386 protein-coding genes, 1 tRNA gene, 3 rRNA genes, 13 pseudogenes and 2 riboswitches (2 of these 405 cut by a window edge) are annotated in these 461,373 nt (G+C 71.1%); of the genes and pseudogenes, 151 read left to right on the top strand and 252 right to left on the bottom strand.

What is annotated here, in order from left to right; genetic code table 11:
- Positions 1-628 carry the 5' portion of a DUF4097 family beta strand repeat-containing protein gene (locus tag OG700_RS31885; RefSeq protein ID WP_405619628.1) on the bottom strand. It extends 92 nt beyond the left edge of the window, so 628 of the gene's 720 nt are visible here — the first part of the coding sequence; its start codon is at positions 626-628; the stop codon falls past the left edge of the window.
- Positions 629-640: 12 nt separating this feature from the next.
- Entirely contained in the window at positions 641-868 is a 228-nt protein-coding gene (locus tag OG700_RS31880; protein WP_405619626.1) for a hypothetical protein, read from the bottom strand.
- Positions 869-937: 69 nt separating this feature from the next.
- On the opposite strand from OG700_RS31880, the gene OG700_RS31875 reads away from it, so the two are divergent.
- Positions 938-1,378 (top strand): GNAT family N-acetyltransferase, encoded by a 441-nt coding sequence (locus tag OG700_RS31875; protein ID WP_385150830.1) that lies wholly within the window; start codon positions 938-940, stop codon positions 1,376-1,378.
- 1,038 nt (positions 1,379-2,416) lie between these two features.
- On the top strand, positions 2,417-3,496 hold the full coding sequence (locus tag OG700_RS31870; RefSeq protein WP_405619624.1) for a hypothetical protein: 1,080 nt from the start codon (positions 2,417-2,419) through the stop codon (positions 3,494-3,496).
- A 266-nt stretch (positions 3,497-3,762) separates the two neighbouring features.
- Here the strand turns inward: OG700_RS31870 and OG700_RS31865 are convergent, their stop codons facing one another.
- Both OG700_RS31865 and OG700_RS31860 read right to left on the bottom strand, forming a co-directional pair.
- Complete coding sequence (locus tag OG700_RS31865) at positions 3,763-4,644, bottom strand: lipase family alpha/beta hydrolase (RefSeq protein WP_405619622.1); 882 nt, start codon at positions 4,642-4,644, stop codon at positions 3,763-3,765.
- A 178-nt stretch (positions 4,645-4,822) separates the two neighbouring features.
- Positions 4,823-5,665, bottom strand: a pseudogene (locus OG700_RS31860) (class I SAM-dependent methyltransferase).
- Positions 5,666-5,844: 179 nt separating this feature from the next.
- On the opposite strand from OG700_RS31860, the gene OG700_RS31855 reads away from it, so the two are divergent.
- Positions 5,845-6,240 (top strand): hypothetical protein, encoded by a 396-nt coding sequence (locus tag OG700_RS31855; RefSeq protein ID WP_405619620.1) that lies wholly within the window; start codon positions 5,845-5,847, stop codon positions 6,238-6,240.
- A gap of 9 nt (positions 6,241-6,249) precedes the next feature.
- Here the strand turns inward: OG700_RS31855 and OG700_RS31850 are convergent, their stop codons facing one another.
- Complete coding sequence (locus OG700_RS31850; protein WP_405622135.1) at positions 6,250-7,284, bottom strand: DNA polymerase thumb domain-containing protein; 1,035 nt, start codon at positions 7,282-7,284, stop codon at positions 6,250-6,252.
- The gene (locus OG700_RS31845) at positions 7,281-10,775 is read right to left on the bottom strand and encodes a DNA polymerase III subunit alpha (protein WP_405619618.1); all 3,495 of its coding nucleotides are present in this window, start codon (positions 10,773-10,775) and stop codon (positions 7,281-7,283) included. The genes OG700_RS31850 and OG700_RS31845 overlap by 4 nt, the downstream gene beginning before the upstream one ends.
- A gap of 143 nt (positions 10,776-10,918) precedes the next feature.
- Here OG700_RS31845 and OG700_RS31840 point away from each other — a divergent pair, with 143 nt between their 5' ends.
- Positions 10,919-12,007: an ABC transporter permease gene (locus tag OG700_RS31840; protein ID WP_405619616.1), complete on the top strand. Its 1,089-nt coding sequence runs from the start codon at positions 10,919-10,921 to the stop codon at positions 12,005-12,007.
- An 87-nt stretch (positions 12,008-12,094) separates the two neighbouring features.
- Here OG700_RS31840 and OG700_RS31835 read toward each other — a convergent pair whose 3' ends face one another.
- The 3 genes from OG700_RS31835 to OG700_RS31825 form a co-directional block, all read right to left on the bottom strand.
- Entirely contained in the window at positions 12,095-13,180 is a 1,086-nt protein-coding gene (locus OG700_RS31835; RefSeq protein WP_405619614.1) for a S1 family peptidase, read from the bottom strand.
- Between the two features lie 534 nt (positions 13,181-13,714).
- A complete protein-coding gene (locus OG700_RS31830) occupies positions 13,715-14,515 on the bottom strand; it encodes a DUF1684 domain-containing protein (protein ID WP_405619612.1) in 801 nt (266 codons plus the stop codon).
- Between the two features lie 41 nt (positions 14,516-14,556).
- A complete protein-coding gene (locus tag OG700_RS31825) occupies positions 14,557-15,798 on the bottom strand; it encodes a DUF5685 family protein (protein WP_405619610.1) in 1,242 nt (413 codons plus the stop codon).
- Positions 15,799-16,074: 276 nt separating this feature from the next.
- On the opposite strand from OG700_RS31825, the gene OG700_RS31820 reads away from it, so the two are divergent.
- Entirely contained in the window at positions 16,075-16,509 is a 435-nt protein-coding gene (locus OG700_RS31820; RefSeq protein WP_405619608.1) for a cell division protein SepF, read from the top strand.
- A gap of 27 nt (positions 16,510-16,536) precedes the next feature.
- On the opposite strand, the gene OG700_RS31815 is transcribed toward OG700_RS31820, so the two are convergent.
- Together OG700_RS31815 and OG700_RS31810 are read right to left on the bottom strand one after the other, a co-directional pair.
- Complete coding sequence (locus OG700_RS31815) at positions 16,537-17,757, bottom strand: acyl-CoA dehydrogenase family protein (RefSeq protein WP_405619606.1); 1,221 nt, start codon at positions 17,755-17,757, stop codon at positions 16,537-16,539.
- A 46-nt stretch (positions 17,758-17,803) separates the two neighbouring features.
- A complete protein-coding gene (locus tag OG700_RS31810) occupies positions 17,804-19,525 on the bottom strand; it encodes an MFS transporter (protein ID WP_405619604.1) in 1,722 nt (573 codons plus the stop codon).
- 440 nt (positions 19,526-19,965) lie between these two features.
- Between OG700_RS31810 and OG700_RS31805 the strand changes: the two genes are divergently transcribed.
- Complete coding sequence (locus tag OG700_RS31805) at positions 19,966-20,964, top strand: phosphatase PAP2 family protein (RefSeq protein ID WP_405619602.1); 999 nt, start codon at positions 19,966-19,968, stop codon at positions 20,962-20,964.
- Between the two features lie 131 nt (positions 20,965-21,095).
- Here OG700_RS31805 and OG700_RS31800 read toward each other — a convergent pair whose 3' ends face one another.
- The 4 genes from OG700_RS31800 to OG700_RS31785 form a co-directional block, all read right to left on the bottom strand.
- Complete coding sequence (locus OG700_RS31800) at positions 21,096-21,311, bottom strand: I78 family peptidase inhibitor (RefSeq protein ID WP_405619600.1); 216 nt, start codon at positions 21,309-21,311, stop codon at positions 21,096-21,098.
- A gap of 378 nt (positions 21,312-21,689) precedes the next feature.
- The gene (locus tag OG700_RS31795) at positions 21,690-22,655 is read right to left on the bottom strand and encodes a helix-turn-helix transcriptional regulator (protein WP_405619598.1); all 966 of its coding nucleotides are present in this window, start codon (positions 22,653-22,655) and stop codon (positions 21,690-21,692) included.
- A 59-nt stretch (positions 22,656-22,714) separates the two neighbouring features.
- Positions 22,715-23,518 (bottom strand): hypothetical protein, encoded by an 804-nt coding sequence (locus OG700_RS31790; RefSeq protein ID WP_405619596.1) that lies wholly within the window; start codon positions 23,516-23,518, stop codon positions 22,715-22,717.
- Complete coding sequence (locus OG700_RS31785; protein WP_405619594.1) at positions 23,515-24,801, bottom strand: glycosyltransferase family 4 protein; 1,287 nt, start codon at positions 24,799-24,801, stop codon at positions 23,515-23,517. Before OG700_RS31785 ends, OG700_RS31790 begins: the two co-directional genes overlap by 4 nt.
- A 306-nt stretch (positions 24,802-25,107) precedes the next feature.
- Here OG700_RS31785 and OG700_RS31780 point away from each other — a divergent pair, with 306 nt between their 5' ends.
- Both OG700_RS31780 and OG700_RS31775 read left to right on the top strand, forming a co-directional pair.
- On the top strand, positions 25,108-25,884 hold the full coding sequence (locus OG700_RS31780) for a hypothetical protein (protein WP_405619593.1): 777 nt from the start codon (positions 25,108-25,110) through the stop codon (positions 25,882-25,884).
- Positions 25,881-26,468: a hypothetical protein gene (locus tag OG700_RS31775; RefSeq protein WP_405619591.1), complete on the top strand. Its 588-nt coding sequence runs from the start codon at positions 25,881-25,883 to the stop codon at positions 26,466-26,468. The genes OG700_RS31780 and OG700_RS31775 overlap by 4 nt, the downstream gene beginning before the upstream one ends.
- Positions 26,469-26,573: 105 nt before the next feature.
- Here the strand turns inward: OG700_RS31775 and der are convergent, their stop codons facing one another.
- From der to aroH, 5 genes are all read right to left on the bottom strand, one after another.
- Positions 26,574-28,052: a ribosome biogenesis GTPase Der gene (gene der / locus OG700_RS31770; RefSeq protein WP_405619589.1), complete on the bottom strand. Its 1,479-nt coding sequence runs from the start codon at positions 28,050-28,052 to the stop codon at positions 26,574-26,576.
- Between the two features lie 51 nt (positions 28,053-28,103).
- Positions 28,104-28,826 carry a lysophospholipid acyltransferase family protein gene (locus tag OG700_RS31765; protein WP_405619587.1) on the bottom strand — a complete coding sequence of 241 codons (723 nt, stop codon included), beginning with the start codon at positions 28,824-28,826 and terminating at the stop codon, positions 28,104-28,106.
- On the bottom strand, positions 28,784-29,509 hold the full coding sequence (cmk, locus tag OG700_RS31760) for a (d)CMP kinase (RefSeq protein ID WP_405619585.1): 726 nt from the start codon (positions 29,507-29,509) through the stop codon (positions 28,784-28,786). Before cmk ends, OG700_RS31765 begins: the two co-directional genes overlap by 43 nt.
- 194 nt (positions 29,510-29,703) lie before the next feature.
- Positions 29,704-30,789: a prephenate dehydrogenase gene (locus OG700_RS31755; protein WP_405619583.1), complete on the bottom strand. Its 1,086-nt coding sequence runs from the start codon at positions 30,787-30,789 to the stop codon at positions 29,704-29,706.
- A complete protein-coding gene (aroH, locus tag OG700_RS31750) occupies positions 30,786-31,154 on the bottom strand; it encodes a chorismate mutase (protein ID WP_405619582.1) in 369 nt (122 codons plus the stop codon). Before aroH ends, OG700_RS31755 begins: the two co-directional genes overlap by 4 nt.
- A 158-nt stretch (positions 31,155-31,312) precedes the next feature.
- Here aroH and OG700_RS31745 point away from each other — a divergent pair, with 158 nt between their 5' ends.
- The gene (locus OG700_RS31745; protein WP_405619580.1) at positions 31,313-32,080 is read left to right on the top strand and encodes a DNA polymerase beta superfamily protein; all 768 of its coding nucleotides are present in this window, start codon (positions 31,313-31,315) and stop codon (positions 32,078-32,080) included.
- Here the strand turns inward: OG700_RS31745 and OG700_RS31740 are convergent.
- The 14 genes from OG700_RS31740 to OG700_RS31675 all read right to left on the bottom strand — a co-directional run bounded on the left by OG700_RS31740 (position 32,012) and on the right by OG700_RS31675 (position 48,652).
- The gene (locus OG700_RS31740; protein ID WP_405619578.1) at positions 32,012-32,854 is read right to left on the bottom strand and encodes a DNA polymerase beta superfamily protein; all 843 of its coding nucleotides are present in this window, start codon (positions 32,852-32,854) and stop codon (positions 32,012-32,014) included. The genes OG700_RS31745 and OG700_RS31740 overlap by 69 nt on opposite strands.
- Before the next feature lie 3 nt (positions 32,855-32,857).
- Complete coding sequence (locus OG700_RS31735; protein ID WP_405619576.1) at positions 32,858-33,916, bottom strand: ADP-ribosylglycohydrolase family protein; 1,059 nt, start codon at positions 33,914-33,916, stop codon at positions 32,858-32,860.
- Complete coding sequence (locus tag OG700_RS31730; RefSeq protein WP_405619574.1) at positions 33,913-34,644, bottom strand: NUDIX hydrolase; 732 nt, start codon at positions 34,642-34,644, stop codon at positions 33,913-33,915. The genes OG700_RS31735 and OG700_RS31730 overlap by 4 nt, the downstream gene beginning before the upstream one ends.
- A gap of 101 nt (positions 34,645-34,745) precedes the next feature.
- Positions 34,746-35,900 carry an AAA family ATPase gene (locus tag OG700_RS31725; RefSeq protein WP_405619572.1) on the bottom strand — a complete coding sequence of 385 codons (1,155 nt, stop codon included), beginning with the start codon at positions 35,898-35,900 and terminating at the stop codon, positions 34,746-34,748.
- Positions 35,897-36,550, bottom strand: coding sequence for a nicotinamide riboside transporter PnuC (pnuC, locus tag OG700_RS31720; protein WP_405619570.1), 654 nt, complete (start codon positions 36,548-36,550; stop codon positions 35,897-35,899). The genes OG700_RS31725 and pnuC overlap by 4 nt, the downstream gene beginning before the upstream one ends.
- Before the next feature lie 120 nt (positions 36,551-36,670).
- Positions 36,671-37,894 carry a pseudouridine synthase gene (locus OG700_RS31715; RefSeq protein ID WP_405619568.1) on the bottom strand — a complete coding sequence of 408 codons (1,224 nt, stop codon included), beginning with the start codon at positions 37,892-37,894 and terminating at the stop codon, positions 36,671-36,673.
- Positions 37,894-38,469, bottom strand: a complete 576-nt coding sequence (scpB, locus tag OG700_RS31710) for an SMC-Scp complex subunit ScpB (protein ID WP_405622133.1) — start codon at positions 38,467-38,469, stop codon at positions 37,894-37,896. Before scpB ends, OG700_RS31715 begins: the two co-directional genes overlap by 1 nt.
- Before the next feature lie 56 nt (positions 38,470-38,525).
- The gene (locus OG700_RS31705; protein WP_405619566.1) at positions 38,526-39,620 is read right to left on the bottom strand and encodes a segregation and condensation protein A; all 1,095 of its coding nucleotides are present in this window, start codon (positions 39,618-39,620) and stop codon (positions 38,526-38,528) included.
- A 43-nt stretch (positions 39,621-39,663) separates the two neighbouring features.
- Entirely contained in the window at positions 39,664-40,242 is a 579-nt protein-coding gene (locus OG700_RS31700) for a hypothetical protein (RefSeq protein ID WP_405619564.1), read from the bottom strand.
- Positions 40,227-41,351 (bottom strand): ParA family protein, encoded by a 1,125-nt coding sequence (locus tag OG700_RS31695; RefSeq protein ID WP_385803969.1) that lies wholly within the window; start codon positions 41,349-41,351, stop codon positions 40,227-40,229. The genes OG700_RS31700 and OG700_RS31695 overlap by 16 nt, the downstream gene beginning before the upstream one ends.
- A gap of 368 nt (positions 41,352-41,719) precedes the next feature.
- Positions 41,720-42,835 (bottom strand): alanine dehydrogenase, encoded by a 1,116-nt coding sequence (ald, locus tag OG700_RS31690; RefSeq protein WP_405622131.1) that lies wholly within the window; start codon positions 42,833-42,835, stop codon positions 41,720-41,722.
- A gap of 141 nt (positions 42,836-42,976) precedes the next feature.
- The gene (locus tag OG700_RS31685) at positions 42,977-45,064 is read right to left on the bottom strand and encodes a tetratricopeptide repeat protein (protein WP_405622129.1); all 2,088 of its coding nucleotides are present in this window, start codon (positions 45,062-45,064) and stop codon (positions 42,977-42,979) included.
- A gap of 1,191 nt (positions 45,065-46,255) precedes the next feature.
- Positions 46,256-46,882: an NUDIX domain-containing protein gene (locus OG700_RS31680; protein ID WP_405622127.1), complete on the bottom strand. Its 627-nt coding sequence runs from the start codon at positions 46,880-46,882 to the stop codon at positions 46,256-46,258.
- Positions 46,883-46,993: 111 nt separating this feature from the next.
- Positions 46,994-48,652: a CTP synthase gene (locus OG700_RS31675; protein ID WP_405619561.1), complete on the bottom strand. Its 1,659-nt coding sequence runs from the start codon at positions 48,650-48,652 to the stop codon at positions 46,994-46,996.
- A gap of 735 nt (positions 48,653-49,387) precedes the next feature.
- On the opposite strand from OG700_RS31675, the gene OG700_RS31670 reads away from it, so the two are divergent.
- Both OG700_RS31670 and OG700_RS31665 read left to right on the top strand, forming a co-directional pair.
- Positions 49,388-51,196: a glycoside hydrolase family 15 protein gene (locus OG700_RS31670; RefSeq protein ID WP_405622125.1), complete on the top strand. Its 1,809-nt coding sequence runs from the start codon at positions 49,388-49,390 to the stop codon at positions 51,194-51,196.
- Between the two features lie 92 nt (positions 51,197-51,288).
- Complete coding sequence (locus OG700_RS31665) at positions 51,289-52,926, top strand: PucR family transcriptional regulator (protein WP_405619559.1); 1,638 nt, start codon at positions 51,289-51,291, stop codon at positions 52,924-52,926.
- Positions 52,927-53,095: 169 nt separating this feature from the next.
- On the opposite strand, the gene OG700_RS31660 is transcribed toward OG700_RS31665, so the two are convergent.
- From OG700_RS31660 to OG700_RS31650, 3 genes are all read right to left on the bottom strand, one after another.
- Positions 53,096-54,208, bottom strand: a complete 1,113-nt coding sequence (locus OG700_RS31660) for a glycosyltransferase family 4 protein (protein WP_405619557.1) — start codon at positions 54,206-54,208, stop codon at positions 53,096-53,098.
- A gap of 482 nt (positions 54,209-54,690) precedes the next feature.
- Complete coding sequence (gene recN / locus OG700_RS31655; RefSeq protein ID WP_405622123.1) at positions 54,691-56,412, bottom strand: DNA repair protein RecN; 1,722 nt, start codon at positions 56,410-56,412, stop codon at positions 54,691-54,693.
- 145 nt (positions 56,413-56,557) lie between these two features.
- Complete coding sequence (locus OG700_RS31650; RefSeq protein ID WP_405619555.1) at positions 56,558-57,034, bottom strand: SRPBCC family protein; 477 nt, start codon at positions 57,032-57,034, stop codon at positions 56,558-56,560.
- Positions 57,035-57,117: 83 nt separating this feature from the next.
- Here OG700_RS31650 and OG700_RS31645 point away from each other — a divergent pair, with 83 nt between their 5' ends.
- A complete protein-coding gene (locus tag OG700_RS31645) occupies positions 57,118-57,720 on the top strand; it encodes a TetR/AcrR family transcriptional regulator (RefSeq protein WP_405619553.1) in 603 nt (200 codons plus the stop codon).
- 231 nt (positions 57,721-57,951) lie between these two features.
- On the opposite strand, the gene OG700_RS31640 is transcribed toward OG700_RS31645, so the two are convergent.
- From OG700_RS31640 to OG700_RS31630, 3 genes are all read right to left on the bottom strand, one after another.
- Positions 57,952-58,827: an NAD kinase gene (locus OG700_RS31640; RefSeq protein WP_405622121.1), complete on the bottom strand. Its 876-nt coding sequence runs from the start codon at positions 58,825-58,827 to the stop codon at positions 57,952-57,954.
- 101 nt (positions 58,828-58,928) lie between these two features.
- The gene (locus OG700_RS31635) at positions 58,929-59,744 is read right to left on the bottom strand and encodes a TlyA family RNA methyltransferase (RefSeq protein WP_405619551.1); all 816 of its coding nucleotides are present in this window, start codon (positions 59,742-59,744) and stop codon (positions 58,929-58,931) included.
- A gap of 7 nt (positions 59,745-59,751) precedes the next feature.
- Positions 59,752-60,090, bottom strand: coding sequence for a hypothetical protein (locus OG700_RS31630; RefSeq protein WP_405619549.1), 339 nt, complete (start codon positions 60,088-60,090; stop codon positions 59,752-59,754).
- Between the two features lie 42 nt (positions 60,091-60,132).
- Here OG700_RS31630 and OG700_RS31625 point away from each other — a divergent pair, with 42 nt between their 5' ends.
- The gene (locus OG700_RS31625) at positions 60,133-60,480 is read left to right on the top strand and encodes an SCP2 sterol-binding domain-containing protein (protein ID WP_405619547.1); all 348 of its coding nucleotides are present in this window, start codon (positions 60,133-60,135) and stop codon (positions 60,478-60,480) included.
- A 49-nt stretch (positions 60,481-60,529) separates the two neighbouring features.
- Here the strand turns inward: OG700_RS31625 and OG700_RS31620 are convergent, their stop codons facing one another.
- The 3 genes from OG700_RS31620 to OG700_RS31610 all read right to left on the bottom strand — a co-directional run bounded on the left by OG700_RS31620 (position 60,530) and on the right by OG700_RS31610 (position 63,602).
- Positions 60,530-61,402 (bottom strand): ABC transporter ATP-binding protein, encoded by an 873-nt coding sequence (locus OG700_RS31620; protein ID WP_405619545.1) that lies wholly within the window; start codon positions 61,400-61,402, stop codon positions 60,530-60,532.
- The gene (locus OG700_RS31615; RefSeq protein WP_405622119.1) at positions 61,399-62,454 is read right to left on the bottom strand and encodes a FecCD family ABC transporter permease; all 1,056 of its coding nucleotides are present in this window, start codon (positions 62,452-62,454) and stop codon (positions 61,399-61,401) included. Before OG700_RS31615 ends, OG700_RS31620 begins: the two co-directional genes overlap by 4 nt.
- 89 nt (positions 62,455-62,543) lie before the next feature.
- Positions 62,544-63,602 carry a FecCD family ABC transporter permease gene (locus OG700_RS31610; protein WP_405619543.1) on the bottom strand — a complete coding sequence of 353 codons (1,059 nt, stop codon included), beginning with the start codon at positions 63,600-63,602 and terminating at the stop codon, positions 62,544-62,546.
- Positions 63,603-63,666: 64 nt separating this feature from the next.
- Between OG700_RS31610 and OG700_RS31605 the strand changes: the two genes are divergently transcribed.
- From OG700_RS31605 to OG700_RS31595, 3 genes are read left to right on the top strand one after another with little or no spacing between them, the layout of a single operon-like run.
- Positions 63,667-64,704 carry an ABC transporter substrate-binding protein gene (locus OG700_RS31605; protein ID WP_405619541.1) on the top strand — a complete coding sequence of 346 codons (1,038 nt, stop codon included), beginning with the start codon at positions 63,667-63,669 and terminating at the stop codon, positions 64,702-64,704.
- Complete coding sequence (locus tag OG700_RS31600; RefSeq protein WP_405619539.1) at positions 64,704-65,798, top strand: ABC transporter substrate-binding protein; 1,095 nt, start codon at positions 64,704-64,706, stop codon at positions 65,796-65,798. The genes OG700_RS31605 and OG700_RS31600 overlap by 1 nt, the downstream gene beginning before the upstream one ends.
- Entirely contained in the window at positions 65,798-66,634 is an 837-nt protein-coding gene (locus tag OG700_RS31595) for a siderophore-interacting protein (protein WP_405619537.1), read from the top strand. The genes OG700_RS31600 and OG700_RS31595 overlap by 1 nt, the downstream gene beginning before the upstream one ends.
- Before the next feature lie 71 nt (positions 66,635-66,705).
- On the opposite strand, the gene OG700_RS31590 is transcribed toward OG700_RS31595, so the two are convergent.
- Positions 66,706-67,734, bottom strand: a complete 1,029-nt coding sequence (locus tag OG700_RS31590) for an HAD hydrolase-like protein (protein ID WP_405619535.1) — start codon at positions 67,732-67,734, stop codon at positions 66,706-66,708.
- Between the two features lie 85 nt (positions 67,735-67,819).
- Here OG700_RS31590 and OG700_RS31585 point away from each other — a divergent pair, with 85 nt between their 5' ends.
- A complete protein-coding gene (locus OG700_RS31585; protein ID WP_405619533.1) occupies positions 67,820-69,124 on the top strand; it encodes a DUF1015 domain-containing protein in 1,305 nt (434 codons plus the stop codon).
- A 65-nt stretch (positions 69,125-69,189) separates the two neighbouring features.
- Here OG700_RS31585 and OG700_RS31580 read toward each other — a convergent pair whose 3' ends face one another.
- The 6 genes and pseudogenes from OG700_RS31580 to OG700_RS31555 all read right to left on the bottom strand — a co-directional run.
- A complete protein-coding gene (locus OG700_RS31580) occupies positions 69,190-69,966 on the bottom strand; it encodes a hypothetical protein (protein WP_405619531.1) in 777 nt (258 codons plus the stop codon).
- Positions 69,951-70,556 (bottom strand): hypothetical protein, encoded by a 606-nt coding sequence (locus OG700_RS31575; protein ID WP_405619529.1) that lies wholly within the window; start codon positions 70,554-70,556, stop codon positions 69,951-69,953. Before OG700_RS31575 ends, OG700_RS31580 begins: the two co-directional genes overlap by 16 nt.
- Before the next feature lie 553 nt (positions 70,557-71,109).
- Positions 71,110-71,226, bottom strand: a 5S ribosomal RNA gene (rrf, locus tag OG700_RS31570).
- A gap of 136 nt (positions 71,227-71,362) precedes the next feature.
- Positions 71,363-74,486, bottom strand: a 23S ribosomal RNA gene (locus OG700_RS31565).
- Between the two features lie 314 nt (positions 74,487-74,800).
- A 16S ribosomal RNA gene (locus OG700_RS31560) occupies positions 74,801-76,324 on the bottom strand.
- Together the 16S, 23S and 5S rRNA genes form the textbook arrangement of a ribosomal RNA operon.
- A 524-nt stretch (positions 76,325-76,848) precedes the next feature.
- Positions 76,849-77,244, bottom strand: a pseudogene (locus tag OG700_RS31555) (DNA-3-methyladenine glycosylase); the annotation flags it as partial.
- A gap of 68 nt (positions 77,245-77,312) precedes the next feature.
- Between OG700_RS31555 and OG700_RS31550 the strand changes: the two are divergent.
- From OG700_RS31550 to OG700_RS31525, 6 genes are all read left to right on the top strand, one after another.
- Positions 77,313-78,761, top strand: coding sequence for a recombinase family protein (locus tag OG700_RS31550; RefSeq protein ID WP_405619527.1), 1,449 nt, complete (start codon positions 77,313-77,315; stop codon positions 78,759-78,761).
- 256 nt (positions 78,762-79,017) lie between these two features.
- A complete protein-coding gene (locus tag OG700_RS31545; RefSeq protein WP_405619525.1) occupies positions 79,018-79,224 on the top strand; it encodes a hypothetical protein in 207 nt (68 codons plus the stop codon).
- Positions 79,208-79,723, top strand: a complete 516-nt coding sequence (locus tag OG700_RS31540) for a DUF6879 family protein (RefSeq protein ID WP_405619523.1) — start codon at positions 79,208-79,210, stop codon at positions 79,721-79,723. Before OG700_RS31545 ends, OG700_RS31540 begins: the two co-directional genes overlap by 17 nt.
- A complete protein-coding gene (locus OG700_RS31535) occupies positions 79,666-80,085 on the top strand; it encodes a helix-turn-helix domain-containing protein (protein WP_405619521.1) in 420 nt (139 codons plus the stop codon). The genes OG700_RS31540 and OG700_RS31535 overlap by 58 nt, the downstream gene beginning before the upstream one ends.
- Positions 80,086-80,121: 36 nt before the next feature.
- On the top strand, positions 80,122-81,375 hold the full coding sequence (locus OG700_RS31530) for an IS256 family transposase (RefSeq protein ID WP_405619519.1): 1,254 nt from the start codon (positions 80,122-80,124) through the stop codon (positions 81,373-81,375).
- 17 nt (positions 81,376-81,392) lie between these two features.
- Entirely contained in the window at positions 81,393-81,791 is a 399-nt protein-coding gene (locus OG700_RS31525) for a VOC family protein (RefSeq protein WP_405622117.1), read from the top strand.
- A 300-nt stretch (positions 81,792-82,091) separates the two neighbouring features.
- Here OG700_RS31525 and OG700_RS31520 read toward each other — a convergent pair whose 3' ends face one another.
- A complete protein-coding gene (locus tag OG700_RS31520; RefSeq protein WP_405619517.1) occupies positions 82,092-82,703 on the bottom strand; it encodes a DNA-3-methyladenine glycosylase in 612 nt (203 codons plus the stop codon).
- A 14-nt stretch (positions 82,704-82,717) separates the two neighbouring features.
- Positions 82,718-82,975, bottom strand: a pseudogene (locus OG700_RS31515) (DNA-3-methyladenine glycosylase); the annotation flags it as partial.
- A 75-nt stretch (positions 82,976-83,050) separates the two neighbouring features.
- Here OG700_RS31515 and OG700_RS31510 point away from each other — a divergent pair.
- The 3 genes from OG700_RS31510 to OG700_RS31500 all read left to right on the top strand — a co-directional run bounded on the left by OG700_RS31510 (position 83,051) and on the right by OG700_RS31500 (position 85,335).
- Complete coding sequence (locus OG700_RS31510; RefSeq protein WP_405619515.1) at positions 83,051-83,833, top strand: sporulation protein; 783 nt, start codon at positions 83,051-83,053, stop codon at positions 83,831-83,833.
- Between the two features lie 260 nt (positions 83,834-84,093).
- Entirely contained in the window at positions 84,094-84,633 is a 540-nt protein-coding gene (locus tag OG700_RS31505) for a YbhB/YbcL family Raf kinase inhibitor-like protein (protein WP_405619513.1), read from the top strand.
- A gap of 189 nt (positions 84,634-84,822) precedes the next feature.
- Complete coding sequence (locus OG700_RS31500; protein ID WP_405619511.1) at positions 84,823-85,335, top strand: HNH endonuclease; 513 nt, start codon at positions 84,823-84,825, stop codon at positions 85,333-85,335.
- An 82-nt stretch (positions 85,336-85,417) separates the two neighbouring features.
- Here OG700_RS31500 and OG700_RS31495 read toward each other — a convergent pair whose 3' ends face one another.
- The 4 genes from OG700_RS31495 to OG700_RS31480 form a co-directional block, all read right to left on the bottom strand.
- A complete protein-coding gene (locus OG700_RS31495) occupies positions 85,418-86,185 on the bottom strand; it encodes a sulfite exporter TauE/SafE family protein (RefSeq protein WP_405619509.1) in 768 nt (255 codons plus the stop codon).
- A gap of 121 nt (positions 86,186-86,306) precedes the next feature.
- Positions 86,307-87,236, bottom strand: a complete 930-nt coding sequence (locus OG700_RS31490) for an SPFH domain-containing protein (protein WP_405619507.1) — start codon at positions 87,234-87,236, stop codon at positions 86,307-86,309.
- Positions 87,237-87,365: 129 nt separating this feature from the next.
- Entirely contained in the window at positions 87,366-87,794 is a 429-nt protein-coding gene (locus OG700_RS31485) for an NfeD family protein (protein WP_405619505.1), read from the bottom strand.
- A 76-nt stretch (positions 87,795-87,870) separates the two neighbouring features.
- A complete protein-coding gene (locus OG700_RS31480; RefSeq protein WP_405619503.1) occupies positions 87,871-88,662 on the bottom strand; it encodes an ABC transporter ATP-binding protein in 792 nt (263 codons plus the stop codon).
- Positions 88,663-88,786: 124 nt separating this feature from the next.
- Here OG700_RS31480 and OG700_RS31475 point away from each other — a divergent pair, with 124 nt between their 5' ends.
- Complete coding sequence (locus OG700_RS31475; protein ID WP_405619501.1) at positions 88,787-89,572, top strand: hypothetical protein; 786 nt, start codon at positions 88,787-88,789, stop codon at positions 89,570-89,572.
- Positions 89,573-89,724: 152 nt separating this feature from the next.
- Here OG700_RS31475 and OG700_RS31470 read toward each other — a convergent pair whose 3' ends face one another.
- The 3 genes from OG700_RS31470 to OG700_RS31460 form a co-directional block, all read right to left on the bottom strand.
- Positions 89,725-89,970 (bottom strand): chaplin, encoded by a 246-nt coding sequence (locus OG700_RS31470; protein WP_405619499.1) that lies wholly within the window; start codon positions 89,968-89,970, stop codon positions 89,725-89,727.
- Between the two features lie 140 nt (positions 89,971-90,110).
- Positions 90,111-90,758 carry a response regulator gene (locus tag OG700_RS31465; protein WP_405619497.1) on the bottom strand — a complete coding sequence of 216 codons (648 nt, stop codon included), beginning with the start codon at positions 90,756-90,758 and terminating at the stop codon, positions 90,111-90,113.
- Positions 90,751-91,896, bottom strand: a complete 1,146-nt coding sequence (locus OG700_RS31460; protein WP_405619495.1) for a GAF domain-containing sensor histidine kinase — start codon at positions 91,894-91,896, stop codon at positions 90,751-90,753. Before OG700_RS31460 ends, OG700_RS31465 begins: the two co-directional genes overlap by 8 nt.
- Before the next feature lie 197 nt (positions 91,897-92,093).
- Between OG700_RS31460 and OG700_RS31455 the strand changes: the two genes are divergently transcribed.
- From OG700_RS31455 to OG700_RS31445, 3 genes are all read left to right on the top strand, one after another.
- Complete coding sequence (locus OG700_RS31455) at positions 92,094-92,792, top strand: SDR family NAD(P)-dependent oxidoreductase (protein ID WP_405619493.1); 699 nt, start codon at positions 92,094-92,096, stop codon at positions 92,790-92,792.
- Complete coding sequence (locus OG700_RS31450) at positions 92,789-93,919, top strand: S-adenosylmethionine:tRNA ribosyltransferase-isomerase (protein WP_405619491.1); 1,131 nt, start codon at positions 92,789-92,791, stop codon at positions 93,917-93,919. Before OG700_RS31455 ends, OG700_RS31450 begins: the two co-directional genes overlap by 4 nt.
- Positions 93,920-94,180: 261 nt before the next feature.
- Positions 94,181-94,903, top strand: a complete 723-nt coding sequence (locus OG700_RS31445) for a transglycosylase SLT domain-containing protein (RefSeq protein ID WP_405619489.1) — start codon at positions 94,181-94,183, stop codon at positions 94,901-94,903.
- A 195-nt stretch (positions 94,904-95,098) separates the two neighbouring features.
- On the opposite strand, the gene OG700_RS31440 is transcribed toward OG700_RS31445, so the two are convergent.
- Positions 95,099-97,696: an FHA domain-containing protein gene (locus OG700_RS31440; protein ID WP_405622115.1), complete on the bottom strand. Its 2,598-nt coding sequence runs from the start codon at positions 97,694-97,696 to the stop codon at positions 95,099-95,101.
- A gap of 351 nt (positions 97,697-98,047) precedes the next feature.
- On the opposite strand from OG700_RS31440, the gene serB reads away from it, so the two are divergent.
- Positions 98,048-99,277 (top strand): phosphoserine phosphatase SerB, encoded by a 1,230-nt coding sequence (gene serB, locus OG700_RS31435; protein ID WP_405619487.1) that lies wholly within the window; start codon positions 98,048-98,050, stop codon positions 99,275-99,277.
- Between the two features lie 169 nt (positions 99,278-99,446).
- Here the strand turns inward: serB and OG700_RS31430 are convergent, their stop codons facing one another.
- From OG700_RS31430 to OG700_RS31415, 4 genes are all read right to left on the bottom strand, one after another.
- Positions 99,447-99,965 carry a SixA phosphatase family protein gene (locus OG700_RS31430; protein ID WP_405619485.1) on the bottom strand — a complete coding sequence of 173 codons (519 nt, stop codon included), beginning with the start codon at positions 99,963-99,965 and terminating at the stop codon, positions 99,447-99,449.
- A 65-nt stretch (positions 99,966-100,030) separates the two neighbouring features.
- On the bottom strand, positions 100,031-100,237 hold the full coding sequence (locus tag OG700_RS31425; RefSeq protein WP_405619483.1) for a hypothetical protein: 207 nt from the start codon (positions 100,235-100,237) through the stop codon (positions 100,031-100,033).
- Positions 100,238-100,503: 266 nt separating this feature from the next.
- Complete coding sequence (locus OG700_RS31420) at positions 100,504-100,620, bottom strand: SGM_5486 family transporter-associated protein (protein ID WP_405619481.1); 117 nt, start codon at positions 100,618-100,620, stop codon at positions 100,504-100,506.
- Positions 100,621-100,637: 17 nt separating this feature from the next.
- Positions 100,638-101,930 carry a CynX/NimT family MFS transporter gene (locus OG700_RS31415; protein WP_405619479.1) on the bottom strand — a complete coding sequence of 431 codons (1,293 nt, stop codon included), beginning with the start codon at positions 101,928-101,930 and terminating at the stop codon, positions 100,638-100,640.
- Positions 101,931-102,016: 86 nt separating this feature from the next.
- Between OG700_RS31415 and OG700_RS31410 the strand changes: the two genes are divergently transcribed.
- Positions 102,017-102,727, top strand: coding sequence for a FadR/GntR family transcriptional regulator (locus OG700_RS31410; RefSeq protein WP_405619477.1), 711 nt, complete (start codon positions 102,017-102,019; stop codon positions 102,725-102,727).
- On the opposite strand, the gene OG700_RS31405 is transcribed toward OG700_RS31410, so the two are convergent.
- The 3 genes from OG700_RS31405 to fabG all read right to left on the bottom strand — a co-directional run bounded on the left by OG700_RS31405 (position 102,702) and on the right by fabG (position 104,818).
- The gene (locus OG700_RS31405; RefSeq protein WP_405622113.1) at positions 102,702-103,037 is read right to left on the bottom strand and encodes a hypothetical protein; all 336 of its coding nucleotides are present in this window, start codon (positions 103,035-103,037) and stop codon (positions 102,702-102,704) included. The genes OG700_RS31410 and OG700_RS31405 overlap by 26 nt on opposite strands.
- Positions 103,038-103,323: 286 nt before the next feature.
- Positions 103,324-104,094: an enoyl-ACP reductase FabI gene (fabI, locus tag OG700_RS31400; RefSeq protein ID WP_405619475.1), complete on the bottom strand. Its 771-nt coding sequence runs from the start codon at positions 104,092-104,094 to the stop codon at positions 103,324-103,326.
- Positions 104,095-104,098: 4 nt separating this feature from the next.
- Entirely contained in the window at positions 104,099-104,818 is a 720-nt protein-coding gene (gene fabG, locus OG700_RS31395) for a 3-oxoacyl-[acyl-carrier-protein] reductase (RefSeq protein WP_405619473.1), read from the bottom strand.
- A gap of 190 nt (positions 104,819-105,008) precedes the next feature.
- Between fabG and OG700_RS31390 the strand changes: the two genes are divergently transcribed.
- From OG700_RS31390 to tyrS, 3 genes are all read left to right on the top strand, one after another.
- A complete protein-coding gene (locus OG700_RS31390) occupies positions 105,009-106,532 on the top strand; it encodes a TldD/PmbA family protein (protein ID WP_405619471.1) in 1,524 nt (507 codons plus the stop codon).
- Positions 106,529-107,926 carry a metallopeptidase TldD-related protein gene (locus tag OG700_RS31385; RefSeq protein WP_405619469.1) on the top strand — a complete coding sequence of 466 codons (1,398 nt, stop codon included), beginning with the start codon at positions 106,529-106,531 and terminating at the stop codon, positions 107,924-107,926. Before OG700_RS31390 ends, OG700_RS31385 begins: the two co-directional genes overlap by 4 nt.
- 66 nt (positions 107,927-107,992) lie before the next feature.
- Positions 107,993-109,270, top strand: a complete 1,278-nt coding sequence (gene tyrS / locus OG700_RS31380; RefSeq protein ID WP_405619467.1) for a tyrosine--tRNA ligase — start codon at positions 107,993-107,995, stop codon at positions 109,268-109,270.
- A 93-nt stretch (positions 109,271-109,363) separates the two neighbouring features.
- Here the strand turns inward: tyrS and OG700_RS31375 are convergent, their stop codons facing one another.
- Positions 109,364-109,648 carry a GlsB/YeaQ/YmgE family stress response membrane protein gene (locus tag OG700_RS31375; protein ID WP_405619465.1) on the bottom strand — a complete coding sequence of 95 codons (285 nt, stop codon included), beginning with the start codon at positions 109,646-109,648 and terminating at the stop codon, positions 109,364-109,366.
- A 215-nt stretch (positions 109,649-109,863) separates the two neighbouring features.
- Between OG700_RS31375 and OG700_RS31370 the strand changes: the two genes are divergently transcribed.
- Both OG700_RS31370 and OG700_RS31365 read left to right on the top strand, forming a co-directional pair.
- Positions 109,864-110,238: a DUF3099 domain-containing protein gene (locus tag OG700_RS31370; protein ID WP_405619463.1), complete on the top strand. Its 375-nt coding sequence runs from the start codon at positions 109,864-109,866 to the stop codon at positions 110,236-110,238.
- A gap of 242 nt (positions 110,239-110,480) precedes the next feature.
- Positions 110,481-110,738 (top strand): hypothetical protein, encoded by a 258-nt coding sequence (locus OG700_RS31365; protein WP_405619461.1) that lies wholly within the window; start codon positions 110,481-110,483, stop codon positions 110,736-110,738.
- Here the strand turns inward: OG700_RS31365 and moaA are convergent.
- The 3 genes from moaA to OG700_RS31350 all read right to left on the bottom strand — a co-directional run bounded on the left by moaA (position 110,721) and on the right by OG700_RS31350 (position 113,924).
- Positions 110,721-111,710: a GTP 3',8-cyclase MoaA gene (gene moaA, locus OG700_RS31360; RefSeq protein ID WP_405619459.1), complete on the bottom strand. Its 990-nt coding sequence runs from the start codon at positions 111,708-111,710 to the stop codon at positions 110,721-110,723. The genes OG700_RS31365 and moaA overlap by 18 nt on opposite strands.
- Positions 111,711-111,909: 199 nt before the next feature.
- Entirely contained in the window at positions 111,910-113,556 is a 1,647-nt protein-coding gene (locus tag OG700_RS31355; RefSeq protein WP_405619457.1) for a cation acetate symporter, read from the bottom strand.
- Positions 113,553-113,924 (bottom strand): DUF485 domain-containing protein, encoded by a 372-nt coding sequence (locus OG700_RS31350; protein WP_405619455.1) that lies wholly within the window; start codon positions 113,922-113,924, stop codon positions 113,553-113,555. The genes OG700_RS31355 and OG700_RS31350 overlap by 4 nt, the downstream gene beginning before the upstream one ends.
- Positions 113,925-114,159: 235 nt before the next feature.
- Here OG700_RS31350 and OG700_RS31345 point away from each other — a divergent pair, with 235 nt between their 5' ends.
- A complete protein-coding gene (locus OG700_RS31345) occupies positions 114,160-115,692 on the top strand; it encodes a S8 family peptidase (RefSeq protein ID WP_405619453.1) in 1,533 nt (510 codons plus the stop codon).
- A 54-nt stretch (positions 115,693-115,746) separates the two neighbouring features.
- On the opposite strand, the gene OG700_RS31340 is transcribed toward OG700_RS31345, so the two are convergent.
- Both OG700_RS31340 and OG700_RS31335 read right to left on the bottom strand, forming a co-directional pair.
- Positions 115,747-116,424 (bottom strand): lysoplasmalogenase, encoded by a 678-nt coding sequence (locus tag OG700_RS31340; RefSeq protein ID WP_405622111.1) that lies wholly within the window; start codon positions 116,422-116,424, stop codon positions 115,747-115,749.
- 44 nt (positions 116,425-116,468) lie between these two features.
- Entirely contained in the window at positions 116,469-117,302 is an 834-nt protein-coding gene (locus OG700_RS31335) for a sterol desaturase family protein (RefSeq protein WP_405619451.1), read from the bottom strand.
- A 196-nt stretch (positions 117,303-117,498) separates the two neighbouring features.
- Between OG700_RS31335 and OG700_RS31330 the strand changes: the two genes are divergently transcribed.
- The 5 genes from OG700_RS31330 (at position 117,499) to OG700_RS31310 (ending at position 122,326) form a co-directional block, all read left to right on the top strand.
- Positions 117,499-118,557: a DEDDh family exonuclease gene (locus OG700_RS31330; protein WP_405619449.1), complete on the top strand. Its 1,059-nt coding sequence runs from the start codon at positions 117,499-117,501 to the stop codon at positions 118,555-118,557.
- 63 nt (positions 118,558-118,620) lie between these two features.
- Positions 118,621-118,854 carry a hypothetical protein gene (locus tag OG700_RS31325; RefSeq protein ID WP_329389300.1) on the top strand — a complete coding sequence of 78 codons (234 nt, stop codon included), beginning with the start codon at positions 118,621-118,623 and terminating at the stop codon, positions 118,852-118,854.
- Between the two features lie 63 nt (positions 118,855-118,917).
- Entirely contained in the window at positions 118,918-119,706 is a 789-nt protein-coding gene (locus OG700_RS31320; RefSeq protein WP_405619447.1) for an SURF1 family protein, read from the top strand.
- 29 nt (positions 119,707-119,735) lie between these two features.
- Positions 119,736-121,565 carry a glycoside hydrolase family 15 protein gene (locus tag OG700_RS31315; RefSeq protein ID WP_405619445.1) on the top strand — a complete coding sequence of 610 codons (1,830 nt, stop codon included), beginning with the start codon at positions 119,736-119,738 and terminating at the stop codon, positions 121,563-121,565.
- A 5-nt stretch (positions 121,566-121,570) separates the two neighbouring features.
- Positions 121,571-122,326: an SDR family oxidoreductase gene (locus tag OG700_RS31310; RefSeq protein WP_405619443.1), complete on the top strand. Its 756-nt coding sequence runs from the start codon at positions 121,571-121,573 to the stop codon at positions 122,324-122,326.
- Between the two features lie 144 nt (positions 122,327-122,470).
- On the opposite strand, the gene amaP is transcribed toward OG700_RS31310, so the two are convergent.
- From amaP to OG700_RS31285, 5 genes are read right to left on the bottom strand one after another with little or no spacing between them, the layout of a single operon-like run.
- Positions 122,471-123,049 (bottom strand): alkaline shock response membrane anchor protein AmaP, encoded by a 579-nt coding sequence (gene amaP, locus OG700_RS31305; protein WP_405619441.1) that lies wholly within the window; start codon positions 123,047-123,049, stop codon positions 122,471-122,473.
- A 4-nt stretch (positions 123,050-123,053) separates the two neighbouring features.
- Entirely contained in the window at positions 123,054-123,749 is a 696-nt protein-coding gene (locus OG700_RS31300; protein ID WP_405619439.1) for a DUF6286 domain-containing protein, read from the bottom strand.
- On the bottom strand, positions 123,746-124,090 hold the full coding sequence (locus OG700_RS31295) for a hypothetical protein (RefSeq protein ID WP_405619437.1): 345 nt from the start codon (positions 124,088-124,090) through the stop codon (positions 123,746-123,748). The genes OG700_RS31300 and OG700_RS31295 overlap by 4 nt, the downstream gene beginning before the upstream one ends.
- A 6-nt stretch (positions 124,091-124,096) precedes the next feature.
- The gene (locus tag OG700_RS31290; protein ID WP_405619435.1) at positions 124,097-124,288 is read right to left on the bottom strand and encodes a hypothetical protein; all 192 of its coding nucleotides are present in this window, start codon (positions 124,286-124,288) and stop codon (positions 124,097-124,099) included.
- A 36-nt stretch (positions 124,289-124,324) separates the two neighbouring features.
- Positions 124,325-124,810, bottom strand: a complete 486-nt coding sequence (locus tag OG700_RS31285) for an Asp23/Gls24 family envelope stress response protein (protein ID WP_405619433.1) — start codon at positions 124,808-124,810, stop codon at positions 124,325-124,327.
- Between the two features lie 93 nt (positions 124,811-124,903).
- Between OG700_RS31285 and OG700_RS31280 the strand changes: the two genes are divergently transcribed.
- Positions 124,904-125,632, top strand: coding sequence for a hypothetical protein (locus OG700_RS31280; protein ID WP_405619431.1), 729 nt, complete (start codon positions 124,904-124,906; stop codon positions 125,630-125,632).
- A 193-nt stretch (positions 125,633-125,825) separates the two neighbouring features.
- On the opposite strand, the gene OG700_RS31275 is transcribed toward OG700_RS31280, so the two are convergent.
- The 3 genes from OG700_RS31275 to OG700_RS31265 all read right to left on the bottom strand — a co-directional run bounded on the left by OG700_RS31275 (position 125,826) and on the right by OG700_RS31265 (position 128,912).
- Entirely contained in the window at positions 125,826-126,617 is a 792-nt protein-coding gene (locus OG700_RS31275; RefSeq protein WP_405619429.1) for an enoyl-CoA hydratase/isomerase family protein, read from the bottom strand.
- Between the two features lie 129 nt (positions 126,618-126,746).
- A complete protein-coding gene (locus OG700_RS31270; protein WP_023542602.1) occupies positions 126,747-126,965 on the bottom strand; it encodes a helix-turn-helix domain-containing protein in 219 nt (72 codons plus the stop codon).
- A 348-nt stretch (positions 126,966-127,313) separates the two neighbouring features.
- Complete coding sequence (locus OG700_RS31265) at positions 127,314-128,912, bottom strand: ABC-F family ATP-binding cassette domain-containing protein (RefSeq protein WP_405619427.1); 1,599 nt, start codon at positions 128,910-128,912, stop codon at positions 127,314-127,316.
- A 236-nt stretch (positions 128,913-129,148) separates the two neighbouring features.
- Between OG700_RS31265 and OG700_RS31260 the strand changes: the two genes are divergently transcribed.
- Positions 129,149-129,553, top strand: coding sequence for a VOC family protein (locus OG700_RS31260; RefSeq protein WP_405619425.1), 405 nt, complete (start codon positions 129,149-129,151; stop codon positions 129,551-129,553).
- Positions 129,554-129,612: 59 nt separating this feature from the next.
- On the opposite strand, the gene OG700_RS31255 is transcribed toward OG700_RS31260, so the two are convergent.
- The 3 genes from OG700_RS31255 to OG700_RS31245 all read right to left on the bottom strand — a co-directional run bounded on the left by OG700_RS31255 (position 129,613) and on the right by OG700_RS31245 (position 133,137).
- Positions 129,613-131,040 (bottom strand): hypothetical protein, encoded by a 1,428-nt coding sequence (locus tag OG700_RS31255; protein WP_405619423.1) that lies wholly within the window; start codon positions 131,038-131,040, stop codon positions 129,613-129,615.
- Positions 131,041-131,221: 181 nt separating this feature from the next.
- Positions 131,222-132,349 (bottom strand): alpha/beta hydrolase, encoded by a 1,128-nt coding sequence (locus tag OG700_RS31250; protein ID WP_405619421.1) that lies wholly within the window; start codon positions 132,347-132,349, stop codon positions 131,222-131,224.
- A 107-nt stretch (positions 132,350-132,456) separates the two neighbouring features.
- On the bottom strand, positions 132,457-133,137 hold the full coding sequence (locus tag OG700_RS31245) for a class II aldolase/adducin family protein (protein WP_405619419.1): 681 nt from the start codon (positions 133,135-133,137) through the stop codon (positions 132,457-132,459).
- A 315-nt stretch (positions 133,138-133,452) separates the two neighbouring features.
- On the opposite strand from OG700_RS31245, the gene OG700_RS31240 reads away from it, so the two are divergent.
- Positions 133,453-134,709 carry an anion permease gene (locus tag OG700_RS31240; RefSeq protein WP_405619417.1) on the top strand — a complete coding sequence of 419 codons (1,257 nt, stop codon included), beginning with the start codon at positions 133,453-133,455 and terminating at the stop codon, positions 134,707-134,709.
- Between the two features lie 38 nt (positions 134,710-134,747).
- On the top strand, positions 134,748-135,014 hold the full coding sequence (locus tag OG700_RS31235; RefSeq protein ID WP_405619415.1) for a hypothetical protein: 267 nt from the start codon (positions 134,748-134,750) through the stop codon (positions 135,012-135,014).
- An 83-nt stretch (positions 135,015-135,097) separates the two neighbouring features.
- On the opposite strand, the gene OG700_RS31230 is transcribed toward OG700_RS31235, so the two are convergent.
- Positions 135,098-137,083: an NAD(P)-binding protein gene (locus OG700_RS31230; protein WP_405619413.1), complete on the bottom strand. Its 1,986-nt coding sequence runs from the start codon at positions 137,081-137,083 to the stop codon at positions 135,098-135,100.
- A 282-nt stretch (positions 137,084-137,365) separates the two neighbouring features.
- Positions 137,366-137,442: riboswitch (cobalamin riboswitch) on the top strand.
- A gap of 151 nt (positions 137,443-137,593) precedes the next feature.
- Between OG700_RS31230 and OG700_RS31225 the strand changes: the two genes are divergently transcribed.
- Genes OG700_RS31225 through cobI form a run of 7 tightly spaced genes read left to right on the top strand, consistent with a single transcriptional unit; the run spans position 137,594 to position 148,872 of the window.
- Positions 137,594-138,580, top strand: coding sequence for a cobalamin biosynthesis protein (locus tag OG700_RS31225; RefSeq protein WP_405619411.1), 987 nt, complete (start codon positions 137,594-137,596; stop codon positions 138,578-138,580).
- Positions 138,577-140,154 (top strand): cobyric acid synthase, encoded by a 1,578-nt coding sequence (locus tag OG700_RS31220; protein ID WP_405619409.1) that lies wholly within the window; start codon positions 138,577-138,579, stop codon positions 140,152-140,154. The genes OG700_RS31225 and OG700_RS31220 overlap by 4 nt, the downstream gene beginning before the upstream one ends.
- Positions 140,151-143,840 (top strand): cobaltochelatase subunit CobN, encoded by a 3,690-nt coding sequence (cobN, locus tag OG700_RS31215; protein WP_405619407.1) that lies wholly within the window; start codon positions 140,151-140,153, stop codon positions 143,838-143,840. Before OG700_RS31220 ends, cobN begins: the two co-directional genes overlap by 4 nt.
- 52 nt (positions 143,841-143,892) lie before the next feature.
- Positions 143,893-145,959, top strand: coding sequence for a putative cobaltochelatase (locus OG700_RS31210; RefSeq protein WP_405619405.1), 2,067 nt, complete (start codon positions 143,893-143,895; stop codon positions 145,957-145,959).
- On the top strand, positions 145,959-146,558 hold the full coding sequence (gene cobO / locus OG700_RS31205; protein ID WP_405619403.1) for a cob(I)yrinic acid a,c-diamide adenosyltransferase: 600 nt from the start codon (positions 145,959-145,961) through the stop codon (positions 146,556-146,558). The genes OG700_RS31210 and cobO overlap by 1 nt, the downstream gene beginning before the upstream one ends.
- A 29-nt stretch (positions 146,559-146,587) precedes the next feature.
- The gene (locus tag OG700_RS31200; protein WP_405619401.1) at positions 146,588-148,102 is read left to right on the top strand and encodes a cobyrinate a,c-diamide synthase; all 1,515 of its coding nucleotides are present in this window, start codon (positions 146,588-146,590) and stop codon (positions 148,100-148,102) included.
- Entirely contained in the window at positions 148,099-148,872 is a 774-nt protein-coding gene (gene cobI, locus OG700_RS31195; RefSeq protein ID WP_405619399.1) for a precorrin-2 C(20)-methyltransferase, read from the top strand. The genes OG700_RS31200 and cobI overlap by 4 nt, the downstream gene beginning before the upstream one ends.
- 26 nt (positions 148,873-148,898) lie before the next feature.
- Here cobI and OG700_RS31190 read toward each other — a convergent pair whose 3' ends face one another.
- The gene (locus OG700_RS31190) at positions 148,899-149,663 is read right to left on the bottom strand and encodes a ZIP family metal transporter (RefSeq protein ID WP_405619397.1); all 765 of its coding nucleotides are present in this window, start codon (positions 149,661-149,663) and stop codon (positions 148,899-148,901) included.
- A gap of 108 nt (positions 149,664-149,771) precedes the next feature.
- Here OG700_RS31190 and cobM point away from each other — a divergent pair, with 108 nt between their 5' ends.
- Genes cobM through cobC form a run of 6 tightly spaced genes read left to right on the top strand, consistent with a single transcriptional unit; the run spans position 149,772 to position 156,761 of the window.
- Positions 149,772-150,608, top strand: a complete 837-nt coding sequence (gene cobM, locus OG700_RS31185; protein ID WP_405619395.1) for a precorrin-4 C(11)-methyltransferase — start codon at positions 149,772-149,774, stop codon at positions 150,606-150,608.
- The gene (gene cbiE / locus OG700_RS31180; RefSeq protein WP_405619393.1) at positions 150,605-151,882 is read left to right on the top strand and encodes a precorrin-6y C5,15-methyltransferase (decarboxylating) subunit CbiE; all 1,278 of its coding nucleotides are present in this window, start codon (positions 150,605-150,607) and stop codon (positions 151,880-151,882) included. Before cobM ends, cbiE begins: the two co-directional genes overlap by 4 nt.
- The gene (gene cobJ / locus OG700_RS31175) at positions 151,879-154,092 is read left to right on the top strand and encodes a precorrin-3B C(17)-methyltransferase (RefSeq protein ID WP_405619391.1); all 2,214 of its coding nucleotides are present in this window, start codon (positions 151,879-151,881) and stop codon (positions 154,090-154,092) included. Before cbiE ends, cobJ begins: the two co-directional genes overlap by 4 nt.
- The gene (locus OG700_RS31170) at positions 154,089-154,736 is read left to right on the top strand and encodes a precorrin-8X methylmutase (RefSeq protein WP_405619389.1); all 648 of its coding nucleotides are present in this window, start codon (positions 154,089-154,091) and stop codon (positions 154,734-154,736) included. Before cobJ ends, OG700_RS31170 begins: the two co-directional genes overlap by 4 nt.
- Positions 154,733-155,701 (top strand): sirohydrochlorin chelatase, encoded by a 969-nt coding sequence (locus tag OG700_RS31165; RefSeq protein ID WP_405619387.1) that lies wholly within the window; start codon positions 154,733-154,735, stop codon positions 155,699-155,701. The genes OG700_RS31170 and OG700_RS31165 overlap by 4 nt, the downstream gene beginning before the upstream one ends.
- Positions 155,685-156,761: an Rv2231c family pyridoxal phosphate-dependent protein CobC gene (gene cobC / locus OG700_RS31160; RefSeq protein ID WP_405619385.1), complete on the top strand. Its 1,077-nt coding sequence runs from the start codon at positions 155,685-155,687 to the stop codon at positions 156,759-156,761. Before OG700_RS31165 ends, cobC begins: the two co-directional genes overlap by 17 nt.
- Before the next feature lie 70 nt (positions 156,762-156,831).
- Here the strand turns inward: cobC and OG700_RS31155 are convergent, their stop codons facing one another.
- Both OG700_RS31155 and OG700_RS31150 read right to left on the bottom strand, forming a co-directional pair.
- The gene (locus OG700_RS31155) at positions 156,832-157,755 is read right to left on the bottom strand and encodes an SCO1860 family LAETG-anchored protein (protein ID WP_405619383.1); all 924 of its coding nucleotides are present in this window, start codon (positions 157,753-157,755) and stop codon (positions 156,832-156,834) included.
- 370 nt (positions 157,756-158,125) lie between these two features.
- Entirely contained in the window at positions 158,126-159,217 is a 1,092-nt protein-coding gene (locus OG700_RS31150) for an amidohydrolase family protein (RefSeq protein WP_405622109.1), read from the bottom strand.
- A gap of 146 nt (positions 159,218-159,363) precedes the next feature.
- Here OG700_RS31150 and OG700_RS31145 point away from each other — a divergent pair, with 146 nt between their 5' ends.
- The 5 genes from OG700_RS31145 to thpD all read left to right on the top strand — a co-directional run bounded on the left by OG700_RS31145 (position 159,364) and on the right by thpD (position 164,087).
- On the top strand, positions 159,364-160,476 hold the full coding sequence (locus OG700_RS31145) for a pyridoxal-phosphate-dependent aminotransferase family protein (RefSeq protein WP_405619381.1): 1,113 nt from the start codon (positions 159,364-159,366) through the stop codon (positions 160,474-160,476).
- 324 nt (positions 160,477-160,800) lie between these two features.
- A complete protein-coding gene (gene ectA / locus OG700_RS31140) occupies positions 160,801-161,367 on the top strand; it encodes a diaminobutyrate acetyltransferase (protein WP_405619379.1) in 567 nt (188 codons plus the stop codon).
- Between the two features lie 55 nt (positions 161,368-161,422).
- Entirely contained in the window at positions 161,423-162,691 is a 1,269-nt protein-coding gene (ectB, locus tag OG700_RS31135; RefSeq protein ID WP_405619377.1) for a diaminobutyrate--2-oxoglutarate transaminase, read from the top strand.
- Between the two features lie 94 nt (positions 162,692-162,785).
- The gene (locus tag OG700_RS31130; RefSeq protein ID WP_405619375.1) at positions 162,786-163,184 is read left to right on the top strand and encodes an ectoine synthase; all 399 of its coding nucleotides are present in this window, start codon (positions 162,786-162,788) and stop codon (positions 163,182-163,184) included.
- A gap of 6 nt (positions 163,185-163,190) precedes the next feature.
- Positions 163,191-164,087 (top strand): ectoine hydroxylase, encoded by an 897-nt coding sequence (gene thpD / locus OG700_RS31125; protein WP_405619373.1) that lies wholly within the window; start codon positions 163,191-163,193, stop codon positions 164,085-164,087.
- A gap of 152 nt (positions 164,088-164,239) precedes the next feature.
- Here the strand turns inward: thpD and OG700_RS31120 are convergent, their stop codons facing one another.
- The 3 genes from OG700_RS31120 to OG700_RS31110 form a co-directional block, all read right to left on the bottom strand.
- A complete protein-coding gene (locus OG700_RS31120; protein WP_405619371.1) occupies positions 164,240-165,298 on the bottom strand; it encodes an aminotransferase class V-fold PLP-dependent enzyme in 1,059 nt (352 codons plus the stop codon).
- Positions 165,299-165,367: 69 nt separating this feature from the next.
- On the bottom strand, positions 165,368-166,021 hold the full coding sequence (locus OG700_RS31115) for a DsbA family oxidoreductase (RefSeq protein WP_405619369.1): 654 nt from the start codon (positions 166,019-166,021) through the stop codon (positions 165,368-165,370).
- Between the two features lie 124 nt (positions 166,022-166,145).
- Positions 166,146-167,423, bottom strand: coding sequence for a helix-turn-helix domain-containing protein (locus OG700_RS31110; RefSeq protein ID WP_405619367.1), 1,278 nt, complete (start codon positions 167,421-167,423; stop codon positions 166,146-166,148).
- Positions 167,424-167,695: 272 nt separating this feature from the next.
- On the opposite strand from OG700_RS31110, the gene OG700_RS31105 reads away from it, so the two are divergent.
- Both OG700_RS31105 and OG700_RS31100 read left to right on the top strand, forming a co-directional pair.
- Positions 167,696-167,896, top strand: a complete 201-nt coding sequence (locus tag OG700_RS31105; RefSeq protein WP_405619365.1) for a hypothetical protein — start codon at positions 167,696-167,698, stop codon at positions 167,894-167,896.
- Positions 167,897-167,927: 31 nt separating this feature from the next.
- On the top strand, positions 167,928-168,827 hold the full coding sequence (locus tag OG700_RS31100; protein ID WP_405619363.1) for a radical SAM protein: 900 nt from the start codon (positions 167,928-167,930) through the stop codon (positions 168,825-168,827).
- A 713-nt stretch (positions 168,828-169,540) separates the two neighbouring features.
- Here the strand turns inward: OG700_RS31100 and OG700_RS31095 are convergent.
- Positions 169,541-171,559: a GTP-binding protein gene (locus tag OG700_RS31095; protein ID WP_405619361.1), complete on the bottom strand. Its 2,019-nt coding sequence runs from the start codon at positions 171,557-171,559 to the stop codon at positions 169,541-169,543.
- 227 nt (positions 171,560-171,786) lie between these two features.
- Positions 171,787-173,346, bottom strand: a complete 1,560-nt coding sequence (locus tag OG700_RS31090) for an aldehyde dehydrogenase (NADP(+)) (RefSeq protein WP_405619359.1) — start codon at positions 173,344-173,346, stop codon at positions 171,787-171,789.
- 150 nt (positions 173,347-173,496) lie between these two features.
- On the opposite strand from OG700_RS31090, the gene OG700_RS31085 reads away from it, so the two are divergent.
- From OG700_RS31085 to OG700_RS31060, 6 genes are all read left to right on the top strand, one after another.
- Positions 173,497-174,267: an IclR family transcriptional regulator gene (locus OG700_RS31085; protein ID WP_405619357.1), complete on the top strand. Its 771-nt coding sequence runs from the start codon at positions 173,497-173,499 to the stop codon at positions 174,265-174,267.
- 123 nt (positions 174,268-174,390) lie between these two features.
- On the top strand, positions 174,391-175,503 hold the full coding sequence (locus OG700_RS31080; protein ID WP_405619355.1) for a hypothetical protein: 1,113 nt from the start codon (positions 174,391-174,393) through the stop codon (positions 175,501-175,503).
- Positions 175,500-176,825, top strand: a complete 1,326-nt coding sequence (locus OG700_RS31075) for a sensor histidine kinase (RefSeq protein ID WP_405619353.1) — start codon at positions 175,500-175,502, stop codon at positions 176,823-176,825. The genes OG700_RS31080 and OG700_RS31075 overlap by 4 nt, the downstream gene beginning before the upstream one ends.
- A gap of 35 nt (positions 176,826-176,860) precedes the next feature.
- Complete coding sequence (locus tag OG700_RS31070; RefSeq protein ID WP_405622107.1) at positions 176,861-177,475, top strand: response regulator; 615 nt, start codon at positions 176,861-176,863, stop codon at positions 177,473-177,475.
- Positions 177,476-177,572: 97 nt separating this feature from the next.
- A complete protein-coding gene (locus OG700_RS31065) occupies positions 177,573-179,024 on the top strand; it encodes a peptidoglycan D,D-transpeptidase FtsI family protein (RefSeq protein WP_405619351.1) in 1,452 nt (483 codons plus the stop codon).
- A gap of 105 nt (positions 179,025-179,129) precedes the next feature.
- Positions 179,130-180,353 (top strand): MFS transporter, encoded by a 1,224-nt coding sequence (locus tag OG700_RS31060; RefSeq protein ID WP_405622105.1) that lies wholly within the window; start codon positions 179,130-179,132, stop codon positions 180,351-180,353.
- Here the strand turns inward: OG700_RS31060 and OG700_RS31055 are convergent.
- A pseudogene (locus OG700_RS31055) lies at positions 180,339-181,560 on the bottom strand (hypothetical protein). The gene OG700_RS31060 and the pseudogene OG700_RS31055 overlap by 15 nt on opposite strands.
- Positions 181,557-182,530, bottom strand: a pseudogene (locus OG700_RS31050) (5-dehydro-4-deoxyglucarate dehydratase). Before OG700_RS31050 ends, OG700_RS31055 begins: the two co-directional pseudogenes overlap by 4 nt.
- 272 nt (positions 182,531-182,802) lie before the next feature.
- On the opposite strand from OG700_RS31050, the gene OG700_RS31045 reads away from it, so the two are divergent.
- Both OG700_RS31045 and OG700_RS31040 read left to right on the top strand, forming a co-directional pair.
- Positions 182,803-183,627: an NAD-dependent epimerase/dehydratase family protein gene (locus OG700_RS31045; RefSeq protein ID WP_405619349.1), complete on the top strand. Its 825-nt coding sequence runs from the start codon at positions 182,803-182,805 to the stop codon at positions 183,625-183,627.
- Between the two features lie 116 nt (positions 183,628-183,743).
- Entirely contained in the window at positions 183,744-185,018 is a 1,275-nt protein-coding gene (locus OG700_RS31040) for a TerD family protein (RefSeq protein WP_405619347.1), read from the top strand.
- Positions 185,019-185,116: 98 nt separating this feature from the next.
- Here OG700_RS31040 and OG700_RS31035 read toward each other — a convergent pair whose 3' ends face one another.
- The 3 genes and pseudogenes from OG700_RS31035 to OG700_RS31025 all read right to left on the bottom strand — a co-directional run bounded on the left by OG700_RS31035 (position 185,117) and on the right by OG700_RS31025 (position 188,758).
- On the bottom strand, positions 185,117-185,344 hold the full coding sequence (locus tag OG700_RS31035) for a hypothetical protein (protein ID WP_037784015.1): 228 nt from the start codon (positions 185,342-185,344) through the stop codon (positions 185,117-185,119).
- Between the two features lie 115 nt (positions 185,345-185,459).
- Positions 185,460-186,858 (bottom strand): annotated as a pseudogene (locus tag OG700_RS31030) (TROVE domain-containing protein).
- A 346-nt stretch (positions 186,859-187,204) separates the two neighbouring features.
- Positions 187,205-188,758 (bottom strand): hypothetical protein, encoded by a 1,554-nt coding sequence (locus tag OG700_RS31025; protein ID WP_405619345.1) that lies wholly within the window; start codon positions 188,756-188,758, stop codon positions 187,205-187,207.
- Positions 188,759-188,968: 210 nt separating this feature from the next.
- Here OG700_RS31025 and OG700_RS31020 point away from each other — a divergent pair, with 210 nt between their 5' ends.
- A complete protein-coding gene (locus tag OG700_RS31020; protein ID WP_405619343.1) occupies positions 188,969-190,795 on the top strand; it encodes an endonuclease/exonuclease/phosphatase family protein in 1,827 nt (608 codons plus the stop codon).
- 79 nt (positions 190,796-190,874) lie between these two features.
- Here OG700_RS31020 and OG700_RS31015 read toward each other — a convergent pair whose 3' ends face one another.
- The 9 genes from OG700_RS31015 to OG700_RS30975 form a co-directional block, all read right to left on the bottom strand.
- A complete protein-coding gene (locus OG700_RS31015) occupies positions 190,875-191,579 on the bottom strand; it encodes an antibiotic biosynthesis monooxygenase (protein WP_405619341.1) in 705 nt (234 codons plus the stop codon).
- 75 nt (positions 191,580-191,654) lie between these two features.
- A complete protein-coding gene (locus tag OG700_RS31010; protein ID WP_405619339.1) occupies positions 191,655-192,176 on the bottom strand; it encodes an SMI1/KNR4 family protein in 522 nt (173 codons plus the stop codon).
- Between the two features lie 13 nt (positions 192,177-192,189).
- Complete coding sequence (locus tag OG700_RS31005) at positions 192,190-192,837, bottom strand: DUF4232 domain-containing protein (RefSeq protein WP_405619337.1); 648 nt, start codon at positions 192,835-192,837, stop codon at positions 192,190-192,192.
- 39 nt (positions 192,838-192,876) lie between these two features.
- Entirely contained in the window at positions 192,877-193,866 is a 990-nt protein-coding gene (gene dapD, locus OG700_RS31000) for a 2,3,4,5-tetrahydropyridine-2,6-dicarboxylate N-succinyltransferase (protein WP_405619335.1), read from the bottom strand.
- Positions 193,867-193,972: 106 nt separating this feature from the next.
- Positions 193,973-195,037, bottom strand: a complete 1,065-nt coding sequence (locus tag OG700_RS30995) for a CU044_5270 family protein (protein WP_405619333.1) — start codon at positions 195,035-195,037, stop codon at positions 193,973-193,975.
- Positions 195,030-195,638, bottom strand: coding sequence for an RNA polymerase sigma factor (locus OG700_RS30990; RefSeq protein WP_405619331.1), 609 nt, complete (start codon positions 195,636-195,638; stop codon positions 195,030-195,032). The genes OG700_RS30995 and OG700_RS30990 overlap by 8 nt, the downstream gene beginning before the upstream one ends.
- A gap of 101 nt (positions 195,639-195,739) precedes the next feature.
- On the bottom strand, positions 195,740-196,033 hold the full coding sequence (locus OG700_RS30985) for a hypothetical protein (protein WP_405619329.1): 294 nt from the start codon (positions 196,031-196,033) through the stop codon (positions 195,740-195,742).
- Positions 196,034-196,037: 4 nt separating this feature from the next.
- Complete coding sequence (locus OG700_RS30980; RefSeq protein ID WP_405619327.1) at positions 196,038-196,625, bottom strand: TetR/AcrR family transcriptional regulator; 588 nt, start codon at positions 196,623-196,625, stop codon at positions 196,038-196,040.
- Entirely contained in the window at positions 196,625-196,951 is a 327-nt protein-coding gene (locus OG700_RS30975) for a DMT family transporter (protein WP_405619325.1), read from the bottom strand. Before OG700_RS30975 ends, OG700_RS30980 begins: the two co-directional genes overlap by 1 nt.
- Positions 196,952-197,195: 244 nt before the next feature.
- On the opposite strand from OG700_RS30975, the gene OG700_RS30970 reads away from it, so the two are divergent.
- Positions 197,196-198,215: an oxidoreductase gene (locus OG700_RS30970; protein ID WP_405619323.1), complete on the top strand. Its 1,020-nt coding sequence runs from the start codon at positions 197,196-197,198 to the stop codon at positions 198,213-198,215.
- Here the strand turns inward: OG700_RS30970 and OG700_RS30965 are convergent.
- From OG700_RS30965 to OG700_RS30950, 4 genes are all read right to left on the bottom strand, one after another.
- Positions 198,103-198,378 (bottom strand): DUF397 domain-containing protein, encoded by a 276-nt coding sequence (locus OG700_RS30965; protein WP_405619321.1) that lies wholly within the window; start codon positions 198,376-198,378, stop codon positions 198,103-198,105. The two genes, OG700_RS30970 and OG700_RS30965, sit on opposite strands and share 113 nt — an antisense overlap.
- Positions 198,375-198,578 (bottom strand): DUF397 domain-containing protein, encoded by a 204-nt coding sequence (locus OG700_RS30960; RefSeq protein WP_405619319.1) that lies wholly within the window; start codon positions 198,576-198,578, stop codon positions 198,375-198,377. The genes OG700_RS30965 and OG700_RS30960 overlap by 4 nt, the downstream gene beginning before the upstream one ends.
- A complete protein-coding gene (locus tag OG700_RS30955; RefSeq protein WP_405619317.1) occupies positions 198,575-199,438 on the bottom strand; it encodes a helix-turn-helix transcriptional regulator in 864 nt (287 codons plus the stop codon). Before OG700_RS30955 ends, OG700_RS30960 begins: the two co-directional genes overlap by 4 nt.
- Positions 199,439-199,551: 113 nt before the next feature.
- Positions 199,552-200,577, bottom strand: coding sequence for an IS630 family transposase (locus OG700_RS30950; protein ID WP_405622103.1), 1,026 nt, complete (start codon positions 200,575-200,577; stop codon positions 199,552-199,554).
- Positions 200,578-200,850: 273 nt separating this feature from the next.
- On the opposite strand from OG700_RS30950, the gene OG700_RS30945 reads away from it, so the two are divergent.
- Positions 200,851-201,114: a hypothetical protein gene (locus tag OG700_RS30945; RefSeq protein ID WP_405619315.1), complete on the top strand. Its 264-nt coding sequence runs from the start codon at positions 200,851-200,853 to the stop codon at positions 201,112-201,114.
- Between the two features lie 89 nt (positions 201,115-201,203).
- Here the strand turns inward: OG700_RS30945 and OG700_RS30940 are convergent, their stop codons facing one another.
- Positions 201,204-202,580, bottom strand: a complete 1,377-nt coding sequence (locus OG700_RS30940) for an MFS transporter (RefSeq protein ID WP_405622101.1) — start codon at positions 202,578-202,580, stop codon at positions 201,204-201,206.
- A 166-nt stretch (positions 202,581-202,746) separates the two neighbouring features.
- On the opposite strand from OG700_RS30940, the gene OG700_RS30935 reads away from it, so the two are divergent.
- Positions 202,747-203,352 (top strand): TetR/AcrR family transcriptional regulator, encoded by a 606-nt coding sequence (locus OG700_RS30935; protein WP_405619313.1) that lies wholly within the window; start codon positions 202,747-202,749, stop codon positions 203,350-203,352.
- 87 nt (positions 203,353-203,439) lie between these two features.
- Here OG700_RS30935 and OG700_RS30930 read toward each other — a convergent pair whose 3' ends face one another.
- The 8 genes from OG700_RS30930 to OG700_RS30895 all read right to left on the bottom strand — a co-directional run bounded on the left by OG700_RS30930 (position 203,440) and on the right by OG700_RS30895 (position 210,093).
- Entirely contained in the window at positions 203,440-203,778 is a 339-nt protein-coding gene (locus OG700_RS30930; protein WP_405619311.1) for a metal-sulfur cluster assembly factor, read from the bottom strand.
- Complete coding sequence (sufU, locus tag OG700_RS30925; protein WP_405619309.1) at positions 203,775-204,239, bottom strand: Fe-S cluster assembly sulfur transfer protein SufU; 465 nt, start codon at positions 204,237-204,239, stop codon at positions 203,775-203,777. The genes OG700_RS30930 and sufU overlap by 4 nt, the downstream gene beginning before the upstream one ends.
- Before the next feature lie 11 nt (positions 204,240-204,250).
- Positions 204,251-205,525, bottom strand: a complete 1,275-nt coding sequence (locus tag OG700_RS30920) for a cysteine desulfurase (protein ID WP_405619307.1) — start codon at positions 205,523-205,525, stop codon at positions 204,251-204,253.
- Positions 205,522-206,286, bottom strand: coding sequence for a Fe-S cluster assembly ATPase SufC (sufC, locus tag OG700_RS30915; protein WP_405619305.1), 765 nt, complete (start codon positions 206,284-206,286; stop codon positions 205,522-205,524). Before sufC ends, OG700_RS30920 begins: the two co-directional genes overlap by 4 nt.
- Before the next feature lie 7 nt (positions 206,287-206,293).
- A complete protein-coding gene (locus tag OG700_RS30910; RefSeq protein ID WP_023542533.1) occupies positions 206,294-206,611 on the bottom strand; it encodes a bifunctional 3-phenylpropionate/cinnamic acid dioxygenase ferredoxin subunit in 318 nt (105 codons plus the stop codon).
- Positions 206,611-207,789, bottom strand: coding sequence for a Fe-S cluster assembly protein SufD (gene sufD, locus OG700_RS30905; protein WP_405619303.1), 1,179 nt, complete (start codon positions 207,787-207,789; stop codon positions 206,611-206,613). The genes OG700_RS30910 and sufD overlap by 1 nt, the downstream gene beginning before the upstream one ends.
- A gap of 73 nt (positions 207,790-207,862) precedes the next feature.
- Positions 207,863-209,284: a Fe-S cluster assembly protein SufB gene (gene sufB, locus OG700_RS30900; RefSeq protein WP_405619301.1), complete on the bottom strand. Its 1,422-nt coding sequence runs from the start codon at positions 209,282-209,284 to the stop codon at positions 207,863-207,865.
- Positions 209,281-210,093, bottom strand: a complete 813-nt coding sequence (locus OG700_RS30895; protein ID WP_405619299.1) for a helix-turn-helix transcriptional regulator — start codon at positions 210,091-210,093, stop codon at positions 209,281-209,283. Before OG700_RS30895 ends, sufB begins: the two co-directional genes overlap by 4 nt.
- A gap of 196 nt (positions 210,094-210,289) precedes the next feature.
- On the opposite strand from OG700_RS30895, the gene OG700_RS30890 reads away from it, so the two are divergent.
- The 3 genes from OG700_RS30890 to OG700_RS30880 all read left to right on the top strand — a co-directional run bounded on the left by OG700_RS30890 (position 210,290) and on the right by OG700_RS30880 (position 213,099).
- A complete protein-coding gene (locus OG700_RS30890) occupies positions 210,290-211,225 on the top strand; it encodes an ABC transporter ATP-binding protein (protein WP_405619297.1) in 936 nt (311 codons plus the stop codon).
- Positions 211,226-211,350: 125 nt separating this feature from the next.
- Positions 211,351-212,067, top strand: coding sequence for an ABC transporter permease (locus tag OG700_RS30885; RefSeq protein ID WP_405622099.1), 717 nt, complete (start codon positions 211,351-211,353; stop codon positions 212,065-212,067).
- Positions 212,068-212,121: 54 nt separating this feature from the next.
- Positions 212,122-213,099 (top strand): COX15/CtaA family protein, encoded by a 978-nt coding sequence (locus OG700_RS30880; protein ID WP_405619295.1) that lies wholly within the window; start codon positions 212,122-212,124, stop codon positions 213,097-213,099.
- Between the two features lie 24 nt (positions 213,100-213,123).
- On the opposite strand, the gene OG700_RS30875 is transcribed toward OG700_RS30880, so the two are convergent.
- The 3 genes from OG700_RS30875 to OG700_RS30865 all read right to left on the bottom strand — a co-directional run bounded on the left by OG700_RS30875 (position 213,124) and on the right by OG700_RS30865 (position 215,753).
- On the bottom strand, positions 213,124-214,233 hold the full coding sequence (locus OG700_RS30875; RefSeq protein ID WP_405619293.1) for an amidohydrolase: 1,110 nt from the start codon (positions 214,231-214,233) through the stop codon (positions 213,124-213,126).
- Positions 214,234-214,391: 158 nt separating this feature from the next.
- Positions 214,392-214,763, bottom strand: a complete 372-nt coding sequence (locus OG700_RS30870) for a hypothetical protein (protein WP_405619291.1) — start codon at positions 214,761-214,763, stop codon at positions 214,392-214,394.
- 42 nt (positions 214,764-214,805) lie between these two features.
- Positions 214,806-215,753, bottom strand: a complete 948-nt coding sequence (locus OG700_RS30865; protein ID WP_405619289.1) for a heme o synthase — start codon at positions 215,751-215,753, stop codon at positions 214,806-214,808.
- A gap of 408 nt (positions 215,754-216,161) precedes the next feature.
- Between OG700_RS30865 and tkt the strand changes: the two genes are divergently transcribed.
- From tkt to OG700_RS30815, 10 genes are all read left to right on the top strand, one after another.
- The gene (tkt, locus tag OG700_RS30860; RefSeq protein WP_405619287.1) at positions 216,162-218,240 is read left to right on the top strand and encodes a transketolase; all 2,079 of its coding nucleotides are present in this window, start codon (positions 216,162-216,164) and stop codon (positions 218,238-218,240) included.
- A 34-nt stretch (positions 218,241-218,274) separates the two neighbouring features.
- Positions 218,275-219,393: a transaldolase gene (tal, locus tag OG700_RS30855; protein ID WP_405619285.1), complete on the top strand. Its 1,119-nt coding sequence runs from the start codon at positions 218,275-218,277 to the stop codon at positions 219,391-219,393.
- 4 nt (positions 219,394-219,397) lie between these two features.
- Positions 219,398-220,930, top strand: a complete 1,533-nt coding sequence (gene zwf / locus OG700_RS30850; RefSeq protein ID WP_405619283.1) for a glucose-6-phosphate dehydrogenase — start codon at positions 219,398-219,400, stop codon at positions 220,928-220,930.
- On the top strand, positions 220,927-221,955 hold the full coding sequence (opcA, locus tag OG700_RS30845; protein ID WP_405619281.1) for a glucose-6-phosphate dehydrogenase assembly protein OpcA: 1,029 nt from the start codon (positions 220,927-220,929) through the stop codon (positions 221,953-221,955). Before zwf ends, opcA begins: the two co-directional genes overlap by 4 nt.
- Positions 221,952-222,734 (top strand): 6-phosphogluconolactonase, encoded by a 783-nt coding sequence (gene pgl, locus OG700_RS30840; RefSeq protein ID WP_405619279.1) that lies wholly within the window; start codon positions 221,952-221,954, stop codon positions 222,732-222,734. Before opcA ends, pgl begins: the two co-directional genes overlap by 4 nt.
- Positions 222,735-223,170: 436 nt before the next feature.
- A complete protein-coding gene (locus tag OG700_RS30835) occupies positions 223,171-224,037 on the top strand; it encodes a DUF4132 domain-containing protein (protein ID WP_405619277.1) in 867 nt (288 codons plus the stop codon).
- Positions 224,034-229,133, top strand: coding sequence for a DNA-binding protein (locus OG700_RS30830; RefSeq protein WP_405619275.1), 5,100 nt, complete (start codon positions 224,034-224,036; stop codon positions 229,131-229,133). The genes OG700_RS30835 and OG700_RS30830 overlap by 4 nt, the downstream gene beginning before the upstream one ends.
- A 151-nt stretch (positions 229,134-229,284) precedes the next feature.
- Positions 229,285-230,463, top strand: coding sequence for an AAA family ATPase (locus OG700_RS30825; protein ID WP_405619273.1), 1,179 nt, complete (start codon positions 229,285-229,287; stop codon positions 230,461-230,463).
- A gap of 89 nt (positions 230,464-230,552) precedes the next feature.
- Positions 230,553-234,317 carry a vWA domain-containing protein gene (locus OG700_RS30820; RefSeq protein WP_405622097.1) on the top strand — a complete coding sequence of 1,255 codons (3,765 nt, stop codon included), beginning with the start codon at positions 230,553-230,555 and terminating at the stop codon, positions 234,315-234,317.
- Complete coding sequence (locus OG700_RS30815) at positions 234,314-236,257, top strand: hypothetical protein (protein ID WP_405619271.1); 1,944 nt, start codon at positions 234,314-234,316, stop codon at positions 236,255-236,257. The genes OG700_RS30820 and OG700_RS30815 overlap by 4 nt, the downstream gene beginning before the upstream one ends.
- Positions 236,258-236,362: 105 nt before the next feature.
- On the opposite strand, the gene OG700_RS30810 is transcribed toward OG700_RS30815, so the two are convergent.
- The 15 genes from OG700_RS30810 to OG700_RS30740 form a co-directional block, all read right to left on the bottom strand.
- On the bottom strand, positions 236,363-237,880 hold the full coding sequence (locus OG700_RS30810; protein ID WP_405619269.1) for a PH domain-containing protein: 1,518 nt from the start codon (positions 237,878-237,880) through the stop codon (positions 236,363-236,365).
- Complete coding sequence (locus OG700_RS30805) at positions 237,877-238,374, bottom strand: PH domain-containing protein (RefSeq protein ID WP_405619267.1); 498 nt, start codon at positions 238,372-238,374, stop codon at positions 237,877-237,879. Before OG700_RS30805 ends, OG700_RS30810 begins: the two co-directional genes overlap by 4 nt.
- 4 nt (positions 238,375-238,378) lie before the next feature.
- A complete protein-coding gene (gene pgi, locus OG700_RS30800) occupies positions 238,379-240,058 on the bottom strand; it encodes a glucose-6-phosphate isomerase (RefSeq protein ID WP_405619265.1) in 1,680 nt (559 codons plus the stop codon).
- A gap of 69 nt (positions 240,059-240,127) precedes the next feature.
- A complete protein-coding gene (locus tag OG700_RS30795; protein ID WP_405622095.1) occupies positions 240,128-241,309 on the bottom strand; it encodes an MFS transporter in 1,182 nt (393 codons plus the stop codon).
- A 254-nt stretch (positions 241,310-241,563) separates the two neighbouring features.
- On the bottom strand, positions 241,564-241,899 hold the full coding sequence (locus OG700_RS30790; protein WP_405619263.1) for an RNA polymerase-binding protein RbpA: 336 nt from the start codon (positions 241,897-241,899) through the stop codon (positions 241,564-241,566).
- A gap of 180 nt (positions 241,900-242,079) precedes the next feature.
- On the bottom strand, positions 242,080-242,316 hold the full coding sequence (gene secG, locus OG700_RS30785) for a preprotein translocase subunit SecG (RefSeq protein WP_354607055.1): 237 nt from the start codon (positions 242,314-242,316) through the stop codon (positions 242,080-242,082).
- A gap of 156 nt (positions 242,317-242,472) precedes the next feature.
- Entirely contained in the window at positions 242,473-243,273 is an 801-nt protein-coding gene (tpiA, locus tag OG700_RS30780) for a triose-phosphate isomerase (RefSeq protein WP_405619261.1), read from the bottom strand.
- A gap of 7 nt (positions 243,274-243,280) precedes the next feature.
- Positions 243,281-244,504: a phosphoglycerate kinase gene (locus tag OG700_RS30775; RefSeq protein ID WP_405619259.1), complete on the bottom strand. Its 1,224-nt coding sequence runs from the start codon at positions 244,502-244,504 to the stop codon at positions 243,281-243,283.
- 155 nt (positions 244,505-244,659) lie between these two features.
- Entirely contained in the window at positions 244,660-245,664 is a 1,005-nt protein-coding gene (gap, locus tag OG700_RS30770; RefSeq protein ID WP_405619257.1) for a type I glyceraldehyde-3-phosphate dehydrogenase, read from the bottom strand.
- 201 nt (positions 245,665-245,865) lie between these two features.
- Positions 245,866-247,800: a M14 family metallopeptidase gene (locus OG700_RS30765; protein WP_405622093.1), complete on the bottom strand. Its 1,935-nt coding sequence runs from the start codon at positions 247,798-247,800 to the stop codon at positions 245,866-245,868.
- 637 nt (positions 247,801-248,437) lie between these two features.
- Positions 248,438-249,427 carry a DNA-binding protein WhiA gene (gene whiA, locus OG700_RS30760; RefSeq protein ID WP_023542507.1) on the bottom strand — a complete coding sequence of 330 codons (990 nt, stop codon included), beginning with the start codon at positions 249,425-249,427 and terminating at the stop codon, positions 248,438-248,440.
- Entirely contained in the window at positions 249,418-250,452 is a 1,035-nt protein-coding gene (yvcK, locus tag OG700_RS30755; protein WP_405619255.1) for a uridine diphosphate-N-acetylglucosamine-binding protein YvcK, read from the bottom strand. Before yvcK ends, whiA begins: the two co-directional genes overlap by 10 nt.
- Complete coding sequence (gene rapZ, locus OG700_RS30750; RefSeq protein ID WP_405619253.1) at positions 250,449-251,480, bottom strand: RNase adapter RapZ; 1,032 nt, start codon at positions 251,478-251,480, stop codon at positions 250,449-250,451. The genes yvcK and rapZ overlap by 4 nt, the downstream gene beginning before the upstream one ends.
- Positions 251,473-253,596 (bottom strand): excinuclease ABC subunit UvrC, encoded by a 2,124-nt coding sequence (gene uvrC / locus OG700_RS30745; protein WP_405619251.1) that lies wholly within the window; start codon positions 253,594-253,596, stop codon positions 251,473-251,475. The genes rapZ and uvrC overlap by 8 nt, the downstream gene beginning before the upstream one ends.
- Positions 253,597-253,749: 153 nt before the next feature.
- Entirely contained in the window at positions 253,750-254,178 is a 429-nt protein-coding gene (locus OG700_RS30740; RefSeq protein WP_405619249.1) for a Rieske (2Fe-2S) protein, read from the bottom strand.
- A gap of 135 nt (positions 254,179-254,313) precedes the next feature.
- Here OG700_RS30740 and OG700_RS30735 point away from each other — a divergent pair, with 135 nt between their 5' ends.
- Positions 254,314-255,231, top strand: a complete 918-nt coding sequence (locus tag OG700_RS30735) for a carbohydrate kinase (protein ID WP_405619247.1) — start codon at positions 254,314-254,316, stop codon at positions 255,229-255,231.
- Here the strand turns inward: OG700_RS30735 and OG700_RS30730 are convergent.
- The 4 genes from OG700_RS30730 to uvrA form a co-directional block, all read right to left on the bottom strand.
- Complete coding sequence (locus OG700_RS30730; RefSeq protein WP_405619245.1) at positions 255,210-259,775, bottom strand: non-ribosomal peptide synthetase; 4,566 nt, start codon at positions 259,773-259,775, stop codon at positions 255,210-255,212. The genes OG700_RS30735 and OG700_RS30730 overlap by 22 nt on opposite strands.
- Positions 259,776-259,872: 97 nt before the next feature.
- Complete coding sequence (locus OG700_RS30725) at positions 259,873-261,543, bottom strand: amino acid adenylation domain-containing protein (protein WP_405619243.1); 1,671 nt, start codon at positions 261,541-261,543, stop codon at positions 259,873-259,875.
- A 58-nt stretch (positions 261,544-261,601) separates the two neighbouring features.
- On the bottom strand, positions 261,602-261,853 hold the full coding sequence (locus tag OG700_RS30720) for an acyl carrier protein (protein WP_405619241.1): 252 nt from the start codon (positions 261,851-261,853) through the stop codon (positions 261,602-261,604).
- 99 nt (positions 261,854-261,952) lie between these two features.
- Positions 261,953-264,985: an excinuclease ABC subunit UvrA gene (gene uvrA / locus OG700_RS30715; RefSeq protein WP_405619239.1), complete on the bottom strand. Its 3,033-nt coding sequence runs from the start codon at positions 264,983-264,985 to the stop codon at positions 261,953-261,955.
- 228 nt (positions 264,986-265,213) lie between these two features.
- On the opposite strand from uvrA, the gene OG700_RS30710 reads away from it, so the two are divergent.
- The 3 genes from OG700_RS30710 (at position 265,214) to OG700_RS30700 (ending at position 267,697) form a co-directional block, all read left to right on the top strand.
- Entirely contained in the window at positions 265,214-265,900 is a 687-nt protein-coding gene (locus OG700_RS30710) for a maleylpyruvate isomerase family mycothiol-dependent enzyme (protein WP_405619237.1), read from the top strand.
- A gap of 10 nt (positions 265,901-265,910) precedes the next feature.
- Positions 265,911-266,567, top strand: a complete 657-nt coding sequence (locus OG700_RS30705; protein WP_405619235.1) for an MBL fold metallo-hydrolase — start codon at positions 265,911-265,913, stop codon at positions 266,565-266,567.
- Between the two features lie 83 nt (positions 266,568-266,650).
- Entirely contained in the window at positions 266,651-267,697 is a 1,047-nt protein-coding gene (locus tag OG700_RS30700) for a S66 peptidase family protein (RefSeq protein WP_405619233.1), read from the top strand.
- 104 nt (positions 267,698-267,801) lie between these two features.
- Here the strand turns inward: OG700_RS30700 and OG700_RS30695 are convergent, their stop codons facing one another.
- The 5 genes from OG700_RS30695 to OG700_RS30675 form a co-directional block, all read right to left on the bottom strand.
- Positions 267,802-268,827, bottom strand: coding sequence for a TerC family protein (locus tag OG700_RS30695; protein ID WP_405619231.1), 1,026 nt, complete (start codon positions 268,825-268,827; stop codon positions 267,802-267,804).
- A 307-nt stretch (positions 268,828-269,134) separates the two neighbouring features.
- Complete coding sequence (locus OG700_RS30690; protein ID WP_405622091.1) at positions 269,135-271,171, bottom strand: TerD family protein; 2,037 nt, start codon at positions 271,169-271,171, stop codon at positions 269,135-269,137.
- Positions 271,172-271,403: 232 nt separating this feature from the next.
- Positions 271,404-271,970: a TerD family protein gene (locus OG700_RS30685; RefSeq protein WP_405622089.1), complete on the bottom strand. Its 567-nt coding sequence runs from the start codon at positions 271,968-271,970 to the stop codon at positions 271,404-271,406.
- 183 nt (positions 271,971-272,153) lie between these two features.
- Entirely contained in the window at positions 272,154-274,274 is a 2,121-nt protein-coding gene (gene uvrB / locus OG700_RS30680; protein WP_405619229.1) for an excinuclease ABC subunit UvrB, read from the bottom strand.
- Positions 274,275-274,314: 40 nt separating this feature from the next.
- Positions 274,315-275,235 (bottom strand): MHYT domain-containing protein, encoded by a 921-nt coding sequence (locus OG700_RS30675; protein ID WP_405619227.1) that lies wholly within the window; start codon positions 275,233-275,235, stop codon positions 274,315-274,317.
- 235 nt (positions 275,236-275,470) lie between these two features.
- Between OG700_RS30675 and OG700_RS30670 the strand changes: the two genes are divergently transcribed.
- From OG700_RS30670 to OG700_RS30655, 4 genes are all read left to right on the top strand, one after another.
- Positions 275,471-276,379: a glycerophosphodiester phosphodiesterase gene (locus OG700_RS30670; RefSeq protein WP_405619225.1), complete on the top strand. Its 909-nt coding sequence runs from the start codon at positions 275,471-275,473 to the stop codon at positions 276,377-276,379.
- A 126-nt stretch (positions 276,380-276,505) separates the two neighbouring features.
- A complete protein-coding gene (locus OG700_RS30665) occupies positions 276,506-277,048 on the top strand; it encodes a methylated-DNA--[protein]-cysteine S-methyltransferase (RefSeq protein ID WP_405619223.1) in 543 nt (180 codons plus the stop codon).
- Positions 277,049-277,193: 145 nt separating this feature from the next.
- A complete protein-coding gene (locus OG700_RS30660; RefSeq protein ID WP_405619221.1) occupies positions 277,194-278,102 on the top strand; it encodes a pseudouridine-5'-phosphate glycosidase in 909 nt (302 codons plus the stop codon).
- Positions 278,103-278,110: 8 nt separating this feature from the next.
- Entirely contained in the window at positions 278,111-279,130 is a 1,020-nt protein-coding gene (locus tag OG700_RS30655; RefSeq protein WP_405619219.1) for a carbohydrate kinase family protein, read from the top strand.
- Positions 279,131-279,181: 51 nt separating this feature from the next.
- Here the strand turns inward: OG700_RS30655 and OG700_RS30650 are convergent, their stop codons facing one another.
- A complete protein-coding gene (locus OG700_RS30650) occupies positions 279,182-279,823 on the bottom strand; it encodes a uridine kinase (RefSeq protein WP_405619217.1) in 642 nt (213 codons plus the stop codon).
- Between the two features lie 171 nt (positions 279,824-279,994).
- On the opposite strand from OG700_RS30650, the gene OG700_RS30645 reads away from it, so the two are divergent.
- Positions 279,995-280,534 carry a hypothetical protein gene (locus OG700_RS30645; RefSeq protein WP_405619215.1) on the top strand — a complete coding sequence of 180 codons (540 nt, stop codon included), beginning with the start codon at positions 279,995-279,997 and terminating at the stop codon, positions 280,532-280,534.
- Between the two features lie 348 nt (positions 280,535-280,882).
- Complete coding sequence (locus OG700_RS30640) at positions 280,883-282,106, top strand: S1 family peptidase (RefSeq protein ID WP_405619213.1); 1,224 nt, start codon at positions 280,883-280,885, stop codon at positions 282,104-282,106.
- A gap of 129 nt (positions 282,107-282,235) precedes the next feature.
- Here the strand turns inward: OG700_RS30640 and OG700_RS30635 are convergent, their stop codons facing one another.
- Genes OG700_RS30635 through OG700_RS30625 form a run of 3 tightly spaced genes read right to left on the bottom strand, consistent with a single transcriptional unit; the run spans position 282,236 to position 286,935 of the window.
- The gene (locus tag OG700_RS30635; RefSeq protein WP_405619211.1) at positions 282,236-282,685 is read right to left on the bottom strand and encodes a hypothetical protein; all 450 of its coding nucleotides are present in this window, start codon (positions 282,683-282,685) and stop codon (positions 282,236-282,238) included.
- Positions 282,686-282,745: 60 nt separating this feature from the next.
- A complete protein-coding gene (locus OG700_RS30630) occupies positions 282,746-284,020 on the bottom strand; it encodes an SWIM zinc finger family protein (RefSeq protein WP_405619209.1) in 1,275 nt (424 codons plus the stop codon).
- Positions 284,017-286,935 carry an SNF2-related protein gene (locus OG700_RS30625; RefSeq protein WP_405619207.1) on the bottom strand — a complete coding sequence of 973 codons (2,919 nt, stop codon included), beginning with the start codon at positions 286,933-286,935 and terminating at the stop codon, positions 284,017-284,019. Before OG700_RS30625 ends, OG700_RS30630 begins: the two co-directional genes overlap by 4 nt.
- Before the next feature lie 351 nt (positions 286,936-287,286).
- Here OG700_RS30625 and OG700_RS30620 point away from each other — a divergent pair, with 351 nt between their 5' ends.
- A complete protein-coding gene (locus OG700_RS30620; RefSeq protein WP_405619205.1) occupies positions 287,287-287,697 on the top strand; it encodes a DUF6343 family protein in 411 nt (136 codons plus the stop codon).
- Here the strand turns inward: OG700_RS30620 and OG700_RS30615 are convergent.
- The 4 genes from OG700_RS30615 to rpsA all read right to left on the bottom strand — a co-directional run bounded on the left by OG700_RS30615 (position 287,627) and on the right by rpsA (position 291,469).
- Entirely contained in the window at positions 287,627-287,992 is a 366-nt protein-coding gene (locus tag OG700_RS30615) for a tetratricopeptide repeat protein (RefSeq protein ID WP_405619203.1), read from the bottom strand. The two genes, OG700_RS30620 and OG700_RS30615, sit on opposite strands and share 71 nt — an antisense overlap.
- A 77-nt stretch (positions 287,993-288,069) precedes the next feature.
- Entirely contained in the window at positions 288,070-288,675 is a 606-nt protein-coding gene (gene coaE, locus OG700_RS30610) for a dephospho-CoA kinase (protein ID WP_405619201.1), read from the bottom strand.
- Between the two features lie 90 nt (positions 288,676-288,765).
- Entirely contained in the window at positions 288,766-289,704 is a 939-nt protein-coding gene (locus OG700_RS30605) for a PAC2 family protein (protein ID WP_405619199.1), read from the bottom strand.
- Between the two features lie 241 nt (positions 289,705-289,945).
- Complete coding sequence (rpsA, locus tag OG700_RS30600) at positions 289,946-291,469, bottom strand: 30S ribosomal protein S1 (RefSeq protein WP_023542473.1); 1,524 nt, start codon at positions 291,467-291,469, stop codon at positions 289,946-289,948.
- A 387-nt stretch (positions 291,470-291,856) separates the two neighbouring features.
- Between rpsA and OG700_RS30595 the strand changes: the two genes are divergently transcribed.
- Positions 291,857-292,717: a class I SAM-dependent methyltransferase gene (locus OG700_RS30595; protein WP_405619197.1), complete on the top strand. Its 861-nt coding sequence runs from the start codon at positions 291,857-291,859 to the stop codon at positions 292,715-292,717.
- A gap of 4 nt (positions 292,718-292,721) precedes the next feature.
- Positions 292,722-295,667, top strand: coding sequence for an ATP-dependent RNA helicase (locus OG700_RS30590; RefSeq protein WP_405619195.1), 2,946 nt, complete (start codon positions 292,722-292,724; stop codon positions 295,665-295,667).
- A gap of 90 nt (positions 295,668-295,757) precedes the next feature.
- Here OG700_RS30590 and OG700_RS30585 read toward each other — a convergent pair whose 3' ends face one another.
- On the bottom strand, positions 295,758-297,446 hold the full coding sequence (locus OG700_RS30585; RefSeq protein ID WP_405619193.1) for a lytic transglycosylase domain-containing protein: 1,689 nt from the start codon (positions 297,444-297,446) through the stop codon (positions 295,758-295,760).
- A 340-nt stretch (positions 297,447-297,786) separates the two neighbouring features.
- Between OG700_RS30585 and OG700_RS30580 the strand changes: the two genes are divergently transcribed.
- Complete coding sequence (locus OG700_RS30580; protein ID WP_405619191.1) at positions 297,787-298,656, top strand: DUF4184 family protein; 870 nt, start codon at positions 297,787-297,789, stop codon at positions 298,654-298,656.
- A 31-nt stretch (positions 298,657-298,687) separates the two neighbouring features.
- Here OG700_RS30580 and polA read toward each other — a convergent pair whose 3' ends face one another.
- Positions 298,688-301,399: a DNA polymerase I gene (polA, locus tag OG700_RS30575; protein ID WP_405619189.1), complete on the bottom strand. Its 2,712-nt coding sequence runs from the start codon at positions 301,397-301,399 to the stop codon at positions 298,688-298,690.
- A 170-nt stretch (positions 301,400-301,569) separates the two neighbouring features.
- Between polA and OG700_RS30570 the strand changes: the two genes are divergently transcribed.
- The 8 genes from OG700_RS30570 to OG700_RS30535 all read left to right on the top strand — a co-directional run bounded on the left by OG700_RS30570 (position 301,570) and on the right by OG700_RS30535 (position 311,421).
- Positions 301,570-303,909 (top strand): FdhF/YdeP family oxidoreductase, encoded by a 2,340-nt coding sequence (locus OG700_RS30570; RefSeq protein ID WP_405619187.1) that lies wholly within the window; start codon positions 301,570-301,572, stop codon positions 303,907-303,909.
- 143 nt (positions 303,910-304,052) lie between these two features.
- On the top strand, positions 304,053-304,544 hold the full coding sequence (locus tag OG700_RS30565) for a hotdog fold thioesterase (protein ID WP_405619185.1): 492 nt from the start codon (positions 304,053-304,055) through the stop codon (positions 304,542-304,544).
- A 308-nt stretch (positions 304,545-304,852) separates the two neighbouring features.
- Entirely contained in the window at positions 304,853-305,449 is a 597-nt protein-coding gene (locus OG700_RS30560; RefSeq protein ID WP_405619183.1) for a Tat pathway signal sequence domain protein, read from the top strand.
- 269 nt (positions 305,450-305,718) lie between these two features.
- The gene (locus tag OG700_RS30555) at positions 305,719-306,963 is read left to right on the top strand and encodes a branched-chain amino acid ABC transporter substrate-binding protein (RefSeq protein WP_405619181.1); all 1,245 of its coding nucleotides are present in this window, start codon (positions 305,719-305,721) and stop codon (positions 306,961-306,963) included.
- A 105-nt stretch (positions 306,964-307,068) separates the two neighbouring features.
- Positions 307,069-307,998: a branched-chain amino acid ABC transporter permease gene (locus OG700_RS30550; RefSeq protein WP_405619179.1), complete on the top strand. Its 930-nt coding sequence runs from the start codon at positions 307,069-307,071 to the stop codon at positions 307,996-307,998.
- A gap of 5 nt (positions 307,999-308,003) precedes the next feature.
- Complete coding sequence (locus tag OG700_RS30545) at positions 308,004-309,800, top strand: branched-chain amino acid ABC transporter permease (protein ID WP_405619177.1); 1,797 nt, start codon at positions 308,004-308,006, stop codon at positions 309,798-309,800.
- A 5-nt stretch (positions 309,801-309,805) separates the two neighbouring features.
- Positions 309,806-310,708, top strand: a complete 903-nt coding sequence (locus tag OG700_RS30540; protein WP_405619175.1) for an ABC transporter ATP-binding protein — start codon at positions 309,806-309,808, stop codon at positions 310,706-310,708.
- The gene (locus OG700_RS30535) at positions 310,705-311,421 is read left to right on the top strand and encodes an ABC transporter ATP-binding protein (RefSeq protein WP_405619173.1); all 717 of its coding nucleotides are present in this window, start codon (positions 310,705-310,707) and stop codon (positions 311,419-311,421) included. Before OG700_RS30540 ends, OG700_RS30535 begins: the two co-directional genes overlap by 4 nt.
- 93 nt (positions 311,422-311,514) lie before the next feature.
- On the opposite strand, the gene OG700_RS30530 is transcribed toward OG700_RS30535, so the two are convergent.
- Positions 311,515-312,168, bottom strand: coding sequence for an ANTAR domain-containing response regulator (locus tag OG700_RS30530; protein WP_405619171.1), 654 nt, complete (start codon positions 312,166-312,168; stop codon positions 311,515-311,517).
- Positions 312,169-312,263: 95 nt separating this feature from the next.
- On the opposite strand from OG700_RS30530, the gene OG700_RS30525 reads away from it, so the two are divergent.
- Positions 312,264-312,346, top strand: a tRNA-Leu gene (locus OG700_RS30525).
- 125 nt (positions 312,347-312,471) lie between these two features.
- Positions 312,472-313,044: pseudogene (locus OG700_RS30520) on the top strand (helix-turn-helix domain-containing protein).
- A gap of 18 nt (positions 313,045-313,062) precedes the next feature.
- Here the strand turns inward: OG700_RS30520 and pyk are convergent.
- Both pyk and OG700_RS30510 read right to left on the bottom strand, forming a co-directional pair.
- Positions 313,063-314,496 carry a pyruvate kinase gene (gene pyk, locus OG700_RS30515; RefSeq protein ID WP_405619169.1) on the bottom strand — a complete coding sequence of 478 codons (1,434 nt, stop codon included), beginning with the start codon at positions 314,494-314,496 and terminating at the stop codon, positions 313,063-313,065.
- A 146-nt stretch (positions 314,497-314,642) separates the two neighbouring features.
- Positions 314,643-315,350, bottom strand: coding sequence for an SIMPL domain-containing protein (locus tag OG700_RS30510; protein WP_405619167.1), 708 nt, complete (start codon positions 315,348-315,350; stop codon positions 314,643-314,645).
- A gap of 219 nt (positions 315,351-315,569) precedes the next feature.
- Between OG700_RS30510 and OG700_RS30505 the strand changes: the two genes are divergently transcribed.
- Positions 315,570-317,387, top strand: coding sequence for a bifunctional metallophosphatase/5'-nucleotidase (locus OG700_RS30505; RefSeq protein ID WP_405619165.1), 1,818 nt, complete (start codon positions 315,570-315,572; stop codon positions 317,385-317,387).
- A gap of 77 nt (positions 317,388-317,464) precedes the next feature.
- On the opposite strand, the gene OG700_RS30500 is transcribed toward OG700_RS30505, so the two are convergent.
- The 6 genes from OG700_RS30500 to OG700_RS30475 form a co-directional block, all read right to left on the bottom strand.
- On the bottom strand, positions 317,465-318,877 hold the full coding sequence (locus OG700_RS30500; protein WP_405619163.1) for a lysine N(6)-hydroxylase/L-ornithine N(5)-oxygenase family protein: 1,413 nt from the start codon (positions 318,875-318,877) through the stop codon (positions 317,465-317,467).
- A 175-nt stretch (positions 318,878-319,052) separates the two neighbouring features.
- Positions 319,053-321,266 carry a hypothetical protein gene (locus OG700_RS30495; RefSeq protein WP_405619161.1) on the bottom strand — a complete coding sequence of 738 codons (2,214 nt, stop codon included), beginning with the start codon at positions 321,264-321,266 and terminating at the stop codon, positions 319,053-319,055.
- A gap of 188 nt (positions 321,267-321,454) precedes the next feature.
- Positions 321,455-322,189: a DUF3800 domain-containing protein gene (locus OG700_RS30490; protein WP_405619159.1), complete on the bottom strand. Its 735-nt coding sequence runs from the start codon at positions 322,187-322,189 to the stop codon at positions 321,455-321,457.
- Positions 322,190-322,485: 296 nt separating this feature from the next.
- A complete protein-coding gene (gene pepN / locus OG700_RS30485; protein WP_405619157.1) occupies positions 322,486-324,993 on the bottom strand; it encodes an aminopeptidase N in 2,508 nt (835 codons plus the stop codon).
- Positions 324,994-325,111: 118 nt separating this feature from the next.
- Positions 325,112-325,474, bottom strand: coding sequence for a chorismate mutase (locus tag OG700_RS30480; RefSeq protein ID WP_405619155.1), 363 nt, complete (start codon positions 325,472-325,474; stop codon positions 325,112-325,114).
- A gap of 88 nt (positions 325,475-325,562) precedes the next feature.
- Positions 325,563-326,450 (bottom strand): helix-turn-helix domain-containing protein, encoded by an 888-nt coding sequence (locus tag OG700_RS30475; protein ID WP_405619153.1) that lies wholly within the window; start codon positions 326,448-326,450, stop codon positions 325,563-325,565.
- Between the two features lie 125 nt (positions 326,451-326,575).
- Here OG700_RS30475 and OG700_RS30470 point away from each other — a divergent pair, with 125 nt between their 5' ends.
- Positions 326,576-328,354: a glycoside hydrolase family 35 protein gene (locus tag OG700_RS30470; RefSeq protein ID WP_405619151.1), complete on the top strand. Its 1,779-nt coding sequence runs from the start codon at positions 326,576-326,578 to the stop codon at positions 328,352-328,354.
- 40 nt (positions 328,355-328,394) lie between these two features.
- On the opposite strand, the gene OG700_RS30465 is transcribed toward OG700_RS30470, so the two are convergent.
- The 3 genes from OG700_RS30465 to OG700_RS30455 all read right to left on the bottom strand — a co-directional run bounded on the left by OG700_RS30465 (position 328,395) and on the right by OG700_RS30455 (position 333,736).
- Positions 328,395-331,502, bottom strand: coding sequence for an endo-alpha-N-acetylgalactosaminidase family protein (locus tag OG700_RS30465; protein ID WP_405619149.1), 3,108 nt, complete (start codon positions 331,500-331,502; stop codon positions 328,395-328,397).
- Between the two features lie 164 nt (positions 331,503-331,666).
- Entirely contained in the window at positions 331,667-332,431 is a 765-nt protein-coding gene (locus OG700_RS30460; protein WP_405622087.1) for a S1 family peptidase, read from the bottom strand.
- 522 nt (positions 332,432-332,953) lie between these two features.
- Positions 332,954-333,736, bottom strand: a complete 783-nt coding sequence (locus OG700_RS30455) for a serine protease (protein ID WP_405619147.1) — start codon at positions 333,734-333,736, stop codon at positions 332,954-332,956.
- Between the two features lie 309 nt (positions 333,737-334,045).
- Between OG700_RS30455 and OG700_RS30450 the strand changes: the two genes are divergently transcribed.
- On the top strand, positions 334,046-335,008 hold the full coding sequence (locus OG700_RS30450; protein ID WP_405619145.1) for a hypothetical protein: 963 nt from the start codon (positions 334,046-334,048) through the stop codon (positions 335,006-335,008).
- 95 nt (positions 335,009-335,103) lie between these two features.
- Positions 335,104-336,663: an ankyrin repeat domain-containing protein gene (locus tag OG700_RS30445; protein ID WP_405619143.1), complete on the top strand. Its 1,560-nt coding sequence runs from the start codon at positions 335,104-335,106 to the stop codon at positions 336,661-336,663.
- 18 nt (positions 336,664-336,681) lie between these two features.
- Here OG700_RS30445 and OG700_RS30440 read toward each other — a convergent pair whose 3' ends face one another.
- From OG700_RS30440 to OG700_RS30405, 8 genes are all read right to left on the bottom strand, one after another.
- A complete protein-coding gene (locus tag OG700_RS30440) occupies positions 336,682-337,068 on the bottom strand; it encodes a barstar family protein (RefSeq protein WP_405619141.1) in 387 nt (128 codons plus the stop codon).
- A 43-nt stretch (positions 337,069-337,111) separates the two neighbouring features.
- The gene (locus OG700_RS30435) at positions 337,112-337,501 is read right to left on the bottom strand and encodes a ribonuclease domain-containing protein (protein WP_405619139.1); all 390 of its coding nucleotides are present in this window, start codon (positions 337,499-337,501) and stop codon (positions 337,112-337,114) included.
- Between the two features lie 187 nt (positions 337,502-337,688).
- On the bottom strand, positions 337,689-339,245 hold the full coding sequence (locus OG700_RS30430) for a DEAD/DEAH box helicase (protein WP_405619137.1): 1,557 nt from the start codon (positions 339,243-339,245) through the stop codon (positions 337,689-337,691).
- 93 nt (positions 339,246-339,338) lie between these two features.
- A complete protein-coding gene (locus OG700_RS30425) occupies positions 339,339-339,542 on the bottom strand; it encodes a cold-shock protein (protein ID WP_015607926.1) in 204 nt (67 codons plus the stop codon).
- A 245-nt stretch (positions 339,543-339,787) separates the two neighbouring features.
- The gene (locus OG700_RS30420) at positions 339,788-340,534 is read right to left on the bottom strand and encodes a VWA domain-containing protein (RefSeq protein WP_405619135.1); all 747 of its coding nucleotides are present in this window, start codon (positions 340,532-340,534) and stop codon (positions 339,788-339,790) included.
- 186 nt (positions 340,535-340,720) lie between these two features.
- Positions 340,721-342,181: a glutamate synthase subunit beta gene (locus OG700_RS30415; RefSeq protein WP_405619133.1), complete on the bottom strand. Its 1,461-nt coding sequence runs from the start codon at positions 342,179-342,181 to the stop codon at positions 340,721-340,723.
- Positions 342,174-346,742: a glutamate synthase large subunit gene (gene gltB, locus OG700_RS30410; protein WP_405619131.1), complete on the bottom strand. Its 4,569-nt coding sequence runs from the start codon at positions 346,740-346,742 to the stop codon at positions 342,174-342,176. The genes OG700_RS30415 and gltB overlap by 8 nt, the downstream gene beginning before the upstream one ends.
- A gap of 530 nt (positions 346,743-347,272) precedes the next feature.
- On the bottom strand, positions 347,273-347,992 hold the full coding sequence (locus OG700_RS30405) for a VIT1/CCC1 transporter family protein (RefSeq protein ID WP_405622085.1): 720 nt from the start codon (positions 347,990-347,992) through the stop codon (positions 347,273-347,275).
- A 323-nt stretch (positions 347,993-348,315) separates the two neighbouring features.
- Here OG700_RS30405 and OG700_RS30400 point away from each other — a divergent pair.
- Together OG700_RS30400 and OG700_RS30395 are read left to right on the top strand one after the other, a co-directional pair.
- Positions 348,316-348,479: pseudogene (locus OG700_RS30400) on the top strand (ADP-ribosylglycohydrolase family protein); the annotation flags it as partial.
- A pseudogene (locus OG700_RS30395) lies at positions 348,468-348,563 on the top strand (CoA ester lyase); the annotation flags it as partial. The pseudogenes OG700_RS30400 and OG700_RS30395, both read left to right, overlap by 12 nt.
- Positions 348,564-348,700: 137 nt before the next feature.
- Here OG700_RS30395 and lgt read toward each other — a convergent pair.
- The 11 genes and pseudogenes from lgt to hisI form a co-directional block, all read right to left on the bottom strand.
- Entirely contained in the window at positions 348,701-349,717 is a 1,017-nt protein-coding gene (lgt, locus tag OG700_RS30390; protein ID WP_405619129.1) for a prolipoprotein diacylglyceryl transferase, read from the bottom strand.
- A gap of 102 nt (positions 349,718-349,819) precedes the next feature.
- The gene (locus OG700_RS30385; protein ID WP_405619127.1) at positions 349,820-350,665 is read right to left on the bottom strand and encodes a thioredoxin domain-containing protein; all 846 of its coding nucleotides are present in this window, start codon (positions 350,663-350,665) and stop codon (positions 349,820-349,822) included.
- Between the two features lie 95 nt (positions 350,666-350,760).
- Positions 350,761-351,573 (bottom strand): tryptophan synthase subunit alpha, encoded by an 813-nt coding sequence (gene trpA, locus OG700_RS30380; RefSeq protein WP_405619125.1) that lies wholly within the window; start codon positions 351,571-351,573, stop codon positions 350,761-350,763.
- Entirely contained in the window at positions 351,570-352,826 is a 1,257-nt protein-coding gene (gene trpB / locus OG700_RS30375) for a tryptophan synthase subunit beta (RefSeq protein ID WP_405619123.1), read from the bottom strand. The genes trpA and trpB overlap by 4 nt, the downstream gene beginning before the upstream one ends.
- A gap of 133 nt (positions 352,827-352,959) precedes the next feature.
- Positions 352,960-353,184: a tryptophan biosynthesis modulator TrpM gene (gene trpM / locus OG700_RS30370; protein ID WP_405619121.1), complete on the bottom strand. Its 225-nt coding sequence runs from the start codon at positions 353,182-353,184 to the stop codon at positions 352,960-352,962.
- Between the two features lie 6 nt (positions 353,185-353,190).
- Positions 353,191-354,000, bottom strand: a complete 810-nt coding sequence (trpC, locus tag OG700_RS30365; RefSeq protein ID WP_405619119.1) for an indole-3-glycerol phosphate synthase TrpC — start codon at positions 353,998-354,000, stop codon at positions 353,191-353,193.
- 125 nt (positions 354,001-354,125) lie between these two features.
- Complete coding sequence (locus OG700_RS30360) at positions 354,126-354,563, bottom strand: DUF2752 domain-containing protein (RefSeq protein WP_405622083.1); 438 nt, start codon at positions 354,561-354,563, stop codon at positions 354,126-354,128.
- Positions 354,564-354,873: 310 nt separating this feature from the next.
- Positions 354,874-355,110: pseudogene (locus tag OG700_RS30355) on the bottom strand (HGxxPAAW family protein); the annotation flags it as partial.
- Between the two features lie 140 nt (positions 355,111-355,250).
- Positions 355,251-355,934 carry a TIGR02234 family membrane protein gene (locus OG700_RS30350; protein ID WP_405619117.1) on the bottom strand — a complete coding sequence of 228 codons (684 nt, stop codon included), beginning with the start codon at positions 355,932-355,934 and terminating at the stop codon, positions 355,251-355,253.
- A 6-nt stretch (positions 355,935-355,940) separates the two neighbouring features.
- The gene (locus OG700_RS30345) at positions 355,941-357,473 is read right to left on the bottom strand and encodes an anthranilate synthase component I (RefSeq protein WP_405619115.1); all 1,533 of its coding nucleotides are present in this window, start codon (positions 357,471-357,473) and stop codon (positions 355,941-355,943) included.
- Positions 357,474-357,484: 11 nt separating this feature from the next.
- A complete protein-coding gene (gene hisI, locus OG700_RS30340; RefSeq protein WP_405619113.1) occupies positions 357,485-357,883 on the bottom strand; it encodes a phosphoribosyl-AMP cyclohydrolase in 399 nt (132 codons plus the stop codon).
- Between the two features lie 100 nt (positions 357,884-357,983).
- Here hisI and OG700_RS30335 point away from each other — a divergent pair, with 100 nt between their 5' ends.
- Positions 357,984-358,616: a TIGR03085 family metal-binding protein gene (locus OG700_RS30335; RefSeq protein WP_405619111.1), complete on the top strand. Its 633-nt coding sequence runs from the start codon at positions 357,984-357,986 to the stop codon at positions 358,614-358,616.
- Between the two features lie 44 nt (positions 358,617-358,660).
- On the opposite strand, the gene OG700_RS30330 is transcribed toward OG700_RS30335, so the two are convergent.
- The 11 genes from OG700_RS30330 to hisD form a co-directional block, all read right to left on the bottom strand.
- The gene (locus OG700_RS30330) at positions 358,661-359,947 is read right to left on the bottom strand and encodes an MFS transporter (RefSeq protein ID WP_405619109.1); all 1,287 of its coding nucleotides are present in this window, start codon (positions 359,945-359,947) and stop codon (positions 358,661-358,663) included.
- Positions 359,948-359,966: 19 nt separating this feature from the next.
- The gene (locus OG700_RS30325) at positions 359,967-360,161 is read right to left on the bottom strand and encodes a hypothetical protein (RefSeq protein ID WP_405619107.1); all 195 of its coding nucleotides are present in this window, start codon (positions 360,159-360,161) and stop codon (positions 359,967-359,969) included.
- A 47-nt stretch (positions 360,162-360,208) separates the two neighbouring features.
- Positions 360,209-360,799 (bottom strand): ArsR/SmtB family transcription factor, encoded by a 591-nt coding sequence (locus OG700_RS30320; RefSeq protein ID WP_405622081.1) that lies wholly within the window; start codon positions 360,797-360,799, stop codon positions 360,209-360,211.
- A gap of 445 nt (positions 360,800-361,244) precedes the next feature.
- Positions 361,245-362,000 (bottom strand): imidazole glycerol phosphate synthase subunit HisF, encoded by a 756-nt coding sequence (gene hisF / locus OG700_RS30315; RefSeq protein ID WP_405619105.1) that lies wholly within the window; start codon positions 361,998-362,000, stop codon positions 361,245-361,247.
- Positions 361,997-362,506: a RidA family protein gene (locus OG700_RS30310; protein WP_405619103.1), complete on the bottom strand. Its 510-nt coding sequence runs from the start codon at positions 362,504-362,506 to the stop codon at positions 361,997-361,999. The genes hisF and OG700_RS30310 overlap by 4 nt, the downstream gene beginning before the upstream one ends.
- Positions 362,503-363,255: a bifunctional 1-(5-phosphoribosyl)-5-((5-phosphoribosylamino)methylideneamino)imidazole-4-carboxamide isomerase/phosphoribosylanthranilate isomerase PriA gene (priA, locus tag OG700_RS30305; RefSeq protein ID WP_405619101.1), complete on the bottom strand. Its 753-nt coding sequence runs from the start codon at positions 363,253-363,255 to the stop codon at positions 362,503-362,505. The genes OG700_RS30310 and priA overlap by 4 nt, the downstream gene beginning before the upstream one ends.
- The gene (gene hisH, locus OG700_RS30300; RefSeq protein ID WP_405619099.1) at positions 363,255-363,890 is read right to left on the bottom strand and encodes an imidazole glycerol phosphate synthase subunit HisH; all 636 of its coding nucleotides are present in this window, start codon (positions 363,888-363,890) and stop codon (positions 363,255-363,257) included. Before hisH ends, priA begins: the two co-directional genes overlap by 1 nt.
- Complete coding sequence (locus OG700_RS30295; RefSeq protein ID WP_023542407.1) at positions 363,887-364,054, bottom strand: hypothetical protein; 168 nt, start codon at positions 364,052-364,054, stop codon at positions 363,887-363,889. The genes hisH and OG700_RS30295 overlap by 4 nt, the downstream gene beginning before the upstream one ends.
- A gap of 47 nt (positions 364,055-364,101) precedes the next feature.
- Positions 364,102-364,695 carry an imidazoleglycerol-phosphate dehydratase HisB gene (gene hisB, locus OG700_RS30290; RefSeq protein WP_405619097.1) on the bottom strand — a complete coding sequence of 198 codons (594 nt, stop codon included), beginning with the start codon at positions 364,693-364,695 and terminating at the stop codon, positions 364,102-364,104.
- Complete coding sequence (locus tag OG700_RS30285) at positions 364,692-365,801, bottom strand: histidinol-phosphate transaminase (RefSeq protein ID WP_405619095.1); 1,110 nt, start codon at positions 365,799-365,801, stop codon at positions 364,692-364,694. The genes hisB and OG700_RS30285 overlap by 4 nt, the downstream gene beginning before the upstream one ends.
- Positions 365,798-367,153 carry a histidinol dehydrogenase gene (gene hisD, locus OG700_RS30280; protein WP_405619093.1) on the bottom strand — a complete coding sequence of 452 codons (1,356 nt, stop codon included), beginning with the start codon at positions 367,151-367,153 and terminating at the stop codon, positions 365,798-365,800. The genes OG700_RS30285 and hisD overlap by 4 nt, the downstream gene beginning before the upstream one ends.
- 251 nt (positions 367,154-367,404) lie before the next feature.
- Here hisD and OG700_RS30275 point away from each other — a divergent pair, with 251 nt between their 5' ends.
- The 4 genes from OG700_RS30275 (at position 367,405) to ybaK (ending at position 371,445) form a co-directional block, all read left to right on the top strand.
- Positions 367,405-369,015, top strand: coding sequence for an oxidoreductase (locus OG700_RS30275; protein ID WP_405619091.1), 1,611 nt, complete (start codon positions 367,405-367,407; stop codon positions 369,013-369,015).
- Between the two features lie 114 nt (positions 369,016-369,129).
- A complete protein-coding gene (locus tag OG700_RS30270; protein ID WP_405619089.1) occupies positions 369,130-370,158 on the top strand; it encodes a hypothetical protein in 1,029 nt (342 codons plus the stop codon).
- A 5-nt stretch (positions 370,159-370,163) separates the two neighbouring features.
- Entirely contained in the window at positions 370,164-370,904 is a 741-nt protein-coding gene (locus OG700_RS30265; RefSeq protein WP_405619087.1) for an LON peptidase substrate-binding domain-containing protein, read from the top strand.
- Positions 370,905-370,944: 40 nt separating this feature from the next.
- Complete coding sequence (gene ybaK / locus OG700_RS30260) at positions 370,945-371,445, top strand: Cys-tRNA(Pro) deacylase (protein ID WP_405619085.1); 501 nt, start codon at positions 370,945-370,947, stop codon at positions 371,443-371,445.
- A 6-nt stretch (positions 371,446-371,451) separates the two neighbouring features.
- Here ybaK and OG700_RS30255 read toward each other — a convergent pair whose 3' ends face one another.
- The 4 genes from OG700_RS30255 to OG700_RS30240 form a co-directional block, all read right to left on the bottom strand.
- A complete protein-coding gene (locus tag OG700_RS30255) occupies positions 371,452-372,168 on the bottom strand; it encodes an ABC transporter permease (RefSeq protein ID WP_405619083.1) in 717 nt (238 codons plus the stop codon).
- 34 nt (positions 372,169-372,202) lie between these two features.
- Positions 372,203-373,045, bottom strand: coding sequence for an ABC transporter permease (locus tag OG700_RS30250; RefSeq protein ID WP_405619081.1), 843 nt, complete (start codon positions 373,043-373,045; stop codon positions 372,203-372,205).
- A gap of 448 nt (positions 373,046-373,493) precedes the next feature.
- On the bottom strand, positions 373,494-374,465 hold the full coding sequence (locus OG700_RS30245; RefSeq protein WP_405622079.1) for an ABC transporter ATP-binding protein: 972 nt from the start codon (positions 374,463-374,465) through the stop codon (positions 373,494-373,496).
- 93 nt (positions 374,466-374,558) lie between these two features.
- Positions 374,559-375,881, bottom strand: a complete 1,323-nt coding sequence (locus tag OG700_RS30240; protein WP_405619079.1) for an NYN domain-containing protein — start codon at positions 375,879-375,881, stop codon at positions 374,559-374,561.
- Positions 375,882-376,117: 236 nt separating this feature from the next.
- Between OG700_RS30240 and OG700_RS30235 the strand changes: the two genes are divergently transcribed.
- Positions 376,118-376,294 carry a hypothetical protein gene (locus OG700_RS30235; RefSeq protein WP_405619077.1) on the top strand — a complete coding sequence of 59 codons (177 nt, stop codon included), beginning with the start codon at positions 376,118-376,120 and terminating at the stop codon, positions 376,292-376,294.
- A gap of 102 nt (positions 376,295-376,396) precedes the next feature.
- Here OG700_RS30235 and dnaE read toward each other — a convergent pair whose 3' ends face one another.
- Entirely contained in the window at positions 376,397-379,942 is a 3,546-nt protein-coding gene (gene dnaE, locus OG700_RS30230; RefSeq protein ID WP_405619075.1) for a DNA polymerase III subunit alpha, read from the bottom strand.
- Positions 379,943-380,216: 274 nt separating this feature from the next.
- Between dnaE and OG700_RS30225 the strand changes: the two genes are divergently transcribed.
- The 3 genes from OG700_RS30225 (at position 380,217) to OG700_RS30215 (ending at position 383,260) form a co-directional block, all read left to right on the top strand.
- Positions 380,217-381,551, top strand: a complete 1,335-nt coding sequence (locus OG700_RS30225) for a DUF2252 domain-containing protein (RefSeq protein WP_405619073.1) — start codon at positions 380,217-380,219, stop codon at positions 381,549-381,551.
- Positions 381,552-381,645: 94 nt separating this feature from the next.
- Entirely contained in the window at positions 381,646-382,338 is a 693-nt protein-coding gene (locus tag OG700_RS30220) for a hypothetical protein (RefSeq protein WP_405619071.1), read from the top strand.
- Positions 382,339-382,444: 106 nt separating this feature from the next.
- Positions 382,445-383,260: a DsbA family protein gene (locus tag OG700_RS30215; RefSeq protein WP_405619069.1), complete on the top strand. Its 816-nt coding sequence runs from the start codon at positions 382,445-382,447 to the stop codon at positions 383,258-383,260.
- A 66-nt stretch (positions 383,261-383,326) separates the two neighbouring features.
- Here OG700_RS30215 and OG700_RS30210 read toward each other — a convergent pair whose 3' ends face one another.
- On the bottom strand, positions 383,327-383,908 hold the full coding sequence (locus OG700_RS30210; RefSeq protein ID WP_405619067.1) for a dienelactone hydrolase family protein: 582 nt from the start codon (positions 383,906-383,908) through the stop codon (positions 383,327-383,329).
- A 44-nt stretch (positions 383,909-383,952) separates the two neighbouring features.
- Here OG700_RS30210 and OG700_RS30205 point away from each other — a divergent pair, with 44 nt between their 5' ends.
- Positions 383,953-385,104, top strand: coding sequence for a mechanosensitive ion channel family protein (locus OG700_RS30205; protein WP_405619065.1), 1,152 nt, complete (start codon positions 383,953-383,955; stop codon positions 385,102-385,104).
- 34 nt (positions 385,105-385,138) lie between these two features.
- Here OG700_RS30205 and OG700_RS30200 read toward each other — a convergent pair whose 3' ends face one another.
- The 6 genes and pseudogenes from OG700_RS30200 to OG700_RS30175 form a co-directional block, all read right to left on the bottom strand.
- Positions 385,139-386,725 carry a Na+/H+ antiporter gene (locus tag OG700_RS30200; protein ID WP_405619063.1) on the bottom strand — a complete coding sequence of 529 codons (1,587 nt, stop codon included), beginning with the start codon at positions 386,723-386,725 and terminating at the stop codon, positions 385,139-385,141.
- A gap of 145 nt (positions 386,726-386,870) precedes the next feature.
- Positions 386,871-387,755, bottom strand: a pseudogene (locus tag OG700_RS30195) (glycoside hydrolase family 5 protein); the annotation flags it as partial.
- A gap of 180 nt (positions 387,756-387,935) precedes the next feature.
- Positions 387,936-388,322 (bottom strand): annotated as a pseudogene (locus OG700_RS30190) (GNAT family N-acetyltransferase); the annotation flags it as partial.
- Positions 388,323-388,339: 17 nt separating this feature from the next.
- Positions 388,340-389,284, bottom strand: a complete 945-nt coding sequence (locus OG700_RS30185; RefSeq protein ID WP_405619061.1) for an RluA family pseudouridine synthase — start codon at positions 389,282-389,284, stop codon at positions 388,340-388,342.
- Positions 389,285-389,365: 81 nt separating this feature from the next.
- Positions 389,366-389,926, bottom strand: coding sequence for a signal peptidase II (lspA, locus tag OG700_RS30180; protein WP_405619059.1), 561 nt, complete (start codon positions 389,924-389,926; stop codon positions 389,366-389,368).
- Positions 389,927-389,984: 58 nt separating this feature from the next.
- The gene (locus tag OG700_RS30175; RefSeq protein WP_405619057.1) at positions 389,985-390,785 is read right to left on the bottom strand and encodes a TraR/DksA family transcriptional regulator; all 801 of its coding nucleotides are present in this window, start codon (positions 390,783-390,785) and stop codon (positions 389,985-389,987) included.
- 630 nt (positions 390,786-391,415) lie between these two features.
- Here OG700_RS30175 and ileS point away from each other — a divergent pair.
- Positions 391,416-394,565 (top strand): isoleucine--tRNA ligase, encoded by a 3,150-nt coding sequence (gene ileS / locus OG700_RS30170; RefSeq protein ID WP_405619055.1) that lies wholly within the window; start codon positions 391,416-391,418, stop codon positions 394,563-394,565.
- Positions 394,566-395,372: 807 nt separating this feature from the next.
- On the opposite strand, the gene OG700_RS30165 is transcribed toward ileS, so the two are convergent.
- The 16 genes from OG700_RS30165 to rsmH form a co-directional block, all read right to left on the bottom strand.
- Positions 395,373-396,569, bottom strand: a complete 1,197-nt coding sequence (locus tag OG700_RS30165; RefSeq protein WP_405619053.1) for a DivIVA domain-containing protein — start codon at positions 396,567-396,569, stop codon at positions 395,373-395,375.
- 49 nt (positions 396,570-396,618) lie between these two features.
- Entirely contained in the window at positions 396,619-396,915 is a 297-nt protein-coding gene (locus OG700_RS30160) for a YggT family protein (protein ID WP_189107884.1), read from the bottom strand.
- A 68-nt stretch (positions 396,916-396,983) separates the two neighbouring features.
- Positions 396,984-397,601, bottom strand: coding sequence for a cell division protein SepF (locus OG700_RS30155; protein WP_405619051.1), 618 nt, complete (start codon positions 397,599-397,601; stop codon positions 396,984-396,986).
- 123 nt (positions 397,602-397,724) lie between these two features.
- Entirely contained in the window at positions 397,725-398,444 is a 720-nt protein-coding gene (locus tag OG700_RS30150) for a YggS family pyridoxal phosphate-dependent enzyme (RefSeq protein WP_405619049.1), read from the bottom strand.
- Entirely contained in the window at positions 398,441-399,193 is a 753-nt protein-coding gene (gene pgeF, locus OG700_RS30145; protein WP_405619047.1) for a peptidoglycan editing factor PgeF, read from the bottom strand. The genes OG700_RS30150 and pgeF overlap by 4 nt, the downstream gene beginning before the upstream one ends.
- A complete protein-coding gene (gene ftsZ, locus OG700_RS30140) occupies positions 399,190-400,404 on the bottom strand; it encodes a cell division protein FtsZ (protein WP_405619045.1) in 1,215 nt (404 codons plus the stop codon). The genes pgeF and ftsZ overlap by 4 nt, the downstream gene beginning before the upstream one ends.
- A gap of 277 nt (positions 400,405-400,681) precedes the next feature.
- The gene (locus OG700_RS30135) at positions 400,682-401,479 is read right to left on the bottom strand and encodes a cell division protein FtsQ/DivIB (RefSeq protein ID WP_405619043.1); all 798 of its coding nucleotides are present in this window, start codon (positions 401,477-401,479) and stop codon (positions 400,682-400,684) included.
- A gap of 13 nt (positions 401,480-401,492) precedes the next feature.
- A complete protein-coding gene (murG, locus tag OG700_RS30130) occupies positions 401,493-402,587 on the bottom strand; it encodes an undecaprenyldiphospho-muramoylpentapeptide beta-N-acetylglucosaminyltransferase (RefSeq protein WP_405619041.1) in 1,095 nt (364 codons plus the stop codon).
- Between the two features lie 6 nt (positions 402,588-402,593).
- Positions 402,594-404,090 (bottom strand): putative lipid II flippase FtsW, encoded by a 1,497-nt coding sequence (gene ftsW / locus OG700_RS30125; protein ID WP_405619038.1) that lies wholly within the window; start codon positions 404,088-404,090, stop codon positions 402,594-402,596.
- 85 nt (positions 404,091-404,175) lie between these two features.
- The gene (gene murD, locus OG700_RS30120; RefSeq protein WP_405619036.1) at positions 404,176-405,639 is read right to left on the bottom strand and encodes a UDP-N-acetylmuramoyl-L-alanine--D-glutamate ligase; all 1,464 of its coding nucleotides are present in this window, start codon (positions 405,637-405,639) and stop codon (positions 404,176-404,178) included.
- Positions 405,636-406,706 carry a phospho-N-acetylmuramoyl-pentapeptide-transferase gene (gene mraY / locus OG700_RS30115; protein WP_405619034.1) on the bottom strand — a complete coding sequence of 357 codons (1,071 nt, stop codon included), beginning with the start codon at positions 406,704-406,706 and terminating at the stop codon, positions 405,636-405,638. Before mraY ends, murD begins: the two co-directional genes overlap by 4 nt.
- A complete protein-coding gene (gene murF / locus OG700_RS30110) occupies positions 406,703-408,133 on the bottom strand; it encodes a UDP-N-acetylmuramoyl-tripeptide--D-alanyl-D-alanine ligase (protein ID WP_405619032.1) in 1,431 nt (476 codons plus the stop codon). The genes mraY and murF overlap by 4 nt, the downstream gene beginning before the upstream one ends.
- Before the next feature lie 247 nt (positions 408,134-408,380).
- Positions 408,381-410,096, bottom strand: coding sequence for a UDP-N-acetylmuramoyl-L-alanyl-D-glutamate--2,6-diaminopimelate ligase (locus tag OG700_RS30105; RefSeq protein WP_405619030.1), 1,716 nt, complete (start codon positions 410,094-410,096; stop codon positions 408,381-408,383).
- A gap of 16 nt (positions 410,097-410,112) precedes the next feature.
- Positions 410,113-412,146, bottom strand: coding sequence for a peptidoglycan D,D-transpeptidase FtsI family protein (locus OG700_RS30100; protein ID WP_405619028.1), 2,034 nt, complete (start codon positions 412,144-412,146; stop codon positions 410,113-410,115).
- A 4-nt stretch (positions 412,147-412,150) separates the two neighbouring features.
- Positions 412,151-412,780 carry a septum formation initiator family protein gene (locus tag OG700_RS30095; protein WP_405619026.1) on the bottom strand — a complete coding sequence of 210 codons (630 nt, stop codon included), beginning with the start codon at positions 412,778-412,780 and terminating at the stop codon, positions 412,151-412,153.
- Complete coding sequence (gene rsmH / locus OG700_RS30090) at positions 412,777-413,733, bottom strand: 16S rRNA (cytosine(1402)-N(4))-methyltransferase RsmH (RefSeq protein WP_405619024.1); 957 nt, start codon at positions 413,731-413,733, stop codon at positions 412,777-412,779. The genes OG700_RS30095 and rsmH overlap by 4 nt, the downstream gene beginning before the upstream one ends.
- Positions 413,734-414,211: 478 nt before the next feature.
- Here rsmH and OG700_RS30085 point away from each other — a divergent pair, with 478 nt between their 5' ends.
- The 4 genes from OG700_RS30085 (at position 414,212) to OG700_RS30070 (ending at position 419,794) form a co-directional block, all read left to right on the top strand.
- Positions 414,212-414,775 (top strand): beta-class carbonic anhydrase, encoded by a 564-nt coding sequence (locus OG700_RS30085; protein ID WP_405619022.1) that lies wholly within the window; start codon positions 414,212-414,214, stop codon positions 414,773-414,775.
- Positions 414,776-414,978: 203 nt separating this feature from the next.
- The gene (locus OG700_RS30080) at positions 414,979-416,016 is read left to right on the top strand and encodes an AAA family ATPase (RefSeq protein WP_405619020.1); all 1,038 of its coding nucleotides are present in this window, start codon (positions 414,979-414,981) and stop codon (positions 416,014-416,016) included.
- Positions 416,016-417,374 carry a DUF58 domain-containing protein gene (locus OG700_RS30075; protein WP_405619018.1) on the top strand — a complete coding sequence of 453 codons (1,359 nt, stop codon included), beginning with the start codon at positions 416,016-416,018 and terminating at the stop codon, positions 417,372-417,374. The genes OG700_RS30080 and OG700_RS30075 overlap by 1 nt, the downstream gene beginning before the upstream one ends.
- On the top strand, positions 417,371-419,794 hold the full coding sequence (locus OG700_RS30070; protein ID WP_405619016.1) for a DUF3488 and DUF4129 domain-containing transglutaminase family protein: 2,424 nt from the start codon (positions 417,371-417,373) through the stop codon (positions 419,792-419,794). Before OG700_RS30075 ends, OG700_RS30070 begins: the two co-directional genes overlap by 4 nt.
- A gap of 231 nt (positions 419,795-420,025) precedes the next feature.
- Here the strand turns inward: OG700_RS30070 and OG700_RS30065 are convergent, their stop codons facing one another.
- From OG700_RS30065 to OG700_RS30055, 3 genes are all read right to left on the bottom strand, one after another.
- Positions 420,026-420,421, bottom strand: coding sequence for a DUF3040 domain-containing protein (locus tag OG700_RS30065; protein WP_354607508.1), 396 nt, complete (start codon positions 420,419-420,421; stop codon positions 420,026-420,028).
- A gap of 296 nt (positions 420,422-420,717) precedes the next feature.
- On the bottom strand, positions 420,718-421,503 hold the full coding sequence (locus OG700_RS30060) for a methyltransferase (protein WP_405619014.1): 786 nt from the start codon (positions 421,501-421,503) through the stop codon (positions 420,718-420,720).
- Between the two features lie 93 nt (positions 421,504-421,596).
- On the bottom strand, positions 421,597-422,136 hold the full coding sequence (locus tag OG700_RS30055; protein WP_405619012.1) for an SAV_6107 family HEPN domain-containing protein: 540 nt from the start codon (positions 422,134-422,136) through the stop codon (positions 421,597-421,599).
- 145 nt (positions 422,137-422,281) lie between these two features.
- On the opposite strand from OG700_RS30055, the pseudogene OG700_RS30050 reads away from it, so the two are divergent.
- The 3 genes and pseudogenes from OG700_RS30050 to OG700_RS30040 form a co-directional block, all read left to right on the top strand.
- A pseudogene (locus OG700_RS30050) lies at positions 422,282-423,860 on the top strand (YhgE/Pip family protein); the annotation flags it as partial.
- A gap of 35 nt (positions 423,861-423,895) precedes the next feature.
- Entirely contained in the window at positions 423,896-424,504 is a 609-nt protein-coding gene (locus tag OG700_RS30045; RefSeq protein WP_405619010.1) for a TetR/AcrR family transcriptional regulator, read from the top strand.
- 432 nt (positions 424,505-424,936) lie between these two features.
- Positions 424,937-426,475: a phytoene desaturase family protein gene (locus OG700_RS30040; protein WP_405619008.1), complete on the top strand. Its 1,539-nt coding sequence runs from the start codon at positions 424,937-424,939 to the stop codon at positions 426,473-426,475.
- Between the two features lie 85 nt (positions 426,476-426,560).
- Here OG700_RS30040 and OG700_RS30035 read toward each other — a convergent pair whose 3' ends face one another.
- From OG700_RS30035 to OG700_RS30015, 5 genes are all read right to left on the bottom strand, one after another.
- Complete coding sequence (locus OG700_RS30035; protein WP_405619006.1) at positions 426,561-427,562, bottom strand: hypothetical protein; 1,002 nt, start codon at positions 427,560-427,562, stop codon at positions 426,561-426,563.
- Between the two features lie 51 nt (positions 427,563-427,613).
- Entirely contained in the window at positions 427,614-428,531 is a 918-nt protein-coding gene (metF, locus tag OG700_RS30030; RefSeq protein ID WP_405619004.1) for a methylenetetrahydrofolate reductase [NAD(P)H], read from the bottom strand.
- Positions 428,532-428,692: 161 nt separating this feature from the next.
- Positions 428,693-429,361 (bottom strand): thiamine phosphate synthase, encoded by a 669-nt coding sequence (gene thiE / locus OG700_RS30025; RefSeq protein ID WP_405619002.1) that lies wholly within the window; start codon positions 429,359-429,361, stop codon positions 428,693-428,695.
- A gap of 87 nt (positions 429,362-429,448) precedes the next feature.
- Entirely contained in the window at positions 429,449-429,814 is a 366-nt protein-coding gene (locus OG700_RS30020) for an Rv2175c family DNA-binding protein (RefSeq protein ID WP_031231907.1), read from the bottom strand.
- Positions 429,815-430,019: 205 nt separating this feature from the next.
- Positions 430,020-431,183, bottom strand: coding sequence for an NAD(P)/FAD-dependent oxidoreductase (locus tag OG700_RS30015; RefSeq protein WP_405622077.1), 1,164 nt, complete (start codon positions 431,181-431,183; stop codon positions 430,020-430,022).
- 164 nt (positions 431,184-431,347) lie between these two features.
- Positions 431,348-431,461: riboswitch (TPP riboswitch) on the top strand.
- On the opposite strand from OG700_RS30015, the gene thiO reads away from it, so the two are divergent.
- The 5 genes from thiO to OG700_RS29990 all read left to right on the top strand — a co-directional run bounded on the left by thiO (position 431,459) and on the right by OG700_RS29990 (position 436,850).
- Positions 431,459-432,664, top strand: coding sequence for a glycine oxidase ThiO (thiO, locus tag OG700_RS30010; RefSeq protein ID WP_405618999.1), 1,206 nt, complete (start codon positions 431,459-431,461; stop codon positions 432,662-432,664). Its footprint overlaps the riboswitch before it by 3 nt.
- Positions 432,661-432,876 (top strand): sulfur carrier protein ThiS, encoded by a 216-nt coding sequence (gene thiS, locus OG700_RS30005; RefSeq protein WP_405618997.1) that lies wholly within the window; start codon positions 432,661-432,663, stop codon positions 432,874-432,876. Before thiO ends, thiS begins: the two co-directional genes overlap by 4 nt.
- A 4-nt stretch (positions 432,877-432,880) precedes the next feature.
- The gene (locus OG700_RS30000) at positions 432,881-433,675 is read left to right on the top strand and encodes a thiazole synthase (protein ID WP_405618995.1); all 795 of its coding nucleotides are present in this window, start codon (positions 432,881-432,883) and stop codon (positions 433,673-433,675) included.
- A gap of 145 nt (positions 433,676-433,820) precedes the next feature.
- On the top strand, positions 433,821-435,974 hold the full coding sequence (locus OG700_RS29995) for a PASTA domain-containing protein (protein WP_405618993.1): 2,154 nt from the start codon (positions 433,821-433,823) through the stop codon (positions 435,972-435,974).
- A 3-nt stretch (positions 435,975-435,977) separates the two neighbouring features.
- Complete coding sequence (locus tag OG700_RS29990; protein WP_405618991.1) at positions 435,978-436,850, top strand: deoxyribonuclease IV; 873 nt, start codon at positions 435,978-435,980, stop codon at positions 436,848-436,850.
- Positions 436,851-437,054: 204 nt separating this feature from the next.
- Here the strand turns inward: OG700_RS29990 and OG700_RS29985 are convergent, their stop codons facing one another.
- Positions 437,055-437,687 carry a sulfite oxidase-like oxidoreductase gene (locus tag OG700_RS29985; protein ID WP_405618989.1) on the bottom strand — a complete coding sequence of 211 codons (633 nt, stop codon included), beginning with the start codon at positions 437,685-437,687 and terminating at the stop codon, positions 437,055-437,057.
- Positions 437,688-437,841: 154 nt separating this feature from the next.
- Between OG700_RS29985 and bfr the strand changes: the two genes are divergently transcribed.
- On the top strand, positions 437,842-438,321 hold the full coding sequence (gene bfr / locus OG700_RS29980; RefSeq protein ID WP_405618987.1) for a bacterioferritin: 480 nt from the start codon (positions 437,842-437,844) through the stop codon (positions 438,319-438,321).
- A gap of 58 nt (positions 438,322-438,379) precedes the next feature.
- On the opposite strand, the gene OG700_RS29975 is transcribed toward bfr, so the two are convergent.
- Both OG700_RS29975 and OG700_RS29970 read right to left on the bottom strand, forming a co-directional pair.
- A complete protein-coding gene (locus tag OG700_RS29975) occupies positions 438,380-438,673 on the bottom strand; it encodes a bacterioferritin-associated ferredoxin (protein WP_405618985.1) in 294 nt (97 codons plus the stop codon).
- A gap of 192 nt (positions 438,674-438,865) precedes the next feature.
- Complete coding sequence (locus OG700_RS29970) at positions 438,866-440,221, bottom strand: class II 3-deoxy-7-phosphoheptulonate synthase (protein WP_405618983.1); 1,356 nt, start codon at positions 440,219-440,221, stop codon at positions 438,866-438,868.
- A 290-nt stretch (positions 440,222-440,511) separates the two neighbouring features.
- Here OG700_RS29970 and OG700_RS29965 point away from each other — a divergent pair, with 290 nt between their 5' ends.
- The gene (locus OG700_RS29965; RefSeq protein WP_405618981.1) at positions 440,512-442,494 is read left to right on the top strand and encodes an anthranilate synthase family protein; all 1,983 of its coding nucleotides are present in this window, start codon (positions 440,512-440,514) and stop codon (positions 442,492-442,494) included.
- 49 nt (positions 442,495-442,543) lie between these two features.
- Here OG700_RS29965 and OG700_RS29960 read toward each other — a convergent pair whose 3' ends face one another.
- The 4 genes from OG700_RS29960 to OG700_RS29945 all read right to left on the bottom strand — a co-directional run bounded on the left by OG700_RS29960 (position 442,544) and on the right by OG700_RS29945 (position 446,461).
- The gene (locus OG700_RS29960; RefSeq protein ID WP_405618979.1) at positions 442,544-443,572 is read right to left on the bottom strand and encodes a 6-phosphofructokinase; all 1,029 of its coding nucleotides are present in this window, start codon (positions 443,570-443,572) and stop codon (positions 442,544-442,546) included.
- Between the two features lie 157 nt (positions 443,573-443,729).
- On the bottom strand, positions 443,730-444,374 hold the full coding sequence (locus tag OG700_RS29955; protein ID WP_405622075.1) for a response regulator: 645 nt from the start codon (positions 444,372-444,374) through the stop codon (positions 443,730-443,732).
- An 80-nt stretch (positions 444,375-444,454) separates the two neighbouring features.
- Complete coding sequence (gene macS, locus OG700_RS29950; RefSeq protein ID WP_405618977.1) at positions 444,455-445,702, bottom strand: MacS family sensor histidine kinase; 1,248 nt, start codon at positions 445,700-445,702, stop codon at positions 444,455-444,457.
- A 54-nt stretch (positions 445,703-445,756) separates the two neighbouring features.
- Positions 445,757-446,461: a lysophospholipid acyltransferase family protein gene (locus tag OG700_RS29945; protein ID WP_405618975.1), complete on the bottom strand. Its 705-nt coding sequence runs from the start codon at positions 446,459-446,461 to the stop codon at positions 445,757-445,759.
- Between the two features lie 165 nt (positions 446,462-446,626).
- Here OG700_RS29945 and OG700_RS29940 point away from each other — a divergent pair, with 165 nt between their 5' ends.
- Together OG700_RS29940 and OG700_RS29935 are read left to right on the top strand one after the other, a co-directional pair.
- Positions 446,627-447,406, top strand: a complete 780-nt coding sequence (locus OG700_RS29940; RefSeq protein WP_405618973.1) for an alpha/beta hydrolase — start codon at positions 446,627-446,629, stop codon at positions 447,404-447,406.
- Positions 447,399-448,103 (top strand): hypothetical protein, encoded by a 705-nt coding sequence (locus OG700_RS29935; RefSeq protein ID WP_405618971.1) that lies wholly within the window; start codon positions 447,399-447,401, stop codon positions 448,101-448,103. Before OG700_RS29940 ends, OG700_RS29935 begins: the two co-directional genes overlap by 8 nt.
- Before the next feature lie 44 nt (positions 448,104-448,147).
- Here OG700_RS29935 and OG700_RS29930 read toward each other — a convergent pair whose 3' ends face one another.
- From OG700_RS29930 to OG700_RS29905, 6 genes are all read right to left on the bottom strand, one after another.
- A complete protein-coding gene (locus tag OG700_RS29930; protein ID WP_405618969.1) occupies positions 448,148-448,921 on the bottom strand; it encodes an endonuclease/exonuclease/phosphatase family protein in 774 nt (257 codons plus the stop codon).
- A gap of 251 nt (positions 448,922-449,172) precedes the next feature.
- A complete protein-coding gene (locus tag OG700_RS29925) occupies positions 449,173-450,114 on the bottom strand; it encodes an ROK family glucokinase (RefSeq protein WP_405618967.1) in 942 nt (313 codons plus the stop codon).
- A gap of 65 nt (positions 450,115-450,179) precedes the next feature.
- Entirely contained in the window at positions 450,180-450,656 is a 477-nt protein-coding gene (locus tag OG700_RS29920; protein ID WP_405618965.1) for a DUF5304 domain-containing protein, read from the bottom strand.
- 89 nt (positions 450,657-450,745) lie between these two features.
- The gene (locus OG700_RS29915) at positions 450,746-452,005 is read right to left on the bottom strand and encodes an ArsA family ATPase (RefSeq protein WP_405618963.1); all 1,260 of its coding nucleotides are present in this window, start codon (positions 452,003-452,005) and stop codon (positions 450,746-450,748) included.
- The gene (locus OG700_RS29910) at positions 452,005-452,490 is read right to left on the bottom strand and encodes an SRPBCC family protein (protein ID WP_405618961.1); all 486 of its coding nucleotides are present in this window, start codon (positions 452,488-452,490) and stop codon (positions 452,005-452,007) included. The genes OG700_RS29915 and OG700_RS29910 overlap by 1 nt, the downstream gene beginning before the upstream one ends.
- Before the next feature lie 101 nt (positions 452,491-452,591).
- Entirely contained in the window at positions 452,592-453,449 is an 858-nt protein-coding gene (locus OG700_RS29905) for a metallophosphoesterase (protein WP_405618959.1), read from the bottom strand.
- A gap of 280 nt (positions 453,450-453,729) precedes the next feature.
- Between OG700_RS29905 and OG700_RS29900 the strand changes: the two genes are divergently transcribed.
- Positions 453,730-455,565 (top strand): AMP-dependent synthetase/ligase, encoded by a 1,836-nt coding sequence (locus tag OG700_RS29900; protein WP_405618957.1) that lies wholly within the window; start codon positions 453,730-453,732, stop codon positions 455,563-455,565.
- 246 nt (positions 455,566-455,811) lie between these two features.
- Here OG700_RS29900 and OG700_RS29895 read toward each other — a convergent pair whose 3' ends face one another.
- Positions 455,812-456,966: a glycosyltransferase family 4 protein gene (locus OG700_RS29895; RefSeq protein ID WP_405618955.1), complete on the bottom strand. Its 1,155-nt coding sequence runs from the start codon at positions 456,964-456,966 to the stop codon at positions 455,812-455,814.
- A gap of 110 nt (positions 456,967-457,076) precedes the next feature.
- Between OG700_RS29895 and OG700_RS29890 the strand changes: the two genes are divergently transcribed.
- Positions 457,077-458,405, top strand: coding sequence for a glycosyltransferase 87 family protein (locus OG700_RS29890; RefSeq protein ID WP_405618953.1), 1,329 nt, complete (start codon positions 457,077-457,079; stop codon positions 458,403-458,405).
- Between the two features lie 37 nt (positions 458,406-458,442).
- Here OG700_RS29890 and OG700_RS29885 read toward each other — a convergent pair whose 3' ends face one another.
- The 3 genes from OG700_RS29885 to OG700_RS29875 form a co-directional block, all read right to left on the bottom strand.
- On the bottom strand, positions 458,443-459,711 hold the full coding sequence (locus tag OG700_RS29885) for a hypothetical protein (RefSeq protein WP_405618951.1): 1,269 nt from the start codon (positions 459,709-459,711) through the stop codon (positions 458,443-458,445).
- A gap of 119 nt (positions 459,712-459,830) precedes the next feature.
- Positions 459,831-460,859 (bottom strand): NlpC/P60 family protein, encoded by a 1,029-nt coding sequence (locus OG700_RS29880; RefSeq protein ID WP_405622073.1) that lies wholly within the window; start codon positions 460,857-460,859, stop codon positions 459,831-459,833.
- 278 nt (positions 460,860-461,137) lie between these two features.
- Positions 461,138-461,373: the 3' portion of an NlpC/P60 family protein gene (locus OG700_RS29875; RefSeq protein WP_405618949.1), read on the bottom strand. 793 nt of this gene lie beyond the right edge of the window; the window shows 236 of its 1,029 coding nt (coding positions 794-1,029); its start codon lies off the right edge, out of view — the gene reads right to left on this strand; it ends in the stop codon at positions 461,138-461,140.

Genomic DNA, 461,373 nt, shown 5'->3' with positions numbered 1-461,373 from the left:
GGTTGCCGCCGTCCGTCTTGGCGTCCACGGAGTACGTGCCTTCGGGTAGCCGCACGGTGACGTCGCCGCCGCCCGATTCGGCCTTGACCTGGTCGGGAGCGCTGGTGAAGGAGGAGTCGACGTCGCCGCCGCCGGTGGAGGCGTCGACCGTCTTGGCGGCGGATTCCTTGATGCGGACGTTGCCGCCGCCCGTCTTCGCCGCGGTGTCGCCGGACAGGCCGCGTACGGTGATGTCGCCGCCGCCGGTCTCCAGGTTCACGGCGGTGCCTGCGGGCACCTCCACGGTGTAGTTGACGGCGCACTTGCTGGCGTCGTCGTTCTCGTATCCGGGAGCGTTGAGGAAGAGTTCGCCGGACTTCACGGAGTGATCGGCACGCGGCTTTCCGTCGGTGTACTCGAACTCCTCGGTGACGCTGATCCCCGAGCCGCCCCCGGTGACCACTTCGATATCGCCGCCGTAGTCCTTGATGCGAAGAGAGGTCACCTTCTCATCGACTTGATACTGCGACTTCTCTGTTTTGATTTCGCTGTCGCAGGCTGTGAGCGCGGTGCCGGCGAGGGCGACGGACGCGGCGACGAGCAGCAGGCTCTTGGTCTTCTTCATCGACTTCTTCGACGGCATCGTCATCGGGTTTCTTCCTCAGGTCAGCTGGAAGGGCGGGGGGAGCGGAAAGGCAGTGCGTGGGGCGCCGGTCAGCGCGCGGCGCGGGTGGGCGCGGCTGACGCGGTGCGGGAAGACCGTGACCGAGTCGTACGTGCCCGCGGTCTCCGCCACCCAGAAGTGGTCGGCGATGGTGACGGGCGATACGGGGCGCACCGAGCGCGGCAGCCGGAAGGCGAGCCGCAGGTCGTCAGTGCCGGGGGGCAACTGCCAATGTAGTTGCCTTTGCCTACCGAGCAGCTGTTGCGGCGTGTGTGGCTGTTCTAGGCTCAGTGCATGAAGATCACTGTGCGGTCAGCGGTCGAGATGGACCTGTCGGTGTTGCTGGCTCTCTACAGCGAGTTGAACCCCGACGATCCTCCATTGCCCGAGGCGTCCGCAGATGCCATCTGGGCAGCCATATCAAGGCAGCAAGGACGGACGATCCTGGTGGCTGAAGCTGGCGGCGCCGTGGCAGGGACGGCGGATTGCATCGTCATGCCGAACCTCACGCGCGGTGGTCGGGCCATCTTGTTCGTGGAGAACGTCGTGGTGGCTGGCTCCTTCCAGCGGCGTGGTGTCGGCCGTCAGCTGATGGAGGCTGCCGTTCGACTGGGTGAGTCGGCCGGCTGCTACAAGGTCCAGCTGCTGGCGGCGGATGACGCGTATGTTCACACCTTCTACGAGGCGTGCGGTTTCAAGGCCCTGGCGGAGGGCTTCCGCCGCTACATCCCATAGGCGTCTCGTCGCTGAACGATGCTTGCCGAGGTGAGGGCAGGACCGGTGCCTTGAGCGCGGGTCTACCGGCGCCTCGGCTGCTCTTCTGCTTCTTAGTTTGGTTGAGATCCAACGGCCGGGCTGGACTGTGTCCCGGCCGGCGCGGGTCCGGAGCACGGGCCACCGATTGGGCTTTCTGACGGCGCGGGGGTAGTTCCGGCTTCGCCGAGGTGAGAGCAGTCGGCTGCGTGCCTCTTCAGCGGCTTCGGCGAGGGAGCGGGCGAGTTTGGCGGTGGTGGCTCCGAGCTGAGAAGGAACGCTCCGGCGGATCACTCGGACGCACTTCAGATAGGAGATGCGGTCGGCGTCAACGGTGGGGCCGGCAAGAGCGGCTGCATGGGCGAACTGGCGGATCGCGTGGTGAACCGCCAGGTAGGCCCACAGTTCTTGCCGGACGCCCTCCGGTGTGCGCGATCTGATCGGTCCGGCAGGGCCAAGGAGGAAGTCACCGGAGCCTCAGCAGACTGGTTCACCCGACGAGTTCGCGCCGACCCACGCGCTGATCGAGCGCCAGGCCGCTGCCACCCTGACGCGATCGCGGTGGCCGGGGGCGCCACACAGTTCACGTACGACCGGCTCGACCGCGCGGCGAACCGTCTCGCCCACCACCTCATCGGCGTCTGTGTGCGCCGCGGCGTCGGGCTGCTGGTGGCGCTGCTCGGGGTGTGGAAGGCGGGGGGCGGCCTACGTGCCGCTCGACGCGGTGCATCCGCAGGGGCGCATCGAGTGGACCCTGCGGGACACCGGCGCGCGCACCGTCGTCACGGACAGCGCGTCTGCCGCAGCGGTGAGCGGTGCCTTCGGTGACGCCCCTGCGACCGGGGCCACCCCCGGCCCGCTACTCGTCGACCTCGACGCCGACCGGGACGCGCCTCACCGTCGGTACCGCCGATGTGCGGCGGCTGCGGGATCAACTGACCGAACTGTGGCTACTGGACGATCAGAACGGGGGTGGTCCCCGAATTGGAGCATCAAGCGGTGATTTTAAGCGCCCACGCCATGAACCTCCAGCAGAACGGGAGCGCCACCAGCCGCGTCCGCGGCCGCCTGTACGCTCTGGCGGCCACCTTCACCGCCACCGCCATGTGGGCCGCCACGGACTCCCGCAGACTCGACGACGCACAGCGGCACATGGAGAAGTCCGTCACCCTCGCCGCGCTCTCCGGCGACGGACAGGCACAGCACCAGATCTGGCGATACCCGTCCGCGCTGGCCGGCCAGCGCGGACGCTGGGCGGACGCGGTCGGCGCCTCCGAAGCCGCGATGGCCAACTCCGTACACGGTAGAGACCCCTTGTACGCCTCCCTCAGCCACGCCCGCCTTGCCGTATCCCTGCCGGGCCTGGGCGAGCGCACCCGCACCCGTCGCGCCCTGGACCGCGCGGACGAAGCGTTTGCCCGCGCCGACCCAGAGGCGTTCCGCCCGATGTCCATGGACTTCTACACCCGGGGTGAACTCGACGGTCTGACCGGTATCGCGCATCTACGGCTGGGAGATGCGGAGAGGGCCGAGTTCCACCTGCACCGCTGCCTCGCCGCCCTGCGCCCCGACCAGCGCCGCGACCACGCCTACTACACGCTGCACGTGGCCTTCGCCCAACTCGCCCAACTCGGCCAACTCGACATCGACAGGGCATGCTCGACAGCCGCCACGGTCGTCCCACCTCCCGGCTCCACTCCAACCGGCCGGATCCCGCACCCGCTGAAGACGTTCACTCAGCAGCTCAACAGACGGACCCCGGACGTGCGGCCCACGCTGGCAGAGCTGTATGCCGAGGTGTACGCCGACCGGTTGTCTGATCCGTTCTTCTCCATGGAGCGCTTTCAGGAACGCCTCGACGGGCACGTCTCCCGCCCTGGCTGGGAGGCCGTTGTCGGCTACGACAACGGCCAGGCTGCCGGGTACGCCTACGGCTCCCCGCTACCGGAGAGATCCCGTGGTGGGCGGGAATGCTCGCTCCGCTTCCCGAACAGGACACAGACGAGACAGGCGGCAGGCGTACGTTCGCACTGTTCGAACCGATGGTCCGCGTACCGTGGCGCAAGACCGGCAGCGCCCACCGCCTCCACGAGGAACTGATGACCGGCCGCCCGGAGGAACGCGTGACGCTTCTGGTGGAACCAACCCACCCCAAGGTCCAGGCGCTGTACGAGCGGTGGGGGTACGAGTACACCGGCGACCAGCAGCCGTTCCCCGACGCTCCAATCCACGCCACCTTGATCCGCCGACTGCGACAAATGGTTCACTGCACGGCGCCCGGTAAGACGGCCCGCTGTCACGGATGTTCTTGGCAGCGGGCCGAACCATGACCACCGTGGCGCCGGGAGCGGACGGCTGTCTGCCCGTCAGCCGATGACCGACGCGCAGGTCGTCGGTGTGGCACGGCCCGGATCGAGCGCGTTGGCCACCTCATGGAACGCGATCCGGTCGGTCAGCCCGATCGCCAGATGCTCGGATATGTTCACCGCGCACAAATCCTGGAGGGTGACGTTGCGGACGTCGGGCCCGGACAGGAACTGGCTGCGGTACGGCGTGACCACCTGGTCGTAACGGGTCGAGATGACCGTGTACTTGACGCCGGGCACGGTGTCACCGCCCGCGTTGAGCTTGGTCAGGAACGCCGATCCGGCGATCTGGTCGGCCAGTCCCGGAGTCTTCTCGGTCAGCAGATCCTCCGCGCCGGGGAAGTGCGGCAGCAGCTTCGTCAGGCCGAGCAGGGTCGTGCCGTGGTTGTCGGGCGCGAGTCCGACCAGGGCGTTCACCTTCTGTGCCCCGCCGAGGAACTTGAGGTAGTGGCGGGGCATCATGCCGCCCTGGGAGTGGCCGACGATGTCGGCCTTCGGGGCGCCCGTGGCGGCGAGCACCCGGTCGACGTACGCGCTCAGTTGCTCGGCCGACTTGTCGATGGGGCCGAGGCCGTTGAAGAACGGCACTCCGGGGAGCTGCCCGTAGTCGAGGGAGAAGACGCAGTATCCGCGGTTCACCAAGTACGGGGCGAGACCGAGCCAGTTGTCGACGGAGTTCCCGAAGGTGCCGTGGACGAGGACGACGGGGCGGGGGTGGGTGGCGGAGGGCTTGCAGGAGTAGTTGTTCCAGCCGCTGCTCGCGGCAGCGGCGGTGACGGCCGGCGCGGTGGGGGTGGCCGCGACGGCGGGGGCGGTGGTGGCGACCGAGACGGCCAGCAGCAGCGCCGCCAGCGGTCCGAACGCGCGTTTCCAGGGCAGCATCGAGCGATCTCCTTGCGGCTCAAGGGGAAGAGGCGATAGCTGTCAGCCCTGTGGCCCGGACCACATCTTGGCTGTGCTCATGCCAAGTTACGCACGAGTAAGAACGGGAAGGGAAGTTACGCGTCGGTAAAAATTGAACGAACGCCACCGCCGCGCCCGCGCCCCGCCGGCACCGTCGTCACCGCTCTCCAGGCGGCTTGCGCCAGGTCATGATCTCGGTCGGCGGAAGACGCTCCGCGAACCGCCCGCCGGACGACGCCTGCCGCAGCGTCGCGCGGGTCCCGCTCGAAGTCCGCCGGTCTGTCGCCGAACAGATGGGGCGCGGAGTCCGACCGGGAGAACACCCACGCCACGAGGTCGTCCTCCGCGCGGTCGACCACGTTCCCGGCCGGCACGACATGGCGCTCGAAGTTCTCGAACCCGGCCCTTGCCAGGACCAGGTCCTCCCGGTTCGGCGTGCCGTTGGCAAGCGTGCCCTGCCCCGCGCGCCGCACCGGACCCAGATAACGGCGCACCAGTTCACCGATCCGCTCGTACGGAGGAGCGGGCAGCGGCAGCGGCGTCGATACGGGAAGAGGGTCCTTCAGGTCGCTCATACGGACGAACGTCCCACCCGGCTCCAGCATCCCCAGCACGGCGGCGGCGGTCCGGTCGCGGTCCGTCCAGTGGAAGGGCTGGGCGAACACCACGGCCCGGAACTCCCCCAGACCGGCGGGAAGTTCCTCGGCGCGGGCGGCCCCCAGCGCGCGTTGCCCACCCCCCGCAGCCGGGCCTGCCGTGCCGCCTGCGCCAGCATGTCCTCGTCCGGGTCGACGCCGACCACCTCGGTGACGTACCGCGCCATGGCGAGCGCCACGATGCCGGGCCCACAGCCGACATCGAGCAGCCGCCCCCGCCCGTCCAGCCCAAGGACGGTGGCCAGCGCTTCGGCGAAACCCGGGGCGTACGGCAGCCGGCCACGCTCGTAGTGGGCGGCGCCTCCCCGGAACAGGGTGCGGTCCCATCGCCATCCGTCAGGCATGCCGATTCCACTCCGCTCGGTTGATGTGATCCGAGGACCTTAGAGCTCGCGCGGACAGGTGTGTGGTCAGGTGTGTGGGTCAGGTGTGGGTCATGGTCGTCGGGTGGGGCCGTCCGTCGTCCCGGCGATGGGTGCGATGGGTGGTCCGGCGTACGTGACGCCCTGTACTGTCGGCCGGCGTGATCGAAGAGGTCCTCGCACTCCTGCCCCCTCGCTTGCCGCGCCCTTCGTTCGGGAGCGTCGACTGGAACGCGATCGAGGCCGAACTGGTCGCGACAGTGCGCGAGATGGCCGACATCACCGTGTGGGAGCACGGGCACGAGCACCTGGACGATGCCGCGCTTCCCGGCCTGCTGTATCCCTGCCTGATCACCGACGACGGCGACACCGGCTACTGGCTTGCCGCCACCGACAACCCCGATGGCTGGACCATCATGCTCAACAAGGGCCGGGACCCCGAATTCACCGACCACGGCACCACCCTCTCAGAGTTCCTGTACGACTTCCTCACCGAGGGCCATCCGTTCGGTGTCACCCTGTCCGACAGCCGTCCCCTGTTCACCTCTGACTTTTGATATGCGCGGCTACCTGCCGGTTTCCCGGTGACTTCGGGTGACCGCCGAGGCCAGGCGGCGTACCGCGAGCGTCCCCGGGACGACCGCCTTCGCCCCGAACCTCGCGCGGGCCCGGTCCGCCACCGCCTCGACGCGGCGCGCCCGGTCGTCCACCGGGTCGAACGTGAGCTGGCGGGTGGCCCGTTCGGCCGGGGTCAGCCCCTCGGCCCGCAGCGACAGTGCCCGTACCCGCGCCCGCTGGAGCCCGAGCGAGTCGTGGATGCGGTAGGCGGCGCCGATGAGCGCGGCGGAGTGCGCGGTGGGTTCGCGCAGCGTACGGGCGCGGGTCGTCGTGGAGCGGTCGGCGTACCGCACCGTGAGTGTCAGGGAGCGGCACACCTGCCCCTCGCCCCGCATCCGGCCGCCCAGCTCCTCGGTGATCGAGAGCAGCGCCGACCGGTGCCGGACCTGGTCCAACTCGTCGTGGGGGAAGGCCCGTTCGGCGGCGAGCGAGCGGGCGGACGCGTTCGGGACGACCGTCGTACGGTCGATGCCGTGGGCCTTCTCGTACACCTCGCGCCCCATCCGCACCCCGGCGACCCGTTGCAGTGTCGACAGCGGTACGGCCGCCGCCCTCCCGACGGTGCCGAGTCCGTACGAGCGGAGCGTACGGGCGGTCGCCGCGCCGACCCCCGGCAGCGCCGCGACCGGCAGCGGCCCCAGGAACTCCGCGACCGCCCGCTCCTCGTCCGGGACCGTCAGCGTGGTGCCCGGCGCCGCCTGGTGTGCGGCCATCCTGGCGAGCATCGGGCCGGCGGCGGCGCCGATCGCGCAGCCCGCCCCGACATGCGCGAGCGCCCGTACCCGCAGGACGGCGGCGATCTGGGCCGCGTCCTGCCCGAAGTACCGCTCGGCGCCGCGCACATCGACCAGCGCGGAGTCCGGCGGCAGCGCCTGGACGACCGGGCTCAGGTCCTCGATCAGCCCGAGCAGGGCGGGCAGGGCGGCCTCGATGCCTCTCTCGCCCTCGTGGTGGTACCGGTGGAACCGTACGCAGAGGATCATCCCGCGCTCCCCGGGCTTGAGTGCCACAACTTCCTTCCGGTGGGCAGCCCTTCGCCGGGCGGCTGGAGATCGGCCCAGGGGTTCATCGCGTAACCCGTGGGCATCTCGATACGCCGCCCGTTGTCCACCGTGCTCTCGGGACCCGGCCCCGGCGCCGGCGCGTCCAGCGCGGCGGCGACCGCCTCCAGGCCGCCCTTCTCCCGCAGTTCGACCAGCTCCGCGAGGTTCCAGGCCGCCGCGCCGACCACGCTCAGACTCCGCGCGCCGCGCCGCTGCACCACTCCGCGCACCAGCAGCAGCCAGGAGTGGAAGACGGTGTGCGCGCACGCCTCGTGGCTGTCGTCGAAGAAGGCGAGGTCGACCAGGCCCGTACCGTCGTCCAGCGTCGTGAAGATGACCCGCTTGCCGGAGCGGATCGGCGGGGTCTGGGTGGCCACCTTGGCGCCGGCGACCAGGACGGTCGCGCCGTGCGGCGCCTCCCGCAGCCGTTTCGCCGACAGCACGCCCAACTCCGCCAGGAACGGGTAGTGGTCCGCCATCAGATGGCGGGACGCGTCCATGCCGAGGACGCCGAGTTCGGCGCTCAGCCGCTCCGCGTCGCCCAGGTCGGGCAGCCCGGCGGGAGCCGTCCGCCGCCCCCCGTCCAGGGGGAGTTGGTCCCCGTGCCCGCCCGCCCGCCGCGTCGCGCCGTGCAGTTCGGACAGATGCAGCAGCAGATCCCGTCTGTTGGCGCCGAACCCGTCCAACGCGCCCACCTGCGCCAGCCGTTCGGCGACCGGGCGGCCGGGCCTGGCGCGCTGCCAGAAGTCCAGCAGCGAGGAGTAGGGCTGTCCGGCCTCGATCCGCGCGGTCTCGGCCTCGCTGATGCCGTGGACGTCACAGAGCGCGAGCCGCACCCCCCAACCACCGCCACCGGACACCAGTTCGATTCGGTGGACCGCCGCCGACCGGTTCACGTCCAGCGGCAGCACCGGCACCCCGCGCCGCCGCGCGTCCGCCAGCAGCAGCCGCTTCGGATACATACCGGGGTCGTGCGTCAGCAGCCCGGCGAGGAACGCCGCCGGATGGTGCGCCTTGAGCCAGGCAGACTGGTACGTCGGCACGGCGAAGGCGACGGCGTGCGCCTTGCAGAAGCCGTACGACCCGAAGGCCTCGATGATCTCCCAGGCACGGCCGACGACTTCGGGGCCGTACCCCTTCTTCCCGGCCGCCGCCTCGAACCAGACCCGGATCCCGGCCTGCGACTCGGGATGGGAGAGCCCTCTGCGCACCCGGTCCGCCTCCTCCCGGCCGCAGCCGGTCATGATGTCGACCATCTTGATGATCTGCTCGTGGAAGACGACCACGCCGTAGGTCTCGCGCAGCGGCTCCGCCAGATCCTCGTGCGGATAGCGGACGGGCGCGCGGCCGTGCCGGGCCTCGATGAAGGGCCGCACCATGTCGGCGGCGACGGGGCCGGGCCGGAAGAGCGAGATGTCGACCACCAGGTCGTGGAAGGTGGCGGGCTGGAGCCTGCCGACCAGATCGCGCTGGCCGGGCGATTCGATCTGGAAGCAGCCGAGGGTCTCGGCGGAGCGGATGAGGCGGTACGTCTCCGGGTCGCCCTCCGGTACCTGCGCCGGATCGTCGATGTCCAGCCTCTCGCCCGTGGCGCGCCCGATCTCGGCGACCGCGTGCGCCATCGCCGACTGCATCCGCACGCCCAGCACATCGAGCTTGAGCAGCCCCAGCTTCTCGACGTCGTCCTTGTCGAACTGGGACATGGGGAAGCTCTCGCCACTGGTCGGCACGACCGGCGTACGGCGCAGCAGCGAGGCGTCGGAGAGCAGCACTCCGCAGGGGTGCATGGCCATCCCGCGCGGCAGCGCGTCCAGCGCCTCCACCAGGTCCCACAGCCGGCCGTGCGGCGTCCCCTCCTGCCGCGACTCCCTTGCCACCTCGCGCAGTTCGGGCAGTTCGTCCATCGCCGCGCGGGCGTCGCGCGCCCGGATGTGCGGGAAGGACTTGGCGATCCGGTCGATCTCGGCCGGGTCCATGGACAGGGCGGCGCCCACGTCCCGTACGGCGTGGCGGACCCGGTAGGTCTCCGGCATCGCGACGGCGGCGACCCGCTCGGGGCCGAAGCGGTCGAGGATCGCGCGGTAGACCTCCAGGCGCCGGGCGGACTCGACGTCGATGTCGATGTCCGGCAGTTCGAATCTGCCGCGGGCGTCGGCGCGCCGACGCTCGGAGAGGAAACGTTCCATCAGCAGTCCGTGCGCGACCGGATCGGCGTGGGCGATCCCCAGCAGATGGTTGACCAGCGAGCCGGCCCCGGAGCCGCGCGCCGCGACCCGGATGCCCATCCCCCTCACGTCGTCCACCACTTGGGCGACGGTAAGGAAGTACGAGGGATAGCCGAGCCGCTCGATCGTGCCCAGCTCGGCCTCCGCGCGGTCCCAGTACGCACGGTTCCGGTCGTAGCCGCGCAGCACCATGGCCGCGGCCACCCGCGACCGCAGCACCCGCGCGGCGGTCCGCCGGTCGGCGCCGACCAGCCTCGGCTCGGGGAAGTGGACACCGCCGATGCCGAGATCGCCCTTCGGGTCGACCCGGCAGCTCTCGGCCGTCTCCCGGGTCATGGCCAGCAGCCGGTGCGCGGTGCCCGGCCCGAGCCCGGCCGATTCGGCCACCAGCTCGGCGGTACGGGCCATCGCCGCCGGGTCCTTGAGCCAGCGCTCCCCGGTGTCCAGGCCCTTGCGCGGGTCGATGGGCACCAGCCTGCGGGCCGCGTCGAGGACATCGGCGACCGGGCCCTGGCCGGGGTCGGCGTAGCGTACGGCGTTACCGAGCACGGCCCGTACGCCCTGTTCGACGGCGAAGCCGAGGGTACGGGCGGCATGCCGCAGCGATCCCGGCCCGGTGCCCGCGCGCCCGTGGTGGACGACCTCCAGGCGCAGGGCGTCGCCGTAGATCTCGCGCCAGGCGGCGAGCAGCCGGGCGGCCCGGCCGATCCGGCCGGCGGCCAGCGCCCGGCCGACACCGGAGTCGGGGCCGAGGAGCACGGTGACGCCCGCGCCGTGATTGTCCTGCCAGGGCAGCAGCGGGCCACCGTCCCCGGCGGCGTGCGCGGTGGTGACGAGCCGGCACAGGTCGGCCCAGCCGGCGGCGCCGTCACGGGCGAGGAAGACGGTACGGGGCGCGGACTCGTCGACGAAGGCGCCGCCGCGCACCGGGGTGCGCCGTCGTACGGCGGGGGCGGCCCGGCCGCGTTCGCGTACCGGCTCGTCCGCCGGCTCGGCCACGGCCAGCTCCACTCCGAACAGCGGCCTGATCCCCCGTTCCTCGCACGCCTCGGAGAAGCGGACGGCGCCGCCGAGGGTGTCTCGGTCGGTCAGGGCGAGGGCGTCCATGCCGCGTGCGGCGGCGCTCTCGGCCAGCCGTTCGGGATGGGAGGCCCCGTACCGCAGGGAGAACCCCGAGACGGTATGGAGATGCGTGAACCCGGCCATCCGCACCTCCTGATCGATCCCGTTCTCACCTCCCCCGCTCCCACCATAGATGAGTATCGAACGTTTGTGCTACATCATGGCTCGTCAGCCATTCAGACCCCTCCCACCTGCGGGAACACCGGAGGGGCCGGAGCGTGGGGCCCATGACTCGCGAGGGCACGACCGAGGGCGCGGCTGAGGGAACGACCGAGGGAACGACTTTCGCCGACGAGGTGCGCGGCGCCGTCACCGTGCGGGCCGCACTGCTCGTGATCGGCGTACTGGCGCTCCAGATGCTGTTCATCACCTCCTACATCGGGGCACTGCACAGCCCCAAGGCCCGGGACGTGAAGGTCGCCGTGGTCGCCCCCGGGCAGACCGCGGACCAGCTGGCCGCCGAGCTGCGGAAGCTGCCGGGCGGACCGCTCGACCCGCGCACGCTCCCCGACGAGGCGACCGCGCGCCGGCAGATGCTGAACCGGGACATCGACGCCGCCCTCGTCGTGGACCCGCGATCGGCCCGGGACACGCTGCTGGTCGCCTCCGGCCAGGGGGCGACCGAGACCCAGCTCCTGCTGAGAATCTTCGGAGAGGTCGAGAGACAGCAGCAGCGGTCCCTCACGGTCGACGACGTCGCGCCCGCCTCCAAGGGCGACGCCGACGGTCTCTCCTCCTTCTACCTGGTCGTCGGCTGGTGCGTCGGCGGCTATCTGTGCGCGGCGATCCTCGCGATCAGCGCCGGCGCCCGGCCGTCCAACGGCCGCCGGGCGGTGATCCGGCTGGTGGTCACGGGCCTGTACGCCGTGGTCTCCGGACTGCTCGGCGCCGTCATCGCCGGCCCGGTCCTGGGCGCGCTGCCCGGCAGCGTCGTGGGGCTGTGGGGGCTCGGCGCGCTCACCGTCTTCGCGGTCGGCGCGGCCACCCTGGCCCTTCAGGCCGTCTTCGGGGTCGTCGGTATCGGCCTGGCGATCCTGCTGATCGTCGTCGCGGGCAATCCGAGCGCGGGCGGCGCCTTCCCGCTCCCGCTGCTGCCGGACTTCTGGCGGTCGATCGGCCCCGCCCTGCCACCGGGCGCGGGCACCTGGGTGGCCCGCTCGATCGCGTACTTCCACGGCAACGCGGTCACCGGGCCGCTGCTGGTGCTCTGCGCCTGGGCCGTGGCGGGGACGGCGATCACACCGGCGATGGCGGTGCTGCGAAAGAAGGCCCGTCCGGCGCTTGAGGACGAACCGGCCACCGGCCGGACCCGGTGAGACCAACCCGGCCACCGCGCCGGAAAGCCCGGCCCGCCGATGACTTCCGTTCAACGGCGGACCGGGCCTTCGCGTGCTGATGTACGGTCAGCCGATCGTGGCACCGAACGCCGCGAGCGCCTCCGGCACCGGCTGGAAGAACGTCTCGCCACCCGAGGAGCAGTCACCGCTGCCGCCCGAGGTCAGACCCAGCGCGGTGGTACCCGCGAAGAGCGAGCCGCCGCTGTCGCCGGGCTCGGCGCAGACCGTGGTCTGGATGAGGCCCTCGACCACGTCGCCGCCTCCGTAGTCCACGGTGGCGTCGAGCGCGGTGACCTCACCGTCGTGCACCTGGGTGGTGGAGCCGCTGCGCGAGACCGACTGGCCGACGGTGGGGTCGCCGGCCTCCGTGATCTCCTGCGTGGTGCCGTCGTACAGGTCGACGGCGCTCGGGGCGTCCGCCGAACCGGTGTACTCGACCAGGGCGAAGTCGTCGCCCGGGAACTGCGAGTCGACCATGGAGCCGATCTCGGCGCCGCCCGCGGAGTCGGACCACGAGCTGCCCGCCGTGCCGCAGTGGCCCGCGGTGATGAAGTGCGGCGCGCCGCCCACCGTCACGTTGAAGCCGAGGGAGCAGCGGCCACCACCGGAGTGGATGGCCTCGCCGCCGGCGATGAACTTCTTGAACTCCCCGGCGGTCTTCTTCAGTTCGGCCTTGGCGCCGAGCTTCTGCACGGCCTTGGTGAGCTTGTTGAGCGCGGCGCCCTTGACCGTGCTGTCCGCCGTGACGACGACCTTGTTCGTCACCGGGTCGACGGCCACGGCCGTGCCGGGGGTGCTCGCCTTGCCGGTGAGGGAGCCGCGGGCGTCCTTCAGTTCGGCGAGGGAGTGCGCCACGACCTTCGCCTTGGCGCCCGCCTCGCGCACGGTCTCGGCGGCCTTCTCGTCCACGACGTTGACGACCAGGGCCTTGGTCTTGCTGTCGTAGTACGAGCCGGCCGTGTCGCCGGCGAGATCATCGGCGAGGCTGGATGCGAGCTTTCCGGCCGCCGGCGCCGACAGCGTCTTGGCCGTTACGGCGGGTGTGTCCTCACTCGCGTTCGCAGTCTGGAAGGAAATCCCGGCCACGACCATGGCGGTGACGGCGCTGCCCGCGATCGCCACGCGCTTCCTGGAAATGCGTCGGTGCTTCAACTGGTACCTCCTGTGGGGGCCGCGTCATCGCATGTGGGGTGCGGTGACGCGGAGGACGAGGCGCCCACTATTCCTAAACTCGCCAGTAGCACACAAGGCCGACTTCAGGACGTGCACACGACGGGTTCATTTCCCTCCCGCCCTGTTCACGTGCGGAGGTCAGGGCTTGGCCGTTCCATTCGTGAACACTCGGCGCAATCACCGGTTCGGCAGCGGGTGAGGACTAGTCCTGTCTTGAAATCACCCATCGAACAACGGAGTTCAACCCCCACAAACGCGTCGAGTCCCCGCCCGGAGCTCACGGGCGGGGACTCTTCTCAACCTCGTTCCGGCTCAGCCTCGTTCCGGCTCAGCCGGCCGGGCCGGCGGGCCAACCAGCCGCACAAGGGCTCCTTTCGGCCATCTCACCGGCCGAAATATCACCGTTGCGTCTTGAAATCGCACCGTCGCCGCACGGCCCGCGCGCTGCCCACATGGCGCGACAGCCCCGGTCCGCGCGGCGCGGACCGGGGCTGTCCCCAGGGGCCGGGGCTCTCAGCGAAGGACGGCGTTCCGCTCCCCCGCCGGGACCTCGAACGGCAGCGTGTTCCCGGGCGGCGGGAAGGGGCAGATGAAGTGCTCGGCGAAGGCGCAGGGCGGCAGCAGCACCCGGTTGAGATCGACGGTCACCGTGCCGTCCGCGGCCGGCGGGGACGGCCGCAGAAAGCGGAAGCGATAGCTGGTCAGCCCGCTGGTGCCGTCGGCGAAGACCGCCCAGAGGGACCCGTCGGGCTCGACGGCGACCTGGAGCGTGTGTTCCGTACCGCCCACGGAGAAGGCCAGTTGGCCCGCGAGCCCGAGACCGCGCTCCCGCCCGTCGGCGTTCCCGACGCGCACGGTGCGGCTCTCGTCGTACGGGCGGAAGTGGCCCGGCAGCACCCAGCGGCCGTCGTACGGCGTGGCCTCGACGGTCACGAACGCCCTGCGGGCCGGGGAGTCCGGGTCGAAGTCACGGACCGCCCAGAGCCCTTCGCGGCGCATGACCACCAGCCTGCGTCCGCCGTGGGCGACGCGGGAGTCATCGATGGGGCCCCGGTCGGCGGTCAGCACGGCCTCACCGGTCAGCGGCCGGCCGTCAACCGTGAGCCCGTCGTCGGCCGTGGCGATCAGTGACACGTCGTCACCACGCTCTCGCCACACACCGGGCACGGCCGGAATTCGACCCTCCGGGTACTCGGAGAGCCAGTGGGTGCCGGTCAGCGAGAGCGGTCCGTGCGGCGCCGAGACCGAGGCGACGCGGCGTTCGTGCCAGTTCTTCCAGTTCCGCACGGGATCCGGGTCAGTGTCTGTGCTCATGCCGACGCAGCCTTCCACACGGGCGGGCCGACGGCCGGGACTCAGCAGTCGCAGCCGCAGCAGTCACAGCCGTCACAACCGCAGCTACAGCATTCACAGCCGCAGTCCGCGCAGTCCACACAGCCCTCGCGCTTCTCGCGCGACCACGGTCCCTCGTACTCCGAGGCGCAGCAGATCTGGCAGGTGCAGCAGAGGCCGATCGCCACCGCGCAGCCGGCCCAGAAGCCGCGCCGCTCCGGCCGGGGCGGCCGGGGAAGGAGGTCGGGCCCGGAACCACCGGGGCCACCCGGCCCACCGCCGCCGTAGGGGTTGCCGCCACCGGGCGGATTCCCGCCCCCGTACGGGTTGTTCGAGCCGTACGGACCATGCGCACCGTACGGATCTCCGCCCCCGCCCTGGGCGCTCGCCCGCCCCTGGTGCGAGCAGGACGACGTTCCGAAGGCGCGGTCGACGGACGTCCGCAACTCGTGCGCCAGCAGCACATGCGCCAGTTTGTCGTCCACGAACTCCGCGTCGCGCAGCGCCAGCCGGATACCGTGCAGCGCGTCGTCCGCGAGCCTGCGCGCCTCGGTGCGTGAGGTACCGGTCGCCGTGAGCGGGTTCCAGGCACCCGACGCGGCGTCGGCTCCCTGGTCCTCCACGGCGTCCAGCAGATGCGCGAGCCGCCCGAAGAGCCGGCCGGCCTCGGCGAGCGGCGCCATGTTGCCCGGCCGGCCAGCGAGTACGGCGGTGTGCGCGAACGCGGCGGCGGTCGCCGTCTCGGTCGGCTCGGTGACGGTGAGCAGCCCGGTACCCGGCCCGGCGAGCGCCTCGATGCCGCTCTGCCGGTCGACCGCGTCGACGAGCACCGCCGTGTCGAAGCCCAGCTCCGCGCCGGTGCGCGCGCCCGCGCGGTCCCAGCCGCCCGCTATTCGGCGCGCGGCGACGGCCACCGGCCGGCGCTTCAACACCCCGTCCCCGTCGGCGACGTGGTCCCGTACCTTCGCCGAGGCGAGCACCAGCGAGACGGCCGCAGCGAGGCGCGCTCCCTCGCCTTTCGCGACCGGAGCGGTTCGCATGCCGCGGAGTGGGCAAGGGCCAGCTGTGCGGCGCCGTCCGGTGTCGCGCTCGGTCTGAGCCTCCGTCAGGACGGAGACGATCAGGCCGTCGTAGTTGGTGACGATGCGGGAGAACTGTCCGTGGTCCGAGCGAAGTGCCAGGCACAGCCCGCACAGATGGGCCATCCACTCGGTCTTGAGCCCTTCCGTGAGCCGATGGCCGCAAGGCCTCACAATTCCGAACACGACGGTTCCCCCAGGTGTCGTTCGACGGTGCGCCAGGCATCGTATCGAGCCACCCGTTCACCCGTACGTCCCCACCATCACCCGTCTGGCTGGACTTTCATATTTTCATTACGTCAGGCCCCGCACGCAGGACGAACCCTGACGAATCGCCATATCTTCTGCACCAGTACCGTCACGAATCCCCTGCGCGGCGACAATCCACTTGGCGCGCAATCCGCATCATGGACAACCATAGGGATGCGGAACCACAAGCGACCGCGGTGAAAGGAGGCGTCCATGGGATCGGTGCGCAAGGCGAGTGCCTGGCTGGGCCTCGTTGAGGACAACGACGAGCGGTACTACGACGACGAGTACTCCGAGGGTGCCGGAAACAACGACACCTGGAAGACCGATCCGCGGGTGCGGGTCGCCGCCGAGGCCGCTCCCGAACAGGAGCGCAGGATCGCCACCGTCTCCCCGGAGAGCTTCCGGGACGCGCGTGGCATCGGCGAACTCTTCCGCGAGGGCGTCCCGGTCATCCTGAACCTCACCGCGATGGAGCCCGCCGACGCCAAGCGCGTCGTCGACTTCGCCGCCGGACTGATCTTCGGCCTCCGCGGCTCGATCGACCGTGTCGCCACCCGGGTGTTCCTGCTGACCCCCGCCGACACCGAGATCGTCAGCGGGGAGTCCCCGACCCACGGGCGGGACGGCTTCTTCAACCAGAGCTGAGCGGGGCGCTCACCGGGTCACGCCCGGTCACCGGAAGGCATCCAGACCGGTGAGTGCCTTGCCCAGCACCAACTGGTGCATCTCTACAGTGCCCTCATAGGTGAGCACCGACTCCAGATTCGTCGCGTGCCGCATCACGGGATATTCGAGCGAGATCCCGTTGGCCCCGAGGATCGTGCGCGAGGTACGGCAGATCTCGATCGCCTCCCGCACATTGTTGAGCTTTCCGAAGCTGACCTGCTCGGGAAGAAGCTTCCCCGCGTCCAGGCGCCGGCCGAGATGGTGGGCGAGCAGGATTCCCTTGTGCAGTTCGAGCGCCATGTCGGCGAGCTTGGCCTGGGTGAGCTGGAAGCCTCCGATCGGCCTGCCGAACTGTTCGCGGGTCTTCGCGTACTCCACCGCCGACTCGAAACTGGCGCGCGCCGCCCCCATCGAGCCCCAGACGATCCCGTAACGGGCGTGGCTCAGACAGCTCAGCGGCCCGCGCAGCCCGGTGACCTCGGGGAGTACGGCGTCGGCGGGGAGCCGTACCTCGTCCATGACCAGTTCGCTGGTGACCGAGGCACGCAGCGACCATTTGTGCTTGATCTCGGGCGCGGAGAAGCCAGGGCTGCCGGCCGGGACGAGAAACCCGCGAATCCCGTCGTCCGTCCGCGCCCAGACGACGGCGACGCCCGCGACCGAGCCGTTGGTGATCCACATCTTGCGGCCGGTGAGCACCCAGTCGGTGCCGTCGCGCTTGGCGTACGTGCGCATCCCGGCCGGGTCGGAGCCGTGGTCGGGCTCGGTGAGACCGAAGCAGCCGATGATCTCGCCGGCCGCCATGCCGGGCAGCCAGCGCCGCTTCTGCTCCTCGGAGCCGAAGCGGTGGATCGCGTACATGGCGAGGGAGCCCTGTACGGAGACCAGTGAGCGGATCCCGGAGTCGGCGGCCTCCAGCTCCAGACAGGCGAGCCCGTACTGGACGGAGCTGGCACCCGCGCAGCCGTAACCCTGGAGCGACATGCCGAGCGCGCCGAGGGAGCCGAGTTCCCGGCTCAGCTCGCGGATCTCGGGCAGCTCGCCGCGCTCGTACCAGTCGGCGATGTGCGGCATGACGCGGTCGGCGGCCCAGGAGCGCACGGTGTCGCGGACGGCCAGGTCTTCGGGCTCCAGCAGATCGTCGAGGCCGAGGGGGTCGCGCGGGTCGAAGGGCGGACGTTTCGAGGACGGCTTCGAGGACGGCGTCGACGCTGAGGGTGCGGACATGGGGCTGCCTCCGGCGGCTCGCGGGATGTCGGTAAAACTAGCAGCGCTAGTTAGACTCGGCGCCGACATTACGGCGCAGGGCCGTCGCCCGTCCAGACCCGCCACGCACGGGGCTCCGGCCCGCCGCGACCGCGGCCGCGACCTCCGTTCCGTCGCGTGACGCCGGTACGCCGCCACCGGCCACGCCGTCGTCCTTGCCGCAGGGCGGTGTCCCGCAGTCCATCAGCCGGGGCAGCCGCAGCGCCGCCACCGCGCCGAGCAGCAGCAGACCCGCGCTGACCAGGAGCGTGACATGCAGACCGTGTACGAAGGAGTGCCGGGCCGCGATCCGCAGGGCCTCCCCCGCCGGGCCGCCGAGCTGGGCGGCCACCTGGTACGCCTCCCCCAGCGAGTTGGCGGCGGCCGAACCCGCCGCCGCCGGGACCCCCTCGACCGCGCCGGATGTCAGGCCGGGCGCGTAGGCCGCGTTCATGACGCTGCCGAGGAGCGCGATACCCATCCCCGCGCCGAGCTGGTAGGACGTCTCGCCGATGGCGGCGGCGCCGCCCGCCTGTTCGGGCGGTGCCTCGCTGAGCATCGACTCGTACGCGCCGAAGAGGGTGGACTGGAGACCGAATCCGAGCAGCACGAAGGCCGTCGTCAGCAGCCACGGCCGGTCGTGCTGGTCCATCATCACGAGCAGCAGCACGGCGATCGCGGTGAGGACGAACCCGCAGGCGACCATCCGGCGCGGGCCGATCCGGCGCAGCGTGTGCGAGCCGGTGGCGCCGGCCGCCATGGCGGCGAAGGTGAGCGGCAGCAGCCGCAGTCCGGTCTCCAGCGGACCGAGCCCCAGCACCAGCTGGAGGTACTGGACGGCGATCAGCTCCAGGCCGACCAGCGCGAGCATGGCGAGCACGATGCAGCCCACGGAGGTCGAGAAGGCCGGCCTGGCGAACATCGTCACGTCTATGAGCGGATGCTTCCGGCGTCTCTGCCGCCGTACGAAGAGGGTGATCAGGACCGCGCCGAGCAGCAGCGGGCCGAAGGTCTTGACGTCGAGCATCGAGGCGCCGGCGCCCAGGCGCTTCACCCCGAGGACGACGCCGAGCACCCCGGCCGCCGCCATCAGCGCGCCGACCACGTCCCACGGTCCTTCGCAGTCGCCCTTCGACTCGGGAAGCAGGAAGCGGCCGACGGGGAGGATCAGCGCCATCAGCGGCACATTGATCAGGAAGACCGAGCCCCACCAGAAGTGCTCGACGAGGAACCCGCCGAGCACCGGTCCGGTCGCGGCGCCGACGGCGGCGACCGCCGTCCAGATGCCGATCGCCATGGCGCGCTCGCGCCGGTCGGGGAAGACGGTACGGAGGATGGAGAGCGTCGCGGGCATGATCATCGCGCCACCGATGCCCAGCAGGGCGCGGGCGGCGATCAGTATGCCGGGCGAGCCGGCGAGGGCGGCGGCCACCGATGCCAGCCCGAAGATCCCGTAACCGACGAGCAGGACCCGGCGCCGGCCGATCCGGTCGCCGAGGGTGCCGAAGAGGATCAGCAGCGCGGCGCAGACCAGCGGGTAGGCGTCCACGATCCACAGCAGCTCGACGCCGCTGGGCCGCAGGTCCTCGGTGACGGCGGGGACGGCGACGTGCAGCACGGTCGCGTCGAGCGCGACGAGCAGGAGACTGACGCACAGGACGACCAGGACGGCCCAGCGGTTGACGTCGCCGTGGGCACCGCCGCCGACGGCGGCACGCAGCCGCGTTCCGGCCGTGGTGATCCCGGACATCTCCGTACCTCCCCATGAGTCCTCGCGCTCGGCGGGCCTGGTGGGGCGGTGACGACTTGCCCCGGGCGGCCCGGCATCGACGGGCGAGTGCGCGGACAGCGTACGCGAGTTCGTCTGCCCCGGACGTGGCCCGTCTCACCTCGTCGAACGTCGAAGTGTCGCGTACGCCGGCGGACGGCGTGCGGCCGGGGGGTCACCCCGGCGCGGTCAAGCCTCGGTCAAGCGGTCGGAAAATTCCGTGCGGCGCCACGGTGAACTAATTCCGTTGTGCACAAAGACACTTACCGGGACCCCGCCACGAGCAATAGGGCACAAGGTCACTTGAAATTGCGGAACGGCCTCGGATAAACAGCGATCCGAGACACACTCCACATCACATCGTCATCACAAAGAGACTGGAACGACCGAGTCGGCCGTTCACTCGCTGTAACGTCGATTAGGTGCGTACCGACATCTTCGCCCGACTGGACCGGGAGCCGGAGCCGCCGAAGATAGAGATCCCGCGGATGAGCCGTACCCGCGCGACTCTCTTCGGCGGGACTTTGGCGTTCTATCTCGCCATCGTCGTCGCCGTTCTCGCCTCGTCCTGGCTGGTGACCCTCGACTGGAAGATCATGCTGTTCCGGCCGTACCAGCAGTGGCAGCAACTGCACGCGTTCCTGGACTACTTCGTGGTGCTCGGCCAGCGCGGCCCCACGGCCGTGATGATCGCCGCCTGGCTGGGCTGGCGGTCCTGGCGCCAGCACACACTGCGTCCGCTGCTGGTTCTCGGCGCCTCACTGCTGCTGCTCAACGTGACCGTGGGGGCGGTGAAGCTCGGCCTCGGCCGGCTCGGTCCGCACTACGCGACGCAGATCGGATCGGCCGAACTCTTCGCGGGCGGCGACATATTCCCCTCGGGCCACACCGCGAACGCCGTGGTGACCTGGGGAATCCTGGCCTATCTGGCCACCACGCCCCGGGCCAGGCGCTATCTGTCGATCGGGTCGTCCGTGGTTGCCCTCGGCGTCGGCGCGACGACCGTCTATCTGGGCACGCACTGGCTGAGCGACGTCCTGCTCGGCTGGGTCGCCGGTCTGCTGATCCTGCTCGCCCTGCCGTGGTTCGAGCCGACGATCGCCCGTACGGAAGCGGCACTCCTCGCCGTGCGCGAGCAGTGGCGGGAACGGCTGCGGGAACGGGGCGGAGCGGCCACCGAGCCCGTACCGGCGGGCGGGCCCTGGCCCGTGATAGTCCCTCAGCTCCCGGCGCAGGAGGACGAGGACGCCGGCCGCGCGACGGTCGGCACGGCCCACACGGGACGCAACGCGAGCGGCCGGAACACCACCGGCCAGCTCACCCAGCCCCGGCCGCACGCCACGGCACGCTCCGAACGGACCCCGATCACCCCGGCGGGCAGCCGCCGCCCGCCACGCTCGCGGCCGGTGACCGGCGGCTGAGCCCGGACGAAGCGACGGACCGAAGCGACGGACCGAAGCAACGGCACAGGACCCCGGCGGACGTACCGCCGGGGTCCTGTGCCGTCGTGCCAAGTGCGCCTGTACGCCGGGGTGTCGCCCGCCCGGCCGGGTCAACCCAGCCAGCAGCGGACGACGGTGTCGTTCTCGACCTCGAAGTTCAGCCGCCCCCGCAGGTACTCCAGGGTGATGATGGCGCCCGGCGGCAGCGCCCTGACGGTGGTCCAGCCACGCTCACGGGCGATCCGCCCGGCCTCGGGGGCGGCGAGCCCCACGTACGAGTCGGGGGTGTCGTCGGGCTGTGCCGGAGGTGTCGGTATCGATGCCATACGGCTCAGCGTAGGGCTTCCGGGCCGTCCCGGCTCGGCCGGCGGACGACGGCGGACGGTGACGGAGGGGCGGCGCCGGGCCGATGTCCGATCACCGTCCCTACGCACTTACGTACGACGGCGGTCACACTTGTGTCACAGGATCACAACACGTGTTCGGCCACTCCCCCATGCCTTCGGACCGCTGTTCACACGTCGGCCGTAAGTAAGCGATAAGCAATTCGGCAGACTCGAAGATCACCGTATTTTCCGCGTCCCGAATTCCCTCGTCCGACGGCCCGCCGGTATTTGACACGCCGTACGGAATTCACCTCTCCCTCGCACAATCATCGGCGGTACGACACCTTCCGGATGACGGCGGACACAGTGACTCCAGCGTTACGGAGCGTCCCCCAGCGCCCGGGAAAGGCGGTCCCGCGCCGTCCTCATGTGCTCCGTCAGCTCCGGTGGTTCGACCACGTCGAAGTCGATGCCGAGGAGCATCACATGGACCACCATCACGTCGAGACCGCCCGCCCCGGTACGCAGCAGACAGCTGTGCTCGTCGACCGGCTCCAGCACACCGGCGGACGGTGACACCACTTCCGCCGCCTCCGCCGCCGACGCGTGGAGCCTGATCACCGCCGACGAGGCGTAGACGCGGGTGGAGACGCCCTCGGAGACATAGCCGGCCAGATCCTCGGCGGGCGGTTCCCGGGGCGGGAAGCGCGGGCCGTGCGGGGGCCTGGGGGTGATGCGGTCGGCCCGGACCGTACGCCAGTCGGCGCGGTCCAGGTCCCAGGCGACCAGATACCAGCGGCGCTCGGTGCACACCAGCCGGTGCGGCTCCACGGTGCGGCGGCTCGCGGAGCCGGCGTGGTCGCGGTAGTCGAAGCGCAGCCGCTCGCCGTCCCGGCAGAGGTTCGCCAGCTCGGTGAGGACGCTCGCGTCGACGGTCGGTCCCGGGCCCCGGAGCATGGGGACGGTGAAGGCGTTGAGCGCGCCGACCCGGCGGCGCAGCCGGCTCGGCAGGACCTGCTCCAGTTTGGCGAGCGCGCGCACGGACGTCTCGCCGATGCCGTCGACGCCGTTGCCCGCCGCCGTACGCAGCCCCACGGCCACGGCGACGGCCTCCTCGTCGTCCAGCAGGAGCGGCGGCAGTTCGGCACCGGCGCCGAGCCGGTAGCCGCCGCCGGTGCCGGGGGCGGCGTTCACCGGATAGCCCAGCTCGCGCAGCCGGTCGACGTCGCGCCGTACGGTGCGCGGCGTCACCCCGAGGCGCTCGGCCAGATCGGGGCCGGACCATTCGCGGTGGGCCTGCAACAGGGAAAGCAGGCGGAGCAGGCGGGCCGAGGTCTCCAGCATGCGCCGATTCTGCCAGCCGTCGCGGACAGGGACTGTCCGCGACGGCACGGTCGACGGTGTCAGTCCGCCGGGGCCAGGCATACCCGGAGGTTGTTGTCGCCCGAGTAGCGGGGAGCGGCCAGCCAGCCGTCCGCCCGGTGCGCCGGGTAGACGTGGACGCGCTCGCGGTCCCAGATGTCGTCCAGGATCCGCGCGAGCCGGACGGCGGGCGCGCCGGGCTCGGGCAGCAGCCACAGGTCCCACAACCGCCGTTCCGAGACGGGCGGTTCGGCCAGCGCCGCGTACGGCAGGGTGAAGGCGAAGGCGCCGCCCGCGCCGGCGGTCACGGGGACCCGGTGCGTACGGGGCGCCGTACCGCCCGCGCGGGGGCTCCCGCACCACCGCGCCTCGGCCGTAGCGCCATGGCCCGGCTCGGCGCCGTACAGCACGCCCCGCACGGTCATGGAGCCGTCCGCGAGGTGGAGCGCCCCGGCCTCCGCGTGCGGTGCGCGGACCCAGCAGCGCAGCGCGAGGCGGCCGTCGGCGGTCGGGTACGGGACGCGGACGGCGACCGGACCGCTACCGGGGACGCGGTCGACCAGGGCGCGTACGTCCCTGGTGCCGGGGCGGACGGGCCGTCCGTCGCGGGCGCCCGGCCCCGTGACGTGGAGGACGTCCCAGCGGCCCTCGGCGAGAGGGGTGCCCCGGTCCAGTACGGCACGCCGCGCGGTCAGTGGCAGCCGTACCTCGTCCGCCGGGGTGCCGCCGCCGCGCCTCCTGAGCAGCAACTCGGCAGTGGATCCGGGGACTTGATGGGCTCCGGTCAGTTCGAAGGTGACGGTGCCCGCCGCGTCGGCGACGCAGTGCGCGGTGGGGGCGCTCACCCGGCTCGCCCCTTGCGGACAGCCGCCGCCGCCAGCTCGCGCACCGTGCGCGTCCCGCCGGCGAGGAGGCCACGGCCGCGCCGTACGGTTCCCAGCACCGCCGCACGCGCTCCCGTGTGCCTGCGGCCCCGCGCGACCAGCGCGGCGAACAGCTCCTCGTGGCGTTCGGCGATCCGCGCCGGGTCGAACCGGGCGGACGACTCGACGGCCGCCAGGCCCGTACGCCGCCGCAGTTCGTCGTCCTCGATCAGCGCGAGGAGCCCCCCGGCGATCGCGTCCACGTCCCCGACCGGCACCAGCCGGCCGTCGACCCCGTCCTCGATGATCTCGCCCGGACCGTGCGGACAGTCGGTGGAGACGACCGGCACACCGCAGCGCATCGCCTCCACGATGGTCATGCCGAAGGACTCGCGGCTCGATGTGACGGCGGCGATCGACCCCTTGACCCACTCGGGCTCCAGCGGGTTCGCCGTCCCCATCAGATGGACGTGGTTGTACAGGGCGTGCTCCTCGATCAGGGCACGCAGCGTGGCGCGTTCGTCGCCGGTCGCGTCGCCCGCGCCGTAGATCCGCAGCCGCCAGTCGGGCCGGGCGGCCACCACCTTGGCGAAGGCGCCGATCAGCAGGTCGTACCGCTTGACCGGGGTGAGCCGGCCCGCCGCCACGACGTATCTGCCGGTGGAGTCGGCGGGGGCGACGGTGGGCGCGGGCACGCTGCCCGGCACCGCGTCGATCCGTACGCCGGGCAGGCTCAGCCGGGCGCGGTAGGCCCGTGCGTCGGCCTCGGTGACGGTGGTGACGGCGTCGAGCAGCGGGTACCGGTGGGCGATCTCGCGGCGCAGCCGGTGGCTGTGACTGTCCAGCGTGAGGTGTTCCTGGCCGACGCGGACCGGGCCGCGCCGGGTCTGGCGGGCGATGTGGCAGTTGAGGCCCGGCCGGGTGCCGACGACGACGTCGGCCGTCAACGACCGCAGGTGCTCGGCGATACGGATGTCGGTGAGGCGGCTGTACTGCTTGTGCCGCCCGTCGCCGCGCGGGAAGACCGTGGCCGGCCGCTCGATGTCGGGGTGCCCGCCGTCGTAACCGCCGCTGTTCGCGCGCAGGTCGACGAGCTGGCGGAGCGGGACGCCCTCGGGTGCGCCCAGGGCCGGTTCGTCGCGGTGGCGGAAGACCGAGACGATCTCGACGTCGTGCCGCTCGGCGAGCGCCCTCGCGAGATTGAACGTGGTCCGGATCGTTCCGCCGACCCCGAACGCGTTGTGGAGCAGAAATGAGATGTGCATGGGCTCGCGGTGTCTCCCTGCTTCTCCTGGTTTCCTTGGCTTCCTTGGTTTCCTTGGCTTCCTTGGTTCTCCTGCTTCTCCTGCGTTCTCCCGCGTCCTCCCCGGTCGGCCTGGAGCGACAGTAGGGCGGGGACCGGCCCGTCCCGCCGCGGGCGTGAGCCGCGCCGGAAGCTTCACCCGTACGTGCGAGCGGGACGAGCGGTTCGATTCGTCCGGCTTCGCGCGTGACCCCGGCGACAGCTCACCCGTTGTCTCTTTACGAGCCGGGAACAGCCCGGCCCACGCACCGAGTTCGAGGAGCCACCCGTGCCGCGCATGCTCGACGTCAGCGAAGACGTACGCGCCGAGATCGGCGACGAAGAAGCCGATCGCCTGCTCGTCGGCGAGAACTCCCCGGGCAGCTACGACTGCACCTCCTGCCGTACCCCGGGCGACTCCGAAACCGAACGCACCAGCACGGTGCTGTTCATCGGCGAGGAGACCGCCGTCCTGGCCTTCGCCCACGCCAGCTGCATCCCCTCCCAGGTCGTCAAGGTGGCCGAGGACCAGCTCCAGGGCGCCGTCCGCAGCATCACCGGCGGTGACCCCCAGGCTCAGGGCGCCGGCGGCGAGCAGGCAGTCCTCGGTGTCACCAGCGGTCTGGTCCTGATCGACAACCAGCTGCACCCCGCGCTCGTCGTCGAACCGACCGGTCCCATCGCCCGGCCCGGTTCGGCCGGTGACGAGGACGAGTTCCTGCCGCTCCTCGCGGAGCAGGGCTTCCAGCCGGTGAGCGATCTGAGCCGGCCTCCGGGCACGCTGTCCGGCTGGTCGGTGCTGCTCGCCATGGGCCAGTTGCACGCGGTCCTCCAGCCCGGCACCGGCGGCGGCACACCCGTCGCCTGGTGGCAGGCGCACCAGCCGCTCCAGGTCACCGGCGACTGGCGGGCCGCCGCCAACAAGTCGCGGACCGTCCTGGTCTTCGCCGCCCCGGTCGGCTCCATCGGCCAGCAGCCGCGCGAGGACCTGCTGCGCGACGCGCTGGACAAGGCGGCGGCGGACGGGCGTCTGGTGGCGGCGGCGATGCCGCTGGCCGGCACGTGACGGACGAGGGACGAGCCCCCTCGGGGGAGCGCCGGGCCGGGGAGCGGTACGGGGAGCCGCACGGCGGCGGTGAGCACGGCGGCGGACACGGCGGCGGGGAACACCGGGGCGGGCAGCACCGCGCCGAGGAGCGTCGGGAGCGCGCCGGGGACCCGGCCCGGACGCCCGCCGATCCGGCCTCCCACCCGTCGCGACCAGCATTTTCGCGCGTCAGGCCGCATCCGACGGACGACGGGGTCGTTGGCTCCTACGTGCACTCATACGACCGTTCTCGCCAGCAGTACCAGCCCCAGGTCCCCGCCATGCGCCCGGCCCAGGACCCCCCGGCCGGGTACTCGTCCGGATACTCGGCCACGCCGATCTACGACGCGCTGTACTCCGAGTACCTGCGGTCGTTCAGGACGCTTCCGGGTGATCGCAGCGGTGAGGAGAGTCTGGGCTTCACCGCCTTCGGTACGGGGATGCACGGGTCCTCGGGCCGGCAGGGCGGCCCGTTCGCCGGCGCGTGGCAGAGCGGCGGCCGGCCGTATCAGGGAGGCCGCCCGCAGGCGGCCCTGCCACCGGCCCCCCGCCGGGGCCTGTGAGCCCGGTCGTCGGCCGCGTCGTCGGCCGTACGGCAGATGCCGGTGGGCCTGGAGCGGATGACATCCGCTCCAGGCCCACCGGCATCTGTGGTCACCGACCGCGTGTCACTTCTTGCGGCCGCGCTTCTCCCGCACCCGTACCGAGATGTGGATCGGCGTGCCGGCGAAGCCGAACTCCTCGCGGAGCCTGCGCTCCACGAACCGCCGGTAGCCCGCCTCGATGAAGCCGGACGCGAAGAGCACGAACCGGGGCGGCCGGGTGCCCGCCTGCGTACCGAACAGGATGCGCGGCTGCTTGCCGCCGCGGATCGGGTGCGGGTGCCCGGCGACGAGTTCGCCGAGGAAGGCGTTGAGCCTGCCGGTCGGCACGCGCGTCTCCCAGCCCGCGAGGGCCGTCTCGATCGCCGGGACCAGGCGCTCCATGTGCCGTCCGGTGCGCGCGGAGACGTTGACGCGGGGGGCCCACGCGATCTGCGCCAGCTCGGTCTCGATCTCGCGTTCCAGGTAGTAGCGGCGCTCCTCGTCCAGGGTGTCCCACTTGTTGAACGCGACGACGAGGGCGCGGCCCGCGTCGACGGCCATCGTGATGATGCGCTGGTCCTGGACGCTGATGGACTCGCCGGTGTCGATCAGGACGACGGCGACCTCGGCCTTCTCCACGGCGGCGGCCGTACGCAGCGAGGCGTAGTAGTCGGCGCCCTCCTGGAGGTGGACGCGGCGCCGGATGCCCGCCGTGTCCACGAACTTCCAGACCGTGCCGCCGAGTTCGATCAGTTCGTCCACCGGGTCACGGGTGGTGCCCGCGACCTCGTTGACGACGACGCGCTCCTCGCCCGCGACCTTGTTCAGCAACGAGGACTTGCCGACGTTCGGGCGGCCGATGAGCGCGATCCGGCGCGGGCCGCCGATGGTCGTGCCGAAGGTCTGCGCGGGCGCCTCGGGCAGCGCTTCCAGAACGGCGTCGAGCATGTCGCCCGTACCGCGGCCGTGCAGCGAGGACACCGGGTACGGCTCGCCGAGACCCAGCGACCACAGGGCCGTCGCGTCGGCCTCGCCGCTCTGCCCGTCGACCTTGTTGGCACACAGCACGACGGGCTTGCCCGCGCGGCGCAGCAGCTTGACGACGGCCTCGTCGGTGTCGGTGGCGCCGACCGTGGAGTCCACGACGAAGACCACCGCGTCGGCGGTCTCGATCGCGAACTCGGCCTGGGCGGCGACGGACGCGTCGAGACCGAGGACGTCCTGCTCCCAGCCGCCGGTGTCGACGACCTTGAAGCGGCGCCCGGCCCATTCGGCCTCGTAGCTGACGCGGTCGCGTGTGACGCCGGGCTTGTCCTGGACGACGGCCTCGCGGCGACCGATGATGCGGTTCACCAGGGTCGACTTGCCGACATTGGGGCGGCCGACGACGGCGAGGACGGGCAGCGGACCGTGGCCGGCCTCGCCGATCGCGCCCTCGATCTCCTCGGGGTCGAAGCCCTCCTGGGCGGCGAGCTCCATGAACTCCGAGTACTCGGCGTCGCCAAGCTCTCCGTGCTCGTCGCCGGAGTTCCCGGAGTCGCCGGAGTCAATATGGTCGTTCATGAAGTCCGTACCTCGTTCATCGTGATCGGTGCACCGCGCCAGCGCGCTGCACTACTCAAGTCCTGCCCGGCGCCCGGTGAGGCGTCTGGCGTTGTCCAGATGGGCGGTCAGCCGCTTCTGGATCCGCAGCGTGGCGTCGTCCATCGCCTGACGCGTGCGCCGGCCACTCCCGTCGCCCGCGTGGAACGCGTCCCCGAAGACGACGTCGATACGGCCGCGCAGCGGCGGCAGCGCGCCTATCAGCCGCCCGCGGCGCTCCGTGCTCCCCAGCACCGCCACCGGGACGATCGGCGCCCCGGTGCGTACGGCGAAGTACGCGAGCCCGGACCGCAGGGAGGCGAAGTCACCCTCGCCCCTGCTGCCCTCGGGGAAGATCCCCAGGACCCCGCCGCCCTTGAGCACCCCGAGCGCGTCGGTGACGGCGGCGCGGTCGGTGGTCGTACGGTCCACCTTCAGCTGTCCGATGGACAGCAGGAACGGGTCGAGCGGACCGATGAAGGCTTCTTTCTTGATCAGGAAGTGCACGGGCCGGGGCGCGGTGCCCATGAGCATCGGCCCGTCGATGTTGTGCGAGTGGTTGACGGCAAGGATCACCGGGCCGGCCGCCGGGACCCGCCAGGCGCCGAGCACCCGTGGCTTCCACAGGCCGTACATCAGTCCGATGCCGATGCCGCGGCCCACCGCCGCGCCCTTCGGGGAGGGTGCGGTCCTACGAGGCCGGGAGGGTCCGTTCACCGGGCCGCCCGCTTCTCCTCGACCAGGGTGACGACGCACTCGATGACCTGCTGGAGCGTGAGGTCGGTGGTGTCCACCTCGACCGCGTCGGCGGCCTTGGCCAGCGGGGACGTCTTACGGGTGGAGTCGATCGCGTCCCGCTTGATCAGCGCTTCCCGGGTGGCGGCGAGGTCCGTGGCCTCCTTGCCCTTCAGTTCGCCGCTGCGGCGCGCGGCGCGCGCCTCGGGCGAGGCGGTGAGGAAGACCTTCAGGTCGGCGTCGGGCAGCACGGTCGTGCCGATGTCGCGGCCCTCGACGACGATGCCGCCGTCGGCGCCGGCGGCGATGGAGCGCTGGAGTTCGGTGATGACGGCCCGTACCTCGGGGACGGCGCTGACCGCGCTGACCCTGGCCGTGACCTCCTGGGTGCGGATGGGACCGGAGGCGTCCGCGCCGTCGACGGTGATCGTCGGGTTCGAGGCGTCGGTGCCGGACACGATGACCGGCTTGTCGGCGGCCACGGCGACGGCCGAGGCGTCCTGGACGTCGATGCCGTTGCTGATCATCCACCAGGTGATCGCCCGGTACTGCGCGCCGGTGTCCAGGTAGCTCAGTCCGAGCTGGGTGGCCACGGACCGGGACGTGCTCGACTTGCCGGTGCCCGCGGGCCCGTCGATGGCGACGATCACGGCGGCCGGGGCGGTCCTGGCGTCGGTTGCAGCGGTTTCCACGGGGGCGGACACCTTCCTGGTTCACGGGGCGCGGAGTCGTACGCGAGGTCGTTCGCGCGACACTCTCGGGACGTTCGGGGGGTCGTTTCCGGACGCCCAGACGTCAGTACGCCCCCGCACAAGGTTACCGAGTGCTGGGCGTGTCCCTTACACCCCCGCGAAAGCCCGCCCCCGTACCGGTCAGAGGAGTGTCTTCGGCGCCGCTGTCAGCGGCGGATCGACCAGCCGCGCTCGCGCAGCGCCGCGCTCAGGACGGGAGCCGCCGAGGGCTCCACCATCAGCTGCACCAGACCCGCCTCCTGCCCGGTCGCGTGTTCGATGCGGACGTCCTCGATGTTGACCCCGGCGCTGCCGGCGTCCGCGAAGATCCGGGCCAGCTCGCCCGGCCGGTCGCCGATCAGGACGGCCACCGTCTCGTACGACGCCGGTGCGGCGCCGTGCTTGCCCGGCACCCGCACCCGGCCCGCGTTGCCGCGCCGCAGGACGTCCTCGATGCCCTCGGTGCCGCCGCGCCGCTTGGCCTCGTCGGCGGACTGGAGCGCCCGCAGCGCCTCGACCGTCTCGTCCAGGTCGGCGGCCACGCCCGCGAGCACGTCGGCGACCGGCCCCGGGTTCGCCGTCAGGATCTCGACCCACATCCGGGGGTCGGAGGCCGCGATGCGGGTGACGTCGCGGATGCCCTGGCCGCAGAGCCTTACGGCCGCCTCGTCGGCCTCCTCCAGCCGGGCGGCGACCATCGAGGAGATCAGCTGGGGCGTGTGAGAGACGAGGGCGACCGCCCGGTCGTGGGCGTCGGCGTCCATGACCACCGGCACCGCACGGCAGAGCGCGACCAGTTCGAGGGCGAGGTTCAGCACCTCGGTGTCGGTGCCGGCCGTGGGGGTCAGCACCCAGGGGCGGCCCTCGAAGAGGTCGGCGGTGGCGGCGAGCGGTCCCGAACTCTCCTTGCCGGCCATCGGATGCGTCCCGATGTACGCGGCGAGGTCCAGGCCCAGCGCCTCCAGCTCGCGCCGGGGGCCGCCCTTGACGCTGGCGACGTCCAGGTAGCCCCGCGCGCTGCCGGCGCGCATCGCGGCGGCGAGCGCGGTGGCGGTGTGCGCGGGCGGTACGGCGACGATCGCGAGGTCGACGGGGCCGGCCGGCGGCTCCTCCGTGCCGGCGCCGAGCGCCGCCGCGGTCCGGGCCCTGGCCGGGTCGTGGTCCACGAGGTGGACGGCGACGCCGCGCCCGGCGAGGGTGAGGGCGGCCGAGGTGCCGATCAGGCCGGTCCCGATGACGAGGGCGGTTCTCACTGGGCGATGTCCTTGCGGAGGGCTGCCGCGGCGCCGAGGTAGACGTGCGCGATCTCGGAGCGGGGGAGGTCGGACTCGATGTGGGCGAGGATGCGGACCACACGGGGCATGGCGCCCTCGATGTCCAGCTCCTGCGCGCAGATCAGCGAGCCATCGTCACTGACGATGCCGATTCCGCGTGCGGCGGCGGCCGGGAAGTCGCTGTGCAGGTCGGGGGTGGCGGTGAACCAGATACTGATCAGGTCGTCCGCCCCGAGGCTGTTGCGCTCCAGGATGGCGGAGAGCAGCAGGGCGACCTGCTCGTCCATGTGCCCGGGCTCGTCCCGCTCCAGCTGGACGGCCCCTCGGCCTGCTCGTACCGGCACGTCGTGCTCCTCGTCCCGCTCAGTGATCGTGTGCTTCGTCCCAGGTTAGACAGATGGGCGGCGGTACGGACGGGGCGACCGTTGCGCGAGACGGCGGGGGTCCGGGGCGGGGGTCCGGGGCGGGGCGGGTGTCGTGCCCTCACGTAATCTCTACGCGCATGACGCCCGAGGATCTGGTACGCGACCACACCGTCTACGCGTGCGTCATGGGATCGCGCGCCTTCGGTCTGGCCACCGAGGGCAGTGACACCGACCACCGGGGGGTGTTCCTGGCGCCGACGCCGCTGTACTGGGGCTTCGAGAAGCCCCCGACCCATGTCGACAGGCCGGCCGACGAGCGGTTCTCCTGGGAGCTGGAGCGTTTCTGTCTGCTCGCGCTGCGCAGCAATCCCAATGTGCTGGAGTGCCTGCACTCGCCGCTGGTCGAGCAGGTGGACGACACGGGCCGCGAACTCCTCGCCCTGCGCGACGCGTTCCTCTCCCGGCAGGCGCACGAGACCTTCGTGCGCTACGCGATCGGCCAGCGCAAGAAGCTGGAGGCGGACATCCGGCAGCACGGCGCGCCCCGCTGGAAGCACGCCATGCATCTGCTGCGGCTGCTGGGCTGCTGCCGTGACCTGCTGCGTACGGGCCGGCTGGTCATCGACGCGGGTGAGCAGCGGGAGCCGCTGCTCGCGGTCAAGCGCGGTGAGGTCCCGTGGCCCGAGGTGGAGCGGCGGATGAACCGCCTCGGGGAGGAGGCGGACGCCGCGCTCGACGGCTGCGCGCTGCCCGCCGAGCCGGACCACGCACGCGTCGAGGACTTCGTGATCCGCACGAGGCGGGCGTCGGCACTGCGGGCGTCGGCGCTCCAGGCGTCAGCGCTCCAGGCGGGTGCGGACGACCAAGTCGTGGAGCGCCTCGTAGCCGACCGGGGAGTCGGGTAGCCGGGTCCGTTCCCTGGCCTCCGCCAGGACCGCGTGGAGCGCGTCCACGTCGCTCTGGAGGCGGGTCGGGGCGAGGCCGGTCGCCGCGCCGTGTTCGGCCTCGGCCTTCGCCTCGATCAGCTCGGGCAGATAGTCGGGCGCGCTCACTTCGGCGAGCAGCGTGGGCAGATGGGCCTGCACCTCGCCGCTGCGCATGAGGTGGACGCCGGTGAGCAGCGCGCGGAACGTGTAGAGCAGCGGCTTGAGTTCGCCGGTCTTCTCGAAGAGCCGCCACTGGGTGGCGGCGAACCCCCGGTAGTGGTGGGCGTGGTGGCCGGTCAGTACACCGGGCGCGAGCGACAGCAGTTCCCGGTGGGCGTCCGTGGAGTGCACGATCAGGGGCGAGTGGAGCTGTTCCAGTACGTAGCCGTTGCGCCGCATCATCATCCGGACGAACTTGCGCAGGTCATGGCTGACCAGGTCCATCTCCACGCCGTCGCGGTCCCACATCCGCGACCGGGTCTCGTCCGGCTCGTGCAGTCCGATGAGTTCGGCGACCGGCAGCAGATGGGCGCCGCGCAGGTCGACGTCCGAGTCCGTGGAGGGGAATCCGTAGAGGTGGGCGCCGGAGACGGTGACGAACAGCAGCGGATCCGCCTCCTCGGCGAGGACCGGTCCGAGATCGGTCGTCGGCAGCCCGGCCAGGTGAAGGCGCCGGGCGCGCTCGGCCGGGGGTTCGTCGAGGGTGTGGTCGAAGGGGGCGCCGACCGCCACGTGCTCGTCATCCATACGCATGGATCAAGCGTCCCAGAGTGCTCCGAGTTCCAGCAATTCCTCGCGGTACTCGATCCGGTCCGCCCACTCCTTCGGCCAGGCGTCCGCCCCGAGGTGCGCGCCCGCGAACGCGCCCGTGAGACAGGCGATCGAGTCCGAGTCGCCCTTGGTGCAGGCGGCCCGGCGCAGCGCCGTGACCGGCTCCTCGGGAAAGAGCAGGAAGCAGAGCAGCCCGGTGGCGAACGCCTCCTCGGCGATCCAGCCGTCGCCGGTCGCCAGGCACGGGTCGGTCTCGGGCGAGGGTGCGGCCAAGGCCTGTTGGAGCCGTGCGAGTACGGCCAGGCAGTCGTCCCAGCCGCGCTCGACGAAGTGCTCAGGGGTCGGGTCCTGGCTGTGGGTCCACAGGTCGCCGAGCCAGGTGTGGTGGTAGCGGGAGCGGTTCTCGTACGCGTAGCTGCGCAGCAGGCCCACCAGGCCGAGCGGTTCGGTTCCCCGCGCCAGCAGGTGCACCGCGTGGGCCGTGAGGTCGGAGGCGGCCAGGGCGGTCGGGTGGCCGTGGGTGAGAGCGGACTGCAGCTGCGCGGCGCCGGAGCGCTGTTCGAGGGTGAGTCCGGGCGCGAGTCCGATCGGTGCGACGCGCATGTTGGCGCCGCAGCCCTTGGAGCCGATCCGGCTCGCCTGCTGCCAGGGGCGGTCGCTGTCGAGGAGCTGACAGGCCGTCATACAGGTGTTGCCGGGGGCGCGGTTGTTCTGCGGGTCGTGGAACCATTCGACGAACTCCTCGCGCACCGGCCGGGCGAGGCGCGTCGGTCCGAGCGGGCCCCGGTCCATGGCGGTGCGCAAGCCCCGGCCGAGCGCGAGTGTCATCTGGGTGTCGTCGCTGACGATCGCGGGCTTCAGCAGCGGCAGTTCACGCCACGGACCGAACTTGGCGAGGATCGACGGCACGTCGTTGAACTCGGTGGGGAAACCGAGGGCGTCGCCGAGCGCGAGCCCGGTCATGGCGCCGGTGGCGGCTCTCTTGGATGCGGTGCCCGAGGAGGTGCCCAAGGAAGTGCCCAAGGAGGTGTCCGAGGAGGTCATGAGGTGGTCCGTCCTTCCGGTCGAAGCAGCGGCGGGTGGAGTGCGGTGGCGGTGCCTGCGCGGTAGAGGGCGGCCGGTTTGCCCCGGCCCCCGGTGCGGCGCGGCGGGCCTTCCACCGGTTCCACGAAGCCGGGTGAAGTCAGCACCTTGCGGCGAAAGTTGGGCCGGTCCAGCTCGACGCCCCAGACCGTCTCGTACACCTGCTGAAGCTCACCGAGGGTGAACTCGGACGGGCAGAACTCCGTGGCGAGGCAGGTGTATTCGAGCTTGGCCCCGATACGGCGCCGGCCGTCGGCCAGGATCAGGCCGTGGTCGAAGGCGAGTCGGCCGAGTGCGCCGTCGCCGTAGCGGGTCCAGCGGGCGCGCGCCGCGTCGCCGCCGCCGCGCGGCTCGGGGAGGTCGGGCACGAGCGCCGTGTACGCGACGGAGACGACGCGCATCCGGGGGTCGCGGTCCGGGTCGCTGTAGGTGCGCAGTTGCTCGGGTCGCAGTCCGGCGACGGTCTCCGGCGACAGGCCGGTCTCCTCGGCGAGTTCACGCCGCGCCGCCTGCCCGGCGGACTCCCGGGGCCGTACGAAGCCGCCGGGCAGCGCCCAGTGGCCCAGGTACGGCTCCTGGCCGCGCTCGATGAGCAGGACGTGCAGTCGGCTCTGGCGGACCGTGAAGACGGCGAGGTCGACGGTGACGGCGAACGGTACGAAGTCGGCGGGGTCGTAGTTCTCGGGCACGCGGGGCCGCTGGGGTGACTCTTCGTCTGTCTGTCGGAGCGGCTTTCGGAACGGCTTTCGGGGCTGCCGTCGGGGCGGCTCTTGGGGCGGCTCTTGGGGTGTCATCTGTTCTCCGGCAGGGGATCGGCGAAGTACCAACCCTGGTCCAGCAGGGCGTCCACGGCGACGACCGCGTCGGCGAGCCGCTTCTCGTGCGGCCCTTCGAGCGCCACGAACGTCCGCCCCGTGCGGGTCAGTTCGTCCCTGAACCGGCCGGTCATCCAGGGCCGCAGCTCCTCGCCGTCCCGCAGTCCGTCGTCCTCGAAGGCGACGCCCTCGTGGCCGGTGAGCAGCCACAGATGGTGCGGCGCCCGGTCGGCGACCTCCTCGACCAGCGGGTTGCGCCCGCCCACGTACCGCTCGTGCCAGACGGTGGTGGCGAAGGAGTCGGTGTCGCAGAACAGAACGGGTGAACCGGCACGGGCCGCCTCCTCCTCCGCCTCGTTCTGCCGCCCGGCGATCAACGGGAAGTCGTCGGTGGTGAATTCGACGTCCTCCCACTGGGCACCGGGCCATCGGGCGCGCAGCGCGGCGAGCTTGTGCCCGCTGAACTCCCGCCCGTACTCCGGTACGTAGCGGGTACGGGCCCAGACGCCGCCGCGCGCCCGGTAGTGGTCGGCGAGCGCCAGCGCCAGGGTCGTGGTGCCGGTGGACTCGGCGCCGAGCACCACGACGCGGCGGGTGAGCGCGGCCCGGACGGGCGGGGCGAGGAAGTCCCAGCAGCCGGCCGGGTCCTTGCGGACGGCCGTCCCGGAGACCGGGTGGAGCGTGCGGTCCTGGTCGACGGTGACGGACGCGGCGCCGAAGCGGCGGGCGAGTTCGTCCCCGTACGGCTCGGAGGTGAAGACGGCGTCCACGGGTTCGGGGACGGCCGCGCGGAAGACCGCCATGTGCGCGTCCCAGATGGCGGGGTCGTGGAGGTCCATGCGGGTGTCGTCGATTGCGCCGACGACCCGGGCGTCCGGGTGGATCTCGCGCATCCAGGCGACGCGGTCGGCGAGCGGCACCGACTCGACGGAGGCGGCGCAGACGAGGACGGTGAGCCGTGCGCAGCGGCCCTGGGCGGTCCGTACGAGGTGGTGGTGGCCGGCGTGCGGAGGGTAGAACTTGCCGAGCACCAGGCCGTGTTCGTACGCCGGTCCGCGTTCGTACGCCGCGCCGTGTTCGTACGCCGCGCCGTGTTCGTACGCCGCGCCGTGTTCGTACGCCGCGCTCATGCCGTGACCGCCGGCACGTCGGCCGGGCGCCGGTCCAGGTCGCGCGACCAGTTGCGCAGTCCGATGACGCACAGGGTCATGAAGCCGACGTAGAGGATCGACGTCAGGTAGAGGTCCTTGTGCGCGTAGAGCGGGATGTAGACGACGTCGGCCGCGATCCACAGCCACCACGACTCCAGGCGCTTCCGGCACTGCCCGTACGTCGCCATCAGCGACAGCGCGGTGGTGACGGCGTCCCAGAACGGCACCGTCGAAGAGGTCTGGTGGTCCAGGAGGAGCGTCAGACCGAGAGTTCCCACCGCCCCCGCCGCGAGCAGCCAGCCCCACTCGGTGCGCGTCGTGCGCCGCACCGGGAGGTACGTGGAGTCTGGTCCACCCCCGTGGGTCCAGGTCCACCAGCCGTACGTGGCGAGGGCGATGAAGACGATCTGCAACCCGGCGTCGGCGTACAGGCCGGCCTGGGCGAACAGCAGGATGAAGAACAGGTTGTTGGCGATACCGATCGGCCAGTTGGCGAGGTGCTGGCGGGCGACGAGCCAGACGCACAGCGCGCCGCTGCCGAAGCCGAGCACCTCGGTCCAGCTCACCGGGGTGTCGAGCACGGTCACGAGCGGCTGCTGCAAGGGGTCGAGAAAATCCGCGAGACTCACGCCCGCCTCCTTAATGGTCAGATTGACTATAAAGGTGAACGGGCGCGCGCCACAAGCAGAAAAGCCCGCGGCCGGCGGCCACGGGCTTTCTTCACTCGGTACGGGGCGGAACTGGTCCCTCTACAGGCCGACTTCCTTCATCAGCATGCCGACCTCCGTGTTCGTCAGGCGGCGCAGCCAGCCGGACTTCTGGTCACCCAGCGGGATTGGGCCGAACGACGTGCGGACCAGGCGCTCGACGGGGAAACCCGCCTCGGAGAGCATGCGGCGCACGATGTGCTTACGGCCCTCGTGGAGGGTGACCTCGACCAGGTAGTTCTTCCCGGTGTTCTCCACGACGCGGAAGTGGTCGGCGCGGGCGTAGCCGTCCTCCAACTGGATGCCGTCCTTGAGCCGCTTGCCCAGATCACGCGGCAACGGCCCCTGGATGGCGGCGAGATACGTCTTCTTCACGCCGTACCTGGGGTGCGTGAGGCGGTGGGCCAGCTCACCGTGGTTGGTGAGCAGGATGATGCCCTCGGTCTCGGTGTCCAGCCGGCCCACGTGGAACAGCCGCGTCTCGCGGTTGGTGACGTAGTCGCCGAGGTTCTGCCTGCCGTCCGGGTCGCCCATCGTGGAGACGACACCGGCCGGCTTGTTCAGCGCGAAGAAGAGATGCGACTGCGTGGCGACGGTCAGCCCGTCGACCTTGATCTCGTCCCGGTGCGGGTCGACACGCATGCCCTGCTCGACGACGATCTCGCCGTTGACCTCGACGCGGGACTGCTCGATCAGCTCCTCGCAGGCCCGGCGCGAACCCATGCCCGCACGCGCCAGGATCTTCTGGAGCCGCTCGCCCTCCTGATCGGCGCCCGGATTGGTCCTGGGGGTCCTGATCTCCGGCTTGTCGGCGTACCGGTCACGGTTGCGCTGCTCGATCTTGGCGTCCAGCTCGCGCGGGCGGGCGGGCTTTCCCTGGGCCCGGCGCTTGGCCGCGATGCTCGGGGCCTTGGGGCCGCCCTTGGCGCCGCCGCGTGCGGAGGCGCCACGGCCGCCGCCGGACGGGCCGCCGGAGCCACCCTGACCGCCACCGGACCCACCGGGGCCGCTGGAGCGCCCGACGTCGTAACGGCGCTCCTCGGGACGCGGATTGCTCTCACGCTTCGGCTGCTTGTCGTCCCGCGCGCCGGCGCCGCCACGCGCGCCGCCGCCGCTCCCCCGGCCACCGGCGCTCGCCCCGCTGCCGCCACGACCCCCGCCGGACCTCGACTGGGGTTTGCCGCCCGCGGCTCCCCGGCCGCCGCCACCGCCGCTCCGGTTGCCGCTGCCGCTGCCGCTTCCGCTGTTCCTGCCGTTGCTTCGCATCAAATGTCCGTCTTGTCGTCTGCGTGAGTTTCCGGGGCGTACGGTGCGTCCGGATCGAACGACGGAACGCCTTCCAGGCTGTCGGCCTCGATCGCGTCCGCCTCCGGAAGGAAGGGCGCGAGTTCCGGAAGCTCGTCCAGACCACGCAGGCCCATCCGCTCCAGGAAATAGTTCGTCGTCCTGTACAGGATCGCACCTGTTTCGGGTTCCGCTCCCGCCTCCTCGACCAGACCGCGCTGGAGGAGGGTCCGCATGACCCCGTCACAGTTCACTCCGCGTACGGCCGAGACCCGCGACCGGCTGACCGGCTGGCGGTAGGCGACGACCGCCAGGGTCTCCAGCGCGGCCTGGGTGAGCCGGGCCTGCTGGCCGTCGAGTACGAAGCCCTCGACGGCCTCCGCGTACTCGGGCCGGGAGTAGAAACGCCAGCCGCCCGCGACGAGGCGCAGCTCGAAGCCGCGGCGCTGGACGGTGTACTCGTCGGCCAGCTCGCGCAGCGCGTCGGCGACGGCCCTGCGCGGCCGGTCCAGGACCTTGGCCAGGTGATCCTCGGTCGCGGGCTCGTCCACGACCATGAGGACCGCCTCCAGGGCGGGCTTGAGTCCGAGGTCGGCGACCGTACGGTGCTCGCTCACGCCTTCTCCTCGCTCGTGTTCGTCGGGTCCTCGGGACTGGCCGTCACGGAATCGGGCGGGCGGTCGAACTCGTCCGTCACCCGTGGCGACTCGTCGTCGTCCCCGCCCGTCCAGCGCACCGTGAGCGGCCCCAGGGCCTCGTCCTGGTCCAGGGCGACGGCCTTCTCCCGGTACAGCTCCAGCAGCGCGAGGAAGCGCGCCACGACGGTGAGCGTGTCCGGGGCGTCCTCGGCGAGTGTCGCGAAACTCACCTCGCCGGCCGCCCGCAGCAGCGCCACGACGATCCCCGCCTGCTCCTGGACGGAGACGAGCGGCGCGTGGATGTGGTCGGTGTACACCTGCGGCTTGGGCCTGGGCTGCATCGCCTTGACGGCGAGCCGGGCGAACCCCTCGGCGCCGATGCCGATGACGACCTCGGGGAGCAGCGCGGCGTGGTGCGGTTCCAGGCCGACGGTACGGGGACAGCGCCGCGACTCGGAGTCCAGCCGGGCGCCCAGGATCTCCGCGATCCGCTTGTACGCGCGGTACTGGAGCAGCCGGGCGAAGAGCAGGTCCCTGGCCTCCAGCAGCGCCAGGTCGCCCTCGTCCTCCACCTCGGCGGACGGCAGCAGGCGCGCGGCCTTGAGGTCCAGGAGCGTCGCGGCGACGACCAGGAACTCGGTGGTCTGGTCGAGGTCCCAGTCGGGGCCCATGGCGCGGATGTGCACCATGAACTCGTCGGTGACCTTGGAGAGTGCGACCTCGGTGACGTCCATCTTGTGCTTCGAGATCAGCTGGAGGAGCAGGTCGAACGGCCCCTCGAAGTTCACGAGCCGTACGGTGAACCGCCCGTCGTCGGGCTCGGGCTCGGCTGCTGGTTCGGGTCCGGCTTCTGCCGTGGCTTCGGGACCGGTGTCCGTGTCGCGTACGGGCTCGGGCTCCGGTACGGCCTCCGGCTCCGCCGGCTCGGGCACCACGGGCTCGGGCACCACGGCCGGCGGCTCCACCGGTACAGGCTCCGCCACCACAGGCGCCGCCGCGCCGACGGCCCCCGGCCCGCGCCCCAGCGCACGGCGGGACGAGCGGGCTGCGGAGTCGTCGGTGGGCGGCATGGCGGTCCTGGAGGCGGGAGGGACAAGTCCGCCGAGGCTACCTTCAGCGCCCGCGCAGGCGCCGGACGAGGATGCTCGCGTCGCCGCGCGACTCCAGGTCGGCGAGGACCACGGCGACCGCCTCGCGGACGATCCGCCCCCGGTCCACGGCGAGTCCGTGCTCGCCGCGCAGCACCAGACGCGCGTGCTCCAGGTCCATCAGTTCCTCGGCGGAGACGTAGACCGTGATCTTCTCGTCGTGCCGTTCGCGCCCGCTGGGGCGGCGGTTGGCCCCGCGGCCCCCTCTGCGGCGCTGGCCGCCCTGCTGGCCGACGGTGGGGGTGCCACCGCCGTCCTGCGGCCCCTGCGGCCGGCGCTGCTGTTCCTGCTCGGGGGCGCGACTGCGGGAGGTGGCCGACGAGTCCGCGTCGGTCGCCGAGTGCTCCTGGGCCGGTGCCGGTGCCGCCGACTGCGCGGCTCCCGGCTGTGCGGCGCCCTGATCGCTCTCCTGGGCCGGTGCCGGGACCCGCGGCTCGCCGTTCGCGGTACGCCGCCGGTCACCCGGCGAGGAAGCCTGGAGCGCCATGCCCCCGGTCGTACGGAACAGCTCGTCGGCCCCGGGCAGACTCACTCGGCGTGACACCGGGCGAGCACCTCCCTGGCGAGCTGGCGGTAGGCGGCGGCGCCGACGGAGTTGGAGGCGTAGGTGGTGATGGGCTCACCGGCGACCGTGGTCTCCGGGAAGCGCACGGTCCGGCCGATCACCGTGTGGTAGACGTGATCGTCGAAAGCCTCGACGACCCGCGCCAGGACCTCGCGGCTGTGCACCGTGCGGGAGTCGTACATCGTGGCGAGGATGCCGTCCAGCTCCAGCTCCGGGTTGAGCCGCTCCTGGACCTTCTCGATGGTCTCGGTGAGCAGGGCCACCCCGCGCAGCGCGAAGAACTCGCACTCCAGCGGGACGATCACCTTGTGCGCGGCGGTCAGCGCGTTCACGGTCAGCAGACCGAGCGACGGCTGGCAGTCGATCACGATGTAGTCGTAGTCCTGCATCAGCGGCTTGAGCGCGCGCTGGAGCGTGGACTCCCTGGCCACCTCGCTCACCAGCTGCACCTCGGCGGCCGAGAGGTCGATGTTGCTCGGGAGCAGGTCCATGTTGGGCACGGCGGTCTTCAGGAGCACCTCGTCGGCCGACATGCCCCGCTCCATGAGCAGGTTGTAGACCGTGAGGTCGAGCTCCATCGGATTGACGCCGAGCCCGACGGACAGGGCGCCCTGCGGGTCGAAGTCGACCAGCAGCACGCGCCGGCCGTACTCCGCGAGCGCGGCGCCCAGGTTGATGGTCGACGTGGTCTTGCCGACGCCGCCCTTCTGGTTGCACATCGCGATGATCTTCGCGGGGCCGTGGTCGGTGACCGGGCCCGGGATCGGGAAGTACGGCAGGGGACGCCCGGTCGGGCCGATTCGCTCGCGGCGCTGGCGTGCGGCGTCGGGCGCGAGGGTGGCCGCGTACTCGGGGTCGGGCTCGTACTCGGCGTCAGGGTCGTAGAAGTGCCCCTGGGGCACCTCGTCGAAGTCGGCGAAGTGGGTGGACTCTCGGCCACTCTCGTTGCCGGCCATGGCGTTCACGTGTTGGCCGTCCATCGTCTGGTGGGCTGTCGTCATGTGCTGATGGGTGGTGAAGGTGCGGACAGCGACGGAGCCGACGGCCTCTAGCCCGGACGACGGGCTCCGGTGGCCCAGCGCAGGCATTCCTGGTTGACCACCCCCGGGAGTAAATGTCGACTCATTCACAAGTCGTCTTACCTCCTTGGACGTGACCAGGAACTTATCGATAGGTCAGCGTGGCACCATGCCGACGGTTGGCGACTCTATGGCGTGTCACCACTCCGCAGCAACACAATCCGCCGGACCCGGCCCGATGTGTCGGCAACCGAACACCCTTGTGTCAAGGGCGCACAGCCCTCCGCCGACGCGTTTCACACGGGTGCGAAAGGGTTAAAGGGTTACGTTCGAGGCGAGTTGAACGAGGCCCGGGAAGTGGCGGGACACACAGTCGGCCGGACCTTGCCACGCAAGATCCGGCCGGGGGCGCGAGGTTGACGGACGCCGTTGACGGGTCAGGCGAGAACGGTGGCCAGTTCGGTGTACGCGAGGCCGTGGGCCTCGGCCACGGAAGCGTAAGTGACCTGCCCGTCATGGGTGTTGAGGCCCTTGGCGAGTGCCGGGTCACGGCGCAGCGCCTCGGTCCAGCCGAGGTTGGCGAGGGCCACGATGTAGGGAAGCGTGGCGTTGGTCAGCGCGTAGGTGGAGGTGTTCGGTACGGCACCCGGCATGTTGGCGACGCAGTAGAAGACCGAGTCGTGGATCCGGAAGATCGGCTCGGCGTGGGTGGTCGGGTGCGAATCCTCGAAGCAACCACCCTGATCGATTGCAATGTCGACAAGTACACTTCCGGGCTTCATCTTGGCCACGAGCGCGTTGGTGACCAACTTCGGCGCCTTCGCCCCGGGGATCAGAACGGCGCCGATGACGAGGTCCGCCTCGACGACGGCGCGCTCCAGTTCGTACGCGTTGGAGACGATGGTCTGCACCTTCGTGCCGAAGATTTTGTCGGCTTCGCGCAGCTTGTCGATGTCCCGGTCGAGCAGCGTCACATGGAAGCCCATGCCGACGGCGATCTGGGTGGCGTTCCAGCCCGAGACGCCGCCGCCGATGACGACGGCGCGGCCCGGAGCCGTACCGGGAACGCCGCCGGGCAGTACGCCACGGCCGCCGACGGAGCGCATCAGGTGGTACGCGCCGACCTGCGGGGCCAGCCGGCCCGCGACCTCGGACATCGGGGCCAGCAGCGGCAGCCGCCGGTTCGCGGTCTCGACGGTCTCGTACGCGATGGCGGTGGTGCGGGACTTCAGCAGCGCGTCCGTGCACTCGCGGGAGGCGGCGAGATGCAGGTAGGTGAAGAGGGTCTGGTCCTTGCGGAGGCGGTGGTACTCCTCGGCGATGGGCTCCTTGACCTTCAGCACGAGGTCGGCGGCGGCCCAGACCTCGTCGGCGGTGGGCAGGATCCGGGCGCCGGCGGCGGTGAACTCGGCGTCCGTGATCGAGGAGCCGGCGCCGGCGTCCCGCTCGATGACGACCTGGTGACCGTGGCGCACGAGCTCGTGCACTCCGGCGGGGGTGATGGCCACCCGGAACTCGTTGTTCTTTACCTCGCGGGGGATGCCGACGAGCACGATGATCACGGTCCTTGGCTCAGGGATACTCGGGCAATGCCCCCCAAACCCATACGCCCATGGCGCATCGGAAGGCATCGTTGCCGGTTACGACAGAGCCAGTTTAATGAAGGAGTTCCTGCTGTCTAGCCTTGCAAAGCATCAACCTTCTACCGAGGCGCTACGGATTTCGTAGGCGGAGGGGCCGGTTCCGAGCAAACGATCGGAGGCGTTGCGGTGCAGACGGGCCGCCGTCGGGTCGCCGAGGCGGTCCAGCGTGTCCGCGAGCCTCAGCTCCAGCGCGGCCTGGAGACGGCTGTCGCCGGCCAGCCGGGCCCACTCCACGGCCTCCTGGCAGGTGTGCAGCGACTCCTCGGGACGGCCCGCGTACTCCTGGACCCTGGCCGCCTCGCTGAGCGCGCGGGCCTGGCCGGTGAGATCCCGGAGCCTGCGGTGCCCCGCCGCGGCGGCCCGCCAGTGGCGCAGCGCCTCGCCGTAGCGGCCCGCGTAGGTATGGACGGTGCCGAGCCGTGCGTACAGCCGCGCCTCGTCGGCCCGCTCACCGCGGCTGAGCCGCTGCGCGAGCGCCCTGCCGTACCAGTCGGCGGCGCGGTGCCAGTCCTGGAGTTCCTGGTACGCGCCGCCTACGGATTCCATCGCGCGGCCGGTCGCGTAGTGGTCGTTCGCGGCCCTTCCGGCGTCCAGGGCGGACCGGTAACGGGCCAGCGCGTCGTGCGTACGGCCCGTCCGGGCGTCCAGATCGCCGATGTTGAGCAGCGCGGCGGCCTCCTCGCGGTGCAGTCCCTGGCGCTCGGCGACACCGAGGACGAGCTGGTGGAGCCCGTACAGGTCCGGCGCCGCCGCGTCCGTGCCCTGGTGCGCGGCGAGCGCCCTGACGAGCGCGGCGACCAGCCTGCGGGCGAGGGTGTCCAGCTCGCCGTCGGCCACCGCGAGCCGGGCGCAGGCCAGCAGCGCGGGCCTGCGGGAGCGCAGCCAGTCGGCGGCGGCCGGGGCGGTCGCGAAGCGCACGGCGCGGGGCAGCGCGGCGAGCTTCTTTCGGGCCGGGGAGCCGTCGGGCTCGGTGACGGCCCGGCAGGACTGGAGCAGCCGTACGGTCCGCTCCAGCATCCGGGCCCTGGCGAGCTGCACCTCGGCGGGGCGGTCCGTCGCGTCCATCAGCGCGCGCATCAGGGGGGCGAGGGCGCCGGGGACCTCGAACTGCTCCCCCGCCGGGCGCAGCAGGTGCAGCGCGGCGAGATCGTCCAGCGCCGCCCGCGCGGCGGAGACGGAACAGCCGGCCAGCGCGGACGCGGTGTGGGCGTCGGCGAATCCGGCGGGGGCGAGCGCGAGCAGTCGCAGCATCCCGGCGGTGGAGGGCGGCAGCCCCTCGTACACGAACCGGAAGGCACGCGCCAACGGGCGGGCGCCCTGCGGCTGTTGGGAATCCTCGGGGACGGCGCGCAGCCGCTTGGCGACATCGGCGACCGAGACCATGGGGTGGGTGGCGAGCCAGCCGCCGACGACGGCGAGCGCGGCGGGCTGGCCACCGCACTCCTCCGCCAGGGACTCGGCGGCCTGCGGGTCGACGGTGATCCGTACGGATCCGGTGAAGGTGGCGAGCAGTTCGATGGCCGCCTTGGCGTCCAGGCCACCGATGGTGCACGGGCGGATGTCCGGGATACCGGTGAGCGGGCCGCGGGCGACGGCGACGACGAGGCAGTCCGGGTTCTCGGGGAGCAGCAGGTCGACCTGCTCGGCGTCGTGGGCGTCGTCGAGGAGCAGCAGGACCCGGCGTACGGCCAGCGCCTCGCGCACCATGTCGGACAACTCGTCCTCACCGGCGCCGGGCGGCACGGGGAGGCCGAACTCGCCGAGGAGGTCACGTGCGGTGCGCTCGACGGGGACGGGCTCGCCGCCCGGCTCGGTGAGCCGGATGTGCAGCACCCCGTCCGGATACCGCCGCCCCACCTGCCGCGCCAACTCCCGCGCGAGCGCGGTCCGCCCGGCGCCCCGCTGCCCGGCGATGAGAAGAACCCGGGTATGGGCGGCCTTGCGCCCGCCGATGGTATTGAGCCCGGCCCGCTCGATGTCCCCGTGCAGAGCCTTCAACTCCCGCTGCCGCCCGAAGAACCCGGGCGCGGGGTCGGCCTGCCGGCCGACGGGGGCGGGAGGGCGGGCCGCCGCCCGTACGGTGGGTGCCGGGCCGACTGCCGTCCGCCCGGCACCCACCGCCGACGCACGGTCGCTGATCGACGGACCGGACTCCTTGCCGCCCGCCCCGCCGGGGGCGGCCGTCACCACGCCGGGAGGGCCGGCGGTGGGCGCCGACCGGGCTTCATCGACGGCGTCCGGCGCGGCAATACCCGGACCACCGACCGGCGACCCGCCGAGAGCATCCGTCCCGGCCGGAGAACTGACTTCCGTCACCACGCCCGGAACACCGGCGGTGGGCGCCGACTCGACCGCCACGCGCCCGGCGTCCGACGCGGCGGCGGCCCGACCGCGCGTCGTCCCCCCGGCGGAGGCCACCCCCCGCGCACGGGAGGTGGCAGGCGGACCGGCGGACACCTCAGCGGCCTCCGCCCCCGCAACCGGGCCACCCGTCACCGCGCCGCGGTCGGAGACCCCTCGCGCACCGGCCGTGGTCGGTGCGGCAGTCGGCGACCCCGCGCCGCCGCGCGGACCGGACTTCTTGCGCTTGGCCCTGGCCTGGTCGGGTCCCTCTTCAGCGGGCTCCGGCGCAGCCGGGGTGCCCGACTCCGTCGCCACGTGGCCGGCGTCCGGCGCCGCGGCGGCCCGACCGCCCGTCGTCGCCCCCCTGCCCGGGGCGGCCCCCCGCGCACGGGAGGTGACCGGCGGACCGGCGGACACCTCAGCGGCTTCCGCAGGAGCCACGGAATCGGCCTCCGCCACCGCGCCACGGTCGGAGGCCCGCCGCGCACGGGAGGTCGGCGACCCCGCGCCGGCCCGGGGGCCGGGCTTCTTGCGCCCGGCGGCGACCCGGGCGGGCGGGCTGTCGTCTGGATCCGGCAGCGCCGCATCGACCCGGCGAGCGGCTTCGGGCGGCGCCGGGGCCGGCCCGGCGGGGTCGGCCCCGGCGGCCTCATCGGCGGTGTCCGGCGGCGTGGCCGACCCGCTGTCAGAGGCCGCCCGCGCACGGGCGGTTCGGCGGCGACGCGCGGGGGGAGCCGACTGCCCGTCAGGTGGAGCCGTGTCGGCGGGAGTTGAGGCTCCCGTGCGCGACCCGGCAGGGCCGCCGTCCAAGTCAACCGCCTGGTCCGTCACGGCCACGCTCCTTCCCCTGCCCGTTCGGCGGGGTGCGGACGAATCGAGCCCGGCGGGTGTCCGCACGGGTGATTCGAGCCTAGTTCACGCTGTGCGACGAACCAGGCGGACGCGGCGACAAATCCCCCAATCGGATCAGCAGTTCGTCCTACCGACTCATGACTCGAACGGCCGCGCCGGCCACTCCGCGTCCGCCGGACGCAGCGCGTCCACCCCGTCCCCCGCCAGCGCCGCGGTCAGCGACAGCACCCCCACGACGAGCGCGTTGTTGTGCAGCTCGCCGGCCAGCACGCCCCGTACCAGCTCCGTCAGCGGCACCCGCGCCTGTTCCATGTCCGCCTCCTCCTCGGAGACGTCGAACCGCTCGCCCTCCGCCTCGGACAGCTCGCGGGCCAGGAAGACCCGTACGGACTCGTCGCAGCCGCCCGGCGTCGTGTAGACGTCCGTCAGCACCCGCCAGTCCGCCGCCTTGACGTGCGCCTCCTCGTACAGCTCCCGTTCCGCCGCGTGCAGCGGGTTCTCGCCGGGGATGTCGAGCAGGCCGGCCGGGATCTCCCAGAGCTTCTGGCGCACAGGGTGCCGGTACTGGCGTACGACCAGCACGCGGTCCGAGTCGTCCAGGGCGAGGATCGCGACCGAACCGGGGTGGACCTGGTAGTCACGGCGCGCGACCGAACCGTCGGGCATGACCACGTCGTCCGTACGGACGCTGGTCTTGTTGCCCCGGAACGGCGTCGCCGTGGCCGTGATCCGCCACTCCTCGGGGGTGTCCTTGATCGCCATCGCCATCGAAACGTCCTCCTACACACGCCCGTACAAGCGGAAACCGAGGTACGGATCCCGGTGCCCGGGAGAGCCGTACCTCGGTCAACGTTATCGCCTCGGACCCGCGCCCTACGCGCCCTGCTGACGCTCCACCGCGGCCTTGACCAGGCCCGCGAACAGCGGGTGCGGCCTGGTCGGACGGGACCGCAGCTCCGGGTGCGCCTGGGTGGCGACCAGGTAGGGGTGCACCGTGCGCGGGTACTCCACGTACTCGACGAGCTTGTTGTCGGGCGACGTGCCCGAGAAGACGATGCCCGCCTTCTTCTCCAGCTCCGCGCGGTACGCGTTGTTGACCTCGTAGCGGTGGCGGTGGCGCTCCTCCACGTACGGCTGGTCGTCGTAGACGCCCCGCACGATCGAGCCGTCCACGAGCTTCGCCGGGTACAGGCCCAGGCGCATCGTGCCGCCCAGGTCGCCGGCGCCTTCCACGTAGGCGAGCTGCTCCTCCATCGTGGAGATCACCGGGTGCGCCGTCGCGGCGTCGAACTCCGTGGAGTTGGCGTCCGGGTTCTCCAGGAGGTTGCGCGCGGCCTCGATGATGATGCACTGGAGGCCCAGACAGATGCCCAGCAATGGGATCTTCTGTTCGCGTGCGTACTGGATCGCCCCGACCTTGCCAGTCACGCCGCGCTCGCCGAATCCGCCGGGGATCAGGATGCCGTCGACATCCCCGAGGTGACGCGCCGCGCCCGCCGGAGTCTTGCAGTCGTCGGAGGTGACCCACTTGACCTTCACCCGCGCCCGGTTGGCGAAGCCGCCCGCGCGCAGCGCCTCGGTCACCGACAGATAGGCGTCGGGCAGGTCGATGTACTTGCCGACGAGCGCGACGGTGACCTCGTGGTCGGGGTTGTGGACCCGGTCCAGCAGGTCGTCCCAGACGGTCCAGTCGACGTCGCGGAACGGCAGGTCCAGCTTCCGTACGACGTAGGCGTCCAGGCCCTCGGTGTGCAGCACCTTGGGGATGTCGTAGATCGACTTGGCGTCCACGCAGGCCACCACCGCGTCCTCGTCCACGTCGCACATGAGCGAGATCTTGCGCTTGATCGACAGCGGCACCTCGCGGTCGGCGCGCAGCACGATCGCGTCCGGCTGGATACCGATGCTCCGCAGCGCGGCGACGGAGTGCTGGGTGGGCTTGGTCTTCAGCTCGCCCGAGGGGCCGATGTAGGGGAGCAGCGAGATGTGCACGACGAAGACGTTGTCGCGGCCCACCTCGTGGCGGACCTGGCGGACGGTCTCCAGGAAGGGCTGCGACTCGATGTCGCCGACCGTGCCGCCGACCTCCGTGATGACGACGTCGACGTCGTCGGTCGCCATGCGCCGGATGCGGTGCTTGATCTCGTTGGTGATGTGCGGGATGACCTGGACGGTGTCGCCGAGGTACTCGCCGCGCCGTTCCTTGGCGATGACCGTCGAGTAGACCTGGCCGGTGGTGACGTTGGCCGAGCCGTCGAGGTCGACGTCCAGGAAGCGCTCGTAGTGCCCGATGTCCAGGTCGGTCTCGGCGCCGTCGTTGGTGACGAACACCTCACCGTGCTGGAACGGGTTCATCGTGCCGGGGTCGACGTTCAGATACGGGTCGAGCTTCTGCATGGTGACCCGCAGGCCCCGCGCCTTGAGGAGGGCCCCCAGGCTGGAGGCGGTCAGGCCCTTGCCGAGGGAGGAAGCGACGCCCCCGGTGACGAAGATGTGCTTGGTCGTCGAGGAGGTCGAGGATCGGTTCGGCATGGCCAAGAGGGGGCTCCCGTGGTCGCGGTCTGAGGTGCGTACCGGCGCCCCTGTCCGGTGGATCACCGGTGGGACCGGAGGATCTTCAGGGGGTGCCGTCGCTGCGGTTCGGGGCCCCTGAGAAGCGCTGGGGGGCCATCCGCCCACGGGCCACCAGGGTATCAGCGACGGCAGGGGCACGCTCCCGTCGTCCACGCGCCGGACCCCCGGGACCGGCCGCCGGGCGCACCCCCGGACCCGCCCCGGACCCGCCCTCGCAATCACCCGGCGACAGTCGCGGCACCCGCACGTGCGCCGGGGGCGCGGCGGGAACCTGCCGGGGGCGATTTTCGGCCACCTCACCGTCGGCACCGGCGACCGCCCCGGACCGGTCCAAGATCACAGATTGATCACCGGTGAGACCTCAGGATCTGCGCACGGTCAACACATGATCACCTCAGGGTCCCCGGTCGGCCCGGCCCCCGGTCGGCGCTCAGTCGTCGCCCCGTCACCGCACGTCATCGCCAGGTGCGACGGCCGGGACTGTGTCACCCTGGGGCCACTCGTTCGGCTCATTCATATTGCCGGGACACCTGCGCGGATCCCCGACGTGCGTCGTATCCTGCTCGGACATTCGCTGCCGAGTCCGGCCGGCAAACGGCACCACCCCCGCCCGTGTTCCCGGAAAAAGAGCTCGTCAACGACCCTTGACCGCAGTAAGCGCCCCGAGGGGCGAACGTGGCCGTTCGACTGGAGATGCACGTGGCCGGGCGCATCGAGGATTACGCACTCATCGGAGACATGCAGACCGCTGCCCTGGTCTGCCGGGACGGCACAGTCGACTGGCTGTGCCTGCCCCGCTTCGATTCGCACGCCGTGTTCGCGGCGCTGCTGGGAACCGACGAACACGGTTTCTGGCGGCTCGGACCGGCCTCCCCGGCGGGAGCCGAACCACCGCGGGCCGACCGGCGCCGTTACGTGGGCGACTCCCTGATCCTGGAATCGGAGTGGGACACGCCGCGCGGCACGGTCAGAGTGACCGATTTCATGCCCCCGCGTGACGGCGCGCCGCAGCTGATCCGGATCGTGGAGGGCATCAGCGGCCGGGTGCCCATGCGCTCCGCGCTGCGGATGCGTTTCAGCTACGGCCGGGTGGTGCCCTGGGTGCACCAGGTCGACAACCGCACCGTCGCCGTCGCCGGGCCGGACTCGATCTGGCTCGACACCGAGGCGGACACGTACGGCAAGAACCTGACGACGTACTCGGACTTCACCGTGGCGCCGGGCGACCGCGTCGCCTTCACCATCAGCTGGCAGCCCTCGCACCGGCAGCCGCCCGCGCTGCCGGACCCCGAGGGGTCGCTGACCCTGACGTCGGACTTCTGGCGGGAGTGGGTCGAGCACTGTACGTACCACGGCCCCTACCGCGAGGCCGTCGTCCGCTCGCTGATCACGCTCAAGGCCCTGACGTACGCGCCGACCGGCGGCATCGTAGCCGCGCCCACGACGTCGCTGCCCGAGGAGATCGGGGGCGTACGGAACTGGGACTACCGCTACACCTGGCTGCGCGACGCCGCCATCACCCTCTCCTCGCTGCTGCGCACCGGCTACCGCGAGGAGGCCCGCGCCTGGCGCGAATGGCTGCTGCGGGCCGTCGCGGGCGACCCCGAGAATCTCCAGATCATGTACGGGATCGCGGGCGAGCGTGAGCTGGGCGAGGCGGAGCTGGACTGGCTGCCGGGTTACGAGGGGTCGGGCCCCGTCCGGGTCGGCAACGGCGCGGCGCACCAGCTCCAGCTCGACGTGTACGGCGAGGTCACCGAGGCGCTGCACCTGGCGCACATGACGGGTCTGGCGCGCAACGACTACGCCTCGCTGCTCCAGCTCAAGCTGATCGAGTATCTGGAACGCCACTGGGACCAGCCGGACGAGGGCATCTGGGAGGTGCGCGGACCGCGCCGCCACTTCGTGCACTCGAAGGTGATGGCCTGGGTCGCGGTCGACCGGACGATCAAGCTGATCGAGTCCGGCGACGCGGACGGTCCACTGGAGCGCTGGCGCGAGATGCGCGACGACATCCACCACGACGTGTGTGAGAAGGGTTACGACAAGGAGCGCAACACCTTCACGCAGTCGTACGGCTCCAAGGAGCTGGACGCCTCGCTCCTGCTGATCCCGCAGATGGGCTTCCTGCCGCCGGACGACAAGCGCGTCATCGGCACCATCGAGGCGATCCAGCGCGAGCTGTCCACGGAGGACGGCTTCGTCCTGCGCTACCCGACCTCGGGCGAGGACGCGGGCGTGGACGGCCTGGAGGGCGACGAAGGCGCGTTCCTGGCCTGCTCGTTCTGGCTGGCCGACGATCTCGCGATGATCGGCCGGGTCGACGAGGCCCGGAAGCTCTTCGAGAAGCTGCTGGCGCTCCGTAACGATCTGGGGCTGCTGGCCGAGGAGTGGGACCCGCGGCTGAAGCGGCAGGTCGGCAACTTCCCGCAGGCGTTCAGCCATGTGCCGCTGATCGACACGGCGCTGCGTCTGACGGCTTCGGGGGCGTACGGGGGCTGAGAGGCCCCGGGCGGGGCTTCCCGTACGCCGCACGGCGGCCCGCGCGGGTCCGGGGACGGACGCGGAGGCGCGGGCCGGGTAGCGTCCGGAGCATGGACGAACAGGCCGGAATCAGCGTGCGGCGGGCCCTTGAGCTGCCGGGACTCCGTGGCGGGCTCCCGGAGGTCGTCGTGGGGGCCGACCGGCTGCACCGCACCGTGCGCTGGGTGCACGCGGGCGAGGTGCCGAACATCGCGTCCCTCCTCAAGGGCGGCGAACTGCTGCTCACCACCGGCATAGGTCTGGGCGCCCGCCCCGCCGAGCAGCGCGCCTTCGTGCGCGGGCTCGCCGATCGCGGGATCGCGGCGCTGGTGGTGGAGCTGGGGCCGCGGTTCGGGCGGCTGCCCACCGCGGTCGTCGAGGCGGCGCGGGCTGCCGGGCTGCCGCTGGTGCAGCTGCACCGTGAGGTGCCGTTCGTCTCGGTGACCGAGGAGATCCACACCGAGATCGTCAACGGGCACTACGCGCTGCTGCGGCAGGCCGAGGAGGTCCACCGGCGGTGCACGGACGCGCTGCTCGACGGCGGTGGCGTCCCCCAGGTGCTGCGCATCCTCGCCGACTTCGCAGGCAACCCGGTCTTCCTGGAGACCGCCGACGGACAGCTCCTGTACGCGGCGGCCGGCGCGTCGGGGGCCGCCCCGCCGACGGCCGCTGAGCCGCTCCAGGTCTGGGCGGGGCTGCGCGCGCAGCGGGCCGACCGCGAGGCGGGTCCGCCGGCGGGCACGGTGCTGGTGGACGTACCCGGTGGCGGGCACGGGGCCGGTTCGGTACGCGCCCGGCTCGTCCTGCCTCCGGTGGCGACCCCGCTGCTCCCGGTGCACCGGATGGCGGCCGAGCGGGCGGCGGGCATCCTCGCGGTCGTCCTGATGCAGGCCCGCCAGGAGGACGAGCTGGCCGCACGCGGCCGGGGCGACTTCCTCACCGACCTCGCCGAGGGCCGGATCACGGCGGACGACGCGCCCGCGCAGGCCGCGGTGCTGGGCTTCAGGCCGGGCCACGGGCCGCTGCTGCCGGTGGTGATGCGGCTGGGCCCGGAGCCGGCCCCGCCGGGCAACTGGGCGCCGCTGGCGCGGGCCGTGCTGGAGGAGCTGTCGTCGGTGGGGGTGCCGGTACTGCTGGGCGTACGTCCCGTGGAGGGCCGGGTCCCGCTGCTGCTCGCGCTGCGCTCGGAGTCCGAACGCGCGTCGGTGGCCGACCGGGTGGCCGCGGCGCTGCGGGCGGGCGTGGAACGGGCCGGTCTCGAACGTCCGGGCGGCCCGCGGCCGGTGGTGGTCGTCGGGGTCCCGGGCGGCTGGGCGGCGGCGAGCGCGGGCCTGCGGCACGCGGCGGAGACCGCGGCGGCGGCGCGGGGCCTGCCGGAGCGGCCGTGGCACGACGCCCGGCGGCTGGACATCGACCTGCTGCTGTGGCGGCTGCGGGACCATCCGGACCTGTCGGCGTTCGTGGACCGCGCGATCGGCCCGCTGCTCGCCCACGACCGCGCGTCACGCGCCCCGCTGCTGCCGACGCTGGCGACGTTCCTGGACCACGCGGGCCGCAAGGCGGAGACGGCGCGCGAACTGCATCTGAACAGACAGACGCTCTACAACCGGCTGGCCCGCATCTCCGAACTGCTCGGCACGGACCTGGACGACCCGCAGACGGTCCTGGCCCTGAGCCTGGCGCTACGCGCCCGGCGCCACGTCGGCTGAGTGGGGTGAACGCCGGGCCGGGCGGCAGCGCCTGCCGCGCTCACGCCCCGCCGGGCCCGCGTTGCGCGGCTCTTTCGTCCGGCGATTGAGGACGAACCGGCCACCGGACGGACCCCACCCGGCCGGCACCAGGTGCCACAAGCCCGAAGAGTCACCGGACAGGCCGCGTTCAGCGCAGCGGTGACGGTTGCGTCAACTCGTCGTAGACGCTCAGGACGTGGGCGATCGTGTCGTCCTCCGTCGGCCACGTCGCCGCCCGCACCCGCCCCGCCGCCGCGAGTTCGGCCCGCCGGTCGGGGTCGGCCAGCAGGCGGGTGACCGTGTCCGCGAGGGCGGTGGCGTCGCCGTACGGGATCAACTCCGCCGCTTCGCCGACCAGTTCGGGTAGTGCGCCGACCGCCGTGGCGACCAGGGGGACACCGAGCCGCAGCGCCTCCTGGGCCAGCGGCGAGCGGGCCTCCCAGCGGCTGGGCAGCAGCGCGATGTCCGCGGCGGCGAGGAGTTCGGTGACGTCGTCGCGGCGGCCGACGAGGCTGACCGGCAGGCCCTCGTCGTCGATCCGCCCCTGGAGCACGGCCCGTTCGCGGCCCTCGCCAGCGATGACGAGGAGCGGTACGGGGTCGAGGCCGCGCCACGCCCTCGCGGCGTCCAGCAGTGTGCCGTGTCCCCGGTCCGGTACGAGGCTGCCGACGGCCATCAGCAACGGCCGCCCCACCGCGCCCAGTTCGGCGCGGGCCTTGCCGTCCTCGTCGTGCACGGCGTCGTCGCCGAACGCGGGGGCCGGCCGGCGCGGGGCCGGTACCGCGACCGTCGCGAGGCGCGCGTCGCGGGCGCCGCGCCTGCGGGCCCGGTCGACCAGTTCGGACGATGCGCCGAACACAACGGCCGCCGCCCTGACGGCCCTTCGTTCCAGCAGCCGCAGCAGATGGCCGCGTGGCCCGTCCGCGTACACACGGGTGTGCCAGGTGACGACGAGCGGCACCCGCTGCCCGCCGAGGGCGACCGCCGCGCGTACGGCGGCGTGCAGTCCGTGCGCGTGCACCACGTCGGCGCCGGCACAGGCGGCCCGCAGTGCCCCGAGGGAGACGGGGTCGCCGCGCCGGGCCACCGGCACGTGGTCGGCGCCGCAGCCCCGGAAGTCGTAGATCCGTTCCAGCGAGTCCGGCGCGCAGACGCTGACCCGTACGCCCCGGGCCACGAGCCCCGCCGCCAGCGACCGGACGTGCGCGCTGCTGGCCGCGCTGCCACCGCCGAGCACTTGGACCGTACGCAGCTGTGTCACGTGGCCGAGGCTCCTGTTCCGGTGGTGTGTGCTGCGCCAAGGATGCCAGCCGGTACGGACCTTCCGGCACCGAGGGGGCGTCGCGGGTGTGTCGATCGGCGCGGCTCCCCGACCGGCGTCACTCACACGAGTGACCTCACGGCGCGCACCGCGTACGGTACCGCCGCGAGAGTGGCCCTTGTGTGAGTGACCGGACCGGTCCGACCGGGTCGGCCCGGTGGCGGTTCGTCCTCAAACGGCCTGACAAGCTTACGCGTTCTGTCCTCAAACGGCCTGACAAGCTTACGTGTTCTGTCCTCAAACGGCCGGACAGGCTAACGTGTTCTGTCCTCAAACGGCCGGACAGGCTAACGTGTTCTGTCCTCAAACGGCCGGACAGGCTTGAAATGCCCGCCGGACGGGCCGCACACTCGGCCCGTCCGGCGATCGAGGGCAAGCGCGGCCCACGAGCCCGGCAACCCCGTCGACGCTCCCCGGAACGCCTACGCGTCCGCGCGGGCCGTCGCGAGCAGTTCCTCCGCGTGGGCGCGGGCCGTCTGCGAGTCCTCCTGGCCCGCCAGCATCCGGGACAACTCCCGTACGCGGTCCTCGCCTTCGAGGACCGTGACGCCGGAGCGGGTCACCGAGCCGTCGTTCGTCTTCTCCACCAGCAGTTGCCGGTCGGCGAAGGCGGCGACCTGCGGCAGGTGCGTCACGACCACCACCTGCGCCGACTTGGCGAGCTTCGCGAGCCGCCGGCCGACCTCGACCGCCGCCTTGCCGCCGACGCCCGCGTCGACCTCGTCGAAGAGATACGTCGGCACCGGATCCGACCCGGCGAAGACGACCTCGACCGCGAGCATCACGCGGGAGAGTTCGCCGCCGGACGCGCCCTTGGCGATCGGCCGCGGCTGGGCGCCGGGGTGCGGGGCCAGCAGCAGTTCGACCTCGTCCGCGCCGGACGGGCCGTACGCCACGGGACGGCCGTCCACCTCGACACCGGCCGGGTCGTCGGTCTGGCTCACGGCGAACGAGACGCGTGCGTGCGGCATCGCGAGGGACGCGAGTTCGGCGGTGACGGCTTCCGCGAAGCGTGCCGCCGCCTCCGTCCGGGCATCGGTCAACGCCTGCGCCAGAGACGACAGTTCACTCAACAGGGTGGCGTGCTCGGCCGTCAGCTCGCCGATCCGGTCGTCGTCGCCTTCGAGTTCGGTCAGGCGTGCCGCGTTCTCCTGGGACCAGGCCAGCACGCCGGCGATGTCCTCGCCGTACTTGCGTGTCAGACCGGTGAGCGCGGCCCGCCGCTCCTCGACCACCGCGAGCCGCCGCGGGTCGGATTCCAGATTGTCGGCGTAACCGGCGAGTTCACCGGCCACGTCCGCCAGCAGGATCGCGATCTCGCCCATCCGGTCGGCGAGCGCGGCCAGGGCGGGGTCGTGGGACCGTACGGCCTCCAGGGCCCGTCCCGCGCCGCCGACGAGCGTCGTCGCGTCGCCGCCCTCCGCGGGGTCCTCGGGCTCGCCGACGAGCGCCGCGTGCGCGACGGACGCGGCGGACGCCAACGCCTCGGCGTGGCCGAGCCGTTCGGCCTCGGCGGCCAGTTCGGTGTCCTCCCCCGGCAGGGGTTCGACGGCGGCGATCTCGTTCAGGCCGAACCGCAACAGGTCGGCCTCCTGAGCGCGTTCGCGGGCACGGGTGGTCAGCTCCGCCAGTTCGCCGGCGACCGCCCGCAACCGCCGGTAGGCGTCCGTGTACTTGGCGAGCGGCGCGGCGACCGCGTCCCCCGCGTACCGGTCGAGCGCCCCCCGCTGCCGCGCGGGCCGCAACAGGCCCTGCTGGTCGGTCTGGCCGTGCACGGCGACGAGGTCGTCCGCCAGCTCGGCCAGCACACCCACCGGCACGGAGCGCCCGCCGATGTGGGCGCGCGAGCGCCCCTCCGCCGAGACGGTCCGGCTGATCAGCAGCGCGCCGTCGTCGAGTTCGGCGCCGGCCTCCTCGGCGCGCCGGGCCGCCGGGGCGTCGGCGGCCATGGTGAGCCGCCCCTCCACCACCGCGGCCTTGGCACCGATCCGCACCAGGGCGGCGTCGGCGCGACCGCCGAGCAGCAGCCCCAGGCTGGTGACGACCATGGTCTTGCCCGCGCCTGTCTCGCCGGTCACCGCGGTGAACCCCGGCGACAGCTCGACCACCGCGTCGTCGATGACCCCGAGCGACCGTATCCGCATCTCCTCCAACACGGACACGACCTTACGAGGTTCGGAGCCCGGTGTGCGACGGCCCCCGCCTCCGGTTCGCCCGCAGGGCCACTCGCCGGGCACTCGCCGGGCACTCGCCGGGCACTCGCCGGGCACTCTCGGGGAGACGATCGGCTCATCTCGGGGACAGGGCGCGGCGCAGCATTCGTACGTACGGAATCCACTGTGACCTGCGCACCCCTTCCGCGCGGTCGAGGCTGTCCTCGATCAGGGCGTCGTGCAGCCGGCGCCAGACGAGCGGCCAGGTGAATCGCGCGGCGCCGCGCAGCCGCATGGTGAGGAGATGGTGCAGTACCACCCCGTTCGGGGTGCTTTCGACTGTGTACTCGTGAAAGCCGTGGAAACCTCGCGGCCCGCTGAAGCGGAAGCGCACCCAGCGGCCGGGAGTGTGTGCGACGACGGTGTAGCGGATCGGGCCGTGGCCGCCCGCGGCGCCGACACCGAGCGGCCGGTCCAGCCGCATCCGGGGCCAGCGGTCGTGCGGCCAGAGTGCGTCGTCCGGGGAGGCGAGGGAGTCGAGCAGGCGGCCCAGCTCCTCCGGTGTGCGGGCGGTGGCGGATATCGCCCGACGGTGCAGGTTGTACACGGCCATGACGGCCTCCCCGGTCTGTGTGACGGCATCGACCGTATTAGAGAGACATCTCCAATACGGCTCCGAGCGTATAGCCTCCGGGCATGGGAAGGCCACCGGCACACGATCCGCAGTCGCTGCTGGACGCCGCGGTCTCGCTCGCCGCCGAGTCCGGCCCGGCCGCGGTCACCATGGCCGCCGTCGCCCGCCGCGCGGGGGCGCCCAGCGGCTCGGTCTACCACCGGTTCGCGAAGCGGCCCGCCCTGCTGTCGGCGCTGTGGCTGCGGACGGTGAGCCGCTTCCAGGACGGTTTCCTCGCGGCGCTGGACACCTCGGCGGTCGCCGCAGCCCGCCACGTCGTCGAGTTCAGCCGCGCACACCCCGACGAGGCGCGCGTCCTGGTGCACGGCGCGCGGGACTTCGGCGAACCGGAGTGGGACACGGCGGCGCGCGACGAGCTGCGCCGGCTCAACCGGCGCGTCGAGACGGCGCTCGTGGCCACCGCCGCGCGCCTGGCGTGCGAGGTGGAACGCGTGGTGCTGGCGACGGTCGACCTGCCGCTGGCCGCCGTACGCCGCCCGCTCCTGGCGGGCGGGGACGTCCCGGCGGCCACGGTCACCCTGGTCGCGGAAGGCGCGGCGGCGCTGCTCCGCGTGGACGACGCGGGCGACGCGGGGGCGTCCCGCCAGGGCCTGTCTTCGAAGTAGCGCCGTCCGCCCGCGGGACCGCGCCCGCTGCGGAGCGGCCGATGTCCCGTTGGTGCGGTGCGGTGCGGTGCGTCGCAAGGCGGAGGATCATGCTCGTACCGGGCGTACTCGCATGACTGAAGACAACGCCGCGAGACGCCGTACCAGACGCCGCGGGCCAGGCGGGACTTCGAAGACAGGGTCCAGGACGGCCTGCCCCGCGGCTGCCCGCGCCCGCGCGGCGCCCGGAGTTCAGTGCGGCGCGCCCCGCCACCCCGCCACCGGCAGCGCGAACTTCGCCACCAGCCGGTCCGTGAAGGACGCCTGGTGCAGTCGCGCCAGCCGTACCGGCACCGCCCCGCGCCGTACCTCCACCCGCGCGCCCGCCGGCAGCTCGACCGTCCGGCGCCCGTCGCACCACAGCACCCCGTGCGGCGTGTGCGGCTGCACCTCGACCGCGAGCACCGACTTCGGCGACGTCACCAGCGGCTTCGCGAACAGCGCGTGCGCGCTGATCGGCACCATCAACAGCGCCTCCACCTCCGGCCACACCACCGGGCCGCCGGCCGAGAAGGCGTACGCCGTCGAACCGGTCGGCGTGGCACACACGATGCCGTCGCAGCCGAAGCCGGTCACCGGCCGCCCGTCGATCTCCAGGACGACCTCCAGCATCCGCTCGGGCGAGACCTTCTGCACGGCCGCCTCGTTGAGCGCCCAGTCCCGGTGCACGACGGCGCCGTTGCTGTGCACGAGGACGTCGATGGTCATCCGCTCCTCGACCTCGTACGCGCGGGTCACGACCCGGTCCACGACCTTGTCCAGGTCGTCGCGCTCCGCCTCCGCGAGGAAGCCGACCCGGCCCAGGTTGACGCCGAGCATCGGCACGCCGGACGCCCGCGCGAACGCGGCGCCGCGCAGCAGCGTGCCGTCGCCGCCGAGGACGATCAGCAGTTCACAGCCGTTCAGCGCGCCGGACGTGGCCTCCGGGACGGTCTCGACGGCCGACGGGAGTGGCAGGTCGGCCGCCTCGGAGGCCAGCACCCGTACCCCCAGGCCGTTGCGCAGCAGCCCCCGCACCACCAGTTCGGCGCTGCGGATCGCGGCGGCTCTGCCGGTGTGGGCCAGCAGGAAGACGGTGCGGCGTTCCGCGACCGGCTCCGCACTTGGCTCCGTATCCGGCTCGGCAACCGGCTCCGCACCGGCCTGAGTGGTCTGTTCCGGGTTCTTCGTCAACGGGGTCCCTCCGCCACAGCACGGTCGACATCGGCCGGATCGACTTCGGGCGCTCCGGCGGTGAGCCACAGGAAGTACTCGACGTTCCCGGCGGGTCCGGGCAGCGGGCTCGCGGTCACGCCACGTGTCCCCAGGCCGAGTTCCGCCGCCTTGCGCGCCACTGTCCGTACGGTTTCGGCCCGCAGCTCCGGGCTGCGCACCACGCCGCCGCTGCCGAGGCGTTCCTTGCCCACCTCGAACTGCGGCTTGACCATGAGCACCAGGTCCGCGTCGGGCGCGGCGCACCGCACCAGCGCGGGCAGCACCAGGCCCAGCGGGATGAACGAGAGATCCCCCACGACCAGGTCCACCGGCTCTCCCTCGATGATCTCCAGCGTCAACTCACGTACGTTCGTGCGGTCCTTGACGGTGACCCGTTCATCGCTCCTGAGGGACCAGGCGAGTTGTCCGTAACCGACGTCCACGGCGACGACCTGCCGGGCCCCGGCCCGTAGCAGTACGTCGGTGAAGCCGCCGGTCGACGCGCCCGCGTCCAGCGCCCTGCGGCCCTCCACCCGAAGTCCCCGGGGTACGAAGGCGGCGAGGGCGCCCGCGAGTTTGTGGCCGCCGCGCGAGACGTACCCGGGGTCGCCACCGTCCTCGGCGACGACCACGGCGGCGCTCTTCTCGACCTGGGTGGCCGGCTTGGTCGCGGTGGCGCCACCGACGGTCACCCGTCCCGCGGCGATCAGTTGGGTCGCGTGCTCGCGTGAGCGTGCGAGTTTGCGGCGTACCAGCTCGGCGTCGAGGCGTTGGCGTGCCACTCCTGCCACGTTCGGTTCAGCTCCTGTGGTCGTACGACGGTGAGGGGCCGGGCCGAGGGGCGGCCTGGCCAGGTCCGGGGCGTACGTCGAGCGCGGTGAGCGCGTCGCGCAGGCCCCGGTGCACATCCTCGTACACGTCGAGGTGGCCGTCCGCCGGGAGGTGGTCCACGGCGCCCAGTGCGGCCAGCCTCTCGTCCACTTCGGGACTGCCGGTGGGCACGCGCTCGATGCCGAGCGGCGCGGGGGCGGCGGGCTCGTGGACCGTGGGGGCGGGCTCGTGCACAGGGGCAGGGGGCTCGGGGGGAGGGGAGGCGTACTCCTGGTCGGCCGGGCCGCCCGCCGTCTCGTCGCTCATGCCCAGACGCTACCGCGAAGCCCTGCGGTACCGTCGATCACGATGGCGACGAAGGAGGAGTGCCGCAGCGCACTCGACAAGCTCTCGGACAACATGGCGCGGGCGGACGACGGGATCCGCGGGGCGGCCGGTTTCGACCGCTCGCTGAGCTGCCACATCACGGACCTCGACACGACCTTCACCGGTCGGTTCGACGACGGCCGGATCGAGGTGCTGGACACCCACGAAGGCCCGCCGCGCGAGAAGGCGCAGATCAGGCTGGCCATGGCGGGCGACGATCTGGTGGCGATGGTCGACGGCGAGCTGAACTTCGCCAAGGCGTGGGGCTCGGGGCGGGTCAGACTCGAAGCGGGGTTCCGGGACCTGCTGCGGTTGCGCTCGCTGCTCTGACCGCTGTGTTCGCAACCCACCGCCCGGACTCAGAAGGGGCGCGTACGGCTCACTCGGGCAGCCCCACCGGCACGGTGTGCCGCGCCCTGCGCCCGGCCGGGACGACCAGCGGGGTACCGGTCTCCGGGTCGTCGATGACCTGGCAGCGCAGCCCGAAGACGCGCTCGACGAGCCGCGCGGTCACGACCTCGGAGGGCGGTCCCTCGGCGTAGATCTCGCCCTCGCGCATCGCGATGAGGTGGGTGGCGTAGCGGGCGGCGTGGTTGAGGTCGTGCAGGACGGCGACGAGCGTACGGCCCTGCGTCTCGTGCAGATCGGCGCAGAGGTCGAGGACATCGATCTGGTACTGGATGTCCAGGAAGGTGGTGGGCTCGTCCAGGAGCAGCAGCGGTGTCTGCTGGGCGAGCGCCATGGCGATCCAGACCCGCTGCCGCTGCCCGCCGGACAATTCGTCGACATAGCGATCGGCCAGTTCGCCGACGCCGGTCGACGCCATCGACTCCTCGACAATCCGTTCGTCCTCCGGGGACCACTGGCGCAGCAGCGCCTGGTGCGGGTAGCGGCCCCGTGCGACGAGGTCGGCGACCGTGATGCCGTCCGGCGCGATGGACGACTGCGGCAGCAGCCCCAGCGTCCGGGCGACCTTCTTGGCGGGCATGGAGTGGATCGCGGCACCGTCGAGCAGGACGCGGCCCCTGGAGGGCTTGAGCATCCGTGACAGGGCGCGCAACAGGGTTGACTTCCCGCAGGCGTTGGGGCCGACTATCACAGTGAACGAGTGGTCGGGTATCTCGACCGAGAGATCGCGGGCGATGACCCGCTGGTCGTAGCCGAGGGTCACCGATTCCGCCGTGAGGCGCTGCATGGTCGTGCTCCTGGGGGTGCGGAGGGACGAGTGGGTGGCGGGGACTTCGGCGCTCATATCCGGCCCGCCTTGCGCTCGGTGACCAGCAGCCAGAGCAGATAGCAGCCGCCGAGCACACCGGTCACCACGCCGGCCGGCAGTTGACGGTCACCGAACGCCGATGTCGCGGTCCAGTCGGCGACCAGCAGCAGCAGTGCTCCCATCGCCGCGGCCGGGCCGAGGTTGGGGCCGGGCGAACGGGTCAGCCGGCGCGCCAGCTGGGGGGCGCTGAGGGCGACGAAGGTGATCGGCCCGGCCGCGGCGGTGGCCGCGGAGACGAGCAGCACGGCGGCGCCCATCAGGACGAGCCGGGTGCGTTCGACCCGTACGCCGAGCGCGTACGCCGCGTCGTCGCCCATCTCCAGCATGCGCAACGGCCGCCCGTACACCAGCGACAGGGGGATCAGTACGGCGCAGACGGCGAGCAGGGGCCAGACCTGCGCCCAGTCCCGGCCGTCGAGCGATCCCGTCATCCACAGCACGGCGCGGGTCGCGTCGATGAGGCTGGCCTTGGTGATCAGGTAGTGGTTGACCGCCGAGAGCATGGCGGCGACGCCGATACCGATGAGGACCAGCCGGTAGCCGTGCACGCCACGCTTCCAGGCCAGCAGATAGATGCCCGTACCCGTCAGCAGGCCGCCGACGACGGCGCCGCCCGCGACGGCCACCGAGCCGCCCTGGAGGACGACGATCACGGTCAGCGCGCCGACGGTGGCGCCCTGGCCGAAGCCGATGACGTCCGGACTGCCCAGCGGATTGCGGGAGATGGACTGGAAGACCGCGCCGCCGACCCCGAGCGCCGCGCCGACGAGCAGGCCCACCAGGATTCTCGGCAGCCGCAGCTCCTGGACGATGAACTCCTGTGCGGCGGTGCCGTTTCCGAGGAGGGTCGCGACGACGTCGCCGGGCGCCATCGCGAAGTCGCCCTGCCCGATGAGGATCACGGACATCGCGCACACGGCGACCAGGAGCAGCAGGACGACGAGGGCCGATCGGGCGTCGACGCGGAGGGAGAGGCCGCCGGGGGTGCGAACGGCGCGCGTGCTGGTGCGGGCCGGGCGTGTCGGCAGCTTCCGCGCGCCCTTTCCGACGGCGGTGGTGGCCGCGGTCTCAGTGGTGGCGGTGGTGGCCGCGGTCTCAGTGGTGGTCAGGTCTTCACTCACAGCTGGGCCATCCTCTTGCGACGTACGAGCTGGATGAAGACGGGCCCGCCGATGATCGCGGTGACGATGCCGACCTGCACCTCGGCCGGCCGCGCGACGACGCGCCCGATCACATCGGCGCCCAGCAGCAGCACGGGCGAGAGCACGGCGGCGTACGGCAGGATCCACCGCATGTCCGGCCCGGTGATGGCCCGTACGAGATGCGGCACCATCAGCCCGACGAAGACGATCGGCCCGCAGGCCGCGGTCGCCCCGCCGCACAGCAGCGTGACGCAGAGCATGGCGAGGACGCGGGTCCGGGTCAGATTGGCGCCCAGCGACCTGGCGGTGTCTTCGCCCATCTCCAGCGCGTTCAGCGGTCGGGCGATCAGCAGTGCGAGGACGATGCCGACGGCGATGAACGGCCACACCTTGCCGACGGTCGACATGTCGGCCGACGCCAGTGACCCCACGGTCCAGAAGCGCAGCCGGTCCAGGGCAGCCGAGTCCAGCAACTGCACCGCGTTGACATAGCCGAAGAGCGCCGCCGTGGCCGCGGTGCCGGCGAGGGCGAGCCGTACGGGTGTCGCGCTGCGGCTGCCGCCGAGCGTGTACACGAGGACGGAGACGATCGCCGCGCCGGCGAAGGCGAACCACACGTAACCGCTGATGGACGTGACGCCGAAGAAGCTGATGGCCGAGACCACCGCGGCGGCGGCGCCCGCGTTGACGCCCAACAGCCCTGGTTCGGCGAGGGGGTTGCGGGTGAGCGCCTGCATCACCGCGCCGGCGAGCCCGAGCGCGGCGCCGACGAGCAGCCCGAGCAGCGTCCGGGGCAGCCGGACGTCGACGACGATCACGTCGTTGCCGGTACCGGAGTTGTGGAACAGGCCGTGCCATACGTCGCCGAGCGGTATCGACTTGGCGCCGACGGCGATACCGGCGGCGCAGACAAGCAGCAGGACGCCGACGGACACCAGCAGCCCGGCGGCGCGCAGCGTACGGCGCTTCCGGGTCACGGCGGGCGGTATCGGCTCCGCGCTCTGTTCGGATTCGGGGGGACTGTCGACCAACACGAGAGTTAGGTTAGCCTACCCTCACGTTTGATCATCAAGAGGGAAGCCGCGAGGAAACATCATAGTGAACAGTCCCTTTCCGCACCCGGCCGCGCCTCTCCTCCCCCGGCGCCGACTACTGTCGGCCACCGGCGCCCTCGGGCTCGGCGCCCTGCTGACCGCCTGCGGCGACGACACGAAGACGGACGGCGACGCGGCGGCCCCCGGCAAGGGGTGGAGCTTCAAGGACGACCGCGGCAGGACCGCGAAGGCGGACCGTACCCCGCGAAGGATCGTCGCCTACATCGGATCCGCCGCCGCACTGCACGACTTCGGCATCGAGGTCACCGGAGTCTTCGGCCCGACGAAGCTCAAGAACGGCGAGCCCGACGTCCAGGCGGGCAGTGTCGATGTCGACAAGGCGACCGTCATCGGCAACGCGTGGGGCGAGTTCAATGTCGAGAAGTACGCATCTCTCCAACCCGACCTGCTCATCACGAACATGAACATCCCGCCGGCGCTGTGGTACGTCCCCGAGGAGAGCGCGAACAAGATCGAGGCGCTGGCGCCGACCATCGGCATCCTCTCCGCGAAGACCTCCCTGCTCACCGCGGTCGGCCGGTACGCCGAACTCGCCGCATCGCTCGGCGCGGATCTGAAGGCGAAGAACGTCACGGACGCCAAGGCCCGCTTCGAGGCCGCGTCGGAAGAGCTTCGCAGGGCCGCGAAGGCGAAGCCGGGCCTGAAGGTGATGGCCGTCGCCGCCCGCCAGGATCTCTGCGGCGTGGGCGCCCCGGACGACTTCGCCGATCTGCGCTACTACAAGCAGCTCGGCGTCGAGTTCGTCGAACCGGCCGAGCCCGCCGCCGGCGGTTTCTACGAGGACCTGAGCTGGGAGAACATCGGCCGCTACGGCGCCGATCTGATCCTAGTCGACAAGCGCACCAGCAACCTCCAGCCGGTCGACCTCATCAAGGACAAACCGACCTGGCGCTCCCTGCCCGCCGTCCGGACCGAGCAGGTCGCCTCATGGCACAACGAGGCGCACTTCAGCCACGCCGGATTCATCCCGCCGCTCGAAGCGCTCACCCAGGCCATCCAGAACGCGAAGAGAGTCCGCTGATGCCCGACTCACCGCTCAACTCACCGCTCAACTCGCCCAACTCCTCCGCCTTCCGCCGCCCCACGCGCGCCTCGGCCCTGACCCGCCGTTCGCTGCTCACCGGGGCCGGCGCCCTGGGGATCGGCGCGCTCCTGACCGCCTGCGGCTCCGACGGCAAGAAGGCGAAGGCGGATTCGGCGGGCTCCGCCGAGAGCGGCCCCTGGAGCTTCAAGGACGACCGCGGCAAGACGGCCAAAACCGACCAACTGCCGCAGAAGATAGTCGCGTTCATCAGTACGGCCGCCGCCCTGCACGACTACGGCGTCGAGTGCACGGGCGTCTTCGGCCCGAGCGAACCCATCGGCGGCAAGCCCAACCCGCAGGCGGGCGACCTCGATCTGACGAAGCTGACCGGCCTCGGCCAGGCGTGGGGCGAGTTCAACATCGAGAAGTACGCGGCCCTCCAGCCCGACCTGCTGATCAGCAACATGTTCCCGCCGCCGGACCTCTGGTTCGTGCCCGCCGAGAGCGCGAAGAAGATCGAGGCCCTCGCACCGAGCGTCGGCATCACCGGCGGCCGGGTGAGCCTGCGTCAACCCCTCAAGCGCTACACCGAGTTGGCTCAATCCCTCGGCGCGGACCTGACGGCCAAGAAGATCACAGACGCCAAGGCCCGCTTCGACAGGGCGGAGAAGACGCTGCGCGAGGCGGCTGCCGCGAAGAAGGCGGACGGCGGCCTCAAGGTTCTCGCCATGACCGGCGACGCGGAGCAGATGTACGTCGGCGTGCCCGACTCGTACTGCGATCTCAACTACTTCAAGGAACTCGGAGTCGACTTCGTCGAGGGCGAGAAGTCCGACGAGTTCGGCTTCTGGGAATTCCTCAGCTGGGAGAACGCCGACAAGTACCACGCCGACCTCATCATGATCGACAACCGCTCGACCGCCCTGCCCGCCGCCGAACTCGCCAAGCGGCCCACCTGGAACCGGCTCCCCGCCGTCAAGGCCGACCAGACCACGCCGTGGTCCATGGAGGAGCGCTACAGCTACGCCGGTTTCGCCCCCGTGCTCGAACAACTCGCGGCAGCCATCACCAAGTCGAAGAGGCTGGTCTGATGTCCGACGAACCGTTCCAGTTCTTCAGCCTGCGCGTGCTGCGTACGGCACGCCCCACCCCCGCGTTCGTCCGCGTCACCTTCGGCGGCGACGACATCGCGCGCCTGGCGTCGGGCGGCCGGGACCAGCGCGTGAAGCTGTTCCTGCCGCACCCCGGCCAGGACGCCCCCGTCCTGCCCGGCCCCGACGACGGGCACTGGTACGACGCGTGGCGCGCCCTGGACCCGGACGTACGCGGCGTCATGCGCACCTACACGGTGCGTGAACTGCGCCGCGAAACGCAGGAGTTGGACGTCGACTTCGCCGTCCACGAGCTCCCGCCGCAATCCACCGAGGGACCCGCCACCCGGTGGGCGCTGAAGGCCGAGCCCGGCCACCGGATCGGGATCCTCGCCCCGATCCACGACGAGAACGTGGGGTACGACTTCCGGCCGCCGGACGGCACCGACTGGATCCTGCTGACCGGCGACGAATCCGCGCTCCCGGCGGTCGCCGGCATCCTTCAGTCCCTGCCGCCCGGCACCCCCGCCCACGTCTGGATCGCACTCCACCACACCGCCGACCGGTGCGAACTCCCCACCAAGGCCGACGCGCACGTCACCTGGCTCGTACGGGAGGAGTCCGCGCCCGCCACCGAGGACGCGATCCGCGCGGCCGACAACCTGCCGGGCGGCACGCCGTACGCGTGGATCGCGGGCGAGTCGGCGACCGTCAAGGCCGTCCGCAGACACCTCGTCGGCGAGCGCGGCTTCGACCGCAGAGCGGTGAAGTTCACGGGCTACTGGCGGCGTGGCACCTCCGAGGACCAACTGCTGCACTCGGGCGAGGACGCGTAGGCCCCCTCGCCACAGCACCACCGTGTCACGTCACCACCCGGTCACGTCACCGCAGCGTCACCGCGCCGCCGCTACAGCCCCAGCTTCGCCAGCACCTTGCCCGCGTCCAGGCCGCACGTACCGTCCCCCGCGTGCGTCCAGGCCGCGGCGCACAGCGCCCGCAGCCCGTCGAGCGCCCCGCCGTCCCCGTCGAGCACCAGCGCCTCGCCCCGTACGGAGGCGGTCCACCCGCCGCACCCGAACACACCGCCCCTGACGTCCACTTCGGGCTGCCCGGTCAGCAACCCCCGCAGATCCGCGTCCACATACGTCGGCCGGTGCTTCGGCTCGGCGGCCAGCAGCATCGCCCCGTCCGTCACCCCGGTCAGCACCAGCAGCGAGTCCACACCGCCGTTGAACGCGCCCTCGATGTCGGTGTCCAGCCGGTCCCCCACGACGATCGGCCGCTTCGCCCCCGTACGCAGCACCGTCTCCCGGTGCATCGGCGGCAGCGGCTTGCCCGCGACCTGCGGATCCGCGCCCGTGGCGATCCGTACGACCTCGACGGCCGCCCCGTTGCCCGGCGCGATTCCCCGCCCACTCGGAATGGTCAGATCGGTGTTGGACGCGAACCACGGCACACCACGCGCGATCGCGTACCCGGCCTCGGCGAACCGTCCCCACGCCAACTCCGGCCCCCCGTACCCCTGCGCCACGGCCGCCGGGTCGTCGTCCGCCGACTCCACCGGCTCAAGTCCCCGCTCGCGCAACGCGACCCGCAGCCCCTCACCGCCGATCACCAGCACCCGCGCGCCGGCCGGCACCTGCTCGGCGATCAGCCGCGCCACCGCCTGCGCCGACGTGATCACCTCGGCCGGCTCGGCGGGCACCCCCAGCTCCGTCAGATGCGCGGCGACGGCGTCCGGCGTCCGCAGCGCGTTGTTGGTGACATACGCGAGACGCATCCCACCGCCCTGCGCCGTGACCAGCGAGTCGACGGCGTGGACGATGGCCGCGCCACCCGCGTACACCACGCCGTCGAGATCCAGCAGAGCCGTGTCGTACGCCTTGTAGAGGGCCGTCGTACTGCCGTCGGGCCTGGTCCTGCTCCGCTGACTCATCAGTCTTCCGCTCCCTCTTGTGCCCCGTGACCGGGCGGTCCTCCCCCGATCATCGCTCATGCCCCGGCCCGCATACGATGCGGAGATGAACACCACAGGGCCGGCGGAGAAGGGCCTCCGCCTGATCCCGTTCCGCGGACTGCGCTACGTCCCCGAACGGGTCGGCAGCCTCGCCGCCGTGACCTCACCGCCGTACGACGTCGTCGTACGGCCCGACGGACTGCACCACCTGGAGTCCGCCGACCCGCACAACATCGTCCGGCTGATCCTGCCCCAGGCCGCGACCGCCGCCGACCGGCACCGCCAGGCGGCGAACACGCTCCGGCGCTGGCGCGCGGAAGGCGTCCTCGCGCCGGACTCCGAACCGGCGTTGTACGTGTACGAGCAGCGCCACGGCGACCTGCTCCAGCGCGGCGTCATCGGGGCGCTGGCCCTGTCCACGCCCGCCGAGGGCGTCGTCCTGCCGCACGAGGACGTGATGCCGGACATCGTCGAGGACCGCGCGGCCCTGATGCGGGCGACCGCCGCCAATCTGGAGCCGCTGCTCCTGACGTACCGCAGCGAGGGCAGCGCGACCGGCACCACCGCCGTCATCGAACGCACCGCCCTGCGCGCCCCCCTGCTCTCCACCACCACGGAGGACGGCTTCAGCCACCGCCTCTGGTCGGTCACCGAACCCGCCGAACTGGCCGAGATCGAGAAGGACCTGGCCGACCGCCAGGCCCTCATCGCCGACGGTCACCACCGGTGGGCAACCTATCTGCGGCTGCGCGAGGAACACCCGCCGGCCGCCGCCGGACCGTGGGCCTACGGCCTGGTCCTGCTGGTCGACACCGCGCGCTACCCCCTCCAGGTCCGCGCGATCCACCGGCTGCTGCACCGGCTGCCGGTCGCGGACGCGCTGGCGGCGCTGGAGGCTGTGCCGGGCTCCTTCCGGGTCCGTACGCTCGAAGGCACACTGCCGGACGCCGTCAGGGCGCTGTCCGAGGCCGCCACAACCGGCCCCGGCACCAACAACGCCTTCCTACTGGCGGGCGACGGCCGCTTCCACCTGATCGACCGCCCCGACGCGGCGCTCCTGGCCCGTACGGTGCCGGCCGACCGCCCGGACGAGTGGCGCGCCCTGGACGCGACCGTGCTGCACTCCACGCTGCTCGACCACCTCTGGAAGATCCCGGACGCGCCCGAGCACATCTCGTACATACACGACACGGAAGCCGCCGTCGAACAGGCGGAACGCCACGGCAGTACGGCGGTCCTGCTGCACCCGGTACGCGAAGAGGTCGTACGGGAGCTGGCACGCCAGGCGGTCACGATGCCGCGCAAGTCGACGTCGTTCGGCCCGAAGCCGGCGACGGGCCTGGTGCTGCGGAGCCTCGCGGACGGCTGAGAAACGAAGAAAGGGCGGCACCCCCAATGGGGCTGCCGCCCTCTTTCGCGGTGCGGTCGCTCGGATCAGGACTTGTCGCTCTCCGGCTCCGGGTCTTCGTCGGTGACGTCGTCGTCCTCTGGAGCGGCAGCGGGGGCGGGAGCGGCTTCGGCGAGGAGACTGTCCTCGTCGCCGTGCTCGCTGTCGCCGTCCTCATCGCCGTCGTCGTCCTCGTCCACCTCGACGAACTGGACGCCGTCCAGAGCCGCGAGGCGGTCCGAGGCGTCCGTGGCGCCGTCCTTGTCGGCCTCAAGGGCCTTGGCGAACCACTCGCGCGCCTCGTCCTCACGCCCGGCCGACAACAGCGCGTCGGCGTACGCGTAACGCAGACGCGCGGTCCACGGCTGAACGGAGTTCGAACCCAACTCCGGCCCCTGCAAGGTCACGATGGCGGCGTCGATCTGCCCCATGTCCCGGCGCGCACCGGCGGCGACCAGCCGCATCTCGACCTGGCCCGCCTTGTCGAGCTTCAGCACCTCGGGCTCACCGGCCATGGTCATGGCCCGCTCGGGACGTCCCAGACCACGCTCACAGTCGGCCATCACGGGCCACAGGTCGACATTGCCCGTCATCCGCCGCGCCGCCCTGAACTCGGCGAGCGCCTCGCCGTACTTCTGCGTCGCGTACGCGGCGAAGCCGGCGGCCTCCCGCACGGCGGCGACCCTGGAGGCGAGCCGCAGCGCCACGCGCGAGTAGGCGTAAGCCTGGTCGGGGTCCTCGTCGATGAGGTTGGCGACCATGACGAGGTTCTTGGCGACATCGTCGGCGAGCGTCTTGGGCAGGCTCATCAACTCCTGCCGCACAGCCTTGTCGATCTCGTCACCGGTGACGTCCTCCGGGATCGGCAGCCGCTTGATGGGCTCCCGGTCACGGTCACGGTCGTCGCGGCGTCCGAACCCGCCACGATCGTCCCGGTCGTCGCGCCCGCGGTATCCGCCACGCTCCCGGTCGTCATGCCGGCCGCCACCGCCACCGCCGCCGGGGCGTCCACCGCTGGTCGGACGGCCGCTGGTGGGACGGCCACCACGGTCGTCGTCACGATCCCGACGCGGACCACTCGGCCGGTCATCACGACGGAAGGAGGGGCGCTCGTCACGCCCACGGAACCCGCCACCGCCGCTGGTGCTCGGACGCCCACCACTGGCAGGGCGTCCACCGCCGGTGGGTCGACCGCCGGTGGGACGGCCACCACGGTCGTCGTCACGATCCCGACGCGGACCACTGGGCCGGTCATCACGACGAGGTCCACCGGGACGCTCGTCACGCCGGTCGTCACGCCCACGGAACCCGCCACCGGCGCCGGTGCTCGGACGCCCACCACTCGCAGGCCGACCACCACCGGTCGGACGGCCACCACGGTCGTCGCTACGACGCGAAGTGCTGGGACGCTCATCACGCCCACGGAACCCACCGCCACCGCTGGTGCTCGGACGCCCACCACTGGCAGGGCGTCCACCGCCGGTGGGTCGACCGCCGGTGGGACGGCCACCACGGTCGTCGTCACGATCCCGACGCGGACCACTCGGCCGGTCATCACGACGGGAGGAGGGGCGCTCGTCACGCCCACGGGACCCACCGCCGCCACTACCGCCGTTACCCGCCGGACGACCACCACTCGCAGGTCGACCACCACCGATCGGACGCCCACCACTCGCGGGCCGGCCGCCGCCACGGTTGTCGTTGCGGGCTACGTAGTCGCCGACACCGCCACCCTTACCGGTGGGGCGACCACCACGGGAACCGCTCCGGTCACCACCGTCCCTACGACGTGATTCGCGCTCCGGACGGTCGTCGGGAGAGTTGGGGGACATCGGCACGGCTCCTGTCTTCGGGTACCACAGTCATTCTCACGCAGCCGGCGATCGGACGCGCTTCGTACAAAGCAGAGAAAACAAAAAAGACCCCTGGTCCAGCGTGAACGCTGGACCAGGGGTCCATGAAAGATTGTTCGGCGGCGTCCTACTCTCCCACAGGGTCCCCCCTGCAGTACCATCGGCGCTGAAAGGCTTAGCTTCCGGGTTCGGAATGTAACCGGGCGTTTCCCTAACGCAATGACCACCGAAACACTATCGGCCGCGTCCCGCACAAGGGGGACTTCGGCACTAAGCGAACAGGCACTCTATTCAATTGAGTACACAGAACCGGATGAAAACACGGTTGTTCGTTGTCTCAGAACTAACACAGTGGACGCGAGCAACTGAGGACAAGCCCTCGGCCTATTAGTACCGGTCAACTCCACACCTCACGGTGCTTCCATATCCGGCCTATCAACCCAGTCGTCTACTGGGAGCCTTACCCCATCAAGTGGGTGGGAGTCCTCATCTCGAAGCAGGCTTCCCGCTTAGATGCTTTCAGCGGTTATCCCTCCCGAACGTAGCCAACCAGCCATGCCCTTGGCAGGACAACTGGCACACCAGAGGTTCGTCCGTCCCGGTCCTCTCGTACTAGGGACAGCCCTTCTCAAGACTCCTGCGCGCGCAGCGGATAGGGACCGAACTGTCTCACGACGTTCTAAACCCAGCTCGCGTACCGCTTTAATGGGCGAACAGCCCAACCCTTGGGACCGACTCCAGCCCCAGGATGCGACGAGCCGACATCGAGGTGCCAAACCATCCCGTCGATATGGACTCTTGGGGAAGATCAGCCTGTTATCCCCGGGGTACCTTTTATCCGTTGAGCGACGGCGCTTCCACAAGCCACCGCCGGATCACTAGTCCCGACTTTCGTCCCTGCTCGACCCGTCGGTCTCACAGTCAAGCTCCCTTGTGCACTTACACTCAACACCTGATTACCAACCAGGCTGAGGGAACCTTTGGGCGCCTCCGTTACTCTTTAGGAGGCAACCGCCCCAGTTAAACTACCCATCAGACACTGTCCCTGATCCGGATCACGGACCCAGGTTAGACATCCAGCACGACCAGAGTGGTATTTCAACGTTGACTCCACCTGAACTGGCGTCCAAGCTTCACAGTCTCCCACCTATCCTACACAAGCCGAACCGAACACCAATATCAAACTGTAGTAAAGGTCCCGGGGTCTTTCCGTCCTGCTGCGCGAAACGAGCATCTTTACTCGTAGTGCAATTTCACCGGGCCTATGGTTGAGACAGTCGAGAAGTCGTTACGCCATTCGTGCAGGTCGGAACTTACCCGACAAGGAATTTCGCTACCTTAGGATGGTTATAGTTACCACCGCCGTTTACTGGCGCTTAAGTTCTCAGCCTCGCCACACCGAAATGTGACTAACCGGTCCCCTTAACGTTCCAGCACCGGGCAGGCGTCAGTCCGTATACATCGCCTTACGGCTTCGCACGGACCTGTGTTTTTAGTAAACAGTCGCTTCTCGCTGGTCTCTGCGGCCACCCCCAGCTCACACCGTAAAGATGATCACCAGAAATGGCCCCCCTTCTCCCGAAGTTACGGGGGCATTTTGCCGAGTTCCTTAACCATAGTTCACCCGAACGCCTCGGTATTCTCTACCTGACCACCTGAGTCGGTTTAGGGTACGGGCCGCCATGAAACTCGCTAGAGGCTTTTCTCGACAGCATAGGATCATCCACTTCACCACAATCGGCTCGGCATCAGGTCTCACCCTCAACAAGAGACGGATTTGCCTATCTCTCGGGCTACACCCTTACCCCGGGACTACCACCGCCCGGGCTGGACTACCTTCCTGCGTCACCCCATCGCTTACCTACTACAAGTCTGGTCCGACGGCTCCACCACTCCCCTTTGCCCGAAGGCTCCAGGACGGCTTCACGGTCTTAGCATCGCCTGATTCGATACTGGGCGTTTCAAAGCGGGTACCGGAATATCAACCGGTTGTCCATCGACTACGCCTGTCGGCCTCGCCTTAGGTCCCGACTTACCCTGGGCAGATCAGCTTGACCCAGGAACCCTTAGTCAATCGGCGCACACGTTTCCCACGTGTGTATCGCTACTCATGCCTGCATTCTCACTCGTGAACCGTCCACCCCTCGCTTCCGCGGAGGCTTCACCCGGCACACGACGCTCCCCTACCCATCCGCACGCCCGTTGAGGCTACATGTACGAATGACACGACTTCGGCGGTACGCTTGAGCCCCGCTACATTGTCGGCGCGGAATCACTTGACCAGTGAGCTATTACGCACTCTTTCAAGGGTGGCTGCTTCTAAGCCAACCTCCTGGTTGTCTCTGCGACTCCACATCCTTTCCCACTTAGCGTACGCTTAGGGGCCTTAGTCGATGCTCTGGGCTGTTTCCCTCTCGACCATGGAGCTTATCCCCCACAGTCTCACTGCCGTGCTCTCACTTACCGGCATTCGGAGTTTGGCTAAGGTCAGTAACCCGGTAGGGCCCATCGCCTATCCAGTGCTCTACCTCCGGCAAGAAACACACGACGCTGCACCTAAATGCATTTCGGGGAGAACCAGCTATCACGGAGTTTGATTGGCCTTTCACCCCTAACCACAGGTCATCCCCCAGGTTTTCAACCCTGGTGGGTTCGGTCCTCCACGACCTCTTACAGCCGCTTCAACCTGCCCATGGCTAGATCACTCCGCTTCGGGTCTTGAGCGCGCTACTATGTCGCCCTGTTCGGACTCGCTTTCGCTACGGCTTCCCCACACGGGTTAACCTCGCAACACACCGCAAACTCGCAGGCTCATTCTTCAAAAGGCACGCAGTCACGACTGTATGCGCAAGCACATACAGCGACGCTCCCACGGCTTGTAGGCACACGGTTTCAGGTACTATTTCACTCCGCTCCCGCGGTACTTTTCACCATTCCCTCACGGTACTATCCGCTATCGGTCACCAGGGAATATTTAGGCTTAGCGGGTGGTCCCGCCAGATTCACACGGGATTTCTCGGGCCCCGTGCTACTTGGGAAATACGCAAGAGAGCCGCACAGATTTCAGCTACGGGGGTCTTACCCTCTACGCCGGACCTTTCGCATGTCCTTCGCCTACCTGTACGGTTTCTGACTCTCCGACCAGCCGGCAGACTGATCAAGTGCACTCCCACAACCCCGCATGCGCAACCCCTGCCGGGTATCACACACATACGGTTTGGCCTCATCCGGTTTCGCTCGCCACTACTCCCGGAATCACGGTTGTTTTCTCTTCCTGAGGGTACTGAGATGTTTCACTTCCCCTCGTTCCCTCCACACTGCCTATGTGTTCAGCAGCGGGTGACAGCCCATGACGACTGCCGGGTTTCCCCATTCGGACACCCCCGGATCAAAGCTCGGTTGACAGCTCCCCGGGGCCTATCGCGGCCTCCCACGTCCTTCATCGGTTCCTGGTGCCAAGGCATCCACCGTGCGCCCTTAAAAACTTGGCCACAGATGCTCGCGTCCACTGTGCAGTTCTCAAACAACGACCAACCACCCGCCACCCCACCGCATACACAGTGAGTTCACCGGGGCCGGCAACCGAAGACACAAGCGATAAAGCCCGTACCCTCAGACACCCAACAGCGCGCCCGGCCCAGCCCTTCACGATCCCGTTCCACGCCGAAGCAGTACTGGGAAACCACGAAAAACTGTGCCGAATAGTCAACGTTCCACCCATGAGCGACCACCGTCGGACAGGTGCCGACGAAATGGTTCCTGGACCACCCGACCCAAGGGGTCCGATGGTCTAGATGCTCCTTAGAAAGGAGGTGATCCAGCCGCACCTTCCGGTACGGCTACCTTGTTACGACTTCGTCCCAATCGCCAGTCCCACCTTCGACAGCTCCCTCCCACAAGGGGTTGGGCCACCGGCTTCGGGTGTTACCGACTTTCGTGACGTGACGGGCGGTGTGTACAAGGCCCGGGAACGTATTCACCGCAGCAATGCTGATCTGCGATTACTAGCAACTCCGACTTCATGGGGTCGAGTTGCAGACCCCAATCCGAACTGAGACCGGCTTTTTGAGATTCGCTCCACCTTGCGGTATCGCAGCTCATTGTACCGGCCATTGTAGCACGTGTGCAGCCCAAGACATAAGGGGCATGATGACTTGACGTCGTCCCCACCTTCCTCCGAGTTGACCCCGGCGGTCTCCTGTGAGTCCCCATCACCCCGAAGGGCATGCTGGCAACACAGAACAAGGGTTGCGCTCGTTGCGGGACTTAACCCAACATCTCACGACACGAGCTGACGACAGCCATGCACCACCTGTACACCGACCACAAGGGGGGCACCATCTCTGATGCTTTCCGGTGTATGTCAAGCCTTGGTAAGGTTCTTCGCGTTGCGTCGAATTAAGCCACATGCTCCGCTGCTTGTGCGGGCCCCCGTCAATTCCTTTGAGTTTTAGCCTTGCGGCCGTACTCCCCAGGCGGGGAACTTAATGCGTTAGCTGCGGCACCGACGACGTGGAATGTCGCCAACACCTAGTTCCCAACGTTTACGGCGTGGACTACCAGGGTATCTAATCCTGTTCGCTCCCCACGCTTTCGCTCCTCAGCGTCAGTAATGGCCCAGAGATCCGCCTTCGCCACCGGTGTTCCTCCTGATATCTGCGCATTTCACCGCTACACCAGGAATTCCGATCTCCCCTACCACACTCTAGTCTGCCCGTATCGAATGCAGACCCGGGGTTAAGCCCCGGGCTTTCACACCCGACGTGACAGACCGCCTACGAGCTCTTTACGCCCAATAATTCCGGACAACGCTTGCGCCCTACGTATTACCGCGGCTGCTGGCACGTAGTTAGCCGGCGCTTCTTCTGCAGGTACCGTCACTTTCGCTTCTTCCCTGCTGAAAGAGGTTTACAACCCGAAGGCCGTCATCCCTCACGCGGCGTCGCTGCATCAGGCTTTCGCCCATTGTGCAATATTCCCCACTGCTGCCTCCCGTAGGAGTCTGGGCCGTGTCTCAGTCCCAGTGTGGCCGGTCGCCCTCTCAGGCCGGCTACCCGTCGTCGCCTTGGTAGGCCATTACCCCACCAACAAGCTGATAGGCCGCGGGCTCATCCTGCACCGCCGGAGCTTTCAACCGTCCCCCATGAGGGGCACAGTATTATCCGGTATTAGACCCCGTTTCCAGGGCTTGTCCCAGAGTGCAGGGCAGATTGCCCACGTGTTACTCACCCGTTCGCCACTAATCCACCCGAAGGCTTCATCGTTCGACTTGCATGTGTTAAGCACGCCGCCAGCGTTCGTCCTGAGCCAGGATCAAACTCTCCGTGAATGTTTACCCGTAATCGGGTGACACCACGAGAGCGGAACAGTCGACCGGAATAAGGCCAACCGTTCACAGCGTCCTCGCTGTGTTTCTATCAAAGGAACCTCAACCCAATCCACAACAGTGGACGAGGTCGGGGTATCAACATATCTGGCGTTGACTTTTGGCACGCTGTTGAGTTCTCAAGGAACGGACGCTTCCTTTGTACTCACCCTCTCGGGCTTTCCTCCAGGCTTCCCTTCGGTCTTGCTTTCCTTCGTCTCCGACTCTATCAGAACCTTTCGGCGCCTGATTCCCAGTCGACGGGAACGCTTTCAGATATCCGCTTTCGCGTTTCCCTTTCGGCGTGTTCACTACGTTAACCGATTCCCCGGGCGACTCATAATCGAGTCGAGAAGTTCGAATTTCGGCAGGCCGAAGCAGAACCCGTCAGGGGGAAATCGTAGGTAGTGGGTGGCCGCTCCAGGCTGCTGAAGAGCAAGACCCGTTGAAAGCGGCTCGGACTACATTAGGGGCCTCGCCTCAGCGCGTCAAGTTGCCCGGCGGCGGGGAGTGTGGGCCCGGTACGGGCTCACCGTGGGGTCCCCGTCGATCCAGAACCGCCAGGGGTGTGGGGCGCCTTCGCCGCCCACGCCGGTGCGTGGGCCGTTGCGTACCTGGTCACTCGGGGGTGGTGTGCCCGTGAGTACGGACAGGGGTGCGTCGTCGTCGGTGCAGACGTCCGTGCCGTTCAGGCCGCGGTCGACGGCCAGGCCGGTCGCCAAGCGGGCCGGGCCTTTGGCCAGTTCCTTGTCGTCTCGGGCCGAGATACGTCGTTCCCGTACCTGCTCCGCACCCTCCCGGATCTCGCCGGCCCGCAGCAGTACACCGCTCGCCCGGCCCTCGGGGCCGCACACCAGGTTGAGGCAGTGCCACATGCCGTAGGTAACTCATTAGGCATGTATGTCGTTGGTCCGGCAGCATCGGCAAAGCGACGACAAGCAGGAGACAGGCAGTGCGAGCAATCATCTACGCCAGGCTCAGCCCCACCCCGAGGGGCGAGGAATCCAAGGGTGGGAACCTGACACAACAGGTCGAGTTGAGTCAGGCGCTGTGCGACCGGAAGGGCTGGTCAGTCGTAGCCACGATCGTTGAGAAGGACACGTCGGCTTCGACAAAGCGGGGAACCAAGCGGAGCGCCGAGTGGGAGCGCGTCAAGGCTCTGGTGGAAAACGGCAAGGCGGACGCCATCGTGTCCCGCCACTACGACCGTATGTACCGCACCCCCTGGGACCTTGAAGACCTGGTGGACCTGGCTGAGGCCACCGGCGTCACGCTGGCCGCCGCACAGGCGCAGGGAGTGCTCGACCTGTCCACTCCGTCCGGCCGTCTCGCTGCCCGCATCGGCGCTGTGGTGGCTCGCAACGAGACCGAGATGCGAGTAGAGCGTCAGGTACTCGGACACCAGCGGCGCAGAGAGTCGGGGAGGCCCTTCTGGAGCACTCGCCCCTTCGGCTTCGAACGGGACGGCAGGCACCGGGAAGCAGAGGCGGAAGCCCTGCGGCAGGCGTACCGGGATGTCCTGGCCGGCGTCACCCTCTGGTCCATCGCGAAGGACTGGAACACGCGTGGACTGCTCTCGCCGCACGGCAAGGAATGGCGTAGCTCGAACCTTCGCAGCGTCCTCTTGAAGCCGAGGAACGCGGGAATCCAGACGTACTCGCAGTGGGTAGAGAAGCCGGACGGGAAGCGCGTGCGGCGGACCGAGGAGACCGGCGCGGGCAACTGGGAGGCGATCGTCTCCGAGGGCATATTCCGGGCCCTGGTCCGCCACCTGAGCGACCCCGAGCGCAACACGGGCGGAGGCGGCAAGCGCAAGGCCCTGCTGTCCGGCGTGGTCCGCTGCTCGAAGTGTCAGGCCGTCGTCACTCAAGGGTGGAGCAAGAAGAACGCGGCAGGCGAGCGGTACCGCATCTACACCTGTTCGGGTGGCCGCTGCATCACCTGCCCGGCGGACCCACTTGACTCGTTCGTAGTCAGGAAGGTCATCGACAGGGCCGAGGAGTGGAACGCGGCGCCGGCCACGGATGCCGCAGACGAGGAGCGAGAGGCTGAGCTGCTGGCCGAGGAGACGGCTGCCTCGGAGAGGCGCACCGCTCTGGCGGAGATGTTCGCCGTAGGGGACATCGACGCGTCGACCCTGCGGGCTGGCATCGGCAGGTGTGACGCCGACCTGACCAAGATCCGTGCCGAGCTGGCAGACCTGGCATCGCAGCGGGTGCGCGTCAACCTTGGCGACATCGAGTACCTGTGGGAGGAACTGGACTACGAAGACCCCGACCGCATCGACTACGTGAGGACCGTCGTCATGCAGGTCTGCGAGCGAGTCGAGCTGATGCCGCGCGGTCGAGGGGTCCGATCCTTCAAGGGCAAGCACTGCCGGATCGCGTACCGGAACCCCTGAGATCCCAGCACGGAGAGTCGAGCCGGCCGTCGGCGCTCAGTGAGCACGGGCCCTGTCTGGGCAAGAGTCGGGCAGTGCCCTTCGCCATGCCCGGTGAGGAAGGACCAAACATCCCTCAGAAGCCTCTGTGCGCCCCGTCGCTCCCCAGTTCATGCAACAACGTGCATGAGTCACGTCCGTGCATGGACGGCCGCAAGCGGCACCCGTACGGTCGCCTCAGACGGCCCAACCGGGCCGACAAGTCAAGGGGTTCCGCATGGCACGCGAAGAACTGACTCGGCTCACTGGCAACGGCAACGGCACATGTGGAGAGGACGACTGCCCGAACGTCTACCGCACTGCTTCCGGCTCCATCGTGGTTCAGGGTGACGTGCCCGACGCCTTCACTCCCCCGCAGGGGGAAAGGCTCGTGGAGATCCCCGAGAGCGTTCTTCGGGAGGCTGTTCGTGCTCTTGGATGGTGATGCGTGGCGGGCGACGCTCCGCGGTTTCCAGTCGGAAGCGTGGCGACTGGAGACCCTGCCCCAGTACCTGGTTCCGCAGGAGGCGGAAGAGCTTGAAGCCTTCCGGGCAGGCAACCGCGTCGACCCCCACGCCTACTCGTCCGCGTACACGGAAGACCTGAAGCGGCTGCGTGGCGAAGGGAAGAGCAAGGGGCGAGTGCACGTCCTGACTCGACCGCTCTCCGAGTACCTGCGCTTCGAGTTCTCCCGGTACTACGCCCCGCACGTGCTCGCCGGGGAGGACATCCGCATCCTTGACGTGACCGAGCGGGAGAACCCACTGCCGGATGTCGAGGACTTCTGGATGTTCGACCGCTCGACAGTCGTCCTGATGCACTACGAGGGCGACGGCACGCAGATCAGCCGAGAGCTGTACGAGGGTGACCCCGCGCCGTTCATCGAGTGGCAGCGCATCGCCGTCGCCGCGTCGGTTCCCTTCCTGGAGTATGTGAACGGGTGACGTTCGAAGCTGAGCAGCTTGGCGAATCTGGCACCGAACTCGCCTCTCTGCTCCGGGACTTGCGCAAGCGAGCCGGCCTCTCAGGGGACCGGCTCGCAGCGCGCTGCAACATGTCCCAGTCGAAGGTGTCTCGCATCGAGAACGGCCGGACACGGCCGTCCCTGGTCGACGTCGAGCAGATCTTGCGAGCTCTGGACGCTCCGCCGGGACTGGTCGCGGAGGTCTCCGCCCTCGCCAGGATGGCGAACACCGAGTGGCGGAACCTCCCCCCTCGGAGCAATGCTCAAGACCTGTGGATCGACCTCGGGTTGGCGCGCGGAGGGCGTACCTTCCCGAATGATCCTGTGATGGTCATCGAGTAGGCCGACGCTGCGAACGTCGGTCGGGAAGGCACGCCCGTGCTCACGGTAGTCAACGAAGACGGAACGACACCACACAGCTCCCTGATTGACGACATCGTCCGCGAGGGCGCGAGGCGGATGCTCGCAGCCGCTCTGGAAGCAGAAGTCAACGCCTACATATCCGAGTTGGCCGATCAGCGGGACGATTCCGGCCGCCGTCTGGTCGTGCGCAACGGCTTCCATCAGCCGCGGAAGGTGACGACCGCGGCCGGGGCGATCGAGGTGAAGGCCCCGCAGGTCAACGACAAGCGCGTCGACGAGGCCACCGGCGAGCGCAAGCGGTTCTCCTCGGCGATCCTGCCGCCCTGGGCCCGTAAGTCGCCGAAGATCAGCGAGGTACTGCCGCTGCTCTACCTTCACGGTCTGTCGTCCGGTGACTTCGTGCCCGCGCTGGAGCAGTTCCTCGGCTCCTCCGCCGGCCTCTCACCCTCGACGATCACCCGGCTGACCGCGCAGTGGCAGGCCGACCACAAGGCGTTCATGGACCGCGATCTGTCCGCCACGGACTACATCTACGTCTGGGCTGATGGCGTTCACCTGCGCATTCGCCTGGAGGAGGCGAAGGCCGCCGTCCTGGTCATGGTCGGCGTGCGGGCGGACGGCACCAAGGAACTGATCGCGATGACCGACGGCTACCGCGAATCTTCCGAGGCATGGTCAGCACTGATGCGGGACTGCGCCCGCCGGGGCATGCGCGCCCCCGTTCTGGCGGTCGGCGACGGGGCGCTCGGCTTCTGGAACGCGTTGAACGAGGTGTTCCCCGAAACCCGTTACCAGCGGTGCTGGGTGCACAAGACCGCGAACGTGCTCGACGCGCTGCCGAAGTCGGCCCAGCCCGCGGCCAAGCGCGCGATCCAGGAGATCTACAACGCCGAGGACAAGGAGCATGCGGCCAAGGCCGTCGCCGCGTTCGCCAAGCAGTACGGAGCGAAGTACCCCAAGGTCGTCAAGCGGCTCACGGACGACGAGGAGGAGCAGCTGGCGTTCTTCGACTTCCCCGCCGAGCACTGGATCCATCTGCGGACCACGAACCCGATCGAGTCGACCTTCGCCACCGTCCGGCTGCGCACCAAGGTCACCAAGGGTGCCGGCAGCCGGGCCGCCGCCCTCGCCATGGTCTTCAAGCTCATCGAGTCAGCCCAGGAACGCTGGCGGGCCGTGAACGCGCCCCACCTCGTCGCCCTGGTCCGGGCCGGAGCCCGCTTCGAACGCGGCCACCTCGTCGAGCGCCCCGAGGCGGTGGCGGCGTGAACCGGCCCACCAGCGGCATGTTGCACCACGTCGAGCTGTGGGTGCCCAACCTCGACCGCGCGGTCGCCTCTCTCGGCTGGCTGCTGGAGACGCTGGGCCACACCCTCTTCCAGAGCTGGAACAACGGACGCAGCTGGCGGCTCGGGCCGACCTACCTGGTCCTTGAGCAGTCCCCGGCCCTCACCGCCGACCGGCACGACCGCTGCCGGCCAGGGCTGAACCACCTGGCCTTCCACGTCGAAGACGACACCGCGGTCGACCAGCTGGCCACCGACGCGACCCGGCACGGCTGGCATCTGATGTTCCCCGACCAGCACCCGCACGCCGGCGGCGCACAGCACTATGCCGCCTACCTGGAGAACGACGACGGCTTCGAGGTCGAACTCGTCGCGATCAACCCACCACAACACAACTGAGATCAACTGATCCACAGGTCTTGACGATTACTCTGAAACCCTCGGGCCTGGACTCGGTCTCGTGCAGTCGGGAGCGACGGCGGCGACCTGGCCGAAGAATACTGCACGAGGGAGGGAGGACCCCGTTCAGGAAACCCTCTCGTGGGGTGCTGATCTGCATCCCGGCCCGAGTCGGCGCACGTAGACAGTCGCTCGACCGGCCAACAACGCGTCACACGCCACTCTCGCGAGCGATCTCCTACCCTCTGCCCCAACTCCGCGCCGACGTACCGGCGGGCCGTGAGCAAGGCGCACAGCGACTCAGCCTCCGGCGGACGGTTTGGCTCTCGGGCTCAGTCGGTACGCCGAGACCGTCGGATCACCGGCGAGGTAGAACCGGTGTTGCCAGTCGTGGGCCTTGCTCACACCTACCCGAGGACCAATCTGGATGAGCGCGGCAGGTACCGACTCACCCTCGGACAGCACGACCGAGGTACCTGTCAGGAGTTCTGCGCCGTTGTGCTCTCCCGTGATGCCGAGTGCCTGGCAGAAGTTCCCCGGACCTCGGGCGAGCCGTGCGCTCTCGACCATCTCCCCTCGTCGCTTGCGTGCCAGGTCTTCCCCCTCGATGACCCTGCCCGCCCGGATGAGGACGGCCGAGGCGATGCCGTCCGTCCCGGTGACGACGTTGGCGCACCAATGGAGACCGTGTGACCGGTAGACGTACAGGTGCCCTGCGGGTCCGAACATGACGGCGTTACGGGGTGTCTGGCCTCGGTAGGCATGGGAGGCTGGGTCAGCCGTACCGGAGTACGCCTCGGTTTCCGTGATGGCGATGCTCACGGTTCCCTCGGGGGTCTTGCAGGTGAGGACAGTCCCGAGCAACCTTGGGGCGACCTCTTCGGCAGGATGGGCGAGGAGATCGACATTCATGCTGACCGCCTTGACATGCCGTACGTGAAGTAGACGTACGCGTGGCCCGGCGGGCCGAACATCACGTCGTTGCGGGGCGTCCGGCCCCGGTAGGCGTGGGAGCCCGGGTCGATGTCGCCCGCGTACGCCTCCACCTCCGTGAGGCGGAGTTCTATGGTTCCTTCCGCAGTGCGGCGTACGAGAGTTCGGCCCAGGAGATCCGGGGCGACCTCCAGCACGGGCCGGTTGAAGAAGTCGCGGGGCAGCGGCGTACGGTCGGGGCGCTCGATCATGGCGTCCGAGCGTAGCGGGGGAACCGCCCGCGGTCGTGGCGCGTATGTAGAGGTCAGGATCTAAGAGGAGTGACTATGGGTTTCAAGAGGCTGCTCGCGAGCATGGGCGCCGGCGGTGCGTCCGTCGAGACCGAGCTGACCGAGCAGAACGTCGTGCCGGGCGGGGTCGTCCAGGGCGAGGTGCGTATCCAGGGCGGGTCGGTCGACCAGCAGATCGAGGGGCTCTCCGTCGGCCTCCAGGCGCGCGTCGAGGTCGAGGGCGGTGACCAGGAGGTCAAGCAGGACCTGGAGTTCGTCAAGCAGCGCCTCGGTGGTGCCTTCGAGGTGAAGGCCGGCGGGGTGCATGTCGTGCCGTTCGGGCTGGAGATCCCGTGGGAGACGCCGGTGACGAGCATCGGTGGGCAGCAGCTGCACGGCATGAACATCGGTGTGACGACGGAGCTGGAGATCGCCCGCGCGCTGGACTCCGGCGACCTGGACCCGATCAACGTGCATCCGCTGCCGGCGCAGCAGGCCATTCTGGATGCCTTCATCAGCCTGGACTTCCGCTTCAAGAGCGCGGACATGGAGCGTGGGCACATCCGCGGGACGCGTCAGCGGCTGCCGTTCTACCAGGAGATCGAGTTCGTTCCGCCGCAGCGCTACCGCGGGCTGAACCAGGTCGAGTTGACGTTCGTCGCGGACGACCGTGAGATGGACGTCATCCTGGAGATGGACAAGAAGCCGGGGCTCTTCAGCGAGGGCAGCGACTCCTTCCGCGCCTTCAAGGTCGGTCTGAACGACTTCCAGGGCACCGACTGGGCCGCTTACCTCAACCAGTGGATCGCCGATGTCGGTGGACGTCGTAACTGGGCCTGAGATCTCGCGGCGCCCGGTTCTGTCCGGCGGATCTTCGGGGACCAGACCGGGGCGTCCGGTGCGGTGCGTCGCAAGGCGGAGGATCGCGCTCGTACTGGACGTACTCGGATGCCTTCGAAAACGCCGACAACGAAGCGAGGCGCCGTGCCAGGCGACCCGGACCCCCGAAGACCCGCCGCACAGGACCTAGTGTCGGCTTCGGAAGGCCGCCGGGGCCCGTCAGGCCCCGGCGGCGCGCAGCCGAATCCGGAGGTTCAGTAGTGACCGAGGCGAAGAGGGCTCCACTCCCTCATGACTTCCACCCCCCGGTGCCGTCCTTCACCGTGGTGAGCGACGACATCGCGCCCGGTGCGGTCCTGAAGGACGCCCAGGTCTTCGCGGCGGGGAACACGTCACCGCATCTGCGGTGGGAGGGATTCCCCGCGGAGACCAAGAGTTTTGCCGTGACGTGTTTCGACCCTGACGCGCCGACCGGCAGCGGTTTCTGGCACTGGGTGCTGTTCGACATCCCGGCGTCGGTCACCGAGCTCCCGGCGGGCGCGGGTTCCGGCTCGTTCGAGGGGCTGCCCAAGGGCGCCGTGCACGTCCGTAACGACTACGGGTCGAAGGACTTCGGGGGCGCCGCTCCCCCGGCGGGTGATCCCGCGCACCGCTATGTGTTCACGGTGTACGCGGTGGACAGTGACGCGCTGGGTCCCGACTCGGACGCCTCGCCCGCCGTGGTCGGCTTCAATCTGCGGTTCCACACGCTCGCGCGTGCGCGGCTGATCGGTGAGTACGCCGCTCCGGCGGAGAGCTGACCGTTCAGCCGTTGTTTGCCCTGCCCTGGTCTTGGAGAGATCAGAGCAGGGCATTTTTTCGTCGCGGGGAGTCTTGGGGTCGTCCCCGGAACGCGGATCGGCGGATATTGCGTTGTCCATCTCGGCGCGCCCGGCCAGAGTTGATCCCAGCCCGCCGCCCGGCGGGGCGGCACACGGGAGGTGGGCGGAATGCGGGACACGCTGGTACTGAACGCGAGCTTCGAGCCGCTGTCGACGGTGACACTCAACCGTGCGGTGGTGCTGGTCCTCCAGGACAAGGCCGTCGTCGAGCAGTCCCACCCGGCGCTGCGGGTGCGTGCCGCCGCGGTGGATCTCCCGGTGCCCCGGGTGATCAGGCTCTGCCGGTATGTACGGGTGCCCTTCCGAAGACAGGCGCCGTGGTCGAGACGTGGGGTGCTGATACGCGACCAGCACCGGTGTGCGTACTGCGGCCGGCGCGCGACGACGGTGGACCACGTGGTGCCGCGGTCGCGTGGTGGTGCGGACAGCTGGCTCAATACGGTCGCTTCGTGTGCCGAGGACAATCACCGCAAGGCCGACCGGACGCCGGAGCAGGCGGGGATGCCGCTGTTGTACGAGCCGTTCGTGCCGTCGCCGGCCGAGGCGATGCTGTTGGCGCTGCGGGCCGGTGAGCGGTCGACGCTGCCGCAGTGGCTGGCGGGGGTCGGCACGGCCGCGTAGACCTCGAATCCTTGTCGTTGTCGTCGACGGGAGGGCGGGCCGCGGAAGCGGTCCGCCCTCCCGTCCGCCCGTCGAGGACGGGTCAGCGCGTGACCAGTTGGACGACGGCCGCCGTGCCGACGACCACGATCAGTCCGCGCAGCACCGCGGGTGACAGCCGTCTGCCGACCTTCGCGCCGAGCTGTCCGCCGATCGCCGAGCCCACGGCGATGAGCACGACCGCCGTCCAGTCGAACTCCGCCACGAAGAGGAAGAACACCGCCGCGATGGTGTTCACGATGGCGGCGAGGACGTTCTTGACGGCGTTGAGCCGCTGCATCTCCTCATCGATCAGCATGCCCATCAGCGACATGTAGATGATTCCCTGGGCCGCCGTGAAGTAGCCGCCGTAGACACTCGCGGCCAGTACGCCTCCGATGAGCAGCGGGCCGCCGTCGGTCTTGGTGGCGACGTTCTTGCGCTCGCGGCGGCGCTGGACGGTCTTGGCGATCCGGGGCTGGAGGATCACCAGGACGAGGGCGAGGCTGACCAGGATCGGCACGATCGTCTCGAACGCCGTCGAGGGCAGTGAGACGAGCAGGATCGCCCCGCAGAGCCCGCCGCAGACGGCGGCGGTGCCCAGGCGCAGGACGCGGCGGCGCTGTCCGGTGAGTTCCGCGCGGTAGCCGATGGCTCCGCTGACGGCGCCCGGTATCAGGCCGAGTGCGTTGGAGACGGTGGCGGTGACGGGGGGCAGGCCGGTCGCGAGGAGTACGGGAAAGGTGATCAACGTCCCCGAGCCGACCATGGCGTTGATGGTTCCGGCACAGGTGCCCGCGACGAAGACGGCGAGCATCTCCCAGATGGTCACGCAGAACGCCCCTCGGTGATCGGTGCTTGTTGCACCGATCATGCCCGACGGCGGGTCGGGTCCCGTACGACGGGGTGGTGCGCCGCGTACGGGACCCTGACGTACTTGTCGGTGCTGCGGATCAGTCGATCGGCGGCTGTTGGCGCCGGTCCTTGCCGGTGTTGAAACCCGGTACGCCGGCGCCGAGGTTGTCGAACGCGCCGCTGAGTCCCTTGAGCGCGTCGCCGATCTCGCTGGGCACGATCCAGAGCTTGTTGGCGTCGCCCTCGGCGATCTTGGGGAGCATCTGGAGGTACTGGTAGGCGAGGAGCTTCTGGTCGGGGTCTCCGGCGTGGATGGACTCGAAGACCGTACGGATGGCCTGGGCCTCACCCTCGGCACGCAGGGCGGCTGCCTTGGCCTCACCTTCGGCGCGCAGGATCGCCGACTGCTTCTCGCCCTCGGCGGTGAGGATCGCGGACTGCCGGATGCCTTCGGCGGTGAGGATCGCGGCGCGCTTGTCGCGGTCCGCGCGCATCTGCTTCTCCATCGAGTCCTGGATGGAGGTCGGCGGCTCGATGGCCTTCAGCTCGACGCGGTTGACGCGGATGCCCCACTTGCCGGTGGCCTCGTCCAGGACGCCGCGCAGGGCCGCGTTGATCTCCTCGCGGGAGGTGAGGGTCCGCTCCAGGTCCATGCCACCGATGATGTTGCGCAGGGTGGTGACGGTGAGCTGTTCGATCGCCTGGATGTAGCTGGCGACTTCGTACGTCGCGGCGCGGGCGTCGGTGACCTGGTAATAGATGACCGTGTCGATGTTGACGACCAGGTTGTCCTGGGTGATCACCGGCTGGGGCGGGAAGGGGACGACCTGTTCACGGAGGTCGATGCGGTTGCGGATCGAGTCGATGAACGGGACCACGATGTTCAGGCCCGCGTTGAGCGTGCGGGTGTAGCGCCCGAAGCGCTCCACGATGGCGGCGCTCGCCTGCGGGATGACCTGGATCGTCTTGATCAGGGCGATGAATACAAGCACCACCAGGATGACCAGGACGATGATGATTGATGGCATCGCGTTCCTACTGCCCTTCGCTGCCGGACTGTCAGATGATCTAGTTTCGCAGAACACACCTGTGTGTGCGGCGTGTTCGGCCTGGTTGGCTCAGTTCGCACGGCGTGCGCGGGCACGCGGGACGAGCGCTCACATCACCACGGCGGTCGCGCCGTCGATGTCGGCGACATCGACCTTCTCCCCCGGTTCAAAGGACTGTTCGGCGTCGAGGGAGCGTGCCGACCAGATCTCGCCGGCGAGTTTGATCCGGCCGCCGCTGCCGTCGACCCGTTCCAGCACCACGGCCTGACGTCCTTTCAGGGCGTCGATTCCCGTGGCCAGGCGGGGAGTTCGGGTGCCTTGTCTGGCGGCCAGGGGCCGTACGACGGCGATGAGGGCGACCGAGACCACCACGAAGACGAGAACCTGCGCCACGATTCCGCCACCGAGGGCCGCGACGACGGCGCCGGCCACGGCGCCCGCGGAGAACATCCCGAACTCGGGCATCGCCGTCAGGACGAGCGGGATTCCCAGTCCTACGGCCGCGATCAGCCACCACACCCACGCTTCGATTTCCACAACTCTCATGGTAGAGCGGCGAGTCCGGTCCGGACAGGGGCGCGATCAGGTCATCGCGGGCCGTCGGCTCGGGCCGTCAGCGCAGCGGCAGACCGCGGGCGGACCAGCGGTCGTTGGCCTGCTCGACGACGAGCGGGAGGCCGAAGCAGAGGGAGAGGTTACGGGAGGTCAGCTCGGTCTCCATGGGGCCCGCGGCGAGAACCTTGCCCTGGCGGATCATGAGGACGTGCGTGAAGCCGGGGGCGATCTCCTCGACATGGTGGGTGACCATGATCATGGAGGGTGCGTACGGGTCTCTGGCGAGCCGGCCGAGGCGGCGTACGAGATCCTCCCTGCCGCCGAGGTCGAGACCGGCGGCGGGCTCGTCCAGCAGCAGCAGTTCGGGGTCGGTCATCATCGCGCGGGCGATCAGGGTGCGCTTGCGCTCGCCCTCGGAGAGGGTGCCGAATCTGCGGTCCAGGTACTCGGTCATACCGAGCCGGTCGAGGAAGGCGCGGGCGCGCCGCTCGTCGACCTCGTCGTAGTTCTCGTGCCAGGTGGCGGTCATGCCGTACGCGGCGGTGAGAACGGTCTGGAGCACGGTCTGGCGCTTGGGCAGCTTCTCGGCCATGGCGACTCCGGCCATGCCGATGCGGGGGCGGAGTTCGAAGACGTCGACCCCGCCGAGCTTGTCGCCGAGGATCTTGACCTTGCCGCTGGAGGGAAAGAGGTAGCTGGAGGCGAGGTTGAGGAGGGTCGTCTTCCCGGCGCCGTTGGGGCCGAGAATCACCCAGCGTTCGCCTTCCTTGACGGACCAGGAGACATCGTCCACCAGAGCGCGTCCGTCGCGGACCACGGATACGTCCACCAGCTCCAGTACATCGCTCATGAGCGCGTTGTCTCCTCATGCAGTCTTGAGATCTGGCATGCGCCTGTGGGCGCAGCTCCACAGGGAAAACCTACGCCACCGGTCCGGCGGTCAACTCCTTAGGTCCGTTCCCTAGGCTGGGGCCATGCTTTGCGAACCACGCTCAGGACTGTTGGCGGCCTGGGGAAATGCCCTCCTTGCCGGTTTCGTATCGCCGGACGACGCGGCTGTCGCGATTGTCGGGCCGGACGCGGTGCACCGGGTGGCCGGGCTGCCAGGTGAGGCGGGGCCGGTCGGGCTGACGCTGGCGCTCGGCCGGCTGCGCGCGCTGGGGGTGACCGGCTACCGGGTGGCGCTTCCGGCGCCGGGTCATCCGCTGGGGCTGAGCGGGCCGCCGGACTTCAACGCCCGCGCGCTGGACGCCGAGGAGGCGGTGGTCGCCTCGGGGGCACCGTACGGGCTGGTGCCGGAGGTGTCGGCGGTGGGACCCGAGGGCGATCTCCATGTCGAGGTGGTCTGGCACTGTCTGCCGGTGCGCGAGGCGCCGCCGGCGGACGTTCCGTCGCTCGGGGAGGCGGAGCGGGAGCTGGCCGAGGCGCTGCGGGACGCGACGGAGGTGCTGTCGCGGCTGGACGTCGCGGGGTCGGGGCCGGTGGCGGACGCGGCGCTGGACGCGTACCGGGCGCGGGCGGAGCGGGGCCGTGACGTACTGGCGCCGGGCTATCCGCCGCGTGCGGTACGGGTGCTGGAACTGGCGCAGCGGGTGGGGCTGCTGGTCGCGCTGGCGCGGGAGCGCGGGCACGGCGGGGCGGTGAGCGCGTCGGAGATGGCGGCGCGCGGTGAGGCGCTGCGGCCGGTGGAGCGGGTGTCGAGGCGGGCGCAGGTGGCGGCGTACAACGCGTATGTGGAGGAGCGGGAGCGGGGGTTGTGACCGGGGTTGGCTGACCGGGTCCGGCCGGTGGCCGGTTTGTCCTCAAGCGCCGGACGGGCTTGAGATGCCCGGCGGCGTGTGGCATACGGCACGGCCCCGGTGCCCGTCGCCGAGGACGGACGCCGGGGCCGCGGTGCCTGGCGGGCTGTGGGTCAGCCGTTGAAGCCGCCGTTGCCGAACGCCGGGTTGAGGACGCCGATCACGTTGACCGTGTTGCCGACCGCGTTCACGGGGATGTGGATCGGGGCCTGCACGAGGTTGCCCGAGCCGACGCCCGGCGAGTGCACGGCCTGGCCGTCGGCGTGGGCGCCGCCGGTGGCGAAGGCGGCACCGGAGCCCGCGGCGACGAGGCCACCGGCGATCATGGTGAGGGCGGCGGCCTTCTTAAGGTTGTTCATTTTCAGGATCCTCCATCGCAAGGACCGCGGCGGTAATCCGCGGCACGCCATGGAGAACGCCTGGACGCCGCCAGGGATACGCCGTGTGGGGGACATACACCCGACGGTATGAATCTCAGATCGGAAGACGACGTTCCGGATCAGCCGGTGATCCCGTGCCGTACGGCCCACAGCGCCGCCTGCGTGCGGTCCGCCAGGTCGAGCTTCATCAGGATGTTCGAGACATGCGTCTTGACGGTCTTCTCCGAGAGGACGAGCGCGCGGGCGATCTCCCGGTTGGAGCGGCCGTCCGCGATCAGGGTGAGCACCTCGCGCTCCCGGTCGGTGAGCGAGGACCCCCTGCCGTGTCCCGTACCGGGGTCGTCCTGGGCCAGCAGGGCGCCCGCCACCTCCGGCTGGAGCAGGACATGACCGGCGTGTACGGAGCGGATGGCGCCGGCCAGCGCCTCCGGGTCGACGTCCTTGTACACGTAACCGGCGGCCCCGGCACGCAGCGCGGGCACCACCGTGCGCTGCTCGGTGAAGCTCGTGACGATCAGCACCTTGGCCGGGTTGGCGAGGTCGCGGAGTTTGCGCAGCGCCTCGATGCCGTCGGTGCCCGGCATCTTGATGTCCATCAGGACGACGTCCGGGCGCAGCTCCTCCGCTCCGGCCACGCCCTCGGCGCCGTCGGACGCCTCGCCCACCACCTCGATGTCGTCCTGGATCTCCAGGAAGGTACGCAGGCCGCGCCGGACCACCTGGTGGTCGTCCACCAGCAGTACGCGGATTCTCTTGTCGTCAGCCACCGGGGACTTCCATCTCGATCGTGGTGCCCTGTCCGGGCGCCGATTGCACGGTCAGCCTGCCGCCCACACCGCTCGACCTGTCCCGCATCGAGACGAGCCCGAGGTGACGGCCCGCCCTGCGGACGGTCCTCGGTTCGAAGCCCTTGCCGTTGTCGGTGATGCTGAGGACCGCGCCCGGACCCCGGCGGGCGATCGTCACGTCGACGCGGTCCGCGCCGGAGTGGCGGAGCGCGTTGTGGAGCGCTTCCTGGGCCACCCGCAGCATCGCTTCTTCCTGGGCGGCGGGCAGGGCCCGTACACGGCAGCTGTCGAAGGTGACCTGCGCGGCGTGCGCGCGGTCGAGGACCTGGATGTGGGTGCGCAGGGTGTGGACGAGACCGTCCTCGTCGAGGGCGGCGGGGCGCAGCTCGACGACGGCGGCGCGCAGCTCGTCGGCGGCCTCGGCGGCGAGGTCGGCGACCTGTTGCAGTTCGCCTTTGGCGCGGGCCGGGTCGCGGTCGATGAGGCTGGACACGGCCTGGGCGGTCAGCCGCAGCGAGAAGAGTTTCTGGCTGACGGCGTCGTGGAGTTCGTGGGCGAGCCGGGAGCGTTCCTCGGCGATGGTCAGTTCGCGGCTGCGCTCGTAGAGCCTGGCGTTGGTGAGGGCGATCGCCGCGTGCTGGGCGAGGATGCCGAGGAGTTCCTCGTCCTCCTCGGTGAATCCGCAGCGGCCGGCCGGCTTGGGGCAGCGTTTGTTGGCGAGGAAGAGTGTGCCGATCGTCTCGTCGCCGTCGCGGATGGGCAGGCCGATGAAGTCGGACATGTCGGGGTGGGCGCTGGGCCAGCCACCGAATCGGGGGTCCTTCTTCACGTCGGCGAGCCGCTCGGGGCGGGCGTCGTGCAGCATCGCCGCGAGGATGCCGTGCTGGCGCGGGAGCGGGCCGATGGCCTTCCACTGCTCGTCGCTGACGCCGTCGACCACGAACTGGGCGAAGCCGCCGTGGTCGTCGGGCACGCCGAGCGCGGCGTACTCGGCGTCGAGCAGTTCGCGGGCGGAGGCCACGATCGTCTTGAGGACGTCCCGTACTTCCAGATGCCGGCTCATCGCGAGGAGTGCGGTGCTCACGGCGGCGAGCCCGGAGCTCGGTCGGTGGCTCATGTCCTCACCGTACCGGCGGGTGGGTGGGGCCGGATCGGACCTCAGACGCAGTGGACGAGGGCCGATGGCCTAGGCCGAAGTGCCTCGGGGCGGCGGGACTCGCGGCCGATCCGGCCGGTCCCCTGTCCTTTCTATGTTGAGGACAACGGCCCTCGGCGACGTCCGGGGCGGACGTGAGGCGAGAAGGAGCGGACGCCATGTCGGTAGCGATCATCACGGGGGCTTCCAAGGGGCTGGGGCGCGCGCTGGGCGGGGCGCTGGCGCGGGACGGGTGGGACCTGGTGCTCGACGCCCGGACGGCGGGGCCGTTGGCGGACGCGGCGGCGGAGATCCGGGGGCACGGGACGCGGGTGACGGCGGTTCCGGGGGATGTGACCGATCCCGTCCACCGCGCGGAGCTGGTCGCGGCGGCGGCCGGGCTCGGCGGGCTGGATCTGCTGGTGAGCAACGCGAGCGCGCTGGGTGCCGAGCCGCTCGTACGGCTGGACTCGCTGGCGCTCGACGGGCTGCGGGCCGCGCTGGAGACGAATGTCGTGGCGGCGCTCGGGCTCGTGCAGGAGGCCCTGCCGCTGTTGCGTGCGGGTGGCGCGGGGACGGTGATCGCCGTGAGTTCGGACGCGGCGGCGGAGGCGTACGAGACCTGGGGCGGGTACGGGGCGTCCAAGGCCGCGCTCGACCACCTGGCCGCCGTGCTCGCCGTGGAGGAGCCGCAGCTGCGGGTGTGGACGGTCGATCCGGGTGACATGCAGACGGATCTGTACGCGGCGGCCGTGCCGGACGACGGCGACGCGCGGCCGGATCCCCGGTCCGTGGTGCCCGGCTTCCTGCGGCTGCTCCGGCAGCGGCCGACGAGCGGCCGGTACTCGGCCACCTCGTTGCTGGGGGCGGCGTCATGACCGGCGCGGCGGTGGAGCGGGAGGGGCTGGAGGGGCTGCGGGTGCCCGACGCGCTCTCCGCGCGGGTGCCCGCCGAGCAGCGCGGCTCGGGGCGGGACGACATACGGCTCCTGGTGTCACGGGGTACGGAGGTGTCGCACCACGTATTCGGGGAGCTGGCGGGGCAGCTGCGGGCCGGGGACGTGCTCGTGGTGAACACCTCGCGGACGCTGCCGGCGGCGGTCGACGGGCGGCTCGGGGGTGAGCGGCTGGTCGTCCACTTCTCCACGCGGGGGGACGACGGCCGGTGGGCGGTGGAGCTGCGGACGCCGGGAGCGGGTGGGGGCGGCGGGGGCGGGCGCAGGGGGGCGACGCTGGCGCGGGCCGGGGGGCCGGCCGGGGCGGTGGTGCGGCTGCCGGGCGGCGGGTACCTCGTACTGGAGGAGCCGCTGGACCCGGCGGCCACCCGGCTGTGGTGGGCGCGGGTCGCCGGCGGGGACGTACCGGGGCTGCTGGGCCGCCACGGCCGTCCCATCCGCTACGGGTACACGGAGCGGGACCAGCCGCTCTCGGCGTATCAGACGGTCTTCGCGCTCCCCTCCCCCGACGGCTCGGGCTCGGCGGAGATGCCGAGCGCGGGCCGGCCGTTCACCGCCGGGCTGGTGGCGGAGCTGGTGAGCCGGGGGGTGCAGTTCGCGCCGGTCAGGCTGGATACGGGGGTGGCGTCGGCGGAGGCGCACGAGCCGCCGTACCCGGAGCGCTTCGAGGTGCCGGCGACGACGGCCCGGCTGGTGAACGCGGCGAAGGCGGGTGGCGGGCGGATCGTCGCGGTCGGAACGACGGCCGTACGGGCGCTGGAGTCGGCGGCCGGCCCGGGCGGGGGCGTGCGGGCGGCGGCGGGCTGGACGGATCTGGTGGTCACGCCGGGGCGCGGGGTGCGCGTGGTGGACGGGCTGCTGACCGGGCTGCACGAGCCCGAGGCCTCGCATCTGCTGATGCTGGAGGCGATCGCCGGGCGCGCGGCGCTGGAGCGCGGTTATACCGAGGCCGTACGGCATCTCTACCTCTGGCACGAGTTCGGCGACGTCCACCTCGTCCTCCCGGAGGAGACCACTCACTCTCCGAGTTGCGCCAGCAACTTCCGGTGAGAACGGTACCCCGCCACTGTGACGCCGCACATAGGACGCAGGTCACTTACGAAGGTACGTAGTGGACATAACGACCGGCATAAGCGTGGCGTGAGTGGGTAACGGGGTGTCCATTTTGCGCCCCTTTCAACTATCACGGGTCGTACATCCCACCTTTGCCACATGTTTTTGCTGCCGCTAAGAATTGCACCCGTCGCCGCCGAAGAAAGGCATCTGGCCGACCGGCCTCCGCGACTCCCGCTATTCGAAGAGGTATGTCGTATGACCGCGTCCAGCACCCCTGGCAACCGTCTGAACAAGAGCCACAAGCTCTCGATCGCCGGCGTGACAGTCGTCGCCGCCGCGGCCGTCTCACTCTCCTTGATCCCGGGCAACGCATCCGCGGAGGCCGAGGGCAAGGGCAAGAATGTGACCGGGTCCGTGTCCACCGCCCCGGTGGCATGGAGCACGACCACGGACAGCGCGCAGGCCTCAGCCGTCCAGCAGAGCCTGACCAAGCAGCACACCATCGCCGACCGCGTCGCGGAGATTCAGGCGAAGCAGCTGTCGGCCGAGAAGGCGAAGGCCAAGACCGACGCCAAGGAAGCGGCAGCGGCGAAGGCCAAGAAGCGCGCGGCCGAGAAGGCCAAGGCCAGCCGCGCCGCCGAGCGCAAGCCCGCCTACGCCAACAACCTGAACGGATGGATCAAGGAAGCCCTGTCCATCATGAAGAAGGAGAAGATCCCCGGCTCGTACGAGGGTCTGCACCGCAACATCATCCGTGAGTCCAGCGGCGACCCGCGGGCGATCAACAACTGGGACATCAACGCGAAGAACGGCGTCCCGTCGATCGGCCTGCTCCAGGTGATCAAGCCGACCTTCGACGCGTACCACGTCAAGGGCACCCCGAAGAGCCAGTACCACCCGGTCGCCAACATCGTGGCCGCGGCCAACTACGCCGCCGACCGCTACGGCACGATCGACAACGTCGACAGCGCCTACTGAGCCACCGCACGACCCCGCGCACCACGCACGACCCCGCACACCGCACACCGCACACCGCACACCGCACACCCCGCACGTCACCGTCACGCACGTCACGCACGCACACACTCACGCACAGACGCCGGTGGGCGGCACCCCTTCGCGGGGTGCCGCCCACCGGCGGCGTGCGTGTCGCGCGCTACGTACGCTCCCGCGTCACTTCCGCATGACCTCCGGCTCGTGGCGGCGCAGCAGCCGCGCCACCGCGACCCCGCACACGGCACCGATGAGCAGCAGGACCGTGAGGTTGAGCCCCCACTGCGCCAGCGTGTGCTCCCAGAGCGGGTCCAGGTCGTTGGGGCTCTTCGGGTCCCACGGCGGCATCAGATGCGCCAGGTCGAGGGTCGAGCCGGTGCCGGCGATCGCCCAGCGCGACGGCATCAGCCAGGCGAACTGCTCCAGGCCGGGCGAACCGTGGATCTGGAAGAGCGTGCCGGTGAAGACGACCTGGACGATCGCGAACATGACCAGCAGCGGCATGGTCTTCTCGGAGGTCTTCACCAGCGAGGAGATCACCAGACCGAACATCATCGACGTGAAGCCCAGCGCGATGATCACGATGCACATCTCGACGGCCGGCGGCAGGAACAGACCCTCGTCGGGCATGGCGCGCGGCGCGAAGCCGATCCCGCAGAGGATCACGCCCTGGAAGGCCGTGATCACGCCGAGCACGATGACCTTGGACATCAGATACGCCGAGCGGGAGAGACCGGTGGCCCGTTCCCGTTCGTAGATCACCCGTTCCTTGATCAGTTCGCGTACGGAGTTGGCCGCGCCCGAGAAGCACATGCCGACCGCGAGGATCAGCAGGATCGTCCCGGCCTTGCCGTTGAACTGGGACGGCGGCTCGGGCGGTCCCAGACCGAAATCGGCCGGGATCACGACACTCACCACGCCGAGGACGGCGGGCAGTATCACCATCAGACCGAGGAAGCCCCGGTCGGAGGCGATCACCGAGGAGTAGCGGCGGATCAGCGTCCAGAGCTGGGAGCCCCAGCTCTGCGGCTTCGGCGCGCGCATCTGCTGCGGTGTCGGCATGTGGACGGACTGCGCGGCGACGGCGTCGATGTCGGCGGCGTACATCTGGTAGTGCTGCGAGCCGCGCCAGCGGCCCGCCCAGTCGTAGTCGCGGTAGTTCTCGAACGCCGAGAAGACATCGGCCCAGGAGGTGTAGCCGAAGAAGTTGAGCGCTTCCTCCGGCGGTCCGAAGTACGCGACCGAGCCACCGGGCGCCATGACGAGCAGCTTGTCGCAGATCGCCAGCTCGGCCACGGAGTGGGTGACGACCAGGACGGTACGGCCGTCGTCGGCGAGGCCGCGCAGGAGCTGCATGACATCGCGGTCCATGCCCGGGTCGAGACCGGAGGTCGGCTCGTCCAGGAATATCAGCGACGGCTTGGTCAGCAGTTCGAGGGCGACCGAGACGCGCTTGCGCTGGCCGCCGGAGAGCGAGGTGACCCGCTTCTCCTTGTGGATGTCGAGCTTCAGCTCGCGCAGTACCTCGTCTATCCGGGCCTCGCGCTCGGACTCGGCGGTGTCACCGGGGAAGCGGAGCTTGGCGGCGTACTTGAGCGCCTTCCGTACGGTCAGCTCCTTGTGCAGGATGTCGTCCTGCGGGACCAGACCGATGCGCTGGCGCAACTCGGCGAACTGCTTGTACAGATTCCTGTTGTCGTACAGGACGTCGCCCTCGTTGGCGGGCCGGTAGCCGGTGAGCGCCTTGAGGAGCGTGGACTTGCCGGAGCCCGAGGGGCCGATGACCGCGATGAGCGACTTCTCGGGGACGCCGAAGGAGACGTCCTTGAGGATCTGCTTGCCGCCGTCGACCGTCACCGTGAGGTGGCGGGCGGAGAAGGAGACCTCACCGGTGTCGACGAACTCTTCGAGCCGGTCGCCGACGAGGCGGAAGGTCGAGTGGCCGACGCCGACGATGTCGTTCGGGCCGATGAGCGCCGTGCCGGACTTCTGCATCGGCTGGCCGTTGACGTATGTGCCGTTGTGGGATCCGAGGTCGCGGATCTGGAAACGGCCGTCGGGCGTCGAGGTGAACTCGGCGTGCAGCCGCGACACCTGGAGGTCGGAGACGACCAGTTCGTTCTCCAGCGCGCGGCCGATGCGCATCACCCGGCCGAGAGCCACCTGGTGGAAGGTGGTCGGGCTGCGGTCCCCGTACACCGGTGGGGCCCCCGCCGCGCCACCGGAGCCTGGACCGCCATGACCACCGGGACCGCCGGGACCGGGGCCGGCCGGCCCTGCGTGCTGCGGCGGTACGTAGCCATGCTGAGGCTGTTGTTGTTGGTGCTGGGGTGGCTGCTGCTGAGGCCAGCCCTGCTGCTGAGGCGGCGGCCAACCGGGAGCGCCCTGCGGCTGCGGCTGGGCGGGCGCGTGCTGCTGAGGCGGTGGCGCGTGCTGTGCCTGCGGCGCCTGGGCCTGGGCCTGGGCCTGCTGGGGCGCCGCGCCCTGCGACTTGTGGACACCGGCCGCCGGGCCGTTGAGATTCAGCCGCGGTCCGTCGGTCGCATTGCCGAGGTGTACAGCGGTACCGGGGCCGATTTCCATCTGGTGGATCCGCTGGCCCTGCACATAAGTACCGTTGGTGCTCCCGTGGTCCTCGATTACCCAACTACGGCCCCCCCAGCTGATGGTGGCGTGACGCCACGAGACCCGTGCGTCTTCGATCACCAGGTCGCCCTGTGGATCACGTCCCAGGGTGTACGACCTGGACTGATCGAGCGCCCAGGTCCTTCCGTTCATTTCAAGTACGAGTTCCGGCACTCCATGCCCCACTGGTTGTCCCCCGAGTTACCCCCATCACAGGGAGTCTAGGGATGGCGAACATCGTGGGGAACTATTTCAGGCCCGCCCCCTTATCCGAAAGTCGGGCCTCAGGAAAGGGGCTAAAACGCCGTTCACGGCGCGCCGAAACGTTAGTGAACAGCCTCAAACCCCACAAGAAGGGCGCGATTCGGCGAAATGTCCGGCGCGGTGTCCGGGGTCCCCGGCAGACGTGTCCGGCGTACGTGTCCGGGGGTCCCCGGCAGGCATGTCCGCTACCCGGGGCGCCGGATCGCCCCACGCGCCCCGCCCGATACGGTGGGCATCACCATGAGCGCATCGCAGCCCCGTCAGACCGCTGACGCCGCCCCCACGCTTCTCGTCAAGATCTTCGGGAAGGACCGCCCCGGGATCACCGCCGGCCTCTTCGACACCCTCGCCGCCTACTCGCTCGACGTCATAGACATCGAGCAGGTCGTCACCCGTGGCCGTATCGTCCTGTGCGCGCTCGTCACCTCGCCCGCCGACGGCGGCACCGAGGGCGAACTGCGCGCGACCGTGCACAGCTGGGCCGAGTCCCTGAAACTCCAGGCCGAGATCATCTCCGGGACCGGCGACAATCGGCCGCGTGGCAGCGGCCGTTCCCATGTCACCGTGCTCGGACATCCGCTGTCCGCCGAGTCGACGGCGGCCATCGCCGCCCGTATCACCTCGACCGGCGGGAACATCGACCGTATCTTCCGGCTGGCGAAGTACCCGGTCACCGCCGTGGAGTTCGCGGTGTCGGGCACGGAGACCGGACCGCTGCGCACGGCGCTGGCGACCGAGGCCGCCGAGATCGGGGTGGACGTGGCCGTCGTCTCGGCCGGGCTGCACCACCGGGCGCAGCGGCTGGTCGTCATGGACGTGGACTCGACGCTCATCCAGGACGAGGTCATCGAACTGTTCGCCGCGCACGCGGGCTGCGAGGAGCAGGTCGCCGAGGTGACGGCCAGGGCGATGGCCGGCGAGCTGGACTTCGAGCAGTCGCTGCACGCGCGGGTGGCGCTGCTCGCCGGGCTCGACGCGTCGGTGGTGGAGAAGGTACGCGCGGAGGTACGGCTCACGCCCGGCGCCCGCACCCTGATCCGTACGCTGAAGCGGCTCGGGTACCAAGTGGGCGTCGTCTCCGGCGGGTTCACCCAGGTGACCGACGGGCTGAAGGACCAGCTCGGGCTGGACTTCGCCTCGGCGAACACGCTGGAGATCGTGGACGGGAAGCTCACCGGGCGCGTCGTGGGCGAGATCGTCGACCGGGCGGGCAAGGCCAGGCTGCTGCGCCGGTTCGCCGCCGAGGCCGGGGTGCCGCTGTCGCAGACCGTGGCGATCGGTGACGGCGCGAACGATCTCGACATGCTGAACGCGGCGGGGCTGGGGGTCGCGTTCAACGCGAAGCCGGTGGTCCGCAGGGCGGCGCACACGGCGGTGAACGTGCCGTTCCTGGACACGGTGCTCTATCTGCTGGGCATCACGCGCGAAGAGGTCGAAGAGGTGGAGGCGGCGGAAGTCCCGTCCACCTGACTCCGTTCACCTGAGTCCGTCCATCTGACTCCGTCCGTCCGAGTCCGTCCGCCTGGACGACCCGACGAGAAGCCCCGGCACGCAGACCGTGCCGGGGCTTCGTCCGTAAGGGAGTTGAAGGAATTCGAAGGGAGTCGAGGCGGCGGCTGGGGGACGGGGACGGACTCCGTCAGTCGTGCGGGGCCCAGTATTCGAGCAGCGTCCCCACGTCGGGCTCCACGATCTTCCACGAGCCGGTGAAGCCGATGACGGCGAACGCCGAGGTCGGGAACGCGCTCGCGGTCAGCCGGCCCAGGGCGTCACCCTCGGCGCGGGCCGAGAGGGAGTCGGCGAGTGCGTGCATACCGGGGTTGTGGCCGATCAGCAGGAGGTCCTTCACCTCGTCCGGCGTCTCGGTGAGCAGCGCCAGGAGATCGCCGAGCGTGGCGTCGTACAACCGGTCCTCATACACGGTCCTGGGCCGCTGCGGCAGTTCGTGCACCGCCAGTTTCCAGGTCTCGCGCGTGCGGGCCGCCGTCGAACAGAGAGCCAGGTCGAAGGCGATACCGGTCTCCGCGAGCCGGCGGCCGGCCACCGGGGCGTCCGCGCGGCCTCGCTCGGCGAGCGGCCTCTCGTGGTCGGCCACCTCGGGCCAGTCGGCCTTCGCGTGCCGGAGTAGGACAATCCTGCGGGGTGTTTCGACGCTCATGCATCCCAGCTTCGCACGAAATGCGCCGTCAGGCGCGGGGTGTTGGAGCCCTCGCCCGCCACGGATTACCTGGCGAGGGTCTGCTGGATCTGCTGCACCACCCGGCCGACGCCCGGGTCACCCGCGGCGGCGTTGGCCTGCCCGGAACCGGTCATCAGCAGCAGCAGCGCGGCGAACGCGATCGCGGGGAGCGCGATGGCCCACCAGGGAAGACGGATCTCGACACTGTCGGGGGACGAGCGGTGGGACCGGGTGTGCGTAGGGGCCGACATGGCCGCCTCCGTAGGTCTGCGGTTGAGGTACCTCAAAACTACGGATCAACCGCCCCGGCTCCCATCCGGTGAACTACCCACTTGACCCTGACCCTGGCCCCCTAGGGGGAGGTGATGCTGGCACCACCCCGGCCGCCCTTCGGCACTCTCGGGCGAGCGAACCGAAGGGGGCGCCGCTGTCGGCTGAGCACGGTCTCCCATCGACACCGACAGAGGCTCCACGCGCCCGGAGGCGAACGGAGCCCCAAAAAAAGAGGGATCAGGGATCAGGGCGAGGCGATCGAGGCGATGACGGCGATCACGACCATGAGGCCGATGATCGTGCCGAACATCAGCAGCAGTTTCTTCTGGCCGTTCTGGGGATTCGGGTCAAGGACTGGCATGCGCCCAGTTTCTCATCTCAGCATTCGTCCTCGATCGTCCGGTCCCGGCCCGCGACGACCCCCAGCACGATCTGCGGCACCATCAGCCCGCCCATCAGCATGATCGGCAGCTCCCAGCCGCCACTGTGCTGGTAGAGCACGCCCACCAGCAGCGGCCCCGGAATGGAGATCAGGTAGCCGGTGCTCTGCGCGAAGGCGGACAGCCGTACGACTCCGGGGCCGGTCCTCGCGCGCATGCCGATCATCGTGAGCGCCAGCGGGAAGGCGCAGTTGGAGACGCCCAGCAGCACCGCCCACACCCAGGCCCCGGCGGCGGGCGCGAGGAAGAGCCCCGCGTATCCGGTCAGGCCGCAGGCGCCGAGGGCGATGACGATCGGGCCCTGGTTCTTCATCCGGGTGGCCAGTCGCGGGATCACGAAGGCCAGCGGGACGCCCATCACCATCGTGACGGCGAGCAGCAGCCCCGCCGTACCGGCCGAGACCCCCGCGTCGCGGAAGATCTGCGGCATCCAGCCCATGGTGATGTACGCGCCCGTGGCCTGGAGGCCGAAGAAGCAGCCGAGTGCCCAGGCGGTGCGGCTGCGGGCGATCCTCGGCGCCGGTGCCGCCGCCCGTTCCCGCCGCTGCCGTGCGGCGCCGCCCGCCCTGGTCGCGGCGCTCCTGCGGTCGCGTACGAGGAGCACGGCCCACGGCAGTACGGCGACGGCCGCCACCACGGCCCATATCCCGAGCCCCAGGCGCCAACTGCCGCCCAGCGCAGTGGTCATGGGGACGGTCGCGGCGGCGGCGACGGCCGTGCCGGCGGACAGCGACATCGAGTAGAGGCCGGTCATGGTGCCGACCCGGTCGGGGAAGTACCGCTTCACGATCACCGGCATCAGCACATTGCTGACGGCTATGCCCATCAGCGCGAGCCCGCTCGCGGCGAGGAAGGCGACGGTGCCGTTGGTGAAGGGGCGGATCAGCAGGCCGGCCGTAATGGCCACCATGCCGGCGCAGACGACCGCGCCGGGCCCGAAGCGGCGGGCCAGGCGCGGGGCGGTGACGCCGAAGACGGCGAAACAGAGCGCCGGGACGGAGGTCAGGACCCCGGCGACGCTGCCGCTCATGTGGAGTCCGGCGCGGATGTCTTCGAGCAGCGCGCCGAGGCTGGTGATGGCGGGGCGGAGGTTGACGGCGGCGAGGACGAGTCCCACGACGAGGAGCCGGGTCAGCCACACGGTCGTCCGGGGCGAAGGCGCGGGAGGATCGGCCGGCGCGGGCGAAACGTCCTCGCGGGGCGAGAGCGGGGCCGTGGTCTCGTCAAGCATGGAGCCATCATAGAATCATGGGATGATTGGTTGTCCAATCCAGCACTGAGAACCCAGCACTGAGAACACTGAGAACTTGGAGCACCATGGCCCTGACCTCTCCCCGGCGATCCGCGCTCTCCGATCAGGTGATCACCGAGCTGCGGAACCAGATCACGTCGGGCGAATGGCCGGTGGGCACACGCATCCCCACCGAGCCCGAGCTGGTCGAGCAGCTGGGGGTGGCCCGTAACACCGTCCGCGAGGCCGTGCGCGCGCTGGCGCACAACGGGCTCCTGGACATCCGGCAGGGCTCGGGCACCTATGTCGTCGCCACCAGCGAACTGGCCGGTGTGATGCACCGCCGGTTCGCCGACGCCGACGCCCGGCACATCGCGGAGGTGCGCTCCACCCTCGAAGCATCGGCGGCGCGGCTGGCGGCCGAGCGGCGTACGGAGCGGGACATGCGACAGCTGGAGACGCTGCTGGCGCGTCGCGAGGAGGCGTGGGGCGGCGGGGACGCCGAGCTGTTCGTGGCCGCCGACGCGACCCTGCATCTCGCGGTGGTCTCGGCCTCGCACAACGACGTGCTCACCGCGCTCTACGCGGACCTGAGCGATCTGATGCGCGACGGGCTGCGCGCCGACGTGGGGCGTGAGCTGCGGCCGGCGTTCCATCTGGACCACGCGCGGCTGGTGGCGGCGATCAGGGCCGGGGACGCGGAGACGGCGGGGACGGAGGCGGCGAGCCACGCGTTCAGCTGCCTCCGCAAGACAGTCCGAGAGGGCGGGCTCAGGGCGCGACGCGTGCGTGGCTGACCCAGGCCGATTCGACTTCCTTCCAGCAGCGTCCGGTGAGCTGGACGTACCCGGCGGGCGCGGCCTCGGCGGGGGCGCCGTCGGAGTCGACGTCCCACCAGCGCGCGCACTCTATGTGCAGCTGGACGCGGTCGGTTCCGGGGTACGGGTTGTGGCAGAACGCGGTCACCAGCGAGCCCTCGGTCGTCGTACGGCAGGAGGCCCCGAACGGGTCCCGTTCACGCTCGTCGCGGTCGCGGTCGTCCCGTTCACGCTCGTCGCGGTCGTCGTCGCCATCCGTCGCCACCCGCTCGGCCCCGACCCCGGTCATGTCCGCCACCGAGGCCCTGGCCACCGGGGGCGGCGGCTCGTCCCGTACGACGGCGGTGACGGCGAGGCCCGCCACGATCAGCACCGCCACCGTCAGTGAGGCGGCCACCTTGCGTGCCCTGCGGTACACAGCGACACCTCCTCCCCGATCAGTGTGCGGGGAGTCGTCGCGCTTCTCGACTCGGACGACCACGGACGGTGAGCGGTCACGCTCCGCGACGCGACGAAGCCGTGTGCCGCCCGCAGGCGGTCACGCGGCTTCCCGGATCCCGATCTTGTGTCTGCGGTCAGGCACCCATCATGTGGACGCCGCCGTCGACGTGCACGATCTCGCCCGTCGTCTTCGGGAAGAAGTCCGACAGCAGTCCGACGACGCCGCGGCCCGTCGGCTCCGCGTCGGCCAGGTCCCAGCCGATCGGCGCGCGGTGGTTCCACACGTCGGCCAGCTCCTCGAAGCCCGGAATGGACTTGGCGGCCATCGACTTCAGGGGCCCGGCCGAGATCAGGTTGCAGCGGATGTTCTTGGCGCCCAGGTCACGGGCGAGGTAGCGGTTGGTGGATTCGAGCGCCGCCTTGGCCACGCCCATCCAGTCGTACTTGGGCCAGGCGAACTGCGCGTCGAAGGTGATCCCGACGACCGAGCCGCCGCGCTCCATCAGGGGCAGACAGGCCATGGTCAGCGACTTGAGCGAGTACGCCGAGACGTGCATCGCCGTGCCGACGTCCTCCCACTCCGCCTCCAGGAAGTTGAAGACTCCCTGCGGGCCGAAGGCGATCGAGTGCACGACGCCGTCGAGGCTCGCGCCCTCGCCCTGGTGCTCCCGGATCCGGTCGGCGAGAGAGTCCAGGTGCTCCTGGTTGGCGACGTCCACCTCGATGACGGGGGCGGGCTTGGGCAGCCTCTTCGCGATGCGCTCGACGAGCGACAGCCGCCCGAAGCCGGTGAGGATGACGTCCGCGCCCTCTTCCTGCGCGACCTTGGCGACTTGGAAGGCGATGGAGGAGTCGGTGAGGACACCTGTGACGAGAATGCGCTTGCCAGCGAGGATTCCACTCATGTGATCAGTGACCCATGCCCAATCCGCCGTCAACGGGAATGACGGCTCCAGTGATGTACGCGGCCTCGTCCGAGGCGAGGAAGCGGACCGCCGCCGCGATCTCCTCGGGCTGTGCGTAACGGCCGAGGGGGACTTGGGCGACGATCTTCGCGCGCTGCTCGTCGGTGAGCACCTTGGTCATGTCGGTGTCGACGAAACCGGGCGCGACGACGTTGAAGGTGATGTTGCGCGAGCCGAGTTCACGGGCGAGCGAGCGGGCGAAGCCGACAAGCCCGGCCTTGGAGGCCGCGTAGTTCGCCTGGCCGGCCGAGCCGAGCAGGCCGACCACGGACGAGATGAGTACGACGCGTCCGCGCTTGGCGCGCAGCATGCCGCGGTTGGCGCGCTTGACGACACGGAAGGTGCCGGTGAGGTTGGTGTCGAGGACGGACGTGAAGTCCTCCTCGGACATCCGCATCAGCAGCTGATCCTTTGTCACACCGGCGTTGGCGACCAACACCTCCACAGGACCGTGGGTCTCCTCGATCTCCTTGTAGGCCTGCTCCACCTGCTCGGCGTCGGTGATGTCGCACCGGACGGCCAGGACGCCCGACTCCGTCAGGTCCTTGGGCGGTTCGCCCGTGCGGTAGGTGATGGCGACCTTGTCGCCGTTGCCGACGAAGGCCAGGGCAATGGCGAGGCCGATGCCCCGGTTTCCTCCGGTGACGAGAACCGAGCGGCTCAACGGAGCACCTTTCGTAGCTGTCTGGTACCTGGAAAACCTATCGGTCGATCCGCCGGTCCGTGGACTCGGGCATTGACAGCGCCTCGGGACAGTCGCTGTGGGGTCTCTACATAAACGCGCCGAAACCCCCTCCCGTGCCGCATGATTCACTGCGGACACCTTTACCCAGGCGTGTGAAAGGGAGGCCGACGTGCCCCATGAGGTAGATCAGTCGTTTCTGGCACTGCCGCTCAGGGCGCTCGCCGACGCGGCGCTCGCCAGGGCGCGTGCCCTCGGCGCCGATCACGCCGACTTCCGGTTCGAGCGCGTACGCAGCGCGGCCTGGCGGCTGCGGGACGCCAAGCCCGCCGGATCGTCGGACTCCACCGATGTCGGGTACGCGGTCCGGGTCGTGCACGGCGGCGCCTGGGGGTTCGCCGCCGGGGTCGATCTGACGATGGACGCGGCGGCGCGGGTCGCCGGACAGGCCGTGGCGATGGCCAAGTTGTCGGCGAAGGTGATCGCGGCGGCGGGTTCACACGAGCGTGTGGAGCTGGCCGACGAGCCGGTGCACGCGGAGAAGACCTGGGTGTCGGCGTACGACATCGACCCGTTCGAGGTACCCGACGAGGAGAAGAGTGGACTCCTCGCGGAGTGGAGCGCGCGGCTGCTGCGCGCGGAGGGCGTCGCGCATGTGGACGCCTCGCTGCTGACCGTCCACGAGAACAAGTTCTACGCGGACACCGCGGGCACCGTCACCACACAGCAGCGCGTCAGGCTGCACCCGCAGCTCTCGGCGGTCGCAGTGGACGGCGAGAGCGGCGAGTTCGACTCGATGCGCACGATCGCGCCGCCGGCCGGCCGGGGCTGGGAGTATCTGACGGGTACCGGCTGGGACTGGGATTCCGAGCTGGAGCGGATCCCGGAGCTGCTCGCGGAGAAGATGCGCGCGCCGAGCGTCGAGGCGGGGGCGTACGACCTGGTGGTCGACCCGTCGAACCTCTGGCTGACGATCCACGAGTCGATCGGGCACGCCACCGAGCTGGACCGGGCGCTCGGCTACGAGGCGGCGTACGCGGGCACGTCGTTCGCGACCTTCGACCAGCTGGGAAAGCTGGCGTACGGCTCCTCGATCATGAACGTGACGGGCGACCGGACGGCGGAGCACGGGCTGGCGACGATCGGTTACGACGACGAGGGCGTCGAGGCCCAGTCGTGGGACCTGGTCAAGGGCGGCACGCTCGTCGGCTACCAGTTGGACCGGCGGATCGCGAAGCTCACCGGCTTCGACCGCTCCAACGGCTGCGCGTACGGCGACTCACCGGGCCATGTGCCGGTGCAGCGCATGGCGAACGTGTCGCTGAAGCCGGATCCGGGCGGGCTCGGCACGGAGGATCTGATCGGCGGTGTGGAGCGCGGGATCTATGTGGTCGGCGACCGTTCGTGGTCGATCGACATGCAGCGCCACAACTTCCAGTTCACCGGGCAGCGGTTCTTCCGGATCGAGAACGGCAAGCTGGCCGGGCAGTTGCGGGACGTCGCCTACCAGGCGACGACGACGGACTTCTGGGGCTCGATGGAGGCGGTCGGGGGACCGCAGACGTACGTACTGGGCGGCGCCTTCAACTGCGGCAAGGCCCAGCCGGGCCAGGTCGCGGCGGTCTCCCACGGCTGCCCGTCGGCGCTGTTCCGCGGTGTGAACATCCTCAACACGACTCAGGAGGCCGGACGATGAGCACGAGCAGCAGTGGCAAGCCGCACGAGATCGTCGAGCGGGCACTCGAACTGTCGACCGCCGACGGCTGCGTGGTCATCGCCGAGGAGCACTCGACCGCCAATCTGCGCTGGGCGGGCAACGCGCTGACGACGAACGGCCTGACCCGGGGCCGTACGCTCACCGTCATCGCGACCGTAGACGGCACGGAGGGTACGGCCTCCGGCGTGGTGTCGCGATCCGCCGTCACCGCCCACGAGCTGGAGCCGCTGGTGCGTGCCGCCGAGGCCGCCGCCCGTGGTGCGGGTCCCGCCGAGGACGCCCGGCCGCTCGTCGTGGCGGGTCCGGTGTCGAAGGACTTCACCGACGAGCCCGCCGAGACGACGTCCGCGGTCTTCGCGGACTTCGCGCCGGCGCTCGGCGAGTCCTTCGCGCGGGCCAGGGCCGGCGGCCGTGAGCTGTACGGCTTCGCGAACCACGAGCTGACGTCGACGTATCTGGGTACGTCCACGGGCGTACGGCTCCGGCACGACCAGCCCAACGGCACGCTGGAGCTGAACGCCAAGTCGCCCGACCGGTCGCGATCGGCCTGGGCGGGGCGGGCGACCCGCGACTTCGAGGATGTCGATCCGGCGGTGCTCGACGCGGACCTGGCCCGCCGCCTGGCCTGGGCGGAGCGCCGGATCGACCTGCCGGCGGGCCGCTACGAGACGCTGCTGCCGCCCACGGCGGTGGCCGATCTGCTGATCTACCAGCTGTGGTCGTCGTCCGCGCGGGACGCGGCCGAGGGCCGGACGGTCTTCTCCAGGCCGGGTGGTGGGACGCGGATCGGCGACACCCTCGCCGAGCTGCCGCTGACGCTGCGCGGCGACCCGAACGAACCGGGCCTGGAATCCGCGCCGTTCGTGATCGCGCACGCGTCGGGCGACGACGCGTCGGTGTTCGACAACGGCCTGCCGCTGACGGCGACCGACTGGATCCGGGACGGGAAGCTGGACCGGCTGTTCACCACCCGGCACAGCGCGGAGCTGACCGGGCTGCCGCTCGCGCCGCCGGTCGACAACCTGATCCTGGACGCCGGCGGTGAGCGCTCGCTTCAGGAGATGGTCGCCGACACCTCGCGGGGGCTGCTGCTGACCTGCCTGTGGTACATCCGCGAGGTCGACCCGGCGACGCTGCTGCTGACGGGGCTGACCCGGGACGGCGTCTACCTCGTGGAGAACGGCGAGGTGGTCGGCGAGGTGAACAACTTCCGCTTCAACGAGTCGCCGGTGGGCCTGCTGGGGCGGGCGTCGGAGGCGGGCCGGACGGAGAAGACGCTGCCGCGTGAGTGGGGCGACCACTTCACCCGGGCCGCGATGCCCGCGCTGCGGGTGCCGGATTTCAATATGAGCTCGGTCAGCCAGGGCGTATAACCTCGGGGGCGTTCCGTCGTCATGGACGCCGGACGACCCGCACTCATCGAAGGAGACGCGAGAAACGTGACGGATATCGTCGACGAGCTGAAGTGGCGTGGGCTGTTCGCCCAGTCCACTGACGAGGACGCTTTGCGCAAGGCGCTCGCGGACGGTCCCCTCACGTTCTATTGCGGATTCGACCCCACCGCGGCCAGCCTGCACGTGGGCCATCTCGTGCAGGTGCTGACCGTACGCAGGCTCCAGCAGGCCGGGCACCGGCCGCTGGCGCTGGTGGGCGGGGCCACCGGGCAGATCGGTGACCCGCGGCCGACCGCCGAGCGGACACTGAACGACCCGGAGACGGTGGCCGGCTGGGTGCTGCGGCTGCGGTCGCAGATCGAGCCGTTCCTCTCCTTCGACGGGCCGAACGCGGCCACCATGGTCAACAACCTGGACTGGACAGCGGGCCTGTCCGCGATCGAGTTCCTGCGGGACATCGGCAAGCACTTCCGCGTCAACAGGATGCTGACGAAGGACTCCATCGCCCGACGGCTGGAGTCCGAAGAGGGCATCAGCTACACCGAGTTCAGCTACCAGCTGCTCCAGAGCATGGACTTCCTGGAGCTGTACCGGCGGTACGGCTGTGTCCTCCAGCAGGGCGGCAGCGATCAGTGGGGAAATCTCACGGCCGGTCTCGACCTGATCCACCGCCTGGAGCCGGGCGCCGACGTGCACGCGCTGGCGACGCCGCTGATGACGAAGGCGGACGGCACCAAGTTCGGCAAGACGGAGGGCGGCGCGGTCTGGCTCGACCCGGAGATGACCACGCCGTACGCGTTCTACCAGTTCTGGCTGAACGTGGACGACCGCGACATCTCCGCGTACAGCCGCATCCTCAGCTTCCGCGGCCGCGAGGAGCTGACGGAGTTGGAGCGGGCCACGGCGGAGCGGCCGCAGGCCCGCGCGGCGCAGCGCGCGCTGGCCGAGGAGCTGACGACGCTGGTCCACGGCGCCGAGCAGTGCGCCGGTGTGGTCGCGGCGTCGAAGGCGCTGTTCGGCCAGGGCGAGCTGACCGGCCTTGACGCGGCGACGCTGGCGGCGGCCCTGTCCGAGGTGCCGCACGCGCGGGTGGCCGAGCTGGCGCCGATGGTGGATCTGCTGACGGAGGTCGGGCTGGCGCCGAGCAGGTCGGCGGCCCGGCGCACGGTGAAGGAGGGCGGGGCCTACGTGAACAACGTCAAGGTCACGGACGCCGAAGCCGTACCGGACGCCGGGGAGTTGCTGCACGGGCGCTGGCTGGTGCTGCGGCGCGGCAAGAAGAACCTCGCCGCGGTCGAGGTCACGACGGACGCGGCCTCCTGACCGTACGACGGAACAGCGGAACAGCGGAACAGCGGACAGCGCTACGGCCCGGTACGCGTGTGGCGTACCGGGCCGTACCGCTGCCGGGTCCGGTCATCTGGTCGTGGTGGTCCGTCTCCTGCCCCGGATCGACGACCAGAGCATGTCGCCCACTCCCACGACGAGGATGGCGCCGATCAGCTGGAGCACATGCCGTGTCCAGTCGATGCCCTTGGTGTCCGCGACTCCGAACCAGCCCGCGGCGGCGTTACCGAGGATGCTGCCCAGAATTCCGAACACGACCGTCAGCCACAGTGGGATCTGCTGCTTGCCGGGGATGATCGCTTTGGCGATCAGACCCAGCACCAGGCCCACGATGATTGCCCACAACCAACCCATGGTCGCCTCCTCGTGCGGCGCACTCTGCGCGTGTGCGCCCAGTCTGGGTGTGTCCGGTGTACGCCGCATGTCGAACAGGCCCGTACGTGGCACGGCGGGGGCGCGGTGCGCCGGTGTCGAGCGGTCCCCCCTCTCGTAGGCGGCGCACGGCGGGCGTACCGTTGGGCGGGTCCGGCACGGGGAGCGGCCGGCGAGGGAAACGGATGGTGGACGTGATGCGGAAGCAGCGCAGTGCCGAGGTCTTCCACATCACGGGAGCCAGGCGCGGGCTCGACGAGGACGTACGCGGCCGACAGCGGCGCTATGTGATCTCCATGCTGGTGCGCACCCTCGGGATCATCCTGGCCGTGGTGTTGTGGAATGTGGAGCGTTATGTGGCGATTGCCGGCCTCGTACTGGGCATTCTGCTGCCCTATGTGGCTGTCGTGATCGCCAACGGGGGCCGGGAGAACGCCCGTTCGCTGCCGACGGCCCAGCTCGCCCCGCAGGCCCGGCCGATGATCGCTCCCGCCCCGGTGGCCGGTGGAGCGGAATCCGGCGCGCGGTCGGCGAACTACGAACACCCCGCTCCCCCAGGCGGGCGGAGCTGAGCCGGGCGACTTCAAAGCTCAAGAAAAGCTCAGATCAATCATGAAGTTCCGGTGCACCTGACCCCGATACCCGTGACATACTTTGCAGGCGCTCCGCATCCCCCGTCGGAGCGACGGACCGACGCCGGGCAGCTCCCCCCGTGGCTGCTCGGCGTCGCCTTTTTCGGGGCGGCTTTCGGGGCGTTGTCTCCCAGGGCCGACGGGTGCCGGACCCGCTCCGGCCGCGTCCTAGGCTGGAGAACGTGGACCTCTTCGAATTTCCCGGCGCCGCTTCCGGTCCCGACGGACCCGTCTGTTCGGCCAAGGGCTGCCGCGTCGCCGCCGTGTGGGTGCTGGCCTGGAACAACCCCAAGCTGCACACCCCCGAGCGCCGTAAGACCTGGCTGGCCTGCGACGAGCACCGTGAGCACCTGTCGTCGTTCCTCGGTGTGCGCGGTTTCCTCAAGGATGTGGTCCCCCTTTCCGTGTGGGAGCGGGAGCACTCAGCCACCGATGGCTGACATGGGCCGGTCGGGCTGGAGGAACGCCGGGTCGTCCAGGCCGGAGCCCGCCTTCTTGCCCCACATCGCCAGCTTCCAGAGTGTCGCGACGTCCTCGTCGGTGGCGTCCGAGCGCAGGGCCGCGCGCAGGTCGGTCTCCTCGCGGGCGAACAGGCAGGTGCGCACCTGCCCGTCGGCGGTGAGCCTGGTGCGGTCGCAGGCCGAACAGAACGGGCGGGTGACGGAGGCGATGACGCCGACCCGGTGCGGTCCGCCGTCCACGATCCAGCGCTCGGCCGGGGCGGACCCGCGCTCCTCGCCGCCTTCCCCGGTGAGTGTGAAGCGGGTGCTCAGCGACTGGAGGATGTCACCGGCGGTGATCATTCCGTCGCGCTTCCAGCCGTGCTGGGCGTCGAGCGGCATCTGCTCGATGAAGCGCAGCTCGTAGCCGTTCTCCACGGCCCAGGCGAGCAGCTCGGGGGCCTCGTCGCCGTTGAGCCCCGGCATCAGCACGGTGTTGACCTTGACGGGGGTGAGTCCCGCCTCGCGGGCGGCGGCCAGGCCGTCGAGCACGTCCTGGTGGCGGTCGCGCCTGGTGAGGGTCTTGAAGACATCGCGGCGCAGGGTGTCGAGCGAGACGTTGACGCGGTTGAGGCCGGCGGTCTTGAGCGCCGCGGCGGTGCGCTTCAGCCCGATGCCGTTGGTCGTCAGTGACATCTTGGGGCGGGGGGCGAGGGCCGCGCACCGCTCGACTATCCCGACGAGACCGGGCCGCAACAGCGGCTCACCGCCGGTGAAGCGGACGTCGCGGACGCCGAGGCGGGTCACCGCGATGTCGACGAGTCTGACGATTTCGTCGTCCGTGAGGAGGTCGGGCTTCGCGAGCCACTGAAGGCCCTCTTCCGGCATGCAGTACGTACACCGGAGATTGCACTTGTCGGTGAGCGAGACCCGCAGGTCGGTGGCCACGCGGCCGTAAGTGTCGATGAGCACTCTGGAGCCCCCTTCCCTCGTGGTGCCTCTTGTCCCTCCGGGCGCCGGCTGGCCCAGCGTGCTTGGCGCGTCCGGTGTTCCGAGCCTACGGCAGACCTCTGACAACGGCGGGGGCCGTTTGCCACGAGGAGCGGCGTGGCCGCGTCGTAGGACTCTACGACGCGGCCACGTCAAAGGCGCTCGCCCCGGTGGAAACCGATCAGTGGGCTCCGGTGCCGGTGAGCGACTTGACCTCCAGTTCGGCGTACTTCTTGACGTCCGGCTCCTCCTTGGAGAGGACCGACCCGAGCCAGCCGAGCAGGAAGCCCAGCGGGATCGAGATCAGGCCCGGGTTCTCCAGCGGGAAGAAGGCGAAGTCCACGCCCGGGAACATCGAGCTGGGCTTGCTGGAGACGACCGGGGAGAACAGCACCAGCAGGACGGACGAGGCCAGACCGCCGTAGATCGACCAGAGCGCGCCGACCGTGGTGAACCTCTTCCAGAAGAGGCTGTACAGGAGGGTCGGCAGGTTGGCGGACGCGGCGACCGCGAAGGCGAGGGCCACCAGACCGGCGACGTTCAGATCGCGGGCGAGGGCGCCGAGCGCGATGGAGACGATGCCGATGGCGACGGTCGCGTAGCGCGCGGCGCGTACCTCCTCTTTCTCGGTGGCCTTGCCGCGGCGGATGACGTTGGCGTAGATGTCGTGCGCGAACGACGACGAGGACGCCAGCGTCAGACCGGCCACGACCGCGAGGATGGTGGCGAAGGCGACCGCGGAGATGACGGCGAGCAGGATGGCGCCGCCGGTGGAGTCCCCGCCACCGCCGATCTCCATCGCGAGCAGTGGCGCGGCCGTGTTGCCCGCCGGGTTGGAATCGGTGATCTCCTTCGGGGTGAGCAGCGCCGCTGCGCCGAAGCCCAGGGCGATGGTCATCAGGTAGAAGCCGCCGATGATGCCGATGGCCCAGTTGACGGACTTACGGGCGGCCTTGGCCGTGGGCACGGTGTAGAAGCGGATCAGGATGTGCGGCAGTCCGGCGGTGCCGAGGACGAGCGCGATGCCAAGGGAGATGAAGTCGAGCTTCGAGGTCTCCGTGAGGCCGTACTTGAGTCCGGGCTCCAGGAAGGCCGAGCCCTTGCCGCTGTTGGAGGCGGCGGTGCCGAGCAGGTCGGAGACGTTGAAGTTGAACTTGAGCAGTACCAGGAAGGTGATGAGAAGGGTGCCCGCGATGAGCAGGACGGCCTTGACCATCTGGACCCAGGTGGTGCCCTTCATGCCGCCGATGGTGACGTACACGATCATCAGGATGCCGACCAGGGCGACGATCAGGATCTTGCCCGCGTCGCTGGTGATGCCGAGCAGCAGGGAGACGAGCACCCCCGCTCCGGCCATCTGGGCGAGCAGGTAGAAGATCGAGACGACGATGGTGGAGGCGCCCGCCGCCGTACGGACGGGGCGCTGGCGCATCCGGTAGGCGAGTACGTCGCCCATGGTGTAGCGGCCGGAGTTGCGCAGCGGTTCGGCGACGAGCAGCAGCGCGACGAGCCAGGCGACGAGGAAGCCGATGGAGTACAGGAACCCGTCGTATCCGAACAGGGCGATGGCGCCGGCGATACCGAGGAACGAGGCGGCGGACATGTAGTCGCCGGAGACCGCGAGTCCGTTCTGGAAGGCGGTGAACTGCCGTCCGCCCGCGTAGAAGTCGGCGGCGCTCTTGGTCTGCCGGCCGGCCCACACGGTGATGACGAGGGTCGCGACGACGAACAGGGCGAAGAGCGTGATGATCAGCGGCCGGTGCTCGCTGGCGTCGGAGTTGGCGAGCTGGATTCCCGCGGCCTCGCTCAGCTGGATGGTCGGGCTCACAGGTCGGCCTCCATACGGGACTTGATCGCCGCGCCCTTGGGGTCGAGCTTCCGCGATGCGAACTTCGAGTAGAACCAGGCGATGAGGAACGTGGTGAGGAACTGACCGAGCCCGAAGACGAAGGCGACGTTGATGTTGCCGAAGAGCTTGGTGCCCATGAAGCCGCCGGCGTAGTTGGACAGCAGGACGTACAGCAGGTACCAGGCGATGAAGGCGATGGTCAGGGGGAAGGCGAAGGAGCGGTACGTACGGCGCAGTTCACCGAATTCGGCGCTCTCCTGGACCTCGACGAACTGGGCTGTCGTGGGCTGTGCGGGGGTACTGGTGTCCGATTCGCCCTTGGGCGGCGGCGGTCCATCGGTAGCCACGGAATCTCCTCGTGACGCGAGTGCGGTAGGGGTGGTCGGTGGGGGCGCTGACTGGGGGTGATGTAGATCCACCCCCTGACAACGGCACGGAGAGCGCGGCGAAGTGGTTCAACACCGGCGTTTTTCTGGCCGAAATCATTGATGAGCAGGGATGATCAGCGATAGCTTCGCTCGTCATGTACCCGTCCATGCGCAGTGGGCGCAGGGGCGGCCTCACGGATGATGTGGAGAACCCATGGCTCATCTGAGATCCAGACGGCGGCGCGCACTGGCTCTGCCTGTCGGTCTGGCGCTCATCGCCTCGCTCGGCTTCCTGCCGACCGGGGCGGCATCGGCGGCGCCGGTCGACGACGTCGCCGCCGCTGTCTCGACGGACGGCCCGAAGCTGTCGTACGTCGTGAACACCAACGGCGGGCACTCCACCGTCAAATCGGTGAAGCAGGCCATCGCCAAGGCCGGCGGGACAGTGGTGATCGCCTATGACCAGATAGGTGTCATCGTCGTCCACTCGCAGAACCCGGAGTTCGGGGAGACGATCCGCGAGGTGCGGGGCGTCGCTTCGGCGGGCGCCACCCGTACGAAGCCGATGGCGGCCCAGACCACCACGGACATCGAGGCCGAACAGCCGCTGCCCGCCAAGGAGGCGAAGGCCGCCGCGGCGAAGGCGTCCGACGACCAGGACGCGCTGGAGCCTCTTCAGTGGGACCTGCCGGCCATCAAGGCCGACAAGGCGCACAAGAAGTCACTCGGCAGCGGCAAGGTCACGGTCGGTGTGATCGACACGGGTGTCGACGACACCCACCCCGACCTCGCGCCGAACTTCGACCGCCGCGCGTCGGTCAGCTGTGTGGGCGGTACGCCCGACACGGCGGACGGCGCCTGGCGTCCCGGCCCCGGGGAGAGTGACCACGGCACGCACGTCGCGGGCACGATCGCCGCGGCCAAGAACGGCACCGGTGTCACGGGTGTCGCTCCGGGCGTGAAGGTCTCCGGCATCAAGGTGTCGCAGCCCGACGGCTTCTTCTACACGGAGGCCGTCGTCTGCGGCTTCGTGTGGGCCGCCGAGCACGGCGTCGATGTGACGAACAACAGCTATTACACGGACCCGTGGCTGTTCAACTGCGCGGACGACCCGGACCAGAAGGCCCTGGCCGACGCCGTCACGCGGGCGACCCGGTACGCCGAGGGCAAGGGCGTCGTGAATGTCGCCGCCGCCGGCAACTCCGACATGGATCTGGCCGCCGACGAGCTGACGGACGGCTCAAGTCCGAACGACACCACTCCCGGCGACCGTGTGATCGACCCCGCCGAGTGCCTGGACATCCCGTCCCAGCTGCCGGGTGTCGTCACGGTCTCCGCGACCGGCGCGAAGAACCTGAAGGCGTCGTACTCCAACTACGGCCTCGGGGTCGTCGACATCGCCGCTCCCGGCGGCGACCGGACGGCGTACCAGCCGCCGGAGGCGCCCGCCGTCAACGGTCTGATCCTGAGCACGCTGCCCGGTGGCGGCTTCGGCTACAAGGGCGGTACGTCGATGGCCTCCCCGCACGCGGCGGGTGTCGCGGCGCTGATCAAGTCGACCCACCCGTACGCCTCGCCGTGGCTGGTCAAGACGTTGCTGACCGTCCAGGCCGACGCGGCGTCGTGCACCAACCCGTACGACATCGACGGTGACGGCACCGTCGACGCGGTGTGCGAGGGCGGCAAGCACAAGAACGGCTTCTACGGAGCCGGCGTGATCGACGCGCTGGACGCCGTCCGCCGGTAACGGCGTTGTGAGCGAATGAGAGGGGTGAGCGGGCCGTCCGACCGGGCGGCCCGCTCACTCGTGTCCGGGGCCGGGCCGCCGGGCCGCCCTCAGGACCCCGGCCGTCAGCAGGGCCTGTGCCGCGAGGTAGGTCAGCATGATCCACAGATCGACGGCCGGTGGCCGCGGCCACTCGGCGACCCCGGTGGCGATGAGCGTGTCGGAGACCAGGAAGAACGCGCCGCCCGCGCCGGCGAGCACGCCCAGGCCGCTCGCCCGGTAGGCCATGGCGGCCAGCAGGAGGCTGTACACGGCGACGGGGACGCGAAGTTCGGCCGGGAGGTCCGGCCAGAGCGGAACGAGCGTCAGGGCGAGCAGGAGGCCGTATCCCGCCGCGAGGGCGAGGGCGCGGCGCGTGCGGCGGCGGGCGAACAGCGCCAGGTAGCAGAGGTGGCCGGCGGCGAAGCAGCCCATGCCGGCGAGGAACGCCCCGTCGGCCGACGAGAGCAGGAAGACATCGCCGCCCCAGCCGAAGAGCAGGGCGGCGACCAGCGTCCGCGGGCCGCCCCGGGCGGCGGCGTACGTGGCGAGCAGCGGCATCAGCAGGGGCTTGGCGAGGAGTTGGCCGGTCCGTGAGTCGGCGGCGACCGACACCAGCTCGCCGAGTGCGGCGAGCGCGAAGGCCACCAGGAGCGCCTTCGCGAGCCGCCCGCTCCCCCGGACACCCGCCGGGACACCCGCCCGGCCGCTCACCGAAGCGTCCACCTGTCCGTCCACCCGGCCGCTCACCCGGCCGCTCACTCGGGCTGCCAGCCGGGTCCCCGGAAGACCCGTCCGGCCCGTTCGCGCCAGTCGCGTGCCGCCCCTACGTCGCGGGCGATGGCGGCGTACTCGTGGGTGGCGACGCGCAGCGGGTTGTAGGTCTCTATGTTCTTCGTCAGCCCGAAGACGGGCCGCTCGGTCTCCGCCGCGAAGGAGCCGAAGAGGCGGTCCCAGACAATCAGGATCCCGCCGAAGTTGCGGTCCAGGTAGCCGCCTTGGGAGGCGTGGTGCACCCGGTGGTGGGAGGGCGTGTTCAGTACGTACTCGAAGGGCCGGGGCAGCTTGTCGATCCGCTCCGTATGCACCCAGAACTGGTAGACGAGGTTGGCCGACGAGCAGAAGGCGAGTGCCGCCGGGTGCGCCCCCAGCAGGATGAACGGGAGGTAGAACGGCCAGACGGTGAGCGAGGTCCAGGGCTGGCGCAGCGCGGTGCTGAGGTTGAACTTCCGGCTGGAGTGGTGCACCACGTGGCAGGCCCACAGGATCCGGACGATGTGATGGCCCCGGTGGGACCAGTAGTAGAAGAAGTCCTGCGCGAGCAGCATCAGGGGGATCGTCCACCACAGGACGGGGACGCGCAGCGGCGTCAACTCGTAGGCCGCCGTGTAGACGGCCACGACGGGGATCTTCCACAGGAGGTCGAAGCCGAGGCTGCCGAGCCCCATGGAGAGGCTGGTGGCGGTGTCCTTGCCCGAGTACCCGGCGGCGTCCTCGTCGGGACGCAGCCGGGTGCTCACCACTTCCACCAGGGTGAGCAGGACGAACGCGGGGATCGACCACAGCACGACATCGGGCAGGTTCGGCGGCATGCCAGCACCGTAGGGCCGGGTGCGCGGCCCCGGCTAGATGTTGTTACTGACAAGTATATGAGACATCGCGTCAGCGGAATTTGGTGACTTCCACCAAGGGGTGATCCGGACGGTCCGTCAACGCCCGTACCGGGCGGGCGAGTCGGGGACCTGGCGGAGGCGCGTCACGGACTGTCAGTCGCGGCCCGTATTCTCTGTGACCATGCTCGACGACCCTGCGACTTCAGCGATGTGGCCGGCCGCGTACCCCCAGGGATACGCGGTCGTCGACGTGGAGACCACCGGACTCGCCCGTGACGACCGGATAGTGTCCGCGGCGGTGTACCGGCTGGACGCGCGGGGCAACGTCGAGGACCACTGGTACACGCTGGTCAATCCCGAGCGGGACCCGGGGCCGGTCTGGATCCACGGGCTGACGACCGATGTGCTGGCGGGCGCGCCGCTGTTCGGCGACGTCGAGCGGGAGTTCTCGGAGCGGCTCGCGGACCGGGTGCTCGTCGCGCACAACGCGTTCTTCGACTGGTCGATGATCTCGCGGGAGTACGCCCGCGCGAAGGCGACCGCGCCCACGCGCCAGCGGCTGTGCACCATCGCGCTCGCCAAGGAGCTGCGACTGCCGCTGCCCAACCACAAGTTGGCCACGCTCGCCGAGCACTTCGGCGTCGCGCAGCGGCGCGCGCACCACGCGCTGGACGACGCGCGGGTGCTCGCGGAGGCGTTCCGGCCGAGCCTGCACGCGGCGGCGCGGGACGGGGTGCGGCTGCCGCTGCTCGAATGCCGGCCGCTCACGGAGTGGTCGGACAGCCCGGCTGCGCCGCTGATCGGCCATCAGCCGACGCACCGTCCGACGACCTGGCGCCCGTCGCGCCGGCTCCCGGCCTGCCCGTATCCGAATCCGGGGCGGTACGAGAGCGACAAACCGCTGGCGCAGGGGATGCGGGTGGCCTTCTCGGGCGACACGTCCGTCGACCGTGAGCTGCTGGAGGACCGGGCCGTCGAGGCGGGGCTGCATGTCGCCACCAGCGTCTCGCGCAAGACGAGTGTGCTCGTGACGAACGATCCCGGGTCGGCGACGTCCAAGACGGTGAAGGCGGCGGAGTACGGCACCCCGGTGATCGACGAGGCGGCGTTCACCCACCTGCTGCGCGACGTGGCGCCCGCGCCCGGCACCGTACCGGCGCCCCTTCCCCCGCCCGGCGCCGGGGCCGCCCCGGCCACCGCCGCGACGCCCGCCCCGGCCCCGGCAGACGGGTGATTGCGCCGCGACTCGCGTGCCGTCCGCTCGCACACCACGCCGCCGCGTCCCAACCTGTGGCGCATGGCACGTTGCGAAGTCTGCGGAAACGAATACGGCATGTCCTTCGAGGTGCACGCGCAGGGCGCCGTGCATGTCTTCGACTGCTTCTCCTGCGCCATCCACCGCATGGCGCCCGTCTGTGAACACTGCCGGGTCCAGATCATCGGCCAGGGCGTCGAGGTCGAGGGCCAGTGGTTCTGCGGCGCCCACTGCGCCCGCGCCGAGGGGAAGGCGGGCATCGTCGACCGGGTGTGAGGCACCCGGCCGGGGGTGGACCCGCCGCCGGGGGCGGCGGACCCGCCGGGTACCGTCGAAGGCGTGTACCGCTTCCTCCTGTCGCGGCAGTGGGTGATCCTCACCCTGCTCGCCCTCGTGCTCATCCCCGTGATGATCGAGCTGGGTTTCTGGCAGCTGCACCGGCATGAACACCGGGTGGCGCAGAACGCCCTGATCGCGAACAACCTCAAGGCGAAGCCGGTCCCGGTCACCGACCTCACCTCCCCCGGCCACACCGTGCCGCGCGCCGACTTCTGGCGGCGGGTCGAGGCCACCGGCAGGTACGACACGGAGCACGAGATCGTCGTACGCCGCCGGACCAACACCGACGAGACGGTCGGCTTCCACGTCCTGACGCCGCTCGTCCTCGACGACGGCCGCGCCGTCCTCGTCAACCGGGGCTGGGTCCCCTTCGGCGACGACCAGCGGACCTTCCCCGACATCCCGGCTGCGCCGAAGGGCGAGGTCACCGTCACCGGCCGCCTCAAGGCCGACGAGACGACGGGCACCAGCGGCATCAAGGAGCTGAGCGACCTCCCGGACCGCCAGGTGATGCTGATCAACAGCGAGCAACAGGCCCGGTCCCTCGGCCGTACCGTCCTCGGCGGCTACATCGAGCAGACCGCCCCCGCAGCACCGGGCGGCAGCCCGCAGCAGATCCCGGAACCCGACTCGGGCTCCATCGGGGCGCACATGGCGTACGCGGTGCAGTGGTGGCTGTTCGGGGCCGCCGTGCCCGTCGGGTGGGTCATCCTCGTACGGCGCGAGGTGCGCGACCGCGCTTCGGCCGCCGCCCGGAACACCCCCGAGCGCGAGACAGCCGCCGCATAACCCGCCTGTCCTGCGGGAACAGGGCTGAGGTGACCCAACGCATCGAGGACTACGCCCTCATCGGCGACTTGCAGACCGCGGCGCTCGTCGGAATGAACGGCTCCATCGACTGGTTGTGCCTGCCACGCTTCGACTCGGCCGCCTGCTTCGCGTCGCTGCTCGGCAACAAGGAGAACGGCCACTGGCTGCTCGCCCCCCGAGGCGTGAGCCGCTGCACCAGCCGCCGGTACGTGGGCGATTCGCTGGTGCTGCAGACCCTCTGGGAGACCAGGGGCGGCACGGTGAGGGTCACCGACTTCATGCCGCAGCGCGACATCGCGCCGGATGTGGTGCGGATCGTGGAGGGCGTCAGCGGCTCGGTGGAGATGAGCGCCACCCTGCGGCTGCGCTTCGACTACGGCTCGATCGTGCCGTGGGTCCGCAGGACCGACGGGCAGCGCGTCGCCGTCGCCGGACCCGACTCGGTCTGGTTGCGCAGCGTCGCGCGGGCGCGGCCGGCCGGCGGTGAACCGGCGCCGAACGAGAAGCCGTTGGTCAAGACCTGGGGTCAGGAGTTCAGCACCTGCTCGTCGTTCACCGTCGGCGCCGGGGAGCAGGTCGCCTTCGTACTGACGTGGCACCCCTCGCACCTGCCGCGCCCCGACCTGGTCGACCCGTTCGACGCCCTGGAGCACAGCCTGGCGGACTGGGAGGCGTGGGCGGCGCGCTGTACGTACCGGGGGCCGTACCGCGAAGCGGTCCTGCGCTCCCTGCTCACGCTCAAAGCGCTCACCCACGCCCCGACCGGCGGCATCGTGGCTGCCCCCACGACCTCGCTCCCCGAGGAGTTGGGCGGCGTACGGAACTGGGACTACCGCTACTGCTGGCTGCGCGACTCGGCGCTCGTCCTGAACGCCCTGCTGTCCGCGGGCTATGTGGACGAGGCCGAGGCGTGGCGCGACTGGCTGCTGCGCGCGGTCGCCGGTGACCCCGCCGACCTCCAGATCATGTACGGGGTCGGCGGTGAACGGCGACTGCCCGAGACGCGGTTGCCGTGGCTGAGCGGTTACGGGGGCGCGCGCCCGGTCCGGATCGGCAACGGGGCGGTCGAACAGCTCCAGCTCGACGTGTACGGCGAAGTCATCGACTCCCTGCACGTGGCGCGCGGCGTCGGTCTCACCGGCCGGCCGCACGCCTGGGACCTCCAGCTCGCCCTGCTCGGCTTCCTGGAGTCGAAGTGGCGCGAGCCGGACGAAGGGCTGTGGGAGGTGCGCGGCCCGCGGCAGCACTTCACGCACTCCAAGGTGATGGCGTGGGTCGCCGCCGACCGCGCGGTGAAGACACTGGAGGCCGACCCGTCGCTGCGCGGCGATGTCAACCGGTGGCGGACGATGCGCGACGAGGTGCACCGGGAGGTGTGCGAGAAGGGCTACGACCCGGTCCGTAACACCTTCACGCAGGCGTACGACTCCGAGGAGCTGGACGCGGCGACGCTCCTGATCCCGCGCTTCGGCTTTCTGCCGCCGGACGATCCGCGGGTCGTGGGCACGGTCGACGCGGTACGGGCGGAGCTGGGCCCGGAGGGGCTGGTCCGCCGCTACAGCACGCGGGGGGCGTCGGTCGACGGGCTGCCGGGCGGCGAAGGAACGTTTCTCGTCTGCTCGTTCTGGCTGGCGGACGCGCTGCTGATGACCGGCCGCAGGAAGGAGGCCACGGAACTCTTCGAGCGGCTTCTCGCGCTCCGTAACGACGTCGGTCTGCTCGCCGAGGAGTACGACCCGGCGATCGGGCGGCAACTGGGCAACTTCCCGCAGGCGTTCAGCCATATCGGTCTCGTGGGGACGGCCCTCGCCCTGGCCGTGGCGGAGGAGGCAGGATAGGGGCCATGGATCTTGGACTGAAGGACCGTGTCTACGTCGTCACCGGCGCGTCACGGGGACTCGGACGCGCGTCCGCCGAAGCGCTGGCGGCGGACGGCGCGAAGGTGGTCGTCACCGGGCGCGACGAGAAGTCCGTCACCGAGGCGGCGGACACGATCGGCCCGAACGCGTACGGCGTCGCGGCGGACAACGCCGATCCCGCCGTCGCGGAGCGCCTGATCGCCGTGGCACGCGAGCGGTTCGGCCGCTTCGACGGGATCCTGATCAGCGTCGGCGGCCCACCGCCGGGGCTCGCCCTGGACACCACGGACGACCAGTGGCGGTCGGCGTTCGACTCGGTCTTCCTCGGCGCGGTACGGCTGGCGCGCACGGCGGCGGCGGAGCTGGACGACGGCGGGGTCATCGGCCTCGTCCTGTCCGGTTCGGTCTACGAACCGATCCGCGGCCTCACGATCTCCAACGGCCTGCGGCCGGGCCTCGCGGGCTTCGCGAAGTCACTCGCCGACGAGCTGGGCCCGCGCGGCATCCGCGTGATCGGCCTGCTGCCGGCCCGGATCGACACGGACCGCGTCCGCGAGCTGGACGCCCTGTCGGACGACCCGGCCGCGGCGCGCGCCGGGCACGAGTCCCGCATCCCGCTGCGCCGCTACGGCACTCCGGAGGAGTTCGGCCGCACGGCGGCGTTCATGCTCTCCCCGGCGGCGTCCTACCTGACGGGCCTGATGCTCCCGATCGACGGCGGCACCCGCCACGGCTACTGACCCCGATTCCAGCCCGGCACCTCCAGCCCCCCGGCGGCACCCTCAGCCCCCGCCGGCACCCCGGCCCCTCCGGCACCTCCCAGCCCCTCCGGCGATTGTTTCGGGAAGCAGCGGCCCCGCACCCCGCCAGGAACCCGCCCCGGCTCACGTCACCCGCCGCGCCCGATGCTTGGCGGCCCGCAACCGCGCCTCCGTCGGCAGCGACTCCAGCCCCGCCGACTCCCGCGCATGCGCCACCGCCTCCCCCGTCAGCCCTTCCAGCGCCGCCCCCGGCGCCGCGTGCGGCTCCAGCAGCAGCCGCACCCGCGCCTGGGGCGTGCTCCGCCGCCCCGTCAGCCGCACCCGCGCCCGCGCCACACCGTCCAGCGACTGCGCCTCACTCTCCAGGGCGTTCTCCAGCGCCCGCCCCCGCAGCAGCGCGCCCTCGCCGTCGCCGCTGTCGACCAGTACCTCCGACAGCCGCGGGCGACGCAGTTGGGACAGCAGCCACCACAGCGTCAGCAGCACCAGGACCGCGAGCACCGCGATGACGACCGGCCACCACCAGCCCTCGTCGCGCCAGCGCCCACGGTCGGCGTCGCTCAGCAGGACATCCTTCCGGCCGGTGTACGGCCACCAGGACGGTACGGACGCGCCCAGCCCGGTCGCGAGCACCGCGCCGCCCACGCACAGCAGCACCAGCCCGACGAGGCCCAGCAGGACACGGTTGACGACCCTGACCATCCCGTCATCCCTTCTTCGTCGGCCGGCGGACGTGCACGGCGAGCGAGGGTGGCCTGGCCAGGCCGAGCTCGCCGATGCCGGCGGTCAGCGCCGTGTCCAGATCGGCGCGTACGTCATCGAGTTCGCGGAAGTGCGACACGGCCCGTACCCGGACCTTGGAGCGGCGGGCCCGTACCCGTACGGACTGCACGCCGGAGACTTCGAGCGCCCGGTCGCGCAGCATCAGCGCCGCCGCCTCCCGGTCGAGCCCGGCCCGTACCCGCGCCGGGCCGCGCCGCATCGGCAGCACCTCGCGCAGCCCCGGCGTCAGGGCGAGGAGGATCAGCCAGAGCCCGACGGCCGCCGCGACACCCGCGCCGACCAGGACCCCGGTGTTGTCCAGGGGCCGGGTGGCGAGCTGGTCGGCGAGCCAGCGGCGCCAGTACATGGCCGGATGATCGGCCCGTACGGCCGCGACGTCGTACAGCAGCAGCGCCGCCGCGCCGAGCAGGACGGCCGCGACGACCGCGGCCGGGATCCGGCGCCAGGACCAGAAGCGGCCGGCCTTGCCGTCGCCGTCGCCCTGCTCCAGCGTGGGCCGCGGTTCGTACCGCGCGGCGGAGGTGGACTGGTCCAGTTCGAGCACGTCCGCGCGGACGGCTCCGGAGGTTCCCGGTGCCGCCGGCCCGTGCTCGGTCCCGTCACCCACCGGTTCGCTCATCGGATCCTCCCCCGCGCCGCACGCGACTGGGCGGAGTGGAGCCGTTCGACCCGCACGACCACTTCGGGCACCTCCATCCCCGCCAAAGCACTTACCCGCTGGGTCACTTGGTGACGCACCGCGCCGCACCGGGCGCCGATGTCGCAGGGGTAGTCCAGCTCGACACCGATCCGTACGCGCGCCACGTCGTTGTGGACCAGGACGCCGGCGTGCGGCGCCACGCCCCCGTCCGGTACGCCGCCCAGCGCCTCGCGCGCCGCCTGCGCGGCGATCTTCGCGACGACGCGGTCGGCGATCGTGGTCGCCCCGCGCTCCGCGGCCGCCACCCGCTCACCGGCCACGGACGGTCACCGCCGTCGATCGTCGCGTTCGCGGCCACGGAAGAGGTCGCCCGCTTCCAGATCGCCGTCGAGGAACCGGCCGGCCACGAACCCGACCGCGCCCAACGCGGCCACCAGCAGAAAGGCTCCGAAACCGCCGAAGTATCCGGCGAACGCCAGGGCCATACCGGCCAACAGGCCGACCACCGCCATGCTCATCGTGTGACTCCTCTTCGGTCTTGACGGATCCGGCCGTTACTGGAGCCGTGAATCGGGCTCGTCGTCCTCTTCGTCGGGCAGCTTCACATCGCTGACGGCGATGTTGACCTCGACGACCTCAAGACCCGTCATCCGTTCGACGGCGGAGATCACGTTCTCCCGTACGTCACGGGCGACATCGGCGATCGACACGCCGTAGTCGACGACGATCTCCAGGTCGAGGGCGGTCTGCACCTCGCCCACCTCGGCCTTCACGCCGCGCGAGACGGATTTGGTGCCACCGGGGACCCGGTCGCGTACGGCGCCGAAGGTGCGGGACATGCCGCTGCCCATCGCGTGGACGCCGAGCACATCACGGGCCGCGAGGCCGGCGATCTTCTCGACGACTCCGTCGGCGATGGTGGTCCGCCCACGGACGGACGGGTCGCCGCCGCCCTTCTTGCCGGCGGCGGACTTCCGCTGTTCGTCGTGGGACGGCTTCACGGAGGGCTCGGACTGATTGCGCTGTGCGGTGTCGGACATTGCGATTCGCCCCTTTCCGGGCGCTGATGGACTCGTTGTCCACATTAAGGCGCCTTGCCCGGTCTCGCGCCGGGAATGCGGCAGTCTGGGGCCATGACGACTGGGCACGGCGGGAACGGTGCGGACGGATGGAGTGCGGCGGTACGCGAACGGCTCGGCCTCGGCCGGCTGCTCCCGCTGGGCGACACGGCGGACGGGACGTGGCTGGCCGAACGGGCGGCGACGACCGCGCTAAGGCGTGCGGCGGCGGACGTACCCGGCGCCACGCTGGGCCGGCTGAGGCTCTGCCTGGCCGACCCCGGCTCGGCGGACCCGCCCGCGGTGAAGCCGCCGCCCAGTGCGCTGCCGCCGGGGGTGCTGCGTATCGAGGGGGACTTCTCGGCGGTCGGGGGCGAACCGCTGCCCGACGTGGCCGAACGGCTGCGCACGGCGCTGCACGCGCACGCGGTGGACCGGCTGGGGCTGCGGGTGACAGAGGTCGACCTGCGGGTGACGGCGCTGCTGGAGGAGGGGCCGACGGCGGACCCCGGATCCGGCGGCGGGGAATCCTCGGGGGCGGCTGCGCCAGTCGGGGCGACTGCCGTCGCCCCGAAGGGCACGGCGGCGGTCATCGCGGCGAACGTCCCCGGCGTCGCCCATCTGTCCGGGTCGCTCGGCTCGGCGGTACTCATCACCACGGGGCATGTCCGCGTCGAACTGGCGACGGCGGCGGGCCACCATCCGCCGGAGGTGGCACGCGCGGTCGGCCGGGCGGTCTCGGCGGCCCTGCCGAGCCACCCGACGGTGGCCGTCCTGATCACGGCGGTCGACGTCCCGGGCTGATCCCCGAGGATCCGCCGGACAGGGCCTAGGGTGTTTCGTTTGGATCAGGCCGGATGAGGGAGCGGGGTCTGGTGCCGTGGATCGCGAGGCGGAGGAGGGAGCCATGGCGGGAGCCGTGCCTGCCCTTCCGCCGTCAACGCGGCGAGGCGCGGCACCGGGGACCGCGAGCCCGGCAAGATCCAAACGAGAGGCCCTAGTCGCCCAGGCCCGCCAGGTCCCGCAGGCGGCGCGCCTGCGCGGCGCGCTCGGCGGCGCGCTGTTCGTCGTACGTACGCGACGGCGCGCCCAGCAGCAGCGCCTTCGTCTCGACCGTCGCGTCACGCGGCGCGGCCAGCAGCGCGGCGGTCAGATCCCGCACCGCCGCGTCGAGTTCGGCCGGCGGCACCACGAGATTGGCGAGGCCGGTGCGCTCGGCCTCCTCGGCCTGCACGAAGCGGCCCGTCGCGCAGATCTCCAACGCGCGGGCGTAGCCGACGAGACCGACGAGGGGATGGGTACCGCCGAGGTCGGGGACCAGCCCGAGGCTGGTCTCGCGCATGGCGAACTGCACGTCCGACGCGACGACGCGCAGGTCGCAGCCCAGCGCGAGCTGGAACCCGGCGCCGATGGCGTGTCCCTGGACGGCCGCGATCGACACGATGTCGCTGCGGCGCCACCAGGTGAAGGCGGACTGGTACACGGCGATGGCCGCGTCGAGGTCCGCGTCGGAACGGCGTGCCAGCTCCGGGAAGGAGGGTTCACCGTCGAAGCCCTCGGGAGTGAACGCCTGCCGGTCGAGGCCCGCGGAGAAGGACTTGCCTTCGCCGCGCAGCACGACGACCCGCACGCTGCCTGGCAGTGACTGCCCGGCTTCCGTCAACGCCCGCCACAGAGCGGGAGACTGAGCGTTGCGCTTTGCCGGGTTGGTCAGGGTCACCGTGGCAACCGCGTCCTCGACGGTGAGCCGTACGCCGTCCTTGTCGAGTACGGGATCGAGCGAAGTCATGGGACGCCTCCGGTTCGGTGCAGTCGGCACAGCTGACTAAGTGACTGCACAGTAACCACCCGGTCGACCGCGACGACCGGCCGGGTGGTCACCGGTGGAACCGGTGGCCGGAGAAGCGGTGGGCGGTCGTCAGGCCGAGGCCTTCTTGCCGCGTGTCGCTCCGCCGCGTCCCCGCAGCGTGACTCCGGACTCGCTGAGCATCCGGTGGACGAATCCGTAGGACCGGCCGGTTTCCTCGGCCAGTGCACGGATACTCGCACCGGAGTCGTACTTCTTTTTCAGGTCTGCCGCGAGCTTGTCGCGCGCCGGGCCGGTTACCCGGCTGCCCTTCTTCAGAGTCTCGGCCACCCGTGCCTCCTCATGGAAGTGCGCTCTGGACTTCTCATGATCACCCCTCGGGGCGCTCCTGGCCACCCATTCAGCAAGGTTCGCGGCACAAGCTTGGCCGGAGCCCAGTATTCGGACACGATCAAAATGGCCGCTTCCCGGTGGGTATGTGCGCGCCGCTCGCCGGGCGCGCACGGGAAACAGCAGGTCAGAGGCCGTGTGCGGGGAAGCTGATCGAACTGGTCCCGGAATGGCTTGATCGTCAGCACGCCACGCCAAAGTACGAGACGCACTCACTCAGATGATGGATCACCGCTGAGCCGAATGATCCATACGGAGTGGATCACGCCCTGGATCACGCCCGCGCCGTCAGGCCAGCGCCACCAGATCCGCGTAGTCCGCGCCCCACAGGTCCTCGACACCGTCGGGCAGCAGGATGATCCGTTCCGGTTCGAGCGCGTGGACGGCGCCCTCGTCGTGGGTGACGAGGATGACCGCGCCCTTGTACGTGCGCAGCGCGCCGAGGATCTCCTCGCGGCTGGCCGGGTCGAGGTTGTTCGTGGGCTCGTCCAGGAGCAGCACGTTGGCCGAGGAGACCACCAGGGTCGCGAGGGCGAGGCGGGTCTTCTCGCCGCCGGACAAGACGCGGGCCGGCTTCTCGACGTCGTCCCCGGAGAACAGGAAGGAGCCGAGGGTCTTGCGGACCTCGACCAGGTCGAGGTCGGGGGCGGAGGACCGCATGTTCTCCAGGACGGAACGGTCGGGGTCGAGCGTCTCGTGCTCCTGCGCGTAGTAGCCGAGCTTGAGGCCGTGGCCCGGCGTCACTTCGCCGGTGTCGGGCTTCTCCACCCCGGCGAGCAGCCGCAGCAGCGTGGTCTTGCCCGCGCCGTTGAGGCCGAGGATGACGACGCGCGAACCCTTGTCGACGGCGAGGTCGACGTCGGTGAAGATCTCCAGGGAACCGTACGACTTCGACAGGCCCTCGGCGGTCAGCGGTGTCTTGCCGCACGGCGCCGGGTCGGGGAAGCGAAGCTTGGCGACCTTGTCGGACCGGCGTACCGCCTCCAGGCCCGACAGCAGGCGCTCGGCGCGGCGTGCCATGTTCTGCGCGGCGACGGTCTTGGTGGCCTTGGCGCGCATCTTGTCGGCCTGCGAGTTGAGCGTGGCGGCCTTCTTCTCCGCGTTGGCGCGCTCGCGCTTGCGCCGCTTCTCGTCGGACTCGCGCTGCTGCTGGTAGAGCTTCCAGCCCATGTTGTAGACGTCGATCTGGGAGCGGTTGGCGTCCAGGTAGAAGACCTTGTTGACGACCGTCTCGACGAGTTCGGCGTCGTGCGAGATGACGATGAAGCCGCCGCGGTAGGACTTGAGGTAGTCCCGCAGCCAGACGATCGAGTCGGCGTCGAGGTGGTTCGTCGGCTCGTCCAGGAGCAGGGTGTCGGCGTCCGAGAACAGGATGCGGGCGAGTTCGACGCGGCGGCGCTGACCGCCGGAGAGCGTATGGAGGGGCTGGCCGAGCACCCGGTCGGGCAGGCCGAGCGCGGCGGCGATGGTGGAGGCCTCGGACTCGGCGGCGTAACCGCCCTTGGTCAGGAACTCCGTCTCCAGGCGCTCGTACTTCTTCATCGCCTTCTCGCGGGTGGCGCCCTGGCCGTTCGCCATCCGGTCCTCGTTCTCGCGCATCTTCTTCAGGACGGAGTCGAGGTCGCGGGCCGAGAGGATGCGGTCGCGGGCGAGGGTGTCGAGGTCGCCGGTGCGCGGATCCTGCGGCAGATAGCCGATGTCGCCTGAGCGGGTGATGGTGCCGGCGGCGGGGAGGCCTTCACCCGCGAGGCACTTGGTGAGGGTGGTCTTGCCGGCTCCGTTGCGGCCGACGAGGCCGATGCGGTCGCCCTTGGCGATACGGAAGGAGGCTGACTCGATGAGGACGCGAGCGCCGACGCGCAACTCGACACCGGTGGCGGTGATCACGGAAAAACTCCAAGGCGGTATGGACGGCGGGAAGGGCGGGCGGAGTGGATTCTTCGACGCCGGCTAATGCACAAGGAGAAATGCCATACGGCCCAGTCTACCGGGGCCGCACAACTGGTTTTCGCCGCGCGGGGGTCCGTCCGGGGCGGTCGGCCGGGCCGCGTTGTCAGTGGCCGGTGCCAGACTGGGTGAACTGAGACGCAGGTCACAGCCGGGCTTGGAGAAGGGTGATCAGCATGGCAGGTGTGCCGGGTATCTGTCCGACGCTCGTCTACGAGGACGCGAAGGCGGCCATCAGAACACTGAAGGACGCCTTCGGCTTCACGGAGGTGAGTGTGTACGAAGGCGAGGACGGCAGCGTGCTCCATGCCGAACTGGCCCATGGGAACGGGATGGTGATGCTGGGGTCAGGGAAGGCCGAGGGGGTCTTCGCCGAGGCGATGGCGGGCGGCGGGCCCGCCGGGATCTATGTGGTGGTCGAGGACGTCGACGCGCACCACGCGCGGGCCGTGGAGCAGGGCGTGGAGATCCTGATGCCGCCCACGGACCAGGACTACGGCTCGCGGGACTACATGGCCCGCGACCCGGAGGGGAACGTGTGGAGCTTCGGGACGTACGCGCCGGGCGGCGCCGGCGGCTGACGTCCGGTTCTGGTCCGTGGGCGCGTGCGTGGGCGGTGCGGCCCGCCCGTGCGGGCCGGTCAGGCTTCTCCGGTGTGGACCTGGAACGCGGCCCGGCGTACGGCCTTCGCGAGGGCCGGGTCCGGGTGCGCCGCCGCCAGCGCGACCAGCACCTGCACGGTGCGGGGGTGGCCGACGGCCCTGATCTCGTCGAGCAGGGCCGGGACGGTGCCCTGGACGGCGGAGTCGAGGTGGCGGACCAGCAGCGCGGTCTCGCCGTGGTCGGCGACGGCCGCGGCGGTGTCGACCCAGAGCCAGGTCGACTCCTCGCGGGTGAGGACGTCGGGTGCGTCCTCGGGGTCCGTGCCGTCGTACTCGGCGAGCCAGAGCAGGGCGTAGGGGCGCAGGGAGGGTTCGGCGGAGGCGGCGCGCACCTCGGGCTCGGCGGGGGCGCCGACGACGCGCAGCGCTTCGAAGGCCAGCCCGCGCAGAAGGGCGTCCTCGCCCCGTGCCACGGCGAGGAGTTCGGTGACCGCGCTGCCGACGGTGCGGGCGGCGAGCCAGGCGCGGTATTCGGCGCGGGCCGGACCGGGGGTGAGCCGGGCGCAGCCGCGCAGCATGTTGTCGGCGGACTGCTCGATGTTGCCCGCCGGGCTCTGTGCGGCGACGCAGATCTGCTCCAGCTTGACCCAGACCGCCCAGTTGCCGAGCGGGGTGAGGGTCGCCTGGCCATCGCCGAGGGTCAGGGCGCCGACGGCGGCCAGGCCCTCCAGGGCCCAGTCGAGGAGCGGCGGCAGCGGGACGGCGGCCGTGGTCTGTGCGGGCTCGGGCTCCGGTGCGGTCGCGGTCGGGGTGGCCGGGGGGCCGGACGCGGTCCGGGGGTCGTACGGGACCTCGCAGCGCTCGTCGCGCAGTTCCGCGACGCGCTGCTGGAGCAGGTCGAGGAGGGCCGGTACGAGCACGGGACCGGCCGAGAGCTGGAGGAGGGAGAGCACCTGGGGGACGGCTTCGACGACCTCGGCGACCGTCGCCGGGGCGACGTCGTCGGGGGCGGCGTGGACGAGCGACCAGGCGTCGAAGAGGGCGACCCAGCCGCGCAGGACGGCGGAGTCGTCACGGTCCCAGGCGCGCAGGCGCCAGCCGGGGCGCGCGGTGCCGCCGTGCAGTTCGACCAGCCCGGCGAGCCTGGCGCGGTCCCAGCCCGCGCTGACCTGGTCCGGTGTCAGCTCCAGGGCGGCGGCGGCCCGTTCGCGGGCCTTGGGGGCGAGCGGGCCCGCGCCGGGGTCCCGGTCGGCCGCGGCCCAGCGGGCGATCCGTACGGCGTCGGCGAGGACGGCCCGCGCCTGACGGGCCAGCTCCGCGGGGGGTGGTGTGCCCTCCGGCGGACGGGGCGCCGGACGCGTGCGCCCGGTGGTCACGGCCCGTCGGGCCGTGGTCAGGGCTTGCGGGCGGACGAGTCGGAGTCTGGAGTTGCGCGCCAATTGCTCTTCAGGCTTTCGGGACGTCACGGGAGCAGTCTTCCCGCTGATGGCCCGAAAGCCCAAACGGAACCTCCGTCCCGGTGCTCCACCGGCCGGTCAGAGGCGGCACAAGACACCGGAGCGGAGGGTGGCCGGGGTGGCGCGGGGCCGCCCGTGGCGCCGTTCCGAGGCAGTAGGGCGGGGCCGGAGCCGTGGGTGGGGCGCGGGGCTACATGAGGGGCGTGAGGAAGCGGCGGAGCGTCTCCTCGTAGCCGAGGGGGTCGGCGTTCCACATCGCGCCGTGCGGGGCGTCCGAGACCGTGTGCAGGGTGACCAGTTCGGGGCGGCGGGCGGCGAGTTCACGGGAGGGGTACCAGGGGGCGATGACGTCGTCGGGGCCGTGCAGGATCAGCGTCGGGACGTGGAGCTTGCCCGGATCGGCGACCACGGGCAGCCTGCCGCCGCGCAGACCGGTCCGGCCCTGCGCCGCCCGGACGGCGAGCGGCAGCAGCGGGCCCGGGGTGCGGCGTGCGGTGGCCAGGGCGCGCAGGGTGGCCTCCCAGTCGAGCACCGGGCTGTCCAGGACGAGCCCGGTGATGCGGTCGCGCTGCCCGGATCTCCCGGCGGCGTGCAGGGCCATGGTGGCGCCGACGGACCAGCCGTACAGGACGACGTGTTCGGCGCCGCCCCGGAGCGCGAAGCGGATCGCGGCGTCGAGGTCGCGCCATTCGGAGTCGCCGAGGTGCCCGAGGCCGTCCGGGGAGCGGGGGGCGCCGTGGTCGCCCCGGTAGGCCAGGTTCAGCACCGGCAGTTGCTGGTCCACCAGGAACTCCATGATGTTCATGGGGTGCTCCGGGGTGGTGCCGAGGCCGTGCGCGGTGATCACCCAGGTGTCCCGGCTGCCGGGCACGAACCAGCCGGGCAGCGGGCCGAGTTCGCCGGGGATCTCCACCTGGTCGTACTCGATGCCGAGCGCGGTGACGGGGTCGCCGCGGTGGAGCAGGGGGGTGAGCCGGACGCGGCTGCCCGCGCCGAGGGTGCCCCGGCCGACGCGTTCGAGGCGGCGCACGACCGTGTCGGCGGGGTGCGGTACGTCGTCGATGACGGGGCCGACGACGGCCTGGACGTCCGCGGACTCCAGGCCGTAGGTGCCGGGGCGCAGCGAGGCGAGGCAGCGGGTGAGGGTGACGCGGCCGGCGGCCGTGGCGTGCACGGTGAGCCGTGGGTCGCCCGGCAGGGGCCGTCCGCGGGACGCCTTGAGCGCGGCGTCGCTGGCGTACCGGCCGGCCGCCACAGCGGCCGTGCCGATACCGATCACTGTGGTGACGGCTGCTGCCGTCGCTCTGGCCGGGCGCATTTTCCCAGTGTCGGTACGGACGGCCCGTACGGCCAGCGGAGCGGGCGCGCGGGGTGATGGTCCGGAGCGGTGCGGGGGGCGCGGTGCGGGGGGCGCGGCGAGGGGGGTCAGCCCCGCTGGCCGTAGCCCTTGAGCTGTTCCTCGACGTCCCGCACCTGCTGCCGGGAGAGCAGGCTCGGCGTGTGGCCGGGGACGGAGCCGGCCGTGAGCCACAGGCGGCACATCCACTCCAGCTGGGCCGTGCGGTCGTACGCCTTGTCCAGGGTGTCCGCGTAGGTGACGGTGCCGTGGTTCTGGAGCAGACAGCCGGTGCGGTCGCGCAGCGCGCGCACCATGTTCGCGGCCAGGGCGTCCGTGCCGTACATCGCGTACGGGGCGACCCGGACCGGCCCGCCGAAGTCCGCCGCCATGTAGTGGATCAGCGGAAGTTCGGGGACGAGGGTGGAGACGGCGGTGGCGTGGACGGCGTGGGTGTGCACCACGGCGCCGGCGGTGGAGTGCCGGTAGACCTCCAGATGCATCGGGAGCTCGCTGGTGGGCCTGAGACGGCCGACGACCTGCCGGCCGTCCATATCGACGGCGACGGTGTCCCCGGGCGTCAGACGGTCGTACGGGACCCCGCTCGGGGTGACGAGGACGAGTTCCCCGACGCGTACGGAGACGTTGCCCGACGTACCGACGACCAGTCCGTCGGCCGCGCTCCGGCGGGCGGTGGCGACGAGGTCGCGCCAGGCCTGGTCGATCGCCGTCCCGTGCGGGAGTCCGTGCTGGTGTCCGGTTTCCGTCATGGGTCGATCCTGCCAGCTGCCCCAGGGGAGTTGGCGGGGTCGGCGGGTCCCTCGGTGAGGTGAATCTCTCCTCACCGATGTCGTCGGCGGGCGGGATGCCGGAAAGGGCCGGAAACGGGTCCCGGGGCCGGGCGCCGCACGGGTCGAGCGGGCTCCGGGGGCACCTCCGGAGGCGGACGGCGGCGCGCCCGGACACAAGCGGAGGGGGCACACTCTGTTGGGAGTCACCGCAACGCCTGCCTCAGTTCATCTTCCGTTCACTCAACATCCCTACGTTCCTGAACGGCCACTGACGTCAAACGATTGCCTGGGTAAATGGAACACATCACGCTGCTGCTCGCGATCGTGATCGTGACGGCTCTCGTGTTCGATTTCACGAACGGTTTCCACGACACCGCCAACGCGATGGCGACGACCATCTCGACCGGCGCACTGAAACCCAAGACGGCGGTGGCGATGTCCGCCGTGCTCAACCTCGTCGGCGCGTTCCTGTCCGTCGAGGTCGCCAAGACCATCTCCGGCGGGCTCATCAACGAACAGGGCATCCGGACCGAAGTCATCTTCGCGGCGCTCGTCGGCGCCATCCTCTGGAATCTGTTCACCTGGCTGCTCGGCCTTCCGTCGAGCTCCTCCCACGCTCTGTTCGGCGGTCTCATCGGCGCCACGCTGATGTCCGTCGGCACCTCGGGTGTCAACGGCGGAGTCGTCGTCACCAAGATCCTGCTCCCGGCGCTCGCCGCGCCGCTGGTCGCCGGCCTGGCCGCGATGCTGGCCACCCGGCTGACGTACCGCATCGGCCGCAACACGGACGACAAGGCCACGGCGAAGGGCTACCGCGCGGGACAGATCGCGTCGGCCGGCCTCGTGTCCCTCGCCCACGGCACCAACGACGCGCAGAAGACCATGGGTGTCATCACCCTCGCGCTGGTCACCGGCGGCGTCCTCGCCCCCGGCTCCAACCCCCCGATGTGGGTCATCGTGTCCGCCGGTGTCGCGATCGCGCTCGGTACCTACCTCGGCGGCTGGCGCATCATCCGCACCATGGGCAAGGGCCTCACCGACCTCCGCCCGCAGCAGGGCTTCGCCGCCCAGACCAGCGCGGCGACCGTCATCCTCGCCTCGTCGCACCTGGGCTTCTCGCTCTCCACCACGCAGTCCTGCTCCGGTGCCGTGATGGGCGCCGGCCTCGGCCGCAAGGGCGGGGTGGTCCGCTGGTCGACCGCCACCCGGATGTTCATCGCCTGGGGGCTGACCCTGCCGGCCGCCGGTCTGATCGCGGCGGGCGCCGAGTTCCTGACCGCTCAGGGGCCGTGGGGCGTCGCTGCGACGGCCACGCTGCTCGTCGGGCTCTCGGCGGTCATCTGGTTCGCGTCGCGCCGTCAGCCGGTCGACCACACCAATGTCAACGAGTCCGACGAGGCCGAGCCCGAGGGTGTCGTGACCGCGGCCATCGCCGCCGTCACCCCGCCCCCCGTGGGCGGCGCGGCGTCGGAGATCGCCGCCACCATTCCGGCCCCGGGTCCCGGGCACGGGGAACCCAACGCCGAACCGGCCCGGACCGCGACGGTCTGACCGGTCGGACCGGTCCGAAGAAGTAAAGGACTTTCAGCATGAACATCGACTGGGCGGCGCTCGGCTCCGTCTTCGGCGTCAGTCTCGTGGCCACCGTCGCGCTGGTGGGCCTGTTCACCCTGGGCATCGTGTGGCTCTCGAAGGGCGCGGCTCCCACGGAGGGCGCGACGGCGACGGCCACCGGTTCCGCGGCCACCGGATCGGGTGCCACCGGCTCCGTGGCGCTGGCCCGCACGGGCGCGTATGTCTGCTTCGCCCTGTGCCTGGGAGCGGTGTCGTACGGGATCTACATGATCGTCGCCTGACGCGGCACGATCGGGAACGGTGGAGGGGGTGGCCCGTCGGATACGGGCCACCCCCTCCACCGCGTTCCGGAACGGCTTGCGGATCAGCCGAGTTCGCGCACCGCCCGGTACGCCTCGTCGATCGCCGCGTGCGTGTAGGCGAACGCCTGCGCGTCGGAGTTGGCGATCGCGATCCGGCCGTGCGACCGCCGCGCGAGCGCGTACGGCCGCTTCTCCTCCGGCTCGAAGAGCGACGGATCGTCGAGCGAGTTGTACTCGTACGCGTAACCGTGCGCCCATCGGTTGACGGTGATCGCGCTGATGTCGCGCCCCGGGTCGAACCCGTGGTCGCCCAGCGAGCGCGCCATGGTGTCCCTGATCTCCCGCTCGAACGTGGCGAATTCGGTCTTGACCAGCTCGACCCGGCCGGCCTTGTGCTGCTGTCTGGCCGACAGCCCCGCCCTCGGCTTGTTCGGTGTCTTGGACAGGCTGAGGACCGTCGGCAGCGACGGCTCGTGCGGCATCTCGAAGCGGCCGAGCCGGGTGGCCTGGGGCAGTCCGAAGCTGTTGAAGTACGACGTGGGGGTCGACACGCGCGAGACGCCCGCGTCGGCCAGGGCCCGCCAGTCGCGCAGCGCCACCCGCGCGTAGAGCAGCGGGATCTTCACGCCGTAGCGCATCGCCTCGGCCTGCTCGGGCGGCAGCCCGCGCACGACGTAGCTCGTGACGGAGTTCCAGCAGGCCATGACGGCGTTCGCGGCGTGCACCCGGTAGCTTTCGCCGCCGCGTGAGTAGCTGACCTTGACGCCCCGGCCGGGCCGCGACTCGCTGACGTGCCGGACGTCGTACGCCGTCGAGCCGAGCCGGACGCGCACGGGCGAGCGCTCCTCGTCGAGCCGGTCGTAGCGGGCCTTGGCGGTGACGATCCCGGTCATCGACTGCGCTCCGCCGAACACCCCGGGCACCAGATGGCTGACGAGCAGCCGGGCGACGGACGCGTTTCCGTCGGGGAAGTAGTAGTAGCCGTCCCCCTCGTCGGCGTCGAGATGCATCTGCGCGGTCCCGCTGATGCCGGGCCAGGTGGTGTGCTCCAGCGCGAGTCCGGCGAAGCCGGGCTGGCCGAGCGAGGCGGCGTCGGCGGCGGGCACGCCGTCCGCGTTCAGTCCGTAGAGCCCGTTGGTGGCACGGGCGATGTGCGCGATGGCCTCGTCGCCGATCCCGACCTTGTCCCGCAGATACCTCTCGTAGGAGATGCGCGCGAGGATCTCCTTCTTCCGCGCGTCGGAGAGACCGGGGTAGTAGTCGACGGTGGTGGTCTGGAGGGTGACCAGATCGGCGCGGCCCTGGTCCGTCATCGGCATGCGCGCCGCGTAGGACTGCCAGCTCTCGCCCTTGCCGCGGACGACGAGCCGGTCGGTGCCCCAGGTCTCGGCGTCGAAGAAGGTGCCGGACGTCAGCGCGTACGTGTCGTAGGCGGTGTCGTCGACGCTGTCTCCGAGGCGCTTGAGGTCGATACCGAGATCGCGGGTGACCAGGGTGTGGGCCTGCTTGGTCCAGGTGCTGGGGGTGTCGAGGTTGACCGTGCCCGCGTTGGAGAGCAGCGTGCGTCCGCGTACCTCGAACTCGTTGCGGCGGGCGTGGCCGCCGAAGTCGTCCATCGCCTCCAGGATCAGGATGCGGGCGCGGCGTCCGTGCTGTTGGCGGTAGTAGTAGGCGGCGGCGAGACCGCTGATCCCGCCGCCGACGACCACCAGGTCGTAGCGCTCGCCGCTGTCGCGGATCCGGCCCGGGTCGAAGTCGCCGTCCCGGACGGCGTGGCCGACGTCGTACGAGCCGGCGGGCTGGCCCTGGAGGCCGGTGCCGGTCGGCGGGTAGGCCGGCGGGCGGCCGTGGCCGCCGTGGCCGTGGCCGCCGTGCGTGGGGTGGGTGCCGTGTTTCGGGTGGGCGGTGGCGGCCGCCGCCGTGCCACCGAGGCCGGGGAGCGCGGTGGCGGCCGCGGCGCCCGCCACCGCGACCGCCGCGCCGTCCAGGAAGTCGCGTCGGGTGATCTTGCTGCGCATGCCGAGCTCTTCGTCGCTGTATCTGGCCACGGACAACCTCCACTGGCTGGGCGGCCCGACCGGCCGTCGGGTTCGATAGCTGCGGATTCTTGATTGATCTACACGTTTCAGCAAGGGATTCGACAGAGATTCAGCTATGAACGACGCAATCAGTTGTCTTTCGTAGATCCAACCGCGATATCCGCAACGCATCGAGACACCGTGGGCGCCCGCGCCGTGTGGGTCTCAGCACACTGCCCCGCCGCAGGTCAAAGCCTGGTTGACGGGGATTCGCACGCGTGGTGGACTGCCGAGGCCAATACGGCGACAGCGAGAGGAAGCCGGTGCGAATCCGGCGCGGTCCCGCCACTGTGACCGGAGACAGCCATGTCTCCGGGAGCCAGGAACTCTTGTCGCCGCATCACGTCGAGCCAGGGCGCGGACCCTGAGTGAGGACATGTCGCCATGCCCGGCTGCGGTTCAGCTGTCGCGTCCAGAGCTGTGAGTACGAGACCCCCGAGAGTCTCCCGGATTTCCCGAGGCGTATCGGCGGGCTGAGCGATGCGTGCCGAGTATTCGGCGGGCCGCGAAGTACCGGCCCGGACAAGCGTGTTCGCGTACGGTGCCGCCGCCGGTCTGCTCGCCGACCGGCTCTTCGGCGATCCCCGGCGCGGCCATCCGGTCGCCGCCTTCGGGCGGGCCGCCGCCGCCGTCGAGCGCCTGCTGTGGCGTGACCACCGGGGCTGGGGCGCGCTGCACGCGGCTCTGTGCGCCGGGGGTACGGCGTCGGTGGCCGTACTGGTGTCGCGCGGGCTGCGGGACCGTACCGCCGCGTCCGTGGCCCTGACCGCCGCCGTCACCTGGACCGTGCTGGGCGGTACGTCGCTGGGGCGCGAGGCGCGCGCCGTCGGCGGGGCGCTGGCGGCCGGGGACGTCGAGGTCGCGCGGGAACGGCTGCCGCACCTGTGCGGGCGGGACCCGCAGGGTCTGGACGAGCGGCAGATCGCCAGCGCCGTCGTGGAGTCCGTCGCCGAGAACACCTCGGACGCCGTCGTGGGAGCCCTGGTCTGGGGGGCGTTCGGCGGCGTCCCGGGGCTGGTCGCGTTCCGCGCCGTCAACACGCTGGACGCGATGGTCGGCCACCGGTCGCCGCGGCATCTGCGCTTCGGCTGGGCGTCGGCGCGGCTGGACGACGTGGCCGGCTGGCCGGGTGCCCGGCTGACGGCCGCGCTGGCGGCGGTGGCGGGCGGGGCGCCCACGCGGGCGCTGCGCGCGGTACGGCGCGACGCGGGCCGCCATCCGAGCCCCAACGCGGGCCCCGTGGAAGCGGCGTTCGCGGGCGCGCTGGGCGTACGGCTCGGCGGCACCCTCGCCTACGGCGGGCGGGTCGAGCACCGGCCGGTGCTGAACGGCGGCGGCCGGCCCGTCGAGGTGGCCGACATCGAGCGGGCCGTCGAACTGTCGCGGCGGGTGGGCGTGCTGGCGCTCGGGGTCTGCGTCGCCGGGCGGCTGCTGGCCGACAGCCTCCTTGGGAGGAGGGGCCGATGAGCGGGGGTCCGACGAGTGCCGGACAGCGGCTCGGGGGCGGGCTGCTGGTCGCGGGCACCACGTCCGACGCCGGGAAGAGCGTCGTCACGGCGGGGATCTGCCGCTGGCTCGTACGCCGGGGCGTGAAGGTGGCGCCCTTCAAGGGGCAGAACATGTCGCTGAATTCGTTCGTGACGCGCGAGGGCGCCGAGATCGGCCGGGCGCAGGCGATGCAGGCACAGGCGGCGCGCGTCGAGCCGACGGCGCTGATGAATCCCGTCCTGCTCAAACCGGGCGGCGACCGCAGCAGTCAAGTGGTGCTGATGGGGCGGCCGGTGGGTGAGCTGAGCGCCCGCGGCTACCACGGGGACGGATCTGGCCCCGGTCGCCAGGAGACCCTGCTGGGCACCGTCGTGGAGTGTCTGGAGGAGCTGCGGAGCACGTACGACGCGGTGATCTGCGAGGGCGCCGGCAGTCCGGCCGAGATCAATCTGCGGCGTACCGACATCGTCAACATGGGTGTCGCGCGGGCGGCCCGGCTGCCGGTCGTCGTGGTCGGCGACATCGACCGGGGCGGCGTCTTCGCGTCCTTCTTCGGTACGACGGCCCTGCTGAGCCCCGAGGACCAAGCGCTGGTCGCCGGGTATCTCGTGAACAAGTTCCGGGGCGACGTGTCGCTGCTGGAGCCCGGCCTGGAGATGCTGCGCGGGCTGACCGGCCGCGCCACGTACGGCGTGCTGCCCTTCCGGCACGGTCTGGGCATCGACGAGGAGGACGGTCTGCGGGTCTCGTCGCGCGGTGCCGTACGCGAGTCGGTGGTGGCGCCTCCGTACGGAGAAGAGGTGCTGCGGGTCGCCGTCTGCGCGGTGCCGCTGATGTCCAACTTCACCGACGTGGACGCGCTGGCGGCCGAACCGGGCGTCGCGGTGCGGTTCGTGGACCGTCCCGACGAGATCGCCGACGCGGACCTGGTGATCGTCCCCGGTACGCGCGGCACGGTGCGGGCGCTGGCCTGGCTGCGCGAGCGCCGTCTCGCCGACGCGCTGCTGCGCCGCGCCGCCGAGGGCCGCCCCGTCCTCGGTGTCTGCGGCGGCTACCAACTGCTCGGCGAGCACATCGAGGACGACGTCGAGTCCCGCGCGGGCTCCGTCGACGCGCTCGGACTGCTGCCCGTACGCGTCGAGTTCGCCCGTGACAAGACCCTGGCGCGGCCCGTCGGCGAGGCGCTGGGCGAGCGCGTCGAGGGATACGAGATCCACCACGGCGTCGCCTCCGTGGAAGGCGGCGATCCGTTCCTCGTCGACAGCGGCGGCCGGCGCCTCGACGGGTGCCGGTCGGGCCAGGTGTGGGGCACGCACTGGCACGGCTCGCTGGAGAGCGACGGCTTCCGGCGTGCCTTCCTGCGCGAGGTGGCCACGGCGGCGGGGCGCCGTTTCGTACCCGCCCCCGACACCTCGTTCGGCACGCTGCGCGAGGAGCAGCTCGATCTGCTCGGCGATCTGATCGAGGAACACGCGGCCACGGACGCGCTGCTGCGACTGATCGAGTCGGGCGCCCCGTCAGGACTTCCCTTCATCGCACCTGGAGCGCCATGACCACGGCAAGCACCGTCCTGTTGTTGTCCACCGCCGACACCGATCTGCTGGCGGCCCGCGCGTCGGGCGCGCCGTATGTGATCGGCAACCCGACCCGCGTCGACGCCGCCGACGACCTGCCCGCGCTGATCTCCGGCGCGCGGATCGCCGTCGTACGCCTGCTCGGCGGCAAGCGCGCCTGGGAGGACGGTCTCGCGGCGCTCGCCGCGTCCGGCATACCGACCGTGCTGCTGGGCGGGGAGTCCGTACCGGACGCGGAGCTGATGGCCGACTCGTCGGTGCCCGCGGGGGTGGTGGCCGAGGCGCTGCGCTATCTGGTCGAGGGCGGGCCGGGGAATCTGGCGGAGCTGGCGCGGTTCCTCTCCGACACCGTGCTGCTGACCGGCGAGGGGTTCGAGGCGCCACGGTCGATGCCCGAGTGGGGCGTGCACGGCGAGCGCGCCTTCGTGGAAGGGCGGCCGACGGTGGGGGTCCTCTTCTACCGCGCGCACCATCTCTCCGGGAACACGTCCTTCGTGGACGTGCTGTGCGACCGCATCGAGGAGCGGGGTGCCAACGCCCTTGCGGTGTACTGCGGTTCACTGCGCGGCGCCGATCCGGCGCTGTACGAACGGCTCGGCGCGGCGGACGCGCTGATCGCGACCGTCCTCGCCGCCGGCGGGACGGTCGCCTCGGACGCGTCTGCGGGCGGTGACGACGAGGCGTGGGACGTCGGGGCGCTGGCCGATCTCGACGTGCCCGTCCTGCAAGGGCTGTGTCTGACGTCGTCGCGGGCCGCCTGGGACGCGTCGGACGCCGCGCTGTCCCCCATGGACGCGGCGATGCAGGTCGCGATCCCGGAGTTCGACGGGCGGCTGGTCACGGTCCCGTTCTCCTTCAAGGAGCAGGGGCCGGACGAGGTCCCGGTGTACGTCGCCGACCCCGAGCGGGCCGGCCGGGTCGCCGGGATCGCGGTGCGGCACGCCCGGCTGGCGCACAAGCCGAACGCGGAGAAGAAGCTGGCCGTGGTCTTCACCGCGTACCCGACGAAGCACTCCCGCGTCGGCAACGCGGTCGGCCTCGACACCCCCGCGTCGGCGGTACGGGTGCTGGACGCCCTGCGCGACGCCGGTTACGCGGTGGGGGACGGCGCCCACGCGCACCCCGACAACGGCGACGAGCTGATCCACCGGCTCATCAACGCCGGTGGCCACGACGTGGAGTGGCTGACGGAGGAGCAGTTGGCCGTGGCGCCCGCGCGGGTGCCGCTGGCCGACTACCGGGCCTGGTTCGACCAGTTGGAGCCGGGGCTGCGGGCGGGCATGCTGGAGCACTGGGGGGAGCCGCCGGGCTCGCTCTACGTGGACGGCGACGACATCGTGCTGGCGTCGCTGCGGTTCGGGAACGTCGTGGTGATGATCCAGCCGCCGCGCGGTTTCGGCGAGAACCCGATCGCGATCTACCACGACCCGGACATGCCGCCGTCGCACCACTACATGGCGGCGTACCGCTGGCTGGAGACGGCGGCCGACCGGAACGGCTTCGGCGCGGACGCGATCATCCACATGGGCAAGCACGGCACGATGGAGTGGCTGCCCGGCAAGGGGCTCGGCCTGTCGGCGGGCTGCGGCCCGGACGCGGTGCTCGGAGAACTGCCCCTGATCTACCCGTTCATCGTCAACGACCCCGGCGAGGGCACCCAGGCCAAACGGCGCGGCCACGCCACCGTCGTGGACCATCTGGTGCCGCCGATGGCTCGCGCCGACACGTACGGGGACCTGGCCAAGCTGGAGCAACTGCTCGACGAGTACGCGCTGGTCAGCGATCTCGACCCGACGAAGGCGCCGACGGTGCGCGCCCAGATCTGGACGCTCGTCAAGGCCGCCGAGCTGCACCACGACCTGCATGTGGACGAGCAGCCGGGCGACGACGACTTCGACTCGTTCGTCATGCATGTCGACGGCTATCTCTGCGAGATCAAGGACGTCCAGATCAGGGACGGCCTGCACATTCTCGGCGGCGGCCCCGAGGGTGAGGCCCGGGTCAATCTGGTGCTCGCCGTGCTGCGCGCCTCGCAGGTGTGGGGCGGCAAGGCGAACGCGCTGCCGGGTCTGCGGGCGGCGCTCGCCGAGCACTTCGGGCTGGTCGAGAAGGAGTTGCTGGGCGAGCCGGGGGCGCCGGTGAAGGTGCCCGTCGAGCTGACGGACCTGGTGGCGGGTCCGGCGCGGTCGGCGGCGGACGCGATCGATCTGCTGGAGCAGCTGTGCCGGCGGCTCGCGGAGGGCATGGAGGAGCGGCGGTGGGAGCTGCCGGCTGCTGCGCCGCTGGTCAGCGAGGTGCTGGGGCACGAACTGCCTTCCGCGGTGGCCGTGTTGGGCTTCGCCTGTACGGAGGTCGTGCCAAGGCTGGCCCGTACGACGGACGAGATCGGCAATATCCTGCGCGCGCTGAACGGCGGTTTCGTCCCTGCGGGGCCGTCCGGCTCACCGACGCGCGGGCTCGTCAACGTGCTGCCGACAGGCCGCAACTTCTACTCCGTCGACCCCAAGGCCATTCCGTCGCGGCTTTCGTGGGAGGTCGGACAGGCGCTCGCGGACTCGCTGGTCGCCCGGTATCTGGCCGACACGGGCGCCTACCCGGCGTCGGTGGGGCTGACCGTGTGGGGCACGTCCGCGATGCGCACCCAGGGCGACGACATCGCGGAGATCCTGGCGCTGCTGGGCTGCCGGCCGGTGTGGGACGACGCGTCGCGGCGAGTCAGCGGCTTCGAGATCGTGCCCGCCGCGGAGCTGGGGCGGCCCCGGATCGATGTGACGGTGCGGATCTCGGGCTTCTTCCGGGACGCGTTCCCGCATGTGGTGGGGCTGATCGACGACGCGGTGCGGGCGGTGGCGGAGCTGGACGAGCCGGCCGAGTCCAACTACGTACGGGCGCACGCCGATCAGGACACGGCGCTCCACGGTGACCGGCGAAGGGCGACGGCGCGGATCTTCGGGTCGAAGCCGGGCGCGTACGGGGCGGGTCTGCTGCCGCTGATCGACGCGCGGAACTGGCAGTCGGACGCGGATCTGGCCGAGGTGTACGCCGTGTGGGGCGGTTACGCGTACGGGCCCGGGCTCGACGGGCGGGCGGCGCGCGGCGACATGGAGACGGCGTTCCGTCGGATCAAGGTGGCGGCGAAGAACGTCGACACCAGAGAACACGACATTCACGATGCCGACGACTATTTCCAGTACCACGGCGGCATGGTCGCGATGGTGCGGCATCTGACGGGCGAGTCGCCCGAGGCGTACGTGGGTGACAGCGCGACCCCGGACCAGGTGAGAACCAGGACGCTGGGCGAGGAGACGCACCGGGTGTTCCGGGCGCGGGTGGTCAACCCGCGCTGGATGGCGGCGATGCGGCGGCACGGCTACAAGGGTGCCTTCGAGATGGCGGCGACCGTCGACTACCTCTTCGGGTACGACGCGACGGCGGGCGTGGTGGACGACTGGATGTACGAGAAGTTGTCGGCGGAGTACGTCTTCGCGCCGGAGAACCAGGAGTTCATGCGGAAGTCCAACCCGTGGGCGCTGCGCGGCATCACGGAGCGACTGCTGGAGGCGGCGGAGCGGGGGCTGTGGGCGGAGCCGGACGAGGAGACGCTGGAGCGGCTGCGGGCGACGTATCTGGAGCTTGAGGGCGATCTCGAAGGGGGCGGCGAGTGAGGGCTCGAACGCCGGACGTGCCGAACACGCTGACCCATGCCCTGGAGGCACTGTGAGTACGCCTTACCCCTTCACCGCCATCGTCGGGCAGGCCGATCTGCGGCTCGCGCTGCTGCTCAACGCCGTCTCCCCCGCCATAGGCGGTGTGCTGGTACGCGGCGAGAAGGGCACCGCCAAGTCCACCGCCGTGCGTGCGCTGTCCGTGCTGATACCGGAGGTGTCCGTCGTCGTCGGGTGCCGGTTCTCGTGCGATCCGGCCGCTCCCGACCCGGCGTGTCCGGACGGGCCGCACGAGGCGGGCTCCGGCGTGTCGCGGCCCGCGCGGATGGTCGAACTGCCCGTCGGCGCCTCCGAGGACCGGCTGGTCGGCGCGCTCGACATCGAGCGGGCGCTGGCGGAAGGCGTGAAAGCGTTCGAGCCCGGCTTGTTGGCCGACGCGCACCGGGGTGTGCTGTACGTCGACGAGGTCAACTTGTTGCACGACCACCTGGTGGACCTTCTGCTGGACGCCGCCGCGATGGGCGCCTCCTACGTAGAGCGTGAGGGTGTCTCCGTACGGCACGCCTCCCGCTTCCTGCTCGTCGGGACGATGAACCCCGAGGAGGGTGAGCTGCGGCCCCAACTCCTCGACCGGTTCGGGCTCACCGTCGAGGTGGCCGCGTCGCGGGACCCTGACCTGCGGGTCGAGGTCGTACGGCGGCGGCTCGCGTACGACGACGACCCCGCCGCGTTCGCCGCGCGCTGGGCCGACGAGGAGGACGGGCTGCGGGCGCGCATCGTGGCCGCGCGGGCGCTGCTGCCCGAGGTACGTCTCGGGGACGCGGCGCTGCGGCAGATCGCGGCCACGTGCGCCGCGTTCGAGGTGGACGGCATGCGGGCCGACATCGTGATGGCGCGGACGGCGACGACGCTCGCCGCGTGGGCCGGGCGCACGGTCGTGCTGGCCGAGGACGTACGGCAGGCGGCACTGTTGGCGCTGCCCCACCGTCGGCGGCGCAATCCGTTCGACGCGCCGGGGCTGGACGAGGACAAGCTGGACGACACGCTGGAGGAGTTCGGCGGCGGGGACGGCGACCAGGGCGACAGGCCCGATGACGATCCGGACCCGGACGGGCCTGACGGTGGCGGACAGCCGCCGCAGGACGGCCCGCAGGACGGCTCCCCCGAGGCTCCGCGGGACTCGCCCGCCCAGCCGGAACCCGCCGAGCCCGCCGAGCCCGCCGAGGGCGACCAGGCCGGCCGGCCGCAGGCACCCGGCGGCGGTGAGCAGTCCGCCGTACGGGCCGCCGAGCCCTTCCGTACGAAGGTGCTGAGCGTGCCCGGAATCGGGGAGGGCGCCGCCGGGCGGCGCTCCCGGGCGCGGACCGAGCACGGGCGGACGACGGGATCGCGGCGGCCCCAAGGGGCGCTCACCAAGCTGCACTTGGCGGCCACTGTCCAGGCCGCCGCCCCGCACCAGCGGGCGCGCGGGCGTTCGGGGCGCGGGCTGGTGGTGCGGCGTGACGATCTGCGGCAGGCGACCCGTGAGGGCCGCGAGGGCAATCTGGTGCTGTTCGTGGTGGACGCCTCCGGGTCGATGGCGGCGCGGCAGCGCATGTCCGCCGTGAAGGGCGCGGTGCTGTCGCTGCTCCTGGACGCGTACCAACGGCGCGACAAGGTCGGTCTGATCACCTTCCGTGGGAAGGACGCCACGGTGGCTCTGCCGCCGACCTCGTCGGTCGACGCGGCGGCCGTACGGCTGGAGACGCTGCCCACGGGCGGGCGTACCCCGCTGTCGGCCGGGCTCATGAAGGCGCACGACGTCCTGCGGGTGGAGCGGATGCGTGATCCCGCGCGGCGCCCGCTGCTCGTCGTGGTCACGGACGGGCGGGCGACCGGGGGGCCGGATCCGGTGGCGCTCGGCACGCGTGCGGCGCGGCTGCACGCCGCCGATGGCACGGCGTCGGTGGTCGTGGACTGCGAGTCGGGGCCGGTCCGGCTCGGGCTGGCGGTGGCGCTCGCGGGCGAGCTGGGCGGCACGGCCGTCACGCTCGACGAGTTGCGTGCCGACAGCATCGCGGGGCTGGTCAGGGACGTACAGGGCGCCGCGCGGGGCGCACATGGCAGGAGGGCCGCCTGATGCCGCAGGGACAGCCGGCCGTCGTGCCGGACGACGGGCTCACCACCCGGCAGCGCCGCAACCGCCCCCTCGTCGTGGTCCACACGGGCATCGGCAAGGGCAAGTCGACGGCCGCGTTCGGGCTCGCGCTGCGCGGCTGGACGCAGGGCTGGCCGATCGGGGTGTTCCAGTTCGTCAAGTCGGCGAAGTGGAAGGTCGGCGAGGAGCACGCGCTGAAGGTGCTGGGGGCGAGCGGCGAGGGCGGTTCGGTGGCCTGGCACAAGATGGGCGAGGGCTGGTCCTGGGTGCAGCGCGACCGGCAGCTTTCCAACGAGGACGCGGCGCGGGAGGGCTGGGAGCAGGTCAAGCGCGATCTGGCGGCGGAGACGTACCGGCTGTACGTGCTGGACGAGTTCGCGTACCCGATGCACTGGGGCTGGGTGGACACCGACGAGGTCGTACGGGTGCTGCGGGAGCGGCCGGGGACCCAGCATGTCGTGATCACCGGGCGGAACGCGCCGGAGGCGCTGGTCGAACTCGCCGATCTGGTCACGGACATGACGAAGGTCAAGCATCCGATGGACGCGGGGCAGAAGGGGCAGAGGGGCATCGAGTGGTGAACGCCGCCCCGGTTTCCGCCGGTTCACGGGTGACGGTGCCACGTCTTGTCATCGCCGCGCCTGCCTCCGGCAGTGGCAAGACCACCGTCGCCACCGGGCTGATGGCGCTCCTGGCCGGGCGCGGTCTCGCCGTGTCCCCGCACAAGGTCGGGCCCGACTACATCGACGCGGGCTACCACGCGCTGGCGACGGGGCGGCCCGGCCGCAACCTCGACGCGTACCTGTGCGGTACGGAGCTGATCGGCCCGCTCTTCGCGCACGGCGCGGCGGGCTGCGACCTGGCCGTGATCGAGGGCGTGATGGGGCTCTACGACGGAGCCGCCGGGCAGGGCGAACTCGCCTCCACCGCCCAGGTCGCGAAGCTGCTGCGGGCGCCGGTGGTGCTCGTCGTGGACGCGTCGTCGCAGTCCCGGTCGGTGGCGGCGCTGGTGCACGGCTTCGCGTCGTGGGACCCGGAGGTGCGGATCGGCGGGGTGATCCTCAACAAGGTCGCGTCCGGCCGGCACGAGGAGCTGCTGCGCGAGGCGCTGGACGAGTCGGGGGTGCCGGTGCTGGGGGTGCTGCGGCGGGCGGGCGAGATCGAGACGCCGTCGCGGCATCTGGGGCTGGTGCCGGTGGCGGAGCGGCGGGGGGACGCGGTCGCGGTGGTGCGGGGGTTGGCGGAGCGGGTGCGGGTGGGGTGTGACGTGGAGGGGTTGCTGGCGTTGGCGCGCGGTGCGCCTTCTTTGGAAGTGGGGGTGTGGGATGCGGGGGTCGCCTGCGGCGGGCCTGTTCCCCTACCCGCCCCTTCCCACAACCGGGGCTCAGCCCCGGACCCCGTACGGCCTTCGGCCGTGCCCTCACACGCCGGGCGGGCTGCTTTTCGGGGCTCCGACCCGGACCCCGCGCCTCAAACGCCGGCGAGGCTGGATTTCGCGCCGGAGGCGCTGGGAGCGGGGCCGGACAGGCCCGTCGTCGCCGTTGCCGGTGGGGCCGCCTTCACGTTCTCGTACGCCGAGCACGCCGAGCTGCTGCGCGCCGCCGGGGCCGATGTCGTCGTCTTCGATCCCCTCCGGGACGAGCGACTGCCCGCCGGGACGAGGGGGTTGGTCATCGGCGGCGGGTTTCCCGAGGTGTACGCGCCCGAGTTGGGCGCCAATGAACCCCTCCGTAAGGAGGTCGCCGAACTCGCGCGTTCCGGCGCCCCCGTGGCCGCCGAATGCGCCGGGCTGCTCTATCTGGCGCGGTCGCTCGACGGGGCGCCGATGTGTGGCGTGCTCGACGCCGACGCGCGGATGTCGGAGCGGCTGACCCTCGGGTACCGGGAGGCCGTCGCCGTCGGGGACAGCGTCCTGGCGGTGGCCGGCACCCGGCTGCGGGGGCACGAGTTCCACCGGACGGTGCTCGAACCGGGGGCCGGCGCGGCGCCCGCGTGGGGGCTGGTGCGGCCCGAGCGCCGGGTGGAGGGATTCGTACAGCGGGGGGTGCACGCGAGCTATCTGCATACGCACTGGGCGGCGGCGCCCGGTGTGGCACGGAGATTCGTCGAAAGGTGCACGGCATGAGCGGCAACGATCGGGCGGGCGGCCGACTCGTCGGGGTCGGCGTGGGACCCGGTGACCCCGAACTGGTGACGGTGAAGGGCGTGCGGTGCCTGCGGGAGGCAGCTGTCGTCGTCGTCCCCGTGATGGCGGCGGCCGACGGCACGGACGGCGGGGAGCCCGGCCGGGCCGAGGCGACCGTGCTGCACTACGTCGGCGCCGAGCACGTCGTACGGATCGTCTTCGCGCTCAACGAGCGCGCCGACCGGACCCGCCGCGAGGCCGCCTGGGACGCGGCGGGCGGGCGCGTCGCCGAGCTGCTGCGCGCGCATCCGTACGGAAGCGTGGCGTTCGCGACGATCGGCGACCCGAACGTCTACTCGACCTTCACCTATCTCGCCCAGACCATCGAGGAGTTGGTGCCGGGAACGATCGTGGAGACCGTGCCCGGGATCACCGCCATGCAGGATCTCGCCGCCCGTGGCGGCGCCGTACTGGCCGAGGGGACGGAGCCGCTGACGCTGGTGCCGGTGACGGCGGGCGCCTCCGTACTGAAGGACGCCCTGGACGGCCCCGGCACGGTCGTTGCGTACAAGTTCGGGCGGCTGGCGGCCGAGGTCGCTGCGGCGCTGCGGGAGACCGGTCGTACGGAGGGCGCGGTGTGGGGGTCGGCGCTCGGGCTGCCGGAGGAGTCGATCCGGCCCGCGTCCGAGCTGGAGCGCGGGCCGCTGCCGTACCTCTCGACGCTCATCGCACCCGCGCGGCGCGACGGCGGGCGCGGGGGCAAGCTGTGAGCGCGTCGCTCGCGGACCGGTGCGCGTCAGCCGGCCAGCGCCACCACCAGCCAGATGAAGCCGACGCCGCCGACGGTGCACAGCAGCGTGGACAGCGCGGGGTGTTCGTGGTGGGCCTCGGGAAGGATCTCGGCGGCGGCCAGATACAGCAGCGCGCCACCGAAGAATCCGAGATAGCTGCCCAGAAGTTCCTCCGGAAGGGTGAACAGCAGCGTGGAGGCCGCGCCGACGACGGGCGCGACCGCGTCGGCGAGGAGCATCGCGACGGCTCTGCGGCGGTCGTTCCCGTAGAGGCTGGTGAGCGTGTACGTGTTGAAGCCGTCGGCGAAGTCGTGGGTGATGACGGCGAGCGCGACGGTCGCGCCCATGCCGCCGCCGACCTGGAACGCGGCGCCGAGCGCGATGCCGTCCATGAGGCTGTGCAGGACCATCGCCGACGCGGCCGTCAGTCCCACCTCGGGCGCGCGTTCGGCCCGTCCGGCGGCTCCGCCGTGGCCGTGCGGGGTCTCGGCGTCCGCCGCGCCGTGCGCGGCCCGGCGGACGGCCAGCAGCCGCTCCACGACGTGCGCGAAGAGGAATCCGCCCACGAACAGCAGGAGCGCCCTGTGTACGCCGAGGAAGTCCTCGCCGGCCGCCTCCATGGCCTCGGGCAGCAGTTCGAGGCCGACCACGCCGAGCATCAGCCCGCCGGCCAGGCCGAGTACCAGATGGCGGCGGTCGGTGACGCGCTGCGCCGTCCAGCCGCCGAAGAGCGTCATGAGGAACGCGCCGAGCGCGACGATCACCGCCATACGCCCTTGCTAGCCGATGGGACCCCGGGTCCGCACGTTGATGTTCACCCCTTCCGCTCCCCCGCCCCGTTGACCCGTTGACCCGTTGACCCGAGAGGATCGCCGCTCATGACCGATACCACCGCCACCACCGGCAAGGTGACCTTCGTCGGTGCGGGCCCCGGCGCCGCCGACCTGCTGACCTTCCGTGCCGCACGCGCCATCGCCGCCGCCGATGTCGTCATCTGGGCGGCCAGCCTGGTGCAGGCCGAGGTGCTCGACCACGCGCGCCAGGGCGCCGAGATCCTGGATTCGGCGGCGCTTTCTTTGGAGGACGTCGTCGCCGTGTACGAACGGGCGGTGCGCGACGGACTGAAGGTCGCCCGGATCCACTCCGGCGACCCGGCCCTCTGGGGCGGTACGCAGGAGCAGGTCGACCGCTGCGACGCGCTCGGTCTGGAGGTGGAGATCGTGCCGGGGGTCTCGTCGTTCTCCGCCGTCGCCGCCGTCGCGGGGCGGGAGTTGACGATTCCGGAGGTCGCGCAGTCGGTGATCCTGACCCGGCTGGGCGGCGGCAAGACGCCCATGCCGCCCGGTGAGGAGGTGCGGGAGTTCGCCAGGCACGGCACGACGATGGCGGTGTTCCTGTCGGCCGCGCGGTCGGGACAGCTCACCCAGGAACTGCTGGAGGGCGGCTATCCGACATCGACGCCGGTCGTCGTCGCCCACCAGGTGACCTGGCCCGAGGAGTTGGTGGTGAGCTGCACCCTCGGCACGCTGGAGGAGACCGTCAAGGAGCACAAGCTCTGGAAGCACACGCTGTTCCTGGTGGGGCCCGCGCTGTCCGCGTCGGGAACCCGCTCGCACCTCTACCATCCGGGCCATTTCCACGGCTTCCGGCGGGCCGACCCCGCCGCCCGCAGGGCGCTGCGCGAGGAGCGGGCGGCCCGGGGCGCCGCGCGGTGATCACGGTCATCGGTACGGGGACGGGGACACCGCTGTCCGTGGACAGCCTGCGCGCGGTGGCGGAGGCGACGCTGGTCGTCGGTGGGCGGCGGCATCTCAAGGAGGCCGCGTCGGAGGCAGGGCTGCCCGAGCGGATCTCACGGGTGGTGCTCGGGCCGCTGCCACCGGCGCTGGACGCGATCGGGCGCCACCACGCCCGTGGGAGCGCCGCCCGCGTCGTGGTGCTGGCGTCCGGCGACCCGGGGCTGTTCGGGATCGTACGGGCGCTGGCCGGGCGATTCGGGCCGGCGGCACTCGACGTACGGCCCGCCGCCCCGTCGGTCGCCGTGGCGTTCGCCCGGATCGGTCTGCCGTGGGACGACGCGGTCGTCGTCAGCGCGCACGGACGCGACCTCCGTACGGCGGTCAACGTCTGCCGCGCGCACCCCAAGGTGGCCGTGCTGACCGGTCCGGGAGCCGGGCCGGCCGAGCTGGGCGCCGCGCTCGCGGGCACCGGGCTGCCGCGCACGCTCGTCGTGGCGTCGGCGCTGGGCGACCCGGACGGCGAGCGGGTCGAGCACGTGTCCCCCGCCGACGCGGCGGCCCGCGCGTGGCCGGAGCCGCTCACGGTGGTGCTGTGCCTGGACGACGCGCGGGCGCACGCCCCGGTGCCGCGCACCCTGGCCGGTCGCGGGCCGGGGCCCGCGCGCTGGGCGCTGGGCGAGGAGGAGTTCGCGCACCGCGACTCGATGATCACCAAGTTCGAGGTACGCGCGCTGGCGCTGGCCAGGCTCGGGCCGAGGACGGGCGATCTGGTGTGGGACGTCGGCGCGGGCTCGGGGTCGGTGGCCGTGGAGTGCGCGCGCTTCGGTGCGGCGGCGATCGCGGTGGAGAAGTCGTCCGACGGTGTCGGGCGGATCCGCGCCAACGCGCTGGCGCACGGCGTGGACGTCCAGACCGTGCACGGGTCCGCGCCGACGGCGCTGGACCAACTGCCCGATCCGGACGCCGTGTTCGTCGGCGGCGGGGGCCGCGAACTGCCCGCCGTCGTCACCGCGTGCGCGCGCCGGGCGCGCCGGACGGTCGTGGTGTCGGTGGCCGCGCTGGACCGGGTGCCCGTGGTGCGGGACGCGCTGTCGGCCGCCGGGTTCGCGACCGGCGGCGTACTGCTGCACTCCTCGCGGCTGGCGCCGCTGCCCGGCGAGGTGACCCGGCTCGCGGGCACCAACCCCGTCTTCCTGCTGTGGGGCGACCGCCCCGCCGATTCCCACCCTCTACGAGGAGCGACCCAGTGATCGGCCTGATCTCCGCCACGGCGGCGGGCGCCGTGGCCCGCGACCGGCTGGCCACGGCCTGGCCCGGCCGCACCCGCGTCTACGACGGCCCGGTGCGCGAGGCGGTGGAGCGCGCGTTCGCCGAGTGCGAGCAGTTGGTGTGCTTCCTGGCCACCGGGGCGACGGTACGGCTGCTGGCCCCGCTCCTGACGGACAAGGCGTCGGACCCCGGCGTCGTGTGCGTGGACGAGGCGGGCCGGTACGCGGTGGCGCTGCTCGGCGGCCACGGCGGTGGCGCCAACTCCCTGGCGGCGGAGGTCGGTTCCGTCCTGGCCGCGACCCCGGTGATCACGACGGCGACGGACGCCGTCGGCGTCCCCGGCCTGGACACGCTGGGTCTGCCGGCCGAGGGCGCGGTGGCGTCGGTGACCCGCGCGATGCTCGACGGCACCCCGGTGACGCTGCACGCGGACGCGGTGTGGCCCCTGCCGCCGCTGCCACCGAACGTGCGGCCGGGGGCACCGCTCGGCGCGGGGGCCGTCGCGCCGTTGGGTGGGCGCGGCGGGCGTCTCGCGGCGGGGCGGGCGGCGCCGGAGGCCGTGGCACGCCCGGTCACGGGCTCGGCGTACACGGAAGGCGCCCCGCAGGGCGTCCCCGTGCCCCCGCACGACTCCACCCGCGCACCCACGCATCGATCGGCCGACGCGGCGACCGGGGAGCCGACCGCCGGGGCACCGGAGGCCGAAGCCCCGCAGGTCGCGACGACGATAGGGCGTCGCGCCGCGAAACGGCCGGTATCCGGCGGGCCAGGGGGCGCCACGGCGTCCGCGCAGCCGGTCTCGGCGTACGGGCGCCTCCCCGCGGAGCGGGCGGCGGCCGGCCCGGTCGCGACATCGGCGGACGGCGCCGCTCTCCCGCCCGCGCACCCGCCCGCGCACCCGCCCGCGCACCCGCCCGCGCTCCCGCCCGCGCTCCCGGAGCGACCGGCCGGCGCCGCCGCCCCGCAGGACCCCGCCCCCGAACAGCCGCGCGCCGCGCGGCTGTTCGTCACCGACCGGGTCGTGGCGCTCGGGCCGACGGACGCCGTCCTTCGGCCGCCGTCGCTCGTCGTCGGTGTCGGCGCCAGCAAGGGCGCGGGCGTCGACGAGGTGTACGGGCTCGTCCGGGACGCCCTGCGGGCCGCCGGGCTCTCGCCGCTCAGCGTCGCGGAGTTGGCCACCGTCGACGCCAAGGCGGACGAGCCCGGCATCGTCGGGGCGGCCGACCGGCTCGGGGTGCCCGTGCGGACGTACCCGGCCGGCGCGCTCGCCGCGATCGCCGTGCCCAACCCCTCGGACGCGCCGCTCGCGGCCGTCGGCACCCCGTCCGTCGCCGAGGCCGCCGCGCTCGCCGCCGGGCGGGGCGGTGAACTCCTCGTACCGAAGCGGAAGTCCAGCCCCGAGGGGCGGCCCGCGATGGCCACGTGCGCCGTCGTACGCCGCGCGCCGCGCGGGCGGCTCGCCGTCGTCGGTCTCGGCCCCGGGGCGCGGGACCTGCTGACGCCGCGTGCGACGGCCGAACTGCGGCGCGCGTCGGTGCTGGTCGGGCTCGACCAGTACGTCGACCAGATCAGGGACCTGCTGCGGCCCGGCACACGCGTGATCGAGTCGGGGCTCGGGCACGAGGAGGAGCGGGCCCGTACGGCGGTGTCCGAGGCCCGGGCGGGGCATGCCGTGGCGCTCATCGGCAGCGGCGACGCGGGCGTCTACGCGATGGCGTCGCCCGCGCTCGCCGAGGCGGCCGACGACATCGAGGTGGTCGGCGTACCGGGGGTGACGGCCGCCCTGGCCGCCGCGGCCCTCCTCGGCGCGCCCCTCGGGCACGACCACGTCTCGATCAGCCTGAGCGACCTGCACACTCCGTGGGAGGTCATCGAACGCCGTGTCCGCGCGGCGGCCGAGGCGGACATCGTGGTGACCTTCTACAACCCGCGCAGTCGCGGCCGGGACTGGCAACTGCCCAAGGCGCTCGCCCTGCTGGCGGAGCACCGTACGGCGACGACACCCGTCGGAGTCGTACGCAACGCGTCGCGCCCCGATGGCACCACCCACCTCACCACGCTCGCCCGGCTCGATCCGGCGACGGTGGACATGATGACGGTGGTGATGGTGGGCAACACGGCCACGCGTGAGATCGCGGGCCGCATGGTGACGCCACGGGGCTACCGGTGGCAGTCGGAGGGAGCCCGGTGAACCCCGAGCGTGTGGTCACTCCCCGCGTCGTCCATCCCATCGAGCAGGAGTCGTTCCGCAGGCTGCGCGCCCGCGTCGGCACCTCGCACTTCGCACCGCTGACCCGCGCGGTCGTGGAGCGCGTCATCCACTCGGCGGCCGATCCGGCGTATGTGACCGATCTCGTCTGCGACGAGCCCACGCTGACCGCCGCGCACGCCGCGCTGCACGCGGACGCGCCGGTCGTCGCCGACGTGGAGATGGTCGCCGCCGGGATCACCCGCCGCACCGCCGTGTGCCGTCTCAAGGAGGCCGTGTCGGGGCCGGGGCTCACCCGTTCCGCGCACGCGGTGCGCCTCGCGTACGAGCGGGTGGGGCCGGGCGCGATCTGGGTGATCGGCTGCGCGCCCACCGCACTTGAGGAACTGCTGCTCCTGGACGCCGCGCCCGCGCTCGTGATCGGGCTGCCGGTCGGCTTCGTCGGCGCCGTCGAGTCCAAGGCCGCGCTGCGCGAGAGCGGGCTGCCCGCGGTCAGCAACATCTCGGAGAAGGGCGGCTCCGCCGTGGCCGCTGCCGCGCTCAACGCCCTGCTCTACCACCCGTACGACCCACCCCATCCGCACACCCCGCCCCGCCCTCACCAGCCCGCCAAGGAGAACGCGTGACCACCCCCCGACCCGCACTGCTCATCGCCGGCCACGGCACCCGTGACACGGGGGGCGCCGAGGCCTTCCGGGAGTTCGTACGGGAGGTGGGCAGGCGCCATCCCGAACTGCCCGTCGCGGGCGGCTTCATCGAGCTGTCGGCGCCGCCCATCGGCGACGCCGTGGCCGGACTCGTCGAGCGGGGCGTCACGCGCTTCGCTGCGGTCCCGCTGATGCTGGTGTCCGCCGGACACGCCAAGGGCGACATACCGGCCGCGCTGAAGCGCGAGAAGGAGCGCCACCCGGGCATCTCGTACACCTACGGCCGTCCGCTGGGCCCGCACCCGGGTCTGCTCACGGTCCTCGAACGGCGCCTGGACGAGGCGCTGGCGGGCCTGGCGGGGTTCGACGGCGACAGGTCCGAGGTGACCGTACTGCTCGTGGGGCGCGGCTCGACCGACCCCGACGCCAACGCGGAGGTGCTGAAGGCGGCGCGGCTTCTTTGGGAGGGTCGCGGTTACGCGGGCGTGGAGACGGCCTTCGTGTCACTGGCCGCGCCGGACGTGCCGAGCGGGCTGGAGCGCTGCGTACGGCTCGGGGCGCGCCGGATCGTGGTCCTGCCGTACTTCCTGTTCACCGGGATCCTGCCGGAGCGCGTGGTGCGCCAGACGCGGGAGTGGGCGGCGGCGCATCCGGAGAGGGAGGTGGTGTCGGCCGATGTGGTGGGACCGGCCGAGGAGTTGCTGGATCTGGTCATGGAGCGCTACCGCGAGGCGGTGCGGGGTGATCTGCGGATGAACTGCGACTCGTGCGTCTACCGGATCGCGCTGCCCGGCTTCGAGGACAAGGTGGGGGCGCCGCAGCAGCCGCACTTCCACCCGGACGACGACGGTCACGACGGCCACGGCCACGGCCACGGGCACGGCCACGACGGCCACGGGCACGATCATCACCACGGCCACGGCAGTCATGCGCACGCCCACTGACACCCACAGCACGGACCGGCACGACCTCGGCCATCACGGCGACGCCGAAGTACGCGACGACGGCGCGGAGTTGACCAACCTCGCGGTCAACGTCCGCCCCGGCACTCCCCCCGACTGGCTGTGCGAGCGGATCGCCGCGTCGCTGACCGGCCTCGCGGCCTATCCGGACGGGCGTGCCGCGCGGGCCGCCGTCGCCGCGCGGCACGGGCTGCCGGTGGAGCGTGTGCTGCTGACGGCGGGCGTCGCGGAGGCGTTCGTCCTGCTCGCCCGCGCCCTGGCGGCGCGCCGCCCCGTCGTGGTGCATCCGCAGTTCACGGAGCCGGAGGCGGCGCTGCTCGGCGCCGGGCACACGGTGCGTCGGGTACTGCTCGACGCCGGTGCCGGCTTCCGGCTGGATCCGGCCGCCGTGCCCGACGACGCGGATCTGGTGGTGGTCGGCAATCCGACGAATCCGACGTCCGTGCTGCACCCGGCCGACGTCCTCCTGCGACTGGCGCGCCCGGGGCGGACGCTGGTCGTCGACGAGGCGTTCATGGACGCGGTGCCCGGGGAGCCGGAGGCGCTGGCGGGACGCCGCGACGTGCCGGGGCTCGTGGTGCTGCGCAGCCTGACCAAGACGTGGGGGCTCGCCGGTCTGCGGATCGGCTATGTGCTGGCGGAACCGGCGACGGTCGCGGCGCTCGCGGCGGCCCAGCCGCTGTGGCCGGTCTCGACGCCCGCGCTGGCCGCCGCCGAGGCGTGTATGACGCCCGCCGCGCTCGCGGAGGCCGGGTCGGCCGCCCGGCGCACGGCGGCGGAGCGGGCTCATCTGCTGGCCGGGCTGGCCGAGTTCGACGGGGTGCGCGCCGTGGAGCCGGCGGCGGGGCCGTTCGTCCTCCTACGGATGGAGTCGGCCGACGCCGTACGGGAGCGGCTGCGCGCGCTGGGCTTCGCGGTGCGGCGCGGCGACACGTTTCCGGGGCTCGGGCCGCGGTGGCTGCGGCTCGCGGTACGGGACCGGGCGACGACGGACCGCTTCCTCCGGGCGCTGGGCCAGGCCCGGGAGGCGGTCCGTCCCTGAGGCCGGTTCACCGCCAGGCACCGGACGGGCTCGACAGGCCCGTCCGGCGCCTGAGGGCGCGTCCGCCCCGTCAGCTCCTGCCGCGCGCCCGCACCAGCACCAGCGCGCCGCCGCCCGCGGCGAGCAGCAGCACGGCGCCACCGGCCAGATACGGCGTCGTGGAACTGCCGCCCGTCTCGGCCAGGTTCTCGGCCACCGGCTCGGTCGCGGTCTGCGGCACGACGCCCTCCTTCTCCGGTTCCGGCCGCTCCTGCTTCGCCGGTACGGCGGGCGCCTCGCAGGTCGCCTCGGCGAGGGTGAGGGTGCCCTGGACGTCGGCGACGTTCAGCTTGAGCGGATTGACCGCGACCCGCAGTTCCAGCGCGGTGGCGGCGGCCGTACGGGACGTGGTCCGCGTGTTCGACAGGTCGAGCGTGACCTCGCCGACGCCCGGCACCTCGACCCGGGTCGGCCCGCCGGCGGAGAGCGTGACCTTCTTACCGAGGACGGTCACGGTGCCGAGCAGGTTGGATTCGGCGACCGGCTTCTCGCCCGCCTCGCAGACCGCCCTGGAGGTGACTTCCCGCACCTCGATGAGCGAGAGCAACGGCAGCCCCGGCACATGGACCTTGGCGTCGGCGATGTTGGAGTACCCCTCGGCCTTGTGCTCGTCGACGGTGGCCCGCGCGGTGGCGACGTCGGCGCGCAGCACGGTGAACGGCCTGCCCTGGTCGACCCCGTCGAGTTCGACGGTCAGCGCGGTCTTGTCGGCGTCGGCCGGCGCCCGCACCTCGTTGAGCGCCGCCCGCAGCGGCACCTCGACCGACTTGTTGAGCAGGGACACGTCGAGGCCGGTCCGCAGAACGACCGCGCTCGCCTTGCCCTTTCCGGTGGCTCCGGTTCCTCCGGTGGCCTGCGCCGGGGCGGCGAGCACGACGGGCCCGGCGACCAGGGCCGCCGCAGCGGCCAGTGCGGCGGAACGGCGCGCGGGCATGCGGAAGACATTGCTGTTCAAGATGGTGGAACCCCCACAGAGATCGGACGTCGCCGACCGGCCGGCACGGGGACACGTGAGCGGCGGTGGCGACCGAGACACCGGAATCTTTACGCACCGAGAGTGAACTGGTGGATACCTGGGGTGAGTTCACTCCAAAGTGAGGTTTCCGTGTCCGCGTTCGAATCAGCGGGTACGGGCGTTCCTGCCGGCCACCCGCACGGGGGGTGTGTGGTCGCGCAGACGCCCGTTCCAGCAGGCGCACGATGGGCGTACGGCCCATGCCGCACCGTCAACGCGACGCCCCGCCACGCCCGACCCGCCACGCCCGACCCGCCGCGCCAGAACAGGCGCACCGAACCGGCGGGCCGAACCGGCGGGCCGCCGAACCTCAGCTCACCACCCGCCCGTTCAGCACGATCCGCCGCGGCGCCGCCAGCACCCGCACATCCACCCTCGGGTCCTCGTCGAACACCACCAGGTCGGCCGGAGCGCCCTCCTCAAGGCCCGGACGGCCCAGCCAGGCCCGCGCGGTCCACGCGGTCGCCGCCAGGGCCTCCAGCGGCGGAATACCGGCTTTCACCAACTCCGCGACCTCGTCGGCCACCAGACCGTGCGCCAGGGAGCCGCCCGCGTCGGTGCCGACGAAGACCGGGACACCCGCGTCGTACGCGTTGCGGACCGTGTCGTAGCGGCGCTCGTGCAGTCGCCGCATATGGGCCGACCAGCGCGGGTACTTGGTCTCGCCGCCGGCGGCGAGGGCCGGGAAGGTGGCGATGTTGACCAGCGTCGGGACGATCGCGACGCCGCGCTCGGCGAAGAGCGGGATCAACTCGTCGGTGAGGCCCGTCGCGTGCTCGACACAGTCGATCCCGGCCTCGACCAGATCGCGCAGCGCGACGTCCGCGAAGCAGTGCGCCGTCACCCGGGCGCCGAGCCGGTGCGCCTCGGCGATCGCCGCCTCGACCTCGCCGCGCGGCCAGCACGCGGTCAGATCCCCCGCCTCGCGGTCGATCCAGTCGCCGACGAGCTTGACCCAGCCGTCGCCGCGCCGGGCCTCCTGGGCGACGAAGGCGACGAGGTCGCCCGGCTCGATCTCGTGGGCGAAGTTACGGATGTAGCGGCGGGTGCGCGCGATGTGCCGGCCGGCCCTGATGATCTTCGGCAGATCGTCGCGGCCGTCGATCCAGCGGGTGTCGGACGGCGATCCCGCGTCGCGCAGGAGCAGCGTGCCGGCCTCCCGGTCCGCGAGCGCCTGCTTCTCGCTCGTCGCCTCGTCCACCGGGCCGTGGGTGTCCAGGCCGACATGGCAGTGGGCGTCGACCAGGCCGGGCACGGCCCAGCCGTGGACCGTACGGACGTCACGCGCGCCGGAGGGACGCGTGTAGCTCGTTCGCCCGTCCACGACCCACAGCTCGTCCCTGACATCGTCGGGACCGACGAGCACCCGCCCCTTCACATGCAGCACCGCGTGATCACTCATGGGACTCATGGGCGGAACTTTACGAGGCGCTGAGTACCCTCGACGAGGGGTGTCCGAACACCGTTCGAAACGGCCTGAACACCCCGCACCCACCCCGTGCACCCGACCCACCACCCGGCCGAACGACCCGAAGAGAGCACACCGCCGTGACCCACCCGCTGCTGGACCTCGCCCCCCTCACCCCCGCCCACTTCGCGGCCGTCGAGCGACAGGTCGCCGCCCTGCTCGACACCGAGCAGGACGTGGTGATCACCCAGGGTGAGGCGCTGCTTCCTCTGGAGGGCTGCGTCCGCGGCGGCGCCCGCGCCGGTTCGACCGCGCTGAACGTCGTCACCGGTCCGTACGGCCAGACCTTCGGCAACTGGCTTCGCGACTGCGGCGCCACGGTCGTCGACCTGGAGGTCCCCTTCCACGCCGCGGCGACCGCCGAGCAGGTCGAGCGGGCGCTGGCGGCGCACCCGGAGATCGACTTCGTGTCGCTGGTCCACGCGGAGGCGGCCACCGGCAACACCAACCCGGTGGCCGAGATCGGCGAGGCCGTCCGCGCCCACGGGGCCCTGTTCATGCTGGACGCCGTCGCGTCCGTGGCGGCCGAGCCGCTGCTCCCCGACGCCTGGGGTGTCGACCTGTGCGTGATCGGCGCGCAGAAGGCCATGGGCGGCCCCGCCGGGGTCTCCGCCGTGTCGGTGAGCGCCCGCGCGTGGGAGCGGATGGCGGCGAACCCGGGGGCGCCGCGCCGCTCGTACCTCTCGCTCCTCGACTGGAAGGAGCGCTGGATCGACACCGGCCGCACCGCCCTGCCGCACGCCCCCGCCCAGCTGGAGATGCTGGCCCTGCGGGCGTGCCTGGAGCGCATCGAGGCCGAGGGGCTCGTCACCCGGATGGCGGCGCACGCGGCGGCCGCGGCGGCCACCCGCGCGGGCGCGCTCGCGCTCGGCGGCGGTCTTGAGCCGTACGTGTACTCCTCACGGGACGCGGCGCCGGTGGCCACCACGCTGCGCACCCCCGCCGGGGTGGACGCCGCCGGGCTGGTCGCCGAGGCCCTGGCCGCCGATCCCTCGCTGCCACTGATCGCCGGGGGCGGGGCGCTGTCCAAGGAGATGATCCGGGTCAACCACTACGGCTCCGCCGCCACCCTCGGCGCGGTGCGGTCCTCACTCGCCGCGCTGGGTGCCGCGCTCGCCGGGGCCGGTGCGGACGTGGATCTCGCGGCGGCCGAGAGGGCAGTGTCCGACAGCCGGCCCTTCGACGCATCCTGAAATCAACGGAAGCATTAATTCGAGAATACGGGAATGTATTGCGCGGAGCGCAGCTTCCCGTATTCGTCTGCCCGCTTTTCCTGATCCTAAACACCAAGATTTCAACAACGGCAACGGTGCAATTCCGGGGCAGGTCGAGAGCGTTACGCATATGTGACCGAGTACACAAGCGTGCCCGTCTTGCCCTAGATTTTCCGGCCAAATCAGCCCAGATCGCCGCTGCGTCGCGGCGGCGCACACGCCCGCGTGATAACACAGATCAGGTCGGCGCCCAACCCCTGCTGACGATGCGATTTCAGAATTAGCTCGGTAAATTCAATAGACATGACTGCCGCCCAAGCAGACCTTGCAGGTGTCCGAAGCGAATTCACGCGATCCTTCAGGATCGACGCCCCACGAGTGGAGGACGGAGCCGCGATCTGGCGCATCGCCCGCGACTCCGAGGTACTGGACCTGAACTCCTCGTACAGCTATCTGCTGTGGTGTCGTGACTTCGCCGCGACCTCGGTCGTGGCCCGCGCCACCGGCGGCGACGCCGACGGCCCCGACGCCGACGGGGCTCCCGTCGCCTTCGTCACGGGCTACATCAGGCCCGAGTGCCCCGAGGCCCTGGTCGTCTGGCAGGTGGCCGTCGACCGCGCCCACCGCGGCAAGGGTCTCGCCGGCACCCTGCTCGACGCACTCACCCGGCGGGTCACCGAGGAGCAGGGGATCACCTCTGTCGAGACGACCGTCACGCCCGACAACACCGCGTCGGACCGTATGTTCCACGCCTACTCCGAGCGTCATGGCGCGACCCTGGAGCGCGAGGTGCTCTTCGACGGCGGACTCTTCCCCGACGGAGCGCACCAGCCCGAGGTGCTGTACCGGATCGGCCCGCTCACAACCTGAGCGCCCCGTTCCGCCTCTCCCTCTCCCTTCCACACCTCTTCGGCAGGAGACCCCTGTGACCATCACCCCGCCCGCCCTGAGTGTTTTCGAGACGCTTGAATCCGAAGTACGCAGCTACTGCCGCGGCTGGCCGGCCGTGTTCGACCGTGCGCAGGGCAGCCGTCTCACCGACGAGGACGGCCACAGTTACCTGGACTTCTTCGCCGGCGCCGGTTCGCTCAACTACGGGCACAACAACCCCGTACTCAAACGCGCCCTGATCGACTACATCGAGCGCGACGGCATCACCCACGGCCTGGACATGGCCACCACCGCGAAACGCGCCTTCCTGGAGTCGTTCCAGAATGTGGTGCTGCGCCCCCGTGACCTGCCGTACAAGGTGATGTTCCCCGGCCCGACGGGCACCAACGCCGTCGAGTCGGCCCTCAAGCTGGCCCGCAAGGTGAAGAACCGCGAGTCGATCGTGTCCTTCACGAACGCCTTCCACGGCATGTCGCTGGGCTCGCTCGCCGTCACCGGCAACGCCTTCAAGCGGGCCGGAGCCGGCATCCCGCTGGTCCACGGCACGCCGATGCCGTTCGACAACTACTTCGACGGCCAGGTCCCGGACTTCCTGTGGTTCGAGCGGCTGCTCGGCGACCAGGGCTCCGGGCTCAACAAGCCCGCGGCCGTCATTGTCGAGACGGTGCAGGGCGAGGGCGGTATCAACGTCGCCCGTGCCGAGTGGCTGCGGGCGCTCGCCGCGCTGTGCGAGCGCCAGGACATGCTGCTGATCGTCGACGACATCCAGATGGGCTGCGGGCGCACCGGCGGGTTCTTCTCCTTCGAGGAGGCCGGCATCACCCCCGACATCGTCACGCTGTCGAAGTCCATCAGCGGCTACGGCCTGCCGATGGCGCTGACGCTCTTCAAGCCGGAGCTGGACATCTGGGAGCCCGGCGAGCACAACGGCACGTTCCGCGGCAACAACCCGGCCTTCGTGACGGCCGCCGCCGCGCTGAACACCTACTGGGCCGACGGCCAGATGGAGAAGCAGACCCTGGCGCGCGGCGAGCAGGTCGAGCGCGCGCTGCTGGCCATCGTCGACGAGTGCGAGCCCGACAGTGTGAGCTTCCGTGGCCGCGGCCTGGTCTGGGGTATGGAGTTCCAGGACAAGCCGCGCGCCGGCGCCATCTGCCGCCGCGCCTTCGAACTGGGTCTGCTGCTGGAGACCTCGGGCCCGGAGAGCGAGGTCGTGAAGCTGCTGCCGGCGCTGACCGTCACGCCGGAGGAACTGGACGAGGGCCTGCGCACCCTGGCCCGCGCCGTACGCGAGACCGCCTGATCCTGTCGGTGCCCCCTGGGGCGCGGGTCTGACCCGCGCCCCAGGGGGCACCCTCGGAGAGACAACACCGCACCACAGAAGGGTCCTAATCACCGTGATCGTCCGATCGTTCAAGGACATCGAGAACACCGACCGCCATGTGAAGTCCGCGTCGGGCACCTGGGAGAGCAAGCGCATCGTGCTCGCCAAGGAGAAGGTCGGCTTCTCCCTTCACGAGACCGTGCTCTACGCGGGCACCGAGACGTCGATGTGGTACGCGAACCACATCGAGGCCGTGCTGTGCGTGGAGGGCGAGGCCGAACTCACCGACGACGACACCGGCGAGACCCACTGGATCGCGCCCGGCACGATGTATCTGCTCAACGGCCACGAGAAGCACACGCTCAGGCCGAAGACCGACTTCCGCTGTGTATGCGTCTTCAACCCGCCGGTGACCGGGCGGGAGGACCATGACGAGAACGGCGTTTACCCGCTGCTGACCGAGGAGGGCTGAACCACCATGACCACCGCCCCTGCACGCACCGACCTGTACCCGACCCGAGGCGTGGGTGAGGTGACCACCCCGCGTCAGGACCCCGTCGTCTGGTCACCGCCCGGCACCCCGGGCCCCGTCGCCCCGGCCGATCTCCAAGGCCTGGAGCGGGACGGGTTCCTCACCGTCGACCAGCTGATCGGTCCCGACGAGGTGTCGCTCTACCGCGCCGAACTCGACCGGCTGATCTCCGACCCGGCGGTACGGGCCGACGAGCGCTCGGTGATCGAGCCCAAGTCGCAGGACGTACGGTCGGTGTTCGAGGTCCACAAGATCAGCGAGATCTTCGCCGGTCTGGTGCGCGACGAGCGTGTGGTGGGGCGGGCGCGGCAGATCCTCGGCTCGGACGTGTACGTCCACCAGTCCCGTATCAACGTGAAGCCGGGCTTCGGTGCCTCGGGCTTCTACTGGCACTCGGACTTCGAGACGTGGCACGCCGAGGACGGTCTGCCGAACATGCGGACCGTCTCCGTGTCGATCGCGCTGACCGAGAACTACGACACCAACGGCGGCCTGATGATCATGCCCGGGTCGCACAAGACCTTCCTGGGCTGCGCGGGCGAGACGCCGAAGGACAACTACAAGCAGTCGCTGAAGATGCAGGACGCCGGGACGCCGTCGGACGAGGCGCTCACCGGCTTCGCCGAGCAGCACGGCATCAAGCTCTTCACGGGCAAGGCCGGCGCGGCGACCTGGTTCGACTGCAACTGCATGCACGGCTCGGGTGACAACATCACCCCGTTCCCGCGCAGCAACGTCTTCATCGTCTTCAACAGCGTGGAGAACGCGGCGGTCGAGCCGTTCGCGGCTCCCTCCCCGCGGCCCTCGTTCATCGGCTCCAGGGACTTCACTCCGGTCCGCTGAGGACGTCGTACGTAAGGAGGCGCAACCCGGTCGCGACGACCGGGTTGCGCCTGTCCTCAGTCGCCGGACGGCTGCGTGTGCAGCCCGTCCGGCGACTGAGGACGAACCGGCCCACCGGACGGACCACCCGGTGAACCCTTCCGGTCACGGCACTACCCCGCGAGGACGTCCAGCGCGCGGTCCACGTCCGCCGTGGAGTTGTACAGGTGGAAGGCGGCGCGCAGATTGCCCGCGCGGACCGCCACCACCACCCCCGCCTTCGCGAGCGCGTCCTGCCGGTCGCCGAGCCCCGCGACGGCGACGATCGCCGACCCGTCCGTGTGCCCGGTGCCGGCCGGCTCGTGGCCGATCTCGCGCAGCCCCGCCCGGAAGCGCGCGGCGAGCGCGGTGTTGTGGGCGTGGATCGTCTCGATACCGATCTCCTCCAGGAGCGGGAGGGACCGTTCGGCGCCGTGGTAGGAGAGGAAGGGCACCGGCTGGTCGAACCGCCGCGCGGAGGCGGCCAGTTCCTCGACCGGGCCGTACGTGCTCGCCCACATGTCCTCGCCCGCGACCCAGCCCGCGAGCATCGGCACCAGGCTCTCCTGCGCGTCCTCACCCACGGTGAGGAAGGAGGTCCCGCGCGGCGAGAGCAGGAACTTGTAGCCGCCGGTGACCGTGTAGTCGTACGCCCCCGCGTCGATCGGCAGCCAGCCCGCCGCCTGCGTGGCGTCGAGCAGCGTACGGGCGCCGTGGGCCGCCGCCGCCGCCCGTACGCCCGCGAGATCGGCCGTGCGGCCGTCGCTCGACTGCACGGCGGAGAACGCCACCAGCGCGGTCTCCGGCCGCACTTCGTCGGCCAGCGACCGGAGCGGCACGTACCGCGGCCTGAGATCACCGCGCACCGCGAAGGGGGTGACGACGGAGCTGAACTCCCCCTCGGGCAGCAGGACTTCACTGCCCGGCGGCAGGTTGGCCGCGATCAGTCCGACGTGTACCGCCACCGCCGTGCCCACGGCGACCCGCGCGGCGGGGACCTGGACGAGCCGGGCGAACGAGGCGCGGGCCGCCTCGATCACGTCGAAGTCGCCCGCCCCGTCCGGCCGCCCGGTCGCGCTGCTATCGGCCAGCGCCCGCACCGCCTCGACGGTCCGGCGCGGCAGCAGACCGCAGGTCGCGGTGTTCAGATATGTCGTCTCCGGCACGAACTCGGCGCCACCCAAAGTATCCATGCCCTCACCCTGGGACTCACACCTCTCATAGTCAAGCACGCTATTTTTACGGGTATACCCAAGCGATCCTTATGAATGGCCGCCGGCCTGCGGAACCTCGCAGGAACCGTCGGCGTCACAGGCCGCGCCCTCTCCGACGGGCGTGAGCACACGGCCCTGCCACGCCTGCTCCAGCGCCTGGGTGAAGACCTCGGCCGGCTGACCGCCCGAGACGCCGTAGCGCCGGTCGAGTACGAAGAAGGGCACACCGGTCGCGCCGAGCTCCGCCGCCTCCCGCTCGTCGGCCCGCACCTCGTCGGCGTACGCGCCGTCGTCCGCGAGGACCGCACGCGACTCGGCCTCGTCCAGACCGGCCTCCACCGCGAGATCGACCAGCGTCTCCAGGTCGAAGACCGAGCGCTCCTCGGCGAAGTTCGCCCGGCAGACGAGATCCAGCAACACGCCCTGCCGACCGCGCGCCCTGGCCAGCCGCAGCAGCCGGTGGATGTCGAAGGTGCTGCCGTGATCCCGGTCCCCGACCTGGTAGCCGAGCCCTTCGGAGCGCGCGTGCGAGGCGACCCGCTCCTCCATGGCGAGCGCTTCCTCCCGGGACCGGCCGAACTTGGCGGCGAGCATGTCGACCACGGGAGCGGCGTCACCCTTGGCATGCCCGGGATCAAGCTCGAAGGACCGGTGCACCCCCTCGACGTCGCCCCGGTGGGCGGCAGACCTGGTGCAAGGCATTCGGAACATGCTGTGTGCTGCGGCGCTGCGAGAGGGACCAATGGGGATTGACCATAGGGTCTCCAGGCTGCCGGATGCTCAGCGAGTAGGGCAGCAACTTCCGGCACGGAAAGCCCCGTACCGGCTACCAGGAAGGGCAGCAGGTATGGGGCCAGCGGGCGCGGGAATTCGCCGTGGGGTCATCCGTCTCGGAAACCTGTGAGCGAGTGGAATGCTTAGATTCCGCGTTTTCGTCGTACTCCTGCAACCGACCGAGAATGACCCGCACCCGCTCAGCCACTCTTTCTGACGGTGTGTCAGATGCCAAGGAGAAGACCCGCTCGGCTACGCCTGCCGCCTCTTCTGGCTCGTTTGCGTCAGCCAGCGCCACGGCCAGCCAAGAGAGGTACAGAGCCATTTCCCGGGTATGGGTGGCGTCATATCGGCCAAGGACTTCCCGGAGCAACGGCACAGCGCGTAAGGGTCGGTGAAGCTCCGTGTAGACCCGGGATTCCATAACCTGGAGTTCGCCAGCGTCGACCCAATAGAGGTAGGCGGGTGATTCCGTACCGTCACTGTCTTCGCTGAGAGCTTGCCCGGCTTCCCCCAGCGCGCGCATGGCCTGTTGCCCGTTCTCCGTCCCCCCGGCTTTCGTGTGAGCCCACGCCACACGGTCCAAGTACAGCGCGCGGGCTTTTGGGGGCGCTTCGGCTTGTGAGTCCCGGAACGCCGCCTGGGCCAAGATGAGCCCTTCGGCTTCCCGCCCGGTATTGCTCATCTGGTAGGCCAGCGAGCCGGCGAGATTCCCGGAAAGGGTGTGGTCTTCTGCCTGCCGTGCGGCGCTGATTCCCAGCCGGTAAATGCGCTCTGCCTCTTCATACTGCCCGGCATCACTCCCAACCCACCCGGCAATCTGCGCCAACTCCCCAATCTGTCTGAGGAGTTGGCGCCCCACTTCGCCCGTGTAGGTGTTCTCTCGGTACAGCTTCACCGTGCGCCGAAGGTCCCGGAGCGCCGGACGGATTAGGTCTCCACCTGCCAGCACGTCATCAGCCAGCCTGAGCCCGTGTACCCGCTGCTGCAGTTCGTCCACGGTGCCCATTCCGACCCGTCGCCCTGTACGGCCTTCCAGTGGGCTCAGCGGGTCCTCTTCGGGCAGGAAGTCAGCCAGGGTCGGCAAAGGGGGCTCGGCGGGCGTCTGGGGGGTGTTGAGGGCATCCACGGTCACGCCCAGTGCGGCAGCGAGGAACGGCAGCCATTCACGAGGCGTGCGCTTGCCTGTCTCCCAGCGGCTGACCTCTTGTCGTCCGACTGGTTCGCCGGTTACTCGCGCTGCCTGGCAGACCTCCCGCGCAAGGCGTGCCTGACTCCACCCTCGCTCTTCGCGGAGTTGGCGGATGTTGGCCCCGATGCTGCTCCCCATGCGTCCATTCTGGCTGACAGTTGGCCTACACGGGGCCGCTAGTCGGTGATCAATTCCGGGCAGACGCTGTTCTGTATGACCGAGCCGACGAGACACCACAGCGCGCCGGTTGACCTCCCGGACCGGTCGGGCCAGTTGGAACCGACCCCGGCAGAAGGCTGCGCGGGTTGCGAAGAACTTGCACGAGTGCGTGACAGGGCGCGAACGGGTGGCGACATGACCACCGTTTGTGACTGCAACGTCCTCATGGCCCGCCACCCGGAGGGGCACGAGTGATCACCGAAAAGGATGTAGGCCAGCGAGTCGAGGACGGGGCGGGCAGGGTCGGCATTCTGCGTGACGTGATCAAGGACTACGAAGACCCGGCCGAACTTCCCGGAGAGCGACAGAAGCGTCATGCAGCCTTCCTGTCACCCGAAGGTGGCGGGCTCGAATGGATTGTCTCGCCTGCCAGCGTCGCGCTTATCCCCTGAATCGAAACTCCACACCTGCAAGGAGTCCGTCATGAGCGCTGCCCAAAACTCTCTCAGGTTCGCGTGGTTGGAGGTCACGGGGTTATGCAATGAGTTCTGTGATCACTGCTATGCGGACTCCTCGCCCAAGGGAACGCACGGCACCATGACCGTAGAAGACTGGTTGCGCGTCATCGATCAACTCGCTGAAATCGGCACGCTGGACGTTCAGTTCATCGGTGGGGAACCGACCCTGTACCCGAACCTTCCGGCGCTGATCCGGTACGCGCACGGCTCCGGGCTGTCCGTCGAAGTCTTCTCGAACATGACCCGCATTCGGGATGAGCTGTGGGAGACGTTCAGGGACTGTGGGGTCAAACTCGCAACGTCGTACTACTCCGACACGGCGGAGGATCACGACCAGGTGACCAGGCTCCGGGGCTCTCACCGGAAGACCCGGGCGAACGTGGAGAAGGCGCTGAGCCTCAATATCCCGCTTCGCGGCGGGGTCGTGGCGGTCCGGGAAGGTCAGCGCGCCCAAGAGGCGGCACGGGACCTTGCGGCGCTCGGCGTGGTCACGGTGGGCGGAGACCGGACCCGGGCATTCGGAAGGGCCAGCAAGGGCGCGGCACCGACGATCAGCGACCTGTGCGGGCACTGCGCTCACGAGAAATGTGCAATCGGTCCTACCGGCGACGTGTGGCCGTGCGTACTCGGCAGGTTCCTCAACATCGGGAACGTGCAGGATTCGCCGCTTCCCGAAATCTGGGGCGGCTTGCGCATGGGTGAAGTGCTGGCCGATATCAGGGTCGTACACGGAGCAGGAGCGCAGTCCTGCACCCCGCCTCAGTTCCTGCCCATGTGCGGCCCGTGCGGTCCGTGCGTTCCCTCGGTCGGACACTGTGACCCCAGGGAGGCAGACAGCGCCACTACGATCGGTTCACCGGCTTAATTCGCTGCGATCATTGGGAGCGCGTGCATGGACGATCACGGGGACGACTTCGGGCCGTGGGGTTGGGAGCACACCAGCAGCGCCGTCCAGCGGACCGAAGATGAATGGGCCTCGATTGCTCGCTACGTCCGGCATGCCGCGAACAAGCTCGGTCCAGGACTTCCGCTGTGCCTTCCCGGTGAACCGCGGGAATGCGGGCGCAGCGCTCAGCAACACGTGATTGCCTGGTCTGCTCATCTCAAGGCCGTAGCTCATCACCTGATCGAACAGTCCACCCCGAGTGAGGCAAGGGGAGCGCACGCTATCGGTCCCCTGTATCAGCGGCGGCTGTCTGAGCTGAGGGAACAGAGCGCCCCTGTGCACGTCCCACACTGAGCATCAGGCCCCTGGCTGCCCCGTCCGTGCGTGCGTCCCCCGTGGCGCATGGTCGGGGCTTCGTGCTGCCTGGCCATAGCCCCTGGTCAGGGCTTCGCGGTAACCTATGGTTCCCGTGGTTCAAGGGCAGGCGATGTCGCTCCAGATCTCCACGCGCATGTGTCTGCTTCTCTCCAGGGCAGGTAGGTGCGGAGCCTGCCTCCGCCGCAACGCACGGGCGGAGCCTGTCATTCGCCCTGCCCCCTTGGTCTGCCGGCCGGCAGACAGGTACGGGGACAACGCCGGAGCCGCCGTGGAGCGGGGCGAGGCCGTGTCCGGCGAACCGTGGCCGGCCCGCGTCACCGCGCTCCCGCCGAGACCCGCCGCACCGCGCCGAGCAGGTACTCCTTGCGGTTGAGCGGGTCGTGGTCGGTGCGGGAGCGGGTGGGGGGCGGGCCGCCCTGGACCGGGCGGTGGTGGGCGAACGCGGTCTCCAGGACGCCCTCGCCGCTGGTGAGTGTCGGCAGGAGCTGTTCGAGGGCGTGCACCTCCGCCGCCGGGATCTCGCCCTCCACCACGTACGACGCCCCGTGCGCCGACGGCGTGCGCGGCACCGCGCGCAGCCGGGCCAGGGCGGGCAGGACGGCTCCGAAGGTGTCGGACGGTACGTCGAGCCGGAAGTGGTTCATCGGCTCGCACACGATCGTGCCCGCGCGCTTCAGCGCGTCCATCAGCACCAGCGGGGTCAGCAGGCGGAAGTCGGCGCCCGTGCTCGACATGCTCTTGTCGAACGTGGCGTGGGCATGGCTCTGCCGGGGCGCGTATCCGCTGTGTGTCAGGACGACGACGCAGTCGGGGATCGCCCATCCGTACAGCCCTTCCCGCAGGGTGGCGCGCACGGTGTCCTCGATGGCCTTCATGAACGCGTAGGGCATGGAGCCCAGTTCGACCTCCAGCCGGAATTCCACGCCGCCGCCGGGCGGGGCCGGTTCGACCCGTAGTCCGACCGTCGCGAGGAACGGATTCGGCTCCTTCCCCATGATCTCGGCGGCGCCGCCCATACCGGCGAGCCGTTCGACGCAGATCGTCGTGGTCTCGCGGAAGGTGACGTCGACGCCGTACTCGTCGGCGAGTGTCGCCTGGATGACCTCCTTCTGCACCTCTCCGTAGAGCGACACGGAGATCTCCCGCCGGATCTCGTCCTGCCGCAGATTGATCAGCGGGTCCTGCTCCGCGAGTTGGCTGAGCGCGGCGTGCAGCGCGCCCTTGTCGGCCGCGTCGCGGGGGACGACGACCGTGGCGAGTGTCGGTGGGGAGAAGTGGTGGCGGGCCGCGGCGCCGGCCGCGGCCGGGTCGCCGATCACGTCGCCGATCCGGATGTCACCGAGCCCCCAGAGCTTGCCGATCCGGCCCGCGCCGACGGACGCGCGGCGCACCGACGCGCCGTTGTCGAAGACGCTGATCGCGGTGACCTTGCCTTCGGCGTGGTCACCGATCGGCAGCCGGTCGCGCACCCGCAGCGCGCCGGAGAACATCCGGACGTACGCGATCTTCTCGCCGGCCGTGCCACGCTCGACCTTGAAGACGGTGCCCGCGACCGGGCCGCCCCGCTCGTCACCCGCCGTGGCGGGCAGCAACTCCCTGATGCCACCGATGAGTTCGGCGACGCCCGCGCCGGACACGGCCGAGCCGAAGAACACCGGGTGGGTGAGCGCGCGGCTGGTCTGCGCGGCCAGTTCCCGGCGGAGCCGGTCGTACGGGAGGTGGGCGGCGTCGTCGACGTACGCGGCCAGGAGGGCGTCGTCGTGTTCGGCCAGCCGCTCGGCCAGCGGGCCGGTCGCGGAGAAGGCCGGGTCGGTGGCGCCGTACGGGGTGAACTCGGCGCCGCGCGTGCCGATTCGGCGTACGGATCCCATCGGGACGGTCCCGGGGGTCAGCTTCTCGGCCAGGTCGCGCAGCAGATCACCGTGGCGGGCGCCGACCCGGTCGATCTTGTTGACGAAGACGAGCGTGGGGATGCGCAGCCGGCGCAGCGTCCGCATCAGGACGCGCGTCTGCGCCTGGACTCCCTCGACGGCGGAGACGACGAGTACGGCGCCGTCGAGGACGCTCAGCACTCGCTCCACCTCGGCGATGAAGTCCGGGTGTCCCGGGGTGTCGATGAGGTTGACGGTGACGTCGTCGATGGCGAACGACACGACCGCCGACTTGATGGTGATGCCGCGTTGGCGTTCGAGCGCCAGGGAGTCGGTCTGGGTGTTCCCGTCGTCGACGCGGCCGATCTCTTCGATGACTCCGGCCGCGTGCAGCAGCCGCTCGGTCAGGCTGGTCTTACCGGCGTCGACGTGGGCCAGGATGCCCAGGTTGAGCGTGGTCACTAAGCGTCAGGTCCCTTGAGTAGGAGGAGATTCCCTTCTTCTGGATGGACTCTGACGCTCGGCGCATGACGGCTCCTGGGGGTGTTCGGGGGGCCCGGGGGGGTCCTGGTGGCGGGAAGGGCCGGCCGGCGGATGGCCGGTCGACGTCGGGGAGTACAGCAAACCCCCGGCCCGCCCGGCAAGCGATTTATCCGGGCGGGGCGGGGGTCGCGTGGGTGCGGTGTGCGTTACGGGGCGGTCCCCGCCTCCGCGCGGCCGTCGACCCGGCGCGGCAGACCCGCCGGGTTGTCGTCGCGCAGCTCGGGCGGGAGCAGCGCGGGGGGCGTGGACTGGTAGGTGACGGGGCGCAGCCAGCGCTCGATAGCGGTGGCGCCGACCGACGTCGACGTGGAGGTGGACGCCGGGTACGGGCCGCCGTGCTGCTGTGCGGGGGCGACGGCGACGCCGGTGGGCCAGCCGTTGACGAGGACGCGGCCCGCGAGCGGCGTCAGTTCGGCGAGCAGCCGCGCGGCGCCGGAGTCGGCGTCCTCGGCCTCGCCTTCGGCGAGGTGCAGCGTGGCGGTGAGGTTGCCGGGGAGGCGGGCCAGGACGGCGCCGATCTCGGCGTCGGAGCCGTAGCGGGCGACGACCGTCACGGGGCCGAAGCACTCCTCCAGGAGCAGATCGTGCGGTCCTTCGGCGGCGAGCCGCCCTGCGGGGACGGTCAGATAGCCCGCGCTGACGGTGTGGTCACCGCCGGGGCCGGGGGTGATCGGGGCTGCCACGCCGGGCAGTTCGGCCCGTTCCCGTACGCCCGCCACGAAGGCGTCGCGCATCCGGTGGTCGAGCATCACGCCGGGCTCGGTCTCGCTGACGGCCGTCGTGAGCGCCGTGAGCAGGCTGTCACCCGCGTCGCCGTCCGGGACGAGGACGAAGCCGGGCTTCGTACAGAACTGGCCCTCGCCGAGGGTCATCGAGCCGGCCAGTCCGGCGCCGAGCCCCTCGGGGCGTTCCGCCGCCGCGGCCTCGGTGATCACGACGGGGTTGAGCGAGCCGAGTTCGCCGTGGAAGGGGATCGGCGTGGGACGCGCCGCCGCCGCGTCGAAGAGCGCGCGGCCGCCCCGTACGGAACCGGTGAACCCGGCCCCGGCGACGAGCGGGTGCTTCACCAGCTCCACCCCGGCCTCGAAGCCGTGCACCAGGACCACCACGTCCTCGGGCAGCCCGACCCGCTCCGCCGCCCTGCGCAGCGTGGCGGCGCAGATCTCGGAGGTGGCGGGGTGGTCGGGGTGCGCCTTGACGACCACGGGGCAGCCCGCGGCGAGCGCGCTCGCCGTGTCACCGCCGGGGACCGAGAAGGCGAAGGGGAAGTTGCTCGCCGAGTAGACGGCGACGACGCCGAGCGGCACCTTCCAGCGCCGCAGGTCGGGCCAGGGCGGCGTACGGTCGCCGTCGGCGTGGTCGATGCGTACGTCCAGGAACGCGCCCTCGTCCACGACGTCGGCGAAGGCCCTCAACTGGGCGGTCGTACGCGCGAGTTCGCCGGTGAGCCGGACCGGTCCCAGCGCGGTCTCGGCGTCCGCCGCCTCGATGACGTAGGCGCCGGACTCATCGAGGAGGTCCGCCGCCGTACGCAGAAGCGCCGCACGCGCGGTACGGTCGGCGAGCGCGGGCCGGGTGGCGTACGCGCGACGTACTTCGCGGTCGACCTCCTCGGCCGTGGCCTCGACCGCGACCTGTTCACGCGGCTTCCCGGTTCGGGGGTCGACACTCCAGACTGGTGCTGCTGAGACTGGTGCTGCTGCCACCGCTGCTTCCTTCCGATTCCTGTGCCGTCCGCTGTCATCACCGAGACGCTGTTCGGTATTCTGAACAAAGTTCCTGATGATGAATCCAAGGGGACTCTATTTCCGTGCGTTCTGTGTGGTCAAGAGTGGTCAAGATAGGGGCGAGGGACGATGTCTGCTGCGGAAACGGGTGGGGCACAGGTCAAGTCCGCTGTGCGGACGGTGGAACTGCTGGAGTACTTCGCCGGACGCCCGGGCATGCACTCGCTCGCCGCGGTGCAGGAGGCGGTGGGCTACCCCAAGTCCAGCCTCTACATGCTGCTGCGGACGCTGGTCGAGCTGGGCTGGGTGGAGACCGACGCGACAGGCACGCGGTACGGCATCGGAGTACGGGCACTGCTGGTCGGCACGTCGTACATCGACGGTGACGAGGTGGTGGCCGCCGCCCGCCCCACGCTGGACCGGCTCTCCGACGACACGACGGAGACCATCCACCTGGCGCGGCTGGACGGTACGAACGTCGTGTATCTCGCCACCCGCCAGTCGCAGCACTATCTGCGCCCCTTCACGCGCGTCGGCCGCCGGCTGCCCGCGCACTCCACCTCGCTCGGCAAGGCGCTGCTCGCGACGCACAGCGACGAGCAGGTGCGCAAGATGCTGCCGGAGACGATGGCGTCGCTGACCGAGCACACCATCACCGACCGTGAGCGGCTCATCGAGGAACTGAACGCGATCCGCGAGCAGGGGTACGCGGTGGACCGCGAGGAGAACACCCTCGGGCTGCGTTGCTTCGGCATCGCGATCCCGTACCGGACCCCGGCGCGCGACGCGATCAGCTGCTCGGTGCCGGTCGCGCGGCTCACGCCCGCGCACGAACAGATGATCAAGGACGCGCTGTTCGACGCACGTGACCGCCTGACGCTGGCCACGCGCAGGCTCTGACCCTTCACCCCTTCACCCCTTCACCCCTTCGACCCCGCGTCGGGCGCGTCTCCCCCGCGCGGCGGAGGGGGATCGTCACGGCGCACGAGGCGCGGCGGGCCGGGAGCCGGGAGCGTGGGTGGCATGACGCAGACACCCACCACTTCCGCTCCTCCCTCCGCGCCGCGACCCGCGCCACCCGCCGCGCCACGACCCACGCTGCCCGCCGCGCCACCTGGCGCGCCGTCACCCGGCCGTGGTGTACGGGCGCTGCGCGCCGTCGCGATCGTCTCGTGCCTCCCCTACATCACTCTCAAGCTCCTCTGGATCGCCGGCAGCCGGGTCGGCATCCCGGACGGCAGCGCCCTGCTGGACAACCGGATCGCGACGGCCGTCGGCAACGGCCTGTCCGTCGCCCTCGACGCCGCCGTGGTGGTCCTCGCGCTGCTGCTCACCCAGCCGTGGGGGCGACGGGTCCCCGCCTGGCTGCTCGTCCTGCCGATGTGGGTCGCCACGGGGCTGCTCGCGCCGATCATGACCGGCTACCCGCTCCAACTGGCGGTCACCGCCCTCACCGGCTCCGGCGCCCCACCGCCGGCGGCCGACGAACCGTTCCTCCACGAGTGGGTCTTCGGCGTCGTCTACGGCGGGTTCATTGTGCAGGGCCTCGCCCTGGGCACGCTCTTCGTGCGGTACGCGCACCGGCGGTGGGGACATCTGTGGCAAGGCCCGATCAGTGGGGAGGCCGGGACCGCCGGGACCGCCGGGACCGCCAGGACCGCCAGGACCGCCAGGACCGCCGGTTCGAGGCCCGTGTCCACCGGCCGCGTGGGGTCGGCTCGGGCGACGGCCGTGGCCGGTTCGTTGCTCGCCGTCCTCCCCGGTGCGACGCATCTTCTGTGGGCCTGCGGATCGACCGCCGGCCTCAGCGCGGACCGGCTCGCCGACCGCACGAGGTCGTTCCACGTCCTTGAGGGCGTGAGCACCGGTTTCGCGGTCCTCGCCGTGACGGCCACGCTGATGCTCGCGTTCCGCCGGGGCGGCCGTCTGCCCGTGAAGGCCGTCATGGCCGGTGCCTGGGTCGGGTCGGGTGCGCTCGGCTGCTGGGGCGGCTGGCTGCTGCTGGCGTCGCTCATGCCGGCCGACGGACCGGAGCCACACTCGTCCGCGATGGTGCTGACCTACGCTGTGTCGATGACCGCCGGGTTCCTGCTGTTCAGCAGCGTCGTCTGCGTCCTGCGGCGCCGCGCCGCATGAAAGCCGCGCCCCGGCGATCGGCCACCGCCGCTCCGCGCCCCGTCCCGCGCCCACTCGTCGGTGGACGGGCGTGGCTGCGCTGGACGCATCTGATCCTCGGCGGCGCGCTGTTGATGCCCTACTGGCTGCTCGGCACCGTGCTCGTGGGTCCGCTCGTCGGCAGCGCGAACATGTTCTCCGGCTCCCTCGTGCTCCAGTTCGGCGCGTACGCGGTCGCCCTGCCGATCGCCGCCGCGAGCGCGCTGTTCCCGCTCGTACGGCCGCTCTCGGTGGCCGTGGCACGGGCGCTGTGCGGGATTGCGGAGGGCTCGCTGGCCGACGGTCCCGCCCGCTCGCGTGCGGCCAGGGTGCGGACGGCCGCCTGGTTCACCCTGCATGTGGGCGTCGGGGGGCTGGTCAGCGGCATGTCGCTGGCGCTGCCGCCCTTCGCGGTGGTGCTGATGTTGCTGCCGTTCTGGTCGGCGCTGCGGGACTCCCGGCTCGATGTGCCGGAGCTCTCCGAGCACGGCTGGGCAGTGGCTCTCGCGCCGCTCGCCGGGATCCTTCTCCTCGTGGCGCTGGCCGCGTGCGCGGCGGCGGCGGGCGCGCTGCTGGCCCGTCTGGCGCCCGTCCTGCTCGGTCCCACGCCGTCGGACCGGCTGGTCGCCGCCGAACGCCGAGCGGCGGATCTCGCCGTACGCAACAGGCTCGCCCGCGAGCTGCACGACTCGGTCGGCCACGCGCTGAGCGCGGTGACCCTCCAGGCGGGCGCGGCGCGCCGGGTCCTGGACAGCGACGCGCCCGGGGACCGGGAGTTCGTACGGGAGGCGCTGGCCGCGATCGAGGAGACCACCCGGCGCACGGTGGGCGAACTGGACTCCGTGCTGGGCCTGTTGCGCCGGGACGACGAGCCGGACGCGGGGCGGGACGACCCTTCGGGGCCGACGCTCGACGCGCTGGACGGGCTGCTGGCCCACTGCGGCGTACACGTCGCGCTGACCGTCGAGGGGGACGTCGCGACCGTGCCGGAGCCGGTGTCGCGCGAGGCGTACCGCATCACCCAGGAGGGGCTGAGCAACGCGCTGCGGCACGGCACGGCGGCGCCCGTCACACTCCATGTCGCCCTGAGTACCGAGAAGTTGGAGATCACGATGGAGAATCCCCTGCCGGCTGCCGAGCCGGTCGTACGGCCCGGGGGCGGGCGCGGTCTGCGCGGTGTCGCCGAGCGGGCCACGCTGCTCGGCGGGCACGCCCACGCCGGACCGGACGGGCCGCTGTGGCGGCTGTCCGTCGCCCTCCCGCTGCCCTCCCAAGAAGGAGACGTCCGGTGGACCCGGCGGTGACCGGCATCTCGGTGGTGCTCGCCGACGACGAGCGGATGGTCCGTACGGCGCTGCGCGTCATCCTGGAGGCCGAGCCGGACATGACGGTCGTCGGCGAGGCGGCGACCGGCGCGGAAGCGGTGTCCGTGGTGCGCGAGCGACGCCCCGACGTCGTGCTGATGGACGTCCGGATGCCGGAGATCGACGGCATCCGCGCGACCGAGCGGATCCTCGGCTCCCCCGGTCCGGTGCCGCGCGTCATCGTGGTGACGACCTTCGAGAACGACAGCTACGTGTACGAGGCGCTGCGCGTCGGCGCCTCGGGGTTCCTGCTGAAGCGGGCGGCGTCGGAGGAACTGGTGGGGGCGGTGCGGCTGGTGGCGCGGAGCGATTCGCTGCTCTTCCCTGCCGCGCTGCGGGGCCTCGCGGCCGAGTACGCCCGAAACCGGCCCGCGCCGCCGCGCTGGGCGGGCCGGCTCACCGAGCGCGAGGCGGACGTACTGCGGCTGATGGCGACCGGTATGACGAACGCGGAGATCGCGGGACGGCTCGGCGTCGGTCCCGCGACGGTGAAGTCGCACGTGGCGGCGGTGCTCGCGAAGACCGGTGCCGGGAACCGTACGCGGGCGGTGATCGCGGCGTACGAATCGGGCTTCATCAGCACGAGGTGACGCCGTCTCCTCAGGAGGCGTGTCCCGGTATGAGGAGTTTCTGAGAAGTGGCGCGCGGCGGAACACACCCTCCGGTCCCGTTCGTCCCCTGTGTGGGATGAACAAGACAATCAGGCGCACCGCCGTCGTCTGTCTGCTCATGGTGCTCGCCCTGCTGGTGCGGGCCACCTGGGTGCAGGCGTACCAGGGCAAGGCCCTCGCGGACAACGAACGCAACCGACGCACGCTCATCGACCAGTACGCCAACCCGCTGGGCGACATCATCGTGGCCGGTTCCCCCGTCACGGGCTCCGCCGGTACCCCGGCCGGTGACGACCTGAAGTACAAGCGGACCTACACGGACGGTGAGCTGTACGCGGCCGTCACCGGCTACAGCTCGCAGGCCTACCGCTCCACGCAGCTCGAAGGGATCTACGCGCGGGTGCTCGACGGCACCGACCCCCGGCTGAAGAATCCGCTGGACGCGCTGACCGGCGAGCACGCCGCGCCGGGCAGTGTCCTGACGACGATCGACCCGGCGGTGCAGAAGGCCGGTTTCGAGGCGCTGGGCGACAAGAAGGGCGCGGCCGTCGCCATCGACCCGAAGACCGGCGGGATCCTCGGGATGGTCAGCACCCCGTCGTACGACCCGTCCACGATCAGCGGGACGACGGACGGCGACGCCTGGAACCGGCTGAACGCCGACGCGGACAAGCCGATGGTCAACCGGGCGCTGCGGCAGCCGCTGCCGCCCGGGTCGACGTTCAAGCTGGTGGTGGCCGCGGCGGCGCTGGAGGACGGGCTGTACGGATCGGTGGACACCCGCACCCGGAGCCCGGACCCGTACACACTGCCCGGCACGAGCACCGTCCTGAAGAACGAGAACCCGTCGGCGCCGTGCGAGAACGCGACGATCCGCACGGCGCTCCAGTACTCGTGCAACAACGTCTTCGCCAAGATCGCCGCCGACCTCGGCGAGGACAAGGTGAGCGCGATGGCCTCGAAGCTCGGCTTCAACGACACCGAGCAGGACGTGCCGGTGCGGGCGGCCGAGAGCGTCTATCCCTCCGGGATGGACGACGCGCAGACGGCGCTGACGGGCATCGGCCAGTTCGAGGTCACCGCCACCCCGCTCCAGATGGCCATGGTCTCGTCGGCGCTCGCCAACGACGGGATCCTCGCGTCGCCGCACATGGTGTCCGAGGTCGTGGACGCGGGCGGCGACACGCTCACCTCTTACGAGGACGCGTCCTCGCGCCGGATCGTCTCGTCGTCGACGGCCGAGCAGTTGCGCGGCGCGATGGTGACGGTGGTCGAGGAGGGCACGGGCTCGAACGCCCGTATCGACGGCGCCGAGGTCGGCGGCAAGACGGGCACGGCCCAGCACGGCGTGGACAACAGCCAGACGCCGTACGCCTGGTTCACCTCGTACGCGAAGGACTCGTCCACCGGCGCGGAGGTGGCGGTGGCCGTGCTGGTCGAGGACTCGGGCGCGGCACGCTCGGAGGTGAGCGGCAACGGCCTGGCGGCTCCGATCGCCAAGCGGATGATGGAGGCGGCGCTGCGCTGACCGCGTACGGCGGAGGAGGAACCCACCCGCCGGACGAGCCCGTCCCGCGACTGAGGAAGAGCCCTGTGGCGCCCGGGACACCCGTGCCAGGATGTGCCGATGGGGATGGGGACAGGAAGGAACTGGGCGATAGCCACGGTCCTCCGGGACCGTAACGCCGGGCTGTATCTGTCCGGCGTGGTGGTGTCCGGCTTCGGCACATCGGCGATGTGGCTGGCCGGCGGTATCTGGGTCAAGTCGCTCACCGGGTCGGACAGTCTGGCGGCCCTGACGGTATTCGCGATGTGGGCGCCGACGCTGGTGGGGCCGCTGCTGGGGGCGGTGGCCGACCGGTGGCGGCGCAGGCCGCTGCTGGTGTTCTGCAATCTCGCCATGGCCGCGCTGCTGCCCCTGCTGCTCGTGGTCGACTCGGCGGACCGGATCTGGATCCTGTTCGCCGTGCTGTTCGTGTACGGCGTCAGCGGTGTCGTGCAGGACGCCGCCGAGGCGGCCCTGGTCGCCACCGCGATCGACAAGCGGCTGCTGGGTGACTTCAACGGGCTGCGGATGACGGCCAACGAGGGCATGAAGCTCCTCGCGCCGCTCGCGGGCGCCGGGCTGTACGCGGCGTACGGCGGCGGGACGGTCGCCCTGCTGGACACCGCGACGTTCGCGCTGGCGGCCGGCCTGTTCGCGCTGATGCGGGTCCGGGAGGACAGGCCGGTGCCGGACCGCACCGGCGGTTGGCTGTCGCGTACGGCGCGGGGTGTCAGGGTGCTGTGGGACTCGCCGGTCCTGCGCCCGCTCGTCCTGGCGGGGTCGGTGACGATGCTGCTCGCGGGGCTCAACGGCGCCGCCGTCTACGCGGTGGTCGACAAGGGCCTGGGGCACGCGCCTACGTACGTAGGTCTGCTCTACGCGCTCCAGGGTGTCGGTTCGGTCGCCGTCGGGCTGCTGGCGGGCCCGTTGATGCGCGCGATGCCGGAGCGGGTGTTCGCCGCCGGTGGCATCGCGCTGTTCGCCGCCGCCGTGGGGCTGCGGGCGCTGCCGTACGACGCGGTGGTGCTGGCGAGTTCGGTGGCGGTCGGGATCGGGCTGCCGTGCGTGCTGATCGTCGCGCTGACGGCGGTGCAGCGGGAGACGCCGGACGCCGTGCTGGGGCGGACCGCGGCCACCGCCAACACCCTGATCTACGTGCCGAACGCGGTGTCGCTCGCGCTGGGCGCGGGGCTGATCGCGTTCGTCGACATCACGGTGCTGCTGCCGGTCACCGGGGTGCTCGGGCTGCTGACGGCGGGCGGTCTCGCCTTCTACGGAGGGCCGCCGCGACGGGCCTCAGCCGCGGCGTGAGAGCCCGGCGGCGACGGCGGCCAGGTCCGCGTCGGACGCCAGGCCCGCGTGGTACAGCCGCAGTTCGGTCGCGCCGAGCGAGCGCGCGTGCGCCGCGTCGTCGGCGAGGGTGTCCGGGCTGCCGCCCATGCCCGCGACGACGGTGAAGTTCGCGGCCAGCACGGTGGATTCAGGGCGGTGCGCGGCGAACGGTGTCAGCATCGCCTCCGCCGCGCCGCCGCCGCACGGCAGCACGACCCCGTCGGCGGCGTCCAGGACGTGCTCGGGGTCGACCCCGGCGTTGGCCCCGGTGCGGTGGAGGTGCGGGTCGGCGTGGAGCAGCACCTGGAAGCCGGGTCCGGCCTGTGCGCGTACGGCGGCGACGGCGGCCTCCTGGAGCGTACGGGCCGTCCCCAGGCGCCAGTCGAGGGTGGCGGCGGCGAGATCCGCGCCGAGCAGCTTCTCGACGGCCGGCCATCCCGTGGGACCGCCGGGGCTGTCGGGGGCGCGGGCGCCGCTCCAGACGGGCTCCAGGGCGCGCCTGACGGCCGCGGTCAGCTCGTCGGCGTCCAGGCCCAGCGACCGGTAGCCGGCGCGGCAGACGGAGCAGAAGCAGAGCGACATCAGGTACCGCGCGGCCTCACCGAGAGGGACGCCGCCGATCTTGTCGTGGGCGTGCGGGTGCGCGAGCCCGTACCAGCCGAGGGATTCCAGTTCGGTGCCGCCCGCACCGGGCCGTACGGCGCGGTGCCGCCCGCACCGGGCCGTACGGCGGCTTCCGCGGCGAGCGACACCACATACGTACGGACGGCGGGGCGGGCGACGCACGGGGCCCAGGGGGAGCGGTCGCCGTAGGCGTTCACCACGGAGGTGTCGGGATGCTCAGCGCCCAGGCGGGAGTTGTGCGCGAGGACGACCCAGGTGTGCACGTCGAGTCCGGCGTCGGCGAGCGCGGCGGCGGCCTCGCCGTAGGCGTCGCCGGGGCCCAGTCGCCGGCGGCGTACGGGCGCAGCTCGGCGTCCGCCCAGCGGTCGTCGTCCGCCGGGTAGAGCACGGCGGCGTGTTCGGCGGTGACGACGCGGTGGCGCGGGTGGCGGGGGGTGAGGGCGCGGGTGGAGTGGTAGGCGGCGGCGAGGGTCACCTGCCGGACGCCGAGGTCCACGACGCGGGCGGGCGCGTCGGGGTCGCCGACGACGTCCCAGGGGTAGAGGAAGGCGGCGGCCCTCACGCGTGCTCCCCCTGCTCGGCGTCGCCCGGGGTCTGTTGTTCGAGCAGGGCGTAGCCGCGTTCGATGATCTCGGTGAGTTCCTTGATGTGCGCGGGCCGCGGTTCGCTCAGGGGTGTGCGTACCTCGCCGACGTCGTAACCGCGCAGTCTGACGCCCGCCTTGACGAGCGAGACGGCGTATCCGCGTCCCTGGGAGCGCGGTTCGACCAGCGGCCGGTAGAAGCCGTCGATGAGCCTGTTCACGGTTGTGTCGTCGCCGGAGGTGAGGGCGCGGTGGAAGGCGAGGGCGATCTCGGGCGCGAAGGCGAAGGCGGCGGAGGAGTAGAGGGTGATGCCGATGCCGCGGTAGGCGAGGCCGGTGAGTTCGGCGGTGGGCAGGCCGTTGAAGTAGAGGAAGTCGCGGCCGGGCTCGTCGGTGCGTACGGCGCTGAGGACGCGCTGCATCAGGTCGAGGTCGCCGTGACCGTCCTTGAGGCCGATGACGCCGTCGGCCTTGGCGAGTTCGACGACGGTCCCGGGGGTGAAGAGGGCGTTGTCGCGCTGGTAGACGATGGCCGGAAGGCCGGTCGCGGCGGCCAGCGCCGTGTAGTGGCGCAGCAGGCCCTCCTGGTCGGCGACGACCAGGAGGGCGGCATCGCGAGCAGTCCGTCGACGTCGGCGGCCTCGGCGATCTCCGCGTACCGGACGGCGATCGCCGTACTGTAACCGGCGGCGGCCACGACGGGGACCGCTCCCGCGGTCTCCTCGACGGCGGCCCGCACGCAGTCCCCGAACTCCTCCGGAGTCAGGGCGTGGAACTCGCCCGTGCCGCAGCAGGCGAAGACCGCGGCGGCTCCCGCGTCGACGCCGCTTCTGATGTGCGCGCGGAACACGTCGAGATCGAGGGCGCCGTCCGGGCCGTACGCGGTGACGGGGAAGAACAACGGTCCGGTGGCCCGGTCGAGGCGGGCGGCGAGCGGGGCTGAGGTCACTGGCGCTCCCTGGGCCGTGCGGCGAGCACACACACTCGTGCACGATTCTGATCGGCGTCCATATTTCTGAACAACGCCACGCTAGGGCAGCCGTACGGCGCCGGTCAAGACGGAAAACCGCAACCCAGGGGCGGATCGACCGCCTCCGCGCGACACTTGACGGTGACCGCGACGCTTCTTAGCGTGTCCATGTATATGAATCCCATCCATGGATCTAAGGCTGTTTCAGCCCGCCCGAGTACATCCGAGTACGTCCGAGGAGATTGACGCCCATGCCCCCACCGCGAACCGTCCTGCTCACCGGCGCGGCAGGCGGCCTCGGCACCCTCATGCGGGGGCTGCTGCCCGCGTACGGGTACGAACTCCGGCTCTTCGACGCCACTCCCATAGAAGGCGAGCCGGACGCGATCACGGCCGACCTCGGCGACAAGCACGCCCTGCGCGAGGCCGTCCAGGGCGTCGACGCGATCATCCACCTCGCCGGCATCTCGCTGGAGGCGTCGTTCGACAAAATCCTGCGGGCCAACATCGAGGGGACGTACAACCTCTACGAGGCGGCACGCGAGGCGGGCACCGCGCGGATGGTCTTCGCGTCCAGCAACCACTCCGTGGGGTTCACGCCACGGCCGCGCGGCAGCTACCCGCTCGACTCGCAGGCGCTGATCCCGATCGACACCCCGCGCCGCCCCGACACGTTCTACGGCCTCTCCAAGTGCTTCGGCGAGGATCTGGCGCAGCTCTACTGGGACAGGCACCGCCTTCAGACCGTCTCCGTACGGATCGGGTCCTGCTTCATGGAGCCCACCTCCGTACGGATGCTGTCGGTCTGGATGAGCCCCGGCGACGGCGCGCGGCTCTTCCACGCCGCGCTCACGGCCGAGGACGTCGGACACTGTGTCGTCTACGGCTCGTCCGCCAACACCCGCCTGTGGTGGGACCTTTCGACGGCGCGGGCGCTCGGGTACGAGCCCCAGGACGACTCCGAGCAGTACGCGGACAAACTCGTCGCCGAACAGGGCGAACTGGACCCGGAGGATCCCGACCACGCCCATCTGGGCGGCCACTTCTGCACGCACCCGCCCCAGTGGCCTTACTGACCCGCCCGGTCGGCCCCCGAGCCGGCCCGCCGCGCGGCCACTCGAAGGCTGACCCGTCCGGGCGAGGCTCGCGAGGGTAAGGGAACGGCAAAGAGGGGTCGTTCGTTACGTCTGGCATGACAGCTATGACCCCCGGCTCGAACATCCCTCTCTCCGCCGCCCGCGTGGCGGTGGACGTCGCCGCCCCGGTGCGGCTCGACGTATCGGGCCTGCTGCTCACCGCCGACGGCAAGGTGCGCTCCGACGACGACTTCATCTTCTACAACCAGCCGACGGGCCCCGGTGTGACCTACCGGTCCGGCGGCGGTACGGCTCCGGACGCGATCGTGGTGGACACCTCCGCCGTCCCCGCCGGTATCGAGAAGATCGTCGTCACGGCCAGCCCGGACGCGGCGGGACAGAGCTTCCAGGGCATCGAGCCCACAGCGACCATCCGCAACGCCGACGACGGCAGCGCGCTCGCCACCTTCACCCCGCCGAATCTGGGTTCCGAGACCGCGCTGGTGGTCGTCGAGGTCTACCTGCGCAACGGCGCCTGGAAGGTCCGCGCGGTCGGCCAGGGTTACGCGAACGGGCTGTCGGGCATCGCCACCGACTTCGGCGTCTCGGTGGAGGAGCCCGCGACGCCCGCCGCCGCCACCCCGCAGGCACCCCAGGCCCCGGTGACCCCGATGGCGCCGGTACCGCCCGCCGCGCCCGTCCCGCCCCCGGCTCCCACCCCGTCGTCGGCCGACCCCCGGGTCCCGGCGGCCCCCGTCACTCCCGCAGCCCCCGTCCCGCCGCCCGCTCCCCCGGCCCCCCCGCACAGCACCGGGAAGATCAACCTGGACAAGGGCCGCGTCAACCTCCAGAAGAACCAGACGGTGTCGCTCGTCAAGGGCGGCGCCCCGCTGCTGTCCCAGGTCAAGATGGGCCTCGGCTGGGAGCCCGCCTTCCGCGGCAAGGACATCGACCTCGACGCCTCGGTGATCGCCTACGGACCGAACCGCAACCACCTCGACAGCTGCTACTTCGGCAAACTGACCATCCTCGGCGGCTCGGTCAAACACTCCGGTGACAACCTCACCGGTGAGGGCGCCGGGGACGACGAGACGATCGTGGTCGACCTCGGGCGGCTGCCGGCCGAGGCCACCGGCCTGGTCTTCACCGTCAACTCGTTCACCGGCCAGAAGTTCAACGAGGTCGCGAAGGCCTACTGCCGGCTGCTCGACGCGGCGACCGGCGAGGAGCTGGTCCGCTTCGACCTGACGGGCGCCGAGCCGCAGACCGGCGTGATCATGGCCAAGCTGATCAAGCAGTTCTCCGGTGAGTGGGAGATGACCGCCGTCGGCGAGTTCGTGAAGTCCCGCACGGTCCGCGGCATGGTCAAGCCCGCGGCCAAGTCCCTCTGAGTAGCGCTCCGGACCCGCCGCGAGTGCGTCTGGGTCCGGACATGCCTTTACGGGCCGCCGCGGTCACGGGGATCGCGGCGGCCCGGGGGCCTGGCTCTTCAGAGCTTGGTCAGTTTGGAGAAGGGGCTCAGGATCCGACCCTGGCGGCCCGAGAAATCGATGAGCACGGCGTTCTCGCCCTCGACTCCGATGACTCTTCCCAACCCGAACTGATCATGGGAGACACGGTCTCCCACGTCGAAGTGCTCGGGCGGAGGTGAGGCCGGGCCTTGGCGGTTGAAGGGACTGGACGGCAGGTGGCGCCGGGAACCGGCTGACTTTGTCATTACCTGGAGTATGCGCCCAACGGCACCCGCCGCGCCATGCCCGACCGCCGACGGGCCGCCGGATCACTCGTTCCCAGGCGACCCCACGGCCCTCGTCAGTGCCCCGTTCCGGCAGTCAGGCGGCCCACGGCCAGTGCGCGTCCCGCCCCGCCTCCAGCAGCGGAACCATCCGGAACGCCGCATCGGAGAGACCACCGAAAGTGTGCCGGTACGGCGTGCCCGACGGCCCGTGCCCGGCCCGGTGTCCCGCCGGATTCCAGGTGTGGACGGGAACGCGGTCCGGGACCTGCTCGGTCGGATCGCCGCCGTAGCTGTCGGTCGCCTGCTCGTCCGTGACGATCAGCACCCGGTCATGGCCCCGGTAGTGCTCCCGTACCGCCCGCGACGAGTCCGTACCGCCGGAGCGGTCGACCAGGATCAGCGTCCGGCCCGGCAGCGCGGGCACATTGGCCGGCGAGTGGCCGAGCGCCCGCTCCAGCGGGTAGGACCAGCGCAGCGACGGCGCGTGCTGGTTCGCCGCGAGACAGCGGAAGGGGAACTGCCGCGACCGGGCGACCACCGCCGGGTCGGACAGCTCGGCGGCGACCCGGGCCGCGGCCTCGTCGCTCACCCCGGCCTCGTCGAAGTTCCGCGGATTGCGCGGCAGCGCCATCGGCCCCATGGACGGGATGACGGCCTCCCACGCCGCCGCGTCCAGCGGACCCTGGAGCCGGCCCGCCGGCATCTCCCACGTCCTGCCCGCCTCGGCCAGCCGCTCGGCGGCGCCGGGGGCCGTGACCGTCGCACGCCGCTCGGCGGCGGGCAGCGCCATCAGCGCCCGGTGCGCGGTGCGCGGTGCGGGTGCGGTTCGACGCGGGCGGAACGGCGGTGTCCGGGTGGTGCCGGCGGTCCAGGGCGTAACGGAACAACTCGCCCTGCCACGCCTTCGCCGGGTCGGGCGAGGCGTGCACGAGATTGAGAATGTCCCCGAAGCGATAACCCTTCGACTCGGTGTCGTATTTCACCAGCGACTTTCCGCTGTAGAGCCGCTGTACGGCGTCGGCCGTGCCCCGCTTGACGGGCTTGGGAATCCGGCGTCCGTAACGGGACGTCCAGTAGCCGAGCATTTCACCGGGCTCGTCGGCGCGCAGCATGGCGGAATCGATGACCTGGCGGTTCGACGGGCCTGTGCCGACGCCCAGTTCGAGACGTGCCTTCACCTATTCGGCGGCGCCGACGACGGCGGCGGTCCGCATGTTCCCGTCGCGGCGCAGCCAGCTCGGCAGACCGGCCCTCCACTGCGGATCCTCGACGGCGAGCTTGCCCACGAGGGTGGCGTAGCGGTTGTCGCGGTCGGCCCCGGACTCGTGAGAAGTCTGCTGGGAAAGGAAATTGGCGACGGCGAGCAGAAACAGCTCGGATTTGGCGTCGCGCGGATATATGGTGCCGCCCCCGTGCGTCCGGGTGGTAACGCCGGTCGTGCGCACCGGGGACGTGCCGCGAGGCATGGAGAGACGCGTGTTGAAACGTGCCATGGGAATTCCACCGAATTCGATGAAAAGTCCAGAGATCAAGGCCGGCGGCACCGAACAAAGTTGCTCTACCAGCTGAGCCACATCGGCTCGAAAGCCGATGACAGGACTCGAACCTGCGACCTCCCCAACAGAATGGAAGTAGGTCCCGCCTTCGCACCTGGACGCGTACGACTCCAGGAGAGGGGCCGGCGGGGCTGCCGGGGGTCTTACCGGCGGTGCCGGGGCGGCCCCGGGACACGCTGCGGGCAGCGCGCACCGGCCACCGGGCGGGCCGCCGTCACCCCGACGCCCGCCCGACCCCTCAAGCCCCGGCCTCTCAGCCCCCGGCCGCTCAAGCCGCTCCCGCTCAACCCCCGCTGCGCGACCGCGCCTTGAACGCCGCCTTGCGGGCGGCCTTCGCCGTCTTGCGGTCCCGGTGCAGTCGCCCCATCGCCTCCAGCACGTCCGCCGTCGCCGGGTGGTCCACCCGCCAGGCCGCGTCGAAGAAGCCGTTGTGCTGACCGACCAGGCCCTCCACCAGCTCCTGGAGTTCCACGGGCTCGCCGTCCGCGTCGAGTTGGGCCGCGATCGTGTCGACGGCCAGCCAGAAGATCATCGACTCGGGCGGCGGCGGCACGTCGGCGGCACGCTGCTCGGCGAGCCATACGCGGGCGAGCCCGCCCAGCTCCGCGTCGTCCAGCACCTCGCGCACCGCGGGCTCGGCCTCGGCGCCGACGAGCGCCAGGGCCTGCTGACAGTGCAGCCGGCGCAGCGGGGCGCCGGGGTCGGTGCCCTTGGCGGCGACGAGGAGTTCGCGCGCCGCCGCGGCGGGTTCGCGGCGGGCCAGCCACTGTTCGGTCTCCGCCCGCGCGGCCGGCTCGGGGAAGTGCGCGACGCCGTCGAGCAGCGCGTCGGCGCCCTTGTCTGCCAGGTCGCCGACGGCGGGCGCCTCGACACCCGCGTCCCGCAGCCGGGACCTGATCCCGTGCAGACCGAGCGGGGTCAGCGTGACCACGCCGTAGCGGGACACGTCCTCGTCGTCGCCGGACGGTCCGGCGTCGGAGCCGCCCTCGGCGTCCTCGACCATCAGGGCCTCGTCCACGGGCACGTACGTGACGAGCCCGATCGGCTCCAGCAGGGCGAACTGGTCGTCCAGCCGCATCATCGCGTCCGACACCTGCTCCAGCACGTCGTCGGTGGGCTCGCCCATGTCGTCGGGCACGATCATCGACGCGGCGAGGACCGGCAGTGGTACGGGGACGGGAGCCGTCCCGCCTTCGCCGACGGTGAGCAGGTAGAGGTTCCCGAGGACGCCCTCCAGGAAATCGGCCTCCACCTCCGGGTCCCAGTCCAGGGCGTCGAGGTCGATCTCGCCGTCGTCGCCGATGGCACCGGCCAGATCCTCCAGGACGGGCGCCGTCGCGTCGGCGAAGACCACGTCCAGGGCGTCCAGCCAGAGGGAGAGAATGTCCTGCGGGCCGCCGGACGCGATCAGTTCGAGCGCGGCTCCGGCGCTCACGCTGCCGTCGCCGTCACCGTCCGCCCCGGCCGCCCCTCCAACATCGCTGCCGTCCGAGCCGTCCGAGCCGTCCGGGTCCTCGATCTCGACCAGCCCGGTGTCGACGGCCACCCGCCACGCCTCGCTCGCGTCGGCCTCCGCCTCCGCCCGCGCCTCGGCGGCCAAGGCCTCGTCGGTCTCGGTCGGTTCGGGGCTCCCGGCCGCGAGGAGCCCCAGCGCCTCGGCCGCCGCGGGCAGTTGCTCCTCGACGAGTTCACCACCCGCGCCGACGCGCGTCCCCGGCCCGGCCCAGCGGGCGAGACGTACGGCCCTGGCGAGCAGCGGTACGGCGAGCGCGTCCCGCGCCAGCTCCGCGTCCGAGGGCAGCCGCACCGGCGGCAGAGTGGGGCGGTCTCCGGACATCTGGTGATTCTCCTTGCGCCTTACGGGGTCCAGGGCGCCCAAGCGTAGACGTATTTCACCCCATCCCACCCGGTTCACTTGGCCGACAACGGGCGTACACCCGGACACCCTTGACAACACATGTGCCCACGCAAGAGATTGACGCGCGTAGAACTTCGCAGGGAACTACCTCTCCGCACCCTCTCTCCACCTCACTTCCGGAGTCCCGTCATGCCTTCATCCGTACCGAGAACGGCCGCTGTCGCGGCCCTCGTCGCCAGCGCGCTGGCAGCCGGTCCGCTCGCCGGATCCTCCTCGGCGTCCGCCGCCGAGGTCAGGATTCACGGCATCCAGGGCAGTGGCCGGATATCGCCGCTCGTGGGTACCTCCGTGGCGGACGTGCCCGGCATCGTCACCGGTGTGCGGGCCTACGGCTCCCGGGGCTTCTGGTTCCAGGACCCGAACCCCGACAAGGACTCCGCGACGAGCGAGGGCGTCTTCGTCTTCACCAACGCCGTGCCGGCGGTCGCCGTGGGCGACTCGGTCAAGGTGTCCGGCACGGTCACCGAGTACATCCCCGGCGGCACCTCGTCCGGCAACCAGTCCCTCACCCAGATCTCGTCGCCGAAGATCACGGTCGTCTCCTCCGGCAACAAGGTGCCCGCACCGGTCACCATCTCGGCCAGGTCCGTACCGGCGGCGTACGCGCCGAAGGGCACGGCGGCGACGGGCAACAGCATCAACGGCCTTCAGCTGAGGCCCCGTAGCTACGCGCTGGACTACTACGAGTCGCTGGAGGGCAGCAACGTCCGCGTCGGCACCTCACGCGTGGTCGGCGCCACCGACCCGTACGCGGAGTTGTGGGTGACGGTCAAGCCGAACGAGAACGCCAACCGCCGCGGCGGCACGGTCTACAGCTCGTACGACGACCAGAACACCGGCAGGATCCAGATCCAGCAGCTGGCGCCGGCCGCCGAGCGGCCGTTCCCGAAGGCCGATGTCGGCGACGTGCTGTCCGGCGGCGCCGAAGGCCCGCTGGACTTCAACCAGTTCGGCGGCTACACGCTGACCGCCCGCACGCTCGGCGAGGTCACCGGCGGCGGCGCGAAGCCCGAGACGACCCGTGCGCAGCGGAGCGACGAGCTGGCCGTGGCGACGTACAACGTGGAGAACCTCGACCCGTCCGACCCGCGGGAGAAGTTCGACGCGCTCGCCGGCGCGGTGGTCGGCGCTCTGTCGTCGCCGGACATCCTGGCGCTGGAGGAGATCCAGGACAACAACGGCGCGAAGAACGACGGCACCGTCTCCGCCGACGAGACGATCGCCAAGTTCACGGCGGCGATCGCGGCGGCCGGCGGCCCCGCGTACGAGGCGCGCACCGTCGACCCGCGGGACAGGACCGACGGCGGCGAGCCCGGCGGCAACATCCGCCAGGTCTTCCTCTTCAACCCCGAGCGGGTCTCCTTCACCGACCGCGCGGGCGGCGACGCGACGACCGCCACCGAGGCCGTACGGACCGACGGCAAGGCCGCCCTGAGCCTGTCCCCCGGCCGCGTCGACCCGGCGAACGCCGCCTGGACCGACAGCCGCAAGCCGCTCGCCGGTGAGTTCACCTTCCGCGGCAAGCCGGTCGTCGTGATCGCCAACCACTTCGGCTCCAAGGGCGGCGACGAGAGCATCGTCTCGCACCACCAGCCGCCGAACCGGATCTCCGAGGCGCAGCGGCACCTCCAGGCGAAGGCCGTCAACACCTTCGTGAAGGATCTCCTCAAGATCCAGCGGAGCGCCGACGTCCTGGTGGTCGGTGACATCAACGACTTCGAGTTCTCCGACACGACGAAGGCGCTCACCGCCGGCGGCGCGCTGTACCCGGCGGTCAAGTCCCTGCCGGCGCCGGAGCGTTACTCGTACGTCTACCAGGGCAACAGCCAGGTTCTCGACCAGATCCTGACCAGCCCGTCGATCGACGACTTCGACTACGACAGCGTCCACATCAACGCCGAGTTCGCCGACCAGAACAGCGACCACGACCCGCAGGTGCTGCGCTTCCGCCCCTGACCGGTCCGCGCCTGCCGCGGAGTCCCCCTGAACCGCGGTGGCCCGGCCGTACCCCACATACGGCCGGACCACCGCTCCCTCACCCCCCGGCGAGGCTGATCGCGGGCGTGTACCTCTTCACCGTGCTGCCCGCCAGGCCGGGGAAGTTCTGTACCTTCTCCCACTGCTCCGTGCTCGAACCGACCCCGTCCCCGGGGGAGTTGAGCGCCTCGATGTGGCCCTCCGCGTTCTCCCACTCGGCGTAGTTGAGCACCCGCGTCCCGTCCGTGCTCGCGTGGAAGTGCGCGGCGATGCCGCCCGACCGCTCGTACGGGTCGTGGTCGAGTGCCGCGAAGACGGTGTCCGTCCACGCCCGCTGCCGCGCCGGGTCGGGCCCCTCGAACTCGACGTCCACAATCACCACGCAGCCGGGCACACGGGTGTCGCCCTCGGCCGGCTCCCCGCTGCGGTACAGCTCGTACGAGGCGAGCCCGAGCCGCTCGATCCCCGGCACGGCCGCGTCGATCTCCGCGTTGCGCTCGTCCCGGCCCGTACGGACAAAGTCCTGGTAGGCCGTCTCGTCGCGCCACTGCGAGTAGTGCAGCAGGCTCTCGCCGTCCTCGCCGACCAGCACGCTGTACGACAGGAGGCCGCCGTCCGGCCAGTCCCGGCTCCGCCACGCCCCACTGATCGCGTCCACCGCCGCGCACTGGCGCTCGGGCGTACCGACCCGCCAGGTGCTGACCTTGACGACGCCCACGCCAGGACGGTTGATCTCGGGGACGGTGCTGACCCGCACAGACACGGTGATCCCTCCTCGTCGCCGCACCACCGTGGTGCGGCGTCACTCACCATGCTCAAATATGAAGTGCGGTTGAAGTCAACGCGATTTCGCCCGGCGCGCCACCCAGTCGGCGAAACCGGGCTCCTCCTCGGCGGGCGCGGCGCCCACGTCGCTGACGGCCCATATCCGGCCGCGCTGCGCGCCGGTGACGACCAGATGCCAGTACAGCCCGCAGCCGTCCGTGCCCAGCACGACACTGCCGTCGTTGCCGACCTCGTCGATCAGCGGCTCTATCTCCTCGTACGGCCGGGGGTCGTCCTCCCACACCCATGCCTCGGTGAGCGGGAACGCCTTCGCGGGCGCGCGCTGCCCGTCGTCACAACCCCAGTCCGCGGGCAGCGACCTCAGCGGTATCAGCCCATCGACATCGGCGGGGCCTTCACCGCTGCCGTCGCAGATCTCGGCGACCAGCGTGCGGTACGGCTCCGGCAGCACGACGCCCTGCTCCCGCTCGAAGGCGCGCACGGCGACCCAGCCCAGCGGGGGTCGGCGCAGCTCGGGCGGGAAGGCGGCGCGCAGCGCGTCGAGGTCGGCGGGGTCGGCGCGTTCGGTGTCCATACGCCCCATTGGATCACCGACCACTGACAGGGTCGGCGGCCCAGGAAGTGACGTCCAGGGTGCCGTCCGTGCCGAGGTCGATGGGGAGCGGCAGCGAGACGGGCTCCTCGCCGGGTGCGGGCGTGACGAGGATGTGGGCGCCCGGGGTGGGGGCTCCGTCGAAGGAGGTGACGCGGTTGTTCCAGTGCAGCACCGCGTTCGCGGTGGCGTTGGGAGCGAGCGTCAGCTGCCGGGGGCGGTCCTCGCGTCTGCCGGTGAAGCTGTAGTCGTTCTCGTGGCTGATCTTGACGTCGACCGGCTCGCGGGCCTCGTCGAGGAGTTCGAGGCCCGGGTACCCCTTGACGCGGTAGGGCTTGTCGCCGCAGTTCCAGAGTTTGACGGTGACCACGCGGTGGCCCATGGCGGCGTCCTCGCCGCCGATCACGACGTCCAGGCCCGAGGGCGGGCACCCGGAGGGCGTGGTCTCGGCGGGCGAGGACGGCGAGGGCAAGGGCGAGGGCGGCGGCGAGGGCGGGGCGACGGACGGTGGCCGGGCGGACGGGGCGGCGCCACCACCCCGCTCCGCCTCGATCTCACCCTTCAGGTCCGAACATCCCGCCACTGTCAGCAGCAGGACGAACGCCCCCGCGAGCAGCGCGGCATGGCGGTGTCGCCTCGTCATCGGATCCCCGTCCCCCTCGGTGTACGCGCTGACGTGGCGTCAGTTGTGGCTGTGCAGAACGTCGTTGAGACCGCCCCAGACCGCGTTGTTCGGGCGTGCCTCGACCTTGCCGGTGACCGAGTTGCGGCGGAAGAGGATGTTCGACGCGCCGGACAGGCCACGGGCCTTGACGATCTCCCCGTCGGGCAGTGTCACGCGCGTACCCGCCGTGATGTAGAGCCCCGCCTCGACCACGCACTCGTCGCCGAGCGGGATGCCGACGCCCGCCTCGGCGCCGATGAGGCAGCGCTCGCCGATGACGATGCGCTCCGTGCCGCCGCCGGAGAGGGTGCCCATGGTGGAGGCCCCGCCGCCGATGTCCGAGCCGTCGCCGACGACGACGCCGGCCGAGATCCGGCCCTCGACCATGGAGGTGCCGAGGGTGCCCGCGTTGAAGTTGACGAAGCCCTCGTGCATCACGGTGGTGCCCTCGGCGAGGTGCGCGCCCAGTCGGACGCGGTCGGCGTCACCGATCCGGACGCCCTTGGGGGCGACGTAGTCCGTCATACGCGGGAACTTGTCGACCGCGGTGACCTGGAGGTGCAGCCCCTGCGCGCGGGCGTTCAGGCGCACGGTCTCCAGCGCGTCGACGGCGACCGGGCCGAGCGAGGTCCAGGCGACATTGGCGAGCAGACCGAAGAGCCCGTCGAGGCTCTGGCCGTGCGGCTTCACCAGGCGGTGGCTGAGCAGGTGCAGACGCAGATACGCGTCGTGCGCGTCCAGCGGCTTGTCGTCGAGCGAGGCGATGACCGTACGGACGGCGACGATCTCGACCCCGCGGCGCGGGTCGGGTCCGACGGCCTTGCGCGCCGTGTCGCCGAGCAGTTCGGCCGCGCGGTCGGCGGTCAGCCGCTCGGTGCCGGCGGGGCCCGGCTCGTCGCTGAGCGCGGGAGCGGGGTACCAGGTGTCGAGGACGGTGCCGTCCTCGGTGAGGGTGGCGAGCCCGGCGGCGACGGCGCCGGTGGTGCGAATAGCAGTCGTGTCGGTCATGGACGAAACCTAACGGGCGCCCGTACGCGGAGGCCAACCGGTCTCGGCGTACGGGCACCCGGCCCCCGTGGTTCGGGAGGGGGCGTGGCTCGGGAGCGCTCGTGGCTCAGGGGCGCTGACGATCCTTGTCGACCAGGGCCGACTCCAGTACGAGGTCCTCCATGGTGACGTCCCCCTTCTTCCAGGTGGCCCCCGGTACGGCCGCACTGCTCGATCCGTCGTCGTTCAGGTGGCTCGTCATGGCCGAGGCGTCCTGGCGCGCCGTCGACCGATTTCCGAGCGGCAGACCTGTGGCCGGATCCATCAGATAATCACTTACCCCGGCGTCGGCGACATCGTCGTTCAGTCCGATGGCGAGGGCCTCCCGGCCGGCGCTGTCGGTGACCCAGCTCGCCCTGATGCCGGGGATCTCCGCCATCGCGCGGTAGACCTTCGCCAGCCCCTTGGGATGAGCGATCGGCTGCCCGGCAACCAGCCCGAGCACCCGGAACGCGTGCTGCTCGGGCGTCTCGGAGTCGGCCGGATAGAACGTCAGGAGCTTGTCGAGCACCTTGTCCTGGTCGTCGGGCAGGTCGCCGAGGAGTGCGAAGATCTCGCGGGCCGAGTAGTCGTCGTCGTCCTTCACCTTCTCCATGGCCGGATCAGCGAACGGAGTCCACTCCTCTATCTCGTGCGGCCCCGGGCCGGTCAGGGTCACGGCCCTCCCGACGCCCGGCACCTGCGTCGGCGACAGCCCCGCCGGCGGCTCCTCACCGGGAGGGAGTTCGACCACGATGCTGGAGTCCCCGTCCATGGACACGTTGTAGGAGCTCGTGCGCGTGTAGATCCACTGCTTGGCCCCGGGGCTCGGCACCGGATCGTCCTCGACCATCGCGGCGGCGTCCAGCAGCACGTCCTTCGGGTTGCCGACCACCTCGCCCTCGCCGCTCGGCGGCGGCGCCGACGCCGTGTCCTGCCCGCCGCCGCCCACCAGCAGGCTCGCCGTCACCGCCGCCACCGCGATCGCGGCCACGGCGCCGACCGTCGCCATCCGCCAGTCGGAGCGCAGCCGGCGGACCCGGCCGCCGGACGCGGCCGCGTCGAGCAGCCGCTGTCTGCCCGGCGCCAGCCTGGCGCGGTCGGGCCTCGGTGCGTCGGGGCGCAGTTCGCTGAGCATTGTCGTCTCATCCATGGATCGTCGCCTCCGCAACGTCGGTCACTCGGGTGGGGTCGGCGCCGCCCAGCGCCGTACGTACCTTGCGCCGGGCCCTGTTGAGCCGGGACCGGACCGTGCCGATCGGTATGGACAGCGCGTCGGCCACCTCCTGGTAGCTGAAGTCGGCCCAGGCGATCAGCAGCAGGACATGCCGGTCGCCGCCGGACAGACCGGCGACGGCCCCCGCGAGCGCGGCCTGCGTACCCTCGGCGGTGATCCGGCTGTCGGCGCGCTCGACCCAGGACTCGGCGACGGGGTCGCGGCCGGTACGCGCGAGGGCGCGCAGGCCCCGTACTTCCTTACGGCGCTGCTTGCCGATCAGGTTGGCCGCGATGCCGTACAGCCAGGGCCGCGCGCTCTCCCTGGTGGTGTCGAAGCGGGCACGGATGCGGAACGCCGTCAGGAAGGTGTCGGCGGTGATGTCGTCGGCCGCGCCGTCGCCGAGCCGGCGCGCGGCGTAGCGGTGGATGTCGGCGGCGTGCCGGTCGTACAGGAGCGCGAAGACTTCAGGGCGCTCCAGTGACTGTCGGACGACGGCTGCGTCGTCCTCGTGTTCGTCCGGTGGTCTGCCGGTCACGGGCCCTCCGTATGCGGCGTGGTCAGGTGTGCTTCCACCACCTGTTGCCCGATGTGCCGCGACGGGTTCGCGCGCTGCGCCGCGCAGGGGCCTTCGCCGGTTCAGCCGAGCCGGTTGTGGTTGTCGTGGGGGGCACCCGCGGCGCGGCCGGTGTCGTCCTCGGCGCGCGGCAGGATCCGGTGTCCCTCGGAGTGGTGGTTCACCCAGCCGCAGACTCCGCAGCTGTAGCGGCCGTCGAGCCCGGCGATGAGCGTGCCGCACTGCCGGCACTCCGCGTATGTGATCTCGGGGCCTACGACTGCCTCGTCCGGCGCGGGGTTCGGCGCGGGGTTCGGCGCGGGGTTCGGCGCGGAGTCCGGCGCGGGGGTGGCGGGCGGGGCGGGCGGAATGCTCATCCGGTCAATCTACCGGGACCGCTCCGTGCCCCGCCGCGACCTCCGGACAGGCACCCCGGGCGAGGATCCTGCCGAGCATGTCGCGGGTGTAGCCGGCGTCGTACTCACCGCCGGTGAGCAGGACTTGGAGGCAGATGCCGTCGATCAGCGCGACCAGCGCGCGGGCGGTGACGGGGTCGACACGGTCCGCGAGGATCCTCGCGACCCCCTCGCACCACGCCGCGGCCACCGGACGCAGCGCGGGGCGGCGCAGGGCGGCGAGGTACAGCTCGTACTCCAGCTCGACGCCGGTGCGGTCCGCCGCCAGCCACCGCCCGGTGACGCGGGCCAGCTCGTCCGCGATGTCGCACCGCGGGTCGGTGAGGGCGCCGCTCTCCCTGACGACGGAGGCGAAGCCCTCGTTGGCCTGGCGCAGCGCGGCGACCAACAACTCGTCCAGGGAGGCGAAGTGGTACGTCGTGGAGCCGAGCGGCACATCGGCCTCGGCGGCGACGGTGCGGTGGCTCAGCCCGGCGATCCCGGCGCGCCCGACGACCCGGATCGCCGCGTCGATGATGCGCTGGCGCCGCTCGGGGTCGTAACGCCGCGCCATCAGTGGGCCCCGCCGACGTTGAGGAGCACGACACCGGCGATGACGAGCGCGATGCCGGCGAGCTTCGCCGGGGTGGCCGCCTCGCTCAGGAACACCATGCCGATGGCGGCGACGGCGGCGGTGCCGACACCGGCCCAGATCGCGTACGCCGTACCGACGGAGAGGGTCTTGAGCGTCTGGGCGAGCAGCGAGAAGGCCACGACGTAACCCACCACGGCCCCGAGCGAGGGCCAGAGCCGGGTGAAGCCCTCGCTGTACTTCATGGCCGTCGTAGCGGCCACCTCCGCCACGATCGCGCCGGCGAGCAATCCATATCCCAGTCCCATGCGTACGAGTGTACACATGAGTTGCGTACGCCCGTACATAAAATGGTCGAACTCCTGGCCGAGCGGCTACGGTGTCCCGGCCGGAGTCGGCGACACACATCGGAGCAGCGCAGTGACGCAGGACGCAGGGTGGGGCGGCGGGCCGCCGGGTGGACACGGGCCGTACGACGGGGGTCCGCCTCCGTACGGAGGTGGCCCTCCCCACTGGGGTGCCTGGCCACGCCCCAAGGGACCGAAGCCCGGCGTGATACCGCTGAGCCCGCTCGATGTGGGCGAGATACTCACCGGCGCGTTCGCCACGCTGGGCCGCTACTGGCAGCCACTGCTCGGTGTCGCCGTGGCCGTGTACGGCGCCGCGTTGCTGGTGACCGGCGGGGCGCTGGCCGTCGCGTACGCCGCCGTCGGAGACCACCTGTCGGCCGTCGTCGACACACCGGGCCGCGCCACGCCCGCCTGGACCGACGTACAGCCGCTGATCGTCGCCTTCGCCGGCATCTGGATCGTGGTGATGGCGGCACTGCTGCTGTCCACCGCGATGATGCAGACGTGCTGCCCGGCGATCGTCCAGGAGGCGGTGCTCGGCAGGCCGGTCAAGGTCGGCACGATCCTGCTGCGGGCGCTGTCGCGGGTACCGGCCGTCATCGGAACGGTCTTCCTCAGCGGACTGATCGCCATGGTCCCGGCACTGCTGTTCGTCACCGGGGTGGTGTCCACGACGGTCGCCTACGTCGACCCGGGCCGGTGGGACATGACTGGCTGGCTGATCGCACTGGGCTTCGTGGGCGCTCTGGTCCTCGCGCCCGTGGCGATCTGGCTGTGGGTGCTGTTCAGCCTCGCCCCGGCGGTCGTCGTCATCGAGTCACGGGGCCCCATAGGCGCGCTGCGCCGCTCGGCCGAGCTGGTCCGCGGCTCCTGGTGGCGGATCTGCGGCATCTCGCTGCTGGCCTTCGTGATCGCCTCCATCGCCGGCATGGCATTCCAGCAGTTGTTCAACATGATGGGGACCTTCCCCGGCACGTTCGACACGGGCGAGTTCAGTTACGAGCCGACCCTCGGCGAGATCTTCGTCGCCGTGAGCGGCTATCTGGTCCTGGCGCTGATCGCCCAGCTGGTCAGCCAGATCTTCTCCACGACATTCCCCCAGCTGGTGCTCAATCTGCTCTACATCGACCAGCGCATCCGCAAGGAGGATCTGGCCCCGGCGCTGATCCAGGCGGCGGGCCCCCTGCCCCCTCCCGGCCCGCCGCCCGGACGACACCGCTGATGAAGACGCGTGCACCGGCACGAGCGATCAAGAGGGGAGGCCGGTCGGGGCACTTGGAGTCACGTATACCGACCCGGCCGTCGAGTACGGCGAGTTCGACGCAGTTGTTGGCCCCACCGTTGTACGAACTCTTCCGCCACCGCGCCCGGATGAGGCCGCTCACACCCCCCACCCCACCCGCACACCGTCGACGAACCTCTGAGCGTGGGCACGGGCGATCACAAGCGCGGGCTGCTCGGGGCACTTGGAGTCGCGAATAGCGATCCCGCCGTCAAGCTCGGCAAGTTCGACGCAGTTGTTGTCGCCGCCGCTGTACGAACTCTTGCGCCACTGGGCCTGGGTCAGGTCGAGTTCGCGGTTCACTGGGGCAACTCCTCGATGATCTGCTGGATTCGGGCGCGCGTATCCGGCGGGCTGAGCGCCAGGGCGCGCAGGTGGTCGAAAACGTCTGCGTACCCGTCCACGTCCCCCTGCCCTTCAAGGTAAACGGAGTTCTTGCGGAGCTCCAGCCATACCAGGTCCGGATTCGGCTCCGGAAAGCCCATCAGCACAAACGGCCCGTAGAAGCCGGGATGCGCTCCGCAGGCCAGCGGTAGCAACTGGACTGTCACATGGGGCAGTCCATCGAGATCGACCAGCTTCGTGAGCTGATCCCGCATTACTGCCGGGGATCCGATCTGACGGGTCAGAGCGGCTTCATCAATGATCGCCCAGAACCTCATAGGGCTTTCTCCACCGAGGCGTTCGGCCTGTCGCTTCATACGCACGTCAACCAGAGGCTTGACCTGTCGCAGGCTGAGGTCCAGCCGCATCCCCGCGATGACCGCCTCGGCGTACGCGTCCGTCTGGAGCAGCCCGGGCACCAACATCGGCTCGTAGCTGCGCATGGACACCGCGCCGGCCTCCAAGGCCAGGTAGCCGTCATATCGGGTCGGGCTGAGCACAGTTGAATACTTGCGCCACCAGGGCTTGCTCTGTGCCCGGTCGGCCCGTACGAGGTCGACGATGTCCTCACGCGTTGCCGGATCCTGGACGCCGTAGCAGTCGAGCATGGCGTTCACCATGACCGGCGTGGTCCCCCGCTCGCCGTTCTCCAGACGGCTGAGCGTCCCCTGATGAACGTCTATCCGCGCCGCCACGTGGGCAAGCGTGAGCCCCGCCTCATCCCTCAACTCACTCAGACGTTGGGCGAGTTGGCGCCGGTAGACCGACTGCGGGGTCATGCCCCTGTTCCATGCCACGCCGGACATTCTGCTGCGTCCAGCATTGGCCCACAACTCATTTGGGTTAATTTTCCGGGAAAGTTGTCTGGAATGACAGCTCATCCGGCATCCTGCTAGTGAGCTGGTTCGGAGATGCGTGAGCAGTAGCGGCAGATGCGGTCGAGGATCTGGTCGGCGGTCTTGGTCCACTTGAATGGCCGGGCTTCGTCGTTCCAGACCTTGATCCAGTTCTCCAGTGCGGCCTTGAGGTCGTCGAGGGAGCAGAACACACCGCGTTCGAGGCAGCGTCGTTCCAGCTCGGCGAACCACCGCTCGACCTGGTTGATCCATGACGAGTGGGTGGGGGTGAAGTGCAGGTGGAAGCGGGGGTGCGCGAGCAGCCACTTGTGCACCACCGGTGCTTTGTGGGCGGAGAGGTTGTCGCAGATCACGTGGACCGCCAGGCCAGGTTCCGTCTGGCGGTCGATCTCGTCGAGGAAGTCGCGGAAGTCGACGGCCCGGTGCTGCGCGGAGAGTTTCGTGATCACCTTGCCCGTCGCGGTGTTCAACGCGGCGAACAGATCGACGGTGCCGTGCCGGACGTAGTCGAAACTCCGGCGCTCGGGGACCCCGGGCACCATCGGCAGCACCGGCGCGGTCCGTTCAAGGGCTTGGATCTGCGGCTTCTCGTCCACCGCGAAGACAGCCGCGTTGGCCGGCGGGGCGAGATAGAGGCCGACGACGTCACGGACCTTGTCGATCAGGAACGGATCCGGGGAGATCTTGAAGGTCTCGGTCCGCCACGGCTGCAGACCGAAAGCGTGCCAGATCCGCAGCACACTCGCGGGGGAGATCCCCACCGCCTTGGCCAGTTCCCGCTTCGACCAGTGCGTCCCGCCTTCGGGTGTCTGCTCCAGGGTGCGGACCACCACCTCTTCGACCTGGGCATCGGTGATGCTCCGCGGTACCCCGGGCCGAGGCTCATCAGCGAGCCCGTCGAGCCGGTCGCGCAGGAACCGGGTCCGCCACTTGGCGACCGTGCCCCGGTTCACCCCCAGCCGGGCCGCGACCGCCAGGTTCGGCCCGCCCTCCGCGCACGCCAGCACGATCCGCGCCCGCAGGGCCAGACCCTGCGCGGTCGTCCGGCGCTTGACCCACATACTCAACACTTGCCGCTCGGCCTCGCTCAGGACCAACGGCTCCAGCCTGCTGTCACCCACAACCGACAGCAGACCGAAGCCAGTCGGCACCCGTCAGCCGAACCCGCGAATTGGTGCGCAAAGCGACTCACGTGGTGCCCAACGAACTCACAACCAGATCACTAGTGGGCCGCCGACGCCGCAGCCCACTACTCCAACGACACGGAGGCAGCAAGGGCAATCCCCACCCACCGCACCCCCGCCCACAGCCTGCTCGTCCCGGACCCCACTGGGATGCAACCCCTGTGCGGACGCGAGGAGTTCACCGCCGTCCTCGCCGACATCGTCACCGACACCGCGCCCCGGCTGTTCGCTGTCGTCCAGGAGTACGGCGACCGGGTCGACGGCCGCGTCGCCGCCTGGGGCATGGCGTTCGAGGACCACGCCGAGGTGATCAGCGTCGAAGGCCACCGCCGCACCCGCGCCCCCTCACCCGAACACGCGCTGCGCGCGTACCGGCTCGGGACCGGGGTGATACCGCTGCTGATGTGGCCGTAGGCAGCCCGAAGGGCCTGAAGAGGGGGTCCCCTTCAGGCCCGCGTCAATGGCCTTGGCCCGGTGGGCCGTTCCCGTCGTCGCGCGGAGACTTACGCGGGGTCGGACCTCTCCAGCCACAGGCCCGTGAACACGGCGGTGGCCAAGGTGACGGCGCCCGCCACGGCGAAGGCGCTGTTGAGGCCGGTCGCGACGGAGCCGCCGCCGGATTGCTGGGCGCTGACGACAACTCCGAGCAGCGCCACACCGAGCACCGCGCCGATCTGCCGGGTGGTGCTGCTGATCCCCGAGGCGAGGCCGCCCTCCTGCGGGCCGACCGCCGCGATGGCGGCGCCGGTCAGCGGGGACATCGTCAGCGCGAAGCCCACGCCGACCACCGCCAGCCGCCACCACACGTTCCCGTAGCCGGTGTCCGCGTGCACGGAGCCTAGGGCCAGCAGTCCCAGCCCGGCCAGCGCCAGGCCGACGGTGACCACGATCCGGAAGCCGTACCGGGCGGCGAGCCGGCCCGCGTACGGGCTGACGACGACCATGGCGAGTGAGGTGGGCAGGGTCTGGAGGCCGGCCCGCAGAATCGAGCTGCCCTGCACGTACACGAAGAACTGGGAGAAGAAGAACGACGAGCCCATCAGGCCGAACCCGACCACGACCATCGCCGTGTTGGACACCGTGAACAGCCGCTGCCGGAACAGCCGCGGCGGCAGCATCGGCGCCGCCCTGCGGCCTTCGACGGCGATGAAGACGGCGAGAAGCACCGCCGCTGCCGAGAAGCCGCCCAGGATCACCGGCGAGGTCCAGCCGCGGGAAGCGCCCTCGATCAGCCCGTAGGTCAGCGCCCCCACCCACAGGACGGACAGGACTGTTCCCGGGATGTCGATGGCGGGGGCGCCCGGATTGCGGGACTCGCCCAGCACGCGCAGTCCGGCCAGCAGCAGGACGACGCCGATCGGCAGGTTGATCAGGAAGATGGCGGGCCAGCCGAAGGCATCCGCCAGCACTCCGCCGGCCACGGGCCCGGCCGCCAGACCGATGCCGCTGATTCCGGCCCACAGCCCGATCATCCTGACGCGCTCCCGCGGCACCGGACAGGCGGCGACGACCAGGGCCAGGGAGGCCGGGCTGAGCGCGGCGGCACCGATGCCCTGAAGTACGCGTCCGGCGATCAGCCAGCCGATCGAGGGGGCGAGGGCGCACAGCACGGACGCGGCGGTGAACACCGCGACCCCGGCCAGGAACACCCGCTTGCGGCCGAAACGGTCGGCGAAGACGCCGCCGGACAGCAGCAGCATCGCGACCAGCAGCACGTAGGCGTTGACGATCCACTGCAGACCGGTCAAGTCGGTGTGCAATCGCTGCCGCATGTCGGGCAGCGCCGCGCCGACGATCGTGTTGTCGAGCAGCACCATGAACTGCCCCAGGCAGGCCACCACAAGCAGCGCTGCCCGATTCGGTCGGTCGCTCACGGCCATCGGCGATACGGCCGTGGCGGTGCCTTCGTACGCGGTCAAGACGGCCCCCTCATTCGTCTGGTGCATCCGACACCACAAAAGCAGTTACTTCCTGCGTTAGCGGAGAATAGGGCAGCCCGGCAGACAAACGCAAGTGAGGACTGCGTTAAAGAGTTAAGGTGGGGCCATGAACGATCCAGAGCGCGCCCGGCGGCCCGGCGGGCGCAGCGCCCGTATCCGCACGGCGGTGCACCAGGCCGTCACCGACCTGGTCAACGAACGCGGCTACGGCGGCTTCACCGTCGGCGACGTCGCCGCCCGCGCGGGCGTGGCCGACAGCAGCGTCTACCGCCGCTGGGGCAACCTGGAAACCCTGCTCGGCGACGTGACGCTGGCACGCCTCAACGTACGGTCGCCGATGCCCGACACCGGGAGCCTGGCCGGCGACCTGCGCGCCTTCGCGGCCAACGTGGCCCGCGAGATCACCGGCCCCGACGGCCTTGCGGTACTGCGCCTGACCGTCACTCTGACCAGCAACGGCCAACAGGGCCTGCAGGCACGTGACGACTTCCTCGCCGAACGCACCCAACAGATGCGGTCCATGCTCGACCGCGCCCGCGAACGCGGCGAGAACCCGCCCGGCGCACTCGACGTGCTCGACCACATCTCGGCCCCGATGTACATCCGCGTCCTGTTCGGCGCGGGCCCGCTCACCCCGGAGTACGTCGACGGGCTGGTCGACCGACTCATACAGGCGCAGCCTCCCGGCCCCGAGGCCGAGCACCCGCGGTAGTGGTACGACAAAGGCGTGGCGCGCCCCCGCCAAGGGGAGCGCGCCACGCCTTCGTAAAGCGGCCGAGCGGCCGGCCGGACTACCGGATCAGACGTTGAAGCCCAGCGCGCGCAGCTGCTCGCGGCCGTCGTCCGTGATCTTGTCCGGGCCCCACGGGGGCATCCAGACCCAGTTGATCTTCAGCTCGTTGACGATGCCCTCGGTCGCCGACTTCGCCTGGTCCTCGATCACGTCGGTCAGCGGACAGGCCGCCGACGTCAGGGTCATGTCGAGGGTGGCGACGTTGGACTCGTCGACGTGGACGCCGTAGATCAGGCCCAGATTGACGACGTCGATCCCCAGCTCGGGGTCGACGACGTCGTACAGCGCCTCGCGGACCTCCTCCTCGGAGGCCGGCTTCATCATCACGGTCTCGTTCTCGCTCATGCCGTCTCCTTCTGCGCGGTGTCGCCCAGTGCCTGGGCCGTCGCGTCCTTCCACGCCATCCAGCTCAGCAGCGCGCACTTCACACGGGCGGGGTACTTGGAGACGCCGGCGAACGCCACGGCGTCCTCCAGCACCTCCTCCATCGCCTCGTCGGGCTCGATCTTGCCCTTGGACTGCATCAGTTCCAGGAACGTGCTCTGGATCTTCTGCGCGTCCGCCAGTTCCTTGCCGACCAGCAGCTCGTTCAGCACGGACGCGCTGGCCTGGCTGATGGAGCAGCCCTGGCCCTCGTACGACACGTCGGCGACGCGCGAGCCGTCGTACTTCACGCGGAGCGTGATCTCGTCACCGCACGTCGAATTGACGTGGTGCACCTCCGCGTCGCCGTCCCGCAGACCGCGCCCGTGGGGGTGCTTGTAGTGATCCAGGATGACTTCCTGGTACATGGAATCCAGCTTCACCGGTCAATCCCTCATCCGAAGAAATTACGGACGTGCTCCAGCCCGTCGACCAGAGCGTCGACCTCGGACTGCGTGGAGTACAGATAGAACGACGCTCGCGTGGTCGCCGGAATTCCGTACCGCAGGCAGACCGGCCGTGCGCAGTGGTGACCGACCCGGACGGCGATGCCCTGCTCGTCCAGCACCTGACCCACGTCGTGCGGGTGGATGTCTCCGAGTGTGAAGGAGATCGTCGCACCGCGCTCCTCGGCCGTGGCGGGGCCGATGATCCTCAGATCGGGGACGTCGAGCAGCCGCTTCACCGCGTACTCGGTGATGGCGTGCTCGTGCGCGGCGATCTTGTCCATGCCGATCGCGCTCAGATAGTCCACGGCCGCGCCGAGGCCGACGGCCTGGGCGATCGGGGGCGTACCCGCCTCGAACTTGTGCGGGGCGGGGGCGTATGTCGAGGAGTGCATCGACACGGTCTCGATCATCTCGCCGCCGCCGAGGAACGGCGGAAGGTCCTCCAGCAGCTCCTGGCGGCCCCACAGGACGCCGATCCCGGTCGGGCCGCACATCTTGTGACCCGTGAAGGCCACGAAGTCGGCCTGGAGCGCCTGCACGTCGACCGCCACGTGCGGGGCCGCCTGCGAGGCGTCGATCAGCACCAGCGCGCCGACCTCCTGCGCGCGGCGGACGATCGCCTCGACGGGGTTGACCGTGCCCAGGATGTTCGAGATCAGCACGAAGGAGACGATCTTCGTCTTCTCGGTGATGACCTCGTTGATGTTCGACAGGTCGAGCCGGCCGTCGTCGGTGAGACCGAACCACTTCAGCTTCGCGCCGGTGCGCTGCGAGAGCAGCTGCCACGGCACGATGTTGGAGTGGTGCTCCATCTCCGTGATGACGATCTCGGTCTCGTGGTCCACGCGGTAGGGCTCGTCGGCCCAGCCCAGCATGTTCGCCACGAGGTTGAGCGACTCCGAGGCGTTCTTGGTGAAGATGACCTCGTCGCGGCTCGGCGCGTTGATGAACGCGGCGACCTTGTCGCGTGCGCCTTCGTAGAGCGCCGTCGCCTCCTCGGCGAGCACATGGACGCCGCGGTGCACGTTGGCGTTGTGCTGCTCGTAGTACTCGTTGAGGGCGTCGAGCACCTGGCGCGGTTTCTGCGACGTCGCCGCGTTGTCCAGGTAGACGATCTTCTTCCCGTCGTGGACCAGCCGGTCCAGCAGGGGAAAGTCCTTACGGACCGCCTCGTCGAGCAGTCGGTCGGACCCGGTGAGGAGGCCTGACGGCTGTGTCACGCGGATGCGCCACCCTTCGCGTATGCCTCGTAGCCCTCGTTCTCCAGCTTGTCCGCCAGCTCCGCGCCGCCGGACTCGGCGATACGGCCCTGCGCGAAGACATGCACGAAGTCGGGCTTGATGTAGCGGAGGATCCGCGTGTAGTGCGTGATCAGCAGGGTGCCGACCTCTCCGCTCTCCCGGACGCGGTTGACGCCCTCGGAGACGACCCGCAGCGCGTCGACGTCCAGACCGGAGTCCGTCTCGTCGAGGATCGCGATCTTGGGCTTGAGCAGTTCGAGCTGAAGGATCTCGTGGCGCTTCTTCTCGCCGCCGGAGAAGCCCTCGTTGACGTTGCGCTCCGCGAACGCCGGGTCCATCTGGAGCTGCTCCATCGCACCGCGGACCTCCTTCACCCACGTACGCAGCTTGGGTGCCTCGCCGCGCATGGCGGTGGCGGAGGTGCGCAGGAAGTTGGAGACCGAGACTCCGGGGACCTCGACGGGGTACTGCATCGCGAGGAAGAGCCCGGCGCGGGCGCGCTCGTCGACGGTCATCTCCAAGACGTCCTCGCCGTCCAGCGTGACGGTGCCACCGGTGATCGTGTACTTCGGGTGGCCCGCGACGGAGTACGCGAGAGTCGACTTGCCGGAGCCGTTGGGGCCCATGATGGCGTGCGTCTCGCCCTGCTTGACGGTCAGGTCGACGCCCTTGAGGATCTCGCGGGCACCGCCCTCCGCCTCGACAGTGACGTGCAGGTCGTTGATTTCAAGGGTTGCCATGGGTGACTCAGGACTCCTGGGTGACGGAGACGAGCACATCGTCCCCTTGGATCTGTACGGGGTATACGGGGACGGGGCGCGTCGCGGGAAGGCCGTTCGGCTTGCCGGTACGCAGGTCGAAGCTGGAGCCGTGCAGCCAGCACTCGATCGAGCAGTCCTCGACCTCGCCCTCCGAGAGGGAGACGTTCGCGTGCGAGCAGATGTCGTTGATCGCGAACACCTCGCCCTCGGTACGGACGACGGAGACCGGTATGCCGTCGAGTTCGACCCGCTTGGGGGTGCCGTCCTCCAGCTCGGTCAGTCCACAGACACGGACGAAGGCCATCAGACCGATGCCTCCAGCTCCGCCTCGATCTTGGCGAGCAGGCGTTCCTCGACGTCGGGCAGTCCGATCTGCTGGACCAGCTCGGCGAAGAAGCCGCGGATGACGAGGCGGCGGGCCTCGATCTGCGGGATACCGCGCGACATCAGGTAGAAGAGCTGCTCGTCGTCGAACCGGCCGGTGGCCGAGGCGTGACCGGCGCCGGCGATCTCGCCGGTCTCGATCTCCAGGTTCGGTACGGAGTCGACCCGGGCGCCGTCCGTGAGGACCAGGTTCCGGTTCATCTCGTAGGTGTCGGTGCCCTCGGCGACGACGCGGATGAGCACGTCACCGATCCAGACAGCGTGCGCGCCGTCGCCCTGGAGCGCGCCCTTGTAGACGGCGTTGGACTTGCAGTGCGGGGCGTTGTGGTCGATCAGGAGGCGGTGCTCCTGGTGCTGGCCCTTGTCGGTGAAGTAGAGGCCGAACAGCTCGGCCTCGCCGCCGGGACCCGCGTACTCCACCCGCGGGTGGAGCCGTACGACGTCGCCGCCGAAGGTCACCACGATCGACTTGAACGAGGCGTCCCTGCCGACCAGCGCGTTGTGCTGGGAGACATGGACGGCGTTGTCGTCCCAGTCCTGCACGGACACGACGGTCAGCTTGGCGCCGTCGCCGACGAGGAAGTCGACGTTCGAGGCGACCACCGCGTCACCGGTGTGGTCGATGACCACGACCGCCTCGGCGAAGGCGCCCAGTTCGATCACCTGGTGCGTGAACGCGGTACCACCCTGGCCGTGCACGGTGATCCGGATCGGCTCGGTGAGCACGGTCTCCTTGGGAACGGAGACGATCGACGCCTTCTCGAACGACGTGTACGCCTGGGCGGCCACCCGGTCGACCGGCGTACCGGCCTTGCCCACGCGCGGGTCGTCGCGGCCGACGGTCTCCTGGACGACGCCCGCCGGGGCGGACACCTCCGTACGGATGAGGCCGTCGGCGACGGCCGTCCCGTCCTGGAGACCGCGCAGCCGCTCCAGCGGCGTGAACCGCCACTCCTCCTCGCGGCCGTGCGGAACGGGGAAGTCCGCGACGTCGTAGGACGGCGGCGCGCTCATGCGCGTGGCGACGGTCGACTCGGCGGCCACCGCGATCGAACCGGCGGTGGTGGAACCCACCGGAATGTTCTGAGCCTCAGCCATGGCTGTCGTCGTGCTCTCTCTCTGCCTCTTGGGGAATCGGTCGCTGCTGCTGCCAACTGGCGCTCGGGGAGCGTCAGCCGACGGAGCCCTCCATCTGGAGCTCGATGAGCCGGTTGAGCTCCAGGGCGTACTCCATGGGCAGTTCCTTGGCGATCGGCTCCACGAAGCCGCGCACGATCATCGCCATCGCCTCGAACTCGGTCATACCGCGGCTCATCAGGTAGAAGAGCTGGTCCTCGGAGACCTTGGAGACCGTCGCCTCGTGCCCCATCGACACGTCGTCCTCGCGGACGTCCACGTACGGATAGGTGTCGGAGCGCGAGATGGTGTCGACCAGCAGCGCGTCGCAGAGCACGTTGGACTTCGAACCGGGCGCGCCCTCACCGATCTCGATGAGACCTCGGTAGGAGGTACGGCCGCCGCCGCGCGCCACCGACTTGGAGACGATGTTGGACGAGGTGTTCGGAGCCATGTGGACCATCTTGGCGCCGGCGTCCTGGTGCTGGCCCTCGCCCGCGAAGGCGATGGACAGGGTCTCGCCCTTGGCGTGCTCGCCCATCAGGTAGACGGCCGGGTACTTCATGGTGACCTTGGAGCCGATGTTGCCGTCGACCCATTCCATGGTCGCGCCCTCGTAGGCCACGGCACGCTTGGTGACGAGGTTGTAGACGTTGTTCGACCAGTTCTGGATGGTCGTGTAACGGCAGCGGCCACCCTTCTTGACGATGATCTCGACGACGGCGCTGTGCAGCGAGTCCGATGAATAGATCGGCGCCGTGCAGCCCTCGACGTAGTGGACGTAGGCGTCCTCGTCCACGATGATCAGCGTCCGCTCGAACTGGCCCATGTTCTCCGTGTTGATACGGAAGTAGGCCTGGAGCGGGATCTCGACGTGCACGCCCTTCGGCACGTAGATGAACGAACCGCCGGACCACACGGCCGAGTTCAGCGAGGCGAACTTGTTGTCGCCGACCGGGATGACCGTGCCGAAGTACTCCTGGAACAGCTCCGGGTTCTCCCTCAGAGCGGTGTCCGTGTCCTTGAAGATGACGCCCTGCTCCTCCAGATCCTCGCGGATCTGGTGGTAGACGACCTCGGACTCGTACTGGGCCGCGACACCGGCGACGAGGCGCTGCTTCTCCGCCTCGGGGATGCCGAGCCTGTCGTACGTGTTCTTGATGTCCTCGGGCAGGTCCTCCCAGGACTCCGCCTGCTTCTCCGTCGACCGGACGAAATACTTGATGTTGTCGAAGTCGATGCCCGACAGGTCGGAACCCCAGCTCGGCATCGGCTTCTTGCCGAACAGCTTCAGTCCCTTGAGACGGAGCTTGAGCATCCACTCCGGCTCGTTCTTCTTCGCCGAGATGTCGCGGACGACCTCTTCGGAGAGACCGCGCTTCGCGGTAGCGCCTGCCGTGTCGGAGTCGGCCCAGCCGTATTCGTACTTGCCCAGGCCGTCGAGCTCAGGATGGGCGGTCTCCGTGGGGAGCGTCATGCGGGGTTCCTCCCGGCCGTGCTTTCGGATGCGTGATGATCGGTCTGCTGGCTGATCTTCGGTGGATCGGTCTGTGGGGTGCCGCCGGTCCGTGCCGGATCCGGTGGCGCGCCGTGCCCGGCGCTGTGGGGGATGAACGTCGTGCACACCCCGTCGCCGTGGGCGATGGTCGCCAGCCGCTGCACATGGGTACCCAGCAGCTCGGAGAAGAACTCCGTCTCCGCCTCGCACAACTGCGGATACTTCTCGGCCACGTGGGCCACCGGGCAGTGGTGCTGGCAGAGCTGCTCGCCCTGCTGGTTCGGGGCGCTGCGAGCCGTAGCAGCGTACCCGTCCGCGCTCAGCGCCCTGGCGAGCGCCTCGGTGCGCTTCTCGGGTCCGGCGGCGTCGACGGCCTCCCGATACGCCCCCGCCTGGGTGGCGATCCGGTCGCGGGCGAAGGCGGTGACGGCCGCGTCGCCGCGCGCACCGCCGCCCGCGCCGCGGGCGATCCAGTCGATGGCGTCGGCGGCGAGCTTGTCGTACGACTGATCGAAGGCGTCCCTGCCGCAGTCGGTCAGGGCGAACACCTTGGCGGGCCTGCCACGGCCGCGTGAGCCGTAGACTCGCTGCTCGCGCGGCTCCACGACGGCGTCGGCGACGAGCGCGTCGAGATGGCGGCGGACGGCCGCCTGGGTGAGCTTCAGACGCCCGGCGAGGTCGGAGACGGTGGACGGGCCGTGGTCCAGGATGGAGCGCGCGACCCGGTTGCGCGTCGAGCGCTCACCGGTCGCGAGTTCCTCCTGCGGAGCCTCGCCAACGTATTTCACAACGCCATTGTTGCGTAATTCCTCCGGGAGTGACAACAGCCCTCCGGTACGACAAGTGGTGCGCTGCGTCACTTAGGGTCACCTAAGAAGAGTGTGGGCGGAGTCACCGACGGGAGTTCACCCGCCCCCGGACCCGGCCCCCGGACCGACCCGGGCCTCCCCCGGCCGCCGCCCGGACAGGGCCTAGACTCACGGCATGCGCAGCGTCGTCGGAGAGCCGGTGGTCCAGGTCCGGGGCCTGGTCAAGCGGTACGGGGCCAAGACCGCGGTGAACGGCCTGGATCTGGCGTTCCGGGCGGGCACGGTGTCCGCGGTCCTCGGCCCCAACGGAGCCGGCAAGACCACCACGATCGAGACCTGCGAGGGCTATCGCAGGCCGGACGAGGGAACGGTACGGGTCCTCGGACTCGATCCCGTGGCCGACGCGGCGCGGCTGCGCCCCCGGCTCGGCGTGATGCTCCAGTCCGGCGGCGTGTACTCCGGCGCCCGCGCGCAGGAGATGCTGCGCCACATGGCCACCCTGCACGCGAACCCGCTGGACGTGGCCGAACTGATCGAACGCCTCGGGCTCGGCGGCTGCGGCCGTACGGCCTACCGGCGGCTCTCCGGCGGCCAGCAGCAGCGGCTCTCGCTCGCCATGGCGGTCGTCGGCCGGCCCGAGCTGGTGTTCCTGGACGAGCCGACCGCCGGGCTCGACCCGCAGGCCCGCCGGTCCACCTGGGACCTGGTGCGCGAGCTGCGCGCCGACGGGGTGACCACCGTACTCACCACGCACTTCATGGACGAGGCCGAGGAGCTGGCCGACGACGTCGCGATCGTCGACGCCGGCCGGGTCGTGGCGCACGGCACCACCGAGGAGCTGTGCCGGGGCGGCGCCGAGAACACCCTGCGCTTCGCCGGCCGCCCGGGGCTCGACCTCGGCTCGCTGCTCAAGGCGCTGCCCGACGGGTCGGCCGCCGCCGAGCCGACGCCCGGCACCTACCGGATCGGCGGCACGATCGACCCGCAGCTGCTCGCGACGGTGACGTCGTGGTGCGCGCAGCACGGGGTGATGCCGGACCGGATCTCCGTCGAGCGGCACACGCTGGAGGACGTCTTCCTCGAACTGACCGGCAAGGAGCTGCGGCCATGAGCGCCGGTACGGACACGGATGCGGACACGGGTACGGGTACGGGTACGGGGATTGGTGCCGGCACGGGCGAGGGCACGGGCGTCGGCAGATACACGCCCGCCCCGGGCGCGGCGCCGCTGTCGCGGATGATCGCCGCGCAGACGGCCTTCGAGACGAAGATGCTGCTGCGCAACGGCGAGCAGTTGCTGCTGACCGTGATCATCCCGAGTCTGCTGCTGGTGCTGTTCTCGACGGTCGACATCATCGACACCGGCTCGGGCGCGTCGGTCGACTTCCTGACTCCCGGTGTCCTCGCGCTGGCCGTGATGTCGACGGCCTTCACCGGGCAGGCCATCGCGACGGGGTTCGAGCGGCGCTACGGGGTGCTCAAGCGGCTCGGCGCCTCGCCGCTGCCGCGCTGGGCGCTGATGACCGCCAAGACGCTCTCCGTCCTGGTCACCGAAGTGCTCCAGATCGCGCTGCTGACGGTCATCGCGTTCGCGCTCGGCTGGTCGCCGGACGGCAACCCCTTCGCCGTGCTCCTGCTGCTCGTCCTCGGTACGGCGGCGTTCTCCGGACTCGGGCTGCTGATGGCGGGCACCCTCAGGGCCGAGGCGACGCTGGCCGCGGCGAATCTGGTGTTCGTGCTGCTGCTGGTGGGCGGCGGCGTGATCGTACCGCTGGAGAAGTTCCCGGACGTGGCGCAGACGCTGCTGGGGCTGCTGCCGATCGCGGCCCTCTCCGAGGGGCTGCGGGACGTGCTCCAGCACGGTGCGGGCATGCCCTGGGACGACCTCGGGGTGCTGGCCGTCTGGGCGGTGCTCGGGCTCGGGGCAGCGGCCCGTTTCTTCCGCTGGGAGTAGGGCGGCCGGGGCGCGGGGACCCCTCGTGACCGCGTTCACAAACGCCCGCCTACCATGGTTGCCGTGTGGAACCCCCTCGACTACATCGCCCAGCGCTGGACGCCCTCCCCCCGTATCCTCCGGCGCGCCGCGCTCTCCGCCGTCGTGATGACCGTCGTCATCATCGTCACCGGCGGAGCCGTCCGGCTCACGGGCTCCGGGCTCGGCTGCGACACCTGGCCGAAGTGCACGGACGACAGCCTGTTCGCGACGCCCGAGCAGGGGCTGCACGGCGCGATCGAGTTCGGCAACCGCATGCTGACGTACGTCCTGTCGGCCGCCGTCGGCTGGGCGATCGTCGCGGCCCGGTCGGTCAAGCCCCGGCGGCGCGGCCTCACGCGGCTCTCGTGGAGCATGTTCTGGCTGGTGGTGGTGAACGCCGTCATGGGCGGCATCACGGTCCACATGCAGCTCAACCCCTGGACGGTGGCCGTCCACTTCCTGCTCGCCAATGTCCTGCTCACCCTGACCGTGATCGTCTGGCAGCGCACCCGCGAGGGCGACTCGACGCCCCGGCCGCGCGTCCCGCGCCCCGTACGGAAGCTGTCCTGGGCGCTGGTCGTCACGACGGCCCTCCTGGTCACCCTGGGGACAACCGTGACGGGCTCGGGCAAGCACGCGGGCGACAGCAGCGAGGTGCCGCGCATGCCGTGGGACTGGATCGACGCGGCGCACGTGCACGCGGCGGCGGCGTGGGTGGTCTGCGCGCTGGCGATCGCGATGTGGCTGGTGCTGCGCGTGGTGGACGCCCCGGACGACACCCGCGCACGGGCGCGTGACCTGCTGATCGTCCTGCTCGCGCAGGGCGGTATCGGTTACGTCCAGTTCTTCACGGACGTCCCCGAGTTGCTGGTCGGCGTCCATATGCTCGGCTCCGCGCTGACCTGGATCGCGGTGCTGCGGCTCGCGCTGAGCCTGCGTGGGCGGCCGGTGGCGGACCCGGCGATCCCCGCGCAGGCGGACCCGGCCGACCCGGCGCTGTCCACGGCCTGAGCCGCCCGGCGCCCTGACGGACCGTCAGGACTCGTCCAGGCCGTAGACCCGGCGGGCGTTGCCCGAGGCGATCAGCTCCGCGACGCGCCGCGCGTCGGCGAGCGCCCACGAACCGTCCGTCACCCAGCCGCCGAGCACCCGCGCCAGCGACTGCCCGAAGACCTTGGCTCCCACCACATGCAGTTCGGGCAGCCCGCGGGCGCCGCTGGAGTAGAGCAGCTTCCCGAACGGCGCCAGTTCCAGCACCTGGGCCAGGACGTCCGCCGCCCCGGTGTGCGCGAGGGCCGGGCCCAGATCCACGTAGACGTGCGGGAACGCCCCGGCGAGGCGGGCGGCGTGCCGGTGGTACGGCAGACCGTGCAGCAGCACGAGGTCGGTGCCGAGCCCGGCCGTGGCCGCCGCGAAGCCCGCGATCCCCGCGGCGCCGCCGCCTGAACAGCCGGCCCGGCACCCCTCGCCGCCGCCCGCGTGCAGTTGGAGCGGCAGCCCGGTCGCGACGGCGGTCCACAGCAGATGCCGCAGCAGTACGGGGTCGGTGAGCGTGCCGCCCGCCCGTCGGCGGGCGAGCCAGTGTCCGGCGGCGGCGCGTACCTCGCCGGGACCGGGCGGTTCGGACGCCGGGGCGGAGCCGTGGCGCAGGGCGGCGACGGACACGAAGGCGACGGCCGAGTCGGCCGCCGTGTGCACGGCGTGGGCGAGATTGGCGAGCAGCGCGCCGACGGTGCCCGAGGTGTCGGCCACCTGCTGGGCGAGCAGTTCGAGCCGTACGATCTCGTGGGCCTCGGCGGCGCCGGCCGCCGCGAGCTCCTCGGGGCCGGTCAGATCGCCGGGCAGCCCGGTGTCGACCAGATAGGTGGTGATGCCGGTGCCCCGCAGCAGCCGCCGCCCGGCCTCCAGGACGCCGAGCTCCCGGCGCCGGGCGAGATAGCCGGCGGGTGAGGTGTGCGGCTGAAGTCCGAGGAGCGGCGGGCACCAGCGCCGTACGGCGAATCCGGTCTGGGTGTCGAAGAAGGTGGTACCCGCGGCGGGCGGCCCCCCGGTCCCGCCGAGCTGGGCCTCGAAGGTGCCGAGGCCCAGCTCCGTACGGAGGACGCCGTGGCAGTTCTGGTCCACCAGAGTCGTTGTCTCGATCATGGGGCTTCCCGTCGTGGACCGTATCCCTACAGTCCTAACGGGCAAGGCGCGCGGGAGTGTTGGCCGCCCCGCACATCGAGCCCGTCCGGCGATCGGGGACACGACACGCGGCCCGTCCGGCGATCGCCCGCGAGGACGAACCGGCCACCGGACAGGATCTAACCGTCGGTGGGGCCGCCGAGCTGGATGCCGGCCATGCGCGTCCACTCGTACGGGCCGGTGCGGACCTTCGCCGCGAACTCGCCGTCGAAGGACTCGTGCACCGTGATCCCGGCCTTCTCGACGGCCTTCAGCGCCACGTCGTGCGAGGGCGCGACCAGATCGCCCCAGTCGCCGTCCCGCGCCACGAGCACGATGCGGGTGCCCGCCTGGCCCAGATAAGCGAGTTGGCCCTCGGCCGCGCCACCGTGCCGCCGTGCGAACTCACCGATCTGCTTGGCCAGTCGGGCCGCGCGCCGTTCGTCGCGTACGGCCTGCCGGCTCGTACGCGCGCCGTCGCCGGTCTGCTCGTCAACCTCGGTCTCTGCCATGGCCGACATGCTACCGACGGGTAGCCGCTCTGGCGAAGGGGTCTAGCGAAGGAAGGGGTCCACCGCGACGGCCACGAAGAGCAGCGACACATAGGTGATCGACCAGTGGAACAGCCGCATCTCCTTGAGCTTGCCGCCCGTCGCACCGGACTTGGCGCGCGACTGGAGGCCGTGCGCCTCCCAGAGCCACCAGCCGCCGGCCACCAGCGCCACCGACGTGTAGAACCAGCCGGTGTAGCCGAGCGGCGTCAGCAGCAGCGACACCGCCACCATCACCCAGCTGTAGAGCACGATCTGGCGGGCCACGGTCTGGTTCGACGCGACGACGGGGAGCATGGGCACGCCCACCCGCGCGTAGTCCTCGCGCACCTTCATCGACAGCGGCCAGTAGTGCGGCGGCGTCCAGAAGAACATGACGAGGAAGAGGATGACGGCGGCCCAGGACAGCGAGTTGGTGACGGCCGACCAGCCGATGAAGACCGGCATGCAGCCGGCGATGCCGCCCCAGACGATGTTCTGGGAGGTGCGCCGCTTGAGGATCATCGTGTAGACGACGACGTAGAACAGGAGCGCGCCCAGGGCGAGCGCCGCCGACAGCCAGTTGACCAGCAGGCCGAACCAGAGCGTCGAGATCACGGCCAGGGAGAGCCCGAAGACGAGCCCTTCGCGGGGCGACACCATTCCGGTGATCAGCGGGCGCTGCGACGTACGGTCCATCAATGCGTCGATGTCGCGGTCGATGTACATGTTCAGCGCGTTGGCGCCGCCGGCGGACAGATAACCGCCGAGACAGGTGACGAGCACCAGCCACAAGTCCGGTACGCCCTGCTCGGCGAGGAACATCACCGGGACGGTGGTGATGAGCAGCAGCTCGATGATCCGTGGTTTCGTCAGTGCCACGAACGCTTTGACGCGGGCTCCGAACGGCCGATGGCCCCCCGGGCTCGGAGTCAGGACGACCCCTGCGGGTCGGGACTCGACGGCCGTCACGCACACCCCAGACAGAGAAATCCCAGCAAGCTCCGGGCGTGAAGGCCCGGTAAAGGCTTGCGCGTACCACGCCACTCTAGACGTTGCCCAGATGCCGTTCTTCGCGGGGGTGGGCTCGTGTTGACACCTGGTCGGGGGCCTCCGGAGACGTACTCGACATCCGCCCGGCACCCCGACGACGTCTCTTCTTTACGGAGGACTTCACGAGGGACTTCACGAGGGACTTCACGAGGGACTTCACGGACGGCTTCACAGACGACTTGACGGGCAACCGCACGGGCGCCGGTGTCTCTTCTTCGCTATTTGGACGGGAATGGTCGCGCGGCGCCACGAGGGTAGGCTCGGCAGCGAACCGGTGCGCCCTCAGACACCGGGATTCGACATGCTGGAGAGGAGCCCTGACTCAGGGTGAGCACCAAGCCGACCACCACAGACCTCGAAGAGTGGACCGACCTGGACCGCAAGGCGGTCGACACCGTCCGCGTCCTGGCCATGGATGCCGTACAGAAGGTCGGCAACGGCCATCCCGGTACGGCGATGAGCCTGGCCCCCGCGGCCTACGTGCTCTTCCAGAAGCTGATGCGGCACGACCCGGCCGACGCGCAGTGGACCGGACGCGACCGGTTCGTACTCTCCGCGGGCCACTCGTCGCTGACGCTCTACATCCAGCTGTACCTCGCGGGTTACGGCCTGGAGCTGGACGACCTGAAGGCGTTCCGCACCTGGGGGTCGAAGACCCCGGGCCACCCGGAGTACGGCCACACGGTCGGCGTCGAGACCACCACCGGGCCGCTCGGCCAGGGTGTCGCCAACGGTGTGGGCATGGCGATGGCCTCCCGCTACGAGCGTGGTCTCTACGACCCGGACGCGGCCCCGGGCACCTCTCCCTTCGACCACACCATCTGGGTGATCGCGGGTGACGGCTGCCTCCAGGAGGGTGTCTCCGGCGAGGCGTCGTCACTGGCCGGCCACCAGAAGCTCGGCAATCTCGTCCTGCTCTGGGACGACAACCACATCTCCATCGAGGGCGACACCGAGACGGCCGTCTCCGAGGACACCCTCAAGCGCTACGAGGCGTACGGCTGGCACGTGCAACGCGTCGAGCAGCTGGCCAACGGCGACCTCGACCCGGCGGGTCTGGCGCGCGCCCTGAAGGCCGCGCAGGACGAGACCGAGCGCCCCTCGTTCATCGCCGCCCGCTCGATCATCGCCTGGCCCGCCCCGCACGCGCAGAACACCGAGGCCGCGCACGGCTCGGCGCTGGGTGACGAGGAGGTGGCCGCGACCAAGCGGGTGCTGGGCTTCGACCCCGAGCAGACCTTCGAGGTCGCCGACGAGGTGCTGGCGCACACGCGTGAGGCGCTCGACCGGGGCCGTGAGACGCGCGCCGAGTGGGAGAAGGTCTTCGCCGCGTGGCGTACGGCCAACCCGGAGCGCGCCGCGACGTTCGACCGTGTCCGCGCGGGCGAGCTGCCCCAGGGCTGGGAGCAGAAGCTGCCGGTCTTCGAGACCGGCAAGGGTGTCGCGACCCGTGCCGCGTCCGGCAAGGTGCTCCAGGCGCTCGGCGCGGTCATTCCCGAGCTGTGGGGCGGCTCCGCCGACCTCGCGGGATCCAACAACACCACGATCGACAAGACGTCGTCGTTCCTCCCGGCGGACAATCCGCTGCCGGAGGCCGACCCGTACGGCCGCACGGTGCACTACGGCATCCGTGAGCACGCCATGGGTTCGACGATGAACGGCATCGCGCTGCACGGCAACACCCGTATCTACGGCGGCACTTTCCTGGTGTTCTCCGACTACATGCGCCCGGCCGTGCGGCTCGCGGCGCTGATGCGGGTGCCCGTCACATACGTCTGGACGCACGACTCGGTCGGTCTCGGCGAGGACGGTCCGACGCACCAGCCCGTCGAGCACCTGGCCGTACTGCGGGCCATCCCGGGTCTCAACATCGTGCGTCCCGCCGACGCCAACGAGACGGCGATCGCCTGGCGCGAGATCCTCAAGCGGCACGCCAAGGGCGCCCCGCACGGCCTGGCGCTCACCCGTCAGGGTGTGCCGACGTACGAGGCCAACGAGGGTGCGGCCAAGGGTGGTTACGTCCTGTTCGAGGCCGAGGGCGGCGAGCCCCAGGTGGTGCTGATCGGTACGGGCTCCGAGGTGCAGCTGGCCGTCGAGGCGCGCGAGCGGCTGCAGGCCGAGGGCATCGCGACGCGTGTGGTGTCGATGCCGTCGGTCGAGTGGTTCGAGGAGCAGGACCAGGCGTACCGGGACAGTGTCCTGCCGCCCTCCGTGAAGGCGCGGGTGGCGGTCGAGGCCGGTATCGGGCTCACCTGGCACCGTTTCGTGGGCGAGGCCGGCCGCATCGTCTCGCTGGAGCACTTCGGCGCTTCGGCCGACGGCAAGGTCCTCTTCGAGGAGTTCGGTTTCACCGCGGACGCGGTCGCGTCCGCGGCTCGGGAATCTCTCGCCGCCGTGGCGCGCTGACGCAGGTATACGACAAGTAGGAGATGCAACTCTCATGACAGACGCACTCAAGCGCCTCTCCGACGAAGGCGTCGCGATCTGGCTCGACGACCTGTCGCGCAAGCGCATCACATCCGGCAACCTCGCCGAACTGATGGACCAGCAGCACGTCGTGGGCGTGACGACCAATCCCTCGATCTTCCAGAAGGCGATCTCCGGAGGTGACGGTTACGAGGCACAGCTCACCGATCTCGCGACGCGTGGGGTGACCGTCGAGGAAGCCGTCCGCATGATCACGACGGCGGACGTCCGTGACGCCGCGGACGTCCTGCGGCCGGTCTTCGACGAGACGCAGGGCCAGGACGGCCGAGTCTCCATCGAGGTGGACCCCCGGCTGGCGCACAAGACGGCGGCGACCGTCGCCGAGGCCAAGCAGCTGGCCTGGCTGGTGGACCGCCCGAACACGTTCATCAAGATCCCGGCCACCAGGGCGGGGCTCCCCGCGATCACCGAGACGATCGCCCGGGGCATCAGTGTCAATGTGACGCTGATCTTCTCGCTGGCGCGCTACCGCGAGGTCATGGACGCCTATCAGTCGGGTCTGGAGAAGGCGAAGGCCGCGGGCCTCGACCTTTCGAAGATCTACTCGGTGGCGTCCTTCTTCGTGTCCCGCGTGGACACCGAGATCGACGCGCGGCTCGACGCGCTGGGCACGGACGAGGCGAAGGCCGCACGCGGCAAGGCCGCCGTCGCGAACGCCCGGCTGGCCTACGAGGCGTACGAAGAAGTCTTCGGCGCCGACCGCTGGGCGGCCCTGGACCGTGTCCAGGCCAACAAGCAGCGTCCGCTGTGGGCCTCGACGGGCGTCAAGGACCCCGCGTACCGGGACACGATGTATGTGGACGACCTGGTCGCCCCGCACACGGTGAACACGATGCCCGAGGCCACGCTGGAGGCGGTCGCCGAGCACGGAGCGGTCACCGGTGACACCGTGAAGGGTACGTACGACCAGGCGCGCGCCGCTCTCGAAGCCATCGAGAAGCTGGGCATCTCCTACGACGACGTCGTCCAGGTGCTGGAGGACGAGGGCGTCGAGAAGTTCGAGAAGGCCTGGACCGACCTGCTCAAGTCGACCGAGGCGGAACTGAAGCGCCTCGCCCCTTCGGAGGACTGAACCCTTGACCGCAACCCACGGAGCGAATCCGCTTCGTGACGCCGCGGACCGACGGCTCCCGCGTATCGCGGGGCCGTCGGGCCTGGTCATCTTTGGCGTCACGGGCGATTTGTCCCGTAAGAAGTTGATGCCGGCCGTGTATGACCTCGCCAACCGCGGCCTGCTGCCGCCGGGCTTCTCGCTCGTCGGGTACGCCCGGCGCGAGTGGCAGGACGAGGATTTCGCGCAGGAGGTCCACGACGCCGTCAAGGCGCACGCCCGTACGCCGTTCCGGGAGGAGGTCTGGCAGCAGCTCATCCAGGGGATGCGCTTCGTCCAGGGCGACTTCGACGACGACCAGGCCTTCGAGAACCTGAAGGCCACGATCGAGGATCTCGACAAGGAGCAGGGCACGGGCGGCAACTTCGCCTTCTACCTGTCCGTACCGCCGAAGTTCTTCCCCAAGGTCGTCAAGCAGCTGAAGAAGCACGGGCTGGCCGACCAGAAGGAGGGCTCCTGGCGGCGCGCCGTCATCGAGAAGCCGTTCGGCCACGACCTGACCTCCGCCCAGGAGCTCAACAAGGTCGTGCACGAGGTCTTCCCGTCCAACGAGGTCTTCCGGATCGACCACTACCTGGGCAAGGAGACCGTCCAGAACATTCTGGCGCTGCGCTTCGCGAACACCCTCTTCGAGCCGATCTGGAACCGGTCGTACGTCGACCATGTCCAGATCACCATGGCCGAGGACATCGGCATCGGCGGCCGGGCCGGCTACTACGACGGCATCGGCGCCGCGCGTGACGTCATCCAGAACCACCTGCTCCAGCTCCTCGCGCTGACCGCCATGGAGGAGCCCGCCTCCTTCGACGCGGACGCGCTGGCCGCCGAGAAGACCAAGGTGCTCGGTGCCGTACGGCTGCCGCGCGAGCTGGGCAAGGACACCGTGCGCGGGCAGTACGCGGCGGGCTGGCAGGGCGGCGAGAAGGCCGTCGGGTATCTCCAGGAAGACGGTATCGACCCCAAGTCGAAGACCGACACCTACGCCGCGGTGAAGGTGGAGATCGACAACCGCCGCTGGGCGGGCGTCCCGTTCTATCTGCGTACCGGCAAGCGGCTCGGCCGCCGGGTCACCGAGATCGCGGTCGTCTTCCAGCGCGCCCCGCACTCACCCTTCGACCACACGGCCACCGAGGAGCTGGGGCAGAACGCCCTGGTCATCCGGGTCCAGCCGGACGAGGGCGTGACCATGCGGTTCGGTTCGAAGGTGCCGGGCACGGCGATGGAGGTGCGGGACGTCTCGATGGACTTCGCCTACGGCGAGTCCTTCACGGAGTCCAGCCCCGAGGCGTACGAGCGGCTGCTGCTCGACGTGCTGCTCGGCGACTCCAACCTCTTCCCCCGTACGGAGGAGGTCGAGCTGTCCTGGAAGATCCTCGACCCGATCGAGCAGTACTGGGACAAGCACGGCAAGCCCGCGCAGTACGAGTCCGGGACCTGGGGTCCGGTCGAGGCGGACGAAATGCTCGCACGACACGGACGGAGCTGGCGTCGGCCATGAAGATCGACCTTACGGACACCACGTCCAGCAAGATCAACAAGGCGCTCGTCGAGGGGCGCCGGGCGATCGGCACCCCGGCCGTCGGCATGGTCCTCACCCTGGTCCTGGTGACCGACGAGGAGAACGCGTACGACGCGCTCAAGGCCGCCAACGAGGCGTCCCGCGAGCACCCGTCGCGCAAGCTGGTCGTCGTCAAGCGGGTCTCCCGCTCGGCACGCGACCGGGCCAAGGCGCGGCTCGACGCCGAGGTGCGGGTGGGTGTGGAGGCCGGCACCGGCGAGACGGTCGTCCTGCGGCTGTACGGCGAGGTCATCGACCACGCCCAGTCGGTCGTCCTGCCGCTGCTGCTGCCCGACGCGCCCGTCGTGGTCTGGTGGGCGGCCAACGCGCCGGACAACCCCGCGAAGGACCCGCTGGGCACGCTGGCCCAGCGCCGGGTGACGGACACCTACGCCGCCGAGAACCCGATCGAGGAGCTGAAGGCCCGCGCCGCCGTCTACACGCCCGGCGACACGGACCTCGCGTGGAGCCGGATCACCCCGTGGCGCTCGATGCTGGCCGCCGCGCTGGACCAGGTCGACTGCAAGGTCACCTCGGTCCGGGTGGAGGGCGAGGAGCTGAACGCGAGCTGCGAGCTGCTCGGCATGTGGCTCGCCGAGCGCCTGCACGTCCCGGTCACCCGCTCGGTCTCGGCGGGACCCGGCCTCACGTCCGTCCGGATGGAGACCGACTGCGGGCCGATCGAACTGCGCCGTACGGACGGCTCGCTGGCGACGCTGGCCATCGACGGCCAGCCGGACCGGGCGGTGGCGCTCAACCGGCGGGAGACCTCGGAGCTGATCGCCGAGGAGCTGCGCAGGCTGGACCCGGACGACACGTACGCGGCGACACTGCGGTTCGGCGTGGACCGGCTGGAGCCGGTACCGCCCGAGACGTCCGGCGACAGCGCTCCGGCCCCGGCGGCGAAGAAGGCGGCTCCCGCGCGCACCTCGGCCGCCGCAGCCAAGAAGGCGGCGTCGAAGTGAGTGTTCCGCAACTCGTCGTGCACCGTGACAAGGAGCTGATGGCACAGGCCGCGGCGGCCCGGCTGATCACGAAGATCGTGGACGCCCAGGCCGCGCGTGGCTCCGCGTCGATCGTCCTGACCGGCGGGCGCAACGGCAACGGCCTGCTGGCCGCGCTGTCCGAGGCGCCCGCCCGGGACGCGGTGGACTGGACCCGGCTCGACCTCTGGTGGGGCGACGAGCGGTTCCTGCCCGGTGGCGACCCGGAGCGCAACGACACACAGGCCAGGGCCGCGCTGCTCGACTCGGTGCCGGTGGACCCCGCGCGGGTGCACCCGATGCCGGCGCCGGACGGCGCGTACGGCTCCGACATCGAGGCGGCGGCAGCCGCGTACGCGACCGAACTGGCCGCGGCGGCACGGCCGGAGGACCACGCGCGGGTCCCGTCCTTCGACGTGCTGATGCTCGGCGTGGGGCCGGACACGCACGTCGCCTCGCTCTTCCCCGAGCTGCCGGGCGTCCGGGAGACCGAGCGCACGGTGGTCGCTGTGCACGGCGCGCCGAAGCCGCCGCCGCTGCGGATCTCGCTGACGCTGCCGGCGATCCGGGCGGCGCACGAGGTGTGGCTGCTGGCGGCGGGCGAGGACAAGGCGGAGGCCGCGGAGATCGCACTCAGCGGTGCCGGCGAGATCCAGGCACCGGCGGCGGGCGCGTACGGGCGGGCGCGGACACTGTGGCTGCTGGACGAGCCGGCGGCGTCGAAGCTGCCGCGGGCGCTGTACGCGAGGGCTTCGGCCTGAACGTGAAGTCCTCGCCGTGCCGGGCGTCTTCAGCATCGCCGGCGTTCCAGGCGCGGGGTCCGGGCAACTTCAGCCTCGCCGGCGTTTGAGGCGCGGGGTCCGGGGCGGAGCCCCGAAAAGCAGCCCGCCCGGCGTGTGAGGGCACGGCCGCAGGCCGTACGGGGTCCGGGGCTGAGCCCCACGCGGCGGAGCCGCATATCGATACTGCCGGGAAGGGGCGGGGAGGGGAACAGGCCCGCCGCAGGCGCCCCACGTCACTGCCGCAACGGCCCGGTTCGTCCACACGAACCGGGCCGCCGTGCGTCCCACCCCCACCCCACACACCCTGACCCGACGGACTGTCAGTGCCCCCCGGTAGCGTTCCTCCCCTACCGCAGTGCGGGGTCGATTCCCCTGCGGGATTCATGCTGCGTGAACGGGGAGAGGTGCGTGCTCAATGGGCTGGCTGTCGGCGGGCGACGGTTACGAAGTCGCTTTGGTGGAAGGCCGGGTGGCCGCGAGGTCCACATCGGGGCGAGCGGCGGGGCGGCAGTTGAAGACGCTGCCCAAAGGAGTGAAGACACACCCCGAGGTGGACCGGCTGCGCAAGCTCGCCGAATGGCTGGACCGGCACGCGACGGAGTGCGTGGAGCGGGTGGACAACTGGATGGTGTCGTCCCTGCCCGTTCCCACCGGGCTGCTCGCCCGGGTGTGGCCCGACGAGGCGTGGCAGGCGGGGCTGCGCGACATGGTCGTCATGGGCGAGAGCCCGGACGAGGTGGGTTTCCTGAGGGGCGCCACCGACTCGGGTGAGCTGCGGCTGGTCGATCCGGACGGCGAGACCGTACGGCTGTCACCGACGACGGTGACGCTGCCGCACCCGGTTCTGCTGCCCGATCTGGACGATCTGCGGGAGTTCGCCGCCGAGTTGGGCCTGCGTCAGGGGGTGGAGCAGATCCACCGGGCCACCTGGCACAAGCCGGCGGACCTCGCCGAAAAGGCGTCCTCGGTGTCGGACTTCGCGGGCGGCACGTACGACTCGCGGTTCGGTCTGGCGGCGCGGGCGACCTCACTCGGCTACCGGGTGACGGGCGGCTACGCCACCTGCCGGATACGGGAGACCGCGACGCTCACCGAGGCGTCGGTTTGGATCGGGGAGCCGTACTGGGACGGGGAGTCCGAGACCGGCGACCTGTCCTGGAGCGTGCTCGACGGACGCTCGCTGCGACTGCGGGAGGTCGGACCGGTCGCCTGGTCCGAGGGGATGCGCATGGCCGCGGCGCTGTACGCCGGCCGCACGGTCAGTGAGGGGGAGAACGCGTGAGTGACACGGGGGCAGCGGTGCGGGCGCAGACAGCGGCACAGGCGGGGACGGCGGAGGCCGGGGCGCGGGCGGGGACAGGAGTGCGGGCCACGGCCGAGCAGTTGCTGCGGGCCGGAGCGGTGCTGCCGCCCGGTACGGGCGACGCCGGCGAGCGGGCGGTCGCGCTGACCACCCGCGCCTACCGGCATCCGGGGCTCGACGACCGGGTGGTGGTGCGGCTGGTGGCCGGGGAGCTGGGAGCGGCGGAGGATCTGGCCGCCGGCTTTCTCGGTCTGGAGCCGGACGGCGAGCCGGCCGAGGTCGGGCTGGCGCTGCGGCAGTCGCTGGGCTTCCCGGAGTGGGTGCTGGTGCACCACCCGGAGGACGGCCGTCAGGCACTCGGCCTCATGCCGGAGCTGGAGAAGGTCGCCCGGCAGGCGAAGACCAAACCGAAGGTGGCGCTGGCCTCGTACCAGCAGATCGCGGCCCGGCTGGCCGACTCCGTACCGCACTTCCTGCCGACCTTCTTCGAGCGGGCCGGTCGGGTCTTCCTGGAGGTGGAGAATCCGGGGTTCGCGGCGCAGATGTTCCTGCGGGCCCGCGACGCCGAGGGGCTGCACGGGCTGGCGGTCGACGAGGAGCGGCTGCACGCGGTGTTCCTGGAGTTCGCGCTGGCCGGGGCGCTGCCGGTGAAGGCGCTGTCCGGGCACGCGAAGGGGCTCGCGGCCCGGGTGCCCGCCGACGAGGCGTACCGCCGGTTCCGTGAGGTGTGTGTCCGCCGTACGGCCGCCGGGTTCGAGCCGTCGATCCAGATGTCCACCGATCTGCGCAGGCTGGCGAAGGCCACCGGGGCGGACGTGTCGGTGGCGGAGGGCGTGTATCTGACCGAGCTGCTCGCCCTCCCGGCCACCCGGCGTGCGACGCCCGGCTGGTGGAAGGCGCAGCACTCCGCGCTTGTCGCGCTGGCCCGGCGGGAGCCCTCGGCCTGCGGGACTCTGCTGAATCTGCTGCCCGCGGACGACGAATGCGCCGAGTTCTGGCTGGAGTTGCTTGAGGAGTGCGGGGCCACCGCGGGGCTCTGCGACGCCACGCTGCCGGCCGAGCGGCGGCCCGAGGACGGTACGGTCGGCTGGTATCTGCGATTCGCGAAGTACCGCGACTCGTACCGGACGGCCTGCCGGATGCCGGCGCTGCTCTCACTCGTGGAGCGGATGGCCGGACAACTGCGCGTGGAACTGGCCGCAGTTGATGCCGAGTCCGACGAAGCGGTGTCTGCTGTACCCGTCCCGTACGACGACGTGGACCTGCTCGACCTGCTGCTGTCCCTGGACGTGCCGGTCGCGGATCCCAAGAGTGAGCGCTGGCCGTCCCGGCTGCGTCTGGACACGTGGGCCGAGCCCGACGCGGACCGCCGCGATCTGCTCGCGCTGGCGGCGGACGAGCGCTTCCGGCCCGCGTTCGGGGCGGGGGCGGACCATCTCGGCGGCGAGATCGAGCCCTACCGGCTGCTGGCCGACTCCCCCGGTGGGCGCCTGATGCTCACGGAGTGGATGAGGACGACCGCGCGGGCGTTCTCCGTCGACGCGCTGCCCTGCCTGCCCGACGGTCTGCGCCTGCTGCGCCGGATTCCCGGTGTGGCGCTGGCCCTCGCCGAGGAGGAGGTACGGGCCGCCGCCGCCACCGATCTGACGCCTCTGCTGGTCCGGACGCTGCGCGCGGGGATCTTCGACGAACTGGGCTGGCCCGCCTGGGAGGAGGCGATCGCGGCACTGGCTCCGAAGGACAAGGACCGGGGCGGGATCGTCCTCGCCGACGCCTGGCCCCATCTGATCGTGGCGGGCGCCTCGCAGGCGCGGGTCCTCGACGCCGAAGGCGCCGTACTGACACACGACTTGCGCATCCCCGACGGGGATCTCGGCTATTGGCACCACCCTGGATTCCACTACGTCGACGGGCAGTTGCTCGTCCACTGGCGGTCGGGGTCCGACGGCGGCCAGATGCACGGCTACTGGCACACGGCCGCCGACCGCGCGGGGCCTCTCGCGGGCGCCGACCATGTCCATGGCATCCAGGCCGACCGGCTCAACAGAAGTCTGGGGGCGTTCACCCTGCCCAGGCCGGGCGGCGGGCGGTTCACAGGCGGCGGTGTGCTGTACGCCGGGGACACGGCGCTGCCCGCCGTCGAGGCGACGGTGCACTCGGACGGGACGCGGTACTGGAAGGGGACCGAGGACGCCGAAGGAGTCCCGCGTCTGCGTGAGCTGGACCCCGAGTCGGGGAAGGCCCACGCTGTCGGTCGGCCCGCCTTCTTCGCCGAGGCGACGCGCGACGCGCCGGAGGGCAGCACCTTCGCCGGAGGCGTGCTGCTGCCCGCTCCGTCGACCGCGACCGGTCCGGGCGCGCATCCCGTGGACGGGCTGCTGGGCTGGCGGGTGGTGCGGCTGCCCGATGGCTCGCACCGCTGCGAGGACCTGGCCGGGCACACCATCACGCTGCCCCGACGTTCCGGTTGGCCGACCCGCACGCTGCTGTTCCCCGGCGACGACCGGCCCCGAGGCGTCGGTTATCAGGACTCCGAGATCAGGCTGGTCGACCCGGAGGGCGTGGTGACGGCGTACGCCAAGGTGAACGGCGCGCCGGGGGAGTTCGCGGCAGGCACCACGCTGCTGCCGCCGGAGAACTACTGGCACTGTCTCAGGGCCAGGGACCCCCGGGGCTCCGAGGCGCTGCGCGACATCGACCGGGACACGGCGGCGGCGCTGCTGTCGGCCGCGGTCGCGCAGGCCGAGAAGGCGAAAGAGCGGGCGGGAACGGGGACGGAGCCGCAGCCGGACGTACTTCCGTCCCTGGTGAGCGAGTTGCTGCCCTCGGTCAGCCATGACGCGCTGGTGGCCGGCATCGCCGGGGTGGTGCGGTTCGCCGCCGGGCAGCAGGCCGAGCTGGACGCGATGGTGGTACGCCTTGAGGAGAAGGCGGTGGTCGAGCGGCCGAAGGCGGAGGCTGTCGGCCCATCGAACGGACTGCTCGAAGAGGCTCTCGACGGACTCGCGGACGGCTGCTCGCTGTCGTCGTACCACAGCGGCGGCACGCGTAGCGCTTTCGGTCAACTCAGCGCGCTGGGTGAGCTGTTGGGGAGCTCCATCGAGCCCGAGGAAGCTGTGCGTGTCCACCTCGACGGGCCGCCGCTGCCTGGGGACAGGACCGACTGGGAAAAGCTCCTCGGCTCCGCGGCCGTGGTGGCCTATCGGGCCGCCGCGGTGACCACGGAGCAGGAGCACCGCGCGGCGCTGAATGAGCTGCTGGTGGAGTTGAACACGCTCGGCCTCACCACGGCCGAGGGCACCGACCGCTGGCGTGTCTGCCTGCTCCTCCTCGACGAGAGCGAGCTCCAGAACCCGGACGGCACGACGCGGGCGGGCAACTGGTCGGGGGTGCTTCCGCTGGCCGGCGGCGCTTTCCTCGCCTTCATCCGCGCGGGGTACTGGGAGGGGTCCCGTCGGGAGTTCACCGCGCTGTTCCACGATCCGGCGGGTCGTTTCGAGGTTCCCGCGCCGTACGGCGTGAAGTCCGCGCCTCGGGAGATCGGCGCCGGGCGTGGGCGGGAGGGTGACTGGTTCGGGGCCTTCCGCGCGGAGCTGGCGGAGCGCGGGCCCGCGCCGTGGTTCCCCGCCGCCGCCGAGGAGTTCGCCCGGCTGACCGGGGTGACAGCGTCCATGGCCGCGCTGGTCGTGGCCGGTCTGCCCCGGGTGAGGACGTACGTGCAGGACTTCCTGCCCGCGGACGTGCGGAACACGCTCGGGCTGAAGACCCCGAACGCCGCTGTGGCCAGGGACGAACTGCGCCGTGTGGACGTGGGCCTGCGGCGGGCCGTGGTGGCGGCGCTGCTGCCCGCGGAGCCCGCCCGGCTGTGGACGGTGGGACCCGATGTGGCCACGGCCGCCGAGGTCTGGAACGGCGCACTGGGACGGCGGACCCCCGTCCCCGAAGAGCTGCTGCCGCTCGTGGCGAAAGCGGTCCGGGCCGTGCGGTCCGACTGGACACCGGAACAGACCCTGCGGGCGCTCCTCGACCCGGCCGGCGAACCGCGGCTGACGACCGACGCCGCCTGGCGGGTCCACCGAGACAGCGTCGCTCCCGTCGACACCGACACCCCCGTGTTCGACACGGACACGCTGAAGTCGCTGACCGCGACCGCCGCGTGGCTGGCCCACCAGCTCCCGGCCGGCCACCCGGTCCGGGACCTGCTGCCGGGCCCGCTCGGCGCCGTCCGGGAACGGCTGGCCAACCCGGAGCTGATGCTCCGCCTGGGCGGGTATGTGAGCCTGCCCGAGTTCCGCGCGGCGGCCGGCGCCCCCACCGAGACCGGCGACGGCTGGGAACGCTACGGCGCGGTGCTCATGGGCACGTACGACAATCGGCCGTATCCCGCCATCCGCCCGGCGCTGCTGGACGAGGCCGGCGACGACCCCTATCTGCCGGTCCTGCGAGGCATCGGCGACGGCTACGCCAAGCATCTCGACGCCCAGATGCTGTATCCCGTCGAGGTGTGCCTGCGCGTGGCCCACGATCCGCGCTTCGCGGCGCTCCTCGGCGACCCGGGCGACCCGGTGGCCGGCGAGCGGGACAAGGACGGCACCTGGTACCCGCAGGACCCCTCCCGCTCCGTCCCCGACCTGGTCGTGGAGGTCGCCAAGGAGCACGGCATCGGTGAGGACGCCTCCGTGCTCTACCTGATGCTGCTGGCGATGCCCGATCCGACCGACACCAACATCGCCAAGTGGACGGGCTGGAAGCGGCGGCGCGGCGGAGCCGCCCGTATCGAAGCGGCACGCGACGAACTGGCCGCCACCGACCTGGTCGTCAAAGCCACCCGCACCGGAGCCAGGCGCTCACTCTTCCTGCCGGGCCCCTGGACGGCCATGAATTCGGCGGCGCTTGCGCTGGAGCGGTGGAAGCTGCCGCTGTTCGCCCTCATCAGCTCGGGTAGCGCACCGCTGGACGTGATCGCACCCACGGAGCCGGTGGCCGACCTCTACCGCCGGGCCTGGCAGCGGATCAAGGAAGGCGACGCTCCTCGCTTCGACGAGCTCAAGACCCGTCGGGGCGGCCGGGGTTGACCCTAGGTACGGCGTGGGCGGGGTGCCGGTCACCCCGCCCACGCCGACCGACCGGCCCCGCACCAGCTTCACCCCACCGAAACCGAACCCCACGCGGAACGCGGTGCCGTGCCGCGCGCCGCGCCCCGGCACCGAGCAAGGACTACAGAGCATGACGACCCTGACAGACACCCCGACAGACAGCGGGGAGACCGCCCCCGCGCCCCGGCAGTCGCTGCCGGCCGAGGAGCGGTACGCCACCGAACTCGCCTTTCTCGCCGCGTACGACGACGGCCCCCGCCCGCCCAACTGGGCGCTGACCCCACGCGCGGTGGTGACCTTCATCTGCGGCAGCGGCGGCGAAGCCCTGCGGCTGGCGGGGACCCACGCCGGGCTGCCCGCCCGGCTGGCCATCACCCCCAAGTTCATCGGCGAACGCGCCCTGGTGGAACGGTGCGTGGTCACCCTCGTCGGCGACCGCGGTCTGCTGCTCGTCGGCGAGCCGGGCACCGCGAAGTCGATGCTCTCCGAGCTGCTGAGCGCCGCCGTCAGCGGCACCAGCGCCCTCACCGTGCAGGGCACCGCCGGCACCACCGAGGACGCCTTCCGCTACGGCTGGAACTACGCGCTGCTGCTCGCCCAGGGCCCCACACCGCAGGCGCTGGTCGCCTCACCGGTGCTCACGGCCATGCGGACCGGCCGGGTCGCCCGGATCGAGGAGATCACCCGCTGTCTGCCGGAGGTGCAGGACGCGCTCGTGTCGATCCTGTCCGACCGGCGGCTGAGTGTGCCCGAACTCGCGGGCACGGATGACGCGCAGGCCGCGGCCGTCCCCGGCTTCAGCGTGATCGCGACGGCCAACCTCCGGGACCGGGGCGTCTCGGAGATGTCGGCCGCGCTCAAGCGGCGCTTCAACTTCGAGACGATCCATCCCATCGCCGACGCGGACGCGGAGACCGCGCTCGTACGGGGCCAGGCCACGGCGACCGTTGAGCGCGCGGGCACGGCGTACGCGGTGGACGACGCCGTACTGGACGTGCTGGTGACGGTCTTCCGCGATCTGCGCAACGGTCGCTCGGCCGAGGGCTGGGACGTGGAGCGGCCGGGCACGGTGATGTCCACCGCCGAGGCCGTGCAGGTCGCCGCCTCGCTCGGGGTGGCGGCGGCCTATCTGCCCGCCGGGGACCTGCTCGACCTGGTGCCCGGTCATCTGCTCGGCGTGGTCCTCAAGGACGACCAGGCCGACCACGGGCGGCTGTTGGGCTACTGGGACGGTCCGGTACGGCGCCGCGCCGAGGACGGCGCCGAGATGTGGCGCCGCCTCTGGGACCTCCGGGAGAACCTGCGTTGAGCGGCGCCCCGGCGGTGGACACCACCGCACACGACACCACCGCACACGACAGTGGCGGACACGGCTCCGGCGGCGACCCCCGCGACGCGGTGGACACACTCGCGGGCTGCGTGGCGCCGTATCTGCTGGGGGTACGGCACCACAGCCCCGCGCTGGCCGCCGCACTGCCCGCGTTGCTGGACGCCTCGGGAGCCGACGTGGTCTGCGTCGAGTTGCCGGCCGACTTCCAGCCGTGGCTGACCCACCTCGCCGACCCGGGCACCCTGGCGCCGGTCGCGCTCGCGGGCGCCGATCCGGACGGGCGGCTCGGCTTCTACCCGTTCGCCGACTTCTCACCGGAGCTCGTGGCCGTCCGCTGGGCCAGGGACCACGGCGTCGAAGTGCGCTGCTGCGACCTGCCGTTGTCGGATCCGGGCTGGACAGCGACGGGGGCGGACGCCGGCCCGCCCACCGGTTCGGACGCCGGTCCTGACGCAGGGCCGGACCGGGAGCTGCCCGGACCGGCCTTCGCCGCCGCACTGGGCTCGTCCGGCACCGGCCGCGACGGCGACGACCTGTGGGACCGGACGGTCGAGGTCCGCGCCCCCGGCTGCCCGCCGGAGGCCGTACGCCGCGCCGCGCTCGGCGTGGGCTGGGCGCTGCGCCGCGACGCGTCGGCACGGAGTGGGGTGGCCTCCTCCGACCTCGCCCGGGAGGAGCACATGCGCCGCGTGATCGCCGAGGCGTCGGGCGGCACCCGCCGGGTGGCGGCGGTCGTCGGCGCCTTCCACGCACCGGCACTCGTAACGCCGGGCACGGAGCCGGGAGTCGGGACCGGCGCGGCCGGCGCTCACGACGCGGCCGGCGCGGCCGAAGGAGCGGACGGAGCCGGTACCTCGCCCGTCACCTCTCTCGTGCCGTACACCTTCCCCCTGCTCGACTCCCGCTCCGGCTACCCCGCCGGGATCCGGGATCCGCGCTGGCAGCAGGCCGTCTTCGCGGCCGGTGGGGTGCCCGAGCGGGTACGTGACGCCGCCGCCACCGCCATCACCGGGCTGTGCCGGGCGATGCGGTCCGCCGGCCACACCGCCGGCACCGGCGAGGCCGTCGAGACCCTGCGGCTCGCCGACGACCTCGCGCGGCTGAGGTCGCTGCCCGCACCGGGACGCGGCGAGCTGCTTGAAGCCGTCACCACCGTCCTCGGCCAGGGCGAACCACTGGGCCGGGGCCGGGCCCTGGCGCGGGCCCTCGAAACGATCCTGGTGGGCACCGACCGGGGCCGCGTCGCGCCCGGCACACCACGCTCCGGGCTCGGCCCGGCCGTCGAGGCCGAACTCGCCGCGCTGCGGCTCCCGGGCCCGGAGAACCCCGAATCCCGCGAGGTACGTCTCGACCCGCTCCGGTCGGAGCTGGACGGGCGCCGCGAAGTCCTGCTGAACCGCCTCGATGTCTGCGACGTCGGCTACTGCACCTCCGGTGAGGTGGCTCGTACGGGCGACTCCGCCGGTCTGAGCACCCGGTGGCAGGCGTCGTGGACACCGATGGTCCCGGCCCGGCTCGATCTGACGGGTGTACGCGGTGTCACCGCGGCCGTCGCCGCGGCCGGAAAGCTGCGCGAGACCGCGCACGCGCAGTACGCGGAGGGCGGACCCACCGCCGCTCAGATGCTCACCGGGCTGCGCGACGCGGCGCGGTGCGATCTGCCGGAGCTGGTCGCCGGCCGCCTCGCCGAGGCCGCCGAGGCGCTGCCGTCGTCGGCCGCCCTGCCCGAACTCCTCGACGCCCTGGACCTGTTGCACTCCCTGCGGCAGGGACACCTGCCGGGCACCACCGCGGACACCCGGCGTATGGCCTCCGACCTCGCCGTGGTCCTGCTGGAGGCCGCCGTACGCGGACTCCCCGGTCTCGCGGGCAGTGACGACCCGCAGGACGCCGTCGCTCTGGTCGCTCTCGCCACCCGAGCCGGCGAGCACCGCCTCGGTCTGCGGATGGACGACGCGCTGAGCACACTCGCGACGACCGGTTCACCGGTCATCCAGGGAGCCGCGGCGGCGACCCGCGTCCTGCTCGACCTCGACGCGCCGCAGGCCATGGGCGACCGGGTCGCGAGCTGGATCGACGGGGCCACCGGCCCGGACGAACGGCGCCGCCTCTCCGGGCTGCTCACCGGCCTGCTGACGGCCGCCGGACCGCTCCTCCAATCCGCCGAGGCCGCGCTCACGCCGCTTCTGGATCGGATCGACGCCCTCCCCGACCAGGACTTTCTCCACCGGCTTCCGGCGCTGCGCGGTGGGTTCGACGTCCTCACGCCCGCCGACCGGGGCCGGCTGCTGCGTACGGTCACCGAACGGCTCGGCGACCGCCCCGACCTGACGCTGAGCGCGCCACCGGAACTGGTCGCCCTGTGGACGGCGGCGGACGCCGCCGGCCTCGCCGCGCTGACCGCGCTGGAGTTGCCGGAGGTGTCTTCGGTCGGGCCTGGACCCGGCAGTGATCCGGAACCCGGTTCGCGGAGTGCGGCGACCAGCACGCGTACAAGCCGCCCCCTGGACGACTCCGGGCGCCCAGGGCGTGTTGCGGAAGTCCCGCCTGGCCGACGACGCCCGGCACGCACACTCGCCGCGTTGTCGGACTCGCCAAAGTACGGCCGGGCCATCCACACCGCCGATCCTCCGCCTTGCGATCGCACGCACCAGACGCCGTCGGCCCCGACCTCCGGGCGGACGGCGCCACTTTCGCAACACGCCCTCGCACCCGCCGACCGCTGGCGACTGCTCCTGGGCCGGGAGAGGGACCAACTCCCGGACAGCGCCCGCCGTTACGCGTACGCGCTGGACGAGCTGTACGGCACCGGGCGCGGCGAAGGCTCCGCCGACATCGCGGACGGGCCGCCCGGCGCGGCGGGCGACGGCGGTGGTCAGGGCAAGTCCTTCCCCACCGCCCGCGAATGGGCGAAGGAACTCGACGCCCTGTTCGCGACGGACGTCCGCGAGGAAGTCCTCGCCAGGGCGGCGGACGCCGGTCGTACGGAGGTCATCGCCGAACTCGACCCCGCGTACGTCAGACCGTCGATCGAACTGCTGACATCCGTCCTCTCGCTGGCCGGAGGTATGCCCGAGCAGCAACTCGCACAACTGCGGCCACTCGTACGCCGGCTGGTCGACGAGCTCGCGCGGGAGCTCGCCACCCGGCTCCGCCCCACCCTCACCGGGCTCGCGAACCCCCGGCCGACCCGCCGCCCCGGCGGCAGGCTCGATCTGCCCCGCACCCTGCGGGCCAACCTGGCCCATACGCGCCGCCTCGACGACGGGCGTACCGTCGTCGTCCCGGAGCGTCCGGTGTTCAGCACCCGCACGAGCCGCGAGTCGGACTGGCGGCTGATCCTCGTGGTCGACGTGTCCGGATCGATGGAGGCATCGGTCATCTGGTCCGCGCTGACCGCCGCCGTCCTGGGCGGTGTCCCCACCCTCTCCACCCACTTCCTCACCTTCTCCACCGAGGTGATCGACCTGACGGACCGGGTCAGCGATCCGCTGTCGCTGCTCCTTGAGGTACGCGTCGGCGGCGGCACGCACATCGCCGCGGGACTCGCCCACGCCCGTTCCCTGGTGACCGTGCCGACCCGCACCCTCGTCGTGGTCGTCAGCGACTTCGAGGAGGGCTACGGGGCGGGCGGGCTGCTCGGCGAGGTGCGTGCACTCGCCGCGTCCGGCGTCCACCTCATGGGCTGCGCGGCCCTGGACGACACCGGCGCACCGCGCTACTCGGTGCCTGTCGCGCGGCAACTCGTGGCAGCCGGCATGCCGGTCGCCGCCCTCAGCCCTCTCGCCCTCGCCCGCTGGGTGGGCGACCGTCTCCGCGGGGAGAACCGATGACATCGCCCGACCGGACCGTCCCCCTGCCCCCGGTCGCCGGGGAGGTGGTCGCCGGCGCCGTGGAAGGTCTGACCGCCCGGCTGCTCAAGAAGCTCGACGGGGCGATCGAGCGGTACGCCGCCGTACCGGCGACCACGGCCGCCCCCGACGGTGGGGACGACGGCGGCATCAGTGTGAGATGCGGCGAGGACGCGGTGGTCACCCTCTCCCCCGGCCCGTCCGGCACGGTCACCGACCCTGACCAGGCGCACTGCACCTGCCTGCTGGCGCCGCGCTGTCTGCACCGGGCGGCCGTCCTCGGGGCGTGCCCGGTGGCCGACCCGGAAAGCGCGCCCGAACCGGCCACCGAAGCCGTAGCCGTAGCCGTAGCCGTAGCCGTAGCGGAATCCGAACCCGCCGCAGCCGGACCGGGCTCCGAAGCCGCCGCCGAAGCCGAACCCGAGGCACCCGAGCCCGTCACACCCGTCGTCCCTCTCAGCCCCGCCCGCGTCACTGCCGCGTCCGGACTGTGGTCCGCCGCCACGGCCGTGCTCGCGGCCGGTGTGCCCGCCGCAGGCGCGATGGCGCAGGCGGAGCTGTTGCGCGCCGCCCACACCGCCCGGCTGGCCGGACTGCACCGGGCCGAGGCCGCCGCCCTGCGCGTGGTGCGCGGCCTGCGCGAAGCCCGCGTGGGCCATGCGGGCCACCGGCTGACCGACCTGGTCGCGGCGCTGCGTGAACTGCTCCTCACCACCGGCCTGTTGGCGGCGGGCAACAGCGCCCCCGCACTGATCGGCACCGCCCGCCGCGGCTACCGGCCGGGGGGTGCGCTGCGCGTCTACGGCGTCTGCCGGGAGCCCGTGATCAGCGCCACCGGGTACGGCGGTGTGGTCACCCATCTGGTCAGCGACGACAACCGCTGGTTCTCCGTGGCCGACGTCAGGCCCGGCGGTTCGGCACGCGCACGAGGCGCGGCGACGGCCCCGGTCACTGTCGGTGCGACGGTCCTCGACCACTTCCAGCTGTCCCGAGGCGGCCTGTTGATCAACGGCGCGACGATCTCCCCCGACGGCCGGCTCGGCTCCGGCAAGGGTGTCAGGTCCAGCCCGGTGGCCGGGCTGCCCTGGTCGTCCGGACCGACTGCCGCCCTGTTCGCCCGCCGCCCTGCCGAGACCGTGGCCGAGAGGTTCTCCACCGAGCCCGGCCCGGCAGCGGAGCCGACCGCGCGGATCAGCGAACCGATCGGCTGCGATCTGGTGATCACCGGCGCCGTGGGCGATCAGCTGCTCGCCCGCGAACTGCCGCACCCGGACGCCGATATGCCGACCGGGCCACTGATCCGTCTGATGGCCGCCCACCCGCACCCGGACCTCGCGCACACGGCCAATCTGCGGCAACTCGCCGGCCGCCCCGGCCTCCGGGTCCGCGTGGTGGGACGGATCGACCCCGAGCGGGCCGCCACCCTGCGTCCGCTGGCTGTCGGACCGGTACCGGGCACCGAGGCGACCCTGCGCCTGCCCGCGAAGTGGCTGGACCGTGCCGACCTGGGCTACGACCGGCTTCAGGGGGCGCATCTCCCGCCGCCCGACGTCTGCCCTCCGACCGCGCCCGAGCACACCGGGCCCGACATGCTGGCCGACTCCCCCGTCTGGCGCGTACGCCGCCTGACCGAACTCGCCGTGACCGGCGGGCGCCGGGCGGTCGCCGAGTCGGCCCGTAACGGCGGCTCGCGCGGGGACGCCGCCGCGCTCGGGGCCACCGGGTTCCACACCGCCGCCGAGCTGACCGGCGCTCTCAGCTTCGAGGCGGACCGCCGTACCCGCGACACCTTCGGCCGGATCCGCGACGACGAAACGGACCGCTACGCGTCGGCCTGGCTCGCCGCGTCCTTCCATCTCACCAGCACGGAAAGGGAGTTGGTCCGGGCGAGCTGGGCGACATCCGGCCTCGGCGGGGTCTGAGGCGCGGGGTCCGGGGCGGAACCCCGGCTGAGGGAAGGGGCAGGTCGAGTCGAGTCGGGTCGGGCCGGGTCGGGGAAACCGTCCCGCGCGGCGTACCCGCATCCGCTACTTCTCCAGGAACGGCTCCAGCAGCCCCGGCACCGCGTCCGCCGCGAACGCCAGCCCCTCCCCCTGCGCCACGTCGTACACGTCGTACGCGCCCTCCCCCGCCGCCGTCGTCGCCGTGAGCGTCAACAGCCCGGCCCGGCGCTGAAAGTACGACTGCTTGACCGTCCAGCCGATCACCCCGCCCCGCTGGAGCGCGACGGTGGAGCGGCGGACCGTGCCCGAGCGGGCGACCAGATAGGCGCCGCTGAGACCGTGCCCGAGACTGCGATACGCGTCGAGCGCGAGCAGCACCGCGACCGGCAGCAGCAGCACCGCGCAGACGGCGGCGACGGTGAGCAGTACGCCGCTCGCGAGCAGCAGGCCGAGGAGCAGCGGGACCAGGACCGGCACCAGCGCGGAGCCCACCGCCCAGCGCAGCCGCCGGCCGCGGGCGGCGCGCGGGTGCGCGGTGAGTGCGGCCGTGCTCGTCGGGGAGGACGTCTCCCGCAGGACCCGCGCGGCCGCCTCGTCGGCGGCGGCCCTCGGCGCGGCGGGCAGCAGTGTCTTGAGGTCGGCGTGCTGGTCGTCGGAGTCCTGTGCCAGGCCCGTGGCGACGGCGTCGACCCGCGCGGCGCCGACCAGCCGTACGCCCAGCGGCTCGACCAGTTCCACGCCCCGCAGCCGGCGCTCCTCGATGGAGACGGACCGGGCGGTGAAGAGCCCGCGCCGGACGCGCAGGGTGCCGCCGGGCTCGCGCTCCAGCCGGTAGTTCCACCACATCTCGACCCAGAGGCCGAGCGCGCCGACTATGCCGGCGAGGAGCGCCGCGACGACGAGGACCACGATCATCATGGGGATCGAGGTGTCCCGGAACCGGTCGCCGATCCAGTCCAGCACCTCGTGCTGGACCCCGAACCACTCGCTGACCTGCAGCACGCCGCCCGCCGCCGCCCCGCCCAGCAGGGGCGCGACGAAGGAGACGGGCGCGTACCGGATCCAGCGGGGGTCGAGGGCGGCCAGCATGCCGTCCCGGTGCGCCCCGGCGGTGCCGGCGGGGGTGCGGTCCAGCAGTTCCGTACGGAGTCGCTCGCCCTCCGCGCGGGTGACCGGGTCGAGTTCCAGGGTGGATTCGCCGCCGGCCTGCTCGCCCGTGCCGATCCGGACCTTCACCAGGCCGAGGATCCGCAGCAGGGGATTGGCCGTCAGGTCGACGCTCCTGATCCGTTCACGGGCCAGTGAGCGGCGTTTGACCAGCAGCAGTCCGGTGTGCAGCTCGGCCCGCTCGGGGCCGGTGCGGTAGCGGGTACGGCGCCAGCGGACGTAGTCGCCGCCGGTGCCGCCGACGATCAGCAGGAGGGCCGCGGGCAGCACCCAGGCGAGGGCGCGCGCCACCCCCATGGCGCCGGACAGGCCGACGGCGGTGGGTACTCCGGCGCCGGTCGCGACGCCGGTCATGACGAGGGCGGTGACCAGCACGGTGCGCTTGTCGAGCTTGCGCCACTCCTGGCCGGGCGCGGCCTCGTCGACCGTGCTCACGTCGCGTCCCCGGGCGTCGCCTGCGTGATGTGTGTCAGTTGCTCGGCCAGCTCGGCGGCCAGATCATGGCCGAGTCCTTCGATCCGTACCGCTCCTTTGGAGGAGGCGGTGGTGACGATGACGGTGGAGAGCTTGAACAGCTGCTCCAGCGGGCCCCGTACGGTGTCCACGGTCTGGATCCGGGACATCGGCGCGATCCGCCACTCCTGCCAGAAGTAGCCGGTACGGACGTAGACCGCCTTGTCCGTCACCTCCCAGCGGTGCACCCGGAACCACCACTTCGGCAGGAACACCGCGCAGGCCAGGCCCAGTACGGCCAGGACGGCGGCGGGTACCAGCAGCCAGGTGCGGGCCGGGGCTATGAGCCAGCCGAGCACCGCGAGGACGGCCACCGGCACCAGGGTGAGCAGCGCCCACTGCGCGCGCCACCAGGTGACCGCCCGCTCGTTCAGTGTGTTGCTGGGCGGCCTGAGCCGCCGTTCCCCCTCCGTCATCGGCTCAACGCCCCCGCAGCGCCCGGTACTTCGCGACCAGCTCCGCGGTCGAGGCGTCCAGCGGCTGGTCGGCCGAGCTGTCGCGTCCGTCCTCGATGCGGGTGAGGATCGGCTCGATCTCCTTGGCGAGAACCTTGCCCAGCTCGACGCCCCACTGGTCGAACGAGTCGATGTTCCACACCGCGCCCTGCACGAAGACCTTGTGCTCGTACAGCGCGATGAGCTGGCCGAGTACGGAGGGTGTCAGCGACTCGGCGAGGATGGTGGTGGTCGGGTGGTTGCCCCGGAACGTCTTGTGCGGCACCAGCTCCTCGGGGACGCCCTCGGCCCGCACCTCGTCGGGCGTCCTGCCGAAGGCGAGCGCCTGGGTCTGGGCGAAGAAGTTGGCCATCAGCAGGTCGTGCTGGGCGATCAGCCGGTGCGGCAGGTCGTCGACCGGCTGGGCGAAGCCGATGAAGTCGGCGGGGATGACCTTCGTACCCTGGTGGATCAACTGGTAGTACGCGTGCTGCCCGTTGGTGCCGGGGGTGCCCCAGACGACCGGTCCGGTCTGCCACTGGACCGGCTCGCCGTCGCGGTCCACGGACTTGCCGTTGGACTCCATGTCGAGCTGCTGGAGATACGCGGTGAACCGGGACAGGTAGTGGCTGTACGGCAGGACGGCGTGCGACTGGGCGTCGAAGAACCCTCCGTACCAGACCCCCAACAGGCCGAGCAGCAGCGGTGCGTTGGACTCGGCGGGGGCGGTGCGGAAGTGCTCGTCCACGAGGTGGAAGCCGTCGAGCAGCTCGCGGAAGCGGTCGGGTCCGATCGCGATCATCAGGGAGAGACCGATGGCGGAGTCGAACGAGTACCGGCCGCCGACCCAGTCCCAGAACTCGAACATGTTCGTGGTGTCGATGCCGAAGTCGGCGACCTTCTCGCCGTTCGTGGACAGCGCCACGAAGTGCTTGGCGACGGCCTCCTGATCGCTCTGGAGCTCGGTCAGGAGCCAACTGCGGGCCGAGGTGGCGTTGGTGATGGTCTCGATGGTGGTGAACGTCTTGGACGCGATGACGAACAGCGTCTCGGCCGCGTCGAGATCGCGCACGGCCTCGTGCAGGTCGGCGCCGTCGACGTTCGACACGAAACGGACCGTCAGGGCGCGGTCGGTGAAGGACTTCAGCGCCTCGTAGGCCATCGCGGGGCCGAGATCGGAGCCGCCGATGCCGATGTTGACGACATTGCGGATGGGCCGGCCGGTGTGGCCGAGCCATTCGCCCGCCCTGACCTTCTCGGAGAAGGCGGCCATCTTGTCCAGGACGGCGTGCACGCCGGGCACGACGTTCTCGCCGTCGACCTCGATCACCGCGTCGCGCGGGGCGCGCAGCGCGGTGTGCAGCACCGCCCGGTCCTCGGTGGTGTTGATCTTCTCGCCGCGGAACATCGCGTCGCGCAGCTCCGCGACGCCGGTGGCCGCCGCCAGTTCACGCAGCAGCGTGAGCGTCTCGTCCGTCACCAGCTGCTTCGAGTAGTCCACGTAGAGGTCACCGACCTGGAGGGTGAAGCCGGTGCCGCGCGCCGGGTCCTCGGCGAACAGCTCCCGCAGACTCGTCTCCCCCAGCTGCTCACGATGCTTGCCCAGCGCGCTCCACTGGGGCGTCCGGTTGAGCCTGGCGCGGCCTTCTGCCTTCTTGTCGGACATCTTGCTTCAGCCCACTTCTTCTCGTACGGGAGTGCCTGCGTGAGTGCGGTGCCCAGCTGCCCACCCAACCTAATTGATCAGGGCGCCGAGCGACGCGACGGCGAGCGTGAACGTACCGGCCGCCAGCAGCGCGGGCGTGTTGAGCCCCCAGGCGCCCGCGACCAGACCGCCCAGCAGCGCGCCGAGCGGTGCCCCGCCGATGGAGAGCGTACGGAAGGCGGAGCTGATCCGGCCCAGCATCTCGGCGGGGCTCCGCTCCTGGACCAGCGTCGCCTGGTTCACGTTCCAGACCATGCTCATGACCCCGAACACCGCCATGGCGGCGATGGCCGCCCACAGTTCACGGACCGTCCCGAGCGCGACGAGCGCGCAGGTCTGGACGGTCCCGGCGACGAGGATGCTCCGTATCCGCCCGATCCGGACCGCGAGCCGCGGTGCCACCAGCCCGCCGGCCACATTGGCGACGCCGAACGCGGTGATGGCCGCCGCGAAGCCGCTGTTGCCCGCGTCCAGCCAGCCGGTGACGTGCAGGACCAGGGTCGCGATCAGGGCGCCCATGCCGATGTTCGTCAGGGCGGTCGCCACGGACAGGCCGCGCAGCGCGCCGTCCCGCCACAGGGCGCGCATCCCCTCCGCCATCTCGGCGCGCAGGGTGCTGCCCGCAGCCTTCGGGGGTGTCGCCGGAGCGGCGGTCCGCAGCGACGCGATGAGCAGCGCGCCGACGACATAGGTGGCGGCGTTGACGGCGAACGGCGCGGAGGCGCCGAGGATCAGCAGCGTCGGCACCAGCGGCGCCGCGAGGAAGCCGCTCGCGACCTGCTGGCCGGTCATGAGGCGGGCGTTGGCGCCGGCCAGCGCGTCACGGGGCACCACGGAGGGCAGCAGGGCAGTGGCCGCGTTGTCGAACAGCGTCTGGAAGGTGGCGAGCAGGAAGGCGAGCGCGAGCAGCAGCGCGATGGTGCTGTGGCCGAGGGCGACCGCGACGGCGAAGCCCCCCATCAGGACGCCGCGCGCCAGGTCGACGGCCCACATCGCGCGGCGCTGGTCCACCCGGTCGGCGACGGCACCGCCCAGCAGTCCGAACAGCAGCCAGGGCAGATAGCCGCAGGCGCTCACCGTGGCGATCAGCAGCGGGTCGTCGGTCAACGACGCGGCGAGCAGTGGGAGTGCGGCGGTACGCAGCGAGTCACCGAACCGGGAGACGACGGCGGCGCCCCACAGCCGTCCGAATCCCCCGCGCCACGCGGGCACCCGCGCCGGCGCCGCCGACGCCTCTTCGGCAGGTGCCTCTTCTGCCACCGGCGCCGTCCGCGCCGCCGCCTCGTCCGTCGTCACAACTCTCCCTTTCGGTCTTCCTGTTCGGACCGTAGGGGATGCCACTGACAATCGGCCGTCCACGAAAACGGCTCCGGCCGGACACCTTTGGGTGTCCGGCCGGGGGCAAGGCTTGCCGGGAGAGGCGCCACGCCGTGTGCGGGCGGACGGCGCTATGTGTCAGACACGATCTAGATCTCGCCACGCAGTTTGGCGAGGGCTTCGGCGAGGATCGCCTCGCCGTCCGCGTCGCTGCGCCGCTCACGTACGTAGGCGAGGTGGGTCTTGTACGGCTCCGTGCGCGGTGGGTCCGGCGGATTGTCCCGGTCCTGGCCGGCCGGGAATCCGCACCGTGGGCAGTCCCACGTGTCCGGAACCTGTGCGTCATGGGCGAAGCTCGGCTGCGTCTCGTGCCCGTTGGAGCACCAGAAGGAGATGCGCAGGCGTGGCGCGGACTCGCCACGCTCGGCCTCACCCATCGGCCCCGCTCCGACCCGGCTTCCCCGGATCGCGTTGCCACTTGCCACGGTCGTAACTCCCTGCGTGAATGGTGCCGCAAGCATCAAGCGTCGAGAGGCAGCTCCGCTGTCGAGCGCCCCACTGTACGTATGGCCCAACGCGCGTCCAGTGAGTGGAGTTACACCCCCACCGCCGGGACGCAGGGCCTCATGATAGGCCGCGCTCCCGGCGCCGTACTGTACGACTGCTCAGTTGTCCAGCTTCATCAGCAGACCAAGCACGACAATGCAGGCAAACCACGACATACCAACGACCACGGTGATGCGGTCGAGGTTGCGCTCGGCGACCGACGAGCCACCCACGGACGACTGCATACCGCCACCGAACATGTCGGAGAGGCCGCCGCCCTTCCCCTTGTGCATCAGCACCAGCAGCATCAGCAGCAGGCTGAAGACGATCAGGGCGATCGAGAACCCCATAATCACGGCTGGACCCTACTTTCCGGAATTCTCTCGGATTGAATGTGATTCGGTAGTGAATCAGGACTGAACAGGACCGCAATGGACAACGGGGGCCGGCGGCATGTGTGAGATGCCGACCCGGCCCCCGTCAGGGTACGACGGATCCGCGCCGTCGCATACTTACTGGTCGCGGAACCTGACGATCTTGACGAACTCCTCGGCGTCCAGTGCGGCACCGCCGACAAGGGCGCCGTCCACATCCGGCTGAGCCATGATCGCGGCGACATTCCCGGACTTCACCGAGCCGCCGTACTGAATGCGGACCCGGTCGGCCAGCTCCTGCGAGTACAGCTCCGCGAGCCGGGCGCGGATCGCTCCGCACACCTCCTGCGCGTCCTCGGGGGTGGCGACCTCGCCGGTGCCGATGGCCCACACCGGCTCGTACGCGATCACGACGGAGTCGGCCTGGTCGGCCGGGATGTCCTTGAGGCCGCGGTCGAGCTGCGCGAGCGTGTACGGGACCTGCTCGCCGGCCTTGCGGACGTCCAGGCCCTCACCGACGCACAGGATCGGGGTCAGTCCGTGCTTGAAGGCGGCCCGCACCTTCTCGTTGCACAGCTCGTCGCTCTCGCCGTGGTACTGACGGCGCTCGCTGTGGCCGACGGCCACGTACGCGCACTTCAGCTTCGCCAGCATCGGCCCGGAGACCTCGCCGGTGTAGGCGCCGGAGTCGTGCGAGGAGATGTCCTGCGCGCCGTACTTGATCTTGAGCTTGTCGCCGTCGACCAGCGTCTGCACGGACCGCAGATCGGTGAACGGCACCAGGACGGCCGTCTCGACCGCGTCGTGGTCCTTGTCGCTCAGGGCGAAGGCGAGCTTCTGGACGTGCGCGATGGCCTCAAGATGGTTGAGGTTCATCTTCCAGTTGCCCGCCATCAGCGGGGTACGGGTGATCTTCTCGGTCGGGGTTGCAGCTGCCATCAGTAGGTCAGTCCTCCAGTGCGGCGAGGCCGGGAAGCGTCTTGCCTTCGAGGTATTCGAGGCTGGCGCCGCCACCGGTCGAAATATGGCCGAATGCGTTTTCGTCGAAGCCGAGGATCCGGACGGCGGCGGCGGAGTCGCCACCGCCGACGACCGTGAAGGCGTCGGAGTCGATCAGGGCCTGGGCGACGGCCCGGGTGCCCTCGGCGTAATCGGGGTGCTCGAAGACACCCATGGGTCCGTTCCAGAAGACGGTCGCCGCGTCGGCGAGCTTCGACGCGTACAGCCGGTTGGTCCGCGGACCGCTGTCCAGACCCATCGCGTCGGCCGGGATGGCGTCGACGGCGACGGTGGTCGGGTTGGCCGGCGCCTTCGTCCTGAGGTCGGGGAACGAGGGCGCGACCAGGACGTCGACCGGCAGGACGAACTCCACGCCCCGCTCGTCGGCGCGCTTCAGATACTCCTGGACGGCCGGGATCTGGTCCTCCTGGAGCAGCGAGGCGCCTACCTCGTAGCCCTGGGCCTTGAGGAAGGTGTACGCCATGCCGCCGCCGATCAGGATGCGGTCGGCCTTCTCCAGGAGATGGTCGATGACCCCGAGCTTGTCGGAGACCTTGGCGCCGCCGAGGACGACCACGTACGGCCGCGCGACGTCCTCGGTGAGCTTCTTCAGCACACCGACCTCGGTGGCGATCAGATCGCCCGCCGCGTGCGGCAGCCGGGCCGGCAGGTCGAAGACCGAGGCGTGCTTGCGGTGGACGGCGCCGAAGCCGTCGCCGACGTAGAGGTCGGCCAGCTCGGCGAGCTTGTCGGCGAAGGCGCCGCGCTCGGCGTCGTCCTTCGACGTCTCACCGGCGTTGAAGCGCAGGTTCTCGATGACGGCGACCTGGCCGTCCTTTAGAGCGGCGACGACGGCCTTCGCCGCGTCGCCGACCGTGTCGGTCGCGAACGCGACGTCGGCGCCCAGGAGTTCACCCAGACGAGCGGCGGCGGGAGCCAGCGAGAAGGCGGGGTCGGGTGCGCCCTTCGGGCGGCCGAGGTGCGAGGCCACGACCACCCGCGCGCCGGCCTCGGCGAGCCTGGTGACGGTCGGCAGCACGGCGCGGATCCGGCCGGCGTCGGTGATCGTGGCGCCGCCGGCACCCTGTTCGAGCGGCACGTTGAGGTCGGCCCGGACGAAGACGCGCTTGCCGGCCACCCCTTCGTCGAGAAGTTCGTCGATCGTCTTCATCTATCAGTGACTCCTTGAGAGCGGCTCCACGTCCCGCGACGTAGCGAGCACACAGAAGAGCGAGCACACAGCACACGGACGACAGGGCCCGGTCAGCGCCACGTCGCGCCGCACGAGCCCTGTCGTTCACATCGGAGGTTGCCTACGGACCGGTGTCAGAGCTGACCGCCGATGAAGGTGGTCAGGTCGACCAGCCGGTTGGAGTAGCCCCACTCGTTGTCGTACCAGCCAATGATCTTCACGCTCTTGCCCTGGACCAGGGTCAGGGAGGCGTCGAAGGTGCAGGAGGCCGGCCAGTTGACGATGTCCGAGGAGACGATCGGGTCCTCGGTGTAGTCGAGGAGGCCCTTGAGCTGGCCCTCGGCGGCCTTCTGGAACGCGGCGTTGACCTCGTCCTTGGTCACCTCGCGCTCCAGCTCGACCACGAGGTCGGTGACGGAGCCCGTCGGGACCGGGACGCGCATCGCGATGCCGTCGAGCTTGCCTTCGAGCTCCGGGATCACCAGGGCGGTCGCCTTGGCGGCACCCGTGGTGGTCGGAATGATGTTCTCGGCGGCGGCGCGGGCACGGCGCAGATCCTTGTGCGGGAAGTCCAGGATGCGCTGGTCGTTGGTGTACGCGTGGACCGTCGTCATCAGGCCCTTGACGATGCCGAAGTTCTCCAGGAGAACCTTGGCCATCGGCGCCACACAGTTGGTGGTACAGGAGGCGTTGGAGATGACGTTGTGGTTCGCCGGGTCGTACTTGTCCTGGTTGACGCCCATCACGATGGTGATGTCCTCGTCCTTGGCCGGAGCCGAGATGAGGACCTTCTTGGCGCCGCCCGCGATGTGCTTCTCGGCGTCGGCCTTCTTGGTGAAGATGCCGGTCGACTCAATGACGATGTCGACGCCCAGCTCACCCCAGGGGATGTCGGCCGGGTTGCGCTCGGAGAGCACCTTGAACGTCTTGCCGTCCACCGTGATCGTGTCGGCGGTGTGGCTCACCTCTGCCTTGAGGCGGCCCATGATGGTGTCGTACTTCAGCAGATGAGCGGTGGTCGCGGTGTCACCCAGGTCATTGACAGCCACGATCTCGATGTCCGCGCCCTGCTCCAGCAGCGCGCGGAAATAGCTACGACCGATGCGGCCAAAGCCGTTGATGCCTACGCGGATCGTCACGAACCGATCTCCTCGTTGGTACGCCGGGTTTCGACGCCGGCGAGTGCGTATGGGATGTCCCCGACCACTTATGACCCTACCTCCCCCCAGGCGCCCGGGTGACATCGAGTGGGCGGCGCGGACCGGCGGCGTCCCGTACCCCCCGGTAGGGGAGGGGACGCCGCCGGCGAGGCGGCCGCGGCGTCGGCGCCGCGGGCGCGGTCAGCCCCGCAGGGCCCGCAGCGCCTTCCCGAGCAGCGCCGCGCGCCGTTCCGCGTCGGTGATCTGCTCCAGCCCGAAGCCGAGCAGGACGGTGTCCTTCGTGGTGACCGCCGCCGCGCCGGTCCCGGTGGCGTACGCCCCCGCCGCCGCGCTGGTGAACCGCGGGAAGAGGTCCGGGGCGAGGACGGTGGAGGTGACGGTGTACGTACCGGCCTGGTCCAGCGGGTTGCCGGGGGCCGCGCCGAGCGGTCCCGACGCCCCGAGGAGCACTCCGGTCCCGGTGAAGCCGGTGGCGCCCGCCGTGGAGGTCCGCCCGTAGGCGCCGAGGTAGTACTGGCTGAAGTCGTTCGTCCGGGTGCGGCCGACCTGCGCGTTCCCGCCGGTCTGCTCGCCCGCCTCGATGAGCTTGCCGCCCTCGTTGAGGAAGTCGCGGACCGCCAGTTGGGTGTCGCCGCCCGGGACCCCCGCGCCGGTGTGGTGGACGACGGTGGAGAAGTGGCTCAGGACTCCCAGGGGGTGCGGTGCGCCCTGTGCGGCGACGTCCCAGACGGCGGCGGTGCGGCCGTTGGCGCGCAGCGCGTCGACGTACGCCTTCGCGTGCTGGGCGGGCGCGCCCTCCTCGGCGACGACGAGGGTGTCGGCCCTGGGGCGCTCGGCGACGGTGTAGGTGAAGCGGTCACTGGTGGTGCGCTTGCCGCTCTTCGTACGGCCGGTGAACCAGACCTCGACGCGGTCGCCCGGGCCGGCGTCCTCGGTCTCGGCGCGGTACTCGTCGAAGTGGAGGTTGTCCTCGCCGCCGTAGGTCTCGCCGCCCTTCCAGGCCCGGAGGTCCTCGTCGTGCGTACGGCCGCCGTTGATCCGGTAGTTCAGCTCCTTGTCACGCAGTGACTTACGGGCGGTGACGGCGACGTCCTGGTCGGCGCCGCGTCCGTAGGAGGTGGTGAAGGTGTCGGGGGTGAAGTCGGGGGCGCTCAGGCCGACCGGGGACGACGGCTGGTCGGGGTGGGCGGCGGTCTCGGCGACGGAGAGCGCGAAGGGGATGTTCTTGGCGAACTCCGCCTGGATCAGCTTCTCGTCGTCGGGGAAGTTGAAGCCGGACCGGCAGTCCCTCGCCTCCCAGGCGTCGTCGGGGATGCTGTCGGAGACCGTCTGGCAGGTGGTCATCTCCGGGGTGAACATCATGATCCCGTTGACGTTGGCGCCGTGTCCGTCGGCCTCCCCGTTGGTGGTGTACAGCTCGGAGGAGACCTGCGGGTAGTAGCCGGGCACGGCGGAGTTCTCGGGGGTGCCGGCGAGCGACCGGTAGAGGATGTCGTCGGGGGTCGGGGTGGCGACCTGCCATCCCACGCCGTAGAGGAGCAGTTCGGCGGCGGAGTGGTAATTGATGCCGTAGTCGAATCCGATGCGCTTCTGGAAGCGGTCGATCGCCCGGGTCTCGGGCTCGGAGCCGGGAGAGGCGCCCCGGTAGGTCTCGCTGGTGGACTGCGGGGACGAACCCTCGTTGTCGTAGCCCCACTTGTAGGTGAAGTTCCGGTTCAGGTCGATGCCGTCGCCGCGGCTGATGACGCCGTCGCCGTTGACGTCGCGGAGGTTCTTGCGCCAGAGGCGGTTGGCCTCGGCGGCATGGGTCCAGTCGTAGCCGTCGGGGTTGGCGGACGGGACGAACCACAGCTCGGTGGAGTCGACGATCTTCGTGATCCTCGGGTCCTTGCCGTAGTTGTCCAGATAGTGGTGCATCAGCCGTCGCGTCATCTCGGGAGTGATCCACTCCCTGGCGTGCTGGTTGGACATGTAGAGCACGGAGGGCTTGGCGCCGTCCTTGGCCTTGGCCGCGCCCTTGGTCAGCTTGAGGGCGAGGATGTCCTTGCCCTGGACCGTCCTGCCGATGGAGACGACCTTGGTGAGCCCGGGGTGGGCCGCGCCGGTCTCCTCGATCTCCTGCTGGAGATTGCCCGGACCGCTGTACGGGCGGTAGACACCGTCCCCGGCCGCCTTCAGCCGGGATTCCGTTTGCGCGGAGATCGTCCGCTCGGTGACATCGACGCCCTGGTCCGCCAGATCGCGCGCCTGGTCGTCGGTGAGGAACAGCTCGACCTTCGCCGTACCGCCCTGCGGCGGGGATTCGCCCAGCTCGTGGGCGTCCTGACCGGCCGCGATGAGCAGTGGCACCTGCTCGGTGGTGACCTCGACGTCGAAGACCTTCAGGGTGTCCTCGGCCGGGGCCTGGGACCTTTCGGTGGCGGTTTCGGCCTGGGCGCCGGGTGCCGCCGTGATTCCGCCCAGCAACAGTGCGCCCGCCGCGAGGATCGATCTCGCTCCGCGTCTCATGTGCCCCCCTTGCTGTGGTCCGCCACAGGCGTGACGGGACGCCGCCAGGCTCACCAACCTGCATGATCATGTCAAGAGCGCGTCAAGGCCATGCAAAATGCCGCTGTCGGCCCCGTTGGGGTACCGGCAGCGGCACGTTGACGTCCTGCGGTCGTACGGGCGGCGCGCCCTGGCGTACCTGCGCCTCGGCCTGCAGAGGAGAGCGCTCAGCTGTCCTGTCCCGAGAAGATCCCGGGGAGGCAGCTCAGCCGACGAGGCCGTCCGCCATCTCCTCCGACAGCGTCGACTCGGTCCCCGGAATGCCCAGATCCTGCGCCTTCTTGTCCGCCATGGCCAGCAGCCTGCGGATCCGTCCCGCCACCGCGTCCTTGGTGAGCGCCGGGTCGGCGAGCGCGCCCAGCTCCTCCAGCGACGCCTGCTTGTGCTCCATCCGCAGACGACCCGCCGCGGCGAGGTGCTCGGGCACCTCCTCGCCCAGGATCTCCAGCGCCCGCTGCACCCGGGCACCGGCCGCCACCGCCGCGCGGGCCGAGCGGCGCAGGTTCGCGTCGTCGAAGTTGGCGAGCCGGTTGGCCGTCGCGCGGACCTCGCGGCGCATCCGCCGCTCCTCCCACGCCAGCACCGACTCGTGCGCCCCGAGCCGCGTCAGCAGCGCCCCGATCGCGTCCCCGTCCCGCACGACGACCCGGTCCACGCCACGCACCTCGCGCGCCTTGGACGGGATCTGGAGTCTGCGGGCCGCGCCCACGAGCGCGAGGGCCGCCTCCGGCCCCGGGCAGGTCACCTCCAGCGAGGAGGAGCGCCCCGGCTCGGTGAGCGAGCCGTGCGCGAGGAACGCGCCCCGCCAGGCCGCCTCGGCGTCACAGGTCGCGCCGGAGACCACCTGTGGAGGCAGTCCGCGGATCGGCCGGCCGCGGCCGTCGACCAGACCGGTCTGACGGGCCAACTGGTCACCGCCGGTAATCACCCGTACGACGTAACGGCTGCCGCGGCGGAGTCCGCCGGGGGCCATCACCACCAGCTCGGAGTTGTGCCCGAAGATCTCCAGGATGTCCTTGCGGAGCCGGCGCGCGGCGATGCTGGTGTCCAGCTCCGCCTCGATCACAATGCGACCGCTCACGAGGTGCAGACCACCCGCGAACCGCAGAATCGCCGAGACTTCCGCCTTCCTGCAGCACGTACGGGTGACGGGAAGCCGGGCGATCTCGTCCTTAACCGCTGCCGTCATCGCCATGGGCCGATCCTTCCATGCATCCGAAAAATACGGTCGTACGCGGCGGCCAACAGCTCCGGGTCATGCTTCGGAAGTCCATCGGGTCGGGCCACGGGAGCCAGCTCGACCGCGGCACCGAGCCGCTTCGCGGCATCGGAGAGTGATTCGCTGTCGGGCACGGCGGCCTCGTCGGCCAGCACCACGTCCAGGGCGAGTTTAGGGGCGTGTCGTCCCAAAACCTCCAAATGACGCTGCGGTGAGAAGCCATCGGTTTCACCGGGTTGCGGTGCGAGGTTCAGCGAGAGGACCCGGCGGGCCTTCGTCTCGACGAGCGCGTCGAGCAGCTCCGGCACGAGCAGATGGGGGATCACGGACGAGAACCAGGAGCCGGGGCCGAGCACCACCCAGTCGGCGTCGAGGACGGCGGCGACGGCCTCGGGCACCGCCGGCGGGTCGTTCGGCACGAGATGCACGGACTGCACCTCGCCACGGGTCAGGGCGACCGTGGCCTGTCCCCGTACGGTGTCGATGTCGTCCGGGCGGGCCGGGTCGTGGCCCCGTACGAGCGCCTGGAGCTCCAGCGGCACCGCGGACATCGGCAGCACCCTGCCGTGGGCGCCGAGGAGCTTGCCGACCAGGTCCAGGGCCAGGACATGGTCGCCGAGCTGTTCCCAGAGGGCGACGATCAGCAGATTGCCGACCGCGTGCTCGTGCAGGTCGCCCTTGGACTGGAAGCGGTGCTGGATGACCCGGGCCCAGGTCTGGCCCCAGTCGTCGTCGCCGCACAGCGCCGCCAGCGCCTTGCGCAGATCACCGGGCGGCAGCACGCCCAGCTCCTCGCGGAGCCGGCCGCTGGAGCCGCCGTCGTCGGCGACCGTGACGACCGCCGTGAGGTCGCCGGTGATCCGGCGCAGCGCCGTCAGGGAGGCGGACAGCCCCATGCCGCCGCCGAGCGCGACGACCTTGGGCTGCGCGCCGCGCCCACGCCCGGCCAGCGCCGGTGCGGCCCTGCGCAGCCGCCGCAGCCGGAAGTTGCGTCCCGTCACTCGCGCCCCATGTCCCGGTGGACGACCACGGTCTCCATCCCCTCGGCGGCCAGCCGGGCGCCCAGCTTCTCCGACATGGCGACGGAGCGGTGCTTGCCGCCGGTGCAGCCGACGGCGACGGTCACATAGCGCTTGCCCTCGCGGCGGTAACCGGTGGCGATCAGCTCCAGCAGCTCCGTGTAGCGGTCCAGGAACTCCTTGGCGCCCGGCTGGTTGAAGACATAGCCGGACACCTCCTCGTTGAGGCCGGTGAAGGGGCGCAGCTCGGGGACCCAGTGCGGGTTCGGCAGGAAGCGGCAGTCGACCACGAGGTCGGCGTCGACCGGCAGGCCGTACTTGTAGCCGAACGACATGACGGTGGCCCGCAGCTCCGGCTCCTCGTCGCCGGCGAACTGGGCGTCCATCTTGGCGCGCAGCTCGTGGACGTTGAGGCTGGAGGTGTCGATCACCAGGTCGGCGTCGCCGCGCAGTTCGCGCAGCAGGTCGCGCTCGGCCTCGATGCCGTCCACGATGCGGCCGTCCCCCTGGAGGGGGTGCGGACGGCGTACGGACTCGAAACGGCGGACCAGGGCCTCGTCGGAGGACTCCAGGAACACGATCCGCCGGGTGACCTGTTTGGCGTCGAGGTCGGCCAGGGACTCGCGGAGGTTGTCGAAGAAGCGGCGTCCCCGGACGTCGACCACGACGGCGATCCGGGCCACGTTGCCCTGCGAGCGGGCGCCGAGCTCCACCATGGTGGGGATCAGCGCGGGCGGCAGGTTGTCCACGACGAACCAGCCCAGGTCCTCAAGACACTTGGCTGCCGTGCTGCGGCCCGCTCCCGACATGCCGGAGATGATCACCAGCTCGGGGATGGCGGGCTCGGGGGCGGTTCCCTCGGGGACGGCCGCCCCGGCGGTCACTTCGGTGGGCTCCCCTGCGGTCGCCCCGGTGGTTCCCGCGCCGGCTTCCTCGGCCGGCCCCTCGGCGGTCTCGTTGGGCTTACCCGTACTCACGTCTGCCACTCCGTCCCGGTCTTGCTCAGTCATGCGTGCTGCCCCCGTCGTCTTCCATGATCTCTCCTGTCGCCGTGTTCACAGCGGGCGCGGCCGGTGCCGCCTGCGCGAGGGCCACGGCCACGGACTCGGCCGTCTTGCGGCCGAGCCCCGGCACCTCACAGATCTGCTCGATTGTGGCCTGCCGGAGCTTCTTCACCGAGCCGAAATGCTTGATGAGCGCCTGCTTCCGGGTCTCGCCGAGGCCGGGGACGTCGTCCAGGGGGCTGGTCCGGATGCGTTTGGCCCGTTTGGCCCGCTGATAGGTGATGGCGAAGCGGTGGGCCTCGTCACGTACGCGCTGGAGAAGGTACAGGCCTTCGCTGGAGCGGGGCAGCACCACGGGGTCGTCGTCATCGGGCACCCAGACCTCTTCGAGGCGCTTGGCGAGACCGCAGACGGCGACGTCGTCGATGCCCAGCTCGTCCATGGCCCGCTTGGCGGCGGCGACCTGGGGCTGCCCGCCGTCGACCACGACCAGCTGGGGCGGGTAGGCGAAGCGCTTGGGCCTGCCGTCGTCGTCCTTGAGGGACGGACCGGGGACGCCGTCCTGGGGGTCCTGGGCGTCCTGGGTGTTCTGTGTGTTCTCGGCGTGCTGGGCGTTGTCGGTGTGCCGGGCGTCCCGGCCGGGCTCGGTGGGGGCGGTCGGGTCCTGGTCGGTGGCTCCGTCCTCCTCCTCCGCCGTCCACTCCCCCGTGCGCTCCTTCTCGGCGAGGTAGCGCTTGAAGCGCCGGCCGATCACCTCGTGCATGGAGCGGACGTCGTCCTGGCCCTCGAAGCCCTTGATCTGGAAGCGGCGGTATTCGCTCTTGCGGGCGAGGCCGTCCTCGAAGACGACCATCGAGGCGACCACGTCGTCACCCTGGAGGTGCGAGATGTCGAAGCACTCGATACGCAGCGGCACACTGTCCAGCCCGAGGGCCCGCGCGATCTCCTCCAGGGCGCGCGAGCGCGTCGTCAGGTCGCTCGCCCGCTTCGTCTTGTGCAGGACGAGGGACTGCTGGGCGTTGCGCCCCACCGTCACCATCAGGTCCTTCTTGTCACCGCGCCGCGGGATGCGCAGCGACACCTGCGAGCCGCGGCGCTCGCTCAGCCACTGGCCGAGGGCCTCGGTCTCCACCGGGTCCACGGGCAGGGCCGGGACAAGAACCTCCTTGGGAACCGAGTCGCCGCTCTCCTCCCCGTACAACTGCTGGAGCGCGTGCTCGACGAGGCCCGCCGTGTCGACCGCCTGGACCTTGTCGGTGACCCAGCCGCGCTGGCCGCGGACCCGTCCGCCACGGACGTGGAAGATCTGTACGGCCGCTTCCAGTTCGTCCTCGGCGACGGCGATCAGATCGGCGTCGGTGGCGTCGGCGAGGACGACGGCGCTCTTCTCCATCGCCCGGCGCAGCGCCCCTATGTCGTCGCGCAGCCGGCCCGCCTTCTCGTACTCCAGGTCCTCGGCGGCGCTCGCCATCCGCTGTTCCAGCCGGCGGATGTACGCGCCGGTGCGGCCGGCCATGAAGTCGCAGAACTCCTCGGCCAGTTGGCGGTGCTCGTCCGGGGTGACGCGGCCGACGCAGGGCGCCGAGCACTTGCCGATGTAGCCGAGGAGGCAGGGGCGTCCGGTGCGCTCCGCGTTCTTGAACACCCCCGCGGAGCAGGTACGTACGGGGAAGACCCGGAGCATCAGGTCGACGGTCTCGCGGATGGCCCACGCGTGGCCGTACGGGCCGAAGTAGCGCACGCCCTTCTTCTTGGCTCCGCGCATGACCTGCACGCGCGGGAATTCCTCGTTCAGCGTGACCGCGAGATACGGATAGCTCTTGTCGTCGCGGTACTTGACGTTGAACCGGGGGTCGTACTCCTTGATCCACGAGTACTCCAGCTGGAGCGCCTCGACCTCGGTGGAGACGACGGTCCACTCGACGGAGGCGGCCGTGGTGACCATCGTGCGGGTGCGCGGGTGGAGATTCGCCAGATCCTGGAAGTAGCTGGAGAGCCGGGGGCGCAGGCTCTTGGCCTTCCCGACGTAGATCACCCGGCGGTGATCGTCACGGAATTTGTAGACCCCCGGGGAGTCGGGGATCTGTCCCGGCTTGGGGCGGTAGCTGGAGGGGTCGGCCATGGACTCCACCCTACTTGCGGGCACCGACAGCGCGGGCCGCGCCGGGTGGGTCCAAGGGGTGTCGCACGGCTGTGCCGGGGGTGTTCCGCCGGGTGCCGCGCGAGGGGGCGGAGAAGGGGCGGAAGGGGTGCGGATGAGGTGTCGCGGATGGGCTCAGGCGCCGGGGCCCACGACGAGCCTGCCGTCCTTCGCGCTGATCGGCACCTCGGGCAGCGGGACCGTCGCCGGACCCTTCGTCGCCTTGCCGGTCGTGACGTCGAATCGGCTGCCGTGGCAGGGGCAGTTGCCCTCGGTGCCCTCCACCTTGTCGAGCACGCAGCCCGCGTGGGTGCACTGCGCGCTGAACGCCTTGTACTGGCCTTCGGCGGGGCAGCTCACCACCAGACGCTCCTCGCGGTAGAGCTTGACGCCGCCGACCGGCACCGCGTCGGCCGCGCCGAGGTCGACCGGGGTGGTCGGGGTCGGCACCTGCGCGTGCCCCAGTTCGGACTCGGTGGAACAGGCGGCCAGGCCGGCACCGGCCGCGCCGGCGAGCGCGACACCCTTCAGGACGGTACGACGGGGGGTGGGCCGGGCGGGCATGGTGTCTCCACTGGTCAGAAGGCTGGCACTGCGTTCGACCCTACCGGTGGCGGTTCCGGCGCCGTCCCCGGGCGTCATCACCCCCGCCGGCACACACGCTGTCGCACCTGGGGACGGTGGGTTACGTTCGGCGGCGTGATCGTCGTCGCCGGAGAGTCCCTGATCGACCTGGTCCCGCGCCCGGCCGCCGCCGGCCCGGCGGACGGGGCCGGCGGCCCGCTGCCGCCCTTGCTGCCCCGGCTCGGCGGCGGCCCGTACAACACCGCCGTCGCCCTCGGCCGGCTCGGGACGCGGACCGCCTTCTGCTCGCGCGTCTCCACGGACGGCTTCGGTACGGCCCTGCTGGAGGGGCTGCGGTCGGCGCGCGTCGACACCTCCCTCGTCCAGCGCGGTCCCGAACCGACGACGCTCGCCGTCGCCTCCGTGGGAAGCGACGGTTCGGCCGGCTACGGCTTCTACGCCCGGGGCACCGCCGACCGGCTCTTCGAACTGCCGCCCCAACTGCCGCCGTCGACAAGGGCGCTCGCCCTGGGCACCTGTTCGCTCGTACTCGAACCGGGCGCGAGCGCCTACGAGGCGCTGCTGCGCCGGGAGGCGGACCGCGGGGTCTTCACGCTGCTCGACCCGAACATCCGGCCGCCGGTGATCCCGGACGCCGACGCCTACCGCTCGCGCTTCGCGCGGTGGCTGCCGTACGTGTCGCTCCTGAAGCTCTCCGAGGAGGACGCGCGGTGGCTCGGGGGCGTGCCGCGCGGCCCGGCGGCCGTGGTGCTGACGCGGGGGGTCGGCGGGCTGACCGTACGGACGCGGGCGGGGGCGGAGATCTCCGTACCGGCCGCCCCGGTCGACGTCGTGGACACGATCGGCGCGGGCGACACCGTGAACGCGGCGCTGCTGCACCAACTGGCCGTCCGCGACGCCCTGTCGGAGCGGGCGCTGGACGCGCTCGGCGCGGGCGGCTGGCGGGACGTCCTCGGCTTCGCCGCCCGCGCCGCCGCCGTCACCTGCTCCCGCACCGGCGCTGAGCCTCCTTATGAGGCCGAGGTGTCGTAGCGGGAGAGCGGGTCGGCGGCGGCGCGGGACATCGCCGGTGGCGGCAGGAATCCCGTACGGGTGAAGTACTCGACGTACGTACGGAAGAGCTCTTCGTCGATGTCGGGGCAGACGATCCCGGTGCCCTCCAGCGCGCGCCGGGTGTCCCGCGCGTCGAAGAGCAAGCTCCCCTCCGAGCCCCCGCCGCGCGTCTCGGCCGCCATGGCCGAGAGCAGCGGGAAGGCGGCGTTGCCGGGATCCGCCTCGGTCGCGGCGAGCCAGTCGGCGGCCGGGACGTCCTCGACCGCGTGGCCGAGTGCGCGCAGCCGCGCGACGGCGGTGTCCATGCGCAGCGTGCGCTCCCCCGCGAGGTGGAAGGTCCGCCCCGCCGACCGGGGTTGGCGGGAGAGCGCCACCACGGCGGCGCTGACGAAGTCCACCGGCACGAGGTCGAAGGCCGTGTCGACGCCCGCCGGGGCCACACCCGACTGGACGCAGCCCTTGAGCAGCAGCCACATGAAGTCGCCGGTCTGGCAGACGCCGGTGGTCGACTCGCCGGTGATGCGGGTCGGCCGGTAGACGGAGACGGGCAGCCCCCGGGCGCGTGCGGCCTCGGCGAGCTGCTCCGCGGCCCATTTGGTCCGCGTGTAGCCGTGCTCCAGGGCGGCGGGCGGTCCGGTCGGGTCCTCGGGACGTACGGGGCGACCGGGCGCGCCCACGGCGCCGTACGGGCTCCCGGCATCGCCTCCGTACACGCCGGCGGTCGAGACGTGGTGGACGGGTACGGTGCGGTGGAGGGCGGCCAGCCGCAGGATCTCCTGCGTGCCGTACACGTTGGCGTCTCTCAGCCGCTCGTAGGAGAAGACCAGGTTGACGGCGGCTCCGGCGTGGTAGACGGCGTCGACGGTGCGGGCGAGCCGGTCGAAGCCGGCGGCCGACAGGCCGAGTCGGGGCCGGGCAAGATCACCCGCGACGACGCTGACGCGGTGCTCGGTGGACGGGTCGGTGAGGCCGTACGAGGCACGGGTCGAGCGCAGCCGCCTCTCGGCGTTCAGCTGGTCGCTGCCGCGCACCAGACAGTGGACGGTGGCGTCGGTCCGGCGCAGCAACTCCTTCAGGAGGAAGGCGCCGAGGAAGCCCGTGGCACCGGTGAGGAGGATCCGTTCCGGGTCGGGGACGACGGTGCGGATGTCGTCGGCGGCAACGATGTCAGGGGCGAGCCGGATGTCGCCGTCGAGACCGGGCGGGAGTTCGGGGAGGAGTCCGGGCGGGTTTTCGGTCGAGTTTTCGGGGGCGAGTACCGTACGCCGTCCTACGGAGGACGCGTCCACGAGTGCCGCGAGGCCCGCGACGGTCGGTGAGGTGAAGACCGAACGGAGCGGCACCCGCACGTCCAGCTCCTCCCGGAGCGCCAGGACGAGCCGGGTCGCCAGCAGGGAGTCGCCGCCGAGCGTGAAGAAGTCGTCGCGCACGCCGATGGGGCCGGCGACGGAGCCGAGCAGCGCCGACCACAGGTGCGCGATCCGCTCCTCGGTGGCCGTACGTGGCGCGGTGACGGCCCGCGCGGTGTCGCTCTCGCCCAGGCCGGTTCTCGCGGCGAGCGCCGCGCGGTCGACCTTGCCGCTCGATGTGAGCGGGAAGCGGTCGACCGGTACGCAGCGTGCCGGGACCAGCGGGTCGGGCAGCCGGGCGCGTAGCGCTTCCCGTATCTCCTCGGGACCGGCCGGCCGCCGGTCACCGGCCACGTAGTAGGCCAGGAGCCGCTTCCCGGCTCCCGGGCCGAGGTCCTGGGCCACGACAGCCGCGTCGGCCACGCCGGGCTGGGCGCGTACGGCGGCCTCCACCTCCCCGGTCTCCACCCGGTGGCCCCGGATCTTGACCTGGCCGTCGCTCCGGCCGACGTACTGGATCCGGCCGTCGGGCAGCAGTCGGGCCAGGTCGCCGGTGCGGTAGTAGCGATCGCCGGCCGCCACGCCGGTGTCCGCGCCCGCGCCCACGCCCACGCCCGGGATGTCGACGCGCACGAACTTCTCGGCGGTCAGCTCGGGGCGTCCCACATAGCCGCGGGCGACCACCGGCCCGCCCACACAGATCTCCCCCACGGCGCCCGGCGGCACCGGCCGCAGCCGCTCGTCCAGCAGCAGGACCGTGGCCCCGTCGACGGGCCGCCCGACGCTCGGCAGATCGGGCCAGGACGCGGGGTCGGGGCCCAGCCGGTCCGCCGTGACGACGTGCGTCTCGGAGGGGCCGTACTGGTTCTCCAGCGCGGCCGAGGTGAGCGTGCCGAAGAACTGGCGCAGGGCGGGCGTGACATGGAGCTGTTCGCCCGCCGTGAGCACCTCCGTAAGAGAGTCGCAGCGCCGGCCGGCGGCGCAGGCGTACTCCACCAGCTGCTGCAACGCCACGAACGGCAGGAACAGCCGCTCGATCCGCTCCGACGCGATCAGGTCGAGCAGTTGGTGGGGATCCCTGCGGGCCTGTTCGTCCACGAGGACGAGCGCGCCGCCCGCCGCCCAGGTGGCGAAGATCTCCTGGAACGCGACATCGAAGCCGAGGGGCGCGAACTGAAGCGTGCGCGCCCCCACACGGGTGTCCAGCCCGGTCGCCGACCGGCGGCGCTGCCACTCGACCAGGTTGGCCAGCGGGCCGTGCTCCATGGCGACGCCCTTGGGCTCCCCCGTGGAGCCCGAGGTGTAGATGACGTACACCAGGTCGTCGCGCCCCACCGGAACGGCGGGAGCGACCGGCCGCGGCTGCTCGTCCGGCAGGTCGTCCAGGAGGTCGTCCAGGAGCAACGCCTCGACGCCCGCGGGCAGTTCGGCCGGCCGGCACCGGCGCTGGGTGAGCAGGACGCCGATCCCGCTGTCCCGCGCCGTGAACGCGATCCGCTCCGCCGGGTGGTCCGGGTCGATCGGCACACAGCTGCCGCCCGCCTTCAGCACCCCGAGGACCGCCACCGGCAGATCCGCCGTCCGCTCCGTGCAGACACCGACCGGGCGGCGTACGGCGCCCCGCGAGACGAGCAGCGCGGCGACCCGGTCGGCGGCGGCGTCAAGCTGCGCGTACGACAGGGTCCGCCCGTGCGCGACGACGGCGGGCGCGTCCGGTGTCAGCCGGGCGGAACGCGCGAACGCCTCGTGCACGAGCGGGACTTCGGACGGTGGCGGCGCGCCGTGCGCCCACTCGGTGAGCATCCGCCGTTCCTCGTCGGCCGGCGTGACCGCGAGATCCTGGAGCGCCGCCTCCGGGCGGGCGACGGCGTCGGCGACAAGCGTAAGGAAGCGGGCCGCCAGACGCTCGGCCGTCGCGTGGTCGTAGAGGTCGGCGGAGTACTCCCAGCGTCCGCGGTACCCGCCGCCGTCGGGCATCAGGTGCAGGAACACGTCGTACTTGGCCGTCCCGCCGTGCACCTGGAAGCGCTCGGCCTCGACACCTGGCAGGGTCAGCGCCGACGGGGGCGCGTCGTCGACCGCGAACACCACCTGGAACATCGGGAACCGGCCCAGCGTGCGCTCGACGCCCAGCTCGCGCACCAGATGGCTGAACGGCACGTCCTTGTGCCGGACGGTCGATCTGACCTGATGCCTCATCTCCACGACCAGGTCCGTGAACGACCGGTCGTGGCGCGGCCGTCCGCGCAGCGGCAGCACATCGGTGAGGCAGGCGATCAGGTCCTCGGTCTCCGGCTCGTCGCGGCGCGACACGGGCGTGCCGATGACCAGGTCGTCCTGGCCGGTGTGCCGGCCGATCAGCGCGGTGAGCGCGGCGGCCAGCACCGCGAAGCGCGTCGTCCGCAGCCGGGCGGCGAGGCCGCGTATCAGCGATCCCGTGGCGGCGTCGACGGCGAACTCGACCAGTCCGCCGTGGTGGCTCAGGGCCGGCGGGCGGGGGCGGTCGGCCGGGAAGGACGACTCGTCGGGGGCGCCGGCCAGTTCGGCCCGCCAGTGTTCGACCAGCCGCGCGCCGTGCTCGCCGTCGGCGCTCCGCTGGTGCTGGGCGTACGGCCCCGACTGGACGGGCAGTTCGGGCAGCCGGGGCGCCCGGTGCTCGACCTCGGCGCGGTACAGCTCACTGAACTCCTGGTCGAGGAGGGTGAAGCACCAGCCGTCGATGACGGCGTGGTGGATCGCGACGGCGAGTACGCACTCGCCGCCGGCGCGCACGGACAGATCGTCGGGCACGCCGTCCGCGCCGCCCGCGCCGTCTGTCGTCACCAGCAACGTGGCCTTCAGCAGCGGCGGTTCGGCGAGGTCCAACTGCCGGGTGACCGCGTCCCTGAGCGCGGTCTCCCGCTCGTCCGCCGTGATCCGCCGTACGTCGACGGGGACCCGGGCCGGCGGCACGACGATCTGCCGGGGGCTGCCGTCCACCAGCGCCAGCCGGCTGCGCAGCGCCTCGTGCCGGGCCACGATGCCGGTCAGCGCGGCTTCGACGGCAACGATGTCGAGGGGGCCTCGCAGCCGGTGGACCCACGACTCCAGATAGCGGGACGTGCCTTGCTGGTACTGGTCGTTGAGCCAGATCGACTCCTGCTCGAACGACATCGGATAGGTACGCGGTTCCATCGCTTCTCGCTTCGTGGTGCGAACGACTGGGACGGACCTCTGGGGGGTGGCGGGTGAGGCCGGTGCGGGAATGTCTCGAACACCGATCATGCGTCGGTCAGCCCGGCGGGTCCAACAGCGCGGCGATGTCGATCTTTCCGTTGGGTGTCCGGGGGAAGGAACCGATCCGCCGGACCTCGTCCGGCACTTGGGCGCGCGGCAGTACGGCCGAGAGCGCTTTCCGCACGGCCGCCGGCCCGGCGGCGCCGCCGTCGACCACACCGCCGTCACCGTCGTCACCGCCGTCACCGTCCGCACTGCCGTCACCGGTCGCCTTCGGCCCGCCGAGCGGTTCCTCGGTGTAGAACATCGACAGCCGTTCGTACGCACCGCTGTCACCGGCCACGGGAAGCACGGCGCACTCCCGTATCCCGGGCAGGCGCAGGGCCGCGGCCTCCGTCTCGGCCGGTTCGACGCGGTGCCCGGAGATCTTGATCTGCCGGTCGGCGCGGCCGTGGAAGTGCAGCACCCCGGCGCCGTCCAGTCTGCCGAGATCGCCGGTGCGGTAGATCCTTCTGAGGCCGGTGCCGGGGTCGAACGTCGCGAAACTCCGCGCCGTGGCCCGCTCGTTGCCGAGATAGCCGTCGGCCAGGCCCTCCCCGGAGACGCAGATCTCACCGAGCGCGCCGGGCGGGACCTCGCTGTCGCCGTCGAGGACATGGATCGCGGTGCCGGGGACCGGTGTGCCGAGCGGGATGCCGTACTCGGCCTCGCAGTCGGCCGGCCGGATCCGGTGGGTGGTGACGAAGACGCAGCACTCGACCGGGCCGTAGCCGTTGAGGAGCGTGATTCCCGGGTGGCGGGCGAGGAAGGACCGGATGTGCGGGGCGGACAGCCGCTCACCGCCGGTGAAGACCTGGCGCAGGCCGGTGAAGCAGTCGGGGTCCTCGTCCACGAAGAGGTTGAAGAGGGCGGCGGTGAGCCAGATGGTGTCGAGGCCGGTGGATTCGACGAGTTCGGCCAGGTCGCCGGGGAGGAAGTAGTCGCCGTCGACGAGCACGACTGTGCCGCCGGTGGTCAGCATGCTCCACAGTTCGAGGGTGAGCGCGTCCCAGGAGACGGGGGCGGCCTGGGGCATCACACGGCCGGGGCCGAATTCGGCGAAGCCGTCCGGGCCGAAGAGCCGGGTGGTGGCGCGGTGCGGTGAGAGCACCCCCTTGGGGGTGCCGGTCGTGCCCGAGGTGAAGAACACGGTGGCGGGCGCCGCCCCGTCCACCGCGTCCCCCCCGTCCATCGCTTCCTCCGTGCGCGCGGGGCCGCCCGGGGCCGGTGCGCGTGCGGCCGCTTCGCTCAGCTCTTCGTCGCGCGGACTCCATACGGGCGGGCGGGCCGCGGCGTCCGCCACGGGCGATGGGCCGCCCGGAGCCGCCGGCGGGCTCACCACGACCGGCGGCGCCAGCATGCCGAGTACGGTCCGCAGGCGGTCGGCGGGCAGTTTCGGGTCCAGTGCCGCGTAGGCGGCACCGCGTTTGAGTACGGCGAGGAGTACGGCCACCAGTTGCGGCGAGCGTGGCAGCAGCACGGGCACCAGCCGGTCCGCGCCCACCCCGAGGCGGCCCAGTTCCACGGCGTACGCCTCCGCCGCCAGGTCGAGCGTCCGGTAGCTGACGCGCCGACTGGCGAAGACGAGTGCGGTGGCGTCCGGCCTCAGCCGGGCCTGCCGCGCGACGGCCTCATGGATGAGCCGCTCACGCGGCGCACCACCGGGCGCGCCGGGCGTGCGGGACATGCGGCGCGTACGAGATGTGCGGGGCGGGCGGGACATGAGAAGTCGGTCTCCGTCCCCGTCAGACGGCTTCGCCGCGGGCGAGCACGGCGGCGCTGAAGTCGGCGACCGTGTCGCTGTCGAAAACCGTGTCGGGAGAGACCCGTATGCCCAGCTCTCTCTTGACGCGGGTACATATCCGTACCGCTTGGAGGGACGTGCCGCCGAAGTCGTAGAAGCTGTCGGAGGGCTTCAACTCATCGGCTCCGAGGACCTCTGCCATGATCCGGACGACGGAAGCGCTGTCGCCGCGCTGTTGCTCGGACACCTTCATCTCGCATCCTGCCGATTGATGGAAGGTGCCCATTCTGACCCAGATCCCGCGCATACGTTCGGCCGAGGCGCCCCAGTACGACGCCTCGGCCCGCCGAGGTCAGGACTTACGGGACCGCGCGGCCGTCTTCTTGGCGGCGGCCGTCCTCGCCGCAGGCGCCACGGCCTTCGCCACGATCTTCTTCGCCGCGGTCTTCTTCGCCGCGGTCTTCTTCGCCGCGGTCTTCTTCGCCGCGGTCTTCCGGGCCGGTGACTTCGTCCGGCCCGAGGGAGCCGCGTCGCTGATCCGCTCCGCGTCCAGGATCTCCCGCAGGAACTTGCCGGTGTGGCTGGTCGCGACCCCGGCCACCTGCTCCGGGGTGCCCTCGGCGACGACGAGTCCGCCGCCGTTGCCACCCTCGGGACCCATGTCGACGACCCAGTCCGCCGTCTTGATGACATCCAGGTTGTGCTCGATGACGATCACGGTGTTGCCCTTGTCGACCAGCCCCGACAGCACCGTGATCAGCTTGCTGATGTCGTCGAAGTGCAGACCGGTGGTGGGCTCGTCCAGCACGTACACCGTGCGGCCCGTGGACCGCTTCTGGAGCTCGCTGGCCAGCTTCACGCGCTGCGCCTCGCCGCCCGAGAGGGTCGGCGCGGACTGGCCGAGCCGCACATAGCCCAGGCCCACCTCGTTGAGCGTCTTGAGATGGCGCGAGATCGTCGGGACGGCCTCGAAGAAGTCGAGCCCTTCCTCGATGGGCATGTCCAGCACCTCGGCGATGGACTTGCCCTTGTAGTGGACCTCCAGGGTCTCCCGGTTGTAGCGCGCGCCGTGGCAGACCTCGCACGGGACGTACACGTCCGGCAGGAAGTTCATCTCGATCTTGATCGTGCCGTCGCCCGCGCAGTTCTCGCAGCGTCCGCCCTTGACGTTGAAGGAGAAGCGCCCCGGCAGATAGCCGCGGACCTTCGCCTCCATCGTCTCGGCGAAGAGCTTGCGCACATGGTCGAACACCCCGGTGTACGTGGCCGGGTTGGACCGGGGCGTACGGCCGATGGGCGACTGGTCGACATGCACGACCTTGTCGACCAGGTCGTCCCCGTCGACCCGGGTGTGGCGCCCCGGCACCGATTTGGCGCCGTTCAGCTCACGGGCCAGGTGCATGTAGAGGATGTCGTTGACCAGGGTCGACTTGCCCGATCCGGAGACACCCGTGACGGCGGTGAACAGGCCGAGCGGGAACGACACGTCGATGTCCCGCAGGTTGTTCTCCCGCGCGCCGTGCACCGTGAGCCGGCGCCCGGGGTCGATCGGCCTGCGGATGTCCGGCGTCGGGATGGCCTTCTTGTGGGCGAGGTACTGCCCGGTGATCGACTCCTCGTTGGCCAGGAGCTCCTTCAAGGGGCCGGAGTGGACGACCTTGCCGCCGTGCTCGCCCGCGCCGGGGCCGATGTCGACGATCCAGTCGGCCACCTTGATGGTGTCCTCGTCGTGCTCCACGACGATCAGGGTGTTGCCCATGTCGCGCAGCCGGATGAGGGTCTCGATCAGCCGGTGGTTGTCGCGCTGGTGGAGGCCGATGGACGGCTCGTCCAGGACGTAGAGCACGCCGACCAGACCGGAGCCGATCTGGGTGGCGAGCCGGATGCGCTGCGCCTCGCCGCCGGAGAGGGTGCCGGCCGCGCGGTTGAGCGAGAGATAGTCCAGGCCGACGTCGACCAGGAACCTCAGCCGTTCGTTGACCTCCTTGAGGACCCGCTCGGCGATCTGCTTGTCCCTGGCGTTCAGCTTCATCTTGCCGAGGAAGTCGGCGCATTCGCTGATCGACATCGCGGAGATGTCGGCGATGGACCGGTCCATGACCGTGACGGCGAGGACGAGCGGCTTGAGGCGGGTGCCGTGGCACGTCGGGCAGGGCACCTCGCGCATGTAGCCCTCGAAGCGCTCCCTGCTGGTGTCGCTCTCCGCCTCGGAGTGCCGCCGCTTGACGAAGGAGACCGCGCCCTCGAAGGACGGGGTGGTGTACGCCCGCTCGCGGCCGTACCTGTTTCTGTACCGCACCTCGACCTGGGTCTTGTGGCCGTACAGCAGGGCCTTCTTGGCGCGCTGCGGCAGCCCGGCCCACGGCATGTCCGTACTGAAGCCGACGGCCTGCGCCAGACCGCCGATCATCCGGCCGAAGTACTCCTTCGTGTGGCCGTGCGACCAGGGGTGGATCGCGCCCTCGTCCAGCGACTTCTGCTCGTCGGGGACGATCAGCTCCGGGTCGACCTCCATGCGGGTGCCGATGCCCGTGCAGTCCGGGCAGGCGCCGAAGGGCGAGTTGAAGGAGAAGGAGCGGGGCTCCAGCTCCTCGAAGGACAGGTCGTCGTACGGGCAGTACAGATGCTCCGAGTACATCCGCTCGCGCTCGGGGTCGTCCTCCGGGAGGTCGACGAAGTCGAGGACGACCATGCCGCCGGCGAGCCCGAGCGCGGTCTCGACGGAGTCGGTCAGCCGCCGCTTGGCGCTGCCCTTCACCGTGAGGCGGTCGACCACCACCTCGATGGTGTGCTTCTCCTGCTTCTTGAGCTTCGGCGGCTCGCTCAGCTGGATGGTCTGCCCGTCGACGCGCGCCCGGCTGTACCCCTTGGTCTGGAGGTCGGCGAACAGGTCGACGAACTCGCCCTTGCGCTCCCTGACCAGCGGCGACAGCACCTGGAAGCGGCTGCCCTCGGGCAGCTCCAGGACCTTGTCGACAATGGCCTGCGGCGACTGGCGGGTGATCGGCCGGCCGCACTCGGGGCAGTGCGGCTTGCCGATACGGGCGAAGAGCAGCCGGAGGTAGTCGTAGACCTCGGTGATCGTGCCGACCGTCGAGCGGGGGTTGCGGGACGTGGACTTCTGGTCGATGGAGACGGCCGGCGAGAGACCTTCGATGAAGTCGACGTCCGGCTTGTCCATCTGGCCGAGGAACTGCCGGGCGTAGGAGGACAGCGACTCGACATAGCGACGCTGTCCCTCGGCGAAGATCGTGTCGAACGCGAGGGAGGACTTGCCCGACCCGGAGAGCCCGGTGAAGACGATCAGGGAGTCACGGGGGAGGTCGAGCGAGACGTTCTTGAGATTGTGTTCGCGAGCGCCACGGACGATGAGACGGTCGGCCACGCCGGTCCGCACCTTTCTAGAGAGAAGCAGGGGCGGAGCCCCCGTCCCAGGGTAATGGGGGTCGCCAGAGCGATGGACTGCCAAACGGAATGACCCGGGTCACTGGGGCGCCGGGCTGCGAGGGCTCCTTACCAGGATGCCTCAGACGAGCTTATAGCACGCGCATTCGATTTACGGCCGCTCTTCGCCGCCTTCACCCGAAGGAGTGGCGGGGCTATCGTCGACCTCATGCTCGATCATGTGCGCGACCTGGAATCCCTACGTGAAGCGACCGAGCGGCTCCTCACCGCGGCCGCCCGACTGGACAACGCCTCCGCCGCCGAGGCGTCACGGCTGCCCGGCTGGAGCCGTGGTCATGTACTGGCTCATCTGGCCAGGAACGCCGACGCGCTCGTCAATGTGCTCGAAGGCCGCCCGATGTACCCGGACGCGGGCACCCGCGACACCGACATCGAGCGGGACGCCCCCCGCCCCCTGGACGCCCAGATCGCCGACGTGCGCGCCACGGCCGGCCACTTCCAGCGAGTGGCGGCCGTCCCCGCCGACTGGGCCCGCACGGTCGCGCTCCGCAACGGCGTGACGGACGTGGCCGCCCGGGTCCCGTTCCGCCGGCTCGTCGAGGTCTCGCTCCACCATGTCGACCTGGGCATCGGTCTGGAGCTCGAAGACCTCCCAGACGACTTCACCGACCGCGAGATCGACTTCCTGACCGAGCGGTTCGCCGGCCACGCGGACGTACCGCCACTGGCCCTGACCACGCCCGACGGACGCACCTGGCGCACCGGCCGCGCCGACGGCACCCCGGCCACCGTCACCGGCCACCCGGCCGACCTGATGGGCTGGCTCGCAGGCCGCCGCGACGGGGCGGCGCTCAAGACGTCGGACTCCCCGCTGCCCGTACTGCCCCCGCTATAGGCTGAGTCGTATGACCTACAGCGGAGCCGTGAGACTCGACGGACCGGCCGATGTGCACGAGCTGACCGGCCTGATGATCTCCAAGGTCGCCGTCGGCGCGATGAACAACAACGCCTACCTGCTGCGCTGCCGGACCACCGGCGAGCAGTTGCTCATCGACGCGGCGAGCGACCCGGCCACGCTGCTGACGCTGATCGGTGACGACGGCATCGCGTCCGTCGTCACCACGCACCGGCACCGCGACCACTGGCAGGCGCTGGCCGAGGTCGTGGCCGCCACGGGCGCCGCGACGTACGCCGGACGGTACGACGCGGAAGGGATCCCCGTCCCGACCAACGTCCTGGTCGAGGACGGCGACACGATCCGGGTCGGCCGGGTCGAGCTGACCGCACGCCATCTCGTCGGTCACACACCGGGCTCGATCGCCCTGGTCTACGACGATCCGCACGGCCACCCGCACCTGTTCACCGGCGACTGCCTCTTCCCCGGCGGCGTGGGCAACACGCACCAGGACCCGGCCGCCTTCGCCAGTCTGATCAACGACGTCGAGACGAAGCTCTTCGACCGGCTGCCGGACGAGACCTGGGTCTATCCGGGGCACGGCGACGACACCACACTCGGCGCCGAGCGCCCTCAGCTGCCCGCCTGGCGCGAGCGCGGCTGGTAGGACGTGCGCGGCCGGGGGCCGTCCTGGCGGCCCCCGGAAAACCGGCTGCCCCCGGCGCGGGGCTCTCGTTACGCTCTGGTCGTATGCAGCCGCTCACGTACCCCGCGAAGCCCCGTCCAGGCGACCGAATCGCCGTGATCTCCCCGTCGTCCGGTCTGCCGGGCCTGCTCCCGCTCCCGTACGAACTGGGCCTGACCCGGCTGAAGGAGGACTTCGGCCTGGTGCCCGTCGAGTATCCGGCGACGCGGAAGATGGGCTCGACGCCTCGGGAACGGGCCGACGACATCCACGCGGCCTTCGCGGATCCGACGGTCAAGGCCGTCGTCGCGAGCATCGGCGGGGACGACCAGATCACCGTACTGCCGCTGCTGGAACGCGAGTTGATCCGCTCCTGTCCCAAGCCGTTCTTCGGCTGGAGCGACAACACCAATCTGCTGGCGTACCTCTGGAACACCGGGATCGTCGCCTTCCACGGCGGCAGCGTGATGTGCGAGCTGGGCCGGCCCGGCGCGATGGATCCTCTTACGGAGGCGTCGCTGCGCGCCGCGCTCTTCACCTCGGGGCCGTACGAGCTGACTCCCGCCGCGCGCTTCCGCGACACCGACCGCGACTGGGCCGACCCGGCGACCTTCCTCGTCGAGCCCGAGACCCGGCCGGGCGGGGGATGGAGCGTGCACGGTCCCGAGAGGGTGGTGGAGGGCCGGACCTGGGGCGGCAGTCTGGAGACCCTGGCCGCGCTGCTGATGGCCGACCGGGAGATCCAGGGCGACCTCAGCGCGTACGACGGCTGTGTCCTGCTGCTGGAGACCTCGGAGGAACTGCCGGGCGCCGACGAGGTCTTCCGGACCCTGCGGAACATGGGCGAGCGCGGGCTGCTGCGGCGGTTCCCCGCGCTCCTGATGGGGCGGCCCAAGACCTGGTCGCTGGAGCGGCGGAACAGCCCGGAGGAGTCGGCGCGGTACGCCCGCGAACAGCGCGCGGCGGTGGTACGGGCGCTGGACACGTACGCCCCCGACACGATGGCCTTCATCGACGTGGACTTCGGGCACACCGATCCGCAGCTGGTCATTCCGTACGGCGGCACGGTGCGGGTGGACGTGCCCGCGCGGCGGATCACCGTCACGTACTGAGCCGGCGCCCGCGCACACGCAACCGGGGCGAGCGGCTGGTGCCACTCGCCCCGGTCGGTGCACCTGCGGCGTACGTCGTGTCTCGTACGTCGCGCGTCGCGCGGTCAGGCCTCGATGTCGGCCTTGCCCGCGCTGTCCTTGCCCTCGGCCTTGTCCTGGCCGTCCTTGCCCTCGGCCGCCTCGCGCTCCGACTGCTTCTTGGAGGCGATCAGGCTGGTGATCGTGGTGATGACCAGCACACCGCAGATGACGGCGAGCGAGAACGAGATGGTGACCACGGGGACATGCACCCCGTTCTCATGCAGTGCGTGCAGCACCAGCTTGACGCCGATGAAGCCGAGGATGACCGACAGGCCGTAACTGAGGTGGACCAGCTTCTTGAGCAGGCCGCCGATCAGGAAGTACAGCTGCCGCAGACCCATCAGCGCGAAGGCGTTGGCGGTGAAGACGATGTACGGGTCCTGGGTCAGACCGAAGATCGCGGGGATCGAGTCCACCGCGAACAGCACATCGGTGGTACCGATGGCGAGCATGACCACCATGAGCGGGGTCAGGACACGCTTGCCGTTCTCCCGGATGAAGAGCTTCGTGCCGTGGTACTTGTCCGCGACGCCGAAGCGCTTCTGGACCGACTTCAGAAGGCGGTTGTCCTCGATCCCTTCCTCTTCCTCCCCGGAGCGCGCCTCCTGGATGAGCTTCCAGGCGGTGTAGATCAGGAACGCGCCGAAGATGTAGAAGACCCACGAGAAACTGGAGATCATCGCCGCGCCCGCCGCGATGAAGATGGCGCGCAGGACGAGGGCGATGAGCACACCGACGAGCAGCACTCGCTGCTGCAGGTACGAGGGCACCGAGAACTTCGCCATGATCAGGACGAAGACGAAGAGATTGTCGACACTGAGCGACTTCTCGGTGATGAATCCGGCGAAGAACTCGCTCGATGCCTGGCCGGTGCCGAACACCATCAGGCCGATTCCGAACAGCACGGCCAGGACGATCCAGACGATCGTCCAGATTCCGGCTTCCTTGATCGACACGTCATGGGGCTTGCGCCCGATGAGGAAGTCGACCGCGATCAGGGCGCTCAGACCAAGAATGGTCAGCACCCACAGGGTCAATGAAACGTCCACTGCGCCTCCGGCTTCGTACGGCTACTGATCAGCGTCGTCGCTGCCGGAGGTCTCTTCCACCCGAGCGCCTCGTCTGCGCTGCCGGGCCGACGCCCCGGGACCGATGGCGGTCCGTATTGACGGGTACGTCGCGGTGTGGGAGTACTCCCCTCCGTTCAAAGGAGAGTACAGGAAACACCAAGAGAAGGTAAAGTTCGAGATGGGGCGGGCGCCAAGGTGCAGGTCAGGTGCCGTTCAGCCGTGGTCGGGCGCAGTCGGGCCCAGGGCCGCGGACCTCGGACTCGGGCGGACCCCGGACTCGGGCGGGTCAGCGGCGCCAGGCGCGGCGCGCCTCGGCGACCTGTTCGAGGACCCGTCGCAGTATCTGGCTGCCCGGCGGCATCGTCAGCGGTTCGAACGTCCACGCGTGCCCGACCCACGGGTCGGCGAGGTGGTCGTCGGCGACCGGTGTGATCCGCAGCAGTGAGCGCCACAGCGGGTCCAGCACGGGGCCGTACGCGCTGGCGTCCTCCCGGTCGGCGACCATCATCAAATGGACGCCGACAGCCGGGCCCTCGTCGGCGAGATAGCGCAGCTGGGTCACCGCGCGGTCGTCGAACCCGTGCGGGAAGTCGTTGACGATGAGCAACTGCTCGGCGGTGTCGAGATCGGGCGGCAGGGAGTCGGCCGCGCCGCCCCTGACGGCCATCTGCACCAGGTCCACCCGCTGGGTGAGCTTCGCGAGGACGGCGGAGACGCCCGCCGCGCCACTCGCCGGCGGCTGGTTCAGCACGCCCGCGCCGACCAGCGGGGCGAGGGACATCGCGGCCGAGCCGGCGGCGTCGATCACATGGACGGTGAACTCGCCCGGCGGGTAGGCCGCGAGGAGTCGCGCGGCATGATCTACCGCGTTGTCCATGGCGAGCTTGCGCAACTGCCCCTCGTCCAGCATCAGGGCGGCCTCCGAGCCCGACCGTCCGCTGTCGATCCACAGGCCGCGCTCCAGCGGAAGCCTGACCAGCATGGGGATGCGCAGGTCGGTGCGCTCGGGCAGATGGAGATCGCCCAGGCGCAGCGCCATCGGGGTGTCCATCGGGACGCGGTAGGCCTGCCACACGGGGTTGTCCCAGCGGGCGTACGCGGGCGGCAGGGCGGGCTCGACGACCCCGGACTCGGCGGCCAGTTGGCCGAGGTCCCGGTCGAGCGCCTCGCGCGCCTGGTCGGTGAGCTGGTCGCGCTTGGCACGGGCGACCTCGCGGGCCGCGTCGCCGGTACCGCCGATCCGGCTGCGCGGGTCGGACAGGACCCGGTCGAGCTCCTGGTCCATCCGGGACTCGGCGAAGTCGACGGCGCTGCGGTAGGCGGCGGTGGCACGGGCCAGATCCTCGAACATGCCCCACACCTGGTTGTACAGGCGCTCCTCCATGGACCAGCCGGTCGCGTCGCCCGCGACCGGGAGCGGCGCCTGGCCGGGCGAGGTCGGCCGCGTCGTGGGCGGCGGAGTGGGCGGAGCCGTGTTCTGGCGGCGCGGGTGCGTGTAGTTGACCCGTCCACCGGCGGTGCCGTGCGAGGCGGCGGCGGGCTGCTGCCCCTGGCCGTCCGCCGGGCCGCCCGGCTGCTGGCCGGGGGTGCCCGGCAGTTGGTGCGGCGTGCCGCCGGTGCCGGGGGTCACGCCCGGGGCCGCCGCGGCTCCGGCGCCCGCGCCGGTGGTGCCGGCCGCGCTCTGGCCCGGCTGGGTGGCCGTGGCTGATCTGTCGGAGCGCACGCGCACACCGTCCGGGGTGCCGGTCAGGGGAGCCTGGATGGCGCTGGCCATGTGCCGGGCCACCGCTTCCTGGATCCCGGCGGCGAACTCGCGGGCCTGCGGCACGCCTTGGTCGCCGAACAGCTCGGCGAGCCCGCCCGCGTACCCCTGGCCGACGGCTCGGACCTTCCAGGCGCCCTGGCGGCGGTACAGCTCCAGGGCGACGACGGCGGACTCCGCCTCAAGACCGGTGATGGTGAAGCTGGCGATCTCGGTGCCGTCGGTGGCGGTGACGGCGGCGAACGGGGCGGCCGTGGTGCCGAACCTGGACGGGCCGCCGACCCCTTCGGGAAGCGCGAGCAGTACGTGCACGAGATGCGCGCGGTCGGGCACGGCCTCCAGGTCGACGTGGAAGCGCAGCCCCGCGGCGGCCTGCCGGGACACCTCGATGCCGGGCAGTGTGGGCGAGCCGGGATGGGCGATCCACTCGACGCCGAGGACCGTGCCCCGGTCGTCGCCGAGGGTGGCGCACGCCAGGACCGGTGCTCCGGCCGTCACCCGGATCTCCAGTCGGCTGTCGGGCAAGGGATGGTTCTGCCCCCGGACCAGCTCGGCCGTCATCGCCTCTGTCCCCTCGTCGGTCACGCGTCGGTGCCCCGTGTAGTGATGTCGTTCTCCGGTGCTGCGGTGCTGCGGTGCTGCGTGGTCGCTGCGTCGGTCTGTGGTGCTGTGTGCTCCGGTACCACGTCGGCCTGTGGTGCGCCGGTGCCGCTCGGCGGGGCCGTCCGCCAAGCGGTGCAGCTCCCGGCGGCCTTGCCTCCGGGAGCTGCGCTTGCGCTGGCGAGAGCTGTGCCTACAGGTGCGGCAGGATCGCCGGCATCAGGTCCTGGAACGTACGGCCGTTGGCCGGGTTGCCCAGAGCCGTCATCTTCCAGCCGGTGCCCGCGCGGTGCACCTTCGCCATGATCTGCGCGGTGTACTGACCGCCGCCGTCGAGTGTGTAGCGGGCGAGCTCGTCGCCGTTGGTCTCGTCGACGATGCGGCAGAAGGCGTTCTGCACCTCCTGGAACGTCTGGCCGGTGAACGAGTTCACTGTGAAGACGATCTGGTCGATGTGCACCGGAACCCGCTGCAGATCGACGAGGATCGCCTCGTCGTCGCCGCCCTGTCCGGCGCCGCCGACGAGGTTGTCACCGGTGTGCCGCACGGAGCCGTCGTCGCTGACAAGGTGGCGGAAGAAGACGACGTCGACAGGCTGCTTGTCGGCGAAGAGCACGGCCGAGGCGTCCAGGTCGATCTCGCGGGTGCGGGTCCCGAACAGCCCACGGCGCGGGGCGGCCTGCCAGCCGAGCCCCATGCGCACCGCGGTCAGGGTGCCGCCGCCCCTCTTCTCCAGGCTGATGGCCTGCCCCTTGGTCAGGTTGACCCCAGGGCCCCCGGGCGCACTGCCCTTGGATACGTCCACCACGCGCTGTCCCCTCTCGGAATTTCCCCGCAACCGTCCATGTGTGCGGTTGTCCTGCACCCTACGCAGTCACTCGGACAGCGCAGGAGACTTCCGCCGTTTCTGTGTCGGTCTTGCAACACACCCAGTGCCGCGGCGTCAGGCGAGCCCCACTTCCCTCATCTGGCGCAGCTCCTTCTTCAGTTCACTCACCTCGTCACGCAGCCGCGCGGCCACTTCGAATTGCAGGTCGGCGGCTGCCGCGCGCATGCGATCGGTCATCTCCTCGATGATCCCGGCCAGTTCGGCCGCGGGCCGGTCGGTGACCACCGCGCCCGGCTTGCCCGCCTTGCCCGCCCGGCCGGAGAGGGCAGGCACCGGGGCCTTCGCCGGCTTGCCCTCCTTGCCCTGGCGGTAGCCCGTACCGAGCAGTTCCTCGGTGTCGACCTCTTCGCGGGCGATGGTCGCGACGATGTCGTTGATCTTCTTGCGCAGCGGCTGCGGGTCGAGACCGCGCTCGGTGTTGTACGCGATCTGCTTCTCCCGGCGGCGGTTGGTCTCGTCGATCGCCTGCTCCATCGCCGGGGTGATCTTGTCCGCGTACATATGGACCTGGCCCGAGACGTTGCGCGCCGCGCGGCCGATCGTCTGGATCAGCGACGTCCCCGACCGCAGGAAGCCCTGCTTGTCGGCGTCGAGGATCGCCACGAGCGACACCTCGGGAAGGTCGAGGCCCTCCCGCAGGAGGTTGATGCCGACGAGGACGTCGTACTCCCCCGCGCGCAGCTCGCGCAGCAGCTCGATCCGGCGCAGCGTGTCGACGTCGCTGTGCAGATAGCGGACCTGCACGCCCAGTTCGAGGAAGTAGTCGGTCAGGTCCTCGGCCATCTTCTTGGTGAGGGTGGTGACCAGGACGCGCTCGTCCTTCTCGGTACGGAGGCGGATCTCGTGCACCAGGTCGTCGATCTGGCCCTCGGTGGGCTTGACGACGACCTCCGGGTCGATGAGCCCGGTGGGGCGGATGATCTGCTCCACGTACCCGTCGCCGCGGGAGAGTTCGTACTTGCCGGGGGTGGCCGACAGATAGACGGTCTGGCCGACGCGCTCCTGGAACTCCTCCCACTTCAGCGGGCGGTTGTCCAGCGCGGAGGGCAGCCGGAAGCCGTGGTCCACCAGGGTGCGCTTGCGGGACGCGTCGCCCTCGTACATCGCGCCGATCTGCGGCACGGTGACGTGCGACTCGTCGATGACCAGCAGGAAGTCCTCGGGGAAGTAGTCGAGGAGGGTGTTGGGCGCGGTGCCGGGCGAGCGGTCGTCGAAGTGCATCGAGTAGTTCTCGATACCGGAGCAGGAGCCGATCTGGCGCATCATCTCGATGTCGTACGTGGTGCGCATGCGCAGCCGCTGGGACTCCAGGAGCTTGCCCTGCCTGTCCAGCTCGGCCAGGCGCTCCGCCAGCTCCTGCTCGATGCCGTTGACGGCCTTCTCCATGCGCTCCGGACCCGCCACGTAGTGGCTGGCCGGGAAGACGTACAGATCCTGGTCCTCACTGATGATCTCGCCGGTGAGGGGGTGGAGGGTGGAGAGGGCCTCGATCTCGTCGCCGAACATCTCGATGCGGACGGCCAGCTCCTCGTAGACAGGGAAGATCTCGATGGTGTCGCCGCGGACCCGGAAGGTGCCGCGGGTGAACGCCATGTCGTTGCGCGTGTACTGCATGTCGACGAAGCGGCGCAGCAGCTGGTCGCGGTCGTACTCCTGGCCGACCTTCAGGCCGACCATCCGGTCCACGTACTCCTGGGGCGTGCCCAGGCCGTAGATGCAGGAGACGGAGGCGACCACAATCACATCGCGGCGGGTGAGCAGCGAATTCGTCGCCGAATGGCGCAGCCGCTCGACCTCCTCGTTGATCGAGGAGTCCTTCTCGATGTAGGTGTCCGACTGGGGGACGTACGCCTCGGGCTGGAAGTAGTCGTAGTACGAGACGAAGTACTCGACGGCGTTGTTGGGCAGCAGCTCACGGAACTCGTTCGCCAGCTGGGCCGCCAGCGTCTTGTTCGGAGCCATCACCAGGGTGGGGCGCTGAAGCTTCTCGATCATCCAGGCCGTGGTGGCCGACTTGCCGGTGCCCGTCGCACCGAGCAGGACGACGTCCTGCTCGTCCGCGCGGATGCGGCGCTCCAGATCCGCGATCGCCGTCGGCTGGTCGCCACTGGGCTGGTAGGAGCTGATGACCTCGAAAGGCGCCGTAGTACGTTCGATCTTGGAAACTGGCCGCATGCGTCCACCGTACGACCAGCCACTGACAGTCGGCCGCGGATCACCAGTCGTGGACACCCCGCGACCCGCCCCCGGACGGCCTGGACACCGTCTCGTCGGCGGATTGCCCGTACGTGGGTTCCGGCGCGGCCCGCTGCGCCGGTACGCCGGGCAGGGCGCGCTCGTCGGTGCCCCGGCCCCGCCGGGACCGGCGGACCGGGCCGCGCCGCTCCCGCCCGCCCGTGACCATCAGCGGGTCGAAGATCACCACGACGGCCGCCAGCAGTAGGAAGACGCCGGGCCCCACCAGCATGGGCCCGAGCAGCGTGGTCGCCGGTTCGCCTCCTTCGGCGCCCTCGGCGGAGCCACCGGGCGCCCGCAGATGGACGTGGACGGCGGCCATGCCCACGTAGTGCATCCCGGTCACGGCGACGCCCATCGCGAGGCTCGCGGCCAGGCTCATCAGCAGGCCGTGGTCGGACGCGGCGGCCCAGAGTGCCACCGTGGCGGCCACGACGGCGATCACGACGGAGCCGCCGACGGTAAACGTGTCGTAGTCGACACGGCCCTCCAGACGAATTCCGGCCATTCCCAGATAGTGCATGCTCGCGATGCCGAGGCCGGTGACCGTACCCCCTGTGACCAGGGCCATCGTGGTCGCGCCGCGGTATCCCACGATGAAGATGCCGACGCCGACCATCACGATCGCTACGGCGAGGCTGGCGAAGGTCGTGGCCCGGTCGTAGGCCACGGGGGTCTCCGCGACGGCGAAGCCGATCATGGCGATGAAGTGCATCGTCCAGACGCCCGAGCCGATCGAGATGGCCGCGAGCGCGAGCCAGCCGGCCTTGCGTCCGCGTTCCGGCGTGCGCAGGGATCTGATGGCGCAGCGCAGGCCCAGAGCGCCGCCGAGGCAGGCCATGAGGAAGGCCGCCACGGGGGTGATGAGGCCGTAGCTGAATCCGTCGGTGGTGCCCTGCATGCGGTACGCCCTTCGCTCCTGGTGAGCCGTCTGCGGAAGCGCTGGTTCGGGGGCGAGGGTATGGCTACCAGCACGGCAAGCAAACATCAGGCCACCATTTTGTCGATATGGCGACCGTCTCCGCGTCCGGGGCGGGCGCATTCCGTTCACGTTGTGGCCAACCTTCGCCTGTCGCGTGTTGGCCGCCGGCTGTCACTCTCGGCCAGTCGGTGATCGATCAACCCAAGGAGTCCACGTGAACGCACGCACCTCTGTGACCGCGACCGTCGCACTGCTGGGAGCCGTCGCGCTGGTTCTGCCAGGGACCACGTCGGCCGCCGCGCCGCGGGCCACGGCCCCGGAGACGTCCCCCGTGTCCGCCCGGCACGGCGCCGATCCGCTGGTCATCGCGCACCGCGGCGCCTCCGCCTACGCGCCGGAGAACACCCTCGCCGCCGTCGACAAGGCCGAGGACCTGGGCATCGACTGGGTGGAGAACGACGTCCAGCGTGCGAAGGACGGCACTCTGGTCGTCCTGCACGACACCAACCTCAAGCGCACCACCGACGTCGAGGAGGTGTTCCCCGACCGCGCTCCGTGGAATGTGAAGGACTTCACCGGAGCCGAGATCGCCCGTCTGGACGCGGGCAGCTGGTTCGGCGCCGAGTGGGCGGGCGCGCGGGTGCCGACGCTGAAGCAGTTCCTGGACTCCGTCGAGGACAACCGGCAGAAGCTGCTCCTGGAGATCAAGGCGCCCGAGCTCTACCCGGGCATCGAGAAGGACATCCTGGGTGTGCTCCGCGCGGAGGGCTGGCTGGACCGCGCGCACGTGCGGAACAGGCTCGTCATCCAGAGCTTCGGCGCGGCCAGCGTGCGGGCCGTGCACCAGCAGCGGCCCGACGTGACCACCGGGTTCCTCGGTACGCCGGCGGTGGCCGACCTGCCGTCGTACGCGGCGTTCACCGACCAGATCAATCCGACGCACTCCTCGCTCACCGCCGAGTACGTGGCAGCCGTGCACCGGCTGAAGGGCGCCCACGGCAAGCGGCTCCAGGTCCACACCTGGACGGTCAACGACGCCGCGGGCGCACTGCGCGTGGACGCGTTCGGTGTGGACGGCATCATCACCAACAACCCGGACGTGGTGCGGGACGCGGTGGGCTGACCGACCGGGTCGGCGCGGCGGACGGGCAGGTCCGGGGTCTGGTCCGGGACAGGCTCGGCGGCTGGTCCGGGACTGGTCCGGGACTGTTCCGGGGCCTTGTCAGACCCGGGCCGTAGCGTTGTCGGCATGAACAGCAACGCGCAGTCGGCGCGGTGGGCCGTCGTCGGAAGCGACATCGGCCCACTGCTGCTGGCCGCCACCGGTGAAGGACTTGTGACAGTTGTCCTCCACGCCACAACCGGGCGGCGGGACACGGCACTTCGGCAGCTGACCGGTCGGCTCGGCGCCGAGCCCGTCGAGGATCCGGCGGGCCGGCTGGCCGAGCCGATACGTCAGCTGGCGGCCTTCTTCGACGGCACCCTCCGGAAGTTCGAGCTCCCACTGGACTGGTCGCTGTCGGGCGGCTTCAACCGGCAGGTGCTGCGCGAGCTGGCGGCCGGCGTTCCGTACGGCACGGTCGTCGGATACGGAGACCTGGCCGACCGGGTGGGCAGTCCGGGCGCGGCCCAGGCGGTCGGCGCCGCGATGGGGTCCAACCCGCTGCCGATCGTGGTGCCGTGCCACCGGGTGGTGGAGAGCGGCGGCGGACTGGGCGGCTTCGGGGGCGGCCTGGCGACCAAGCGCCAACTGCTGGCCCTGGAAGGCGTGCTGCCCGCGCCGCTGTTCTGACGCGTCTGCCCGCCGCGATTCGCCCGCCCGCTGTTCGCGCGCCTCCCATTTCCCTTCCCTTCCGGTCTCTTCCGGTCTCCGGCCGCTCCGGCCTCCGGCGACCGCCGACGTTTGCGGGACCCCGTCCTGTGCCAGGGATTGGAATATGCCTGACACGACACTGCTGCTGTCCCCCGAGGTACGGGAGGCGCTCGACGCGCGCCGGCCCGTCGTGGCCCTGGAGTCGACGATCATCGCGCACGGTCTGCCGCGACCGCGCAATCTGGCCGTCGCGGAGGAGCTGGAGGCGCTGGTACGGTCCGGCGGAGCCGTCCCCGCCACCGTCGCCGTCCTGGACGGCCGGGCCCATGTAGGCCTGGACAAGGACCAGTTGGAGCGGGTCGCGGGAGATCCGTCCGTCCGGAAGCTGGGCCACCGCGATCTGGCGCCCGCGCTGGCCACCGGAGCCAGCGGTGCGACGACGGTGTCCGCGACGGCGTTCCTCGCCGGGCGGGCCGGGATCCGGGTCTTCGCGACCGGCGGGCTGGGCGGTGTCCACCGCGACTGGCTCCGGGCGCAGGACGAGTCGGCGGACCTGCGGCTGCTCGCCGAGACCCGGATCACGGTGGTCTGCGCGGGCGTGAAGTCGATCCTCGACGTACCGGCGACCTTGCAGCGCCTGGAGAGCCTGGGCGTCGGAATCCTCGGGTACGGCACGGAGTACTTCCCCGGCTTCTACCTGACGTCGTCCGGGGAGCGGGTCGACTGGACCGTACGCACTGCGCAGGAGGTCGCGGCGGTGATGGCCGCCCAGGACGCGCTCGGCGGGCCCGAGGCCGCGCTGATCGTCGCCAATCCGGTGCCGGAGACGGAGCAGTTGGATCCCCGGCTGCACGACCGGGTGCTCGCCGAGGCGTTGGCGGAGTGCCGGGAGCGGGACATCGGCGGGCAGGCGGTCACGCCGTTCCTGCTGGGTGAGTTGATGCGACGGACCGGCGGCGCGTCCCTGGAGGCGAATCTGGCCGCCGTACGCGGCAACGTACGGCTGGCGGCGCTGATCGCGGCGGCCCGGTGAGCGATGCGGTGAGCGATGCGGTGAACGGTGCGGGGAGCGACGGGGGGAACGACGCGGCCAGGGGTGCGGTCAGCGGTGCGGGCCTCGCCGGTGACCGCACCGCCGCGGACGTCGATGGCGGAAGCCCCGGCGGCGGCGCGGGCGCGCTGCTGATCGTCGGGGACGTCGTCACCGACGTGGTGGCCCGGCACCGTACGCCGCTCACGCACGGCACGGACACCGCCGCCGAGATCCGCACCCTGCCGGGCGGTGCCGGCGCCAACGCGGCGTGCTGGGCCGCGTCCACGGGATGCGCGGACGTCCGGTTGCTCGGCCGGGTCGGCGCGGACGCCGCCGGATGGCACGAAGGGCGGCTGAGAGCGGCCGGCGTCCGGCCGCTTCTCGTCGTGGACGACGACGCGGCGACCGCCACCGTCGTCTCGCTGGTCGACGCCTCCGCCGAACGCACGTTCCTGACCGACAGCGGGGCCGTCCTGCGCCTGTGCGCCGCCGACTGGTCGGCCGCGTTGCTCGACGGGGTGGGCCGGCTGCACATCTCCGGGTATCTCTTCTTCACCGCCACAAGCCGTCACATGGTGCGTGCCGCCGTGGAGTCGGCGGTGGCGCGTGGCGTCCCGGTGAGCGTGGACCCCGCGTCGGCGGGCTTCCTCGCGAACCTCGGCCCCGAGCGGTTCCTGGCGGCGGCCGACGGTGTCCAGGTGCTCCTGCCGAACGCGGACGAGGCCCGGCTGCTCACCGGAGTCCCGGATGCCGAGAAGGCGGCGGCCGGGCTGAGCCGCCGGTTCCCGCTCGTGGTGGTGACGCTGGGACCCGACGGCGCGCTGGTGGCGTCGGACGGAGCCGTGACGGCGCACGTTCCGGCGGATCCCGCGCGGGCGGTCGACTCCACGGGGGCGGGTGACGCGTTCAACGGCGCCTTCCTCGCGACCCTGTTGACGGGCGCCGGCCCGGTGACGGCAGCGGCGGCGGGCTGCCGCGCCGGCGCCTCGGCGGTCGCGCTGCCCGGCGGGCGGCCACCGCTGCCGTGACCGGGCCGGCGCGGGCACGGGCGCAAGCACGGGCACGGGCACGGGCACGGTTCAGCTCTGCCGGAGCGCCCAGGCGGGGCGGCGCGGATCGTCCGCCCGTACGAGGACATCGGCCGCCCCGGCCGGGCCGACCTCCCGCTCGTACCGCTCGAAGGCGGGCAGCGTCCACTGCTCGCCCGGGTCCGTGCGACGGCGGAGCGCGGCCGGCGACAGCCGCAGATGCACCGTGAGGTCGAACGGGAACCAGTGCCCGAACAGGAGCGGTCCGTGCACCAACAGCACACCGCCCGAAGGGAGTTCGACGCGCCGGCTGCGCGTCGCGCGGTCGGTCGCCGGATCCCACAGATCGGGCAGGACCCGGCCGGTCCCACCCTTCTCCACCGGCCCGAACACCTCCCGCCACAGCGCGCCCGTGTCGAACCAGCCGTCGTAGTACGAGTCGGGGTCGTGCCGCCCGTACTCGTACCGCAGCGACGCGGGCCGCAGGAAGCCACCGGTCCCGACGACGAGCACCGAGCGGCCCCTGAGCCGCAGCGCGTCGGCGAGCGCTTCGGCCGGTACGCCGGGGTGCGCGGCGGGCGCGCCGTCCACGGCGATACGCAGCCAGGGGCTGCCGTCACCGGCCCTGGTCCGCGACGCGCGCTCCGCCAGGGTGTCGGTCAGCCGCTCCCAGGTGATCGCTTCAAGTCTCACCGTCCCATCATGGTCCAGAGGGCCAGCTCCTCGGCGAGCCGGGAAGGTCGAACACGCGCCGTCCGACGCCGATGCACGCCGATCGAGGCCGACGCGCAGCGGTGTCGGGTTCCGGCCGATCGTGAGCCGGCCCTCGGGCGTGTGGCCGGTCACAGCGGGCATTTCTCCCCCATGACGACTCACCCACGCCCCCTGCTTCTCCTCGACGTCGACGGCCCCCTCAACCCGTACGCCGCGCGGCTGCCCCGACCACGCGGCTACCTGACGCACCATCTGCACCCGTCGAGCTGGCTCTCCCGCCAGACGCCGGGATCCCGGTCCCACAGACGTGGCCTGCGGGTACGGCTCAACCCCGCCCATGGCCCGATACTCACCGGGCTGCCCTTCGAACTCGCCTGGGCCACCACCTGGATGCACGAGGCCAACAGCATGATCGCGCCGGCCGTCGGGCTGCCGACCGATCTGCCGGTGATCGAGTGGCCCGAACTCTTCGCGACCGATCCGGACGGCCTCTACTGGAAGACACGCCCACTGGTGGAGTGGGCGGAGGGCAGGCCCTTCGCCTGGGTCGACGACATGATCACCGACCTGGACACGACGTACGTCGCGACCCACCACGACGGACCCGCGCTGCTGCTGCGCATCCACCCCCGACGGGGGCTGCGGGAGCGGGACTTCGCGGCGCTCACGCGGTGGGCGCAGCTGCTCTGATCCGGTGGGCCGCCGTGCCGTTGCGGTTCGCAACCGAGGCTGTCGGGTCCCATGCCTTGAGAGGCGTTCACCGCTTGACTTTTGCAACGCTGTAAAAGCCTTCGCCCGACGACAGTTGGGGCACCCGCCAGCATCGCCCGCACACCAACCGGAACACACCGTTCCATGGGACACGGCCACCTCCGACCAGGCAAATCGAGCCAAGTGCGCAGTTGGTTCGACCATTGGCATGGACCTGCTCATGATCCTTGGATACGCTCCGGCCGGGGCGAGTGAGAGCGCTCTCACTCGCCCGCTGTCCCACTGTTCCATCCCCACGATCGCTGGAACAACCGAAGGGCGAATGCCTTGAGACGCAAGACAGTTGTACGCACCGGTCTGTCCGCACTCCTCCTCGTCGGTACGTGGGCGACAGCCGGTATCGCGCCGGCGTCGGCCGCAGCTCCCGACTCCGCATCCGCATCCACCTCAGTCTCGACATCGATGTCAGCTGCGGCTTCGGCTTCGGCATCGGCTTCGGCTTCGGCTTCGAAGAAGGCACCCGCGTCCGAGGGCCTGCTCACCGCCATGCAGAAGGAATTCGGCCTGACGAAGAGTCAGGCCGCCACCCGGCTCGCCGCCGAGAAGACGGCGACCGCCATCGAGACCAAGGCACAGCGCGCGGCGGGAGCCGCGTACGGCGGCTCCTGGTTCAGCGCCGCCGACAACACACTGACCATCGCCCTCACCGACGGGAACAAGGCGGCTGCCGTGCGTGCGACAGGCGCCACGGTCAAGCTCGTGAAGCACAGCGAGCGGGCACTCGACGCGGCCATGAAGCGGATCGACGCGCTCTCCGCGCCGGCCGGCGTGAACAGTTGGCGCGTCGACCCGAGGACCAACCGGGTCGTGGTGAACGTCCTCGCGTCGAAGAGCGACACCAAGGCCGTCGCCGCCTTCGTCGCCAAGGCCAGGAAGACCGGTCCGGTGGCCGTGGCGGAGACGACCCACGCTCCCGCCACCGTCGCCGCCGGGACCGTCGGCGGCGACCCGTACTACACGGGCAACGTCCGCTGTTCCATCGGCTTCTCCGTGCACGGCGGCTTCGTCACCGCCGGTCACTGCGGCCCGCGGGGCCAGTCGGTGCGCGGCTGGGACAACTCCGCCATCGGCAACTTCCAGGGCTCGTCCTTTCCCACCAACGACTACGCGTGGGTGAACGTCGCCAACGGCTGGTGGACCGTGCCCGTCGTCCTCGGCTGGGGCACCATCCCGGACCGACTGGTCCGCGGCTCGAACGAAGCCCCCGTCGGTTCTTCGATCTGCCGCTCCGGCTCCACGACACACTGGCGCTGTGGCAACGTCCTGGCCAAGAACGTGACGGTCAACTACTCACAGGGCGCCGTCCACCAGATGGTCCAGACGAGCGCCTGCGCGGAGGGCGGCGACTCGGGCGGCTCGTTCATCAGCGGTGACCAGGCACAGGGCGTGACGTCCGGCGCCTCGGGCAACTGCACCAGCGGCGGGCAGAGCTTCTACCAGCCCATCAACGAGATCCTCAACACCTACGGGCTGACGCTGCACACGGCCTGATCACTGGCTCAGCCGGCCTGATCCCGGCCACGGGCAGAACGGATCCGTCGCGGCGGGGAGGTACTTCCCCGCCGCGACAAGGCCTTCCGCGACCGGTGGGCAGACGCGCCACGCCGCCCACCGAGGCCGTCAGGTCTGTCCGCCGCGACCTCCCGAGCCTCGCTCGCCGCCGAAGCGCTGTTCGCCGATCCACCCGAACCCGACCTGGATGACCGGGCCGTGCGCCGTGCCGCCGTTGATCGTGTTGTACACCGTGCGCGACTGCCCCGTCTCGGGCGCGGCAGGTGCCAACTCATCGAGCAGTGTTCGCAGTTCGGCAGCGGCCGCCGGGTCGGCGGCCAGTGCGCGGCGTAACCTGGCGCGCCATTCGGCCTGGACGTCGGCCATCAGTTGGTCGTCCTCGTCGCGCTGGGCCGCCGCCAGTTCGGCCCGTGCGGTGTCGAGTTCCTCCTCGACCGCGGCGGCGGTGGCCGTACCCCGGCCTGTGAAGAACGCCGCCATCCGGTCTCGTGCCGCCGTCCAGCCGTCCGTCGCCATCTGCTGCACGAGGGCCGTCGCCCCCGCGGCTGCCAATGCCACCAATTCGGCTTCCACAGCGCCCCCTTGATCCGTGAGTGGTTACGGATACGAGCGTACCGGTCACCGTCCGAGAAGGGCCGTGAGCGCACCCACCGGGTCGGTGTCGGGGGTGCCGCGTGGCCACCAGTCCTCGCGGTCGCGGTCCGACTCGTAGCCGTACCAGAGTCCGTCGCGGCCGAAACGGAGCTGGAGCGACGGCTCGGAGAGGCGGTTGCGCCAGGGGCGGAAGTGCGGGAAGTCGGCCGCGATGAGCACGGGGCGGGCGCGGTCGAACGGCCCGGCGGGCGGGTCCCATGCCTCTTCCAGGACGGCCAGCCCCGCGAGACCGCCCTGGCACCAGGCGGCGACGGCGCGGGCCAGGTCCGTGGGGCTGTGGCCGGTGCCAGCCGCCAGGTCGCGGTAGAGGGCGCGGGTCGAGGCGGTGAGGCCGGAGCCGGGGTGGGCGGCGGCCAGGCGGACCGCGTCCTGCCAGGGGGTGAGGCCGGCGACGGGGTCGATACCGGTCGTCAGGAGCGTGTGCGCGCGGATGGCCGCCTCGGAGGCGAGCAGGTCGAGCGCCAGTGGGTCGGGGGCGCCCGGCGTATGCGGATAGACGGGCGGGCGGCCGGGGTTGTCGGGCAGCGGGAAGGGGGGCGGCAGGGTGCGCCACGGGTGGGCCGTCACCGCCGTCACCGCCGTGGCCGCGTCGACCGTGGGCATGGGCGGTGCGGTCGTGGTGCGTTCGGCGGCGGAGCGGGTGGCGTTGCGGCGGGTCAGATCGGCGAGGATCTCGTGTTCGCCGCGTCCGCGCATCAGGAACAGCACGAACGGGTCCTCGTCGAGCAGCCGCGCCGTCTGGTAGCAGAGCGCCGCCGCGTGCTTGCAGGGGAAACCGTCGTCGGGGCAGGAGCAGTCGGGCGTCAGGTCACCGGCGGTGGGCAGCAGGTCCGCCGAGGCGGCGAGCGCGTGCGGCATGTCCTTGTCGAGCAGGGCGGCGATGTGATCGGGGCGGGCCGCCGCGGCGTCGAGGAGGTCTTCCCAGCCGTCGTCGCCGAGGGCGCGCAGGCGGATCTCCGTGCGGTACGGGCGCGGCCGGGTGCCGTGCACGTACGCCATGACCCGGCCGGGCGTGACCGTGATCGCGTCGACGTGCCCGCGGTTCGCGTAGGCGCGTCCGCGTTGCAGCCGGACCGGGTCGAGCGCCGAGTCCTCCATGGACTCCACCCAGGCGTTGCCCCACCAACTGGTGGCGAAGTCCCCTTCGCCGGACGCTTTGCGCGCCGGGCCGGGACGGGACGGCAGGGCCGGGAACGTACGGCGGCGGTCGTCGTGCCGAGGGGCGCGCGGTGCGCTCATGACGGCCTCCGCAGCGAGACCAGATCGGCCAGTTCACGGTCGGTCAGCTCGGTCAGGGCTCCTTCGCCCGAGCCGAGCACGGCGTCGGCCAGGGCGCGCTTGGCGGCGAGCATCTCCGCGATCCGGTCCTCGACGGTGCCCTCCGCGATCAGCCGGTGGACCTGCACGGGCTGGGTCTGGCCGATGCGGTAGGCGCGGTCCGTCGCCTGCTCCTCGACGGCCGGATTCCACCAGCGGTCGTAGTGCACGACATGGCCGGCCCGGGTGAGGTTGAGACCGGTGCCCGCGGCCTTGAGCGACAGCAGGAAGACGGGGATCTCGCCTGCCTGGAACCGGTCCACCATCCGCTCGCGCTCCGCCACGGGCGTGCCGCCGTGCAGGAGTTGGGAGGGAATCGCGCGGGAGGTGAGGTGCGCGGACAGGAGCCGCGCCATCGACACGTACTGCGTGAAGACCAGCACCGAGCCGTCCTCGGTCAGGATCGTTTCGAGCAGTTCGTCGAGCAGGGCGAGCTTTCCGGACCGGCCGCTGAGCCTGGCCCGGTCCTCCTTCAGATACTGCGCCGGGTGGTTGCAGATCTGTTTGAGCGCGGTGAGCAGCTTCATGACCAGTCCGCGCCGGGCGATGCCTTCCGCGCTCTCGATGGCGGCCATCGTCTCGCGGACGACCGCTTCGTAGAGGGAGGCCTGTTCGCGGGTGAGCGGCACCGGGTGGTCGCTCTCCGTCTTCGGCGGCAGCTCGGGCACGATCCCCGGATCGGACTTCTTGCGGCGCAGCAGGAAGGGGCGGACCAGCCGTGAGAGCCGTTCCACGGCGTCGTCGCTCGCGGTGGTGCCCGCCGACCCCGCGTGTTCCACGTTCTCCACGACGCGGGCGTGGCGGGCGCGGAAGGACTTGAGCGGGCCGAGGAGTCCGGGGGTCGTCCAGTCGAGGAGCGCCCACAGCTCGGAGAGGTTGTTCTCCACAGGGGTGCCGGTCAGCGCGACCCTGGCGGGCGACGGGATCGTGCGCAGCGCCTTGGCGGTGGACGAGAACGGGTTCTTGACGTGCTGGGCCTCGTCGGCGACGACCATCCCCCAGGTGAGGGCGGCCAGTTCGGGAGCGCTGCCGCGCATCGTGCCGTACGTGGTGAGGACGAACCCGTCCGTCACCCCGTCCAGGGTGCGGCCCGCTCCGTGGAAGCGGTGGACCGGGACGCCGGGTGCGAAGCGGGTGATCTCCCGCTGCCAGTTGCCGAGGAGGGAGGCGGGGCAGACGACGAGCGTCGGGGCGGGGCGGGCGCGGTGCAGATGGAGCGCGATGACGGTGATCGTCTTGCCGAGACCCATGTCGTCGGCGAGACAGCCGCCGAGGCCGAGCGAGGTCATCAGGTCGAGCCAGGCGAGGCCGCGCAGTTGGTAGTCGCGCAAGGTGGCGTCCAGGGCGGCGGGCTGCGGCACGGCCGCCGGGCCGTGCACGAGCCGGTCGCGGAGGACCGCGAGCGCGCCGGACGGGACCGCCTCGACCGTCTCGCCGTCCACCTCGGCGGTGCCGGTGAGGGCGACGGCCAGCGCGTCGACCGGGTCGAGCAGGCCCAGCTCCCGCTTGCGCGCCTTCCGTACGAGATCGGGGTCGATCACCACCCACTGGTCGCGCAGCCGCACGATCGGGCGGTGCGACTCGGCCAGCGCGTCCATCTCGGCCTCGCTGAGCGGATCGCCGTCGAGCGCCAACTGCCAGTTGAACTTGAGCAGTTCGGTGCTGTCGAAGAAGGGGGTGCCGTCCGTGGCCGAGCCGGGCGCGGGGCGTACGACGGCGGCTGCCGAGAGCGTACGGGCCAGCTCCCTCGGCCAGTGGACGGCCACCCCGGCGGCGGCGAGGCTCGCGGCTCCCGGGCCGAGCAGTTCGTACAGCTCGTCCTCGGAGAGCGGCAGCGCGGCGGGGACGTCGTACTCCAGCAGCCGGGCGAGCGGCGGCCAGACGCGGGCGGCGCGGCGCAGCGCGAGCAGGGCGTCGATCCGGGCGCGCGGGCCGAAGAGATCGTCCCCGTCGCCCGCCCAGAGCCGGGCCGCGTCCATGACGAGCGTCGGGTCGGCGAGGCTGTGGATCTGGACGAGGGCCGCTCCGGCGCGCCGCTCGGCGCCGGACTCCTCCGGGGTCTCCTGCGGGGACGAGGAGTCGAACAGCTCGTACGCGGACAGGTCGAGGCGCAGCGAGACGCGCACCCCCGCGTCCATCCCGGCCGCCGCCTCGGCCGCCCACGCGCGGGCGCCGGGCAGATGCTGTGCGGTGTGCGCGGCGAAGGGCGCGCCCGCGGCGAACGCGGCGGCGGGCGTACGGGGCAGGGCGTCGGCGACCGCGTCGAGGAAGGCCCGCACGAGCGCTTCCGGCTCGGGCAGCCGCAGGGCCTGTCCGGCGGAGCTCCGCGGGACGGGGCGGCCCGGCGGGAGGAGATCGGGGACCGGGACGGCGTGCGCCTCGTACGGCATCGCGGCGGCGATGGCCCGCAGTTGGGCGATGTCGTCCGCGTCGAGCGGGCCGGCCCGCCAGGCGTCGTGGTCACGGGCGGTGAGGCCGGGCAGCAGCCGGCCCCGGGCCGACAGGTGCAGGGCGTGCAGGGCGGCGGCGCCCCAGCAGATGACGGAGGGGTGGGCCGAGGGATCGGAGCGGGCGCGGACCAGCAGGGGCAGGGCCTCGGCGACGGGCATGAGCACGGCACGTACGACGCGGGTCCGGACGCCGTGGTGGTCGGGTCCGTCCACATCGGCCGGATCGGGGGCCGCATCGGCCGGAACCACGACCGTGAGATCGCTCGTGGGGAAATCCCCCTCGGCGGGCGGCTCCCCCTCCGGTGCCCAGAATGCGACACGCCCGTCACGCGGCAGCCCGGCGGGCAGGAAGACCGCCGCACAGCGGGCCGGCACATGTCCCGACATCAACACCGACTCCCCTCCGCCTCGGTCGCACACCTGCGAGATCTCGTTACTCGGCGAGTCTAGGCGGGGGGTCTGACAGTGCCCTCGGAACGCGTGAAAGCCGCACCCACGCGGCCACGGCGAAGAGGGCGAGGAAGGGCGAAGATGGCAAGGAGGGGCAAGGAAGGCCACCGGTCTCAGCGCCGTAGTCGTAACCTCGGACATGAGGGGTCCCCTCCGTCCTGCGCCTGGTGTGGCTCTCAAAGAGACGGACGCCGACCGGCGATCTTCCCGCTCGGTCCGTTTCGGGACCCGCACCCCGTGGATGGGGGGCACGGACCGCGCACACCGGTAACAGGAGGTGCGATGCCCATGCGCACCGGAAATGAACCCGTCACCGCGCGCAGTCCCCTGCGGATGCGCTGGTGGCTGAGCGTCTGGGGCCTGTTCTGGACCGCCTTCGGCACGGTCGCCTTCGCGATCGCGGACCGGCCGGGCTGGGCGATCGGCTGTGGAGTGCTGCTGTTGCTCGTCGCCACGGATTTCATGCTGATCGTCCGCCATATGCGGCAGGGATCGCGGTTCCAGCCGGGCCGTGACGTCCCGCCGTACGAGGTTCACCAGTACGACAGCGACGACAGGGACGGCCCGGACACGGACAGCTACGAGGACGGCGGCGGCGACAAGCGCCGCGACGACGACAACATCAACGTCAGTCGTCGGAGTCGAAACGCGCGGCTTCGAGGTACTCGGGCTTGGGGTCGAGCGCCGCCGCCAGCCTGAAGTGCTTCGTCGCCTGCTCCGGCCGCCCCGCCCGCTCGTAGGTGCGGGCCAGCGCGAAGTGCGCGAAGGCGTTGTCCGGCTCGCGCTCCAGGACCAGCTCGAACTCCAGCTCGGCGGGCCGCAGTTGAGCGGCAGCGAAGAACGCGCGGGCGCGCAGCAGCCGGGCGGCCGTGTTCTCGGGATGCGCCGCGATCACCGAGTCCAGCAGTTTGACCGCACCGCGCGGGTCACGCGCGGCCAGCAGCTGCTCCGCCGCGCGGTAGTCGATGACGTGGGTCTCCGGGCTCTCGGGCACGGTCGAATCCTTCCCTCGGATCGCGCTTTCAACGTCGCACAGGTCGGCAGTATGACAAACCGGGCCGGCGCCGCGCGTCACCGCTGGTCGGCGGCCCGCTCGACCAGTCGTTCCCAGACCTCGCGGACCTGCGGCTCCAGCTTCTCCAGCGGTCCGTCGTTGTCGATCACCAGATCGGCGGCGGCGATGCGCTGCTCGCGGGTCGCCTGCGCGGCCATCCGGGACCTGGCCTCGGACTCGGCCATGCCCCGCAGCCGTACGAGCCGGTCGAGCCGCGTCTCGGACGACGCGTCCACGACGACGACAACGGCATAGAGCCCGGTCAGCCCGTTCTCGACGAGGAGCGGCACATCGTGGACGACGATGGCGTCCTCGCCCGCCGTACTCTCCAGCTCCACCGAACGCGCGGCGACCAGCGGATGGACGATGGCGTTCAGTGTGGCGAGCCTGTCGCTGTCGGAGAAGACGAGCGAGCCGAGCTTCGGGCGGTCGAGCGTCCCGTCGGGGTTCAGGACACCGGGCCCGAAGGCGTCGACAACGGCCGCGAGCCCGGGAGTCCCGGGCTCGACGACCTCTCTGGCGATCTTGTCCGCGTCCACCAGCACCGCGCCGTACGCGACCAGCAGTCGGGAGACTTCACTCTTTCCGGCACCGATCCCACCGGTCAGGCCCACTTTCAGCATGCCTGGCAGCTTAGGGCCTGCCGGGCGGATCTTCGCGGGTCCGCGAAGATCCGCCCGGCAGGCCCTAAGCCGTGCCCGGTCGGAGTGGACCTACGCGTCGCCCTCCCGCTCGGCGAGGAACTTCTCGAACTCGCGCCCGATCTCGTCCGCCGACGGCAGCTCCACCGGCTCGGCGACCAGATTGCCTCTGCTCTCGGCGCCGGCCACCGCGTCGTACTGATGCTCAAGGCCCTGCACCATCGTCACCAGCTCTTCGTCCCCCTCGCCGAGCTGGCGCTCGATCTCGGTCTGGGTGCGCTGCGCCTCCGTACGGAGGGTGTGCGCGACGCCCGGCAGGACGAGGCCCGTCGCCGCCGTGATCGCCTCCAGCGCGGTCAGCGCCGCGTCCGGGTAGGAGGAGCGCGCCACGTAGTGCGGGACGTGCGCGGCCACGCCGAGCACGTCGTGCCCGGCCTCCATCAGCCGGTACTCCACCAGGGCCTCGGCGCTGCCGGGCACCTGCGCCTCCTCGAAGGGGCTGCGATGGCCCGGCATCAGGTCCGTGCGGTTGCCATGCGGGGTGATGCCGACCGGGCGCGTGTGCGGGACGCCCATCGGGATGCCGTGGAAGTTGACGGCCAGCCGTACGCCGAGGCGCTCGACGACCTGCTCCACGGCCGCCGCGAAACGCTCCCACTCCACGTCGGGCTCGGGTCCTGACAGCACCAGGAACGGGGCGCCCGTGGCGTCCTGGACGAGCCGCACCTCAAGTGTCGGCGTCTCGTAGCTCGACCAGCGGTCGCGCCGGAACGTCAGCAGCGGGCGGCGGGCCCGGTAGTCGACCAGCCTGTCGTGGTCGAAGCGCGCCACCACCTGGTTCGGCAGCGACTCCAGCAGGTTCTCGACGATCTGGTCGCCGGTCTCACCCGCGTCGATGTAGCCCTCGAAGTGGTAGAGCATGACGAGGCCCGCGGACTCCTGTGCGAGCGCCATGTCGACGACTGCCAGGCCCTTGGGCTCCCACTCGTACAAATCCTGCGGATCAAGCACGATTACCGGTCCTCCTCGTGTTCGTCAGGAAGAACGCGCCTTGGGGCGTGAGCATTCCCCGCCCGCGCGACTCGGCGGGACCGGCGCCGCCGGTACGCGAGACAAGAAGCCGATCCCGTACGGCACTTGGCGCCGCGCACCGCACCGCACACCCCGACCGTGAGTACGGACATGCGTAAGGCCCGCTCCCCAAGGGGAACGGGCCTTACGCCGAGCTGTCTACCGGCTACGGGTCAGAGCGTCAGCTCTGGCCACCCGCCAGCTTCTCCCGCAGGGCGGCCAGGGCCTCGTCCGACGCCAGGGCGCCGGAGTTGTCCTGGGACTCCGAGGAGTACGAACCGCCGCCGCCACCGCCACCGCTGCCACCGGAGGCGGCGGGAGCAGCGCCCGCCGGGGCGGCAGCGCCCTCGGCAGCCGCGGCCTCGTCGGCCTCGCGGGACTTGATGACCTGAGCCTGGTGCTGCTCGAAGCGGGTCTGCGCCTCGGCGTACTGGGTCTCCCACACCTCGCGCTGAGCCTCGAAGCCCTCAAGCCAGTCGTTGGTCTCGGGGTCGAAGCCTTCGGGGTAGATGTAGTTGCCCTGGTCGTCGTACGAGGCAGCCATGCCGTACAGCGTCGGGTCGAACTCGACCGAAGCCGGGTCGCCACCGAACGCCTCGTTGGCCTGCTTCAGCGAGAGGCTGATACGACGGCGCTCCAGGTCGATGTCGATGACCTTGACGAAGATCTCGTCGTTGACCTGGACGACCTGCTCCGGGATCTCCACGTGGCGCTCGGCCAGCTCGGAGATGTGGACCAGACCCTCGATTCCCTCGTCGACGCGGACGAACGCGCCGAACGGAACGAGCTTGGTGACCTTGCCGGGAACGACCTGGCCGATCTGGTGCGTCCGGGCGAACTGCTGCCACGGGTCTTCCTGCGTCGCCTTGAGCGACAGGGAGACGCGCTCGCGGTCCATGTCCACGTCGAGAACCTCGACGGTGACTTCCTGGCCGACCTCGACAACCTCGGAGGGGTGGTCGATGTGCTTCCAGGAGAGCTCGGAGACGTGCACGAGACCGTCGACACCGCCGAGGTCCACGAACGCGCCGAAGTTGACGATCGAGGAAACGACGCCGGAGCGGACCTGGCCCTTCTGCAGGGTCGTGAGGAAGGTCTGGCGAACCTCGCTCTGAGTCTGCTCGAGCCAGGCACGGCGGGACAGGACCACGTTGTTGCGGTTCTTGTCCAGCTCGATGATCTTGGCTTCGAGCTCCTTGCCCACGTAGGGCTGGAGGTCGCGGACGCGGCGCATCTCGACGAGGGAGGCCGGCAGGAAGCCACGGAGGCCGATGTCAAGGATGAGTCCACCCTTGACGACCTCGATGACGGTGCCGGTGACGATGCCGTCTTCTTCCTTGATCTTCTCGATCGTGCCCCAGGCGCGCTCGTACTGCGCACGCTTCTTGGACAGGATGAGTCGGCCTTCCTTGTCCTCCTTCTGGAGAACAAGGGCCTCGATCTCATCGCCCACGGCGACGACCTCGTTGGGGTCGACGTCGTGCTTGATCGAAAGCTCGCGGGAGGGGATGACGCCTTCGGTCTTGTAACCGATGTCGAGCAGGACCTCGTCCCGGTCGACCTTCACGATGACGCCGTCGACGATGTCGCCGTCGTTGAAGTACTTGATCGTCTCGTCGATCGCGGCGAGGAATGCTTCCTCGTTACCGATGTCGTTGACCGCAACCTGCGGGGTGGTGGCGGTGGTCTCGGTGCTGCTCGTCATGTGGGTAAAGGCTCCGGTACGGACATTGAGTCGTAGGTACTGCCACGCCGAGAGCCCGTATCGCCATCTGTCGGAAGTCGGACAGCCAAGGAAGCGCCAATCCCGGTGAAGGGAAGGCGCCTCGACAGCCGAGGGGACCTACAACAGATGCGAGCGCGGCCTGCTACGTCTGAGGCGCGCAAGCCCGCAGCGCAACCTTTAGCATACGGGGGCAGCCGGACACGGTCAATGCGCGAAGGCGCACACCCGGGGCGGAACGCCCCATACCCGGCACAACAAGCGTTTCATGAGGCCACGATGGCCGCACCGTAGCCCAAGCCGCTACCGGCCGACTACAGGGCGGCACAGGTTCGTACGCCCTCTCCGCACACTACGACGACGGACACGATGAGCCAAGAGCAGGCAGAACAGCAGGCAGAGCAGCGCGTGGCGGAGGAGGAGTGGGAGGCCGCGGAGTGGGAGCCGGAGGCCACCCGCCGCGACAGCGACGGCACCGAGAGCAGCCGCGCCAACCGGGGCTGGTGGAACAGGAACGCGGACGACTACCAGGTCGAGCACGGCACCTTCCTCGGTGACGACCGGTTCGTCTGGGGGCCGGAGGGCCTGGACGAGGTGGAGGCGGAGCTGCTGGGGCCGCCCGAATCGCTCAAGGGACTCGACGTCCTGGAGATCGGGGCGGGCGCGGCACAGTGTTCGCGCTGGCTGACGAGCCAGGGCGCGCGCCCGGTGGCGCTCGACCTCTCCCACCGACAGCTCCAGCACGCGCTGCGCATCGGCGACGGCGTACCTCTTGTGGAGGCGGACGCGGCGGCGCTGCCGTTCCGCGACGGCTCTTTCGACCTGGCGTGTTCCGCGTACGGCGCGATCCCCTTCGTCGCCGATCCCGTACGGGTGTTCCGCGAGGTACGGCGGGTGCTGCGCCCCGGCGGGCGCTGGGTCTTCTCCGTCACGCACCCGATCCGCTGGGCGTTCCCGGACGAGCCGGGACCCGAGGGCCTGACGGCGGCCTCGTCGTACTTCGACCGCACCCCGTACGTGGAGCAGGACGAGGACGGACGCGCGATGTACGTGGAACACCACCGGACGGTGGGTGACCGGGTACGGGACGTGGTGGCGGGCGGTTTCCGGCTGGTCGATCTGGTGGAGCCGCAGTGGCCGGCCTGGAACACCCAGGTGTGGGGCGGCTGGTCGCCGTTGCGCGGGAATCTGATCCCGGGGTCGGCGATCTTCGTCTGCGTACGAGACTGAGGGGGTGATCCGCGACGACGTCCTCGGCAGTCTGCCCGTCCGTACCGCCCTGCCCGCGCTGGAGGCGGCCCTCGACGGGCCGGGGTGCGCCGTGCTGTGCGCGCCACCCGGCACGGGCAAGACGACGCTGGTGCCGCTGGTGCTGGCCGGGCTCGTCCGGCTCGACGGCGCGGGGGCGGGGGCGGGGCCGAAGCGGCAGGTCCGCCGGGTGGTCGTCGCCGAGCCGCGCCGGATCGCCGCGCGTGCGGCGGCCCGGCGGATGGCGTGGCTGCTGGGCGAGCGGGTCGGCGAGAGCGTGGGCTTCACGGTGCGCGGGGAGCGCGTGGTGGGGCGCGACACGGTGGTGGAGGTGGTGACCACCGGCGTACTGCTCCAGCGGCTCCAGCGCGACCAGGAACTCGGCGGCGTCGACGTGGTGATCATCGACGAGTGTCACGAACGGCATCTGGACGCGGACACGGTGGCGGCCTTCCTGCTGGACGTACGGGCCGCACTCCGCCCCGAACTGCGGCTGGTGGCCGCCTCCGCGACGACCGACGCCGAGGGGTGGGCGCGGCTGCTCTCGGACGCGCCCGTAGTAGAGGCGCGCGGAGTGACGCATCCTTTGGAGGTCGTGTGGGCGCCGCCGGCGCGGCCGGTGCGTCCGCCGCACGGGATGCGGGTCGATCCGGCGCTGCTGACGCATGTGGCCTCCGTGGTACGGCGGGCGCTGGCCGAGCGCGCGGGCGACGTGCTGGTGTTCCTGCCGGGCGTCGGCGAGATCGGCCGCGTGGCGGGCCAGTTGGGCGGCCCGGACGTACTCGGCGCCGATGTGCTCCAGGTGCACGGCCGGGCCACGGCCGAGGTGCAGGACGCCGTGCTCGCGGGGTCGGGGGACGGCAACCGCCGTGTCGTACTGGCGACTTCGGTGGCCGAGTCGAGCCTGACCGTGCCGGGTGTGCGGGTGGTGGTGGACTCGGGGCTGGCGCGTGAGCCGCGTACCGACCACGCGCGGGGGCTGAGCGCGCTCGCCACGGTCCGCGCCTCGCAGGCGGCGGCACGGCAGCGCGCGGGACGGGCGGGGCGCGAGGCGCCGGGCGCGGTGTACCGGTGCTGGGACCAGGCCGAGGACGCGCGGCTCGCGCGGTTCCCCGCACCGGAGATCAAGGTCGCCGATCTGGCGGCGTTCGCCTTGCAGGCGGCGTGCTGGGGCGACCCGGACGCCTCGGGCCTCGCGCTGCTCGACCCTCCCCCTTCGGGGGCGTTGGCCGCCGCGCGGGCGGTGCTGGCCGCGATCGGCGCGGTGGACGCCGAGGGCCGGGTCACCGGCCGGGGCGTCCGGATGGCCCGGCTCGGCCTGCACCCGCGGCTGGCCCGTGCCCTGCTCGACGGCGCGCGGGAGGTCGGCGCACGCCGGGCCGCCGAGGTGGTGGCGCTGCTGAGCGAGGAGCCGCCGAGGGCGTACGGGGACGACCTGGCGGCGGCGTGGCGCACGGCGAAACGCGGCGGCGACGGATACGCGGCGCGCTGGCGCCAGGAGGCCCGGAGGCTGGCTTCGGCACTGCCGAGGGAGCTGGAGGGGGCAGTCGGCGGGACGCGCCGCCGCGGGCAGGGCGGTGCCGCTGAGGGCAGCGGGGGGAGCCCGGCCTTCCAGGCCGGGAAGGGCGGGACGCGAGGAGTCGGCACAGGGGGTAGGGACGGCGGCGCGCACAGAGGCGGCGGAGGCGAACGCCCCGGCACGGGCGGCGGTGCCGCGAGAGACGGTCATGCCGGACGGAACGGCGGGACCGGTGGCACGCGCCGTGACGAGCGGGGCGGCGAGGCCGGCGAAGGCGGCGGAGTCGGTGGGCTCGACGGGGCCGGCGCCGTCGGTGCCACCGGCCGCGACGAGCGCGGGGGCCGGGGCGGGGGCGGGGAAGCCCGTACGGACAGCGGAGGTGGCGGGGGCGTATCAGGCCGTCGCCGTGGTGAAGGCCCCGGGGAGCGCGGCGAGTTGGGCGACGACATCGTCGCCGGTGTCGTGGCCGCTTTCGCGTTTCCCGAGCGGGTGGCACGGGCGCGCGGGGGCGGTGCGTTCCTCATGGTGTCGGGGACCGGCGCGGAGCCGGCCGAGGGATCCGGGTTGCGCGGCGCGCCGTGGCTGGCCGTCGCCGTCGCGGACCGGCCCGCCACGGCGGCGTCGGCGCGGGTGCGGCTGGCCGCCGTCATCGACGAGGACACGGCACGGGCCGCCGCCGCGCATCTGCTCGTCTCCGGCGAGGAGGTGCGCTGGGAGGACGGTGACGTCGTCGCCAGGGACGTGACGCGGCTCGGCGCGGTCGAACTGTCCGCACGTCCGCTGCGCAAGCCCGACCCGGCACGGGTACGGGCGGCGCTGCTGGACGGTCTGCGCCGCGAGGGCGGCCCCGGCGCGCTGCTGCGCTGGACGCGTGACGCGCAGGCCCTGCGGGAGCGACTGGGCTTTCTGCACCGGGCGTTGGGCGCTCCGTGGCCGGACGTCTCGGACGCCGCGCTGCTCGACGGCGCGGACGACTGGCTGGAGCCCGAGTTGTCGAAGGCCCGGCGCCGCGCGGATCTGGCGCGGATCGAGACGGGCCAGGCGCTGCGGAGGCTGCTGCCGTGGTCGTCGGGGCAGGCGGGGCGGCTGGACGAGTTGGCGCCCGAGCGCGTCCAGGTGCCGAGCGGATCGCGCGTACGTGTCGACTACGGCGGGGAACAGCCCGTACTGGCGGTGAAACTCCAGGAGTTGTTCGGCCTCACGGCGACGCCGACGGTCGCGGGGGTGCCGGTGCTGGTCCATCTGCTCTCCCCCGCCGGGCGCCCCGCGGCGGTCACGGCGGACCTGGCGTCCTTCTGGCGGGACGGCTACCGCGCCGTACGCGCGGAGTTGCGCGGGCGCTATCCACGCCATCCGTGGCCGGAGGACCCGACGCTGGCGGTGGCCACGCGGCGGCTGAAGGACCGGCGGTAGGCGGCGGGCCGTGAGCGGCGGGCGCCGCTCGACCGCCGGACGCGCCGCGTGGGCGGCGCGTCCGGCGACGCAGGACAGGCCGGGCGATCGCTACGCCGGGGCGGCGACCTTCAGTTCGATGGTCACCTTCGCGCCGCCCGCCGTCTCGATCTGGAGCAGGAACGTACCCGTCGCGTCGTCCGCGAAGATCTTCGGGAGTACGAGCACGCCCTGGTCGTCGGTCTTCAGACCGGTCAGGGCACGCAGCGGCTGACCGTCCGCGCCCTTGAAGTAGGGTCCCTTGTCCGCCGCCGACGCGTCGCCGGCGGACTTGATCATCGTGGCCTTGACCGCCACACCCGGGGCGGCCGCGCCCTTGTTGGTGGCCTTGAGCGCCACGCTGTCGGCGAACTCCGTGCCCGGCACCGCCGTCAGTTCCTTGTCGCCCGTCCTGACGACCGCGTCCGCCGTGCGCTCGGTGACCGTCGCCGTGAAGTCGACGGCCGGAACCGTACGGCTCACGACACTCGCCCGCACCGTGAACTCGCCGGTCTTCTCACCCGCCCGGAGCGCGGGCGCCGTGGCGGTGCCGTTGGTGCCGCTCGTGACGACGGCCTTCTTCCCGCCGCCGGCGAAGCTCGCGTCCGTGTCGCCGACGATCAGGAACCGCACGGCCACCTTGCCGACGACCTTGCCCTTGGCGTCCTCGCCGCGCACCGTGACGCGCTCCGCGAACGCTCCGCCGGCCGTGGCGGAGAGCGTGCCGGTACCCGCGTCCTCCAGCCGCTGGACGGTCGGCGCGGGGGTGGTGGGAGGTGTCGTGGGCGGTGTCGTGGGCGGTGTTGTCGTCGGGGGCTTGGGGGGCTTCGGAGGCTTGGGCGACGGCGAACCGCCCGGGTCCGAGGGGCCCGGATTCGGCGTGGAATCCGGTGAGCCACCAGGGTCCGAGCCGGGCGAGTCGCCGGGACCGTCCGGGTCCAGCGGGCCGGGGTCCGTGGGCAGCACGCCCGTGCCGTCCGGCACCTCGTGGCTGCCCCGCTTGTAGTACTCCAGCCAGGACAGGACCGTCGCCAGGTACTCCTGCGAGCGGTTGTAACTGAGGATCGCCCGGTCGAGATCGGCCTTCACCGACAGGTCGCGATTGTTGGCGCAAAGATAGCGACCGGCGGCCAGCGCGGCGTCGAAGATGTTGTTCGGGTCCTTGCGGCCGTCGCTGTTGGCGTCCTGACCCCAGGTCGCCCAGGTGGACGGGATGAACTGCATCGGACCCACGGCGCGGTCGTGCGTCTTGTCGCCGTCGTAGGCGCCGTTGTCGGTGTCGGAGATGTTGGCGAAGCCGACACCGTTCAGCACCGGGCCGAGGATCGGCGAGAACGTGGTGCCGTTGTCGTCGACCCGCCCGCCGCGTGCCTGGCCCGACTCGACCTTGCCGATCGCGGCGAGCAGTTGCCACGGCACATTGCAGCCGGGATCGGTGCCCTTGATGGTCTGCTCGGCCTGCTTGTACGCGGCCAGCACCGACGCCGGTATACCCGCCTCCGCCTCGCCCGAGCTGGGCAGGTCGATCGAAGCGCCCGGCTTGTCGGGGGTGTTCAGGGGCGGGAGGTCCGTGTGGTACGAGGAGTCCCCGGAGGCCGAGTCGCCGTCCGGCACGCTCGATCCGGACGCCTGCTTTCCGCCGTCACCACCGCCGGAAACGATGGCGGGCGCCTGCGAGGCGGAGAGCGCGGCGACCGCGAGGGCGGCAACCGCTGTGGTGGTCGCCCCTCTGCGGAGCCGACGGCCGAATTGCGCTGCCATACGTCTGGTCCCTCCCGGTGAACGGCTGTTCGCGCTCCCCCAGCGCGAGGACTCAGGCGACCCTACGGCAACTCGCTGTGTACGCACACGGGTCGGTGACCGCTTTTCACCGTTTCGCCATCTCCCCGCCTCCCCAAGGCCGAACCGATGGCCGAGATCGGACGTCCTTCATACTGGCTGCTGACTCCATGCCAGGTGGGCGTGTTCCCCGCCGGCTCTCTGCCTCGTCTCTGTCTCGTCATCTGTCTGTTTCTCTGTCTGTTTCTCTGTCGGTTTCTCCGTCTCATCTCTGTCTGCTTCGCTGCCTGATCGCACGACGACACGCCCCAGGGGGACTGCCATGCCATTCACGCTGAGCCATGCCGCGGCGGTGCTGCCGGGCATCAGGAGGGACGGCACATCGCGTGGGCCGCTGCTCGCCTCCGCGCTCGTGGCCGGCTCCATGGCGCCCGACATGACGTACTTCGCCGCGACCGCCGTGCCCGCCGCGATGGAGTTCGGCGACGTGACGCACGGCCCGCTGGGCCTGTTCACCGTCGATGTCGTCATCGCCGCGGCCCTGGTGGGCCTCTGGCTGATGCTGCGTGAGCCGCTGCTGGCGCTGCTGCCCGCCGCCTGGCAGGGGCGGGCGCACGCCTTCGTACGCGGACCCGGCCGGCGCGGCGGACGGCGGGCGGCGCTCGCCGCGCGGTTCTACGTCTCGGCGGTGCTCGGCGCGTCCACCCATGTGGTGTGGGACGCGTTCACCCACTTCGACCAGTGGGGTACCCGGCTGGTGCCCTCGCTGCGGGACGACATCGCGGGCTTTCCCCTGTACACGTACACGCAGTACGGCAGTTCGGCCGTGGCGCTGGTGGCGCTCTGCTGGTTCACGGTCTCCGCGGTGCGCCGGCTGCCCCGGATTCCCGCGCCGGCCTCGGTGCCCGTGCTCGTACGGCGCGAGCGCGTACTCGCCCATGCCCTGCTCGCGGGATGCACGCTGCTCGGCATGGCACACCGGGTCACCCGTTGGTACGCCCACCACGGCGGACACGTGACCACGCCCCTGGACGTCATCCCGACCCTCTGCTTCGGCGCCGGGGCGGGGCTGGCCGCGGGTCTCGTCCTGTACGGCGCGGGGATGCGGCTGCGTGGTGCCCGCACGGCGCCGCCCCCGGCGGTCGGTTCGTCCTCGGTCGCCGAACGGGCCACAAGCCCGTCCGGCGACTGAGGACACGGCGCGCGGCCCGTCCCACGTCAGTTCAGTGGGCCGCCGAGTCCCAGTCCGGGCCCACGCCCACCGAAATGTCCAGCGGCGCCCGCAGTTCGGTCGCCGCGGCCATCTCGCGGATGACCAACTCCTCCACCCGGTCCCGCTCGCCGGGGGCGATCTCCAGCACGATTTCGTCGTGGACCTGCAGGAGCATGCGCGAGGTCAGCCCCGCCTCGGTCAGCGCCTTGTCGACACGGAGCATCGCGACCTTGACGATATCGGCGGCCGTGCCCTGGATCGGGGCGTTGAGCGCCATCCGCTCGGCCATCTCGCGGCGCTGGCGGTTGTCGCTGTTGAGGTCCGGGAGGTAGCGGCGGCGGCCGAGCATCGTCTCCGTGTAGCCGGTGGCCCTGGCCTCCTCCACCGCTCGCTGGAGATAGTCCCGTACGCCGCCGAAGCGCTCGAAGAACGTGTCCATCAGGCCGCGCGCCTCGGCCGCCTCGATGTTCAGCTGCTGGGACAGCCCGAACGCCGAGAGGCCGTACGCCAGTCCGTACGACATCGCCTTGATCTTGCGGCGCATGTCGGGGGTGACGGCGGCGCGCTCCACGCCGAACACCTGGGAGGCGACGGTGGTGTGCAGATCCTCGCCGGAGGTGAACGCCTCGATCAGGCCCGCGTCCTCGGACAGATGTGCCATGACCCGCAGCTCGATCTGGCTGTAGTCGGCGGTCATCAGCGACTCGTAGCCCTCGCCGACGACGAAACCGCGGCGGATCGCGCGGCCCTCGTCGGTGCGCACCGGCACGTTCTGCAGATTGGGGTCGGTGGACGAGAGGCGGCCGGTCGCCGCCACCGTCTGGCTGAAGGTGGTGTGGATACGGCCGTCGGCCGCGATCATCTTGATCAGGCCCTCGACGGTGACGCGGAGCCTGGCCTGCTCACGGTGGCGCAGCATCACGACCGGCAGTTCGTGGTCGGTCTGCGCGGCGAGCCAGGCCAACGCGTCGGCGTCCGTCGTGTAACCGGTCTTGGTCTTCTTGGTCTTGGGCAGACCCAGCTCACCGAAGAGGACTTCCTGGAGCTGCTTGGGCGAGCCGAGGTTGAACTCGTGTCCGACCGCGGTGTGCGCCTCCGTCACCGCCTGCTGGACGGCGGCGGCGAACTGCTCCTCCAACGCGACCAGATGGGGCCGGTCGGCCCAGATGCCGTTGCGCTCCAGCTTGGCGAGCAGCGCGGAGGTGGGCAGCTCGACGTCCTGGAGCAGTCCGGTGGCACCGACCTCCTCCAGCCGTCCGGTGAACGCCTCGCCGAGATCGAGAACGGCGCGCGCCTGCGTCATCAGCGCGTCCGCCTCCGCCTGGTCGTCGCTGCCGAAGGCGAGCTGTCCGTCGGCCGCGGCGGCCGGGGCCAGTTCACGCCCGAGGTATTCGACGGCGAGGGCGTCGAGCGCGAAGGAGCGGCGGCCGGGCTTGACCAGATACGCGGCGAGCGCGGTGTCCATGGTCACCCCGCCGACCTGCCAGCCGTGCTCGGGGGCGACCCGCATGGCGCTCTTCGCGTTGTGCAGCACCTTGGGGCGGTCCGCCGCCGCGAGCCAGCTGCCGAAGGCCTTCTCGTCGGCCTCGTCCAGCTGGGTGGTGTCGAACCAGGCGGCGGCGCCGTCGGCGGCGGCCAGCGCGACCTCGCCGATGCCGCCCGTGCCGAGCGCCCAGGTGTCGACCAGGGCGACGCCCAGCGGCTCGTCGCCGTGCTCGGCCAGCCAGGGCGCCAGTTCGCCGGAGGCGAGAACCTTGCCGTCGAGCTCGATGCCCGCCTCGGGGGCCGGGGCCTCGTCCTCGACGGCGCCCGGGTCGACGGCGAGCAGGCGCTCGCGCAGGCTCGGATTGCGGATCTCCAGTACTTCGAGGACACCGGTGACGGCCGTCCGGTCGTACGGAGCGCGCTCCAGGTCCTGCGGGGTCTTCGTCAACTCGACGTCACGCACCAGCTCGGTGAGATGGCGGTTGAGCTTGACCGAGGGCAGGTGCTCGCGCAATGACTCGCCGACCTTGCCCTTGACCTCGTCGGCGCGCTCCACCAGGTCGGCGAGGGAACCGAACTGATTGATCCACTTCGCGGCCGTCTTCTCGCCGACCTTGGGAATGCTGGGGAGATTGTCCGACGGGTCGCCGCGCAGGGCGGCGAAGTCCGGATACTGCGCGGGGGTCAGTCCGTACTTCTCCTGGACCTTGGCCGGGGTGAATCGGGTCAGCTCGGAGACGCCCTTGGTGGGATACAGCACCGTGGTGTGCTCGGTGATGAGCTGGAAGGAGTCCCGGTCGCCGGTGACGATGAGGACTTCGAAGCCGGCTTCCTCGGCCTGGGTGGCGAGGGTGGCGATGACGTCGTCCGCCTCGAAGCCGTCGATCGCGAACCGGTGCGCGTGCATCGCGTCCAGCAGCTCGCCGATCAGCTCGACCTGGCCCTTGAACTCGTCGGGCGTCTTGGAGCGGTTCGCCTTGTACTCGGGGAACTCCTCGGAGCGCCATGTCTTGCGCGAGACGTCGAAGGCCACCGCGAAGTGCGTGGGCGCCTCGTCACGCAGGGTGTTGGCCAGCATCGACGCGAAGCCGTAGACGGCGTTGGTCGGCTGGCCGGAGCTGGTGGTGAAATTCTCCGCGGGCAGCGCGAAGAACGCCCGGTACGCCATGGAGTGCCCGTCCATGAGGAGCAGGCGAGGACGGTTGTCTGCGGTCTTCTTCGATGCTGTCTCAGCCACGTACCCGATCCTGCCACGCCCCACTGACAATCCTGACCCGCGCACAGCACCGCGACGGGCTGTCGGAGCCGCGTGACAGGATCCAGGGGCAGGATCACGGAAAAGATCACAGGAAAGACCACGGGACGCATCACGGGACGGGTCCCGACGTACGAGCTAGGGAGAGCGTGATGGCCAGCAAGCCGCCCTCAGGTGACCCGGTCCAGGACGCGCCGCGGGTCGCAGCCCCGCAGCGCAGCGCCGCCGGGCTGCCCGCCGTGGCGTATTCGCTGCGGATCGCCCAGCAGCAGATGGGCGTCACCCGCGCGGCGCGGACACTGCTCAAGGTCAACCAGAAGGACGGCTTCGACTGTCCGGGCTGCGCCTGGCCGGAGGGCGAGCAACGGCACACGGCGGAGTTCTGCGAGAACGGCGCGAAGGCGGTCGCCGAGGAGGCGACACTGCGCCGGGTGGCGCCCGACTTCTTCGCCGCGCACCCGGTGGCCGATCTGGCCGGCCGCAGCGGCTACTGGCTGGGCCAGCAGGGCCGTATCACCCAGCCGATGCTCCTGGAACGCGGAGCCGGCGGCCACGCCGACAGCGACAAGGACAGCGGCGGCGACAGCCATGACCACAGTGGCGACCGGTACGAACCGGTCAGCTGGGAGCGCGCGTTCGCGATCATCGCCGAGGAGCTCAACGCGCTGGACTCCCCCGACGAGGCGCTGTTCTACACCTCTGGCCGTACGAGCAACGAGGCGGCCTTCCTGCTCCAGCTGTTCGCCCGCGAGTTCGGCACGAACAACCTGCCGGACTGCTCCAACATGTGCCACGAGTCGTCCGGTTCGGCGCTCGGCGAGACCCTGGGCGTCGGCAAGGGCAGCGTGTCCCTGGAGGACATGCACCAGGCCGACCTGATCATCGTGGCCGGGCAGAACCCGGGGACCAACCACCCCCGGATGCTCTCCGCCCTGGAGAAGGCCAAGTCGGCGGGCGCGCGGATCATCTCGGTGAATCCGCTCCCGGAGGCCGGCATGGAGCGGTTCAAGAACCCGCAGACCCCGCAGGGCATGGTCAAAGGCGCGGCGCTCAACGATCTCTTCCTCCAGATCCGGATCGGCGGCGACCAGGCCCTCTTCCGGCTGCTCAACAAGCTGATCCTGCGGGCGGCGAAGGGCGACCCGACCGCGATCGACGAGGCGTTCGTCGCCGAACACACCCACGGTTTCGAGGAGTTCGCCGCCGCCGCGCACGCCGCCGACTGGGACGAGACCCTCACCGCGACCGGTCTCGACCGCGCCGACATCGAGCGGGCGCTGGCCATGGTGCTGGCGTCGAAGCGCACCATCGTCTGCTGGGCGATGGGCCTCACCCAGCACAAGCACTCCGTCGCGACCATCCGCGAGGTCGTCAACTTCCTTCTGCTGCGCGGCAACATCGGCCGGCCGGGCGCCGGAGTGTGCCCGGTACGCGGACACTCCAACGTCCAGGGCGACCGCACGATGGGCATCTTCGAGCGGCCCGCGCCGGCGTTCCTCGACGCCCTGGACCGGGAGTTCGGGATCACCTCGCCGCGCCACCACGGCTACGACGTCGTACGGTCCATCCGCGCCCTGCGCGACGGCGACGCGAAGGTCTTCTTCGCCATGGGCGGCAACTTCGTCGCGGCGTCGCCGGACACCGAGGTGACCGAGGCGGCGATGCGCACCGCGCGGCTCACCGTGCACGTGTCGACCAAGCTCAACCGCTCGCACGCGGTGACCGGCGCGCGTGCCCTGATCCTGCCGACCCTCGGCCGTACCGACAAGGACGTGCAGGCGGGCGGCAGGCAGGTCGTGACGGTGGAGGACTCCATGGGCATGGTGCACGCCTCGCGCGGCAACCTCACCCCCGCGAGCCCGCATCTGCTGTCCGAGCCGGCGATCGTCGCCCGGCTGGCGCGGGCCGTCCTCGGTCCCGCGTCGCTGACTCCCTGGGAGGAGTTCGAGAAGGACTACGGGTCGGTCCGCGACCGCATCGCACGCGTGATCCCCGGCTTCGAGGACTTCAACGAACGCGTCGCCAGGCCCGGCGGGTTCCAGCTCCCGCACGCCCCGCGCGACGAGCGGCGCTTCCCCACCTCCACCGGCAAGGCCAACTTCACGGCGGCGCCGGTCGAGTACCCGCGGCTGCCGGCCGGCCGGCTGCTGCTCCAGACACTGCGCTCGCACGACCAGTACAACACCACGGTCTACGGCCTGGACGATCGCTACCGGGGCATCAAGGGCGGTCGCCGCGTCGTCCTGGTGAACGCGGACGACGCACGCGAACTGGGCCTGGCCGACGGCTCGTACACGGATCTGGTCAGTGAGTGGAAGGACGGCGTCGAGCGGCGCGCCCGGGGTTTCCGGGTGGTGCACTACCCCACGGCCCGCGGCTGCGCCGCCGCCTACTACCCGGAGACGAACGTGCTCGTGCCGCTGGACTCGACGGCCGACACGAGCAACACCCCGGCGAGCAAATCCGTCGTGGTGCGCTTCGAGCACCGCTGACGGAACGCCCCGCACCCAACGCCCCACGCTGGTCCAGGCGTTCGCTCAGCCGTCTGATAGGACGGTGCGGACCAGCACGCGCGCAGCGGCGCGCGGGGACGCGAACACGTACCGCACCACAGAGCCGATCGGAGCCCGACCCCATGGGTGAGCAGCCAGCAGCGAACGAGCAGTCAGCGACGACGTTCCCGCAGGAGATCATCGACGAGTACGCGCCGTACGACGTCGACCTCACGTCGTTCTTCTCCGCCGGGGAGCTCGGCGCCCGCATGGGCCTGGTGGTCACCGAGGCGTCCGCCGACCGCGTCGTCGCCACCATGCCCGTGGAGGGCAACACCCAGCCCTACGGGCTGCTGCACGGTGGCGCGTCGGCCGTACTCGCCGAGACCCTCGGCTCCATCGGCGCGATGCTGCACGGCGGGCGCAACAAGATCGCCGTGGGCGTGGACCTCAACTGCACCCATCACCGCGCCGTACGGAGCGGGGTGGTGACCGGCGTCGCCACCCCGGTGCACCGCGGCCGGTCCACCGCGGCGTACGAGATCGTCATCACCGACGAGCAGGAGAAGCGGGTGTGCACGGCCCGGCTGACCTGTCTGCTCCAGGGCGGCGACGGCACCTCGTTCATGAAGTGAACGGCACCTCGTCCATGAAGCGACATGAGGGCTGAGAGGCCAACCTCAAGGGGAGCTCAAGCGGGCCGGGCGGGTCACCGAACGGGCTCCTCCCGGCCCGCGGTGACCAACAGGTGAGACGCGGGACGGCCGTTCGGCGGCCGCGAAACACGGCGGTAACCAAGCCCCGCCGAGACCACCGCGGGCGCCACGGCCGCCCGCCGGACCCGGCGCGGGAGAGCCGGGTGAATCCCCCCGGTGGTGACGTTATGTAACGCCTTGCGGTGCGATCCATTGTCGTGGCGCCCGATGCGCATTAGCTTCGGCACATGAGCGGTATCGGCCCCGTCGAACCGGGCGAGGACACCTGTCACCATCCTCGGGCCCCGCTCACCGCGGCGACGCCGGTCCGCGCCCGCCTCACCGTGCCCCCGCGCCACCGCCGCAAGGCCGCACTGGCCGCCGCCGCGACCCTCACCACGGGCGTGTGCGTGTACGCCCTCACCGCCCCGGCGCCGCCGCCCCCGCCACCACCGCCCTGGCCGTCGCAGGTGGTCGGCTTCACCTACCTGGGAGCCGCGCCCGAGGCCGACCGCGCGGGCGCGTTCACCTTCGACGTCAGCATCTCGACCGAGCCCGGCCGGCGGGTGACTATCGACGCCATCACCCAGCCGTCGGCGGCACTGGCCGTGTCGACACAGCCCTCCGCGCCGTTCACCGTGCCCCCCGGCGGGTCCCGCGAGGTGCTGGTCACCGTCTACGTGCTCGACTGCGGAGAAGTGCCACGGAACGCAGGACTCCCCTTCCTCGATGTCACCCTGCGTAACGAACGGGCCGTCCAGAAACAGAGCCGAATCCTCGGCGGTGGCTACCCGGAAGACCTCGCCACGGCCATCGGAAAAACATGCGACCGTCCCGCTCCGTAATCGACCGACTACCAGTACGGTCCTGCTGGTTCTCAGTATGTGGACTGCCGAACGGTCCCAAATCGCACGCCATTCCCCTCCCTGCCGGGCTTCATCACGCTTGCGTCATAACAAGAACGTCACATCATGGGCCGCACCTCTGCACCACCCCCACCAGCGCGCTTAGAGTCACGGCCAGTCACCGCGCCGCCGGATTACCTTCAGTTCGGTTCCAGCGCTCGACCCGGCTTCCCAATCAGGGACAGCCGTGCCAGGGGAAAGGACTGATCGTGCGTCACCGTTCCTTGTTCATAGTCACCACTGCGGTCACTGTAGGAGCCCTCACGCTTTCCGCATGCGGCTCCCGCGACGACAGCAGCGAAGGAGGAGGCGGCGGCGGCGGAAAGACGACCGTCGTCATCGGCCTCGACGCGCCGCTGACCGGCGACCTCTCCGCGCTCGGCCAGGGCATCAAGAACTCCGCCGACCTCGCCGTCAAGACGGCCAACAAGAACAACGAAGTCGAAGGCGTCACCTTCAAGCTGGAGTCCCTGGACGACGTCGCCCAAGCCGCGACCGGCCAGCAGAACGCCACCAAGCTCGTCGGCAACCAGGACGTCATGGGCGTGGTCGGCCCCCTCAACTCCGACGTCGGCCAGGCCATGCAGAAGGTCTTCGCCAACGACAACCTGGTCCAGGTTTCGCCCGCCAACACCAACCCCGAGATGACTCAGGGCAAGGACTGGCAGACCGGCAAGAAGGTCCGCGGCTTCGACACGTACTTCCGTACGGCCACCACGGACGCCATCCAGGGCCCGTACGCCGCGCAGTTCATGTTCAACGACAAGAAGCTCAAGAAGGTCTATGTCATCGATGACAAGAAGACCTACGGAGCCGGTCTCGCCGCCACCTTCACCACCGAGTTCAAGAAGCTCGGCGGCAAGATCGTAGGCACCGACCACATCAACCCGGACGACAAGGACTTCTCGTCCGTGGCGAGCAAGGTCGCCCAGACCGACGCCGAATTCGTCTACTACGGCGGCGAGTACCCGGCCGGCGCCCCGCTGGCCAGCCAGATCAAGAACGCCGGCGCGAAGATCCCCACCGTCGGTGGCGACGCCCTCTTCAGCGCCGAGTACATCAAGCTGGGCAAGAAGAACTCCGAAGGCGACTTCGCCAGCTCCGTGGGCGCGCCCCTGGAGACCCTGGAGACCGCCAAGAAGTTCATCGCGGACTACTCGGCCGGCGGCTACGACGGCGCCTTCGAGGCCTACGGCGGCTACTCCTACGACTCCACCTGGGCCATCATCCAGGCGGTCAAGGCCGTCGTCGAGAAGAACGACGGCAAGCTGCCCGGCGACGTCAAGGACGCGCGCAAGCAGATCACCGCGGCCATGCAGGACGTCAAGTTCGACGGAGTCACCGGCACCGTCGGCTTCGACGAGTACGGCGACACCGTGAACAAGCAGCTCTCCCTCTACGAGGTGAAGGCCGGCAAGCACACCCCCGTCAAGACGGGCGTGTTCGAGGGCTGACCGGGCCTACCGGCCCACCCTCCATATAAGGACCTACCACCGCGCGGGGGCGCCACAGCGCCCCCCCGCGGCCGTATCTGACCCCACTCATTCGGAGGCCCCGCGGTGAACGATCTGCCGCAGCAACTTGCCAACGGCCTGCTACTCGGCGCGCTGTACGGACTCATCGCGATCGGTTACACGATGGTCTATGGCATAGTCCAGCTCATCAATTTCGCCCATGGCGAGATATTCATGATCGGCGGCTTCGGTGCGCTGACCGTATTCCTCTGGCTGCCCAGCGGTACCAGCCTGCTCCTCGCACTGCCCCTCATGATCCTCATGGCGATGGCCTGCTCCGTGCTCGTCGCCGTAGGAGCCGAACGCTTCGCCTACCGGCCCCTGCGCAACGCCCCCAGGCTCGCACCACTGATCACCGCGATCGGCCTCTCCATCGCACTCCAGCAAGCCATCTGGGCCTTCTACCCGGACGCCACGAAGTCCCGCCCCTTCCCCGAATTCGAAGGCGGCAGGCTCGACTTCGGAGCATTCGCCATCAGCCGCGGCGACCTCTTCCTGCTCATCGCCGCCCCCCTGTGCATGATCACGCTCGGCGTGTTCGTCTCCAAGACCCGCACCGGGCGCGCCATGCAGGCCACGTCGCAGGACCCCGACACGGCCAAGCTGATGGGCATCAACACCGACCGCATCATCGTCACCGCGTTCGCCATCGGAGCCGCCTTCGCCGCCATCGCGGCGGTCGCCCACGGCCTCAAGTACGGCGAAGTCAACTTCAAGATGGGCTTCATCGCCGGACTGAAGGCCTTCACCGCCGCGGTCCTCGGCGGTATCGGCAACATCTACGGCGCCATGATCGGCGGCCTGGTCCTCGGCCTCTCCGAATCCATGGCCACCGCCTACATCGAGAACATCCCCGGCATGTCCCAGCTCGGCGGCGGCGCCTGGAAGGACGTGTGGGCGTTCGTCCTCCTCATCCTCGTCCTGCTGCTGAGGCCACAAGGTCTACTCGGCGCACGCGTCACGGATCGGGCGTGATACCGATGACCACCACCACACCGAAACAGACCCCCGTGGCCCCCACCGACCAGCAGACCCCCGCGGTCATCGGCCTGCCGCCCGCGGCGGCCCGCCTCGGCGTCGTCATCGGCGCCGTCGCCACCTTCGCGAGCACCTTCCTCGCCTGGACCTGGACCGCCGAATTCCCGGGCGACCTCACCGTCACCGGCTACCCCGGCGGCCTCCAACTGCTCACCCTCACCGGTGCGCTGCTGACCTTCGTCTTCGTCATCACGGGCTACGGCGTACGCGGCCTCGGCTGGCTCTCCCCCGGTGGCAAGAACGGCCCCGTCCTCCTCTTCGCCCTCGGCACCTTCGCCACCACCTGGTACACGGTCATCGCGATCGCCGTGAACCTCGGCGGGCTCGCCAACCTCGAACCGGGCGGCTACGTCGCCGCCGGCGCCTCGCTCATCGCCCTCGTCGCCGCCCTCGGGCTCCCCAGCGACGTCCCCGGCGACCACGACAGCCCCAACGCCTGGCAGCGATTCGTCCAGTCGTTCAAGGCCCCCACGCCCAAGGAAGCCGAACCGCTCCCCGGCTGGGCCGAAATCCTCATCATCGCCGCCGCCTTCGGGCTCGGCCTCTTCGTCTTCACCTACGGCATCGACACCGAGGCCGCCGAACTCTTCATCGGCTACATCCTCCTCGTCGGCTTCGGCGCCACCGCCATCTCCCGCGCCGGCCTCAACCGCCGCCTCGCGGGCCTCACCTCCAAGCACAAGAACGTCACCGTGACCGCGGCCTTCGTCTCCGCGTTCGCCTTCCCGTTCACCCAGAGCAACGACGCATACGCCTCCATCGGTACGAACATCCTGATCTTCGCCACCGTCGCACTCGGACTCAACGTCGTCGTCGGCCTCGCCGGGCTGCTCGACCTCGGATACGTCGCCTTCCTCGGCGTCGGCGCCTACACGGCCGCCCTCGTCTCCGGATCGCCGTCATCCACCATCGGCATCCAACTCCCCTTCTGGGCCGCCGTCCTGTGCGGCGCCGGCGCCTCGCTGATCTTCGGCGTCGTCATCGGCGCACCGACCCTGCGACTGCACGGCGACTACCTCGCCATCGTCACCCTCGGCTTCGGCGAGATCTTCCGCATCACCATGCAGAACCTCGACGGGTCGTCGGGCCCGGACGTCACCAACGGCTCCAACGGCATCCCCAACATCCCCGACCTCGACCTCTTCGGATTCAACCTCGGGGAACCACATACGATCCTGGGCGTCGAACTCGGCAGATTCTCCAACTACTACCTGCTGATGCTGCTGTTCACCATCATCGTGGTGACCGTCTTCCGCCGCTCCGACCAGTCGCGCATCGGCCGCGCCTGGGTCGCCATCCGCGAGGACGAGACCGCGGCCAGGGCCATGGGCATCAACGCCTTCCGGCTCAAGCTGCTCGCCTTCGCACTCGGCGCCACCCTCGCCGGCATGGCCGGCACCGTACAGGCACACGTGACCTTCACCGTCACCCCCGCCCAGTACAAATTCGTCGAAGCCGTCCCGCCGAACTCGGCGTTCCTGCTCGCCGCAGTCATCCTCGGCGGCATGGGCACGGTCAGCGGACCCCTCATCGGCGCCTCGCTGCTCTACCTCATCCCGGCGAAGCTCCAGTTCATGTCCGACTACCAGCTGCTGCTCTTCGGCATCGCGCTGGTCCTGCTCATGCGATTCCGCCCCGAAGGCCTCATCGCCGACCGCAGGAAGCAGCTCGAATTCCACGAAACCGGGCAACTGGACGCCCCCAAGGGCGATATCGGCCTCAGTAAGACGGGGGTGTGACCCGAATGACCACCGACATCGAACCCACCGGCGGCGGATCCCCCAAGGCCGCCACCGCCACCGGCACACCCGTGCTCCAAGCCACCGGCGTCACCAAGAAGTTCGGCGGACTCACCGCCGTACAGAACGTCGACCTCCAGGTCAACTCCGGCGAGATCGTCGGCCTCATCGGCCCCAACGGCGCGGGCAAGACCACCTTCTTCAACTGCCTCACCGGTCTGTACGTCCCCACCGACGGTGTCGTCAGCTACAAAGGCACCGTCCTGCCTCACCAGTCCCACCTCGTCACCAAGGCCGGCGTCGCCCGCACCTTCCAGAACATCCGGCTCTTCGCCAACATGACCGTCCTGGAGAACGTCCTCGTCGGACGCCACACCAGGACCAAGGAAGGCCTCTGGTCCGCACTCCTGCGCGGACCCGGCTTCAAGAAGGCGGAACGGGAATCCGAGGCCCGCGCCATGGAACTCCTGGAGTTCACCGGCCTCGCCGCCAAGCGCGACCATCTCGCCCGCAACCTCCCCTACGGGGAGCAGCGGAAGCTGGAGATCGCCCGCGCCCTCGCCAGCGACCCGGGCCTGCTCCTGCTGGACGAGCCCACCGCGGGCATGAACCCGCAGGAGACCCGCACCACCCAGGACCTGGTCTTCGCCATCCGCGACCAGGGCATCGCCGTACTCGTCATCGAGCACGACATGCGCTTCATCTTCAACCTGTGCGACCGCGTCGCCGTCCTCGTCCAGGGCGAGAAGCTGGTCGAAGGCACCGCCGAGGTCGTCCAGGCCGACGAGCGGGTCGTCGCCGCCTACCTCGGCACCCCCTACGAGGGCGCCCCCGGCGCCGAGGAAGTCTCCGAGGTGGAGGCCGCGGAGGCACACAGCACGGCAGGCACCGAAGGAGACACCAAGTGACCGCACTACTGGAGGTGGAGGACCTCAAGGTCGCCTACGGCAAGATCGAAGCCGTCAAGGGCATCTCCTTCAGCGTCGAAGCCGGTCAGATCGTCACCCTCATCGGCACCAACGGCGCCGGCAAGACGACGACACTGCGCACCCTGTCCGGGCTGCTCAAGCCCTCCGGGGGCCGGATCATCTTCGACGGCAAACCGCTGCACGGCATCGGCGCGCACAAGATCGTCGCGATGGGCCTGGCGCACTCCCCCGAGGGCCGCCGGATCTTCCCGCGGCTCACGATCGCGGAGAACCTCAAGCTCGGTGCCTTCCTCCGGAAGGACACGGCCGGCATCGAGAAGGACATCAAGCGCGCCTACGAGCTGTTCCCGATCCTCGGCGAACGCAGCAAGCAGGCGGCGGGCACCCTCTCCGGCGGCGAGCAGCAGATGCTCGCCATGGGCCGGGCGCTGATGTCACAGCCCAAGCTGCTCATGCTGGACGAGCCGTCCATGGGACTCTCGCCGATCATGATGCAGAAGATCATGGCGACCATCGCCGAACTCAAGTCGCAGGGCACGACGATCCTCCTCGTCGAGCAGAACGCCCAGGCGGCGCTGTCACTGGCCGACCAGGGCCATGTGATGGAGGTCGGCAAGATCGCGCTCTCGGGCACCGGGCAGGACCTGCTCGTCGACGAGTCGGTACGCAAGGCGTACCTGGGCGAGGACTGAGTCCACACGCACGCGTACATACGTGTCGAACGAGAGAAGGCCCGCGCCCCCAGGGGGTGCGGGCCTTCTCTCGCTCTCGCTGTACCGCTGCTTCTACTGCCCCTTCGCGGCCTTCTTCTCCTCGTCGTCCTCGATGACGGCCTCGGCGACCTGCTGCATCGACAGCCGCCGGTCCATGGACGTCTTCTGGATCCACCGGAAGGCGGCGGGCTCGGTGAGGCCGTACTGCGTCTGAAGGATCGACTTCGCGCGGTCCACGAGCTTCCGCGTCTCCAGCCGGGTCGTCAGGTCGGCGACCTCCCGCTCAAGGGCCTTCAGCTCGGTGAAGCGCGAGACGGCCATCTCGATGGCCGGCACGACGTCGCTCTTGCTGAAGGGCTTCACGAGATACGCCATGGCACCGGCGTCCCGGGCGCGCTCCACGAGATCGCGCTGGGAGAACGCGGTGAGCATCAGGACGGGCGCGATCGACTCCTGCGCGATCTTCTCGGCGGCGGAGATGCCGTCGAGGACGGGCATCTTCACATCGAGGATCACGAGATCGGGCTTGTGCTCGCGGGCCAGCTCGACGGCACGCTCACCGTCACCGGCCTCGCCCACGACGGAGTAGCCCTCTTCTTCGAGCATCTCCTTGAGATCGAGACGGATGAGCGCCTCGTCCTCGGCGATGACGACTCGCGTCGTCAGGGGCGGGACATGCGACTTGTCGTCGTCGGCGACGGGCTGGGGCGACTCGGGGGCGGTCACTGAGGCTCCTCGTAACTGGCAGATACTGCTGGGCACGAGAGTACCTAGATGAAGCGGCAAGTGGTGACCCGGTACACTCCCCGGGTAGCAACCTCGCCGGGTTGATGGAAGGGCAGACATGATCGCCTCAAAAGCGATTGCCTGAAAGGGCGTGCGGGTTCGAATCCCGCACCCGGCACAGGAAACTGGATGTTCACGTTCGCGTGAGCATCCACTTTTTGTCGCACGAAGCGATGCACCGTCGCGCACTGTAGTTCCAGGAACTTTCACGGTCTCGAAGTGCGACAGAAAGCGCTCACCCGACTGCGTCACGGCGTGAGCGACAGAGAAGTGGCGCGGCGCGGCGCTACGGCATACGCGTATCCGCCGGGGCTCTGTCTCGGTGACTGGCACATCAGCCAGCACGCAGAAATGCGTGTGCCCAGCCTCTCCATCACCTGCTCCGACAGCTGGCCCGGCCTGATGGACGAGTGCGAGAAGGCTATGCGCGGAGTTCCCCGACAACTCCGTCTGCCGGGTCCGCCGTTCCGGATGCGCCGGAAGCACGAGTGGCCTGTCGTGCTCGCCGACTGGCAGCAAGAGATCGTGGACAAGCGTCCCCGGGCACTGATATGCGGGCTCGTCCCCTCCGACGGCTGCCGCGACATGAACTGGACCACCCGCGTCGTCAACGGCGGCGAGACGAAGCGGTACGAGTATCCCCGCTACTGGTTCACCAACGTCTCCGACGACATCCGGCAGCTCTGCACGGACACCCTCGACTCGCTCGGCGTCGAGTGGAAGCACCGCACCCGGCACGGGAAGCCGTACAACATCTCCGTCGCCCACAAGGCGTCCGTCGCGCCGATGGACGCCCATGTCGGGCCGAAGTACTGAACTCCGGCCCGACACCCGCTACTTCGGGCTGTCGTCCTCGCCGATGTGGTGGACGCGGACCAGGTTCGTCGAGCCCGCGACTCCCGGTGGGGAGCCCGCCGTGATGACCACGACGTCGCCCTTGGCGCAGCGGCCGATCCGCAGGAGTTGTTCGTCGACCTGGTCGACCATCGCGTCCGTCGATTCCACGTGCGGGCCGAGGAACGCCTCGACCCCCCAGGTGAGGTTGAGCTGGGCCTGGGTCGCCGGGTCGGGGGTGAAGGCGAGGAGGGGGATCGGGGAGCGGTAGCGGGAGAGGCGTTTGACCGTATCGCCCGACTGTGTGAACGCGACCAGGAACTTCGCGCCGAGGAAGTCGCCCATCTCGGCGGCGGCGCGGGCGACCGCGCCGCCCTGGGTGCGGGGTTTGCTCAGTTCGGTGAGTGGGGGGAGGCCCTTGGCCAGGACGTCTTCTTCGGCCGCTTCGACGATGCGGCTCATCGTCCGGACCGTCTCGACGGGGTGTTTGCCGACGCTCGTCTCGCCGGAGAGCATCACCGCGTCGGTGCCGTCGATGACGGCGTTGGCGACGTCGGACGCTTCCGCGCGGGTGGGCCGGGAGTTGTCGATCATCGAGTCGAGCATCTGGGTGGCGACGATGACCGGCTTCGCGTTGCGCTTCGCGAGCTTGATCGCGCGCTTCTGCACGATGGGCACCTGCTCCAGCGGCATTTCGACGCCGAGGTCGCCGCGGGCGACCATGATGCCGTCGAACGCGGCGACGATGTCGTCTATGTTCTCCACGGCCTGTGGCTTCTCGACCTTGGCGATGACGGGGACGCGCCGGCCTTCCTCGTCCATGACGCGGTGGACGTCCTCGATGTCGCGTCCGCTGCGTACGAAGGACAGGGCGATGACGTCGGCGCCGATGCGCAGGGCCCAGCGGAGGTCATCGATGTCCTTCTCGGAGAGCGCGGGGACGGACACCGCGACGCCGGGGAGGTTGAGGCCCTTGTTGTCGGAGACCATGCCGCCTTCGACGACGGTGGTGCGGACGCGGGGTCCGTCGACCTCGGTGACCTCCAGGGTCACTTTGCCGTCGTCGACGAGGATGAGTTCGCCGGTGGTCACGTCGTCGGCGAGTCCTTCGTAGGTGGTGCCGCAGGTGTGGCGGTCGCCTTCGAGGTGTTCGACGGTGATGGTGAATTCGTCGCCGCGTTCGAGGAGTACGGGGCCTTCGCGGAAGCGTCCGAGGCGGATCTTCGGGCCTTGAAGGTCGGCGAGGATTCCGACGCTGCGGCCGGTTTCCTCGGCGGCTTTGCGTACGCGCTGGTAGCGCTCCTCGTGGTCGGCGTAGCTGCCGTGGCTGAGGTTGAAGCGGGCGACGTCCATTCCGGCCTCGACCAGTGCTTTGATCTGGTCGTACGAGTCGGTGGCGGGCCCCAGAGTACAGACGATTTTTGCTCGGCGCATGGTTCGAGACTAAACCTTACCGCTGGGTAGGTAATTGGTCTCACATGACTACTCAACAACCTTTGCGTGAAGGGTTGTTGACAACTGTTGAAGTGGGCGCACCAGCGCTCTGATGAGCATCATTCGGGAGTTGACGGCGGTCGGGCTCAGAGAGTCGGCGGTGTCATCGTGAAGCGCGCGTTCACCTGCGCGTACACGGTCTGGCGCTGCGGTTCGAGGTCCAGTGCGGGTGCCGCGGCGGCTGCCTCGGGGGCGCCGCCGAAACCGCTCGTCGCGTACGCGGGGGCACGCGTGGCGTAGGGCGCGGCGTTCTCCGCTCCGATGTCGGCGAGTTCGACGAGCGCGGCGAGGTTCGCGCCGAGCGCCCCGGCGTATTCGCGGGCGCGCTGGACGGCTTCGCGGACCGCTTGCCGGCGGGCCTCGCCGTGTGCGGGTGAGTCGGGGCGCAGGGTCCACCAGGGGCCGTCGACGGTGGTGAGTTCGAGGTCGGCGAGGCGGGTGGTGAGTTCGCCGAGTGCGGTGAAGTCGGTGAGTTCGGCGTTGATGTGGACACGGCCGTGGTAGGCGTGGACGCGTTCGCCTCGGCCGCGCCGGGTGAGTTCGGGGTTGATGGAGAAGGAGCCGGTCTCCAGCTTCTCGACGGCGTCCTGGTAGGACTTGATGAGGTTCAGGGCGTCGTTGTTGCGGCGGGTGAGGTCGTCGAGCGCGGTGCGCCGGTCCGTGCCGCGGGCGCTGACCGTGACGCCGATCCTGGCGATCTCCGGGTCGAACTCCAGGCGTGCCTCGCCGCGGACGGCGACCCTGGGGGTTTCGGGTGTGCCGTAGGGGGCGGAGGCGGGGGTGTCGGTGGTCACGGGTGGGGTCTCCCTGTGTACGGCGGCGAGTTGGGGGTGGTGGGCGTATGTGTCACTCTCCCATCCGGCCTCCCGTCCCGCTTCCCGTCCGGTCACGACATTCGGCGGTCATCGGATCGAAACCCGCCGGGGGTGTTCGATCCGGCGTTCCTGCGTCAGAATCTAGCCGCCTTATCTACGCGCGTTGTGCGTGTGGGTGACGAGATCGAGGGAGTAGCGATGCCGCTGAACCGAAGGACGTTCCTGGGCCGGTCGGCCGCCGCCGGAGCCGGTGTGGCGATCGCCGGGGGCGCGGCCGTCCCGGCGGGGGCGCGGGAGCGCGGCGAGGGCCCTGGGCAGGGCCATGGACGTCCGCCGAAGCGGTACTCGTTCACGGTGATGGGCACCACCGACCTGCACGGCAACGTCTTCAACTGGGACTACTTCACGGACAGGGAGTTCGACGACAAGGACCGCAACGATGTCGGTCTGGCGAAGATCTCCACGCTGGTGAACCGCATACGTAAGGAGAAGGGCCGGGGCAACACCCTGCTCATCGACGCGGGCGACACCATCCAGGGCACCCAGCTCTCGTACTACTACGCCAAGATCGACCCGATCACGGCGAAGCGTGGCCCGGTGCACCCGATGGCGCAGGCGATGAACGCGATCGGTTACGACGCGGCGGCGCTCGGCAACCACGAGTTCAACTACGGCATTCCAGTGCTGCGAAAGTTCGAGGAGCAGTGCCGTTTTCCGCTGCTCGGTGCCAACGCGCTGGACGCGAAGACGCTGCGGCCGGCGTTCCCGCCGTATGTGATGAAGCGGCTGCGCACGCCGCACGGGCGTGATGTGCGGGTGGCGGTGCTGGGGCTGACGAATCCGGGCATCGCGATCTGGGACAAGGCGAATGTCCAGGGGAAGATGACGTTCCCGGGTCTTGAGGAGCAGGCGGCGAAGTGGGTGCCCAAGCTGCGGTCGATGGGCGCCGATGTGGTGATCGTGTCCGCGCACTCGGGGTCGAGCGGCACGTCCTCCTACGGAGATCAGCTTCCGCACGTGGAGAACGCCGCGGGTCTGGTGGCCGAGCAGGTGCCGGGTATCGACGCGATCCTGGTGGGGCACGCGCACAGTGAGATCCCGGAGTACCGGGTGACCAACAAGGAGACCGGTAGGGACGTGGTGCTGTCCGAGCCGCTGAAGTGGGGGCAGCGGCTGACGCTGTTCGACTTCGACCTGGTGTGGGAGCGGGGCCGTTGGTCGGTCGAGAGGGTGGGCGCCAAGGTTCTGAACTCGAACACGGTGGACGAGGACCGGAAGATCACCGGACTGCTGGTGGAGGAGCACCGCAAGGTCGTGGCGTATGTCAACCAGGTGATCGGGACGTCGACGGCGGCGATGAACACGGCCGACGCGCCGTGGCGGGACGAGCCGCTGATCGACCTGATCAACCATGTGCAGACGCAGACCGTGAAGGCGGGTCTGGCGGGTGGTGAGTGGGCGGCGCTGCCGTTGCTGTCGCAGGCGTCGTGCTTCTCGCGTACGGCGGGGATCCCGGCGGGTGAGGTGACCATCAGGGACGCGGCGGGGTTGTATCCGTTCGAGAACACCCTGGAGGCGCGGCTGTTGACGGGTGCTCAGTTGAGGGACTATCTGGAGTTCTCGGCGAGGTACTACGTACGGACGGCGGCCGGAGCGCCGGTGGACACGTCGAAGCTGACGAACGCGGACAGCATCCCGGACTACAACTACGACGTGGTGTCGGGGCTGACGTACGAGATCGACATCGCCGCGGCGGCCGGTTCGCGGATCGTGAATCTGTCCTTCGAGGGGAAGCCGCTGGACCCGGCGGCGAAGTTCGTGCTGGCGGTGAACAACTACCGGGCGAGCGGCGGCGGGAACTTCCCGCATGTCGCGGGTGCCCAGCAGCTGTGGACCGATCCGGACGAGATCCGGAACACGATCATCACGTGGGTGCAGACGGAGAAGACCGTCGACCCTGCGCGGTTCGCCTCGGTGGACTGGAAGCTCACGCGCGACGGCACCCCGGTCTTCTGACTCGTCGCGCGATGACGCGCCGGTGCGGTGCCGTCCCCTCGGCACCGCGCCGGCGCAAACCCCATGCGGAAGGCGGTTCAGCGCACCTCTGAGAGCGGTACGAGTCCCCTGGGCACCGGCACCTGCCGGTGCCTTTCCTGTCCGTCGAGGCCGAAGCTGGTGAACGCGGTGCGCCGCGGCAGCGGGTAGGGCTCGGTGCCGGTCAGCGAGTTGAGGATCGTGGCGCTGCGCCAGGCGGCGAGGCCGAGGTCGGGGGTGCCGACGCCGTGCGTGTGGCGTTCGGCGTTCTGTACGTACACCGAGCCGGTGACCGAGGGGTCGAGGGCGAGGCGGTACGTGTCGTCGACGCGCGGGCGTTGGGACGCGTCGAGCCGCATGTACGGGTCGAGTCCGGCCAGCAGGCGGCCGAGCGGGCGTTCGCGGTAGCCGGTGGCGAGGACGACGGCGTCGGTGGTGAGGCGGGAGCGGCCGGACTGCTGGGCGTGTTCCAGGTGCAGTTCGATCCTGGTGGCGCCGACGCGTCCCGCCGTGCGGACGAGGACGCCGGGGGTCAGGACGGCGTCGGGCCAGCCGCCGTGGAGCGTGCGGCGGTACAGCTCGTCGTGGATGGCCGCGATGGTGGCGGCGTCGATGCCTTTGTGGAGCTGCCACTGGCGTGGGACGAGTTCGTCGCGGACGCGTTCGGGCAGGGCGTGGAAGTAGGCGGTGTAGTCGGGGGTGAACTGCTCCAGGCCGAGTTTGGAGTACTCCATGGGCGCGAAGGCCTCGGTGCGGGCGAGCCAGTGGAGTTTCTCGGCGCCGGCGGGGCGGGCGCGCAGCAGGTCGAGGAAGACCTCGGCGCCGGACTGTCCGGAGCCGACGACGGTGATGTGTTCGGCTTCGAGGATCCGCTCGCGCTGGTCGAGGTAGTCGGCGGAGTGGATCACGGGGACGGCGGGGGCCTCGGTGAGGAGGGTGAGCGGTTCGGGGATGTGGGGCTCGGTGCCGATGCCGAGTGCGACGTTGCGGGTGTAGGCGCGGCCGAGCGCCTCGACCTCGCCGTCCTGGTCGAGTTGGGTGAAGTCGACCTCGAACAGGGCGCGTTCGGCGTTCCAGCGGACGGCGTCGACCTGGTGGCCGAAGTGGAGTCCGGGGAGTTGTTCGCTGACCCAGCGGCAGTAGGCGTCGTACTCGGCGCGCCGGATGTGGAAGCGTTCGGCGAAGTAGAAGGGGTAGAGCCGTTCGCGCGCCCTGAGGTGGCTCAGGAAGGACCAGGGGCTCGCCGGGTCGACGAGGGTCACCAGGTCCGCCAGGAAGGGCACTTGGAGGGTGGCGTCGTCGAGGAGCAGGCCGGGGTGCCAGTGGAAGGCGGGGCGCTGTTCGTAGAAGGTGGTGTCGAGTCCTCCGTGGACGCCGTCGGCGAGCGCGGCGAGGGAGAGGTTGAACGGGCCGATGCCGATGCCGACCAGGTCGTGCGGCCGGTCGTGATCGTCTGCTGACAGGTCGGTCATGGGGGTCCTTCAGGGCGCGTGGGGCAGCTGCACCGGGGTGTCCGGGGTCGGCCGGGTGGTGCCCACGGTGCACAACGATCGGGACCCGGCGGGGGTATTGGGGTCGGGGCGTGCGCTGAAGGAGGAACCGGGCCGTGGTCCCCTGTGGGTCACAATTCCCGATTCGTCACTCGGGTCAGTCCGTGTCCTCGTCGTCCGTCTCTTCGTCCGTCCAGGTGCCGGGTGCCTGTCCAGGGACAACGATGCGGCCGGCGAGCGTGCGTACGCTCTCGATGAGCTTCTTCAGTTCGTCGTCCGACCCGAAGGGGTGCAGAGTGGTTGCCCGTGCTTCCGCCGTGTCGGCCAGATCGAGAAGGCGCTCGACGGCCTTCCGCGCGTCGTCCACGCCCTGCCGCACAGCGCGCCGCTCGGCGGCGAACCGCTCCCCCAGCGGCTTCTGCCCGCCGGCTGGGGGCAGTTGGTCGAGCTGCTCGGCCTCACGCGCCCGGTCCGGATCGGAGATGACGGCGACCTGCCAGGGCGTGAGCTGTTCCGCGGCCATGCCGCCGGCGTCCCTGCGGACCTTGTCGGTCGCCGCGAGGTCGACAGCCGGGATGCTGTACATGCGCGAGGTGTTGCGTCCGACCAACTGGGCCTCGGTGAAGGAGTTGAGGCATTCGCGGTCGGCGTCGAAATTCTGTGCCGCGAACGCCAGCACCCACAGCCCCTCCCGCGATTGTGCGAGTCCGGCGACGATCTGGTCCACGTTGGCGCGGAAGGGAACCGTTCTGCCCACCGCGGAGCCGACGTTGCGGGTCACCAGTTTGTCGGCGACAAGCGCTGCACCACCGGCTACGACAAGGGTCTGCCGGGCGTTGTTGTCGCCGGCCCACGCCCGCTCGGGAAGGAGGGCGAAGTCGGCGCACGGCACCGGAGTCCAGTCCCCCATGACGCCCTTGGTGAGCACTCCGCCGTTCGCCCAGGCGTTTCGCGCCTGCTTGAGTGAGCCGGCCTTGGCGCCCCGCCATGGCAGATCGATGATCGGCCCCAGGAGTTCGGCGTATGCCGCGTTCCTCATCCGGGCCACGCCCTTGATGTCCTTGGCGTGCCGCTTGACCTGTTCGAAGATGTCGGGCCTGGTCATGAAGTGGGTGAGCAGGACGGCGCGCCACAGTGGGGTGCCGGGAACGGCCTCGTCGCCGAAGACCCGCGGGACCTCTTCGGGCTTCCTGCGCCCGAGCGCGAGGCCGATGATCCCGTCGCGAAGGGTGTTCTCGGGCAGCCCCGGCAGCCGTACCCGGCTGATGGCGCGCGATCCGACCTCGACGTTCTGTGCGGCGGGTTCCCAGGCGCGGAATTCGACGTGTACGGAGGCGAGGATGGAGCGTACGGCGTCGTCGAAGACCTCCTGTTCGGACAGTCCGGCGGAGCCGTGCGGGCGGATGCCGACCGTGATCTGGGTGGGGACGACCAGTGTCTGTCCCAGGCGCACCGCCCTGTCGGACGGTGGGTCGGCGGACACCCCGCGGTGGAACTCGCCGTGCAGGGTGGAGAGCGCGTCCTGGCGGCCGATGGCCATGCGCTGGCCGAGTGGCTTCGCCGCGGCCCCGCGGCGCACGCTCTTGGTCTCCAGCAGAATGCCGAGCGCGGTGTCCGCGATGTCGTCGGCGTACGGCGACTCTCCTTCGGTGAGCAGGGCCCAGGCGCTGGTCAGCCGGGTGATGCCGTCGCGTACGACGAGGACGTCGACCGGCTCGGATCCGTCCAGGAATTCAAGCCGACAGGGATGCGCGATCACCGCGCGTGTGATCCTGCGGGCGAGGATCGACCGGTCGTACGGCTCCGGGTTGGCGCGGCGGGTCGCTTCGATGGTCTGCTTGAGGTGGGTCCGGAGGTGTTCGAGATGGCGGTAGCGGTACACGACGCGTGCGTAGGGCCGCCCTTGGCCGTCGGTGTCTCCGTGGACCTCCGGGTCTTTCTCGGGCAGTGATTCCTGGCCGGTCCGAGGCTGAAGGGCGGGGAAGAGTTCGCTGAGCCAGGCTCGTGTGTGCAGCGAGCGCAGGGTCGCGCCCTCGACGTGCTCTTCGATGAGTGCCGATGCCTGGCCCTTCTCCGACCGCAACTGTGCGGCGGCGGCCGCCGGGGTGACGATCGCTCGCGCCACCGCGTGCCATCCGTCCTCGTCCAGCGACGTGGCGTGCGAAGCGAGGCCCGCCTTCACCAGGAGGGCTCGGTCGCCGGCCGAGGAGAGTGCGGGCAATGTGCGCTCGAACCCCGAGACGGTGAACTCCTCGCCGCCGAGATAGCACGAGATCGTCTCCGGTCCGCTCGTCGCCCCATGGTCGGCGTCCTGCGTTGTCGTCCCCTCCGACGACATGACGGGCTCCTGGAATCCGTAGGAGATGCTCATACCTTTCCTTTCATTGAGTGGCGTGCTGATTCAACGACCAACGAAAGTCGCACTGGCTGGACGCCGGAGAGGCGGCTACACTCGGAGATGCGGTCCGGGCCGTGCGTCTGCACGCGCCAGGTCTGCTTTCACGGACCCCGGCCACTGGCCGGGGTCTCGTCATGGGGCGGGTCGTGTGCGTCTTCGCGTCAGCATGGTTCGGGTGGCGCGGCCTTCGGCAGATGCCTGGCGTACCAGCCCCACATGTAGCGCTTCGGTTCCAGCCGGGCGATGGCCTGGCATGCGGTGTAGGCGACCAGGTCCGCCATCTGAAGCCAGTCCGACGTGTGCGCGGGCACCTCGGCCGCCGGGAGCGGGATGCGAGCGGGGCGGATCTCCTGGTGAACGCGCTCGTACAGGTCCTCGGAACCGTCTCCGTCGACCACGAGCGCGGCACACTCACCCGTGAGACCGAGTTGCTGGTCAAGACGGCGCAGCAGCCGGGAGTAGGACGCCGCCTTCGCCTCGCGCCAGTTTCCCGCGCGGTCGCAGTAGGCGGTGGTGATCGAAAGACCCGGCTGGACACCCAGGACGTCCAAGGCTTCCTGCGCCATGCGGTAGCGCTCGATCTTGAGCGGATTGCCACCACCGGGACGCCCTCGGCCGCCCAGAAACTGACTGGCGTGCAGCTCGAAATCGGTGGGGACACCCTGTGTGGCGAGCCAGTCTTCGCGCAGCCGGTGCCAGGCCCGCTGAATCTGCGGGGCGTACCATACAGAAACGCCCAGCGCCGAATACAGGGCGAGGCCGGTTTTGGGGATGCCGGAATCGTCGATGTAATAGACGCGATCGACAGAGGAGTAGTGGTCGATGACTGGGCCCACCTTTTCGCGCGAACCGAACAGAACGTCATGCGGCTGCACCGCTGCGAACTGACCACTCACGGCCGACAAGAGGCCATGAGCACACGGATTCGTGCGATACGCGCTGCTTCCACTCGCTGAATCGCTGGCCGGTCTCTCGCTCGTCCGAACCTCCGAAGTGAGAAGTCACTTCTGAGAATCGCCAGCTCAAGGCTCCGGGTGGGAATCCGAACCGAAGTCGGACTCCTGGTCGCGCTCCACCGAAGGGCTCGTAACAATTCGAGGTTAGACCCTTGTCTTTTGGCCCGTCAACTTCACTTCAGCCGGGCGGAATCGTCCCACGAGACGGATAAGTCCCGTGGGACGGCGTTCACCCATTAGCTGCCACGTACACGCAACGCGCGGCGCAGGTCGTCGAGTTGGTCGGCGAGTTTGCGGCGCAGGGCGGGGAGGATGTCGGGGCCGGTCAGGCATTCCTCGCCCAGGCGCAGCGATTCCTTGTCCACGGCGTGCAGCGGGAAGGCGTGGCGGCCGGCGCATTCGGCGATGGCGGGGCCGCGGCGGGTGGCGAGTTCGACGGCGTCGGTGTAGTAGCGCGGAACGTACTTCCTGACGAGTTCGGTCTGTTCGGGCTGCCAGAAGCCTTGGGCGGTGGCGGTGAAGAGGTAGTTGGACAGGTCGTCGGTCAGGAACATCCGCTCCCAGGCGGCGGCTTTGGCGGCGGCGTCGGGGAGGGCGGCGCGGCAGCGGGCGGCGCCTTCCTGGCCGGTGGCGCTGGGGTCGCGGGTGAGTTCGTCGGTGATGGCGGCTTCGTCGGTGGCGCCGAGGACGGCGAGGCGGTAGAGGATGCGCCAGCGCAGTTCGGGGTCGAGTTCGGGACCGCCGGGGACGCTGCCGGAGCCCAGCCAGTCCTGGATGCCGTCGGGTTGGGTGGCGGCGGAGATGAAGTGGCGTACGGCGGTGAGGCGCAGGCCGGGTGCGTTGCCGTCCTCGGTGCGGCGGATGAGGGCGCGGCAGATGGCGGTGAGGCCGGCGAGGGCGGCGGGGCGGTCGTCGGGGCCGAGGTAGCGGTCGGTGATCTGGGTGGCGGCGAAGCCGAGGACGCCTTGGACGATGGCGAGGTCGGATTCGTGCGGGAGGTGGGTGCGGGCGGCGTTCAGGTAGGCGGTGGGGGCGAGTTCGCCGTCGCGGACCATGTCGCGGGCCGCGTTCCAGACGACGGTGCGGGTGAGTGGGTCGGGGATGCCGGAGAGGGCGTCGAGCGCGGTGGCCCAGGACCGCTCGTCGAGGCGGACCTTGGCGTAGCCGAGGTCGCCGTCGTTGAGGACGACGAGGTCGGGGCGGCGGCCGGGGCGGACGGTGGGGCCGTCCTGTTGCGGGATGTCGATCTCGAAGCGGTCGCGCGGGGTGAGGCGGCCGGGGTCGACGAGGTCGCGGTCGTAGGCGCCGACGGCGATGCGGTGCGGGCGGTCGCCGTCCTGGGCGACGTGGAGTGTCCAGCCGGTCTCGGAGCCGGTGCCGCTGCCGTTGGTGACGGTGGGGGTGAGGGTGTCGATGCCGGTCGTACGGAGCCACTGCCCGGCCCACCGGTGCACGTCGCGGTCGGTGGAGGCGGCGAGCGAGTCGATGAAGTCGGCGAGGGTGGCGTTGGAGAACTTGTGCTGGGCGAAGTGGGTGTTGATGCCGGCGAGGAAGTCCTTCTCGCCCAGCCAGGAGACGAGTTGGCGCAGCGCGGAGGCGCCCTTGGCGTAGGAGATGCCGTCGAAGTTGAGCATCGCGGACGCGGTGTCGGGCACGGCGTCGGTGTCGGGTGCTACGGGGTGCGTGGAGGGCCGCTGGTCGGCGTCGTAGCCCCAGGGCTTGCGGTCGATGCCGAAGGCGACCCAGGTGTCGGTGTGGCGGGTGGCCTCGGTGAGGGTCTGGTAGCCCATGTACTCGGCGAAGGACTCGTTGAGCCAGATGTCGTCCCACCAGGTGAGCGTGACGAGGTCGCCGAACCACATGTGGGCCATTTCGTGGGCGATGACCATGGCCCGGGTCTGCCGCTCGTTGTCGGTCACGGCGGAGCGGTAGACGAATTCGTCGCGGAAGGTGACGAGGCCCGGGTTCTCCATGGCGCCCGCGTTGAACTCCGGGACGAACGCCTGGTCGTAGGAGTCGAAGGGGTACGGCTCCTCGAACTTCTCGTGGTAGCGGTCGTAGCAGGCGCGGGTGATGGTGAAGATCTCGTCGGCGTCGATGTCGAGATGGGGTGCCAGGGAGCGGCGGCAGTGGATACCGAAGGGCAGGCCCGCGTGTTCGGTGCGTACGGAGTGCCAGGGGCCGGCGGCGACGGCCACGAGGTAGGTGGAGATGGGCGGGGTCGGCGCGATACTCCAGCGGCCGTCGCCCTCGTCGGTGGCGATGCCGTTGCCGAGGACGGTCCAGCCGTCGGGGGCGGTGACGGTGAGGGCGAAGACGGCCTTGAGGTCGGGCTGGTCGAAGACGGCGAAGACCCGTTGGGCGTCTTCGAGGAACAGCTGGGAGTAGACGTAGGTCTCGCCGTCGGCGGGGTCGGTGAAGCGGTGCATGCCCTCGCAGGTGCGGGAGTAGCGCATGGTGGCGTCGATGAGCAGTTCGTGCTCGCCCGCGGCGAGTGAGGGGAGCGCGAGCCGGTTCCCGGTGAGTCCGTCGGGGTCCAGGGGTTGTCCGTCGAGGGTGACGGAGCGCAGCAGGGCGGGCTTCAGCTCGACGAAGGTGTCGCCGGCCGCGCGGGCGGTGAAGTGGATGGCGGCACGGGATTCGAAGGTGTCGTCGCCGGTGGTCAGGTCGAGGGCGACCGTGTACCGGTGGACGTCGATGAGCTGGGCACGGGTCTGCGCTTCGTCGCGCGTCAGTACGGACATGGAGCCATGCTGCCCGATGGGCCGGGGGCCGCGCAGCAGGTGGGGGTTGCGCTGTCAGCGCACCGGGGCGGGTTGCGGGAGCACGGTCCGGGGGTGTGGGGGCGGGGGGGCGCCCGGTTCAGGCGCGGTCGGCTCCTTCGGTGCGGTCGGCTTCGGGGGTGCGCCCCGCGCCGTCCGCGAGCGTCTCGTGGTGGCGGATCACCTCGGCGATGACGAAATTCAGCAGTTTCTCGGCGAACGCGGGGTCGAGCCGGGCGCTCTCGGCGAGCTGGCGGAGCCGGGTGATCTGGCGGGCTTCGCGGGCCGGGTCGGCGGGCGGCAGGTGGTGTGCGGCTTTGAGGAGGCCGACTTGTTGGGTGCATTTGAACCGTTCGGCCAGCATATGGACGACTGCCGCGTCGATGTTGTCGATGCTGCCGCGGAGCCGGTCCAGTTCGGCTTGGACGGACCGGTCGATGCCGCCGTTGTCACTCGTGGTCATGGTGCGAAAGCTTAGGGCCTGGCCTGGCCAAGCCTGCGGCGGGCGGCGGGCGGCGGTCGGCGGTCGGCGGGCGGCGGTCGGCGGCGTCTCACGGAGAGGGCGTCGTGATCGTCGGGGGGTCGTCGGGGTCCGGGACGCGGTCGCTCCAGCCGCCGGGGACGGTGCGGCCCTGGCGTTCGCGGAAGCGGACGGGCGCGGTGCCCACGCGGCGTGTGAACAGCCGGGAGAAGTAGGCCGGGTCGTCGTAGCCGACGCGGCGCGCGACGGCGGCGACGGGCAGTTCGGTGGCGGCGAGGAGTTCCTTGGCGTGGCCGAGTCTGATGCCCAGCAGGTAGTCCTTGGGGCTGCATCCGGTGCCTCTGCGTACGGCGTTCCGCAGTTCGGCGGGGGTCATGCCGTGCCGTGCGGCGTGTTCGGCGACGGAGAGCGGCAGGAAGGCGTCGCGGGCGAGGGCCTTCAGGACGAGGTCGCCCTCGGCGTTGGTGTCGGCGCGGGCGCGGCGCAGTGCGACGAGCAGTTCGTGAACGCCGGCGCCGGTCTCGACCTCCAGGAAGGGGTTGCCGCGCCGCGCGGCGCGCACGATGCGGCCGACGGCGGCGCGGGCGCCGGCCGCGTCGGCGAGGGGGACGACGGGGCGGTCCGTCTCGATGTAGCCGAGTTCGGTGTATGTGTCGGTGGCGGGGCCGGTGAAGTCGACGAAGCTCTCGTCCCAGCCGGTCTCGGGGTCGGCGCCGTAGTGGTGGGGTACGCCGGGGATCAGCCAGAGCAGCGCGGGCGCGGTGACGGTGGTGCGGTGTCCTTCGGTGTCGTGGTACCAGCCGCCGCCCGCGCCGATGACGACGGCGACGTGGTGGTCGAGGACGCGGGGTCCGACGGTCGGCAGCCGGCCGTGCTGGAGGCCGACGCCGAGGCAGACGAGGCCGAGGCGGTGGTGCGCGGGGCTGGGGGTGAAGTACCGCATCCAGGTGTGGTACATCCGTTTCCGCGCCTCCCCTGCCGGTTTCGTCTGCGTCCATGCACCGCCGATCTTTGTCCATGGACCCGTCCCTGGCCAGGGGCCAGGCTGGGCCCGGCACATGATCCGATCGAAGGGCGGCGGCCGTGGCCGAGTTCACTGTAGGTGACAGGGATTTCCTGGTGGACGGTCGGCCGGTGCGGCTGCTGTCGGGGGCGCTGCACTACTTCCGGGTCCACGAGGAGCAGTGGCCGCACCGGCTGCGGATGTTGCGCGCGATGGGCCTGAACTGTGTGGAGACGTACGTCCCGTGGAATCTGCACGAGCCCGTGCCGGGCCGGTACGCGGACGTGGAGGCGCTGGGCCGGTTCCTGGACGCGGCCGGTGCGGCGGGGCTGTGGGCGATCGTGCGGCCGGGGCCGTACATCTGCGCGGAGTGGGACAACGGGGGGCTGCCGCACTGGCTGACGGCGGCGGTGGGTTCGCGCGTACGGACGGGTGATCCGGCGTATCTGGCGGCGGTGGAGCGGTGGTTGTGCCGTCTCCTGCCGCAGGTCGCCGCCCGCCAGATCGACCGCGGCGGCCCGGTGATCATGGTGCAGGTCGAGAACGAGTACGGGAGTTACGGCTCCGACCTTCCGTACCTCTCGACTCTGGCCGCGCTGCTGCGTACCTGCGGAATCGACGTGCCGCTGTTCACCTCCGACGGTCCGGAGGACCACATGCTGACCGGTGGCTCGGTGCCCGGTGTGCTGGCCACGGTGAACTTCGGTTCGGGAGCCCGCGCCGGTTTCGGGAAGCTGCGCGAGCACCGGGCCGACGGGCCGCTGATGTGCATGGAGTTCTGGTGCGGCTGGTTCGACCACTGGGGCGCGCCGCATGTGGTGCGTGATCCGGCCGACGCGGCGGACGCGCTGCGCGAGATCCTGGAGTGCGGGGCGTCGGTGAACATCTACATGGCGCACGGGGGCACGAACTTCGCGGGCCGGGCGGGCGCCAATCGCGCGGGCGCGCTGCACGAGGGTGCGCTGGAGCCGGACGTGACGTCGTACGACTACGACGCGCCGGTGGACGAGATGGGGCGGCCCACTGAGAAGTTCTGGCAGTTCCGTGAGGTGCTGGCGGGCTACCGGGAGGGGCCCCTGCCCGAGGTGCCGCCGGCGCCGCCCGTGCTGGGTGGCGGGCCGGTGCGCGCGGAGCTGGACGCGTGGGCGCCGCTGGACGAGGTGATCGACGCGCTGGGCGGAGCGGAGACACGGTCACCGATGCCGCCGTCGTTCGAGGAACTGGGCGTGGACCGGGGGCTGGTGCGCTACCGCGTGGAGGTGCCGGGTCCCCGGCAGCCGTATCGGCTCACGCTGTCCGGGCTGCGGGATCTGGCGGTCGTCCAGGTCGACGGGGTGCGGGCGGGGGTGCTGAGCGAGGAGGACCCGGTGCTGGCGGAGCCGGTGGCCGGGCCCGCGGTGGTCGAGGCGTGGGTGGAGTCCCTGGGGCGGGTCAACTACGGGCCGCGCACGGGTGAGCCGAAGGGGATCACGGGCGGATTTCTGCACGAGCGGCAGTATCTGCACGGTGTGACGGCGCGGGGGCTGCGGCTGGACGCCTTCGACGACGCGGCGGCGGTCGCCGCGCTGCCGTTCCGCGCCCCGTCCTGGCCGGGTGAGCCGGGTGAGCCGGGTGAGCCGGGCGCGCGGGGGCTGTACCGGGGGGCGTTCGATGTGGTGTCCCCCGGTGACGCCCGGCTGCGGCTGCCGGGCTGGACGCGCGGCTTCGTCTGGGTCAACGGGTTCTGCCTGGGCCGTTACTGGGCGGTGGGCCCGCAGGAGTCGCTGTACGTGCCGGGGCCTGTGCTGCGCGAGGGGCGCAACGAGGTGTGGGTGCTGGAGCTTCAGGGCGCGGGCGAGGAGCACGTACGGCTGGCGTGAGAACGGCGCCGGACGGGCCTCTCGGCCCGCCCGGCGGCTGCTACAGCTCGCGGACCTCGAACGCGTCGAGTACGAACTCCGCCGTCCCGTCGTCGCCCACCTTGCGCAGTCCGACCCACGCCTCGCCCTTGTCCGGGGTGGTGAACTCGTAGCTCAGGACGGTCGGTTCGGTGGCGACGGGCAGTTCCGTACGGGACAGCTCGCGCTCCCCCGGCTCGTCCACCGCCGTGATCCAGGCGTACTGGCCGGCCTTCTCGTTCTCGTGGCGGAAGGTGACGCGGTAGCGCGTGCCCGGTTCGAAGCGGACGGTGTGCGGCACGGTGCGGTACACCAGCCCGTCGTTCTCGCCACGTGACTTGAGTGATTCGGTGCCGTCGATGACGTCGTCGATCACCTTGCCGTTCCAGCCGCGCTGTGTGTACGGCGCGTGCCGCTGGGCGATATGGGTGCGCGGGTCGGTGGCGCCGCCCGCGTCGCCCTTCACGAAGACGCCCCAGCCCTGGGGGACGTGCTGGAAGTCCTCGTGGACGAGTACGCCGCGCTTCGTGGTGCGCCGGGCGCCGACGACGCGGATGTTGTCGAAGCGCACCCGTGCCTCGCCCGCCGCCGCCGTCAGGGCGAGGTCGACGGGGCCGCCGCGCTCCGGGACGGTGAAGTGGGTGAACATCCTTTGGAAGCGGGTGCCGTGCTTGCGGTCGGCGGCGACGTAGTTGCCCGCCGTGGAGGTTTCCGTGAAGTTGACGGCCGTCACGCCGTCGGACGTGCGGACCTCAAGGGCCGCCCGGCGCCGCTCCCCCGCCGTCTTGCCGACCTCGACCTGCACGGACGCGGCGTAGGTGCCCGGCGCGAGGCGTTCGAGGCGCTGTCCTACGGAGGCCGCGCCGCCCGCGCCGATCACCAGCTCGTGGTCGCCGAGCGCGCTCAGCTCGACGCGGGCCGGGCCGCTCACCCGCCAGCCGTCCGTGGAGCCCGAGTTGAAGCCGGGGTCGTGGACCGGTGTGGCCTGCCCCCAGTGCGGGTCGGGGGTGTCGCGTACCCGGCCGGGGTAGAGCACGTACGGCTGCCCGGCCGCGGCGTCGACGGTGACCTTGCCGCCCCGCACGGGCAGGTCGGCGACGTGTTCGCGGCCCTGGTCGGTGAGGCGGTACAGGGCGGTGCGGGAGCGCCCGCCCCAGCCGCGCGGCAGCTGCCACTGGGTGCTGCCGCCCCGGGGGTTGTAGTGGTAGAGCTTGGCCGGGTTCCTGGCCTCGCGCGGTTCCCAGGGCAGCAGGTAGGACCCGCCGTCGTAGACGAGCCGCCCGTCGGTGGTGATGCGCCGGGTGCCGTCGGTGTCGCTGACGACGGTCCCGGTCGGCCCGGCGAAGCTGATCTCGTGCTCGGTCCAGCGCTGGATGGGGTACGCCTGGAGGTACTTGGCGGGCAGCGACTCGGTCCAGATCAGCTCGTAGAACACGTTCCAGTCGGTCTTGCCGACCCAGCCCTCGAAGTTGCCGGTGCGCGGGATGCCGAGCAGCGTGGGCCACTTGTCGGCGAAGACGTCCTTCTGGTGGTTGCGGATGAAGCGGATGAGCTGGGAGTTGACGCCGCGTGAGGTGTCGGCGCCGTAGTCGGTCTCGGTGGCCCAGTGCGACCAGAGCGCCGAGCGCTCCAGGCCGTGGCCCCATTCGGTGGTGATGTGCCAGCCCTGGTCGCGCAGCGCGCGCTGGAGCCGGTCGGAGTTCCAGCCGGACTCGCGGAAGACGTCGATGTAGAGGGTGTTGAGCGCGGGATGGGTCTCGTCGCGCAGGTCCTGGAAGCGTGTGACGATGTCGCCGGAGACGAGGTCGCGGCGGGCGTCGATGCGGTAGCTCTGGTCGAGCCAGTCCCACTGCTCGTTGGTCTTGTCGACGAGTGTTTCGGAGAAGGCGTTCGCGACGGGGTAGGACTCGGTGGCGTTGACGTGGACGCCGAAGTCGCTGTGCCACTTCGCGCCCTCCTTGAGGAGGGTGTTGAGGTCGGCGAGACCGCCGGCGCGGGTGTTGTGGTTTCCGGCGTAGTCGGGGTGCGCCGAGTCGTGGCCCTCGGACTGGTAGCCCTTGAGGAGGGTGTACTGGCGCAGCCCGTCGGTGGCCAGTGAGATCCGTTTGACCTGGTCGAGTGTGGCCAGGAACGGGTTGGTGGCCTGGCTGGCGAAGTTGAAGGGGATGTGCGGGACGACCCGCAGATGCTGTTCGTCGGCGCCGAGCGGGGTGACCATGATGTCGCGGAAGGCGATGGCGGCGTCCTGCCAGTCGACGGTGCCGTCGCCGCCCCGGTCGCGGGTGATGATCACGGTGGCGTACGGCAGTGGTTCGGTGGCGTCGACCGGTGAGGTGTGTGCGCGGTGTGTCCACTGGCCGCAGCGCAGTTGGGCCTCGACGGTGCCGTCGCGGCGCTCGGTGCGGTGCCACAGCCGGCCGTTGTCCCAGGTGGTGCCGGTGCCGGGCTTGTCGTACACGGTGTTGGTCTCGATCGCGCCGCCGAGCAGGTCGTGCGCCACGACGGCGTACGCGCAGCCCGTCGCCGCTCTGGCGGGGGTGTCGGGTGTGACCCGGACGAGGGTGTCGCCGCTCTTGGCCTTGTCGATTTCGACACGGGCGGCCAGCAGCGTGGCGCCGCTCTGGTCGTCGCGTACGCAGAGCAGGGCGAGTTCGGGCAGCTCCAGGGTGCCGACGCGCAGGGCGTCGGTGTCCGCGACGCGGGTGACACGCCAGTCGACGCGCCATCCGTCGACGGTGATCTCGGTGTCGATCTCGGTGCCGCCGTCGAAGGCGAGGGTGTACGAGATCCGGTCACGGCCGGCGGGGCGGGTGGTGACCTTCGGGATGTGCGGCGCTCCGTCGATGAGGACGGCGGTGACGGGGGTGCGCTGCCCGTGCAGGACGGCGCGGGTGCCCCGGTCGGTGTACGACACGACGCGCGGGAAGCCGCTGTCGACGCGGACCTCCAGCCGGCGGGAGCGCAGGACGGTCTCCCGGGTGCCGGGGGCGGGCGCGGGGCCGGTGGCCGGCCCCGTACCGGCCGCGAAGGCGCCGCCGGGGGAGGCGAGGGCGGCGCCGGCTCCGGCGAGTGCGGTGGCGGCCACGACGGTTCTGCGGCGGGGGCCTGGGGCGCTTGCGTTGGCGTTCACGTCGCTCCTCTTCGTCCACGGTGTTCCGTGCACGTCAATTTGCGTCGCGGGGAGCGGGTGCGCCCATGGACAAAGGCGGGACAGGTCTTGGACTAACGCGCCGACGCGTGTCCGTGGCCTGTCCCGCCCTCCGGGTGGGTCCGCCACCCGTTCAGCTCACGAGGTCACAGCGTGGACGCGGCCGACGCGATGGCGGAGGCGAAGGTGGAGACCTCGGTGTAGACGCCGGGGTAGTTGGGCCGGGCGCAGCCGTTGCCCCAGCTCACGATGCCGACCTGGATGAAGGCGCCCGCGTTGTCCTTGCGGAACATCGGGCCGCCGGAGTCACCCTGGCAGGTGTCCGTGCCGCCGGCGGCGAATCCGGCGCAGATCTCCTCGCTCGCGATGACCTGGCCGCCGTAGGACGAGTTGCAGCTGGCGTCGGAGACGAACGGGACGGTGGCCTTGAGGAGGTAGCGCTGCTGGGCGCCGCCCTCGGTGGCCGCGCCCCAGCCGGCGACGGTGAAGTTGCCGTTGTTGTACGCGGTGGTGGTGGCGATCTTCAGGGTCGGCTGGTTGATCGGCGAGGCGAGCTTGATCAGCGCCCAGTCCTTGCCGCTGCCGTTGTAGCCGGGGGCCTGGAGGACCTTGGTGGAGCGGACCTTGATGGCGCTGGTGCTCTGGAGGTCGACGACACCGGCGGTGGCGGTGATGCTGGTGTTGTTGCCCGATCCGCTCACACAGTGCGCGGCGGTGAGCACGACGGTGGGCGAGTACAGGGAGCCGCCGCAGCCCATGGAGAGGCGGACCATGAAGGGGAACTCGCCCTGGGCGGCGCGGGTGCCGCCGACGACGGGCGGGGCGAGGGGGGCCGCGGCCTGTGTCTTGGGCGCGTCCGGCACGGGCGCGGCGGAGGCCGCGGTGGTCTGGAGGCTGATGGCGGCGAGCATGACAGCGCCGGCGGCGATGCATCTCTTGAGGACACCCTGAATGCTCAACGGTCTGCCTTTCGTGGGGGATTGAGGGATGTACCCCTGAAGGGCGCACGGGTCGACGCGCGTCGCACGACGATTGGCATGAGCCCGACAGGAACGCGATCCGGATTATCCGGAGGGCGGGAGCGGCCCCACAAGATATGAATCTCGGCCAACCGAACGGTCGGCCTCCGGTCGTCGTCCGGCCACCGAACACCGGATCGCCCCCAGACCCACGGCCGCCGCGCGAGCGGCCCCGACACGGCGCCCGCACGGGCGAAGCGGCGGGGGCCTGTCCGGCGGATCCGGGTCGGTCCGGGGCACGGGAAGCGGGGGTGGGTTCCGGACCGACCGGCCCGGAACCCACCCCCGCTCGTACGGGTCACCTCACGCGCCCGGCGCGTCCACTGCGCCGCGCCGCGCACCGTTGGCCCGTCCGCCGTCGTCAGAGCGCGTTCACAGAGGCGCCGTCACAGACCGGCCGTCCCGGACCCTTCGTCACAGACCCGCCGCGGCCGACTGGATGGCGGTCGCGAACGTGGAGACCTCGGCGTAGACGCCCGGGTAGTCCGGACGCGCGCAGCCCTGGCCGTAGCTGACGATGCCGACCTGGATCCAGGCACCGGCGTCGTCCTGACGGAACATCGGACCGCCCGAGTCACCCTGACAGGTGTCCGTGCCGCCCTCCGCGAGGAATCCGGCACAGATCTCCTCGTCCGCGACGAAGCTGCCGCCGTACGCGGCACCGCAGTCCGCGTCGGAGACGAACGGCACGTTGGCCTTGAGCAGGTACCGCTCCTGGGCACCGCCCTCGGTGGCCGCACCCCAGCCGGCGACGGTGAACTCGCCGTTGTCGTACGTGTCGTCGGTCGCTATCGCGAGCGTGGGCAGGTCGATCGGCTCGGCGAGCTTGATCAGCGCCCAGTCCTTGCCGGTGCCGTTGTAGCCGGGGGCCTGAAGGACCTCGGTGGAGTTGACTTCGACGGCGTCCGGGCTCTGGAGGTCCACGACGCCCGCCGTGGCGGTGATGCTCGTGTCGGGACCGGAACCGTCCACGCAGTGGGCGGCGGTCAGGACGATGTCCTTCTCGTAGAGCGCCCCGCCGCAGCCCATGGAGAGGCGGACCATGAAGGGGAACTCGCCCTGCTCGGCGGGGGTGCCGCCGACGACCGGCGGGGCCGGGGTCGGGGCGGCCGACGCGGTGGTGGGCTGGAGGCTGACACCGGCGAGGACGACCGCGCCGACGACGGCACATCGTTTCAGGGCACGCAGAATGCTCAACTGACTGCCTTTCGTGGGGGGAAACAGTGCATGTGATGGTCTTGCGTGGGGCTGCCGTGCGTGAAGCTGTGTACGGATGACGCTCAGCACGTGGGGGTGCCGTACGCATGGCGAAGCCGGCCGACGGCCCGATGAGACGAAGACCGCCCGTACCCGCTCGCCACAGCGTGATCCGGATTATGGAGAGGAAATCAGCCGTCGCACAAGATGTGGGATTCGGCCAACCGAACGGTCGGCCTCCACCCGGCACCCGGCGGGCGGCCCCCGTACAGTTGACAACGGTCGACCGTCCTGCGAAGGGGTAGTGGCGTGACGGACACAGGCCCGGCGAACGGCAGCCCGGTGGTGCGCGGTTATCCGCATCTCGACACCGCGCGGGCCGCCATCACGGCGCTCTACCAGCGCATGTCGGACGACGGCGTCCGGCGGTACGACACCAGCGTCGCACCCGCCGACGTCGCCTTCGCCGATGGCGACGACCTCCATCTCGGGGTGCAGCGGGTGGCCCGCGCGCTGGTCCAGCAGCTGCGTCTGCCGGACGCCCGGATGATCGTCAGCTTCCGCGAGATGGAGCACGCGGCGAGCGTCGAACTGACGGCGGGACCCGAGTACTTCATCGAGCTGAACGACCGTTTCCGCAAGCACCGCAGGGACATCGGCGCGGCCCTCGCACACGAGATCACCCATGTCCTGCTGCACCGGCTCGGGCTGAGCTTCCCCGGCACCCGCGACAACGAGATCCTGACGGACACCGTGACGACCTATCTGGGCGCGGGCTGGCTGCTGCTCGACGCGTTCCGGGAGGACCGGGACTCCAGCCAGAAGCTCGGTTATCTGACGCCGGAGGAGTTCGGGTACGTACTGGCCAAGCGCGCCATCGTGTTCAACGAGGACCCCGGCATCTGGTTCACCAGCCCGCAGGGCTACACCGCGTACACGAAGGGCAAGGCGCAGGCCGTCCGCGACGAGCAGCAGCCGCCGCTGACCACGGCGGGCTGGTCGGGCCGGCACCGGTACGCCAAGGACCGGCGCTACGCGCTCGACCACCCCGGCGGGTCCGGGGCCGCGTCCGCGTCCGCGTCCGGGTCCGGGTCCACGTCCGGGTCCGGGTCCGGCAACGCGGGGCGCCCGTACGCCTTCGAGACGCCCACCGACGGGCTGCGGGTGTCGTTCCCCTGCCCGACCTGTTATCAGCGCATCCGCGTGCCGGTCCGGGGCCGGGTGCGGGCGCGGTGCCAGCTCTGTCACACCGTGCTCGACTGCGACACCTGAACTCCCCTTCACCGAAAGGGAGTTCGCCACATCCGACCGGCAGTCGGCGAGGTGTCGATTTGGCGTGAATGACCTTCCCGAGCGAAGGTCGAAGTATGACGAATGAGCGGACAGCGGGCTCCGACCGTGCGCGGGACGAGCTGTTCTCGGCCGTGTACGAGGGCCGGGACGACACCGTCGTCGCGCTGCTCCGCTCCGGTGTCCCCGCCGAGACGACCGATCGGGACGGCCAGAGCGCGCTCTACGCCGCCGCGGTGAGCGACGAACCCGGCGCGGTCCGGCTGCTGCTGGCCGCGGGCGCCGACCCCGAGCGCGCGAGCGGCCCAGACGGCGGCGACCTGCCACTGTGCGGGGCGGCGTGCGGCGGCCATACGGAGGTGGTGCTGGCCCTGCTGGCCTCGGGCGCCGCCCCCGACCGGCGCGAGGCGTACGGCTTCACGGCGCTGGCCTGGGCGGTCGGACAGGGCCACCCGGACACGGTGGCGGCGCTGCTGGAGCACGGCGCCGACCCCGGCCTCCCCGGCCCCGGCGGCGGCGCCCCGGACGGCGAGCCGCCGCTGGTGACGGCCGCCCGGCGCGGCTCGTTGTCGACCGTACGGGCCCTGCTGCGGCACGGCGCGGGCGCCCGCGATCAGACGTCGGCCGAGGCGCTGGCCGAGGCGCGGCGGTGGACGGCGCCCGAGGCGGTGGAGCACGAACTGCACGCCGAGCTGCTGCCGATGGCCGGCGAGGGCGACGAGATGGTGGTGCGCCGGATCGAGGAGGACGGCGGGGTGACGGTCGTCGTCGAGACGCTGAAGGACGGCGCGCCGGTGGCGAGCCTGGAGCGGCAGACCGGACACGCGGCGATCGTCACGGTCCTGGAGGAGTCGCTGGGCGTCCGGACGCCGTTCGAGGAGGTGGCGGGGCGGGCGCTGCGGTGCGCGGTGCCCGGCCGGGACGACTGGCGCGAGGCGGTGGCCGCGCTGTGCCGGCGCGGCGACGAGGAGTCGTTCCAGACGGCACTCGCCTGGTGCGCGAGCGACGATCCGCTGCGCCGCGCGCTGGCCGCGGACGTGCTCGGGGGAATGGGGCCGGGGCCAGATCCGGGTCCGGGGCCGGTCGGGCGGGCCTTCGCGGCCCGGGCGCTGGCGCCGCTGCGGGAGTTGAGCGCCCGCGCGGTGACGCCGGAACTGATCGCCGCGAGCGTGACGGCGCTGGGACAGCGGGGTGATGTGGACGGCCTGCCGGAGATCCTGCGGCACGCCGGGCATCCGGACGCCGCGATACGCCGCCGGGTGGCCGGCGCGCTGGTCGGGCTCGTGCCGGGCGACCACGAGGAGGGGGTGGCGGCGCTGACGGCGCTCGGCGCGGACATCGACGGCACGGTGCGCGAACGGGCGACGACGGCCCTGGCGGGGATCGACGCCGACACGCCCGCGATCCGCGAGGCGCTGGCGGCCCGGCTGGCGGACCCGGTGGCGGTCACGGCCGCCGAGGCGGCGCGCGGCCTGGCGGCGCGCCGGGATCCACGGGCGGTGGACGCCCTGGCCAGGCTGCTCGCCGACCGGTCGGTGACCGGTTACGCACGCGAGCGGGCGGCCGACGCGGTGAGCGCCCTGCCGGACCCGGCGGTCCGGCGCAGGCTGGCGGGCCTGCTGCCGCGCCGCCGGTGAGGCACGGGGATCAGCGGGTCACAGCAGCCGCAGGGTGCCGGGGGCGCGTTCGTCGATGATCTGGGTGAGCCAGTCGAAGACGGTGCTGCCCCGGCCGGCCTCCGCCTCGTCCAACTGCCGTTGGACCAGGCCCCTGTTGACCGCCGGCACCCGCGTCAGCCGAAGCCTCAGCTGCCGTGCCGTCTCCTGGTGGCCGAGCGCGCGGCGCGAGAGTTCGTGGTCGCGCCATTCGATGACGAAGTCCCCGTCGTCGGGGGTTCCGAAGCCGCCGCCGAGACAGTCGGCGAACGCGTCGAGGTTACGGCCGAAGTAGCCGTCCGGGCCGTTCACGGCCTCGCCCATCACCTGCCAGAAACGCTCCAGGCCGGTGACCTCCGCCCCGGGGATCACATACGTCGCAGTCATGGGGCGGAGGCTACCTTTCAGCCGTCGTGCGGGCGGTGCGGGATCAGCAGCCGTGGTCGACGAGGTCGAAGGACGCGTAGTGGTCGGCGGTGTAGTAGTCCTGCTGCGTGTTGCCGGTCACGATGCGGCGCGCGCCGCGGTCGGGAGAGCCCGGCGTCTCGACGGTGTACTCGTGGTAGTGGCCGGTGGACTGCTGCGGCAGGATGCCTTCGCGGTTCTGGAAGACCCCGCCGTCCTGCGGATACGGGTAGGGCCCGCCCGCGTCGATCAGGTCGAGCGTGTCGTGCGCCTGGGACGGCAGGTCCGAGTAGCAGATGTCGCCGACCGCGAGCGGGGCGGCGGTGGCCGTGGTCGCGACCGTGCCGCCGACGAGGAGGGTGGACAGGAGAGCGGCTGCGCCGCCGATGAGGGCGATTCGTGGGGGGATTCGCATGCCCACCATGATGACGCGCGTAGACGTGAGCACGTCAATGCCAACTCCGTGGAGTTTTCGGGAAGTTGACCGAACGGTACGGGCACGACATCCGCCCGTGGCGGCCGGTTTGCCCACGAGGGCAGAGCGGCCCTACGGGTTGCGCGGCCCACGAGCCGCGCAACCCGGCCACACACCCGGACAGGGTTTACGCGGCGGTGCGGCGTCCGCCCTCGGCGCCGCGCTCCGGCGGGCGGCCCCGACGGCCACCGCGGCTGCCACGCCCGGAGCCGCCGGCCGCGCCCAGCCGGGCGGCCCCGCCACCCGCGCCGCCACCCGAACCCGCGCCGTTGCCGCGCCGCGCCGGCCGCGAGGCGCGTGCCTTCTGCGGCTTCTGCACGGCGGCCTGCGGCACCTCGATGGTGATCGCGACCCCGGAGGGCTCCCGCGCGCCGGTGAGCCGCGCCAGTTCCTCGTCGGTCGACTTGACGCTGGCGGACCGGGGGGCGATGCCCGCGTCCGACATCAGCCGTGTCATGTCCCGCTTCTGCTCGGGCAGGACGAGCGTCACGACGCTGCCGGACTCCCCGGCCCGCGCGGTGCGTCCGCCGCGGTGCAGATAGTCCTTGTGGTCGACGGGCGGGTCGACGTTGACGACCAGGTCGAGATCGTCGACATGGATGCCGCGGGCCGCGACGTTCGTCGCGACGAGCGCGGTGACCTGCCCGGTCTTGAACTGGTCCAGCGTGCGGTTGCGCTGCGGCTGGGACCGCCCGCCGTGCAGGCCGGAGGCCCGTACGCCGCTGGCCAGCAGCCGCTTGACCAGCCGGTCCACCGCCCGCTTGGTGTCCAGGAACAGCAGCACCCGGCCCTCGCGGGCCGCGATGCGCATCGTGACGGCCTTCTTGTCGGTCTCGTCCATGACGTACAGGACGTGGTGCTCCATCGTGGTGACCGCGCCCTGGGAGGGGTCGACGGAGTGCACGACGGGGTCGGTCAGGTACTGCCGTACGAGCCGGTCGATGTTCTTGTCGAGCGTCGCCGAGAACAGCATCCGCTGCCCGTCCGGCCGCACCTGCTTGAGCAGGGCGGTGACCTGCGGCATGAAGCCCATGTCGGCCATCTGGTCGGCCTCGTCGAGGACGGTGATGGTGACCTGGTCCAGCCGGCAGTCGCCGCGCTCGATGAGGTCCTTGAGCCGGCCGGGCGTCGCCACGAGCACTTCGGCGCCGCGCCGCAGCTGCCCGGCCTGCTTGCTGATCGACAGGCCGCCGACGACGGTGGCCATGCGCAGGTTCACGGCGGTGGCGTACGGGGTGAGTGCGTCGGTGACCTGCTGGGCCAGCTCGCGCGTGGGCACCAGCACCATCGCGTACGGCGCGCGGGGCTCGGCGCGGCGGCCGGCCAGGCGGGCCAGCAGCGCGAGGCCGAAGGCGAGGGTCTTGCCGGATCCGGTACGGCCCCGGCCGAGGATGTCGCGGCCCGCGAGGGAGTTCGGGAGGGTGGCGCCCTGGATCGGGAAGGGCTCGGTCACCCCCAGGGAGGTGAGGGTCTTGAGCAGGGCCGCGGGCATGTCGAGCTCTTCGAACGCCTCGACGGCGGGCAGCGCGGGGGTGATGGATTCCGGCAGCGTGAACTCCTGCGGGCGCGCGACGCGGCGGGCCGGCGCCTTCGCCGAGCCTTTCGCGGGGCTCTTGGCGCGGGAGCTGACCGGGCGCTTGCCGGCCGGGCGGGGTGCGCGGGCCGGGCGTTCGGAGCGAGTCATTCGGTAAAGCACCTTCCCTAACCTGTGGACAGCACAAGCCGGGACCCGCACCGTGCAGGTGCGGGCCCCGGCTGCGAGGTACGCGTCCGGAAACTAGGCCGGGACGATGTTCTCCGCCTGCGGGCCCTTCTGGCCCTGCGTGACGTCGAACGAGACCTTCTGGCCCTCCTGGAGCTCACGGAAGCCCTGGGTGGCGATGTTCGAGTAGTGGGCGAAGACGTCGGCGCCGCCGCCGTCCTGCTCGATGAAGCCGAAGCCCTTTTCCGAGTTGAACCACTTCACGGTTCCAGTAGCCATGTCATTCTCCTAAAACAGGTGCAGAGACGAATCCGCACTTCACGGATTCCTCGTCGCCGCATTGAGCCCCATCCGGAGAAGCCGGCGAAAACAATAAAATGCGCCTGAGGAACATTCCCGTCAGGCGCACATAAAGTTCATGGGTACCAAAACTGCAACGGAGTCAGCCTAGCACGCCCTCGGGGCGTACGCGGATCCGACCCGCCCGGACCCGCCGGGCGGGCGTCGTGGCCGGTCAGGGCGGGTCAGCCGGGCACGATGCCCCGTGCGCGGGCCGCGCCGAGCCAATGCGGGAATTCCGCTACGAGCCGGTCGTACAGGATGTCGTCCGGTACCTCGCGCGGGTCGAGGCCGGCGTGGAAGAAGCCCGCGTTGTCGACCGCCCGCTTCTGCGGGACGGCCAACTCGTCAAGTTTCGCAAGGAAGTTGAACTGCGAGCTGCGCTTGTTGCCGAAGCCGACGAACTGCCAGAACAGCGGGAGTTCGGCCGCCTTGCAGAGATACCGCTCGGCGGCGAGTTTGTTGATCGGCCCGCCGTCGGTCTGGAAGACCACCAGGGCGGGCGCGGTGGACCCGCTGTCCAGATAGTGGTCGATCACCGCGTCCATGGCGAGGTGGTAGCTGGTCCTGCCCATGTGCCCGAGCCCGGCCACGATCCGGTCGATACGGCCGTGGTGGTCGGCGAGTGCGATGTCCGTCTCGGCGTCGATGTCCGTGGAGAAGAACACGACGGGGACGACGCCGTCGTCGTCCAGATTCGCCGAGAGGCCGAGCACCCGGTCGGCGAACGCCTGCACGCTGCCGTCCTGGTAGTACTCGCGCATCGATCCCGAGTAGTCCAGGACCAGGTAGACGGCGGCCCGCTGACCGCTCATACCGTGCTTGCGCAGTGACACGCCCGCCGCCCGGTAGTGCTCGACGAGCGCGGGCGCGGTCTCCGTGATCTTGACGAGGCTGATCGCCGGGCCTGCCGCGAGGGGCGCTGTGCTCATGAGTGGTGCCGTTCACTCGACGGAGCGCGGGGGGTGCGTCGAGGCTACACAGCCCCGGCAGCACATGCCACGGCGCCCGCCGAAGTCCGGTCGGGGACTGGCGGGCGCCGTGTCTTGCGGAGGGTCCAGGGGACGTCCCCCGGGCCGTCGCGCCCGTACGCCGTTGTACGGGACGTGTGTTGGCCGTCAGACCGTGAGTGAGCGGTCCGTCGGACGGATCGGGGCGTGCAGATCGCTCGCCCCGGTCAGATAGCGGTCGACGCCGCGCGCCGCCGAGCGGCCCTCGGCGATCGCCCACACGATCAGGGACTGACCACGGCCCGCGTCACCGGCAACGTACACGCCGTCGACGTTGGTCGCGTACTCGGCGTCCCGTGCGATGTTCCCGCGTGCGTCCAGTTCCAGGCCGAACTGGTCGACCAGGCCGTTCTCCTGGTCGGTGCCGGTGAAGCCCATCGCCAGGGTGACCAGTTGGGCGGGGATCGTCCGCTCGGTGCCCGGCTTCGGCACCGGACGGCCGTCCGCGAACTCGACCTCGGTGAGGTGCAGCGACCGGACGTTGCCGTCCTCGTCGCCCTCGAAGTGGGTGGTGGAGACGGAGTAGATCCGCTCGCCGCCCTCCTCGTGCGCGGAGGTGACCTTGTAGAGCATCGGGAAGGTCGGCCACGGCTGGTTCGGAGCCCGGTCCTCGCCCGGCCGGGGCATGATCTCCAGCTGGGTCACGGAGGCCGCGCCCTGGCGGTGCGCCGTACCGACGCAGTCCGCGCCGGTGTCGCCGCCGCCGATGACCACGACGTGCTTGCCCTCGGCGGTGATCGGGGAGACCGTCAGGTCGCCCTCCTGGACCTTGTTGGCGAGCGGCAGGTACTCCATCGCGTAGTGGATGCCCTTGAGTTCACGGCCGGGCACCGGCAGGTCGCGCGAGACGGTGGCACCGGCGGCGATGACCACGGCGTCGTAGCGCCTGCGGAGCTTCGCCGCGTCGACGTCGCGGCCGATCTCCGTCTCCGTACGGAACTTGGTGCCCTCCGCGCGCATCTGCTCGATACGGCGGTTGATGTGGGACTTCTCCATCTTGAACTCGGGGATGCCGTAGCGCAGCAGGCCGCCGATGCGGTCGGCGCGCTCGTACACGGCGACCGTGTGGCCGGCCCGGGTGAGCTGCTGGGCCGCGGCCAGTCCCGCGGGTCCCGAGCCGATGACGGCGACGGTCTTGCCGGACAGCCGCTCCGGGGGGCGCGGGACGACGTCGCCGTTGTCCCACGCCTTGTCGATGATGGAGACCTCGACGTTCTTGATCGTGACGGCGGGCTGGTTGATGGCCAGCACGCACGCGGACTCGCACGGCGCGGGGCAGAGCCGGCCGGTGAACTCCGGGAAGTTGTTGGTGGCGTGCAGGCGTTCGCTCGCCGCCGTCCAGTCCTCGCGGTAGGCGTAGTCGTTCCACTCGGGGATGAGATTGCCGAGCGGACAGCCGTTGTGGCAGAAGGGGATGCCGCAGTCCATGCAGCGCCCGGCCTGCTTGCTGATGATCGGGAGCAGCGAGCCCGGAACGTAGACCTCGTTCCAGTCCTTCGTGCGCTCCTCCACGGGGCGGGACTCGGCCACTTCGCGGCCGGTGGTCAGGAAGCCCTTGGGGTCAGCCATTGGTCGCCGCCTCCATCATCTTCTCGGTGGTCTCCTGCTCGGAGAGACCGGCGAGCTCAGCGGCGTCCTTGGCGGCGAGCACTGCCTTGTAGGTGGAAGGAATGATCTTGCTGAAGCGGGCCACGGAGGTGTCCCAGTCGGTCAGCAGCTTCTCGGCGACGGTGGAGCCGGTCTCCTGGTGGTGGCGGCGCACGACGTCGTGCAGCCACTGCCTGTCGGTGGCGCGGAGGCCGGTCTCGACCGCGCCGAGGTTGCCGGCGTTGACGTTGTCCGGGTCGAGGTCGATGACGTACGCGATCCCGCCGGACATGCCGGCCGCGAAGTTGCGTCCCGTCTCGCCCAGGACGACGGCGTGGCCGCCGGTCATGTACTCGCAGCCGTGGTCGCCGACGCCCTCGGCGACCACCGTGGCGCCGGAGTTGCGGACGCAGAAGCGCTCGCCGGTGCGGCCGCGCAGGAACAGCTCGCCGCCGGTCGCGCCGTACGCGATGGTGTTGCCCGCGATGGTCGAGTACTCGGCGAGGTGGTCGGCGCCCCGGTCGGGGCGGACGACGACCCGGCCGCCGGAGAGGCCCTTGCCGACGTAGTCGTTGGCGTCGCCCTCCAGGCGCAGCGTGACGCCGCTGGGCAGGAAGGCGCCGAAGGACTGGCCGGCGGAGCCGGTGAAGGTGATGTCGACGGTGTCGTCGGGCAGGCCCGCGCCACCGAACTTCTTGGTCACCTCGTGGCCGAGCATCGTGCCGACGGTGCGGTTGATGTTGCGGATCGCGATCTGCGCGCGGACCGGCTGGGCGGCCGCGGCGCTCTCGGCACCGAGCGCGTCGGCGGCGAGCTTGATCAGCTGGTTGTCGAGCGCCTTGGCCAGGCCGTGGTCCTGCTCGACGATCCGGTGGCGTACGGCGCCGTCGGGCAGGTCCGGCACGTGGAAGAGCGGCTGGAGGTCCAGGCCCTGGGCCTTCCAGTGGTTCACGGCCCGCTCGGTGTTCAGGAACTCTGCGTGGCCGACGGCCTCTTCGAGGGTGCGGAAGCCCAACTCGGCGAGGAGTTCGCGGACTTCCTCGGCGATGAACTCGAAGAAGTTGACGATGTATTCGGCCTTGCCAGAGAACCGCTCGCGCAGCACCGGGTTCTGGGTGGCGATGCCCACCGGGCAGGTGTCGAGGTGGCAGACGCGCATCATGACGCAGCCGGAGACGACGAGCGGCGCGGTGGCGAAGCCGAACTCCTCGGCGCCCAGCAGCGCGGCGACGACGACGTCGCGGCCGGTCTTGAGCTGGCCGTCGGTCTGCACGACGATGCGGTCGCGCAGCCCGTTGAGCAGCAGGGTCTGCTGGGTCTCGGCGAGGCCCAGCTCCCAGGGGCCGCCCGCGTGCTTGAGCGAGGTGAGCGGGGACGCGCCCGTACCGCCGTCGTGTCCGGAGATCAGGACCACGTCGGCGTGTGCCTTGGAGACACCGGCCGCGACCGTGCCGACGCCGACCTCGGAGACCAGCTTCACGTGGATGCGGGCGGCCGGGTTGGCGTTCTTGAGGTCGTGGATCAGCTGGGCGAGGTCTTCGATGGAGTAGATGTCGTGGTGCGGCGGCGGCGAGATGAGGCCGACGCCGGGCGTGGAGTGCCGGGTCTTGGCGACCCACGGGTAGACCTTGTGGCCGGGCAGCTGGCCGCCCTCGCCGGGCTTGGCGCCCTGGGCCATCTTGATCTGGATGTCGTCGGCGTTGACGAGGTACTCGCTGGTGACGCCGAAGCGGCCGGAGGCGACCTGCTTGATGGAGGAGCGGCGGGCCGGGTCGTACAGCCGGTCGGCGTCCTCACCGCCCTCGCCGGTGTTGGACTTGCCGCCGAGCTGGTTCATCGCGATGGCGAGGGTCTCGTGCGCCTCGCCGGAGATGGAGCCGTACGACATGGCGCCGGTGGAGAAGCGCCTGACGATCTCGGAGACGGGCTCGACCTCGTCCAGGGCGACGGGCGCGCGGCCGGAGTCGAGGGTGAACAGTCCGCGCAGCGTCATCAGGCGCTCGGACTGCTCGTTCACCCGGTCCGTGTACTGCTTGAAGATGTCGTAGCGGCGGTTGCGGGTCGCGTGCTGGAGGCGGAAGACCGTGTCCGGGTCGAAGAGGTGCGGCTCGCCCTCGCGGCGCCACTGGTACTCGCCGCCGATGTCCAGCGCGCGGTGCGACGCGGAGATGCCGGAGGCCGGGTAGGCCTTGGCGTGGCGGGCGGCGACCTCCTTGGCGACGACGTCGAGACCGGCGCCGCCGATCTTGGTCGCCGTACCGCTGAAGTACTTCGCCACGAAGGCGTCGTCGAGACCGACGGCCTCGAAGACCTGCGCGCCCCGGTAGGAGGCGACGGTGGAGATGCCCATCTTGGACATGACCTTCAGGACGCCCTTGCCGAGCGCGTGGATCAGATTGCGGATGGCGTGCTCGGGCTCCAGGCCCTCGATGAAGGTGCCGGCGCGGACCAGGTCCTCGACGGACTCCATCGCGAGGTACGGGTTGACGGCGGCGGCGCCGTAGCCGATGAGCAGCGCGACATGGTGCACCTCGCGTACGTCGCCGGCCTCGACCAGCAGCCCCACCTGGGTGCGCTGCTTGGTGCGGATGAGGTGGTGGTGCACGGCCGCGGTGAGCAGCAGGGACGGGATGGGCGCGTGCTCGGCGTCGGAGTGCCGGTCGGAGAGCACGATCATCCGCGCGCCGCCTTCGATGGCGGCGTCGGTCTCGGCGCGGATCTCCTCGATACGGGCGGCCAGGGCCTCGCCGCCGCCGCCGACCCGGTAGAGGCCGGAGAGCGTGGCGGCGGTCATGCCCGGCATGTCGCCGTCGGCGTTGACGTGTATGAGCTTGGCCAGCTCGTCGTTGTCGATGACCGGGAAGGGCAGCGTGACACCGCGGCAGGCCGCCGCTGTCGGGTCCAGGAGGTTGCCCTGGGGGCCGAGGGTGGAGCGCAGCGAGGTGACCAGTTCCTCGCGGATGGCGTCCAGCGGCGGGTTGGTGACCTGCGCGAACAGCTGGGTGAAGTAGTCGAACAGCAGCCGGGGGCGGGCGGAGAGCGCGGCGATCGGGCTGTCGGTGCCCATGGAGCCGAGCGGTTCGCCGGCGGTGCGGGCCATCGGGGCGAGGATGATCCGCAGCTCTTCCTCGGTGTAGCCGAAGGTCTGCTGGCGGCGGGTGACGGAGGCGTGCGTGTGCACGATGTGCTCGCGCTCGGGCAGGTCCTCCAGCTCGATCTCGCCGGCTTCGAGCCATTCCTGGTACGGGTTCTCGGCGGCGAGCGCCGCCTTGATCTCGTCGTCCTCGATGATGCGGTGCTCGGCGGTGTCGACGAGGAACATCCGGCCGGGCTGGAGGCGGCCCTTGCGGACGACCTTCGCGGGGTCGATGTCGAGGACGCCGACCTCGGAGGAGAGCACGACGAGGCCGTCGTCGGTGACCCAGTAGCGGCCGGGGCGTAGTCCGTTGCGGTCGAGGACCGCGCCGACCTGCACGCCGTCGGTGAAGGTGACGCAGGCGGGGCCGTCCCAGGGCTCCATCATCGTGGAGTGGTACTGGTAGAAGGCGCGCCGGGCGGGGTCCATGGAGTCGTGGTTCTCCCACGCCTCGGGGACCATCATCAGCACGGAGTGCGGCAGCGACCGGCCGCCGAGGTGGAGCAGTTCCAGAACCTCGTCGAAGGACGCGGAGTCGGAGGCGTCGGGGGTGCAGACCGGGAAAGTCCGCTCCAGCGTCCCGGGGTCGTCACCGAACACGTCGGACGCCAGCAGGGACTCGCGGGCCTTCATCCAGTTGCGGTTGCCCTTGACCGTGTTGATCTCGCCGTTGTGCGCGACGAAGCGGTAGGGGTGCGCGAGCGGCCAGCTCGGGAAGGTGTTGGTGGAGAAGCGCGAGTGCACGACGGCGACGGCGGTGGCGAAGCGGCGGTCGGAGAGGTCGGGGAAGAAGGGCTCCAGCTGGCCGGTGGTCAGCATGCCCTTGTAGACGATCGTGCGGGCGGAGAGCGAGGGGAAGTAGATCCCGGCCTCGCGCTCGGCGCGCTTGCGCAGGACGAACGCCTTGCGGTCGAGGGCGATGCCCGTGCGCGTACCGGCGGCGACGAAGAGCTGGCGGAAGACCGGCATCGTGGAGCGCGCGATGGCACCGAGCAGCTGGGGGGCGACGGGCACCTCGCGCCAGCCGAGGACGTCGATGCCTTCCTCGGCGGCGATCGTCTCGATCCGCGAGACGGCTTCGTCCGTGTTCTCGGCGGGCAGGAAGGCGATTCCGACGGCGTACGAACCGGCCTCGGGCAGCTCGAACCCGGCGACCTCGCGCAGGAAGGCGTCCGGGATCTGGAGCAGGATGCCCGCGCCGTCACCCGAGTCGGGCTCGGAGCCGGTGGCGCCGCGGTGTTCGAGATTGCGCAGTACGGTCAGCGCCTGCTCGACCATCTCGTGGCCGGGCACACCGGTCAGGGTGGCCACGAACCCGACACCACAGGCGTCGTGCTCGTTACGGGGGTCATACATACCCTGCGCGGCAGGGCGGCCATCCATGGGCGACCAGGCGTCGAAACGCATCGGCTCTCCCGTCGTCGTCGTGGCATTTGCGATAAACCGAGGGACGACGTTGGCCCTGGGCAAAATTTCGTGCAGGTTACATGATGGGTCGGCTGCTCAGAAAGCGGATAGCTCATTCCAACATGTGGACGCCACTCGTGGCGCGGCGAAGGTGGGGCAGAGGTGATCAGAGGTGAACGGAACGCCGGACACCGGATCACGGCGGAGCGGGCTTCATTGCCCGCGGCGCCTACGGCTCATGCCCGGAGTTCAAGCGTTCGAAACAACCGGGTAACGGCTAGATATGTGGCGCCACGCATAGTGTCGCACCCGGGTGGGGGAACCGCCGAAGGACGGGCTAGGGATATTCGTCACCACAGAGTGACGGCACCGCCCCGACCGCGCAATATGTCGCGCGTGGGGCGATCCGGTCGCCGGACGGGCCGGATATCCGGCCCGTCCGGCGACCGGAACCAATTCGGCCCGCCCTGCGATCGAGGACGAACCGGCTCACCGGACGGATCCGGTGAGCCCTGTCCGGCGGACAGGACCTAGACCGCCGCGCCGAAGAGCGTGCCCAGGCCGTACGTGAGCGCCGCCGCCGTGCCGCCCAGCAGTAGCTGGCGCAGGCCGCTGTACCACCAGCTCCGCGCCGTCACCCGCGCCACCAGCGCGCCGCAGGCGAAGAGACCGACCAGCGCCACCAGCACGGCCGGCCACAGCACCGTGGCGCCGATCAGATACGGCAGGACGGGCAGCAGCGCGCCCAGCGCGAAGGAACCGAACGACGACACGGCCGCGACCGTCGGCGACGGCAGATCGTCCGGGTCGACCCCCAGCTCCTCACGCGCGTGGATCTCCAGCGCCTGCTCCGGGTCCTTCGAAAGCTGCTCCGCGACCTCGCGCGCCAGCTCGTGATCGACACCGCGTGACACGTACAGCGCGGCCAGCTCCGCCATCTCGTCCTTGGGGAACTTACGCAGCTCCCGCCGCTCCACATCCAGCTCCGCCAGGACCAGCTCGCGCTGGGACGCCACGGAGGTGTACTCCCCCGCCGCCATCGAGAAGGCACCGGCCGCCAGGCCCGCGAGTCCGGTGATCACGAGGGTGTGCCGGTCGACGGCGCCGCCCGCCACGCCGGTCATCAGGGCCAGGTTCGAGACAAGCCCGTCCATCGCGCCGAACACCGCGGGGCGCAGCCAGCCGCCGTTCACATCACGGTGCGTGTGATTGTCCCGGTGTGCTCCGTGGAGCGGCGCCTCGTTGTCCATGACGGACACGGCTGTCCCCTTCCCGCTGGTCCCGCAGGTTCTGCTGGTCCCGCTGTTTTCGTTCGATGGCGGGACACCCCGCCACGGGTTCGAAAGTACGCACGAAACACAGCACTCGCCAGCAAGGAAGGCCATGCTTACCGGGGTCTGGCAGGCCCCGGCAGGGTCTGCCGGAGCACACCAGCCGGGTGACAGCGGCGCTCGCCGGACTCCTCCGGGACACGGTGTGGGACGTATGAGGGAAACCGGGCCCTCTCCGGGCCCGATGCGCGTGAAAGACCCTAGGTCCTGTCCGCGGTCCCGGCGTTGGTCCCGGTTCGGCCCTGGTCCATGGCGCAGACGGCGCCGATCTGCGGGGACGGGCGCGCTGCGCGCTGCTCGGCCTCGCCGTCGGCGACGCGCTCGGCGCCCCGCCGAGAACACGCGCCCCTCCGAGATCCGCCGCCGCTGGGGCCGTATCGAAGGCTCGACGGCGGACTCGGGCGCGCTGGCACTGCCGGACGGACGTTTCGTGGACGCGGCGATCGTGGCGGCGGCCCACCGCACGCTCTTCCTGGCGGCCCGGGGGTGAGAAGCACCCCGTCCGGCGCTTGAGGACGAGCGCGGCCCCCGAGCCGCGCAACCCCGCCCATGGCACCGGGCACGCGCAAGGGCCGCCGGACCTCTGATGAGGTCCGGCGGCCCTTGCGCGTTGTTCCTGGCGCGGCGTCAGGCGTTCTTCGCCGCCGCGGCGTCCGCACTGCCTTCGGCTTCGGTTTCGACTTCCGATTCCGCTTCCGCGTCGGAGGCGTCGTCCTTCGCCCCGGCACTCTTCGTGTCGTCGGCCTTCTTGATCTTGACCTTCGACGTACCCGCGGCATCGTCGTCGGTCTTGCCGTCCTTGCCGTCCTTGCCGTCCTTGCCGAGCGTCTCCCGGTCCGGCTCGACGATCTCCTCGCGCCCCGGCCTGATCCGCGCCGAGACCACGATGTACACCACCGCCAGCACGAAGACGAGGATCGCGGTCCATACGTTGAGGCGCAGCCCCAGCACCAGGTGCGCCTCGTCGACGCGCAGGTACTCGATCCAGGCGCGGCCCACACAGTAGGCGGCGACGTAGAGGGCGAACGCCCGCCCGTGGCCGAGCTTGAAGCGGCGGTCGGCCCAGACCACCAGCAGCGCGACACCGACGCACCACAGCGACTCGTAGAGGAACGTCGGGTGGTAGAGGCCGCTGTCGCGGTTCACCCCGTCGCTGATCTTCAGCGCCCACGGCACATCGGTGGCTTTGCCGTACAGCTCCTGGTTGAACCAGTTGCCCCAGCGGCCGATGCCCTGGGCGATCACGATCGCGGGTGCGATGGCGTCCGCGTACGCCGGCAGCGGGATGCCCCGGCGGCGGCAGGCGATCCACGCGCCGACGGCGCCGAAGGCGATCGCGCCCCAGATCCCGAGGCCGCCCTCCCAGATCTTGAAGGCGTCGACCCAGTTCTTACCGTCGCTGAAATACAGCTGGTAGTCGGTGATCACGTGGTAGAGCCGGCCGCCGACAAGTCCGAAGGGCACGGCCCATACGGAGATGTCGGCCACGGTGCCGGCTTTGCCGCCGCGGGCGATCCAGCGCTTGTTGCCGTACCAGACGGCGACGAAGACACCGAGAATGATGCAGAACGCATAGCCGCGCAGCGGGAGTGGTCCGAGATGGATCACGCCGCTCGACGGACTGGGGATATAGGCAAGGTCCATGGCGGTTCCGACGCTACCGTGCCGGGCGGGGCCTGCGGCAACCCGCCCGGCAACGTCTGGATAACGAGCCCGCGCGAAAAGGGCGCCGCGCGGCTCGCCGGTTCAGGAGGGCGAAGCGCCGGTGTCCGGCGGGGTCGCCGGTGCGGTGCCCGGCTGCTTGCCCTTGTTGGCCTCCGTGACCCACCGCTTGAAGTTGGCCGGAGTGATGTCCTCGCCGCCCTTCTTGGGGAAGACGGATTCACCATTGAGCAGAACGGTCGGCGTGCCGCTGAAGCCGCCCTTCTGGAACGCGGTGTTCGAATTCGTCACCCATTTGTCGTGCTTGCCGTCCTCCACGCACTGGCGGAAGCCGGGGGCCGACTCCAGGCCGTCGACCTTGCCCGCCAGGTCCAGCAGCCGCGCGTTGTCGGCGAAGGCGTCGTCCGGCTCCGGCGGCTGATTCTGGAACAGGGTGTCGTGGTACGGCGCGAACTTCCCGACGTCCTGGGCGCACGCCGCCGCGTTGGCGGCGCGCAGCGAGCCACTGCCTCCCATGTTGCCGTCGATGATCGTGGCGAGGTGGTAGTCGACCTTGAGCTGACCCGCGCTCTCCAGCTCCTTGATCGTGTCCCTGAACGCGTTCTCGAACTGGCCGCAGGCCGGGCAGCGGAAGTCCTCCCACACGGTGAGGGTCGACGGCGCGTCGGCCTTGCCCACCGGGATCGACAGCTCGTCCTTGCCCTGCGCGCCCGACGGGGCCAGCACGGGGCCCGCGGCCGCGCTGCCGCCCTTATCCTTGTTCGCGTTGGTGGCGACGAGTCCGATCGCCGCCGCCACGCCCAGCACGCCCACCACCGCCGCCGAGACGATCAGGGTGCGCCTGCGCCGCTCTCGCCTCTTCTCCTGCTCACGCTGCACCTGGAGCCGCTCTCTGGCGCTCCTCTTTGCCTCACGGTTCTTCTCGCTCACGTCTCAGCAACGAACCGGGGAGGCGCGTGCGCACCTCCCCGGTCCCAGGTCCACCCGTACGAGGGACCTCGGGGGCCTCGTACGAACCCCGCCCGTCAGCGCTTGCGAACGCCTTCGGCCAGATCGGCGGCGAGCGCGCGGACCGCCACCAGTCCCGCCGCGCGGTCGGGGGCCTCCAGCATCAGCTTGACGAAGGCCGAGCCGACGATGACCCCGTCGGCGAACGCGGCGACCTCGGCGGCCTGGGTGGCGTCGGACACCCCGAGCCCGACGCACACCGGCATGTCGGTGCTGGCGCGGGTGCGTCGCACCAGGTCCTGGGCCTGCGCGCCCACCGAGCGGCGGGTGCCGGTGACTCCCATCAGGGAGGCGGCGTAGACGAAACCGGAGCCCACGGCGGTGATCTTCGCGAGCCGGTCGTCCTTGCTGCTGGGCGCGACCACGAAGACGGTGGCGAGGCCGTGCTTGTCGGCGTGCCGCCGCCACACCTCGGACTCCTGTACGGGCAGGTCGGGCAGGATGCACCCGGCGCCGCCCGCCTCGGCCAGCTCGGCGGTGAACCGCTCGATGCCGTACCGGTCGATCGGGTTCCAGTACGTCATGACCAGCACCGGCCTTCCGGTGGCCGCGTACGCCTCGCGGACCGTGCGCATCACGTCCGCGATCTTCACGCCGCCCTTGAGGGCGATGTCGTCGGCGGTCTGGATGACGGGGCCGTCCAGCACCGGGTCACTGTGCGGCAGCCCGACCTCGACCACGTCGGCGCCGCCGTCGAAGACGGCCTTCACGGCGTCGATGCCGCCGTCCACCGTCGGGAATCCGGCCGGCAGATAGGCGATGAGCGCGGCACGCCCCTCGCGCTTGGCACCGGCCAGGGTGTCGCTCAACAGCTCGATGTTGCCGCTCACTTGGCGCTCTCCCCGTCGTACAGCCCGAAGTAGCGGGCAGCGGTGTCCATGTCCTTGTCGCCGCGCCCGGAGAGGTTGACGACGATCAGACCGTCCGCCCCCAGCTCCCGGCCGACCTCCAGCGCCCCGGCGAGCGCGTGCGCGCTCTCGATGGCCGGAATGACGCCCTCGGTACGGGACAGCAGCAGCAGCGCCTTCATCGCGTCGTCGTCGGTCACGGCCCGGTACTCGCCGCGCCCGCTGTCCTTGAGATACGCGTGCTCGGGGCCGATGCCCGGGTAGTCGAGTCCGGCGGAGATCGAGTACGGCTCGGTGATCTGGCCCTCCTCGTCCTGGAGGACGTAGGACCGCGAACCGTGCAGGATGCCGGGCTCGCCCGCGCTCAGCGTCGCCGCGTGCTCGCCGGTCTCGATGCCGTGGCCCGCGGGCTCGCAGCCCACCAGCCGTACGGTGTCGTCGGCGAGGAACGCGTGGAAGAGGCCGATCGCGTTGGACCCGCCTCCTACACAGGCGACGGCCGCGTCGGGCAGCCGGCCCGCCCGATCCAGGATCTGCCGCCGCGCCTCGACGCCGATGACGCGGTGGAAGTCCCGCACCATCGCGGGGAAGGGGTGCGGTCCGGCGACGGTGCCGAACAGGTAGTGCGTACGGTCCACGTTGGCGACCCAGTCGCGGAACGCCTCGTTGATGGCGTCCTTCAGGGTGCGGCTGCCGGACCTGACGGGCACCACCTCGGCGCCGAGCATCCGCATACGGGCGACGTTGAGCGCCTGGCGCTCGGTGTCGATCTCTCCCATGTAGATGGTGCATTCGAGTCCGAACAGCGCGCAGGCGGTCGCGGTGGCGACGCCGTGCTGTCCGGCGCCGGTCTCGGCGATGACGCGGGTCTTGCCCATGCGCCTGGTGAGCAGCGCCTGGCCGAGCACGTTGTTGATCTTGTGGGACCCGGTGTGGTTCAGGTCCTCCCGCTTGAGGAACACCCGGGCGCCGCCCGCCTGTTCGGCGAACCGCGGGACCTCGGTGAGCGCGCTGGGGCGGCCGGTGTAGTTGACCATCAGGTCGTTCAGCTCGGCGGCGAAGGCGGGGTCGCCCTTGGCCTTCTCGTACTCGACGGCGACCTCGTCGACGGCGGCGACGAGCGCCTCGGGGATGAACTTGCCGCCGAACTCACCGAAGTAGCCCTCGGCGTTCGGGCTCAGGCCGGTGGGGTCGGGAATGAAGAACCCGGAAGGAACAGCAGAAGGGGTGGTCACGGATGATCTCCTCGTGGAACAACGGGTGGATGCACCGTATGCGCCATGAGCGAGTCGGTCCCCGAAGGGGACGGGTCGTGGTGACCGGGCTTCCGGACGTGCGCGAATCACGCCGCCCGCCTGACTCCGAAGGTCAGACGGCCGCGCGGTGGTCGCGGTCGGAAGGGCCTCGCCGGGGCGCGGCCCGGCGCCATCGCATGCCGTTGACCTGACCGGGTTCGTCACCGATCACGTACCGCACCCGCCGCCCGTGCACCCGCCGGGCCGGGGCCCGGCAGCCGCGCGGCCGGCACCCGCGCGCCAGCGGCGCGTGAGGCGCGCGCACGGCGGCCAGGGTTCCGGAGGCGGGTACGGGCATCGGGGGTCAGCCCCGGCCGTGCCGCAGCGCCGGGTGGGCTCCTGCGGCGACCAGGTCGGCCACGGCCGACTTCGGGTCGCGCCCGGTGACCAGGGACTCGCCGACGAGCACCGAGTCGGCGCCCGCGTTGGCGTACGCGATGAGGTCGTGCGGTCCGCGCACACCGGACTCGGCGATCTTGACGATGCCGTCCGGGATCTCGGGGGCGAGCCGCTCGAACGTGCCGCGGTCGACCTTCAGCGTCTTGAGGTCACGCGCGTTGACCCCGATGATCTTCGCCCCGGCGTCGACCGCGCGTTCCACCTCGTCCTCGTCGTGCACCTCGACGATCGGGGTGAGTCCGATGGACTCGGCGCGCTCGATGAGCGAGACGAGCGCGGGCTGCTCCAGGGCGGAGACGATCAGCAGGGCGAGGTCGGCGCCGTAGGCGCGCGCCTCCCACAGCTGGTACGCCGTGACGATGAAGTCCTTGCGCAGGACGGGGATGTCGACCCTGGACCGGACGGCTTCGAGGTCGGCCAGCGAGCCGCCGAAGCGGCGCTGCTCGGTCAGTACGGAGATGACGGCCGCGCCGCCCGCCTCGTAGTCGGCGGCCAGTCCGGCGGGGTCGGCGATCGCGGCCAGCGCGCCCTTGGAGGGGCTGGAGCGCTTGACCTCGCAGATCACCGTGACACCCTCGCCGCGCAGTGCGGCGACGCCGTCCTTGGCCGGACGCGCCTTGGCCGCGCGTTCCTTGAGCTCGTCGAGCCCGACGCGCGCCTGCCGCTCCGCGAGGTCGGCGCGTACGCCTTCGATGATCTCGTCGAGCACACTCACGCGAGCGGCCCCCTTCCGGGAACGGTGTCGAATTCGGCCATGGATCAGGATCAGCCATGTCGATGGTATCCGGAGGTGGGCCGAGCGCCCGCATCCGCCGGTCGAGCATCCCACCACCTGGGACTTCACGGGGCGAGCGACGAGCCGAAAGGCAGGTTCCGTACCACGGTGAAGGCCAGGATGACCGCCCCGGCGGCCCATCCCAGGAAGGGTGGCACCGAGACCCGCGGCCGTGTTCCGCGAACGACGTGAATCAGCCACATCAGCCACACCACGGCGAAGATCCCGTAGCCGACGACCGCGAGCGCGTTGGCACCGAGGGCGGCGGCGAGATCACCGTGCGCGACGGCGTGCGCGCTGCGCAGGCCGCCGCAGCCGGGGCAGTAGAGGCCGGTCATGCTGAGCAGCGGGCAGACGGGGTAGTGGCCGCTCTCGTTGGGGTCGACCAGGCCGACGTAGGTGAAGGCGGCGGCGACGGCGCCGAGCGTGGCCAGCGGGGCGAGGAGCCGCCGGGCGCGGGGCACCGGAGCGGGGGCCGGGGGCGGCGCGGCGGGTACGGGCATGGCTTCCACCCGGTGATTGTCCCCCGTGCGGGCGCGAAAGCGCGGCCCGGCCCCGTACCCGCGTGGCCAGGTGCGGCGACGACACCCGCGAGGGCACGGCGAAGGCGCAGCCCGGCCGTGCCTGGCTGCGCCTCGTGTCGCTGTCCGGATGACGTCCAAGCGCCGCCGCCGACGCGACGGCGGCCCCTGCGTGGCGGCGGTGTTACGCCGTCTGCCGCGCCGGCTCGGGCTGCGCCTGGGCGGCGTGCGGCCGACCGGTGAGGCGGTTCTGGCGACGCTCGGCGGCCTCGCGCTCCAGGCGGTCCACGGACGCCTGCGCGGCGGCTCCCCGGGCCTGCTTCGCCGCGTCGGACTCCTTGACCGAGCCGAGGCCCGCGGCCTTCATGGCAAGGCCGACGATGCCGCCGAGGGCGATGACCGCCAGGCCCCCGACGAACCCGAGGGGATCGGCCGCCACCATGAAGACGCCTGCGACGCAGAAGCCGATGATGGAGATGGTGACACCGGTCCAGCCGGCCGGGGTGTGTCCGTGGCTGCTGCCCGCCATGAATTAGCTCCTCGTTGCTGATGTGCTGCGCTGATCGCGCGAGCGCGGGGTGAGTCGAACGCTCACGGTTCATTGTCCCGCACCCGTCGGCGTTCCCTGTCCTGGGGTCGGGAGTGCGGTGACACGGCCGACCCGTCGGATCAGCCCGTCGGGTCCTCGCCCCGGTCCAGGGCCTTCCAGATGTCCTCGGGCCGGTCGGGGTCGGTGGCGGGTCCCGCGGCCGTGGCGGGCCTCGTGGCCGGCTTGCGGACGCGGGCGGGGCGCGGGGTGCCGTCGCGCTCGTAGCGGCCGGACATAGTGGGCCAGTGTGATCCGTATCGCAGGGCCAGCAGCCCGGCGAGCAGGATCAGTACGCCGCCGGCCGCCGTCACGTACGGCCAGGCGGTGTGGGTGACGGCGGCGACGGTCGCGGCGGTGTCACCGGTCGTGCGCGCGGCCTGCTCGCCGAGCGCCGCGCTGTCGTTCGCGCCGACGAGCGCGGCGACGGTCGCGCCCACGCCGCTGAGGGCGAGCAGCGCGGACACCAGCAGCCGGCCGGCCGTACGGACGGCGAAGACGGCGACGAGGGCGGCGAGGGCGACGACGGCGAGCGCGGCGGGGACGCCGGTGACGTCACGGCCTCCGGCGTCGAGCGACACGCCGGTGCCCGCCACGGCGGCGCTGCCCTCGGCCCAGGTCTGGCCGGAGGCGATCAGCGCCACGGCGGAGCCCGCCGCCCCGACGAGGAGTGCGACGCCGAGACTTCGGCCGGCCCGCCGTCTCGTGGCGTCGGCCGCGGTCTCGGCGCGGGGCTGGGGAATGGGTACGGCAGTCACCCGGCCCACTATCCCCTACCGGCCCTGCCCCGCCTTCGACGGGCCTCCCGGCGGACCTCCCAGCCGGTTCGCGGTGTGCACCGCGCGCAGCACCGCGGCGGCCTTGTTGCGGCACTCCATGTCCTCCGCGACGGGGTCCGAGTCGGCGACGACGCCCGCGCCCGCCTGGACGTACGCGGTGCCGTCCCGGAGCAGGGCCGTACGGATGGCGATGGCGGTGTCGGAGTCGCCGGCAAAGTCGAGGTAGCCGACGCAGCCTCCGTACAGACCGCGCCGTGAGGGCTCCAGCTCGTCGATGATCTGAAGGGCGCGCGGCTTCGGGGCGCCGGAGAGCGTGCCGGCGGGGAAGCAGGCGGTCAGGACGTCGAAGGCGGTACGGCCTTCGGCCACCCGGCCGGTGACGGTCGAGACGATGTGCATGACGTGCGAGTAGCGCTCGACGGACATGAAGTCGACCACCTCGACGCTGCCGGGTTCGCAGACCCGTCCCAGGTCGTTGCGGCCGAGGTCGACCAGCATCAGGTGCTCGGCGCGCTCCTTGGGGTCGGCGAGCAGTTCGTCGGCGAGGGCCTGGTCGTCCTGCGGGGTCGCGCCGCGCGGGCGGGTGCCGGCGATGGGGTGGACCATCGCGTGCCCGTCCTCGACCTTGACCAGCGCCTCGGGGCTGGAGCCGACGACGTCGAAGCCGTCGAAGCGGAAGAGGTACATGTACGGGCTCGGGTTGGTGGCCCGCAGCACCCGGTAGACGTCGAGCGCGCTCGCCTCGCAAGGGGTCTCGAACCGCTGCGAGGGCACGACCTGGAAGGCCTCGCCCGCCCTGATGCGCTCCTTGATGTCCTCGACGGCCTCCTGGTAGGCCACGCCGCCCCACAGGGCGGTGTACGGCGGCAGCTCGGACGGCGGCAGCGCGGTGGGCGGACTGTCCACGGGGCGGGCCAGGTCCCGCTCCATGGCGTCGAGCCGGCCGACGGCGTCCGCGTACGCCTCGTCGACGCCGGTGTCGAGGTCGTTGTGGTTGATGGCGTTGGCGATGAGCAGGACGGTGCCGGAGCGGTGGTCCAGGACGGCGAGGTCGGAGGTGAGCAGCATCGTCAGCTCGGGCAGGCGCAGATCGTCGCGTGCGTGGTCGCCGATCTTCTTCTCCAGGCGGCGGACGACGTCGAAGCCGAGGTAGCCGACCATGCCGCCGGTGAAGGGCGGCAGGTCGCCGTCGTGGTCGTGGAGGGTGTGCGGTGTGTGCAGGGTTTCCACGGTGGCGCGCAGGGCGGCCAGCGGGTCCCCGTCGACGGGGACGCCGACGGGCGGGGTGCCGAGCCAGTGGGTCCGCCCGTCCCGCTCGGTGAGGGTGGCGGCGGACCGTACGCCGATGAAGGAGTAGCGCGACCAGGAGCGGCCGTTCTCGGCGGATTCGAGGAGGAAGGTCCCCGGGCGTTCGGCGGCGAGCTTGCGGTAGAGACCGACCGGGGTGTCGCCGTCCGCGAGGAGCCTGCGGCCGACCGGGATGACACGGCGGTCGACCGCCAGCTTGCGGAAGGTGTCGAGATCCATGGCAGCGGAGCCTAGTGGGCCACGGGGCCGGTGGCTGCCGGCGGCAGGATGACGTCGGCGTCGAAGCAGGTCCGGTCGCCGGTGTGGCAGGCGGCGCCCACCTGGTCGACCTTGAGGAGGATCGTGTCGGCGTCGCAGTCGAGCGCGACGGACCTGACGTGCTGGACGTGGCCGGAGGTGTCGCCCTTGACCCAGTACTCGCGGCGGCTGCGGGACCAGTAGGTGCCGCGTCCGGTGGTGAGGGTGCGGTGCAGGGCCTCGTCGTCCATCCAGCCCAGCATCAGCACCTCGCCGGTGTCGTACTGCTGGGCGACGGCCGGGATCAGCCCGTCGGCGCCGCGCTTGAGCCGGGCGGCGATGGCGGGGTCGAGGCCACTGGTGGGGCCTGGGCCCTCGGTCGCGCTGGTCATACGGCCATTGTGCCGCGCTTGCCCCGTCCTACGGACGGGACGTCCACTGTGCGGGACGTCCACTGGGCGGACCGCACGCGGCAGTCGTACGCTTGACAGCATGTCGACCCATGCGAAGCGTGAACGACTTCTGCTCGCCGACCTGTTGGAGTCGGCGGGCCCCGACGCCCCCACCCTGTGCGAGGGCTGGAACACCCGGGATCTCGCGGCGCACGTGGTGGTGCGCGAGCGCCGCCCGGACGCGGCGGGCGGGCAGCTGATCGGCCCGCTCAGGAACCGGCTGGAGCGGGTGCGGGGCGAGTACGTGGCGAAGCCGTACGAGGAGCTGATCCAGCTCATCCGTACCGGACCGCCCCGGATGTCGCCCTTCGGGATCAAGCAGCTCGACGAGGCGGCGAACACCGTCGAGTACTACGTCCACGCCGAGGACGTACGGCGGGCACAGCCCGACTGGACGCCCCGCGAACTGGACAAGGTCTTCTCCAACGCCCTGTGGGCGCGGCTGGAGAAGGGCGCCCGGATGATGGGCCGCAAGTCGCCGGTCGGTCTGGTGCTGCGCCGTCCGGACGGCCAGACGGCGGTGGCGCACCGGGGCTCGCCCGTGGTGACCGTGACCGGGGAGCCGAGCGAGCTGCTGCTCTACGTCTTCGGCCGGCAGGACGCGGCCCGGGTGGACGTGGAGGGCGACAAGGAAGCTGTCGAGAGGCTGAGCACGGCGAAGCTCGGGATGTAGGTCCGGAGCGAAGCCCGGCATGCGGGTCCGCCCCGCCGTCCGCGTCAGCCGTCGGGCAGTTCCGCGCGGCGCAGGGCGGTGAAGGCCAGGCCCAGCGCGCCGCCCGCCGCGCAGACCGCCGCGCTGACGGCGAAGACCGGGCCGGTGCCCCAGAGCCCGACCGCGGCGCCGGTCACCGGATAGCTCAGCGGCGCGATGCCGAGCGTGAAGAGGGTGGCCACGGATGTCACCCGGCCGAGGTATCCCGGCTCGGTGACCGTCTGGGTCAGTGCCCCGCAGAGCCCGCCGCCCAGACCGGCCAGCAGCCCGACGCAGAGGCCCGCCACGGCCGCGAGGGCGACGGTGGGCACGAAGGCGACGGCGCCGATGGCGAGGGCGCCGGCGACGACGGAGAGGCACAGGACGAGGCCGGCGCGCGGGAGGCGTGCGCGTACCGCCAGCAGCAGGGAGGCGGCTCCGGCGCCGGTGCCGAAGGCGCCGACGATCCAGCCCATGCCGCCGGCGCCCCAGCCCCGTTCCTGGGCGAGCAGGACGAGGCCGAGGTTGAGCGGGCCGACGAAGCCCAGCTCGCAGAGCGCGATGACGAGCATCAGCGGGCCCAGGACGCGGTGGCGGCGGATGTAGCGCAGGCCGTCGGTGAGTTCGCGCCACGGGCCGGCTCCTACGGCTGCGTCATCGGTACCGGTGCCGGTGTGGGCGGGCAGGGGTGTCATCCGTACGGCGATGAGCAGCACCAGCGAGACGGCGAAGAGCGCGCCCGCCACGGCGAACGCCGCCGCGGGCCCGCCGAACGCGACGAGCAGCCCGCCGAGCGGCCCCCCGGTCACGTTGGCCACGCGCGCCCCCAGGCCGCGCAGGCCCTGCACCCGGGCAAGCTGGCCGTGGGTGGTGATCCGCGGCGGCAGGGCGCCGACGGCGGGCAGGAACAGGGCGTCCAGGGCGCCGAAGACCAGGGCCACGGCGATCAGCGGCCAGAGGCCGGGGGCGGTGAGGAGCAGGGTCGCGGCGATGCCGAGGATCACCAGACAGCGCGCCGCGTCGCTGCCGATGACGACGCGGCGCGGGCCCCACCGGTCGGCGAGTACTCCCCCGCCGAGCATCAGGACGGCCCGTGGCACGGCGCCCACGGCCAGGACGACACCGGCCTGGGTGGGGCTGCCGGAGCGGGCGGCGGACCAGGCCAGCGCCATGAAGTACACACTGTCGCCGACCATCGACATGGTGTAGGCGGCGATCCAGCGCAGGACGTTCGCGTCGCGGTGGGCGGGCCGCTCGGGCGCCGGCGAAACGGGCACGGATTCGGTGGACCCGGGTGTGGCTGTCTCGCTCATGAGTGGCGCGGACCTTCCGTCAGGCGATACGGGCGGTGCGGACCGGCGGGCGGTGCACGAGGCGCAGCCCCAGGCCGACCAGGAACCAGCCCAGTCGGCCGCGCAGCCCGCCGGGGGGTCGCGCCCCGGCGCGCGCCAGGCGGAAACGGGCCGCTTCCGTACGGAGTTCGGCGGCGCGCAGGTCGTGCAGCCGCAGGTGTACGTCGGTGTGCATGGCGGTGGCTCCTTTCGGCGGGTGGGGCGGGGCGAGGCGGGCCGGGATCACTGCTGCCGGAACGGGAATCCGTAGAGGTGCAGCGCGACGTTCTCGCGCCCCTCGGTGTCGCCGACGTCCTGCGCGTCCCGCGCGGCGTCCGTGTGCCGCTTGATCAGCTCGTGCATCTCCTTGCTCAGCACGGCCAGCTCCTCGGGCGTGAACGGACCGAGGAACTCGCTGCTGAAGGCGGCGCTGCGCCACTGAGGCGCCCACGCCATCTGGCTGTCCAGGTAGGCGCGGTACAGCTCCCCGCGCTGCTCGAACGACATCCGGCCGATGGCGGCGTGCGTGGCGACCTTCTCGGGTGCGTCACGGAAGTCCTCGTCCCGGAAGGTCAGCCCTTCGGACGCGGTCCGCCACCAGCGCTCACGGCCGTCCTGGCCCTGCTGCGGCGCCTCCTCGATCAGCCCGTGGTCGGCGAGCTTGCGCAGGTGGTAGCTGACGAGCGAGACGGCCTCGTCCACCTGCTCGGCGAGCTGGGAGGCGGTGGCCGTACGGGAGATGTAGAGCGCGCGGTAGAGCTTCATCCGCAGGGGGTGACCGAACGCCTTGAGGGTGTCCAGGTCGTCGACTCTGCGGGGGTCCTTGGCTGCCATACCCACCACCGTAGATACAAAAGAAAAATTGCGCAACATTAGTTGTGCAATAAATCCTGCGAATCTGGGGACGTCAGGGCTCGGGGTCGGAGCCAGGGCGGCCGGATGGGGTCGGATGAGGTCGGATGAGGCCAGATCCGGCCAGATGTCGAGCAGCCGGCCGGCCGCCGGCGCGAGGGAGATCTCCACCACGCCGGAGGGGCGCGTCAGCGAGCGGCCGGTCAACTGCTCGAAGCGGCGCAGCCGGTTGCCGATCAGGAGATCGCGGTCGGCCGGGTCGAGCCGGTCCGGCAGCGGCTGACAGACGTCACCTTCCCGCCCCGAACTCCCCTCGCGCAGCGGCGAGTTCACCCGTGTTGACGGCGAACTGCCCCGGAACAGGCCGTTCCGGGGCAGCGGACGTAGTCGGCCACGCGTACGCGGATGCTCGGCGCACCGGGTCGTCTCAGCGCACCGGGTGGCCGGCCTCCCGCAGCGCCTTCTTGACCTGGGAGATCCGCAGATCGCCGAAGTGGAAGACGGAAGCGGCGAGTACGGCGTCCGCGCGGGCGTCGACGGCCGGCGGGAAGTCCGCGAGGCGGCCGGCGCCGCCCGAGGCGATGACGGGCACGGTGACGTGCGCGCGTACGGCCGCGATCATCTCCGTGTCGTACCCGTCCTTCGTGCCGTCCGCGTCCATCGAGTTGAGCAGGATCTCGCCGGCGCCCAGTTCGGCCGCGCGGTGCGCCCACTCCACGGCGTCGATGCCGGTGCCCCGGCGCCCGCCGTGCGTGGTGACCTCGAAGGTGCCCTCCGGCGTACGCCGCGCGTCGACCGACAGGACGAGCACCTGGCGGCCGAAACGCTCGGCGATCTCCCGGATGAGGTCGGGGCGTTCGATGGCGGCGGTGTTGACGCCGACCTTGTCGGCGCCCGCCCGCAGCAGTTTGTCGACGTCCTCGGGGGTACGGACGCCGCCGCCGACCGTGAGCGGGATGAAGACCTGCTCGGCGGTGCGGCGCACCACGTCGTACGTCGTCTCGCGGTTCCCCGACGAGGCGGTGATGTCGAGGAAGGTCAACTCGTCGGCGCCCTCGGCGTCGTACAGCCTGGCCATCTCGACGGGGTCGCCGGCGTCGCGCAGGTTCTGGAAGTTGACGCCCTTGACGACCCGGCCGTTGTCCACGTCCAGGCAGGGGATGACTCGGACAGCGAGGGTCATGCCGGGCCTCCGGGGGCTCCGGAGGGCGTGCGGAAGGCTTCGAGTTCGACTTCGACGACCAGGCTCGGATCGATGAAACCGGCGACGACGATCATCGAGGCGGCCGGCCGTACGGCGCCGAACAGCTCCTTGTGGGCGCGCCCGACGTCGTCCGCGTCCCCGGCGTGCGTCAGATACATCCGGGTGCGCACCACGTGCTCCGCGCCGAGACCGAGGTCGCCCAGCGCCTTGATGCCCACGCCGAAGGCGGTGACGGCCTGTTCGTACGGTCCGCCTTCGGCGATCCGCCCGTCGACCACCGAGGTGCAGCCGGCGACGAGGACGAGACCGTTCGGCAGTTGGACGGCGCGGGAGTAGCCGAAGGCGTCCTCCCAGGGGCCGCCCGAGGAGATCCGTCGTACGCCGTCGCTCGCGCTCGTGCCCGTGCTCGCGCTCGTGCTCGTGCCCGTGCCCGTGCCCGTGCCCGTGCTCGTGCCCGTGCTCGTGTCGGCAGGGTTCTCGCTCATCGGGACACCTCCGCGAGCGCCTCTTCCAGGGTGAATGCCTTCGCGTACAGCGCCTTTCCGATGATCGCGCCCTCGACGCCCGCCGGCACCAGTGAGGCGATGGCGGTCAGGTCGGCGAGCGAGGAGACGCCGCCGGAGGCGACGACCGGCCGGTCGGTGGCCGCGCACACGCTCTTCAGCAGCTCCAGGTTGGGCCCCTGGAGGGTGCCGTCCTTGGCGATGTCGGTGACGACGTACCGGGCGCAGCCCTCCGCGTCGAGCCTCGCCAGCGTCTCCCAGAGGTCGCCGCCTTCGCTGGTCCAGCCGCGCCCGCGCAGCGTCGTACCGCGTACGTCGAGGCCGATCGCGATCCTGTCGCCGTACTCGGCGATGGCCTTGGCCGCCCACTCGGGCGTCTCCAGCGCCGCCGTACCGAGGTTGACCCGGGTGCAGCCGGTGGCGAGCGCGGCGGCGAGGGAGGCGTCGTCGCGGATACCGCCGGACAGTTCGACCTTGATGTCCATGGCGTCGGTGATCCCGGCGACGAGGTCCCGGTTGTCACCGGTGCCGAACGCCGCGTCGAGGTCCACGAGATGGAGCCACTCGGCGCCCGCTCGCTGCCAGGCGAGCGCGGCTTGAAGCGGTGAGCCGTACGAGGTCTCGGAGCCCGACTCGCCGTGGACGAGCCGCACGGCCTGGCCGTCGCGCACGTCGACGGCGGGCAGGAGTTCGAGCCTCCGTACGGAGGACGAGGTGGGTGCGGGGGACATCAGAAGGTTCCGATCCAGTTGGACAGCAGCTGGGCTCCGGCGTCGCCGGACTTCTCGGGGTGGAACTGCGTGGCCCACAGTGCACCGTTCTCCACGGCGGCCACGAACGGCTCGCCGTGCCGGGACCAGGTGACCTTCGGGGCGCGGATCTTGGGGTTGGTGACTTCGAGGGACCAGTCGTGGACGGCGTACGAGTGCACGAAGTAGTAGCGCTCGGCGGCGTCGAGCCCGGCGAAGAGCACACTGTCCGCGGGCGCTTCGACGGTGTTCCATCCCATGTGGGGGACGGTCGGCGCGCTGAGCGGGCCGACGGTGCCCGGCCATTCGTCGAGCCCTTCGGTCTCCACGCCGTGCTCGATGCCGCGCTCGAAGAGGATCTGCATGCCGACGCAGATGCCGAGTACGGGGCGTCCGCCCGCCAGCCTGCGGCCGACGATCCAGTCGCCGCGCGCCGCGCGGAGCCCTTCCATGCAGGCGGAGAAGGCGCCGACGCCGGGCACGATCAGCCCGTCCGCGTTCATGGCCCGGTCGAAGTCGCGGGTGATCTCGACCTCCGCCCCGGCGCGGGCCGCGGCGCGTTCCGCCGAACGGACGTTGCCGAAGCCGTAGTCGAGGACGACGACGTTCTTGGTCATTCCCAGAGTCCTTGGATGCGGAGGATGCCGGCGACGAGGCAGAGCGCGGAGCAGATGCCGAGCAGGACGATGACGCCCGTGGGCTGCTTCTGCTTCGCGAAGGAGTAGACGCCGCCGGCCAGGAACAGGCCGAGGACGATGAGGATGGTGTTGAGACCGGTCATGGGGTTACGGCGCGCCCTTCGTGGAGGTGTTGAGGCCCGTCATGGCACTACAGCGCGCCCTTCGTGGACGGGAGGATGCCGGCGGCGCGCGGGTCGTGCTCGCTCGCGTACCGCAGGGCGCGGGCGAGGGCCTTGAACTGGCACTCCACGATGTGGTGGGCGTTGCGCCCGTACGGGACGTGTACGTGCAGCGCGACCTGGGCCTGGGCGACGAACGACTCCAGGATGTGCCGGGTCATCGTCGTGTCGTATTCGCCGATCATCGGCGCCATGTTCGCGGGCTCGGTGTGCACCAGGTAGGGGCGGCCGGACAGGTCCACGGTGACCTGCGCGAGGGATTCGTCCAGCGGGACGGTGCAGTTGCCGAAGCGGTAGATGCCGACCTTGTCGCCGAGCGCCTGCTTGAAGGCGGCGCCGAGGGCGAGGGCGGTGTCCTCGATGGTGTGGTGCGAGTCGATGTGCAGGTCGCCCTCGGTCTTGACCGTGAGGTCGAACAGGCCGTGCCTGCCGAGCTGGTCGAGCATGTGGTCGTAGAAGCCGACGCCCGTCGACACCTCCACCTTGCCCGTGCCGTCGAGGTCGAGTTCGACAACGACCGAGGTCTCCTTGGTCGTTCGTGCCACGCGGCCGATACGGCTCATGCGCTCTGCTCCTTCGTCAATTTACGTACCGCGTCGAGGAACGCGTCGTTCTCGGACGGGGTGCCCGCCGTGACCCGCAGCCGGCCCGGCACTCCGTTGTCGCGTACCAGCACGCCCTGGTCGAGGATCGTCAGCCAGGCCTCGTGCGCGTCGTCGAAGCGGCCGAACTGGACGAAGTTGGCGTCCGAGTCGGTGACGTCGAAGCCCATCGCCCGCAGTTCGGTGACCAGCCGGTCCCGCTCGGTCTTGAGCTGTTCGACATACCCGAGCAGCGTATCGGTGTGTTCCAGGGCGGCCAGCGCGGTGGCCTGGGTGACGGCGGACAGGTGGTACGGCAGGCGCACCAGTTGCACGGCGTCGACCACGGCCGGGTCGGCGGCGAGATAGCCGAGCCGCAGTCCGGCGGCGCCGAAGGCCTTGGACATCGTGCGGGACACGACGAGGTTCGGCCGCCCGGCGAGCAGCGGCAGCAGCGAGGGGTGGTGGCTGAACTCGACGTACGCCTCGTCCACGACGACCAGCGACGGGCGGGCGGCCTGCGCCGCGTCGTGGAGCCGCAGGACGGTCGCGGCGTCGACGGCGTTGCCGGTGGGGTTGTTGGGGGTGGTGATGAAGATGACGTGGGGGCGGTGCTCGGTGACGGCCCGCTCGGCGGCGGCCACGTCGATGGTGAAGTCCTCGTGGCGGGGTCCGGAGATCCAGCCGGTGCCGGTGCCTCGGGCGATCAGGTGGTGCATCGAGTACGAGGGCTCGAAGCCGATCGCGGTACGGCCGGGGCCGCCGAAGGTCTGGAGCAGTTGCTGGATGACCTCGTTGGAGCCGTTGGCGGCCCATACGTGGGCGGCGGTCAGCGGGAGGTCCCCGGCGGTGCGGCGCAGATAGGCGGCCAGTTCGGTGCGCAGCTCGACCGCGTCCCGGTCGGGGTAGCGGTTGAGGCCGCGGGCGGCCTCCCGGACCCGCTCGGCGATCCGCTCGACGAGCGGTTCGGGCAGCGGGTACGGGTTCTCGTTGGTGTTGAGGGTGACGGGGACGTCCAACTGGGGCGCCCCGTAGGGGGACTTGCCGCGCAGCTCGGCGCGTACGGGCAGGTCGTCGATGCCGGTCACGCGCCCTCCCCGCCCGTCCGCCGCGCCTGCGGCAGATTCCAGCCGAAACGCGCCTTGACGGCGGCGCCGTGTGCGGGCAGATCCTCGGCCTCGGCGAGCGTGACGACGTGGTGGGCGACGTCGGCGAGCGCGTCGCGCGTGTAGTCCACGATGTGGATGCCGCGCAGGAAGGACTGGACGGACAGCCCGGAGGAGTGACAGGCGCAACCACCGGTCGGCAGGACGTGGTTGGAGCCGGCGCAGTAGTCGCCGAGCGAGACCGGCGCGTAGGGACCGACGAAGATCGCGCCCGCGTTGCGGACCCGGGCGGCGACGGCTGCGGCGTCGGCGGTCTGGATCTCCAGGTGCTCGGCGCCGTACGCGTCGACGACCCGCAGGCCCTCCTCGACGCCGTCGACCAGCACGATCGCGGACTGCTTGCCCGCCAGGGCGGGCGCGACACGGTCCTCGACGTGCTTGGTGGCGGCGGTCTGCGGCACCAGTTCCCGCTCGACCGCGTCGGCCAGTTCGACGGAGTCGGTGACCAGGACGGCGGCGGCGAGCGGGTCGTGCTCGGCCTGGCTGATCAGGTCGGCGGCGACGTGCACCGGATCGGCGGTGGCGTCGGCGAGGACGGCGATCTCGGTCGGGCCGGCCTCGGTGTCGATGCCGATACGGCCGGCGAAGTAGCGCTTGGCGGCGGTGACCCAGATGTTGCCGGGGCCGGTGACCATGTCGGCGGGCGGGCAGCCGTCGGGCCCGGACGTGCCGTACGCGAACATCGCGACGGCCTGGGCGCCGCCGACCGCGTACACCTCGTCGACACCCAGCAGCGCGCAGGCGGCGAGGATCGTCGGGTGCGGCAGGCCGCCGAACTCCTTCTGGGGAGGTGAGGCGAGCGCGATCGAGCCGACGCCCGCTTCCTGTGCCGGCACCACGTTCATGATCACGGAGGACGGGTACACGGCGCGTCCACCGGGCGCGTACAGCCCCACGCGGCCGACCGGCACCCACTTCTCGGTCACCTTGCCGCCGGGCACCACCTGGGTGGTGTGCTCCGCGCGCCGCTGGGCGCGGTGGACGGTACGGGCCCGCCGGGCCGACTCCTCCAGCGCGGCCCGTACGGCGGGATCCAGCGCCTCCAGGGCCTGGGCGAGGGCTTCGGCGGGGACCCGTACCCGGTCGAGCGTCACGCCGTCGAACGTGCGCGCGTACTCGATCAGCGCCGCCGTGCCGCGATGGCGTACGTCCTCGCAGATGGGCCGTACCTTCGCGAGGGCGGCCGTCACGTCGAAGTCGGCACGGGGCAGCAGGCCGCGCAGCGCGCCGCCCTCGGGGAGGGCGTCGCCGCGCAGGTCGATTCGTGAGATCACACGGTCAATTCTCGCAGACCCCATCCGGCCGCCGGTCGCCCGTATCACTGGCTGATATGAGCCCTGAATGTCACTCACGGCTACTAATGTTGACGATTGGCGTTCAGTCGGTCACTCAGAGGGAAGAACATTCGTACGACCCCACAACAGCAGCCCCGCCCGGCGACGGCTGCCCGGGAGTCACACGGGGACAGACGCACGACGACGACGCACAGCGACAGGCACGGCGAACGGGGAAGCGAGGCGCGGCGGTGTCCGAGCCACAGGACGACGAAGCCCCGGACTGGCTCTCGGCCACAGAACTCGGCATGTGGCAGGCCTTCCGGAACGGCAGCACCTACGACCTGAGCGTGCCGAGTCCGCTGCTCAACGATCCGGCTGCGGCCGGCCCCTGGGGCGAGCACCGCAGCGTGCGCGCCCGGGTGATCGCCCTGCTGCTGCTCAGCGGCCCCGCCGCGCGACCGGGGCGGGTCGCCGCCCTCAAACTGCGCGGGGCGTACGTGAGCGGGTCGCTGGATCTCGCGGGCGGCAAGGTCGATCCGTACGTGGAGCTGACCTACTGCCGCTTCGAGCGCGAGGTGGTGCTGCCGGAGTGCCACTTCACCACCCTGCGACTGGTGGGCTGCGTGATCCCACGCCTGGAGGCCGCGCGGCTGCGCACCGAGGGCGATCTGCATCTGCCGCGCTGCCAGGTCGCCCGCGGGATCCGGCTGACCGACGCGCAGATCGGCACGGACCTGCTGATCAGCCAGATATCGGTGCGGCCCGACAGCAACAGCCGGTCGATAGCCGCCGATGGGATGTCGGTGGGGCAGGATCTCCAGGCCGAACAGATCGACACACACGGCGAGTTCAGCCTGCGCGGCTCGAAGGTCGGGGGCTCGCTGATGCTGCGCGGCAGCCGGCTGCGCGCGGCGGGCGAGCGCCGCGCGCTCAACGCGCCGCAGCTGACGGTGGAGCGCTCGCTGTACCTGACGGGCGCCGTCGTGAGCATCGCGACGGGCAACGCCAACTCCACACCTCCGTACGGCACGGTCTACACGGGCAGCACCGCGACGCTGCCTGCGGGCACCGAGATCCGGCGCTTCGAGTGCTACGGCGGGGTCCGGCTGGACGACGGGCGGTTCGGCGACACGATCGACCTCTACCAGGCCCGCTTCCTGATGGCGGCGGGCGAGGAGGTGTCGCTGCGCCGGATCACGGCGACGGAGCTGCGCTTCCAGTGCGAGCGGCCCCTGGAGGGCCGGATCGTGCTGAACGGGGCGAAGATCACCACGCTGATGGATCTGTCCACGAGCTGGCCGGGCCCCGGCGGTCTGGCCATGGGCGGCTTCGTCTACGAGGTCGTGGTGCCGTCCGGCCATTTCCCGCTCAACCGGCGGCTGGAGTGGCTGGAATCGGCGACGCCGGAGTACTCGCCGGAGCCGTACGAACGCCTCGCGCAGGTGATGCGCAACAGCGGCGAGGACGCGGACGCCCGCGAGGTGCTGCTGGCCAAGCAGCGCAGACGGCGCGAGACGCTGCCGCTGGCGGCCAAGACGTGGGGCTACATCCAGGACTGGACGGTGGCGTACGGCTACCGGCCGGGCCGGGCCGCGCTGTGGATGGCCATGCTGTGGGCGGCGGGCACGTTCGCCTTCGCGCGGCATGCCCCGGAGCCGCTCAAGGGCGAGGAGCACCCTGCGTGGAATCCGTCCCTGTATGTGCTGGATCTGCTGGTGCCGGTGATCAATCTCGGCCAGGACGGGCACTGGCGGCCGGAGGGTGGCTGGCAGTGGCTGTCGGCCGCGATGGTCCTGCTCGGCTGGATACTCGCCACCACGGTCGCGGCAGGTGCCTCACGCCTCCTGCGTCGCGGCTGACAGCGCGCCCGACCCGCTTTCTTTACCGTCCCTTGACCTACCGGGAGACAACCTTTCGCCCACCACAGAAGCTTCACATATGCCCTATGGCGCCCCTGCGACCTGCGGTTTTCAATGGTCCGCACCATGTCATTGATTCGCGCACTGATCAGCACCGCGCGCATGGTCCGGCACACCCCGCGGCTCGCCGACGGGCTTCCACCGGACGATGCGGTACTGCTCGACGCCCCCGACGACCGGCTCGCCCCGGCGCTCGTCTCCGCCGCGCTCGGCGCGTACGAAGACACGGCGAAGCTGCTGGCGACCACGCGTGAATCAGCCGAATGGGAGAACCGCGACCGCTACGTGATGCGGCTCGCCGCCTTCGCCCACCACCGCGACGAATGGCTCGGCCACTGGCTGGCCGCTTCCCCGGACGACCCGGACGCGCTGGTCGTCAGGGCCGAGCTGGAAGTACGCAGGGCCTGGGAGTCCCCGGCCCGCGCCGAACTGCTCGGCGAACTGGGCCCGCTGATCGCCACGGCGGCCGAGGGCGACCCGCGCGACCCGGTGCCGTGGCGGATAGCCCTGGACCACGCACGCGGCACCCACGCGGGCCACGACGCCTTCGAGTCGCTGTGGGGCGAGGCGGTGCGCCGCTCCTCGCACCACTACGGCTGCCATGTCGCGGCCCTGAAGTACCTCTCCGCCCAGTGGCACGGCTCACACCAGGAGTGCTTCGACTTCGCCGAACAGGCCGCCGAGGACGCGCTGCCGGGATCACTCGTGAAGGCGCTGCCGATGCGGGCCGCCTTCAGCCGGCTGCTGGACGGCGACCTCGCGTCCATGGCGACGGACCGGATCGACGCGGCCTGCGAGCAGGCGATCACGCTCTCCCGCGTGTACGCGGCGGGCGACCCCTGGCCGGCGGAGGTACGGAACCTGCTGGCGTACGTGCTGGTCGTACGGCACCGATGGGACGAGGCGCTGGAACAGTTCCGGCTGATCGGCCCGTACGCGACGTCATTTCCGTGGACGTCGCTGACCGACGATCCGCTGGGCCGGTTCCTGGAGACGCGTGACGGCGTACGCCTCCAGGTGGCCTCCACCATGCCCTTGTGGAACCGGACAGACCGAGGGCGTCCGCGCGGCCATTACGCTTGAGCGTTGTGACCACCGCACATCTCCCTCTGTTCCCGCTGAACGCGGTGTTGTTCCCGGGCCTCGTCATGCCCCTGAACATCTTCGAGGAGCGGTATCGCGCCATGATGCGCGACCTGCTCAAGACCGACGAGTCCGAACCGCGACGCTTCGTCGTGGTCGCCATCCGCGACGGGCACGAGGTCGCGCCGACCGCCGCCGGTCTGCCCGACCCCACCGCCGTACCGGAGCGCGGCCCCGCCGAGGGCTTCGGCCCCGAGCCGCTCAAGGCCTTCCACCAGGTGGGCTGCGTCGCCGACGCGACCACCATCCGCGAACGCCCGGACGGCAGCTTCGAGGTACTGGCCACCGGTACCAGCCGGGTCCGGCTGCTCTCCGTCAACACCGGCGGGGCCTTTCTGACCGCCGAGGTCGAGGACATCGCGGAGGACTCCGGCGAAGGCGCGGGAGCACTCGCCGAAGGCGTCCTGCGGGCCTTCCGCAGCTACCAGAAACGCCTCGCGGGCGCGCGGGAGCGGTCGCTGTCGACCGGCGGCGACCTGCCCGACGAACCCTCCGTGGTCTCGTACCTGGTGGCCGCGGCGACCGTGCTGGACATCCCGGCGAAACAGCGGCTGCTCCAGGCACCGGACACCGTGACCCGGCTGCGGGAGGAGCTGAAGCTCCTGCGGGCCGAGACGGCGGTGATCCGGCATCTGCCGTCGCTGCCGGCCGTACAGCTCACCCAGGAACCCACGAGCCCGAACTGACCCCCGTCCCGTTCGTCGACCCACGCGAGGAACACGTCCCTTGGCGAAGAAGCAGCCGAAGAAGGCCGCGGGCGGCACCCCGGCCACGGTCGCGCTGACGGCCGCGCGGGCCGAGTTCACCCTGCACGCGTACGAGCACGACCCGGCGGCCCCCTCGTACGGCGAGGAGGCCGCGGCGGCGCTGGGGGTGTCGGCGGAGCGGGTGTTCAAGACCCTGGTCGCCGACGTCGACGGCGAACTGACCGTGGCGGTCGTCCCGGTCTCCGGCTCACTGGACCTGAAGGCGCTGGCCGCCGCGGTGGGCGGCAAGCGGGCGACGATGGCGGACCCGGCGGCGGCGGAGCGCACCACGGGCTACGTGCGGGGCGGCATCTCGCCCCTGGGCCAGCGCAAGCGGCTCCGTACGGTGGTCGACTCCTCGGCGCGGGCCCATCCGACGGTCTGTGTCTCGGCGGGCCGCCGCGGCCTGGAGGTGGAACTGTCCCCGTCGGACCTGACCTCACTGACGTCGGCGACACTGGCCCCGATCGCGCGGGTCTGACACCGGTCAGCGTCCGGCGCCCGGCTCGTCCCTCGGTTCGTCCCGCGGCGCGTCCTGCGGTCCTGCCTTCGGCTCGTCCTGCGGCCCGCCAGGAAGGTACGGCGCCCCGAACGGCACCCACTCCGGCTCCGGATCACGCGGCCCGAACAGCGCCGTCAGCGCCAGATGTACGAGCATCGCCGCCACCGGCCACGCCAACAGCGCGCCCCACGCGTTCAGTTCCAGCGGCGCGTCGAACGTCGCGCCCACCCCCGCCGCCCGCGCCTGCGTCACCACGTCGGCCGGGCTCAGCTCCCGCCCGACCAGCCAGGCCAGCCCCGACGCGAGCAGTCCGCCCAGCGCCAGCCCAATGACCAGCGGGATGCCGCCGCGCCGGCGGAACCAGAACACCAGGGCGGCGCTGACCAGGCCGAACCCCACAGCCAGCAGCACGAACGTGCTGTCCGCGCCGATCGCCTCCTCGCCCTCCGTGTCCTTCAGGATGACGGCCGACTCAGTGACGAACAGCGGCACCCGGGGCGCCAGCCAGAACCACAGCAGCCCGAGCAGGACGCCGGAGAGACCCACGGCGACCGTCACGGCGGCGGCCTGCCTCACCTCGGTCTTCGTGTCGGTCCCGTCCTCCGCCTCGGCGAAGTGCGCCAAGGACGACCCCGCGTCCTGCGGCTTCTGCCAGGGATCGTCGTTCGATGGCTGGTGGGGCGGCGTCAGGGGTGCTGTCACCCCGCCATCGTGCCAGGCATGGCCGGGCCGTGCCTCATCGCACTGCCGCCCGCCGGTACGCCCACGTCGCCACCGCCAGCGAGACGACGCCGACAGCCGCGCAGACCGCCAGGTCGAGCGCGACGGTCGGCCAGTCGGGATGCCGGTCGAAACTGCGGGCCAGGGCCTCCACGCCGTACGTGGACGGCAGCAGATCGCGGGCGTACGCGATCGGCCCCGGCAGCCGGTCGGCGGGCAGCACACCCAGCAGCAACGCGGCGGACATGCCGAGCTGCCCGAGCAGCGTGGCCAGCTCCTGACGGGGCGCGAGCAGCCCCAGCGCCGCGCCGAGACCGGCGAGCGCCGCGCCGGACAGCGGGATGACGGCGACCAGCACCCACAGATGGGTGAGCGGCAGATCGAAGAGCAGACTGCCGGTCACTGCGGTCACGGCGGTGCCCGGCACGGTGAACGAGGCGTACGCCCCGGCCGCGCCCAGCACCACGGCGGCCGGTGGCACCGGCAGCGTCGCGTAGTGGTCCAGCCCGCCGGTCGCCCGGAGCTGACCGAAGTACTGGGCGAGCAGATTGAGCGCGACGAAGGCCACGACGAGCACGCTCGACCCGGCCACCACGGCGCGCGCCTCGGCGCCGCCGTCGACGACACCGCGCATCAGGATCATGATCCCGACGGACTGGAAGGTCGCGACGAAGAGCAACGGGATCCGGGCGACGCGGGCCCGCGACAACTGCGCGCGGTACACGGCGGCGAGCGAGGGCAGCAGCCGCGCCCGCGGTGCCAGCGCGGCCGGCGCCCCGTCGGTTCCGTCCACTGCGGCACGGGCGTCCGGGACGGTCCGGCTCTTCCCGGCGACGGCCTCCGCGGGCACGATGCTCACCTGGCGCTGCTCCTGTTCGGTGCGGACGGGCGGACGCGGTCGCGGCACACCGGATACGGCGCCGACCGCAACCAGCGTGCCATACGCCCCGAACGCACCGAACGCCCACTACGGGCAGGCCAGTTCCGGGCGGGTACGGTGCGAGCGCGGACGACGGCACGGGCGGCAACGCCAACTCCGTCCGGAACAACGGCGAGCACGGGACCGGCGACGCAGACCGCCCCGGCGGGCACCCCCGCGAGCACGACAACGGGGCCGGCCGTGACAGCGCCGCCGCCAACACCGGCGGGCACAACGGCGCGCCCCCCGGTGGCGACCGGGCCGACCCTCGGAGCCGTAAAAGACCCGAAGTCCGCCACCCGCACGCGCACGCGCACCAGCACGTCCACGCTCCCGCACGCGCGCACGCCCAGCCGCCTGTCCACCCGTCCGCCCGCGCCGCCCGCCGTCATGCCTTCACCAGCCCCGGCACCTGGCCACCGAGCGCCAGGTAGACGTCCTCCAGGCTCGGCGTGGCCAGTGTGAAGTCGTCCAGCGCGGCGAACGCCGCACCGCCCGTCACCGCGGCGACGGCGGCCCGCGCCTCGTCGGGGGCGAGCCGCAGCACCCAGCGGCGGCCCGACTCCTGCGCGGATCCGCGCAGCGCGGCGACCTCGGGAACGTCGAGCGGGGCGCGTTCGCGCCAGACGAGTTCCAGCCGTACCTCGCCGGCGACCTGTTCCTTGAGCCCGGACGGGGTGTCGCAGGCGATGACCTTGCCCCGGTCCAGCACGGCGACCCGGTCGAGGACCGTCTCGGCCTCGATGACGTTGTGGGTGACGAGCAGCACGGTCGCGCCGCGCTCCGCCCGGCGCCGGTCCACCGCCGCCCAGACGGCGCGCCTGGCGACCGGGTCCATGCCGGTGGTGGGTTCGTCCAGGACGAGTACGGGCCGCTCCCCCACCAGCGTGGCCGCGAAGCAGGCCATCCGCCGCTGGCCGCCGGAGAGCTTCTTCAGCGGGCGGCCGGCGAGTGCGGTGAGCCCGAGTTCGGCGAGCACCGCGTCCCGCTCGACGCGCGCCTCGCCCAGGCTGAGCCCGCGCAGCCGGCCCGTGGTCTCGGCAGCGAGTCCGACGGTCAACTCGTCGAGTGCGGTGGACTCCTGGCCGAGATAGCCGATGAGCCGGGAGGCGCGCTCGGGGTGCCGGACCAGATCGTGTCCGAGGATGTCGACGCTGCCGGAGTCGGGCCGCATGAGTCCGGTGAGCTGGCGTACGAGGGTGGACTTGCCCGCACCGTTGGGGCCGAGCAGGCCGAAGATCTCGCCGCGCCGCACGTCCAGGGAGATGCCGTCGGTGGCGCGCACCTCGGGTGTCGCCGGGGTCCCACGCCTGCCGCGCGTGGCGGGGTACGTCTTGACCAGCTCCCGTACCGCGCACACCGTACTCACGAGGAGCGAGCCTACGGGGTCGGCCCACCCGGAACATTCCGGGGGCCTGTGACGGCACCAGCGACGCGCGGCCCCACCATCCCGTTACTCCGTCGTGGCCGGGTGGTCCGCCGCCGCCCGCACGTCGATCTCGCGCCAGAACCCCGCCCTGATCGCGTACCGGTCGTGCTCGTCGATCTGGTCGTCCTTGTGCGCCAGCAGCCCGAAGCGGGCCGCGTACCGCAGTACCTCGCCGTCGATACGGTGCGGGATCCGCGGATACATGGTGGACAGCTTCTGCACATGGGCCACCTCGGGCAGCCGCGCCATCCAGCGGCGGGCGAACACCTGGCCGACCTCGAAGGGATCGCCGCCGACCGTCGTGATGTCCTCCTCGCGGTCGGCCCAGCGCTGCTCGGCGCTGGTGAGCTGCGCGAGCGTGGGCAGCGACGCGGTCTCGGGCGACTCCCCGAGCTGGCCGCCGCCTCCACCACCTCCGCCGCCCGGCCGCTCGACCCAGCCCCGGTCGGACGACCAGCGCAGCGTCGCGTTCGCCGGCGGGGGCGGCGCCGGGTGCGGGCCGTGCGCACGCAGGGCGGCCAGATCCTTGGGGGTGGGGACACCCTTGGCGCCGGGGGGCGCGGGATGCGCGGCCTCGGGGCCGTGCTCGTGCCCCTGACCCGGCCCGTGCCCGTGCCCGTGCCCGTTCCCGTGCTCCGCCGGCGGTGCCGTGCCGTTGCGCGCGGAGGTGGCCTGCGCCTCGGCCGCCCGCTCGGCGGACGCGGCGAGCGCCGACTCGGGCAGCGGCGCGGAGAGGATGGCCGCGATCTCGGGGCGGGGCACGGGCGGCGGCGCGCAGACGCCGCCGAAGTCCTTGGCGCGTACGGCCTTGGTGATCCAGGTCCGGTCGAGCACCCGGCGCTCGTCGGCCTCGGCCACCAGATCCTCGGACTGGTTGTAGTCGCCGTCCGCCGCCTGCACGGCCCACAGGTGCACGGCGACGCCATGTTCCTTGGCGGACATCAGACCGGGCAGCAGATCGCCGTCACCGGTCACCAGCACGACGTCCGAACAGGCGCGATTTCTGGCCAACTCCGTGAGTTCGGCGTGCATCGCCGCGTCGACGCCCTTCTGCGCCCAGCGCCCGTCGCTGCGGGTCAGCGCGCCGAGCCGGACGGTGACACGTGACATGACGCGCAGCCGTCGGTGCTCGGGCTGCGGTACGCGGTCGGGGGCACCGTCGAACCAGTAGATACGCAGCAGCGGCTGCTCCGTATCGGCCTCGGCGCGCTCGCGCAGACCCTGGATGAGGGCGGCGTGGTCGACGGTGATGCGTGAGCGGGCCGGTTCTCCGGCGAGGAGGCTCGCGGCGGCGCCCAGCAGATATCCGGCGTCCACCAGGACGACGCAGCGGTCCACGTGTTCCACCCTCTTTCGGGAACGTCGGGATCGGAAGTTACTCCGGGTTTCCTTCGAGTCTGCCCGACCGCAACAGGCTTAACGGCCGGAACTGGATCATCGGCGTGGCGTATGCCTCACGACTACCCCTACGGGCGCCAGAACAATGATCCGTTACACACAGCAATGATCCAAAATGCGGCGGTTAACGGCATATGTGAATCTGACAGCGGCCCTGGCCCCAACATCCTTCAGGAGGCAGCACCATGGCCAAGAACAAGAATCGTGACCGCGGCAAGCATCAGGACCGTTCGGCCCCCGAGCGCGGTGCAGAGCAGTCCTCGCCCTCCTCGACGGAGGCCAAGGCCGAGCAGATACAGCAGCAGGTCACGCCGTCCGAGAGCCCTCACAAGGGCCGTCAGAAGCGTTTCGGCCACAACTGACGCGGCCGGCCGCACATGGCGAGAGGGGCACGCCCGGAAAACCGGGCGTGCCCCTCTGCCGCGCACATGGATCTCACACGCGCGAATCCCCGCCGACAGGGCCTATCCGGCCAGGCAGGACGGCCCGAGCAGCACCTTCAAGTCGCCGAAGAGCGCCGGGTCGGGCTGCACCCGGTGCCGGTCGAGCCGCAGGACGGTGGTCTTGCGCGCGCCCTGGAGTTTGATCCGCACCTCGGAGTTGCCCCGGTGGTGGCTCAGGATCTCGCCGAGCCGACTGACCATGGGCGGGGTGAGCTTCACGGTGGGGATGGTGATGGTGACCGGCGCGTTGGTCCCGGCCGACGACAGGTCGGGGACCTGGAGTTCCATCGCGACGAGGCGCGGGATGTCCTCGCGCTTGTCGAGCCGGCCCTTGACGAACACGACGGTGTCCTCGACCAGTTGGGTGGAGACCAGCTGATACGTCGCGGGGAAGAACATGCACTCGATCGAGCCCGCCAGGTCCTCCACGGTGGCGATCGCCCACGCGTTGCCCTGCTTGGTCATCTTCCGCTGGAGGCCGGAGATGATGCCGCCGATCGTGACCACCGCGCCGTCGGCGTGCTCTCCCCCGGTGAGCTGCGAGATCGCCGCGTCGGACTTGTCGGACAGGACGTGCTCGATACCGAAGAGCGGGTGGTCGGAGACGTACAGGCCGAGCATCTCCCGCTCCTGCGCGAGCAGATACGACTTGTCCCACTCGATGTCGGAGAATTCCACGTCGAGCCCGAAGCCCGGCTCGGAGGAGGCGTCGTCGCTGTCGCCCATGCCGCCGAAGAGGTCGAACTGCCCCTCCGCCTCTTTTCGTTTGACCTGCACCACGTTGTCGATCATCGGCTCGTGGTGGGCCACCAGACCCTTGCGGGTGTGACCCATCTCGTCGAAGGCGCCCGCCTTGATGAGCGATTCGACGGTGCGCTTGTTGCAGACGACCGCCTCGACCTTGTCGAGGAAGTCGGGGAACGTCGCGTACTTCCCCTTCGCCTTGCGCGACCGGATGATCGAATCCACCACGTTCGTACCGACGTTGCGGACCGCCGTCAGCCCGAACAGAATCACGTCGTCACCCTGCGCGGCGAAATTCGCCACCGACTCGTTCACATTCGGCGGCAGCACCTTGATGCCCATCCTGCGGCACTCGTTGAGATAGACCGCCGACTTGTCCTTGTCGTCCTTAACCGAGGTCAGCAGCGCCGCCATGTACTCGGCGGGGTAATTCGCCTTGAGATACGCCGTCCAGTAGGTGACGAGGCCGTACGCGGAGGAGTGCGCCTTGTTGAACGCGTATCCCGCGAACGGGACCAGCACGTCCCACAGCGCCTTGATGGCCTCGTCCGAGAAGTTGTTCTTCTTCGCACCGGCCTGGAACAGGACGAAATTCTTCGCCAGTTCGTCGGCCTTCTTCTTGCCCATCACGCGGCGGAGGATGTCCGCCTCGCCCAGTGAGTAACCGGCGATGATCTGCGCGGCCTTCTGCACCTGCTCCTGATACACGATCAGGCCGTGGGTCAGACCGAGAACCTCCTTGAGAGGCTCCTCCAACTCCGGGTGGATCGGGGTGATCTCCTGCTGCCCGTTCTTGCGCAGCGCGTAGTTCGTGTGCGAGTTCATGCCCATCGGGCCCGGCCGGTACAGGGCCGAGACGGCGGAAATGTCCTCGAAGTTGTCGGGCTTCATCAGCCGCAGCAGCGAGCGCATCGGGCCGCCGTCGAACTGGAAGACGCCGAGCGTGTCACCGCGGCACAGCAGTTCGTACGTCGTGGGGTCGTCCAGCGGAAGCCCCAGCAGGTCGAGATCGATTCCCTTGTTGGCCTTCACCATCTTGACGGCGTCGTCCATGATGGTCAGATTTCGCAGACCCAGGAAGTCCATCTTCAGCAGGCCGAGCGACTCGCACTGCGGGTAGTCCCACTGCGTGATCGTGACGCCGTCGGAGTGCCTGACCCAGACCGGCACATGATCGGTGATCGTCTCGCTGGACATGATCACGCCGGCCGCGTGCACACCCATCTGCCGCACCAGGCCCTCGACACCCTTTGCCGTGTCGATGACCTTCTTCACATCCGGCTCGTTCTCGTACATCCCCCGGATCTCGCCCGCCTCGCTGTAGCGCGGGTGCTTGGGGTCGGTGATGCCGTTGAGGTCGATGCCCTTGCCGAGGACGTCCGCCGGCATCGCCTTCGTGAGCCGGTCACCCATCGCGTACGGGTAACCCAGCACACGCGCCGAGTCCTTGATGGCGTTCTTCGCCTTGATCTTTCCGTACGTCCCGATCATGGCGACCTTGTCGGCGCCGTACTTCTCCGTCACGTACCGGATGACCTCACCGCGCCGACGCTCGTCGAAGTCGATGTCGACATCCGGCATGGAGATGCGCTCGGGGTTGAGGAACCGCTCGAAGATCAGGCCGTGTTCGATCGGGTCGAGGTCGGTGATGCCCATCGCGTACGAGACGATCGAACCGGCCGCGGAACCTCGGCCGGGGCCGACGGCGATACCGTTGTTCTTGGCCCACATGATGAAGTCCGCGACAACCAGGAAGTACCCCGGGAACCCCATCTCGATGATGATGCCCATCTCGTACTCGACCTGCTTCTGGCGGTCCTCCGGGATGCCGTTGGGGAAACGCCTGGCCATCCCCCGCATGGTCTCCTCGCGGAACCAGGTGATCTCGGTGAAGCCGTCGGGGATGTCGAACTTCGGCATCAGGTTCCGTTCCTGGAACCAGCCCTCCGTGTCGATCTGCTGCGCCACGAGAAGGGTGTTCGCGCACCCCTCCTGCCACGCGTCCGACGAATCGACCGCGTACATCTCGTCCGTCGACTTCAGGTAATAACCCGTCCCGTCGAAACGGAACCGGTCCGGATCCGACAGGTTCTTACCCGTCTGAATACAGAGAAGGGCGTCGTGCGCCGTCGCCTCGTTCGCATACGTGTAATGCGAGTCGTTCGTCACCAGCGGCGGGATCCCCAGCTTCTTCCCCACCTCCAGCAACCCGTCCCGCACCCGGCGCTCGATCTCGATCCCGTGATCCATCAACTCCAGGAAATACCGGTCCTTACCGAAAATGTCCTGGTAGTCCGAAGCCGCCTGCACCGCCTCGTCGAACTGCCCCAGCCGCAGCCTGGTCTGCAACTCACCCGACGGACACCCCGTCGACGCGATCAAACCCTCCGACCACTTCGCGATCGTCTCCCGGTCCATCCGCGGCCACTTCGTCAGCCACCCTTCCGCATAGGCGTCCGACGACAACCGGAACAGATTGTGCAACCCCGTCTTGTTCGCCGCCCAGATCGTCTTGTGCGTATAACCACCCGAACCCGAGACGTCATCACGCTTCTGATGCGGCTGCCCCCACTGCACCTTCCGCTTGTTGCGCCGCGACTCCGGCGCCACATACGCCTCGATACCGATGATCGGCGTCACATTCGCCTTCTTCGCCTGATGGAAGAAGTCGTACGCACCATGGAGATTCCCGTGGTCCGTCATCGCGATATGAGACATCCCCATCTCATTGCACGCCTTGAACATGTCCCCCAACCGCGCCGCGCCGTCCAGCAGCGAGTACTGAGTGTGGACGTGCAGGTGCGTGAACGGCGGCTTGGTCACGGCTGAGGCCTCCAGCGAAACGAGCGGACGAGCGAGGGCTGCCCTGGGGGGGGACAGCGTCGAAGTCTACGACCGCCCACTGACAATCCGAGCGACGTCCAGCCATCGTGCGGGCGAGGCCGGAGCGGGCCGCGCGAACCTCCGGGGCGACCGGCGCCGGACGGGCACGCACCGGTACCTTCGTGCGTTGCCAGTACTGACGGCGCCGTCGCCCGAGGCGGGTGGCGTGTCGGTCCGTCCGCCCATTTTCGTCATGCCCCAGGAGGCACCACCGATGTCGGTCCCGCGCCCGGTCGAAGCCGCTGACCAGCAGCGAGGGGAGGAGATCCTCGCCGTGTTCGGCACCGCCTTCGGCGAGCTGCTCGCCGCAGATCCGGCGGCCTTCCAGGTCAAATTCCGCAAGATGGCCGCCTCCGCCTTCGCCTTCTACCGAGGCACGGCGTGCCTGTTCTACAGCGACCTGGCGCGCGAGCGGCACGGCGGCCCGTATCTGGACGAGCGCACCGGCCGGGTGTGGATCCACGGCGATCTGCACGCCGAGAACTTCGGCACGTACATGGACGCGAACGGCAGGCTGATCTTCAACGTCAACGACTTCGACGAGGCCTATGTAGGACCGTTCACCTGGGACCTCAAGCGCCTGGCCGCCTCCCTGGCGCTGATCGGCTACACGAAGGCCCTCAGCGACGACCAGATCAGCGACCTGGTGCGGACCTACGCGGCCGCCTACCGCGAGCGGATCCACGCGCTGGCCACGGGCGCGAAGAACGACGAGGTGCCGCCGTTCACGCTGGACACGGCGACCGGCCCGCTGCTCGACGCGCTGCGCGACGCCCGCTCCCTGACCCGCTTCGCACTGCTCGACTCGATGACCGAGATCCGTGACTTCGAGCGCCGCTTCGCGCCGGGCGGCGGCTCCATCGAGCTGGACGCGGCCACCCGCTACAAGGTCCTGGCGGCCTTCGACGGCTATCTGGAGACCCTGCCGGAATCCAGCCTGACCCGCCCCGACTCGTACCGGGTGAAGGACGTGGTGGGGCGGCGCGGCATCGGTATCGGCTCGGCGGGCCTGCCCTCGTACAACATCCTTCTGGAGGGCAACAGCGACGCCCTGGAGAACGATGTGGTGATCTACCTCAAGCAGGCACAGACCCCCGCCGTCTCCCGGCACATCACCGACGAGCAGGTGCGCGGGTACTTCCAGCACGAGGGCCACCGCACCGTGATCTCGCAGCGCGCGCTCCAGGCGCACGCCGACCCGTGGCTCGGCTGGACCGAGCTGGACGGCGCGGGCCAGCTGGTCGCGGAGGTCTCCCCGTACGCGGTCGATCTCGACTGGTCGGATCTCGACGACCCGGCCGAGATCGCCGCCGTCGTCGCCGACCTCGGCCGGGCGACGGCCACGATGCACGGAGCGGCGGACGACGAGAGCGGCCACTCGCTGGTGCCCTTCTCCACGGAGCGGGCCATCGACGCGGCGATCGCGGCCGACGAGGAGGGCTTCCCGGAACTGCTGGTGGAGTTCGCCCACAGTTACGGGGCACGGGCCCGCGCGGACCACCAGATCTTCGTGGACCTCTTCCGCAACGGGGAGCTGGGCGGCGGCTGACCCGCCCGGCCCGCCCGCGGCCCCGGCCTGATCCGACCGGTGCCGCGGGGTCCTTAAGGACCCCTTACAGGCTCTCGTGGCACACTCGGCGACGATGGACATATCGGCGGCACGGCTCAGAGCGCTGCGGGCGGCACTGTTCACGGCACTGGCCGTGACGCTGTCCGCCGGCTCCCATGTGCTGCTGTCACAGGCCCCGCTGCCCCTGTCCGTCGTCGCCGTCCTGTGCGCGGTCGTGTTCCCGGTCTCCTACGCCCTCGCCGGCCGCGAGCGGGGCTTCTGGCGCATCGCGGCCCTGCTCGTCCCGCTGGAGCTGGCCGCGGACACCATCTTCACCACCGGCCAGAACATCTGTTACGGCCCCGCGGGCGGACCGGTCGCCGGATCGCTGCGCTCCGTCGGCTTCGACGTCCTGTGCGGCGGCGCCTTCGGCGCTCCGCTGCCGGGCGTCTCCTCGGTCGCCTCGCCGCAGAGCGCGGCGGCCACCCTGCTGGGCTCCCCCGATCCCGCGCTCCCATGGCTGCTTCTCGCCACGCATGTCGCGATCGGTCTGCTCGCCGCACTCTGGCTGCGCCGGGGCGAGGCCGCGCTGGCGCGGCTGCTGCGGGCGGTCGCCGGATTCGCCTTCCGCCCGCTGCTGGTCGCGGTCGCCGTGGCCGGCACGGTCCGGCGTACCGTACGGCGCTTCCCGCGCCCCGCCGACCGCCCGAGTGCGTCCCGTACGCGCCTGTTCGCCCACTCCGTCGGACGACGGGGACCACCGCTCCCGGCCCTTCTCCCGGCCTGAGCACGACGACGGGCGGCCACTTCCGGCCGCTGTCGGTCCCCCGCGCAGCAGCGCACCTGTCACCGCGCCTGCGCGTCTCGTTCGACCCCACACGGAGTGACCCACCATGAGCGCACGCAACAGCAACGCCAACAAGGCAGCCGCCCGCGAGCGGCTGCGCGAGGAGCGCGAGCGGCAGGCGAGGAAGGACCGGGCCCGCCGCCAGGTCATCGTCGCCGGATCCACCGTCGCGATCCTGGCGATCGCCGGGGGCGTCGGCTTCGCCGTCGTCCAGGCGAACAAGCCCTCGCACTGGGAGGCGGCCAGGGACTCGAAGACCGTCACCGCCCCGAAGAACACCTCCGGCGCGAACGGCACGACCGTCGTCATCGGCAAGCCGGAGGCGAAGAAGACGCTGGAGCTCTACGAGGACTCCCGCTGCCCGATCTGCGCGACCTTCGAGCAGCAGGTCGGTGCCACGATCCAGAAGGACGTCGACGCGGGCAAGTACAAGGTCAAATTCATCGGCGCGACGTTCCTCGACAACACGGACAACGGGGAGGGCTCGAAGAACGCGCTGTCCGCGCTGGGCGCCGCGCTCGACGTGAGCCCGGAGGCGTTCACGGCGTACAAGGCCGCGCTCTACTCGGAGCGGAACCACCCTGCGGAGAGCGACGACACGTTCGCCGACGACAGCGCCCTGATCAAGATCGCCGACTCGGTGGACGCGCTGAAGGGGAACGCGGCGTTCCAGAAGAACGTCGAGAGCGGCACCTTCGACGCCTGGGCGATGAAGATGTCGGCCACGTTCGACAGCAGCAGCGTGGAGGGCACCCCCACACTCCGGATGGACGGCAAGAAGGTCACCTCGGCGGGCAGCGACAACGCCCCGCTCACGGCCCCCGAGTACACGGCGGCCATCGCCAAGGCCCTCGCGGGATGACGGCGCGCGGTTGCGGCGGCACGACAGGCCGCCGCAACCGCGGCTCAACCACCGACTCCCGTACGGCTACGGCCTGTCGGCCAGCGAATCGATGAAGGCCAGCCCGGTGCGCCAGGTCTGCTCGGCGGCCGGCTCGTCGTGGTCCGGGAGGTCCGGGTCCGTGTAGAGGTGCCCGACGCCCCGGTACCGGTAGATCTCCACGTCCGCCCCGATCTCCCGCATCCGCAGATACCAGGCGGTCAGCCAGTCGTGCGGCTCGGACACGTCCGGGTCGGCGACATGCAGCTGTACGGGCAGGTCGTCCACCGCCGCGTTCGCCGCGATGTCCGACGTGCCGTGCATCAGCAGCAGCCCGCGGGCCTTCGAGTCGCCCAGCGCCAGCGTCTGCGCGACCGACCCGCCGAAGGAGAATCCCGCGTACACCAGACCGCGTTCCGAGTACGGCGCGGCGGCCAGGACGGCGCGCCTGAGCAGTTCGTCGGAGCCGATCTTCTCCTGGAGCGCCCTGCCCTCCTCGGCGGTCCCGACGGTTTGCCCCTCGAAGAGGTCGGGCACGTGCACGTGGTGTCCGGCAGCGCGGAGCCGTTCGGCCCCCGCGTGCACCGCCGGGCGGAGCCCGTAGACCGAATGAAAGAGAACGACGTCCATCCGCCCATCCTGCCAGGTGGGCACCCTCGTCCGAATCCGGAGCCATGGAGAATCCACTGCGCCCGTTGACCGTGCTCGGTGGCGCGGTCGTCCTGACACTGCTGCTCGGCTGGGTCGTCGACCTGATGCTGCGCCGCGCCGACGCCCGGCACCCGGAGACCCCGCTGTGGGGGCTGCTGCGGCGCTGCCGGCTGCCGCTCCAGGTCGTCCTCCTCACCGCCCTGCTGCGCGCCACGTACCGCGAGACCGGGTGGTGGGTCGTGGAGAACCACCAGTCCGGTATCGGTCAGTTGCTGACGCTGGTGCTGATCGGCGCCGGTGCCTGGCTGATCGTGCGTATCGCGTCGGCCGCCGTGGAGTCGACGTACGCCCGCTACGCGACGTCGGCCCGCGACCGGGCGAAGCTCCGCCGGGTCCGTACGCAGGTGACACTCATCATGCGGATCGTGACGGCGGTGGTCATCGTGGTGGCGGTCGCGGCGATCCTGCTCACGTTCCCCAGCATGCGGACGATCGGTACGTCGATGCTGGCCTCCGCGGGCATCATCGGCATCGTCGCCGGTGTCGCGGCGCAGTCCACGCTCGGCAATCTCTTCGCCGGCTTCCAGATCGCCTTCGGCGACATGGTGCGGATCGGCGACACGGTCGTGGTGGACGGCGAGTGGGGTGTCGTCGAGGAGGTGACGCTCACGTTCCTGGCGGTACGGACGTGGGACGAGCGCCGGATCACGATGCCGGTGTCGTACTTCACCAGCAAGCCGTTCGAGAACTGGTCGCGCGGCGGTGTCCAGATGACCGGCACGGTCTTCCTCCAGCTCGACCACGCGGCGCCGGTGAAGCTGATGCGCGAGAAGCTGCACGAGATCCTTCAGGAGTGCGCGGCCTGGGACGGCCGGGACTGGAGTCTGGCCGTCACCGACACCACCCCGAGCACCATCGAGGTGCGGGCCGTCGTCACGGCGAAGGACGCCGACGACATCTGGACGGCGCGCTGTGCCGTACGGGAGCAGCTGATCGCGTGGCTGGCGGACGAGCATCCGTACGCGCTGCCGCGGATCGCGACCACCCGGGCGGCGGTGCGCCCGCCCGCCGAGGGTCGCAACGGCGCCGCCGTGGGGTACGCCGGAGCGCACCACGAACCCGATCCGGCGGTGACCGAGAACGCCGGCGGCGACCCGCGGACCGGACGCGGCTGACGGACACCGGGGGCGTGGCCGCCTGCGCCTGCGCTCAGCGCATGCTGCGTACGTCCAGATATCTGAGCACCCGGTCCACGACCTCCGGGTTCGCGTTCGGCTCACTGCGCGCCGCCAGGACCTCGTGCCGGGCCGCCGACATCATCTCGCGCTGGATCCGCTGCAAGGTCTTGACCCGTTGGCTGCGCTTGGCGAACCAGTCGCGCCGCTCGTCGTCGACCACGTCCGGACTGATCCGCGCCCCGATGTCGAACGCCCCCCGCGCCAGGCGCTCGCTCAGCTCCTCGGGCAGATCTTCGACCTCTTCGATCTCCTTCAGGCGGTGCTTGGCGGCACGGGCGGCGCGTACGGCCAGCTCGTGCTCGAACCCGCGCTCGGCGTCGATGTCGGCGCGTACGCCGAGGCGTCCGACCAGCCACGGCAGGGTGAGCCCCTGGAAGACGAGCGTCGTCATGATGACGGCGAAGGCGATGAAGATGATCTCCTCACGGCCGGGGAAGGGCGTCCCGTCGTCGGTCTCCAGCGGGATGGCCAGCGCCAGCGCGACCGAGGCGACTCCGCGCATCCCGGCCCACCACATGATGACGGTCTCGCGCCAGCTGACCGGGATCTCCTCGTCGTAGTCCCGGAGTCTGTGCAGCCGCTTGGTAACCCACACGGCGGGCAGCAGCCACAGCAGCCGTACGCCGACGACGACCCCGACGACCGCGGCCGACCAGCCGAGCGTCTGCGCCAGGTGGCCGTCCGCGCTGCCGAAGGCGTTGTGCAGTTCGAGCCCGATGAGGCCGAAGGCGATGCCCGTGACGAGGATGTCGACGACCTCCCAGAAGGTGTTCCCGGCGAGCCGTCCCATCACGTCGTCGGCGTCGGCCGTGTGTTCGGCGAGGAACAGCGCGGTGGTCAGGACGGCGAGGACGCCGGAGCCGTGCAGCTCCTCCGCGAGTACGTAGCTGACGAACGGCACCAGCAGGCTCAGGCCGACCTGGAGCGGCGCGTCGCCGAGCAGCGCCATGAGCTTGTTGGAGAGCCAGGCGAGCGCGACGCCCACGGCGACCGCGACGACGGCGGAGAGCACCAGCGTCCCGGCCGCGCTCGGCCAGGAGAAGCTGCCGCTGACCACCGCGGCGATGGCGACGTGGTAGAGCACGATCGCCGTCACGTCGTTGAACAGCCCCTCGCCCTCCAGGATGGAGACGAGCCGCCGGGGCAGTCCCAGGGATCCGGCGACGGCGGTCGCGGCGACCGGGTCGGGCGGTGCGACGAGCGCGCCGAGGACGAACGCGGCGGCGAGCGGCAGTCCGGGGACGACGGAGTTGGCCACGGTCGCCACCGCCGCCATCGTGACGAAGACCAGCGCCACGGCGAGCAGGAAGATCGGCCGCAGATTGGCGGTGAACTGCCGCCAGGAGGTGCGCTGTACGGCCGCGTACAGCAGGGGCGGCAGCAGCAGCGGAAGGATGAACTCCGGCGGTACGTCGACGTTCGGTACGAACGGCAGCAGCGCCAGGACGATCCCGAGGAGGGTCATCAGCACGGGCGACGGCAGATTGAGCCGCTCCCCGAGCGGCACCGTCACGACGGCGCCCAGCAACAGCACGAGCAGCAGCGCCAACTGGGCCACGGTGCGCCCTCCGAGAGTCGTGGGCCCTGACGATCAAGGCCTCTCAACCCTGCCACGCGCGCCCGCGATTCCCGCCGAGGCGCTGCTCCTCGCGGCCCGCTTCCGGACCGCGAGGAGACGTTTCGGCGCTGAGTCGCGGTGACCGCTACTCGCGGATCCGGTCCCGGATCCAGACCCCGGCCTCCTTGAGCACGCCGGTGCCCGAGAACGTCCCGGCGTCGCAGGAGCCTTCCTTGAAGACGGCCCCGGAGCGGTTGTCGTCGGAGTAGTTCCAGTTGGTCCAGGAGATGTTCTCGCGCTTCATCAGGTCGAGGAAGCGCTGCGACTGGCCGAAGTCGTCGGCGCCCTCGCCCGCGTAGTTCTGGGTGCCGAACTCGGTGACGAAGACGGGCAGTTCGTCCGACGCCCGGTCGAGCGCCACCAGGTACTCGTCCCGGTGCGACGCCGCGTAGAAGTGGAAGGTGTACATGATGTTGGAGGCGTTGACGGGGTTGTTCACGACCTCCCGCTCGTCGGCTCCGTCGGAGACCCCGAGCGAGGACCAGGCACGGGTGCCGACGAGCACGACGGCGTCGGGGTCCTGGGCCCGGATGACGGGAATGATCTTCTCGGCGTACGACTTGATGGTCGCCCAGCTCACGCCGGACGGCTCGTTGGCGATCTCGTAGAGGACGCCGGGGTTGTCCTTGTACTTCTTCGCCATGGCGGTGAAGAAGGTCTTCGCCCGTTCGAGGTTGAAGTTGGGGTCACCGGGGCTGAGCATGTGCCAGTCGATCACGGCGTACATCCCGCGCCGGTGCGCGCCGTCCACGAACTTCTGGGCGAGGGAGGTGTAGCGCTGCGGGTCGCTCTCGTAGCCGCCTTCCTGTACGTACGTGGAGACGCGCAGCACGTCAGCCCGCCACTCGTTCGCGAGGACGTCGAGCGAGCCGTCGGTGACGCACTGGGAGTACCACTGGGTGCCGTGCGTGCTCATGCCGCGCAACTGGACGGCCTGGCGCTTGCTGTTGCAGAGCTGTGTGCCGCAGACCTAGGGCGTGTTGCGAAAGTAGCGCCGTCCGCCCGAAGGGCGGGGCCGACGGCGTCTGGTGCGTGCGATCGCAAGGCGGAGGATCGTGCTCGTACTGGGCGTACTTGGATGATTCCGACAACGCGGCGAGTGTGCGTGCCAGGCGTCGTCGGCCGGGCGGGACTTTCGCAACACGCCCTAGAACCCCAGCGCCCGCGTCTGCGCGTGCAGATCCACCACGAGGAGCCCACGCTCCCGCGCCGGCCTCTCGACGGCGCGCACCAGCGCGACACCGATCCCGAGGCCGCGCGCCTCCTCGACCACCGCGAGCCGGCCGAGCGAACCGACCGCCGGATCACCGCCGGTCCGGTCCGCGGCCTGCGGACCGTAGAGCAGCCTCGCCGTACCGAGCGGCAGCCCGTCGTCCCGCACCGCGAGCAGATGCGCGGCGGCCGCGTCCAACGCGTCGTGGGAATCGAACTCCAGGTCGGCGGGAACCTGTTGCTCCGTGACGAACACCCGCCCGCGGACCGCGAAGCACGCCTCACGGTCGGCCGCGCCGGTGGCGGGCCGGATCTCGTACGCCACCCCGGCCGACCCCGCGCTCACGCGTTGCTCTCGGCCCGCACCTTGTCCAGCGCGCTCTGCAGATCGTCCGGATACGTGCTCTCGAACTCCACCCACCGGCCGTCCGACGGGTGCTCGAAGCCCAGCCTCATCGCGTGCAGCCACTGCCGGGTCAGCCCCAGCCGCTTGGCCAGCGTCGGATCGGCGCCGTACGTCAGGTCCCCCACGCACGGGTGCCGGTGGGCCGCCATGTGCACCCGGATCTGGTGCGTACGGCCCGTCTCCAGCTTGATGTCCAGCAGCGAGGCGGAGCGGAAGGCCTCGATCAGGTCGTAGTGCGTGATCGACGGCTTGCCCTCGGCGGTCACGGCGAACTTGTAGTCGTGGTTCGGATGCCGCCCGATGGGCGCGTCGATGGTGCCGCTCATCGGGTCCGGATGCCCCTGCACCAGCGCGTGGTAGCGCTTGTCGACGATCCGCTCCTTGAACTGCGCCTTGAGCGAGGTGTACGCGCGCTCCGACTTGGCCACGGCCATCAGTCCGGACGTACCGACGTCCAGCCGGTGCACGACGCCCTGCCGCTCGGCCGCACCGGAGGTGGAGACGCGGTAGCCGGCGGCGGCCAGTCCGCCGATGACGGTCGTGCCCGTCCAGCCGGGGCTCGGGTGCGCGGCCACGCCGACCGGCTTCACGACCACGACGATGTCGTCGTCGTCGTACACGATCTCCATGCCCTCGACCGGCTCGGCCACGACGCGCACCGGGGCGGCGGGCTCGGGCATCTCCACTTCCAGCCAGGCGCCGCCGCGCACCCGTTCGGACTTGGCGACCACGGCCCCGTCGACCTGCACCTTCCCGGCGGCGGCCAGCTCGGCCGCCTTCGTACGGGAGAACCCGAACATCCGGGCGATGGCGGCGTCGACGCGCTCGCCCTCAAGGCCATCGGGAACGGGCAGGGTGCGGATATCGGGAACAGTACTCACCCGTCGAGTATGCCTTGCCCGCACCGCTTGACCGCCCACGGACAGCGCGCACGGCCCCCGGACAGGCCCCTGGGGAGGGTGTCAGTCGCGGTGGACGGTCCCGTCGGGGTCGAGACCGCGGAAGGACAGGATCACGATCAGGAAGCCGCCGCAGACGATCGCGGTGTCGGCGAGGTTGAACACCGCGAAGTTCGCCGGCGCGATGAAGTCCACGACAGCGCCCTTGAACACACCCGGCTCACGGAAGATCCGGTCGGTGAGATTGCCGAGCGCCCCGCCGAGCAGCAGACCGAGCGCGAAGGCCCACGGCCCGCTGTAGAGCTTGCGGGCCAGTCGCGCGATCACCACGATCACCGTCGCCGCGACGAACGTGAAGAAGACGGTGTACGCCTCGCCGATGCCGAACGCGGCGCCCGCGTTGCGGACCGCCTCGAACTTCAGCAGGTCACCGATGACCTGGATGGGCTCGTGGTGCTCCAGCTTCGCCACCACGAGCATCTTGCTGCCGAGGTCGAGCAGGTAGGCCACCAGCGCCACGGAGAAGAGCGCGACGATCTTGCGCTTTCCCCGGACCGGCTCGGCGGGAGCCGCGCCCTCGTCGTCAACATCCGGCGTACCGATGACGCGCTCCGCCTCTGCCACGTGAGTCCCTCAAATTAGATCCCGATTAGGGTCGAGGGTACGGCACACATGTGCGGTCTCAGCCGCGCCTTTCCTGCTTCTGCTTGTCCTCGACACAGAGCGTGGCCCGCGGAAACGCCTGCATCCTGGCCTTGCCGATGGGCTTGCCGCAGACCTCGCAGAGGCCGTACGTACCGGCGTCGAGGCGCAGCAGTGCCCGCTCCGTCTGCTCCACCATCTCGCGGGCGTTCGCGGCGAGGGACATCTCGTGCTCCCGCGTGATGTTCTTCGTGCCGGTGTCGGCGTCGTCGTCGCCCGCGCCGTCGCCGGAGTCGCGCATCAGCCCGGCGAGCGCCTGCTCGGACGACGAGATCTCGGCGTTCAGCCGGGCCGCCTCGCTCTCCAGGACGGACCGCGCCTCGGCGACCTCCCGCTCCGTCCACGGATCCTCGCCGGGCCGTACGGCGAGTTCCCCGGGGTGTGTGGCGCCGCGCGCCGGGGGCACCGCGGTCGCCGTGCCACCCGTGGCCGCCGCCGGCCCCTTACCCGCTGTCTTCTTCGCTGCCACCGTCTTGGCTCCCGTCTGTTCCGCGGCCTCGGCCGCCCCCTCGGCCGCGGACGCGGCCTTTTTCGCGGCCTTCTTGGCGGCGGCCTTCTTGGGAGGCGCCGTCTTCTTGGCCGCGGTCTTCTTCGCAGGTGCCTGGTGCTCCGGCTGGGCCGCGGCGGTCTCCTCCGCGGCCGGTGTGTTCGTCGCCGGTGTCTCTCGCTCCGGTGCGTTCGTCGCCGACGTCTTCTCGGCAGCGGCCTTCTTGGTCGCTGACTTCTTCACAGCCGCTTTCTTGGCCGCTGTCTTCTTCGCGGCGGTCTTCTTCGCCACCATGCCGCGGCCCCTTCACATTTTGTGATCTTGCACGCGAGTCGTGCTGGGACGATAAATCGACACCAGCCACGCGGCAACGGGGCACGCCGCCGGTGAGACCCACCTCCGCCGGTGACAAGGCGAGCCTCCATCGGTTGTGCCCAGCTCCCCGCCGGGTAATCCGCCGCACGGGCCGCTCGGAGCGCTCGGGGAAGTCCGCGGGCGCCGCCGGACCATTCGGGTCAGCGGCAGGGCCGTACGCCGCACAGGCCCCCTCCCAGCCGGGAACGCACCCCGGAACGCACCCCGGGGGCCGCCTTCCCGCCCCGGAAAACCGGTCGGCCGCGCCTGTCACGGCCCCGTACACTGTGCCGAGCGAGAGGCGTGGATGGGGACGAGTAGCTCCGAGAGCGGCCATGAGCGACCCGGGGACGGTGCGAGCCCGGGGGCAGAGCGCGGCGTGAAGCATCACCCCGGAGCCGCCGGAAGAAAGCCCTGGCCGTACGCGGGGTGAGTAGACCCGGCAGCGCGACCCCAATGAGGGGGCCGAGGGCGGCGACGCCCGGGGCCAAGGAGGGTGGTACCGCGGGAGCCGAAGGCTCTCGTCCCTCCGACGGAGATGCCGCAGATCCGTTGGAGGAGTTCCAGCCCATGACGCCACCGCAGTACAGCCAGGTGCCCGCCCAGGTCGACCTGCCCGCCCTTGAGCACGCGATCCTCGACTTCTGGCGTGAGAACAAGGTCTTCGACAAGACCCTGGCGCAGTCCGAGGGCCGCCCCGAGTGGGTCTTCTACGAAGGCCCGCCCACCGCCAACGGCATGCCCGGCGCCCATCACATCGAGGCCCGCGTCTTCAAGGACGTCTTCCCGCGCTTCCGTACGATGCGCGGCTACCACGTCGCCCGCAAGGCCGGCTGGGACTGTCACGGCCTGCCCGTGGAGCTGGCCGTCGAGAAGGAGCTGGGCTTCTCCGGCAAGCAGGACATCGAGGCGTACGGCATCGCGGAGTTCAACGAGAAGTGCCGCGAGTCGGTGACCCGGCACACCGACGCCTTCGCCGAGCTGACGACCCGCATGGGCTACTGGGTCGATCTGGACGAGGCGTACTGGACGATGAACCCGGAGTACACCGACTCCGTATGGTGGTCGCTGAAGGAGATCTTCAACAAGGGCCTGCTGGTCCAGGACCACCGCGTCGCCCCCTGGTGCCCGCGCTGCGGCACGGGTCTCTCGGACCACGAGCTGGCGCAGGGGTACGAGACGATCGTCGACCCGTCCGTCTTCGTCCGCTTCCCGCTGACCTCCGGTCCGCTGGCGGGCGACGCCGCGCTGCTGATCTGGACGACCACGCCCTGGACCCTGGTGTCCAACACGGCGGTCGCCGCGCACCCCGACGTCACGTACGTCGTCGCGACGAACGGCACGGAGAAGCTCGTCGTCGCCGAACCTCTGGTGGAGAAGGCGCTCGGCGAGGACGGCTGGGAGCTGACCGGTGAGCGGTTCACCGGCCGTGAGATGGAGCGCTGGACGTACGAGCGCCCGTTCTCACTGGTCGCCTTCCCGGAGGGCTCCCAGGCGCACTACGTCGTCAACGCGGAGTACGTGACGACGGAGGACGGTACGGGTCTGGTCCACCAGTCCCCCGCGTTCGGCGCGGACGACCTGGTGGTCTGCAAGGCGTACGGCATGCCGGTCGTCAACCCGGTCCGCCCCGACGGCACGTTCGAGGAGGACGTGCCGCTGGTCGGCGGCGTCTTCTTCAAGAAGGCCGACGAAGCGCTCACCCCCGATCTGGACGCCCGCGGACTGCTGTTCCGTCATGTGCCGTACGAGCACAGCTATCCGCACTGCTGGCGCTGCCACACGGCGCTGCTGTACTACGCGCAGCCGTCGTGGTACATCCGTACGACCGCCGTCAAGGAGCGCCTCCTTGAGGAGAACGAGAAGACCAACTGGTTCCCGGATTCGGTCAAGAACGGCCGCTACGGCGACTGGCTGAACAACAACGTCGACTGGGCGCTGTCCCGCAACCGCTACTGGGGCACACCGCTGCCGATCTGGCGCTGCGAGGACGACCACCTGACGTGCGTGGGCTCGCGGGCCGAGCTGTCCGAACTGACCGGCGAGGACCAGTCGTCGCTCGACCCGCACCGTCCGTTCATCGACGCGGTCACCTTCCCGTGCCCGACCTGCCGGGCGACGGCGACGCGCGTGCCCGAGGTCATCGACGCCTGGTACGACGCCGGTTCGATGCCGTTCGCGCAGTGGGGGTATCCGTACAAGAACAAGGACCTCTTCGAGAAGCGCTACCCGGCGCAGTTCATCTCGGAGGCCATCGACCAGACGCGTGGCTGGTTCTACACGCTGATGGCCGTCGGCACCCTCGTCTTCGACAAGTCGAGCTATGAGAACGTGGTCTGTCTCGGTCACATCCTGGCCGAGGACGGCCGCAAGATGTCCAAGCACCTGGGCAACATCCTCCAGCCGATCCCGCTGATGGACCGCCACGGCGCGGACGCGGTGCGGTGGTTCATGGCGGCGGGCGGCTCGCCGTGGTCGGCGCGGCTGCTCGGCGACACGACGATCCAGGAGGTCGTCCGCAAGACGCTGCTGACGTACTGGAACACGGTCGCCTTCCAGGCGCTGTACGCGCGCACGTCCGGCTGGGCGCCGTCCGGGGCCGACCCCGCGCCGGCCGACCGGCCGGTCCTCGACCGCTGGCTGCTGAGCGAGTTGAACGCGCTGATCGACCAGAGCACGGAGGCGATGGACGCGTACGACACGCAGCGGGTCGGCAAGCTGCTGTCGGCGTTCGTCGACGACCTGTCCAACTGGTACGTACGCCGCTCGCGCCGCCGCTTCTGGCAGGGCGACAAGGCGGCCCTCCGCACGCTCCACGAGGTCGTCGAGACGGTCACCCGGCTGATGGCCCCCCTCACCCCGTTCATCACGGAGCGGGTCTGGCAGGACATGATCGTCCCGGTCACGCCCGACGCGCCGGAGTCGGTACACCTCTCGACCTGGCCCGAGGCGGACCTGTCGGCGATCGACCCCGCGCTGTCCCGGCAGATGACGCTGGTACGGCGGCTGGTCGAGCTGGGCCGCGCGACACGGGCCGAGTCGGGCGTCAAGACGCGCCAGCCGCTGTCCCGCGCGCTGGTGGCCGCGACGGGCTTCGAGACGCTGTCGCCCGAACTGCGTGCGCAGATCACGGAGGAGCTGAACGTCTCCTCGCTGGCGGCGCTTTCGGATGTCGGCGGCTCGCTGATCGACACGACGGCGAAGGCGAACTTCCGGGCGCTGGGCAAGCGGTTCGGCAAGGGCGTCCAGGCGGTCGCGAAGGCGGTCGCCGACGCGGACGCCGCGGCGCTGTCCGCGGCGCTGCGTGACGGCGGCACGGTGTCGGTCACGGTCGACGGCGAGCCGGTCTCGCTCGCACCGGACGAGGTGATCATCACGGAGACCCCCCGCGAAGGCTGGTCGGTCGCGTCCGACTCGGGCGCGACGGTGGCCCTCGACCTGGAGATCACCCCGGAACTGCGCCTGGCGGGCCTGGCCCGCGACGCGATCCGCCTGATCCAGGAGGCCCGCAAGAACAGCGGCCTGGACGTCGCGGACCGCATCGCCGTCCGCTGGACGGCCACGACGGACGAGACCCGCGCGGCACTGTCGACCCACACGTCCCTGATCTCGGACGAAGTCCTGGCCCTGACCTTCGAGTCGGGCTCCCCGGACCCGACATACGGCCCCGCGTTCACCGACGAGTCCCTGTCGCTGACGTTCTACCTGCGCAAGGCGTGACGAACGGGGCGGGGAGGGGGCCACTGCGCGGAGCGCCCCCCTCCCCGCCCCTTCCCGAAACCGGGTGCGGCCCCCGGCCCCCCAACAGCGCGCGGCGACGGCTCGGCCGCCACTCCCGGGTTACGCCTGTGGTCAGGAGAACATGGGTGCTTGCCCCTGCGCGGCCGGTTGGGCGCCCGCCCCCCGGGCTCCTGTGCCGAGTGGGCAGTTAGGGTCTCTCGTTTGGATCTTGCCGGGCTCGCGGTCCCTGGCACCGCGCCTCGCCGCGTTGACGGCGGAAGGGCAGGCACGGCTCCCGCCATGCCTCCCTCCTCCGCCTCGCGATCCACGGCACCAGACCCCGCTCCCTCATCCGGCCTGATCCAAACGAAAGACCCTAGCCGCTGTGCGTACGACGACGCCCTCACGTGCCTGTGAGTCGGCGTACGGCGCCGGTCCTTGCCCCGGACCACCCTCGGCGCCGGCGCGCCGGGGGTCACGGAGCCGACCGCCGACTGCCCAGGGCAAGGCCCAACGGGGGCGCAGCGGCCAACGGTCACGCCCACCCCCACAGGCAAGTGCCACCAGAGGGCCGCAGGCCACGCGTCCCAACCACCGCACAGCGGGCGGCAATCACGCCCCGGCCCGCCAGGGCCGAGGGCGGAGCAGGCCCCGGCAGTCCGGGGGGCGCCGCCCCCGGTTTCGGGAAGGGGCGGGGAGGGGACCCGGCACCGCGCAAGCGGAAAAGGGCCGGGCCCGGGGTGTGAACCCCGGGCCCGGCCCTTCAGCCTGCCGACGGCTGTGCGCGACTCGCGCGCCGCACGCCCGTCAGTTGTCGTCCTCGTCGATGAGGAACCCGCGCATCGGCGACGGAGCCTGCTGCATCGGCTGCGGCGCCTGCGGCCGGACCGGTGCCATCGGCTGGGTCATCGCCGGGGACATCTGCTGCTGGTTCCCGTACGACGGCCCGCCCGACGACGGTCCGTGCCCGCCGCCCATGGACGGGTTGCCGCCCATGGTGTGTCCCATCGCGCCCGCACCGGCCGGCGCCATGGACGGCGACGGCGGCAGTGAGGCCGCGGCCGGCGTACGCGGCGGGGCCAGCGAATCGTCGGCCTGGGTCTCCAGTTGACGCAACTGGCTCTCCAGGTAGGACTTCAGCCGCGTCCGGTACTCGCGCTCGAAGCCGCGCAGGTCTTCGACCTTGCGCTCCAGCGTCGCGCGTGCGGACTCCAGGGAGCCCATCGCCACACGGTGCTTCTCCTGCGCGTCCCGCTCAAGGGCGTCCGCCTTCGCACGGGCGTCCCGCTCCAGACCCTCCGCGCGGCTGCGCGCCTCGCCGACGATCTTGTTGGCCTCGGAACGGGCCTCCGCGATCGCCTGGTCGGCGGTCTGCTGGGCGAGGGAGAGCACACGCGCGGCGCTGTCGCCGCCGGGGCCGCCCTGGCCGGGCTGCGGGCCGTGCCCCATGGGGCCGCCCATCGGTCCACCCATGGGTCCGCCCTGCATCTGCTGGCCGCCCTGCATCTGGCCCTGCATCGGACCACCCTGCATCTGGCCCTGCATGGGGCCGCCCTGCATGGGGCCGGGACCGTGCTGACCCTGCGGGCCGGGACCGTGGCCGGGGTGTCCACCCGGGCCGGGGCCGTGTCCGCCGGGGCCGTGTCCGCCGGGGCCGGCGGGAAGCTGCGGGGGCCCACCGGGCAGTTGGGGCTGACCCATCTGCGGGGGCTGCTGCTGCTGAACCGGGGGTCCCGATATGGCGGCGGGAACAGGCGCACCCGGCCTGTCCTGCTGCTCGGGCGGCTTGCGCATCCCCTGCTGCTGTTGCTGCTGCTGGTTCTGCGCGGCGGCACGCGTCGCGGCGGCCAGCTTGGCGCGCAGATCCTCGTTCTCGCGAAGCAGGCGCGTCAGTTCGGCCTCGACCTCGTCTAGGAAGGCATCGACCTCGTCCTCGTCGTAGCCTTCTCGGAGGCGGACGGTCGTGAACTGCTTGTTCCGCACGTCCTCGGGGGTCAACGGCATCTCTTCTTCACCTCTACGTAGTCGTCGGCAGTCGGCAAGACCGTATCGTTCACATTCCCCTCGCAAGGCCGCTGACGACCGAGATGAGGATGTACACGATGATCATCAGAACGAAGAAGGACAGGTCGAGTGCCACGCCCCCGAGACGCAGCGGCGGAATGAACCGCCGCAGAAGCTTGAGCGGTGGATCGGTGACAGTGTAGGTGGCCTCCAGAACGACCACCATTGCCTTGCCGGGCTGCCATGAGCGGGCGAATTGGAAGACGTAATCCATGACCAGCCGGAAGATCAGCACGATGAGGAAGCACACCAGCGCGATGTAGACCACCTGTAGCGCAACGCTCATTCCGCGCTTCCCTCTCCCCTGGCTTCTCTGGTCCGGCCTCGCGGCCGGGTCGTTCCCGTGCTCTTGTCTCAGCTCTGGTTGAAGAACCCGCCCTCTGCGATACGGGCCTTGTCCTCCGCCGTGACGTCGACGTTAGCAGGCGACAACAGGAACACCTTCTGCGTCACTCGCTCAATGCTGCCATGGAGACCGAAGACAAGTCCCGCGGCAAAGTCGACAAGTCGCTTCGCGTCGGTGTCGTCCATCTCCGTCAGATTCATGATCACCGGGGTGCCTTCACGGAAGTGTTCCCCGATGGTACGGGCCTCGTTGTAGGTCCGCGGGTGCAGTGTGGTGATGCGGTACGGCTCTCGCTCGGACACGACCTTGGGCATGATCACTGGCGCGTTCTTCTCCAGGTTGGGGCGTTCAGGTGTGATGGATGCCACGGGGGCGATTCGGGCAGGACGTCCGCTTTCTGCCGCTACCGACACCGGCTGACGCTCCCGTTCACGCTGCGGAGGCGGCTGCACCACTCGTACTGGTTCGTCCCGTTCGACCTGGTGCACCGGCTGGTGGCGCCGGTGTTCACGCTCGGGTTCGGGCTCGGGTTCGAAGTCGTCATCGGGGTCGAAGCCCCGGCCGTCGTACCCATCGTCCTCCACGAGGCCGAGGTAGACCGCCATCTTGCGCATCGCGCCGGCCATGCTCTGAGTCCTCCGCTCTGTGGTGGATCGGCCTCGTCACCAAGTGCCCTCGATCCACTGGGTCATCCACCGTTCGGCGGAAATGACCATATTTTCTGCTGTGGTCCGACTTGCTTCGCGACGTTACCCGAGCCGGGGGCGGACTCCGAGTACCGCCGTACCGACGCGCACATGTGTCGCTCCGGCCGCCACGGCTGCTTCGAGGTCCGCACTCATCCCTGCTGACACCATGTTGGCAGCAGGATGGTCCGCGCGCAGCAGGGATGACAATTCCATCAGTCGCCCGAACGCCGCCTGTTGGCGTTCGGCGTACGGCCCGGCGAGCGGCGCGACGGTCATGAGACCGTCCAGCCGCAGTCCCGGCGCCTCGGCCACGGCCGCGGCCAACTCCCCGATTCCGTCCGGGGCGACGCCGCCGCGTTCACCGCGCGCACCCGAGTCGGCGTCAAGCGCGACCTGGATCAGGGCGCCGAGTTCGCGGTCCGCGCGCACCGCGGCTGCGGACAGCGCCGAGACGAGCCTGAGCCGGTCGACAGACTGCACAACATTGGCGTAACCGACCACGGAACGGACTTTGTTGGTCTGCAACTGACCCACGAAGTGCCACGTCAGCGACAGATCCGCGCACGCGGCGGCCTTGGGCGCCGCGTCCTGGTCCCGGTTCTCGGCGACGTGCCGCACACCGAGTTCGCTCAACAGCCGGACGTCACTCGCGGGGTAGGTCTTGGTGACCACGATCAGGGTCACTTCGTCCCGGTTCCGCCCGGCCGCCGCGCAGGCGGCGGCGATACGCGTCTCCACCTTGTGAAGATTTTCGGCGAGTTCACTCGCGCGGTCCGTCATGACGCTCCCAGCCAGACATATCCGGCGAGCCGTCCGGTGGTGCGGTCGCGGCGGTACGAGAAATGGTCCGTCGATTCGAGGGTGCAGATCTCCGAGCGGTGCCGGTTACCGACCCCGAGTGCGGCGAGCTGCGCGTGCACCCCGGCGACGATGTCGACGGCGGGGGTGCCCCAACTCGTCTCGGCCCAGGACTCCGGTACGGCTTCGGCGACTTCGGCCCGCATGACTTCGGGGACCTCATAACAGCGTCCGCAGACGGCGGGTCCGGTCCGGGCGGTGATCCGGGAGGGCTCGGCGCCCCGTTCGACCATCGCCCCGACGACAGCCGGAACGACTCCCGCGAGAAGTCCGGGGCGGCCGGCGTGCGCGGCGGCGGCGACCGATGCCACCGGGTCGGCCAGCAGGACCGGGACGCAGTCGGCGGTGAGTACGGCGAGTGCGAGCCCGGGGCGCGTGGTGACCACGGCGTCGACCGCCGGGATCGGGTCCGACTCGTGCGGCCCCCAGGGTTCTTCGACGACGGCGACGTCATGGCCGTGCACCTGGTTCATCCAGACGACTCGCGCCGCGTCGAGCCCGAGGGATTCGGCGGCGATGGTCCGGTTGGCGCGTACGGCGGCGGGGTCGTCGCCGACCGCGCCGCCGAGGTTGAGCTGCTCGTACGGAGCGGCGCTCACCCCGCCCCACCGGTCGGTGAAGGCGAAATGGGCGCCGCTCGTAGAGGTCAACGCGTCGTGCTGTCCTATCACTTCAAGAAGTCCGGAACATCCAGCTCTTCGGCCTGGGTGTCCTGGTACGGACGGGCCGGCGGGACGTGCGGCGGCGAAACCGGCGGCAGGGACTTCTCGTTGACGGCCGGAGCCGGCTCGGGGGCGGGCGCCTCGTCGCGCGAGGGGACCGTGCCGAGTCCGCCGGAGGGGCGGCCCGAGTCGGACTCGGGGGCGGAGGGGCGGTACGACGGCTGGTCGTCCCGCTTGGCCGAGGTGAGTCCGGTCTCGCGCCGGGTCGGCGGCTGTCCGCCGTCGAAGCCGGCCGCGATCACGGTGACCCGTACCTCGTCACCGAGGGCGTCGTCGATGACCGCGCCGAAGATGATGTTGGCCTCGGGGTGCGCGGCCTCGCTCACCAGTTGCGCGGCCTCGTTGATCTCGAAGAGACCGAGGTCGGAGCCGCCGGAGATGGAGAGCAGCACGCCGCGTGCGCCGTCGATGGACGCTTCGAGGAGCGGCGAGGAGATCGCCATCTCCGCGGCGGCCACCGCGCGGTCGTCGCCGCGCGCCGAGCCGATTCCCATGAGGGCCGATCCGGCCTCGGACATCACGGACTTGACGTCGGCGAAGTCGAGGTTGATCAGACCCGGCGTGGTGATGAGGTCGGTGATGCCCTGGACACCCGAGAGCAGTACCTGGTCCGCGGACTTGAACGCGTCCAGGACGCTGACCTGACGGTCCGAGATGGACAGCAGGCGGTCGTTGGGGATGACGATGAGGGTGTCGACCTCTTCGCGGAGTTCGGCGATGCCGTCCTCCGCCTGGTTCGCGCGCCGCCGTCCCTCGAAGGTGAAGGGGCGGGTGACGACGCCGATGGTGAGGGCGCCGAGCGAGCGGGCGATGTTGGCGACGACAGGAGCGCCGCCGGTGCCGGTTCCACCGCCTTCGCCGGCGGTGACGAAGACCATGTCGGCCCCCTTGAGGACCTCCTCGATCTCCTCGCGGTGGTCCTCTGCCGCCTTGCGGCCGACTGCCGGGTTCGCTCCGGCGCCGAGGCCACGGGTGAGTTCACGGCCGACGTCGAGCTTGACGTCGGCGTCGCTCATCAACAGGGCTTGTGCGTCGGTGTTGATCGCGATGAACTCGACGCCCTTGAGGCCGACCTCGATCATTCGGTTGATGGCATTGACACCACCGCCGCCGACACCGATGACCTTGATGACTGCGAGGTAGTTCTGCGGTGCTGCCACGTCGAAGGCCTCTCGCCTCGAGTTACGTGTCGCCGCTTCGCTGTTGTGCGCGAGGCGGACGACTGATGCCGATGGGACGGTCCGGACGCCGACCCGAACCCTAACCTTGAAGTTTAGGGTTACCAGAGTGTCTGCTTCTTGGACTCTTCCGAACAGGACACTAAGTCGACACGTGGCGCACGTTCAACGAACACGCCGAACCTCCCGTTTTTCTTTTCACCCTATGTGATCACGCACAGGGCTGACCAACCAGGGTGCTGGTCAGCACATATACGCGTCAACTCCCTGATACGGAAGGGGCGGTGGGCGCACTCACATCGAAGTGCGCCGCCTTCGGAACTGCTTTCATGAGAGCGGTGAGAGCCCGCGCCTTCGCGGCGCCGTCCTCGCCGCTCCCCCACATCACCGTGCGCCCGCCGCTCAACTCCAGTGAGACGGAGTCGTACGAACGGACCTTCACGACCCTGGTGTCCTCGGCGACTTTGCCGGGAAGTTCGTCCCGGACGCGTACCGCTTCGGTCATCAGACGGCTGGTGGTGAAGCGTCGCACACTCGGGGACTGATCCACCGTCAATTCCAGCAGTGGTACGCCCTTCGGGGCCTTCTCGACAGTGGCGAAACGCACGCCCTTCGCGTCCACTTCGATGAAGTTTGCGCCCTTTTCGATAAGCAGCGCGGGCTTTCGCTCCGTCACTTTCAGACCGATGCCGTTCGGCCATGACCGGACGACATCCACCGAGTCGATACGCGGCAGCTTCTGCCGAAGTCGACGCTCAATCGCTTCCGTGTCGACGGAAATCAGCGGACCGGAGATCGGAACTGCCGCTACTGCTTCCACCTCGGTGGGCTTCAGCACCTCAAGTCCCGAAGTCCTCACCTGCTCGACCCGCAGCCATGGTGAGCCGTAAAGCAGCCAGATACCTCCCGCGCAGAGCACGATCGCGGAAGTGAGAAGAAGCAGAAAGCGACGTCCGGGAAGCCGGAACCGGCGGGCCGGGGACCGGCCCGAACGGGCGCGGCCGGATTCCGACTCGGTGCCTACCGCGCCTCGCTCGGCGGTCGTCGGTCCGGCCACTGCCCCTGCCTCCCTATGCCTGACGGCGCGCGGCGACCGCCTCGTACACCATGCCGACGAGCAGCTCGTCCGCGTCCCTGCGGCCGAACTCGGCAGCCGCGCGGGACATCTCGTACAGCCGGTGCGGATCGGACAGCACCGGCAGCACATGGCCCTGGACCCATTCGGGCGTCAGTTCGGCGTCGTCGACCAGCAGTCCGCCGCCCGCCTTCACCACCGGCTGGGCGTTGAGCCGCTGTTCACCGTTGCCGACGGGCAGCGGTACGTAGGCGGCCGGGAGCCCGACGGCGGAGAGTTCGGCGACGGTCATCGCGCCGGCGCGGCAGAGCATCATGTCCGCCGCCGCGTAGGCGAGATCCATCCGGTCCACATACGGTACCGGGATGTACGGCGGCATTCCCGGCATGTTGTCCACACGCGGCATTTCATTCTTCGGTCCGACCGCGTGCAGGATCTGGATCCCGGAGCGCTGGAGCAGCGGCGCGGCCTGCTGGACCACCTCGTTGAGCCTGCGGGCGCCCTGCGAGCCGCCGGAGACCAGCAGCGTCGGCAGGTTGGGGTCGAGCCCGAAGGCGGCGCGCGCCTCGGGTCGCATCCGGGCCCGGTCGAGGGTGGCGATGGTGCGGCGCAGCGGGATGCCGATGTAACGGGCGCCGCGCAGCTTGCTGTCCGGGGTGGAGACGGCGACGGCCGCCGCGTAGCGCGAACCGATCTTGTTGGCGAGGCCGGGGCGGGCGTTGGCCTCGTGCACGACGATCGGCACCCCGAGCCGCTTGGCGGCGAGATAGCCGGGCAGCGCGACGTAGCCGCCGAAGCCGACGACGCAGTCCGCCTTCGTACGGTCCAGGATCTGCTCGGCCGCCTTGATGGTGCCGCGCAGCCGGCCGGGGACGGTGATCAGTTCAGGGGTGGGTTTGCGCGGCAGCGGGACGGCGGGGATGAGCGCCAGTTCGTACCCCCGCTCGGGTACCAGCCTGGTTTCGAGTCCGCGCTCCGTGCCGAGGGCCGTGATCCCCACGGTGGGGTCCTGCCTCCGCAGGGCGTCCGCGAGGGCGAGCGCGGGCTCGATGTGGCCGGCGGTCCCCCCACCGGCGAGTACGACATGCACCGAAATTCACCGCTCTCCGGACGGACGCTTCTTGACGCGCCGTCTCATCGTCTTCCATCTCACGCCGGGCCTTCGCATGGCGAGGGCCGCTTTCGCGGCGGGATCCTCTCGCGCGAACGCGATCAGCAGCCCGACAGCGAACATGGTCGGCAGCAGGGCTGAGCCTCCGTAGGAGAACAGCGGGAGCGGGACTCCGGCGATCGGCAGCAGACCGAGCACCGCGCCGACGTTGACCACGGCCTGCGCCGTGATCCACGTGGTCACGCCTCCCGCCGCGTACCTCACGAAGGGGTCCTCCGTGCGTCCGGCCACGCGGATACCCGCATAGCCTAGAGCCGCGAACAGGGCGAGTACCGACAGCGTCCCCGCCAGTCCCAGTTCCTCCCCGGTGATGGCGAAAATGAAGTCGGTGTGGGGTTCAGGGAGTTGACCCCATTTTTCCACACTCGCGCCGAGTCCGGAACCGAACCATCCGCCCGAGGCCAGCGCGTAGATGCCGTGCACGGCCTGCCAGCACTGGTCGCCGGGGCCGGGGTCCGTCGCGCCGATGCAGGCGAGCCTGGACATGCGGTTGGGGCTGGTCTTGATGAGGAGGAAGCCGAGGGCGACGGCGACGGCGAGCACGCCGCCGAAGAGCCGGGTGGGCGCTCCCGCCAGCCACAGCAGTCCGAAGAGGATCGCGGTGAGGATGATGGCGGTGCCCATGTCGCCGCCGAGCATGATCAGTCCGAGCAGCATGAAGGCGACCGGGACGAGCGGCACCAGCAGGTGCTTCCACTGGGTCAGCAGCCGCTTGTCCTGTTTGCGGGCGAGCAGATCGGCGCCCCACAGGATCAGCGCCAGCTTGCCGAACTCGCTGGGCTGGAGCTGGAAGGGACCGCCGAGATAGATCCAGTTCTGGTTGCCGTTGACCGCGTGCCCTATCCCCGGGACCTGCACGAGGATCATCAGGAAGACGGCTCCGACGAGCAGCGGGTAGGACAGCGCGCGGTGGAGTTTGCCGGGCATCCGGGAGGCGAGCAGCATCAGTCCGGCGCCGATGACGGCGGCGAGGAACTGTTTGCGGAAGAAATACGAGCCGGGCAGCGAGAGCTCCAGCGCCTTGATCATCGAGGCGCTGTAGACCATCACCAGGCCGAGCACGGTGAGCAGCAGACTGGCGCCGAAGATCAGGTAGTACGCGGTGAGGGGCCGGTCCCAGGCGCGGCGGGCCCGCTCGTACATCCGCCGTACCCGGTTGCCCCGCGGCGCGCGGGGCAACCGGGCGCGGGGGCCGCCGGACCCGCCGCGGGCGGCGGGAGCGCGCCGTACGGCCGCCCGGCCGCGCAGGGCCGTGCCGGGCGGCCCGGGGGGCCGTGCGGCGCCGGTGAGCACCCCCGGCAGGGCGAGGGGCGGCGGAGCGAAGGACGGTGCGGTGAAGGGCGGTGCGGCGGCGCGGAACCGGCCGCCCGCCGAAGGACGCGCGGGACGCGGGTCCGTGCCCGCGGTGTCGTCGGCCGGCATCTTCGCTGTCCCCTCCAGTCGTGCGCGGCACGACCGGCCGGTGGGGCTGTCGCGGCCCGCGCTCGCGGGGCTCTCGGCCGGTCGGTCAGGCGTGCTCGGCGGCGAGTGCGCGGACCGCGTCCGCGAACGCCTCGCCCCGCTTGTTGTAGTTGACGAACATGTCCATCGACGCACAGGCCGGGGCCATCAGGACGGTGTCCCCGCTCCTGGCGAGGCGCGCCGCCGCACGGACCGCCGCCGGCATCGCCCCAGTGTCCGTCTGTTCGAGGTCCACGACCGGCACTTCGGGGGCGTGTCGCGTGAGGGCTTCGCGGATCAGCGCGCGGTCGCGGCCGATGAGGACCACGCCGCGCAGCCGCTTCGCGGACCGCTCGACCAGCTCGTCGAAGGACGCGCCCTTGGCGAGGCCGCCGGCGATCCAGACGATCGGGTCGTAGGCCCCCAGGGAGGCCTCGGCGGCATGGGTGTTGGTGGCCTTGGAGTCGTCGATGTAGCTGACGCCCGCGATGTCCGCGATGTGCTCGATGCGGTGCGGGTCGGGGCGGAAGGCGCGCAGTCCGTCGCGTACGGCGGCGGGTGCGACACCGTAGGCGCGGGCGAGGGCCGCCGCGGCGAGGGCGTTGGCGATGTTGTGCGGGGCGGGCGGGTTCACGTCCGCGACCTCGGCGAGTTCCTGGGCCTGGGCGCTCCGGTTCTCGACGAAGGCGCGGTCGACCAGGAGGCCTTCCACGACGCCGAGTTGGGAGGGTCCCGGGGTGCCGAGGGTGAAGCCGATCGCGCGGCAGCCCTCCTCGACGTCGGCCTCGCGGACCAGGTCCTCGGTCACCTTCTCGGCGACGTTGTAGACACAGGCGACGGTGTTGCCCTCGTAGATACGGCCCTTGTCGGCGGTGTACGCCTCCATGGAGCCGTGCCAGTCGAGGTGGTCGGGCGCGATGTTGAGCACGGCGGCGGAGTGGGCGCGCAGGCTCGGTGCCCAGTGCAGCTGATAGCTGGAGAGTTCGACGGCGAGGACGTCGTACTTCTCCCGGCCGTTCTCGTCGGGCAGGACGGCGTCGAGCAGCGAGACGCCGATGTTGCCGACGGCCTCGGTGCGCAGGCCCGCCGCCCTCAGGATCGCGGCGAGCATCCGGACGGTCGTGGTCTTGCCGTTGGTGCCGGTGACGGCCAGCCAGGGGGCGGCGTCGGGGCCCCTGAGCTGCCAGGCCAGTTCGACATCGCCCCAGATCGGTACGCCGGCTTCGGCGGCGGCCAGGAACAGGGGCTTGCCGGGCTGCCAGCCGGGCGTGGTGACGACGAGTTCGGTCCCCTCGGGGAGCGTCGCGCCGTCGCCGAGCCGGACGGTGATGCCGGCCTGGGCCAGTTCGGCGGCCTGTGTACGGGCGCGCTCGTCGTCGCCGTCGTTGACGACCGTGACCTCGGCGCCCAGGTCGCGCAGCGCGCGGGCCGCCGGGATCCCGGAGACCCCGAGACCGGCGACGGTGACCCGCTTGCCCTGCCACCGGCCCCGAGGTCCGGCCGACGCGTCGGCCGGCTGACGGTCGCTCACTTGTCGGCCGCCCAGCCCGCGTAGAAGAGTCCGAGTCCGACGATCACGCACATGCCCTGGATGATCCAGAAGCGGACCACGACAAGGACTTCGGACCACCCCTTCAGTTCGAAGTGGTGCTGGAGCGGGGCCATCCTGAAGACGCGCTTGCCGGTCAGCCGGAACGAACCGACCTGGATCACCACGGACATCGTGATGAGGGCGAAGAGGCCGCCGAGCAGGGCGATCAGGAGTTCGGTACGGGAGCAGATGGCGAGGCCCGCGAGGGCGCCGCCGAGCGCGAGCGAGCCGGTGTCGCCCATGAAGATCTTGGCGGGTGAGGTGTTCCACCACAGGAAGCCGAAGCAGGAGCCCATGAGGGCGGAGGCGACTACGGCGAGGTCGAGCGGATCTCGTACCTCGAAGCAGGCGTCGGGGTTGGTGAGGGTGATCGCGTTGGCGCAGGACTCCTGGAACTGCCAGAGGCCGATGAACGTGTAGGCGCCGAAGACCATCACCGACGCGCCGGTGGCCAGGCCGTCCAGACCGTCCGTCAGATTCACGCCGTTGGACATCGCGAGAATCATGAACAGCGCCCAGACGACGAACAGCACCGGTCCGATGGACCAGCCGAAGTCCGTCACGAAGGACAGCTTGGTGGAGGCGGGGGTGTTGCCGCGGATGTCGGCGAACTGGAGCGAGAGCACCGCGAAGGTGATGCCGACGATGAGCTGTCCGGCCATCTTCGCCTTGGCCCGCAGACCCAGCGAACGCTGCTTGACGATCTTGATGTAGTCGTCCAGGAAGCCGACCAGGCCCATCCCCGCCATCAGGAACAGCACCAGCACACCGGAGAACGTCGCGTCCTCGCCGGTGATCACCTTCGCCAGGGCGTAGGCGATCAGCGTGGCGAGGATGAAGGCGATACCACCCATGGTGGGCGTGCCCTGCTTGCTGCCGTGGCTGCGCGGGCCGTCGTCCCGGATGAACTGGCCGTAACCCTTGCGGGCCAGCAGCTTGATCAGCAGCGGCGTACCGATCAGGGTCAGGAAGAGCCCGATGGCTCCCGCGAAGAGGATCTGCCTCATCGGCCGGAGACCTCACCCTCGACAGCGTTCTCGAGCAGTGCCTGGGCGACCCGCTCCAGTCCGGCCGACCTGGAAGCCTTCACCAGCACGACGTCTCCCGAACGCAGTTCACTGCGCAACAGATCGACCGCCGCCTGCGCGTCGGACACGTGCACCGACTCCTCACCCCACGAACCCTCGTTGTAGGCGCCCAGTCGCAGCCAGGAAGCTTCCCTGCCCCCGACTGCGACGAGCTTGCTGACGTTGAGCCGGACGGCGAGCCGTCCGACCGCGTCGTGCTCGGCGAGCGCCTCGTCACCGAGTTCGGCCATCGGGCCGAGCACCGCCCACGTGCGTCCGCCGGTTTCCCTGGCGGCACCGCCCATGGCGACCAGCGCGCGGAGCGCTGCCCTCATGGAGTCGGGGTTCGCGTTGTAGGCGTCGTTGACGATCGTCACGCCGTCCGCGCGCTCGGTGACCTCCATACGCCAGCGGGAGAGGGTCTCCGCCTCGGAGAGCGCCAGGGCGATCTCGTCGACGGACATGCCCAACTCATGGGCGACGGCGGTCGCGGCGAGCGCGTTCGACACGTGGTGCTCACCGTACAGCCGCAGCGTCAGCTCGCTGCACCCGGTGGGTGTTCGAAGGCGGAAGGAGGGTCTGCCGAGGCCGTCGACGTGGACGTTCTCCGCCCGTACGTCTGCTTCGTCGGACTCGCCGAACAGCACCACCCGCGCCTTGGTGCGGGTGGCCATGGCGCGTACGAGGGGGTCGTCGGCGTTCAGGACGGCCACGCCGCCCTCGTCGGCGGGCGGCAGCGACTCGACCATCTCGCCCTTGGCGACGGCGATCTGCTCGCGTCCGCCGAACTCGCCGATGTGGGCGGTGCCGACGTTCAGTACGAGGCCGATCCGCGGCGGGACGAGGCCGGTGAGGTAGCGGATGTCACCGATGTAGCGCGCCCCCATCTCCAGGACGAGGAAACGGGTGTCCTCGGTGGCACGCAGGGCGGTGAGCGGGAGTCCGATCTCGTTGTTGAGGTTGCCGTCGGGCCAGACGGTGGGGGCCTTGCGCCGCAGGAGTTGGGCGATGAGGTCCTTGGTGCTGGTCTTGCCCGACGATCCGGTGAGCGCGACGGTCGTGGCGCCGGTGCGCTCCACGACGGCGCGTGCGAGGGCGCCGAGGGCCTGTACGACGTCCTCGACGACGATGGCGGGGACACCGACGGGACGGACGGCCAGTACGGCGGCGGCGCCCGCGTCGACGGCCTTGCGGGCGTAGTCGTGGCCGTCGACGTTCTCACCGGCGAAGGCGACGAAGAGGCTGCCGTCCGCCACTTGGCGGGAGTCGATGACGACGGGGCCGGTGACATGGATGGCCGGATCCGGTATGTCGTACGACTGCCCGCCGACGATGGTGGCGATCTCGGCGAGGGAGAGGGTGATCACGTGGACCGTCCGGCAATTGGAGGGCGGGTGATGGATGGGGACGAGGGCGGGGCGACCGGCGGCGGAGCGACGGGCCGCGCGGCGAGGGGCTGTGCGGCGGCTGACGGTGCGAAGGCCGACGGTGCCACGGCTGACGGTGGGAGGGCCGACGGTGGGAGGGCCGACGACGCGGGGACCGGCGGCGGGGAGGCCGCGCGGCGGTGGCCCGCGGCACCCCGCGCCGCCCTCCGGGTGCCGGACGGTCCCCTCATCCCTGACCGGTGTTCTCGGTCTCGTGGCGGCGGGAGCGCTCGATGGCCTCGCGCAGCACCTGGCGGTCGTCGAAGGCGCGTACCACCCCGGCGATGTCCTGGCCCTGTTCGTGGCCCTTGCCGGCGATCAGTACGGTGTCGCCCTCGACCGCCCTGGACACCACGGACGCGATGGCCGCCGCCCGGTCGGCGACGACCAGGACGTCACCACGCTCGTGGATCGGCACCTCGGCGGCGCCCGAGAGCATCGCGGCGAGGATCGCGAGCGGGTCCTCGGAGCGCGGGTTGTCCGAGGTCAGTACGGCGGTGTCGGCGAGCCGGGCCGCCGCCGCGCCCATCGAGGGGCGCTTGGACCGGTCGCGGTCGCCGCCGCAGCCCAGGACGATGTGCACCTTGCCCTCGGTGACCTTGCGCAGTGAGCGCAGCACCGATTCGACGGCGTCCGTCTTGTGGGCGTAGTCCACGACAGCCAGGTACGGCTGGCCCGCGTCGACGCGCTCCAGCCGGCCGGGGACGCCGGGCACGGCCGCGATGCCGTCGGCGGCGATCTGGGGATCGATTCCGGCCACGGCGAGGGTGACGACGGCGGCCAGGGTGTTGGCGACGTTGAACGGGCCCGGCAGCGGGGCCTCGGCGCGGATCCGCTCGCCCTTGGGGCTGACGACGGTGAAGACGCTGCCGCGCGAACCGACCTCGACGTCCTCGGCGCGCCAGTCGGCGTCGGGGTGGCCCTCGGCGGAGAAGGTCGTGATGGGCACGCCCGCCTCGGTGACGAGCCGGCGGCCGTACTCGTCGTCGAAGTTGACGACGCCGACGCGGCTGCGCTCGGGGGTGAACAGCCGCGCCTTGGCCTGGAAGTAGTCCTCCATGCCGGAGTGGAACTCCATGTGCTCCGGGCTGAGGTTGTTGAAGACGGCGATGTCGAAGACACAGCCGTCGACCCGGCCGAGCACCAGGGCGTGGCTGGAAACCTCCATCGCGACGGAGTCGACGCCGCGCTCGCGCATGACGGCGAGGAGCGCCTGGAGGTCGGTGGCCTCGGGGGTGGTGCGCTCGGATTTGATGCGCTCGTCGCCGATGCGCATCTCGACGGTGCCGATGAGCCCGGTGTGGTGTCCGGCGCCGCGCAGTCCGCCCTCGACGAGATACGCGGTGGTGGTCTTGCCGGACGTGCCGGTGATGCCGATCTGGAGGAGGTCGGCGCCGGGGTGGCCGTAGATCTCGGCGGCCAGTTCACCCATGCTGCCCCGTGGGTCGGGGGTCACCAGCACCGGCAGGCCGGTGGCGGCGGCGCGCTCGGCGCCCGCCGGGTCGGTCAGGATCGCCGCCGCGCCGAGGTCGGCCGCCTGGGCGGCGAAGTCGGCGCCGTGGAAGCGGGCGCCGGGCAGGGCGGCGTACACGTCCCCGACGCGTACCGCCCGTGAGTCGTGGGTGATGCCGGTCGCCGCCCCGTCCGCCGGGGCCTCGGCACCCAGCCGGGCGGCCAGATCCACGAGGGAGGTCGGCAGGACCTGGTTCGGGCGGGGCGCTCCGGGATGGTTCACGGGCGCGTCCTTTGTGGCGGTTCGGTACTGATCTGCGTGGGACACGGCGGTGAGCGTACCGGGCTCACCGGGCCGCGGGCCACGTGAGGGGCGCCCGGTGCCGGGGCCGTCTGGTGGGGTGACGGACGCGCCGTCGTGGTTCCCCGAGTCGGGGGTGATCGTTGTCACTGGGGTGTTCCCTGGGTCACTCGCCGGGTTTGAACTCGACCGGCAGCGGGGCTGCCTTCTTGCCGGTCGGTGGGACCTGGAGGCTCTTGAGAGCGAACTCCATGACCTCCTTGTAGATGGGGCCGCAGATCTGGCCGCCGAAGTAGCTGCCCTTGGTCGGGTTCTGGATGGCGCAGTAGACGGTGATCTGCGGGTCGTCGGCGGGCGCGAAGCCCGCGAAGGACGCGGTGTAGCCCTTGTAGCGGCCGGACTCGGGATCGACGCGGTTGGCCGTTCCGGTCTTGCCGGCGACGCGGTAGCCGGGGATCCGGGCCTTGGTGCCGGTGCCCGCCTCGTCGAAGACGACGGATTCCAGCATGGTGGCCAGCGTCCTGGCGGTCTTCTCGCTGACGACGCGGGTCTTCTTGGGGGCGGTGGCGGGGGTGAAGCGGCCGTCGGGGCCCTCGGTGCCACGGATCAGGGTGGGTTCGATCCGTACGCCTCCGTTGGCGATGGTCGAGTAGACCGAGGCCGCCTGCATGGCGTTGACCGACAGTCCCTGACCAAAGGGGATCGTGTACTGCTGCGAGGTCGACCAGTCCTTCGGGTCGGCGAGGATGCCCTGGGTCTCCCCGGGGTAGCCGAGGCCGGTGGGGCTGCCGATGCCGAATTTACGCAGGTAGGAGTGGAGGACCCGGTTGGCCTCGGGCTGGGTCTTGCCGAGCTGGCCGGTGGCCAGGATGGTGCCGATGTTGCTGGACTTGGCGAGCACGCCGTTGAGCGTGAGGTACCAGGTGGGGTGGTCGATGTCGTCCTTGAAGAGGCGGTCGCCGCGGTGCAGCCGGTTGGGCACGGTGACATGGGTGCCGGGGGTGGCGGCCCGCTCCTCCAGGACGGCGGCCATGGACATGACCTTGCTGGTGGAGCCCGGTTCGAACGCGTCCTGGAGCGCGGCGTTGCCCATGGCGGTGCCGTCCGCCTGTGACAGGTCGTTGGGGTCGAAGCCGGGTGAGTTGGCCATGGCGAGCACTTCGCCGGTCCGGGTGTTCTGCACCATCACGTAGCCGCGGTCGGCCTTGGACTCCGTGACCTGTTCGGAGATGGCCCGCTGGGCGGCCCACTGGATGTCCCGGTCGATGGTCAGCTCGATGTCCGTGCCGGGGACGGCGGGGGTCTCCTCGGAGCCCGCCGTTGGGACGCGCCGGCCGCCGGAGTGGGCGTAGGTGATCTCGCCGTCCTGGCCGGAGAGCTTCTTGTCGAGCATGGACTCGACGCCGCCGCCTCCGTGGCCGGCGGCGTTGACGTATCCCAGTATCCCGGCGGCGAGGTCCCCGTTGGGGTACACGCGCTTACTGCTGGGCTCCTGGAAGACTCCGGCGAGAACGCTGGCCGGCGCCTCGTCGCCCTTGCCGCCCTTGGCGGTGCGCGCCTTCTCGGCCTTCTCGGCGAGGACGGACTTGAGGTCGCTGATCTGGTTCCAGACCTGAGGGGTCTGGCGGTGCGCGAGCACCGTGAAGCGGGACTTGGGGACCGAGAGCTGCTTCGCCAGCGTCTCGGGCTCCTTGTCGAGGATCGGGGCGAGGAGCGCGGCGGCCTGCTCGGGGGCGTCGGCGACCTTGCTGTCCTCGGGGGTGAACATCTTGGGGTCGGCCGTGATGTCGTGCGCGTCGACGCTGGTGGCGAGGGCCACCCCGGCGCGGTCGGTGATCTCGCCGCGCTCGGCGGCCAGCGTGACGCTCGTGAAGCGGTTCTTCTCCGCCTTCGCGGTGTACGCGCTCGCGTCGACGGCCTGGACCTGGAGCAGCCGGACGACGAAGACCAGCATGACCATGGTCAGTCCGAGGCTGACCAGCCGGAGCCGGGGACGGTGGTTGCCGAGCCGGATACGGCGCGGGGTGCGGGGTGCGGAGCGCGGGCGGCCCTGTGCGGGGCGCCGTGGGCGCCCGGAGGGCCGGGGCGCGGGGCGCTGCGGAGTGCGCTGCGGCGTACGTGATTCGGGCCGGGGGCGCGCACCGCTCCCGGAGCGCGCGGGGCCGGGGACCCGGCGGCGCGGTGGTTGCTCGGGGGGCACTGCGTCACCTGCCGGAGGTCGTCGGGGTGGATGTGCCGGACGTCGGTCCTGGCATGGGCGCGGTGGAGGGCGCGCCGCGCGAGCCCGCCGAGGCGGACGGGGCGGGCGGCGCGGCTGTCGGGGTCGTGGCCCCTCCGGAGGAGGGGGACGGCGGTGCGTCCGTGGCCGACGCCGACGGGGTGACGGAGGGTGCGAGCGAGGCGGGCAGGCTCGGCGCGGCGGGCGGGGTGGCGTCCATGGCGGACGGTGCGGTGTACGGGAGCGCGTCGGCCTTGGAGGGGACGCCGCTGATCCGGCCGTCCGGGTCGAGGAAGGCGGGGCTGCCGCCGGGGACCATGCCGAGTTGGCGGGCGCGGCGCTCAAGCGCGTCGGGCGCCGAGAGGTTGTCCACGTCGCGTTGGAGCGCCTGCTGCTCGTCGGTCAGGTCCGTGGTCTGCTTCTTGAGCTCGCTGAGCCTGAACGACCCCGCGTTGAGCGAGGAGTTCAGCAGGAGCAGGGTGATCAGCCCGCCGCCGAGGAGGAGAACGACCAGCAGGACGAAGGGCGTACGCGCCGCGGTGCTCGGCCCGGTCGTCGGCATCAGCCGGGCGAGCCGCGCGGCGCGCCCCCTGAGCTGCCTGGCCGGTCGGCTCACCGCACGTCCTCCCGGATCCGCTCGGCGGCGCGCAGCCGGGCGGGGGCGGCCCGGCGGTTCTCGGCGACCTCTTCCTCGGTGGGGAGTTCGGCGCCGCGCGTCAGGAGTTTGAGCCTCGGCTGGTAGCGCTCGGGCACGACGGGCAGGCCGGGGGGTGCCGTGTTGGCGGCGCCGGCCGCGAAGACCTGCTTGACCAGGCGGTCTTCGAGGGAGTGGTAGGCCAGTACGGCGATACGGCCGCCCACGGCGAGGGACGCCACCGCGGCCGGAACGGCCGCTTCCACGGAGGACAGTTCACCGTTGACCTCGATGCGCAGGGCCTGGAAGGTGCGCTTGGCGGGGTTGCCGCCGGTGCGCTTGGCGGCCTGCGGCAGGGCGTCACGGATGAGTTCGACCAGCCGGCCGCTGTTGGTGAAGGGCTCGACGGCGCGCTCCCTGACGACCGCCGACACGATGCGCTTGGCCTGCTTCTCCTCGCCGTACGCCCGCAGGATCCGCACCAGTTCGCCCGGCGGGTAGGTGTTGAGGACCTCGGCCGCGCTCATCCCGGACGACTGGTCCATGCGCATGTCGAGCGGGGCGTCCTGGGCGTACGCGAACCCCCGCTCCGCCTCGTCGAGTTGCATGGACGAGACACCGAGGTCGAAGAGCACGCCCTGGACGCGCGGGATGCCCAGCCGGTCGAGCACGTCGGGCAGTTCGTCGTAGACGGCGTGCACGAGGGTGGCGCGGGCGCCGAACGGGGCGAGCCGCTCGCCGGAGAGCCGTAGCGCCTCCTTGTCCCGGTCGAGCGCGACCAGCCGCGCGGCGGGGAAGGTGGTGAGCAGCGCCTCGCTGTGGCCGCCGAGACCGAGGGTGCAGTCGACGACGACGGCACCCGGTTCGGCGAGGGCGGGAGCGAGCAGGTGGAGGCACCGGTCGAGCAGCACCGGAATGTGCCGGGTGCCGGTCATACGCGGGCCTCGCGGGGCCTGGTTCGCTGGCTGCGCTGGCTCATGCGCCCTCTCAGGTCCGGCGTGGATGTACGTACCGCCGAGCGTGAGGAGGCCGAGCCGCACGTACGCCGCACACGCGGGGAAATCGCGGGGGAATTTCGGGGAGTGTTCCGGTAAGTGTTCGGGATGTCCGTGAACTTCGCGTCACTTTAGTCCACAGGTCCCCCCGGTCAATCAACCGGACAGCGCGTCGCCCGGCCCGCTGCGCGGGGACCGGCGGTGCGGATCGCGGTGCGGATCGTCGTTCGGTCTCGGTGAAGATCGCGCGGGTCCCGACAGGGTGGTGACGCGATCGCGCAATCGAAAACGGTGTACGTCACCTGTTCGGACCGTTGAGCTTGACCTGTGTGGCTTACCTCACACCAGGCCTCGTTGACGATGTTTGTCCGCTCGTACAGCGGGCTTCCGGCGCGCGTGAGCATTACCGTCTATAGGTATGTCGACATCCGCGAACCTCCCCGCCGAGTCCGCCCAGGCATCCGTCGGTGCGGCCCGCACCGACGGTACGGTCACCGATCGACTCGTGGACGCCAACCGGCGCTACGCCAGCGACTTCGACGACCCCGGGATGGACGCCCGCCCCGTGCTGCGCGTCGCCGTGGTCGCCTGCATGGACGCCCGCCTCGACCTGCACGACGCGCTGGGCCTGGAGCTCGGCGACTGTCATACGATCCGCAACGCGGGCGGTGTCGTCACCGACGACGTCATCCGCTCACTCACCATCAGCCAGCGGGCGCTCCAGACCCGCAGCGTCGTGCTCATCCATCACACCGGCTGCGGTCTGGAGGCCATCACCGAGGACTTCAGGCACGAACTGGAAATGGAGGTCGGACAGCGTCCGGCCTGGGCCGTGGAGTCCTTCAGGGACGTGGACCAGGATGTACGGCAGTCGATGCAGCGGGTGCGGACCTCACCGTTCCTCCTGCACACCGACGACGTACGCGGTTTCGTCTTCGAGGTGTCGACGGGCCTTCTGCGGGAGATCGACCCCGCGAACTGACCCTTCGCCGGCACCAGAATCACGGCAACTCCGGCAATTCACACCCACTTATCCACAGGCGAGTGACACGAAGCGGTAACGGCTACAAGAATGCGTGAGTGACAGCGGCGTTGCGGAACCTTCCGGACGCGGCGTCCGTATTTCGGGGTGGGCCGGGCCGTGAGAAGAGCCTCGGCCCGTATGAACGGGCCGAGGAGGGCCGGGTGACGACCTATGACGATCGAGCGAGCCTCACAGATCTGACCACCACAGCGGAGCGTGTCCGCGCATCGGTGGAGGGTGTGATCGAGGGCAAGCCTGAGGTCGTACGGCTTTCGCTGACAGTGCTGCTCGCCGAGGGACATCTGCTCATCGAGGATGTTCCGGGCGTCGGCAAGACCATGCTGGCCAAGACGCTCGCACGCTCCATCGACTGCTCGGTGCGGCGTATCCAGTTCACGCCCGACCTGTTGCCCTCGGACATCACCGGGGTCTCCATATACGACCAGCAGCGACGCGACTTCGAGTTCAAACCCGGAGCGATCTTCGCGCAGATCGTGATCGGCGACGAGATCAACCGCGCTTCGCCCAAGACACAGTCGGCGCTGCTGGAGTCGATGGAGGAGCGCCAGGTCACCATCGACGGGCAGACGTACGAACTGCCCAGCCCCTTCATGGTGGTGGCGACGCAGAACCCGGTCGAGATGGAGGGCACCTATCCGCTGCCCGAGGCGCAGCGCGACCGTTTCATGGCCAGGGTCTCCATCGGCTATCCGAGCCCGGAGGCCGAGTTGGAGATGCTGGACGTGCACGGCGGGATCTCGCCGCTGGACGACCTCCAGCCGGTGGCCCACGCGCACGACATCGTGAAGCTGATCGACGCCGTGCGCAAGGTCCATGTGGCCGACTCCGTACGGAGGTACGCGGTGGAGCTGGTCGGGGCGACCCGTAACCACCCGGATCTCAGACTGGGCGCCTCGCCGCGCGCCACGCTGCATCTGCTGCGCGCGGCGAAGGCGTCCGCCGCCCTGAGCGGCCGGGAGTACGCGCTGCCGGACGACGTGCAGGCGCTGGCGGTCCCGGTGCTGGCGCACCGGCTGCTGCCGACCGCGCAGGCACAGCTCAACCGCCGGACCGCCGAGCAGGTGGTGCAGGAGATCCTCCAGCGCGTCCCGGTGCCGACGGCCGACGGCGGCCGGCAGGCCCCGGTGGCCGCCGCGCCGCGCTACGACCGGCAGCAGCCGGGCGTCCGGCGGCTGTGATGGAGCCCGGCGCCCCCGGCCCGGACGGCACGGACAAGGGCGGGCTGCGGGCGGCGCTGGGCGGTCTCACCACCCGCGGCCGGTCGTTCTTCGCCGCGGGCATCGCGGCGGCGGTCTGCGCCTACGTCCTCGGCCAGGCGGATCTGCTCCGGGTGGGGATGCTGCTGGCCGTCCTGCCGCTGGTCTGTGTGGGCGTGCTGTACCGCACGCGCTACCGGGTCGCGGGCAGCAGGCGGCTCTCGCCGTCGCGCGTGCCCGCGGGGTCCGAGGCCCGCGTCCACCTGCGGATGGACAACGTGTCGCGGCTGCCCACCGGTCTGCTGATGCTCCAGGACCATGTGCCGTACGTGCTGGGTCCGCGCCCCCGGTTCGTCCTGGACCGGGTGGAGGCGGGCGGGCGCCGTGAGGTCTCCTACCGGGTGCGGTCGGACCTGCGTGGGCGCTATCCGCTCGGGCCGCTCCAGCTGCGGCTGAGCGACCCGTTCGGGATGTGCGAGCTGACGCGCTCCTTCAGCGCCCACGACACCCTGACCGTCATCCCGCGCACCGAGCCGCTGCCACCGGTCCGGCTCGCCGGGGCGACGGCGGGGTACGGCGACGGGCGGCATCGCTCGCTGTCGCTGGCCGGCGAGGACGACGTCATCCCACGCGGCTACCGGCACGGCGACGACCTGCGCCGGGTGCACTGGCGCTCCACCGCGCGCTACGGCGAGCTGATGGTGCGCCGCGAGGAGCAGCCGCAGCGGGCCCGCTGCACGGTGCTGCTCGACACCCGGCAGCTCGCCTACCAGGGTGCGGGACCCGACTCGGCCTTCGAGTGGGCGGTGTCGGGCGCGGCGTCCGCGCTGGTGCACATGCTGGAACGGGGCTTCGCCGTACGGCTGTTGACGGACACGGGAAGTTCGGTGCCCGGCGAGGGCGCCGACGGGTTCGCCGGTTCGACGCAGGAGTCCGCCGACGCGGCCGGACTGATGATGGACACGCTCGCCGTCGTCGACCACTCCGACGGGGCGGGGCTCTCCCGCGCGTACGACGTGCTGCGCGGCGGGACCGAGGGACTGCTGATCGCCTTCCTGGGTGATCTCGACGAGGAGCAGACCGCCGTGGCCTGCCGTATGCGGCACCGCAGCGGTGCCGCGGTGGCCTTCGTCCTGGACAGCTCCGGCTGGCTCCAGGAGGACGGCGAACCGCCCGCGCGGGTCCAGGTCCGGCTGCGGCAGCTGCGCGAGTCGGGCTGGACCGCCCTCGCGGTGCCGGCCGGACTCGCGCTCCCCGATCTGTGGCAGCAGGCGGCACACCAGCGCACCGAGTCGGGTGCGGCCCAGGGCTCGGCAGGCTTCTCCGGAGGATGGTCATGAGCGGTCGCGCGAGGCTGGCGCTGTGCGCGTTCGCCGCCACGATGATGGCGGCCGCCGCACTGATGCCGCTGGTCGATCCCGCCACCTGGATCCTCCAGGCGGCCCTCATGGTGGCGGTCCTGGCCGGGGTGGGCGCGCTCGGCCGGCGGGTGCCCCTGGCCAGAACGCTGGTCGTGGCGCTCCAGGCGTTCGCCGGGCTGCTGATGCTCACGGTGGCCTTCGCCTCGGAGCAGGCCCTGTTCGGCCTGCTGCCCGGCCCGGAGGTCTTCCAGCGCTTCGGTGAGCTGCTGAGCCAGGGCGGCGAGGAGGTCGCGCGGTACTCGGTTCCGGCACCGCCGACCAACGGCATCAAGCTGATGCTGGTCGGTGGTGTGCTGGTCATCGGTCTGGCCGTGGACGCGCTCGCCGTGACGTTCCGCAGCGCGGCGCCGGCCGGACTGCCGCTGCTGGCGCTGTACTCGGTCGCCGCCGGTCTCTCCGGCGGCGACGCCTCCTGGCTGTGGTTCCTGCTGGCGGCCGGCGGCTATCTGCTGTTGCTGCTGGCCGAGGGCAGGGACCGGCTCTCCCAGTGGGGGCGGGTCTTCGGCGGCGCTCCACGTGCTCCGGGCCGTACGGCCGCCGGGATGGACACCGGGGGTACGGCCACGGCCCCGATCCGTACGGGGCGCCGTATCGGCGTGATGGCGCTGGGGATCGCGCTCGTCGTGCCCGCCGCGCTGCCGTCGCTGAACGGCGGCCTGCTCAACGGCACGGGCGCCGGGTCGGGTTCGGGCCTCGGCGGTGGCACGATCTCCGCCGTCAACCCGCTGGTGTCGCTCCAGGACAACCTCAACCAGCCCGAGGACCGGGAGGCGTTGCGGTACCGGACGAACGCGGAGAGCACCCAGGACCTGTATCTGCGGATCATGTCGCTGGACGACTTCGACGGCACGTCCTGGCGGTTCTCCCAGCGCAGTGTCGAGGACGTGCCGAACACGCTTCCCAGCCCGCCCGGTCTGCGCGGCGACGTCAGCACCACCGAGATCAAGACGAGTATTTCCGCCGCCGGTTGGTACCGGCAGAATTATCTGCCGATGCCCTATCCGGCCTCGCAGGTGGACATCGACGGGCGCTGGCGCTTCGAACCGAACGGCCGGACCCTGGTCGGCGACCGGGGCGAGACGACGCGAGGCGCGCAGTACCAGGTCACCAGCCTGCTGGTGGAGCCGACCCGCGAACAGCTCGCGGCGGCGCCCAGGCCCCCGGCCTCCCTGGTGCGGGAGTACACGAAGGTGCCGGACGTGCTGCCGGACGAGGTGGCGGCCACCGCACGCGAGGTGACCGACGGCGCGGCGAACGACTACGAGAAGGCGGTCAAGCTCCAGGACTGGTTCGCCGTGGACGGCGGCTTCACGTACGACACACAGGTCGCCTCCGGCACGGGCGTCTCGGCCATCAGCCGCTTCCTCCGGGAGAAGGAGGGCTTCTGCGTCCACTTCTCGTTCTCGATGGCGGCGATGGCCCGCACCCTGGGCATCCCGGCGCGGGTGGCGGTGGGCTTCACACCGGGCACACCGCAGTCGGACGGCACGATGTCCGTCGGGCTCCGGGACGCGCACGCCTGGCCCGAGCTGTACTTCGAAGGCGTCGGCTGGACGCGCTTCGAACCGACGCCGAGCCGGGGCAGCGCGCCGGACTACACCATCCCGGAGGCTCCCTCGGGCGATGCGAGTGATCCGGCCCAGCCCGAGGCCGGCGAGTCGTCCGCGCCCAGCGCGCAGCCGTCCGCCTCGGACAGCTGCCCGCCGCAGGCCGCCAGGATCGGCGACTGCGGCACGACCGCGCCGGCGGGAGCGCTGCCTCCATCCGACTCGGGGACATCCGCGGGGACGGTGGCCGGCATCACGCTGGGCGTCCTGGCCGTGCTGCTGCTGCCCCTGTTGCCGCTGCTGTGGCGCACCAGGATCCGGGCGCGACGCCTCGGTTCCGGGGGCCGTACGACCGCCGATGCCACGGCCCGTGTGCTGGGCGCGTGGCGGGAGATCGTCGACACGGCCTGGGACCACGGCATCCGCCCGGACGATTCGCAGACGCCGCGCGGGACGGCGGCCCGGATCGTGCGGCTGGGGCGGCTGGAGGGCGACGCCGCCGATGCCGTGCACCGGGTGGCACGTGCGGTGGAGCAGGTGCTGTACGCGCCGGAGCCACAGCCCGTCACGGGTCTCGCCGACGACGCCCAGCGGGTGCGCGTGGGCCTGGGCGAGGCGGCGGGCCGCTGGACCAGACAGCGCGCGCTTCTCCTGCCGCGCTCGTCCGTTCGGGTGATGTGGGGACTCGCCGAGCGCTGGGCGGCTGTCACCGACCGCTGGGGAGCGCGCCGCCTGGAGCTGGGCCGCCGGTGGGCGGCGCTGTTCCGCAGGCCGTCCCGGCAGCGGGGCTGAACCGGGCAGGGCCAGAACCGGTCCGGGTGCGGGGGTACGGGGCAGCTTTCGGGCCCGCACCCCCGCCCCCGTCCGTGTGTCCGGGGTGGTGGGGGGCCGGGGGCCGGGGCCGGTCCCGCACGCGGACAAGGGTGAGGGGCGAACGCATTCCCGCGTTCGCCCCTCACCCTTGTCCGTCCTGTCTCACGGCGGTCGCACCACTACTGCAAGCTTGGGAACCTCTGGGTCGCCCTACTGACCTTGCTCGTCACGGCGACGCTGCCAGCGCTGTTCGATCCTGTTCATGAACGAGCGGCGCTGCCGAGGTTGTCGGCGGTCGGCCGTGGCCTCGCCGGATGCCTGCTGCTCACCCGGTTTCGGAGCCTTGCGCCAGCCGGTGACCGCGAGAACCGCGCAGCCCAGCATGACGAGGAAACCCACCACGCCGATCCAGATCTGCTTGGCGACCATACCGGTCATGAGGAGCGCGATACCCACCAGAAAGCCAGCGACCGCCTGGTAGACCCGTCGCCGGGTGTACGTACGCAGCCCGCTTCCCTCAAGCGCTGTCGCGAACTTGGGATCTTCGGCGTACAGCGCTCGCTCCATTTGCTCGAGCATTCGCTGCTCGTGCTCCGAGAGCGGCACGGAGTCCTCCTAGTCGTCGGTCGCGGGGGGCGACCGGTATGCGGCCCCTTCAGGATAGGCAGGGAATCGCCCCCGTGAAACCCGCCCTCTACGCCATTTCGCCAATCCGGGCCGCCATGCCGACTCGGCCGCTGAGGCGTTGATTCCCCAACCGTCGACCCGTCATGCCGGAAGGCGTACCCCGATCATACGGCGCCGAACGCTCTGCTGGGGGGCCTGTGGCGCACTCCATGCGTAGCTGCGTTGCTGATCAGCCCCGCGATCAGTACGCGATCAGTGCTCGCGGGCGTGCACTGTCAGGCCCGCTTCTCGCCCAGAACGTGCAGCTGGCTCGCGACGGAGTGGAAGGTCGACAGTTCGGCGGCGGCGGCCTCCAGCTTCAGGAGGGCCTCCAGAGCGCCCGGCTGAGTGTCCACCAGAACGCCCGGGACCAGGTCGGAGAAGACCCGGACGCCGTGCACCGCGCCCACGTCGACACCGGCCTTGTCGACCAGTTCCGTGAGCAGCTCGACGGTGAACCGCCGGGGGACCGGGTCGCCCTCGCCCCAGCGGCCGGCCGGGTCCGTCAGCGCGTGCCGGGCCTCGGTGAAGTGGCCGGCGAGCGCCCTGGCCAGGACGGCGCCGCCGAGGCCCGCCGCGAGCAGGCTGAGGGCGCCGGCGGGGCGCAGCGCCTCGACCGCGTTCCGGACGCCGTCGGCCGGGTCGTCGACGTACTCCAGGACGCCGTGGCAGAGCACGGCGTCGTAGCCGCCCCGCTCCACCACGTCGAACAGGCCGTGGATATCGCCCTGGACTCCGTTGACGCGATCGGCGACGCCCGCCTCGGCGGCCCGGCGCTCCAGCGCGAACAGCGCGTTGGGGCTCGGGTCGACGACGGTCACCCGATGGCCCAGGCGGGCGACGGGCACGGCGAAGTTGCCCGTGCCGCCTCCGGTGTCGAGGACGTCCAGGGCCGCCGTACCGGCCGCCGTGGCACGGCTGTCGAGGGCGCGCTTGAGCACCTCCCAGACCACGGCGGTACGCAGGGAGCTGCGGGGGCGCGACGGCGTCTCTCCACCGAACGCAGGGGAAGGGTCCGACACGGCAGTTGACTCCTCGGCGCGGTGCCGCCCCTGGTCGCGGGGCGTGAAAGGTGCAGGTTCCGCACAGCCTATTGCCTCCGTCGGCCGTCCCGGTCACCCAGTGGCGCCGCCCTTCTCCGGCTCTTCGGCCCTGGGCTGGGGCAGCACCGGTTCGAGCACGAGCAGCCGCTCCACGAGGCGCAGGAACATGGCCACGTCGCGCAGCAGGTCGTCGGCGTCGCGGCTGCTCGCCGCGCCCTGTATGCCTGCCTCGGCCCGCGCTCTGCGGGTGGCGCCTGAGGCGAACAGGGCGCTCCACTCGGACAGCTCGGGCACGATCTCGGGCAGCACCTCCCAGGCGGTCCGTATGCGCCTGCGGCGCGGGGTCGTGGGCTCGGGCCGGCCACGGGCGGCGAGGACCGCCGCCGCGGTGCGCAGGGCGGCCAGATGGGCCGTGGCATAGCGCTCGTTGGGGGCTTCGAAGGTGGCGGCCTCGTCCAGCCCCGTCCGGGCCTGGGCGAGCAGGTCGAGGGCGGCGGGCGGCGCGGTCGCGCGACGCAGGACGGGGTGGACGTCGGTCGCGGGGCCGGTCAGTGAGGGGGCAGGGCCGCCTGTGCTTCGCCGGCGTGCGGCTGCGGCGTAGGAACTGGCCATGACGAACCTCCTGGTCGTCTCTGTGACGGCTCTGTGGCCGTATGTGTCCATCGTGGAGTACGCCACTGACAATCGGCCCTGACCTGCACTTTTGCCTCGCTCGCACGTTCGGGATAGCTTTTACGCTGACCGGTCAGTGCAAAATGTCGTCACGAACGACGCCAACAACTACCTCGTCTGCCAGATCTCCCGGACCGTCTTCGCCGAGGTACGGACGGCGGCGTCCGCCAAGGCGTCGCGTTCCTTCCTGGACCGGATCTTCATCTCGTTCTCCGGCATCCACGACGCGACCCGGAAGGCCGCCGAGGGCGCCGACAAGCTCAAGGGCGCGGGAGAGCTGGAGAAGGGCTCGCGGAAGGTCGCCGCCGGTACGCGGTCGCTCGCCGAAAAGGCCAAAGGGGCGGCGGGCGCGCTGCGTCCGTATCTCAAGGACAACGGCGGCACCATCGCCGACACCGCCCGCCAGGTCGCCAACTCCTCCGGGGCGATGCGCGACAACCTCGCCGGCCTGGTGAAGGGCGCGCCCCTCACCGCGACCGCCGCCCACCAGGCGTCCGCCGATCCGGCCGACATCCACCGGACACGCTGCGAGGAGAGCGACGAGCCCGACCCGGCCGCCTGCCCGCCGCTGGAGCGCGCCAGGACGGCGGCGGCGGACGCGGCGCGGGTCGCCGACGACGTCAACGCCCTCGTCACGGAGAGCAGCGGCGACCTGACGACGCTCGACGGGCGGCTCGCGAAGCTCCAGAAACAGGCGACCGCACTCGCCGAGCGGGCGCCTCATCCGGACGACGACCTCACGACGGCGGTCACCGAGATCAACCGGCTCGACTCCGGTGCCATGAAGGTCGCCAAGGGCGCCGACGAGTTGCACACCGGGCTCGCCACCGCCAAGAAGGGGTCCACCGGCCTGGACGCCGGCATCGGGAAACTCGGCACAGGGGCGGCCGGCCTGGACGGTGGTCTCTTCAAGCGCGCCGACGGCTCCGCCGACCTCGCGGGCGGACTCGACGACGGCGTCGGCGAGATCCCGGACTACGGCAAGAGCGACCGCGACCTCCGTACGGAGGTGATGGCCGATCCCGTCCGGCTCGCCTCCCGGTCCACGCACGAGGCGTCCAACTACGGCACCGGTTTCGCCCCTCACTTCATTCCGCTCTCCCTCTGGGTCGGCGCGATGGTGGCGTACACGCCTATCCAGCCGCTCAACCGGCGCGCCCTCGCCGCCGGTGCCGCCCCTTGGCGGATCGCCGTCGCGGGCTGGCTGCCGGTGGTGGGCATCGGCCTGCTCCAGGTGGGCGCGCTGATGTCCGTACTGCACTGGGACTCGGCCTCCAGCCGGCGCGCGCCGCCGGTACGGTCGGCTTCCTGGCACTGGTCACCTGCTGCTTCGCCGCGCTCGTGCAGTGGCTGAACGCCCGCTTCGGGCGGCGGGCCGCATCCTCGTCCTGGCCGTGCTGATGCTCCAGCTGACCTCGGCGGGCGGCACGTACCCCGTGCAGACGAGCCCCGGCTTCTTCAACGCCATCCACCCCTTCCTGCCGATGAGTTACGTGGTGGAGTCGCTGCGCGTCCTCATCACGGGCGGCGGGCTCGGGCCGGTCCTGCGGGGCCGTGCCGTACTCGCGGCCTTCACCGTGGGAGCCCTGGCGCTGACGGCCGTCTCCGCGCGCCACGGACAGGTGTGGAGCGTCGACCGGCTCCATCCCGAACTGAGGCTGTGACGGATGACGGCGCGACACCTGTGAGAATCGGGCGTATGGACAGGAGCAGCACCCGCCGGCAGGCCACCCGACAGAAGCTCTACGAGGCCGCGGTGACGCTCATCGCCGAACAGGGCTTCTCGGCGACGACCGTGGACGAGATCGCCGAGCGCGCCGGAGTCGCCAAGGGCACGGTCTACTACAACTTCAAGAGCAAGACCGACCTCTTCGAGGAGCTGTTACGGCACGGCGTCGGCCTGCTCACCGACTCGCTCCAGACCGCGGCCGACGAGACGGCGAAGCGCGACGGGACCAGCGTGCAGGCGCTGGACGCCATGATCCGGGCGGGGCTCGCCTTCATGGACCGCTGTCCGGCCTTCACCCAGCTGTACGTGGCCGAGCTGTGGCGCACCAACCGCGCGTGGCAGTCCACGCTGCTGGTGGTGCGTCAGCAGGCCGTCGCCGTCGTGGAGAAGGTGCTCCAGGAGGGGATCGAGGGCGGTGAGCTGAGCCGTGAGATCGACATTCCGCTGACGGCGGCGGCGCTGGTGGGGATGGTGCTGGTGGCGGCCCTGGACTGGCAGGCGTTCCAGCCCGAGCGGTCGATCGACGACGTGCACTCGGCGCTCTCGCTGCTGCTGCACGGCCGGGTCGGCGGAGGCTGACCCGGCGATGGGAACGCCGCCCGGACACCGTCCGGCCGCCTCGTACACGTACGTACACGTACGTAGGACGCGGAAATGCGCCGCTCCGATCGGGCTTCCTCACTCCCGACCGGAGCGGCGCATTGCCTCACCCCGTAGCGGTCGGGGTGCTACGCCGCTCCGCCGCCCCGTGCCGGCGGTTTCGGCGTCGCGCCCCTCCCGTGCCCCTCACTCTTCCGTCTCCGCAGGTGGGGGCCTATCCGCGTCTCTACTCATCTCATGTACTAGGTACGGATACTCACCACCCCGTTCACCACCTCACTCGTCCGGCCCACACACTGGCCACGATTTCGTCCGTGTCCGTACTTCCCCTCGTCTTCACGAGCGGCCGCCGGTTCCGGCACGGCCTCCCGGGCGCGGCGGCGGAAAATCCGGCCGCTAAGGTCCACTTCCATGGCACGGATTGCGGTGATCGGCGCCGGGATGGGCGCGATGGCGGCGGCTGCCCGGCTGGCAGTGGCGGGGCACCGGGTGACGGTGTACGAGCGCTCGGCGACGTACGGCGGCGCCCTCGGCCGGTTCGAGCGCGACGGGTTCGCGTACGACACGGGGCCCACGCTGCTCCATCTGCCCGCTGTCTACCGGGACTTGTTCGTCAAGACCGGCAAGAAGCCGCTTGAGGAGTGCGTCCGGATGACCCAGGTCGACCCGGCGAGCAGGCATCTCTTCCCGGACGGCGCCGAGGTGTCGCTGCCGAACGCGTCGCGCGCCGGGGTCGTCGCGGCCCTGGACGCCGCGCTCGGCGCGGGCGCGGGCGCACGGTGGGGGGAATTCCTCGGCCGGGCCCGGGACGCCTGGGACCGGTCGCGGCGCCCTCTGTTGGAGGAGCCGTTGCGCGCCGACTGGCAGGTGCTGGGGCGCGATCCGTATCCGGCCGTCCGGCAGCGGAGGCTGCTGCGCGCGTCCCGGTCGGCGGGCACCGTCGCCGAGGTGGGGGCGTGGGAGCTGGCCGATCCCCGGCTGGCCGCCCTCTTCGAGGGCTACGTCCTGTCGTACGGACTCGATCCGCGGCACACCCCGGCGGGCGCCGCTCTGCTGCCGTACATGGAGCAGACCTTCGGCACCTGGTACGTACGGGGCGGGATGCGGGCGCTGGCGCACGCGGTGTACGAGCGGTGCCTGGAGCGCAGGGTGGAGTTCGTCTTCCACGCCGATGTGACCCGGATCGTCGAGAAGGACGGGCGCGCGGCCGGTGTCGAGCTGGCGCCGGGGCCGTCCGTCGGCGCGTCCGCGGTCGTCGAGGCGGACCATGTGGTGGCGGGCACGGCCCCCGCGGCCCTCGTGGGCCGGGAGTTGTGGCGGGACGGCGACGTACGGCCCCGGGGCGGCTCCGGCGGGAGCGGGGTGCCGGCGGTCCCCGGCAGGTTCACGGTGCTGCTGGCCCTGCGTGGAGGCACGCCGGACGGCACGGCGCACCGGACGGTGGTCCACTCCCCCCTCGGCGCCGACGAGGCCGTCGCGGTGTTCTCCGGCCGCACGGCGGAGCGGCCCACGGTCACGGTGCTGCGGCCCGACGACCCGACGACGCGTCCGGACGACGAGCACGAGGCGGTCACCGTCACGGCGACCGTCGCGCCGCACGGTCCGGTGGACTGGGCCGACCCCGGGCTGCGCGAGCGGTACGCCGACGTACTGGTGGAGGCGGCCGGTGCCGCCGTGCCTGAGCTGCGGGAGCGGCTGCTCCGGCGGGAGGTCCGCACGCCGGCCGACACGCAGGCCCTGACCGGGGCACGGGGCGGTTCGGTGCCCGCGCCGTCGCTGGCGGGGGCCGATGGCCGGCTGCTGCATCCGGCGAACAGCACGCGGCTGCCCGGTCTGTATCTCGTCGGCGGCGAGGCGCACCCGGGTGGTGGGCCGGCGCACGCGGGCATGTCCGGGGCGCTGGTCGCCGGGCTGATCGTGGAGGGCGCGGACTTCCGCGGCTCGCGCTGAATCCACACGGGGCTGTGCCGGGCAGTGTCGAGCGCTGTCAGCCGTGTGAACTCGCGAACAGGTGGTGGGAGTTGAGCGCCGCCCGTCAGTAGCGGTACCGCTGCTCGTCGTAGTCGGGGTCGTAGCCGTACTGCTGAGGCGCCTGCCGCGGCATCGGGGGGATGTTCTCGCCCTCGCGCTGCTGCGGGACCCACACCCCGCCGGGCGGCGTCTCCGCGCCGTACTCGGGGTGCCCGGCCCGGCCGCCCTGCCCGCTCGGGTCGCTCGGGTCGCTCGGGTCGCCGTAGGGGTCCGCGCCCTGCTGTCGGCCGCCGTAACTGTCGTACGCGCCCTGGGAATCACCGCCCGTGGTCGCGCCGCTGTACGGGTCGGTGTAGGCGGCGTACTGCTGCTGCCCGGTGCCGTAGTCGTACTGGCCGCTCTGCCCCGTGTACGCGTCCTGCTGACCGCCGTACACGTCCTGGCCCTGGCTCGCGTACGGGTCCCCGGCTCCGTAGCCGTCCGTCGTGCCGTAGGCGTCCTGGCCCTGACCGGCATAGGCGTCGTGGCCCGCGTGGGTGTCCCGGCCGGTGGGGGTGTCGTAACCGGCGTGCGGGTCGTAATTGCCGTACTGGGTCGCCTGGTAGGCGGCGTCGCTGTACACGCCGTACTGCCCGGTCTCGTCGGGCATCGGCTCCGGCTCGTAGACGGACGCGGCGTGCGGCGGCTCGTCCGGGACGGGAGCCATTGGGCCGGCGGCGACGGGCTGGTACTCCAAGTCCGAGACTTCCAGGCTCGGTTCGCGTGTCCCGGCCTCACCGCCGCCGGCCCTGCGGCGGCGGCTGGCGCCGGGGCTGCCGCCGATCGCCCAGCCGGTGGAGAAGCCGCGCCGGAACGACAGCGTCACATAGGTCTGGCCGACCGCGAACGCGATCGCGCCGACCGCGATGACCGGTACGGAGGCGAGCAGAACGCCCAGCACCACGACGACGAATCCCGTGAAGGCGAGCAGTCGCCAACGGAGCCGCGCCTTGTACTGGAGCAGTACTTCGCCCAGCAGCCACAGCGCGACGATGCCGAACGCGATGTAGAGGACCGTCCAGCCCATGCCCGCCCCTCTCCTGCGGTCACCGCCCCGGGGCGGGGCCGGTACGACCGGTCACGACTGCTCGTGCAGTCCGAGATTCTCGTAAATTTCAAGCGTCGCCGTGGAGTTGTTGAGTGTAATGAAGTGGAGTCCGGGGACACCCTCCGCGCGCAACGTCGCGCAGAACTCCGTCGCGTACTCGATACCGATGGAGCGTACAGCGGCGGGATCGTCCTTGGCGGAGAGGATCCGTTCTTTCAGCGCCGGGGGCAGCGACGCGTTGCTGAGCTGCGAGAAGCGCTCGATCTGCCGGACGTTGGTGACCGGCATGATCTCCGGGATGATCGGGGTGTCGCAGCCGGCGGCCGTCACCTTGTCCCGCAGCCGCAGATAGTCCTCGGGATCGAAGAACATCTGGGTGATCGCGTAGTCGGCGCCCGCACGGCACTTGGCCACGAAGTGGCGGATGTCGCTCTCCCAGTCGGGCGAGCGCGGATGCATCTCGGGGAAGGCCGCGACGCCCACGCAGAAGTCGCCGGACTCCTTGATCAGGCGGACGAGATCGGCCGCGTACCCCACGCCCTCGGGGTGCTTGACCCACTCGCCCATCGGGTCGCCGGGCGGGTCTCCGCGCACGGCGAGGATGTTCCTGATCCCGGCGTCCGCGTACTGGCCGATCATGTTGCGCAGCTCGGCGACCGAGTGGTTCACGGCGGTGAGGTGGGCGACCGGGGTGAGCGTGGTGTCGGCGGCGATGCGCTCGGTCGCCTTGACCGTGCCCGCGCGGGTGGAGCCGCCCGCGCCGTAGGTCACCGAGACGAAGTTCGGAGCGACGGCCTCGACCCTGCGCAGCGCGTTCCAGAGGTTCCGCTCGCCCTTCTCCGTCTTGGGCGCCCAGAATTCGAACGAGTACGACAATTTCCCGGTCGCAAGCAGGTCACGCACCGTACGAGCGTGATCCGTCCTGGTCGAAGCTGTGCCAAGGGCCATACCGGAAGGTTATCGAGGGTGTGGCGATCACCCAACCAGAGCAGGGTAATTTGTCCATTTCGCACCATCCCTGTCCACCCCTCGGACGGTGCTCGGGCACCGGGGGGTGCGGGTGGGCGCGGGGCGGATGCGAACGTGGGCGCGGGTTCAGGCGGCGCGGGTCACGCGACCCGGTCCCGGACGCGCTTCGCGATGCCGGCGGCGGCCGCGGCCGGATCGTCCGCCTCCGTGAGGGCCCGTACGACCACGACCCGGCGGGCCCCGGCGTCCAGCACCTCTTCGAGATTGCCCGCGTCGATCCCGCCGATCGCGAACCACGGGCGCCGGGTGGCCAGCGACGCGGCGTACCGCACGAGGCCGAGGCCGGGGGCGGGCCGGCCGGGCTTGGTGGGGGTGGGCCAGCAGGGTCCGGCGCAGAAGTAGTCCACGCCGGGCTCGCCCGCCGCCGCCATCACCTCGGCCTCGCCATGGGTGGAGCGGCCGATCAGCGGCTCCGTACCGAGGATGGCGCGGGCGGCCGAGACGGGCAGGTCCCCCTGGCCCAGGTGCAGCACGTCGGAACCGATGGCGTGCGCCACGTCGGCCCGGTCGTTCACGGCGAGCAGCTTGCCGTGGCGCCGGCAGGCGTCGGCGAAGACCTGGAGGTGGTCCAGCTCCTCGGCCGCCTCCATGCCCTTGTCACGCAGCTGCACGATGTCCACACCGGAGGTGAGGACGGCGTCCAGGAAGTCGGGGAGGTCCCCCTGCCGCTTCCGCGCGTCCGTACAGAGATAGAGCCGGGCGTCGGACAGCAGATCGAGTGCGCTGGGCGCACCGGGCGCTGCGGGCATGCGGGTCTCCCCCGTCGGATCAGTGTCGTGGGACGACCGTACGCGGGCCGGGGCGGCCCGGTCCGCGCACGGCCGGTGGTGGTGCCGTCAGACGGCGAGCGCCTGCGCGCGGCGCTTCACCTCCGTACCGCGATTCTCGCTGAGGGCCTGCGCGGGCGTGCCCGGCAGGGACGGGTCGGGAGTGAAGAGCCACTCAAGCATCTCTTCGTCGGTGAAGCTGTCGTCCCTGAGGAGCGTCAAGGTCCCCGCGAGGCCCTTGACCACCTTGTTGCCGTCGATGAAGGCAGCCGGCACCTGGAGCGCGCGGTTCTCACCGCGGCGCACGGCGATCAGCGTGCCTTCCTTCACGAGCTGGCGTACACGCGTCACCTCGATATCGAGCATTTCGGCGATATCGGGCAGGTGGAGCCAGGCAGGGACGAGAGCATCGATCTTTGCGTCAATCTCAGTCACAGGACAAGCCTGCCATCCCGGACTGACAGTCGGAAGCCGAGCCGGGCACCGAGAGCCTGTCCGGCGGATCGGCGAGCGGCGCACGAGGCCGTGGGCGACGGGGCGGGGCGCCGCCGGGGAGCCGGTCGGAGTCGCGGTCGGGGAGCCGGTCGGAGTCGCGGTCGGCGAGCCGACGGAGAGCCGTCAGAGAGCCGTCAGAGAGCCGTCAGAGAGCCGTCATCTTGAGCGGTACGGCGGGGTCGGCGGCCCGCTCCGTGTCGATCCGCGCGCCCGCCGCGACGAGCTTGCGGCCCTGCGCCAGGTCACGCGGTCGGCCGACGGCCAGCAGCGCCACCAGCACCCCCTCGCGCAGCCAGAGGACCGACCAGGCGGCGCTCGCCGGGTCGCCGCGCCACAGGAGGGTGTCGGCCCGCGCGTGGTGGCCCGCGTACTGCACGAAGCGGCCGAACTGCTCGGACCAGAAGTACGGGACGGGGTCGTACGGCTCGTGCGACTCCCCCACGATGTCGGCGGCGACCGTGCGCGGCCCCTGGAGCGCGTTGTCCCAGTGGTGCACCAGCAGCCGCTCGCCGTAGCGGGCCGAGGGGAACGAGGCGCAGTCACCGACCGCGTACACGCCGGGCGACGAGGTACGCAGCCGGTCGTCGGCCGTGACGGCGCCCTCGGCGCCGGTCGCGATGCCGGAGCCCGCCAGCCAGGCCGTGGCGGGTCGGGCGCCGATGCCCACGACCACCGCGTCCGCCGCCAGCTCGCGGCCGTCGGTGAGGACCACCCTGCCGGGCTCGACGGTCGCCACGCGCGCATCGGTGAGGAGTTCCGCGCCGCTCTCGGCGTACCAGTGCGCCATCGGAGTGGCGACCTCGGCCGGCAGGGCGCCGGCGAGCGGGCGGTCCGCGGCCTCGACGACGGTGACCGCGCAGTCGGCCTCCCTGGCGGCGGTGGTGAACTCGGCGCCGATCCAGCCCGCTCCCACCACCACGATGTGGTGCTTGCGGTCCAGGACGGGGCGCAGCCGCGCGGCGTCGTCCAGGGTGCGCAGCAGATGGACACCGGGGACGCCCGCCGCGCCCGGCAGGGTGACCGGTTCGGCGCCGGTGGCGACGACCAGGACGTCGTACGCAACCGGGCCCGCCTCTGTGTCCACCTCACGGTCCTCCGGGCGCACGCCGGTCACTTCGAGACCCAGCCGCAGTTCCACGGAGAGGGCGTCGAAGTCGACGTCGAAGGCCGAGCTCTCCGCCGTCCCCAGGAGGACGGCCTTCGAGAGTGGGGGCCGGTCGTAGGGCTGGTGCCGTTCGGCGCCGATGAGGGTGACGGCGCCGTCGTACCCCAATTCGCGCAGTGCCACGGCGGTCTGCACACCCGCCATGCCCGCGCCGACGACCACCACGCGCCGCTCGTCCGTCTGCTTCCGCTGCTCACTCACCCGATCACCTTAAGGAACCGGCCGGGACCACGACTCCCTTACCGGGTGCGTGGACCGGGGGTTACCCTGGCCCCGGAACCACCGATCGGCAGTAGGAATCAAGAGACTTCACACCTCGCGGGAGCCCGTACGCACCGGGCTGAGAGGGAGGCTGACGCGGCCTCCGACCGTACGAACCTGATCCGGGTCATGCCGGCGAAGGGAGGAGCGGGACGCCCATGCGGTCATCTCATACCGATGTCCTGGTCGTCGGGGGCGGGATCATCGGCCTCGTCACCGCCTGGCGCGCGGCGCAGCGCGGGCTCGGCGTCACCGTCGTCGATCCCGAGCCGGGCGGCGGGGCCGCCCGGGTCGCCGCCGGGATGCTCGCCGCCGTCAGCGAACTCGACCACGGCGAACAGACCCTGCTGGGGCTGAACATCGCCTCCGCGCGGCTCTACCCCGACTTCGTCGCCGAACTGGAGTCGGCCACCGGCCAGGACACCGGCTACCGCGCCTGCGGCACCCTCGCCGTCGCCCTCGACACCGACGACCGGGCCCGGCTGCGTGAACTCCACGCCCTCCAGAGAAGGTCGGGGCTGGAGTCCGAATGGCTCACCGGCCGCGAGTGCCGGCGGCTGGAGCCGATGCTCGCTCCGGGCGTACGCGGCGGGCTGCGGGTCGACGGTGACCACCAGATCGACCCGCGCAGGCTCGCAGCCGCCCTGCTGACGGCCTGCGAGCGGGCGGGGGTGGTCTTCCACCGGGCGTGGGCCGAACGGCTGCGAGTGGTCCGGGACCGGGCCGCCGGGGTCACGGTCGGTGGCGGCACCGAACTCGGCGCCGACCAGGTCGTCATCGCCGGGGGCAGCCTCAGCGGGCAGCTCGCGGGCGTGCCGGACGACGTCCTGCCGCCGGTACGTCCCGTCAAGGGCCAGGTCCTGCGGCTGACGGTGCCGCGCCCGTACGCCCCGTTCCTGTCCCGGACACTGCGGGCCGAGGTCCGCGGCAGCCACGTCTATCTGGTGCCGCGCGAGAACGGCGAGCTGGTCGTGGGCGCGACGAGCGAAGAGCTGGGCTGGGACACGACGGTGACGGCGGGCGGGGTGTACGAACTGCTGCGCGACGCCCATGAACTGCTCCCCGGCATCACCGAACTGCCGCTCACCGAGACCCGCGCCGGGCTGCGCCCGACGTCGCCGGACAACGCCCCGCTGCTCGGACCGACCGCCCTGCCTGGCCTGCTTCTGGCCACCGGGCACCACCGCAACGGGGTGCTCCTGACGCCCGTCACCGGCCAGGTGATGGCCACCGTGCTCACGACCGGTGAACTCCCCGACGACGCGCGGCCCTTCACACCCGGCCGCTTCGCGCCGGCCTTCGTGCCCGGCCCCTCGCCGGCCTTCTCCCCCGCCGTCTCCGTAGGTCAGGAGCAGCACGCATGAGCACCGAATCCGTGACCGTCTCGGTGAACGGGGAGGCCCGCGTCCTCGCCGTCCCCGTCACCCTCGACGTCCTCGTCGCGACCCTCACCCCCGCCCCTTCGGGCGTCGCCGCCGCGCTCAACGAGACCGTCGTCCCGCGCGGGCGCTGGTCCGCGACCCCCCTGGCCGACGGCGACCGCGTCGAAGTCCTCACCGCCGTCCAAGGAGGCTGACCCGATGTCCGGCGACCGGCTCACCATCGGCGGCACCGTCCTCAACTCCCGGCTCATCATGGGCACGGGCGGCGCGCCCAGCCTCGACGTACTGGAAAGGTCCCTGACCGCGTCGGGCACCGAACTCACCACCGTCGCGATGCGCCGGCTGGACCCGACCGTGCACGGCTCCGTCCTGTCCGTGCTCGGCCGGCTGGGCATCCGGGTCCTGCCGAACACGGCGGGCTGCCACACGGCGGGTGAGGCCGTCCTCACCGCCCGCCTGGCGCGCGAGGCGCTGGGCACCGACTGGATCAAGCTCGAAGTGGTGGCCGACGAACGGACGCTGCTGCCCGACCCGATCGAACTGCTGGACGCCGCCGAGACGTTGGTGGACGACGGCTTCACGGTCCTGCCGTACACGAACGACGATCCCGTACTCGCCAGGAAACTGGAGGACGTGGGCTGCGCGGCGATCATGCCGCTCGGGTCCCCGATCGGATCGGGTCTGGGCATCCGTAATCCGCACAACTTCCAGCTGATCACCGCTCACGCACACGTGCCGGTGATCCTGGACGCGGGGGCCGGCACGGCGTCCGACGCCGCCCTCGCCATGGAGCTGGGCTGTGCGGCCGTCATGCTCGCGTCGGCGGTCACGCGCGCCCAGGAGCCCGTCCTGATGGCCGAGGCGATGCGGCACGCGGTCGAGGCGGGGCGGCTGGCCTTCCGCGCGGGCCGCATTCCGCGCCGGCACTTCGCGGACGCCTCGTCTCCTACGGAGGGGCTGGCGGTGCTGGACCCGGAGCGGCCCGCGTTCTGAGGCGCCGCGTTGTGAGCCCCCGCGCTCCGGGGCGACGGCCGATTGCCGCGGTGTGGTGTGTGTGCTGTCACAAGACGGCTCCATTGGCGCGTCGGGCCTGACCCGGGGCTGCGGGAGTGTCGGCGGTGGCTCGTAGACTCAACGGGTGGATACGACGCTCAAGGACCCTCTCGTCGGGCAGCTGCTCGACGGCCGCTACCGCGTCGACGCGCGCATCGCCGTCGGCGGCATGGCCACGGTCTACCGCGCTGTCGACACCCGGCTCGACCGGGTCCTGGCCCTCAAGGTGATGCACCCGGCCCTGGCGACCGACGCCACCTTCGTGGAGCGCTTCATCCGCGAGGCGAAGTCCGTGGCGCGGCTGGCGCATCCGAACGTCGTCGGGGTCTTCGACCAGGGCGCCGAGGGCGCGTACGTGTATCTGGCGATGGAGTACGTGGAGGGCTGCACGCTGCGGGACGTGCTGCGCGAGCGCGGCGCCCTCCAGCCCCGTGCCGCCCTGGACATCCTGGAGCCGATGCTGGCCGCGCTGGGCGCCGCCCACCGGGCGGGCTTCATCCACCGGGACATCAAGCCGGAGAACGTCCTGATAGGGGACGACGGCCGGGTGAAGGTCGCCGACTTCGGTCTCGTACGGGCCATCGGCTCGGTCACCAACACCACGGGCACGATCCTGGGCACCGTCTCGTACCTCGCCCCGGAGCAGATCGAGTACGGCACGTCCGACACCCGCGTGGACGTGTACGCGTGCGGTGTCGTCCTGCACGAGATGCTGACCGGCGCCAAGCCGCACGGCGGGGACACCCCCGCGCAGGTGCTCTACCTCCATCTGAACGAGGACGTGCCCGCGCCGTCCGCAGCCGTGCCCGGTATGGCGATCGAGCTGGACGAGCTGGTCGCGACGGCGACCGCCCGCAATCCGGAGATCCGCCCGGAGGACGCGGTGGCGCTCCTCGCGCTGACCCGGCACACGCGCGCCGCGCTCGACGACGCGCAGTTGGACGCGGTGCCGCCGCAGGCCGCGGCGGCCGCGGCGAAGACCGCGTCGGCCGCCGCCGCGGGGTCGACGGACGGCGCACGCGGCGGGAAGGGCGCGCGCTCGGGCCCCGCGTCGGAGCCGTCCCAGGACGGCCACAACAGCGCGAGCGGCAGCGCGGCCGGGGGCGCCCACGACGCCTCCGACAGCGCCGGTTCCGCTTCCGGTTCCGCTCCCGCCTCCAGTGGCGCCGACGACGGCTCCGACGACCGTACGAGCGTGATTCCGCGCCTCGTCCGCCCCCACGCCTCGTCCGACGACTCCCGGGAGGACGGCGGGGTCCACCGCACCAGCCGGCTCACGATGCCGCCGCCGGGTCCGCCGGCTCCCCCGCGGCAGCCGCCCGAGCCCCGCCGGGCCGGCCGGTTCGCCTCCCCGCCCCGCAGGGGCGTCCTGGCGATCGTGGTCGCCGCCCTGCTGGTGCTCGGTGTGGGCGTCGGCGTCTGGTACATCAACTCGGGGCAGTTCACCCGCGTCCCCTCGCTCCTCGGACAGACCGAACAAGCGGCGAAGAAGCGGCTCGGCGACGCCGGGCTCGACATGAGCGTCGAGAAGGACTTCAGCGCGACGTTCGAGCGCGGCACGGTCATGCGCACCGACCCCGCGCCCCGGGCGCGGATACGGGGCAACGGTTCGGTGACGGTCGTGATCTCCCGCGGGCCGGAGATCGTCCGCGTCCCCGACCTGACCGGCAAGTCACTGGCCGACGCCAAGGACGCGCTGAGGAAGGCCGGGCTGGCGCCCGGCGTCGTGACACGGTCCTTCGACGAGCAGACCGACCAGGGCGACATCATCCGCACCCAGCCGAAGTCGGGTACGGAGCTGCGGCCCGACGCCGGGGTGGCGCTGGTCGTCAGCAAGGGCCGCCCGGTCCACATGCCCGATGTGACGGGGCAGTCCGAGGAGGAGGCGACCGCCTCACTCGAAGACGCGGGACTCGACGTGAAGATCGCGGCCGAGCGGGTCAACTCCCCCGAGGACAGCGGTTCGGTGGCCGGGCAGTCCGCGAAGGAAGGCGCCAGGCTCGCCCGTGGCGACACGGTCACGCTGACCATCTCCAAGGGCCCGCGGATGATCGCCGTCCCGGATGTCACGGGGAAGTCCATAGACGCGGCCAGGACCGAACTGACGGACGCGGGCTTCGAGGTGAAGGTCGACCGGAGCTTCCCGTTCCTGGACGACACCGTGTCGGAGCAGTCCGTCGACGGCGGCGAGAAGGCCGCCGAGGGCAGCACCATCACCATCACGACCAAGGGAATCTGAGGCGTGACGCTCCCCGACCGCCCGCGCAATCCCGTCGGCGGCCATGTTCCGGTGGCGGGCGGCCTCGCCCGCGTGGGGCTGGCCTGGGCGCGTGACATCGGCGCGGAGACCGTGCAGGTCTTCGTCGCCAATCCACGCGGCTGGGCGACGCCCGACGGCAATCCGGCGCGGGACGAGCGGTTCCGCGCGGAGTGCGCCGCCGAGGGGCTGTCCGCGTACGTCCACGCGCCGTATCTGATCAACTTCGGCTCCCACACCCCCGAGACGGCCGAGAAGTCCGTGCACTCCCTGCGGCACAGCCTGCGCCGGGGCCGGGAGATCGGCGCCCCGGGCGTCGTCGTGCACACCGGCTCGGCGACCGGCGGGCGGCCGCGCGAGGTGGCGCTCGCGCAGGTACGGGAGCGGATGCTGCCGCTCCTCGACGAGCTGACGCGCGACGACGACCCGTATCTGCTGCTGGAGTCAACCGCGGGGCAGGGTTTCTCGCTCTGCTCGCTCGCCGAGGACTTCGGCCCGTACTTCGACGCGCTCGGCTCTCATCCCAAGCTCGGCATCTGCCTCGACACCTGCCACATCTTCGCGGCGGGCCACGATCTGGCCGCGCCCGGCGGGACGCACCGGACGCTGGACGAACTGGTGGCGGCGGTGGGGCCGGGGAGGCTCAAGCTGATCCACGCCAACGACTCGAAGGACGTGTCGGGCGCCCGCAAGGACCGGCACATGAACATCGGCGCGGGTCATATCGGTGAGGAGCCGTTCCGGGCGCTGTTCTCGCATCCGGCGACCGAGGGGGTGCCGCTGGTGATCGAGACCCCCGGCGGCAAGGAGGGGCACGCGGCGGACGTGGCCCTGCTGAAGAAGCTGCGCGACGCGTAGGGCGGACGGCGGCCCGAGCGACAGGACCTAGGGCATGTTGCGAAAGTCCCGCCTGGCCGACGACGCCTGGCACGCGCACTCGCCGCGTTGTCGGAATCATCCAAGTACGTCCAGTACGAGAACGATCCTCCGCCTTGCGATCGCACGCACCAGACGCCGTCGGCCCCGCCCTTCGGGCGGACGGCGCTACTTTCGCAACACGCCCTAGAGTTCCGGGCCGTCCCCGGGGCCTTCCTGGTACGAGTAGCGCTGCTCGTCCCAGGGGTCGCCGATGTTGTGATAGCCGCGCTCCTCCCAGAAGCCGCGGCGGTCGGCGGTCATGTATTCCACGCCCCGGACCCATTTCGGGCCCTTCCACGCGTACAGGTGCGGCACGACGAGCCGCAGGGGGAATCCGTGTTCGGCGGTGAGGAGTTCGCCGCCGTTGTGGGTGGCGAAAATGGTCCGTTCCGAGGTGAAGTCGGCGAGCCGGACATTGGCGCTGTAGCCGTACTCGGCCCAGACCATGACATGGGTGACGGCGGGCGCCGGCGGGGCCAGTTCCAGGATCGTACGGGCGAGTACGCCGCCCCATTCGGCCCCGAGCATGCTGAATTTTGTCACGCAATGCAGATCGGCGACGACCGTCGAGAAGGGCAGGGCCGAGAACTCTTCGTGATTCCAGCAGCGCTTGTCACCGTCGACCGTGGCGCCGAAGACCCGGAACTCCCAGCGGTCCGGCTTGAACTTGGGCACCGGGCCGTAATGGGTGACCGGCCAGCCGCGCTGGAGCCGCTGCCCCGGTGGAAGCCCGGACTGCGCCGACTCCCCTTCCTCCCGGCTCTGCGGCTGACCCATGCCTTCCATGGTGACAGACCGCGAAGGGTGGTCATGACCAGGTACAGGCCGATTGGGGCAACTCCTACTAAGCCGGGCCTTACTGGACGCCCTACGGACGCGATGCGAGGATGCGCGCATCCTGGCCAGTCCCCGTGTGGAAGGAGCCTCTGCGATGCAGGGCGACCCCGAGGTCATCGAGTTCCTCAATGAGCAGCTGACCGCCGAATTGACCGCGATCAACCAGTACTTCCTGCACGCGAAAATGCAGGAGAACTTCGGTTGGACGAAGCTCGCGAAGTACACACGGTCCGAGTCCTTCGACGAAATGAAGCACGCGGAGATCCTGACCGACCGGATTCTCTTCCTGGAGGGCCTGCCGAATTATCAGCGGCTTTTCCATGTACGGATCGGCCAGACCGTCACCGAGATGTTCAACGCCGACCGGCAGATCGAGGTGGAGGCGATCGACCGGCTGCGGCGCGGGGTCGACGTCATGCGCGCCAAGGGCGACATCACATCGGCGAAGATCTTCGAGTCGATCCTCAAGGACGAGGAACACCACATCGACTATCTCGACACCCAGCTGGAACTGGTCGAGAAGCTCGGTGAGGCGCTGTACATCGCCCAGCTGATCGAGCAGCCGGACAGCTGACGGGCGAGGGGGGCGAGCACGGCCTACCCCTGCGAGCCTCGGCGCACCGACGCGTCCGTCAGGCGGCTTCCAGGCCCTTCAGGCCCCCCGACGTGGTCACCGCCCGCACGACGGCCGTCTCCACGGCCGTCTCCACCGAAGCGGTCGCCGCCGCGGCCGTCCCCAGCAGCTCACGGCGCGGACACCCGCCGCGGCCGAGGATCGACTGGATGCTGCGCACGCACGAACCGCAGTCCGTGCCGGCCTTCGAGGCGGAGGCTATCTGGCGGGGCGTGCACGCCCCGGCGTCCGCGTGTTCCCTGACCTGCTTCTCGGTGATGCCGAAGCACGAACAGACGTACACGCGGTTCACCTCCCGACGGGATCATTGGCTGGCGCCGTCCCGCTTCGAACGGTGAGGCAAACCTAACCTTACCTGCCGCCCCATGCGCGCGAAAGACCCCCATACGTGGGTGGGGCGCGGATCACATCGCGATCCGCGCCCCACCGTTCGTACCGTTCCGCGTGCCTGCCGCGCCCGGCGTCGCCACCGGGGCGGCGCGCCCTACTGCGCCCGGTACATCTCCGCGACGAGGAAGGCCAGGTCGAGCGACTGGCTGCGGTTGAGCCGGGGGTCGCAGGCCGTCTCGTACCGCTGGTGCAGGTCGTCCACGAAGATCTCGTCGCCGCCGCCCACGCACTCGGTGACGTCCTCGCCGGTCAGCTCCACATGGATGCCGCCCGGGTGCGTCCCCAGGCCCTTGTGGACCTCGAAGAAGCCCTTGACCTCGTCCAGCACGTCGTCGAACCGGCGGGTCTTGTGACCGGACGCCGCCTCGAAGGTGTTGCCGTGCATCGGGTCGGTCACCCACGCCACCGTCGCGCCGGACGCGGTGACCTTCTCGACCAGCTCGGGGAGCTTGTCCCTGACCTTGTCGGCGCCCATCCGGACGACGAAGGTCAGCCGGCCGGGCTCGCGCTCGGGGTCGAGCCGGTCGATGTAGCTGAGCGCGTCGTCCACCGTCGATGTCGGGCCGAGCTTGATACCGATCGGGTTGGCGATCTTCGAGGCGAACTCGATGTGCGCGCCGTCCAGTTGACGGGTGCGCTCACCGATCCAGACCATGTGGCCCGAGACGTCGTACAGCTTGCCGGTGCGCGAGTCCACGCGGGTCAGCGCCGACTCGTAGTCCAGGAGCAGCGCCTCGTGCGAGGAGAAGAACTCGACCGTGCGGAACTCCGCCGGGTCGGTGCCCGCCGCCTTCATGAAGTTCAGCGCGTTGTCGATCTCGCGGGCGAGGCGCTCGTAACGCTGGCCGGACGGGGACGACTTCACGAAGTCCTGGTTCCAGGCGTGCACCTGGCGAAGGTCCGCGTAACCGCCGGTGGTGAAGGCGCGCACCAGGTTGAGCGTCGCGGCGGACGCGTTGTACATCCGCTTCAGGCGCTCGGGGTCCGGAATCCGGGCCGCCTCGGTGAAGGCGAAGCCGTTGACGGAGTCGCCGCGGTAGGTGGGCAGCGTCACACCGTCACGCGTCTCGGTGGGCTTGGACCGCGGCTTCGAGTACTGGCCGGCGATCCTGCCCACCTTCACCACCGGCACGGACGCCGCGTAGGTGAGGACGGCGCCCATCTGGAGGAGGGTCTTGAGCTTGCTGCGGATCTGTTCGGCGGACACGCCGTCGAAGGCCTCGGCGCAGTCGCCGCCCTGGAGCAGGAACGCCTCGCCCTTGGCGACGGCCCCCATCCTGGCGCGCAGCTGGTCGCACTCGCCCGCGAAGACGAGCGGCGGATAGCTTTCGAGCTCCGCGACGACGGCGCGCAGGGCCTCGGCATCGGGATACTCGGGCTGCTGCGCCGCGGGGAGGTCTCGCCAGGTCGCCTGAACGGCGGGTGCTCGGGTGTCAGCGTTCACGGTCACACCGACAACATTACGGGGTCCCGGCAGCCGTCCATGCCGTCTCTCAGTGGATGAGACGGCTGCCCGCGGTCGTGTCGCACACGGGCGATGTCGGTTAAGCTCCGCGGCATGTTGGCGCAACTGAACCAGGCTTGGTGGTGGACCGCACATCCGGCGGTCCGCTGATTCACGCGCGCAACACCGAATCGCAAGGCCGCCCGAGGGGCGGCCTTCCGTGTTTCCCGGCCTGTCGGCCGACCACGGACCGGGAATCGGGGCCGTTCCTCTCCTACGGAAGGAACCCACCCCGCATGGACACCAGCAGACTTCTCGCCCGGCTCCTCGGCGACGACCGCCGGCCCTTCGCCCTGCTGCGCCGCCGGACGCCCGGCCGCGACCACGACACCGTGGAACTGCTCGTCGGCGATGTGCGCGAGGTGCGCCGGCTGGCCGACATCCCGGCCGACGACGAGCGCCCCTCGCTCGCCCTCATCCCGTTCCGGCAGATCCGGGAGCGCGGCTTCGAGGCGCACGACGACGGCACCCCGCTGTCGGTGCTGGTGGCGGACGAGTCGTACGAACTGCCGCTCGCCGACGTCCTCGCGCACCTCCCCGCGCACCCGGTCCGGGTCGAGGACGGCGCGTTCGACATCACCGACGAGCGGTACGCGGACATCGTCCGGCGCGTCATCGAGGACGAGATCGGCCGTGGCGAGGGCGCCAACTTCGTCATCCGGCGGACCTTCGAGGGCCGGATCCCCGGCTTCGGGCGCGCCGACGCGCTCGCGCTCTTCCGGCGGCTGCTGGCCGGCGAGCGGGGCGCGTACTGGACGTACGTGGTGCACACCGGGGACAGGACCCTGGTCGGCGCGAGCCCCGAGGCGCATGTGCGGATGAGCGGCGGGACCGTCGTGATGAATCCCATCAGCGGGACGTTCCGCTATCCGCCCGAGGGGCCGACCATCGACGGGCTGCTCGAATTCCTCGGCGACCGCAAGGAGATCGACGAGCTGTCCATGGTCGTGGACGAGGAACTGAAGATGATGTGCACCGTCGGCGACATGGGCGGGGTGGTGATCGGCCCGCGGCTCAAGGAGATGTCCCATCTCGCGCACACGGAGTACGAGTTGCGCGGGCGCAGCTCGCTCGACGTCCGCGACGTGCTGCGGGAGACGATGTTCGCCGCGACCGTCACCGGATCGCCGGTGCAGAACGCCTGCCGCGTCATCGCGCGGTACGAGCCCCTGGGGCGGGACGGCGTCGGGCGCGGCTACTACGCGGGCGCGCTGGCCCTCGTCGGACGGGACTCGGGCGGCGCGCAGACCCTCGACTCCCCCATCCTGATCCGGACGGCCGACATCGACGCCGCCGGCGGACTGCGCGTACCGGTCGGGGCGACGCTCGTACGGCACTCCGACCCGGCGGGCGAGGTCGCCGAGACCCACGCCAAGGCGGCGGGGGTGCTGGCGGCGCTGGGTGTGCGCGCGGGGCGGCCGGGCGGTGCCTCCGTACGGAAGGTGCTCGCCGACGACCCGCGGGTGCGGGCCGCGCTGGACTCGCGGCGGGCACATCTGGCGCCGTTCTGGCTGAAGATGCAGGAGCGGTCGGTGGCACCGGCGGGGCACGCGCTGGTCATCGACAGCGAGGACACCTTCACGGCGATGCTCGCGCACCTGTTGCGGTCCGCGGGCCTGGACGTGACCGTACGGCGGTACGACGAACCCGGCCTCGGTAAGGAGGCGGTGCTCGCGCACCGGGGGCCCGTGGTGCTCGGCCCCGGGCCGGGGGATCCGTCGGACACGGCCGATCCCCGGATGCGTACGCTGCGCGCGCTGACCGCCGCGCTGCTGCGCGAGCACCGGGGCGGGCTGCTGGGCATCTGCCTCGGCAACGAGCTGATCGCGGCGGAGCTGGGCCTGCCGACGGCGCGCAAACGGCAGCCGTACCAGGGCGCGCAGAGCCGGATCGAACTCTTCGGCAGGACGGAGACCGTCGGCTTCTACAACAGCTTCACCGCCCGCTGCGACGACGCGCGGTCGGCGGAGCTGGCGGCGCGCGGCATCGAGGTGGGCCGGGACGCGGCGGGAGAGGTGCACGCGCTGCGGGGGCCGGGCTTCGCCGGGGTGCAGTTCCACCCGGAGTCCGTGTTGACGCTGCGCGGGCCGGAGATCGTCGGCGGACTCCTGGCCGACGTGATGCGCGGTTCACCGGGCCGGTCCGGTGGCCGGTCTGCCCTCGATCGCCGGACGGGCCTGGATCGCCGGACGGGCCTGGAAAGCCCGTCCGGCGACTGAGGACGAGCACGGCCGGCGGGCCGCGCGATCCGGTCAGGGACGGACCCCGTCAGCCGAAGAAGACACCGACTTCTTCATAGAGCTCCGGCTGGACGGTCTTGAGTTCCGCTATCGCCTCGGAGATCGGGACGCGCACGATGTCCGTGCCGCGCAGGGCGACCATCTTGCCGAAGTCGCCGTCCTTCACGGCCTCGATCGCGTGCAGCCCGAACCGGGTGGCCAGCCAGCGGTCGAAGGCGCTCGGTGTGCCACCGCGCTGCACATGGCCGAGGACGGTGGTCCGTGCCTCCTTGCCGGTGCGCTTCTCGATCTCCTTGGCGAGCCATTCGCCGACGCCCGACAGCCGGACATGGCCGAAGGAGTCCAGCGTCCCGTCCTTGAGGATGACCTCGCCGTCCTTGGGCATCGCGCCTTCGGCGATGACGACGATCGGCGCGTACGACGCCTTGAAACGCGACGTCACCCAGGCGCAGACCTGGTCGACGTCGAAGCGCTGCTCCGGGATGAGGATGACGTTCGCGCCGCCCGCCAGGCCCGAGTGCAGGGCGATCCAGCCGGCGTGCCGCCCCATCACCTCGCAGACGAGGACGCGCATGTGTGACTCGGCGGTGGTGTGGAGGCGGTCGATCGCCTCGGTCGCGATGCCGACCGCCGTGTCGAAGCCAAAGGTGTAGTCGGTCGCCGAAAGGTCGTTGTCAATGGTCTTGGGCACGCCCACACAGGGAATGCCGTGCACGTCGGAGAGCTGGGCCGCCACGCCCAGGGTGTCCTCCCCGCCGATCACGATGAGCGCGTCGACCTCGCCGCTCGCGAGGTTGTCCTTGATCCGGCGGACACCGTCCGCCGCCTTGAGCGGATTGGTGCGCGAGGATCCGAGGATGGTGCCGCCGCGGGGCAGGATGCCCCGCACCGTGGGGATGTCGAGCCGTACGGTGTCGCCTTCCAGCGGTCCGCGCCAGCCGTCCCGGAAGCCGGTGAACTCGTACCCGTACTCCTGGACGCCTTTGCGTACGATGCCTCGAATGACCGCATTGAGCCCTGGGCAGTCGCCGCCCCCGGTCAATACTCCGACCCGCATGGAAACACTTCCCTTCGCCGTCGGTGACGCACCTGAGCCACGCCTGGGTGACACAGGTCACCCCGGCATGGTGCGCAGGGTCATTTCCGTAGCACCAGAGGGCGGTGGGCGGCGGTTGCGGAACGGCGGGCCGTACGGCCGCGGGTCAGGCGCGCGTTCACACGTCGTCGAGGCCGCGTTCGATCGCGTACCGCACCAACTCGACGCGGTTGTGGAGCTGGAGCTTGCCGAGGGTGTTCTGCACATGGTTCTGCACGGTGCGGTGCGAGATGACCAGGCGCTCGGCGATCTGCTTGTACGAGAGCCCCTTGGCGACCAGGCGCAGCACCTCGGTCTCGCGCTCGGTCAGCTGCGGTGCCTTGGGCTCGTTGGACGCGGCGGGGGCGGGCTCGGAGGCGAGCCTGCGGTACTCGCCGAGGACCAGTCCGGCGAGTCCGGGGGTGAAGACCGGGTCGCCGACGGCGGTGCGCCGCACCGCGTCGGTCAGCTCGGCCGTACTGGCCGACTTCAGCAGATAGCCGGTGGCACCGGACTTCACGGCTTCGAGTACGTCGGCGTGCTCGCCGCTCGCCGAGAGGACCAGCACCCGCAGGCCGGGCTGGGAGCCGACCAGTTCCTTGCAGACCTGGACGCCGGGCATGCCGGGCAGGTTGAGGTCGAGGACGATCACGTCGGGGGTGGTGGCCGTCGCGCGGCGCACCGCCTGGGGGCCGTCACCGGCCGTCGCCACGACGTCGAACCCGGCCTCGGCCAGGTCGCGGGCGACGGCGTCGCGCCACATCGGGTGGTCGTCCACGACCATCACGCGGGTGGCGCGGTCCGCGTCGTCGGCCGCGCCCACATCCGTGCCCGCGCCCCGCTCGTTGTTGTCCGTCTGCTCGCTCATCGCTCCGCCTTCCCCCGTGGAACTCGTGGAACCCGTGGAACCTTCAACTCGACTTCCGTGCCCTGGCCGGGTACCGAGATCAGCTCGGCCGTACCGCCCAACTCCCGCAGCCGCCCCCGGATCGAGAGGGCGACACCGAGGCGCCCCTCCCCCTCGGCCTGCGCGAGCCGGCCCTCCGGGATGCCGGGGCCGTCGTCCCTGACCGTCACGATCACCTCGTCCGGCGAGTCCTCGACCAGGATCCAGGACCGGGCGCCGACGCCGGCGTGCCGACGGACATTGTCCAGGGCGGCGCTGACCGCCGCGGCCAGTTCCCTGGCCGCCGCGGGCCGGAGCAGGACGGGCGCGCCCGGCTCGGCGAGCGTCACCGCGGAGCCGGAGAGCGGCGCCAGCAGCGTACGCAGATCCCACGACCCGTCCTCGTCGGTGGCGTCCCCGGCCGCGTACTCGTACTCGGCGTCCTCGACGGTGCGCACCACCGCCCCCAGCGCGCTGTCCTCACTGGCGCGTGTGGTCGGTACGAGACCGCTGGAGACCAGTGTCCGCAGGGCGACCTCCTGCTCCCCGGCCATCCGGCCCAGCTCCGCCGCCTCGCCCCCCAGGGCCGTTCCACGCCGCTGCACCATCGCCAGGACCTGGAGCACGCTGTCGTGGATGTCGCGTGCCAGGCGCTCCCGTTCCCGGGTCGCCGCCTCGATCTCCAGGGCGCGCGCCAGGGTGCGTTCGGAGGCGCGGGCGACCTCCACGATGTAGCCGATCGCGATGGACGCCACCCACACCAGCAGCACGTTGTGCAGGGTGTCCCGGCTGGGGGTGCCGCGCCCGATCAGGTTGGCGACGGCGACCAGCGAGGAGGCGAAGGCCGCCCAGCGCCAGCCGCCCTTGACGGCGAAGGCGAGGACGGAGCCCGCGGTCCATATGGTCGGCAGGGTGGGGCCGTCCATGTGCCGTGCCTGTACGTCGACGACCGGGGTGAGCAGGATGCCGACGAGGGCGATGGTGAGGTCGACGCCGAGGAAACGCTTGGTGCAGCTGACGGCGCCGGCGACCTTGGGGAGCGTGACGACCGTCCAGACGACGAGCAGGGCGAAGTACCCGAGGGCGAGCCAGGGCCGCTCGAACTTGTCACGCCCGAAGGCGAAGATCAGGACGGCGTAGACCATGGTCAGCAGGCGGTACGCGGTGAGCGCGCGCCACAGCGGCTGCTCGACCGACATCCGTACCACCCGTTCGCGTCTGGCCATGTGTCCCCCACCCCGGTTTCGCGCAGCGTGTCCCGTCCTGCCGCCGAGCGGTGCTCAGCTCGCCTTCGCCTTCGCCTCGTCGGCGATCTTGCGCTTGGCCGCCGTCGCGTAGATGTCGACGTACTCCTGGCCGGAGAGCTTCATGATTTCGTACATGACCTCGTCGGTCAGTGAACGCAGGATGAACCGGTCGCCCTCCATGCCTTCGTACCGGCTGAAGTCCAGCGGCTTGCCGATCCTGATCCCCGGCCGCATCAGCTTCGGCATCACCGTGCCCGGCGGCTGGATCTTCTCCGTGTCGATCATGGCGACCGGGATGACGGGGGCGCCGGAGGCGAGCGCCACGCGGGCGAGGCCGCCGGGCTTGCCCCGGTAGAGCCGGCCGTCGGGCGACCGGGTGCCTTCGGGGTAGATACCGAACAGCTCGCCGCGCTCCAGTACCGCTATGCCGCTCTTGATGGCCGCCTCACCGGCGCCGCGCGCACCGGAGCGGTCGACCGGCAGTTGGCCGACCCCCTTGAAGAACGCGGCTGTGAGCCGCCCCTTCACACCCGGCGAGGTGAAGTACTCCGCCTTGGCGATGAAGGTGACCTTCCGGGTCAGGACCGCGGGGAGGAAGAACGAGTCCGAGAACGAGAGATGATTGCTCGCGAGGATCGCCGGCCCCTCCTCGGGAATGTTCTCGATGCCCTCCACCCAGGGTCTGAACGCAAGTTTGAGCGACCCTCCGATGGAGAACTTCATCGCGCCGTAGATCAACTCGGGTGCCTCCTGTGTGCTGTCGACCGACCTTAACCCGCGGGGGGCGCGCGGGTTCCGTCCCGGGGCGCCGACGGCTCTGGTCGGTGTCGGTCCGGTCGCGTACGGTGAAGTACCACTTCCAGACTCACGATGACTCACGAAGACTCACGAACAGGAGACCCTGTGCCGGTCCTTCCTGGAGCCGAGCCGTACCGCCACGAGGGCGGAGATGTCGGCGTCCTCCTCTGCCACGGATTCACCGGTTCCCCGCAGTCGCTGCGCCCCTGGGCCGAGTATCTGGCCGCCCGGGACCTCACGGTGTCGCTGCCGCTGCTCCCCGGGCACGGCACCCGCTGGGAGGACATGCAGATCACCGGCTGGCAGGACTGGTACGCGGAGGTGGACCGGGCGCTGCGGGAGATCGGCGAGCGGTGCGAGCGGGTCTTCGTCTTCGGCCTCTCCATGGGCGGGACGCTGGCGCTGCGGCTCGCCGCCAAGCACGGGCACGCGGTCAGCGGCGTCGCCGTCGTCAACCCGGGGAACAAGGTGCACGGCCTTTCGGCGTACGCGCTGCCCGTAGCCCGTCATCTCGTCCGGACGACAAAGGGATTGCGTGGCGACATCGCGCTGGAGGGCGGCCAGGAGGTCGGTTACGACCGGGTCCCGCTGCACGCCGCGCACTCGCTGCGGAATTTCTTCCGGCTGGTGGACGGGGAGCTGCCGCAGGTCACCCAGCCGCTGCTGCTGATGCGCAGCCCGCGTGACCATGTCGTGCCCCCGGCCGACTCGGCCAGGATCCTCGGCCGGGTCTCGTCGACCGACATCCGGGAGGTCATCCTGGAACAGAGCTACCACGTGGCGACGTTGGACCACGATGCGGAGCGGATTTTCGAGGAGAGTCACGCGTTCATCGGCCGACTCGCTCCGAACGTCGGGAAGAAGGGGAGCACAACCGGTGGCTGAGCATGACGCGGACCGCGAGCCGCAGCCGATCGACGAGGACGCCGCGTGGGCGGCGATCGTCGCGGGTTACGGCGAGGAGCCGGCCGATCCGCCGGGTGCCAAGCCCTTCAAGTCGGTCGAGGATCTGGCGCTCCTGGAGAGCGACCGGAACAGGTCCGAGCCGACGCCGCCGAAGGACAAGGGGGCCGGGAGCACGAAGGCGGACCTCGGACCGGTGAACCGGTCGGAGACCGTGCCGGACACGGCCGGGACGGACGCCGAGACCGGGGCGGAAGCCAAGGCCAAGGCAGCCGCGGAAGCGGATCGCGAACGCGAGCCCGAGCCGGACGCCAAGCCCGACAAGCCGTCGCTCGGCAGCTCGATCGTCTTCGCGCCCGGCGTCGCCGGCGGCGGCCCGCGCGACTACTCGATCGCGGAGCCGAAGGACGACGACCTCGACGACAGCGACGAGGGCCATTTCGTACCGCCGGAGCCGCCGCCGCTGCCCGAGGCCGACGTCACGGCCAAGTTCGCCTGGCTCGCGGTGATCGGCGGCCCGGTGCTCATGCTCCTCGCCGTGCTGTTCCGGTGGGAGATGACCTGGTGGCTGACGACGGTCTGTATCGGCGGCTTCCTGGGCGGTTTCGCCACGCTGGTGGCGCGGATGCAGCACGGGGACGACGAGGACGACGATCCGGGCCGCGGCGCGGTGGTCTGACGCCCACAGCGGCGACCTGACGCCCCGTCAGGACTGACGCCGTCTCAACCCCTTTCCCCGGAAGGCGGGTTCAGGACCGCGGGCACGCGCAGGGCGGCCAGCACCGGAAGGTGATCCGTGGCCGCCCGCAGATCGCTCTGAACGATGCCCGGCAGCCCCAACGGCACGCCGCAGCCCAGCACTTCGACACCCTCGGTCGCGAAGATCGCGTCGATGCGCTGGTGCGGATCGGCGGGCGTCGAGGTGTACTCGCTCCCCCACGGCTTGACCGCCCAGCCGTCCTGCAACTCCCCGGCCAGCCTGCGGAACGAACGCCCCTGCGGCCGGTCGTTGATGTCACCGGCCACGATCGTGTGCGGGACGTCCATCGCCCGGACCTGGTCGAGCACCATCCCGGCCTGGGCGAAACGCTCGTCGCTCCCAAGGCTGAGATGGCAGCTGAGCAGCCCGATCCGGGCGCCCCCGATCCGTACGACCGCTGTGGCGAAGCCCCGCCGGTGCAGGCCCGGCGTCAGCGGCAGCAGCACGTCCCGCGTACGCTCCACCGTCGCGCGCAGTGAGCACAGCAGCAGCGGGCCCGCGGCCGTGCCGCCACCGCTGAGGACGACGAGATCGGTCCGGGCGGCCAGCCACGCGGCCCGCTTGCGCCAGCGGAAGAAGCGCGGCGCCTCCTGGACGAAGACCAGGTCGGGCTCGCAGGCCCGGATCACCCGGGCCAGCGCCTCGCGGTCGTCGCGCAGGGAGCGGACGTTGTAGCTGAGCACGCGGATCACGGCCGAACCGTCCGACTCGGTACGGGAGTCGGGAAGCGAAATCATGGGGACGGGTCCACCCTGTCCACTCACCGGAGTTGTCACCGGACCACGATAGGCCACCGCCCGCCGACCCCCTGCGGGGCGCGGCGGGCGGTGGTCGTCGGGATACCGGGTTCGTCCGGTGGCCGGGTTCGTCCGGTGGCCGGGTTCGTCCTCAAATGCCGGACGGGCCGCTGTGCTCTGCCCTCAATCGCCGGACAGGCTTGCCCGATCGGCGATTGAGGACAACGGTGCGGACCGACCGACCGTACGGCTCAGCCCTGGCGGGCCAGGTCCGCGGCGCCGACCAGCCCGGCCTTGCCACCCAGTTGGGCGGCGAGAACCTGCGCGTGCGGACGCCACGCGCCGCCGATCAGCCAGCGGCGGAAGGACTTGCGGATCGGGTCGAGGACCAGTTCGCCCTCGTCCGACACGCCACCGCCGACGATGAACGCCGACGGGTCGAACAGCGAGGCCAGGTCGGCCAGGCCCGCGCCGGCCCAACGGGCCAGCTCCCGGAAGGAGTCGACGGCCACCGGGTCGCCCTCGCGGGCGGCGGCGCTGATGTGCTTGCCCTCGATGCCCCCGGGTGTGCCGTCGCCGAGGCGCAGCAGGATCTCCGCGTTCTCGGGTGTGGCGTTGGCGCGTTGCTTCGCGTACCGGACCAGGGCGCGTCCCGACGCGTACTGCTCCCAGCAGCCCTGGCTGCCGCAGCCGCACAGCAACCCGTCGGGCACGACCCGGATATGGCCGAATTCCGCCGCGACGCCGAAGCGTCCGCGGCGCAGTTTGTTGCCGATGATGATGCCGCCGCCCAGCCCGGTGCCGAGCGTGATGCAGATGACGTCCTCGTGGCCCTGTCCGGCCCCGAACTTGTACTCGCCCCAGGCCGCCGCGTTCGCGTCGTTCTCCACGACGACCTGCATCCCGACCCGCTGCTCGACCTTGTCCTTGAGCGGTTCGTGACGCCAGTCGATGTTCGGCGCGAACAGGACGGTGGCGCGCTTGTCGTCCACGTAGCCGGCGGCGCCGATGCCGACCGCCTCGATCTCGTGTCCCTTGCCGGCACCGGAGACCGCCGCGCAGATCGCGTCGACGATGCCCTCCGCGGTCGGCGGGGTGGGCACCAGGTGCGTATCGAGAATCGCGCCCTCTTCGTCGACGACGCCCGCCGCGATCTTCGTGCCGCCGATGTCGACGCCGATGGTGAGTCCCATGTATCCCTCAGTTTTCGGTCGAGCCCCGCTGGGGCCAACCGTACCCGAGGGCGGGCGTCCGGCCGTCAGTCCAGGTCGATGTGGGTGCCGGGGGTGGGACCCTCATCGCGGGGATCCGAGGGGTCGTTGGCCTTTCCGTCCGTCTTCTTCAGGCTGATGTCGGGCGCCTCGTCCGGTCCCCGGGTCCAGCGGCGCTCGTCGCCCTCGACGGCGGAGCGGTAGGCGGCGAGCAGTTCGTTTCCGGCCGCCGCGAGGTGGTCGAAGATATCCGGATTACGGTCGATGACCGGCTCGACGGCCGACTTGGCCTGGGTGATGAACTGCTGGACGGCGCCCTGCGCGGCCATCCCGAGCAGTGGGCTCTGGAACGAGGACACCTTGTCGGCCACGGCGTCGACGAACCGGCGCAGCTCTTCGGAGGCCGAGCCGGGCGGCGTCCCGTGGACGGCACGGCGACGGGCCTTCTCGGCGGCCAGGTCCTCGGCGCAGGCCGTGGCCCAGGCGTCCGGGTCGGCGGCGGGACGCTCGGTGGCATCGCTCATGGGTTACTCCCGCATCGGGACAAGGCGCCTCGTCCGGGGCGGACCGGAGGCTGTGTACCTTCGACGGTACCCGAACCCGGGTGGGACGTTCAGGGTGTGCGCGGCCAGAGCCCCGGGTCCGGCGTGAAACGGACCTTCAGGACACCGTCCGTGAGCGCGGCGCCCGAGACGGTGCAGCGCCGCAGGGCGGCGGCGAGCGGCACGATGCGGTGGAACGGGCCTACGGTCAGGAGCAGTTCGTCACCGCGCCGCACCAGTGCGACGTCCGCCTTCACCGCGCCGGGCAGTGGCAGGGACCACACCAGCAGACCGTCCTCCTCCCGCCGGTCCTCCACCCACCACGGATCGCGGTACGGCTCCGGGTCCCCGCCCGGACCCGGACCCGGACCGTCGAGACCGGCGAGGCCGTCGAGATCAGCGAGATCGTCGAGTCCGCGCGGATCCCGGCCGAGGTGGCGCACCGCGCGCAGCGGCCACGCGGAGCCGTACTCCTCGCCCCACTCGTCCAGGCACTTCTGCTGCTGCGCGGCGAGCGTCGCGGCCCAGGCGTCGGACGAACCCGTCGGCAGCACCTTGTTCGGTACGAGGGCGTCGACGCGCAGCCCGTACAGACCGATCCCGCCGCGGGCCACGCGCAGGGCGTCCCCGGCGGCCGGGCCGGGCTCGGCGACGAGCCGTACGGTCGTGGTCGGGGCCTCGATCAGCGCCTGGACGGCGGCCAGTTCCTCGTCCCGGCGGGCGGCGGCGCCGTACAGCCAGCCCGCGGGCATCGGTACGCCGGCGAGCTGCGCCATCATCGGGCGCAGCGCACGCGCGGCCTGCCGCTCCGCCGGCAGGAGGCGGCCCAGCAGCCGGCGCAGCCGCTCGGGCAGGGCGAGTACGGACAGGGCGTCGCGCAGCGGCGGCAGGTCGACGACGAGCACGTCCCAGTCGCCGGCCGCGGCCCGGCGCAGCGCCTGGAGCAGGGCGAACTGTTCGCTGCCCGGCAGTTCGGTCAGCTCCTCGCCGTCCAGGCGCCGGGCGCCGAGCATGTCGAGCGCGGTGGCGGCGCGGTCCTGGAGGGCGAGGAATTCGGTGCGGAAGTAGTCGGCGGGGTCGACGCGGGCGGCCCAGAGGCCGGGCGTCACCTCGGCCGGTTCGACGGCGACGGCGCCCTCCGTGCCGAGTACGGCACCGAGGCCCGGCCCCGCCGGGTCGGCGGAGAGCAGCAGCGTACGGCTGCCGCGCCGGGCGGCGGCCAGGGCGGTCGCCGCCGCGACGGTGCTGCGGCCCGCCCCGCCGGGGCCGGTGACCAGGACCGTGCGCGGCACGCCCGTGGCCGGTGCCGTGCTGTCGGCGCGCTCCGTCATCAGGTGGTGGGCGTCTCGGCCGCTCCGGCGGATCCGGCGCTCGGGGGTGCGCTCTCGACCCGCTTCTTCAGACCGGCCAGGGCACGGTCGATGATGACCTTCTCGGCCTTGCGCTTGATCATGCCGAGCATCGGGATCTTGACGTCGACGGTCAGCCGGTAGGTGACCTCGGTGCGCCCGCCGCCGCCCGCCGGTGCCAGCCGGTACGAGCCGTCGAGGGAGCGCAGCATCTGCGACTTGACGAGAGTCCAGCTGACCTCGTCACCGCCGGTCCAGGTGTACGCGAGGGTGTGGTCGTCCTTGATCGCGCCCGCGTCGAGCACCAGCCTGACCTGCTCGGCGCGGCCCTCGGCGTCGGTGGACAGCACCTCGGCCTCCTTCACCTCGCCGGTCCACTCGGGATAGCGGGCGAAGTCGGCGATCACGCCCATCACGTCGGCGGGTGCCGCCTCGATCGTGATGCTCGACTTGGTGTGTTCCGCCATCGACGCGCTCCTCCAGATGGTGTCTCCCCGGCAAAGCGGGGCGACGGTCACGCTTTACCGGTACCGGCCGTGCGGTGTGCAGGTTATCGCGTGCCCGGCGGTCACCATTCCATGGCCCAGGGCCGTCCGGTGGACGCGAAGTGTCCGACGTTCACACACTCCGTCGAGCCGACGCGCATCCGGGGGGCGAGCGGCTGGTGGACATGGCCGAAGAGCGCGTACCTCGGTTTCGTACGGCGGACGGCGTCCAGCAGCGCGCGGCTGCCGCGCTCGAAGCGGCGGGCGACGGTGTCGTACGTCAACTCGGGGACCTCGGGCGGGATGTGGGAGCACAGCACGTCGACGTCGCCGAGCCGCTCGACCTTGGCCGCGTACTCCTCGTCGGAGATCTCGTACGGGGTGCGCATCGGGGTGCGCAGGCCACCGCCGACGAAGCCGAAGACGCGCCCGCCGATCTCGACCCGCTCGCCGTCGAGGACGGTGGTGCCCGGTCCGGCGTACTCGGGCCAGAGGGCGGGGATGTCGACGTTGCCGTAGGTGGCGTACGTCGGAGTGGGGAGGACGGCGAACATTTCGGCGTACTGGCGGCGCACCGCCGATTCGATGGCGCTGTCGCGGTCGGTCGCGAGCCCCGCCCAGAGGCTGCGGCCCAGGTCACGGGCCTCGTCGAAGCGGCGGGCGGTGCGCAGTTCCACGATGCGGTCGGCGTTCTCCTCGCCGAAGAGGTCGGGGAAGATGCCGCGCGAGTGGTCGGCGTAGTCGAGGAAGAGGACCAGGTCACCGAGGCAGATCAGGGCGTCGGCGCCGGTGCCGGCGGTGGCGAGGTCGCGGGTGTTGCCGTGCACGTCACTGACGACGTGGACGCGGGTACGGGCGCGGCCGTTCCCGTCGCCGCTCGTGGCTCTGTTCGTGGCTCTGTTCGTGTCGCCGTCCCCGTCGCCGTTCCCGCCCTCACGCATGCCGCTCACCCTAGATCGCCGCCTTCCGACTGAGTACAGGGGTGCGGACCTGCGGTTACTGACACGTCCGTACAGCTTTGGACTACTCTGCGCGAAGGACCGTCAAAAAATCGTGTGACGCAGGGAACATCTGGCCGGGCACCCCTATCCGGAACCGTGTACTGGTGGGTAACGTCCGGGCAGTCCAGCCGTGCTCACTCCCGAGAGCACCTGCCCGATGTGGATCGCAGCCGGTTCGGCACAGTGGCGTGCCACCGGCGCCCGACGAGGAGCAGCAGTCTTGCGCGAGTTCAGCCTTCCGGCCCTGTACGAAGTCCCCTCGGACGGCAACCTGACGGATCTCATCCGCCGCAACGCCGTTCAGCATCCCGATGTCGCGGTCCTGGGCCGCAAGGTCGCCGGTGCGTGGACGGATGTCACGGCCACCCAGTTCCTCGCCGAGGTCCGGGCGGTGGCCAAGGGGCTGATCGCGTCCGGCATCCGCCCCGGTGAGCGGGTCGCCCTGATGTCCCGTACCCGGTACGAGTGGGTGCTGCTGGACTTCGCGATCTGGAGCGCGGGCGCCGTCACGGTACCGGTGTTCGAGACCAGCTCCGCCGAGCAGGTCCAGTGGATCCTCGGCGACTCGGGCACCGCCGCCGTGATCGTGGAGTCCGACGCGCACGCCGCGGCGGTGAAGTCCGTCTCGGACGGGCTGCCGGAGCTGCGGCGCGTCTGGCAGCTCGACCGGACCGGCCAGGGTGACGAGGGCGGCGAGGGCGGTCGCACCGGCTGTGTGGCCGAACTGACCGCCGCCGGCGCGGAGATCACCGAGGCGGAGGTCGACGAACGCAGCGCGACGGCGAAGGCCGACGATCCGGCGACGATCGTCTACACCTCGGGAACCACCGGCCGCCCCAAGGGCTGCGTCCTGACGCACCGCGCCTTCTTCGCGGAGTGCGGCAACGTGGTGGAGCGCCTGAAACCGCTGTTCCGTACGGGCGAGTGTTCCGTCCTGCTCTTCCTGCCCGCCGCGCACGTCTTCGGACGGCTGGTCGAGGTGGCCTCCGTGATGGCGCCGATCAAACTCGGCTGCGCACCGGACATCAGGAATCTGACCGAGGAGCTGGCCACGTTCCGGCCGACGCTGATCCTCGGGGTGCCGCGCGTCTTCGAGAAGGTCTACAACTCGGCGCGGGCCAAGGCCGCGGCGGACGGCAAGGGCAAGATCTTCGACCGCGCGGCGCGCACGGCGATCGACTACAGCCGCGCGCTGAGCAGCGGGCGGGGTCCGTCCGTCGGGCTCAGGATCAAGCACCAGGTCTTCGACGCGCTCGTGTACCGCAAGCTGCGCGCCGTCCTCGGCGGCCGTGGCGAGTACGCCATCTCCGGCGGCGCCCCGCTGGGCGAACGCCTCGGGCACTTCTTCCGCGGCATCGGCTTCACCGTGCTGGAGGGTTACGGCCTGACGGAGACGTGCGCGGCCACCGCGTTCAACCCGTGGGACCGGCAGAAGATCGGCACGGTCGGGCAGCCGCTGCCGGGTTCGGTGGTCCGCATCGCGGACGACGGTGAGGTGCTGCTGCACGGCGAGCACCTGTTCACGGGCTACTGGAACAACGAGCCGGCGACGGCGGAGGCGCTGGCCGACGGCTGGTTCCACAGCGGCGACATCGGCACGCTCGACGAGGACGGGTATCTCGCGATCACCGGCCGCAAGAAGGAGATCCTGGTGACGGCGGGCGGCAAGAACGTCGCGCCCGCCGTGATCGAGGACCGCATCCGCGCGCACGCGCTGATCGCCGAGTGCATGGTGGTCGGCGACGGCCGACCGTTCGTGGGCGCGCTGCTGACGATCGACGAGGAGTTCCTGGCCCGCTGGGTCAAGGAGCACGGCAAGCCGCCGGGCTCGACGGCGGTGACGCTGCACGACGACCCGGATCTGCTGGCGGCGGTCCAGCAGGCGGTGGACGACGGCAACGCGGCGGTCTCGAAGGCGGAGTCGGTACGGAAGTTCCGGGTCCTTCAGGCGCAGTTCACCCAGGAGGCGGGTCACATCACGCCGTCGCTGAAGCTGAAGCGCGGCGTGGTGGCGAAGGATTTCGCGGACGAGATCGAGTCGATCTACCGGGGCTGAGCCCGTTGGGCGGACCGGGTCCGCCCCGAGCCCCTGGCCCCGGCGCCGGATGCCGTGACCGGGTCCGCCCGGTGGCCGGTTCGTCCTCAATCGCCGGACGGGCGCGGCCCACGAGCCGCGCAGCCCGGCAACGCTCCCGGACCACAGCGACACCGGACGGCTCGTAGACGCGTCGCGTACGGCCCCGACTGCGGGGAGGCAGGCAGGCTCTGCGGGACAGGCCGGACAGGCCGGACAGCCCCGCCCCTACAGCAGCTCGCGCAGACGCGTCGCCAGGAGGTCCCAGCGCCAGCGTTCCTCGACCCATTCCCGGCCTCGGCGCCCCATCCGCCCCCGTAGTTCCGGGTCGAGGAGCAGCGTCACGACGCGGTCCGCCGACTCCCGCGCGGCGATCGCGGCGGGCCCGCCCCGCACCACCCACCCCGTCTCGCCGTCCAGCACCGCGTCCGGCGCGCCGCCGGAGTCGCCGGCGACCACCGGGAGCCCCGTCGCGGAAGCCTCCAGGTAGACGATGCCCAGGCCCTCCACGTCGAGGCCGCCGCGCCGGGTGCGGCAGGGCATCGCGAAGACGTCGCCCGCGCCGTAGTGGGCGGGCAGTTCGGACCAGGGGACGGGGCCGGTGAAGCGTACGGAGTCGCCGACGCCGGTCTCGGCCGCCAGCTTCCGCAGTTCCTTGGCGTAAGGACCGCCGCCGACGATCAGCAGCACGGTGTCCGGGACCCTCGCCAGGATCGCCGGCATGGCGCGGATCAGCGTGTCCTGCCCCTTGCGCGGCACCAGCCGGGAGACGCAGACGACGACGGGCCGGTCGGTGAGCCCCAGCCGCTCGCGCACGGCGGCACCGCCCGAGGCCGGGTGGAAGGTCTTCTCGTCGACGCCGGGCGGCAGTTGGACCATGCGCCCGGCCGCGTCCGGCGTGAGCGCGGGGGCGATGCGTGAGCGCGTGTACTCGCCGAGGTAGGTGATCGTGTCCGTGCCCTCGCCGATACGGCGCAGCAGTTGCCGTGACGCGGGCAGTTGCGCCCAGCCCGCCTCGTGGCCGTGCGTGGTGGCGACGATGCGCCGGGCGCCGGCCCGGCGCAGCGCGGGGCCCATCAGGCCGAGCGGGGCGGCGGCGCCGAACCACACGGACTCGCAGCCGTGTTCACGCAGCAGTCCCACCGCCCGCCGGGTCACCCTCGGGGTGGGCAGCAGCATCGTCGTACGGTCGCGCACGACCGTGAAGGGCTGCTCGGCGTCGAAGGCGGCCGTCGCCTCCGCGCCCTCGGCGCCGCGCTTCCAAGTGGAGGCGTAGACGACGATCCGGTCGGGGTCCAGCCGCAGCGCCATGTTGTGCAGGAACGCCTGGATGCCACCGGGCCGGGGCGGGAAGTCGTTGGTCACGATCAAGGTCTTGTGCATCGTCGCCGACAGTACCGAACGGCCCCGCCTCATCGCTCCCGCGCCAGTCCCCCCGCATGATGGCTCCCGCCGACACATATTCGCATTTCGGTCAAAACGGGCAGGTGGTCATGACGGTCGGGGACACGAAGCGCACCCACGCCGAAGCGGCTGGAGACGTATCGGCGGGCGCCCCGGTCAGCGCGCTCAGCACGCTCGGGCAGGTCACGGTGTGGCTGCTCACCCGGACCGTACTGATGCTCTGTGTCCTCAAGATCCTCCTCGCGCCCGGTGTCGACGTCACCCCGGACGTCTCCGTGACCTATCAGGGCTGGTACGACGTCCTGCTCACCGGCACCTTCCCCCGGTCGGACGTCACCTGGCAGTACCCGCCCGCCGCCGCGTTCGCGATCCTCTCCCCCGCCCTGCTGCCCTTCCTCGACTACGCCACGGCGTTCTTCACCCTGTGCCTGCTCTGCGACGCGCTGGTCTTCGCCACGCTGCTGCGCGCGAGCCGGCGCCCCGGGCGCTCGACGCGCGGCGTGTGGGTGTGGGTCGCCGGCGTGGCGCTGCTCGGGCCCACCGTGTACGCGCGCTACGACCTGATGGTGACCGCCGTGGCCGTCTGCGCCCTCCTCGTGGGCGTCCGCAGGCCCCAACTGCTGGGCGCGCTCGCGGGGTTCGGGGCGCTGCTGAAGGTCTGGCCGGTGCTGCTGCTGATCGGTACGCCGCGCGGCCGGGCCACCCGGCTGTCCTGGTCGGCCGCCGCCGCGACGGCGCTCGCGCTGCTGGCCATGGTCTCCGCGGTGCTGCCGGGCGCGCTGGACTTCCTCACCGCGCAGCGCGACCGGGGCACCGAGGTCGAGTCGCTGGGCGCGCTGGTCTTCCATGTGGCCCGGCATCTCGGCTGGGACGGGGCCGTGATGTTCAGCTACGGCTCGGTGGAGTTCCGGGGGCCGTACGTCCCGCTCGTCAGCGCGCTCGCTCTCGTCCTGACCGTGGCGGCCTTCGGCTGGCTGCTCGTCTGGCGGCTGCGGGCGAAGGCGTTCGCGGCGAGCACCCTGTGCGACGCGGCGTTCGTCGCCGTACTGCTCTTCACCGTCACGAGCCGGGTGATCAGCCCGCAGTACATGATCTGGCTGGTGGGCCTGGCCGCCGTGTGCCTGCTGGCGCGCACCAGCCCGATGACGCCGCCCGCGGTGCTCGTGCTGGCGGCCTGCGCGGTCACGGCGCTCGAATTCCCGCTGTTCTTCTCGCACGTGACGGCGAGCGACTGGCTGGGCGTGACCCTGCTCGTCGTACGCAACGGGCTGCTGGTCGCCGCGGCGCTGACCGCGTGCGGCCGGCTGTGGCGCGCGACGGTGCCGGCGCCCCGGACGCGCGAACGCGAGGAGGCGACGGGCGCGGCCGGCGGCGAGGGCGCGAGCAAGGAGGACACGTACCGGCTGCTCGGCTCCTGACGGCCCGGTACAGGCCCCCCGCGCGGGCGGTAGCGGGTCAGCGCAGCCGCTCGCGCAGGTGGTCCCGCCACAGCGCGCCGAACTCGTCGGGCGTCACCGACAGCACGTCGTTCAGCGCGTTCTCGACGGCGCCCTCGCGGTGCTCGCGCTCCCCGACCGCCCGGTAGAAGTCCGTCAGCTTCCGCTCGCCCCAGCGCTCGGCGATCAGCTCGCACGCCAGGCGCCCGCCCTCGTAGGCGCGGGCCAGTTCGTCCGCCTCCGCGTCGAAGGCGAAGTCCGCGTCCTCGGGGAGCGCGGCGGGCGCGCCGCCCCGGCGCGGGGACCGTTCGAGCTCCGGCGCGGCCTGCCCGTCCGTACGACCGGTGTCCCGGTAGGCGACCCAGTCGGAGAAACCCTCCGACAGCCACATCGGGGTGGCCTCGGAGGTGGCCGCGCGGGTCGCCACATGGGTCGTCTCGTGGGTGAGGACGATCCGGCGCCCGAAGTCGCCCAGCAGGCCGTACGCGTCGGGGTTGACGATCACCCGGTCGGCGGGAGACGAACTCTTCGGCCCCGTCTCACCGGTCGTGACGGCGGCGATGCCCCGGTAGCTCGCCGCCGAGGCGCCCAGCAGACCGGCCATCGACGTCACCGACGCGGGCACCAGCACCACGACCCGGCCCGCCCATTCGCCCGGCCAGGCCCCGTCGACGGCGGGCACCGCCCGGTCGGCCGCGGCGGCGATCTCGCGGAGCCGGGTGCTGTCCTGGCCGACGCCGAGGATCAGGCTGCGCCTGCCGTGCACGACCTCGACGGGGCCCTGCTGCCAGAGCTGCCGCACGCCGCCCTCGCCGGGCCGGTCCGCCGTCACGTACCAGCGCCCGTCCCGTTCCGTCAGCTCCAGCGTGCGCGACGAGGTGACGGGCGCGCTGTCGTAGCCCGCCAGCCGGTAGCGCAGCTCGGCCCGCGCCGTCGCGCGGGTGCCGGTGCGCTCGACGTCCCGCAGACCGTACTCCCAGGACCGCACGGGCACGTCGGCGAGGTTCCGGTACGTCCGCCGCTCGGCGGCGAGCAGGTCACCGGCCTCGGGGTCGACAGCGGCCAGATACCCGGTCTCGTCGCGGTCGAGCAGGGCGTCGGCCCGGCGGTCGAGGGTCCGCTGGATGGCGCCGGTCGCGGCGTCGGCCGCGGGGGGCGCGGAGCACCCGGAGGCGACCAGCAGACACCCGAGCAGCGCGGCGACCGCACGGCGGCGCGCCCCGTCCCGGCGGGTCGTACGCCTGCGACCCGCCGCACGTCTTCGAGTCGTACGTCCCCGACCTGCCACCCTGCCGATCGTACGGGGCGCCGCGAGGACGGCTCCCGACGGACCGCCGGCGCCCGGTGCGGTGGCCGGTCCGTCCCCGATCGCCGGACGTGCCGGGCGGGCGGCCCGGCGGGCCGGGCTCAGACCCGGGTGACCGACGAGACCGGCATCATGCCGACCGGGTCGTAGCGGACCGAGGCGCCGGGGTAAGGCGCGTGCACCACCTGGCCGTTGCCCATGTACATCCCGATGTGGCTGGCGTCGTCGCGGTAGGCGACCAGGTCGCCGGGTCTCGCCTGGGAGAGCGGCACCTGCTGTCCGGCGTACCGCTGCGCCTGCGAGGTACGCGGCAGGGAGACCCCGGCCTGCGCGTACGCCCACTGGGTCAGGCCCGAACAGTCGAACCCCGAGGGGCCGTTGGCGCCCCACACGTACGGCAGGCCGACGACGCCGCGGGCCGCGCGGGCGGCCGCCGCGGCCCGCGCGGACGCGGGCGCCTCCCCGGAGAGCGACATCGCCCCGCCGTCGCGCCCGGACCGCGAGGCACGGTCGGCGTCCCTCTCCGCGTCGGGCAGCGAGTTCAACAGCCGCCGCGCCTCGGCGAGTCTGGCCTCGACGGTGCGCTTGTGGCGGGCGACGGCGGCCCGGCTGCGCTCCAGTTCCGCGAGATCCTTGGTGGCCTCGTGGCGCTGCTGTCCGAGCTTGCGCTGGGCCTGCCCGAGGTCGCGCAGCGCCAGGGCCTGGCGGTCGCTCAGCCGGTCGAGGGCCTCGGCCCTGCCCAGATAGCTGTCCGGGTCGGAGGAGAGCAGCAGGGCGAGCGCCGGGTCGAGCCCGCCGGAGCGGTACTGAGCGCCGGCGATCGAACCGAGCGCGCCGCGCATCCGGTTGACCCGCTCCTGGCCCCGGGCCGCGCTGTCGCGCACCCGGTCCACCCGTTCGCGCAGCACATCGGCCCGCTCGTCGGCCTTGTTGAACCGCTCGGTGGCCTTCTCGGCCTCCTCGTACAGCCGGTCGACGGTCGACCGGGTCGCCTCGGCCGGCTCCCGCGGGTCCGCGCTCGCCGGCGCCCCCCCGAGGGCTGCCGCGGCCGTGACCGCCGCGGCGGACAGGACTGTGACCCGGGTGCCCCGGCTGTGGCCGGGGTGTGAGGAACGACGATGGGACACCACAGGAAGCCGCACTTCCTTCCGCTGGACGCAACTGCGCAGCCCCTGCCGCCCGACGGGCGGAAGCATGGCCGGGAGCTACGGCGCAGCAGACAGTAACCGCGCGGACACAAAGTGACCAAAGACCGCGCCGGGCACAGACAGTGATGCCCCGCCGGAGATCACAGGTCACCGGCGGGGCGTGCGTCAGCGGGAGTAACCGGAGTTCGCCCGAACGGGCGGTCGCGGTCGTGTCCGTGAGAGGTGCGTGAGGTGTGGTGAGGAGTGCGTGACCGCCCGCGTCAGCCGACGCGGACGCCGAACTGGAAGCTGCCGGCCCACTCCATGGACTCGTACCGCACCACGGTGCCCGGCTTGGGGGCGTGGATCACCTGGCCGTTGCCGACATACAGCCCGACATGGCTCAGACCGCTGAAGAAGACCAGGTCGCCGGGGGCGAGTTCGCCTCGGCCGATCTTCGTGCCGTCGTTGACCTGGGTGTACGTGGTCCGGGTGAGGCTCACGCCCGCCTGGGCGT

Origin of the sequence: Streptomyces sp. NBC_01508, from assembly GCF_045040315.1 — a bacterium.
Classification (GTDB): domain Bacteria; phylum Actinomycetota; class Actinomycetes; order Streptomycetales; family Streptomycetaceae; genus Streptomyces.
Note: the sequence above shows the minus strand (reverse complement) of the source record. Positions and strands in the feature narration are given on the sequence as shown.

Excerpts from the sequence above, each read along its gene's own strand:
- OG700_RS30975 (WP_405619325.1), bottom strand. The coding sequence starts at position 196,951 with ATGGGACTGGGATATGGATTGCTCGCCGGCGCGATCGTGGCGGAGGTG.
- priA (WP_405619101.1), bottom strand. The coding sequence starts at position 363,255 with ATGTCCCCCGCACCCACCTCGTCCTCCGTACGGAGGCTCGAACTCCTG.
- OG700_RS30345 (WP_405619115.1), bottom strand. The coding sequence starts at position 357,473 with ATGGATCTCGACACCTTCCGCAAGCTGGCGGTCGACCGCCGTGTCATC.
- OG700_RS31865 (WP_405619622.1), bottom strand. The coding sequence starts at position 4,644 with ATGCTGCCCTGGAAACGCGCGTTCGGACCGCTGGCGGCGCTGCTGCTG.
- OG700_RS31475 (WP_405619501.1), top strand. The coding sequence starts at position 88,787 with ATGCTTTGCGAACCACGCTCAGGACTGTTGGCGGCCTGGGGAAATGCC.
- OG700_RS30150 (WP_405619049.1), bottom strand. The coding sequence starts at position 398,444 with ATGACGGACCGCGCGAGTGAACTCGCCGAAAATCTTCACAAGGTGGAG.
- OG700_RS31845 (WP_405619618.1), bottom strand. The coding sequence starts at position 10,775 with ATGGCCGGGTTCACGCATCTCCATACCGTCTCGGGGTTCTCCCTGCGG.
- OG700_RS31785 (WP_405619594.1), bottom strand. The coding sequence starts at position 24,801 with ATGCACATCTCATTTCTGCTCCACAACGCGTTCGGGGTCGGCGGAACG.
- OG700_RS31290 (WP_405619435.1), bottom strand. The coding sequence starts at position 124,288 with ATGAGCATGGCGGTGGTCGGCCTGTTGGCCGGTATGGCCCTGGCGTTC.
- OG700_RS31585 (WP_405619533.1), top strand. The coding sequence starts at position 67,820 with ATGAACACCACAGGGCCGGCGGAGAAGGGCCTCCGCCTGATCCCGTTC.
- OG700_RS31300 (WP_405619439.1), bottom strand. The coding sequence starts at position 123,749 with ATGAGCGAACCGGTGGGTGACGGGACCGAGCACGGGCCGGCGGCACCG.
- pepN (WP_405619157.1), bottom strand. The coding sequence starts at position 324,993 with ATGTCCGTACTGACGCGCGACGAAGCGCAGACCCGTGCCCAGCTCATC.
- OG700_RS30035 (WP_405619006.1), bottom strand. The coding sequence starts at position 427,562 with ATGGGCTGGACGGTCCTCTACATCGCGTTCGGCATCGTCGCGCTGTGG.
- OG700_RS31480 (WP_405619503.1), bottom strand. The coding sequence starts at position 88,662 with ATGAGCGATGTACTGGAGCTGGTGGACGTATCCGTGGTCCGCGACGGA.
- OG700_RS31620 (WP_405619545.1), bottom strand. The coding sequence starts at position 61,402 with ATGAGCGCCGAAGTCCCCGCCACCCACTCGTCCCTCCGCACCCCCAGG.
- sufB (WP_405619301.1), bottom strand. The coding sequence starts at position 209,284 with ATGACGCTCCCCACGGAGACCGCCCATCCTGAGCTCGACGGCCTGGGC.
- OG700_RS30940 (WP_405622101.1), bottom strand. The coding sequence starts at position 202,580 with ATGGCCGTGAGCGACCGACCGAATCGGGCAGCGCTGCTTGTGGTGGCC.
- OG700_RS30725 (WP_405619243.1), bottom strand. The coding sequence starts at position 261,543 with ATGTCCCGCACGCCCGGCGCGCCCGGTGGTGCGCCGCGTGAGCGGCTC.
- hisF (WP_405619105.1), bottom strand. The coding sequence starts at position 362,000 with ATGACCCTCGCTGTCCGAGTCATCCCCTGCCTGGACGTGGACAACGGC.
- OG700_RS30220 (WP_405619071.1), top strand. The coding sequence starts at position 381,646 with ATGGACATATCGGCGGCACGGCTCAGAGCGCTGCGGGCGGCACTGTTC.
- OG700_RS31110 (WP_405619367.1), bottom strand. The coding sequence starts at position 167,423 with ATGGGGAGCAGCATCGGGGCCAACATCCGCCAACTCCGCGAAGAGCGA.
- fabI (WP_405619475.1), bottom strand. The coding sequence starts at position 104,094 with ATGAGTGGAATCCTCGCTGGCAAGCGCATTCTCGTCACAGGTGTCCTC.
- OG700_RS31410 (WP_405619477.1), top strand. The coding sequence starts at position 102,017 with ATGGCCCTGACCTCTCCCCGGCGATCCGCGCTCTCCGATCAGGTGATC.
- OG700_RS31500 (WP_405619511.1), top strand. The coding sequence starts at position 84,823 with ATGCGGGACACGCTGGTACTGAACGCGAGCTTCGAGCCGCTGTCGACG.
- tal (WP_405619285.1), top strand. The coding sequence starts at position 218,275 with ATGACAGACGCACTCAAGCGCCTCTCCGACGAAGGCGTCGCGATCTGG.
- OG700_RS31695 (WP_385803969.1), bottom strand. The coding sequence starts at position 41,351 with ATGCCTGCGCTGGGCCACCGGAGCCCGTCGTCCGGGCTAGAGGCCGTC.
- OG700_RS31070 (WP_405622107.1), top strand. The coding sequence starts at position 176,861 with ATGGTCCGTACGGCGCTGCGCGTCATCCTGGAGGCCGAGCCGGACATG.
- OG700_RS30930 (WP_405619311.1), bottom strand. The coding sequence starts at position 203,778 with ATGAGCGAGAACGAGACCGTGATGATGAAGCCGGCCTCCGAGGAGGAG.
- OG700_RS31235 (WP_405619415.1), top strand. The coding sequence starts at position 134,748 with ATGAACATCGACTGGGCGGCGCTCGGCTCCGTCTTCGGCGTCAGTCTC.
- OG700_RS30210 (WP_405619067.1), bottom strand. The coding sequence starts at position 383,908 with ATGGACGTCGTTCTCTTTCATTCGGTCTACGGGCTCCGCCCGGCGGTG.
- OG700_RS31830 (WP_405619612.1), bottom strand. The coding sequence starts at position 14,515 with ATGAGCACAGACACTGACCCGGATCCCGTGCGGAACTGGAAGAACTGG.
- OG700_RS30560 (WP_405619183.1), top strand. The coding sequence starts at position 304,853 with ATGAGCGGTATCGGCCCCGTCGAACCGGGCGAGGACACCTGTCACCAT.
- OG700_RS31325 (WP_329389300.1), top strand. The coding sequence starts at position 118,621 with ATGGCACGTTGCGAAGTCTGCGGAAACGAATACGGCATGTCCTTCGAG.
- OG700_RS31740 (WP_405619578.1), bottom strand. The coding sequence starts at position 32,854 with ATGCGTATGGATGACGAGCACGTGGCGGTCGGCGCCCCCTTCGACCAC.
- OG700_RS31510 (WP_405619515.1), top strand. The coding sequence starts at position 83,051 with ATGGGTTTCAAGAGGCTGCTCGCGAGCATGGGCGCCGGCGGTGCGTCC.
- tpiA (WP_405619261.1), bottom strand. The coding sequence starts at position 243,273 with ATGGCAGCTGCAACCCCGACCGAGAAGATCACCCGTACCCCGCTGATG.
- OG700_RS31370 (WP_405619463.1), top strand. The coding sequence starts at position 109,864 with ATGCGGAAGCAGCGCAGTGCCGAGGTCTTCCACATCACGGGAGCCAGG.
- OG700_RS31870 (WP_405619624.1), top strand. The coding sequence starts at position 2,417 with ATGAACCTCCAGCAGAACGGGAGCGCCACCAGCCGCGTCCGCGGCCGC.
- OG700_RS30805 (WP_405619267.1), bottom strand. The coding sequence starts at position 238,374 with ATGACGGAGGGGGAACGGCGGCTCAGGCCGCCCAGCAACACACTGAAC.
- OG700_RS31450 (WP_405619491.1), top strand. The coding sequence starts at position 92,789 with ATGACCGGCGCGGCGGTGGAGCGGGAGGGGCTGGAGGGGCTGCGGGTG.
- OG700_RS30085 (WP_405619022.1), top strand. The coding sequence starts at position 414,212 with ATGTCGACATCCGCGAACCTCCCCGCCGAGTCCGCCCAGGCATCCGTC.
- OG700_RS30875 (WP_405619293.1), bottom strand. The coding sequence starts at position 214,233 with ATGATCGAGACAACGACTCTGGTGGACCAGAACTGCCACGGCGTCCTC.
- OG700_RS31800 (WP_405619600.1), bottom strand. The coding sequence starts at position 21,311 with ATGGCATCGATACCGACACCTCCGGCACAGCCCGACGACACCCCCGAC.
- OG700_RS30665 (WP_405619223.1), top strand. The coding sequence starts at position 276,506 with ATGAACAGCAACGCGCAGTCGGCGCGGTGGGCCGTCGTCGGAAGCGAC.
- OG700_RS31280 (WP_405619431.1), top strand. The coding sequence starts at position 124,904 with ATGACGACTGGGCACGGCGGGAACGGTGCGGACGGATGGAGTGCGGCG.
- OG700_RS30310 (WP_405619103.1), bottom strand. The coding sequence starts at position 362,506 with ATGAGCGAGAACCCTGCCGACACGAGCACGGGCACGAGCACGGGCACG.
- coaE (WP_405619201.1), bottom strand. The coding sequence starts at position 288,675 with ATGCTGAAAGTGGGCCTGACCGGTGGGATCGGTGCCGGAAAGAGTGAA.
- OG700_RS30595 (WP_405619197.1), top strand. The coding sequence starts at position 291,857 with ATGAGCCAAGAGCAGGCAGAACAGCAGGCAGAGCAGCGCGTGGCGGAG.
- OG700_RS30885 (WP_405622099.1), top strand. The coding sequence starts at position 211,351 with ATGATCGCCGCGCAGACGGCCTTCGAGACGAAGATGCTGCTGCGCAAC.
- OG700_RS30435 (WP_405619139.1), bottom strand. The coding sequence starts at position 337,501 with ATGCGAATCCCCCCACGAATCGCCCTCATCGGCGGCGCAGCCGCTCTC.
- OG700_RS30000 (WP_405618995.1), top strand. The coding sequence starts at position 432,881 with ATGTCCGGCGACCGGCTCACCATCGGCGGCACCGTCCTCAACTCCCGG.
- OG700_RS30775 (WP_405619259.1), bottom strand. The coding sequence starts at position 244,504 with ATGAAGACGATCGACGAACTTCTCGACGAAGGGGTGGCCGGCAAGCGC.
- OG700_RS31595 (WP_405619537.1), top strand. The coding sequence starts at position 65,798 with ATGTCCGACGAACCGTTCCAGTTCTTCAGCCTGCGCGTGCTGCGTACG.
- OG700_RS29960 (WP_405618979.1), bottom strand. The coding sequence starts at position 443,572 with ATGCGGGTCGGAGTATTGACCGGGGGCGGCGACTGCCCAGGGCTCAAT.
- OG700_RS30625 (WP_405619207.1), bottom strand. The coding sequence starts at position 286,935 with ATGTCGGGACATGTGCCGGCCCGCTGTGCGGCGGTCTTCCTGCCCGCC.
- OG700_RS30320 (WP_405622081.1), bottom strand. The coding sequence starts at position 360,799 with ATGGCAGCCAAGGACCCCCGCAGAGTCGACGACCTGGACACCCTCAAG.
- OG700_RS31385 (WP_405619469.1), top strand. The coding sequence starts at position 106,529 with ATGAGCACGAGCAGCAGTGGCAAGCCGCACGAGATCGTCGAGCGGGCA.
- OG700_RS29895 (WP_405618955.1), bottom strand. The coding sequence starts at position 456,966 with ATGCACAAGACCTTGATCGTGACCAACGACTTCCCGCCCCGGCCCGGT.
- OG700_RS30015 (WP_405622077.1), bottom strand. The coding sequence starts at position 431,183 with ATGGCGGGTGTGCAGACCGCCGTGGCACTGCGCGAATTGGGGTACGAC.
- OG700_RS30330 (WP_405619109.1), bottom strand. The coding sequence starts at position 359,947 with ATGAGCGAGACAGCCACACCCGGGTCCACCGAATCCGTGCCCGTTTCG.
- OG700_RS31840 (WP_405619616.1), top strand. The coding sequence starts at position 10,919 with ATGACTCGCGAGGGCACGACCGAGGGCGCGGCTGAGGGAACGACCGAG.
- OG700_RS30730 (WP_405619245.1), bottom strand. The coding sequence starts at position 259,775 with ATGGAACCGCGTACCTATCCGATGTCGTTCGAGCAGGAGTCGATCTGG.
- OG700_RS30585 (WP_405619193.1), bottom strand. The coding sequence starts at position 297,446 with ATGGCAGCGCAATTCGGCCGTCGGCTCCGCAGAGGGGCGACCACCACA.
- OG700_RS31525 (WP_405622117.1), top strand. The coding sequence starts at position 81,393 with ATGTTGCACCACGTCGAGCTGTGGGTGCCCAACCTCGACCGCGCGGTC.
- OG700_RS31735 (WP_405619576.1), bottom strand. The coding sequence starts at position 33,916 with ATGACCTCCTCGGACACCTCCTTGGGCACTTCCTTGGGCACCTCCTCG.
- OG700_RS31545 (WP_405619525.1), top strand. The coding sequence starts at position 79,018 with ATGGCACGCGAAGAACTGACTCGGCTCACTGGCAACGGCAACGGCACA.
- OG700_RS31670 (WP_405622125.1), top strand. The coding sequence starts at position 49,388 with ATGCACGTGGCCGGGCGCATCGAGGATTACGCACTCATCGGAGACATG.
- hisB (WP_405619097.1), bottom strand. The coding sequence starts at position 364,695 with ATGAGCCGTATCGGCCGCGTGGCACGAACGACCAAGGAGACCTCGGTC.
- OG700_RS31065 (WP_405619351.1), top strand. The coding sequence starts at position 177,573 with ATGAACAAGACAATCAGGCGCACCGCCGTCGTCTGTCTGCTCATGGTG.
- pgi (WP_405619265.1), bottom strand. The coding sequence starts at position 240,058 with ATGTCCGACAAGAAGGCAGAAGGCCGCGCCAGGCTCAACCGGACGCCC.
- OG700_RS31680 (WP_405622127.1), bottom strand. The coding sequence starts at position 46,882 with ATGGCGATCAAGGACACCCCCGAGGAGTGGCGGATCACGGCCACGGCG.
- OG700_RS31275 (WP_405619429.1), bottom strand. The coding sequence starts at position 126,617 with ATGACTTCGCTCGATCCCGTACTCGACAAGGACGGCGTACGGCTCACC.
- OG700_RS31815 (WP_405619606.1), bottom strand. The coding sequence starts at position 17,757 with ATGTCCGCACCCTCAGCGTCGACGCCGTCCTCGAAGCCGTCCTCGAAA.
- OG700_RS31650 (WP_405619555.1), bottom strand. The coding sequence starts at position 57,034 with ATGGCCGTGTACAACCTGCACCGTCGGGCGATATCCGCCACCGCCCGC.
- OG700_RS31810 (WP_405619604.1), bottom strand. The coding sequence starts at position 19,525 with ATGTCCGGGATCACCACGGCCGGAACGCGGCTGCGTGCCGCCGTCGGC.
- scpB (WP_405622133.1), bottom strand. The coding sequence starts at position 38,469 with ATGGTCGTGGACGAGCCCGCGACCGAGGATCACCTGGCCAAGGTCCTG.
- OG700_RS30955 (WP_405619317.1), bottom strand. The coding sequence starts at position 199,438 with ATGACCCCGCAGTCGGTCTACCGGCGCCAACTCGCCCAACGTCTGAGT.
- OG700_RS31060 (WP_405622105.1), top strand. The coding sequence starts at position 179,130 with ATGGGGACAGGAAGGAACTGGGCGATAGCCACGGTCCTCCGGGACCGT.
- OG700_RS30545 (WP_405619177.1), top strand. The coding sequence starts at position 308,004 with ATGACCACCACCACACCGAAACAGACCCCCGTGGCCCCCACCGACCAG.
- OG700_RS31415 (WP_405619479.1), bottom strand. The coding sequence starts at position 101,930 with ATGCTTGACGAGACCACGGCCCCGCTCTCGCCCCGCGAGGACGTTTCG.
- OG700_RS31240 (WP_405619417.1), top strand. The coding sequence starts at position 133,453 with ATGGAACACATCACGCTGCTGCTCGCGATCGTGATCGTGACGGCTCTC.
- OG700_RS30505 (WP_405619165.1), top strand. The coding sequence starts at position 315,570 with ATGCCGCTGAACCGAAGGACGTTCCTGGGCCGGTCGGCCGCCGCCGGA.
- OG700_RS30880 (WP_405619295.1), top strand. The coding sequence starts at position 212,122 with ATGGTTGCCGTGTGGAACCCCCTCGACTACATCGCCCAGCGCTGGACG.
- OG700_RS31250 (WP_405619421.1), bottom strand. The coding sequence starts at position 132,349 with ATGCGCCCGGCCAGAGCGACGGCAGCAGCCGTCACCACAGTGATCGGT.
- OG700_RS30620 (WP_405619205.1), top strand. The coding sequence starts at position 287,287 with ATGCGCACCGGAAATGAACCCGTCACCGCGCGCAGTCCCCTGCGGATG.
- thpD (WP_405619373.1), top strand. The coding sequence starts at position 163,191 with ATGACCACCGCCCCTGCACGCACCGACCTGTACCCGACCCGAGGCGTG.
- OG700_RS31470 (WP_405619499.1), bottom strand. The coding sequence starts at position 89,970 with ATGAACAACCTTAAGAAGGCCGCCGCCCTCACCATGATCGCCGGTGGC.
- OG700_RS31705 (WP_405619566.1), bottom strand. The coding sequence starts at position 39,620 with ATGCCGCCCACCGACGACTCCGCAGCCCGCTCGTCCCGCCGTGCGCTG.
- OG700_RS31675 (WP_405619561.1), bottom strand. The coding sequence starts at position 48,652 with ATGCCGAACCGATCCTCGACCTCCTCGACGACCAAGCACATCTTCGTC.
- OG700_RS29955 (WP_405622075.1), bottom strand. The coding sequence starts at position 444,374 with ATGGTCGTGGACGACCACCCGATGTGGCGCGACGCCGTCGCCCGCGAC.
- OG700_RS31345 (WP_405619453.1), top strand. The coding sequence starts at position 114,160 with ATGGCTCATCTGAGATCCAGACGGCGGCGCGCACTGGCTCTGCCTGTC.
- dapD (WP_405619335.1), bottom strand. The coding sequence starts at position 193,866 with ATGACCGACACGACTGCTATTCGCACCACCGGCGCCGTCGCCGCCGGG.
- thiE (WP_405619002.1), bottom strand. The coding sequence starts at position 429,361 with ATGCCCGCAGCGCCCGGTGCGCCCAGCGCACTCGATCTGCTGTCCGAC.
- OG700_RS30445 (WP_405619143.1), top strand. The coding sequence starts at position 335,104 with ATGACGAATGAGCGGACAGCGGGCTCCGACCGTGCGCGGGACGAGCTG.
- OG700_RS31715 (WP_405619568.1), bottom strand. The coding sequence starts at position 37,894 with ATGCGAAGCAACGGCAGGAACAGCGGAAGCGGCAGCGGCAGCGGCAAC.
- rpsA (WP_023542473.1), bottom strand. The coding sequence starts at position 291,469 with ATGACGAGCAGCACCGAGACCACCGCCACCACCCCGCAGGTTGCGGTC.
- OG700_RS30270 (WP_405619089.1), top strand. The coding sequence starts at position 369,130 with ATGGTCCGCACCATGTCATTGATTCGCGCACTGATCAGCACCGCGCGC.
- ectA (WP_405619379.1), top strand. The coding sequence starts at position 160,801 with ATGACTGCCGCCCAAGCAGACCTTGCAGGTGTCCGAAGCGAATTCACG.
- OG700_RS30835 (WP_405619277.1), top strand. The coding sequence starts at position 223,171 with ATGGGCTGGCTGTCGGCGGGCGACGGTTACGAAGTCGCTTTGGTGGAA.
- OG700_RS31725 (WP_405619572.1), bottom strand. The coding sequence starts at position 35,900 with ATGAGCGCGGCGTACGAACACGGCGCGGCGTACGAACACGGCGCGGCG.
- thiO (WP_405618999.1), top strand. The coding sequence starts at position 431,459 with ATGCGGTCATCTCATACCGATGTCCTGGTCGTCGGGGGCGGGATCATC.
- OG700_RS30495 (WP_405619161.1), bottom strand. The coding sequence starts at position 321,266 with ATGAGCATCTCCTACGGATTCCAGGAGCCCGTCATGTCGTCGGAGGGG.
- cobC (WP_405619385.1), top strand. The coding sequence starts at position 155,685 with ATGCGCACGCCCACTGACACCCACAGCACGGACCGGCACGACCTCGGC.
- OG700_RS30700 (WP_405619233.1), top strand. The coding sequence starts at position 266,651 with ATGCAGCCGCTCACGTACCCCGCGAAGCCCCGTCCAGGCGACCGAATC.
- OG700_RS30475 (WP_405619153.1), bottom strand. The coding sequence starts at position 326,450 with ATGTACCACACCTGGATGCGGTACTTCACCCCCAGCCCCGCGCACCAC.
- mraY (WP_405619034.1), bottom strand. The coding sequence starts at position 406,706 with ATGAGGCAGATCCTCTTCGCGGGAGCCATCGGGCTCTTCCTGACCCTG.
- OG700_RS30815 (WP_405619271.1), top strand. The coding sequence starts at position 234,314 with ATGACATCGCCCGACCGGACCGTCCCCCTGCCCCCGGTCGCCGGGGAG.
- OG700_RS29965 (WP_405618981.1), top strand. The coding sequence starts at position 440,512 with ATGGACACCAGCAGACTTCTCGCCCGGCTCCTCGGCGACGACCGCCGG.
- OG700_RS30160 (WP_189107884.1), bottom strand. The coding sequence starts at position 396,915 with ATGAGCGTTGCGCTACAGGTGGTCTACATCGCGCTGGTGTGCTTCCTC.
- OG700_RS31225 (WP_405619411.1), top strand. The coding sequence starts at position 137,594 with ATGCGTGCCGAGTATTCGGCGGGCCGCGAAGTACCGGCCCGGACAAGC.
- OG700_RS30580 (WP_405619191.1), top strand. The coding sequence starts at position 297,787 with ATGCCATTCACGCTGAGCCATGCCGCGGCGGTGCTGCCGGGCATCAGG.
- OG700_RS30565 (WP_405619185.1), top strand. The coding sequence starts at position 304,053 with ATGGGTGAGCAGCCAGCAGCGAACGAGCAGTCAGCGACGACGTTCCCG.
- OG700_RS31020 (WP_405619343.1), top strand. The coding sequence starts at position 188,969 with ATGCCTTCATCCGTACCGAGAACGGCCGCTGTCGCGGCCCTCGTCGCC.
- OG700_RS31490 (WP_405619507.1), bottom strand. The coding sequence starts at position 87,236 with ATGCCATCAATCATCATCGTCCTGGTCATCCTGGTGGTGCTTGTATTC.
- OG700_RS30045 (WP_405619010.1), top strand. The coding sequence starts at position 423,896 with ATGGACAGGAGCAGCACCCGCCGGCAGGCCACCCGACAGAAGCTCTAC.
- OG700_RS30415 (WP_405619133.1), bottom strand. The coding sequence starts at position 342,181 with ATGGCTGACCCCAAGGGCTTCCTGACCACCGGCCGCGAAGTGGCCGAG.
- trpM (WP_405619121.1), bottom strand. The coding sequence starts at position 353,184 with ATGCCCGTACCCGCCTCCGGAACCCTGGCCGCCGTGCGCGCGCCTCAC.
- OG700_RS30420 (WP_405619135.1), bottom strand. The coding sequence starts at position 340,534 with ATGAGCACAGCGCCCCTCGCGGCAGGCCCGGCGATCAGCCTCGTCAAG.
- OG700_RS30935 (WP_405619313.1), top strand. The coding sequence starts at position 202,747 with ATGAACGATCCAGAGCGCGCCCGGCGGCCCGGCGGGCGCAGCGCCCGT.
- OG700_RS30295 (WP_023542407.1), bottom strand. The coding sequence starts at position 364,054 with ATGACCGGTCTCAACACCATCCTCATCGTCCTCGGCCTGTTCCTGGCC.
- hisH (WP_405619099.1), bottom strand. The coding sequence starts at position 363,890 with ATGACCAAGAACGTCGTCGTCCTCGACTACGGCTTCGGCAACGTCCGT.
- OG700_RS30325 (WP_405619107.1), bottom strand. The coding sequence starts at position 360,161 with ATGCACACCGACGTACACCTGCGGCTGCACGACCTGCGCGCCGCCGAA.
- sufC (WP_405619305.1), bottom strand. The coding sequence starts at position 206,286 with ATGGCAACCCTTGAAATCAACGACCTGCACGTCACTGTCGAGGCGGAG.
- OG700_RS30630 (WP_405619209.1), bottom strand. The coding sequence starts at position 284,020 with ATGAGCGCACCGCGCGCCCCTCGGCACGACGACCGCCGCCGTACGTTC.
- amaP (WP_405619441.1), bottom strand. The coding sequence starts at position 123,049 with ATGGTCAGGGTCGTCAACCGTGTCCTGCTGGGCCTCGTCGGGCTGGTG.
- OG700_RS31120 (WP_405619371.1), bottom strand. The coding sequence starts at position 165,298 with ATGGATACTTTGGGTGGCGCCGAGTTCGTGCCGGAGACGACATATCTG.
- OG700_RS31005 (WP_405619337.1), bottom strand. The coding sequence starts at position 192,837 with ATGACGAGGCGACACCGCCATGCCGCGCTGCTCGCGGGGGCGTTCGTC.
- OG700_RS29925 (WP_405618967.1), bottom strand. The coding sequence starts at position 450,114 with ATGGGACTCACCATCGGCGTCGACATCGGCGGCACGAAGATCGCGGCG.
- OG700_RS31010 (WP_405619339.1), bottom strand. The coding sequence starts at position 192,176 with ATGGACACCGAACGCGCCGACCCCGCCGACCTCGACGCGCTGCGCGCC.
- OG700_RS31745 (WP_405619580.1), top strand. The coding sequence starts at position 31,313 with ATGACGCCCGAGGATCTGGTACGCGACCACACCGTCTACGCGTGCGTC.
- OG700_RS29915 (WP_405618963.1), bottom strand. The coding sequence starts at position 452,005 with ATGACGGAGCGCGCCGACAGCACGGCACCGGCCACGGGCGTGCCGCGC.
- OG700_RS31115 (WP_405619369.1), bottom strand. The coding sequence starts at position 166,021 with ATGCCTTGCACCAGGTCTGCCGCCCACCGGGGCGACGTCGAGGGGGTG.
- OG700_RS31820 (WP_405619608.1), top strand. The coding sequence starts at position 16,075 with ATGGGATCGGTGCGCAAGGCGAGTGCCTGGCTGGGCCTCGTTGAGGAC.
- OG700_RS31795 (WP_405619598.1), bottom strand. The coding sequence starts at position 22,655 with ATGCTGGAGACCTCGGCCCGCCTGCTCCGCCTGCTTTCCCTGTTGCAG.
- whiA (WP_023542507.1), bottom strand. The coding sequence starts at position 249,427 with ATGGCGATGACGGCAGCGGTTAAGGACGAGATCGCCCGGCTTCCCGTC.
- OG700_RS31405 (WP_405622113.1), bottom strand. The coding sequence starts at position 103,037 with ATGACCGGGGTCGGGGCCGAGCGGGTGGCGACGGATGGCGACGACGAC.
- OG700_RS30540 (WP_405619175.1), top strand. The coding sequence starts at position 309,806 with ATGACCACCGACATCGAACCCACCGGCGGCGGATCCCCCAAGGCCGCC.
- OG700_RS31375 (WP_405619465.1), bottom strand. The coding sequence starts at position 109,648 with ATGGGTTGGTTGTGGGCAATCATCGTGGGCCTGGTGCTGGGTCTGATC.
- OG700_RS30175 (WP_405619057.1), bottom strand. The coding sequence starts at position 390,785 with ATGGTGGCGAAGAAGACCGCCGCGAAGAAGACAGCGGCCAAGAAAGCG.
- OG700_RS31025 (WP_405619345.1), bottom strand. The coding sequence starts at position 188,758 with ATGTCCGGAGACCGCCCCACTCTGCCGCCGGTGCGGCTGCCCTCGGAC.
- OG700_RS30995 (WP_405619333.1), bottom strand. The coding sequence starts at position 195,037 with ATGGATGAGACGACAATGCTCAGCGAACTGCGCCCCGACGCACCGAGG.
- uvrB (WP_405619229.1), bottom strand. The coding sequence starts at position 274,274 with ATGCGGCCAGTTTCCAAGATCGAACGTACTACGGCGCCTTTCGAGGTC.
- OG700_RS31625 (WP_405619547.1), top strand. The coding sequence starts at position 60,133 with ATGGCGACGAAGGAGGAGTGCCGCAGCGCACTCGACAAGCTCTCGGAC.
- OG700_RS30055 (WP_405619012.1), bottom strand. The coding sequence starts at position 422,136 with ATGGCCAGTTCCTACGCCGCAGCCGCACGCCGGCGAAGCACAGGCGGC.
- OG700_RS30870 (WP_405619291.1), bottom strand. The coding sequence starts at position 214,763 with ATGGCAGAGACCGAGGTTGACGAGCAGACCGGCGACGGCGCGCGTACG.
- OG700_RS31875 (WP_385150830.1), top strand. The coding sequence starts at position 938 with ATGAAGATCACTGTGCGGTCAGCGGTCGAGATGGACCTGTCGGTGTTG.
- cobO (WP_405619403.1), top strand. The coding sequence starts at position 145,959 with ATGCCGCAGGGACAGCCGGCCGTCGTGCCGGACGACGGGCTCACCACC.
- OG700_RS31590 (WP_405619535.1), bottom strand. The coding sequence starts at position 67,734 with ATGAGTCAGCGGAGCAGGACCAGGCCCGACGGCAGTACGACGGCCCTC.
- lgt (WP_405619129.1), bottom strand. The coding sequence starts at position 349,717 with ATGGACCTTGCCTATATCCCCAGTCCGTCGAGCGGCGTGATCCATCTC.
- OG700_RS30070 (WP_405619016.1), top strand. The coding sequence starts at position 417,371 with ATGAGCGGTCGCGCGAGGCTGGCGCTGTGCGCGTTCGCCGCCACGATG.
- OG700_RS31035 (WP_037784015.1), bottom strand. The coding sequence starts at position 185,344 with ATGACAAAGTCAGCCGGTTCCCGGCGCCACCTGCCGTCCAGTCCCTTC.
- OG700_RS29930 (WP_405618969.1), bottom strand. The coding sequence starts at position 448,921 with ATGATTTCGCTTCCCGACTCCCGTACCGAGTCGGACGGTTCGGCCGTG.
- OG700_RS31630 (WP_405619549.1), bottom strand. The coding sequence starts at position 60,090 with ATGAGCGACGAGACGGCGGGCGGCCCGGCCGACCAGGAGTACGCCTCC.
- bfr (WP_405618987.1), top strand. The coding sequence starts at position 437,842 with ATGCAGGGCGACCCCGAGGTCATCGAGTTCCTCAATGAGCAGCTGACC.
- macS (WP_405618977.1), bottom strand. The coding sequence starts at position 445,702 with ATGGCCAGACGCGAACGGGTGGTACGGATGTCGGTCGAGCAGCCGCTG.
- OG700_RS29905 (WP_405618959.1), bottom strand. The coding sequence starts at position 453,449 with ATGCGTGAGGGCGGGAACGGCGACGGGGACGGCGACACGAACAGAGCC.
- OG700_RS31245 (WP_405619419.1), bottom strand. The coding sequence starts at position 133,137 with ATGACGGAAACCGGACACCAGCACGGACTCCCGCACGGGACGGCGATC.
- OG700_RS30405 (WP_405622085.1), bottom strand. The coding sequence starts at position 347,992 with ATGGACAACGAGGCGCCGCTCCACGGAGCACACCGGGACAATCACACG.
- OG700_RS29985 (WP_405618989.1), bottom strand. The coding sequence starts at position 437,687 with ATGGGTCAGCCGCAGAGCCGGGAGGAAGGGGAGTCGGCGCAGTCCGGG.
- uvrC (WP_405619251.1), bottom strand. The coding sequence starts at position 253,596 with ATGGCCGACCCCTCCAGCTACCGCCCCAAGCCGGGACAGATCCCCGAC.
- OG700_RS31045 (WP_405619349.1), top strand. The coding sequence starts at position 182,803 with ATGCCCCCACCGCGAACCGTCCTGCTCACCGGCGCGGCAGGCGGCCTC.
- gltB (WP_405619131.1), bottom strand. The coding sequence starts at position 346,742 with ATGCGTTTCGACGCCTGGTCGCCCATGGATGGCCGCCCTGCCGCGCAG.
- OG700_RS29920 (WP_405618965.1), bottom strand. The coding sequence starts at position 450,656 with ATGAGCGATGCCACCGAGCGTCCCGCCGCCGACCCGGACGCCTGGGCC.
- der (WP_405619589.1), bottom strand. The coding sequence starts at position 28,052 with ATGAACGACCATATTGACTCCGGCGACTCCGGGAACTCCGGCGACGAG.
- sufD (WP_405619303.1), bottom strand. The coding sequence starts at position 207,789 with ATGGCTGAGGCTCAGAACATTCCGGTGGGTTCCACCACCGCCGGTTCG.
- OG700_RS31100 (WP_405619363.1), top strand. The coding sequence starts at position 167,928 with ATGAGCGCTGCCCAAAACTCTCTCAGGTTCGCGTGGTTGGAGGTCACG.
- OG700_RS30740 (WP_405619249.1), bottom strand. The coding sequence starts at position 254,178 with ATGCCCGCCCGGCCCACCCCCCGTCGTACCGTCCTGAAGGGTGTCGCG.
- OG700_RS30985 (WP_405619329.1), bottom strand. The coding sequence starts at position 196,033 with ATGAGCATTCCGCCCGCCCCGCCCGCCACCCCCGCGCCGGACTCCGCG.
- OG700_RS31445 (WP_405619489.1), top strand. The coding sequence starts at position 94,181 with ATGACCGCGTCCAGCACCCCTGGCAACCGTCTGAACAAGAGCCACAAG.
- OG700_RS30440 (WP_405619141.1), bottom strand. The coding sequence starts at position 337,068 with ATGACTGCGACGTATGTGATCCCCGGGGCGGAGGTCACCGGCCTGGAG.
- serB (WP_405619487.1), top strand. The coding sequence starts at position 98,048 with ATGAGCGCATCGCAGCCCCGTCAGACCGCTGACGCCGCCCCCACGCTT.
- OG700_RS30155 (WP_405619051.1), bottom strand. The coding sequence starts at position 397,601 with ATGGCCGGCGCGATGCGCAAGATGGCGGTCTACCTCGGCCTCGTGGAG.
- OG700_RS31190 (WP_405619397.1), bottom strand. The coding sequence starts at position 149,663 with ATGGCGGTGATCGTCGCGCTCGGCGCGTTCCTCATGACGCTCTTCGGC.
- OG700_RS31260 (WP_405619425.1), top strand. The coding sequence starts at position 129,149 with ATGGCAGGTGTGCCGGGTATCTGTCCGACGCTCGTCTACGAGGACGCG.
- OG700_RS30890 (WP_405619297.1), top strand. The coding sequence starts at position 210,290 with ATGCGCAGCGTCGTCGGAGAGCCGGTGGTCCAGGTCCGGGGCCTGGTC.
- ftsW (WP_405619038.1), bottom strand. The coding sequence starts at position 404,090 with ATGCCGGCCGACGACACCGCGGGCACGGACCCGCGTCCCGCGCGTCCT.
- OG700_RS31520 (WP_405619517.1), bottom strand. The coding sequence starts at position 82,703 with ATGAATGTCGATCTCCTCGCCCATCCTGCCGAAGAGGTCGCCCCAAGG.
- OG700_RS30425 (WP_015607926.1), bottom strand. The coding sequence starts at position 339,542 with ATGGCTACTGGAACCGTGAAGTGGTTCAACTCGGAAAAGGGCTTCGGC.
- pyk (WP_405619169.1), bottom strand. The coding sequence starts at position 314,496 with ATGCGCCGAGCAAAAATCGTCTGTACTCTGGGGCCCGCCACCGACTCG.
- ileS (WP_405619055.1), top strand. The coding sequence starts at position 391,416 with ATGACGCCACCGCAGTACAGCCAGGTGCCCGCCCAGGTCGACCTGCCC.
- OG700_RS31430 (WP_405619485.1), bottom strand. The coding sequence starts at position 99,965 with ATGAGCGTCGAAACACCCCGCAGGATTGTCCTACTCCGGCACGCGAAG.
- OG700_RS30980 (WP_405619327.1), bottom strand. The coding sequence starts at position 196,625 with ATGGCGCGGCGTTACGACCCCGAGCGGCGCCAGCGCATCATCGACGCG.
- OG700_RS31665 (WP_405619559.1), top strand. The coding sequence starts at position 51,289 with ATGGACGAACAGGCCGGAATCAGCGTGCGGCGGGCCCTTGAGCTGCCG.
- OG700_RS30945 (WP_405619315.1), top strand. The coding sequence starts at position 200,851 with ATGCAACCCCTGTGCGGACGCGAGGAGTTCACCGCCGTCCTCGCCGAC.
- OG700_RS30225 (WP_405619073.1), top strand. The coding sequence starts at position 380,217 with ATGTCGGTCCCGCGCCCGGTCGAAGCCGCTGACCAGCAGCGAGGGGAG.
- cobM (WP_405619395.1), top strand. The coding sequence starts at position 149,772 with ATGACCGATACCACCGCCACCACCGGCAAGGTGACCTTCGTCGGTGCG.
- OG700_RS30710 (WP_405619237.1), top strand. The coding sequence starts at position 265,214 with ATGCTCGATCATGTGCGCGACCTGGAATCCCTACGTGAAGCGACCGAG.
- OG700_RS30690 (WP_405622091.1), bottom strand. The coding sequence starts at position 271,171 with ATGACGGCCGAGCTGGTCCGGGGGCAGAACCATCCCTTGCCCGACAGC.
- OG700_RS30480 (WP_405619155.1), bottom strand. The coding sequence starts at position 325,474 with ATGACCACGAGTGACAACGGCGGCATCGACCGGTCCGTCCAAGCCGAA.
- OG700_RS30430 (WP_405619137.1), bottom strand. The coding sequence starts at position 339,245 with ATGACTCGCTCCGAACGCCCGGCCCGCGCACCCCGCCCGGCCGGCAAG.
- OG700_RS30360 (WP_405622083.1), bottom strand. The coding sequence starts at position 354,563 with ATGCCCGTACCCGCCGCGCCGCCCCCGGCCCCCGCTCCGGTGCCCCGC.
- OG700_RS31080 (WP_405619355.1), top strand. The coding sequence starts at position 174,391 with ATGACGCAGACACCCACCACTTCCGCTCCTCCCTCCGCGCCGCGACCC.
- OG700_RS31460 (WP_405619495.1), bottom strand. The coding sequence starts at position 91,896 with ATGAGCCACCGACCGAGCTCCGGGCTCGCCGCCGTGAGCACCGCACTC.
- OG700_RS29890 (WP_405618953.1), top strand. The coding sequence starts at position 457,077 with ATGACGGTCGGGGACACGAAGCGCACCCACGCCGAAGCGGCTGGAGAC.
- OG700_RS30825 (WP_405619273.1), top strand. The coding sequence starts at position 229,285 with ATGACGACCCTGACAGACACCCCGACAGACAGCGGGGAGACCGCCCCC.
- OG700_RS30165 (WP_405619053.1), bottom strand. The coding sequence starts at position 396,569 with ATGCCGTTGACCCCCGAGGACGTGCGGAACAAGCAGTTCACGACCGTC.
- OG700_RS30705 (WP_405619235.1), top strand. The coding sequence starts at position 265,911 with ATGACCTACAGCGGAGCCGTGAGACTCGACGGACCGGCCGATGTGCAC.
- OG700_RS31075 (WP_405619353.1), top strand. The coding sequence starts at position 175,500 with ATGAAAGCCGCGCCCCGGCGATCGGCCACCGCCGCTCCGCGCCCCGTC.
- OG700_RS30645 (WP_405619215.1), top strand. The coding sequence starts at position 279,995 with ATGACGACTCACCCACGCCCCCTGCTTCTCCTCGACGTCGACGGCCCC.
- OG700_RS30040 (WP_405619008.1), top strand. The coding sequence starts at position 424,937 with ATGGCACGGATTGCGGTGATCGGCGCCGGGATGGGCGCGATGGCGGCG.
- OG700_RS31085 (WP_405619357.1), top strand. The coding sequence starts at position 173,497 with ATGTCTGCTGCGGAAACGGGTGGGGCACAGGTCAAGTCCGCTGTGCGG.
- cobI (WP_405619399.1), top strand. The coding sequence starts at position 148,099 with ATGAGCGGCAACGATCGGGCGGGCGGCCGACTCGTCGGGGTCGGCGTG.
- OG700_RS30570 (WP_405619187.1), top strand. The coding sequence starts at position 301,570 with ATGGCCAGCAAGCCGCCCTCAGGTGACCCGGTCCAGGACGCGCCGCGG.
- OG700_RS31455 (WP_405619493.1), top strand. The coding sequence starts at position 92,094 with ATGTCGGTAGCGATCATCACGGGGGCTTCCAAGGGGCTGGGGCGCGCG.
- OG700_RS31600 (WP_405619539.1), top strand. The coding sequence starts at position 64,704 with ATGCCCGACTCACCGCTCAACTCACCGCTCAACTCGCCCAACTCCTCC.
- OG700_RS30720 (WP_405619241.1), bottom strand. The coding sequence starts at position 261,853 with ATGAAGGTGTCCGAGCAACAGCGCGGCGACAGCGCTTCCGTCGTCCGG.
- OG700_RS31645 (WP_405619553.1), top strand. The coding sequence starts at position 57,118 with ATGGGAAGGCCACCGGCACACGATCCGCAGTCGCTGCTGGACGCCGCG.
- recN (WP_405622123.1), bottom strand. The coding sequence starts at position 56,412 with ATGCGGATACGGTCGCTCGGGGTCATCGACGACGCGGTGGTCGAGCTG.
- OG700_RS30675 (WP_405619227.1), bottom strand. The coding sequence starts at position 275,235 with ATGCAGGGCACCACCGACGGATTCAGCTACGGCCTCATCACCCCCGTG.
- rapZ (WP_405619253.1), bottom strand. The coding sequence starts at position 251,480 with ATGACTGAGCAAGACCGGGACGGAGTGGCAGACGTGAGTACGGGTAAG.
- OG700_RS30500 (WP_405619163.1), bottom strand. The coding sequence starts at position 318,877 with ATGACCGACCTGTCAGCAGACGATCACGACCGGCCGCACGACCTGGTC.
- OG700_RS30335 (WP_405619111.1), top strand. The coding sequence starts at position 357,984 with ATGTCGACCCATGCGAAGCGTGAACGACTTCTGCTCGCCGACCTGTTG.
- OG700_RS30075 (WP_405619018.1), top strand. The coding sequence starts at position 416,016 with ATGGAGCCCGGCGCCCCCGGCCCGGACGGCACGGACAAGGGCGGGCTG.
- OG700_RS31310 (WP_405619443.1), top strand. The coding sequence starts at position 121,571 with ATGGATCTTGGACTGAAGGACCGTGTCTACGTCGTCACCGGCGCGTCA.
- OG700_RS30950 (WP_405622103.1), bottom strand. The coding sequence starts at position 200,577 with ATGTGGGTCAAGCGCCGGACGACCGCGCAGGGTCTGGCCCTGCGGGCG.
- OG700_RS30235 (WP_405619077.1), top strand. The coding sequence starts at position 376,118 with ATGGCCAAGAACAAGAATCGTGACCGCGGCAAGCATCAGGACCGTTCG.
- rsmH (WP_405619024.1), bottom strand. The coding sequence starts at position 413,733 with ATGACCGGCACCCGGCACATTCCGGTGCTGCTCGACCGGTGCCTCCAC.
- OG700_RS31285 (WP_405619433.1), bottom strand. The coding sequence starts at position 124,810 with ATGTCCGACACCGCACAGCGCAATCAGTCCGAGCCCTCCGTGAAGCCG.
- OG700_RS31220 (WP_405619409.1), top strand. The coding sequence starts at position 138,577 with ATGAGCGGGGGTCCGACGAGTGCCGGACAGCGGCTCGGGGGCGGGCTG.
- OG700_RS31850 (WP_405622135.1), bottom strand. The coding sequence starts at position 7,284 with ATGATCCTCTGCGTACGGTTCCACCGGTACCACCACGAGGGCGAGAGA.
- OG700_RS31440 (WP_405622115.1), bottom strand. The coding sequence starts at position 97,696 with ATGAACGGAAGGACCTGGGCGCTCGATCAGTCCAGGTCGTACACCCTG.
- opcA (WP_405619281.1), top strand. The coding sequence starts at position 220,927 with ATGAAGATCGACCTTACGGACACCACGTCCAGCAAGATCAACAAGGCG.
- OG700_RS30205 (WP_405619065.1), top strand. The coding sequence starts at position 383,953 with ATGGAGAATCCACTGCGCCCGTTGACCGTGCTCGGTGGCGCGGTCGTC.
- OG700_RS30215 (WP_405619069.1), top strand. The coding sequence starts at position 382,445 with ATGAGCGCACGCAACAGCAACGCCAACAAGGCAGCCGCCCGCGAGCGG.
- OG700_RS31335 (WP_405619451.1), bottom strand. The coding sequence starts at position 117,302 with ATGCCGCCGAACCTGCCCGATGTCGTGCTGTGGTCGATCCCCGCGTTC.
- metF (WP_405619004.1), bottom strand. The coding sequence starts at position 428,531 with ATGGCCCTTGGCACAGCTTCGACCAGGACGGATCACGCTCGTACGGTG.
- thiS (WP_405618997.1), top strand. The coding sequence starts at position 432,661 with ATGAGCACCGAATCCGTGACCGTCTCGGTGAACGGGGAGGCCCGCGTC.
- OG700_RS31150 (WP_405622109.1), bottom strand. The coding sequence starts at position 159,217 with ATGAGTGATCACGCGGTGCTGCATGTGAAGGGGCGGGTGCTCGTCGGT.
- OG700_RS31040 (WP_405619347.1), top strand. The coding sequence starts at position 183,744 with ATGACAGCTATGACCCCCGGCTCGAACATCCCTCTCTCCGCCGCCCGC.
- hisI (WP_405619113.1), bottom strand. The coding sequence starts at position 357,883 with ATGACCAGCGCGACCGAGGGCCCAGGCCCCACCAGTGGCCTCGACCCC.
- OG700_RS30660 (WP_405619221.1), top strand. The coding sequence starts at position 277,194 with ATGCCTGACACGACACTGCTGCTGTCCCCCGAGGTACGGGAGGCGCTC.
- cobN (WP_405619407.1), top strand. The coding sequence starts at position 140,151 with ATGACCACGGCAAGCACCGTCCTGTTGTTGTCCACCGCCGACACCGAT.
- OG700_RS31420 (WP_405619481.1), bottom strand. The coding sequence starts at position 100,620 with ATGCCAGTCCTTGACCCGAATCCCCAGAACGGCCAGAAGAAACTGCTG.
- OG700_RS29910 (WP_405618961.1), bottom strand. The coding sequence starts at position 452,490 with ATGGCGGAACACACCAAGTCGAGCATCACGATCGAGGCGGCACCCGCC.
- OG700_RS30460 (WP_405622087.1), bottom strand. The coding sequence starts at position 332,431 with ATGCTCGCCGCCATCAGCCTCCAGACCACCGCGGCCTCCGCCGCGCCC.
- OG700_RS31425 (WP_405619483.1), bottom strand. The coding sequence starts at position 100,237 with ATGTCGGCCCCTACGCACACCCGGTCCCACCGCTCGTCCCCCGACAGT.
- OG700_RS30910 (WP_023542533.1), bottom strand. The coding sequence starts at position 206,611 with ATGGCCTTCGTCCGTGTCTGTGGACTGACCGAGCTGGAGGACGGCACC.
- OG700_RS31575 (WP_405619529.1), bottom strand. The coding sequence starts at position 70,556 with ATGAGCGTCCCAGCACTTCGCGTCGTAGCGACGACCGTGGTGGCCGTC.